The following is a 344,608-nucleotide window of genomic DNA, read 5'->3' on the forward strand; positions in this document are numbered from 1 at the left end:
CCACACCCAGCGCGGGCGTGGCCGCCTCGCTGGGGTACGTGGACGGGCGTACCCCGCCCGACGAGATGTTCGCGGCGGTCGCCCGGGTCGCCCGGTCGGTCGACGTGCCGGTCTCGGCGGACGTCGAGGACGGGTACGGTCTGCCGCCCGGCGAACTCGTCGAGCGGCTCCTCGCGGCGGGGGCCGTGGGCTGCAACCTGGAGGACTCGTCGCGGGGCGCCCTCAAGGACCCGTACGCCCACGCCGACTGGCTGGCCGAGGTACGCGCCGCGGCCGGGGACCTGCTCTTCCTCAACGCACGCGTCGACACGTTCCTGCACGGCGACGGCGATCCGGAACGGGCCCTGGAGCGGGCCGCGGCGTACGTGGCGGCGGGCGCCGACTGCGTGTACCCGATCCTCGCCCCGCCCGCCCTGCTGCCGCTGCTGCGCTCGGGCATCGACGGCCCGGTCAACGCCTACTGCGACCCGACCCGGGGACCGTCACCGGCGGAGCTGGGCGAACTCGGTGCCACCCGGGTCACGTTCGGTCCGTGGCCGCAGCGGATGGCGACAGCGGCACTGACGGAGATCGCGGCGGCCCTGAAACCGTAGCGCCGCCGCGGAGGACCTGCCGACGCCAGAAGGCCCCTGGACGACGCGGTCGGCCGCCCGGCTCCGTGGAAACGCGAAGAGTCCCTCCCCGCCAGGCGGGGAGGGACTCTTCGGACGGAGCGCCGGGCAGGCCTTGCACCTGCATCTCCCCGCAGGAAGCGGGGCGTCTTTCCTTGGACCACCAACGCACAGTCGGCTTCCGGGAGTTCCGGCGGCCGGTGTGTGATCAACTATAAACCACACCGGCCGCCGAAGTCACATCGGCCGACTCGCCTGGGACAGGCTCAGAGGAGGCCGAGGCCGCGCACCGCGTCGCGCTCCTCCGACAGCTCCTGGACGGAGGCGTCGATGCGGGTGCGGGAGAACTCGTTGACGTCCAGGCCCTGGACGATCTCGTACTTGCCGTCCTTGCAGGTGACCGGGAAGGAGGAGATCAGGCCCTCCGGGACGCCGTAGGAGCCGTCCGACGGGATGCCCATGGAGGTCCAGTCGCCCTCGGCGGTGCCGTTGACCCAGGTGTGGACGTGGTCGATGGCGGCGTTGGCGGCGGAGGCCGCGGAGGAGGCGCCGCGGGCCTCGATGATGGCCGCGCCGCGCTTGGCGACGGTCGGGATGAAGTCGTCGGCGAGCCACTTCTCGTCGTTCACGACCTCGGCGGCGTTCTTGCCGGCGACCGTGGCGTGGAAGATGTCCGGGTACTGGGTGGCGGAGTGGTTGCCCCAGATCGTCAGGCGCTTGATGTCGGAGACGGCGACGCCCGTCTTCTTCGCGAGCTGGGTCAGCGCGCGGTTGTGGTCCAGCCGGGTCATGGCCGTGAACCGCTCGGCCGGTACGTCCGGCGCGGCGGCCTGGGCGATGAGCGCGTTGGTGTTGGCCGGGTTGCCGACGACGAGGACCTTGATGTCGTCCGCGGCGTGGTCGTTGATGGCCTTGCCCTGCGGCTTGAAGATGCCGCCGTTGGCCTCCAGCAGGTCACCGCGCTCCATGCCCTTGGTACGGGGGCGGGCGCCGACGAGGAGGGCGACGTTGGCGCCGTCGAAGGCGACGTTGGGGTCGTCGGTGATGTCGATGCCCCGCAGGAGCGGGAACGCGCAGTCGTCCAGCTCCATCGCGGTGCCCTCGGCGGCGCCGAGCGCCGGGGTGATCTCCAGGAGGCGGAGCTTGACCGGCACGTCCGCACCGAGCAGCTGGCCGGAGGCGATGCGGAAGAGCAGGGCGTAACCGATCTGGCCGGCCGCGCCGGTGACGGTGACGTTCACGGGAGTGCGGGTCATGGCGTTCTCCGTATGACAGCTGGCGGTGAGGCGTCCCTGCCCCGGGGCGGGAACGGATGATCGATCTCTCGGCATCAAGAGATCCACCGGTCAGGCTATCGCGCATCCGGCATCGGGGACTGCCGGGGCCCTGTGGCCCGCCCCACAGAGGGTGACGGCGCGCCGGCCGGACTCAGGGTGTGCAGCCCTTCTGCCCCGACGCGAGCGTCACACACGCGCGGGCCTGCGCGGGGCCGTCCACGGCGACCATCGGGGTGTAGGCGCTGGTGTCGCCGAGGGTCCGCACCGTGTCGCTGCGGCGGACCGCACCGACCGCCACCTGCACCACGTCGCCCGGTCCGGCCTGGGTGATCCGCGCCCAGGCGGCGCCGCAGGCGGCGCTGTAGCGGACCTCGACGAGCGTGGTCCGCACGGTGGCGCTCTTCGCGGTGACCACGAGGGCGCCGCCGCAGCCCATCGCCTCCGCGTCCTTGCCCTCGCAACCCGGCCCGCCGCAGCCGACCCCGGGCGGTGTCGGGAAGCCGGGGCTCGCCGCCGGGGAGGGGGAGGCCGCCGGGGCGCCCGCGCGGCCCTCCCCGGGGCCACCGTCGGTCAGCCAGAAGGCGCCCGCCGCGATGACGAGCACGCCCGCCGTCGCCGTGAGGAACAACAGGCCGCGCCGGCCACCGCCCGTCGTGCCGTCCGCACGGGCCCGAGGCGCTGCCGCCGGGCCCGGGATCGCCGGCGGGACACCGGCGGGTCCCGCGACGCCTGGCCGGACCGGCGTCGGCGTGCCCGGCCGTCTCGGGGCCGGAGCGGCGCCCTCGGCCGGCCCGAACTCCCCGCGCGGGGCCGCCGCCAGGCCGGTCCAGGTCGCCTCGGCCGTACCGCCGCCGTGGGTCTCGGCGTGGCTCCGGGCCCGGGCTGCCGGCTCCCGCAGGGCGGTCAGGCGCGCGGGGTCGGCGCCGGTGACCTCCGCGAGGGCGAGGACCGCGCCCTCGGGCGCGAGCGACCGGCCGTCGAGGTAACGCTCCCAGGACGCCCTGTCGTACCCCGTGCGGTCGGCCACCGCCGAGACGCTCAGTCCGCTGCGGTCCACGACCCTGCGCAGCTGTACGGCGAACTCCCGCACCTGAGGGCCGGGTTCGTCCGGCAAGTCCGTCCACCGAGGCATCGAACCCCCCTCTCCCCCGGACCGGGTCCGCCCGATTGGACACGTTAGCTCCGCCGTGACGCCGAATCGATCCGTATTCGCGCATTGTCGGCACATCGGCACATCGGCCGCTCGAAACGGGGACGGGGCGCGGACGCACGCTCGGTCAGCCGAACACCAGCGCGCCGGCCACCGCCGTACCGAGCAGCAGCAGGAGCAGCAGGACGGCAGTGAGGAGCAGCCGGCCGGCTCCGGTGCGGCCCGGCACGGCGGGCGGCTCCCCGGCCCGCTCCCACCAGGGAACGGTCGGATCGTCCTGGTACTCCCCGCCCGGCGGGACGGTGTCCTGCGCCCGCGCCGCCGCCGGGCGCGGCCACGCCTTCACCGCCAACTCCCAGCGGACGCCGTACCGTTCCGCCTCGGTGCCGGTCAGCCCCGCGACCCGGCACAGCGCGGCCACCGCCTGGCGGGGCGGGGGCTGTACGGCATTGAGGTAGCGCTGCCAGGAGGACTTGCTGTAGGCGGTGCGGGCGCCGAGGGCGGCCAGGCTCAGGCCGGTACGGTCCTTCAGCTCCCGCAGGTGCTCCACGAAGTGCCGCACCTCCGGCGGCAGCTCGGCCGGCAGCGGTTGCCAGGAGCCCATCGCGCACCCACCCCCCACCGCGTCCCGTGTCCCGCCTGGTCGAACCGGTGGACGAGCGCGGGGCCCGTTCGGTTCCGCAGCGGAACGGCCACCTCCGTGCCACAGCGGGCTGACAGGCGTCGAACAGGCCCTTCACCGTGGGAGAGCGGGTGGGCGCGGGGGCGGGTCAGTTGTCGACCGTGAAGTGCAGGGTGTCCTTGAGGAAGGGGATCTGCAGCCACGGGTTGGGCTGGGCCATCAGCGCGAGCAGGACGATGACGGCGCCCAGCACGCCGTAGGTGACGATGTCGGTGAAGCGGGAGCGCACCGCCAGCATGCCGACGCCGGGCAGGAGCCAGCGCAGCACCGCACCGCCGAGCAGGGCGGCGCCGATCAGGATGGTGCCGACGCGGAACTGGTCGAGAGCGGTGAGCAGCAGGCCGAGTCCGACCGTGCTCAGCACGGCCAGCATCGGCCACTGCCGGGCGGGGGCCGGCGCGTCACGGGGCGCGGCCCGGCCGCCGCCCTCGGGCCGGGCGGTGTCCCGGGTGAACCTGGGGAACCGCCGGGGGCCCCGCCGCCGGGCCCCGCCCGCATCGTCCGCCGCGCCGTCGCGCACCTGGGCCCACCACATGTTCCGCCGCGTGTTCCGCCGCCGGGGCGCGCCGGCGTGGCCGGCCGCCCCGCCTCCCGCCTCAGCCGACACTGCGCTCCGCCGCCTCGACCACGTTGACGAGCAGCTGGGCACGGGTCATCGGGCCGACGCCGCCGGGGTTCGGGGAGACCCAGCCGGCGACCTCGCGGACGTCGGGGTGGACGTCCCCGACGATCTTGCCCTCGGCGCTGCGCGAGACACCGACGTCGAGCACGGCCGCGCCGGGCTTGATGTCCTCGGCGCGGATCAGATGGGCCGAGCCGGCCGCGGCGACCACGATGTCGGCGTTCTTGAGGTGCGCCGACAGGTCCCGGGTGCCGGTGTGGCACTGCGTCACGGTGGCGTTCTCGCTGCGCCGGGTCAGCAGCAGCGGCATGGGCCGGCCGATGGTGACGCCGCGGCCGACGACCACGACCTCGGCGCCCTTGGTCTCCACCCCGTAGCGGCGCAGCAGGGTGAGCACGCCGTTGGGGGTGCAGGGCAGCGGGGCGGGCTCGCCCAGGACCAGGCGGCCCAGGTTCATCGGGTGGAGCCCGTCCGCGTCCTTGGCCGGGTCCATCAGTTCCAGGATGCGGTTCTCGTCGATGCCCTTGGGCAGCGGGAGCTGGACGATGTAACCGGTGCAGGCCGGGTCCTCGTTCAGCTCGCGGACGACCGCCTCGATCTCCTCCTGCGTGGCCGTGGCGGGCAGTTCGCGCTGGATGGAGGCGATACCGACCTCGGCGCAGTCGCGGTGCTTGCCGGCGACGTACTTCTGGCTGCCGGGGTCCTCCCCGACGAGGATGGTGCCGAGGCCGGGCGTGACGCCCTTCTCCTTCAGCGCCGCCACGCGGGCGGTCAGATCGGACTTGATCTCGGCTGCGGTGGCCTTGCCATCGAGAATCTGGGCGGTCATGCCCCCCATCCTCCCGGATGACGGGCCCCGGGTTCCAATCCGGTGCGCATTGCACTTGCACAACACCCGGCGGGCGGCGCTGGACACCTGTGCCCCCGTGGAGAACGATTGACGTGATCAAGCACAGTGCCGCGGGCAGTACGGGGGGACGAGCCGCTTCTGTTGACCTTCCTCCGCGCCGCGCCGCGCACCCCGCACCGGCATACGGAGGAAGCGAGACCATGAGCTTCGGCGAACCGAACAACCCCTACGGCCCGCCGCCGCAGCAGAACCCCCAGCAGCCGGGATACGGCTACCCCTCGGCGCCGCCGGTCTCCCAGCCTTACCCCGGCGGGCTCCCGCCCATGACGTCGATGCCGAGCACGGTGTCCGCGGCCCGGATCATGCTCTGGGTGATCGTCGGCCTGAACGTGATCGGTGTCTTCCTGTTCGCCGGTCTGGGCATCGCGGGATCCAACGCGGACGACGTCGACGACTCCGACCTGCGGGACATCCTCGGGGACATCCCGACCGGGCTCATGTACTTCTACGCCGTTCTGGCGCTGGCCTGGCTGATCTGGGCGGCCGTCCTCGCGGTGAAGTTCAAGAGCGGCGGGAACGGCCTCCGGATCACCGCGCTGGTCTTCGGCATCCTGACCGCCGTCCTCGGCGTGTACCCCTTCTTCCTCATCGGCACGGTCCACCTGGTGCTCGGCGTCCTGATCGCCGTCTTCACCGGCAACTCCACCGGTTCCGCCTGGTTCAACCGGCCCCGTCACTGACGTGCTCCGGCCACCCTCGACGCGCGGGAGCCGGCCTCGGCGGCGAGGCCGGCTCCGGCGGGCGGTGCGGATCAGTGGAAGAAGTGCCGCGTGCCCGTGAAGTACATCGTGACGCCGGCCTTCTCGGCGGCCTCGACGACCAGTTCGTCGCGGACCGAACCACCGGGCTGGACGACCGCCCTGACGCCGGCCTCGGTGAGGATCTCCAGGCCGTCGGGGAAGGGGAAGAAGGCGTCGGACGCGGCGTAGGCACCCCGGGCGCGCTCGGCGCCCGCCCGCTCGACGGCCAGCTTGGCGGAGTCGACCCGGTTGACCTGGCCCATGCCGACGCCGACCGAGGCGCCGTCCTTGGCGAGGAGGATCGCGTTGGACTTCACGGCCCGGCACGCCTTCCAGGCGAACGCCAGCTCGGCCAGCTCGTCGGCGCTCAGCGCCTCGCCGGTCGCCAGGGTCCAGTTGGCCGGGTCGTCGCCCTCGGCCTGGAGGCGGTCGGTGACCTGGAGGAGCGCGCCGCCGTCGATCGGCTTGACCTCCACCGGGTGGGAGGGCGCGGCCGGTGCCTTGAGGACCCGGAGGTTCTTCTTCCTGGCGAGGGCTTCCAGGGCGCCGTCCTCGTAGTCCGGCGCGACGATGACCTCGGTGAAGATCTCCGCGACCTGCTCCGCCATCTCCTTGCTGACCGGCCGGTTGACGGCGATGACGCCGCCGAACGCCGACAGCGGGTCGCAGGCGTGGGCCTTGCGGTGGGCCTCGGCGACGTCCGCGCCGACCGCGATGCCGCAGGGGTTGGCGTGCTTGATGATCGCGACGCAGGGCTCGTCGTGGTCGTACGCGGCACGGCGGGCGGCGTCCGTGTCCGTGTAGTTGTTGTACGACATCTCCTTGCCGTGCAGCTGCTCGGCCTCGGCGAGGCCGGTGCCCGTGCCGTCGACGTAGAGCGCGGCCGCCTGGTGCGGGTTCTCGCCGTAGCGCAGGGTGCTCTTGCGCTCCAGGGCGGCGGCGGTGAAGTCGGGGAAGGGCGAGTCGTCCACGGGCGCGTAGGCGCCGGCGAACCAGCCGGCGACCGCGATGTCGTACTCCGCGGTGTGCCGGAACGCCTCGGCGGCCAGCCGCTTGCGGGCGGCGAGGTCGAAGCCGCCGTCCCGGACCGCGGCGAGGACGTCGGCGTACCGCGCGGGGCTGGTGACCACGGCGACGGACGGGTGGTTCTTGGCGGCGGCGCGGACCATCGAGGGGCCGCCGATGTCGATCTGTTCGACGCACTCGTCGGGCGAGGCGCCCGAGGCGACGGTCTCCCGGAACGGGTAGAGGTTGACGACGACCAGGTCGAACGGCGCCACGCCCAGCTCGTCGAGCTGCTGACGGTGGCTGTCGAGGCGCAGGTCGGCGAGGATGCCCGCGTGCACCCGGGGGTGCAGCGTCTTGACCCGGCCGTCGAGGCACTCGGGGAAGCCGGTGAGCTCCTCGACCTTGGCGACGGGAACACCGGCGGCCGCGATCCGGCCGGCCGTGGAACCCGTCGACACCAGCTCGACGCCCGCCTCGTGCAGCCCGCGCGCGAGGTCCTCCAGTCCGGTCTTGTCGTAGACGCTGACCAGTGCGCGACGGATGGGCCGCTTGTTGCTCTCGGCGGTCACTGGATAACTACCTTTCGTCCCTCGATGCGATGGCCGCGGCGGGCGAGCCGTCCCACGACCTCGACGAGCAGCCTTCGCTCGACTTCCTTGATGCGCTCGTGCAGCGCGCTCTCGTCGTCCTCGTCCCGGACCTCCACCACGCCCTGGGCGATGATCGGGCCGGTGTCGACGCCGTCGTCGACGAAGTGGACGGTGCAGCCGGTGACCTTGGCTCCGTACGCGAGCGCGTCGCGGACACCGTGGGCGCCGGGAAAACTGGGCAGCAGGGCGGGGTGGGTGTTGACGAACCGGCCGCCGAAGCGGGCCAGGAACTCCTTGCCGACGATCTTCATGAAGCCGGCGGAGACCACCAGGTCGGGTTCGTGGGCGGCGACCGCCTCGGCGAGCGCGGCGTCCCACTCCTCGCGGGAGCCGTAGTCCTTGACCCTGCGCACGAAGGTGGGCAGCCCGGCGCGCTCGGCACGGGCGAGCCCCTCGATGCCGTCCCGGTCGGCCCCGACGGCGACGATCCGCGCCCCGTAGGACTCGGCGCCGGTGCGTTCGATCTCGTCGAGGAGCGCCTGCAGGTTGGTACCGGATCCGGAGACCAGCACGACCAGGCGCTTGGGCTCGGGGCTGGCCACGGGGTTGGCGGCCACGGTGGGGGCCTTTCTCGGGAGGCGGACTGTCACGGCGACGGCTTGTGCGATCGTACGAATGCTTCGCACCCCCGGATACGGGGAAGTCTACGAACCGGTCGACCGTCAGCAACGATACCGGCACACCGGACGGCCCCCTCGGGACGGGGGCGTGGCCGGAAGGTAGCGTCTGGGAGGAGCGGGTCCGGGAACGCGGTGGTCGTGCCGCACGTTCCCCGGGTGCACGCTCATGGACTCGCCCATGACTCGATGCAGATCCACGTCGAAATCACCTAGGGGAAGACGCTCTTTGATGCCGGACCGCAGCCTGCGACTCCTCACGTTCCCGCCGCTCCCGGCACAGGCCGGCGAGCGTGGCGCCGTGCTGCTGCGGGAGCGGCCCGGTTCTCCCCCCGAGACCGGCCAGACCTCCGACGGCGACCGCGACCGGGGCGGGGACCAGCAGGACGACAACCCCTTCGCGCCACCGCCGGAGGGCACTCCCGACCGGCCGTGGCAGCCGCGCCACCCCGCGACGGGCGGGGATCAGGGGCAGCAGGGCGGCGGCTCGCCCTGGGGCAGCCAGTGGAGCGACCGCCAGCCCGGGCGTTCCGACGGCGGGTTCGGTGAACGGCCCGGCGAGCGGCCGGGTGGCGGCCCGGAGGGCGGCGGGGGCCCGGGCGGCTCCGGCGGGCAGGGCGGCCCCGGCGGCTCCGCGCCGCGCTGGGACCCGACCGACCCCGCCCAGCGCCGGGCGCGCTACGCGCTGCTGGGCGGCATGTGGGCCTTCTTCTTCGCCCTGTTCAGCTGGACGTACGTGGCACTGCTGCTGGGGGCGCTCGCCCTGTACTGGGGCATCAGCGCCCTGCGCGCCAAGCCCCGCACCCCCGACCCCGACGCGCCGGCCGCCCCGCCCGCCCCCGGCACGGGCCGCCCCCAGACCACGGCCGCGATCAGCGGCCTGGTCACCGCGTCGCTGGCCCTCGCGGTGGTCGCCACCGTCTTCACGACCCAGCTGGTCTACCAGGACTACTACACCTGCAAGCAGGACGCCCTGACCCACGAGGCCGAGCAGGGCTGCAGCGACCTGCTGCCGAAGGAACTCCGGAGCATCCTCGGGGAGGACTGACGGTGAGGATGCCGGTGGCTTGCCCGGGTGGGTCCGGCTCACGGACCGACCGACGCCGACTGGCTGTCCTCCAGGGGATGCGTCGGCCCGCTCGGGGTCTCACCGCACGCGACCGGACGGGCGTCCGTGACCATTCGACACGTCAGGAGCCGGACGGCCGAGGCCGGCGCGGGTGAGGTCCCGCCGGAAACCGGCGTGGTCACCTGCCTGGTCGCCGACGCAGGTCACGCGCCCGGGCAGCCGGGTCGGCCGGTCGTGGGCCCCGGTCACGGGGAAGGCTGGTCGGGGTTCTCCGAGGGTTCGCCGGGAGGCGTTCGGCGGGCGGTGTCGTCGTGCCGGGGGTTCTGGTGCGAGGAGTCGTGGGGCGAGGGGTTCGGGTACGAATCCTGGGGCGAGGTGTGGTCGTGCGACGAGTCCCGGGGCGACGGGTTCGCGTACGAGGAGTGCTGCGAGGGGTGCTCGTACGAGGAGTGCTGGGGCGAGGGGTGCTCGTACGGAGGGAGCGGTGAGTCGAGGAGGGGGTCGGGGCTCGGGTCGTGGGGGAGGAAGTCGTAGGGCTCGAAGGTGGGGTCCGGGGCGGGTGCGGGCTTCGCGTCGGGGGTGCGGGGGACGCCGACCGGCGTGCGGTCGGCGGATGCCGATGCCGTGAACGTCCCGTCGGTCTCGGTGCCGGTGCCGTCCCGGCCCGTTCCCCGGCGTCGCCAGGCCCGTACCGCGAGCGCGGTCGGCACCGCCGTCACCGAGGTCCACGCCAGCGCCGCCGCCCCCACCTGCCATCCCACCGGCCCGAAGCGGGCGAGCGCGGCCGCCCCCAACGGGCCGCCGGACAGCGCGGCCAGCGCGCCCATGGCGACGGCGACGAACCCGGCGGCGAGCAGCGCGACACGGCAGGTCCGGCCGCCTGACCAGGGGAGACGGTTCTTCGGCCGGGCAGCGCCGCCGCTCTGGTCGTCGGCGGGCCGCGGGCCGGGCGGGCCCGGAACGCCGGCGGTGTGCTCCGCGAGGGCGTCGGCCACCGCCTGGCCACGGCCCGGTGCGGCCGCACGGGCCACGAACCAGCCCACCGTCACCCCCGCGACGACCGGCACCGCACCCGCCGCCCAGTTCCAGGGCGTCCCGGCGCCCGCGTCGGGCACCGCCGCGAGCAGCGGGAACGGCGGCAGCAGCGGCGCGGGGTCGGAGGCCAGCGGGGTGACCGGATGGCCGGCGCCGAGGGCGAAGCCGGGGCCGAGCGCGTAGGCCGCGCCCCACAGCGCCGCGTTGGGCAGGAGCGCCACGCACAGCAGCAGCACCGCGAACCGCCCCGACCACCCCTCCGTCAGCTGCAGGAACGTCATGCGCGCGACCGCGCCGTGCCACACCGACGACGCGGCCACCAGACCCGCGCCGCCCCCGGCGAGCAGCGCCACCCCGGCCCCCGCCGCCCGCCCGGCGGCGCCGAGCGCGGCTCTGCCGCCCGGGCCGAGTGCCCGCCGCCGCAGGCCGCGCGGCAACAGCAGGAGCACGTCGTCCAAGGGGCGCCGCGGACGGCCGTACGCCGTCCAGACCCCGGCCCCGGCCGCGACGGCGGCGACCGTCGGCAGCGCGACCGCCGTCCAGCCCCAGGCGGGGCGCAGATCACCGCCGGCCGCGTACAGCGCGGCGCCCGCGCCGACGGCGAGATAGCCGAGGACGACACCGGTCCACGCCGTACGGGCACCGGCCATCACCCCGTGCTCGTCGGCGAGGGCGGCGTCCCGCGCCGCCCGGTGCACCAGCCACCCCGGCAGCGCGAGCAGGAGCAGCGGGATGACGCCGACCGGCGCGGGCACGCCGGCGAGGGTTTCCGTGCGGACCAGTTCGGTCCCGTGGGCGAAGAGCCACAGGGCGGCGGCGACGTGCAGCGCGGCACTCGGCCCGCTGTCGGGGTAGGGAGAGCTGATCCAGAGCACCATCACCAGCACGGCGCAGGAGCCGAGCCCCAGCCCGGCGGCGAGCACGCCACCCAACAGGCTGGCGCCCAGTCCGGGTGATCGGTCGCGCATCCGGGTGAGCAGGGATGACAGGGACGATCGGCGAGCGGTCATCGGCAGCACACACGCCATGCTCCCAACGACACGCGATTTGACGTCGTAACAGGCGAAGCTCCGTTGTGTCGCCCAATATACGTTTATGTACTTTTCCGTACGGAAGTCCCGGACGGGGCCGGCCTCGGGTCAGGTGGCGGATGAGGTGCGGGCCATGACGGTCGGTCTGGTGAAGGAACCGCCGGAGAGCGCCCTGTCCGCCGAGCACGCGGTGCCACTGACCCCCGCTCAGGCTTTCGACGCGCTCTACGCGTTCTGCGCTCCCGCGCTCGTACGGCAGACCTATCTCCTCACCGGCCGCCGCGAACTCGCCCGCGAGTCCGTCGAGCGCGCCTTCCAGCACGCCTGGGACCACTGGCCGCGCGTGGCCCGCGACCCCGATCCGGCGGGCTGGGTGCGGGCGGCGGCGTACGAGTACGCCCTCTCCCCCTGGCACCGGCTGCGCCCGCGCTACCGTCACCCCGAGCCGCCCCCCGCCGACGCCGCCGACCGCGCGCTGCTCGACGCGCTGCTGCGGCTTCCGCCGCCGTACCGCCGTACCCTCGTGCTCTACGACGGGGTCGGCCTCGACCTGCCGGAGACGGCGGCGGAGACGGAGGCGAGCACCCCGGCGACCGCGCACCGTCTGCTGCACGCGCGCGAGGAGCTCACCGCGCGCGTTCCCGACCTCGCCGACCCCGCGCTGCTGCACCGCCGCCTCGCCGAGGTCGCCTCCGCCGAACGGCTGCGCGCGCCCAAGCCCCTGACCGTCCGGCTCGGCAGCGAACGCCGGGCACGCCTGTGGACGCGGGCGGCGGTCGCCGTCACGGTCGCCGTCATCGGCGTCACGGTCCTCGCGCTGCGCACCGCCCCCACGTCGTACGAGCCGCCGGTACCGGCCGGTGAGACGATCCAGGGCGTGCCGGAGAAGGCCGCCCCGGGCACCCTCTCGGACGCGGAACTCGACCTGCGTGCCCGGCTCAGGTCCCACACGGCCAACGGCCCGCAGCGGCTCGTGCCGCAGGCGCGATAGGCGGCTCGTACGCAGGGCCACCGGAGCGGGCGGCCACCACAGACGCCGGTGGGCCCGCCCCCACGCAGGGAGCGGGCCCACCGAGAACGCGGCCGAGCGGGATCGGCGGTGTCAGGCGCTCAAGATCTCCCGGGCCAGCTTCGCCGTCTCGGTCGGCGTCTTGCCGACCTTGACGCCGGCGGCCTCCAGGGCCTCCTTCTTCGCCTGGGCGGTGCCGGACGAGCCGGAGACGATGGCGCCCGCGTGACCCATGGTCTTGCCCTCGGGGGCGGTGAAGCCCGCGACGTAGCCGACGACCGGCTTGGTCACGTTCTCCTTGATGAACGCGGCCGCGCGCTCCTCGGCGTCGCCACCGATCTCACCGATCATCACGATCAGCTCGGTGTCGGGGTCGTCCTGGAACGCGGCCAGCGCGTCGATGTGCGTGGTGCCGATGATCGGGTCACCACCGATGCCGACGGCGGTCGAGAAGCCGATGTCACGCAGCTCGTACATCATCTGGTAGGTCAGCGTGCCGGACTTCGACACCAGGCCGATGCGGCCCGGCTTGGTGATGTCGCCCGGGATGATGCCGACGTTCGAGCCGCCCGGGGTGATGATGCCGGGGCAGTTCGGGCCGATGATGCGGGTCTTGTTGCCCTTCTTGCCGGCGTACGCCCAGAAGGCGGCCGTGTCGTGCACGGCGATGCCCTCGGTGATCACGACGGCCAGCGGGATCTCGGCGTCGATGGCCTCGACGACGGCGTCCTTGGTGAACTTCTCCGGCACGAAGATGACGGAGACGTTGGCGCCGGTCTTCTCGATGGCCTCCTTGACGGTGCCGAAGACGGGTACCTCGGTGCCGTCGAAGTCCACGGTCTGACCCGCCTTGCGCGGGTTCACGCCGCCCACGACGTTCGTGCCGTCACCGAGCATGAGCTTGGTGTGCTTCATGCCGGTGGCGCCGGTCATGCCCTGGACGATGACCTTGCTGTCCTTGTTGAGCCAGATAGCCATGGTGGTTTGAGTCCTCGTCCTTGTGCTTACTTGGCGGCGTGGGCCAGCTCGGCGGCCTTGTCGGCCGCGCCGTCCATGGTGTCGACGCGCTGCACCAGCGGGTGGTCGGCGTCGGTGAGGATCTGCCGGCCCAGCTCGGCGTTGTTGCCGTCGAGGCGGACGACGAGCGGCTTGGTGACGTCCTCGCCGCGCTCCTCCAGCAGCTTCAGGGCCTGGACGATGCCGTTGGCGACCTCGTCGCAGGCGGTGATGCCGCCGAAGACGTTGACGAAGACCGACTTGACGTCGGGGTCGCCGAGAATGATCTCCAGGCCGTTCGCCATGACCTGGGCGGAGGCGCCACCGCCGATGTCCAGGAAGTTGGCGGGCTTGACGCCACCGTGGTTCTCACCGGCGTACGCGACGACGTCCAGAGTGCTCATGACGAGACCCGCGCCGTTGCCGATGATGCCGACCTCGCCGTCGAGCTTGACGTAGTTGAGGTTCTTCTCCTTGGCGGCGGCCTCCAGCGGGTTGGCCGCGGCCTTGTCGTGGAGCTCCTCGAAGTCGGGGTGACGGAACTCGGCGTTGTCGTCCAGCGACACCTTGCCGTCGAGGGCGATGACGTCCCCGGAGGCGACCTTGGCCAGCGGGTTCACCTCGACCAGGAGGGCGTCCTCCTTGATGAAGGTGTCCCACAGCCGGACCAGGACGTTCACGACCTTGTCCGCGACCTCGGCCGGGAACTTCGCGGCCTCCACGATCTCGCGGGCCTTGGCCTCGTCCACACCGTCGATCGGGTCGATCGGGGTCTTGGCGACGGCCTCCGGACGGGTGGCCGCCACCTCCTCGATCTCCACGCCGCCCTCGACGGAGGCGATCGACAGGAAGGTGCGGTTGGCACGGTCGAGGAGGAAGGAGACGTAGTACTCCTCGACGATCTCCGGAGCGGTCTCGGCGATCATCACCTTGTGGACCGTGTGGCCCTTGATGTCCATGCCGAGGATGTCCGTCGCCCGGGCGACGGCCTCGTCCGGGGTGGCGGCGAGCTTGACGCCGCCGGCCTTTCCACGACCACCGACCTTCACCTGCGCCTTGACGACGGACTTGCCGCCCAGACGCTCGGTGATCTCGCGCGCCGCCTCAGGCGTGTCGATGACTTCACCGGCCAGCACCGGTACATCGTGCTTGGCGAAGAGGTCCCTCGCCTGGTACTCGAACAGGTCCACGCGCTTCCGTCCCTATCAGTGATCTCGCGGTTCGTTGGATGCGTGGGCGTGCCGCGAGGGCAACGTGACGACCGCATGTGTCACATGTCACAAGGGAAGCGCACACGGTGTCCGAGCGCGCGGCATGTCCGTCTCGCAGGTTATCTCTGCTACCGGGAGCCCTCTAAATCGCGGGTCACACCTGAGCGGTGATACCTGTCACATGATGCCGTCCTCACCGGCACGGGGTGCCGCGTGTGAGCGCTTGCGCCGACTGCGACCTGCGGCCTTCCCGGTGTGCGCAGGGTCCCCGCCCCGGTGCGGGCAAGGTGCCGGCCGGTCCGACGGCCGGACCGTCGGGGTCCCGCGTCCCGCGTGGTCACCGGATCTTCCGGAGGTCTCACCGGGTTGGGGTGGGCCCGGTGAGACCGCCGTGCACAGCCGGAGGCTGCTCGGGGCGGCCGTCCCCACCCCTTTGGGGACGGCCGGCCCCGGAACCGTGGAGCCCCACCCGAACAGGTCCGACGGCTTTCGGCCGTCCGGGTCGGTCACCCCACGGAGTCTGCTGCGCCAGGCGCCGTACGGGGCGGTGGCGGTCGTGTGCGTGTGCATGCGTCCCGTCAGGTCTCGGGAGGGGGTCGTCCGAGGCCCTGGAAGCCGCAGCCGATCCGGTTCGGGATCTTCGGGTTCCGGGGGCTTCCGGTTGCTGTCGGGCAGACCTGCTTCGCCCCCGGCGCGGCAGGGCGAGGGGAAGGCGTCCGGCTAGGCGGGGAAAACGGGAATGTCCCGGTACCGGTCCCGGCTCTCGAAGACGTCCGCACGCGCGACATCAACGGCCGCGAGCCTCCGCAGCTCCTGATGGTGCGGAGTGACGGCCCACGCGGCACCCACGGCCGACGCGTGCATCGGCTCCCGCGAGGATGCGCGCGCCGGTGCGTGCACGGGCGTCCGCGCCGGCAACGAAGCCGGCCGATCGGCAGCCGCCCGCACCACGTCACGCCCCGGCACGGCCGCTTCCGCCGCCTGAACGCCGGTCTCCGGATCCGGAGCTGCCTCCTCGGCCGCCTGCGCCTGGCCCCCGGACAACAGCCCCACCGCGAACAGTCCGCCCAGCAGCAACACCCCTCGGAACACACGCCGCCCCGCCCCGGGGCGCACGAGGCGCCGGGCGGCTGCTGAGGCCAGAGCGGTGAGCCAGGTCAAAGGGGGCTGACCTCCCGTGTGGCGGTACGGCTCGTCAAGGGCCGGGGTTGGCCTCGCGAAGGCGTCGATCCTTGCATGATGGTCCGGCGGTCACGCAAGCCCCTCGTTACCGATGAGTACTCATGTCCCGTTTGCCGGCCGCTCCGCCGGGACGTCGGGCCGACAAGTCGTCAGCCGGCGTCCGGTATCGGCAGTGGCCGCTTCTCGATCGCCGCCGCCATCACCTCCGGGAAGTGGTCCGGTGTACAGGCGAACGCCGGTGCCCCGAGCGCCGCCAACGCCGCCGCGTGGTCCCGGTCGTAGGCCGGCGCCCCCTCGTCCGACAGCGCGAGCAGCGTCACGAAGCGCACTCCCGACGCCTGCATCGCCGCGACCCGCTTCAGCATTTCCTGCCGTATGCCCCCCTCGTAGAGATCGCTGATCAGTACGACGACCGTGTCCGCGGGCCGGGTGATCCGCGACTGGCAGTACGCGAGCGCCCGGTTGATGTCCGTACCACCCCCGAGCTGCGTACCGAACAGGACGTCGACCGGATCGTCGAGCTGGTCGGTCAGGTCCACGACGGCGGTGTCGAAGACGACGAGCCGTGTGCTGATCGACCGCATGGATGCGAGCACGGCCCCGAACACCGACGCGTACACCACCGACGCCGCCATCGACCCCGACTGGTCGACACAGAGGATGACCTCCTTCCGGACCGCCCGCGACGCCCGCGCGTACCCGACCAGCCGTTCCGGCACCACCGTGCCGTGCTCCGGCAGGTAGTGCTTGAGGTTGGCCGCGATGGTGCGGTTCCAGTCGATGTCGCGATGGCGTGGCCTGCTGACCCTCGCGCCGCGGTCGAGCGCCCCGGTCAGGGTGGCCCGGGTACGGCTCGCGAGCCGCTGCTCCAGGTCCCCGACCACCTTGCGGACGACGCCTCTCGCGATCTCCCTGGTGCTCTCGGGCATCGCCTTGCCGAGTGAGAGCAGGGTGCCGACCAGGTGCACGTCCGGCTCCACCGCGGCCAGCATCTCCGGCTCCAGCAGCAGCGTGGACAGGCCGAGCCGGTCGATGGCGTCGCGCTGCATGACCTGGACGACGGAGGAGGGGAAGTACCTCCGGATGTCACCGAGCCAGCGCGCCACCGCCGGTGCCGACGCGCCCAGCCCAGCCGTGCGCTCCCGCCCCGACGGCGCCCTGTCGGCGCGCCCGTAGAGCGCGGACAGCGCTCCGTCCATCGCCGCGTCCCGCCCCGCCAACACATACCCCGTGCCGTCCGCCGCCTCGCCCCCCAGCACCAGGCGCCACCGCCGCAGCCGCGCCTGGTCCTCTGCCTCCCGCTGTCCGGGCGTCATTCCCTCACGTCCCCCTGTATCCCCTGCACCGCCTACGCCACCTACGCCACCTGTGCCCACTGGATCCATCTCACCCTCCCTCACGCCTCTGTCCTTTTCCTCCGTCTCCGCCTCCGTCCCCTCTTGTTCCTCCTCCTCGCCTCCCGGTGCTTCGGCCCGCCTGCGCCGTCACGCCCTCACACCCGCGCTGCTCCGACCCTCCGGCGCCCCCAGCAGCAGCCGGACCACCGGCAGCACCGCCTCCGCACGCGCCCGGTCCGGCTCCGGCGCGAACCCCGGGGCCGCCGCCCCCGCCCCCGTCACCTCGCCACGCTCCGCCGGCCCACGCCGCACCAGCTCGCCCAGCGTTCGGCGCACCCCCGTCTCGTACGCGGAGAACGTCCGCCGCAGGAGCGGCAGCACATCCGTGAAGGCCTCCGCCGGCACACCGGTCAGCCACTCGTCGACCAGGGCCAGCAGCCGCTCGTCGTGGACCAGCAGCATCCCCCCTCCGGAGCCGCCCCCGAGGAACCCCTCGATCCACAGTGCCGCGTCGGCCGGTGGCGTCCCGACCGACAGGGCGAGCCCCATGAGGCGCGCCGCCTCGTCCGGCTCCAGTTCCCCACAGTCCAGCAACAGCCGTACGGCCCGCCCCCGCACGACTCCCGGCACGCTGTCCCGCCCCGCCAACGTCCGCAGCACCGCCCGCCACCGGGCCGGGAGGCCGGAGGGGGTGGCGGCTCGGCAGGGTTCACCACCGGGCTCCCCGCTGGCATCCCCCAGCAGCCCCACCACCCCGTGCACCGCGTCCACGTGGCGGCGCATCTCCTCCGCCGCGTCGGCGTCGAGTCCGGCGCAGGCCGCAGGCAGCCCCACGAAGATCCGCTCGGCGAGACCCGCCGCCACCTCCGCCAGCGCCCCGGTGCCGGTGCCCCGGACGTCGCCGTAGCGCAGCGAACGGACCAGCGCGGGCAGGGCCTGGGCGAGGTGACCGACATCGGTGTCGAGGGCCGCCCGGTCGGCGAGGACCCGCATCACGGCGGGCAGCGCCCGCGGCAGTTCGGCGAGCAGACAGCACTCGGCGAGGCCGGTGACCTCGGCCAGGGTCTGTGCGCCGACGGCGTCCGCCTCCGCCTTCGCGGTGGCCGCCGCGCACACGGTGGTCCCCCACACGCCGGCCTCCGCGACCCGCACCGACAGCTCCGGCTCCCAGTGCAGCCGCCACGTCTCCCGGAAGGTGCCCGTGCCGGCCCGTGAGGCCGTGGGCCGGCCCCACTCGACGCCGAGCAGTCGCAGCCGGTGCAGCAGGCGGCCGCGCTCCGCGTCGGTCTCCTTGCGCAGATCCAGCTCCAGTTCCCGCTCCCGCGCCTCCGGCCTGAGCCGCAGTCGCCGCTGCAGCCGGTCCAGGTCACGCTGCAAGGGCACCGCGGGCGCCGTGGCCGGTACCTCGCCCAGCACGTCCCCCACCTCCAGCCGGTCCCGCACCAGGTCGAGCGGCACGTCCGAGCCGTCGCACAGCACCGCCCGCACCGCGTCGGTGGCCTCCCCGAGGCCGGGCAGCGGCCTGCCGCGCAGCGCGGCGAGCGTGTCCGCCAGCCGCACCGCCTCGATGACGTGCGCGGGGGACACCGTCCGGCCCTCCTCCCGGAGCAGCCCGGCGACCCTGGTCAGCCAGCGCTCGACCGGCCGGTCCGGGGCGGCGAACAGATGGCCGTACCACCCCGGCGAGCTGATGCCCGCCCCGTATCCTCCGGCCCGCGCCAGCCTCCGGTGGGTCCACGGCACCCAGGTCGTGTCCACCTTGACCTTCGGCAGCCCCTTCAGCAGAGCCCGGTCGGCGGACACGGTGGTCCGCCGCCGCAGCGCCGGGACATGCCAGGCTCCGCACACCACGGCCACCCCGTCGGCCCCGAACTCCCGGACCGCCGCCCGCACCTGGAGCCGCATCGCCGCCTCGCGCACGGCGTCCCGCTCGTGCTGCCCGTCGGGCTGGGTCTCCCGCATGGCTCCCATCGCCTCCTCCAGCGCGGCGAACGGCGCGAACGGTCCCGCCGGGCCCCCGCCCCGGTGCTCGACGACGTCCTCCCACCAGCGCTCCGCGTCCTCGTACCCGGCGGCCTCGGCGAGCACGGCCAGGGGATCAAGCCGAAGCCCCTCCCCATGGCCCTCCGGCTCCCCCGCTCCCTCCCCCAGACCCCTGTGCTCCCCGCCGGGCTCCCCCTGCTCCGCCGGGTCGCCCGGCTCCCCGTCGGCCCGCCCCGCCGCGGCCCGGCCCGCCCCGGGCTGGTCTGCGTCGCCCTGCCCACCGCTCGGCCCTCCCCAGCCCCTTTCTCCCGTGCCCGTGTCCTCCCGCCCTTGCCACGCCAGCGTGTGCGCCGCCGGCAGGTCGATGAAGCGGACCGGAACCCCCTGCTCCAGGGCCCAGCGGAGCGCGACCCACTCCGGGGAGAACGCGGCGAACGGCCAGAAGGCGGAGCGGCCGGGCTCGTCGACGGCGTGGGCGAGCAGGGCCACCGGCGGCCGCATGTCCTCGTCGGCGGCGAGCGCCAGCAGTGTGTCGGCCTCCGGCGGTCCCTCGATCAGCACCGCCCTCGGCCGGGCTGCCGTCAGCGCCGCCCGCACGGCCCGGGCGGAGCCGGGCCCGTGGTGCCGTACCCCCAGCAGCAGGGGCCCCTGCCCCCGTCCCCCGCTCATCCGGCCGCCTCCCGGCAGGCCCGGTAGAAGTCGGTCCACCCCTCGCGCTCGCGGACCACGGCCTCCAGGTACTCCTGCCAGACGACCCGGTCCGCGGCCGGATCGCGGACGACCGCGCCGAGGAGACCGGCGGCCATGTCGCCGGGCCGCAGGACACCGTCGCCGAAGTGGGCGGCGAGGGCGAGGCCGCCGGTCACGACAGAGATGGCCTCGGCGGTGGACAGGGTGCCGCTGGGCGACTTCAGCTTCGTCCGGCCGTCGGCGGTGACCCCGGCTCGCAGTTCCCGGAAGACCGTGACCACCCGGCGGATCTCGTCCGCCCCGTCGGGCACGGCCGGCAGGTCGAGGGATCGGCCGATCTGGTCGACGCGGCGCGCGACGATGTCCACCTCGGCGTCGACACTGGCCGGCAGCGGCAGCACCACACTGTTGAAACGGCGGCGCAGGGCGCTGGAGAGGTCGTTGACCCCGCGGTCGCGGTCGTTGGCGGTGGCGATGAGGTTGAAGCCGCGTACGGCCTGCACCTCCTGCCCCAGCTCGGGGATCGGCAGGGTCTTCTCCGACAGGAGGGTGATGAGGGTGTCCTGCACATCGGCCGGGATACGGGTCAGCTCCTCCACCCGGGCCGTCATGCCCTGGGCCATGGCCCGCATGACGGGGCTGGGCACGAGGGCGTCGCGGCTCGGGCCGTGGGCGAGCAGTCGCGCGTAGTTCCAGCCGTAGCGGATGGCCTCCTCCGGGGTGCCCGCCGTGCCCTGCACCAGCAGGGTGGAGTCCCCGCTGACGGCCGCGGCCAGGTGCTCGGAGACCCAGGTCTTGGCGGTGCCGGGCACGCCGAGCAGCAGCAGGGCGCGGTCGGTGGCGAGTGTCGTGACGGCGACCTCGACGATGCGGCGCGGACCCACGTACTTCGGCGTGATCACGGTGCCGTCCGGCAGGGTACCGCCCAGGAGGTAGGTGGCGACCGCCCACGGCGACAGCTTCCACCGCGGTGGTCGGGGGCGGTCGTCCTGCCGTGCCAGCGCGGCGAGTTCATGGGCGAACGCGTCCTCGGCGTGCGGTCGCAACGCCTCGGTCTGCTTCTCCTCCGCCAGGTCCACGGACCTCGGTTCCACGGACACAGACACAGCTGGTCCCCCTCTCCAGCTCGGCCGGTTCGGATCTGGCTCCCACCTTGCACCACCCCACTGACAGTCGGCCCTGACCTGGGAAAATGGTCTGCTCCGAGCTACGTCCGGGCCGATTGTCAGTGGGTGGGCCTACGGTCTTCGGTATGACTCAGCAGGGGGTGCGCCGGACCGCGGACCAGGTGCTGGAACTGGCGCCTGACGACGCGTCACGCAAAGCGGGGAGCAAACTCGCCTCGGCCGGTGCGTGGTCGGGGACGGGCAGCAGCGAGGAGGGGGTGGTGTGGGGTCTGTGCAAGGGGAGCGGCCGTACGCCGTACCGGACGGTCGTGGACCTGGCGGACCCCGCCGGCGGACCGGCGTACCGGTGCGGTTGCCCGAGCCGCAAGTTCCCGTGCAAGCACGCTCTCGGGCTGCTGCTGCTCTGGTCGGGCGGTGAGGCGGCGGTCCCCGGAGGGCGGGCGGCGCCGGAGTGGGCGGAGGCATGGCTCGCGGGCCGGCGCGAGCGCCGTGGAGCGGGGGGAGAAGAGGGGGCGGGTGGAGAGAAGGGGCCGGGCGGCGGGGGCGCCCGGCCCCCGGCCGGCCCGGTGGACCGCGAGGCGGCGCGCCGGCGGGCGGAGCGCCGGGCCGAGCGGATCACGGCGGGGGCGACCGAGCTGGAGCAGCGCCTGGCCGACCTGCTGCGCTCCGGCCTGGCCACGGCCGAGCAGGCGGGGTACGGGCTGTGGGAGGAGACGGCGGCCCGCATGGTCGACGCGCAGGCGCCCGGGCTGGCGTCCCGGGTGCGGGAGCTGGGCTCGATCCCCGGGTCGGGCCCGGACTGGCCGGTGCGGCTGCTGGAGGAGTGCGCGCTGCTCCACCTGCTGGACCGGGGCTGGCTGGGCCGCGCGCGGCTGCCCGAGGAGCTGGTGGCGACGGTCCGCTCCCGCGTCGGCCTGACCGGTGCGGCGGAGGGGCCGCCGGAGCGCGACCACTGGCTGGTCCTCGCCCAGTACGACACCGCGGACGCCAAGCTGACGACCCGCCGGATCTGGCTGTACGGCACCGGCACCGGCCGTACGGCGCTGCTCCTGTCGTACGGCGCCGCCGGACGGACTCCGGAGCTGGCGCTCCCGGTGGGGCTGGCCGTGGACGCCGAGCTGTCCGCGTTTCCGGAGACCGGCCGGCGGCGCGCGGCCCTGACGGAGCGCCGTTCCCCGCCCGTCCCCACCAGCGCGCGGCCGCCGGGTGTGTCGACCGGCACGGCGGCCGCCCACTACGGTGACGCCCTGTGTGAGGACCCCTGGCTGGACTCCGTGCCGGTGACGCTGGACGACGTCGTCCCGGTACCGGACGGCCCGTCGTGGCAACTCGCGGATGCCGCCGGGGACACGGCGCTCCCCCTCGCGCCGGGCGCCGCCGCCCGCCCCGGTCTGTGGCGGCTGGTGGCTCTGTCCGGCGGCGCCCCCGTCAAGGTCTTCGGCGAGTGCGGCCACCGCGGCTTCACGCCCCTGACGGCGTGGCCTGCCGGCCCCGGGGAGGCCGTCGCCCTGTGCTGACTCACTCCTCGCGCCCGTCGCCTCCCGCCGCCACGCATACGTGCGGCCGCAGAGGACACCCGGCCCCACACAGCGTCTCCCTCACCACCCGCAGCAACTGGACCGCAAGGAACAAGAGGAACAACCAGCCCGAGGGGACCGACCGGTGCGGCAGCACCAAGAACACCGGCAGCGCCAGGAACACCGGCAGCGCCAGGAAGGGACCCCCATGAACGGCACCACGGCCGCGGCCCCGCCCGGCGCCTGGGAAGCGCTGGTCACCGCGGCGCTCCTGGGCACCGACCGGCGGACGCCCCCCGGGGTGCCGCCGGGCCCCGACGCTCCCTCGGCGCTCCTGGACGCGGCGGCCGCCGAGACCGTACGGCGCCGCGCCGGACTGCGCCCGGGCCCGGCAGCCCGTCGCCCGGATCCGGCCCCCGAGGACCCGCGCCGGCCGCTTCCGCCCGCGGCGGCGCGCCGCCTCGCCCTGCTGCTGGCCGACCGGCCCGGCGCGGCCGGCGGCGGCCGGCGCGGCGCCACCCCCGACCTCATCGAGCTGCTGCCCCAGTGGCTGGCGGCTGCCAACGCGCACGGTTACGGCGCGCCACCGCAGGCGCTTCCGGCCCTGCTGGACGCGGCCCGCGGGCGTACGGACCTGCGGCCGGCGGCGCTGGAGTTCGCGGGGCCACGCGCCCTGTGGCTGGCCCGGCTCAACCCGGACTGGCGGTTCGCCCTGCGCGCCACACCGGGCGGTGGCGCGTCCCTGCCCGGCGCCCAGGACACCGAGCAGGTCAGGCGGCTGTGGCAGGAGGGGCTGTTCGCGGAGCGGGTCGCCCTGCTGGCGGCGCTGCGCTCGCGCACCCCGGACGCCGCCCGGGAGCTGCTGGCCGCCACCTGGCCGACGGAGCGTGCCGAGGACCGGCTGATGTTCCTGGACTCGCTGCGCACGGGTCTCGGCCCGCGCGACGAGCCCTTCCTGGAGCAGGCGCTCGCCGACCGTTCCCGTACCGTCCGGTCGACCGCCGCCGAGCTGTTGTCGGCCCTGCCGGAGTCGGCCCTGGCGGCTCGGATGGCCGCCCGCGCCGCCACCTGCGTGGCACTGGACCTCACGCAGCCGACGCCGACGATCGTCGTGGAGGCGCCGCACGACTGCGACGCGGGCATGGAGCGCGACGGGGTGGTCCCCAGGCCGCCGACCGGGCGGGGCGAACGGTCGTGGTGGCTCGGCCAGCTGGTGGAGGCGGCCCCGCTGGGCGCCTGGCCGGCGCGGCTGGGCGGCCGTGCGCCCGAGGAGATCGTGGCGCTGCCGGTGGCCGACGACTGGCTGTCGGAGCTGCACGCGGCCTGGTGCCGGGCCGCCGTGAGGCAGCGGGACGCGCTCTGGTCACGGGCGCTCCTCGGTTCGCCGTCGGCGCCGGAGGCGGGCGGCCCCGGAGCGGTGTCCCTGGCCGAGCGCGCCAAGCTGCTGAGCACCTTGCCGGCCGGAGAACGCGCCGAATGGGTGGCCGGCTTCATCGCCGCGCACGGTCTGTCGGAGGCGTTCCAGCTGCTCGGCGTGTGCGCGGTGCCGTGGGCGGCGCCGCTCGGGCGGGCCGTGGTCGACGCGCTGAACATCGCCCGCGACGCGGGCAGCTACCCGTGGAGCTTCAGCGGGGTGATGGGGCTGGCCGAGCGCTGTCTCGACCCGTCGGAGGCGGGCCGGCTGGACGCGCTGCTGGCGGTGCCCGAGGAGCCGGAGGACGCCTCGCCCGGTGCCGGGGGCTACTGGGCGGAGGCGTTCCAGCGGCTGGTCACGACCCTGCGGTTGCGCGGGGTGATGCGACAGGAGCTGGAGGCACCATGACGGATCGACCCCAGGTCACGGACTGCGGCTCAGCTGCCCGAGCCGGCCGGCTGCCGGACGTGTGCCCGGACCCAGTCCACGATCGACTGTGTGGTGGCGCCGGGTGTGAAGATCTCGGCGACGCCCTTCTCCTTCAGCGGCGGGATGTCCGCCTCGGGGATGATGCCCCCGCCGAAGACCAGGATGTCCGCCGCGTCCCGCTCCTTGAGCAGCTCGATCACGGCGGCGAAGAGCGTGTTGTGCGCCCCGGAGAGGATGGACAGGCCGATCGCGTCGGCGTCCTCCTGGATCGCCGTGTCGACGATCTGCTCCGGGGTCTGGTGGAGGCCCGTGTAGATGACCTCCATACCGGCGTCGCGCAACGCGCGCGCGATCACCTTGGCCCCGCGATCGTGGCCGTCGAGCCCCGGCTTGGCCACCACCACGCGGATCGGACCGGCTGCCACACCCATCACTGCCTCCATGAAGCGACTACATCCATCCGTACCGGATCCTGCTGAATCCATGCACACCGATTCGTACCGACGGACACCCCGCACCACGCCGGGCGGGGAAGTGAACGAACGTTATCGCCAGCATCCCGCAACCGGCAGTTTCGCGGTGGAGAGGGAGGGGGAAATCACACGGTGGGACACTTTCACCGCGCACGGTTCCCCTTCCTGGCGGGGGAACGGGCGCACCGGGAGCCGCTCCGAGGTCGCCGCACCACCGCGCCACAGGGCCGCGCATCGTGGTGGTACGGCGGATCGGCGAAGGCACGGCGGGCTCGCCTCGCGCGCCCCGTCGTCCACCTCCGCCGCGGCCTCCCACGAGGGCACACGGGGGACACGGGCGTCCCGTCGTGTGCCGACAGGAGGTCGGCCATGAAGGTCACCTGGGCCCTGGAGCCCCTGCTTCCGCTCTGTCAGCGTCTCCTGCCGAGCAGGCTGGCGGGACTCTCCGTGACTCTCCTGAAGGCGACCGCCCTGGAGCTGGCCATCCTCGCGGGCCATCTCGTCCTCTATCCGTCGGGCATCGTCCAGGAACGGCGCACTCCGCCCGCGCTGCCCCCGGGGGACGGCGACACCGCCGAGCCGGCGCAGCTGCCGGCCCAGGGCGCTCCCCCGGTGGTGCTGCTGCACGGGTTCATCGACAACCGTTCCGTCTTCGTCCTGCTGCGGCGCAGTCTCGCCCAGCACGGCAGGCACCAGGTGGAGTCGCTCAACTACTCGCCGCTGACCTGCGACATCCGCACGGCGGCGGAGCTGCTGGGCCGCCACATAGAGGGCATCTGCGCCCGCACCGGCAGCCGACGGGTCGACATCGTGGGACACAGCCTGGGCGGGCTGATCGCCCGGTACTACGTGCAGCGCCTGGGCGGCGACGCCCGGGTACGGACGCTGGTCACGCTCGGCACCCCGCACTCGGGCACCCGGGTGGCGCGGCTGGCGACCGCGCACCCGATCGCGCGCCAGATGCGTCCGGGGTCGGCGGTCATCGAGGAGCTGAAGGAGCCCGCGCCGGGCTGCCGGACCCGGTTCGTCGGCTTCTGGAGCGACCTCGACCACATCATGGACCCGCTGGAGTCGGCCTGCGTCGACCACCCGGACCTGCGGGCGGTGAACGTACGCGTGACGGGGATCGGCCATCTCGCGCTTCCCGTGCACCCGGCGGTCGCCATGGGCGTCCGGCAGGCGCTGGACGCGGAGGGCCCGGCGGCGGATCCGGCCGCCTCGGCGGAGGCCCGGGCCGGTGGTCTGACGGTCGCCTGACCCGTTTCTCTCTCGAACAGCTCTCGAACATAGAGCCAAGGTCGTGCCCGCGGTCCCCCGAAACACGGCCGAATGCCCGTTTCCCCGGGCTCCGAAACCCGTCGAAGATTGTCGTGCCCGCGTACCGCCGGGTACAGTCACCGCACTGCTCTGGCAGCCCCTGTTGTCGAGGCGAAAGAGAAGTTGGTGAACGACCGTCACCCGTCGGGGACCATGACCACCCCGGCATCGGCTTCCGAAGCCGCCTCGGCGCCCTACGCGTCGTACGGCACCCAGGAAGCCGCGTACGACGGCTTCACCTCCTATGACACCGGGTACGACACCGGCGCCCACCCGACGACGGGGCTCGGTGACGCCGCTTACGCGACCGGGACGTACGACACCGGCGGCTACGGCACCGGCACGTACGACACCGGCGCCTACGATTCCGGTCAGTGGTCGACGAGCAGCCACCAGACGCTGAACCACGACCCGTACGCGGCCCAGCACCACGCCGCCTATGACACGGGCGCCTACGACACCACCTCCTGGTCCGCCGGCTACCAGCAGCTGGTCCCCCAGCAGCAGGGCGCCCCCGACACCAGCGGCCAGTGGGACGCGAGCACCTGGCTGCAGGCCGACCAGCCCGCGGGGTCGGCCGACCGGACCCAGCAGTGGGAGTGGGGTACCCAGTCCTTCGACACCGGCGCCTACGACGCCACGCAGTGGAACACCGCGGACGGTGAGCCGACGCCGGGCCCCGGCCCGTACCAGGACACCGGCGACCCCTACCAGGACGACGCCGAGCCGTACCAGGACAACGCCGAGCCGGCGGCCACCGGCGAGCTGCCCGTCGTAGAAACGCTTCCGCACGCCGAGGACGAGGACGGGCAGGCGCCCGGCGAGCTGCTCCTCGACGCGCAGGAGGACGTCACTCCCGTACCGGCCCCCCGGGCGGCTTCGCGCGGTGGCAGCCGCTCCCGGCGCCGTACGCCCGCGAAGCGCTCCGCGCTGTTGACCGTGGCCGTGCCGTCGGTGTGCGTGATGGGTGTCGCCGGGATCGCCGCCGCCTCGGTGGGCACGCTCACCGGGGACGACACGGACACCAGCGCCACCGCCGCCGACGCGCCGGTGGTGAAGGCGTCCGCCGCGAACGACAAGCTGGCCGCCCAGCTGCTCGACGTACGGGAGGGCGCGGACGACTTCAGCGACCGGGTCAGCCGCGAGCAGGAACGCATCGACCTCAAGGCGCAGCAGGAGCTGGAGCGGAAGAAGGCGCTGGCGGAGGCGGCTCGCAAGGAGCGGCTGCGCCCGAAGTACGCCGTCCCGGTGGGCCAGCACGGTCTCAGCGCCTACTACGGCCAGTCCGGCGTCAACTGGATGTCCATGCACACGGGCATCGACTTCCCGGTCTCCTACGGCACCACCGTGATGGCCGCGACCGACGGTGTCGTGCGGACCCAGTGGAACAGCGCCTACGGCAACATGATGATCGTGACCGCCAAGGACGGCACGGAGACCTGGTACTGCCACCTCTCCAGCTACCGTGTGGCCTCCGGTACGACGGTGAAGGCCGGCGACCCGATCGCGTACTCCGGGAACTCCGGCAACTCGACCGGCCCGCACCTGCACTTCGAGGTCCGGCCGAGCGGCGGCTCGCACATCGACCCGCTGGCCTGGCTGCGCAGCCACGGACTGGACCCGACCTGATCCGGCCCCGTCGCTGAGGTGCGCGTGCCCCCGCCGTTCGGCGGGGGCTCACTTGTGGATCGGCCCCGGGCCGGAGCGGGTCAGAGTTTCTCCACCGGCGCGTACCGCAGCAGCAGCCGCTTCGGTTTGGCGTCGCCGAAGTCGATGGTCGCCTCCGCGTTCGCTCCGGTGCCCTTCACCCCGACGACCGTGCCCAGGCCGAACTGGTCGTGGGTGACACGGTCACCGACGGCCAGGGCGACCACCGGTTTGTCGGTGGTGCGGCTGGTGGCGAAGCCGGACGCTCCCGACGCCGACGAACGGGAGCGGGACGACGACAGCGAGGACGCGACGCCGCCGGTCGGCGGTGCCAGGGTGGCGCCGGTGCGCTTCCAGTCCACATGCGTGGGCGGGATCTCCTCCAGGAAGCGGGAGGGCGGGTTGTACGACGGCTGTCCCCAGGCGCTGCGCATCGCCGAGCGGGTGAGGTAGAGCCGCTCACGCGCGCGGGTGATGCCGACGTAGGCCAGGCGGCGTTCCTCCTCCAGCTCCTTGGTCTGCCCGAGGGCGCGCATGTGCGGGAAGACGCCGTCCTCCATGCCGGTGAGGAACACCACCGGGAACTCCAGGCCCTTGGCGGTGTGCAGGGTCATCAGCGTGATGACGCCGTCGCCGTCCTCCTCGTCGGGGATCTGGTCGGAGTCGGCGACCAGGGCGACCTGCTCCAGGAAGTCGGCGAGGGTGCTCGCCTCGTCCTCCCCGCGCTCCTGCTCGAACTCCAGGGCGACGGCGGCGAGCTCCTGGAGGTTCTCGATGCGGGTCTCGTCCTGCGGGTCGGTGGAGGACTGCAGCTCGGCGAGGTAGCCGGTGCGCTCCAGGACGGCTTCCAGCACGGTCGCCGGGCCGGCTCCCGACTCGACGATCGTGCGCAGTTCCTCCATCAGCGCGTTGAACCGCTTGACCGCGTTCGTCGACCGCGCGGCCATGCCGTACGCCTCGTCGACGCGCTTGAGGGCCTGCGGGAAGCTGATCCTCTCGCGCTGGCTCAGGGCGTCGATCATCGCCTCGGCGCGCTCGCCGATGCCGCGCTTGGGCACGTTGAGGATGCGGCGCAGCGGCACGGAGTCCTCCGGGTTGGCGAGGACCCGCAGGTAGGCCAGGACGTCCCGGACCTCCTTGCGCTCGTAGAAGCGGACCCCGCCGACGACCTTGTAGGGCAGGCCGACGCGGATGAAGACCTCTTCGAAGACGCGGGACTGGGCGTTGGTGCGGTAGAAGACGGCGACATCGCCGGCCTTGGCCTCCCCCGCGTCGACCAGGCGGTCTATCTCGTCGGCGACGAACTGCGCCTCGTCGTGCTCGGTGTCGGCGACATAGCCGGTGATGCGCGCGCCCGTGCCCGCGTTGGTCCACAGGTTCTTGGGGCGGCGGGACTCGTTGCGCTCGATGACCGCGTTGGCGGCGGACAGGATGGTCTGCGTGGAGCGGTAGTTCTGCTCCAGCAGGATCGTCGTCGCGTCCGGGTAGTCCTCCTCGAACTGGAGGATGTTGCGGATGGTCGCGCCGCGGAAGGCGTAGATCGACTGGTCGGCGTCGCCCACGACGCACAGCTCGGCGGGCGGCACGTCGTACTCGCTCGGGGGCGCGTCGACGGGGTGCTCGGCGCTGCCGACCAGCTCGCGCACGAGGGCGTACTGGGCGTGGTTGGTGTCCTGGTACTCGTCGACCAGGACGTGCCGGAAGCGGCGGCGGTAGTGCTCGGCGACGTCCGGGAAGGCCCGCAGCAGGTTGACCGTGGTCATGATCAGGTCGTCGAAGTCCAGCGCGTTCGCCTCACGCAGGCGGGACTGGTAGAGCGCGTACGCCTGGGCGAGGGTCTTCTCGAAACCGTCGGCGGCCTGGGCGGCGAAGTCCTCCTCGTCGATCAGCTCGTTCTTCAGGTTGCTGATCTTGGCGCTGAACGACTTGGGCGGGAAGCGCTTCGGGTCCAGGTCCAGGTCCCGGCAGACCAGGGCCATCAGACGCTTGGAGTCGGCGGCGTCGTAGATCGAGAACGACGAGGTGAAGCCGAGCTTCTTGCTCTCCCGGCGCAGGATGCGTACGCACGCGCTGTGGAAAGTCATGACCCACATGGCGCCCGCGCGCGGGCCGACCAAGTGCTCGACGCGCTCCTTCATCTCGCCGGCGGCCTTGTTGGTGAAGGTGATCGCGAGGATCTGCCCGGGGTGCACGTTCCGCTCGGCGAGCAGGTACGCGATGCGGTGGGTGAGCACCCGGGTCTTGCCGGAGCCGGCGCCGGCCACGATGAGCAGCGGGGTGCCGGAGTGGACGACGGCGGCGCGCTGGTTGTCGTTCAGCCCCTCGATCAGCGCGGCGGCGTCCAGGGCGGGGCGCGGGGCGCCGTCGCGGTAGTGGGTGTCCCGGTCCGGGGGCACGTCGAACTTCCCGCCGAACAGATCGTCCGGAACCTGCTCCGGAGCGTGATCGTCCTCGGGCGGCGGCGGGGGTTCCTCCCCGTGCCCGCGGGGGGCCTGGAGGTCCGCCAGGAAGCTGTCGTCAAAGAGGCTGCTCATCGCTCTCCGAGTCTAGGGCGCCTCACTGACAACCGGCCGCCGTACCGGAACATCGGCGTCGGGGGTGAGGATCCTCACCACCTGACGCGCGCGCCGCCCACCTCACCGAACGGGGCCTCACCGTGACCGTCCGAAGCCGGACGAAGAAGGTCACGAAAATGTATCGGGCATATCACCCATCAACCTTCACAGGGGCCACACCGGTTGGCTACCGTGCGGGCGGGCCGTACGACCCCCACCGGCGAACGTCGCCGGGCCGCGCGGCCTCCGCCGAGTCCGGCGCGCCCCTCATGGCGACCGGAGCCGGGGACCCACCGACCTTGGGGTGAATCGGCCCGCCTCCCCTCCCGGGAACGAGCCGTAGGGCAACCCTTCCGATCGTCCGCCCGAACCCGACAGCTAACTCGGTAGGCGGAACATGGAAGGAGTCGCCTCCCTTGGCGTCGCAGCACCGCAAGCCGCGTTCCGCCGGTTCGCGCGTGGCCGGGATCCGCACCCCCGCCCTCGCCACCGCCGCCCTGACCTCCGTGGCCCTGCTCTCCCAGACGGCGAACGCCGCGCCCTCCGACGACGGCAGACCCAGCCTGGAGGAGGTCGAGAAGAAGGTCGACGACCTGTACCGGCAGGCGGAGTCGGCCACCGAGAAGTACAACGCCGCCAAGGAGCGGACGGCCAAGCAGCGCAAGCAGGTCGACACCCTTCTGGACGACGTCGCCCAGCGCACCCAGAAGCTCAACGCGGCCCGCGAGGAGCTGGGTTCCTACGCGGCCGCGCAGTACCGCACCGGTGCGGCCGTGCCGGACACCGCGACCTTCCTGCTCGCGGACTCCGCGCAGGACTACTTCGACCAGTCCCAGCTGATGAACCGGATGACCGACCGTCAGAAGGACGCGGTCGACGACTACATCACCGAGCAGTCGGAGACGATGCGCAAGCGCCGGGAGGCGTCGCAGAGCCTGCAGACGCTGACCGAGACGCAGAACGAGCTCAAGACCGCCAAGGCCACCGTCCAGAAGAAGCTCGGCGACGCGCGCGAACTGCTGGCGGAGCTGACGGCGCAGGAGAAGGCCCGGCTCGCCGAGATCGAGCGGCAGAAGCGGGAGGAGGCCGCCCGCAAGGCCGCGGAGCTGGCCGAGCGGCAGGCGGCCGAGGAAGCGGCCCGACAGGCGGCCGCCCAGCAGGACACCTCGACGCCGGCCGGCTCCACCGCGGACACCTCGGGCTCGACGGCGGCCGCTCCGGCCACCGACTCCTCGTACACCACGAAGGCCGAGAAGGCTCTCGCCTTCGCCCGCGCGCAGGTCGGCAAGCCCTACGTCTGGGGCGCCACCGGGCCCGACTCCTACGACTGCTCCGGCCTCACCCAGGCCGCCTGGAAAGCCGCCGACGTCACTCTCCCGCGCACCACCTGGGACCAGGTCGAGGCCGGCACCACGGTCCCCCTGTCCCAGGCCCAGCCTGGTGACCTCGTCTTCTTCTACGGCGACATCAGCCACGTCGGCCTCTACATCGGCAACGGCATGATGATCCACGCCCCGAAGCCCGGCGCGTACGTCCGTGAGGAGTCCATCTACTACGACGGCGAGTCCTCGATCCACAGCGTGGTCCGCCCGGCCTGACCGCTCCCGGTCTCCCCCGGCCCGGCCGTTTTTGTCGCCGCCCGCGTGCGCGCCCCACTCCGGCGTCGGAGCGGGGTCCGTAGCATCGGTGCATGTCCGGGACGATCACATCGCTGTACGACCGGTGGGGGCGGCGTCCGCCGGCGGCCGGGGCCGCCGTCATGGCGACCGGCATCGTGTCGGTCGGGCTGGACCTGACCGGTTACGACACGCTGTCGCTGATCGCGTTGGCGACAGCGTCGCTCGCGTGGGCACTGCTGGCGGCGGACTTCACCGCGCGGCTGCTGTGGGACCGCAAGCGGTGGCTGGCCGAGGCGGGCACGCCGGGCGCGCTCACCGCCGTGGCCGCGACGGCGGTGCTCGGGACCCGGTTCTCCGCGATGGGCCGGCACACGCTCGCCGGGGCTCTGCTGGCGCTGGCGGTGCTGTGGTGGCCGGTGCTCCTCGTGGACGTCGTGCGGCACCGGCGGGACCGCATGCCGGGCTCGGTGTTCCTGTGCACCGTGGCCACGCAGGCGCTCGCCGCGCTCGGCGCGACGCTCGCCCGGGCGCAGGGCCTGGCCTGGCTCGCGCACGCGGCGCTCGTGGTGTTCTGGCTGGGCCTCGGGCTCTACGCCTTCGCTCTGGCCCATTTCGACTTCCGGGAGATCGCCACCGGCGCCGGGGACCACTGGGTGGCCGCCGGGGGGCTGTCGACCTCCGCACTCGCGGGCGCCAATCTGCTCAGCGCCGACGACACCGGTCTGCGCCTGTGGAACGCCGACGACACGGGCGTCCTGCGCACCGTCACCGCGGCCCTGCTGGTGCTCGCCCTGTGCTGGTACGCCGTGCTGCTGGCCGCCGAGGCGGCGTGGCCGCGCCCGCGCTACGACGTGCGCCGCTGGGCGACGGTGTTCCCGATGGGCATGATGGCCGTGGCGGCTTCGTCGGCGGCCACCGCCGCCGATCTGCCCTGGGCCCGCCGGTCGGAGCACGGGCTGCTGTGGGTCGCGGTGGCCGTGTGGACGGCGGTCGCCGTGGGCGCGGTCGCCTCCGCGCTCGGGGCGATCAGGTCCACAGCACCGCGATGAACACGTTCGCCATGGTGAGCGCCCCGACCAGGCCGAACAGCCGCTTGTCCACCCGCTCCTCGTCGCGCTGCACGTAGACCAGGCCGAGGATCACGATCAGCAGGGCCAGTTTCACCCCGATCTTCACGTTGTTGACGTGGTCGTACTCCGCCTGGTCGAGGCCGACCAGGACCACGCCGGTGACGAGCATGGTGGCCGCGCCGTGCAGCATGGCGGGGACGAACCGGGCGGTGCCCTGGCCCATCGCCTTCATCTGCGTGAGGAACCCGCCGAGGAGCGCGCCGATGCCGATGATGTGCAGGCCGACGAAGAGATGGATGAGTACGTCCATGAGGCCGGATGCTAATCAGCCCCCTGGTCCCCGCCCGACACCGGCCCCGCCGTGAGCGCCCCGTGAGCGCCCCCGGACGGACTGTCCCGCGCCGAATGCGGTGCCATAGCAGCCGTCGCGCCCCGGCCGCCCCGGGTTCCCCGCCTTCGGTCAGCGCCCCGCGTCAACCCGTCGCCCACACCCCGCCCTGCCGGTCAGGTGTGGTCACCGGGCTGTCCGCTTGTGTCATTTCCGTACATCGCGTCACCGACCCCGCACCGGCGGGCCTAGCGTCCTGCAGCAGGTGACCGGCTCCCCACCGCCGCCCGGGCCAGGGGCGGCAGCCGGGCACCACCGCCGAGAGTCCGGCGGCGTCCCGCTCCCCCGTGCGGGCGCCGCCGGGCAACCCCCGCTCCCGGTACCGCGGCGGTCGTACGAAAGGACGTGCAGTCCCAGGTGGCAGCGCACCGCAAGTCCCGACAGCGCTCACTCGGCGGCCATACGGTCCGTACCGCGGCGACCTTCGCCCTCGCGGGCGCGGCGACCGCCACGGCGTTCGACGGCACCGGACACGCCGAGCCGCAGCTGACGCCCGCGCAGGTCAAGGCGAAGGTGGACCAGCTGTACCAGGAGGCCGAGGTGGCCACCGAGAAGTACAACGGCGCCAAGGAGAAGGCCCAGCAGGCCGAGCGGCGGCTGAGGACGCTGCGGGACCAGGCGGCGCGCAAGGCGCAGCGACTGAACTCGGCCCGCGAGGCGCTGGGTTCGATGGCGGCGGCCCAGTACCGCACCGGGACGATCGACCCGGCCGTGCAACTGGCGCTCTCCGACGACCCCGACCAGTACCTCGACGGCGCCGCGTTCGCCGAACGCGCGAACGACCGCCAGTCCGCCACCGTCACCCGGGTGCGCAACGAACTCCGCGAGATCGAGCAGCTGCGCGGCGCGGCCCGCGTCGAACTCGACACCCTCCAGTCCCGTCAGGCTGAGCTGCGGCAGTACAAGAACACGATCACCGGCAAGCTGGACACCGCCCGCCGGCTGCTCGCCCGGCTGACCGCCGAGGAACAGGCCCGGCTCGCGGCCGACGACAGCACCGGGAGCGACGCCCGCGCCTCACGCACCTCCGCGGGCGGACCGCGCGACGGCCTGCGGGCCACCCCCGTCTCCTCGACCACGCAGGCCCCCAACTCCCGCACGGCGGCGGCCGTCGCCTACGCCTACTCCAAGATCGGCAGCCCCTACGTCTGGGGAGCCACCGGCCCGAACGCCTTCGACTGCTCCGGGCTCGTCCAGGCCGCCTACCGCTCCGCAGGCATCTCCCTGCCCCGCACCACCTACGCCCAGATCGACGCCGGCCGACGGGTCTCCCGCTCCGAACTCCTCCCCGGGGACCTGGTGTTCTTCTACTCCGGCATCAGCCACGTGGGCCTCTACATCGGCAACGGGCAGATGATCCACGCCCCCAACCCGTCCTCCTCGGTCCGTGTCGCCCCCATCGACCAAATGCCCTTCGCCGGAGCGACCCGGGTGGTGTGAACGAGACAGCGGGCGCCGCGTCGGGGCGCCGGGGCATGGCCGGAACGGCGGGGGCCGCAACGACCCCGGCTCCGTGGCACGGTAGCGTCACGACCGTCCCCGCCGCGCCTCACCGACCCTCAAGAGAGTCCCGATGTCGCGCTCCCTACTGTCGCCGCCTTCACCGCCGCACTTGCGCGCCTGGCCGGACCGGACCGCGTTGCTGGCCGACCGCGCCCGGGCCCTGGCCGAACTGCACCGCCACAGCCTCGGAGTGCACCGGGTCCTTCTGCTGTGGCTGCTGGCGCTCGCCGCGATCATCGGCTGGGCGCTGCTGGTGCTGCCGCTGCAGCAGTTCGAGGAGCGGGACCCGACGGGCCTCCTCCTCGGCCCGGTCTTCGCACTGCTCGGGCTGGCCTCGCTCACCCCCTCCGTCGTCGCCGTCACCCGCGCCATCCGCCGCGACCGGCAGACGCGCCGGCTCCTCGACGCCTGGCTCGCCCTGGACCACCACCCCCAGACCGACGCCCGCCTGCGCTCCCCCGGCCTGAGCCTGTTCTGGCTGCTGTCCTCCGGCGCCCTGGGCTCGATCGGCCTCTGGGCGTCCGTCGCCTCCGCCGGCCCGGCTGCCGGGCAGAACGGCTACGCCCGCGCCGCCCTCGGCCTGGGCATCGGCACCATCCTGTGGCTGACCGGGCTCATCGGTGCGATCAACGCCGTACGCCACTACCGCTGGGCGGTGCGCGCCCTGCGGGCCGCGCCCGTCAGACGAGGCGCCGGGCCGTCGCCCACCGGGTCAGCTCATGACGGTTGGACAGCTGGAGCTTGCGCAGCACCGCCGACACATGGGACTCCACCGTCTTCACCGAGATGAACAGCTGCTTGGCGATCTCCTTGTACGCATAGCCGCGGGCGATGAGGCGGAGCACCTCCCGCTCGCGCTGGGTGAGGCGGTCGAGGTCCTCGTCGACCGGCGGAGCGTCCGTCGAGGCGAACGCGTCCAGCACGAAACCGGCCAGCCGGGGCGAGAAGACGGCGTCGCCCTCCTGCACCCTGAAGACGGAGTCGACAAGATCCGTGCCCGTGATCGTCTTGGTGACATAGCCCCGCGCGCCACCGCGGATCACCCCGATCACGTCCTCCGCCGCGTCCGACACGGACAGCGCGAGGAAACGCACCGGCTGCTCGGCGTCGGCCATCAGCGCGGCACACCGGCGCAGGACCTCCACCCCGCCACCGCCGGGCAGATGGACGTCCAGGAGGACCACCTCGGGGCGGGTCGCGGTGATGACCGTGACCGCCTGGTCGACGTCGGCGGCCTCGCCGACCACCTCGACGCCGGTCTGCTCGGTCTGCCCGATCTCGGCCTGCACCCCCGTACGGAACATACGGTGATCGTCGACGAGGACCACGCGCACATGGCGTCCGCCCGCACCACCGGTCGTCTCCGCGGGCTCCGCGTTCATCTCGGTCGGGTCGCTCATGACGTCTTCTCCGCCCTCTCCATCTCCAGCTCGACCTCCGTGCCGCCACCGGGCACCGCCCGCAGTCGCGCCGTACCGCCGTGGCGCTCCATGCGGCCGATGATCGATTCTCTGACACCCATGCGGTCGGCGGGTATCGCGTCGAGGTCGAAGCCGGGACCACGGTCACGTACGGACACGAAGACCGTCCTCCCCTCGACTTCGGCGTAGACCTGCACGGCGCCGCCCTCGCCACCGTACTTGGCGGCGTTCACCATCGCCTCGCGCGCGGCCTGCATCTGTGCCGCGGTCTTCTCGTCGAGCGGGCAGTCCCCCACGACGACGACCTCCAGGGGCACTCCGTGCTTGTCCTCCACCTCCGCGGCGTTGCGCTTGACCGCCTCGGCGAGCGTCGTCGGCTCGTCGGCCTCGTCCTTGCCGGTGCCCTCCGGCTTGTACAGCCAGGTGCGCAGGTCCCGCTCCTGGGCGCGGGCGAGCCGGCGGACCTCGCCGGCGTTCTCCGCGTTGCGCTGGATCAGGGTGAGGGTGTGCAGCACCGAGTCGTGGACGTGGGCGGCTACCTCCGCGCGCTCCTGGGCTCGGATGCGCATCAGGCGCTCCTCCGACAGGTCCTGGGTCATCCGGACCAGGTAGGGCCCGGCGAGCAGCGTTATCCCGACGAGTACCGCGAGGGCCGCCTGAAGGACGGAGCCGAGGTGTGCGGCGGAGCCCTGCAGCACGAAGATGCCGACGACACCGGCCGTGACCAGCAGGACACCGCCCACCGTGCGCAGCAGGGCGAGAGTGCGCCGACGGCGGCCGACCTCGATCCAGCGGGCCCGGCGCGCGTTGTCCGCCTGCCGCCAGACCAGGGCGACGCCCGCGCCGACGAGGACGGCCGGCAGCAGATAGGCCTTGGCGCCCCCGCCGAGATCGACATTGCCCACGAAGATGAGGGCCATGACGACCATCAGGAGCAGGGCGACGATCTGCCCCTTCTCCGGTCTGCGGGCCACGAGTCTGCGGCGGCCGTCGGGCGAGATCTCGCTGCTGACGAGCGACGGCGGCCTCTGCGCCTCCACACCGCCGACGCCGAGCGGGACGAAGAACCAGAACGCCGCGTAGAGCAGGGCGCCGAGGCCGTCCGCCATGAACAGGCCGACGAAGACGAGCCGCACCCAGATCACGGGCAGTCCGAGATGCCCGGCGAGCCCCCGCGCCACGCCACCCAGCCAGCGACCGTCACTGCTGCGGTAGAGCTTGCGCGGCGGCCGCGGTTCGAGGAGTGGCGCTGCTGCGGCTTCCGGCATGCCAACGATGGTCACACGGCCGGCGGCGGCCGGGCATCAGGGTTCGTCCCCGAGACGCCCCTGATCTTCAGCCGCGGCAGGGTTCGAACGGCTCCCCGGCCGGGCGTCAGGGCGGATATCAGGGTCCGACCAGGGTCGTTCCGACTGCCACCGGGGCGGCTCACCCGCCACCATGGACGCATGGCAGATCACCAGCACGCCCCGGACACCGGGCCAGACGCGGACACCGCGTCCGACGCGTATGCCGCGGGCGCCGCAGGTGAGGAGCCGCGCGCGCACGAGCGGGCGGGCGCACCCGGGGAGAAGGGTGCGCCGGAGGGCCGGGAACCGCGGGCGGAACGGAGTGCGCCCGAGCAGTCGGACGGGCGCGGGAAGAGGGGGACGTCCCGAGGGGCGGACCGGGGTGAAGGGGCGGGCGTGACGGAGGAGACAGTGACGAACGGGGCGGACCAGGAGGTCGGCGTCCCCACCGGTGGGAGCAGCCGGGGGGACGCGGGCTCCGGCCGGCCGGGCAGCGCGGGGGCCGGTGGTGTCGGCACCACCGCCGCAGGTGCGGGCGGCTCCGCCGCGAGGCCGGACAACCCCGGTTCGGGAAGGGACGGCACGGCTGCGGAACAGCGTGAGGGGGTGTCCGCGGCCGAGGCGTCCGTGCCGCGACTGCGCCGGGACCCGGAGTACAAGATGCTCGCCGGTGTGTGCGCGGGTCTGGCGCGGCAGTGCGACATGGATCCAGTGATCTTCCGGATCACCCTGGCGGTGCTCTCCGCGACCGGCGGCATAGGCCTCATTTTCTACGGGTTCGCCTGGCTCTTCGTGCCGTACGCGGGCGAGGAGGAGAACGAGGTGCGCAAGCTCCTCACCGGCCGGGTCGACGGCCAGGCCCTCGCCGCGGTGCTGTTCGCGCTGGTGGGCTGCGGGGTGTTCCTGACGATGGTGAAGAACGGCGGGGTGCTGACGTTCGCCGTCGTCCTCTCCGTCCTCCTGGCCGGCGCCGGCTACTGGTCGCAGCGCCGCGCCGCCCCGGAAGAGGAGGAGCCGTCACCGAGCTCCGGGCCGCGCCCCGGCCGGCCGAACCCGATAGCCGCGCAGGCCGCCGCCGACGCTCCGCCGGAGGCGAAGGCACCGCCGGTGCCCGCGGCCTACCCGTCCTGGTGGCGCGACCCGATCGTCAAGGACGGCACGCACGTGGGCGGCACCGGCTATCTGTGGGGCCCGCGGGACGCCCAGGGCCGGGACGTCACGACGGCCCTCGACGTCGGACTGGGTGCCTACAGCCACGGACACGGCCGTCCGGATGTATGGGCGGCCCCGCCGGTCCGGGCGCCGAGACCTCGCGGCCCTCGCTGGATCGGGGGCTGGCTGTTCCTGCTGGCCTTGCTGGCGTGCGGCCTGACGACCTCGCTGACCTGGCAGGACCATCCGCTGGGCAGCAGTCTGCAGGCGGGGCTGTCGGCCGCGCTGATCGTGCTGGGTCTGGGGATCGCGGTGAGCGCGTTCCTGGGGCGCACCGGAGCCGGCTCGGTCCTGCTGGCGGTCGTCACGGCGGGTCTGCTGGCGGGTGCCGCCGCGCTGCCGCGGGACATCAGCACCCACTGGATCGAGCGGGAATGGCGACCGGCGGCGGTGACGGACATACGTGAGTCGTACGACCTCGGCACCGGCGAGGGGACGCTGGATCTGTCCCGGGTGAAACTCGCGGCGGGGCAGTCGGTGTCCACCGATGCCGAGGTGGGACTGGGCCGGCTGCGGGTGATCCTCCCGCCGGACGTGACGGTGAAGCTCGACATCGAGGTGGGTCTGGGTGACATCCAGTTGCCGGGTGACGACGAGAAGGACGTGGATGTGCAGCCGGACAGACACACTGAGCTGACCCTGCCGCCGGTCTCGGGCGGTAAGGACACCGGCACGCTCGTCCTGGATCTCCAGGTCGGGGCGGGACAGGCGGAGGTGGCCCGTGCTGCGTCATGAGTTCCGGCCGGGCCGGCTGGTCGCCGGTCTGTTCTTCGCGGCCGCGGGCGTGGTCTGCGCGGGCGACGTGGGCGGGCTGTGGGACAGCGAGTGGTTCGCCGTCATCCCGATCACCGTGGCCGGCCTTGCCCTGGCGGCTGTGACGGCGCTGACGGCCCGCGGTGTACGCAGACGCCGCCGCACCACGGGAGGGTCCGGCCCCGACGAGCCGGGAGGCACGCAGGGCCCGGGGAGCCGCTCCGGCGCGGCGGCGTGAGCCGACTCAGGCACGCGGACGGGTGAGGGCCGGAGCAGAAGCGGCCGGCTGTCGGTGAGCGGACCACCCGTGGCCCGGGCTCAGCGTCGGCGTCTGGCGCGCCAGAGCGCGTCGAGGGACAGGACCGGGGCTCCGGCGAGGACGAGAGGGAGCCAGGACATCAGGTACGGCAGATCATTGCCGTAGTAGTAGGGGTCGGAGGCCCAGCTGACCGTCAGCCAGAGGCTGAGCGAGATCAGGGCGCCGCCGAGGGCGGCCAGACGGGTGAGCAGGCCGAGCAGGGCGCCGATGCCCACGAGGAGTTCACCGGCGGCGATGGCGTAGCCGAAGGCGACGGGGTTGTTGAGGGCGAGGTCGACCAGGGCGGGGACGGCTGAGGAGTCGCGGACGGCCCGCATGGTCTCGCCGATGGAGCCGGGGCCGGAGTCCTTCATGAAGGCGCTGTCGGTGAGCTTGTCCAGCCCGGCGTAGAGGAAGGTGACGCCGAGGAAGAGGCGGAGCGGGAGGAGGGCGTAGCGGGTGGCGGTGGCGCGCCAGTCGCGGGGACCGTCGGTGTGGGGTGAGTGGGTGTCCGTACGCATGCTGTGAGTCATCGCCCGCAAACCGCCTCTCGTCCGGCCCGAGGGATCGATCCCTCGCCGAGCCCCTCAATAGACCATACGTACGAAAGGGGCGATACGTTCACGCGGCTGCGTCCGCCAGGACCAATGTCGGGCCAGGTGGGTCTTGTGCGGCGACGGCCGCGTTCGGCTCCCAGGGCAGGGAGAAAGCGCGGGGGTCCCGGGAAGTGCCGGGCGGATTGTCGAGTGGCGCCAAGGGCTGTCCAGTGGCCGTCCGGGTCAGTCGGTCACGTCGATCGGGTAGCGGTTCGTCTCCACACCGGCCGCCGTCACCACCTGGACGTCGACCCGGCCGGGCTCGACGTCCGCGGGGACCGGCACGGTGAGGACCGCGTCGGTGGGGTTACTGAAGCCGCCCGTGACGGGGACGAGGGGGACATGGACGTGGACGGCGCCGATGCGCACGACCATGCGGGAGAGCCGGTCGGCGCTCTGGGCGCCGGGCGGGACGAAGCCCGCGCCGCGGATCTCGATGTCGTCGCCGGTACGGATGGGGGCGTCGAGGTCGCCGGCTTCCCGGGAGCGGACGACGGAGAGGATGACGGGACGGCCGCCCTCCGCGTATTTGCCGGCGACGTAGGTGGCGGCGGAGACCAGTACCACCACGGCCAGTCCCCAGGGCAGATCGGGGAGCTGGTCGGGGCGGCGGGCCAGGCGGACGGCGGCGAAGACCAGGGCGACGACGCTGATCACGACGTACTGGATGTCGGCGAAGGTGCCGCGTCCCGAGTCGTCGGTGAGCAGGTCGGCGGCTCTGGGCCGGTCGGCGCGCACCTTCTGCAGGCGCTGGGAGAGTACGCGCAGCCCGACCACTCGGCGCACCAGCACGGCGATGCCGCACACCACCGCGAGGACGGTCACCACGCCGGCCCCGCGGGCGAGGTCGAGTCCGGCGATGAGGGTGTCGCGTTCGGTGTGACCGGAGGCGGCGGCGAGGCGGCCCGCCAGGACCAGGACCGCGTAGGCCAAGAGCAGCACCCAGGCCGCGGCGACCGCGCGGGAGGTGGACAGGCGGTTGTCCTCGCCGATGACGGGGGCGAGGACACCGCCGCGCGCTCGGTGGAACCAGGAGGCCGCGGTCAGGACACCGGCCACCAGCAGGGCGGCGAGCAGTCCGGCGGTGCGGGCCGTGGTCCAGCCCGCGCCGACAGCGGTGAGGGCCTGGACGAGCAGCAGGACGACGACGGCCGCCCACACCGTGCAGGCGGTGCGGACCCAGAGGCGGGCCAGCCAGGCCTCACCCTCGGCACGGCCCCGTTCGGCGACGAGTACGGCGGACTGGGTGAGTTCCTCGGAGACCCACTGTCGGGAGGCGGACACGGAGTGCGCCACCGCGGCCGGCAGGCCCTGGCCGGCCGCGAACTCGTCCCGCCGGAGCAGGAACGCGGCCACTGCCCGGCGGTGTCCCTCGCGTGCCCCGTGAGGGCAGTCGTCGCAGGTGCAGCCACCTGCGTGCGCGCCCGTTCCGACGTCCTGTCTCGCCTCCTGCACCGCCACGTGCGACGCCCGCCTTCCCCACGACCCATAAGCGGACGGCGACCTCCGTTGACCCGGCCACCGCCCGTGCAAAAACCGGTGCGACGTGAGCGAATTGTGCCCTACGGGACACCTGTCGCGCCTGCCAGGTCCGACTATCAGACACCCCCGCAAGGGTGAAGTCGCGATCGTCGCGTTGACTGTCCAGCCGATGCGGGGCCGACTGGCCTGCTCGGGCCTGCTGGGGCGCCCTCTTGAGCCTGCTCCGGCCTGCTCGAACCGGCTGCGAGCCGCTCGAGCCGGCTACGGCCCGCTCGCAGAGGTCCGCGGTCGGCTCGTGCTCGGCTGTGTCCGCTGTGTTCGGATGTGCTCAGCTCAGCAGGTCCGGTTCGCTGTTGCTGATGTCCTGCCAGAGTGGCTGGTAGTTGATCCACGCGACCAGGTCACCACCGAGTTGCTCACGGGTGGCCACCGCCTGCTTGTGGTCGATCAGCACCGGCCGTCCGGCGGCCCGGGCGAGGAGCTGGACCTGGCTGGACCGCTCCATGGACAGGAACCACCAGGCGGCGGCGTCCACCGAGTCCCCGACGGTCAGCAGCCCGTGGTTGCGCAGCACGAGCGCCTTGCGGGAGCCGAGCGCGGCGGCGATCCGGCGGCCTTCCTCGGCGTCGACGACGACGCCGGAGTAGGCGTCGTAGAGCGCCATGTCCTCGTAGAAGGCGCAACTCTCCTGGGTGATCGGGTCCAGGAGTTCACCGAGGGCGGCGAGGGCGCGGCCGTGCACGGAGTGGCAGTGGGCGACGGCGACGACGTCGGGACGGGCGGCGTGCACCTGGGCGTGCACGGTGAAGGCGGCCTGGTTGACGTGGTAGCGACCCTCGACGACCTGTCCGTCGGCATTGGCGAGGACCAGGTCGCTCACGGTGACGTGCTTGAACGGCACACCGAAGGGATTCACCCAGAAGCAATCGCTGTACTCGGGGTCGCGGGCGGTGATGTGCCCGGAGACGCCGTCCTCGAAGCCCTGCCGTCCGAAGATGCGCAGGGCGCCGGCGAGCCGTTCCTTGCGGTGCCGGCGTTCGTCCTCGACCGAGTCGTACCTGGGGGGCATCGCGAACCGCAGCTGGTCCGTCGGAAGGGCGGGGGGCGGGGTCGGCCGCGGTGTCCCGTGCATCGGGTCCTCCAGGAGCGGGTGCTGTACGGGGCGGAAATTACCGTCGGTCAGCGCAGGAGAACAGAGCCGTTCTGTGAAGAAGCCACGCGCAACCCTGCCGCGTCCTCAGGTGTCTGGGGTGCGTAATCAGAAGTTCGGCGTCCGGTCCCGGACCGCGCCGAAGAGCACACCGGAGCCCTCAGTGAGTGTCAACCGCCACCTCAAGCCCCTCATGCGGCAGATCGCGACCCAGGACGAGGTCGAGATCGTCGCCCCCGGCGATGCCGAGACGGCCGCCGCGCTGGCCTACGTCGCCGAGTGCTACGGCTTCCGTTACTCGGGGGTGCGGCTGGTCGGCCGGCACAAGGTCCTGCACGTCGACCTGGTCCGCGGCACCGACCCGGCGGCGCAGCAGCGGGCGGCGGCCAACGTGGCCGCGTTCCCCGACCCGGGCAAGGACCGGCCGGTGCCGGGGATGTACCTGGGTTCGCTGAAGCCGGTGCCCGAGACCCAGGCGGAGGTCGACGTCCTGGCCGACCTCATCCGCTACGACCGTCTGGTGGCCGCCGGCAACCCCCGGCAGCTGCGTGCGCTGGCCGCGGGCAGCGCCGTCCTGTTCCTGCTGCTGACCGTGGTGACGGGCAAGTACGCGGTGCTGGTACCGATCACCGTCCTGCTCCCCGCGCTTCTGCTGGGCTCGATACGCGTCAACGCGTCCCACCGCGCGAAGCTGGGCCGACGCCTGACGGCGGCCGGCTGCGCGCAGGCCCGGGACCACCGGGGTGTGGAGCGGTACATGCGCCCGGTGCCGTACGCGGTCTGAGCGGCCCAGCCGCGGGCGGTGGACGCCGCCCGCGCTTCCGCGCACGGTCCGTGCCGCCGACAGCCGACAGCCGACAGCCGACAGCCGACAGCCGACAGCCGGCAAATGCCCGATACCCGGCACTCGATACCTGATACCTGATACCTGCCAGAAGGTGTCGGGTATCGGCGCCACACTCGTCGCATGGCAGCGAACTGGCAGGCCTTCGCCTCCGCCGAACCCGCCCTCGCCCGCATCGTCGAGGACCGCTTCGGCGCCTTCACCCACCATGTCCTGGCGACCCTCCGCAAGGACGGGTCGCCGCGAACCACGGGCCTGGAGGTCCGTTTCCTCGACGGTGAGCTGTGGCTCGGCATGATGCCGGACTCGCTCAAGGCGCTCGACCTGCGCCGCGATCCCCGGTTCGCGCTCCAGGCGAACCCGGGCGAGGGGACGGGTATGGGCGGCGGTGACGTGCGGATCGGCGGGCGCGCGATCGAGGTGGAGGACCCGGGGACCCGGGCCCGGTACGTCGAAGAGGTGGAACCGCCGGAGCCGTTCCACCTCTTTCGCACCGAGCTGACGGAGGTCGTGCGGACCTACGTCGAGGACGACACGTACCTCGTCGTCCAGGTCTGGCGGCCCGGGGAGCGGGTGCGCACGCTCAGACGGGCCTGAGGACCGGACCGGGCTCTGACGCCCGGACCGGACCGGGCCGCGACGGCCTCACTCCCACTCGATCGTCCCCGGGGGCTTGCTGGTCACGTCGAGCACGACCCGGTTGACGTCCCGCACCTCGTTGGTGATGCGGGTGGAGATCCGGGCGAGCACGTCGTACGGCAGGCGCGACCAGTCGGCGGTCATCGCGTCCTCGGAGGACACGGGACGCAATACGACGGGGTGGCCGTAGGTGCGGCCGTCGCCCTGGACGCCGACCGAGCGGACGTCCGCGAGCAGGACCACCGGGCACTGCCAGATCTCACGGTCGAGGCCGGCCGCCGTCAGCTCCTCGCGGGCGATGGCGTCGGCCTCGCGGAGCAGGTCGAGCCGCTCCTTGGTGACCTCGCCGACGATCCGGATGCCGAGGCCCGGGCCGGGGAACGGCTGGCGCTGGACGATCTCCTCCGGCAGCCCGAGCTCCTGGCCGACCATGCGGACCTCGTCCTTGAACAACTTGCGCAGCGGCTCGACGAGCTTGAACTCGAGGTCCTCGGGGAGGCCGCCCACGTTGTGGTGGGACTTGATGTTCGCGGTGCCGGTGCCACCGCCGGACTCGACGACGTCGGGGTAGAGGGTGCCCTGCACCAGGAACTCCACCGCCGGGCCCTCGTCGGCGATGATCTCGGCCTGCGCCTGCTCGAAGACGCGGATGAACTCGCGGCCGATGATCTTCCGCTTCTCCTCGGGGTCGGAGACCCCGGCCAGCGCCTTGAGGAACCGCTCCTCGGCGTCGACGACCTTCAGCTGCACGCCGGTCGCCGCGACGAAGTCCTTCTCGACCTGCTCGGTCTCGCCCTTGCGCATCAGGCCGTGGTCGACGTACACGCAGGTCAGCTGGGAGCCGATGGCCTTCTGGACGAGGGCGGCGGCCACGGCGGAGTCCACGCCGCCGGACAGGCCGCAGATGGCGCGCTTGTCGCCGACCAGTTCACGGATCGCGGCGACCTGCTCGTCGATCACGTTGCCCGTGGTCCAGGACGGCTTCAGGCCCGCGCCGCGGTACAGGAAGTGTTCCAGCACCTGCTGGCCGTGCGTGGAGTGCATGACCTCGGGGTGGTACTGGACGCCGTAGAGCTTCTTCTCGTCGTTCTCGAAGGCGGCGACCGGGACGACGTCCGTGGAAGCCGTCACGGAGAAGCCCTCGGGGGCGGCGGAGCAGGCGTCGCCGTGCGACATCCAGACGGCCTGCTCGGCGGGGGTTCCCTCGAAGAGGGTGGAGGACGGCTTGGAGACCCGCAGGTCCGTGCGGCCGTACTCGCGGGCGCCGGTGTTGTCGACCGTGCCGCCGAGGGCCTGTGCCATCAGCTGGAAGCCGTAGCACATGCCGAAGACGGGGACGCCGGCCTCGAAGAGCGCGCGGTCGAGACGCGGGGCGCCCTCCTCGTACACGGACGAGGGGCCGCCGGAGAGAATGATCGCCGCCGGGTTCCTGGCAAGCATCTCCGAGACCGGCATGGTGCTCGGGACGATCTCGCTGTAGACCCGGGCCTCGCGGACGCGACGGGCGATGAGCTGGGCGTACTGCGCGCCGAAGTCGACGACCAGGACGGTGTCGGGGGCGGCGGCAGCGGGAGTCGCTGGTGACACGGGAGCCTTCCGGCGGTGGGGCGGGGTCGCTGTGCTGGCCAATTCTACCGGGGGTGGCGTCGGGGTCCGCCGTGGCATACTGGCCGCATGCTCGCGCACTCGACCTTCCTCTTTACCTATGGCACCCGGCCCGCCGGCTGCCATGGTCGAGCTGCTTGAGCGACGAACGCCGAGCGACTTCCCAGGCGCCCCGGGCCGACAAGGCCCGGGGCGCCTGTCGTTTCTCCGGGTCCTGCCGTTCCGGGGCACCTTCCTCCGACACCACACAGGAGCCCCCAGTGACGACCTCCCCCTCCACCGAGCGGACCACGTCCTCCACCGAGCGCGCCACGCCCTCCAGCCGGCGCACCACGTCCTCCACCGACCGGACCGGAGCCCGCACGGCCGAGGCCGCGGGCGTGATCAGCGGCGCGCGGGAGCGCATCGACGCGCTCGACGACCGGATCATCGGGCTGATCCAGGAACGGATGGCCGTGTCCGCGGTGATCCAGGAGGCGCGGATCACGTCCGGCGGCCGTCGGGTGAACCTGGCCCGGGAGACGGAGATCCTCACCCACTACCGGGAGGCGCTGGGCCGACCCGGCACCACGCTCGCCATGACGCTCCTCGAACTGTGCCGCGGCCGGGTCTGAGCCCGCCAGATCTGGAGCCCACCGTGCCTGAGCCCACCGGCTCAGGCACACCAGGTCTGAGCCACCAGGTCTGAGCCACCGAGGCCGAGCCACCGGGCCTGAGGCAGTCGGATCTGAGTTCGGGCCCGCTCTCACCCGTACGGCCCGTGACCGGCCTCATACGCCTTCGTTGGTACCGGTGTCCGTGCCAGCCAGGCGCGGGCCCGGAAGAACCACGCGTGGCTCGCTGGAGCGATGAGGCGTACGGATCGTGCCGTGCGCCGTGGGACCTCGCTCCAGGGAAGTGACCGGACGGCAGGGGACAGCAGCCCGGTCACCCAAGAGAACGGTCGGCCTCGGGGACGCCCGGGGCCGACCGGCGGACAGTGACACACCGCCTCAGTCCATGTCAGCGGCGCAACCCCCCGGCGCCGCTCCCCCGAGGCACCGGCGCTGCCCTGACGCCGGTGCTGACGAGAAAGAAGGGCCCCGCGATTCCGTCCCGCGGGGCCCTTCCTCTCCGTTCCGCAGAGCCTGTCCTCGCCCTGCGTCGCACCCCCCGCGAAGTGACTCAGGTCACATGAGAATCGGGTGAGGAGCGGTGCAACCATTCATCCGCCTCACGGATCAAAGCTGGCGTAACACGAGCCCCGCACGTGCTCCCATTCGTCACGGATCCTTCGAGGTCTTTCATGAAGCTTCGCCGCGCCATGGTCACCGTGGCCGCGACTGCCGTCATAGCGCCGCTCGCCCTGCTGTCGGCACCCAGCGCGTACGCGGACGACACGCCGTCCTCGGGTGCCTCCGCGTCGCAGGACGGTTCCGCGAAGACGTCGCAGACCGAGGACGACACCACTCGGTCGACCAGTGACCCCGCCCGGTCCTCCGAGACGGAGGACACCGAGAACGGGCAGAACACCGTCTCCGGCACCGCCCCCGAGACCGGTGACCCCGAGACCGGTGACTCCAAGGCCGGCGGTTCCGGGTCCGGCGGTTCCGGGTCCGGCGAATCCGGGTCCGGCGGATCCGGATCGAAGAACGGCGAGGCGTCCGGCAGCGGCGAGCAGGAGAACTCCGGTGCCGAGAAGGACGAGAACCAGAACCCGGGCACCTCGGAGGGCGAGGACGACGGCGAGGACTCCGAGCCGCCCTTCTGCGAGGACATCGACGAGGACTACGAGGGGGCTGCCCTCGACTCCGAGATCACCGGTCTGCCCGGCAAGATCGTCGCCGGCAGCGGCTGGCACGACTTCTCGCTGAAGGTCACCAACACCTCGAAGGCGGACCTCAAGGACGTCGCCGTCTACGCCGAGGTCGAGAACTTCAGGAGCGACGAGTACACCGACTACCTGTCGCCGTACGTCGAGCTGCAGTTCCTCAACCCGGAAACGAAGAAGTGGGAAGAGATCCGGGAGTCCTTCCAGGACGAGAACGGCAACGACCGGTCGTGGGCGGGCGGCTACTTCTGGGGCCTCGACGTGATGAAGCCCCAGGACTACATCAAGGCCGACCTGCGCCTCAGCATCCACAAGGACGCCCCGGTCGGCGACGGCTACTTCTTCGACGCCGGCGCCTACCTGGACACGGTCGACGACCAGGAGTGCGTGGCCACGAACTACGGGTCGGACGCCTACTTCACCGTCCTCGCCCCCGGCACCTCCAACGAGGACCCGGGCGAGGCCGAGCCGGGCGACGGCTCGACGACGAAGCCCGTCCCGCAGACCAAGCCCGAGACCAAGCCGCAGGGCGGCGTCTCCCGGCTGCCCGTCACCGGCAGCCTCGCCGAGACCGGTTCGAGCTCCGCGCTCCCGCTGATCGGCACGGTCGGCGGCGTCGCCGTGCTGGCCGGTGCCGGCGTGATGTTCGCGGTGCGTCGCCGCAAGGCCGGTACGACCGCCTGAGGCAGGCGGCCGACCGACGTCGGAAGGGACCTGCGCTCGGAGGGGGGCGCAGGTCCCTTCTGCTGTACGCGCTCGACGGCCGCCGGACCACTACGCCTTCGGGGGCACCGGCGGCATTCCCAGGAACGGCAGCCGCAGCGCGCCGAACGCCTCGGGCGGGACCGCGGGGGACTTGGGCTCGACCGGCTGGAGGCGGACGTAGGCCGCGCCCTGCGGCGGACGCGGGTCCTCCTCGCCCTTGTTGGGCCAGTACGACATCGCCCGCTCGGCCTGGGCGGTGATCGTCAGCGAGGGGTTGACCCCGAGGTTCGCCGAGACGGCGGCGCCGTCGACGACCGAGATGCCGGGGTGGCCGTACAGGCGGTGGTACGGGTCGACGACACCGGTCCGCGGGGAGGAGCCGATCGGGCAGCCGCCCAGGAAGTGGGCGGTCAGCGGGGTGCCCATCAGCTCGCCCACGTTGGAGCCCGCGAAACCGTTGATGTCGGCGGCGATCGCCGAGGCCGCCTCCGAGGCCGCCTTGATCTGCTTGGGGTTGGGCGCGCCGTGGCCCTGGCGGGCGGTGAGCAGGCCCCGGCCGAGGCCGTCCGGCTTCAGGTACGTCGTCAGCGAGTTGTCCAGCGACTGCATCACCAGGCCGATGATGCTCCGCTCCGACCAGCGGCGGTTGGACAGCGAGCGCAGCACCAGCAGGGGGTGGCGGGCGGCGTTGGCCAGCCAGGCGGCGACCCGCGACGAGCCGTCCGTGTAGGGGACCTGCAGGATCGACAGGCCGCCCATCGCGTTGGAGCCCTTGCCGTAGCGGACCGGCTCGATGTGGGTGTCCTCGTCGGGGTGCACGGACGACGTGATGGCGACGCCGCGGGTGAAGTCGACGCGGGCCGCGCCGGTCACCTTGCGGTAGCGGCGGTCGTCCGTCTGGGCGCCCACCAGCGCCTCCGAGTTGGTGCGGGTCAGCTCGCCCAAGCGGTCGGAGAGGTGAGGCAGTTGGCGGTTTGCTTTCATGCGGTGCAGCAGGGTCTGGGTGCCGTAGGTACCGGCCGCCAGGACGACCCGGCGGGCGGTGAACACCCGGCCCCCGCCCGTGCCCGTGTCCGTGCCTGTGCCCGTGCCTCTCCCCCTGCCCCCGTCCCCGTCCCTGCCCTTGCCCTTGCCCTTGCGGCGGTCCGTCGGGAGGGTCGTGACCGCGTAGCCGCCGCGTGAGTCGTCGGTCACCGACACGACCGTGGTCATGGGGTGGACGGTCGCGCCGGCCTGCTCGGCGAGGTGGAGGTAGTTCTCGTTGAGGGTGTTCTTCGCGCCGTGGCGGCAGCCCGTCATGCACTCCCCGCACTCGGTGCAGGCGGTGCGGCTGGGGCCGGCCCCGCCGAAGTAGGGGTCGGGTACGGTCGCGCCGGGCGTCGCCCGGGCCGTTCCGTCGGCGTCCTGGCCGTCGCCGAAGAACACGCCCACCGGGGCCAGGTGGAAGGTGTCGCCGCAGCCCATCTTCTCGGCGGCCGCCTTGAGATGGACGTCCGAGGGAGTCGTCGTCGGGTTCAGCCGTACGCCGAGCATGCGCCGCGCCTGGTCGTAGTACGGCTTCAGCTCCTCCTGCCAGTCGGTGATGTCCCGCCACTGCGGGTCCTCGAAGAACGGCTTCGGCGGTACGTACAGGGTGTTGGCGTAGTTCAGCGATCCGCCGCCGACCCCCGCGCCCGCGAGGACCATCACGTTGCCCAGCAGGTGGATGCGCTGGATGCCGTAGAGGCCGAGCCTGGGGGCCCACAGGTAGTTCTTCAGGTCCCAGGAGTTCTTCGGGAGGGTGGCGCGGGTGAAGCGGCGGCCCGCTTCCAGGACGCCCACCTTGTAGCCCTTCTCCGTCAGGCGCAGGGCGGATACGGACCCGCCGAAGCCGGAGCCGACGACGATCACGTCGTAGTCGTAGTCGTGGGCGTCCTCTGGCACGTGCTTCTCCTCTTCGAGTGTGCAGTGCGGGCGTGCGTACATGCGGTGGGCGTGCGCTGTGGGCATGCGCTGTGGGCGTGCGGTGCGGCCTGGGGCCGGATGCGCCGCGGGCCCCGCCCGGGCCGCCCCGCCCCGGCCGGCTATCCGAGCCGGAGTGCCTTCATCACCCTCAGGCTGCGGCTCATGAAGGCCGCGTACTTCTCGTCCGTCATGCCCAGGGCCGGGGCCATCGGCAGCAGGCGCTGATGGGCGACCGTCTGGGCCTCCGTGTACTTGAGGATGCCCTCCGAGCCGTGGCGGCGGCCGAGACCGGAGTCCTTCATGCCGCCCATGGGCGACTGGACGCTGCCGTAGGCGGGGGCGTAGCCCTCGTTGATGTTGACCGTGCCGGTGCGCAGACGGGCCGCGACGGCCCGGCCGCGCTTGGCGTCCTTGGTCCACACCGAGGAGTTCAGGCCGTACGGCGTGGCGTTGGCGCGCCCGACGGCCTCGTCGTCCGTCGAGAAGCGGTAGACGGACACGACCGGCCCGAAGGTCTCCTCCGTACAGACGGACATGGTGGTGTCGACGCCGTCGAGGATGGTGGGCTCGTGGAAGTAGGGGCCGATGTCCGGCCGGGCGACCCCGCCCGCGACGATACGGGCGCCTTGTGCCACGGCCTCCGCCACGTGCCGCGTCACGGTTTCCAGCTGGCGCTCCCCGACCAGCGAACCCATGTCGGCGCCGTACGCCAGGGAGGCGCCCAGCCGCATGGCCCGGGTGCGGGCGGCGAACCGCTCGACGAAGGCGTCGGCGACGGCCTCGTGGACGTAGAGCCGCTCAATGGAGATGCACAGCTGGCCGGCCGAGGAGAAGCAGGCGCGCACGGCGCCGGCGGCGGCCTTCTCGATGTCGGCGTCCTCCAGGACCAGCATGGCGTTCTTGCCGCCCAGTTCGAGGGAGACGCCGACCAGGCGGGCGGCGGCGCCCTGGGCGACCTCGCGGCCGGTGCGGGTGGAGCCGGTGAAGGAGACGTAGTCGGCGTGGCGGACGACCTCGGGGCCGACCACCGGCCCCTCGCCGAGGACGACCTGGAAGACCTCGGCCGGCAGCCCCGCCTCGATGAGCAGGTCACGGGCCCACAGGGCGGTCAGGCAGGTCTCGGTGTCCGGCTTCATCACCACCGCGTTGCCCGCGACGAACGCGGGGAGCGCGTCGCCGACCGACAGCTCCAGCGGGTAGTTCCAGGGGGCGATCTGGCCGACGACCCCGCGCGGGTGGCGCAGTTCGGTCACCTTCGTCAGCGTCGGTATGGCGCCCGCGTGCCGCTTGGGCCGCAGGTACCCGGGGGCCTTGCGGCCGTAGTGGCGGGCCGCGACGGCGACCGCCTGGACCTCCTCGTGGGCGTGCAGCCGGGCCTTGCCGGTCTCCAACTGGATGAGGTCCAGCACTTCGGCCTGGCGCTGGAGCACGAGGTCGTGGAAGCGCAGGAGCACCGCCGCACGCTCGCGGACCGGGATCTGCTCCCAGACCGCCTGTGCGGCGCGGGCCCGGTCGAAGGCGGCGGCGACGTCCTCCGGTGTGGACTCCGGCAGGTCGGTGAGCTTCTCGCCGGTGAACGGCGTGTGGTTGGCGGTCCGGCCCGAACCGGCCACGCCCTTGGTGAGCCGGGCCACCAGCGCCGGGGTGACCACGTCGGCGGCGGTACGGACACCGGCCGGTGCGGGGGCGACGGGATTGGTGCCGTCAGCGGCCTTCTCAGGAGCCTGCGCTTCGCTCATGAGGCGCAGGGTATGCGGCGGGACAGCCTTTGTGTACCCGTCGGTAATCTGCATTCACCGAGTACTCACATCCCGCCAGCGACCACTGGCAACGAACGCGCTGATCAGGGCGTTGCACGACGGGCGACGGAAGGAGCGGCGGGTTTTCAGTTGTCGGGGTGGTCCGAGATCAGCAGCCGGTCCCGCGCGGCCTTGAAGACGGACAGGCCCTGCCGTTCGGCGGCCTCGTCCTTGGGCATCTCGACGCGCAGTTCGTAGAAGCGCTCGTCGTCGGTGACGACGAGCAGTTCGACGAGCCGGCGCCGCAGGTCGCCCTCGCCGTAGGTGGTGTCGCACTGCATCGCTTCCCAGCCGTGGAAGGTGGTGGGGGTGTAGGAGGTGGTGGCGTCGCCGTCGCCCAGGAACTTCCAGGTGCGGGCGTGCTTCATGGCCTGGCCCTTGGGTGTGCCCGGCGCCGTGTCCCACTGGGTGAGGTGGACCTGGACGAAGCCGGCCGAGTACTCCACCACCCGGGGCTGGACCTTCGCGTTGCCCTGCCGGGCGTACTCCTCGTAGGCGGCGGGGAGCACGAGCGTCGCGCTCATGGTCGGTTCGGGGTGGGCCAGCCAGCCCTCCGGGAGGGGGACCGGGCTACCGCCGGGGCCGGAGCCGACGCTCGGGCTCGGGCTCGGGCTCCGGCTCGGGCCGGTGGCGGCGCCGGGACTGCTTCCGGCGGCCGCGTCGCTGTCGGGGCCGACGAGGACGGAGGTGCTGAACCAGAGGGCACCGGCCAGCAGACCGCCGAGGAGTGCGAGGGGGACGGGGCGGCGGTGCAGGGGGCGACGCGGAGCGAGCGGGGACGGCGAGGCCGGGGTGGATATCGGCACGGGAGCCGGGGTTTCGGAAGCCCCGGCGCCGGAATCCGCGGCGCCGGAAACCTCAGTGCCGGGAACTTCGGCGCCGGAAGCCCCGGCACCGGCACCGGCACCGGGAACCCCGGCATCGCGAGCCAGGTCGTCAGTGTCGGCCGCGTCGCCGTCCCCGCCGTCCCCGCCGACCCCGCCGTTCTCCCCGCTGTCCCCGCCGTCCCCAGCGGTCCCGGCGGTCCCGGCCGCCCCGGCGTCCCCGGTCGCCCCGAGCCGGGCCGTCCGTACGTCGTCCCCGAACTCCCGCAGTGCTGAGGTGTCCTGGGCCTCGGCGGCCTCCTGCGTGCCCTGTCCCGGGCCCGCCGCCGGCCACGCCGAGTACCCCCCGGGCGACGGCTCCTCGCCGGCCGCCGCCGCCAGCGCGGCCTCGGTCGCCGCCGCGTCGGGGCGCAGCGCGGGTTCCTTCACCAGTAGCCGGCCGATGAGCGGGGCCAGTGGGCCGGCCTGCTTCGGCTCGGGCACCTCGGCGGCGAGGATCGCGGCGAGGGTCGACTCCAGCGTCGTACGGCGGAACGGCGACCAGCCCTCCACGGCGGCGTACAGCAGGACCCCGAGGGACCACAGGTCGGAGGGGGGACCGGCGCGGCGGCCGGACATCCGCTCGGGGGCGATGAACTCCAGTGAGCCGATGAACTCGCCGCTGGCGGTGAGGGATTCCTCGCCCTGTACGTGGGCGATGCCGAAGTCGGTCAGGACGACCCGGCCGTGCCTGCCCATCAGCACGTTGGCGGGCTTCACGTCGCGGTGGACGATGCCGACCGCATGGGCGGCGCGCAGCGCGCCCAGGACCGCGAGGCCGACGCGGGCGGCCTCGGCGGGCTCCAGCGGGCCGCGTTTGAGCACCTCGTGCAGGGACTCGCCGCGGACCAGCTCCATGACGATCCAGGGCAGGCCGTCCTCGCCGTCGTCCTCCTCCACGACGACGTCGTGCACGGCGACGGCACAGGGGTGGTCGACGCGGGCGGCCGCCCGGGCCTCCCGGTAGAGGCGGTGGGCGGCCCGGCGGTGGGACTCGTCCCCGGGGTCGCCGGGCAGCCGGGGTTCCTTGACGGCGACCTCGCGGTCCACCAGTTCGTCGTGGGCCCGCCAGACCGTGCCCATGCCGCCGGAGCCGATGCGGTCCAGCAGCCGGTAGCGCCCGCCCACGGTCCGGCCCCTGCCGCCTCCGGCGCCCCGGTCGTTCCTCATGCCCCATGACTACCGTGCAGGGCCCTTGCTTGTCGACGCGGGGCCGGGACGACGGCCCTCCCAAGCCCTGGTCGCCCCGTGCGCGCCGGTCAGAGACGGTCCAGCTCCAGGTGCTCCATCGCCGTACGGGCGACCTCGCGGCCCCGCTCGGTGACGTCGCCCTTGCCCGGGTAGAGGACGGTCAGCCTGTACATGTCGCCCGCGCTGCTCCGGTAGTAGAGGATCCGCACCTCCCGGGGGCGCGGGTCCGAGCTGTCGTCCGTGTCGTACCTGACGGTGTTCCGGGCGGCGGCGCGGCCGTGGAAGGTCACGTCGTCGTCGGTGGTCGTCCGCGGCCCCTTCGGCATGTCGAGTTCGTAGTCGCCCCGCTTCTGGAACGCACCGTTGTCGGCGTACATCTCGGCGCTCGCGGACGCCTCGATGTCGCCGCTCGTGTCCTCCGCCCGGCGGTCGACGGTCAGGACGACGGAGAGGACGCCGCTGGGGTCGGTGTAGGCGACCCAGTGGTCGTCGTCCGTCTTCCGGTCGGGGCCGGTCCGCACATAGCCCTCGGGGACGGCGAGCGTCGCGGTGACGTCCTTCTCGTGGTGCGTCGCCCAGCCCGCGGGCAGCTCGCCGTCGGCGGAGTCGCCGCCGAGCAGCAGGTACGCCGTGGTGGCCGCCGCGACGACGGCCGCGCCCACGCCCAGCCACAGCGCCCGGCGAGGCAGCCGCCGTCGGGTGGTGACCTCGGCCCCCCTCACGGTGCGCACCGGCTCCGGCGCGGGAGGGTCGGCCGCCTCCTCCAGCAGTGCGCGGACGCGGGCGGCGTCCGGGCGGTGCGCGGGATCCTTGTGCAGCAGCCCGCCCAAGACCTCCGCGAGCGGGCCGGTGGCGGCGGGCGGGGCGGGGGCCGCGTTCAGGACGGACTGCAGGGTCGCCGGGGTGTTGCTGCGGCGGAACGGCGAGACGCCCTCGGTCGCCGCGTACAGCACCACGCCGAGCGACCACAGGTCGGACGCCGGGCCGGGCCGCCGGCCCAGCACCCGTTCCGGGGCGATGTACTCGGGCGAACCGACGAATCCGCCGGTGTCGGTGAGGCTCGTGTCGCCCTCGATCCGGGCGATGCCGAAGTCGGTGAGGACGACCCGGTCGTACCGGCCGAGCAGGATGTTGTCCGGCTTGACGTCCCGGTGCAGGACGCCGGCGGCGTGCGCGGCCTCCAGCGCGCCGAGCACCTGCAGGCCGATGCGGGCCGCCTCGCGGGTGCTGAGGGTGCCCTCCTGGAGGACCGCGCCGAGGGAACGGCCGTGCACCAGCTCCATGATGATCCAGGGCCGGCCGTCGACCACGGCCACATCGTGCACGTCGACCACGGCCGGGTGGTCCAGGCGGGCTGCCGCGCGGGCCTCCCTGCGCATGCGTTCGAAGGCGTTGGCCTGTTCGCGCTCGGGAAGATGCTCCGGCACACGAGGTTCCTTGACGGCGACCTCACGGTCCACCGTCTCGTCGTGCGCGCGCCACACCGTGCCCATGCCGCCGTGCCCCAGCTTGGCCAGCAGCCGGTAACGGCCCGCGATGAGCCGGCCGACCCCGGTGGGCTGCGGCTGCCCCGGCGCGGCCGGGGCCTGCGCGGCCGGAGGCTGGGCGACCGACGACCGGGCGGGGACGGCGGCCGCGTTCGGCGGTTGCAGAACAAAACTCGTCGTGTCGTCAGGCTGTGGAAGGGCTCCCCCGGAAGCCTCCTGACGGGCTCCCCCGAAGTCGTTCATGGCTCCATCCTTATCGCGCCGCCCGCGGCCACGGCCACAGCCGACCGGCACCGGTCACAGACATGTGACCCGCACCGCTCCTTATGTGACGGTTATGCCGGTACCAGGGTGTCGACCGCCACGTCGAAGTACTCCCGCGCCTCGCGCGCCTTGCCCACCGGCGCCGACACCCACACGTCGTACAGCCGGCCGCCCTCCTCCCAGCACAGGTCGTAGGTGTGCCGGGGGCCCTCCGCAGCGCTGAAGCCGTCCCAGGTGAACTCCCAGAAGGCGGCGGGGCGTCCGCGGCGCTCGGTCTCGGTGACCCGCCCGTCGCGGTAGCCGGGGTTGCTGACCGGCCCGTCGGCGTGCTGGCGGCGCATCACCGTCAACGGGCCGCCGGGGTCGGGCTCGGTGACCTTGACGCCCAGGCGGAAGGTTCCGCCCGGCGAGAGGTAGAAGACGCGTTCGCCCTGCGGGCTGCGCAGGAACCCCTCGGGTACGGCCAGCGCGAACCCGGCGGGTTCGTCGGCGAGCCGGTATCCGGAGGGAGCCGTGGGCCGACCGCCGGAAGCGGCGGAGGACGCCGACGGCGACACCGACGGTACGCGGGTGACGGTCACCGTCGGAGCCGGCGAGGAGCCCGTTCCCTCCCCCGGTGTGTGCGGCGCACTGCTCGTGGGCCGGCCACCGCCTCCGTCGTCGTCGTGGTTGAGCAGCAGCGCGACCGCCGACACGCCCGCGCCCGCCATCGCCGCGACCAGCGCCGCCGCCACCAGCACGCCCCGGGTGGAGCGCTGCTCGCGCCTCGGGAGCGGTGGTACGGCGGTGTCGTCCGGCTCCGGGGCGGGCGGGCGCCCGGGCGCGTCACGCTGAGTGGGCGGGTGGTCGACCGGCATCACCGGCGTCCGGCCGGTGTCCCGGAAGGCGCGCAGCATCCGTTCGGCCTCCGCCGCGTCCAGCCGCCGGTCGGGGTCGCGCTCCAGCAGCCCCCGCACGACCGGCGCCAGCGGCTCGGCCTGTGGTGGAGTGCGGATCTCGCCGAACACCACGGCGTGCAGGATGCCGCCCAGCGAGTCGCGCCGGAACGGCGATTCGCCGCTCAGCGCGGTGCACAGCAGCGCGCCCAGCGACCACAGGTCGGACTCGGGGCCGGTGCGCGCGCCGGACATCCGCTCGGGCGCGGTGTACTCGGGTGAGCCGACGAAGGACCCGGTCTCGGTGAGCGTGGTGGCGCCCGCGACCTGCGCGATGCCGAAGTCGGTGAGGACGACGCGGCCGGTGCCGGACTCGATGAGGACGTTCGCCGGTTTGATGTCGCGGTGCAGGACGCCGGCGGAGTGGGCGGCGCGCAGCGCGCCCAGCAGGGCCAGACCGATCCGGGCGGCCTCGTCCGGGTCGACCGGGCCGTCCTCGGCGATCCGGTCGGCCAGCGAGACCCCGTCGATCAACTCCATGACGATGAAGGAGCGTTCGCCGTCGACCACCACGTCGTGCACGACGATGATGTGCGGGTGGTGCAGCTGGGCCACCGCGCGCGCCTCGCGCAGGCTGCGGTCGCGGCGGTCCCGGGCCTCGGTGTCGGAGTCGCCGGCGTCCTGGGCCAGTTCCTTGACCGCGACCCGGCGTCCCAGCAGTTCGTCGGTGGCCCGCCAGACGACCCCCATGCCGCCGCGTCCGATCCGCGTCTGGAGCCGGTAGCGGCCCGCGATCACACGGCAGTCGCCGTCCCCCTCGGTCCCCATGCGCCCATCATGCCCCACCGGAGCACCCACCTCCGGGACGGCCACCGGCCAACTCCGGGGCACCGTTCAGGACGTCGTGCCCGGTTCGCGCCAACTGCGCAGCAGGCTCCTGAACTGCTCCTCGGTGGCGTCCCAGTCCTCCGCGGGGGACGAGATGTACAGGACGTACTCGGTGCCGTCGCGGGCGATGTACGTCTCCTCGATCGCGTGGCGCGGCCCGGGGAAGTCCGTGTCCTTGAGCTGCGCGGTCCAGGTGTACTCCCACTCCGAGCCCTCGCGGTCCCGGTACACGTTCCGCTCCAGCTTGAGTGGCCGGTAGTCGACGAGCCGCCGCAACTGCTGGTCGAGGTCGCGCTGGTGGGCGTGGGGGTCGTCGAAGTCGGGGGAGGTGTCGATGGCGATGCGGATGAAGTGCTCGCCGCCGTCGGGGGTGTAGTCGACCTGCTTGAGGTCGCCGTCGTCCTGGAAGGGCTTGCGCTCCCAGCCCTGCGGCACGGAGATCCGGAACCCCAGGGGGTCCGTCTTCTCGACCCAGGTCCTGGGGACGCCGTCGGCGGTGACGGTACCGGTGGCGGGCGTGGACGGCGAGGTGTCCGGCGACGTGGCCACCGGGTCGTCCCCCGTCCGGTTCTGCTCCAGTTGCTGGAGCACCACCGCCGTACCACCGCCGACCAGCGCGGCGACGGCGACGACCAGGGCGAGGGTGCGCAGCCGGCGTCGCCGGGGGCGTACGGGCTCCCCCACGGGGGTGGGGCCGACGACGATGGCACCGCTCGCCGGGTGCGGCGCCGGGGCGTACGGCCCGCCCGCGGCTCCCGCGTTGGGCGCGGTGGCTCCGCCGCCGTACGAGCCGGGCGGGGTGTGCCCGCCGCCGTAGGTGCCCGCCGGTCCGCCGCCGGTCGTACGGTCCTGGCCGTCGTATCCGCGGCCCTGGGCGTTGTCACCGTCGTGACCGTTGTGGACGTGTGTCGGGCCGTCGCCGGCCCGGTCCAGCCCGGTGTACGCGCCGTTCCGGCCGGTGGGCGGCGCCACCCCGCCGGGTGTCGTGCCGTCCCCGCCGGCGTACGAGAACGTGCCGCCGCTCGTCGTGCGGTCCGGGCCCGCGTACTGCGGGGGCACGGCCGACCGGCCCGTGCCGCCCGCGTGGCGCCCCTCGGACACGTCGGCCAGCATCTGCTCGGCCTCGGCGGTGGTGGGCCGGCCGGCCGGGTCCTTGCGCAGCAGTGCGGCGATGACCGGGGTGAGCGGACCGGCGTGCTCGGGCGGGCCGGCCTCCTCCTCGACGACGGCCTGCATCGTCGACAGCGGGGAGGTGCGGCGGAACGGCGAGCGGCCCTCCACCGCCGTGTACAGCGTGGCGCCCAGCGCCCACAGGTCGCTGGACGGGCCGGGGTCGTTGCCCCGGATGCGCTCGGGGGCGAGGTAGTCGACGGAGCCGACGACCTCGCCGGTGCGGGTGATGGTCGTGTCGCCGTCGATCTGGGCGATGCCGAAGTCGGTGAGCAGGACGCGGCCGTCGTGGGCGAGGAGCACGTTGCCGGGCTTGATGTCGCGGTGCAGGACACCGGCGGAGTGCGCGGCGCGCAGGGCGCGCAGCACCCACAGGCCGATCCGGGCCGCCTCGGTGGGCTCGATCCGCCCGTCCTCCTTGACGGCGTCGGCGAGCGAGCGGCCCTCGACCAGTTCCATCACGATCCAGGGGCGGCCGTCGTGCTCCAGCACGTCGTGCACGGTGACCACGGCGGAGTGGTTGATCCGCGCGGCCGCTCGGGCCTCCGCCCGGGTTCGTGCCAGCAGGATCGCCTGGTCGCTCTCGGAGACGTAGAGGGCGGCGGTCAGCTCCTTGATGGCGACGCCTCGATGCAGGAGCTCATCATGAGCACGCCACACCCGCCCCATGCCGCCGCTGCCGATGGCGTCGGCCAGCCGGTAGCGACCCGCGAGGAGCTGGCCCTGCATCTGATTCACATCGCCCCTCTGATGGTCTTGACAAGGTCAGCGTAAAGAACCGGTCCGCGTCCGGGGAACCGGCGGGGTGTCACGGTGACCGCACTGTGACGGTTGTCGCTCGCGCCACCGTCGGGAGACCGGCCGCCGGCCGTCGGCCCGGCCGGTGTCCGCGGCCCGCTCAGCCGGTGCCCGCCAGCCCGCTCAGCCGGTGTACTCGTAGGTCGCGGACGCCTGTTCGTACAGTCGGGTCACCTCGTCGCGCTCGGCCTCCGGGCCGCGTACCTGGACGACGTGGTAGCGACCGCCGAGGAGGATCGCGAGGTTGCGCACGAAGAGTTCCCGGCCGTCGCCGCCGGTCCAGGTGAACTGCCCCTCGGCCATGGTGCGTCCGCCCACCGTGGTGGTGCGCAGCCCGGAGGCGGTGGCCCAGCTGGAGTTGCGGTAGGGCTGGAGTTCGCTCTCCTTCTCCCGCTGGTAGGTCATCGGGTCGCTGCCGTACCGCCCGGCCGAGTCCCGCCCGGGGACCACGATCAGCGTGAAGCCGCTGTGGGAGTACACCACTTGGCCGTTGCCGTTGCCCGGCGTGCGGTCCCAGCCGTCGGCGACGGCGATGCGGAAGCCCGCCGGGTCCGTGCGCAGGGTGAAGCCGTCGGCGACGGCGGGGCCGGCACCGGACTGGGTCTCGGGCGCCGAACTCCCGCTGTGCCGGGGGGCGGGGGAGGTCTGGGTCCGCTCGTCGGGCCGGGGTTCGCCGCTCGCCGACGCGGGCCCGCCGGCCGAGTCGGTGGGGGAACCGGCCGATCCGGTGGGGGAACCGGCCGATCCGGTGCGCTCGGTGCCGTCGCCGCCGTCGGCCTTGGGCATGAAGAGCATGGCGTACGCGACCGCCGCCGCCAGCGCCAGCAGTATCACCACCAGCAGCGTCCGGCCCAGGCTGCGCGGCGAACGGTCCGTCTCCCGCCGCTTGTGCCGGCCGTGGTGCGCGGGCAGGGCGGCCCGCCGCCTGCGCACCAGTTCGCCCCTGCGGCGCACGATCGGCAGCCGCTTCGGGTCGGTGGGCGGCGCGGCGACGACATGGGTGCCGGCCTCCGGCTCGGGCGCCGACCTGACCAGGGAGCGCAGCCAGCCGCGCAGTTCCTCGAAGTCGGGTCGTTCGGTGGGGTCCTGACGCAGCAGCGACTCCACGACCGGGCGCAGCGGGCCGCACTCCTCGGCGAAGGCGGGCGGCTCGGCGCACACCATCTGCACCAGGTCGGCCGTGGACTCCTCCGGGTAGGGGGCGTGCCCCTGGACGGCCCGGAAGAGCAGCGCGCCGAGCGCCCACAGGTCGGTCGCGGGGCCGATGGGCGCCGCCAACTGCCAGTTCTCGTGCACCGGTCCGGCCTGCTCGGGCGCCCACCGCTCGGTCACCGGCCCCACGACGGCCATCCGCGCCTGGCGCGCCCGCTCGGCCGCCAGCGCGGTGGCGGGGCCCCGGGCGCCGGCCCGCTCCGCGTCGGAACCGCCCCAGCGGGACGCGGTCCCTTCCGGCGGGGCGGCACAGCCGTCCGGTACGGCGGGGACCCCGGGTGCGGTGTGCGGGGCGGGCACGGCGGGCACAGGGGCGCCGGGGTTCCGCTGCCCGCTCGGGGGTCCGAGGGGGTCGCCACCGGCCGGCGCCGAAGGATGCCCGCCCGGGGCGAGGAGCTCGAACCCGGGCGGCACGGGGGGCATGGCGCCGGGCGGGCGCCGCACGCCGTAGGGGTCGACGATCTGCCCGGGCGGGAGGGCGGTTCCCCCGGTGGCGGTGTCGTCGGTCCCCTGGCCCGTGCGTCCGTTCGCGTACGGCAAGAAAGTCGAGGGCGTCGAGGGCGTCGAGGAGGGCGAGGGGTCGTCCGGGCCCGCGCCCTGCGTGCGCGAGGCCGGCAGGGCCGCCGCGCCGTTCTGCTGGGCCTCCTGGACCCGCGCCGCCGCCCGCGCGCCCGCGCGGTAGGCGGCGATGGCACCGGCCCGGGCCGCTCTGACATCGCCGTTGGACTCCAGGGCGCGGGGAGCCGGGGCACCCGGCGCCGAGCCCCCGGGAGCGCCGCCGCCCCCGGACAGCGGTGGCAGCCCGCCCGCCGCCCGCGCCTCGATGGCCGCACGCCGGGCGGCCTCGGCCTCAGCCGCGGTCATGCCCCGCTCACCGGCCCGACCGGACCCCGCCGCGCCGTACGCCGCACCACCGAAGGTGCCCGGCCCGTGTCCGGCGCCGCCGGCGCCGCCCGCAGGGCCGGTGGGACCGCGGCCGTCGGCGGTCCCGCCGTCAGCCGCGCCGCCGGCCGGGGTCCCGGAGCCCGGCAGGGGCTCGGGCTCCGCCGGGACCGGGTCGTAGCCGCACAGGGCCTCCTCCGCGGCGCCGACCGCGAGGCCGGTCAGCATGACCCGGCCGTCCTCGCAGACGAGGACCGTACGGGCGGTGATGTTGCGGTGCACCCAGCCGTGCGCGTGCAGCACCCGCAGCGCGGTGAGCACGTCGGAGGCGACCTCGGCCGCCCGGTACGGCGTCAACGACCGCTCGGCGAGCAGCGCGGACAGCGGGCGCGCGGCCACCAACTCGCTGACGACCCACAGCGAACCGCCCTCGGCGAACACGTCGAAGACCTGGTCGAGCCGGGGATGGTCGGGTATCCGGGCCGCCGCCTGCGCGGCCTCCACCGCCCGCCGTACGGTGGGGTCGGCGGGCCGCCGCGCCGCCCCGGCCGCGCGGCCGGGACCGCCGTGCTGCCCGTGCTGCCCGGGCCGTGCGTACTCCCGGGCCGTGAACCCGTCGGGCAGCCCCTCCGCGTCCAGCACCTCCGCCTCGACGACCTCCGGCAACGGCACCTGGCGCACCAGGACTTCCTGCCCGCTGTAGGTGTCGAAGGCCCGCGTCTCGGTGAGTTCGTACGCGTCGGCGGGCGGCAGCGGCAGGCGGTAGCGGTCGGCGAGCACCCGCCCCGCATAGTCGTCCACGATGCCTCCCCCGGCCGCCCGGTCGGTCAAATCCGTTCGTGACGCGCTCCGTTCCGCGCGCCCACGCGGCTGCGTACGGTCCGCAAGCACTCACGATACGTGCCGGAGGCAACCCGCAAAGAGGGGATGCCAGATCTGATGCCTCGGTTCGGGCTTCCGTTCGGGGATCGGCCCCGGATTCCCCTGCGCGTCGCGCGCCCGGCTCCCGGACGTGCCGTCAGTCCTTGGGCTGGAACGTCCTGGTGAACGTCTCCCAGGCGGCGAGCCGCTGCGCGCCGTCCCAGCCGTCGGCCTTCGCCGTGTACATCAGCGCGTAGCCCTGGTGGTCGTCGACGACGAAGCCCCGGTCGATCGTCCGGTACGTCGTGCCGTCCTCCGCGTACGTGAACTCCCAGTCGGCCGTGTTCCAGCCCCGGTAGTCCACCTGCTCTATTCGGATCTTGCGGTACTGGGCGCGCTTCATGTAGCGCGCCTGGTTCTCCCAGTCGGCGACCGGGTCGTCCTTGGGTGTGCTGGTCCAGCCGATCAGCAGCTTCTGCCCGTCTGGGCCGGTGAAGCGGTCGCCGGCCGAGCCGGTCGTCTGGAACTTCCACCCGGCGGGCAGGCCGATGGAGTATCCCTGGCCGCCCGGATACGTCGTCGCGGCGGCCGTACCGCCGCCCGTGCCCGGGGACACCTGAGCGCCGGCGCCCCCGGTGGCGGCGGCCCCGTCCGGAGTGGCCCCGCGGTTCCCCTCGGAGGAGGCGTCCGCCCCGGCGGCCGGGTCCGCGCCGGACGGGGAGGAGGCCCCGTCCGTGCGGGCGCCGTCGTCGGTGTCGTCCTTGGTGTCGGCGCTCGCGGCACCGCCGGCCACCTGCCGCGCACCGCCGTCGTCGGCGCCCTTGGTGTCGTCGCCCCCGCCGAACACGAGGGCGAGGACGGTCCCCAGGACCGCCAGGACGGCCACCACGGCGATGATCACCAGGGTGCGCCTCGGCACGACGTCCGTCAGCGGTGCCCTCGGGACCGGCCGGGGCGGCGGCAGATCGGCCGGCGGCGTCATCACGGGCCAGCCGGAGCTGCGCCCGCCGCCCGGAATGCCTGCCTCGCCGCCCGGTCCGCGGGACGTGTCGGCCGGCCCCGCAGCACCGGGCACCCCGGCGCCGCCGGCCGCGCCCCGGCCGGAGCCACCGGATCCGGCCGGGGACACCGTCGGAGCCCCGAACGCGGCCGTGGTCGCGGCACCGCCCTCCGTCGCCGCGCCGCCGCGCGCACCCGGCGCCGCGGTGGAGCCGCCGACGCCACCCGCCGCACGCGAAGTGCTCGCGACACCCGCCGCGTCCCTCTCGCCCCCGGAGCGTCCCCGGGACGCCGCCGTGGTCGCCGCCCCCGCTGCCACGGCGGCCTTGCGGACCGACCGCAGCGCACCGCGCAGCTTCTCGGCCGCCTCGCCACCGGACCCGCTCTTGTCGCCGGACCCGCGGTCCGGCTGCGCGGGCAGCGGCACGATCTTCGTCGCGTCCGCCGGCGGGGCGTCCTGGGGGGCGGGCGCGTGGATCACCCGGTTGAACATGGCCCGCGCGCCCGCGTCGTCGAGGCGCAGGGCCGGGTCCTTGTTGAGCAGGCCGTAGATGACGTCCCGCAGCGGGCCGGCGTTCTTCGGCTCCTCCAGCGGTTCGGTCATCACGGCGGTGAGGGTGGCGATCGCCGAGCCCTTGTCGTAGGGCGGGGTGCCCTCGACGGCCGCGTAGAGCAGACCGCCGAGCGACCACAGGTCGGCGGCGGGGCCCGGCCGGTGGCCGCGGGCGCGCTCCGGGGAGATGTAGGAGGGGGCGCCGACGAGCATGCCGGTGGAGGTGATGGACGGGTCGCCCTCGACCTGGGCGATGCCGAAGTCGGTGAGCACGACCCGGTCGGTGCCGGTCTCCAGCAGCACGTTGGACGGCTTCACGTCGCGGTGCAGGATGCCCTCGCGGTGTGCCGAGCGCAGGACGTCGAGAATGGCAAGGCCGACCTCGGCGGCGCGCCGCGGGTCGAGCACGCCGTCCTCGCGGATGACCTCGGCGAGCGACTTGCCCTCGACCAGTTCCATCACGATCCACGGCCGGTCGTCCTCGTCGACCACGTCGAAGACGGTCACCGCGCTGTTGTTGCGGATCCGGGCGATGGCCTTGGCCTCGCGCAGGGTCCGGGTGATCAGCCGGCGCTTCTCCTCCTCGTCGATGTTCGACGGGAACCGCAGCTCCTTGACGGCGACGGTCCGCCCGAGGGTCTCGTCCTCGGCGCGCCACACCGTCCCCATGCCGCCGCGGCCGAGTACGTCTCCCAGCCGGTACCGCCCGGCGAGGAGACGTGCGCTCTTGTCCTGACGGGGTGTCCCCGCCCGCTCCGCCTCCGACATGCGTCCCCTCAAGCAAACCGCCCTGACAGAGCCTCCATTGTCCCCCACGCGGCAAGTGCCCGACGCCCAGGGGCCCCTCTACACCCCCACCCAGGGGCATATTCCGGCCAATCCCCCCGTCACGGTTCGGCCACTCAACTCAGCGCCCGCACCCGGGGACTGAGCGTGACTCACAACGGCACGATGTCGGGCGCTCCGAGCCGCGCCGCGTCCGCCGTGTGGTCGTCGGGCTGCAACTGGGACTCGCGCTCGGCCTCGACCCGCTTCTCGTAGTGCCGGACCTCGCGTTCCACGTGGTCCTTGTCCCAGCCGAGGACGGGCGCCATCAGCTCGGCGGCCTCCCGGGCGCACCGGGTGCCCCGGTCGAAGGTCTCGATGGAGATGCGGGTGCGCCGGGTCAGTACGTCGTCGAGGTGCCGGGCCCCCTCGTGGGAGGCGGCGTAGACGACCTCGGCACGCAGGTAGTCGTCGGCGGAGTGCAGCGGTTCGCCCAGCGACGGATCGGCGGCGACGAGGTCGAGGACCTCCTCGGCCATCGATCCGAAGCGGCCCAGCAGATGCTCGATCCGCACCACGTGCAGACCGGTGCGGGCGGCGATCCGGGCCCGGGCGTTCCACAGCGCCCGGTAGCCCTCCGCGCCGAGCAGGGGCACGTCCTCGGTGACGCAGTCGGCGACCCGCAGGTCGAGCGCGTGCACGGCCTCGTCGACGGCATCCTTGGCCATCACCCGGTACGTCGTGTACTTGCCGCCGGCGACGACGACCAGCCCCGGCACGGGGTGGGCCACGGTGTGCTCGCGCGAGAGCTTGCTGGTGGCGTCGGACTCGCCGGCCAGCAGCGGGCGCAGCCCCGCGTACACGCCCTCGACGTCGTCTCTGGTCAGGGGCACCGCGAGGACCTCGTTCACATGCTCCAGCAGGTAGTCGATGTCCGCGCTGGAGGCCGCGGGGTGGGCCTTGTCGAGGTCCCAGGAGGTGTCGGTGGTGCCGATGATCCAGTGCCGGCCCCAGGGGATGACGAAGAGGACGGACTTCTCGGTGCGCAGGATGAGCCCGGTGGCGGAGTTGATGCGGTCCCGGGGCACGACCAGGTGGATGCCCTTGGAGGCGCGCACGTGGAACTGCCCGCGCGAGCCGACCATCGCCTGGGTGTCGTCGGTCCACACCCCGGTGGCGTTGACGAGCTGCTTGGCCCGGATCTCGTACTCGCCGCCGCCCTCGACGTCCCGCACGCGCGCGCCCACCACCCGCTCGCCCTCACGCAGGAAGCCGGTCACGCGGGCCCGGTTGGCCACCTTCGCGCCGTACGCGGCGGACGTGCGCACCAGCGTGGTGACGAAGCGGGCGTCGTCCATCTGCGCGTCGTAGTACTGGAGCGCGCCGACCAGCGCGTCCTTCTTCAGCGCGGGCGCCACGCGCAGGGCGTGACGGCGGCTCAGGTGACGGTGGGCGGGCAGCCCTCGTCCGTGGCCCCGGGCCAGGGACATCATGTCGTACAGGGCGACGCCGGAGCCCGCGTAGAGCCGCTCCCAGCCCTTGTGCCGCAAGGGGTACAGGAACGGCACGGGCCGGACGAGGTGGGGGGCGAGGCGCTCCAGCAGCAGTCCGCGTTCCTTGAGCGCCTCGCGCACCAGCGTGAAGTCGAGCATCTCCAGGTAGCGCAGGCCGCCGTGGATGAGCTTGCTGGACCGGCTGGAGGTGCCCGACGCCCAGTCCCGCGCCTCCACCAGACCGGTGGACAGGCCGCGGGTCGCGGAGTCGAGGGCGGTGCCCGCCCCGACCACGCCGCCTCCGACGACCAGCACGTCCAGTTCGCGTTCGGCCATGGCCGCCAGTGACTCCGCCCGCTGCGCCGGTCCCAGTGCCGCTGTCCTCACCGCTGCCTCCCGCTGTCCGTCCGGTGTCGCGTAGCCCCTACCTCATGCCCAGATTCTGACCGGGTTGCCCGGGTTCAGCCACCACTCACCCCCAGCCTGCGGACAACCGGCGCGGAACTGAGGCATCCGGTCGGACCACTCCGACCGGACAACACAACCGATCAATGCCGCATATCGGTCATATTTACTCCTAGTCTGACATTGCGCTCGCTCATCCTGTCCACAGGGCTTGCGCGCCTGTCCCACTTCGGCTATCGGGAAGGACGGCCCACGCCATGCCCGCAGATCTCGCCGTCATCGGACTCGGCCCGCTCGGCCTGCCCCTGGCCCAGGCCGCCGTGGCCGCCGGCATCCCCACCCTCGGCTACCCCACCGGACCGCAGACGGGCTCCCTCAGCCCCGCCGAACTGCGCCGCATGCTCGCCGGGGGCTTCCGCCCCACCGCGAACCCGGCCGAACTGGGCCGCGTCCGCACCGCCGTGATCTGCGCGCCCACCCCGCGCGGCGCGGACGGCGGACTCGACCTCGGCCAGGTGGAGAAGGCCGCGCGCACCCTCGCCGGCCATCTGCGCCCGCACACCACGGTCATCCTGGAGTCGGCGGTCCACCCCGGCACCACGGAGGGCTTCCTGCGCCCCCTGCTGGAGGAGAGCTCCGGGCTGCGCGCCGGCCGCGACTTCCAACTCGCCTACTCCCCCTGCCGGGTCGACCCCGGCAACCGCGTCTTCACACCCGCCAACACCCCGAAGGTCATCGGCGGCCTCACCCCCGCCTGCACCGAGTCGGCCGCCGCCTTCTACGGCCGCCTCACCGAGAAGGTGGTCCGCGCGCGCGGGCTGCGCGAGGCCGAGACCGTGCACCTGCTGGAGACCAACTTCCGGCACGTCAACATGGCGCTCGTCAACGAGATGGCCGTGCTCTGCCACGACCTCGGCGTCGACCTGTGGGACGTCATCCGCTGCGCGGAGACCAAACCGTTCGGCTTCCAGGCGTTCCGCCCCGGGCCCGGCGTCGGCGGCCACGCCGTACCCCTGGACCGCACCGACCTGCCCGGCCGTCCCGGCGGTCCGCTGCGCCTGGTGGAGCTGGCCCAGCAGGTCAACAGCCGCATGCCCCGCTACGTCGTGCAGCGCGCCGCCGCCCTCCTCAACGAGCACGGCAAGTCCGCGCGCGGCGCCCGCGTCCTGCTCCTCGGCGTCACCTACAAACCCGACCTAGCCGACCTGCAGGGCACTCCGGCCCGGGAGATCGCCGGCCGCCTGATGGAACTGGGCGCCGAGGTCAGCTACCACGACCCGCACATCCCGTCCTGGACCGTCCACGACCGCCCCGTCCCCCGCGCCGACGCCCTCTACGACGCCGCCGCCGACGCCGACCTGACGATCCTGCTCCAGCAGCACCGCACGTACGACCTCCAGGGCCTGTCGGTGAAGGCACAGTTGCTGCTCGACACGCGGGGGGCCACTCCGACGGGGGCGGCGCACCGGCTGTGAGGGGGCGCGCGGGTGCAGGTGCTGCGAGGCCGGTGGGTGCCGGCACCCGGCGCCGGCAGCTTGGGCACCGGTGGAGCCCACCGCAGCGGTCACTGCGGCGGGCTCCGGGCTCATTCACGGGTGTCCGCCCCTGGCTCTGAGAGGGGCGGCCGCTCACCAACGGAAGATCCGCAACCTCCTCCGGCACTTCACCAGCCAGAGCCGGATCCGATCCCGGCGAGTGGGCTTGTGGCGACGGCCCATGGGCACGCCCCCGACCGCACGCCCGGGTGCCGTCCTGCGAATTCGCAGGTGAAGACAGCGACCGCCCCCTGCTACTCTGCGGCGACTCTTCGCACACGTGTGCGCGGATATCGCCGCTCTCTTCCTGTCTCCGGTCCCGTGGGGGGAACCAGCTGTCATGACCCAACCAACTCCGCCGCCGAACCAGCCCGCCGACGGCAACCCGTACGCCCAGCAGCAGCCGCAGGCCCCGTACGGCCAGCAGCCCGCGGCCGGAACCCCGTACCCCCAGCAGCCGGGCGGCGCCCCCTACGCCCCGCACCCGGCGCCGGGCAACCCCTTCGCCCAGCAGCCCGGCGGGTTCCCGCCGCCGCCCGCGCCGGGCCGGAACAGCATGGGTCTCGGCATCCTGGCCGCCGTCGCCGCCGCGGTGGTCGTGGCCGGTGTCTACGGCGGGATCATCGGCGCCACCAAGCACGAGATCGGCTGGGCCGCCGTCGGCGTCGGCTTCGTCGTCGGCCTCGCGGCCGGCAAGATCGGCGGCCGCAACCCCGCTCTCCCGGTGATCGGTGCCGTCCTGGCGCTGGGCGCGGTCTACCTCGGCCAGATGGTCGGCGAGGCGATCCTCGTCACCAAGGAGTTCCCCGTGAGCTTCAACGAGGTCTTCTTCGAGCACTTCGGTGACCTGCACAAGCTCTGGAAGGAGGACGCCGACCCGCTCACCTTCCTGTTCTTCGCGCTGGCCGGCGCCGCCGCCTTCTCCGCCGCGAAGAAGGCCGCCGCGTAGGCGCCCGCGCCGAACAGCGAGGGCCGGTCACCCACCCGGGTGACCGGCCCTCAGCCGTCGTACGGACCGGACCTCAGCCGTCGTTCGCGGTCAGTGCTGGGAGTCCGCCACCGTCACCTCGACGCGCTGGAACTCCTTCAGCTCGCTGTAGCCGGTGGTGGCCATGGCGCGGCGCAGGGCGCCGAAGAAGTTCATCGAGCCGTCGGGCGTGTGGGACGGCCCGGTCAGGACCTCCTCGATGGTGCCGACCGTGCCGAGGCCGACCTTCTTGCCGCGCGGCAGCTCCTCGTTGACGGCCTCCATGCCCCAGTGGTGGCCCTTGCCCGGCGCGTCGGTCGCGCGGGCCAGCGGGGAACCCATCATCACGGCGTCGGCGCCGCAGGCGATCGCCTTGGGCAGGTCGCCGGACCAGCCGACCCCGCCGTCCGCGATCACGTGCACGTACCGGCCGCCGGACTCGTCCATGTAGTCCCGGCGGGCCGCGGCCACGTCGGCCACCGCGGTCGCCATCGGCACCTGGATGCCCAGCACGCTGCGCGTGGTGTGCGCGGCGCCGCCGCCGAAGCCGACCAGCACGCCCGCCGCGCCGGTGCGCATCAGGTGCAGGGCGGCGGTGTAGGTGGCGCAGCCGCCGACGATCACGGGGACGTCGAGCTCGTAGATGAACTGCTTCAGGTTCAGCGGCTCGTGCGAGCCGGAGACGTGCTCCGCCGACACCGTGGTGCCGCGGATGACGAAGATGTCCACGCCGGCGTCGACGACGGCCTTGGAGAACTGGGCGGTGCGCTGCGGGGAGAGCGCGGCGGCGGTGACCACACCGGAGTCGCGCACCTCCTTGATGCGCTGCCCGATCAGCTCCTCCTTGATCGGCGCGGCGTAGATCTCCTGCAGCCGGCGGGTGGCCGTCTCGACCGGCAGCCCGGCGATCTCGTCCAGCAGCGGCTGCGGGTCCTCGTACCGCGTCCAGAGCCCTTCCAGGTTGAGCACGCCGAGGCCGCCCAGCTCGCCGATCCGGATCGCGGTGGCCGGCGAGACGACGGAGTCCATGGGGGCGGCCAGGAAGGGCAGCTCGAAGCGGTAGGCGTCGATCTGCCAGGCGATCGAGACCTCCTTCGGGTCCCGCGTACGGCGGCTGGGGACGACGGCGATGTCGTCGAAGGCGTACGCCCGGCGGCCGCGCTTGCCGCGCCCGATCTCGATCTCAGTCACGATGTGTGGCCTTTCCCTGATGCGTTTCAGCGTCTCCCAGTATCGCCGACGGGCACGACGAGGGCGGCCCCGAGTGTCCCGGGGCCGCCCTCGTCGGCGTTCGCGGCGGTGGTCGCGGCCTACTTGTTGCGGCTGTAGTTCGGCGCCTCGACCGTCATCTGGATGTCGTGCGGGTGGGACTCCTTCAGGCCGGCGGAGGTGATCCGCACGAAGCGGCCGTTGGCCTGGAGGTCCGGGACCGTCCGGCCGCCGACGTAGAACATCGACTGGCGCAGGCCGCCGACCAGCTGGTGGACGACGGAGGACAGCGGTCCGCGGTAGGGGACCTGGCCCTCGATGCCCTCGGGCACCAGCTGCTCGTCGGAGGCGACGCCCTCCTGGAAGTAGCGGTCCTTGGAGAACGACTTGCGGTCGCCGCGGGTCTGCATGGCACCCAGCGAGCCCATGCCGCGGTACGACTTGAACTGCTTGCCGTTGATGAACAGCAGCTCGCCCGGCGACTCCTCGCAGCCGGCGAGCAGCGAGCCCAGCATCACGGTGTCGGCGCCGGCGACGAGGGCCTTGGCGATGTCGCCGGAGTACTGCAGGCCGCCGTCCCCGATGACCGGGACACCGGCCGCGCGGGCCGCCTGCGCGGCCTCGTAGATGGCCGTGACCTGCGGGACGCCGACACCGGCGACCACGCGGGTGGTGCAGATGGAGCCGGGGCCGACGCCGACCTTGATGCCGTCGGCGCCCGCGTCGACGAGCGCCTGGGCGCCGTCCCGGGTGGCGACGTTGCCGCCGATGACGTCGACGCGCGTGTGGTTGGACTTGATCTTGGCGATCATGTCGCCGACCAGCCGGGAGTGGCCGTGGGCGGTGTCGACGACGATGAAGTCGACGCCCGCCTCGATCAGCGCCTGGGCCCGCTCGAAGGCGTCACCGGCGACACCGACCGCGGCGCCGACGAGGAGCCGGCCCTCGGCGTCCTTGGCGGCGCTCGGGTACTTCTCCGCCTTGACGAAGTCCTTGACGGTGATCAGGCCCTTGAGCACGCCGTGGTCGTCGACCAGGGGCAGCTTCTCGATCTTGTGCTTGCGCAGCAGCTCCATGGCCTCGACACCGGAGATACCGACCTTGCCGGTGACCAGCGGCATCGGGGTCATGACCTCGCGCACCCGGCGCGAGCGGTCCGACTCGAAGGCCATGTCGCGGTTGGTGACGATGCCCAGCAGCTTCTTGTCGCCGTCGGTGACCGGCACCCCGCTGATCCGGAACCTGCCGCACAGCGCGTCGGCCTCGGCGAGCGTGGCGTCCGGGTGGATGGTGATCGGGTCGGTCACCATGCCGGACTCGGAGCGCTTGACCAGGTCGACCTGGTTGGCCTGGTCCTCGATGGACAGGTTGCGGTGCAGAACGCCGACGCCGCCCTGACGGGCCATCGCGATCGCCATGCGCGACTCGGTGACCTTGTCCATGGCGGCGGACAGCAGCGGGATGTTCACCCGCACGTTCTTGGAGACGTACGAGGCGGTGTCGATCTCGTCGGGTGCCATGTCCGACGGGCCCGGCAGCAGCAGCACGTCGTCGTAGGTCAGCCCGAGCGTCGCGAATTTGTCGGGCACTCCGTCGACGTTGGCAGTCATGACACCTTCCCCAAATGGCCTTGATCGGTGCGGATGTCCATGCTAACGGGAGATGGACCCGTCTCATTCCACGGTTCGGGACCGCTCACGGCTTCGTATGTTCGTACGGAAACGCGGGGTCGCCTGTTCAACAAAGGTGCGGCCAACGGCCTGCGGGCCCGTCCTACTGCTCGGCGAGGGCGCGCAGCCGGCTGAGCGCGCGATGCTGGGCGACCCGGACGGCGCCGGGTGACATTCCCAACATCTGGCCGGTCTCCTCGGCGGTCAGGCCGACGGCGATCCGCAGCAGCAGCAGTTCGCGCTGGTTCTCGGGCAGGTTGGCCAGCAGTTTCTTCGCCCACTCGGCGTCGCTGCTGAGCAGGGCGCGCTCCTCGGGGCCGAGGGAGTCGTCCGGCCGCTCCGGCATCTCGTCGGACGGCACGGCCGTGGACCCGGGGCCGCGCATCGCGGCCCGCTGCAGATCGGCCACCTTGTGCGCGGCGATGGCGAACACGAACGCCTCGAAGGGACGGCCGGTGTCCTTGTAGCGCGGCAGGGCGAGGAGGACGGCGACGCAGACCTCCTGTGCCAGGTCCTCGACGAAGTGACGGGCGTCGCCGGGCAGCCGGGACAGCCGGGTACGGCAGTAGCGCAACGCCAGGGGGTGGACGTGGGCGAGCAGGTCGTGGGTGGCCTGCTCGTCGCCGTCCACCGCGCGTAGGACGAGTCCGCCGATCGCCCCCTGGGCAGAACTGACCGCCTCGTCGTCGCGCATCGGTCCATGGTGCCCTGCGGCCGAACGGTCCGCCGCTCCGCGCCCGTCGTTGTGCACCGAAGCGTTATGAGCAGGTGCGCCGGAAGTCATCCCCTGCGCCCTCCCCTTCCGCTCTCCCGACTCGTCCCCGAGGAACTCCACACCTCAAGGATGCGGCATCCGCGGCGAAACGAGCACCGGGCACCGGGACGGGCCCGTGCCGCCCCGCCCGAACCGCGCGCAGGCCCGCCGTACGATGCCTGCCCCGTACGGCGTACCGCGCGACCCCGCGGCCCCGGCCGGCCTGCGGGGGCCTGCGGCGCGGACGCCGCCCGGCCGGGCCGGGCCACCTCGCGGGGCGCCGCTCAGCGGACGAGGCCCCACCGGAAGCCGAGGGCCACCGCGTGGGCGCGGTCGGAGGCGCCGAGCTTCTTGAACAGTCGACGGGCGTGGGTCTTGACGGTGTCCTCGGAGAGGAACAGTTCGCGGCCGATCTCCGCGTTGGAGCGGCCATGGCTCATGCCTTCCAGGACCTGGATCTCACGCGCGGTGAGCGTCGGCGCCGCGCCCATCTCGGCCGAGCGGAGCCGGCGCGGGGCGAGCCGCCAGGTCGGGTCGGCGAGTGCCTGGGTGACGGTGGCCCGCAACTCGGCGCGGGAAGCGTCCTTGTGCAGGTAGCCGCGGGCGCCGGCGGCGACGGCGAGGGCCACGCCGTCGAGGTCCTCGGCGACCGTCAGCATGATGATCCGCGCGCCCGGGTCGGCGGACAGCAGCCGCCGGACGGTCTCGACGCCGCCCAGACCGGGCATGCGGACGTCCATCAGGATGAGGTCGGAGCGGTCGGCGCCCCAGCGGCGGAGGACTTCCTCGCCGTTGGCCGCCGTGGTCACGCGCTCGACGCCGGGCACGGTCGCGACCGCGCGGCGCAGCGCCTCTCGGGCAAGCGGGGAGTCGTCACAGACGAGGACGGAAGTCATGGCCGTCCTCCGCAGCTGATGCGCGTCACCTTGTGCCTCCAGGCTGGTACGAATCGTCACCTGTGCGGTCGACCGTCTCGGACGCCTGCCCGAGCGTTTGTGTTTTCAACCGCCTCGCACTCTCAACGATGGTCACTCGAAAGAGTTACGGGGCCGCGTGCAGTCTTCGGCACTCTACGTGAGGGCGCGGACACGGTGCAGGTAGGCGCGGTGGACCCTCAAGCTTTCACCACATCCCGTGCCCCGTTCGGCCCCATTTCTTCCCATTACCTGGTGTCTGAGGCTAGATTCGCAATGAGTCATATTTTCATCTCCTTAGATCGTAGTTGTACGGTCGTGGGCACCGTATCCGCTCGAAACGGCTGCAAGGGGTCACGCAATGGCAGATTTCTCCCGCCTTCCCGGACCGAACGCGGACCTGTGGGACTGGCAGCTGCTGGCTGCCTGCCGCGGGGTGGACAGCTCGCTCTTCTTCCATCCCGAGGGCGAGCGCGGGGCGGCCCGGAGTGCCCGCGAGAACTCGGCCAAAGAGGTCTGCATGAGGTGTCCGGTCCGCGCCCAGTGCGCGGCACACGCCCTGGCGGTGCGCGAGCCGTACGGCGTGTGGGGCGGGTTGACCGAGGACGAACGCGAGGAGCTCATGGGGCGGGCACGCAACCGCCTCGTGACAGCGGCGGCGACCGGTGGCAGGGACGTCGCGTCGAACAATTGAAGGAACGTTTCCCCGCAGAAGGATGCGGACATCGAGAACGGAGGGCGGGCCGGCGCCCTCCGTTCTCACTGCTCCGGGGCCGTCACCGCCGCGCGGGCGCAGCCGCCGCCCGCTGCAGCTCGTCCAAGGTGGCCGCCACCGCCGGCACCTGCGCCAGGTCGGGCAGCGTCAGCGCGACGATCTCCCGCCGCACCGCCGGTTCCAGCGCCACCGTGCGCGCACCCCTCGGCCGTACGGACGCCAGGGCCAGCTGGGGCAGCACGGCGACACCGAGGCCCGCGCCCACCAGTCCGACGACCGCCGGATAGTCGTCGGTCGCGAAGTCGATCCGGGGCGTGAAACCGGCGCTCTCGCACACCTCCACCAACTGCCCCCGGCACCGCGGGCACCCCGCGATCCACGGCTCCTCCGCGAGTTCGCCGATGGACACCGCGTCGGCCGGGGCGGTCCGCGCCAGCCGGTGCCGCTCCGGCACGAGACCGACCAGGCGGTCCGTCAGCAGCGGCCGTACGACCAGGTCGTCCCACTCCCCCGAGCCGCCGGCGGCGTCCTGGTAGCGGAAGGCGAGGGCGATGTCGCAGTCGCCGGCGCGCAGCTTGTCGACCGACTCGGGCGGCTCGGCCTCCTCCAGGGAGACCCGGGTGCCGGGGTGGGCGGCGCGCAGCGCGGCCAGGGCGGTGGGGACCAGGCTGGAGCTGCCGCTGGGGAAGGAGACCAGCCGCACCCGGCCGGCCCGCAGCCCGGCGATGGCGGCGACCTCCTCCTCGGCGGCCGTCAGCCCGGCGAGGATGCCGGCGGCGTGCCGCACCAGCGCCTCGCCCGCCTGGGTGAGCCGCATCTCGCGGCCGGTGCGCACCAGCAGCGGGGTGCCCACGGACGCCTCCAGGGCCTTCATCTGCTGACTGACGGCGGGCTGGGTGCAGCCCAGCTCCCGCCCCGCCGCGGAGAAGGAGCCGGTGGCGGCGACGGCGCGCAGGACGCGCAGATGACGGGCCTCGATCACCCTCCGAGCATAAGCGAGGCTTGGACGGAGCGGCGAATAATGGGTCGATGCTTTGATGCCGGCTCACCTGGCGTGCCCCTCATGCCGAACATGACGCTTCTCTCCGTCAATCTGGGCCGGGCCGCGGCCGTGCCGCACGCGGAGGGCCCCGGGGGGCTCACCGGGATCGACAAGAGGCCGGTCACGGAGCCGGTGCGGGTGGCGGCGCCCGGGCCCAAGGGCGTGGGCGGGAGCGGACTCGCCGGGGACGACGTCTGCAAGAAGCAGCACCACGGCGGTGACGACCAGGCGGTGTACGCGATGGCTCGCGAGGACATGGACGCCTGGGAGCGCGAGCTGCGCCGGCCGCTGGCGAACGGGATGTTCGGCGAGAACCTCACGACCCGCGGCCTGGACGTGTCCGGCGCGCTGATCGGCGAGCGCTGGCGGATCGGGCCCGACGTGGTGCTGGAGGTGACGGCGAGCCGGATCCCGTGCGCCACCTTCCAGGGCCACATGGCGGAGCCGCGGTGGGTGAAGCGGTTCACCGCGCAGGGGGCGCCGGGCGCCTGTCTGCGCGTGATCCGGCCCGGCGAGATCCGGGCGGGCGACGCGATCGAGATCGCCCACCGGCCCGCTCACGACGTGACCGTGGCGCTGCAGTTCCGCGCCGCCACCACCGAACGCACGCTGCTGCCAAGGCTGTTGGCGGCCGGTGCCGCGCTGCACCCGGAGAGCCTGGCGGCCGCCCGCGCGTACGTCGAGCGGCACGGCGGCTGAGCTGCCCGTACCCCGTCGGCAGCCCGCCGGCCCGGCCGCCCGCGAGGCACGCCGCGGGGAGCGGACGCGCACACTCCGGGTCACTACGCTGCTGCCATGACAACGGCTCTGATTACGGGATCGACCGCGGGGATCGGTGCCGCGTTCGCGCGGCGGCTGGCGGCGGACGGGCACGATCTGGTTCTCGTCGCACGGGACACCGAGCGGCTGCGGCGCCAGGCCACCGAGCTGCACGACCGGCACGGCATCGAGGCGGAGGTGCTCACCGCCGACCTGGCGGAGGACGACGGCATCGAGACGGTCGCCGGGCGGCTCGGCGACCGCCGCAAGCCCGTCGACCTGCTGGTCAACAACGCGGGCTTCGGCAACAAGGGCCGCTATCTCGATGTGTCGATGGCCGACGAGCTGCGGATGCTGAAGGTGCACTGCGAGGCGGTGCTGCGGCTGACGTCGGCGGCGGCCGAGGCGATGCGCGGGCGGGGCCGTGGCGGCGTGGTCAACGTGGCGTCGGTGGCGGCCTTCGTGCCGCGCGGGACGTACGGGGCGTCCAAGGCGTGGGTCGTGCAGTTCACCCAGGGCGCGGCGCGGGACCTCGCGGGCAGCGGGGTACGGCTGATGGCCCTGTGCCCCGGTTTCGTGCGCACCGAGTTCCACGAGCGGGCCGGGATGGGCACCGACGGCATCCCGGGCTGGATGTGGCTGGACGCGGACAAGCTGGTCGCCGCGGCGCTGGCCGACCTGGCACGCGGCAAGTCGCTGTCCATCCCGGACCCGCGGTACAAGGCGCTGATGGGGGCGGCGAAGCTGGTGCCGCGCGGGATGCTGGGCGGGGTGAGCTCCCGGGCGGGCCGCAAGTACGGCCCCCGCTGACCCGAACCGCGCCGACGGGTGGCGCCGCCGTCCCGGTGGGAGAATGATCCCGACGGTACCGGACCCACGGAGGACCGGAGGCGGCTCATGACCTTCGTACAGCTCATCGACTGCAGGACCAGCCGGTTCGAGGAGATGAACCAGCTGATGGACAGGTGGGTCGAGCAGACCCGGGGCAGGCGGACGGCGACGCACGACATCATCGGCAAGGACCGGTCCGACGCCTCGCACCTGATCGAGATCGTGGAGTTCCCGTCGTACGAGGAGGCGATGCGCAACTCGCGGCTGCCGGAGACCGACCGGATCTTCCAGGAGATGGTCGCCCTGTGCGACGAGGCGCCCACCTTCACCGACCTCGACGTCGTCCGCGACGAGCAGCTGAACGTCCTGGCCGCGCGGGCGTTCTTCGCGGCGATGGGCCAGGTCGAGCCGGACGCGCTGGCCGACCACCTCACCGACGACTACGTGGACCACGATCCGTCGTTCCCGGAGGCCGTGCAGGGCTTGGACCGGCTGCGCGAGCAGTACGCGGACTGGCGGGCGGCCTTCGCCTTCTCGTTCCGCGTCGACGACCAGATGGCCCAGGGTGACCGGGTCTGCACCCGCTGGACGTGGCTGGCCCGCCACCACGGCGACTACCTGGGCATCCCGCCGACCGGCCAGGACGTCACCATGACGGGCATGACCCTGCACCGCCTCCGTGACGGCAGGCTCTGCGAGGCGTGGTGGCAGTACGACCGGGCGGGGCTGATGGAACAGCTGGGGGTGGTGGGCGAGTAGCGCCGGGGACGGGGTGGGCCCCGGCGCTACTCGGGTGCCGGGGCTTTCCCTGTGCCCTCGAACTGTTCAGTGCCGACCATTCCAGCCGCCGTCTGTCTCCTTCGGTGGGTGGTCGGCGCGCGGCCCGCCGAGCCGACCGGCGATCAACGCGAGCCAGCCGCTGGGTGAGTACGGAGCCGGCGGGTCGACCTCCATGCCCAGCTCGGCCAGGGCCAGTGCGTAGTCGGTTTCCTCCAGGTCAAGGGCGAGCAACTCATACAGTTCGCCCACCAGCCGGGCAGTGAGCCGCGCGTCCGTGGTGGCCCGGTAGTCGGCGACAGCGGCGTCGTGATCGGCGAACTCGTCGGGCATGTCCTGCGAGAACCAGCCGCCGAGGAACTGTGCGAGCTCGGGGAAGCGGGCGTGCCATTCCCAGTGTGTCTCCGGCACGGCGGGGGGCGGTACCTCTCCCTGCTCGATGCTGTGCCCGATGTGGTCGGCGAGGCAGCGCAGCCACCCCTGGATCTCCCCCTCGGGGAGGCCGACGTCGGGAACGGGATAGAACTCGCCCAGTCGCAGCCGCAGCCGTCCCGGCGGGTGCTCGGCGTACTCCCGCAGCTGCCGCTCGGCCACGGCGAGCGCCCACGGCCGGGTGTGCCATGTGTGGCGCAGGTAGGCGACCAGGGCCCGGCTGGGCCTGTCCGGGGTGTCGTCGGCCGACTGTCCGGCGTAGGCGCGGATCACCTGATCGAGTTCGCCGTAGCGGCGGTCGTGTTCGAGGGGGCTCAAGGGCACGGGGGTCAGCCTCTGTGGGGAGCTACAGGTAGACGGGGAAGGTGGCCTGCACGACGAAGCCATGGGGGCGGGTGGCGTCCCGCCTGAGGATGACCCGGGACGCTCGTACGTCGACGGGCTCACGACCGGCCAGCATCATCGCCTGCAACAACACCCGCCCCACCGGCTCCTCCCTAGACGGCCACGAGGCTTCGATGGTCAGACGGGCACGGGTGGACTGTGCGAGCCAGCGATGGATGAGCTGCTCGTTGGCGGTGACCGCATGCTGGGTGGCCCACTGGGCCGTGTCGCGGTCGGGGTAGGTCGAAGTTCTGATGCGTACAGGAGTCGTGTTGGACACGGTCACCATTTCGCTCGGGAGGTCGAGGCCACCATGTGCTGCCTCACGTCGGATCGAAGGACCAGAAGACGCCGACTTCCTCGGGCGCGACGACAACGAAGCCGAAGTCGCCGACGTAATCCGTGAGAGGCGTCCAGCTGTCCACCCCAGCGGTCAAGTCGGGAGAAACTGACACCCGGGCGGCGGCGATGTTGCTGTGACAGTGCACATCGCTGCCGAATCGGCCGAGTACAGTCCACGCATCGGCGAGTGCGTCCCCCGCCTCGTCCCAGGGCCCGATCGGCCCCCACTCGTACGACATGATGACCAGGAGGCGAGCCGCCGTCTCCAGGTCCACGGGGTGGAGCTTCTGACTCAGGGTGGCCTCCGACAGAGCGAGAAAGGGGAAGACCGCGCCCTCCGCAACTCCCCGCTCGTGACGCACCCTTCCCCTGTCCCAGTCGAGGGTCCGCCAGCCACGCGGATCGTCAGCCTCCCGGCTCATCACGGCGAGCACGTCGCCCTGCCAGTCGCCATGCGTCCTGGGCCCCGTCGCCGCGAACGCGTACACATCGTCCAGAAGGCGAAGTGCGGCTGCCTCCCAGGCCGCTCGGGTTACCGTTGACAATTTCTCTTCCACAATCGACCGGTCAACGCGCCGGCATAGAAGTGATCACAACGAAGGGGGGATCGAGAGTCGAATCGTACTTCAGCCGGGTGTCGAGGTTCTTCAGGTCGGTACTCCTCACATTCATTCCGCCTTGTTTGAAACCGGACAGCGGATCGCTCGGATCGTACGGCTGCTTCATGACACCCATCCCGGTCACCTCCCCGTTGGGGCCTGGGCCGACGAGTTTCTTCACGTCTCCGTCCGCAGGCGGGGGCGGCCCCTGAAGCCATGCCTTGACTTCGGCGGAATGTGCATCGATGTTGTACTGCGTGAAGCGTTGTGCGCTCGCCAGGTCGGCGAAACTGGATGCCGCGCCGACCGTCGGCTTGCCATGGGGCCAATTCGCGGTCGGGGCGTCCCCCTGGTCGCGCAGCCGTTGAGCGAGTTGCTCAGAGCTCTTCCCCACATGCTTGTCCAGGGTGTGTCCGTCTCCCAGCCACTCACTGCTCGCCAAGTCGATCCGATAGATCCCGTTCTTGGTGTCCTCCGGATCGGACCACCGGAGTTCGTGTCTGAACTCGTCGAGCGACCGGGCACCGAACGCTTCCGCTCGCGCCTCCTCAGCCGCGTACGTGGGGACGCTCCGTCCGGCCTCCTCCAGTGCCTCCTTGAGATCGGTCAGACCGTCGGCGAGCTTGTGGATCTCGCTGTTGTACGAGTCCACCGCGTGGTTCAAACGGCCGGTGTCGATGTTCGCGATGAACTCCGCGGCCAACTCCGGCAGTTTGCCGATCAGTTCTAGGGCGTCCTTGAAACTCTTCATCGCGAAGGTCCGGGTCGCCGCGTCCTTGTAGACATCGACGATGGTGGACCTGATCTTCGTCACTTCGGCACTGACCGAGTCGCATCCGCTCGCGACAGCGCGAGCCGTGTCCTGAAGAACGTCCAGCGCGGGTCGTTGACCGTCCCTGTGGTTCCACTTGTGGCCATGGCGCTCCTTGCCCCATGCCGTCGTGCCCCACATCGACGAGCAGAACTGCTTCATCGCGTTCTGCCACTCGTCGTGTCCCGGAGCCGGGTTCGTGATGTACGCGATCGCGTCGTTGAACTCGTCCGCCGACGACCTGGCGTCCTGGGCGGCCAGACGCCAGACCTTTGCTATCTCGGGCAGAGCCGTGTCGTCGCCGCCGGGTGTGATGTCGGCGACCTTGCCATGTCGCAGGGCGTGGCCGAGGATCGGGCGCAGGATCTCGGCGCCGATCGTGCTCAGCGCCCCGGAGACCTCATCGATGATCGCGTTGCCCCAGCCGTCCTCGGCGGGAGCCTGGCCCCAGCCGAGCTGGGCCACGGGACCGGTCGCACCGGTGTTCTTCAGGACGTCCGGGGGGCTCTTCTTCACCAGCACCGGAGTCGGGGCGAGAGTGACGTGGTCCGCCTGGGCGTAGTTGTTCGCGGTGACCGTGAGGCCGACGGCCGCGCCGCCGACCCCCTCCGCGGTCTTGTTCCACACGTCCAGGAAGAGGCCGGCGACATCGGCGTATGCCCTCGCGAAGGCTTCCGGCCCGGTGCCGCAGCCGACGGCGTGTTCATGACCGTCGAGCGCGCCGACCAGCCTCCTGGCCCGGGCGGCGAAGTCGTATTGGGCATTGCGCAGCATGTACGACGCGTAGTACACGTGCGGCGGCTGGACGTCGAAGGCGACGGCGCTGCCCGGCGGGGCGGGTTTCATCGCCGCCAGTTCGGCGGCCCGCTGGTGCCGGTCCGAATCGGTGTCGCCCTGGGAGATGTCCTTGCCGTCGGGGTCGGTCAGGCCGCCGGGCGACGGGTGGGGCGTGGGGCTCGCACCGCCGCCGGAGGCGGACGGCTGGGGAAGCCCACCGCCCGTCGACGGCGTGGGGGTGGGGCTCGCGGACGGCGCCGGAACCGGCGTGCCCATCAGAGTGCGCCCCAGCCGCCCAGCACCGCCCGGTGCGCCGCGGCGTAGTTGAGGTGACCCGTGGTGACGAAAGCGTGCAGCCACTTCTGGGCCGCTTCCAGGTCCTGTGCGGAACGGTCCCATTCGTCGAGCTTCTCGACGAAGACCTCCCTGGCCTCGCCCCGCCAGGAGAGCACCACGGGTTCGACACGGCCGTACAGGGCTTCCAGCTTCTCGTTCAGCTGCTTGAGGATGTCCTCAAGGTCGGCGGCGAGTTCCTGGAGCGCCGGCAAGGAGACGGTTATCTGCTCCTCGGACTCAGGCTTGCTCGACATGTTCCCCCCCTGTCATAGCGTCAGTACGCGTCGAGCGCGCTGCCGGTGGCCTGCGGCGCCGCCTGCGGATCCGGTGTGGACAGCCGGCCGACCTCACTACTGATGTCCACGTGGACCTGCCGAATGCGGTGGAGGACATCGAGGTCCGTCTCGGAGAATCCGTCCCGGCTCAGCAGCACGGCCTGCTGCAGCACCTTCACCACTTCACGGATACGTACGGCGTCCTCGGCCGCGGCACGGTGGAACTCGCGGTACACCGTCCCGGCCGGACCGCGCCAGCCCGCCTCGATCCGGTCCACGATCGCATCCATACGCGTGACCTGCTGGTCCAGGTGGTCACCCATATCGCCGAGGTCGCCGGCGAGCTTCGTCAGGTCGGTGCGGGTCACCTTCAGGTCTGGAGTAGCCCCCTGCGGCGACCCGGTTGCTTGCCCACTCATGGCGAATGCCCCCCGAGTCCTGCGCCCCCGTAAGCCTCTGCAGTATCGAGATCATCATACGAGCACATGTTCGCCGGGCAGCACTTCGCCCCGTCGCGCGGCGACGGGGCGAAGACGACCTACGAGGGGCCCGCTCAGTGGGCGTGGCCGTGGCCGTGGCCCGCGGCGGCGGCCGGCTCTTCCTCTTCCTTCTTCTCGACGACCAGGGTCTCGGTCGTCAGGAGGAGGGAGGCGATGGAGGCGGCGTTCTCCAGGGCGGAGCGGGTGACCTTGACCGGGTCGATGACGCCGGCCTTGACCAGGTCGCCGTACTCGCCGGTGGCGGCGTTGTAGCCGTTGCCCTTCTCCAGCTCGGCGACCTTGGAGACGATGACGTAGCCCTCCAGGCCGGCGTTCTCGGCGATCCAGCGCAGCGGCTCGACGGCGGCACGGCGGACCACGGCGACACCGGTGGCCTCGTCGCCGGTCTTGTCGAGGTTGCCCTCCAGGACCTTCACGGCGTGGACCAGCGCGGAGCCACCACCGGAGACGATGCCCTCCTCGACCGCGGCGCGGGTCGCGGAGATGGCGTCCTCCAGACGGTGCTTCTTCTCCTTCAGCTCCACCTCGGTGGCGGCGCCGACCTTGATCACGCACACGCCGCCGGCCAGCTTCGCGAGGCGCTCCTGGAGCTTCTCGCGGTCCCAGTCGGAGTCGGTGTTCTCGATCTCGGCCTTGATCTGCGCGACGCGGCCGTGCACGTCCTCGGACTTGCCGGCGCCGTCGACGATCGTGGTGTCGTCCTTGGTGACGGTGACGCGGCGGGCGCTGCCGAGCACGTCGACGCCGACCTGGTCGAGCTTGAGGCCGACCTCCTCGGAGATGACGGTGGCACCGGTGAGGACGGCCATGTCCTGCAGCATCGCCTTGCGGCGGTCGCCGAAGCCGGGGGCCTTCACGGCGACGGCGTTGAAGGTGCCGCGGATCTTGTTGACGACCAGGGTCGACAGGGCCTCGCCCTCGACGTCCTCGGCGATGATCAGCAGCGGCTTGGAGGAGTTGGTCTGGATGACCTTCTCCAGCAGCGGCAGCAGGTCGGCGATCGAGGAGATCTTGCCCTGGTTGATCAGGATGTACGGCTCGTCGAGGACGGCCTCCATGCGCTCCTGGTCCGTGACGAAGTACGGCGACAGGTAGCCCTTGTCGAAGGCCATGCCCTCGGTGAAGTCCAGCTCCAGACCGAAGGTGTTGGACTCCTCGACGGTGATGACGCCGTCCTTGCCGACCTTGTCCATGGCCTCGGCGATGAGCTCGCCGACCTGCTGGTCCTGGGCGGACAGCGCGGCCACGGCGGCGATGTCGGACTTCTCGTCGATCGGGCGGGCCGAGGCGAGCAGGTCGTCGGAGACGGCCTTGACAGCGGCGTCGATGCCCTTCTTCAGCAGCGCCGGGGAGGCACCGGCGGCGACGTTCTTCAGGCCCTCGCGGACGAGCGCCTGGGCCAGCACCGTGGCGGTGGTCGTACCGTCACCCGCGATGTCGTTGGTCTTGGTCGCCACCTCCTTGACGAGCTGGGCGCCGAGGTTCTCGTACGGGTCCTCGATCTCCACCTCGCGGGCGATGGTCACGCCGTCGTTGGTGATGGTCGGGGCGCCGAACTTCTTGTCGATGACGACGTTGCGGCCCTTCGGGCCGATCGTCACCTTGACCGTGTCGGCCAGCTTGTTGACGCCGCGCTCAAGGGCGCGACGGGCGTCCTCGTCGAACTTCAGGATCTTCGCCATGACAGCGGCAGCCCTCTCGGAAATCTTGGGCGGATAACGCGGAAAACGGGGTGGAATGGCACTGCGCCCCCGGCGCCCGGCTGATCAGTGTTCGCGGGGGGCCAGGGGCGCAGTTCGAAGCGGTTCCCCGCTTCGACGGGTACTACTTCTCGATGATCGCGAGGACGTCGCGAGCCGAGAGGACGAGGTACTCCTCGCCGTTGTACTTGACCTCGGTGCCGCCGTACTTGCTGTAGAGCACGACGTCACCGACCTTGACGTCGAGCGGCAGGCGCTCGCCGTTCTCGAAGCGGCCCGGGCCCACGGCGAGGACGGCGCCCTCCTGGGGCTTCTCCTTCGCGGTGTCCGGGATGACCAGGCCAGAGGCCGTGGTCTGCTCGGCGTCCAGCGGCTGGACCACGATGCGGTCCTCGAGCGGCTTGATGGCAACCTTGGTGCTGGCGGTCGTCACGATCCGACCTCCCCCTTCGGAGATCTCACGGGGTTGACTGTCTGAGGTGGCGACCAGGTGGATCCGTCGTCGCGGGTGCCGGACCTGCCCGTCGCTTTTTGGCACTCTCCAGTGGGGAGTGCCAGAGCCGAGACTATGACCGCGATTAGCACTCGGTCAAGCGGAGTGCCAATGCGGACCGCGCGTCGGCCGGAATGCGCCACCGGATGCCGCTCAGAAGCCGCCGGATGCCGCTCAGAAGTAGTCCTCCAGGCGCGCCACCCGCAGCCCTTCCTCCCGTACGGTCCGCAGCAGGCGGGTGGTCCGGGCGCGCAGGTCGGGGGTGGCGGGCTCGTCGGGGGCCACGGCGATGACGTCGCCGGGCAGGAGGCGGCGCGGGCCGCGGGTGAAGGTGAGGCGGCCGGCGGGCCCGGCCGAGGCGCGCCACAGCACGACCGCCGAGATCCCGCAGTCGGCGGCGGCACGGCGGGTGGCGGTGTCGTGGGCGCCGTAGGGCGGGCGCAGCAGCCGGGGGCGCACGCCGAAGCGGGACCTGAGCTTGTGCTGCTGGCCGCAGATCTCCGCGCGCTGCCCGGCGTACGGCAGGCCGCGCAGGGCGGTGTGGTCGAGGGTGTGGTTCTGCAGGCGCGCGCCGGCCGAGCGCAGCCGGGCGAACCGGGCGTAGCCGGGGCCGGTCACGCGGTCCGTGAGGAACAGGGTGACGGGGAGCCGGAGTTCGCGGACCAGGTCGAGGAAGCGGGCGTCGCGCTCGGCGGTGTCGTCGTAGGTGAGGAAGACGACCTTGTCGCGGGTGGGGACGCGGTGGACGACGGGCGGGAGGGATGCGGGGCCGGCCAGGGGGCGCGCGGCCGGCGCCGGGCCGTCGGGCCGCGCCCGCCGGGTCGTTGCTCCCCCGGGCCGCGGGGCCGTCGTTCCCGCGGGCCGCTCGACCGTCGCCCCACCCGGCCGCTGGACCGTCGCTCCCGCGGGCCGTTCGACCGGCTCGGCGGGCCGTGCGCAGCCGGCCACCGCCATGGCGGGCACCAGAGCCAGGGCCAGGGCCGTCGCCGGCCATGGCGCCGACGCGGGCAGCGGTGCCCTCACAGATAGTCCTCCAGCCGGGCCACCGCGTACCCCTTCGCCGTGACCATGTCCAGGAACCGGCGGACCATGTCGGGCATGGTGCCCTTCCAGTCGTTCCGGCCCCGGAAGTGGGTGAGGACGATGTCGCCGGGGTGGAGGTCGCGGTCCCACTCGCGGTACTCCCAGTGGTCCACGAACACCTCCTCGTCCCACAGCGGCGCGTACTTCACGCCGCACGACTTCGCGGCCCGCAGAGTGTCCTGGTTGTAGTTGCCGTAGGGCGGGCGGAAGAGGAGGGGCCGCTTGCCGTAGTGCTTCTCGATCACGTCCTGCATGCCGCAGATCTCCCGTTTCTGCCGGGCGTACGACAGCGCGGGCAGATAGGGGTGGTGCAGTGTGTGGTTGTTGAGGGTGATCCCGGCGCGCTGCATCTTCTTGAAGTAGCCGTAGTCCTCCTTGACCAGGTAGTCGGAGAGGAAGGCGGTGTACGGCACGTCCAGTTCGCGCATCATCCGCAGGAACGCGGGGTCCTTCTCGGCGCCGTCGTCGATGGTGAGGAAGACGACCTTGTCCTTGGTCGGGACGGTGGTGAAGACGGGCGGCAGACCCAGCTTCTCGTGGTCGTCGACCTCGAAGCCCTTGCGGGTGGTGATGCGCGGCTTGTGCGCGGGCGGCGCCGGGGGTGTGAGCGGGACCCGCTTGAGCCTCCAGTGCCTGGCGGCGGCGACCCGGCGGGCGTACGCGGCCTCCAGCCGGTCGGCGTACGCCGTGAGGGCCCGGCCGGGCTGCTCCTGACCGGCCTGCTGGCCCGCGGCGGGGCGGGTTCCGTCGGCGCCGTCGTCGCGCCCGCAGCCGGACACGGCGGCGACGACCGCGAGGACACCGGCCCCGCCCCGGACTCCTGCCCGCCGCAGCGTCGGCCGACTCCACCCAGGCGCACGCTTTTTATCGTTTTGTCGTACGACTCCCATGGCGCCGGATCCTCCCAGCCGGCCTCCCGTTCCCGGTTCCGACACCGCGGCCGGGGGCACGCCGTCCACCGACTGGCCCAAGGCCGTCGCGTGACCGACCGGCCGCCGCCCGACGGACGACTCGCCGCCTGACCGACAATGAGCCGGTGAACGAAGTCGATCTCGCCTCCCTTCTCACCCCCGAGGGCCGGGCCCTCCTCGACCAGGTGCGCGGCACCCGGCCCGCCGACGAGCTGGCCGTGGCGACCCGGCTGCGCCGCGACCACCCCGCCGCCCTGGTGTCGGCGGCGCTCGGCCAGGCCCGACTGCGGGAGCGGGCGGTGGCGAAGTTCGGTGCGGAGGACGCGCTCCGGATGTACTTCACGCCGAACGGGGTGGAGCAGTCGACGCGGGCCGGGGTCGCCGCGTACCGCGCGGCGCGCCTGCGGGAGCTGGGCGTACGGTCGGTCGCCGACCTGTGCTGCGGCATCGGCGGGGACGCCATCGCCCTGGCCCGGGCCGGGATCCGGGTCCTCGCCGTGGACCGGGACCCGGTGACGGCGGCGACGGCCCGGGCCAACGCCGAGGCGCTCGGGCTGGCGGAGCTGATCGAGGTCCGGGAGGCGGACGTCACGGAGGTCGACACGGCCGGCTTCGACGCCGTCTTCGTCGACCCGGCCCGGCGCGGCGGCCGGGGCCGCGTCTTCGACCCTGAGGCATACTCGCCGCCCCTGTCCTGGGCGATCGAGGCGGCCCGGACGGCCCCGCGCGCCGCGCTGAAGATCGCCCCCGGCATCCCCCACGAGACGGTCCCCGGCGACGCCGAGGCCGAGTGGATCTCCGACGGCGGGGACGTGAAGGAGGCCGTGCTGTGGTTCGGCACCGCCGCCCCGGGCACCGTCCGCGCCACCCTCCTCCCCGGCCCCCACACCCTCCTCGCCGCCGGCCTGCCCAACCCGCCGGTCCGCCCCGTCGGCCGCTACCTCTACGAGCCCGACGGGGCCGTGATCCGCGCCCACCTGGTCGCGGACGTGGCCCAGCGGCTCTCCGGCGGGCTCATCGACGAGACCATCGCCTACGTCACCGCCGACGAGCTGCGCCCCACGCCGTACGCCACCGCGTACGAGATCACCGACCACCTCCCCTTCAACGTGAAGCGGCTGAAGGCCCTGCTGAGGGAGCGGCAGGTCGGCGTCCTCACGGTGAAGAAGCGCGGCTCGGCCGTGGAGCCGGAGGAACTCCGCAAGAAGGTCAAGCCGCAGGGGCCGAACTCGGCGACGGTGTTCCTGACGCGGGTGGCCGGCGCCCCGGCGATGCTGATCGGCCGGCGCCGGTGAGGCAGCCGTCGAGGACATCAGGTCTCCCTTCACCCAGCCGACCACCGCCGCCTCGCCGCGCTCCACCGCCCGGCGGGCCGGCACGTGGCAGCTCCAGTCGTGCAAGCAACCGCAGGGATGACGAGCCGTCAGTCCCTGTCGACTCCACGCTTGGAAGGTCAGTGAGCCTTTTCCAACCTCACGCTGACGCGTGGTGAAGGACGAGGACGGCCTGGACGATCGCTGTGATGCGGTTGGTGCTGCAGCGGAGCTTCCGTAGGAGACGCCAGCCCTTCAGGGTGGCCATGGCCTGCTCGCCGAGGCAGCGGATCTTGGCGTGTGTGCTGTTGTGGCAGCGCTGCCACCGCTTGAGGCGACGGCCGCGGAAGGGCACCCGGATGGAGCCGCCGGCGCCCTGGTATGCCTTGTCGGCCCGGCACTTGAGGTGGGCGTCGGTGAGTGCTTCGACGATCCCGTGAGTGCGGGCGGCGGTCAGGTCGTGGGTGGAGCCGGGCAACGCGGGCGAGGCCCACGACAGGCGGCCGAACGGGTCGGTGAGGACTTGGATGTTCATGCCGTGCCTCTTGTGTTTGCCTGAGTAGTACGGGGCTTCGGCGGCGATCCGGTCGATCGGCAGCAGGGTGCCGTCCAGGATCACGAACGCCTTGGTCCGCGCGATGCGCATCGCCTCGGCCAGGGTGGGCGCGAGTGTGGCCAGCACATCGACGGCCTCGCGTATGTAGCGGTATGCGGTCGCGATGCCGATACCGGACCCGGCGGCGAGCCGGGCGTAGGTGTCACCACAGCGCAGACGGGCCAGGGCGAGCAGAGCCTGACGACCGGCGGTCAGACGCCGCCACCGGGTCCCGATCTCCTGCCGCCTGGCTGTCAGACGCTCGGTCAGGAACCGCAGGGTGCGACTGGACAGGTCGTTAGAGGACGGGTAGACCAGCACGCGAAACCCCTGGCGGACACGGGTGATCTTGGTCGAGAACCCGTCTACCGGGAGCTTCGTCGTTCCGCAGTTCCGTCCAACACGTGTGACTGAGCGCCTGAGTTGGCCGGTTGAGCGTTGACCGGGCAGGTGCGCCGTATCCCGTGCGGGCGCCGTCCCCGATCTACTCCACCGGCTCGCACCAGGCGGCGACGAGATCCTGGAAGCCCGAGAAACGGGTGCCAGGAACAGTCTCACCACTGAACGTCTCGCCGTTGAGCCAGCAGATGTCGAAGATGTCGGTCTCGGTGTCGAGGAGGCAGCACACACCACCGGTGGTGGCGGTGAGGTCGGTGAACACCTTCCTGACGCTCGCGGACTGCACGAACATCCGGCTCATACTCGAGGTAGCGGCTGTGAACTGCAGTGACGCAAAGTTCGGGTGCCATGCGGGGGAGAACCTGACCGTCAGGTAGATGTACCCGACCGACACCCGTCCCTGCTCGTCGACTCTGTCGGAATCGCGGAGGAAGCACTCGCGCACCGCGTCGTCGACGCCGACGACGATCGAGGTGTCCAGTTCGAGCGAGCCGCCTGCCGAACAGTCGACCGGTTCGCTCTTGAACTTCGAGGTGAACGGCACGATCAACTGCTCTCCGCCCGGCAGGGTCACCGGAAGCGGCGGCGTCTCGCGGCCTCGGGGCGCGAGCTCGGCCAGCCGGGTCAGCGCTCTTGCAACGTTCCGAGGGGGCATGAAGATCTCATAGCTGTAGTCCAGCCCCATACCGTCCCGCCTCCCCTGTCCTGAACCGTCATCCTGTCATGATCGGGATCGATCACCCAGTTGATTCCAACGTGGCTGGCTTCGTCCGGACGCAGTCGGCAACGAAGCGCTCAGTCACAACAGGCGGCCACCGCCGGCAGGTTGGAAGTGGCTCGGTGGTTGAGGCAGCCGCTGCAGGCGGCCCCACGAAGAAGATGAGGCGGGCCGCTTGTCGGCCTGCGCCTTCGATCGTTCACGGCACTCGCCCTCGGTGTTGCTTGTCCGCCACGATGCGCCAGTCCCACAGGGGGTCCGCTCGAAAACGAGCCCGCAACCTCACCAAAGGCGGCCAGCTCGCCGTGGTTCGTATCCGGCAAGCCCGGGACTCCGTGCAGAACGTCCATCAGAAGATCGCCACGCACGGCACATCGGGGTGCTCCAGCGTGATCGCCCGGAACTCCCCGATGCTCCGGCGAATCTCAGCGAGTCCCTCTTCATCGAACTCACTGTGCAATCCCGCGACACGTCCGCCCTCCGGGGGACTGAGGAGAACAACGGTAGGCAAGGCAACACGGATCTTCCTGACGGGTGCGGACGGCGGCTTCACCCCATCGCCGGGTTACTGGCCAGACCCGCCCGGACTTCGAGTGGTAGATCATTCTCGGGCATGCTCAGGTCCTGCCCGGGCATGCCTGAGAGGACCTCGCTCAGCGACCTCCCGATCTCGCGTCCCGTCAGGTCGACCAGTTCCTCGTCGAGGACGGCGAACTCCAGCGCGTCGAGAGCCCGGCGATCCGGCCAGTGAGCCAGGTCGGCGACGGCCCAGCAGCGCGCGATGACGTCTTCGGTCGGGTCCGACACGAGAGCCGCAAGACGCTCCGCGCGTGGGTCCCAGGGGAGCGGGCGGGTGTCGAGCAGGCTCTTCTGCAAGGGCGCGGGGAGCCGGTACCCGTGGTCGTGCACATAATGTTTGATCAAGACGGGTGCAGTGTATGTAAGGCCGTCGTGTGCGTAATACCGGTATTCACCGTTCCCGACTGCAGTCAAGCCGTCCACACAGAACTCACACTCGTGCTCACCCAATGTGCGACTGACCACCCGGCGAGATGCACGTTCGAACGCATCGACGACTTCCCGCGACATGGCGGGATGATTCCATCGCTGAATCCCGTTTTCCTTCCCGAGCCATCCAACACAGACCAGGGGAATCGGAAATTCCATGTACTCATAAGGCGACAGGTCGAGGCATTCCACCCTTTTAGCCATTCTCTCGTCCATAACGGGAAGGTGGCCCCAGCCGTGAGTCCGGAGCCACCTCAAGGACCGGCTGCCGACCCTTAGAGCTCGCAACACGATCTTGTTGAGGTGTCCTGGCCGGGCGTGACCGATGCGACGATTCGGCCGTTCGGGAGGGTGTGAGTACTCGGCCGTGGATCGTCGATGACGACGGCATCCCGCCGGTGGCCGGGCGCCCCGGCCGACCACGCCGCCGCCCCGATTCGCTGCTCGGGGACAAGGGATACGACTCCAACCCCACCAGCGAGGAGCTGCGCAAGCGGCGGATCCTGCCGGTGATCTCCCACAAGGGCGCCCCGAACATCAAGGGCCTGGGCAAGCTCCGCTACGTCGTCGAGCAGACCTTCGCCCTGCTCCACCAGTTCAAACGCCTCGCCGTCCGCTGGGAACGCCGAACCTTACTCCACGACGCCTTCGTCTCCTTGGCCTACGGCCTCATCTACTCGAGGCGACTGAAGAAACACCGATCATGATCGTGTCACGAGCTTTTGGCTACAACTCACACCACTCACCCAGAGGGCCGGCCGCCCGCATCTGCGTGAAGTCGTGCACCAGCTCCCACGCCCGATCGACATCCAGGACAAAGTCGCCCGTGAACACGGCGAATTCGTCCATGATCGGGACTTCGACCTCGGCACCCGAGGGCACGGTACCGTCTCCTACGAGCAGAGACATCCGCTCGGTGTCACTCATCAGGTGGACCACCGCGTGATTATCCCGGAAGGCCAGGATCAGCACCGGGAACTCCCTGTTCGGCGACCGAACCTCGAGGTACCCCTGGCCACAGGAACGCAGGTCGTTGAAGCGATCTGACAGATCCTTCACCTCTGAACGTCTCTCAACCGGATGGAAGAGTCCAGATTCCGGCGACGTCGCCGCCCACATCACGCTCATCCAGCCCTCTTCCCCACGCAAGCCGTCGCCCACGATCCAGAGCCACGTTCCCACGCTCCACCACGACAGGACTACTGGGACTGGGCAGCGTGATCGTGTTACGAGCTCTTAGCGGCGGCCGGCCAGTTCGGTACCTCGGCGCCGTTCGTCGGGTCTCGGGCCGCCGGACCCCGTGGAGCGCCCGGCGGTCAGCAGGCCGGCTGCCGCGGCGGCCGCCGTCATGAGGGCCGCCGCGGCCCAGTACGCGGTGCGGTAGCCGTCGACGAGTGCCTGGGGATCGCTCGTGGCGTACCGGGCCGCGGCGACGGTGACCAGGACGCCCAGGCCGATGGCGCCGCCGAGTTGGCGGGAGGTGTTCAGCAGGCCCGACGCCATGCCGGTCTCCGCCGGGGCGACGCCGTCGGTGGCCGCCGTGCCGAGGGGGACGAAGCACATGCCGGTGCCGACGCTGGTGACGAGGGAGGGCAGCAGCACCGAGAGCGCGTAGCCGCCGTCCGCCGACACCGTCAGCGCCCACAGGGCGAGTCCGGTCGCGCCGAGCAGGCCGCCGGCCGTCAGCAGTCGGCCGACGCCGAGGCGGCCCATCAGGCGGGTCGCGACCGCCGTGCCGACGACGATGCCCGCGCAGAAGGGCAGGAAGGCGGCGCCGGCCGCCGTGGGGCCGTAGCCGAGCACCCGCTGCACGTACAGGGAGGTGAAGTAGAAGGCGGCGAACTGGCCGGCCGACATCAGCAGCGCGAAGACGTTCGCGGCGAGGACCGGGCCGTCGGCGAGCAGTCCGAGGCGGAGCAGGGGGTGGCGGACCCGGATCTCGGTGACGGTGAAGGCCGTGAGCAGCAGCCCGGCGGCGAGCAGTACGCCGGTCGACCGCCATGAGCTCCAGCCGTGGGACTCGGTCTGGGCGAGGCCGAGGACGAGCAGTGCGGTCCCGGCGGTGACGAGCAGCGCGCCGACGAGGTCCAGGCGCGGGCGGTCCGCCGCGTCGGGTCGGCCGTCGCCGCGTACCGCGCGCCCGGTCACGGCCAGCGCGGCGGCCACCACCGGCACGTTGACCAGCATCACCGAGCGCCAGCCGGCCCAGTCGGTGAGCAGCCCGCCGGCCAGCACCCCGACGGCTCCGCCGACCGCGCCGGCCGCGCCCCACAGTCCGAGGGCACGGGAACGGGCCCGCCCCGGTGCGTAGGTGACGGTGATGAGGGCGAGGGCGACCGGCGCGAGGGCGGCGGCGCCGGCCCCTTGCACCGCCCGTGCGGCGATGAGCTGGCCGGGCGCCTGGGCGAGCCCGCCGGCCAGGCTCGCGGCGCCGAACACGGCGAAGCCGGCCACCAGCATCCGGCGCCGCCCCGCGACGTCGGCGAGCCGGCCGCCGAGCATCAGCAGTCCGCCGAAGGTCAGCGCGTAGGCGTTGACGACCCAGGCCAGCGAGGCGGGCGCGAAGCCGAGGCCGCTGCCGATGTCCGGCAGGGCGATGTTGACGACGGACACGTCGAGGGAGACCAGGAACTGCACGGTGAGCAGCACCGGGAGTAACCAACGGGATGGGTTCGTCCGGGAGTTCGACATGACGACGAGATTAATATACGCGTATAGAAAATTGCTATACGCGTACGGAAAACCGCCCCGAGGCGGCCGTGGAGAATGCTCGGGTGACAGCCAACGGAGAGAAGCGGGCGGTCGGCCGGCCCCGCCGGATCGAGCGGCGGCAGATCGTGGACGTGGCCCGGCGCATCCTTCAGGAGGAGGGCGTGGCCGCGTTGTCCATGCGCCGGGTCGCCAAGGAGGTCGGCGCCACCCCGATGGCGCTCTACCACCACGTGCGCGACAAGGACGAGCTGCTGATGCTGACCCTGTCGGGGACGGCGGCGACCGTGCCGCGCCCGGACCTGCCCGAGGACCCCCGCGCGCGGATCGTCGCCACGGCCGTCCACATGCACGGCGTGCTGCGGGAGATGGACTGGGTCGTCGACGTGCTGGGCCTGGGCGACCTCACCGACAAGGGCGCGCTGTGGATGACGGAGGAGATCGTCGACTCGTGCGTCGCCTGCGGGCTGACCCCCGAGCAGGCCGTGCACGCGTACCGGACCATCTGGTACGTCGTCTACGGGGCGCTGGTCTTCGCGCGGGCCGAGGCGCGCCGTGCCGCCGATCCCGGCCGGCGGCCCTTGTTCGCCTCCCTGCTCACCCCGGAGGACGCCGGGGAACTGCCCCGGTTGGCGGCACTGGCGGACCACTGGGAGGAGACGACCGCGGCCTACGACGTCGCCGAGCAGGTGCGCAAGGTCGTCGCCGGCCTGCTCCCCTGAGGAGCACCGGGCCGGCGGTCCGGGCGCCGTGACCGCCGACCGGCCTTCCCGGTCGCGACGGAGTCAGGCGCTCACAGCCCCGGCTATCGAAAGTTTCGACCTGACAACCGATTTACTCTGACGGAGGGCGAGGCGGTCCGCCACGCCCGTCAGAACGTCAACTTCCGGCCAGCGGCGGCGCCCCCGTACTCGTACGCACCACCAGACTGGTCGCCAACTCGACCCGGGTCGCCGCCGGTTCGTCCTCACCCGACGACCGCCCGAGTTCCAGCACCAGCCGGGCCGCCGCCTCGGCCATCTCGGTCAGCGGCTGCCGTACGGTCGTCAGCGGCGGCCCCACCCAGCGGGCCACCGGCAGGTCGTCGAAGCCGACCACGCTGAGGTCCTCCGGGATGCGCAGCCCCAGCTCGCGCGCGGCCTCGTACAGCCCGAGGGCCTGGAGGTCGTTGCCGGCGAAGACGGCGGTGGGCCGGTCGGGGCGGGCCAGCAGCTCGCGGCCGAGCCGGTAGCCGGTCTCGTGGTGGAAGTCACCGGTCTTCACCAGCCCGGGGTCGACCGGCAGCCCGGCGGTCTCCAGCGCGGCCCGGTAGCCGTCGATGCGGGCCCGGCTGCACATCATCTGCGGCGGACCGCTGATGGCGCCGATCCGCCGGTGGCCGAGCTCGACCAGGTGCCGGGTGGCGGCGAGCCCGCCCTGCCAGTTGGTGGCGCCGATGGACGGCACGTCCGCCCCCGGGTCCCCGGCCGGGTCCATCACCACGAACGGGATGGACCGGCTGGTCAGCAGCGCCCGCTGGGAGTGGTCCAGCCCCGAGAGCACCAGCACCACGCCGTGCGGGCGGCGCGCGGCGACCTGGTCGGCCCACGTCCGCCCGGGGGTCAGCCGTCCGGCGCTCTCGCTCAGCACCACGCTGAGCCCCGCGTCCCGGGCGACGTTCTCCACGCCCCGGATGACCTCCATCGCCCAGGCGCTCTCCAGCTCGTGGAAGACCAGGTCGATGAGCGGGGAGCGGGTCGCCTCGGCCCGCCGGCGCCGGTAGCCGTGGGCGCGCAGCAGCTCCTCGACGCGGCTGCGCGTGGCCGGGGCGACGTCGGCACGCCCGTTGAGGACCTTCGAAACAGTCGGCGCCGAGACGCCGGCCTCGCGGGCGATCTCCGCCAGGGTCGCGGTCTGCGCGCGCTTTTCAGCGGACTCGGAGGGTGTCATGGCGGCGATCGTATCCATACGCGGCCTCTTGACGAACCCCGCACGGCACCATAGGTTCCCGGAACATTCGAATTGACTTACGAAACATTCGAACCGGGACTGGAGCTTCATGACCACCGCCCCCTGGCGTGACCCCGCCCTGCCCGCCGCCGCCCGTGTCGACGACCTCCTCGCCCGGATGACCCCGGAGGAGCGGACCGCCCAGCTGTACGGCGTGTGGGTGGGCGCCGAGACGGACGGCGGCGGCGTCGCCCCGCACCAGCACGACATGACCACCGACTACGACTGGGACGAGCTGATCGGGCAGGGGCTCGGCCAGCTCACCCGCTCCTTCGGCACCGCGCCCGTGGACCCCGGCCTGGGCGCCCGGGCCCTCGCCCGCGCCCAGCGCCGGATCGTCGAGGCGGGCCGGTTCGGCATCCCGGCGGTCGCCCACGAGGAGTGCCTGGCCGGGTTCACCGCCTGGCGGGCCACGGCGTATCCGGTGCCGCTCGCCTGGGGTGCGGCGTTCGATCCGCCGCTGGTGGAGGAGATGGCCCGCCGCATCGGGCACGACCTGCGCTCGGTCGGCGTCCACCAGGGGCTCGCGCCCGTGCTGGACGTCGTACGCGATCCGCGCTGGGGCAGGGTGGAGGAGACCATCGGCGAGGACCCGTACCTCGTCGGCACGGTCGGCGCGGCCTATGTGCGGGGCCTGGAGTCGGCGGGCGTGGTCGCCACGCTGAAGCACTTCGCCGGGTACGCCTCGTCGGCGGGCGCCCGCAACCTCGCCCCCGTGCGGGCCGGCACCCGGGAGTTCGCGGACGTCACCCTGCCGCCGTTCGAGATGGCGCTGCGCGAGGGCGGCGCCCGCTCGGTGATGGCCGCCTACACCGAGCGCGACGGCGTCCCCGCCTCCGCCGACCCGGAGCTGCTCACCCGCCTGCTGCGCGAGGAGTGGGGCTTCACCGGCACGGTGGTCGCCGACTACTTCGGCATCGGCTTCCTCGAGACCCTGCACCGGGTCGCGGGCAGCCCCGAGGAGGCGGCCCGGCTGGCTCTGGAGGCCGGCATCGACGTGGAACTGCCCACCCTGAAGTGCTACGGCGAGCCCCTGCTGGCGGCCGTACGGGAGGGCCGGATCCCCCGGGAGCTGGTCGACCGGGCGGCCCGCCGGGTGCTGCTGCAGAAGTGCGAGCTGGGCCTGCTGGACGAGGACTGGCGGCCGGAGGCCCCGGAGTCGGTGGACCTGGACTCGGCCGCCAACCGGGCGGTGGCCCGGCGGCTGGCCGAGCAGTCGGTGGTCCTGCTGGACAATCCCGACGGGGTCCTCCCGCTGGCCCCGGACACCCGGATCGCGGTGGTGGGCCCGCGCGCGGCGGACGCGCTCGCCATGCTGGGCTGCTACTCCTTCCCCTCCCACGTCCTGCCCCGTCACCCGGAGGTGGACCTGGGCATCGAGATCCCCACCGTGCTGGAGTCGCTGCGCGCGGAACTGCCCGACGCGAAGGTGGCGTTCGCGCACGGGTGCGGTGTCCGCGACCCGGACACCGCCGGCTTCGAGGAGGCCGTCGCCCGGACCGCCGAGGCGGACGTGTGCGTGGCGGTGCTGGGCGACCGGGCGGGCCTCTTCGGGCGGGGCACCTCCGGGGAGGGCTGCGACGTCACCGACCTGGGACTTCCGGGCGCGCAGGGGGAGCTGCTGGACGCGCTGGTGGCCACCGGGGTGCCGGTGGTGCTGCTGCTGCTGACCGGCCGCCCCTACGCGCTGGGCCGCTGGCACGGCCGGCTGGGCGCCGTCGTCCAGGCGTTCTTCCCGGGGGAGGAGGGCGGTCCGGCGGTCGCGGGGGTGCTGTCGGGCCGCGTCACCCCGTCCGGCCGGCTCCCGGTGAGCGTGCCGCGCGTGCCAGGGGGCCAGCCGTGGACGTACCTCCAGCCGCCGCTGGGCCTCGCGGGCGAGGTCAGCAACCTGGACCCGACGCCGCTGTACCCCTTCGGCCACGGGCGCTCGTACACCACCTTCGCCTGGGAGGACTTCGAGGCGGCCGGTACGGCGGACATCCCGACCGACGGCTCCCACGACCTCGCGGTGACCGTCCGCAACACGGGTGACCGGGCCGGTGCCGAGGTGGTCCAGCTCTACCTGCACGACCCGGTCGCCTCGGTGACCCGGCCCGACGTGCGGCTGATCGGCTACCGGCGGCTGGAGCTGGCGCCCGGCCAGGCGCGCCGGGTGTCGTTCCGTTTCCACGCGGACCTGTCGGCGTTCACGGACCGGGACGGCCGCCGGATCGTGGAGCCGGGAGCGCTGGAACTGCGGCTGGGTGCGTCCAGCGCCGACATCCGGCACCGGTCCGCCATCCAACTCGTCGGCCCCGTCCGCGAGTTGGGCGCGGAACGGCGGCTGCACTGCGACACGGACGTGACGTAGTCTCGCGGGGGACCACAACCGGAACCCTCTGGTTCAAGCATGAATAAAATCTGGAGCCCTCATGGAGAGGTGCTGCAGATGAGCGAACCAACCGGCCGGGTCTGCCCGTTATGCGGCGCGCCCCGATCCCACCGAGCCGCCCCGACCTGCGCCTGCCCCCGCCTGGCCTCCGACGCCCACCGCAGCGAGCGCACGGCCCAGGCGGCGGCAGCGGAGGACTTCGACCCGGTGCGCATACGCCCGTTCGTGCACCTGCCGGACGGGGACGCGGCGCCCGACGGGGGAACGTCCCGGACGACGGAGACGGACCCGGCCCCGGAGACCGGCGAGGAGACCGGTTCGGGCGAGGAGACCGGTTCGGGCGAGGACACCGGCCCCGGCCGGGCACCCGGTCCGGGCGAGGACACGCGGACCGGCGGGCGGACCGGGGAGGGCGGCGCCGAGGAAGCCGGGGAAGCCACCCCGGAGACCGAACGCGGCGGGACGGGGGAGACCAGCGGCCCCGAGGAGACCGACGGGGGGACCCGGACAGGCGCCACGGCACGTGAAGGCGGCGGGACCCGGCAGGGCGGCGCCCCCGAGGACGGGCGCCGGGCGCGGTCACGGGGACGGGTGCCGGCCCTGGTGGCGGTGGGGATGGCGGCGCTGACGGCGGCGACGCTCGTCGCGGTGCTGCGGTACGAGGGGCCCTCTCACCGTACGGCGCCCGAGGACGGCCGGGCGCCCGTGCCCGGCGCCACGTCGGCGTCCGGGGAGGCCGCTCCGGCCCCCGCGCCGGTCACGAGCGCCGCACAGGCCGCGCCGAGCCCGTCGGCGGCCGGCCCCTCGGCGTCGAGCCGCGCACCGAGCGGCGGCCCGGCCCCGTCCCCCGGCGCGACGGCCCCCACCCTCACGCCGGGTCCGACACAGCAGCCGCCCAGCGACGAGGCGACGCCGACCGCGGTCCCGCCGACGGTCCTGCGCCCCGGCGACAGCGGCCCGGAAGTCACCGAGCTCCAGCTCCGCCTCGCCCAGATCGGCTTCTACCGCGGCGAGGCCGACGGCGCCTACGACGACGACGTGGCGAACGCCGTCCGCTCCTACCAGTTCACCCGCCTCCTGCTGACGGAGGAGTCCGGGGTGTACGGCACCGCGACCCGCGCCTCCCTGGAGGCGGAGACGACGCGGCCCTGACGGCCCTCAGTCCGTGCCGGCCGACTCGAACCGCCACCGGTGCACCGGACGGCTCACCAGACGGCCCTCCGGCTCGGGCAGTTCGGGCAGTTCGGCGTCCATGTCCGCGTCCCACCAGCTGATGACGAGGACCCGGTCGCCCGGGGCGTGGAACGTCTCGCGGCGCAGCGGCGGAGCGGCCAGCCGCTGCCGTCGGGCCCAGGCCAGCAGCTCCGGGCCGCGGCCCGCGACCGCCCGTGCCTCCCACATCAACGCCACGGTCATGCGTACAGGTTCTCCTCGCCGGCCTCGTGCACGTGGTCGTGGCCGGTCCCGTTCCCCGGCACGTGCGGGTCCGTCACCGGCAGCGACGAGTCGGCCGACAGCTCCCAGTCGGACACCGGCCGGTTCCGCGCCACCATCTCCGCGCCCAGCGCCGCCACCATCGCCCCGTTGTCCGTGCACAGCTTGGGGCGCGGCACCCGCAGCCGGATCCCGGCCCGCTCGCACCGCTCCTGGGCGAGCGCCCGCAGCCGGGAGTTGGCCGCGACGCCGCCGCCGATCATCAGATGGTCGACGCCCTCGTCCTTGCAGGCCCGCACGGCCTTGCGGGTCAGCACGTCGACCACCGCCTCCTGGAAGGAGGCCGCCACGTCGCGCACCGGCACCTCCTCCCCCGCCGCCCGCCGCGCCTCGATCCAGCGGGCCACGGCCGTCTTCAGCCCGGAGAAGGAGAAGTCGTACGCCGGATCGCGCGGCCCGGTCAGGCCGCGCGGGAAGGCGATCGCCTCGGGGTCGCCCTCCCGGGCGTACCGGTCGATGACGGGACCGCCGGGGAAGCCCAGGTCCAGCACCCGCGCGATCTTGTCGAAGGCCTCGCCGGCCGCGTCGTCGATGGTGGACCCCATCGGCCGGACGTCGGAGGTGATGTCGGACGACAGCAGCAGCGAGGAGTGGCCGCCGGACACCAGCAGCGCCATCGTCGGCTCCGGCAGCGGGCCGTGCTCCAGCTGGTCCACGCAGATGTGGGAGGCGAGGTGGTTGACGCCGTACAGCGGCTTGCCCAGCGCGTAGGCGTACGCCTTCGCCGCCGACACCCCGACCAGCAGCGCGCCGGCGAGGCCGGGGCCGGCGGTCACGGCGATGCCGTCGAGGTCGCGGGCCGTGACCCCGGCTTCCTTCAGCGCACGGTCGATGGTCGGCACCATCGCCTCCAGATGGGCCCGGGAGGCCACCTCGGGGACGACCCCGCCGAAGCGGGCGTGTTCGTCGACGCTGGACGCGACGGCGTCGGCCAGCAGGGTGGTGCCGCGCACGATGCCGACGCCGGTCTCGTCGCAGGAGGTCTCGATCCCCAGGACCAGGGGTTCGTCAGCCATTGATCTCGGTTCCTCGTACGGATGTGGTGGGGTCGGTCAGGCGCATGATCAGCGCGTCCACGTTCCCCGGCTGGTAGTAGCCGCGCCGGAAGCCGATCGGCTCGAAACCGAACCGCTCGTACAGCTTCTGGGCGCGGACGTTGTCGATCCGGCACTCGAGCATGACCTCGGCGCACTCGAAGGCCGTCGCCGCCCGCAGCAGTTCGGTGAGCAGCAGCCCGCCGAGCCCGGTGCCCCACTGGTCGCGGGCCACGGCGATGGTCTGCACGTCACCGGTGCCGCCGGCGGCGGCCAGCCCGGCGTATCCGACGAGGCGGCCGTCGGGCAGTTCGGCGACGAGATACCGCCGGCTCGCCTCGGGGCCGCGCGCGTGCGCCAGCTCGGACCAGAACATGCCCCGGGACCAGGCGTCCTCGGGGAACAGGTCCTTCTCCAGTACCAGCACGGGGTCGATGTCCCACCAGCGCATCTCGCGCAGGCGGAAGGTCGCGGCGGTGTCCGTCACTTGGGGGTGACCACCTTGTAGTTCTTGGGGACCTGGGCGTCCGGCCGGCGCAGGTACAGCGGCCGGGGTGCCTCCAGTTCCGCCCCGGCGGCCAGCCGTTCGGCGGCCAGCCGGGCCAGCGCGGCGGCGGAGACGTGCTCCGGCTCGTGCACGGCCGGGAAGGTGTCCGGGTAGAGCAGCGCGCCCGCCCCGACGGCGGGCAGCCCCGCGACCCGCTCCGCGATGTCGGCGGGCCGGTCCACGGCGGGCCCGGTGAGCCGGGTGCGCGCGTCGGCGTAGGTCGCCCAGTAGACCTCCTTGCGCCGGGCGTCGGTCGCCACGACGAACGGGCCGTCGAGATCGGAGGCGAGGGCGAGGCCGTCGAGCGTGCACACGCCGTGCACGGGGACGCCGAGCGCGAGGCCGAACGTGTCGGCGGTCATCAGCCCGACGCGCAGCCCGGTGTACGGGCCGGGGCCGACGCCGACGACGATGCCGGTGACGGCGTCGAGCCCGGTCCCCGCCTCGGCGAGGACCCGGTCCACGGCCGGCAGCAGCAGCTCGCCGTGGCGGCGGGCGTCCACCTGGCTCGACGAGGCGACGACGTCCGTCCCGTCGTGCAGCGCGACGGTGACGGCGGGGGTGGCGGTATCCAGAGCGAGCAAGAGCACGCGAACAGCCTACGGGTCCCGGGGCCGCCGGACAGCCGCACAGGTCGCTCCGGCGGCTGCTGCTACCGTCGGCGCAAAACGGACGTACGACGCGATATGTGAGGTGGGTGCGGGTGGCAGGCAGCAGCTCGGCATGCGTGGCCGGGCTCACCGCGGCGGCCCTGGCGACGGTCGGCTTCCTGGCGTGGCAGGCCGCCGAGAACGCCCCGGAGCGGCTCGCCGGGGCGCCCGCCGGTGGCGACGCCGCCGGGGCGGCCGCGGTCAGGGCGCCGCGCGAGCGGGACCCGGCCGCGCTTCCGGCGCGGTCCGGCACGGGTCGCCGGGTCGTGTACTCGCTGGGCGGCGACCGGGTGTGGCTGGTCGGCTCGGACGGCGAGGTGGTGCGGACCTTCCGGGTGTACCCCGGCACCGTGGAGCCGGCGCCGGGCGGCTACCGGGTCACCTCGCGGGCGGTCGCCGTCACCGGCACCGACGGCGCCCCCGTGGAGCACGTCGTCCGCTTCACCAGCGTCGACGGGCTGGCCGTCGGGTTCAGCGCGGCGGTGAGCGGGTCCACGGAGCCGCCGCTGCGCACGCTGCGGACCGGGGCGATCCGTGAGACCCGGGAGGACGGGGCGGTGATGTGGGACTTCGCGACGATCAGGCAGCGGGTGGTGGTGATCCGTTAGGCGCTGGCCCGCCGGGCACAGGCCCGTCAGCCGCTGGTCCGTCAGGCCACTTGTCCGTCGGACGCTGGCCCGTCAGGGACTGGCCCGTCAGGGCACAGGCCCATCGGTCGCTGACCCGTCAGGGCACAGACCCGTCAGGGCCCTGGCACGTCAGGCGCTGCGCGGGAGGTGCCGGGTGGCGTCGCCCTTCGGGTGCCGCAGCGTCGTGGCCGGTCTCGCCCATGCGGCGGAGCCGCACGGCGACTCGGCCGCACCCTCGGATGCCGCCCCGGCGGGGGCGGCCGGCGCGGCGGGGGGCCGCGAGACCGCTTCCGCCGCCGCGCAGGAGGCCAGCAGGTCGCTCATGGAGACGGCTGAGGGAGCGGTCATGGACGCCTCCTGAAGGGCGGGGGCGGGAGCGGTTAGGCAAACCTAACCACGAGCTGGGTACCATAGGACCACGCCCGGCACACCCGGCGCAACGTTTTGCCGACAGCCTGTCGGAGCGAGGCCGGGCCGACCTCCTCCCCGAGGAACCCGCGAAGGAACCCTCAGGCGGACAGCGCGCTCAGGTCCGCCGCCGCCCACCGCTCGCCGATCCCGGTCAGCGTCATCCGCCGCACCTCGTCGGTGGTGTCGCCGACGGCCCGGTGGATGACGACCTGCAGCCGGTCGTCGGTCAGCTCCTCGACCTTGCCCTCGCCCCACTCCACGACGATCACCGACTCGGGCAGCGACACGTCGAGGTCCAGGTCCTCCATCTCGTCGAGTCCGCCGGACAGCCGGTAGGCGTCGACGTGGACCAGCGGCGGGCCGTCCCCGAGGGACGGGTGCACCCGGGCGATCACGAACGTCGGTGAGGTGACCGCCCCCCGCACGCCCAGCCCCTCGCCGAGCCCGCGCGTCAGCGTCGTCTTGCCCGCGCCCAGCTCACCGCTGAGCATCACGAGGTCCCCGGCGCGCAGCAGCTCGGCGAGCCGGCGGCCCAGTTCCCGCATCTGCTCGGGCGAGGTGACGGTCAGCTCGGTCTCAGTGCGGGTGTGCGGTGCTGGTGCTTCCATAGCCCCCCACGGTAGCCCCTGCGGGTACGGCACCCGCGCGGGTGAGCAGGTCGGCGAGCCGGTCGGTGACCACTTCCGGGTGTTCCAGCATCACCAGGTGCCCGGCGTCCGGTACGAGCACCAGCTCGGCGTCGGGCAGCAGGTCGGCGATGGCCTCGCTGTGCTCGCTCGGCGTGACCAGGTCGCCGATCCCGGCGAGCACCAGCACCGGCATGTCCCGGAAGCAGGCCAGCGCGTCCGTCTTGTCGTGGTCGGTGAACGCCGGGTAGAACTCGGCGACGACGTCGATGGGCGTGCCCTCGATCATCCGCTCGGCGAACCGGGCGACCGCCGGGTCCACCTCGCGGGAGGCGAACGAGTACCGCTTGATGACCCCGGCGAACAGGTCGGCCGTGGCCCGCCGCCCCTTCTCCACCAGCGCCGCCTGCCGCCCCATCGCCCGCAGCACCCCGGGCAGGACCCGGCGCACCGCGTTGACGCCGGCGACCGGCAGCCCGAAGTTGACCTCGCCGAGCCGCCCGGACGACGTGCCGACGAAGGCGGTGGCGACCACCCGCTTCCGGATCAGCTCGGGGCACTGCGCGGCCAGCGCCATCATGGTCATCCCGCCCATGGAGTGCCCGACGAGCACGATCGGCCCCTCGGGCGCGGCCGCGTCGAGCACGGCCTTCAGGTCCTGGCCCAGCCGGTCGATGGTGACCGGCGGCCCGTCCTCCTCGGCCGTCCGCCCGGAGCGCCCGTGGCTGCGCTGGTCCCAGTACACGGTCCGGACGACCCCGCGCAGCGCCGCCCGCTGGAAGTGCCAGGAGTCCTGGCTGAGGCAGTAGCCGTGGCTGAAGACGACGGTGACCGGAGCGGGCGCCTTGCGGCCGAACAGCCGGCGCCGGCGGCCGCCCAGCGGGGCGTCCGGCTCGACCTCGTCGACCTCGTAGTACAGCTCGGTGCCGTCGTCGGCGTACGCCTTGCCCGGCGTGCCGCGCAGCGCGCCGAAGGGTCCGGCGGAGTCCAGCGCGAGCCGCGCCTTCTGCCGCATGCCCCGGCCCACGGTCATCCGTTCGATGGCCACGCCCGCCGCCGCGCCCGCGGCGATCACGCCTATCGCGGCGCCGGCGATGCCGGTCGCCCGGCGCCAGCCGCCCGCCTCCGCGGCGGAGGCGGCCACGACGGCCGCCGTCGCGACGTCCGCCACCGCCTCCGCGCTGCTCTCGCTCACGTACCGGTCCTCCTGACCACTGCTGCCTGCCGCCCACCGCGGCGGTGCCGCCCTGTCCCGCGGTTACCCCTCGGGGCCCTCGTTCACATGGACGCGGGGAACGCGTGGACCGATGCGCGTGACGATCTCGTATCCGATGGTGCCCGCGGCCTGCGCCCAGTCCTCGGCGGTCGGCTCGCCCCGGTCGCCCGGCCCGAACAGCACCGCCTCGGTGCCCGCCTCGGGCGTGTCACCGCCCAGGTCGACGACGAACTGGTCCATCGCGATCCGCCCGGCGACGGTCCGCCACTTGCCGTCGACCAGCACCGGGCCGGCGCCGGAGGCGTGCCGGGGCACCCCGTCGGCGTAGCCGAGCGGGACCAGGCCGAGGGTGGTCGCGCCGGGGGTGACGTAGTGGTGTCCGTAGCTCACCCCGTGCCCGCCCGGGGCGCGCTTGACCAGGGCGAGCGAGGCGGTGAGCGTCATGACCGGGCGCAGTCCCAGGTCGGCGGAGCTGCCGAGGGCCGGCGCGGGCGACAGTCCGTACATGGCGATGCCCGGCCGGACCAGGTCGAAGTGGCTCTCCGGGAGGGTCAGCGTGGCGGGCGAGTTGGCGATGTGCCGCACCTCGGGCCGCACGCCCCGCCGCTCGGCGTGTCCGGTCATCTCGCGGAAGCGGGTGAGCTGGGCGGCGATGGAGGGGTGCCCCGGCTCGTCGGCGCAGGCGAAGTGCGACCACAGGCCGGTGATCCGGATCAGCCCGTCCGCCTCTGCGCGCAGCGCCTCGCCGACGAGTTCGTCCCAGTCCCCGGGCTGGCAGCCGCCCCGCCCGAGACCGGTGTCGGCCTTGAGCTGCACGCGCGCCGGCCGTCCGGCGCGCCGGGCTCCGTCGACGGCCTCCCGCAGGGCCCACAGGGCGCTCACGGACACGTCGAGGTCCGCCTCGACCGCCTCCTGCCACGGCCCGCCCGGCGTCCACAGCCAGCACATGATCCGCACGTCGGCGGGCAGCCCCGCGCCGGCCCGCACCGCGAGGGCCTCCTCGGGCGTGGCGGTGCCGATCCAGCCGGCGCCGGCCTGGACCGCGGCCCGGGCGCACGGCAGCGCCCCGTGCCCGTACCCGTCGGCCTTCACCACGGCCATGAAGGCCGCCCCGGGCGCCTTGGCGCGCAGGGCGCGCACATTGGCCCGCAGCGCCGCCAGATCGATCTCGGCCCGGGCGCGCGACGGCGCGCTTGTCAGTCGTGCAGTCTCACTCATCGCGCCCAGTGTCTCAGAGGCCTCCGGCGGCGGCCGTGGCGCAGGGCTCCTGTGCCCGGGTGCAACGGCATCCGGCGGTTCCGCGGGCACACGCGGGTGAGTCTCCGGCGCGAGCGGCGCCCGACGGCGGGGACGAGCCAGTGCCGCGCACGCGCGCGTGAGTCGCACGGCACCAAGCTCTGTGCCTGGTACGGCTCCGCAGTGCCGCGCACGCGCGCGTGAGTCGCGGCAGGCCCGCGCAAGGTCGCGTGAGTCACCGCCGTACGTCTCGCCAGGCCCTGGGTACCGCCGCCGCCACGTCGTGGGCCCCGACCGGTGCGCCCGCCGCCGCCAGGCGGGCCGCGAGGCCGTGCAGGTAGGCGGCGACGCTGCCGGCGTCGCGGGCCCTCAGACCCGCCGCCAGCAGGGAGCCGGCGAGGCCGGAGAGCACGTCGCCGCTGCCCGCGGTGGCGAGCCACGGGGTTCCGGTGGGGTTCACCCGGACCGGTTCCCCGCCGGGCCCGGCCACCACCGTCGTCGAACCCTTCAGCAGCACGGTCGCCCCGTACGCCGCCGCGAGTTCCCGTACGGCCGCCAGCCGGCCCGCCTCGACCTCCTCGCGGGCGACGCCGAGCAGCGCGGCCGCCTCACCGGCGTGCGGGGTCATCAGCGTCGGCGCGGTCCGCGCGCGCACCGCGGCCCGGTCGGCGAGCCGCAGCCCGTCCGCGTCGATCAGCACCGGCACCTCGGCGGCGACCACCTGGCCCACGGTGTCCGCGTCGTCCCCGGCGCCCGGCCCGACGACCCACGCCTGCACCCGCCCGGCGCGCCGCGGCCCCTGGTCGGACACCAGCGTCTCCGGGAACCGGGCGATCACCGCGTCCCGCGCGGGACCGACGTACCGTACGGCCCCCGCCCCGCCGCGCAGCGCCCCGGCGACCGCGAGCACGGCGGCTCCCGGGTAGCGGTCCGACCCGGCGGCGACGCCCACGACGCCCCGCCGGTACTTGTCGCTCTCGGCGCCCGGCACCGGCAGCAGCCGCGCCACGTCCGCGTGCTGGAGCGCCTCCAGCACGGCCCGCTCGCCGGACAGGCCGAGCCCGATGTCCACCAGCCGCACGGACCCGGCGTACTCCCGGGCGGGGTCGACCAGCAGGCCCGGCTTGTGCGTGCCGAAGGTGACGGTCAGGTCGGCCCGGACGGCCTGACCGCGCACCTCTCCGGTGTCCGCCTCGACCCCGCTCGGCAGGTCCACGGCGACCACGGTGGCCGGCGAGCCGGCGGCACACGCGGCCAGCGCGGCGGCCTCCGGCCGCAGCCCGCCCCTGCCGCCGATGCCGACGATCCCGTCGACCACGAGATCCGCCCGCCGGACGGCCGCTTCGCCGCCCTCGGCGGCGACGGTGACGCCCCCGGACCGCCGCAGCGCCGCGAGTCCCGCGCCGTGCGCCCGTTCGGGTGACAGCAGGACGGCGGTCACCCCGGCGCCGCGCCGCGCCAGCCGCGCCCCGGCGAACAGCGCGTCGCCGCCGTTGTCCCCGCTGCCCACGAGCAGCACGACCCGACGCCCGTACACCCGCCCCAGCACCCCGGCGCAGGCGGCGGCCAGACCGGCGGCGGCCCGCTGCATCAACGCCCCGTCGGGGAGCCGTGCCATCAGCTCCCGCTCGGCGGCCCGCACGGTCTCCACGGAATAGGCAGTACGCATGAAGCCCAGTCAAACACCACCCCGCCCGGGGGCGCGGGGAACCGCGCGATCGGCCACGAACGCCCCGCACCGGCCGGCGCCCACCGACAGCCCCCGCGAGGGGCCCTACCCCTCGGCCACCACCACCGCGGACGCGATCCCCGCGTCGTGGCTCAACGACACGTGCCAGCTCCGCACCCCCAGCTCCTCGGCCCGGGCCGCCACCGTCCCGCGCACCCGCAGCCGGGGCTGCCCGCTCTCCTCGACGCACACCTCCGCGTCGGTCCACAGCAGCCCGGCCGGCGCCCCCAGCGCCTTGGCCAGGGCTTCCTTCGCCGCGAACCGGGCGGCCAGCGAGGCCACGCCCCGCCGTTCCCCACTGGGCAGCAGCAGTTCCGCGTCGAGGAACAACCGCCGCGCCAGCCCGGGCGTCCGCTCCAGCGACGTGCCGAACCGCTCGATCTCGGCGACGTCGATACCAACCCCGATGATGCTCATGCGGTGCACCCTACGGCCGCTGTCGGACCCTCCTGCTAGCCTGCGGCGGCTGATCCACACTCAAGGCGCCAGGGGGGCGGAGATGAGCGGCACCGGCGACGGCCACAGACCCGACGGCACGCCCGGCCGGGGTGGGGGAAGGAAGCCGACCTTCGACCCGTTCGACAACGTGCCGGAGCTGGTCCCGCTGCGCACCGCGGCCCGGGCGGGCGACTGGCCGGCGGTACGGGCCCGCCTCACCCGTCTGGAGTCGGCCGACCAACTCGTCACGGCCGCCAGTGCCCTGGCCGAGGTCCCCGGCGTGGAGACGTTCCTGGAGAAGGCGGCCGCCGACCTCCCCGCCGACCCGCTCCCCCGCACCCTGCTCGCCGAGCGCTACATCCAGATCGGCTGGCAGGTCCGCGGCCGGGCCACCGCCGAACACGTCTCGCGGGAGCAGTTCGACCGGTTCCACGACTGGCTGCGCCGGGCGGAACTGCTCCTCATCGAGGTGTGCGCCGAGCAGCCCGCGTACGCCCCCGCCTGGACCGCCCGCCTGCTCACGGCGCTCGGGCTGGGCCTGGGTCAGGCGGAGGCCCGCCGCCGCTACGACCGGCTGCGCGCCCACCACCCGCACCCGTACGCGGCCCAGAGCCGGCTGCTCCAGCAGCTGTGCCCGAAGTGGGGCGGCTCCTGGGAGGCGGCGCACGCCTTCGCCCGGGAGTGCGCCGTCGCGGCTCCCGACGGCGCGGTCAACGCCGCACTGGTGGCCCAGGCGCACCTCGAACAGTGGCTGGACCTGGAGGACTTGGAGGGCCGGGCCTACCTGCGCGGCGTCCCGGTGCGCGACGACCTGCGCAACGCCGCCCAGGTGTCCGTGCTGCACCCCGCCCACCGGCCCGGCTGGGACTCGGTCGGCGCCCACAGCGCGTTCGCGATGGCCTTCTCCCTCGGCGGCCACTTCGCGGACGCGGCCCCGCACTTCGCGTTCCTCGGCGACCGCGCGTCCGACCATCCGTGGCGGTACCTGTCCGACGCCGGGACGGCCTTCCGCAAGTTCCGCAAGTCCGCCCTGTCGGCGGCGGCCTGAGGGGAGCCGAGAGCGACATGACCACCGACCCGCGCACCGAACCCGCCGCACCCGCCTCCGGCGCGCTCGACGCCCTGTCCGGCCTGATCTCCCACACCACCACGCAGGGCGTCCGCACCCTGTACGCCCCGCGCACCGGCGAGATCACCGCCGGCCTCTTCTTCCGGGTGGGCCGCGCCGACGAGACGCTGGCCACGGCCGGCCTCACCCACCTGGTCGAGCATCTCGCCCTGCACCGGCTGGGCCTGACCGACCTGCACTACAACGGCAGGACGGCGAACGCGTACACCCTCTTCCACGTCACCGGCGACGAGGACGAGGTCGTCGCCTACCTGAACGCCGTGTGCGCGGGCCTGCGCGAGCTGCCGCTGGAGCGGCTGGAGACGGAGAAGGAGATCCTGCGCACCGAGGCGGCCGGCCGGGGCACCGGCCCGCTCGCCCAGTTGCCGCTGTGGCGCTACGGCGCCCAGGGCTACGGCCTGTGCAGCTACAACGAACTCGGCACCTGGTCCCTCACCGCCGACCAGGTGCGCCACTGGGCGGCGACCCGCTTCACCCGCGAGAACGCGGTCCTGTGGCTCACCGGCGACCGCGTACCCGACGGCCTCGACCTCACCCTCCCCACCGGGGAGCACCTGGCGCCGCCCCCGGTGACCAGCGCGCTCCCGGTCACCCCCGCCTACATACCCGGCGACGACGGCCACGTCGCGTTCTCCGCCGTGGTCCGCCGCTCCACCGCCGCCACCGTCTTCGCGGACGTCCTCGGCCGGGCCCTGTTCCGGGACCTGCGCCAGGACGGCGGCTACTCCTACTCGGCGGAGGCCGACTACAGCCCGCGCGACACCACCCACGCGACGATCACGGCGTACGCGGACGCGCTGCCGCAGAAGCAGGACGCGGTGGTCGGCGGGTTCGTCGACACCCTGGCCAGGCTCCGGGCGGGCCGGATCGAGCAGGCCGAGCTGGACTCGGCCAGGACCCGCCTCCTCAAGCAGTACGACACCCCCGACCTCGGCGCCGCCGCCCTCCCCTCGTACGCCCTGTCGCTGCTCATGGGGCACGAGCTGCTCACCCCCGAGCAGCACCGGGCCGAGCTGGCCGCGGTGACGCTCACCGACCTGCGGGAGGTCGCCCGGGAGGCGTGGGAGACGGCCCTGCTGCAGGTGCCCGGCCGGGGCGTGGACTGGGCGGGCCTGACGCTCGCTCCCCAGTACTCGGCGCAGGCCGTCACCGGCACCGGTCACCCGTCTCTGGAGGACGACCGGGTCACCCTCGTCATCGGCGAGGACGGGGTCACCCTGCAGACGCCGGGCGGCCCGGTCACCGTCCGCTACGACGCCTGCGCCGCGATGACCGTCCGCCCCGACGGCGCGCGGGCGCTGACCGGCACCGACGGCTTCTCGGTGACGGTGGAGCCGACCCTCTACAAGGACGTGACCGCCGAGCGCGTCTCGGCCATCGACGCGGCGGTGCCCCGTGACGCCGTGGTCCCCATGCCGGCCCGCACGCCGGACCAGATCCCCCGACCGCGGCCGGCCGTGAGCCGCTCGGGCCCGACCCGCCCCCAGGACCTGTGGCTCGTCGGCCTGCCGGCCGCCCTGTGGAGCTGCCTGGTCCTCGTGGTCACGGTCCGTCAGGGCAGCGCGGGCCCCGACGACTGGACGGAGTTCGCCGGCATGTGGGTCACCGAGCTGGTCCTGGTGGCCGGGACGGTACACCTGTACCGGGCACGGCTGCTCGGACGCGGCTGAGCGGGGGCGGGCAACGTGCTGATCTGGTCCGGCGTTCTCGGCGGGACGCCGGCGCGGCTCGACGAGACCGACGGCCGGCGGGTGCTCACCGTCGGCGTGCGGCGGACGGTGATCCGCCCCGACACCATCGTCCGGCACCGCGGCGGCGTCCTCTTCCAGCGGCTCACCGTGTCGACCCCCGGCGAGCCCGGCCTCACCCACCGCTACCGGCTGCCGTGGCTGCTCCAGCTGGCCCCGTTCCGGGAGGCGACCTACGACCGCTGGGCGGCCGAGGCCGACGACCCGGGCCTGCGGCTGACGGAGCTGCTGGGCGGCACCGACGACTGGGAACCGTCGAGCGGGTCCGTGCGCTAGAGGGGCGTCCCGTACCCCTGCCGCGTCCGCACGCCTTTCCGCGTCCGAAGGAGGCAATGGCCCATTTGGCGTTCTGCCCCCGGGGCACCGCCCGTGCCAGCATGACCGCCATGACGAGTACAGGGCACACGCCGGCTGTCACACCGTCACCCGCGCCCGGCCAGGGGCGATCCCCGGCCCCCGCCGCACGGCTCACCCCCCTCGCGCCTCTCACCGTCGGCGCCGAGGAGGAGTTCCTCCTGGTAGACCCCGTCACCCGGGAACTGCGTGCCGACGCCGAGACCGTCGTGGCCCGAGCCGCCCGCGACCTGCGCGACCGCATCGGCCCGGAGATCACGCGCTTCCAGGTCGAGACCCGTACCGACCCCCACACCGACCTCGCCGGCCTCGCCGACCAGATCCGCTCCACCCGCGCCGCCCTGGCCCGGGCCGCCGCGCGCGAGGGCCTGCGCGTCATCTCCAGCGGCACCCCCGTCATCGCCCCGCCCGGCCCGCCGCCCCTGACCGACGGCCCCCGCTACGCCCGGAGTTCCGCCGAGTTCAGGGCCCTGGACGACGAGCAGATCGCCTGCGCCTGCCACGTCCACGTCGGCGTTCCCGACCTCGCCACCGCCCTCCAGGTCAGCAACCACCTCCGCCCCTGGATCCCCGCCCTGATCGCCCTGTCGGCGAACTCGCCCTACTGGGCCGGCCGGGACACCGGTTACGCCAGCTGGCGTACCACCACCTGGGGGCGCTGGCCCGTCGCGGGCCCGCCGCCGTACTTCGCGTCCCCGTCGCATTTCGAGGATCTCGTCGCCGGCTTCCTCGCCACCGGGGCCGTCATGGACCGGGGCGGTCTCTACTGGGACATCCGCCCCTCCCACCACGTGCCCACCCTGGAGTTCCGGGCGGCCGACGCGACGGCCACCCCGGAGGACACGGTGCTGGTCGCCGGCGTCGTCAGGGCCCTGACCGCGACCGCCCTGGCCGCCGTCCGCGCAGGGGAACGCCCCCCGCAGCCGGCCGCCGACCTCCTGCGGGCCGCCTGCTGGCGCGCCGCCCGCGACGGTCTCGCCGGGCAGGGCATCGACCCCGCCACCGGCCGCCTCGTACCCGCCACCGCCCAGGTCGAACAGCTGCTGGCGCATCTGCGCCCCGCCCTCCACCACCACGGCGACGCCGATCTCGTCACCCGTCTCTGGTCCCGCCTGCGCGCCCAGGGCAGCCGGGCCGACGCCCAGCGCGCCGCCCACCGCCGGCGCGGCCGGCTCACCGACGTCGTCGATCACCTGGTCGCCACGACCACGCCCCACCCGTCATGACAGCAGCGCTACTCCGAGCTACTCCGACGCGGACGCCGACCAGGGTGCGGAGCGCAGCTCGGAGACGGTACGCCGGCCACGGCTCCCCGGCGGCGCGCCGACGGCCCTGCCCACGGCGACCATGGAGACGATCGACCAGCCCGCGTCGGGACGCAGTTCCTCCGTCAGCCCCTCCAGGTCGAAGGCGCGGAACTGACGCGCGGCCAGCCCCATGGCCGCCGCCTGGAGGGTGAGGTGGGCGACGGCCTGGCCGAGGTCGTAGTCGGCGAACTCGGAGTAGAGCAGTTCCGAGTCGTCGACGTGGCGGCGGGTCAGGGCGACGACGAGGAGGCCCGCCTCCGTCGCCCACCGCGCCGAACTGGGCGCGAGGTGCGGCACGACCCGCGCGTGCTCGGGCTCACCCGGCCGCGCGGTGAAGAACGCCCAGGGCTGCGAGTTCCCGGCGGACGGCGCCCACCGCGCGGCCTCCAGGAGCAGCCCGAGGGTGTGGTCGTCGACGACGGCCGACGGGTCGAACCGAGTGGGGCTGAACCGCTCCGCCAGCAGCGGATGGATTCCGCTGGGCTGCTCTGGATCATCGCGCATGCCCGACTCCAACCGTCCGCCGTCCGGACGTATTCCGATCGGGCGGGGCGGGTGACCGCCCGAGGCCCCTCATTCCCCGTCATTCCTCGCCGAACAGGTCCTCGGCGCGCTCGACCGTGCCGGCCCGATCCAACCAGTCATCGAGACGGTCTAGGTCGGTGCATGTGGTGATGCGTTCGCGGGCGTCGTCGGAAACGGGCAGGTTGCGCAGGTCCAGGATCCGCAGGATGCCCTTGGCCTGCCCCTTTGCCTGCCCCTTTGCTTCTCCCTTCGCTTCGCCCTTCACCTCGCCTTCGGCCTGACCTTCCAGATACGCCTCTTCAAAGACCGTGCCCCGGCCCGGGAAGTAAGTGACGACCATTTTCTCCAGTTCCCTCCACGTCTCCCGGGCCGGAGTGCCATCCAGCCCGATCTCCAGCATCTCGGACCAGTACTTGACGGTGGGCAGGTCGAACGACCGCATTCCGCGCGCCAGCAGATTCAGTATGGCGTCGATGCCCGCGCTCTCGCTGTGCACGATGGCGGAGAACGTCGCCAGCGCGGGCTGCCGTGCCACCTCCGACTCGTCGGTGATCTCCGCGACGGTGTCCGGCCCCAGCACGAACGGGCGCGTGACCTGGCTCTGCCAGGTGCTGACGCGGCACTCGAAGGGCCCGGCCGCCCAGGTCGCGGTGGACCTCTTCCGGCAGACGGCCAGCAACAGCACCGGCAGACCGAACTTCGCGTGCAGGTAGGCGACGTAGTACGCCCAGTTGACGCCCTTGTCGGGAGCCTTCTTCGTCTGGGCCTCGATGGCGAGCAGGAAGCTCTCCCCCTCGGAGAGCTCGAACTTCAGCACCGAGTCCACACGGCGCTCCAGCGGCTTGATCTCCGTCGTGTCCGGCGTGACGACGGTGACCTCCGCCTTCGCGGGCGGCGGCAGCCCCAGCGCCTGGAAGACGGGGGCGAGGACCTCCGGATGGTCCTGGAAGATCCGGTGGGATGCCTCGTGGGTGGATGTGACCATGTGCGCCACCTTGCGGGGTCGGAGGGACGGCCGATCGGGCGATTCGGGGACGTTTACTCTTTCGAGTCGCGGAAAAACGTTCACGCCGCCGAACTCAGCTCGCACCACACGTACTTGCCCGGGTCGCCGGACCGGGACAGCGGCTGCCACCCCCACAGTTGGGAACAGGCCCGCACCAGGAGGAGCCCCCGCCCGTCCTCCTGATCGCAGAGGCCGGCCGCCTCACCCGGGAAGTCGGGCGGTTCCGGGTCGGCGTCCCAGGCGCCGATCCGCAGCACCCCGCCCCGCCAGCGCACCCGGAGGGCCGCCGGTCCCTTGGTGTGCCGTACGGCGTTGGAGATCAGCTCGGCGCCGAGCAGTTCGGCGGTGTCGGCGAGGTGGATGAGGCCGTGCACGGTGAGGACGATGCGGATCATCCGGCGCGAGACGGGCACGGCACGCGGGTCGTTGGGGATGTGGAGGGAGTACTCCCAGGAGTCGGGGTTCTCGTCTTCAGGCATACGTCAGCTCCCGTTCGGCGATGTGGGGGTCGGGACCGAGGCGCGGTGTCATTGCCGCAGCCGTCACGGCAGGACGGAGCGGTGCGCTTCCGCAGCGTGTTCCCTACGTCACCGAAGGTAGGGGGTACATGTAGGACCGAGCAAGCCGTTCGCGTAATCTGAACCCGATCGAGAGGAAGCAACTCATGGCCAAGAGGCTCGAACCCACAGCACGTCAGGTGCGGCTGGGAGTCGAGTTGCGCAGGCTCCGCGAGGCGGCAGGGCTGAGCGCCATCGAGGCAGCGGCGCTGCTCGGGGTGAACCGAGTCCAGATCAGCCAGATCGAATCCGGCTCCGCAGGCGTGAGTGAGCAGCGGCTGCGCCGCCTCGCGTCCCACTACGCGTGCACGGACGAGGAGTTCGTCGACGCGCTGGCCGCGATGGCCACGGACCGGACGCGCGGCTGGTGGGAGGAGTACCGGGGTCTGCTGCCCACGTCGTTCCTGGACCTCTCCGAGCTGAACCACCACGCCTCGTTCCGGCGTGATGTCGCGATCCTCTACGTACCGGGCCTGCTGCAGACCGAGGACTACTCACGCGCCGTCTTCTCGGCGCGGGTGCCGCGACTCACGTCCGAGGAACTGGAACTGAGGGTCCGGCACCGGATGGCGGGCCAGCGGATCACCGTCCCGTACGAGCTGGTGATCCACGAGTCGGCACTGCGTATCCGGGTCAGCGACCGCGCCGTTTCCCGGGCACAGCTCGCCAAGCTCATGGAACTCTCCGAGAGCGACGGCATCACCGTGCGGGTCATCCCGTTCGACCTGGACGGCTTCGCCACGGCGGCCAGCACCATGACGTACGTCGGCGGCCCCGTCCCCAAGCTGGACACGGTGGTGCGCGACGTGCCCCACGGATCGGCCTTCATCGACTCCGAGGCGCAGCTCAACGCCTTTCGAACGCGCTTCCGTAGGGTAGAAGCCGTGTCACTCGAACCCGGACCATCGCGTGACTTCATCCACCGGCTGGCGAACGAGCTGTGAGGCACCCCATGGAGAACTGGCGGAAGTCGTCGTACTCGGGTCCCGACGACGGCAATGAGTGTGTGGAGGTCGCCACCTCCCCCACCCGTATATCCCTGCGCGACTCAAAGGCCCCGGCCAGAGCCGTCCTCACCTTCCCGGCCGGAGCCTTCGCCCCCTTCCTCTCAGCGCTGAAGTCGGAGGACTCGGAGACTCACTCCACCGTCACCGACTTCGCCAGGTTCCGGGGCTGATCCACCTCGTTGCCCCGGGCCGTCGCCAGCTCGCAGGCGAAGACCTGGAGCGGCACCGTGGACACCATCGGCTGGAGCAGCGTCGGCGTCGCCGGAATGCGGACCAGGTGGTCGGCGTACGGGACCACCGCCTCGTCGCCCTCCTCCGCGATGACGATGGTGCGCGCACCGCGCGCCCGGATCTCCTGGATGTTGGAGACGATCTTGTCGTGGAGGACGGACCGCCCGCGCGGTGAGGGCACCACGACCACCACCGGCAGGTCCTCCTCGATGAGCGCGATGGGCCCGTGCTTCAGCTCGCCGGCGGCGAAGCCCTCGGCGTGCATGTAGGCGAGTTCCTTGAGCTTGAGGGCGCCCTCCAGGGCGACCGGGTAGCCGACGTGCCGGCCCAGGAACAGCACCGTGTTCTTGTGGGCGAGGGACCGGGCGAGTTCCCGTACCGGCTCCATCGTCTCCAGGACCCGGTCCACCTGGCCCGAGATCTGCGCCAGGTCGCGGATGACGGCCCGGATCTCGTCGCCCCACTTGGTGCCCCGCACCTGGCCGAGGTAGAGCGCGACGAGGTAGCAGGCGACCAGCTGGGTCAGGAACGCCTTGGTCGAGGCGACGGCGACCTCCGGCCCGGCGTGCGTGTACAGCACCGCGTCCGACTCCCGGGGGATCGTCGACCCGTTGGTGTTGCAGATCGCGAGCACCCGGGAGCCCTGCTCGCGCGCGTGCCGCAGCGCCATCAGCGTGTCCATGGTCTCGCCGGACTGGGAGATGGCGATGACCAGCGAGCGCGAGTCCAGGATCGGGTCCCGGTAGCGGAACTCGCTCGCCAGCTCCACCTCGCAGGGGATTCGCGTGAAGTGCTCGATGGCGTACTTGGCGATCAGCCCGGCGTGGAAGGCCGTGCCGCAGGCGACGACGACGACCTTGTCGACCTCGCGCAGCTCGCCGGCCGGGATCCGCACCTCGTCGAGGGTGAGCGCGCCGGACGCGTCGATACGTCCCAGCAGGGTGTCGGCGACGGCCTTGGGCTGCTCGGCGATCTCCTTGAGCATGAAGTAGTCGTAGCCGCCCTTCTCGGCGGCGGAGGCGTCCCAGTCGACGTGGTACGAGCGGACCTCGGCGGGCCGGCCGTCGAAGCCGGTCACCGTCACCCCGTCCCGCCGCAGCTCGACGACCTGGTCCTGGCCGAGCTCGACGGCGTCGCGGGTGTGGTCGATGAAGGCGGCGACGTCGGAGGCCAGGAACGCCTCGCCCTCCCCCACGCCCACCACCAGCGGCGAGTTGCGGCGCGCGCCCACGACCACGTCCGGTTCGTCCGCGTGGACCGCGACCAGCGTGAACGCGCCCTCCAGCCGCCGGCAGACCAGCCGCATCGACTCCGCGAGGTCCTCGCAGGAGGAGAACTCCTCGGCGAGCAGATGGGCGACGACCTCGGTGTCGGTCTCCGAGGTCAGCTCGTGCCCCCGCTCCGCCAGCTCCGCCCGCAGGACGGCGAAGTTCTCGATGATGCCGTTGTGGACGACGGCGACCCGCCCGGCGTTGTCCAGGTGCGGGTGGGCGTTGGCGTCGGTCGGCCCGCCGTGGGTGGCCCAGCGGGTGTGCCCGAGTCCGGTGGTGCCGGCCGGCAGCGGCCGCTCGACGAGTTCCTTCTCCAGGTTGGCGAGCTTGCCCGCCTTCTTCCCGGCGGCCAGCCCGCCGTCGGCGAGCACCGCGACGCCCGCCGAGTCGTAGCCCCGGTACTCCAGCCGCTTCAGTCCGGCCATGACGACATCGAGCGCAGACTGCGCCCCCACGTATCCCACGATTCCGCACATGCGCGGCAGCCTACGACCCGTCAGCGGCCCGAACGCACCTCCGGACGCCCTTCCTGTGCCCGATTTCGGAAATTCTCGCGCCGGTACGCCGGGGTATCCCGTCCCGGATACCCCCTGTCCGTCGGCGACCGATCTTGGTTAAGGTGGCGCCGCACGTGTCCGGATCCGACCAGTCCGAAGCGCGTGCACGACCATTCGCGACCGGGGGAACTGCGTCGCCTGACGGGGAGGGGGCGCGCTGTGCCATGCCCGCGTCCGGTCCTTCCCTGCCCTGGCCCATCGGCCTTGTCACCGCAGCTCGCGCTTCCCCCGGTCCCTGCCTGCACACAGGAAGGAATGCGCTCTTGCGTTCCAGACCACGGGGGTTGTCGAGATCGGCCCCCGCCCTCGCCCGTCTCGTCCCACTCGTCGGCGCGGCCGCCGTCCTGGCCTCGCTGATCCCCTCTCCCGCCCTCGCGGCACCGCCCGCCGCCCCCACGGCCAGTGACCGGCCGGACGACTGGTACGAGACCACACCGGACGAACAACTGCGGTTCGACCAGTGCCTGATGAACGACGCTGTACGCCTGGGCGGATCCGGCATGTACAGCTTCGCCCAGAACGCGCTCGACCAGACGCCGCAGAAGCTGCGCGAACTGGCGACACTGGACGGCGCGTTCGACGGCCCGCTGCGCCAGGCGCACGAGAAGGACCGCGCCGACTGGAACGCCAACTGGGAACGGCTGTACGCCCGCCGGGACGCCTGGGAGAAGCCCCTCGACGGTCTCTCCGCCCCGCACGGGTTCACCGACGCCTCGTTCCACTGGGTGCCCGGTGTCCACGAGGGAGACGACTTCTACGACCAGACCGGCCTCGGCAAGTGGGCCGGCGGCCCCGACTGGAACGAGAAGTTCAACTTCTACGACCCGACGCCGAGGGCCGACGACAAGACCCGGCAGGCCGTCACGGACCTCGGCACGCCGCTCTACCCCGAGGAGGGCGACACCTCCCTGCCCACCGACGAGTGGAACCGGCAGTACTACGAACGCCAGGCGTTCGAGTACCTGACCGAGGGCGGGATGCACGGCACCGGCGCCGACGACGCCCGGATCTTCCTGGCCTCCGGCGGCTGGCCCCGTACCGCGCCCCGGCTCGGGACGGCCGAGTACCGGGTGGCCGTGGAGGACCTGAAGACCCGTTTCGCCTCGTGCGCCTGGCGGGACCCGATCGACCCGAACAAGGCGCTGCGCGGGGTCGAGACCACCGCGGCGGCCGAGTGGCAGCAGGAGATCGCCGGACAGTCCACGCAGCGCAACCAGATCCTCGACGCCAACCGGGACGCCACCACGGCCCTCGCCAAGGCGTCCGAGTCGATGGCCGACCTGCTCGGCCAGTCCTGGATCGCCGACCACCTCACCCGCTGGCAGGACTACTACAGCCCCGGTGGCGTCGGCTGGATCGGTGACGCCGACACGGTCATCCAGGTGGCGGCCGCCAAGGGCATGTGCCTGGACGCCCAGGGCGGCAAGAAGACCAACGGCACCCCGGTGCAGATCTACACCTGCAACGACTCCGCCGCCCAGCGCTGGCAGATCATCGGCTACCACGACGGCTACGCCCTGTGGAACGTCAACTCGATGAAGTGCCTCGACGTCAGCGGCAGCAAGGACGCCAACGGCACGAAGATCCAGCTGTGGACCTGCAACGGCAGCAAGGCCCAGCAGTGGAATTTCGACGTCCGCGCCACCGGCGCGCTGCGGAACGCGGCCACGGACAAGTGCCTGGACCTGCACACGTTCGACAAGGGCCGCGACTCGTGGCTGTGGACGTGCAACGGCGGCAACCCGCAGAAGTACAAGGTCGTCCCCAAGGGACACAAGGGCGAGGTCCCGCCCGCGGCCCACTTCGCCAAGGCCAGGAAGGGCATCGCCGACGCCCAGGCGCAGGCCAAGAGGCAGCTCGCGGTCGTCAAGGCGCAGCTCGCGGTCGCCCGCAAGGCCGCCACCACGTCCGACACGGCCACCCAGGCCGCCTACGCCATCGCCGACAAGACCGGCGCCCCGCGCGGTCGCGGCCTGCTGGCCGGGCAGCAGAAGGCCCAGGTCACCAAGGGCGCGGTCGCCGCGCTCGAAGCGCTGGTGAAGGCCGGTGAGACCGCCGAGGCGGCGACCCGTGCCGCCGCCGGCGACAGCGCGACCATCACCCAGCGCGCCCTGGCGCAGGCCGCGCAGTCGAAGGCGGAGTTCCGCAAGGCGGCGGCACTCGCCGCGGAGATGCAGGCGAAGGCCGCGGCGGACGCGGCGAAGGTCCACCGGGACAACGCCAGGAAGGACAAGGAGACCGCCGAGGCGAAGCTGACGGTGGCGCTGAAGGCGGAGGGCGACGCCAAGGCCGCCGCCGCCGACGCGCACGCCAAGCGGCTGGCCGCCGAGGCCGAGGAGAAGACGGCGAAGGCGGAGAAGGACACCGCCGCCGCCAAGCAGGCCGAGGCCGCGCAGCACAAGAAGAACGCCCAGGCCGAGGCCGTCAACGCGGAGAACGCCCGGAAGAAGGCCGAGACCGCCGAGCAGACCGCCGTCGCCCGCAAGAACGACGCGGTGACGGCTCGCGACAACGCCAAGGCCAAGCGCGACGACGCCTGGGACGCCGAGCAGAAGGCCGAGGCCCTGCGCGCCAAGGCCGACGCCAAGGGCGCCTACGCCGACTCGCTGGCCGCGGGTGACGCGGCCACCGCCGCGCGCGCCGCCGCCGACGAGGCCGACCGGCAGGCGACCGCCGCCGAGGCGGCGGCAGGCCGGGCCCGTACCGAGGCCGACGCCGCCACCCGGGCCGCGGCCGAGGCGGACGCCGCCGCCACCCGCGCCGAGGCCGCCGCCAAGCGCGCCCGCTCCGACGCGGACGCCGCCCAGGCCGCCAAGCTGCGGGCGGAGGCCGCGGTGAAGACCGCGACCAGCGCCGCCGCGGACGCCATCGCGGCCTCACGGCACGCCGCCGACGAGGCCAGGACGGCCGTCGCCCTGGCAGACCAGGCGCAGGCGCACGCCGAGGACGCCCGCACCCAGGCGGACGGCGCGAAGGCGGAGGCCGCCAAGGCCATGGCCGCCTCGGCGAAGGCGGCGGGTTTCGCCTACGTCACCGCCCAGGCCGCCGTCGACGCCGGCAACGCGGCCGCCCAGGTCGCGCAGCCCGCCAACGACGCGATCCAGCTCGGCTCGCCCTACGTCACCACCGACTCGGCGGCGGCGCTGGTGGTGCTGAGCGGGCAGGCGTCGAAGTCGATCGCCGAGCAGCAGAAGGCCGTCGCCGACGCGCACGCGAAGAACGCGCAGGCCGAGGCCGCCGCCGCCAAGGCGCTGGCCGAGCAGGCGAAGGGCGACGCGAAGGAGGCGTACGTCCACGCGGCGAACGCCGCCGGACACGCCGCGAACGCCCGGACGTACGCCAAGGAGGCCCTCGGCTACGCGGCCGACGCGGCTGGCGCGGCGGCCAAGGCGTCGGCCTCGCTGGCCCGCACCACCGAGTACGACCGCCAGGCCGGCGAGGACGCGGCGGCCGCCGACAAGGCGGCGGGCCGCGCCGAGGGCTACGCCCGGGACGCCCGCGCCAGCGCCGACCAGGCCGCCCTGGACGCCTCCGCGGCCCGTGCCGCCGCGGCGCAGGCCGAGCAGTCCGCGAAGGAGGCCCGCGCTGCGGCGGACCGAGCCGACGCGGCGGCGACCGAGGCCGAACAGGCGGCCAAGGACGCCGACAAGTACGCCAAGGAGGCCCAGGAGGCCGCCGACCGCGCCGAGCAGGCGGCGAACGCCAAGGAGCTCAGCGACGGCACCGTGCCCGACGGGAACGGCGGCTCGATCGGCAACGTGTTCTACGTCGTCGACCACATCGAGACCGTCGGCGACCCGGAGGTCGTGAAGAAGACGGGCGGCTGCGACGGCTGGATCGACAAGCTCTTCTACAAGGGCGACTGCACGATCACCGAGAAGATCCGGTACAAGGCCGTCCTCGACCTGTACCTGTGCACCGCGCAGGACCTGGACCCGCAGAAGTACACGTGCCCGTCCGCGGCGACGGACTACCTCGGCCAGATCCACACCAAGGAACTGTCCCAGACGGTCACGCACACCATCACCATCGCGGAGTACCAGTCCAACATCGACCCGGTCGACATCCTCTTCGGCAGCTGGATCAAGTGCGCCCAGAAGCTCACCCCCGGCGGTGAGTCGGGCAGCTGGGGCGGCTGCGCCTGGGCGTCCCTGGACGTCGCCAGCCTGTTCGCGGGCAAGGTCATCCGGCCCATCGCGGACGCGGTGCGCGCCGTGGACGCCGCGTTCGTGACGGGCGTCGGCGTCCGGGACGCGTTCAAGGCGCTCAAGGCGCTCGAAGGCGTGGACGCGGCGGCGGTCGCCGCGATCGAGCGGGAGGTCCAGCTCTACGAGGAGCTCCGCACGGCGTGCCTGACCAACAGCTTCCCCGGCACCACCGAGGTGGTCCTCGCCGACGGCGGCCGCAAGGCGCTGCGTGACGTGCGGACCGGCGACCTGCTGCTGGCCGCCGACCCGGAGACCGGACGCACCCGGGGCGAGCCCGTCACCCGCACCTTCCAGCACGGCGCCACCGACCTGGTCGACGTGACGCTGACGGACGGCGGCAGCCTCACCAGCACCCCCGGACACAAGTTCTTCGTGACCGGCCGCGGCTGGACCCTGGCCGCCGACCTGCGACCCGGCTACGTGCTGCCCACCCCGGACGGTGTCCGCACGGTGGCCGCGCTGACCGAACGGCAGGAGGCGAAGCCCCGGACGGTCTACGACCTGACCGTTTCCGGCCTGCACACCTTCTACGCCGTGGCGGGCGACAGCCCGGTCCTGGTCCACAACTGCAACGACCTCGTGTTCGACGCGAGCAAGTTCCCCGGACTGGCCCACACGCTCGACGAGCACACGGCGGGCGTCGTCAGCGCGCAGCGAGCGGTGGACCTGGCGATCGAGAAGACGAGGAAGTACGGGCGCACCACGCCCAACAGCCTCTTCGTCGACCAGCAGACCGCCCAGCAGGTGGTGGACTACGCACTGGCCAACAACGCGAACCGCATCAAGACCTGGCTCCAGAAGACCAGGGAGCCGGACCTGGACTGGCAGGGTTTCTTCGGCGCGAAGAACTCCCTCGGCAAGGTCTACTTCCCGGACGGCAGCGTGCGGACGGCGGGCAACGGGTTCTACATCAAGCTCGTGCGCTCCAAGGGACACAAGGGCGGCTTCTACGTGCAGACGTGCTATCCGAAGTAAGGAGGGAAGGATCGGTGCCACGCTTCACACCGTTCGACTTCGGCGTGTCCTGGGTGATGGGTTTCTTCCATCAGGACGGAACCCACTACGGGGACACGGCCGCCGAGATCGTCGCGAACCACCTGGCGGGGTGGAGCGGCGAAGCCGCCCTGGCGGTACGCCGTGACGCGCTGCTCCTCGGCGACCTCCCGTCGACGACACTGGAGGTGCTCTGGAACGCCGGGGCGGAGTACCTGCCCGACCTCGGCCGGCTGGGGGGCGGAGCAGGGTGGACCCGGACGGTCGTGGAACTGTGTGACACGCGGCTGTCGGCGGAGGCCGGCGTCCGCCCGCTCACGGGCGCGGACACCGAGGACGGCACGGACTGCCTCGACGCGGTGGTCGCCGAGATCGAGGCGACGCGGTTCCTGCCGGCCGAGGTGCGGGCGGCGCTCGTCGACTGCGCGCGCCGGTGCACTCCGGACCTGGCTCTGCGGATACTCCTGAGGGCGATCAGGTCCGCCGCCCAGGACGCCGTGCTCTCCCCCGACCAGTACCGCAGGCTGGAATCCCTCGGATCGGCCCTCCAGTACGGCGAGTTCCTCGTGGACTCGGTCAGGTACCGGGTCGAACAGCTGTAACGGCACGGCCGGCGCCCCTCTCCACCAGCACATCGGAGAGGGGCGCCGGTCATCTCCGCTCTTGATCACACCCCCGTCACAGTCTCGTCCCAGGAAGCGGCCCGCCGATCACCTGTGCGAACGCCCCGCATACAGTGCAGCGGAACGCCCGCGGTCCGTGTCCGCGGCTCCGAGAGAAAGAAACACCAGACGTGAGATCCACCGCCGTCCGCCGTACCGCGCTCGCCGCCTCCGCCGCCGCCCTCGCCCTGCTGGCCACCGCCTGCGGTGGCTCCGACGACGGGGACAAGGCCAAGGGCGGCGACAGCACCAAGGCCGCCGCCGACGCGACCGCCCCGGCCGAGGCGACCGCCTCCGCCCCGGCCGCCGGTGCCGCCAAGGCGCTCACCGCCGCCGAGCTGGAGAAGGCGGCGCTGACCCAGGCCGACGCCAAGAGCGGCAAGATCACCGTGAAGCTCACGGCGGACGACGACGTCTCGCAGGACAAGGTGAGCGTCGACAAGCCGGCCTGCGCCCCGCTCGCCTACCTCCAGGCCGGCACCTTCGTCGGCAAGCCCGCCGCCTCCGTCAAGCGGAAGTGGGAGGACGACCCGAAGAAGCCCGCCGCGGGCGCCGACGAGGAGGCGAAGATGTACGCCTCCCTGAACGCCGTGGAGTCCGTGATCACGCTGGCCTCCTACGACAACGGCGGCGCCGAGCAGGCCATGAAGGACCTGAGCGCGGCCGTGAAGAACTGCGCCGGCGGCTACTCGCACACCGAGAACAGCGACAGCATCAAGGTCACCAAGGTCACCACCGGCGAGGCGCCGAAGGGCGGCGACGAGGCGCTGGCCGTGAACCTGAGCATCAACTTCGGCGAGGGCGTCACGGGCACCACCAAGCTCGTCGTCGTCCGCGAGGGCGCCACCCTCGTCTACTTCCCGACCGTCAACGTGGGCGCGTTCCTCACCGGCGAGGACTACGCCTTCCCCACCGCGATGCTCGACGTCCAGCTCGCCAAGCTCGGCTGACCGACACCGCCGTGACCGGGATGGCGGGAAGTGGTCGACGTGACCGACCCCACCCGCCATCCCGTTCGAAGTCCGTTAACAATGAACTGTGATCTCTCCGGCCTCCTCGATGCCCCGGAGCGCCCACCGGCAGCGGCCGGAGGCGACTCCCTACGTCGACCTCACCCGAGCCGAGTGGAGCGCCCTGCGCGACAAGACGCCGCTGCCGCTCACCGCGGCCGAGGTCGAGAGGCTGCGCGGCCTCGGTGACGTCATCGACCTGGACGAGGTGCGGGACGTCTACCTCCCCCTCTCCCGGCTCCTCAACCTCTACGTCGGCGCCACGGACGGCCTGCGCGGCGCGCTGAACACCTTCCTCGGCGAGCAGGGCTCCCAGTCCGGCACCCCGTTCGTGATAGGGGTGGCCGGTTCGGTGGCCGTCGGCAAGTCCACGGTCGCCCGCCTGCTGCAGGCACTGCTCTCCCGCTGGCCGGAGCACCCCCGCGTGGAGCTGGTCACCACGGACGGCTTCCTGCTGCCCACCCGGGACCTGGAGGCCCGCGGCCTGATGTCGCGCAAGGGGTTCCCGGAGTCCTACGACCGCCGCGCCCTGACCCGCTTCGTCGCCGACATCAAGGCCGGCAAGGCCGAGGTGAGCGCCCCGGTCTACTCCCACCTCATCTACGACATCGTCCCGGACCAGCGGCTGGTGGTGCGCCGCCCGGACATCCTGATCGTCGAAGGGCTGAACGTCCTGCAGCCCGCCCTGCCCGGCAAGGACGGCCGCACCCGCGTCGGCCTCGCCGACTACTTCGACTTCAGCGTCTACGTCGACGCGAGCGCCGAGGACATCGAGCGCTGGTACCTGAACCGCTTCAAGAAGCTCCGTCAGACGGCGTTCCAGAAGCCGGACTCCTACTTCCGCAAGTACACCCAGGTCTCCGAGGACGAGGCCCTCGCCTACGCCCGCACCCTGTGGCGCACCATCAACAAGCCCAACCTGGTGGAGAACATCGCCCCCACCCGGGGCCGGGCCACCCTGGTCCTGCGCAAGGGCCCGGACCACAAGGTGCAGCGCCTGCGGCTGCGCAAACTGTAGAAAGGCGCCATGCTGCACGTGCGCCTGATCACGCCGTCCGACCGCACCGACGACGTGGTGAACCTGATCGAGCGGTCGGTCGGCACCACCCATCTGGTCGTGCTGCCGGGCGCGGCCCGCAGGCCGGCCGGTGACGTCGTCACCTGTGACGTGGTCCGCGAGGCGGGCGACGAGCTGATCAGCGGCCTCCACGACCTCGGCGTGCACCGCACCGGCGCCATCACCGTGCAGGGCCTCGACCTGGCCCTGTCCGCCAGCGCGGACGAGGCCGAGCACGAGTCCCCGGGCGAGAGCACCGACGCCGTTCTGTGGGAGCAGTTGGAGGAGGTGACGTACGACGAGTCCTCGCTGTCCGTCACCTACGTCGCCTTCATCACGCTGGCGACGATGATCGCGGCCTGCGGTGTCGTCCTGGACAACGCGATCCTGATCGTCGGCGCCATGGCCGTCGGCCCGGAGTTCGGCCCGCTGGCCGGCATCTCCACCGCGATCGTGCAGCGCACCCCGCGCCTCGCGCTGCGCTCCCTGGTCGCCCTGCTGGTCGGCTTCGCCGCGGCGATCGCGGTGACCGCCGGGTTCAGCGTCCTCATGGACGCGGTCAGCCTGTTCACCAAGGGCCGGCTGGAGAGCGAGCGCCCCAACACCGGCTTCGTCTACGCGCCCGACTGGTTCTCGTTCGTCGTGGCGCTCCTGGCCGGAACGGCCGGCACCCTGTCGCTGACCTCCGCCAAGTCAGGGGCCCTGGTGGGTGTGGCCATCTCGGTGACCACGATCCCGGCCGCCGCCAACGCCGCCGTGGCCCTGATCTACGGCGATTTCTTCCAGACCCTGCGCTCGTCCCAGCAGCTCCTGCTCAACCTGGGCGCCATCATCCTGGCGGGGACGATGACGCTGCTGGCCCAGAAGTACTTCTGGCGACGCCGGCGCGATCGTTCCGGGTGGCGGAAGCCGTCCTGACCCCGCCCCCGGAACCCGGTCCTCAGCCCAGCGCCGACTTCACCACGTCCGCCAGCCGCCCGGCGACGGCCCGCGCCTGCTCGATGTCCGCGGCCTCGACCATCACCCGCACCAGCGGCTCGGTGCCGGAGGACCGCAGCAGCACCCGCCCGGTCGAACCCAGCTCCCGCTCGGCCTCGGTGACCGCCGCCGCCAGCTCGGCCGACGTGGTGACCCGCGCCTTGTCGACGTCCGGGACGTTGACCAGCACCTGCGGCAGTCGCTCCATGACGGACGCCAGCTCCCGGAGCGTCCGGCCGGTCTCGGCGATCCTGGCCGCGAGCATCAGCCCGGTGAGCGTGCCGTCACCGGTCGTCGCGTGGTCGAGGATGATCACGTGGCCGGACTGCTCGCCGCCGAGCGCGTAGCCGTGCTCTTTCATGGACTCCAGCACATAGCGGTCGCCGACCGCCGTCTGGACGAGCTTCAGCCCCTCGCGCTCCAGCGCCAGCTTGAACCCGAGGTTGGACATCACGGTGGCGACGACGGTGTCCGACCGCAGCGCCCCGCGCTCGCGCATCGCCAGTCCGATCACCGCGAGGATCTGGTCGCCGTCGACCTCCTCGCCCGTGTGGTCCACGGCGAGGCACCGGTCGGCGTCCCCGTCGTGAGCGATGCCGAGGTCGGCGCCGTGCGCGACGACGGCCTCCTTCAGCAGGCCGAGGTGGGTCGAGCCGCAGCCGTCGTTGATGTTGAGCCCGTCCGGCTCGGCACCGATGGTGATGACCTCGGCCCCGGCCCGCGAGAACGCCTCCGGGGAGACCCGGGCGGCGGCCCCGTGCGCCTCGTCCAGGACGATCTTCAGCCCGTCGAGCCGGTTCGGCAGCACCCCGATCAGGTGGGCGACGTACCGGTCGAAGCCCTCGTCGTACGAGCGCACCCGGCCGACGCCGGACCCGGTGGGCCGCTCCCACGGCTCCCCGCGCTTGTGCTCCTCGTACACGGTCTCGATCTTGTCCTCCAGTTCGTCGGCGAGCTTGTGGCCGCCGCGGGCGAAGAACTTGATCCCGTTGTCGGGCATGGCGTTGTGGCTGGCGGAGAGCATGACCCCGAGGTCGGCGCCCAGCGCGCCCGTCAGGTACGCGACGGCCGGCGTCGGCAGCACACCGACCCGCAGCACGTCGACGCCGGCGCTGGCGAGGCCGGCGACGACCGCGGCCTCCAGGAACTCCCCGGACGCACGCGGGTCCCGCCCCACGACCGCCGTCGGCCGGTGGCCCTCGAAGGTGCCCGCCTCGGCCAGTACGTGCGCCGCCGCGACGGACAGCCCGAGAGCCATCTCGGCCGTCAGATCCGCGTTGGCGACACCGCGCACGCCGTCCGTGCCGAAGAGTCGTCCCACTTGTCCTCCTGAGGAAGCGTCAGTTCCCAAAACACACAGTCACAGAGTCATACCGTCACGCGGTCGCACAAGCCTTAGAACGTCTTGTGTCGTTATACGCCCGTAGGCGGTGATATACGAACGCCCCGACGGCACTGTGGCGTGCCGCCGGGGCGTTCGGAGTACGTGCAGGCAGCGGGCGCTTAGCGCTTGCTGTACTGCGGCGCCTTGCGGGCCTTCTTCAGACCGGCCTTCTTGCGCTCGACCGCACGGTCGTCGCGGCGGAGGAAGCCGGCCTTCTTGAGCGCGCCGCGGTTGTTGTCGACGTCGGCCTCGTTCAGCGCGCGGGCGACACCGAGACGGAGCGCACCGGCCTGACCGGAGACACCGCCACCGGCGATGCGGGCGATGACGTCGTAGCGGCCCTCGAGCTCCAGGACCTTGAACGGCTCGTTGACTTCCTGCTGGTGCACCTTGTTGGGGAAGTAGTCCTCAAGGGTGCGACCGTTGATCTTCCACTTGCCGGTGCCCGGGACGATCCGGACGCGGGCGATGGCGTTCTTGCGACGGCCCAGGCCGGCGGCCGGCTGGGGCTCACCGAAGCGCGAGGCGAGGGACTCGGAGGTGTACTCACCCTCCACCGGAACCTCGGACTCGGTGGTGTAGCTGTCGATGTCAAGCTCTTCGAGCGGCTGCTCGGCAGTGGTCTCGGCCACGATGCTCCTCAGATTCTCTTCAGTCTTAGGGGGTGGCCGGACTTACTGCGCGACCTGGGTGATCTCGAACGGCACCGGCTGCTGGGCAGCGTGCGGGTGCTGGTCGCCCGAGTAGACCTTCAGCTTGGAGAGCATCTGACGGCCCAGGGTGTTCTTGGGGAGCATGCCCTTGACGGCCTTCTCGACGGCCTTCTCGGGGTTCTTCGCCAGCAGCTCGTCGTAGCGCACGGAGCGCAGACCGCCCGGGTACCCGGAGTGGCGGTACGCCATCTTCTGGGTCCGCTTGTTGCCGGAGAGGTGCACCTTGTCGGCGTTGATGATGATGACGAAGTCACCAGCGTCGACGTGCGGGGCGTAGATCGGCTTGTGCTTGCCGCGGAGGAGCGTGGCGGCGGTGGTGGCCAGACGGCCCAGGACGACGTCCTGAGCGTCAATGACGTGCCACTGGCGCGTCACATCGCCGGGCTTGGGGCTGTACGTACGCACGGTTCGTAGCCTTCGCTTCGAGTGAATGGTCCTGACAAGGTCACCGAAACGATCACGACAGCCCTGACCGCATGGCGGCGACGCATACCGCGTACATGGGGTCGCTGGTCATCGGCCCGGTGGACCGGTGTAAGGGCCCGTCCCGTGAGAATGAGCAAGCCAATACACAACGACTAGGCAGAATACCCGTGCCCCGGCCGAAGGGTCAAAACGACCCCGGCGCCACCCCCACGGCGCGTCTGTCTCCGCGGGCCCCCAGGCCGGGACGCCGGGGCGGCCACCGCCCCTCGGTCCCCCCTCCTCCCCCGGCACACACCCCGGCGACCGGGCACCCGCGGCCCCGCACGGACCGCCCCCCGGACCGACCCCGGGACCGACCCGCGGCCCGGCGCGGACCGCCCCACGGACCAGCCACGGACCAGCCACGGCCGGCCTACGCCCGACAGCGCGGGCCGGCATGCCGCCACCGCCACGGGCCGGCGCCAAGGCGGTGGTGGCCGCGGTGGTGGTGGGGTGCGGCGGCACGAAGCGTGGCCGCGCGGAGGGCGGCGGCGAGGTCACCGCCCGGCTCCCCGAGAGGCGCGTCCGGCGTCGTCCGGGCGCCGGACGGCGCCACCGCCCGCTTCCACCGGCCCGGGGCCCCGCCCCGGCGCGCCGCCGCCACGCGGGCCCGGGCGCCGCCCGGTGACCCGAGCCCGCGTCTTGACCGCCCCCACGAGCACCCCCAGCGTCGCCGCGCCCCGGACGGCCCGGCAGCGGGCCGCCTCCGGATACGGCCCCACGACCCCCGTTCACCTGCGACACCACCAGCACCACCAGCACCACCAGCACCACCGGCAGCCAGAATCACGGCCCCGGGCCACCGCCCCCCTCGTACGGCACCCCCGCGAGCAGCACCGGCAGCACCGGCAGCACCACCGCACCAAGCACCCGGAGATGTCGCTTATGGTCCGGTTCATCAGGGCAACGCTGAGGCGGCTACGGGCCGTTGGGTCGGACCAGCACACCCCGAGCCCCGTCTAAGATGCGCCCCATGAGCTATGGGCAGGGGGGGTCTCAGTCCCAGTGGGATCCCTGGAAACCGAACTCCGAGCAGCCGTGGAACAGCGGCGCTGACGGACAGAGCCCGGACTGGGCCGCGCTCGCCGAGGCGTCCGAGACCCGCAACAAGCGGCGTCGGCTGCTGTTCATCGGCGGGGGCGCCCTCGCGGTGGTCGGCGTGGGCGCCGCCGTCGCCATGGCCGTCGTCTCCGCGAACAGCGACGACCCCAACCGGCCGACCTCCTCGCTGCCCGCGAGCGGGCTGCCGAGCGCGTCCGGCACCCCGTCCTTCGCGCCGACCAGCGCCCCGCCGCCGCTGGACCCGAAGGAGTTCGTGTCCAGCAAGACCAAGGACACCGCGCCCAACGGACCGAACGTCATGTTCCCGGGCACCCAGCTCACCATGGGCTCGGCCGTGTACAAGAAGGGCGCGACGGCCGACACCCAGGACTGCGTGGCCGCCACCCAGGGCACCCTGCCGAAGGTCCTCAAGGACAACGGCTGCACCCGCCTGATGCGCGTCACCTACACCAGGAACGGCATGGCCGTCACCGTCGGCGTCGCCGTCTTCGACAGCGAGGCCCAGGCCCTGAAGGCGAAGAAGGCCGCCGACAAGAAGAGCATCGTGCGCGCCCTGTCCGGCAAGGGCGTCCCCGCCTTCTGCAACGCCGCGATCTGCCGCTCGACGACCAACTCCTACGGCCGGTACGCCTACTTCACCCTCACCGGCTTCACCAACGGCAAGGACGTGACGACGAAGGACACGCCGGTCTTCACCGCCGGCGACGACCTCGCCGAGTTCACGTTCCAGCAGATCCGCAAGCGCGGCGAGGCACAGGCGTCGGCTGCGGCGGAGCGGTAGGAGCGGCGCTCAGCAGCACCCCGCGCCGGGAAGCGACCGCTTGTTGCGCGCTTCCCGGCTGCGCGCCGCCAGCAACTCGTCGGCGGGATAGCCGACCTGCTCCAGCGTCAGCCCGTGCGGCCGTACGACGTGGACGGCCGAGTCGCGCACCCCGGCGGCCAGCACCTTGCCGGGCCAGTCGGCCGGCCGGTGCCCGTCCCCGACGAACAGCAGCGCCCCGATCAGCGACCGCACCATGTTGTGGCAGAACGCGTCGGCCCGGACGGTCGCGGTGATGATCCCGTCGTCGCCCTTGACCAGGCTCAGCTCCTGGAGGGTGCGGATGGTGGTGGCGCCCTCCCGCTTCTTGCAGTAGGCGGCGAAGTCGTGCTCGCCCAGCAGCGCCCGGGCCGCCTCGTTCATCGCGTCGACGTCGAGCGGCCAGTCGTGCCACAGCACGTGGTTGCGCAGCAGCGGGTCCACCCCGCCGGGGTTGTCGGTGACCCGGTAGGCGTAGCGCCGCCAGACCGCCGAGAACCGTGCGTCGAACCCGCTCGGCGCCTCCCGGAGCGCCCACACCCGCACGTCCCGGTCCAGTCGCCCCGCGAGCCGCTTGAGCAGCTTCTCGTGGTGCTCCCGCCACACCGCCTCCGGCAGGTCCACATGGGCGACCTGCCCCCGCGCGTGCACACCGGCGTCCGTCCGCCCGGCGACGGTCAGCTCGTACGTCTCCCGGGACCGCGTCACGGTCCGCAACGCGTCCTCGATCTCCCCCTGGACGGTCCGCCGCCCGCCGGCCTGCTTGGCCCACCCGGAGAACGCGGTCCCGTCGTACGACAGATCGAGCCGGACGCGGACATGACCGGGCGCTGCTTCATCACTCACGTACAGATCCTCTCAGGTACACGAAAGCGGGCCCGCTCCGGGAAGGAACGGGCCCACTCACGCGCCCCACAGGGGCGCGGGGAACCGCGCGAACAACCGCAGCGGCGCCGCAGTCGAAGGACGGCCTTACGCCTCCTTGGACTCCTCGGCCGGCGCCTCGGTCGCCTCGTCGGCCTTGGTCTCCTCGACCTTGGCCTCCTCGGCCTCCTTGACCGCACGCTTGGTGGCGGCCTCGGCCTCGCCCACGGCGTTCTGCTGCACCGTCAGCGCCTCGACCAGCTCGATGACCGCCATGGGCGCGTTGTCGCCGCGACGGTTGCCGATCTTGGTGATGCGGGTGTAGCCGCCGGGACGGTTCTCGTACCGCGGGCCGATCTCGGTGAAGAGCGTGTGGACGATGCCCTTGTCCGTGATGACCTGGAGCACCTGACGGCGGTTGTGAAGGTCACCCTTCTTCGCCTTGGTGATCAGACGCTCGGCGTACGGCCGCAGACGGCGGGCCTTCGCCTCGGTGGTGGTGATGCGGCCGTGCTCGAAGAGGCTCTTCGCCAGGTTCGCGAGGAGCAGCTTCTCGTGCGCGGCGCTGCCGCCCAGACGGGCACCCTTGGTGGGCTTCGGCATGATCTTTCTCCTGTGTGTCTGCCCCGGCCGTATCAGGTACCGGGGTCAGTATCCGAGCAGACGGTTGTCTGTCGAAGATCCAGGCCCCCGAAGGGGCCTGGAAGGGGCGCGGGGCCGCTGCATTCGCGGCTCCGCCGCGCGGGCGCGGCCGGCCACGACCAGCCCGCGGACGCAGTACGGACTCCCCGCGGAGCGCTCAGTACTGCTCGGTCTCGACGAACCCGGCGTCCGCGTCGTCGTCGGCGCCGAAGGCGTCCGCGGCGGCGGTCGGGTCGAATCCGGGCGGGCTGTCCTTCAGGGCCAGGCCCATGCCGGCCAGCTTCGCCTTGACCTCGTCGATCGACTTCGCACCGAAGTTGCGGATGTCGAGCAGGTCGGCCTCGGAGCGGGCGACGAGCTCACCCACGGAGTGGATGCCCTCGCGCTTGAGGCAGTTGTAGGAGCGGACCGTGAGCTCCAGCTCCTCGATCGGCAGCGCCAGGTCGGCGGCCAGGGCGGCGTCCGTGGGGGACGGGCCCATGTCGATGCCCTCGGCGTCGATGTTCAGCTCGCGGGCGAGACCGAACAGCTCGACCAGGGTCTTACCGGCGGAGGCCATGGCGTCACGGGGACGCATCGCCTGCTTGGTCTCGACGTCGACGATCAGCTTGTCGAAGTCGGTGCGCTGCTCGACACGCGTGGCCTCGACCTTGTACGTGACCTTCAGCACGGGGCTGTAGATGGAGTCGACCGGGATACGGCCGATCTCCTGGCCCACCTGCTTGTTCTGCACGGCGGAGACGTAGCCGCGACCGCGCTCGACGGTCAGCTCCATCTCCAGCTTGCCCTTGCCGTTGAGCGTGGCGAGGACGAGGTCGGGGTTGTGCACCTCGACACCGGCCGGCGGCGCGATGTCGGCGGCGGTGACCAGACCCGGGCCCTGCTTGCGCAGGTACATCACGACCGGCTCGTCGTGCTCCGAGGAGACGACCAGCTGCTTGATGTTGAGGATCAGGTCGGTGACGTCCTCCTTGACGCCCGGCACGGTGGTGAACTCGTGCAGCACGCCGTCGATCCGGATGCTGGTGACGGCGGCACCGGGGATCGAGGACAGGAGGGTACGGCGCAGGGAGTTGCCGAGGGTGTAGCCGAAGCCCGGCTCCAGCGGCTCGATCACGAACCGGGAGCGGAATTCGTCGACGACCTCTTCGGTCAACGAGGGACGCTGAGCGATCAGCATGTGTGGATCAGATCCTTCTTTCGTGGACGCCCGCTATTTGACGCCCGACGGAAACCGCACCTGTGAGAAGTGCGGGTATTGCAAGGGTACGGGCGATACGGCGCCTTGCAGAGCCGTACCGCCCGAAACCACAGACCGTGACGAAGCGGTCGTCAGACGCGACGACGCTTCGGCGGACGGCAGCCGTTGTGCGGGGTCGGGGTGACGTCCTGGATGGAGCCGACCTCGAGGCCCGTGGCCTGCAGGGAGCGGATGGCGGTCTCACGACCGGCGCCCGGGCCCTTGACGAACACGTCGACCTTGCGCATGCCGTGCTCCTGAGCGCGGCGGGCGGCCGACTCGGCGGCCATCTGCGCGGCGAACGGCGTGGACTTGCGCGAGCCCTTGAAGCCGACGTGGCCGGCGGAGGCCCACGAGATCACGTTGCCGGTCGGGTCCGTGATGGACACGATCGTGTTGTTGAACGTGCTCTTGATGTGCGCCTGGCCGTGCGCGACGTTCTTCTTTTCCTTGCGGCGCACCTTCTTGGCAGCGCCCTGACGTCCCTTGGGGGGCATGTCTGAATCTCCTACGGGAGGTGGTCGGTCCTACAGCGAAGACCGCTGGACGGCGTGTCCGCTGCGGACTACTTCTTGCCCGGCTTCTTCTTGCCGGCGATGGCGCGACGCGGGCCCTTGCGGGTGCGGGCGTTGGTGCTGGTGCGCTGACCGCGGACGGGCAGGCCGCGGCGGTGACGCAGACCCTGGTAGCAGCCGATCTCGACCTTGCGGCGGATGTCGGCCTGGATCTCGCGACGGAGGTCACCCTCGGTCTTGATGTTGTTGTCCACGAACTCGCGGATCGCGACGAGCTGCTCTTCGCTCAGGTCGCGGACGCGGGTGTTCGGGTCGACGCCGGTGGCGGCCAGCGTCTGCTGCGAAAGGGTCCGGCCGATGCCGAACACGTAGGTGAGGGCGACCTCCACGCGCTTGTCGCGCGGGATGTCAACACCGGAAACGCGTGCCATTCAATGGCTCCTGGTGATCTTCGGAGGTCTTCCACAGAGCCGGCTCCCAGCCGCCGTACCAGGTACGAACTGGGTCCCCAGCCTCCGAACCGGGGGTGTCAGGCGCGAAGGAATCCCCGCCTGGGCTCTGCGTATGAACAAATTCAGCTCGCGTCGCGCGAAGTCTCTGCGATAGAGGTGCAGAGGGTGTGATCCGTGTGCGTCAGCCCTGGCGCTGCTTGTGGCGCGGGTTGTCGCAAATGATCATGACCCGGCCGTGACGGCGGATCACCCTGCACTTGTCGCAGATCTTCTTGACGCTCGGCTTGACCTTCATTGGGTGAGGTTCTCCGGGTCAGTGCCATCGCCGCGGGAGGCCCGGGGCGCGGGCAAGATCTACTTGTACCGGTAGACGATCCGGCCACGCGTCAGGTCGTAAGGAGACAGCTCCACCACGACCCGGTCGTCAGGGAGAATGCGGATGTAGTGCATGCGCATCTTGCCGCTGATGTGTGCCAGGACCTGGTGGCCGTTCTGGAGCTCGACCCTGAACATGGCGTTCGGCAGAGACTCGACGACAGTGCCCTCGATCTCGATGGCACCTTGCTTCTTGGCCACGCTTTGCCCTTCGAATCGACTACCTTGATCGACTCACTGTGAGCGCACGAAGACATGCGGACACACAAGAGCCGACGAGTCAGTCTACGTCAGGCCACCCGGAAACACGAATCGAGGGAGTCTGCCCACCCTCGATGGTCGTTACGCCAGCGGATCCGGTGCCGCCGTGACGCCGTACTCCGCCAGCTTCGCCCGGCCGCAGTCCGGGGCCGTCAGGACCAGGGGGCCCTGCTCGGTCAGGGCCACCGAGTGCTCCCAGTGCGAGGACCAGGTGCCGTCCGTCGTGATGACGGTCCAGTCGTCCTCCAGGACCTTGGTCCGGGGGGTGCCGAGGGAGACCATGGGCTCGATGGCCAGGCAGAAGCCGGGGACCAGCTTGGGGCCCTTGCCGCGGCGCCGGTCGACGTAGTTCAGCAGGTGCGGGTCCATGTGCATCTCGGTGCCGATGCCGTGGCCGCCGTAGTCCTCGATGATGCCGTAGCGGCCGCCGCCCGGCTTCGGCTGGCGCCGGATATAGGTCTCGATGGCCTTGGAGACGTCCACGAGGCGGTTGCCCTGCCGCATGGCCGCGATCCCGGCCCACATCGACTCCTCGGTGACCCGGGACAGCTCGACCAGCTCCGGAGCGTGACCGGAGCCCACGAAGGCCGTGTAGGCGGCGTCACCGTGCCAGCCGTCGATGATCGCGCCGGCGTCGATGGAGATGATGTCGCCGTCCTTGAGGACGACGTCCTCGGAGGGGATGCCGTGCACCACGACGTCGTTGACGGAGGTGCAGATGGTGGCCGGGAAGCCGCCGTAGCCGAGGAAGTTCGACTTCGCGCCGTGCTCGGCGATCACCTTGCGGGCGACCTCGTCCAGGTCCTTGGTGGTCGCACCCGGTACCGCCGCCTCACGCGTGGCGGCGTGAATGGCGGCGACCACCAGCCCGGCCGCACGCATCTTGGCGATCTGCTCGGGGCTCTTGATCTGCACCATGGGAAGCCTGCGCTCTCCGTCACTCACGTCAACCGATTACCTACACAACACTAGGCCGTGGCACCCGGGAGGGGCGCCACGGCCAGGTCGGCCGACGGCTACTCGCCGTCGCCCTCGCGCTTCAGCGCCGCCAGCGCACGGCCGGTCACCTCGTCCACCGGGCCCATGGCCTCGATGGTCACCACCAGGCCCTGGGCCTTGTAGTAGTCGATGATCGGCTCGGTCTGCGTGTGGTAGACCTCCAGCCGCTTGCGGACGGTCCCCTCGGTGTCGTCGTCGCGCTGGTACAGCTCACCGCCGCAGACGTCGCACACGCCGTCCTTCGCCGGCTTCTTGTACGACACGTGGAAGACGTGCGCGGAGTCGTTGCGGCAGATGCGCCGACCGGCGATCCGCTTGACGACCTCCTCCTCGGGGGCTTCGAGGTCGAGTACCGCGTCCAGCTTGATGGCCTCGGTCTTGAGCAGCTCGTCGAGCGCCTGGGCCTGCGAGACATTGCGCGGGAAACCGTCCAGCAGGAAACCGCCCTCGGCGTCGGGCTGCTCCATGCGGTCCTTGGCCATCGCGATGGTCACCTCGTCGGGGACGAGGTTGCCGGCGTCCATGTAGGACTTCGCGAGCTTCCCGAGCTCCGTCTGCTGGCTGATGTTGGCTCGGAACAGGTCGCCCGTGGAGATGTGCGGGACGCGCAGCTTCTCAGCAAGGCGAGTGGCCTGCGTGCCCTTTCCGGCACCCGGCGGCCCGACGAGGACGATTCGCATCAGCGGAGGAACCCTTCGTAATTGCGCTGCTGGAGCTGGCTCTCGATCTGCTTCACCGTCTCCAGGCCCACACCCACGATGATCAGGATGGAGGTCCCGCCGAACGGGAAGTTCTGGTTCGCCCCGAAACCAACCAACGCCATCGTCGGCACGAGAGCAATCAGACCCAAGTACAGCGAACCCGGCCAGGTGATCCGGTTGAGCACGTACGAGAGGTACTCAGCGGTCGGTCGGCCAGCCCGGATGCCCGGGATGAAGCCACCATACTTCTTCATGTTGTCGGCGACTTCCTCGGGGTTGAAGGAGATCGCCACATAGAAGAACGCGAAGAAAACGATCAGCAAGAAGTACATGCTGATGTAAATGGGGTGGTCGCCCTTGGTCAGGTTGGCCTCGATCCACCGCTTCCAGCTGGAGTCGCTGTCGGAGAACTGCGCGATCAGGGCCGGGATGTAGAGCAGCGACGAGGCGAAGATGACCGGGATCACACCGGCCTGGTTCACCTTCAGCGGGATGTACGTCGAGGTACCGCCGTAGGAACGGCGGCCGATCATGCGCTTCGCGTACTGGACGGGGATCCGGCGCTGGGCCTGCTCGACGAAGACCACCAGGCCGACCATGACCAGGCCGACCGCGATGACGGTGCCGAACTCGATCCAGCCCTGAGCGAGGGTGCCCTGCTTCTTGATGGCCCACAGCGCGGACGGGAAGGTCGCGGCGATCGAGATGAACATCAGGATCGACATGCCGTTGCCGATGCCGCGGTCGGTGATCAGCTCACCGAGCCACATGACGACGGCGGTACCGGCGGTCATGGTGATGACCATGGTGATGGTCGTGAAGATGGCGGTGTCCGGGACGATGCTCGACGCGACCGTGCAGCCGGAGAAGAGAGCGCCGCTGCGGGCCGTGGCCACCAGGCCGGTGCCCTGGAGGATGGCGAGGGCCACCGTCAGGTACCGGGTGTACTGGGTGATCTTCGCCGTGCCGGCCTGGCCCTCCTTCTTGAGGGCTTCCAGGCGTGGGATCACCACGGTCAGCAGCTGGAGGATGATGCTCGCCGTGATGTACGGCATGATGCCCAGCGCGAAGACCGTGATCTGCAGCAGCGCGCCGCCGCTGAACATGTTGACCAGTCCGAAGAGGCCCTGGTTGCCGGACGCCTCGTCCACACACTGCTGGACGGACTTGTAGTCGACGCCCGGGATCGGGATGTGGGTACCGACCCGGTAGACCACGATGATGCCGAGCGTGAAGAGCAGCTTCTTGCGCAGGTCGGGCGTCCTGAACGCCCGGGCGAACGCGGTGAGCACGGTGCCTCCTGCGACCCCCGCGCATCTGCGTCAAGGGTGACGGTCTTGAGGTTCGACGGATACAGAAAAAGAACAGTGCAGGCCACCTTACCGGCGACACTGCCCCCCTAGGAACGACCAACCGGGGATGCCCCATTTGTAGGGCATCCCCGGTCGGGATCGCTCATGTCACTGACACGTCCGAGTGGTTCAGACGAGCTCGGTGACGGTGCCGCCGGCGGCGGTGATCTTCTCCTTGGCGGAGCCGGAGACGGCGTCGACCGTCACCTGCAGCGCCACGGAGATCTCGCCCTGGCCGAGGACCTTGACGAGGCTGTTCTTGCGAACGGCGCCCTTGGCGACCAGGCTCTCGACGGTGACCTCGCCACCCTCGGGGTAGAGCGCGGCCAGCTTGTCGAGGTTCACGACCTGGTACTCGGTCTTGAACGGGTTCTTGAAGCCCTTCAGCTTCGGGAGACGCATGTGGAGGGGCATCTGCCCGCCCTCGAAGCGCTCCGGAACCTGGTAACGGGCCTTGGTGCCCTTGGTACCACGACCGGCCGTCTTACCCTTCGACGCCTCACCACGACCCACACGGGTCTTGGCGGTCTTGGCGCCCGGGGCGGGACGGAGGTTGTGGATCTTGAGCGGGTTGTTCTCCGCCATGATCAGTCGACCTCCTCGACCGTCACGAGGTGGCGGACGGTGTGCACCATGCCGCGGAACTCGGGGCGGTCCTCCTTGACGACCACGTCGCCCAGGCGCTTCAGGCCCAGGGAACGCAGGGTGTCACGGTGGTTCTGCTTGCTGCCGATGTAGGACTTCGTCTGCGTGATCTTGAGCTGCGCCATGATTACGCACCCGCCCCGGCACGCGCACGCAGCAGGGCCGCGGGAGCGACGTCCTCGAGGGGCAGACCGCGGCGGGCCGCGATCTCCTCGGGACGCTGCAGGCCCTTCAGGGCCTCCACGGTGGCGTGCACGATGTTGATCGCGTTGTCGGAGCCGAGCGACTTCGACAGCACGTCGTGGATACCGGCGCACTCCAGCACGGCACGCACGGGACCACCGGCGATCACACCGGTACCCGGCGAAGCCGGCTTGAGGAGAACGACACCGGCGGCCTTCTCACCCTGGATGGGGTGAGGGATGGTGCCCTGGATCCGGGGGACCTTGAAGAAGTGCTTCTTGGCCTCCTCAACGCCCTTGGCGATGGCGGCCGGCACCTCCTTGGCCTTGCCGTAACCGACACCCACGGTGCCGTCACCGTCGCCCACCACGACCAGCGCGGTGAAGCTGAAGCGACGACCACCCTTCACAACCTTGGCGACGCGGTTGATCGCGACAACGCGCTCAACGTACGCGGTCTTCTCGGCGGCAGCAGCGCCGCCGTCACGGCCCTTCCGGTCCCGCCGCTCGCCGCCACCGGCACCGCCACCGCGGCGCTGGGGTCCAGCCATTGGAATTACCTCTCTCTGTTTCCGCTAGCGCTACGGAACCGGCTCAGAACTTGAGCCCGGCCTCGCGGGCGGCGTCCGCCAGGGCCGCGATGCGGCCGGCGTACTGGTTGCCACCACGGTCGAACACGACGGCCTCGACACCGGCGGCCTTGGCACGCTCGGCGACCAGGGCGCCGACCTTCTTGGCCTGCGAGGACTTGTCCTCGGCACCGCGGATCGACGCGTCCAGGGAGGACGCCGACGCCAGGGTGTGGCCCTTCAGGTCGTCGATCACCTGCGCCACGATGTGGCGGTTGGAGCGGGTCACGACCAGACGGGGGCGCTCGGCCGTACCGTTGATCCGCTTGCGGATCCGGAGGTGACGGCGCTTGATCGCGGCGCGCTTGTAGGCGTCGCCCTTCAGGATCTTCTGCCCGTATGCCATGGCTTACTTACCCGCCTTTCCGACCTTGCGGCGGATGACTTCGCCCTCGTACTTGACGCCCTTGGCCTTGTACGGGTCGGGCTTGCGCAGCTTGCGGATGTTGGCCGCGACCTCGCCCACCTTCTGCTTGTCGATGCCCTCGACCTGGAATCGGGTCGGGGTCTCCACCTTGAAGGTGATGCCCTCGGGCGCCTCGACGGTGATCGGGTGGCTGTAACCGAGCGCGAACTCGAGGTTCGAGCCCTTCGCGGCCACGCGGTAACCGACACCGCTGATCTCGAGCTTCTTCACGTAACCCTGGGTCACGCCGGTGATCATGTTCGCCACCAGCGTGCGGGACAGGCCGTGCAGGGCCTTGCTCTGACGCTCGTCGTTGGGGCGGGTCACCTGCAGGGTGCCGTCCTCGCCCTTGGCGATGTCGATCGGAGCAGCAACGGTGTGGGTCAGCTCGCCCTTGGGGCCCTTGACCTTCACCGTGCGGCCGTCGATGGTGACGTCCACGCCGGCGGGAACCGCGATGGGGAGCTTGCCGATGCGCGACATAGCTGTTTCCTCCGTTCCCTTCTGCTACCAGACGTAGGCGAGGACTTCCCCACCCACGCCCTTCTTGCCGGCCTGCTTGTCGGTGAGGAGCCCGTGCGACGTGGAGATGATCGCCACGCCCAGGCCGCCGAGCACCTTCGGCAGGTTGGTGGACTTCGCGTACACCCGGAGACCGGGCTTGGAGATCCGCTTGATGCCCGCGATGGAGCGCTCACGGTTGGGGCCGAACTTCAGCTCCAGGACGAGGTTCTTGCCGACCTCGGCGTCCTCGACCTTCCAGCCCGTGATGAAGCCCTCCTGCTGGAGGATCTCCGCGATGTGAGACTTGATCTTGGACGCCGGCATCGTCACGGAGTCGTGGTACGCCGAGTTCGCGTTACGCAGACGCGTCAGCATGTCTGCGATCGGATCAGTCATGGTCATGAATTGGCCTGTGGCCTTTCTCGCCGGGGTTTCCTATATGCGCCATCCCTCTCCCCGTACTTCTCAGACGGGACGGGTGCGGTGCGGGGACCTACGGCGTAGTAAGTCGTTCAGGGCGGCAGAGGCCCAACCCTCCCAGCCTAAGGCATGCGGGGAGGGGCCTCTGCCGTCCCGGTTGCTTACCGAGAGGTCCAGGAATCCCTGAAAGCAGGGATTACCAGGAGCTCTTGGTCACGCCCGGCAGCTCGCCACGGTGAGCCATCTCACGAAGGCACACGCGGCACAGGCCGAACTTGCGGTAGACGGAGTGCGGACGACCGCAGCGCTGGCAGCGGGTGTACGCACGCACGCCGAACTTGGGCTTGCGAGCAGCCTTCGCGATGAGAGCCTTCTTCGCCATCTCGCTCACGCCTCCTTGAACGGGAAGCCGAGGTGACGGAGAAGGGCGCGGCCCTCTTCGTCGTTGGTCGCCGTGGTGACCACGGTGATGTCCATACCCCGGACACGGTCGATCTTGTCCTGGTCGATCTCGTGGAACATGACCTGCTCGGTGAGACCGAAGGTGTAGTTGCCACGGCCGTCGAACTGCTTGGGGGACAGACCGCGGAAGTCGCGGATGCGCGGCAGCGCGAGCGACAGGGTGCGGTCCAGGAACTCCCACATGCGGTCGCCACGGAGCGTGACGTGGGCACCGATCGGCTGGCCCTCACGCAGCTTGAACTGCGCGATGGACTTGCGGGCCTTGGTCACGGCCGGCTTCTGACCGGTGATCGTGGTGAGGTCGCGGATGGCGCCCTCGATCAGCTTGGAGTCGCGGGCGGCGTCGCCCACACCCATGTTGACCACGATCTTGACGAGGCCGGGAACCTGCATGACGTTCTCGTACTGGAACTGCTCACGCAGCTTGCCCGCGATCTCCTCGCGGTACTTCGTCTTCAGACGCGGAGTGGTGGTGGTAGCCATCAGATGTCCTCACCCGTCCGCTTGGCAACGCGGATCTTGTTGCCCTCGTCGTCGAAGCGGTAACCGACACGCGTGACGACCTTGTTGCCGTCCTTCTCCACGACCAGCTGGACGTTGGAGACGTGGATCGGGGCCTCGGTCGTGACGATGCCGCCGGCCTGGGAACCGCGAGCGGTCGGGCCGGCCTTGGTGTGCTTCTTGACCCGGTTGACACCCTCGACCAGGACGCGGTCCTCGCGGGGGAAGGCCGCGATGACCTTGCCCTGCTTGCCCTTGTCCTTACCGGTGATGACCTGGACCAGGTCGCCCTTCTTGATCTTCATGCTTACAGCACCTCCGGCGCGAGCGAGATGATCTTCATGAACTTCTTCTCGCGCAGCTCACGGCCGACCGGGCCGAAGATACGGGTGCCGCGAGGGTCGCCGTCGTTCTTCAGAATGACGGCGGCGTTCTCGTCGAAGCGGATGTACGAGCCGTCCGGGCGGCGGCGCTCCTTGACGGTGCGAACGATGACCGCCTTGACGACGTCACCCTTCTTCACGTTGCCACCGGGGATCGCGTCCTTGACGGTGGCGACGATGACGTCACCGATGCCCGCGTAGCGGCGACCGGAGCCACCGAGCACACGGATGCAAAGGATCTCCTTCGCACCAGTGTTGTCGGCGACACGCAGTCGCGACTCCTGCTGGATCACGTCTATCTCCTGTTTGTCTGCCGGTTCCCCGGGTGGGTGCGACACTTGCACACCCACCCGGAGCCTGGCGGAACTGTCCTGCGGGGTCTGCCCCGCAGGCGTACTTGTTGGAATTCCCTTGCGGGAATTACCTACTTGGCCTTCTCGAGGATCTCGACGACGCGCCAGCGCTTCGTCGCGGACAGCGGCCGGGTCTCCATGAGGAGGACGCGGTCGCCGACGCCCGCGGCGTTCTGCTCGTCGTGCGCCTTGAGCTTGTTGGTACGGCGGATGACCTTGCCGTACAGCGCGTGCTTGACACGGTCCTCGACGGCGACGACGACGGTCTTGTCCATCTTGTCGCTGACGACGAGACCCTCACGGGTCTTGCGGAAACCGCGCGCCTCGGTGCTGTTCTCAGTCACGTTCTTCTCGCTCATCAGGCGTTCTCCACCGTCTCGATGCCGAGCTCACGCTCACGCATGAGGGTGTAGATCCGGGCGATGTCCTTGCGGACCGCCTTGAGACGGCCGTGGTTCTCGAGCTGACCCGTGGCCGCCTGGAAGCGGAGGTTGAACAGCTCTTCCTTGGCCTCGCGGAGCTTGTTCAGCAGCTCCTCGTTGCCCAGCTCGCGCAGCTCGGACGCCTTGGTACCGGCCGACATCACGCTTCACCTGCCTCGCGCTTGACGATCCGGCACTTCATCGGCAGCTTGTGGGCCGCACGGGTCAGCGCCTCACGGGCGATCTTCTCGTTGGGGTACGACAGCTCGAACATCACGCGTCCGGGCTTGACGTTGGCGATCCACCACTCCGGAGAACCCTTACCGGAACCCATGCGGGTCTCGGCCGGCTTCTTCGTCAGCGGACGGTCCGGGTAGATGTTGATCCAGACCTTGCCGCCACGCTTGATGTGGCGGGTCATGGCGATACGAGCCGCCTCGATCTGGCGGTTCGTGACGTACGCCGGGGTCAGCGCCTGGATACCGTACTCGCCGAACGCAACCTGCGTCCCACCCTTGGACATGCCGCTGCGCTTCGGGTGGTGCTGCTTGCGGTGCTTGACCCTACGGGGGATCAGCATGGGTCAGCTCTCCTTTCCAGCAGCGCTGGGCTCGGCGGCCGGTGCCGCGGGCGCCTCGGCCGTGTTGGCCTCGGCCGCCGCGGCGGACTGCTGCGGCTTGCGACCGCGCCGCTCGCCACCGCGGCCACCACGGGCCGGGCGGTCGGCACCACCGCGGGACGGGCGGTTGCCCGCACGCGCGGCGGCGTTCTCGGCGCGGACCTCGGCGATGTTCTTGACGTCGCCCTTGTAGATCCAGACCTTCACGCCGATGCGGCCGAAGGTCGTCTTGGCCTCGAAGAAGCCGTAGTCCACGTTCGCGCGGAGCGTGTGCAGGGGCACGCGGCCCTCGCGGTAGAACTCCGAGCGGGACATCTCGGCGCCGCCGAGACGGCCACCGCACTGGATCTTGATGCCCTTGGCGCCGGCCTTCATGGCGGACTGCATGCTCTTGCGCATGGCCCGGCGGAAGGAGACGCGGGAGGAGAGCTGCTCGGCGACGGCCTGGGCGACCAGCTGGGCATCCGTCTCGGGGTTCTTGACCTCGAGGATGTTCAGCTGGACCTGCTTCTTCGTGAGCTTCTCGAGGTCACCGCGGATGCGGTCGGCCTCGGCGCCACGACGGCCGATGACGATGCCCGGACGCGCGGTGTGGATGTCCACGCGGACACGGTCACGGGTGCGCTCGATCTCGACCTTGGAGATGCCGGCGCGCTCCATGCCGGACGTCATCATCCGACGGATGGCGACGTCTTCCTTCACGTAGTCCTTGTAGGACTTGTCGGCGTACCAGCGGGACTTGAAGTCCGTGGTGACACCGAGCCGGAACCCGTGCGGGTTTACCTTCTGGCCCATTACCGGGTTCCTTCCTTGCTGCTGACGACCACGGTGATGTGGCTGGTCCGCTTGCGGATCCGGTAGGCGCGGCCCTGGGCACGCGGCCGGAACCGCTTCAGGGTCGGGCCCTCGTCGACGTAGGCCTCGGAGATGAAGAGGCTGTCGGCGTCGGTGTGGTCGTAGTTGTGCGCGGCGTTGGCGATGGCGCTGTCGAGCACCTTGCCGACGGGCACTGAGGCTGCCTGCGGAGCGAATCGCAGAACAGCCTGAGCCTCCGTGGCGTCCATGCCACGGATCAGGTCCACCACGCGGCGGGCCTTCATGGGCGTGACGCGGATGTACCGCGCCTGGGCCCTGGCTTCCATGGTTGTCCCTCTCAGTTACTTACGTGTCTGAATGCGATCCGCTGCTAGCGGCGCTTCGACTTCCGGTCGTCCTTGACGTGACCCCGGAAGGTGCGCGTCGGCGAGAACTCGCCGAGCTTGTGGCCGACCATCGACTCGGTGACGAACACCGGGATGTGGGTCTTGCCGTTGTGCACCGCGAGCGTGTGGCCGAGCATGGCCGGCACGATCATGGAGCGACGGGACCAGGTCTTGATGACGTTCTTGGTGCCGGCTTCGTTCTGGGCGTCCACCTTCTTGATCAGGTGGTCGTCGACGAAGGGCCCCTTCTTGAGACTGCGCGGCATCTAAACCCGCTCCTAGCGCTTCTTGTTCGTCTTGCGGCGGCGGACGATGTACTTGTTCGACGCCTTCTTGGGCGAACGAGTACGGCCTTCCTTCTGGCCCCACGGGGACACCGGGTGGCGACCACCGGAGGTCTTGCCCTCACCACCACCGTGCGGGTGGTCAACCGGGTTCATCGCCACACCGCGAACGGTCGGGCGGACGCCCAGCCAGCGCTTGCGGCCGGCCTTGCCCCAGTTGATGTTGGACTGCTCGGCGTTGCCGACCTCGCCGACCGTGGCGCGGCAGCGCTGGTCGACCAGACGGATCTCACCGGACGGCATGCGGAGGTGGGCCATGGTGCCCTCCTTCGCCAGCAGCTGCACCGAGGCACCGGCGGAGCGGGCGAACTTGGCACCGCCGCCCGGACGAAGCTCCACGGAGTGGATCGTCGTACCGACCGGGATGTTGCGCAGCGCCAGGTTGTTGCCGGGCTTGATGTCGGCACCGGGACCGTTCTCGATCCGGTCGCCCTGGTTCAGGCCCTTCGGCGCCAGGATGTAGCGCTTCTCGCCGTCCGCGTAGTGCAGGAGCGCGATGCGCGCGGTGCGGTTGGGGTCGTACTCGATGTGCGCGACCTTCGCCGGCACGCCGTCCTTGTCGTGGCGACGGAAGTCGATCACACGGTAGGCGCGCTTGTGGCCACCACCCTGGTGACGGACGGTCACACGACCGGAGTTGTTACGGCCACCCTTGCTGTGCAGGGGGCGGACCAGCGACTTCTCCGGCGTGGACCGCGTGATCTCGACGAAGTCGGCGACGCTGGAACCACGACGGCCCGGCGTAGTCGGCTTGTACTTGCGGATTCCCATTTCTCAGTCCTCGTCCGATATCGGACGATCCGGACCGCCCTCAGGCGGTCGGACCGCCGAAGATGTCGATACGGTCGCCCTCGGCGAGGGTCACGATCGCGCGCTTGGTCGCCGCGCGCTGGCCGAAGCCGGTGCGGGTCCGCTTGCGCTTGCCCTGGCGGTTGATCGTGTTGACCCCAGTGACCTTGACGTCGAAGACCGCCTGGACGGCCTCCTTGATCTGGGTCTTGTTGGCCCGCGGGTCGACGACGAACGTGTACTTGTTCTCGTCGAGCAGCGCGTAGCTCTTCTCGGAGACGACCGGCTTCAGCAGGACGTCACGGGGGTCCGTGTACGACTTGCTCAGCGGGGTCTCGACGGTGTTCTTGCCCTCGGTGGCGTGGCGGCGGGCCTTGGCGACGCGCGCGGCCTTGGCGGCCTTGGCCGCCTTCGAGGCGATAGCGGGGTGACGGATGGCCATCAGACCTCGCTCCCTTCGGTGTCGTTGGCCTTCTTCGGGCCGGCGACGAAGGACTCGAGAGCGGCCTGGGTGAAGACCACGTCGTCCGAGACGATCACGTCGTACGTGTTCAGCTGGCCCGGCTCCAGGATGTGGACCTGGGGCAGGTTGCGGGCGGACAGCCACGCGGCCTCGTCGGCGCGGTCGACGACCAGCAGGAGGTTCTTACGCTCGCTGATCTTGCCGAACAGAGCCTTGGCGGCCTTGGTGGACGGGGTCTCGCCCTCGATCACGCCGGTGACGACGTGGATGCGGTTGGCGCGGGCCCGGTCGGTGAGGGCGTGCCGCAGGGCGGCGGCCTTCATCTTCTTCGGGGTCCGCTGCGAGTAGTCGCGCGGCACGGGACCGTGCACGACGCCACCACCGGCGAACTGCGGGGCGCGGGTAGAGCCCTGGCGCGCACGGCCGGTGCCCTTCTGACGGTAAGGCTTCTTACCGCCACCACGAACCTCGCCGCGGGTCTTGGTCTTGTGCGTGCCCTGGCGGGCAGCCGCGTTCTGCGCGACGACGACCTGGTGGATCAGCGGGATGCTGACCTTCTCCACGCCGAAGATCTCCGCGGGGAGTTCGACGCTACCGGTCTTCTCGCCGGCAGGCGAAAGGATGTCAACAGTGCTCATCGGTTACCTCAGGCCCCCTTGGCCGCGGTGCGGACCAGGACGAGGCCGCCGTTCGGACCGGGAACCGCGCCCTTGATGAGCAGCAGGCCCTTCTCCGCGTCAACGGCGTGGACGGTCAGGTTCTGGGTGGTGACCCGCTCGTTGCCCATGCGACCCGCCATGCGGAGGCCCTTGAACACACGGCCCGGGGTGGCGCAGCCACCGATGGAGCCGGGGGAGCGGTGCTTGCGCTGGGTGCCGTGACCGGCGCCGAGGCCACCGAAGTTGTGGCGCTTCATGACACCGGCGAAGCCCTTGCCCTTGCTCTTGCCGGTCACGTCGACCTTGACGCCGGCCTCGAACACCTCAGCGGTGATCTCCTGGCCGAGCGTGTACTCGGAGGCGTCCGCGGTGCGGATCTCGACGAGGTGGCGGCGCGGCGTGACGTCGGCCTTGGCGAAGTGGCCCTTGAGGGGCTTGTTCACCTTGCGCGGGTCGATCTCGCCGAAGGCGATCTGGACCGACTCGTAGCCGTCGGTGTCGTTGGTACGGACCTGGGTGACGACGTTGGGGCCGGCCTTGACGACGGTGACCGGAACAACACGGTTGTTCTCGTCCCACACCTGCGTCATGCCGAGCTTCTCGCCCAGGATGCCCTTGATCTGCTTGGTCATCTTCAGATCACCGGCCTCAGAGCTTGATCTCGATGTCGACACCGGCCGGGAGGTCGAGTCGCATCAGAGAGTCAACGGTCTTGGGGGTCGGGTCGAGGATGTCGATCAGGCGCTTGTGCGTGCGCATCTCGAAGTGCTCGCGCGAGTCCTTGTACTTGTGCGGCGACTTGATGACGCAGTACACGTTCTTCTCAGTGGGCAGCGGCACCGGGCCCGCGACCGACGCACCAGTGCGGGTCACCGTCTCGACGATCTTCTTCGCCGAGGAGTCGATGACCTCGTGGTCGTAGGCCTTGAGCCGGATGCGGATCTTCTGTCCCGCCATGGCTACTCAGTAGTCCTTTGTCTCTTCACGCTCTGGAACCCGGCGGTTCCTGCCACCTTCGCTTCTCCGACCCACGCGGTCGGGCGTGTCGCGCTTCCGCTGACACAGATGTCCCTTGTTCGAACATCCCTGCGGAATGAACACGGCCCTTCCGGAACCGCAAGCCGGGGGCGAAGGCCCACCGGGCGCCTGGCCGGTGCCGCACCACACTTCCCGGAAGATTCCCGTACGTCCGCCCCAGCGCTGCCTCGCGGCAGTTAGGGCGACGAGTACTGTGGGACTCGCTTCCGGTCCCCCCGGCGGGAGGCGCGCAGCATCAACACTCGACCGAGCAACTCGGACAGTCTGCCATATGGGGCAGGGGCCTGGCCAATCGAGCCGGAGAGAATACCCCGGGGGTGACGAAGGTCAAACGCCGGCCACCGCAGGTAACGAGTCGGGTCATATCGGTGCCGCCCGCCGTCCCCTGCTCTACTCTGTGCCACCGGACGAACGCGGAGCGCGTGGGGGCGCGCCGGGGTGGGGGTCGACCTTGTCATCGATGCTGCGGAGATTCGGCCGCTGGGCGCCACGTGCCGGGGTCGCCGTCGGCGCTGCCGTGCTCCTGCTCGGGTTGCTGCCGGTCACGGCCGAGGCGCACCACGACGGGTGCCACCGCTGGCATTCGTGCCCGTCCGACACCGGCTCGTACGTGTGCGGTGATCTCGGCTACGACACCTACTGCGGCGGGACGGGCGACGACGACAGCGGCCCTTCCGAGTCCGTCGACGTGACCGCTCCCCGGCGACCGAAGGTCGACCGGCCGCATGCGGGCGAGGGCGGCCGGGTCAGCCTGACCGTCACGGCCGAACAGGGGGCGCGGATCGACGTCTCGGAGACCGACGAGTACGGCGGGGCGGGGCGGACGGTCGCCGTGGCCACGGCTACCGGGAACGCCCAGCCCCTCTCCTTCAAGGCCGCCAGCGGCTCCCACACCTACACCGTCACGGCCACCGACGCCGCCGGCAACACCAGCGACGTGTCCGAGGGCATCGCCCTCGACGTGGACGCCGACAGTCCGGAGATCACCGCCCTCTCCGTGTCCGACCCCGACGCGACGACCGCCACCACGCGCGTGTCGTTCGCCTCCGAGGCGGGAGCGGCGTACGAGCTCGCCGTGTCGGGCCGCAAGGAGCGGATCACCGGCACCGTCGGCGGTGACGGCACGGTCTCGGACGCCGTCCTCGTCCTCCCGAACGGCAGCTACACCGCCCGGGTACGGGTCACGGACGACGCGGGCAACGTCGGCCGCGCGGAGCGGAGCCTGCCCGTGGACGTCGAGGCACTCGCCCCGCGGGTGACCGCCGACCACGCACCCGGCTCCGGCCTTGTGCGGTTCGCCGTCACTGCCCCGCCACGGAGCAAGGGGACTCTCACGGTGGGCGACGCCGTTGAGCGGGCCTTCACGACGGACGCGGACGGACATGCCACGGTCAGTGCGGAGCTGCCGGACGGCAGCCACCCGGCACCGGTCGTCACGGTCACCGATCGCTACGGGCGCAGCGGCCGTACGAGTGGCCGCAGCCTGGTCGTCGACACCGTCGCCCCGGTGCTGAAGGTCGTGTCGGACGCCGAGCGGGCCACTCACGGGGAGCTGTCCCTGGCCGTGACGAGCGAGGCGCGGGCCAAGGTCTCGGTGGTGTACGGGTCGGGCGCACGCGACGGCTTCACCTCCTCCGGGCACCGCGCCACAGTGACCAGAGCGCTCGCTCCCGGCACCTATCAGGTCACCGTCACCGCCACGGACGCGTACGGCAACACCTCGACCGAGCACCTCAGCATCGAGGTGGGCGATCAGCGGACCGCAGGGCAATGGCTGGCCCTCGTGCTGAAGGCGGTACTGGTGCTCGGGCTGATCGCGGCAGCCGGGTACGTGTACCACCGCACCCGGCCCGCTCGCGAGGCCCGCCGGGCGCGACGGGCGGCGGAGCGGCACGCACGGGAACTGCGCGCCTGGGAGCAAGAACACGAGCGCCTGGTGGACCTCGCCGAGTTCGCCGCCGAGTTGGGGGAGGCAGAGGGGCCCGGCGGTGAGTGGCCGGCCGCATGGGGCAAGCGAAAGCGGGGCGAGGCGGTGTGGTGGGTGACGGACGCCGACATGGTCCAGCACGGTAAGAACGGCATGGACGTCCCTGGCGGCGGCTCCGTACGGGACTCCGGAACGCTCGTGGTGACCGGGCAGCGGGTGCTCTTCGTCGGTGGCACGAGGCGCGAGTGGCTCTTCGCGAAGCTCGTCCACGTCGAGCACTCGGGCCGGGACATCACGTGGATGCGGGTGACCAACCGCTCCAAGGTCTCCGGCGTCCGGTACCGGCGCGAGCCCGAGAGGACCCGCGTTGCCATCGAGTCGGCCATCGCCGAGGCTCCGGCCGGTGAAGCACGTGAACTGGGCACGGGGCGCGGTCCGGTACTGGCCCGGCTGCGCCAGATGATCACGGCTCACGACAGGCAACGCCCCGGCGGCACCGAGCCGGCCCCGGCCGCACGGGCGGCGCAGCCGACGAGCCCCCGCGTTTGACTTCCGCCTGACCACGTCCCCCTCGCGGCTCCGCCGCCCGGTCAGCCGGAGGCGGGCAGGTGGGCGCCGAGCAGATCGCGCAAGGGGGCGGCGTGGTCCGTGCCGTCCGTGCCCCGCTTGGGCAGGATCACCAGGCAGGACGCCCGTTTGTCCGCGCTCACCAGCACGAACAGATGGCGCGTCTCGACGTACCGGGACATCGAGGGCCAGCCATACCTGGTGAGGGTGTGGGCCGTCTCCACGGTCACCCCCGACTCGTCGACGGTTATCCGCCGTTCCCCGTGAGCCTCGTGGATCCGCTGCTGGGCTCGAGCGGTCATGCTGCGTATGCCGACCAGTCCGAAGAGCAGGAACAGCACGGCGAGGAACATGGAGACCGGGTCGACAACGATGCTGTCGTCCGTGGTGTGGACCGCCATGACCACCAGGAACGCCCCCACCACGAGCACGCTCCACCGCTGCCGCCGCGCGGCCGGCGACACCTTCGCATGGCCCCGCAGCGCCTCTCGGAACTGATCGGCCGTCGTCGTGTGCCGGACCTCGACCCGTCGCTCACCGGCCTGCTGCACCTCGGTCGTCACCGATCAGTCCCAACTCTCGCCCTCGATGTCTCCGTCACGCGACCACGGCATCGGCAGCCGATGCGGACGCGCCGGAAAGACCACTTGCCGGAGGCATTGTTTTCGGCCACACCGGGTCGCGCCAGGACGCTGTACGGGATCGTGCGGAAGCCGTGAGGGAACCGGTACGTCGCGGGTCCCACACAGGTACGGGCGGGCCGACGCCGAGCGAAATGCGCTCGTCCGTCGCCGACCCGCGCTCCTACGCTGATCAGCCACGTCGGCCGTCACGGGGGCTCGTCCCTGGCTGCGGGCCGTGGCGGTGTGGCGACAGGGCCGGCAGAACAGCCGCGCAGCATGTACGGCTGGCCTCCAGGCCGACTCCGGACAGCGGTTGCAGCGCCGTCTCGATCTCTGAGCGCCGCCGTCGGAATGAGGTGGCGCAGCCACCGGGGTTGTGGCGCTCCTCCGGGCAGGGTGCGCAGTCCCGCGCGGTGGAGGGTGACGGCGGCGGTCAGTCCGGCGTTGCCGGCGCCGATGACCACCGCGTGGAAGTCCGTCGTCGTGGCTACTGTTCGGCGGCCTCTCGGGCGATCTGCTCGAACTGGGCGCCCATGGCCTCGGCGAGCGCCTGGGCACCGGAGAGCGGACGCACCATCACCGTGAACTCGTCGATCTTCCCGTCGTCGTCGAAGTGCAGGAAGTCGCACCCCTGGAGCTTCTTGCCGGCGACGGTGGCGGTGAAGACGAAGGCGTGGTCGCGGCCGTCGGGGTCGGCGATCTCACGGATGTAGGTGAAGTCCTCGAAGACCCGGGACACGCCGCGCAGAATCGCGGCGGTGATGGCCTTGCCCGGGTACGGCTTGAAGGCGACGGGACTGGTGAAGACGACGTCGTCGGCCAGCAGAGCGGCCACGGCCTCCAGGTCGTCGCTCTCGACGGCCTCGCGGAAGGGATGCATGAGCCTACCTCTAATCAGAAATGTGAATAGGTGTGATGGAGATTAGAGAGCCCATTAGGGCTTGTCTACAGGGAAAGGGCGCCCGCTAGTCACCTTGTTGATTAATCTGCTAGCGTGCATCCATGGCTTTGCGGAACGCAGTGATGGCCGCGCTGCTGGAGGGCGAGGCGTCCGGGTACGACCTCGCGAAGGCGTTCGACGCGACGGTCGCCAACTTCTGGATGTCGACGCCTCAGCAGCTCTACCGGGAGCTGGATCGCATGGAGACCGAAGGACTCGTCACGGCCCGCGTCGTCGAGCAGGAGCGCCGCCCCAACAAGCGACTGTTCTCCTTGACGGAGGCCGGACGGAAGGCCGTCCACGCCTACACCGCCGAGCCGTTGGGCAAACCGGCCGTGATCCGGGACGAGTTGCTGGTCAAGGTGCAGTGCCTGGATGCGGGCGACATGGAAGCGGTCCGGACTGCCATCGCCGAGCGCATGGGGTGGGCCACCGCCAAGCTGGCCCGCTACGAGAGGCTCCGGCAGCGTCTGCTCGACGGGCGCTCCGAGGAGGCGTACTTCGCTGAGGCCGAGTGCATCGGCCCGTATCTGACTCTGCTGCGCGGGATGTCGTTCGAGCGGGAGAACCTCCAGTGGGGGGACATGGCGCTGCGCAGGCTCGAACAGCGCGCGGCCGGCCTCCGCGCCGACAACTGACCTGCGGCGGTCCCAGCCACGCGGTCAATCAACAAAGTGGGAGCTGGGAGCGTGACGCAGGACGACACAGCGCAGATACCACTGCTCGACACGGAGCCGACCGCCTCTCGGCAACGCTGCTGATGGAAGTGGCACACGACCACCAGTCAACAACTAGGCACCTAGTCGCATTGTTGAATATGAGGATGGCTGCGGGCTCCCCTTCCTGCAAAGTGACGCCGTTTAGGCAGGTGCTGAGAGACCTGAGCACCGACCACGGGTGCGCTGCGTGGACGCCTACGTCTCGCCGGACGACCTGCGCGAGGCCCGGCTGCTGCGCGCGCCGTTCTTCACCGCCCGTACGCCGCACGCGTGGGACGGCGCGGACCGGGCGCCCGTCCGCGCGGCGCCGCGCCCGACGCCTCGCGCGGCGTGCGGGTCCTGACCGCCCTGACCTGGGACACCCTGTGGGCTCGCCACGACGCCGAGCTGGTGCACAGCGCCCGTCGGCCCGCGCTGCTGCGGGCCCTGTGCGCCCCGGCCGCCAGAAGCCCGGCGGGCCCGACTCGTCGCCCTCATGAGGCGCCGCGTACCGCCGGAGCGGTGACACGCGGTGGTGGTCCGCCTCCGCGACGCCTCATGAGGGCGGCGATGTCTCAGGCGTGCCGTACCGCGCCCGGCCGCTCGCCCTCGAACGCCTCCATGAACTCCCGGGTGATCTCCAGGGAGAAGGGGTCCGTGTCCGGATTCGCGGGGGTCACCACGCTGACCACGAACCCCGGTTCCAGCGGAGGCTGGCTGCGGCGGTAGAAGACGGCGTACGGTCCCTGTCCCGAGGACGGGTCCAGGGCGTAGCCGTTCTCCTCCCAGAAGTCCTCCATCTCCTTGCCGGAGGTGAACGTGACGGCCGCCGGTGTGGTGGCGTCCTGCGGCGGGTCCAACTCCCAGGTCTGCCATGCCTCCGGTGTCAGGTACTCCCCGTCGAGGAACAGCCCCGGCCAGCGCCGCCGCGCGCTCCGGACGAAGCGGACCATGGCCGAGGGCAACGACAAGTCCACGATGAAGTCCGTTGCGTAACCGGTCAGTTCCACCAGTCTTCCCTCCCGTCACTTTCCTCGCACTGCCATCGAACGCCCTCAGCCTAGGGGGCCGGGGGCCTCTCGTACGCCCCGAACGATCGCATCCCCGCGCTCACCGGCGCGCGAGGTTTCGGATACGCCCCCGAAGACGTAGCCGGGACATCACTATGTTGACCGCCCGGGGCGCATTCCGGATCGTTGTTGACGCGTGGGGAGTGATCACCCGGCCACCCCGCCCCATTGGTCCATACCAACCTCTTGCCCCCTCCGCGAACCCGCAGCAAGCTCCCCCTATGGAGCTGGAGTTGAGGCATCTGAAGACGGTCCGGACGATCGCCGAGGCGGGCAGCCTCACCCGGGCGGCGACGGTGCTCGGGCTCGCCCAGCCCGCGCTCAGCGCACAGCTCAGGCGCATCGAGCGGGCCCTGGGCGGCGAGCTGTTCGAGCGCGGGCGGCACGGCGTACGGGCCACCGCGCTCGGCGAACTGGTCCTGGAGCGCACCCGGCTCCTGCTCCCCGCCGTGACCGCGCTCCAGCAGGACGCGGCCCGTCTCGCCCACACCGGTCACACGGCCGGCGGGCGGCTGCGGCTCGGCGGCACCCACGGCCCGCTGCTCGGCGCCCTCGTCGACCGGCTGGCGGCCGCCGTCCCCGACGCCACGGTGACCACCCGCACGTCGTGGTCGGAGCGCGAGCTGGCCGGGCTGCTGGCCGACGGCCGCCTCGACTACGCCCTCACCGGCGCCTGCGGCTCCGCCCCGCCGCCCGGCGCGGACGGGCTGCGCTGGCGGGAGGTGGCCGTCGACCCGGTCCACGTCATGCTCCCGGACGGCCACCCCCTGGCCGGGCGCCCCGAGATCGAGCTGTCCGACCTGGCGGACCGGGCGTGGGCGTGCGTGCCCGGGGACGGCTGCTTCGCCGACTGCTTCACCGCCGCCTGCGCGCACGCGGGCTTCGCCCCGCGCCGGATGTACGAGACGGACACCACGTCCTGCGTCCACCTGGTGCGGGTGGGCCGCGCGGTGGGCCTGTGCCGGGCCACCTTCCCATCCACCCCCGGCCTGACCACCCGACCCGTGGCCGGTACGCCACTGCTCTGGCGCCACCTGCTGGGCTGGCACCCGGCGGCCCAGCGGGAGGAGACGGCGGCCGGGGTGCTCGCCCAGGCCCGAGCCGCGCACCGTTCCATAACACCGACCCGGAGGGTCAACTGACTGCTTACCGAGCCCACTCGGCGCTCCATACGGTGTCGGAGCTTCCCCACCGATCGATGCGACACCTTCCGACACCGAGGAGTTCCCCATGCTCCACAGGCACAGGAGAGCCGCGGGCAGCGTCGCCGCGGCGACGGCCGCACTGCTCGTGGCCGGGCTCAGCGGCTCCGCGAGCGCGCGGCCGGCCGGACCCACGGCGGACGCGGCGGACACGGCGGCCGTGGCCGCGGCAACGGCCGCCGACACCCTCCGCACCGCCGACACGTCCGCCGCCGTGCTCACCGCCATGCAACGCGACCTCGGCCTCACCGACCGGCAGCAGGCCGAACGCCGCCTGGCCAACGAGGCCGCGGCGGGCGCCCGGGCAGGCACCCTGCGGTCCGCCCTCGGCGCGGACTACGCGGGCGCCTGGGTCTCCGGCCGCGAGTCCCGGACCCTGACCGTGGCGACGACCGACCCGGCGGACGCCCCGGCCATCCGCGCGACCGGCGCCGAGCCGCTGGTCGTACGCCACTCCCTGGCCGACCTGGACGCGGCGAAGGAACGCCTGGACCGGGCGGCGGCCGCCCGCCGCACCACCGCCGACGTGCCCGTCCGGTACGTCGACGTCCGCTCCAACAGGGTCGTGATGGAGGCGATACGACCGGACGCCGCCCGTGCCCTGACCGCCGCCGCCGGGGTGGACCCGGCCCTCACCCGCACCGTGAAGTCGGCCGAACGCCCGCGCCCGCTGTACGACCTGCGCGGCGGCGAGGCGTACTACATCGGCAACAGCAGCCGCTGCTCGATCGGCTTCCCCGTCACCCGGGGCTCCCAGCACGGCTTCGCCACCGCCGGCCACTGCGGCCGCGCGGGCTCCTCGACCAGCGGCTACAACCAGGTCGCCCAGGGCACCTTCCAGGCGTCGGTCTTCCCCGGCAACGACATGGCCTGGGTCGCGGTCAACTCCAGCTGGACGGCGACGCCGTACGTCAAGGGCGCGGGCGGGACGCAGGTCCAGGTGACCGGGTCGGCGCAGGCGCCCGTCGGCGCGTCGGTGTGCCGCTCGGGCTCCACCACCGGCTGGCACTGCGGCACGATCCAGCAGCACAACACCAGCGTCACCTACCCCGAGGGCACGATCTCCGGCGTCACCCGCACCACCGTCTGCGCCGAACCCGGCGACTCCGGCGGCTCGTTCATCTCCGGCAGCCAGGCCCAGGGCGTCACCTCGGGCGGCTCGGGCAACTGCTCCAGCGGCGGCACGACGTTCTTCCAGCCGATCAACCCGCTGCTCCAGACGTACGGCCTGACCCTGCGCACCACGGGCGGCGCCCCGGGCGACCCCGGTGACCCGGGAGATCCCGGCGAGCCCGGCGGCACCTGGGCGGCCGGCACCGTCTACCGGGCGGGCGACCAGGTCACCTACGGCGGCGCCGCCTACCGCTGCCTCCAGGGCCACCAGGCCCAGCCCGGCTGGGAGCCCCCGAACGTCCCCGCCCTCTGGCAGCGCCTCTGACGCACCCGGCTCATCCCGCGTCGACCTGAGCCCGGAACTCGTCCATGGTCATGGTGCGTTCCGGGCTCGGGAACGTGATGTCCTGCTTCTGCCCGAAGCCTGAGTAGGTCGTGGAGCTGGTCCGCCCGTCGCGCACCGACACCAGTTTGAGCAGCCGGGCCGGGTCGTCGACGCTGATGTAGTACGTGTCCGAGGTGGGCCCCGAGGAGGCGACGACGGCCCGCGCCCGGACCCCGTTCACCGTGGTGTCCTTCTCGGGCGCGAAGGTCCCGCTGCCCGGCAGCACGAAGTACATGGAACAGTCCCGGCCGTCGGCCTCGGTGACCACGTACACGTCGGCGAGCCGGTCGGGCACGCTGATCTCTATGCCCTTGCCGGCCAGGCCCTGCTTCAGCAGCGGGGCGCTGGTGTACGTCACCCCGTCCTTGCAGTACATGTCCTTGCCGCCGTCGGCCGTGGCGGAGTACGAGATCCGCAGCCCCTGGTCCGGGTTCCACGCCACCTGCGTGGTGCCGCCGTCGAAGGCGGTGGAGTTCCCGATGCCGGTGAACGCGAGGCTGCGCATCGTGTCGTTGACCTGCCCGATCAGCAACTCGGCGGAGCCGCCGCCGGTACCGGTCGGGGCGGCCGTCTCGGTGGCGGTCGGGCTCTCCGACGCGGTCGGCGGCCAGCTCACCCCGGACCCGGAGGAGGAACCGCACCCGAGGGCGCCGAGGCCGAGCAGAGCGGTGAGGGCGAGGCTACGAGCGAGAGTTGTCTTCACCCCTCCATGATCACGCCCTGCACGAACTCCGCCCAAACCACCGGCGCGAGCGCGAGCCGGGGGCTCTGGTCGCGGTACTTGGAGTCGCGGATGTGGATGGTGCCGGGGGTGGTGGCCATCTCGACGCATGACTCGCCGTCGGTGCCGCTGCTGTAGCCGCTCTTGACCCGGATCATGCCTCTCCCCGCACTCTCTCGATGAACTCCAGCGACTCCCGTGGGGGGAGAGCCTGCGCCCGGATCGTGCCGTACCGCAGTTCCAGGATGCGCGGTCGCCTCGGCTCCGTGACCACCCACCCCGGTCCGTCCGCCCCGGTCACCACCTGAACGTCCGTCGCCATCCCCGCACACCCCTCCGTCGTACGGCTGCCCCGGCAGCGACGCCTCCCCGTACGCCCCGCCCGACCGCGCCGACACGGCCGGCCAACGACTGGGCGGTCACCGTACGCAACGACGTCGTCACTGCTCAAGGTAGGCGAGGTGAGGGTGGCCCCCTCAAAGAACCACGGGAGGAGAAGGACCCGCCCCCCCCCGCGCAAGAACGGGCAGAAGAAGGGCAGAACCGGAACATGAGAAGAACGGGCGGACGACGCGTGCGGGCAGCCGGGCTGTGGTGGCGGGTGGATTTCGACGGTCGCCACGTGACGGTGGTGCGGCGGTGGGTACCGGTCCCGGGCCTGCGCGCACGCCGGTACCCGCTGGCGGACGTCATCAGCGCGGACTTCTCCTACGCGGGCGGGGAGGACGAGCTGCGCTCCCTCGACCTCTTCCTGCGCGGCGACCGCATTCTGCGGGTGGGGGGCGGGACGGGCTTCCGCGCGCACCTGCCGTGGTTCACGGTGTGCGAGGCGATAGAGGCGGCGATCCGTGCCAGGGAGCTGCACGTCCTCCGTTCCACCGTGGGCCTGGGCCCGTGGAGCGAGCAGGAATGGGCTCGGGTGGAAGCCCTCGTACCGGAGATCACGGCGTTCGCGGACCACACCTTCGAGGACAGGCCCGGCGCCCTGACCACTCGCGTCGAGATCGGCCACCGTGTCGAGGTCGAGGCGCTTCTGACCCAACTGCGGGACGAGACCAAGCCCTACGTCAGGACCGGCGGCCGCATCGCCCTCAAGTGGCGCAACGCGGACGAGCCCGACCTCCCCGGCCAACAGCGGATCCGAGCGCGCGGCGAAGCCTGGGCCACGCTGCTCGAACGCCTCCAGGTCGGCACCGAGGTCACCGCCACCGCCTCATGGACCGAGCAGGCCGAGGCGATCCTCGACGCCGTCGCCCGGCGGTGAGCGCTCCGGTCAGACGCGGCTGACCACGCCGCACGACTCCTCCTCTGCCCCGTCCCCGGCCCCGTCGGTCAGGAGATCGCGGCTGCGGTCGTACGGGTCAGCGGCCTCGCCGGTGGGCGGTGCACCGGTCGGCCCGGCGTCTGGGAAGGAGGGGTGGAAGTAGCCGTCGTCGACACCGCACTCGTCGTTGCCGTAACTGGCGTCCCACGCCTCCATCCAGAGCTTGCCCTCGGTGGCCCGCAGCCGCGCCGGGTCCGCCATGGTCACCGTGAGGTACCGCCGGATGATGGTCCGGGTCACCACGTCACCGTCGCCGTGCGCCCGCGCCAGCGGATAGACGAAGGTGTAGTCGGCGTGCACCCGGACCTCGCCACGCCGCCCCGGCTCGAACGTCATGTGCCCGCGCACCTTGACCACGTCACCGACGAGGACGACCTCATCGGGGTTGAAGCGGCTGAAGAACTCGACGGGTTCGTTCTCGCGGGTCGGCTCGCGCAGCGACCGCCGCACCTCGGACAGGAGACTCTGCTGCTTCGGATCGAACAGGCCCAGCGCCTTCTCGGGCTGCTCGCCCCGCAGCACGGCGGGATCGAGGTTCGCGGCGACCAGGAACTCCTTGGTGCGGCGCAGCGCCAGCGCCACCTGATCCTTGCTCAGCCCCGGGACCGCCTTGGCGTCCGGCAGCTCGATGGCACCGGCGCCGTCGGCCCACTGCAGGGCGGGGGAACCCAGGAACGGATGCTCCCGTGTCGGCAGTCCGGCCTGCGTCACCTCACCCGGCGCGGCGGTCGGCAGCGCCGTCTCGGCGGGCAGCGGCGACGCCGACACGGCCGCCTCCGGCGAGCCCGAGGCCCGCCCCGGTATCCGGTCCAGCACCAGCGACGGCTTCACGGCGACCACCGCCAGCGCCACGGCCAGCACGACCCACACCACGGACCGCACCGTGCGCCGCCGCCCGGCCCGCCCGTTCATCTCCTGCCACGCCGGCCCGGTCCGCCACCCCGGCGGCGTCCACGCCTCCGGCTCCGGCTTCCGCTTCCGTCCCCAGCGCCGCCGCCGGCCCTGCTCACGCACGGCCGCCTCGTCCTGCTCCCGCAACCGCCGAGCCACCATCCGAGCCCGCGCGGACGGCTCCTTCGGCGCACCCGCGCCACCGCCCTCCGCCGCCTCACGCATGAACGCCTCCAACTGCTCGTCGGAGAAGGAGGACTCAGCGGAATTCTCACCGGGGTTCTCGGGAGGGGGGACGGTGCTCACGGAAGCGCTCACATGGGATAGGGCGGACAATACGAAGACGACAGCCATTCAAGATCGCCGAACGGCATTGTTCGCGTCACCACAGGCAATTCACAGAGCTGTGCAGGATCGTACGAAACCCGTGATCGAACCGGTACGGGTGCCCCAGCCCCGAGGCGGACGACCGCTTCGGGTGATTTCAAAGGTCGTGCGGCACATCGGACGACCCGAACAGGCACACTGGCCACTCCGACCCGGAGGACGCGCAACGGAAGGGCCCGTGATAGTCAAGGTACGGCTGGAGACCAGCCGGGAGCATGTCGCCGAGCTGGCTCGGCTGCGCGACCCTGTCGGGGCGATCGAGGAACTGATCTGGAACGCCCTGGACGCCGACGCTTCTCGGGTCGCCGTCGAGTTGGAGCGCAACGACCTCGGCGGGGTGGAGCGGGTCCGGGTGGAGGACGACGGCAGCGGTATGTCCGCCGAGCAGTGCGCGGAGTACTTCCGCCCCATCGGGGCTTCCTGGAAGAAGAGCGCTCGCGAGAGCCCGGTGAAGAAGCGGGCCCTGCACGGCAAGAACGGACGCGGCCGGGTGCGAGCCTTTGCGCTCGGTGTCGAGGTGCGCTGGACCAGCGTGAGCGAAGGAACGACCGGACATGAGCGGCTGGTGGTCGAGTCCGACCGCCACTCCATGGACGAGTTCGACATCGGCGAACCGGAGCCCACCTGCGCCGACACCGGCACTCTCTTCGAGGCGTTCGGCAGCGCACAACTGGACGTGCTCGCGGAAGAGCGCACCAGATCCTCACTGACCGCGGCTTTCGCCACCTACCTGGAGAAATACCCGGATGTCCACATCGATTACGACGGCCGCGACCTAGATCCATCCTCGGAGCAACTTCTCGTACGCAACTACCCCTTGCCAGGCGGCGATGGCTGGGACGGCGAGCCCGCACACCTCAAGGTCATCGAGTGGCGCAAGCCGGTGACCCGTGCGCTCTTCCTGTGCGACGGGGAGGGAATGTCACGGGTCCAGCTGAAGCCAGGTATCCAGGCTCCTGGCTTCGAGTTCACCGCACACCTTCAGTGGTCCGGGTTCGATGAACTCGACGCCGACGAGCTGGCGTTCGCCGAATGGGCCCCCGACGGTGTCCCCGCCGAAGTCGTCGCCGCGGCACGGGAGCACCTCAGAGGCCACTTCCGGTCCCGGGTGGACCAGCGCCGACGGGAGCAGGTCGGCGAGTGGCGGAAGGAAGGGATCTACCCGTACGCCGGTGAACCCGCCGACGAACGTGAGCGCGCCGAACGCGAGACGTTCGACGCCGTGGCCACCACCGTCGTACGACATCTCCCCAGGTACACGCGCGCCCGCAGAACCACCTTCGCCCTCCTCAGATCGGTCATCGCGCACGAGCCGGGGGATGTCCTGCGGATCGCCGAGGAACTCTTCACCCTCTCCAGGCAGGAACAGGAGGAGTTGGCCCGTCTCCTCGACCGTACGCCGCTCACGGCTCTGGTCAGGGCATCAGCGGCGGCCACCAATCGGCTGGATTTCCTCGCAGCCCTGGAACACCTCGTCTTCGAGAGCGAATCACGCAAGCGTGTGAAGGAGCACGGCGAACTGCACCGCATCCTGGAGAAGGAATGCTGGGTGTTCGGTGAGGAGTACGGGCTGCATGTGAGCGACCGCAGCCTGGACGAGGTACTGCGGCAGCACTGCCGGCTTCTCGGCCGCGAGGACCTCGTACCGACCGAGTCCGTGCTGATGGACGACGGCCGCCGAGGCCGCGTCGACCTCATGCTCTCTCAGGCGGCCCGGCGCGGGAAGGGCGAACGGCACCACCTCGTCGTTGAACTGAAGCGACCGAGCACCGTCCTGACCATGACCGACTTCGGGCAGCTCAACAGCTACGCCCAAGCCGTGGTGACCGCCGACCGGTTCCGGGACGCACCCGTGACCTGGGATTTCTGGCTGGTCGGCAACAGCATGGACGGAGGCCTCCGCCAACTCGCCCACCAGCACGACCGCATGCCCGGCTGCGCACTCCTCCAGCCCCGGTTCCGCATCTGGGTCCGCACCTGGGGCGAGATCATCGAGGACTGCCAGGAACGCCTGCGCTTCTACGGCGAGCAGCTCGAATACCAGTCCTCGACGGAGCACGCCATGGACTACCTGGTCCGCGAACACGCCGACGCGGTCGGCGAACTCGTCTCCGGCGGGGTGATTCCGTCGGCGCGGAGCGCCAATGGAAGACCTGCTGGCCTTCACGGCCTTCCCGCGTGAGATCTGGCGGCAGATCTGGTCGGACAACCCGCAGGAACGGCTGAACAAGGAAATCCGGCGCCGCACCGACGTGGTCGGCATCTTCCCCGACCGCACCGCCGTCATCCGGCTCGTCGGGGCGGTCCTGGCCGAGCAGAACGACGAGTGGACCGAGGCCCGCCGCTACATGGGCCGCGAACTCCTCGCCAATGCCTTCCTCCACCCGATCGAGTCAGAAACCGACGACGACACCGCCCTGCCCACCAAACTCACCGCATAGCCTCAGAACGAGATCACCGAGTGGCCGTCGATACACCACTCCAGCGGACGTGACCGGTGACACCAGCTACCAGCCGCTTGACATCCATAGAGGCATCAGCCGGGCCACCAACCTGCCCACCTGCAGAAAAAGCCACAAGATCGAGGCTAAGTTTAGTCCGCTTCCAACGATGGGGGCGAACCAAAGTCGAGATTTACGATGACCCGCTGTCAGTAAGTTCCGGCTCCTCGAGAACGAGAAAGTCGGTAACAAAGCATGCGACATCACCGCTGCTGGTACGGCCGACCCAGGTTGGGTAGAAGCCGTATCCACGGCCAGTGGTAAACGCCACTATCTCTTCTCCGTCCGATCCGACCGCCTTTACGGGAGGCAGACCGAAACTTGCCGCCGCATAGGCAGCGAGAGCCTCGACGAGCCATTCCTCGTGATCAGCCAGTGCGGAGACGGCAGATGCGTCGACGAAGCATACGTCCCCATAGTCGGTCTCGTAACCAAAAAATTCATGATCGCCGAGTTCCTCGATATTCTGGTTTTCATTGAGCGCAAGTTCCCATCGAGTTACTGGAGCGCCACTGACGGACAGTCGAGCGGCGGCCGCCACTTGAGCCGGGGTGCCATCGTTGCCGAAAGAAGCGACCGCCAAGGTGACCGGATATCTGCCAGGGCAGACTGCGGCAGTGAACGGACGGGGCGCGAAGGGGCCGAGTCCGGTAAAGGGATCGCCGACCACGACCTGCCCAGTGGGTAGCGCAAGGTCCACGGGCTTACTCAAGCTTATGGTGGCAGGTCGACCCCCCAGGAGGGTGCAGCGGTGCTGATCTGCGAACAGTGCAGTGAAGTCCGATGGATTGAGAGGCATGACGTAGTCCAGGTCGGCAGCAGTAACCAGACTGTAGACGAAGACTCATGGATGCACGTAAGCACCGTCACCCGGCACACCTGCTACCGATGAGGTGGGGCACGCAGCAGCTCAGCGTTGCCGCACTCCGACTCCGCGCATGCAGATGCTCAAAACTCGCCCTGCCACGTCCTGGTTCGGCGGAAGCCCGTCAGGGGTGTTGTACACCGTCCAGTGCGAAAAGCTGCCTCTGCTTCCGAATGCGTACAGCTCGACAGTGTCAGGCACAGGGTTGCTTCCCTCGTACATCGGAATTGACGCATAGAACACCCGCTCGCCTGCATCGAGTCTCCCTCGCACGATCGACTCATGATCTTCCATGATTACCGAATTAGCTTTGTTGTACAGCTTCACCAAGTTGCGTCGATCTCGACCATTGCCTCCCAGTTGCCGCCCCAGCAGATGACCGCGCGCCCAATCGCGCTGCCCGTCGAGATATTGCCATCCTGCCGGGTTACTGCGATCCGTGCCACGACCCCGGGTGGTGTCGCCACCCATGATATCCGTGTCTTTATTCGGGTCTGCCTTCTTTCCGCGACCCCGGTAGTCGACCGCATCCGCGCTCAGGCATGCAGTTACGCCCGTGGCTCGTCCCCGATCCAGCGGGTGGTAGTAAACCCAGGACTTTCCCTCACCCATCATGCAGTTACTCGGCTGGTTATTCCATGCGGCCAGGAAATTCCTGAATTCCTCGCTCAGCCCGTTCTGATCATCCAAGCGAGGGAAGTTCTTGAAGTACCTGAGGAGTTCCTTCTCCGAGAGCTCCAAGTCCTTCTGCGCCCGGATGAAGGAGTCGTCGACGAACTCGGAGACCTCGTCATCGGTCTCCCTGCCCGTGACCGGATGATCAACCTTGGTGCCAAGTGCCTTCCCGAGGAGGTCATCCCAGTCCAGCGGGGGCGGCGGTCCCTCGTTGTGACAATGGGACACGCACGGGCCAGCCCCGACGCCGGTTCCGCCGCCGCCCCCTCCGCCACCACAGCAGAAGATACATGGGCCGTTTCCGGCACCAGCTCCAGCTCCAGCTCCGTGGCCAGTCTTGACGAGATAACTTTTGCCGTCTCCTTGGCTCGGCCGAGGATGACCGGGAGGAACGGGAGTGCGCTGTGATGGTGGGAGCGGTGCGACGCACTCCGAGAACCACGGCATGGTACGGCAGATTGATTCCCGCGAGACTTCGTGGGTGCGGGACTCAAACGCCCAGCCGATCCACCCTCCGAACACCCTGCTGCCGCCGATACGCAGCGCCCTGCCGGGATGTTTGTAGACCCAGCGGCCTCCAGCCTTGACCACCTCGGCGCCCTTGTTTGCCGCTTCCTCTGCGAGTTGGGTACCTCGGCTGATCAAGCTGCCGATGGTCGAATGACCGCTCGGGTCCGTGTTCGCCAACGGATCACCACCGCCGTACCCATACCGATTCGCATTGATCGACGGAACCGGGTTCAGCGTCCAGGAGTCCCGGGACGAGAACCCGCCCGTCGCCGGGTCGTACCAGCGGGCGTGCATGTTGACCTGGCCCGTGGACGGGTCGGTGTACTCGCCCTGGTAGCCCAGGGGGCCGGCCGCGCCGGACCGGGCGGTGATCTCGCCGAAGGGGGAGTACGACGTCGAGGCGCCGAGTTCACCCGTCGCCGCGTCGATCGCGCCCGTCACGTCACCGTGCATGTCAGAGAGCAGCGCGCGGGCGTTCGTACCGTCCGTCGCCGCGCTCGACACCGCCTCACCGGCCGGGTCCCTGAAGACCAGCCCCGCCGCCGTAGCGACCGGGTTGTTCGACTGGTCGGCGTACGTCAGCCGGTCAGCGCCCTGCTGGACCAGGCGGCCCAGCGCGTCGTAGGCGTAGGCCGTGCCGTCCGCCGAGACCATCCGGCCGAACGCGTCGAAGGCCGCGGTGTGCGTACCGCTCGTGTCCGTGCTGCCGGTGCGGGTGCCGCGCGCCGAGTACGTGTACGTCACGTTCCCGGCCGACAGCAGCCGGTTGCGCTCGTCGTAGACGGCGGTGACGTCTCCCGCACTCGTGCGGTTGCCCGCCGCGTCCCAGCCGTAGGACGTCACGGTGCCGTCGACGCCGGTCCAACTGGTCAGGCGGCCCGTCCGGTCGTAGCCGTAGGACTGGGTGCCCGAACCGGCCGTGCCGGTCGTGGTCTTCCCGGTCAGACGGGATGCCTTGTCGTACACGTACGCCGTCGACGACGTCGTCGCGCCCTACGCGACGCCTTCGGCATCGCGCTGCCTCACTGAGCTGTGCCGCACGACCGCTGGAATGCTGCCGGCCCCGCCGACTGCTCCTCCCCGTTCCGGCGATTGCGCGGAGGCAAGGACTCTCGCCGCCGGCCGTGGGGTGCCTCTATGCCGGTCGTCAACACTGTCGTGCCGGGTTCGGGGTGTCCGTCGGGGTGCGGTTCATGCGGGGAGGGTGGCGGTGCCCGGCTGGCGAGGTTCGCAGAAGGTGCTGTCGCGGAGTGACGCAGTGGGGAGCGGGGCCCGGATCGGCGGGGTGAAGACGATCACGGAGGTCGCCGGGGGTATCGATCAGGCGGCACTCTTGTGCCATGACGATCGCACCGGAGTTCGGGGTCCAGTCGGCTGAGGCCCCTCGGCCCGCCCCTCTTCCGTATCATCGCCTGGGCCATGTGACGGGGCGGCACCGCTGGTGGCGTCCGCTGGTCGGCACGCTGGTGGCGGTGGTCGCCTGGCTGGTGGCCGGTGTCGTGCTGTACGGGGCGAGCGAGGTCTTCGGCTTCGTGACCGGGATGCCCGAACTCGACGACGGGGGTGTCGACTTCAGCCCGCTCCAGGGAACGGTGCTGGACCTGGCGGCGATAGCCGTCGCTCTGCCCGTCGTCCTGCTGACAGTGCTGTGGCTGGGCCGACGCCCGGCGGGCACGGTGTCGTCCGTCAGCGGGGGGCTGCGGTGGGGGTGGCTGGCGCGGTGTCTGGTGGTGGCCGTGGCACCGGTGTTGTTGTTGGTCGTGGGATCTTTCCTCGTCTCCGGCGAGGAGCAGGACACGTCGTCGTCGGCCCCGTCGGAATGGGTCGGGTGGCGGTTCTATCTGTTCTCGCTGGCCGTGCTCGCCGTCATGGTGCCGTTGCAGGCCGCTGCCGAGGAGTACCTCTTCCGGGGTTGGCTGCTCCAGTCGGTCGGTGCCTTCTTCCGGTCGTACTGGTGGGCGTTGGTGCCGCAGGCGGCCCTCTTCGCGGCGGCCCACGGGTGGGGGACGGTCTGGGGGTTCATCGATCTGCTGCTGTTCGGGATGGTGGCCGGGTGGCTGGCGGTCCGCACCGGAGGACTTGAGGCGGCGGTGGCGCTGCACGCACTGAACAACCTGTCGTTCTTCGCGCTCGGGGCCACCGTGACGGACGGGTTGGCGTCGGACGAGACGGCGGCGGACATGCCGTGGCAGTTCTTCGTCATCGACGTCGTGTCCATGGCCGTCTACACGGCTCTCATCCTGCTCTGGGCCCGTCGCCGCCGGCCCCGGCGGACCGCCGAGCCGATCGTCCAGGCGCGGTGGCCCGAGCCGCCGCTGCCGTGGCCGGGGGCGCCAGGGGTGTGGCCGGGGGCGTGGCATGCGGTGCCGGGAGGTCAGGGTGCGGTACCGGGGGGTTGGGGCGCGGCCTCGGTGGGGTGGCCCGCGCCGCCCGCTGGGTGGTCGGGGGCGCCCGCTGGGTGGTCTGGTGCCCCGGGGCCGTGGCCGGTGCCTCCGGTTCCTCCGGCGCCGGGGGCTACTGCCGGGCCGTCTGTGTCTGCCGCAGGGGCGCCGGTGCCTCCGGGGGTGTCGTCGCCAGTATCGGCCGCAGAGGCGCCGGTGCCTCCGGGGGTGTCGTCGCCAGTATCGGCCGCAGAGGCGCCGGTGCCTCCGGGGGTGTCACCGCTGCCTGCCGCAGAGGCGGGGATGCCGCCCGGGCCGGCCGCCGGGCCGCCCGGGTCCGCCGCGGCGCCGTCCGACGCCGAGCCGCACCACGCGCCGGACTCCTCTCCCGGCCCGGCGGGTGAGTCGCAGTGACGTCGTCGTCCGGGCCCGGCGGCGAGTCCGGGGTACGGGTGGCCGTTGTGCACGTGGGTGAGGGCGGGCAGGGCTTGGCGGCCGGTACTCAGGTGCCGCCGTCGGGTTCCGGGCTGCGGGCGGGGCCGACGCGGTCCGGCGGAGCCGAGGCGCACGGCCGGGCCGAGCCCTTCAGCGAGTCGAGTCGGCGATGTCCTGGGTGCCGATGACCGTGAGCAGGTCGAGCAGGCCGGCGCTGTCCGTGCCCACGGCCGGGGTGAACCAGAGCAGTCGTTGCCGGCCGTCCTCGCTGAAGAGGTTGAGGCAGTTGACCTCGACCAGTCCGAGCGAGGGGTGGTTGAGGCGCTTCCGGTCGTCTCGCCGGAACGCCACGTCGTGGCGGGCCCACAGTGCGGCGAACTCCGAGGAGGCGTCGAGCAGCCCTCTGATCATCGAGCCGGCCTCGACGTCCTTCGCGTCCCGCCTGGCGGCGGCTGCCCGCAGATCGGCGACGAAGGCGCGGGACTGTGCCTCGTGGTCGGCTTCGGGGTAGAGCCGCCGGGCTTCGGGTTCGGTGAACCAGCGGTGGATGAAGCTGGCCCGGACGCCCCGGAAGCCGGACTGGTCTCCGAGCAGGGCCACCGCGAGGGGATTCTGCACGAGGGTGACGTGCAGGTCGGTGATGACCTGCGCCGGTGTCGAGGTGAGGCGTTGGAGGAGGTCGAGCATGCCGGGGTGGACATGGGAGGCGGCCCCGCCGTGCACGGGCACCGGGCGGTCGGCCAGGTGGTAGAGGTGGTCGCGTTCGTCGGCGCTGAGCCGGAGCGCCCTGGCCAGGGCGGCGATCATCTGCTCCGACGGCTGGGATCCGGCTCCGCGCTCCAGCTCGTTGTAGTAGTCCACCGACACCCCGGCGAGCTGGGCGACCTCCTCACGCCGCAGACCGGGGACCCGGCGGCGGGGCCCGGTGGGGAGGCCCACCTCGGCCGGGAGGATGCGTTCGCGCCGCGAACGCAGGAAGGATCCCAGCTCGGTGTATTTCGCAGCACCCATGCTGTCCATTCTGCGTTCGGCCGGGGCACGGACACAGGGGATGAGATCCCCTGGTTGCGCCGGCCGGCAGCAACCACCCTGGTGACATGAACGCAGATCCTTCCCTTCGGCCCCCATCGGCCACGCGGGTCGCCGTCGTCACCGGCGGATCACGCGGCATCGGCCGGGCGATCTCCCGGAAACTGGCGCAGGACGGTCTGGCCGTCGTGGTGAACTACGCCCGCGACGCGGGGGCCGCAGAGGAGACGGTGGCGGCCGTCACCGCCGACGGCGGGCGGGCGATCGCGGTCCAGGGCGATGTGGCCGACGAAGACGCGGTCGCCGCACTGTTCCACCGGGCGGAAGAGGAGTTCGGCGGCGTGGACGCCGTCGTCAACTCCGCGGGCAGACTCGCTCTGTCCCCCATCGCCGAGCTCGATCTGAAGGTCTTCGACGCCGTGCACCGCACCAATGTCCGGGGCGCTTTCGTGGTCGCCCGGCAGGCCGCGCGGCGGCTGCGGACAGGCGGCTCGTTCGTGGCGCTGTCGACCTCCGTGGTCGGTACGCAGTTCCCCTCCTACGGGGCGTACGCGGCGAGCAAGGGCGCTGTCGAGGCGATGACGATGATCCTCGCCCGCGAGCTGCGCGGTCGCGACATCACCGTGAACACCGTCGCCCCCGGACCCACGGCCACGGATCTGTTCCTGGAGGGCAAGACGGACGAGGAGATCGACCGGCTCGCCAAGATCCCGCCGCTGGAGAGACTGGGGAGCCCGGAGGACATCGCCGATGTGGTGGCCTTCCTCACCAGTCCGCAGGGCCACTGGGTGAACGGGCAGATCCTGCGCGCCAACGGCGGCCTGGTGTGACGGCACAGCCGAGCGTCGTCGTGACGGGTGCCTCCGGCGGCTTCGGGAGCGTCACCGTACGGGCCCTCGCCGAGGCCGGCCACACCCCGGCCGGCCGCGTCACCAACCCGTCGGGACAGCACACCTGGACCGGCATGCGCACCACCGCCGGCCGCAACGCCCCCGCCTTCGCGCCGCTCGCCGAGTTCAAGGACTAGCGCGGCGCCGGATCCTCCTCCACCCGCGGGGCCGTCCGCCCTTCCTGGCCTCCCTGCCCTTCCTGGCCTCCCTGGCCTCCCTCGAACAGGCACTTCCGGTCCACGGAAGAAGACAACCCAAGGAGAAGCACCGTGCCTTTCGCTCATTTCAAGGTTCCAGCCGGCACCCTCACCGTCGAGGACAAGAAGAAGATCGTCGAACGCACCACCGACCTGTACGCCGAGATCTACGGCGAGCGGGCCCGCCCCACCACCGTGGTCCTCGTCGACGAGGTCCCCGACGGCGGTTGGGGCGTCGCCGGCAACGTGCTGACCGCCGCCCTGCTCAACGGCGACGCCTGAGTCCCCCCGCCCTCGCTGGCGTTCTCCAACCGGTCCGCCGACTGCGGCCGTTGAGGATGCGGGACGGTGGGCACCTGCGGAGAAGCTCCTGGTGGGCGCGCGGATACCGAGTCCGCGCCGTCCTGCCGGGAGCTTCCGCGTGCCGGTCCGCCCAGCCCGCGAGCCTCAGCCCGGGAACCGCACCGACCCCAGTACCCGCCCCGTCTCCGGATGCCCCGTGTAGTCGAGGAAGAGGACCCGGGAGACCGGCAGGTACCAGGCCTGCGGGGAGAACCGGTAGCCGGAGGCGCAGGTGGCGGTCCAGCGGTCATAGGCCGCCTTGCGGTCGCCGACCGGGCGCAGGCCGGACTCGACGGGCGGGGACGAGGAGCCACCGGTGATGCCGTTCAGGGAGCCGTCCGCGCGGAGCCCGCCGACCGGGCAGGGCTGGACGTCGGTGGCGGCGTACCAGCCGCCGGGCTGCCGGGCCTCGTAGGGGCTGAGTTCGTTGCCGGGGATGGAGCCGGTCAGGACGGCGATCCCCGCGCAGCCGAACACCTTCGGCAGGCCGGCCCGGCTCACCGGCTCGAGGCAGGCGCCGTGTTCGCCGGACCGGGTCAGGGTCCAGCCCGGGGGTGTCTCGAAGGACAGCCGGGCGAAGGTGACCCGCGGCCAGGCCGGGCGGGTGGGAGACGCCGATGCGGGCGCGGACACGGACGGGGACGGCCTGGCCGACGAGGACGGTGCCCCGGACGGGGACGACGAGCCGGGTCGCGACGACGAGCCGGACGGGGACACCGGTGAGGTCGCCTCGGGTGTCGTCGAAGCATCGCCGGCCGCGGCGCTGCTCGGTCGCCCCGCCGCCCCGGTGTCCGCTTCGTCCTCCGGCCCGCAGCCCGCCACCAGCAGCAGGCTCGCCGCCCCCAGCAGTACCGGCACCACACCGCGTCTCAGACGCTTCTTCATGAACGTTCCCCTTCCCCGTCGGGAAGGAGTGTGCCAGCGCCGTGTAACGAAACCGCACCCGGCCGGACACAGACGGACACGGACGGAGACAGGCGGCGACAGGCGGCGACAGGCGGCGACAGGCGGACACCGCCGGAGAGAGACGGACACGGGCGGACACAGACGAAGAGGCCCGTACGACCGAAGTCGTACGGGCCCCTTCAGGTGCTCGCAGCTGGAGCTACCGGGTCAACAGACCCCAAGCAAGCGGAACTTACTTGACGATCTTGGTGACCTGGCCGGCGCCGACGGTCCGGCCACCCTCACGGATGGCGAACTTCAGGCCCTCCTCCATGGCGACGGGCTGGATCAGCTCGACGCGCATCTCGGTGTTGTCGCCCGGCATGACCATCTCGGTGCCCTCGGGGAGGTGCACGACGCCGGTCACGTCCGTGGTGCGGAAGTAGAACTGCGGGCGGTAGTTGTTGAAGAACGGCGTGTGGCGGCCACCCTCGTCCTTGGAGAGGATGTAGGCCTGCGCCTCGAACTCGGTGTGCGGGGTGACCGAGCCCGGCTTGATGATGACCTGGCCGCGCTCGACGTCCTCGCGCTTGATGCCGCGGAGCAGCAGACCGACGTTCTCACCGGCCTGGCCCTCGTCGAGCAGCTTGCGGAACATCTCGATGCCGGTGACCGTGGTGGTGGTCTTCTCGGTCTTGATGCCGATGATGTCGACGGTCTCGTTGACCTTCAGGACACCACGCTCGATACGGCCGGTGACGACCGTACCGCGACCGGTGATCGTGAAGACGTCCTCGATCGGCATGAGGAACGGCTTGTCGACGTCGCGCTCGGGCTCCGGGATCGACTCGTCGACGGCCTTCATCAGGTCGAGGACGGACTGGACGTACTCCGGCTCGCCCTCGAGGGCCTTGAGCGCGGAGACCTTGACGACCGGCAGGTCGTCGCCCGGGAACTCGTACTCGGAGAGCAGCTCGCGGACCTCGAGCTCGACGAGCTCCAGGATCTCCTCGTCGTCCACCATGTCGGCCTTGTTCAGGGCGACGACGATGTACGGAACGCCGACCTGGCGGGCCAGGAGCACGTGCTCCTTGGTCTGCGGCATCGGGCCGTCGGTGGCGGCGACCACGAGGATGGCGCCGTCCATCTGCGCCGCACCCGTGATCATGTTCTTGATGTAGTCCGCGTGACCCGGGCAGTCGACGTGGGCGTAGTGACGCGCCTCGGTCTGGTACTCGACGTGCGCGATGGAGATGGTGATACCGCGCTGGCGCTCCTCGGGCGCCTTGTCGATGTTGTCGAACGGGGTGGCCTCGTTCAGCTCCGGGTACGCGTCGTGCAGCACCTTGGTAATGGCGGCCGTGAGGGTCGTCTTACCGTGGTCGATGTGACCGATGGTGCCGATGTTGACGTGCGGCTTAGTCCGCTCGAACTTCGCCTTCGCCACTGGGGTCCTCCTGTGGAGTGGTTCTGGTACGCCTTACTTCATCGGCGCCAGGTGATCTTTGCTGTTAATGCCCGGAACCTGGGGCAAACGCCGACGATTGCGGACGTTTGCCCCGTGAGGCTCCGGAGTCAAGCCTACGGCGTGAGAACGCGGTGCGTTACTCGCCCTTGGCCTTCGCGATGATCTCCTCGGCGACGTTCCGCGGAACCTCGGCGTAGGAGTCGAACTGCATCGAGTAGCTTGCGCGACCCGACGTCTTGCTGCGGAGGTCGCCGACGTAGCCGAACATCTCCGACAGGGGCACGAGGCCCTTCACGACGCGGGCACCGGCCCGCTCCTCCATGGCCTGGATCTGGCCACGGCGGGAGTTGATGTCGCCGATGACGTCACCCATGTAGTCCTCGGGCGTGGTGACCTCGACGGCCATCATCGGCTCCAGGAGCACGGGCGAAGCCTTGCGCGCGGCCTCCTTGAAGGCCTGCGAACCGGCGATCTTGAAGGCGAGCTCGGAGGAGTCGACCTCGTGGTAGGCACCGTCGAGCAGGGTGACGCGGACGCCGGTCATCTCGTAACCGGCGAGGATGCCGAACTGCATGGCCTCCTGCGCACCGGCGTCCACCGAAGGGATGTACTCCTTCGGGATACGGCCACCGGTCACCTTGTTCACGAACTCGTACGAGGTGTCACCGCTCTCGATCGGCTCGATCGCGATGATGACCCTACCGAACTGACCGGTACCACCCGTCTGCTTCTTGTGGGTGTACTCGACCTTCTCGACGGCCTTGCGGATCGTCTCGCGGTACGCGACCTGCGGCTTGCCGACGTTGGCCTCGACCTTGAACTCGCGCTTCATGCGGTCCACGAGCACCTCGAGGTGAAGCTCGCCCATACCGCCGATGACGGTCTGGCCGGTCTCCTCGTTGGTGTGGACCTGGAAGGACGGGTCCTCCTCGGCCAGGCGCTGGATCGCGACGCCCAGCTTCTCCTGGTCGCCCTTCGACTTCGGCTCGATCGCGACCTCGATGACCGGCGCCGGGAAGTCCATGGACTCCAGGATCACCGGGCTCTTCTCGTCGCAGAGCGTCTCGCCGGTGGTGGTCTGCTTCAGACCCATGACGGCGACGATGTCGCCGGCACCCACCGACTCGATCTCCTCACGCTTGTTGGCGTGCATGCGGTAGATCTTGCCGATGCGCTCCTTGCGGCCCTTGACGGAGTTCAGCACGGCGGTGCCGGACTCCAGGCGGCCGGAGTACACGCGGACGAAGGTGAGCTTGCCGAGGTGCGGGTCGCTCATGATCTTGAACGCCAGCGCCGACAGCGGCTCGTCGTCGGACGGCTTGCGCTTGATGACCGTCTCGCCGTCCTTGACGTCGTGGCCCTCGATGGCCTCGATGTCGACGGGGGACGGCAGGTAGCGCACGACCGCGTCGAGCAGGGGCTGGACGCCCTTGTTCTTGAACGCGGTGCCGCAGAACACCGGGGTCACCGTGGTGCCGGTGCCCTTGCCGGAGGCGATGGTGATACGACGGATCGCGGCGTACAGCTGCTCCACGGTGGGCTCCTGGCCCTCCAGGTACAGCTCCATGATCTCTTCGTCGTTCTCGGCGACGGCCTCGACCAGCTTGCCGCGCCACTCCTCGGCGGCCTCGGCGTGGGTGTCCGGGATGTCGACGGTGTCGTACATCTCGCCCTTGGTGGCCTCGGCGGACCACACGAAGGCCTTCATCGTCACCAGGTCGACGACACCCTTGAAGTCCGCCTCAGCGCCGATCGGCAGCTGCATGACGAGCGGCTGGGCGCCCAGACGGTCGGTGATCATGTCGACGCAGCGGTGGAACTCGGCACCGGTGCGGTCGAGCTTGTTGACGAAGCAGATACGCGGAACGCCGTAGCGGTCCGCCTGACGCCACACCGTCTCGGACTGGGGCTCGACGCCGGCGACGCCGTCGAACACCGTCACGGCACCGTCGAGCACGCGCAGCGAACGCTCCACCTCGACGGTGAAGTCGACGTGGCCCGGCGTGTCGATGATGTTGATGGTGTGGTCGACGTCTTCCAGCGGCCAGTGGCAGGTGGTGGCAGCAGAGGTGATCGTGATGCCACGCTCCTGCTCCTGCTCCATCCAGTCCATGGTGGCAGCGCCGTCGTGGACCTCACCGATCTTGTAGGAAACGCCGGTGTAGAACAGGATCCGCTCGGTGGTGGTCGTCTTGCCCGCGTCGATGTGGGCCATGATGCCGATGTTGCGCACCTTGGCCAGGTCAAGCGAAGTGGTAGCCATAAGGCTTTCGTCTTCTCTCGGTTCTCGATGGGGTAGCGACTACCAGCGGTAGTGCGCGAAGGCCTTGTTGGACTCGGCCATCTTGTGCGTGTCCTCGCGCTTCTTCACAGCGGCGCCGAGGCCGTTGGACGCGTCGAGGAGCTCGTTCAGCAGACGCTCGGTCATCGTCTTCTCGCGACGGGCGCGGGAGTAGCCGACGAGCCAGCGCAGCGCCAGGGTGTTGGCACGGCCGGGCTTGACCTCGACCGGGACCTGGTAGGTGGCGCCACCGACACGGCGGGACTTGACCTCGATGGTCGGCTTGATGTTCTCGAGAGCGCGCTTCAGCGTGATGACCGGGTCGTTGCCGGTCTTCTCGCGCAGGCCCTCCATGGCGCCGTAGACGATGCGCTCGGCGGTGGAGCGCTTGCCGTTCAGCAGCACCTTGTTGATCAGGGAGGTCACCAGAGGAGAACCGTAGACCGGGTCGATGATGACCGGGCGCTTCGGGGCGGGGCCCTTACGAGGCATTCTTACTTCTCCTTCTTGGCGCCGTAACGGCTGCGGGCCTGCTTGCGGTTCTTGACACCCTGGGTGTCGAGGGAGCCACGGATGATCTTGTAGCGAACACCCGGCAGGTCCTTCACACGGCCGCCGCGCACGAGCACGATGGAGTGCTCCTGCAGGTTGTGTCCCTCACCCGGAATGTAAGCGGTGACCTCGATCCCGCTGGTCAGACGCACACGCGCGACCTTACGCAGGGCCGAGTTCGGCTTCTTCGGGGTGGTCGTGAACACACGCGTGCAGACGCCGCGACGCTGAGGGGAACCCTCGAGTGCGGGCGTCTTGTTCTTCTCGACCTTGTCCTGCCGGCCCTTGCGGACCAGCTGCTGGATCGTAGGCACTACTTCTCCGGTTTCTGTGTGCCGATGGGTACAGCTAACCTGGAACTTTGCCGACCCACGCGGTCGGGTGTGTCGAATCCGGCGCACTCCCGCCGCCAGGCGAAAGGGAACGCGGATTACGGTGGCCACTGCCGACTCGCCGTGCGGTCGAAGGCACGCACGGAAGCCAGGGCACACCCCAGGCACAAGGTCTGAGCGTAACCGGCCCACAGACTCCGGTCAAAACAAAAGCGACGCGCCCGGCCTCCTCCCGGGGCCCACTACCACACCGAACGGGGTTCCGCATCCGCCGGCGCCGCGTCCCCGGGCCGCTCCGTCCGGTCGGCCGCGGCCGCCGGAACCGCCGCCTCCGTGAGGGGCGCGGGGCCGGCCGGGGCGTCCGGGATCGCCGGGTCTGCCGGGGCGTCCGGGATCGCCGGGCCGGCCGGAGCCGCCGGTCCATCCGGGGCGGCCCGACCCGCCGCGCCCCCGCCGTCCGCCGCGCCCGGCCGAGTCGCCGCGTCCTCCCGAGTCGCCGTGCCTGCCCGGTCCGCCGAGTCGTGCCCGACGAAGTACGTCGGCCGGTTCTGTACCGCCGTGTAGATCCGCGCCACGTACTCCCCCAGCAGCCCGACGCAGATCAGCTGCACCGCCCCGATGAACAGCACCCCGGTGAACAGCGACGTCCACCCGGGGACCGTGCGGTCGAAGGCGTAGGCGCCCAGCGTGTACGCCATCAGCCCCAGGCACACCAGGAACGCGAAGCCGCCCAGCCAGGTGGCCAGCCGCAGCGGCGCCGCCGAGAAGCCGGTGATGCTGTCGACGGCGAGGCGGATCATCCGGCCGAGCGGGTACTTGCTGCGGCCGGCGGTGCGCGGAGCGCGCTCGTAGGTGACCCGGCCGCTCGGGAAGCCCAGCCACGGCACCAGCAGCCGGTAGACCCGCTGCTGGTCCGGCAGGGCCTTCAGCGCGTCGACGGCGGCCCGGCTGAGCAGCCGGAAGTCCCCCGCCTGAGCGGGCACCGACGGCCCGGCGAGCCGTCGTACGAGCCGGTAGTAGACACCGGCGGTCCACCGCTTGAACCCGGTGTCGCTGGCCCGGTCCGCCCGGATCCCGTACACGATGTCGAGCCCCTCGCCGCGCGCCAGCGTCAGCATGTCGGGGATCTTCTCCGGCGGATCCTGGAGGTCGGCGTCCAGGCTGACGACGTACTCGCCGACCGAGCGGTCGAGGCCGGCGGTCAGCGCGGCCTGGTGTCCGGAGTTGCGGCGCAGGCCGATGACGCGCAGTTCGGGCCAGCCGAGCCGGAAGGCGGCGAGCAGCTCGGCGGTACGGTCGGTGCTTCCGTCGTCGACGGCGATCAGCTCGTACGGCACGCCGAGGTCCGCGAGGACCGGACGCACGCGGCTGAGCAGAGCGGGCAGGGCCTCTTCCTCGTTGTACATCGGTATGACGACGGACAGCACGGTCACCGGTTCGGACACCCGGTCCTCCCCTCTTCGACGGCTGCGTGCGAGTCTGGCGCCGCACACGTGCGACCCTGATGCGATCTTATGACTGACACTTCACGACTATCCGGACAGCGGTACGTCCCCTGCCCCCGGCGGTCGGCCGAGGGGGGACGGCGGGCTTGAGCATGGCTTCCGAGGACACGGCATCGAACGGCGCCCCGGCCGAGGGCCCCGCGGGTTCCGTCCTGCCCGGCGCGCGCGCCGGCCGCTCCGGCCGGGGACGACGGATCACCGTGCCGCCCGCGGCGCGGCCGTACGTCCCGCCGCTGGTGCTGTACGGCGTCACCAAGCTCGTCGGCCTCACCATCTTCGCCATCCTGCTGGAGTACGCCGGCGACTACCGGAAGAAGCAGCCGCGGTTCGGGGGCGGCGCCCACTGGTGGGACGTCCTGTCGACCTGGGACGGCTGGTGGTACCTCCAGGTCGCCGAGAAAGGGTACGACCCCAAGCCGCTGCAGCGGCTCCCGTCGGGCGGTCTGTTCACGGTCAAGCAGGACTCGGTCGCCTTCTTCCCGCTCTACCCCGGCCTGATCCGCGGCGTGTCGGAGGTGACCGGCCTCGGCCTGTTCGGCTCCGGCATCCTGGTCTCCGTCCTCGCCTCGTTCGTGGCGGCTGCCGGGATCTACGCCGTCGTGGCCGCCCTCGCCGGCGTGCGGGCCGGCACGATCGCCGCCGGGCTGTGGGCCGTGGCGCCCGGTGCGGGCGTGGAGTGGGCGGTGTACTCGGAGTCGCTGTTCGTCGCCGTCGCCGCCTGGACCTGCTACTGCGTGATGCGGCGGCGCTGGGTGGCGGCGGGCCTGCTGGCCTTCCTGGCGGGGCTGAACCGCCCGACCTCGGCCGCGCTCATCGGCGCGGTGGGGCTCGCGGCACTCGTCACGGTCCTGCGCCGGGACAGCCGGCGCGAGCAGGGGGTGGCGGGGCCGGTGTACGCGATGGTCGCGGCGCCGCTCGGCCTGCTGACGTACATCGGCTGGGTCAGCTACCGCATGGGGGACGCGACCGCCTACTTCACCCTTCAGCGCGAGGGGTGGGCGCACTACTTCGACTGGGGTTCCTACACCCTGGACGTGCTGCGCAACGTCGCCGTCGGGCACGACGACTACCTGTTCGCCTTCTCCACGCCGGATCTGCTCGCGGTGCAGCTGGTGATCGCGCTGCCCTTCCTGGTCGCGCTGATGCTGCGCAGGCGTCCGCCCCTGGTGCTGGTGGCGTACACGCTGGCGAGCATCGTGACGGTGCTCGGGACCCAGCAGATGTTCGGCAACACCTCGCGTTATCTGCTGCCGGCCTTCCCGCTGCTGCTGGCGCCCGCGGCCGCCATGAGCCGGCTGAAGTGGCCGAGCCTGACGGTGTTCTTCACGACGGCCGCGGTGGCCTCCGGGTGGTACGCGCACTATGTGATCTTCGAGTTGGGGATTCCGTAGGCCGGACCGGGCCGACCGGGGCTGCCTCGGACGGAGGGTCCGGGGCGGGCGGTCCGGGGCGGGCGGTCCGGGGCGGGCGCCGGGTCGGGTACCGGGGGCGGGTCACCCGCCGGACGACACCCCGATGACCATCATGAGCAGGAAGAACGCCGCCCAGCCGGCCACCGAGAGCCAGCCGAGGATCAGTCCGGCGAGGGCGAACCCGTCCCCGCCCTGGCCGGTGCGGCGGATCTCGGCGCGTGCCGAGTGCCCGAGGATGACGGCGGGGAGGCCGGTGATCCCCAGGGTCATGGTGGTGAGGACCCCGCAGATCATGGAGCCGACCGCCTTGCTGTTGGTGGGCGGCGGCGGGGCCGTCGGCAGGAAGGTGCGTGGGACGGGCGCGCCGAAGCCCTGCACCGGCGGGACGGCCGGCTGGACCGACAGGGGCCCGACCGGCAGATCGGCCACGAGCATGGACAACTCGGCGACGGTCCGCGCCTCGTACGCCCGGGCCACCCGCTTCTCGAACTCGCTCTGTTGCAGGCGCCCCTCGCTGAAGCCCGCTCTGAGCACGTCGACGGCGCGCTCGCGATCGGCGTGGGAGGCGAGCATCGACGGGCTGCTCTGCCCCTGCCACGGCTGCCATGGCGACGGATACGACACGGACCCACCTCCCCCGGACGACTGACTGCCTCCATCATTCCCCAACGCGCCCCGGCCGCCGACGGTTCCCCCGCTGAACCGCCGGACCGCCGTCAACCCGCCGTTCTCCGGCGATCCGCCGGTTCTCCGTGATCCGCCCCTTCTCGGCGTTCCGCCCGTTCTCTCCGTGATCCTCGGCTTCTCCGCGCTGAGGCGCGTCTCCCCGCCGCGACCGGTGGCCCGGGCCATGTGCCGCACGTTCGGCAGCGAAGACGTCCTCCAGGCGGAACAGCTGGGCCCGGCCCGCCTTGCCGGCCGGTGTCAGACGGCCGAGCTGGACCCATTTGCGGATGGTCGCGGGCGCGACGCCGGCCTCCCGGGCGGCGAGCGGGCCGGGGATCAGGGTGGGCGTCCGGGGGGTCACCGGCCTGCCTCCCCGGTGGCCGACGCGCGTTCCCACTCGCCCTCGGCCCAGGTGTGACGGTAGGCCGGGTCGTCGTGGCAGCCGCACAGCGGGTCCGTGCAGCGGCACGCGGGGTTGACGCACAGCACCGCGCCGCGGTCGGGGAAGGCGCGCAGCGACACCGAGTCGCACCAGGGGCAGCGCCCGGACACCCGTACGACCGTCTCGGTGTCACCGAGCGCGCGGGCGCAGCGGCGGGCCATCCGGCGGGTCTCGTCGCGGACGTGGGCGGCCAGCACCGGGTCGGCGGCGATGCCGTCGAGCAGGGCGGCGATCCGGCGCAGCCGCTCGGCGACGGGCGCGCGGCGCACCCGGGGCAGCCCGAGCCGGTCGCGGACGGCCTCCTCCAGTTCGGTCACCCCGTCAGTGATGTCGCGGATGGTGTCGGAGATGTGCAGCCGCAGCGGGGCGGCGCTGTGGCCGGGGACGGCCAGGCCGTGGCGCTGCTGCATCAGCAGCGCCTCCGCGCGTTCCTCGCGGAGCCGGCCGGCGAGGTCCGCGGGGGGCGGTGCGGCCGGGCGGTGGACGGCGGAGGCGCGGCCCGGGGCGAGTTCGGCGGACAGCTCCGGGAACTGCTGCAGGAGGGTGGAGATCCAGAGGGCGGCGTGGGCGGTGGCGCTCTGCTCAGGCACCGGCGCCTCCCTGGCGGGGCAGGTACCGCAGGGCGGTCGGCAGCAGTGCGTCCGGAACCGGGACGGGACGGCCGGAGCGCCACAGGCGGCCGCCGCAGACACCGTCGAACCCGTTCTCGGCCGGGGCCACGACCTGCTCGCAGGCGTGCCGCACGGTGCAGCGGGCGCAGGCGCGCAGGGCGGGCGCGGCGGCCTTGGGCTTCTTGGCGAAGACGATCCCCGGTGGCAGTCCGGCGCAGGCCGCGGCGGACTGCCAGGGATCAGGAGGTGGGCAGGAACCGGCTGCGGACATGGGGGCCTCCCTGATGTCGCGTGGACGCGTGAACGGGGCGCGCGAAGTGAACGCGCCCCTCAGCCTTACAGATTGCGTGCGCGCTCGCAATGAGTTTCGATCACTTGCCGCCGGGCAGGCGCCCGACCAGTGGGACTCGGTCACGGATTCTCCGCGAATCCCACGAATTTTCCCCAGTCGTTGCACGAGAGCGCGTAATACCGCGCGCGCAAGCAAGCTAAACTTGCCCTCTCCTAGGGAAGCGAGCACAGAGATGACCAGCCAGGATCTGGACGCGTTCGCGGCATGGGTCGAAGACCTGATGCGCGACCGCGGGTACGACATCGACAGTCCACGCGGCGGCGGCAAGTCGCGCATCGCCGACGAGGCGGGGGTGCACCGCGCCGCGGTGACCCGGCTGCTGCAGCGCCAGAGCATGCCCGACCTGGAGACCACGCGTCGGCTCGCGCGCGTGCTCGGCGTCCCGGTGCGCGACATGCTGATCCGCTCCGGCCGCCTCACCGCCGAGGAACTGGCCGATCCGCACGCGCACCTGGCCGGCCCGGGCCCCGGGGCCGAGTCCGTCCGCCGTCCCACGCTGGAGGAGGTCGCGGACCTGCTGGGGGTGCCGGCCGACCGGCGGGAGATGTTCGTCCGGGTGGTGGAGCAGTTCCTGCCCAACGAGGCCCGGCCGGAGGGGGAGGCCGGGGCGGCGGTGCAGGCCGACGACCGCGTCCTCGCCGAGGCGGCGGCCGACACCCCCGGCGTCGGCTGACCTCGCCGCCTCGCCCCTGACGGGCACCCGTGGGCCGACGGGTGCGCCCGCCCGCGGGCGGCACGAGGGCGCGACCGCGCCGCCCGGCCGGTCGGTCACGCGTCACCACCCCGGGCGTGCGGGACGGTCCCGGATCCCGGAAGCCGCCTCGGCGCACCCAGCACCCTCCTCCGCGCCAGCGGCCTCCCCTCCCCCTTCACCCCCTGCGGCAACGGAAATCTCCATCGCCTCCCGGATTGAGTTGCGTGCGCGCACGCTCGCATGTCACAGTTGGTGCAGCGGCGGAGCTGTGCCCGCGAGACGGGCCAGGCCACCTCGCCGTAAGCCGGGCCGTGGCGCCGCGGCCCCTGCTCGCCTTCCCCGCGCGGCGCCCGCCCGGCGTCCCTCACCCCGCCCAGTCGACCCGAGGTGACCCGGCATGACCACACCCACCCCACCGAGCGCCTTCCCCGACGTCGAGGCCCTGGTCGTCGACATCCTGGAGGCCGACTCGGCCCTGTCCACGGCGCTCGTCACCGTCCAGCCGCCGACGGACTTCAACGGCACCAGCGCCGCCGTCCTCGTCAACCGGCGCGGCGGCGCCTGGATCGGCGATCTCCACGTCGACCAGCCGCTGATCGAGCTGGAGGTGTACGGCCCGACCAAGCAGCAGGCGCACGTCCTGGCCAACTCGGCCCGCCGCGCCCTGATGGCCGCCGCCGGCAACCGCTACGGCAGGAACCTCATCACCGAGGTGGAGGAGCAGGACGGCCCGCGCTGGCTGCCCGACTACCTGTACGCCGCCGCCCACCGCTACGTGTGCGTGCTCAAGGTGTTCCTGGACGTGTACTGACACCGGTGCGCCCGTAGCCGCACCCCACAGGCCGAAGGCCCCGCCGTCCCCGGCGGGGCCTTCGCCGTACCCGGGCCTTCCCGGGAACGGCAGCACCACCCCTTTCCTCACCCTCTCTTCAAGGAGACCCAGCAATGGCAGGAACCAACTCCTCCGAGATCCGCATCGCCGGAGTCGGCCGGCTCTACTACGCCGCCGCCGGCACCGAGCTGCCGACCGCCTTCACCGGCACCCCGGCCACCGACTGGACCGGCTGGACGGACCTCGGCTTCACCTCCGGCGACGGCGTCACCTTCAGCAAGAAGGACAAGCTGGAGCCGATCGACGTGTGGCAGGCGGTCAGCCCGGTGCACTTCGTGTACTCGGACCGCGACCTGACGCTGAAGTTCTCGCTGATGCAGTTCAACGAGGACACGCTGCCCCTGTTCATGGGCGGCGGTGACGTCACCGCGCTGGACACCACCAACAACCCGGGCGTCTACAAGTACGACGTGGCCGACCGGCCGTACGCCGACGCGCACGCCCTCGGCCTGGAGTTCACCGACGTCCGCGCGGACGCCGCCGCCGACGAGGCCGTGACCTACCGCTTCGGCATCCCGCGCGGCCAGGTCACCGCCGTGGACGACATCAAGCTGGGCCGCAAGGCCGCCGCGCAGCTCGGCATCACCTTCACGGCGATGGCCACCCCGGGCAAGTCGGCGCTGGCCAGCTTCCTGATGAAGGACGTCTCGTACGCCGCGTCCTGACCCACCGGGCGGGGCGGCCGGCACCCGCCGCCCGCCCCGCCCGCCCTTCACCGCTCTCCCCGCACGCCTGAAAAGGAGTACGCGTCACCATGGCCTCTTTCGATGTCAACGCCGCCCGCGCCCAGCGCCTTGAAGCCCTCGGCCGGGCCTGGTCGTTCGAGCTCGACGGCGAGACCTTCACCCTGCCCACCGAGCTGACCCGGGCCACCGCGCGGGCACTGCGGGGGCTCGACGACAACGACGTCGACGGGCTCCTCGGCCTCCTCATGGGCGAGCAGCAGTTCGCCCGCTTCGAGCGGCACGAGGTCACCATGCAGGACATCGCCGCCGTCCTGGAGGCCTACGGCAAGGAGACCGGGCTCGGCCTGGGGGAAGACTGAGCCTCGTCGGGTTCGTCGACGAACACGCCGAGGCACTCGAAGCGGACCTGCTCCGCTACTACGGCATCGACCTGCTCGACTGGCACCGCGAGCGGCTGTCCGAGCGGCGGCTCACGGTGCTCGTCAAGCACCTGCCGCGGGACAGCGCGCTCAACCGGGAACTGCACGGGGAGGCCGCCGACTGGTCGGTGACCGACCATCTGCTGGCCGCCGCCGTGGACCATCTGGCGGCCGCCAACTGGATGTTCGCCTGCGTCAACTCGGCGGAGGACGGCGACCAGCCGGAACCGCCGGTCCCGGTGCCGCGGCCGACCGGGCCGGCGGAGGAGGCGTACGACCCGGCGGAGCACCCGTCCGGGGACACCGGGCCGGAGTCCGGCCCGGCCGGCCCGGACTCCGGCGGCCGGGACCCGTCGGCGCCGTCACCGGCCCAGCTGGCGAGGTTCTTCGCCTGAGTTCCGGTTCTTCGCCTGGGTCGCGGGTGCGGCAGCCCCGGGCGGGCGGTTCGCTCAGTGGCCGCCGCCCGGCTGTTCGTCGTCCCGGCGGCGGACGGCCGCCCGGCCCTCCAGCTCCTCCGCGAGGGCCCGGGCCCTGTCCGAGAGTCGGGGGCGTTCCTCGCCCCTGGGCACGGGAGGCGGCGGGTCGACCGGGTCCTGCGCGGGCGGCTGTCCGACCGGCCCGTGCGGGGATCGCTGCTCGACCGGCCCGTGCGGGGACCGCTGTTCGAGGGGCTCGCGGCGTCCCCGGTCGCGGGCGGCTCCGGTGTCACCGGGCAGCGCGAGCGGGGGCACGCTCGGCCGGCCGTTGCGGCGTACGACCGTGCGCCGCTCGGAGGGCGCCGTCCGCTTCTCCCGCGGCTCGCGCCCGGGAAGCCGCACGTCGGCCGCCGGACCGGAGACCGGCTCCTCGCCGGCCCGTCCGTCCCTCTCGTACTCGGCGTCATCCTCGTCACCGTCCGCCGGGGGCGGCACCGGCACCACCGACCCGTCCGCCACCGACCGCTCCCGTTCCCCCCGCCGCTCCACGCGCGTCACCTCGGAAGGGGGCCGCAGCAGTTCCACGTACGGCAGCGGGATCACCTCACCGCCCCGCTCCCCCTCGGCCCGGCGGGCCCGGCGCGGCCGGCGTCCCGTCCGGGCGTCCTCCTGGCCCTGCACGTAGGCCGCCGTGATCCGCTCCTCGTAGGCCCGCCGTATCGCCGGCAGTTGCTCGGCGACCACGTCGGCCCAGCCCGCGCTGTACGCGGCCAGCTCACGCCGGTCGAGTTCCGCCCGGGGGAGGACGACCAGGTCCTCCGGCGCGTGTCCCAGACGGAGGACGAGCTCGGAGACACGGGCGATGAGATGTGGCAGATCGGAGGCTTGTTCGAGCCAGTCGATCACATGCTGATGCCGCGCGTTGCTCGCGTCCCCGTCCACCCCGTTGGCCTTGCTCTCGTCCCTGCCCCATCGCGCCCCCCGCGCGAGGACGGCTGCCCGGCCGCCGTCCACCGTCGTCTGACGCGCTCTCAGTTCCCCGCTGCGAGCGCTGTGTTCACTGTCTCTTCACCGACGGGAGGACGGCCGGATCCTACTCCACGGACCTGACGCGACCTCCACCGCACCCCGCATCACCGCAGGTCCGGACGGCGCCACCGGGTGGTTCCTCGGCAAACACGGAACGGCACCACGGGATTACTCGTACACTAGTTCGAACAGACGCTTCGAACACCCCCAGAGGCGCCACCTGTACCACCAGCCCAGCGGACAGACCGGAAAGCAGGCAGCAGACATGGCGACTGGCACCAGCGACTCCCGACAGCAGCCGATCGACACCTACACCCGCCTCGCCCACCTCCTGCACACCCCCACCGGCGACCGCGAGGCCCTGCTCGACCGCGTCTACGAGGAGCTGCTGGCCCGGGAGTCGCGCGCGTACGCCGCCGGCTGGTCGGACGCGCTGACGGCGGCCCGCCGCAACACCCCTCCCAAGCGGCCCTGACGGAAGCAGGCCCGCCCCCCAGAGCGGACAGATGTGGGGCGTCCGCGCGCCGGGGGTCCGACTGCCTGCGGACACCCGAATCCGCCTCAGGTGGCGAGAGCCTCCCAGAGAAGCCTCGCGATGAGCGCCGCCGCCCCGAAGGCCACGGCCGCCAGGAAGGGCAACGCGAGGCAGCCCCAGGACACGTTGTCAGCGGCCGCCTTCCGCGGTGTGATCCGCGCGACCGCCGGCCGGTCCGGCAGATAGACGACCCCCACAGACTCCCCGACCTGTGGAATCAGTGCCTCCGTCAGCACTTTGCTCTGAAAAGTGTGCTCGTCGCCCGAATCGTCGAGGAACAGAACCATCAGCCGAACTCCACGCCGGGCCGGTATCAGACCGACGCATTCTCCGTCCGTCCGTTCGCCCACCCTTCCCAACAGCCGTTCATCCGAGAGCAGTCGGATGACAAACCGCATCGCCCGCAGGGAGAAATAGAGCCCCAGCGCCGGTAGCGAAGAAACGATGAGGGCGGCAACTAGGGAAACGAGCACGGAATCACGGACCCCTTCGTAGGACATCGGAATCCAAAGGAGGTCTTATGACCGTCCCACCCAACCCGGCATTCCGCGAACTGAGCAACTTCGTGAACGGCATGATAGACCAGATCAATCACTACATCGAGGTGGCCTACAGCTCCGTGGGCAGCGCCTTCGAAGCACCGGCCAACTGGCTGAAGCACATGGATCCGGACGGCAGCTCGATCAATGCGTCGAGTCAGAGCCTGTACTGGAGCGAGCAGTTGGCCAAGTTCGACGTCAGCGCCGTGACGGCGTCGTTCGACGGCTTCAAAGTGGATGAGTCCGGCGTGTACCTCATGGGCGCGAAGATCTACGAATTCCCCTGGGTCAGCGCGCTGGAGAACGGACGCGGAACCGCGTCCGCCGCAGCTCGGACGGTCACGGCCCTCGAAGGACGGGTGGACGATCTGGCCCAGTCGAGGACCCGCGTCGACGGTCGACTCGCGGACCTCCGCACCGATGTCGACCGGGCGCGGACCATCGCGCGATCCGCGCACGACGGCGCCGTCGATCTCGTCGCGGATCTCGAACAGGACATGAGGCGACGGTTCGGCAGGGTCGACGGCGACATCAAGGTCGTGGAGGGGTCGGCCAAGCGGGCCCACAGGCGCCTCGACGCCGTCGACCGCGTCAGGCGACGGCAGGGCGAGGCCATCCGTGCCGCCGCCGGCGCCCCCAGTGTGACAAGCCAGGACCCCAAGCGCCTCAAGGACGCGGCCGCACAGGTTCGCGCTCTCGAATCCCGGGTCACCGACCTGCTCCGCGCCCTGGGCTAAGGCTGTCCACGCAACCGGACCCGCTCCCCTGAAAAGAGGTTTCCGTGTCGCTCGTTTCAAGTCTGCGAAAATCCTCCACAGCGTTGCAATCATTCAGAACGAAGGCCTCCGGCGCCGCCGAAGCGGCGAAGGCCGTAGGTAGCCAGGCCAAGGCCGGGGAATCAGGAATTCGGAAGCTGAAGTCCTCCGCGCAGGCTTCCACCACCCAGCTCAAGCAGCTCAAGACCGCCGCCGACCGCACCGAGAAATCCCTCGCCAGAGCCGGCCGGACCGGATCCTCCGCCGGTAGGAACCTCGGCAAGTACGAGGCGGGCGCCAAGAAGGCGGCCAAGGGGCAGGACAAGATGAACAAGTCGATGAAGGGCAACTTCTTCGGCATGCTCATGGACCTGCTGATGCCGCTCATCGAGAAGGTCGTCGAGATGGCGACCAGGTCGAAGACCATGCAGAAGGTGCTCAAGACGGCCTTCGGGGTCATCAAGTCGGTGATCAGCAAGGTCATGAAGGCCATCGGGCCGATCATGAAGAAGGCCGCCAAGCTGATCAAATCGGTGTGGAGCGGCATCAAGAAGGCGATCACCGCCGTGGTCAAGGCGGTAGCCAAGGTCATCAAGACCTACGTCGGCGTCTGGAAGAAGGTCATCGGCACCGCGCTCAAGGCGATCAAGTCGGTCGTCTCCGGCGTGTGGCGGGGCATCAAGGCCGTCATCTCACCGGTCGTCCGCTGGATCAGGTCGGCCGTCCCGAACGCCTTCCGCGCCGTGAAGAACAAGCTGTCCAGCATCTGGGGCGGCCTGAAGGGCATCGCGGGCCGCGCCTTCAACGGCATCAAGAGCGCCGTCAAGGGCCCGATCAACGCCGTCATCGGCATCATCAACCGCGCGATCGGCGCCCTGAACCGCATCAAGGTGTCGATCCCCGGCTGGGTGCCCGGCGTCGGCGGCAAGACCTTCGGCGTCCACCTGCCGAGGATCCCCGCCCTGGCCGCCGGCGGCGTCGTGATGCCCCGCTCCGGCGGTGTCCCCGCGATCCTCGCCGAGGCCGGCGAGGCCGAGGCCGTCCTGCCGCTCAGCAAGCTCGACCGGCTGCTGCGCCGCGCCGCCGCGCACGGCATGCCGTACGCCGGTGCCTCCGCCGCCGACGGCGCCGCCCTGCACATCGAGCACTACTACGCGGCCGAGACCAGCAGCCCCCAGCGCACCGCCGACGCGCTGATGTTCCTGGCCAAGGCACGCGGATGAGCGCCGCGGCCATGAGCGTGCCGGTCAACCCCCTCGCCGGGGTGGCACCGGCCCTGCGCGCCTTCCGTACGGGCGTCGACCGCGGCGGCGGTGCCCTGCGCGGCCTCACCGGACGGATCCGCTCCGCCGCCGGCGCCGCCGACCGCATCCGCTCTGCCGCCGACGGGGCCGCCGACGCCGTACGCCGTACCAAGGCGGACGCCGACGCCGCCGCCCGCACCCTCACCAGGACCGGCCGGAGCGCCGGCACCACCGCGGCCGGCGTCAGGACGCTCAGCGGCCGGGCCAAGAACGTCACCCGGGCCCTCGGCAGGCTCGGGTCGGCCGGCGGTCTGCTCGCCCTGATCGGCTCCCTCGCCGGCGCCGCCGGCGGCCTCGGCAGCCTGCTCGGCGCGTTCGGCACCGCCACCACCATCGGCTCCGCCGTGATGACGGCGCTCAACCTCGTCACCCGCGCCAACCCCATCGGCTTCGTCACCGGCCTGCTCCTGCCGGTCGCCGGCTGGCTGCTGGACCTGGCGATGAACTCACGGACCGGGCAGCGTCTGATGCAGCAGACGGCGACGGTGGTCATGAAGTACGTCCGGCTGTACCTGGCGATCCTGGCGCCGCTGCTGAAAGCGATCGGGAAGGCGGTGACCACGTACGTCACCGTCTACCTGACCGTCATCACCACCGCGCTCAGGGTCGTCGGCAAGCTCGTCGGCACCGGCTTCGCCGTCCTGAAGGCCCTCACCACCGGCGACACCCGTGCCCTGCGCGGCAAGGTGTCGGCGATCTGGCGCGGGTTCAGGAACGCGGTCAAGCCGGTCCTGACATGGATCACCAGGGACATTCCCCGGATGTTCGGCCGGGTGAAGCAGGCGACCGCCGGCACGCTCGGCGCGATCGGCAGGTTCGTCACCACGGGCGCCCAGACCGTCGCGGGCGTCGTCAAAGGGCCGGTCCAGGGCCTGATCGCGTTCGCCAACTGGGTCATCGACGGGCTCAACAGCCTCAGCTTCAGCATCCTCGGCAAGAAGTTCGGCATCGACATCGACAAGATCCCCATGCTCGCCGAGGGCGGTGTCGCGGTGCCCGGCGCCGCCCCTCGGACCGGCCGCGTCCTGCCGCTGCACGCGCTGCGCCCGCACCGGGCCCTCGCCCGCCGGGACCGGCCGGCCACCGCCCGCCGCGGCCACCGCGTCCGGGAGTTCCACGAGAGCCCCGCCGCCGGCCCGCACGGCATCGCCGAGGACCTGCTCTTCCTGGCGGCCGCGCACGCCCACGCGTAAGCGCACCCCGCGCAGGAGCCCCGCGCGCAAGAGCCCCATGCGCAAGAACCGCATGCGCAAGAGCCCCGCGCGCAGGAGCCCCGCGCCCAAGAGCCATGACACCCCTGACAGTGAGGTGACGGCCCCATGGCCGAGACGACCACAACCGCATACGCCCCCACGGACGACGTACCCCCCGGCTCACTCATCACCCAGGACGGGCAGATGCAGTGGGCCGGACTGCTGCTCGGCCCGGGCACCCCCTACGAGATCGACCGCGGCGGCCTGACCGGCTGGGAGGACCTGCCGGAGTACGACTCCAGCGACGCCGACCACCCCACCGCGCACGGCGCCTGGCCCGGCGCCCGCTACGCCCGCCCCCGCAGGATCGGCGGCTCGGTGTGGACCGTACCGGCGCCGGACGACGCCGCCTCGCTGGAGGCGATCCGCGCCCTGCGCCAGGCGCTGCTGCTCGGCGACACCGAGCGCTGGCTGGCGGTGCGGCTGCACGGCGAGACGCTGGCCGTGCGCGCCCGGGTCAGCCAGCGGGTGCTGGCCGCCGACCGGACGTACACCACCCAGGGCGTCTCCCGGGCGAGCGTGCAGTGGTACGCCACCGACCCGCGCCGTTACTCCGTCACCGAGCGGACCGCCGTCACCGGCGCCCCGCAGCCGGAGAGCGGCCTGACCTGGCCGCTGACCTGGCCGCTGTACTGGGGCCAGGCGGCCTCCACCGGCGACGTCACCGTGGACAACGGCGGCTCCGCGCCCACCCACCCGGTGCTCACCTTCACCGGTCCGTGCGGCAACCCGACCGTCACCGACCGCAACTCGGGCCGCCGGCTGCGCTACTCCATCGTCCTGGCGGCCGGCGACGAACTGGTCGTGGACACCGCGGCGGGCACGGTCACCCTCAACGGCACCGCCTCCCGCCGGCACACGGCGGCCGCCGACAGCAGCCCCGAGGAACTGTTCGCGTTCGCCCCGGGCCGCGCCCAACTCGCGTTCCGCCCCGACACCTTCGGCCCCGGCGCCCGCATGTCGGTGCGCTGGCGCGCGGCGGAGTGGTGACCCCGTGACCGCCGCGAAGGCCGGACGAGGAGAGACGACCCCATGACCGTACGATCAGCCTGGCTCACCGAGTTCGGGCAGACCCGCGAGGACACCCGCGTCACCCTCTCCGGGCTGCTCACCCCGGACGCCTCCACCCCGCAGGACACCCCGCTCAGGGCCCGCGGCGGCATCGTCCCCGGCGGCTTCGCGCTCACCGGCACCGCGGGCGCCATGACCTGCGTCATCGGCGCGGGCCGCGCCTTCGTCCCGGGCGGCCGGACGGCCCAGGGCACCTATCCGGTCGCGGTGACCGAACCGGAGACCCTGACGATCGCCGACGGCGACGCCCAGTACGACCGGATCGACCTCGTCGAACTCGCCGTCCAGGACGGCGTGTACGACGGCACCGCCGAGACCCGGGCACTGGTCCGCCTGGTCCCGGGCACGCCGGCCGCCACCCCCGTGGTCCCGAACACACCCGACGGCAGTGCCCTGCCGCTGTACCGCATCCTGGTGCCCGCCCGGGTGTCGGCCGGCACCGGCGGGCTGGACTGGGGCAGCGCCGTCACCGGCCTGCGCCGCCCGACCGTGGCCGTCGGCGGGATCGTCCCCGCCTCCGGCTTCACCGGCGCGTACGCCGGCCAGTACCGGGACACCCCGGGCGGGCTGGAGCGCTGGGACGGCTCCGCCTGGGTCGGCTACCCGAAGGCGGTCGGCGGCATCGCCCCGGCCGGCGCGCTGACCGACGGCTCCTACGTCGGCCAGCACCGGGAGGACGACGCCGGCCGGCTGCAGCGCTGGGACGGCTCCACGTGGCAGTTCGTCCAGGGGCGTACGTCGGTCCTCTACAGCGCCTCGCAGACCAGCAAGCAGTCGGTGCCGAGCAACGTGTGGACGCTGATCGCCCTGCAGACCGCCGACGTGGACGACGCCGCGGGGCACGACGGCTTCGGCGTCTACACCGTGCCGCGGGCCGGCTGGTGGCGGGTGACCGCCAACATCACCTGGACCGGCGACAACCCGTCGGCCGGCTCCCGCGGCGCGCGGGTCTACGTCAACGGCAGCGGGGTCCCGAGGGGCACCTGGCTCGTCGGCGCCGGCCCGGCCGCGACCAGCGTCGGCGGCGGCTGCCTGGTGCGGCTGGCGGCCGGCGACCGGCTCGCCCTGTACGGGCTGCAGAACTCGGGCTCCACCGTCACCACGCTGGGCGGCTCCGGCTACTACACGAACCTCGCCGCCGAGTGGATCAAGTCCTGACGAACCGTCACCGCCTTTCGCCGACCAGGGAGACCAGCGAATGAACCTGCGCAGCTCATGGGTGGCCGAGACCGGCCAGACCCGCGAGGACACCCGGCTGACCCAGCTGGGCGCGACCACCCCGACCAACCCGATCCAGGTCCGCTCCGGCGTCCTGCCCGGCTCCTACGACGGCCTGTACCGCCTCGCCGGCTTCTGGCTGGACGGCGGGGCGGGCACCATGACCGCCACCGTCCACGAGGGCCGGGCGGTGATCCAGGCCGAGAGCGGGCAGGGCGCCTACCCGGTCGCCCTGGCCCACCAGACCCCCCTGACGTTCGCCGACGGCGACGCCCAGGGCGACCGGATCGACCTCGTCGTCCTGCGGATCTACGACAACGTGTACGACGCCTCCGGCCGCACCGAGGCCGCCCTGGAGATCGTCCGGGGCGAACCCGGCGCGAACCCGCAGGCGCCGGCGCCGCCGCCGATCGCCCTGCCGATCTACCGGGTCACCGTCCGGGCCGGGGCCGGCGCCGGCAACGGCGGCGTCAACTGGAACGCCGACGTGGAGGACCTGCGCACCCCGACCGTCGCGATCGGGGGCATCCTGCCGGCCGTAGGCGAGACCGGGGGCGGCGCCTACCCCGGCCAGTACCGCGACTCCGGCGGCGCGCTGCAGCGCTGGGACGGCTCGGCCTGGGTGCCGTACCCGAGCGCCCTGGGCGGCATCGCCCCGGCCGGCGCGGTCACCACCGCCAGCTACACCGGCCAGTACCGCGACAGCTCCTCCGGCGTCCTGCAGCGCTGGAACGGCTCCTCCTGGGTGTCGTACCAGCCGGTGCCCGCCTGGACCGACTACACGCCGGTGTGGGGCGCCGAGAACGGCACCGCCCCGAGCATCGGCAACGGCGTCCTCGCGGGGTCGTACGCCAAGCTCGGCACGGTCGTGCACGTGCGGATCTACCTGAGGATCGGCTCGACGACCAACCTCGCCGCCCAGGACCCCAACGGCAACTGGACGTTCAGGCTCCCGGTCGCGCCGGTGTCGACGAGCTGGAAGCTGGACGGCCGGGTACTGACCGCCGTCGGCTTCGACGCCTCCGAGAACCGCATGTGGCAGGGCAGCGGTCTGCTCTCCGCCGGCAACGGCGGCTCCGTCCGCTCGCTGCGCGACACCCTGCACAACACCGGCGACATCTGGGACAAGGGCTACCCCTTCGACTGGGGCACCGGCGACGTCCTGTCGATCCACGGCACCTACGAATCCGCCTCCTGACCCGTCCGCGAAAGGACTGTAGATGAACGCCCGTTCCGCCTGGCTGTCCCCGGCCGGCCAGACCCGCGAGGACACCCGCGTCGCCGCGCTCGGCGCCCACACCCCGGTCTCCCCCGTCGCCACCCGCTCGGGCGTCCTGCCCGGCTCCTACACCGGTGAGCACACCGTGTCCGGCTTCTGGCTGGCCGGCGCCGCCGGCGCCATGACCGCCGAGGTCAGCACGGGCCGGGCGGTGATCCAGGCCGAGGAGTCGCGCGGCGCCTACCCGGTGTCCCTCACCGAGGGAGTGCCGCTCACCTTCGCCGACGGCGACGCCCAGTACGACCGCGTCGACCTCGTCGTCCTGCGGATCTACGACGACGCCTACGACGGCTCCGGGCGCACCGAGGCCGTCGTCGAGATCGTCCCCGGCACCCCGGCCGCCGTGCCGTCCGCGCCCGCCGCGCCCGGCCTGTCGCTGCCGCTGTTCCAGGTGCTCGTGACGGCCACCGCGAGCAACGGCAACGGCGGCATCAACTGGGGCACGGCCCTCACCGACCTGCGCCCCACCACGGTCGCCCTCGGCGGCATCGCACCCACCAAGCCCGACGACACCGTCAAGGGCGCCTACCCGGGCCAGTACCGCGACGTCAACGACGCCCTGCAGCGCTGGAACGGCACCGCCTGGGTGCCCTACCCGAGGGACATCGGCGGTATCGCCCCGGCCGGCGCCGTCACCACCGGCGGCTACCCCGGCCAGTACCGCGACTCGGCGGGCGGCGTCCTGCAGCGCTGGAACGGCTCGGCGTGGCTGCCGGCGGTCACCCCGTCCGCGTTCACCGCGTCCCTGGACGCCGGGACCACCGCGTCGACGACGTACACCGCCGCCCTCGACAACACGGCCGTCTCCGCGCTGACCCTCGACTTCACCGCCCCGGGCACCGGAGCGGTGCTGCTCCACTTCGGCGCCCGCATGGTGACCCAGGGCAGCACCACCACCGCCGCGTTCATGGCCCCGCGCATCACCCGGGGCGCCACGGTCGTCTGGGAACCGTCGAACGACGAGTACTCCGCCATGTACGGCGGCACCGTCTCCTGCTCGGTCTCCACGATGTGGCGGCTGTACGGGCTGACGCCCGGCACGGTCTACACGATGACCGCCCTGCACCGCTCCGGCAGCGCCTCGGTCACCTGCGGCTTCGACAACATCTTCCTGCGCGTCGACCCCGCCAACTGACCCCCCTCCGCCTCGACTTCCCCCAAGGAGGGAACATGCCCGTACGTTCCGGCTGGCTCTCCCCGGACGGCCAGACCCGCGAGGACACCCGTCTCGCGGCGCTCGGCGCGCTCACCCCGACCTCTCCCGTCACCACCCGCTCCGGCATCCTGCCGGGCTCCGCCGACGGCCAGTGGCGGATCTCCGGGTTCACCGTGCAGGGCGACCCCGGCACGATGTCCGCCCTCGTGTACCCCGGCCGGGCCGTCATCCAGGGCACGGACACCCGGGGCGCCTACCCGGTGGCGCTGACCGAGACCCTGCCGCTGACCTTCGCCGACGGCGACCCCCAGTACGGCCGGGTCGACCTGGTCGTGCTGCGCGTCCACGACGACCCGTACGACGGCTCCGGGCGCACCGAGGCCGTCGTCGAGATCCTCCCCGGCACCCCGGCCGCCCTGCCGGCCGCGCCCGCGGCCCCCGATCTCGCGCTCCCGCTGTACGAGGTCGCCGTACCGGCCGGGGCGAGCACCGGCTCCGGCGGCCTCGACTGGGGCACCGCGCTCACCGGCCGCCGTACCGCCACGGTCGCCGTCGGCGGCATCCTGCCGGTCACCAGCGACACCTCGATCGGCGCCTACCCGGGCCAGTACCGCGACGCGGGCGGCCGCCTCCAGCGCTGGACCGGCTCGGCGTGGACCGACTACCCGGTGCCGCCGGCCTGGCAGAGCTGGACCCCGGCCTGGACCACCAACTCCGGCAACGCCACCCCGTCCTACGGCAACGCCGACGTCAACTGCCGCTACCTCAAGTCCGGTACGACGGTGCACCTGAACTTCGTGATCCAGTTCGGCACCACCACCGACTTCGGCGCGAACCCCACCTCGGCCGACAACTGGCGCTTCTCGCTGCCGGTGCCGGCGTCCGCCGCCCACCCGGTCGTCGGCTTCGCCGAACTGGGCGCGTCCAACTCCGCCCGCGTCATGAGCCGGATCCACCTGCCCCACACCACCGCCTTCGAGCTGGGCGTCTCCTCCGGCCGGCCCGACGCCTCGGCGATCGGCGGCGCCGGCCAGGGCACCGTCGACGCCCTGTCGCCCTGGACCTGGAGCCCGCCCCACGCCATCCGGGGCACCGCCACCTACGAGGCCGCCTCATGAGCACCGACACCCCGTACCGCGCGATCTTCTGCGACCTGCGCGACGACACCACCATCGACATCCTGCCGCTGCGGGACGTCACCGTCGACGACTACCTCGGCAAGGCCGGCTCGCTGTCCGGGACCGTCCCGGTGCCCGACGCCCAGATGGCCGCCCGGGTCCGCCGCATCGAGGAGGGCCGCACCGCCGTCTACCTCCAGCGCGGCAACGACCTGTGGTGGGGCGGCATCATCTGGACGGCCACGCTGCAGAGCTCCGACCGGGGCGTGCTCAGCCTCGGCATCCAGGCGGCCACCTTCGAGTCGTACGCCGGCCGCCGCCGCATCCGCGCCGACCTGTCCTTCACCGACGTGGACCAGCTGGTCGTGGCGCGCCGGCTGTGGGAGCACCTGCAGCTCGGCCGGTTCGCCGACGAGGCGGACAAGCCGACCGTGATCGGCGGGAACATCGGCGTCACCTACGGCTACGAGACCTCCGGGCAGATGCGCTCGGCCCGCTACCGGGACGGCGACGAGACCGTCTATCTGGAGGCGATCGACGCGCTCGCCGCCCTGGACGACGGCTTCGAGCACCACATCGCCGTCTACCGCGACCCGGCCACCGGCGCCCGGGTCCGCCGGCTGCGCCTGGGCAGCCCGAAGATCCGCACCGGGACCACCGACCTGGTGATGGACCGCCCGGGCACCATCCTGTCGTACGCCTTCCCGCGCGACGCCACCCGCGGCGGCACCACCGCCCGGGCGCGCGGCGGCAGCGACAACACCAACCAGGCCGCCGAGTCGCGCCCAGTGTTCGCCGACGCCGACGAGGCGGCCGCGCTGATCGCGGCCGGCTACCCGCGCATCGACCTGTCCTCCGACCACAACGAGACGACCAGCGCAGCCGTCCTGAAGTCCCTGGCCACCGCCGAACTCGCGCAGGCCACCGGGGCGGTGGTGATCCCCGCGGTCAGCGTCCGCCTCGACGACCTGGTGCCGCCCGCGCTGCTCGGGCGGACCGTGCGCATCCGGATCACCGACGAGTGGTGGACCGAGGGCCTGGACGCCCGCTACCGGGTCATCGGCGTCAAGGTCAGCCCGGCGCAGCGCGGCCGCCCCGACACCGCCGAGCTCTACCTGGAGGAGGCCTGATGCCCCAGCTGCCCGAAGACATCATCGACCGGCTGACCCAGATGGAACGCCGCATCCAGCAGCTGTCCACCGCCGTCAACAGCCGGCCGGCGCTCAACCGGATCTCCGGTGGCGGCGTGGAGATCACCGACGGCGGCTATCTCGCCGTACGCCCGCCGGGCGGCGGTCCGGCGGTGTTCGCGGTGGGCGCGTGGAGCGGCGCCGAGTACGGCATGGCGGTGCGCCGCCAGACCGGCTCGCTCGCCATGAGCCTGCACAACGGCGACGGCTCCAGCACCTCGCTGCAACCGCTGCGCGTCTACGACAACGACGGGCGGGAGCTGTTCGCCGACGACGTCAACAACGGCGGACTGGCCCGGCCCTGGCTGAACATGCTGCCGCCGCAGGACACCGCGGTCGCCCGCTGGCCGCAGACCACCGCGACCTCCTGGGCGACGATCGCCATGTCGTACAACGTGGTCTGGCAGCCCAAGCTGCGGCTCCTGCTGCAGACCCGGGCCTCCTCCGGCGCCGCCGGCAGCGTCCGGGTGCTGCTCAACGGCGCCCCGTGGGGCGACACGGTCGGTGCCGGCGCGGACTTCGACCACACCGCCCTGGTCGCCGCCGACTTCGCCACGGTGTACGGCACGCTGCTCAAGGTCGAGGTCCAAGCCCAGGTCACCAGCGCCTCCGGCACCGTCTACGCCCACCCGGTCCTGATGTACGGCCGCCAGTCCTGACCGCCCGGAGGAACCCATGGACATCGACCCCACCCAGCCCTGGGGCGTCGCGATCGACTACGCCGGCCGCGCCACCCTCGCCGAGTCCGGCCACACCATCCACGTCAACGTCTCCGACACCAGCCTGAGCAGCGTCATCGCGCCCGACTCGATCACCGGCACCTACTCCCCGGTCACCGTCACCGCCCAGTTCACGGAGACCGGGGAGAACGGCGCGGTGCTGCGCGGCACCGGCCGGGTGACCGTCCTCCCGGTCGGCACGGCCCCGGTCGTTCCCGACCGGACAGCCGTCCAGCGGGCCGTCACGGCCGCCCTGGACGACTTCACCGCCCACACGGCGGCGTACCTGGCGCTGTGCCGGACCTGGGCCACGACGGCACCGCCCGCGGAACCCGACCCGACGTAGTCCCCGGGCCCCGCGCCCCCACACCCGCACCTCCCGGACCCCGAGCCGCCCCACCGGCCGGGGTCTTCCCATGCCCGCACCCAGACCCGTCAGGCAGGCACCCATGGCACATCCCCTCAGCGCGGACGCCCTCGTCGCCGCGCTGCGCAAGGAAGGCGTCACCGTCACCGAACACCCCGGCTGGCGCACCCACAACCGCAACCACAAGGGCAGTTGGGGTCCGGTCAACGGCGTGGTCGTCCACCACACCGTCACCAGCGGCACCGCCCCCAGCGTCGCCCTCTGCTTCAACGGCCACTCGGCCCTCCCCGGCCCCCTCTGCCACGGCGTGATCGCCAAGGACGGCACCGTCCACCTCGTGGGCAACGGCCGCACCAACCACGCCGGGCGCGGCGACGGCGACGTCCTGCGCGCGGTCGTCGCCGAGCGCGCCGTCCTCCCCCCGCCGCGCCGCAACGACACCGACGGCAACGTCCACTTCTACGGCTTCGAGTGCGTCAACCTCGGCAACGGCAAGGACCCGTGGCCCGAGGCCCAGCTGGAGGCCGTCGTCCGCGCCGCCGCGGCGATCTGCCGCGCCCACGGCTGGACCGCCCGCTCGGTGATCGGCCACAAGGAGTGGACCGACACCAAGGTCGACCCGCGCGGCTTCGCGATGACGGACCTGCGCGCCCGCATCGCCACACGGCTCGCCGACAAGCCCGCCCCGCAGGGCCACCGGCCGGCCCCGGCCGGTACCGCCCCGGCGTACCAGCCCTACCCCGGCGCCGCCTGGTTCCGCACCCACCCCCACTCCCCGATCGTCACGGCGATGGGCCGCCGCCTGGTCGCGGTCGGCTGCTCGGCGTACGCCAAGGGGCCCGGCCCCCAGTGGACGGAGGCCGACCGTCGCTCCTACGCCAAGTGGCAGCGCAGGCTCGGCTTCACCGGCGCCGACGCCGACGGCTGGCCGGGCGCCCGGTCCTGGGCGGCCCTGAAAGTCCCGTACAGCTCCTGAGGAACGAGCCGCTCCGCAAGACGAGCCGCTCCTTCCGGAAACGAGGTTCCCGTGTCCGAGGCCGCCAAGCGAACCCTCCGCACCGTAGTCCAGACCGCTGTCGGCCTGTGCGTCCTGCTGCCGACGGTCGTCGACGCCGCCGGCTTCCCCGAGACGCTCCCGTGGGCGGCGGCCGCGCTGACCGCCGCCGCGGCCGTGACCCGGGTGATGGCCCTGCCCGGCGTCCAGGCGCTGCTGCCGTCCTGGCTCCGCACGGACGTCCACCCCGACGACGCCGCCCTGCCGGCCCTGCGGGACGACCCGAGCACCCGCCGGGGGGACGCGTGAACGAACCCCACCCGCTGTCCGACCCCACCGCCGTAGCCGTCGAACTGGAACGCCTGCGCGGCACCGTGGAGGCCGGGTTCGCCCGGGTCGACGGCTCCCTCGCCCTGCTGGTGCAGCGCAGCGACCAGACCGACAAGCAGCTCGCCGACCACGAGCAGCGGCTGGACGCCCTGGAGCGCTCCCGCTGGCCGCTCGCCAGCATCGGCGCCCTCGCCGCGGTCTCCACGGCGGCGATCGCCGTCTGGGAACTCGCACTGCGCTGACCCGGCTCCTTGCCGGGCCCCGGCAGAGTCCGCCGTCGGTACACATCCGACCGCACCCCCTGCCCGCCCGCCCCCCGGTCCCGCACCATCGACCCGTACGGCCGCCTCTCGCGGCCGAACGGGGAATCAGGGACGAGGACCGGGGGGCCCGCCATGCCGCACGACCCGCACACGCTGACCGGACAGCTCGACGCGCTCGGCGTCGACGTCCGCCTGGCCGTCATCGAGTACGGCGACTGCCTCGCCGAGTACGGCCCGCGCGCCGACGACCCGGACGTCCCGCGCGCCGCGCTCGACGACTACGCGCTCGCCCTCGACCTCGCGTCCCTGGCCCGCCGGGCCCCCGCCGAGGACGTGCCCGCCCTGCTCACCGTGGGCACCAAGGCGCTGCTCCGCTTCCACCGCGCCGTGCGCGGCTGACCGGCTCCGACACGACGTAGCTGCCGGAGCCCGGCAGCTACCGCACCACCGACCGGGGAGGTGGCACCATGCGGCACACCCTCAGCACACGCAGGCCGAAAGCCCTGCTGCACGGCTGGCTCATCGGCAACATCGGCTTCTTCGTCCTGATGGCGGTCGTCGGGGGGCTCTCCCTCGACGGCGCCGCCGTCGGCCTGGCGCTCTACGGCGCGCTCGTGCTGCCCCCGATGGCAGCCGGCCTGCGCCTGACCGGGAAGACCCCGCCGGACGAGCCCGCCCGCGCCCTGCGCCCGGCCGGCCGCACCACCGGCACCGGGACGACACCGGACGACGGGACGGCCACCGACACCGAGCAGGCCATCACCCGCTACGGCGAACTCCTGCGCACCCACCCCTACGTCCCCGGCGCCACCGCCGACGCGGAGGAACTGGCGGACTACCGCACCGCCCTCGACGTCTACGAGCAGGCCAAGCGCGCCCCCGCCGCCCAGGTGCCGGCGCTGCTGGCCCGCGGCGGTTCCGCGCTGGCCCGGCTGAACGGCGACGACCGCCCGACCGCCGACGTCGTCTGGAACCACGGCAGCGGCTCCATGAAGCTGCGCCTTCCCCGCCCCGCCACCGACGGGCCCGCGGTGCTGGCGTTCGAGACGCAGACCGCGCAGCGCTTCAGCGTGCACACCCGCACCGGCCACCCGGCCCGGCGTCAGCTGCTCCTCGACGGCGGCCCGGAGCCCACCGCCGCCCACATCACCGTGCCCCCGCAGGACGGCGACACCCTGCACGTCGAGGTGACCGCCCGCGGCCCCTGGCGGCTGGCCCTGCGCCCGATCAGCGAGGCGCGACGGCTCCCCGGCGGCGGCCGGATCCGCGGTCGGGGCACCGAGACCGTGCTGAAGAGCGGCGGTCCCCGCGTCCTGGACTTCGAGCACCACGACGACACACCGTTCGTCGTACGGCGGCTCACCCGCTCCCTGCGCACCGCCGAGGTGCTGGCCGAGGGCCGCGGCCACGCCCGGCTCAGCCTCGCGGTGACCGACCGCTGCGCCGTCCGCGTCGACAGCGGCGGGACCTGGACGCTGCGGGCCCCGAAGTGCTGACCACCGTGAGAACGCCGAAGGGCGGTCACCCCGTGCCGTACGGGGTGACCGCCCTTCAACTCAGTTCAACCACTCACTGGTTGTACGGACCGTAGTCGTAGTCCTCCAGCGGAACGGCCTGGCCGGAGCCGGTGCCGAACGGCGAGTAGTCGATGTCGTCGTAGCCGACGGCCGAGTACATCGCGGCCTTGGCCTCCTCGGTCGGCTCCACCCGGATGTTGCGGTAGCGGGACAGACCCGTACCGGCCGGGATGAGCTTACCGATGATGACGTTCTCCTTGAGGCCGATGAGGCTGTCGGACTTGGCGTTGATCGCCGCGTCCGTCAGGACTCGGGTCGTCTCCTGGAAGGAGGCGGCCGACAGCCAGGACTCCGTCGCCAGCGAGGCCTTGGTGATACCCATCAGCTGCGGACGACCCGAGGCCGGGTGACCGCCTTCCTGGACCACACGACGGTTCTCGGTCTCGAACTTCGAGCGCTCGACCAGCTCACCGGGCAGCAGCTCGGCGTCGCCGGACTCGATGATCGTCACGCGGCGCAGCATCTGCCGGATGATGATCTCGATGTGCTTGTCGTGGATCGACACACCCTGCGAGTTGTAGACCTTCTGGACCTCGCCGACCAGGTGGACCTGGACGGCACGCTGGCCCAGGATGCGCAGCACGTCGTGCGGGTTGGTGGCACCCACGGTGAGCTTCTGGCCCACCTCGACGTGCTCGCCCTCGCTGACCAGGAGTCGGGCACGCTTCGAGATCGGGTACGCCGTCTCGTCGCTGCCGTCGTCCGGGGTGACGACGATCTTCTTGGTCTTCTCGGTCTCCTCGATCCGCACGCGGCCGGAGGCCTCGGAGATCGGGGCGACACCCTTCGGGGTACGGGCCTCGAAGAGCTCGACGACACGCGGCAGACCCTGGGTGATGTCGTCACCGGCCACACCACCGGTGTGGAAGGTACGCATCGTCAGCTGGGTGCCGGGCTCACCGATGGACTGGGCGGCGATGATGCCGACCGCCTCACCGATGTCCACCAGCTTGCCGGTGGCCAGCGAGCGGCCGTAGCACATGGCGCAGGTGCCGACGGCGGACTCGCAGGTCAGGACCGAGCGGGTCTTGACCTCCGCGACACCGTGCTTGACCAGCTCGTCGATGAGCACGTCACCGAGGTCGGTGCCGGCCGGGGCCAGCACACGGCCGTCGACCACGATGTCCTCGGCGAGGCAGCGCGCGTACACGGACGTCTCGACGTCGTCCGCCTTGCGCAGCACGCCGTCGGCGCCGACCTCCGCGATCTGGAGGCGCAGACCGCGCTCGGTGCCGCAGTCCTCCTCGCGGATGATGACGTCCTGGGAGACGTCGACCAGACGACGGGTGAGGTAACCCGAGTCGGCGGTCCGCAGAGCGGTGTCCGCCAGACCCTTACGGGCACCGTGCGTGGAGATGAAGTACTCCAGCACGGACAGGCCCTCACGGAACGACGCCTTGATCGGACGCGGGATCGTCTCGTTCTTCGCGTTCGACACCAGACCACGCATACCGGCGATCTGACGCATCTGCATCATGTTGCCTCGTGCGCCCGAGTTCACCATCATGAAGATCGGGTTGGTCTTCGGGAAGTTGTCGTTCATCGCCTCGGCGACCTCGTTGGTCGCCTTGGTCCAGATCGCGATGAGTTCCTGCGTGCGCTCGTCCTTGGTGATCAGACCGCGCTCGTACTGCTTCTGGACCTTCTCGTCCTGCGCCTCGTAGCCGCGGACGATCTCCTTCTTCGCCTCGGGGACGACGACGTCGGAGATGGCGACGGTGACACCGGAACGGGTGGCCCAGTAGAAGCCGGCCGCCTTCAGGTTGTCGAGCGTCGCCGCCACGATGACCTTCGGGTAGCGCTCGGCGAGGTCGTTGACGATCTCGGAGAGCTGCTTCTTGCCGACCTCGTAGTCGACGAACGGGTAGTCCTCGGGCAGCAGCTCGTTGAAGAGCGCACGGCCCAGCGTGGTCTTCAGCCGGAAGCTGTCACCCAGCTGCCACTCCCCCGCCGCGACCCGGTCGTCGCCTTCCTCTCCGGCCGGCGGCGTCCAGCCGCGCGGCGGGATGGTGCCCACCGGGAAGCGGATGTCGATCGGCGCCTGCAGCGACAGCTCGCCCGCGTCGAACGCCATGATCGCCTCGGCGACGGACGCGAAGGACCGGCCCTCGCCCTTGATGTCGCGCATCTCGCCGTCGGTGGTGAGGAAGAACAGACCGAGGACCATGTCCTGGGTCGGCATCGTCACCGGACGGCCGTCGGCCGGCTTGAGGATGTTGTTCGAGGACAGCATCAGGATGCGGGCCTCGGCCTGCGCCTCCGCGGACAGCGGCAGGTGCACGGCCATCTGGTCACCGTCGAAGTCCGCGTTGAACGCGGTGCAGACGAGCGGGTGGATCTGGATGGCCTTGCCCTCGACCAGCTGCGGCTCGAAGGCCTGGATGCCGAGGCGGTGCAGCGTGGGCGCACGGTTCAGCAGAACCGGGTGCTCCGCGATGACCTCTTCCAGCACGTCGTACACGACCGTGCGGCCGCGCTCGACCATGCGCTTGGCGCTCTTGATGTTCTGCGCGTGGTTCAGGTCGACCAGGCGCTTCATCACGAACGGCTTGAACAGCTCCAGCGCCATCGCCTTCGGCAGACCGCACTGGTGCAGCTTCAGCTGCGGGCCGACGACGATCACGGAACGCGCCGAGTAGTCGACGCGCTTGCCGAGCAGGTTCTGACGGAAGCGGCCCTGCTTGCCCTTCAGCATGTCGCTGAGGGACTTCAGCGGGCGGTTGCCGGGACCGGTGACCGGGCGACCACGGCGGCCGTTGTCGAACAGCGCGTCGACGGCCTCCTGAAGCATGCGCTTCTCGTTGTTCACGATGATCTCGGGCGCACCGAGGTCGAGCAGCCGCTTCAGACGGTTGTTCCGGTTGATCACACGGCGGTACAGGTCGTTCAGGTCGGAGGTCGCGAAGCGGCCACCGTCCAGCTGCACCATCGGACGCAGGTCCGGCGGGATGACCGGCACGCAGTCGAGCACCATGCCCTTGGGGCTGTTGCTGGTCTGCAGGAACGCCGAGACGACCTTCAGGCGCTTGAGCGCACGGGTCTTCTTCTGGCCCTTGCCGGTACGGATGATCTCGCGGAGGCGCTCGGCCTCCTCGTCGAGGTCGAAGGACTCCAGGCGCTTCTGCAGCGCCGCGGCACCCATCGAACCGTCGAAGTACGTGCCGAAGCGGTCACGCAGCTCGCGGTAGAGGAGCTCGTCGCCCTCCAGGTCCTGGACCTTGAGGTTCTTGAAGCGGGTCCACACCTCGTCGAGGCGGTCGATCTCGCGCTGCGCGCGGTCGCGCAGCTGCTTCATCTCGCGCTCGGCGCCCTCGCGCACCTTGCGGCGCACGTCGGCCTTGGCGCCCTCGGCCTCCAGCTCGGCCAGGTCGGTCTCGAGCTTCTTGGCCCGGGCCTCCAGGTCGGCGTCCCGGCGGTTCTCGATCTGCTGCCGCTCGACCGAGACGTGCGCCTCCAGGGAGGGCAGGTCGCGGGTGCGGCGCTCCTCGTCGACGTACGTGATCATGTACGCCGCGAAGTAGATGACCTTCTCCAGGTCCTTCGGGGCGAGGTCGAGCAGGTAGCCCAGCCGCGACGGAACGCCCTTGAAGTACCAGATGTGCGTGACGGGCGCGGCCAGCTCGATGTGGCCCATCCGCTCACGGCGCACCTTGGCGCGGGTGACCTCGACGCCACAGCGCTCGCAGATGATGCCCTTGAAGCGGACGCGCTTGTACTTGCCGCAGTAGCACTCCCAGTCCCGGGTCGGACCGAAGATCTTCTCGCAGAAGAGTCCGTCCTTCTCGGGCTTGAGCGTGCGGTAGTTGATGGTCTCCGGCTTCTTGACCTCGCCGTGGCTCCACTGACGGATGTCGTCAGCGGTGGCCAGACCGATCCGGAGCTCGTCGAAGAAGTTGACGTCGAGCACTATGCGTCAATCCCTCTCAGGGTTGTGAAGTCTGTGGTCTGAAACGGGGGCCTGGGGGTCGGCGGGCCCTGGTGGGTGCAGGGCCCGCCGGACTCCCGTCAGACCTCTTCGACGCTGCTCGGCTCGCGCCGGGACAGGTCGATGCCGAGCTCCTCCGCAGCGCGGAAGACGTCCTCGTCGGTGTCACGCATCTCGATGGACATACCGTCGCTGGACAGCACCTCCACGTTCAGGCAGAGCGACTGCATCTCCTTGATGAGCACCTTGAAGGACTCGGGGATGCCGGGCTCGGGGATGTTCTCGCCCTTGACGATGGCCTCGTAGACCTTCACGCGGCCCGTGACGTCGTCGGACTTGATGGTCAGGAGCTCCTGCAGGGCGTAGGCGGCGCCGTACGCCTCCAGCGCCCACACCTCCATCTCACCGAAGCGCTGGCCACCGAACTGGGCCTTACCACCCAGCGGCTGCTGGGTGATCATGGAGTACGGGCCGGTCGAACGGGCGTGCAGCTTGTCGTCGACCAGGTGGTGCAGCTTCAGGATGTACATGAAGCCGACCGAGATCGGGTCCGGGAACGGCTCACCGGAGCGGCCGTCGAACAGCCGCGCCTTGCCGGACGGGAGCACCATGCGCTCGCCGTCGCGGTTCGGGATGGTGTGCTGCAGCAGACCCGCCAGCTCGTCCTCGCGCGCACCGTCGAAGACCGGGGTGGCCACGTTGGTGCCCGGGGCGACCGAGTCGGCGCCGATGACCTGGAGGCGCTGCGCCCACTCGTCGGCGAGGCCGGAGACGTCCCAGCCGCGGCTGGCGAGCCAGCCGAGGTGGATCTCCAGGACCTGTCCCGGGTTCATTCGGGACGGCACGCCCAGCGGGTTGAGGATGATGTCGACCGGGGTGCCGTCCTCCAGGAACGGCATGTCCTCGATCGGCAGGATCTTGGAGATGACGCCCTTGTTGCCGTGGCGGCCGGCGAGCTTGTCACCGTCGGTGATCTTGCGCTTCTGCGCGACGTAGACGCGCACCAGCTGGTTGACACCGGGGGGAAGCTCGTCGCCCTCCTCGCGGTCGAAGACGCGCACGCCGATGACCTTGCCGGTCTCGCCGTGCGGCACCTTCAGCGAGGTGTCGCGGACCTCGCGGGCCTTCTCACCGAAGATCGCGCGGAGCAGGCGCTCCTCGGGGGTCAGCTCGGTCTCGCCCTTGGGCGTGACCTTGCCGACGAGGATGTCGCCGGCGATGACCTCGGCACCGATGCGGATGATGCCGCGCTCGTCGAGGTCGGCGAGGACCTCCTCGGAGACGTTCGGGATGTCCCGGGTGATCTCCTCCGGGCCGAGCTTGGTGTCACGGGCGTCGACCTCGTGCTCCTCGATGTGGATCGAGGAGAGGACGTCGTCCTGCACGAGGCGCTGCGACAGGATGATCGCGTCCTCGTAGTTGTGACCCTCCCACGGCATGAACGCGACCAGCAGGTTCTTGCCGAGCGCCATCTCGCCGTTCTCGGTGGCCGGACCGTCGGCCAGCACCTGGCCGGTGATGATCCGGTCACCCTCGTTGACGATGACCTTCTGGTTGACCGAGGTGCCCTGGTTGGACCGGGAGAACTTGGCCAGGCGGTACGTGATGTACGTGCCGTCGTCGTTGGCGGTGGTGATGTAGTCCGCGGAGACCTCCTGGACCACACCGTCCTTCTCGGCCTTGACCACGTCGCCGGCGTCGACCGCGGAGCGGTACTCCATGCCGGTGCCGACGAGCGGCGCCTCGGACTTGATGAGCGGAACGGCCTGGCGCATCATGTTCGCGCCCATGAGGGCGCGGTTGGCGTCGTCGTGCTCCAGGAAGGGGATCATGGCGGTCGCGACCGACACCATCTGGCGCGGCGAGACGTCCATGTAGTCCACGTCCTCGGGGGCGACGTAGTCGACCTCGCCGCCGCGGCGGCGGACCAGGACGCGGGCCTCCTCGAAGCGCATGTCGGCCGTGAGCGGCGCGTTGGCCTGCGCGATGACGAAGCGGTCCTCCTCGTCGGCGGTCAGGTAGTTCACCTCGTCGGTGACCTGGCCGTCGACGACCTTGCGGTACGGGGTCTCGACGAAACCGAACGCGTTGACCCGGCCGTAGGTGGCGAGCGAGCCGATCAGACCGATGTTCGGGCCTTCGGGGGTCTCGATCGGGCACATGCGGCCGTAGTGCGAGGGGTGCACGTCGCGGACCTCGAAGCCGGCCCGCTCACGGGACAGACCACCCGGGCCGAGCGCGGACAGACGACGCTTGTGCGTCAGCCCGGACAGCGGGTTGTTCTGGTCCATGAACTGCGACAGCTGGCTGGTGCCGAAGAACTCCTTGATGGAGGCGACGACCGGCCGGATGTTGATCAGGGTCTGCGGCGTGATCGCCTCGACGTCCTGGGTCGTCATCCGCTCGCGGACGACACGCTCCATACGCGCCAGACCCGTGCGGACCTGGTTCTGGATGAGCTCGCCGACGCTGCGCAGACGGCGGTTGCCGAAGTGGTCGATGTCGTCGGTCTCGACGACGATGTTCGTACCGCTGTCGCCGACCGTCTCGGTCTCGCCCGCGTGCAGCTTCACCAGGTACTTGATCGTCGAGATGATGTCCTCGACGGTCAGGATGCCGGCGTCCAGCGGGGCGTCCGCGCCCAGCTTCTTGTTGACCTTGTAGCGGCCGACCTTGGCCAGGTCGTAGCGCTTGGGGTTGAAGTAGAGGTTCTCCAGCAGCGTCTGCGCGGCCTCACGGGTGGGGGGCTCGCCCGGACGCAGCTTGCGGTAGATGTCGAGCAGCGCGTCGTCCTGGCCCTGGGTGTGGTCCTTCTCCAGGGTGGCGCGCATGGACTCGTACTCGCCGAACTCCTCCAGGATCTGCTCGGTGGTCCAGCCGAGCGCCTTCAGGAGGACGGTGACGGACTGCTTGCGCTTGCGGTCGATGCGGACACCGACCATGTCGCGCTTGTCGATCTCCATCTCCAGCCAGGCACCCCGGGACGGGATGATCTTGGCGGAGAAGATGTCCTTGTCGGAGGTCTTGTCGATGGAGGAGTCGAAGTAGACACCCGGCGAACGGACCAGCTGGGACACGACGACACGCTCGGTGCCGTTGATGACGAAGGTGCCCTTGTTGGTCATGAGCGGGAAGTCGCCCATGAAGACCGTCTGGGACTTGATCTCGCCGGTCTCGTTGTTCGTGAACTCGGCCGTGACGAAGAGCGGAGCCGCGTACGTGAAGTCGCGCTCCTTGCACTCGTCGATGCTGTTCTTCGGGGGCTCGAAGCGGTGGTCGCGGAACGTCAGCGACATCGACCCGGAGAAGTCCTCGATCGGGGAGATCTCCTCGAAGATCTCCTCCAGACCGGACTTGGTGGGGACGTCCTGACCGGACTCCAGAGCCGCCTCGACCCGACTCTGCCAGGCGGTGTTGCCGAGCAGCCAGTCGAAGCTCTCGGTCTGCAGCGCGAGCAGGTTCGGAACCTCGAGAGGCTCCTTGATCTTTGCAAAGGAGATGCGCAGCGGGGCGGTGCTGGCGCCGTTGTTCGTATTCGCGGTCGAGGCGGTGCGCGAGGCGGCCAAGAGGGGGTCCTTCCGAGGGCTCGGACTCACTACGCGCTCCCCGGCCCCTCACCGGTGCACAGAGACAGAGATCCCAGGTGAGGGAGTTTCCATCGTCGATGCTGAAGTGAGGGCAGACCCCTGGTGACGGGCAGGGGACAGCTAACAGGCAGCGCAAAGGGTCAGTGTAGCCACTTGGCACACTGATGTCCAGTGCGGGTTTTCGAGACCCTCGTCGGCCCTCATTGTTCTTCTCTCAACATCTGCGACAAGGCGCTGCCCTCAACGCACGTTGATACTGCCCTCTTCGCCGTCGATCCATGCCTCGGATTCGGACCGTTGTGACGACGCGTCCTGAGAATTGCGCGCTGCGTGCGGTTCGTCAAGGCCCCCCGGCCCCTGCCAGGGGCGTCCGGAGACACGACGAAGATCACCATACCCCCGGCCGACCCGGACGCAAGGAAACCGAGGCCGCACCCCCGGCAACGCCGAAGAGCGACCACCCAGATGGATGATCGCTCTTCAGCGCTACAGCGTTACAGCCTCAGGGGCTGTTTGAGGTCTTACTTGACCTCGACGGAGGCGCCGGCGCCCTTGAGGGCCTCGGCGGCCTTGTCGGCGGCCTCCTTGTTGACCTTCTCGAGGACCGGCTTCGGGGTGCCGTCCACCAGGTCCTTGGCCTCCTTCAGGCCCAGGGAGGTCAGCTCACGCACGACCTTGATGACCTGGATCTTCTTCTCGCCGGCGCCGGTGAGGACGACGTCGAACTCGTCCTTCTCCTCCGGGGCCTCGGCGGCAGCGCCGCCGCCCTGGCCGGCGACGACGACCGGCGCGGCAGCGGCGGCGGTGACGTCGAACTTCTCCTCGAACGCCTTCACGAACTCGGAGAGCTGGATGAGGGTCATGCCCTCGAACTCGGCGAGCAGTTCGTCCTGGGTGAGAGCCACGATGGCTTTCCTTCCACTAATTCGGCAGGTGCCGGATGTACATGAGTGGCGGGCGTACGTTGGCCCGCTACGACCGCCGCCTCAGGCGATGGTCATGATGCGAGCCGAATTACTCGGCACCGCCCTGCTCGTCCTGCTTGGCGCGAAGCGCGTCCACGGTGCGGACGAGCTTCGACGGGAGCGCCTGGAGGACCTGAGCAGCCTGCGTCTGCTTGCCCTTCATGGCGCCCGCCAGCTTGGCGAGCAGAACCTCGCGGGACTCGAGGTCCGCAAGCTTCTTGATCTCGTCGGCGGACAGCGCCTTGCCGTCAAGGAAACCGCCCTTGATGACGAGATTCGGGTTGTCCTTGGCGAAGTCACGGAGACCCTTCGCCGCCTCGACCGGGTCACCGGTCACGAAGGCGACGGCCGACGAACCCGTGAAGAGGTCGTCGATCGTGGTGATCCCGGCCTCATTGGCCGCAATCTTGGTCAGCGTGTTCTTCGCCACACGGTACTGAGCGTTCTCACCGAGTGAACGACGCAGCTTCTGGAGCTGCGCAACGGTGAGACCGGTGTACGCGGTAATGACGGCGCCGTTGGAGGTGCGGAACTTGTCCGTCATCTCCTCGACGGCATCGACCTTGTCAGGCCTCGCCATGAGCCTCGGCCTCCTTCCGGGTGATTCGGACCGCGCGGACCCGAAGGAGGACTGGGGAAACGAAACGCCCCGGCGCAGGCGCACGGGGCGGACTCGACCGGCCGTACACACGCCAGGGCGTGCACTCCGGGAGTTCTTCCACTGTCACCTGCGCGGGTCGCCCACTTTTCAGCGGATCCTTCGGCCACCGCGCCCTCGTACGAGCACGCGGCAACGACCAGCGGTCTTTGGCTTCTGTAGGAGATTAAAGGACCGGGCCGCAGTCAGGCAAATCGGCCGCCGGGCCCGGCGGCCGACGCCGGCCGCTAGCCCAGGATCGCCTCGTCGGACGCGGACTCGTCGAAGGCCGCGTCACCCGGCTCCGGGTCCCCCAGGTCGTCCATGTTCTCCAGGTTCTCCAGGTCGATGTCCGGCTCGCCCAGCTCCCCCTCGTCCATGCCCTCGCCGCTCATCGCGGCCTGCATGTCCTCCATCATCTTCATGAAGTCGACGGTCTCACCGGCCGGCGGAACGGTGACCTCGGCCTTCGCACCGTAGTCGGAGAACCGCATGCTCATGGTGACGGTGCCCTCGGGGCTGTCGATGCCGACGTCCATGCGCACCGGCAGGTCGTCCTCGTTGACCCAGACGTCGGTGTCGTAGCCCTTGATGCCGGACTTCTCGACGTTGGCGAGCAGTTCCTTGCGGTCGTCGGCGTCGAGGACGTCGAGCGACTTGTTGGCGTTCAGCATCTCCTTGACGGACAGCGTGCCCTTGTAGTGGTCGGCCGTCACGCCGTCGATCTTCTCGCTGCCGACGTGCTTGAGGTTCGGCGACTCCAGGAGCAGGGCCAGCTGCTTTGCCGGGTCCTGGTTCATCTCGCCCATGCCGCCGCTCATGGCCTTGGCGAGCTTCTCGTTGCCGGACTTCTCGGCGATGGCGCCGAAGTCCATCTTCAGCCAGTGCTTGCCGTCCATGTCCAGCTCCTGGGCGGCGGCGTCCCCCAGGTCCATGTACATGACGTCGTCCCGCATGATCATGCGGACCTTCTCCGGGCCGCCCGGCTCGCTCGCCAGGCCGGAGCCCTCCATGGTCACGTCCATGACCGACGGGTCCCAGCCCATGACCCCGGTCATGGTCACCTCGCCGCCGTCCTCCATGGACTTCGGCATGGACATCGTCATCGAGATCTTGGCGGACTTGGCGTCGCTGGTCTTCTCGAAGGCCGCGGTGAGGGCCTGCGCGGCGGTCCGCTGCCCGCCCTCGGCCTTCTCGCTGCCGCACGCCACCGCGCCGGTGAGCAGCAGGACCGTCCCGGCCGCCGCGCCGATCCTGGTCGCTCTGTTCATGTGGGTTCCCCCCGCTGTGTCACGCCTGTATGAGGCTCTGTCCGGCCCGGCTTCCGGGCCGTGGGTGTCGGCTGCGCGAAGTCCGCCGTGTCCCCCACCCGGGCGGCGCGGAGACGACCACGTACCCGACGTGGTCGCCGACGAGCGCGCTGAAGTGTACGCGCCAGTAAAGTGTGGCGTCTTTCCACGTTCTTGACCACCCGAATTGTGGACAGCGAAACGGGCCCCACACCTGAAGCCAGGTGTGGGGCCCGTTCACCGATCGGGGTCTCAGACCGCGGCCGGGTCCTCCTCGACGAGGAGGTTGCGGGTGCGGTTGGGGTCCAGCTGGATGCCGGGGCCCATCGTGGTGGAGATGGCGGCCTTCTTGATGTAGCGGCCCTTGGCGGCGGACGGCTTCAGACGGAGGATCTCCTCCAGCGCGGCGCCGTAGTTCTCCACCAGCTTGGTGTCGTCGAACGACACCTTGCCGATGATGAAGTGCAGGTTCGAGTGCTTGTCGACGCGGAACTCGATCTTGCCGCCCTTGATGTCGGTGACGGCCTTGGCGACGTCGGGGGTGACGGTGCCGGTCTTCGGGTTCGGCATCAGACCACGCGGGCCGAGGACGCGGCCGAGGCGGCCGACCTTGCCCATGAGGTCCGGGGTGGCGACGACGGCGTCGAAGTCCAGACGGCCCTTCGACACCTCGTCGATCAGTTCGTCGGCGCCGACGATGTCGGCGCCCGCGGCACGCGCGGCCTCGGCACGGTCACCGGTCGCGAAGACCAGGACCCGGGCGGTCTTACCGGTGCCGTGCGGGAGGTTCACGGTGCCACGGACCATCTGGTCGGCCTTACGCGGGTCGACACCCAGACGGAAGGCGACCTCGACGGTGCCGTCGAACTTGGTCGTGGAGGTCTCCTTGGCGAGACGGACGGCCTCGAGCGGGGCGTAGAGCTTCTCCCGGTCGACCTTGGCGTCCGCAGCGCGGAGAGACTTGCTGCGCTTGCTCACTACTGCTCCTGTTGTCTTCTTAGGAGTTGTGGTCCGGGCCGAGCAGGCCCTTCCACACATCTGCTTGGTGTACGGAGGCTCCCGTGGGAACCAGGTCAGCCCTCGACCGTGACGCCCATGGAGCGCGCGGTACCGGCGATGATCTTCGCGGCGGCGTCCAGGTCGTTGGCGTTGAGGTCGGGCATCTTGGTCTGGGCGATCTCGCGGACCTGCGCCTCGGTGATCTTGGCGACCTTGGTCTTGTGCGGCTCGCCGGAGCCCTTCTCCACGCCCGCGGCCTTGAGGATCATCTTCGCGGCCGGCGGCGTCTTGGTGATGAAGGTGAAGGAGCGGTCCTCGTAGACCGTGATCTCCACCGGGATGACCCAGCCGCGCTGCGACTCGGTCGCGGCGTTGTAGGCCTTGCAGAACTCCATGATGTTCACGCCGTGCTGACCCAGCGCGGGGCCGACCGGCGGGGCCGGGTTGGCGGCACCGGCCTGGATCTGGAGCTTGATGAGCCCCGTGACCTTCTTCTTCTTGGGAGGCATGTCGGGTCCTCTCCCGTTTCTTGTCGATTTCCTGGTGCCCGGAGGCAACATGCGCGCCCGGAGGCGACGCGCCCGCAGGCAACGTGCCCGAAGGCAACCGCACAACCCTAACGGGTAGGTTCGCGCGGCCAAAAACCGAGCAGGTCAGACGGCTGCGAGAGCCTGTCTGACCTGACCGGTGGCTTCAGTGGCCGAGGCGTCAGTTCTTCTGGATCTGGTCGAACGACAGCTCGACCGGCGTCTCGCGCCCGAAGATCTCCACCAGACCCTTGACCTTCTTGGAGTCGGCGTTGATCTCGTTGATCGTGGCCTGCAGCGTGGCGAACGGACCGTCGGTGACGGTGACCGAGTCGCCGACCTCGAAGTCCAGCACCTGGACCTCGACCTTGCGCTGCGGGGCGGGCTTGCCCTCGGCCTCGGCCGCCTCGCGGGCGGCCTTCTCCTCGGCCTCCGGGGCGAGCATCTTGACGATCTCGTCCAGGGTCAGCGGGTAGGGGTCGTAGGCGTTGCCCACGAAGCCGGTGACACCCGGGGTGTTGCGGACGACGCCCCAGGACTCGTTGGTCAGGTCCATGCGGACGAGGACGTAGCCCGGCAGCTTGTTCTGCTTGATCGTCTTGCGGTCGCCGTTCTTGATCTGGACGACCTCTTCCTGCGGCACCTCGGCCTGGAAGATGTAGTCCTCGACGTTCAGCGAGACGGCGCGCTGCTCCAGGTTGGTCTTCACGCGGTTCTCGTAGCCGGCGTAGGTGTGGATGACGTACCACTCGCCGGGCAGGGTGCGCAGTTCCTCGCGCAGGGCCGCCACGGGGTCGACGGGCTCGGCCGGCTCCTCCTCGGCGACGGTCTCGGACTCGTCGGTCTCTTCGGCGGAGGCCTCGGCCTCGTCGTCCGCGACCTCGGTGACCTCGGTGACCTCGTCGGCGTCGTCGGAGGCCTCGGCCTCGACGTCGGCAGCCTCGACCTCGTCCAGTTCCTCGTCCGCACCCTCGACGGTGTCGAGCTCGTCGGCGACGGGCTCGTCGGGCTCGATGGCGTCGTTCAGGTTCTGGTCAGACACGGTGGCTGCTTCTTCCTGGATACATAGGGGTGGAACACGCGAAACGGGCGCCGGATACCTCGGCGCCCTTCGCTCTCGACTCAGCCGAAGACGTACTTGGCGGCGTGGCTGAGCCCATAGTCAATCACGGTCACCAGGCCGATCATGATCACCACGAAGATGATGACCACCGTGGTGTATGTCGTCAGCTGGTTGCGCGACGGCCAGACGACCTTGCGGAGCTCCGCGACGATCTGGCGGTAGAAGAGAGCGAGGCGCTTCAGCGGGCCCTTCTTGGCGCGCTTGCCGCCCTTGCGGGTCTTCTTCTTGCTCTCGGGCGCTTCGTCCTGGGCATCAGGCGTGTCGAGCGAGCCCACGGCGTCCGCCATTCGTCCTCACCTGGTCCCGGGTCGTGGCCGTGCCGCGCCCGGTCTGAGCCGCACGGCGGTGCATTGCTGTACGTACATGCGCACACATCCTGGCGAAGGTGTGTGTAGCAGGGCCGGAGGGACTTGAACCCCCAACCGCCGGTTTTGGAGACCGGTGCTCTACCAATTGAGCTACGACCCTTTGTGTGTCCCCCAACCTACCGCATCCGAGCGGATGCTCGGAGTGCACCGACGGTGCCGCGGTCGCTGAAGGCCAACGACGTAGGAGTGTACGTGGTCCTGGGCGCCCCGTCGAACGGAAAGTGCGTCGGCGCCTCGTCACCGTGGCGACCACCGGGGTGTCCACCGTCATGCCCAGTCAGTGAAACCGGCGTGCCGGGCGCGTTTCGGGTCTGAAAACATGGGGTGCATGAGCGCTGCAACCCCTCCCTCCGAGCGCCGGGTCTCGGCCCGCATCGGCTCGATCTCCGAGTCCGCCACCCTCGCCGTGGACGCCAAGGCCAAGGCCCTGAAGGCCGCCGGACGTCCGGTGATCGGCTTCGGTGCCGGTGAGCCGGACTTCCCGACCCCGGACTACATCGTCGAGGCGGCCGTCGAGGCCTGCAGGAACCCCAAGTACCACCGCTACACGCCGGCCGGCGGCCTGCCCGAGCTGAAGGCCGCGATCGCCGCCAAGACGCTGCGCGACTCGGGCTACGAGGTCGACCCGGCGCAGATCCTCGTCACCAACGGCGGCAAGCAGGCCATCTACGAGGCGTTCGCCGCGATCCTCGACCCGGGCGACGAGGTCATCGTCCCGGCGCCGTACTGGACGACGTACCCGGAGTCGATCCGGCTGGCCGGCGGTGTCCCGGTCGAGGTCGTCGCCGACGAGACCACCGGCTACCGGGTGAGCGTGGAGCAGCTGGAGGCCGCGCGCACCGAGAACACCAAGGTCCTGCTGTTCGTGTCGCCGTCGAACCCGACCGGCGCCGTCTACAGCCGCGAGCAGATCGAGGAGATCGGCCGCTGGGCCGCCGAGAAGGGCCTGTGGGTCCTCACCGACGAGATCTACGAGCACCTGGTCTACGGCGACGCCGAGTTCCACTCGCTGCCTGTCGTGGTGCCCGAGCTGGCCGACAAGTGCATCGTGGTCAACGGTGTCGCCAAGACGTACGCCATGACCGGCTGGCGCGTGGGCTGGGTCATCGGCCCGAAGGACGTCGTCAAGGCGGCCACCAACCTCCAGTCGCACGCCACGTCCAACGTCTCGAACGTCGCGCAGGCCGCCGCCCTGGCCGCGGTCTCCGGCGACCTGGACGCCGTGGCGAAGATGCGGGAGGCGTTCGACCGCCGCCGCCGGACCATCGTGCGGATGCTGAACGAGATCGACGGCGTCCTCTGCCCGGAGCCGGAGGGCGCGTTCTACGCCTACCCGTCCGTGAAGGGCCTGCTCGGCAAGGAGATCCGCGGCAAGCGCCCGCAGGACACCGTGGAGCTGGCCGCGCTGATCCTGGAGGAGGTCGAGGTCGCGGTCGTCCCCGGCGAGGCGTTCGGCACCCCCGGCTACCTGCGGCTGTCGTACGCGCTGGGTGACGAGGACCTCGTCGAGGGCGTCTCGCGGGTCCAGAAGCTGCTGGCCGAGGCCAGGGACTGACCTGCTCACGTGAGTAGGTTGCGGGCCGTCTCCCTGCGGGGAGGCGGCCCGCTTCTCGTGGCCCGCTTCTTCGTACGGGCAGGACCACGTTCGGGGAATCCGCTTCCGGGAGATCGCGGCCGTGCGGCAGGATCTGGGAATGGAGCGCGTACGTGATCTCTCTGAACTGCCGAAAGCCCATCTGCACCTGCACTTCACCGGCTCGATGCGGCCCTCGACCGTGCTGGAACTGGCCGACAAGTACGGCGTGCGCCTGCCCGAGGCGCTGTCCGAGGCCCTGACCAGCGGGGAGCCGCCGCAGCTGCGGGCCACGGACGAGCGCGGCTGGTTCCGCTTCCAGCGCCTGTACGACGCGGCGCGCTCGTGCCTCCGGGAGCCGGAGGACATCCGGCGGCTGGTGCGGGAGGCGGCGGAGGAGGACGTCCGGGACGGCTCCGGGTGGCTGGAGATCCAGGTCGACCCGACGTCGTACGCGCCGCGGCTGGGAGGTCTGATCCCGACGCTGGAGATCATCCTGGACGCGGTGGAGTCGGCGTCCCGGGAGACCGGCCTGGGCATGCGGGTGCTGGTGGCCGCGAACCGGATGAGGCATCCGCTGGACGCCCGCACGCTGGCCCGGCTGGCGGTGCGCTACGCCGACCGGGGCGTGGTGGGCTTCGGCCTGTCCAACGACGAGCGGCGGGGCATGGCGCGCGACTTCGACCGCGCCTTCCACATCGCCCGTGAGGGTGGTCTGCTGTCGGCGCCGCACGGCGGCGAGCTGACCGGCCCGGCGTCGGTGCGCGACTGCCTCGACGACCTGTACGCGAGCCGGATCGGGCACGGGGTGCGCGCCGCGGAGGACCCGCGGCTGCTGAGGCGGCTGGCCGAGCGCGGGGTCACCTGCGAGGTGTGCCCGGCGTCGAACGTCGCCCTCGGCGTCTACGAGAAGCCCGAGGACGTCCCCCTGCGCACCCTGTACGAGGCGGGCGTCCCGCTGGCGCTGGGCGCCGACGACCCGCTGCTGTTCGGCTCCCGGCTGGCGGACCAGTACGAGATCGCCCGCCGGCACCACGGCTTCACGGACGAGGAGCTGGCCGAGCTGGCCCGCCAGTCGGTACGGGGCTCGGCGGCCCCCGAGGACGTGCGGGCGAAGCTGCTGGCGGGTGTCGACGACTGGCTGGCCGGCTGACCCCGGCCGCTCAGGACGCGGCCATCGCGCCGATCACCATGGGCAGCGTGGCCTTGTCGAAGATGCCGCCGTACATGCCCTGCCCGACGATCTTGCCGTTGACCGCCATCGTGGGCGTGCCGGGGGCGCCGGACGCCTCGTAGGCGGCCTGGGAGGCGGTCACGAAGTCGCCGTGGCGCATGGTCCGCACCGCGGTGTCGAACGTCTCGCCGCGCAGGCCGTCCACCTGGGAAGCCACCTCCAGCAGGAACGCGTCGGTGTACCCGTCGACGCTCTCCTCGGGCTGGTGGGCGAAGAGCGCGTCGTGGTACTCGACGAACCGGCCCGCGTCGAGGGCGGCCCGCAGCGCGTTGGCGGCCTTCCTGGAGCCCTGGCCGCCGACCCGGTCGTCGAGGAACGAGGCCAGCGTGTACTCGGCCCGGACCTTCCCCGAGAGGATCAGCCCGCGCAGGCTCTCGCCGCCGCCCTGGGTCTCGAACTGCCCGCAGACCGGACACCGCATGTCCTCGTACACGTGCACGACGATGTCGGCCTTCGGGGAGCCGACGCGGATGGTCGTCCCGTCCGGCGCGACGGACTCCGCGATGTCCTGCACGCGCGCGTACGCCGGCGTGTCCGGCGTGCCGTCCTTCGTCGCGTCCGTGTCGGCGGACCCCTGCCCGCATCCCGCCACGACCACGCCCGCCAGCACCACGGCCACCGCGGCGGCCGTCCGGCGGCCCCGCCTTCCTCTGCCCCGCATGACTTCCTTCCCCCGGCCGTCCACCGGCTGTCCTCCGGCCGTCCTCCGGCCGTCCTCCGGCCGGAGAGACCTTAGACGATCTTCGGACGCGCGCTCCAGCCGTTTCCGCCCGGCTCCCTCCCGGGGCCCGCCACGGGTCAGAGGCTGACGCCCACCGTCACCGGTTCGTTGACCAGGGTGATCCCGAAGGCATCGCGGACCCCGGCGACGACCTCGCGGGCCAGCGCCAGCAGGTCGTCGGTGGTGGCCTCGCCCCGGTTGGTCAGCGCGAGGGTGTGCTTGGTGGAGATCCGGGCGGGCCCGCTGCCGTAGCCCTTGGTGAAGCCGGCCCGGTCGATCAGCCAGGCGGCGGACGTCTTGGTGTGGCCCGCCCCCGCCGGGTAGGCGGGCGGCTCGGCGTCCGCGCCCAGCCGCTCCTTCACGCGCGCGTGGAACACGGCGAAGTCGGCGTCGGTGAGGATCGGGTTGGTGAAGAAGGACCCGGCGGACCACGTGTCGTGGTCCTCGGGGTCGAGCACCATGCCCTTCCCGGAGCGCAGCTTGAGCACGGTCTCGCGCGCGTGGGCCAGCGCCACCCGCTCGCCCTGCCCGACGCCGAGCGCCCGGGCGGTCTCGGCGTACTTCACGGGCGCGGACAGCCCGCCCGCGTCCTCCAGCCGGAAGCGGACGCGCAGGACCACGTACCGCTCGGGGTCGTCCTTGAAGCGGCTGTGCCGGTAGGAGAAGGCGCACTCCTCGTTGCCGAGGGTGACCGTGGCGCCGGCGCGGCGGTCGTAGGCGACCACCTCGGTGAGGGTGGTGGCGACCTCCTGGCCGTACGCCCCCACGTTCTGGATCGGGGTGGCTCCGGCGGAACCGGGGATGCCGGCCAGGCACTCGATGCCGGCGAGCCCGGCCTCGACGGTGCGGGCGACGGCGTCGCTCCACACCTCGCCGGCGGCCAGTTCCAGCGTCGTGCCGCTCAGCTCGACACCGCGGGTCGCGATCCGCAGGGCGGTGCCGTCGAATCCCTTGTCGCCGATGACCAGGTTGGAGCCGCCGCCGATGACCAGCAGGGGGGTCCCGGTGGCGTCGGCCTCGCGCACGACGTCGATCACCTCGGCGTCGGTGGTGGCGGTCACCAGCCGGGTCGCGGGACCGCCCAGCCGGAAGGTGGTCAGCGGGGCGAGGGGGGCGTCGTGAAGTACCTGCACGGGGGCAAGCCTACGAGACCCCGCCGTCGGCCCCGCCCGGCCGCTCAGGCCAGCCGCACGACGGCGCGCGACATGCCGAGCACCTTCTGCCCGGCGCTCGTCGCGGTGAGGTCCACCCGTACGGTGTTGTCGTCGAGCTTGGCCGCGACCTTGCCGCTGACCTCGATGACGGCGCCCTGGTCGTCGTTGGGCACGACGACGGGCTTGGTGAAGCGCACCCCGTACTCGACGACCGCGCCCGGGTCCCCGGTCCAGTCGGTGACCACGCGGATCGCCTCGGCCATGGTGAACATGCCGTGCGCGATGACGTCCGGCAGTCCGACCTCCTTGGCGAACTTCTCGTTCCAGTGGATGGGGTTGAAGTCCCCGGAGGCGCCCGCGTACTGCACGAGTGTGGCGCGGGTCACGGGGAAGCGGCCGGCGGGCAGCTCGGTGCCGACCTCGACGTCGGCGTAAGCAATCTTCGCGGTCATGTCCGTCAGTCCTCCTCCGCCGCGCGGGCGACGAGCTTGGTCCAGGCGGTCACGACGTGCTCTCCGGCCTCGTCGTGGACCTCGCCGCGGACGTCCAGGATGTCGTTGCCCGCCATGGACTTCACGGCCTCGATGGTCGAGGTCACGGTGAGCCGGTCACCGGCGCGCACGGGCCGGGTGTAGGCGAACTTCTGGTCGCCGTGCACCACCCGGCTGTAGTCCAGCCCCAGCTGGGGGTCCTGGATGACCTGCTGCGCGGCCTTGAACGTGATGGCGAACACAAAGGTCGGCGGTGCGATCACGTCGGGGTGGCCGAATTCCTTCGCGGCCTGCGGGTCCGTGTAGACGGGGTTGGGGTCCGCCACCGCCTCGGCGAACTCACGGATCTTCTCCCGGCCCACCTCGTAGGGCTCGGTGGGCGGGTACGTCCGCCCCACGAAGGACTGGTCGAGCGCCATGGCCCGGCACCTCCTGGTGTCAGTTGCGGTTGACCGACGGGTGACCGATGGGTAGCAGCCGTCGAAACGACTTGAGGCCGCCCCCCGAAGGTGGGGGACGGCCTCAAGTGCGAGCCTGAATTATCGCGTTTCGCGGTGCGCGGTGTGCGCGTTGCAACGCGGGCAGTGCTTCTTCATCTCCAGTCGGTCCGGGTTGTTACGCCGGTTCTTCTTGGTGATGTAGTTCCGCTCCTTGCACTCCACGCAGGCCAGCGTGATCTTCGGGCGGACGTCGGTGGCAGCCACGTGAGTGCTCCTTGACGAACGGGTGGGATTGGTTCAACGCAAGAAAGAGTAGCCGATCGACGGACCGACCCGGCAATCGGCTACTGAGAGTAGCGGTGACCGGACTTGAACCGGTGACACAGCGATTATGAGCCGCTTGCTCTACCGACTGAGCTACACCGCTGCGGTGGGATCGGTTCCCGCCTCTCGACGGGAACCTCTCTCACCAGAGCCCCAAAACGGAATCGAACCGTTGACCTTCTCCTTACCATGGAGACGCTCTGCCGACTGAGCTATTGGGGCGAGCGATGAAGACATTACACGGTCCGTGGCCGTTCACCCAAATCCATTGGCCGCCGCCCACCGGGGCCCGTTTCCCGGCCGTCCCGACGCCCTCGTACACCGCCGCACGCCCCTGGCGGCCCGGCGGACCGCACCGGATCACCCCAGGCCGGCGGGGGACCCGCACCGGGCCGGACGGGACCCCACCGGACCACGGGGCCTCCCGCCGGACCACGCCGGTACGACTATTGCGCTCCTCCCCGACACGGCCGTGCGCCCGTCCTAGGCTCGACTCACTCTGCGTGATCTTGCCCCGAGCCCACCGCAACCCGAGCCACCGTCACCGCCGAGTCCTGCCGAGCCTCTGGAGCGCGATGCCCGACAGCCAGCCGCAGCCGTCCCCGCAGCCGTCCTCCCCGGGCCCCTCCGGGCGGCACGAGCAGACCACCCTGCTGCTGTGCGGGGCCCGGCTCACCGACGGCCGCACCGTGGACGTACGGCTGGGCGGCGGGCGCATCGAGGCGGTCGGCACCACCGGCAGCCTGACCCCGGGCCCGGCCCCCTCACCACCCCCCGGCCGCGCCGCCCCCGGCGCGCGCGTCACCCGCGTCGACCTCACCGGCTACCTCCTGCTGCCCGCCCCTGCCGAACCGCACGCCCACGCCGACACCGCCCTGTCCGCCGACACCGACGGCCCGGCGTCGCACGCCCCCGAGGACGTCCAGCGCCGCGCCACCGAGGCGGCCCTCCTCCAGCTCGGCCACGGCGCGACCGCGCTCCGCGCCCACGTACGCGTCGGCGACGTCCAGGGCCTGGGCGCCCTCGCCGCCGTCCTGCAGGCACGGCGCTCGCTGCGCGGCCTCACCGAACTGGCACCGGTCGCGATGCCCCGGCTGCTGACCGGCGCCGCCGGGGCGGAGGGACTGGCCGTGCTGCGGGACGCACTGAAGATGGGCGCCTCGGTGGTGGGCGGCTGCCCCGACCTCGACCCCGACCCCACCGGCTACGTGGAGGCCCTCCTGGACGTCGCCTCCGAGCACGGCTGCCCCGTCGACCTGCACACCGACGCCGCCGACCCGGCCCGCCTGGCCCGGCTCGCCGCGATGGCCGGCGGGCTGCGCCCCGGCGTCACCCTGAGCCCTTGCGGCGGCCTGGACCGCCTGCCCGCCGACACCGCCGCACGCACCGCCGACCAGCTCGCCGCGGCGGGCGTGTCGGTGGTGTGCCTGCCGCAGGGCGGCTGCGGGGGCGCACAGGACCGCTCGACGGCGCCCGTACGGCTGCTGCGCGCGGCCGGAGTGCGGGTCGCGGCCGGCAGCGGCGCCCTGCGCGACGTGTCCAACCCGGTGGGCCGCGGCGACCCGCTGGAGGCCGCCTACCTGCTGGCCTCCCGGCACGGACTGCGCCCCGAGGACGCCTACGACGCCGTCAGCGCGGCCGCGCGGTCCGTGCTGGGCCTGCCCGAGGTCCGCGTGGAGGCCGGCTTCCCGGCCGATCTGCTGGCGGTGCGCGGCGACCGCCTGGCCGGGGCGCTGTCCCTCGCGTACAGCAGGATCGTCATCCACCGGGGCCGGGTGGTGGCCCGCACCAGCGCCGTCCGGGAGTACTGCAACTCGGCGGCGGCAGCGGAGTTGGGGCTGCCGAGGCAGGGGCGTACGGAGCTGTCGTAGGGGCGCACGGGGTTGTCGCGGGGGGCGCTCGCACCGTTCGGGGGACGGCCCCCTCGATCGTGGGCGCCGTCGGCCCCGCGGGCGTACGGTCGAAGACATGCGCATTGTCATCGCTGGTGGTCATGGTCAGATCGCGCTGCGGCTGGAGCGGCTGCTCGCCGCGCGCGGGGAACAGGTCGCGGGCATCATCCGCAAGGCGGAACAGGGTGACGACCTGCGGGAGGCCGGCGCCGAACCGGTGCTGCTGGACCTGGAGTCGGCGTCGCTGGAAGAAGTGGCGGCGCATCTGCAGGGCGCGGACGCGGCGGTGTTCGCGGCGGGTGCCGGCCCGGGCAGCGGCGTGGCCCGCAAGGACACGGTTGACCGGGGGGCGGCGGTGCTGTTCGCCGACGCGTCGGTCCGCGCGGGCGTCCGCCGCTTCCTGGTCGTGTCGTCGATGGGCGCGGACCCCGCCCGGGCGGGCGACGAGGTCTTCGACGCCTACCTGCGCGCCAAGGGCGAGGCCGACGCCCATGTGCGGAGCCTGGACGCCCTGGACTGGACGATCCTGCGCCCCGGCGCGCTCACGGACGACCCGGGTACGGGGCTGGTGCGGCTGGAGGCCCACACCGGCCGGGGCCCGGTCCCCCGCGCCGACGTGGCCGCCGTCCTGGCCGAGTTGCTGGACACCCCGGCGACCGCGGGCCTGACCCTGGAACTCGTCGGCGGTTCGACCCCGGTGTCCGTGGCGGTCAAGTCGGTCGCGGGCAACTGATCCTGACCGGCGGTCAGAACAACGCCATCTGCCCGGGGATCTCGGGGACGACGTACCCGTCCAGGGACGGCTGCACCGCCCCGAGTCGGGCAGCGCGCCGGGACCCGGGGCAGGAGACCAGCGCGCCGCTCTCCCGCGCGCCGGGCGGATCGTGCCGAGCGAACCGCCCGGCGACGACGGCGATCTCACGACGGCACTCGGGGCAGGTTCTGCGACGGCTGGACATGGGGCCAGTGTGCCCCAGCGGGCCACGGACCTGTGAGGGAGATCACCGCCGGCAGGCAGTCGGCCGCTTTCACGCCGAAAGCCCCTCCGCGCTGCGTTTCCGCAGTTCGGAGGGGCTTTCGTCCCGTGTGGCGGCGCCAGGATTCGAACCTGGGAAGGCTGAGCCGGCAGATTTACAGTCTGCTCCCTTTGGCCGCTCGGGCACACCGCCGGGTTGTGCTGCACTTCGCGCCGCTCTTCGGCGGTGCTCCGTGGCAACGACGTAAACAATACCCGATGGGGAGGGGTGCTTCGCCACTCGGTTGATCACCGCCCGGCGGCAGCCGGGTGGCTAGGCTGGTCCGGATGCGGCCCGGGCCCCCGCGGGGCCCGGCGGCAGTCCCCGTGGACGCCGACACGCACCCGACACGCACCCCGATACAAGGAGCCACAGGACATGGCCGACTCCAGTTTCGACATTGTCTCGAAGGTCGAGCGGCAGGAGGTCGACAACGCCCTCAACCAGGCCGCCAAGGAGATCTCGCAGCGCTACGACTTCAAGGGCGTGGGCGCCTCGATCTCGTGGTCCGGCGAGAAGATCCTCATGGAGGCGAACTCCGAGGACCGGGTGACGGCTGTCCTCGACGTCTTCCAGTCCAAGCTGATCAAGCGCGGTATCTCCCTGAAGGCCCTGGACGCGGGCGAGCCCCAGCTCTCCGGCAAGGAGTACAAGATCTTCGCGTCGATCCAGGAGGGCATCTCCCAGGAGAACGCCAAGAAGGTCGCGAAGCTCATCCGCGACGAGGGCCCCAAGGGCGTGAAGGCGCAGGTCCAGGGTGACGAGCTGCGCGTCAGCTCCAAGAGCCGCGACGACCTGCAGGCGGTCATCGCGCTGCTGAAGGGTCAGGACTTCGACTTCGCGCTGCAGTTCGTGAACTACCGGTAGCGGTCGGCGGCGCGAGGGGCGGCGCACAGAGTGTCCGCCCCTCCATCCGGCCCCCGTGTCCGCCGTGGTGTCCGGCCGTGGTGTCCGCCGGTCAGTCGCGGGAGTTGCCGAACAGGACCCGGTATCCGATCAGCAGCACCAAGGACCCGCCGATCGCGGCGAGCCAGGTGGGGCCGTCGAAGAAGTCCTTGCTGATCGGGTGGTCCAGCCAGCGGGCCGAGATCCAGCCGCCGACGAACGCACCGGCGACGCCGATGAGAGTGGTGCCGACGAGCCCTCCGGGGTCCCGGCCCGGCAGCAGGATCTTGGCGATGACGCCGGCCAGCAGTCCGAGGACGATCCACGCGATGATTCCCATGCCGTGAACCTACCTTTCCGCGTCACACGCCTGACACACTCGTTCGTTCTCCGTTGCCGGGAACGACGGGCGCACGGGGGCCGCCGGTTCCCGGGCTGAGTAGGGTGCGGCGCATGACACAGTCCGGCCCCACCGCCGAACTCCGGCGCACCCTGGGCGTTCCCGACGCCGTCGTCATCGGTCTCGGTTCGATGATCGGCGCCGGCATCTTCGCCGCGCTGGCGCCCGCTGCGCGGGCGGCCGGTTCCGGACTGCTGCTCGGCCTCGCCGTCGCGGCGGTCGTGGCCTACTGCAACGCCATGTCCTCGGCCCGGCTGGCCGCCGTCTACCCGGCCTCAGGCGGCACTTACGTCTACGGCCGCGAGCGGCTCGGCGCGTTCTGGGGCTACCTCGCGGGCTGGTCGTTCGTGGTCGGAAAGACCGCCTCCTGCGCGGCGATGGCGCTGACCGTGGGGTCGTACGTCTGGCCGGATCAGGCGCACGCCGTGGCGGTCGTCGCCGTGGTGGCGCTGACGGCGGTGAACTACGGCGGCGTCCAGAAGTCCGCCTGGCTGACGCGGGCGATCGTCGCCGTGGTGCTGGCCGTCCTCGCGGCCGTCGTGGTGGTGTGCCTGGGTTCCGGGGAGTCCGACGCCGGGCGGCTGGACATCGGGGCCTCCGAAGGCGCGGGGGGCGTGCTGCAAGCGGCCGGACTGCTGTTCTTCGCCTTCGCCGGCTACGCCCGGATCGCCACCCTCGGCGAGGAGGTGCGGGATCCGGCGCGCACCATCCCGCGGGCTGTGCCGCTGGCTCTGGGCATCGCACTGGCCGTGTACGTGTGCGTGGCGGTCGCGGTGCTGTCGGTGCTGGGTGCCGGGGCGCTCGGGGACGCGACGGCGCCGCTGGCGGACGCGGTGCGCGCGGCCGGTGCGCCGGGTCTGGCGCCGGTGGTGCGGGCGGGGGCCGCGGTGGCGGCGCTGGGCTCGCTGCTCGCGCTGATCCTCGGCGTCTCCCGGACGACGCTCGCCATGGCACGGGACCGGCATCTGCCGGCCGCCCTGGCCGCCGTGCACCCGCGTTTCCGGGTGCCGCACCGGGCGGAACTGGCCGTGGGCGCGGTGGTAGCCGTCCTCGCGGCCACGGTGGATGTGCGGGGTGCGATCGGCTTCTCCTCCTTCGGGGTGCTGGCGTACTACGCGGTCGCCAACGCGTCGGCCTGGACGCTGGACCCGGCCGCGCGAGCGCGTGCCCTGCCCGCCCTGGGTCTGGTCGGCTGCGTGGTCCTGGCGTTCGCACTGCCGGCGGCGTCGGTGGGCGCGGGAGCGGCGGTGCTCGCGGTGGGGGTGACCGCGTACGGGGTGCGCCGGTGGGCGGCGGCCCGCGGGTAGGCGGCGCCGGTGAGGGTGGGCCGGTGCCGGCGCGCCGGTGAGGGTGAGCCGGTGTGTCGCGCCGGTGAGGGTGGTGGGGGCGCCCCCGTGAAGGAGCGGTGCCGGGAGTTCGGCGAGCGGTGCAGGCAAGGGGACGCCCGGCGCGGGCCAGGGTGTCTGTGAGGCGGGACCGGGCAGGGTGGTCCAGCCCCAGGGGCGGGTGGTGCGGGCCCTGCCCCCCCTTGCCGGCAACTGCTCGGTCTCGGTCATGGGTTCATGATGCGCGGCGCCACTGACAAGCGGGCCGGCCTGTGGACGGCCGGCAACCTGTGGACAACTCGGTCACCCGGCCGGGGGTCAGCGGGCCGCGAACGGCTCGTCGGTGCGGACGATGTCGCGGCCCAGCGGGAGCAGCGAGATCGGGATCATCTTGAAGTTGGCGATGCCGAAAGGGATTCCGATGATCGTGACGCACAGCAGGAGCCCGGTGACGATGTGGCCGAGCGCCAGCCACCAGCCGGCGAGGATCAGCCAGAGCACGTTGCCGATGCAGGAGGGTGCTCCGGCGTCTCTTCGTTCGACCGTGGTGTATCCGAACGGCCAGAGGGCGTAGACGCCTATACGAAAGGCGGCGATCCCGAAGGGGATGCCGATGATCGTGATGCAGAGCAGCAGTCCGGCGGCCACGTAGCCGAGGAACAGCCAGAAGCCGCTCAGGATGAGCCATATGACGTTCAGGAGGGTCTTCACTGGCGGTGACCTGCCATCTTCTCCAGGCGGGCGATGCGCTCCGCCATGGGCGGGTGGGTGGAGAACATCTTGGAGAGCCCCTGGCCCGGGCGGAACGGGTTCGCGATCATCATGTGGCTCGCGGACTCGATGCGCGGCTCGGGCGGCAGCGGCAGTTGCTTGGTGCCCGTCTCCAGTTTGCGCAGGGCGCTCGCCAGGGCCAGCGGGTCACCGGTCAGCCGGGCGCCGGAGGCGTCGGCCTCGTACTCGCGGGAGCGGCTGATGGCGAGTTGGATGAGGCCGGCCGCGAGGGGCCCCAGGATCATGATCAGGAGCATGCCGAGCAGGCCGGGGCCGTCGTCGTCGTCGGAGCGGCCGACGGGGATCAGCCAGGCGAAGTTGACCAGGAACATGATCACTGAGGCGAGGGCGCCGGCGACCGAGGAGATGAGGATGTCGCGGTTGTAGACATGGCTGAGTTCGTGGCCGATGACGCCGCGCAGTTCCCGCTCGTCGAGGAGGCGCAGGATTCCCTCGGTGCAGCACACGGCGGCGTTGCGGGGGTTGCGGCCGGTGGCGAAGGCGTTGGGCGCCTCGGTCGGCGAGATGTAGAGGCGGGGCATGGGCTGGCGGGCCTGGGTGGAGAGTTCGCGGACCATGCGGTAGAGGCCGGGTGCCTCGAACTCGCTGACGGGGCGGGCGCGCATCGCGCGTAGCGCCAGCTTGTCGCTGTTCCAGTAGGCGTAGGCGTTGGTGCCGAGGGCGACCAGGACGGCGATGATCAGGCCCGTGCGGCCGAAGAGGCTGCCGATGACGATGATGAGGGCGGACAGTGCCCCGAGGAGTACTGCGGTCCTGAGCCCGTTGTGCCGGCGGTGCACGGTACGCCCTCCAAGTCGTGCGGCAGGGGAACCCTCGCTTGCTGATCTCCGGTCCAGCCGGTGTCTTCTCCAGTGGACCCTCCCGTCTTGGTCAACGCCAGGCGGGATGCGGTGGTTCCCCGGTGGGCGCGGCACGGTGGGTGCGCCGTACGGGTGATGGCCCGCACGGCCGGGGGGGGGAGGCGAGCGCTGGACCGGGGTGGCGAGTGCCGGACGGGGCGGCGGAGGTCCCGTCAGAACAGTGCGGTGTCGGTGAAGCGCAGGATCAGCTGGGGTGCTCCGGAGAGGGCGACACCGATGACGCCGGTGACGGCGAGGGCGGCGGTCAGCGGTACGGGAACGCGGTGTCCGGCGGGCTCGCCCTCGGGGGCGCGGAACAGCAGGGCCGTCCACCGCAGGTAGTAGACCAGCGCGATCACCACGTTGACGGCCATGACGACGGCCAGCCAGCCGAGGCCCGCGTCGACGGCGGCGGAGAAGACGGTGACCTTGGCGAACAGGCCGATCACGCCGGGCGGCAGTCCGGCCAGGCAGAGCAGGAAGAAGGCCAGCAGGAGTGCGGCCAGGGGGTTGGTGGCGTACAGGCCGCGGTAGTCGCCGACGCGGTTGGCGGTGCGGGTGCGGCCGACCAGGGCGGCCACCGTGAACGCGCCGAGGTTCACGGCCCCGTACATCAGGGCGTAGGCGAGAGTGGAGCCGATGGCCTGCTCGGGGTCGTCGCCGTAGGCGGCCGCGGCGATCGGGACGAGGAGGTAGCCGGCCTGGCCGACGGAGGACCAGGCGAGCAGGCGGACCGCGCTGTACGCGCGCGTGCCGCTCTGGCGCAGGGCGCCGGCGTTGCCGACGGTCATGGTGAGTGCGGCGAGCGCGGCGAGCGCGGGGCCCCAGACGTCGGCGTACGACGGGAAGCCGATCACGGTGACGAGGATCAGGCCGCTGAAGCCGACGGCCTTGCCGACGACGGACAGGTAGGCGGCGACGGGCAGGGGCGCGCCGACGTAGGTGTCGGGCACCCAGAAGTGGAAGGGGACGGCGGCCGTCTTGAAGGCGAAGCCGACGAGGGTGAGGGCGACGCCGGCCTGGGCGAGGGTGTGGAGTTGTCCGTCGACGTGCTGGATGCGTTCGGCGACCCGGGTGAGGTGGAGGGTGCCGGTCGTGGCGTAGACGAAGCTGATGCCGAGGAGGCTGACGGCGGTCGCGGTGACGGAGGACAGGAAGAACTTCAGGGCCGCCTCGGAGGACCGTCGGTCGCCGTGGCGCAGGCCGACGAGGGCGAAGGCGGGCAGGGAGGCGACCTCCAGGGCGACGACGAGGGTGGCGAGGTCGCGGGAGGCGGGCAGCAGGGCGGCGCCGGCGGCGGAGGACAGCAGCAGGAACCAGAACTCCCCTTCGGGGAGTCGTCCGCGGGCGTCCTTCAGGGCGGTCACGGACAGCAGGGCGGCCAGCAGGGCGCCGCCGAGCACCAGGAACTGGATGACGAGGGTGAACCGGTCGGCGGTGTAGCTGCACACGCGCGGGTCGTCGACGAGGCAGAAGGTGGAGCGGTCGCCGTCCAGGAGGGGCAGCAGCAGGGCCGTGGCGATGGCGAGGCCGGCGACGGAGAGCCAGCCGAGGACGGGCTTCCTCGCCGTGGGCACGAACAGGTCGGCGACCAGGACGGCCAGGGCGGCGACCGCGGCCATGGTGGGTGGGGCGACGGCGAGCCAGTCGACGGACTGCACCAGGTTCTGGGCCGGTGGCTGGGCCAGGGCGCTCATCGGTTGCCTCCTGCGAGGAGCTGCTGCACGGCCGGGTCGGTCAGGCCGAGGAGGGTCTTGGGCCACAGGCCGGCGACGACGGTGAGGGCGACGAGCGGGGTCCAGGCCGCGAACTCGTACGTCGTTACGTCGGCGAGCTTCGGGGCGTCCTGCGGTACCGCGCCCATGCAGACCCGGCGGACGACGACCAGCAGGTACGCGGCGGTGAGCAGGGTGCCGAACGCGCCGATCGCGGTGAAGGTGAGGTAGGCGGGACGGCTGAGGTCGTCGGCGGGCCGGAACGCGCCGAACAGGGCCAGCATCTCGCCCCAGAACCCGGCGAGTCCGGGCAGGCCGAGGGAGGCGACCGCGGCGAACGCGAGGAGTCCGCCGAGCCGGGGCGCCTTGCCGTACAGGCCGGCTCCGGTGGCCTGGGCGAGGGTGTCGAGGTCGGTGGTGCCGGTGCGGTCCTTCAGGGCGCCGACCAGGAAGAAGAGCAGGCCGGTGATGAGGCCGTGGGCGACGTTGGCGAACAGGGCGCCGTTGACGCCGGTCGGGGACATGGTGGCGATACCGAGGAGGACGAAGCCCATGTGGCCGACGGAGGAGTAGGCGATGAGCCGTTTCAGGTCGCCCTTCGCACCCCGCTTGGCGAGGGCCAGGCAGGCGAGCGATCCGTAGACGATCCCGACGACGGCGAAGGCGGCGAGGTACGGGGCGAAGGTCCGGAAGCCGTCGGGCGCGATCGGCAGGAGGATCCGGACGAACCCGTACGTACCCATCTTGAGCAGGACGCCCGCGAGCAGGACCGAGCCGACGGTCGGGGCGGCGGTGTGGGCGTCCGGGAGCCAGCTGTGCAGCGGCCACATCGGGGTCTTCACCGCGAGCCCGATCCCGATCGCCAGTACGGCGACGACCTGCACGGACATGGTCAGCGACCGGCCGTTGTCAGTGGCGAGTGCCACCATGTCGAATGTGCCCGCCCGCAGGCCGATCAGCAGCAGGCCGAGCAGCATGACCACCGAGCCGAGCAGTGTGTAGAGGATGAACCGCCAGGCGGCCTGGGCCCTGCCCTCGCCGCCCCAGCGGGCGATGAGGAAGTACATCGGGATCAGGACCGTCTCGAAGGCGAGGAAGAACAGGAGCAGGTCGAGGACGGCGAAGGTGGCGAGGGTGCCGGACTCCAGGACGAGGACCAGGGCGACGAAGGCCTTCGGGGCCGGGCCCGCCGGGGGCTTGAAGTACGAGTAGAGCGCGCACAGGAACGTCAGCAGCGCGGTCAGGACCAGCAGGGGGAGGGAGACGCCGTCGATGCCGAGGTGGATGCGCACGTCGAGTGCGGGGATCCAGCTGATGTCGGTACTGGCCTGCATCCTCGACGGGTGGTCGTGGTCGAAGCCGAGCGCCAGGACGATCGCGGCTGCGAGGACGGCGCCCGTGACGGTGACGCCGTGCCGCAGCACGGCCTGGTCCGGGGACTTCCCCTTCAGCCCGGGCGGGGCGGGCAGCAGAGCGGCGGCGGCGCCCAGGAGCGGGCCGACGACGACGAACGCGAGAAGGAACTGCATCACGGACTCGTTGATATCGATCACGCCTGCTCACGCTCCCGTGGCGACGAGGACGGCGGCGACCGCGAGGACGACGGTGCCGGCGAGCAGCGCGCTCACATAGGTCTGCACATTGCCGGTCTGGGCGCGCCGGACGGCGGCGCCGAGCCAGCGGGGTAGGGCGCCCGCGCCCCGTACGTAGGTCTCGACGACCTCGCGGTCCAGGAACCGGACCAGCGCGGCTCCGGCCTGGACCGGGCGGACGAACAGGGCCCGGTAGACGGCGTCCAGGTGGAAGCCGTCGGCCGCGTGCCGGTGCAGCGGGCCCAGCAGCAGCCGTCCGGGGTCGGCCGGGTCGGGTGCGGAGGCGAGGTCGCCGTACGCGGGGGCGTGGCTGGCGATGGCCTCGGCCTCGACCTGGGCGGCGTCGCCCTCGGGGTGGGCGGCGACCGCGCCCAGGGGGACGCGGGCGGCGAGGGCGGTCAGGTGGCGCCAGGCCGCGTAGGCGGCCAGGCCGCCGGCCAGGGCCACGCCGGTGCCGAGGACGGAGGTGGCCAGGGCCGGGGCGAGGCCGCCGCCGTCGAACCAGTCGGGTAGCGCGCGGTAGGCGAACCCGCCGAACGCGAGGGACGGTACGGCGAGCACCCACAGCACGACGGTCATGGTCAGCGGCTGCCGGCCGTGGTCGGGGACGGCGGCGCCCCGGCCGCGGAAGGTGAGCAGCCACAGGCGGGTCGCGTAGGCGGCGGTGAGGAGGGCGGTGAGCAGTCCGGCGACGAGGACGATCCAGCCGGTGGCGCCGGGGACGTGCTCGGTGTGGCCGCCGGTGGCGTGCTCGGCGGCGCCGAGGACGGACTCCTTGGAGAAGAAGCCGCTGAAGGGCGGGATCGCGGCGAGCGCGAGCAGCGCCACGGTCATCGTCCAGTAGGCGTCGGGGACGCGGTCGCGCAGGCCGCTCATGCGGGACATGGCGGCGAGCGAGTTGGTGCCGGCGGCGTGGATGATCACGCCGGCGGCGAGGAACAGCACGGCCTTGAAGGCGCCGTGGGACAGGAGGTGGAAGACGGCGGCACCGCGGTCGCCGACGGCGAGGGCGCCGGTCATGTAGCCGAGCTGGCCGATGGTCGAGTAGGCGAGGACGCGTTTGATGTCGTCCTGGGCGAGCGCGGCGAGGGCGGAGCCGGTCATCGTGACGGCGGCCATCACGGCGAGCACGACCATCGCCGCCGCGGAGGACTCGAAGACGGGGAGGAGCCGGGCGACGAAGTAGACACCGGCGGCGACCATGGTCGCGGCGTGGATCAGCGCGGAGACGGGTGTGGGGCCCGCCATCGCGTCGGGGAGCCAGGTGTGCAGCGGGAACTGCGCCGACTTGCCGGCCACGCCCGCGAGCAGCAGCAGGGCGACCACGGTCGGGTGGTCGAGTCCGCCGTGGGCGACGGTGCCGAGGATCTCGGTGATCTGGAAGGAGCCGGTGTCGTCGGCGAGGGCGAACAGGCCGATGAGGAAGGGCACGTCGCCGAGCTTGGTGACCAGGAAGGCCTTGATCGAGGCGGCCCGGGCCTCGGGGGTCTCCCAGTAGTGGCCGACCAGGAAGTAGGAGCAGATGCCCATGACCTCCCAGCCGACCAGCAGCACCATCAGGTCGCCGGAGTAGACGACGAGGAACATGGCGGAGGTGAACAGGGAGACGAGGGCGGCGTACGACGGGTAGCGCGGGTCGTCGCGCAGATAGCCCGTGGAGTAGATCTGCACGCAGGAGGCGACCAGGCCGACGAGGAGGGCGACCAGGGCGGCGAAGCCGTCGATGTAGAGGGCGAGCTCGATGGGCACGGAGCCGGTCGGGGTGAGTTCGCGGGCCGCGTCGAGGGGAGCGCCCCCGCCCTGGCGTGCGGCGACGATCGCCGCGAGGCCCAGGGAGGCGAGCGTCGGCAGGACGGCGAGCGGGCGGACGAACCCGGGGAAGGTGCGGCCCAGGAGGAGCCCGGCGGCCGCGCCCAGGAACGGCAGCAGGGGGACGAGGACGGCGAGGGTGGTCGTGGTCACGCGGTGGCCTCAGCCTTCTCGGCGCCCGTCTCGGTCGCGGGGGTGTCGGTCTCGTCGCTCTCGGCGGTGTCGCGGAGCCTGTCGATGTCCGAGGTGCCGCGGTTGCGGTGCACGGCGAGGACGATCGCCAGGCCGATGCCGATCTCGGCGGCGGCGATGGCGATCGTGAACAGGGTCAGGGCCTGCCCGGAGTGCAGGGTCTCCTCGGCGGTCCTGCTCAGCCAGACGTCGAAGGCGACCAGGTTGAGGTTGACGGCGTTGAGCATCAGCTCGACGGACATCAGGACGAGGATCGCGTTGCGGCGGGCGAGGACGCCGTACAGGCCGGTGCAGAAGAGGAGGGCGGACAGGACCGCGGGGTAGGCGAGGTGCATCAGCGGGTCCCTCCCGGTCCGGCCGTCCGACCGGCTGTCCGCCCGGTCGCCTGTGTGGAGCCCGGGTCGGCGACGGGGCCGGGGGGCACCGGGCCGTTCCCCGGCGTATCCGTCACGTCCGGCGTGGCCGGTGTGGCCGGTGTGGTCGGTGTGGCCGGCGTGGCCGTGGCATCCGTCGGGTCCGGTGTCTCGCCCGCCTGGGCCTTGCGGGACAGCACGATCGCGCCGACGAGGGCGGCGAGGAGGAGGACGGAGAGGGCCTCGAAGGGCAGGACCCAGTGCTGGAAGAGGCCGGCGCCGGTGACCTCCGTGGAGCCGGCGGCCGGGCCGTCCAGGTCGATCCAGGTGGTGCGGAACGCGTCCACCACCACCCAGACCAGAGCGGCCGCGGCGGCCACGGCGACCGTGAGGGCGGCCCAGCGGTTGCCGGAGTCGGCGTCCGGGGAGCGGCCGATGGGGGCCCTGGTGAGCATCAGGCCGAAGAGGAGGAGGACGACGACGGAGCCGACGTAGATGAGGACCTGTACCCAGGCGATGAACTCGGCCGTCAGCAGGAGGTACTCGACGGCGAGGCCGCCGAGGGCGACGACCAGCCACAGGGCAGCGTGCACCAGTTGCCCGGTGGTGACGGTGACCAGGGCGGCGCCGAGGGTGAGCAGGCCGACGAGGAGGAAGGCGATCTCGACGCCGGTCGGGGAGAGGAAGCCGTGGGCTTCGGCAGCGAGGCTCACGCGCGCCCCTCCTTCGGCCCGTCCTGCGTAACTTCATCCTGACCCTGCTCGGACTGAGCCTGCTCGGACTGGGCCTGCTCGGACTGGGCCTGTTCGAGTTGGGCGGCTCGCTTCTCGGCGGTCTTGCGGGCGGCGGCGGTCTCCTTCGGCTCCTCGGCGCCGGGGTCGAGGGCGGGCGGGGCCGGCACGGTCCACATCCACTCGCGCAGCTTGTCCCGCTCGTGGGTCAGGTCGCGGATGTCGGTCTCGGCGTACTCGAACTCGGGGGACCAGAAGAGGGCGTCGAAGGGGCAGACCTCGATGCAGATGCCGCAGTACATGCACAGGGAGAAGTCGATGGCGAAGCGGTCCAGGACGTTGCGGCTGCGCTCGCGGCCGCCGGGGGCCGCCGCCGGGACCGTCTCCTTGTGCGAGTCGATGTAGATGCACCAGTCGGGGCACTCACGGGCGCAGAGCATGCACACCGTGCAGTTCTCCTCGAACAGGCCGATCACCCCGCGCGTGCGGGGCGGCAGCTCGGGCTGGACGTCGGGGTACTGCTCGGTGACGGTCTTCTTCGTCATCGTGCGCAGGGTGACGGCCAGGCCCTTGGCGAGGCCGGAGCCGGGGATGCGGGGCCGGGAGGGCGGCAGGGACTCACCCACTAGGAGATCACCACCTTGACGATGCCGGTGAGGGCGATCTGAGCGAGGGAGAGGGGGACGAGGAGGGTCCAGGAGAGCTTCTGCAGCTGGTCCTCACGCAGTCGGGGGTACGTGACGCGCAGCCAGATGACGACGAAGGCGAGCAGGGCGGCCTTCAGCAGCGTCCAGACCCAGCCGAGACCGTCGGCACCCCAGGGGCCGTGCCAGCCGCCCAGGAAGAGGACGGTGGTCAGACCGCACAGGACGACGATGCCGGCGTACTCGGCGAGCAGGAAGAGGGCGAAACGCAGACCGGTGTACTCGGTGTACGCGCCGAAGATGATCTCCGAGTCGGCGACGGGCATGTCGAAGGGCGGTCGCTGGAGCTCGGCGAGGCCGGCGACGAAGAAGACGATCGCGCCGACGAGCTGCCAGGGCAGCCACCACCACTCGAAGGCGTCGAGGATGCCGGGCAGGGAGACGGTGCCGGCCGCCATCGCCACGGAGGCGGCGGTCAGCAGCATCGGCAGCTCGTAGGCCAGCAGCTGGGCGGCGGTACGCAGACCGCCGAGGAGGGAGAACTTGTTGGCGCTGGCCCACCCGGCCATCAGGGAGCCGAGCACGCCGACGCCCATCACCGCGAGGACGAAGAACACGCCCGCGTCCACGACCTGGCCGACGGCGCCCTCGCTCGGGCCGATCGGGACGGCGAGCAGCACCAGCAGGTACGGCAGCAGGGCCACGGCCGGGGCGAGCTGGAAGATACGGCGGTCCGCGTCCGCGGGGACGACGTCCTCCTTCTGCGCGAACTTCACGCCGTCCGCGATGAGCTGGGCCCAGCCGTGGAAGCCGCCGGCGTACATGGGGCCGAGGCGGCCCTGCATGTGGGCCATCACCTTGTGTTCCGTCTGACCGATGATCAGCGGGAAGGTGAGGAAGACGCCGAAGACGATCAGGAGTCGCAGGGCGACGTCGAGGGCGTCGTTCACTGCTCGCCTCCTGTGGGGGTGTCGGGGGTGCCGGGACCCTCGGTGCCGCCGGGGTCGGCTTCGGCTTCGGCTTCGGGTGTGGGCGCGGGGGCGGGGGCGGGTGTGTCAGAGGTTTCGGAAGCTTCGGGCTTCCTGTCGGCCTTCGACCCCTTCTCGATCTCCGGCTTCCTCTCGGGCTCCGGCCCCTTCTCGGACTCGGGCTTCCGGTCGGACTCCGGCCCCCTGTCGGGCTCGGGCCGGGGCTCCTCGAACGCCGGGCGGGAGTGGTGCCACGGGGCGTCGGCGCTGCGCGGGGCCGCCGGGGGCCTGGCGCTCCGGGGAGCGGTCCCTTCGGCCCCGCTCCGGCCCGTGGAGCCGGCGGCGCCCGTTCCCTGGCCCCGGTCCTGGTTCCCCTGGCCCTGGTTCTTGCCCTGGTGCTGGCCTTGCTTGTTGCCCTGGTTCTGGTTCGACTCCGGCGCGCCACGGCCGGGGGCGCCGGCCTGGCTGGCGGAGCCCTCCGCCGCCGTACGGGTGCGCCGCGGGGGTCGTTCTCCCGCCGCCGCGCGGCCGGCGCCCGGGCGGCCCGCCGCTGTGGTGCCGCGGGCGGGACGGGCCGGGGCGGGCGGGAGCTGGCCCTTGAGCGGGCCCCACTCGTTGGGGTCGGGAACACCGGGGGGAAGCATCTGGCGGCGCTTGGGGCCGCCGTGGCCCGGACCCGCCGCCTGCTCCCCGGGCTCCTTCGCGCCGGGCCACGCCTTGGCGACGCGGGCCGCGAGGACGAAGTCCTTGCGCAGGGGGTGTCCCTCGAAGGTGTCGGGGAGGAGCAGGTGGTCCAGCCCGGGGTGGCCCTCGAAGGTCACGCCGAACATCTCGTGGGTCTCGCGCTCGTGCCAGGCCGCGCCCCCGTAGACGTCGACGGCGGAGGCCAGGGCGGGTGCCTCGTGCGGCACCGTGGTGCGCAGCAGGAGCCGTCGGACCGGGCCCAGCGCGACGACGTGGGCCGCGATCCGGAAGCCCTCGCCGGGCTCGTCCACCGCGCTCAGCCAGTCGAAGTAGGTGCAGCCCAGCTCGTCGCGGGCGGTGCGCAGGGCGTCCGTCCAGGAGCCCGGCGGGACGTCGACCGTGAGGACCTCGTAGGACTCCCCGGCCGTGGCGTCCGGGCCGAAGAGTTCCTCGGCGGGGGCGGGCAGCCAGCCGGCCGTGCTCATCGGGCGTCCCCCTCCCCGGACGGGGCCGGCGGCTGCACCAGGCCGCTGCGCAGGGCGTCGGCCGACGGCCGGCCCGCCGGGGAGCCGTGGCCGTACCGCTCCCCCAGCGACTCGCGGGCGATCTTCTCCTGAAGCTTGAGGATGCCCTGGAGGAGCGCCTCGGGCCGGGGCGGGCAGCCGGGGACGTACACGTCGACCGGGATGATCTGGTCGACGCCCTTGGTGACGGAGTAGGAGTCCCAGTAGGGGCCGCCGCAGTTGGAGCAGGCGCCGAAGGAGATGACGTACTTCGGCTCGGGCATCTGCTCGTAGAGCCGCTTCACGGCCGGGGCCATCTTGTCCGTGACCGTGCCGGAGACCACCATCAGGTCCGCCTGGCGCGGCCCCGGCGCGAAGGGGATCACACCGAGGCGGATGAAGTCGTGGCGGGCCATCGACGCGGCGATGAACTCGATGGCGCAGCAGGCGAGGCCGAAGTTGAAGACCCAGAGCGAGTAGCGGCGGCCCCAGTTCAGGACGACCTTCATCGGCTCGGGGGCGAGGCGGGCCAGCGCGCCCAGCCGCTTCGGCTCGGGGAGCGGCACGGGAGCGGGGTTCACGTCCGTGCCCGGGTTCACGTCCATGACAGGACGCCCTTCTTGTAGGCGTACAGCAGGCCCACGGCGAGGAAGCCCAGGAAGACGAACATCTCCACGAGCGTCGTCGCGCCGTAGCCGGGGGCGGCGAAGATCGTCGCCCAGGGGAAGAGGAAGATCGAGTCGACGGCGAAGATCACGTAGAGGAAGGCGTAGACGTAGTAGCGGACCTGGGTGTGCGCCCAGCCCTCGCCGACGGGGTCGACCCCGCACTCGTACGTCAGGAGTTTCTCGGGGGTGGGCACGACCGGGCGCAGCAGGCGGCCCGCCCCGAAGGCGACGGCGACGAACAGCACGCCGACGACGGCGAGCAGCCCCACCACCGAGTACGACTGGAAGTAGTCCGCCGCGACGACGACGGTCGGTTCCCGCACGTCGGTCCCTCGCTCCCTGTCCTCGACCCTGCCTCGACCATGTCCGGACGACGCCTCGACACTGTTCGACGATCTGTACGCACGGGAGTCTAGGCCCTGATAAAGGGACGGTAAGCAGCCCGTCGCGCCTTGAGATGCGGGAACGCGGCAAGGGTGGGGTTTTCCCCCGTTCCGGGCGGGCGCCGACCTCATGGCGCGGCAGGCCACCGCACGGCACGCTAGCCCATATGACCGCATCGCAGCCCACCCGGCGCCATGGCGCCCCGCGCGCCGACGAGCCCGCGCCGCCGCCTCCCCGGCTCGCCTTCGACGAGCACACGTGGAGGGAGATCGCGCACCTTCTGGCGAACCTGCCGATGGCGTTGATCGGCTTCATGTACGTGATGACGGTGATGGTGACCGGTGCCGCGCTGTCCCTGACCGTGGTCGGCCTGCCGTTGCTGGCGCTGGGGCTGACGGGGGCGCGGCTGCTGGGCCGGGTCGAGCGGGCGCGGGCCCGGGCGCTGCTGGGGGTGCGGATCGACGAGCCGACCCCGCTGCCGCTGCGCCGGGAGAGCGGGCTGCAGCGGCTGTGGCTGGTGCTGAAGGACCCGGTGGGCTGGCGGACGATCCTGTACGACTTCATGCGGCTTCCGTGGGGCATCCTCACCTTCGTCACCACGGTGACGTCGCTGTTCGTGCTCTGGCCGGTGCTGCCCTTCCTGGCGCGGGGGCTGGCCAACGCCGACCGGGCGATGGTGCGGGCGCTGCTGTCGCCGTCGGACGAGCTGGAGCGCCGTATCGCCGAACTGGAGTCCGACCGGGGTGTCGTGGTCGACGCCGCTGCCGCCGACCTGCGGCGCATCGAGCGGGACCTGCACGACGGGGCGCAGGCCCGGCTGGTGAACCTGGCGATGGGGCTGGGCCTGGCGAAGGAGAAGCTGCTGGAGGGCCGGGCCGACGACGCGGTGGCGGCGATGGTGGACGAGGCGCACGGCGAGGTGAAGCTGGCGCTGCAGGAGCTGCGCGACCTGGCGCGCGGCATCCACCCGGCGGTCCTGACCGACCGTGGTCTGGACGCCGCCCTGTCGTCGGTGGCCTCGCGCTGCACGGTGCCGGTGAAGGTGACCGTCGACCTGGTGAGCAGGCCGGCGGCGGCCATCGAGGGCATCGCCTACTTCACGGTGTCGGAGCTGCTGCAGAACGTCAGCAAGCACAGCGGGGCGCGCTCGGCGTCGGTGGACGTGTGGCGCACGGACGACCGGCTGCTGATCCAGGTGGTGGACGACGGCCGGGGCGGGGCGCGGCTCGACGGCGGCACCGGTATGCGCGGTCTTGCCGAGCGCCTGGACGCCGTCGACGGCCTGTTCGTCACCGACTCTCCGTCCGGCGGCCCCACGACGATCACGGCGGAGCTCCCCTGGCGGGACCGCGGCGAACCGGCGTAGCCCCGGGCCCGGCTGGGCCGGGCCGCGAACCGCGGTGCAGCCCCCGCTGCCCGGCGGGGCCGGGGTGGGGAAAACCCCCCTCCCGGGACGCCGACGGGCCGGATGGTTCCGGCCGCGCGGGGCGGCGAGGGTGGAGGTACGACAGCGGAGCCTCATGACGAGAATGGACGACGGCGATGGTCATGGAGTACGGACAGCAGTACGGGCCGGCCCCCGGGGCCGCCGCTGAGCGCCCGCGCCGACTGCCCGCCGCGCTGCGCGCGCCCGTGGAGGCGCGGGCCTGGCGGGAGCTGGCGTACGTGCTGACGGGTCTGCCGGTGAGCGTGCTGCTCTTCACGTTCGCGGTGACGATGACGTCGTTGGGCGTGGGCCTGCTGGTGACGTTCCTCGGCGTTCCGGTGCTGGCGGCGGGGCTGGCCGGGTGCCGGGGCTTCGGCGCGCTGGAGCGGGCGCGGGCGCGGGGGCTGCTGCGGCTGGACGTGGCGGCGCCGGAGCCGCTGCGGCCGCGCCGCAACGGCCCGATGGGCTGGATCGGGGCGACGCTGCGCAGCGGCACCTCCTGGCGGAGCCTGCTGTACGCCTTGGTGCAGCTGCCGTGGGCGGTGTTCTCGTTCGCCGTGACGGTGGCCCTGTGGACGACCGGCTGGAGCCTGCTGACGTACCCGCTGTGGTTCTGGGTGTTCCCGATGTACGGCGGCCAGGACGGCCTGCAGCTGTACGGGGACGAGCAGCACAGCGTCTATCTGGACAACCCGTTCGAGATCTCGGTGACCGCGGGCGTGGGCCTGGTGTTCACGCTGGCCACGCCGTGGGTCGTGCGGGCGCTGACAATGGTGGACCGGCTGCTGGTGCACGGGCTGCTCGGCCCGTCGCGGCTGGCGTCGCGCGTGGTGGAGCTGGAGTCGGACCGGGGGGTCGTGGTCGACGCGGCGGCCGCCGACCTGCGGCGCATCGAGCGGGACCTGCACGACGGCGCGCAGGCCCGGCTGGTGGCGCTGGCGATGGATCTGGGGCTGGCGAAGGAGAAGCTGCGGGAGGACCCGCGGACGGCGGCGCGGATGGTGGACGAGGCGCACGGCGAGGTGAAGACGGCGCTGCAGGAGCTCCGCGACCTGGCGCGCGGCATCCACCCGGCCGTGCTGACCGACCGGGGCCTGGACGCCGCCCTGTCGTCGGTGGCCTCGCGCTGCACGGTGCCGGTGCGCGTGGAGGTGGACCTGCGGGAGCGGCCGGCCCCGGCTATCGAGGGGATCGTGTACTTCACGGTGTCGGAGCTGCTGCAGAACGTCAGCAAGCACAGCGGGGCGCGCTCGGCGTCGGTGGACGTGTGGCGGTCGGAGGACCGGATGCTGCTGCAGGTGGTGGACGACGGTGTCGGCGGCGCGGACACCACGGCCGGCTCAGGGCTGGCCGGTCTGGCGGGCCGCCTGGACGCGGTCGACGGCATCCTGATGGTCGACTCCCCGGCCGGCGGCCCCACCCGCGTGACGGCGGAGCTGCCGTGGCGCGGCGCGGAGGTGTGAGAACACCGCTTGCCCAGCGGGCGGCCCCACCGGGTGGCGGTGGAGCCGCCCGGGGCGCGGGACGGCGGCTGTCCGCCCCCGTGCCGCAGCCTGTCGGGGGGATGGAGCCGCCCGTGGTGCGGGGCGGCGGCACAACGCGGCGGCCACACCGCCCCGGCACGGAACCGAAGCACAACCCGGCGGCAACCGCCGCAGCGAGGCGCGGCGTCGGCGCGGCACAGCGGCACAACCCCGCGGCCACACCGCCCCGGCACGGAACCGAAGCACAACCCGGCGGCAACCGCCGCAGCGGGGCGCGGCGGGCGTCGGCGCGGCACGGCAGCACAACCCCGCGGACCATCGCTCCGGCACGGAACCGAAGCACGGCCCGGCGGAGCATCGCCGGGCGCGGCACGCGGGTGGGGGGAAAGCGCTGAGCCAATGTGGCCGGAAAAGGGCCGGGCGGCCGGAATCGGCGGTCGGTCGGCCCGGTTCGTTCCCCGGAATTCCCTGGTCCGGTCCCTATTCTCGTTGCCCCGGCCCACCAAGGTCCTCAATGCTGGAATGCTGGACCCCGGCAACTGCCGGGGCACGGGGGAGCAGAGGACGTGGAGGACAGGGTGCGGGTGGTCATCGCCGAGGACTCGGTGCTGCTGAGGGAGGGCCTGACCCGGTTGCTGACCGACCGAGGGCATGACGTCGTCGCCGGGGTGGGCGACGGCGAGGCCCTGGTGAAGACGGTCACCGAGCTGTACGACCAGGGCGCGCTGCCGGACGTGGTGGTGGCGGACGTGCGGATGCCGCCGACGCACACCGACGAGGGGGTGCGTGCGGCGGTGCAGCTGCGCAAGGCGCACCCCGGTCTGGGGGTACTCGTCCTGTCGCAGTACGTGGAGGAGCGGTACGCCACCGAACTGCTGGCGGGTTCCAGTCGCGGCGTCGGCTACCTGCTCAAGGACCGGGTGGCCGAGGTGCGGGAGTTCGTGGACGCGGTGGTGCGGGTGGCCGAGGGCGGTACGGCCCTCGACCCGGAGGTGGTCGCGCAGCTGCTCGGGCGCAGCCGGAAGCAGGACGTGCTGGCCGGGCTCACCCCGCGGGAGCGCGAGGTGCTGGGCCTGATGGCGGAGGGGCGCACCAACTCGGCCGTCGCCCGGCAGCTCGTGGTGAGCGACGGCGCGGTGGAGAAGCACGTCAGCAACATCTTCCTCAAGCTCGGGCTCTCGCCGAGCGACGGGGACCATCGCCGGGTGCTGGCCGTGCTGACCTACCTGAACTCGTGAGGCGGTCGGTCCCGTGAATCGCCGACCGCCCGCACCGGATCCCGTGAACCGCGGTCCGACCTCGTGAAATACCGACCTGTTTCATGAACCGCCGAGAAATCAACGCCGGGAAATCAAGGTACGCCCTTATCGACGTAGGGTTGATTTCGGGAAGGTCTGGTAGAGATCACAGACCGCTCCCCGACAGCCGCCTCAGGGAGGTCCAGTTCAGTGACCAGTCAGGTCAGCAGCCCAGCGGAGCAGGCCGACGCAAGCGTCGTGGGAGAACAGCGAAAACCGGCCGGTGCGAAGGACGTGCGTCGTCTGGACCGGGTGATCATCAGGTTCGCGGGTGACTCGGGTGACGGTATGCAGCTCACCGGTGACCGTTTCACGTCGGAGACGGCGTCGTTCGGGAACGACCTGTCGACGCTGCCGAACTTCCCGGCGGAGATCCGCGCTCCGGCCGGCACCCTGCCGGGTGTCTCCTCGTTCCAGCTGCACTTCGCCGACCACGACATCCTCACCCCGGGCGACGCGCCGAACGTACTGGTGGCGATGAACCCGGCCGCGTTGAAGGCGAACATCGGGGACGTGCCGCGGGGTGCGGAGATCATCGTCAACACGGACGAGTTCACCAAGCGGGCGATGGCGAAGGTCGGCTACGCGGCTTCGCCGCTGGAGGACGGGTCGCTGGACGGCTACCAGCTGCACCCGGTGCCGCTGACCACGCTGACCGTGGAGGCGCTGAAGGACTTCGACCTCAGCCGCAAGGAGGCCGAGCGCAGCAAGAACATGTTCGCGCTGGGGCTGCTGTCGTGGATGTACAACCGGCCCACGCAGGGCACGGAGGCGTTCCTGCGCTCGAAGTTCGCCCGCAAGCCGGAGATCGCGGAGGCGAACATCGCGGCGTTCCGGGCGGGCTGGAACTTCGGGGAGACCACGGAGGACTTCGCGGTCTCCTACGAGGTGGCGCCGGCGGCGAAGGCGTTCCCGGCCGGCACCTACCGCAACATCTCGGGGAACCTGGCGCTGTCGTACGGTCTGATCGCGGCTTCGCGGCAGGCGGACCTGCCGCTGTTCCTGGGCTCGTACCCGATCACGCCGGCCTCGGACATCCTGCACGAGCTGAGCCGGCACAAGAACTTCGGGGTGCGTACCTTCCAGGCGGAGGACGAGATCGCCGGGATCGGTGCGGCGCTGGGCGCGGCGTTCGGCGGGTCGCTGGCGGTGACGACGACGTCGGGGCCGGGGGTGGCGCTGAAGTCGGAGACGATCGGGCTGGCGGTGTCGCTGGAGCTGCCGCTGCTGGTCGTGGACATCCAGCGGGGCGGCCCGTCGACGGGCCTGCCGACCAAGACCGAGCAGGCGGACCTGCTGCAGGCGATGTTCGGGCGTAACGGGGAGGCGCCGGTGCCGGTGATCGCGCCGTGCACGCCGGCCGACTGCTTCGACGCGGCGCTGGAGGCGGCCCGGATCGCGCTGGCCTACCGCACGCCGGTGATGCTGCTGTCGGACGGCTACCTGGCCAACGGCTCCGAGCCGTGGCGGATCCCGGAGCTGGAGGAGCTGCCGGACCTGACGGTGCGGTTCGCGCAGGGCCCCAACCACACCCTGGACGACGGCAGTGAGGTGTTCTGGCCCTACCTGCGCGACCCGCAGACCCTGGCCCGCCCGTGGGCGGTCCCGGGCACGCCGGGCCTGGAGCACCGCATCGGCGGCATCGAGAAGGAAGACGGCTCGGGCATCATCTCCTACGCCCCCGCCAACCACGAGACGATGGTCCGCACCCGGCAGGCCAAGATCGACGGCATCGACGTGCCGGACCTGGCCGTCGACGACCCGGACGGCGCGCGCACCCTGGTGCTGGGCTGGGGTTCCACCTACGGGCCGATCACCGCGGCGGTGCGCCGGATCCGCCGGGCGGGCGGCCGCATCGCGCAGGCCCACCTGCGCCATGTCAACCCCTTCCCCCGCAACCTCGGCGAGGTGCTCAAGCGGTACGACAAGGTCGTCGTGCCCGAGATGAACCTCGGCCAGCTCGCCCTGCTGCTCCGGGCGAAGTACCTGGTCGACGCCCACTCCCACACCCAGGTCAACGGCATGCCGTTCAAGGCCGAACAGCTCGCCGCCGCGCTGAAGGAGGCCATCGATGACTGAGACGCTGAAGCTGGTCCCCAAGGCGCAGGCCGCGCAGTCCATGAAGGACTTCAAGTCCGACCAGGAAGTGCGCTGGTGCCCCGGCTGCGGCGACTACGCGATCCTCGCCGCCGTGCAGGGCTTCATGCCGCAGCTCGGCGTGGCCCGCGAGAACATCGTCTTCGTCTCCGGCATCGGCTGCTCCTCCCGCTTCCCGTACTACATGAACACCTACGGGATGCACTCCATCCACGGCCGCGCCCCGGCCATCGCCACCGGCCTGGCCACCTCCCGCCGCGACCTGTCCGTGTGGGTGGTCACCGGCGACGGCGACGCGCTGTCCATCGGCGGCAACCACCTCATCCACGCCCTGCGCCGCAACGTCAACCTGAAGATCCTGCTGTTCAACAACCGCATCTACGGCCTGACCAAGGGCCAGTACAGTCCCACCTCCGAACTCGGCAAGATCACCAAGTCGACCCCGATGGGCTCCCTGGACTCCCCCTTCAACCCGGTCTCGCTCGCCCTGGGCGCCGAGGCGTCCTTCGTCGCCCGGACCGTCGACTCCGACCGCAAACACCTCACCGAGGTACTGCGCCAGGCCGCCGACCACCCCGGCACCGCGCTCGTCGAGATCTACCAGAACTGCAACATCTTCAACGACGGCGCCTTCGAGGTGCTCAAGGACCGGCAGCAGGCCGAGGAAGCGGTGATCCGGCTGGAACACGGCCGGCCGATCCGCTTCGGCCGCGACGCCTCCCAGGGCGTCGTACGCGACCCGGACACCGGCGACCTGCGGGTCGTCGAGGTGACACCCGACAACGAGAGCCGGGTCCTGGTCCACGACGCCCACGCCACCTCACCCACCACCGCCTTCGCCCTCTCCCGCCTCGCCGACCCCGACACCCTGCACCGGACACCGATCGGGGTGTTCCGGTCCGTGGACCGGCCGGTCTACGACGACCGGATGGCCGACCAGCTCGACACCGCCGTCGAACAACACGGCAAGGGCGACCTCGCCGCACTCCTGACCGGCGGCGACACCTGGACGGTCATCGGCTGAGTCCGGCGTACGCCCGTCACGAGGCCCGGGAGCGGTTCTCCGCCCGGGCCTCGTCGTATGCCCGGCGGGCCTCCTCGACGTCGGCCAGCCGGGTCTCGGTCCACCGGGCCAGGGCACGCACCTGCTCGGCGGCCTCCCGGCCGAGGCCGGTGAGGGAGTAGTCGACGCGGGGCGGGATCACCGGCCGGGCGTCCCGGTGGACCAGGCCGTCGCGCTCCAGGGTCTGCAGGGTCTGGGTGAGCATCTTCTCGCTGACGCCCCGGCCGCCCGTCCGGCCGATGGCCCGGCGCAGCTCGCTGAAGCGGTGCGTGCCCTCGAGCAGCTGGATCAGCACGAGTACGCCCCAGCGGCTGGTGACGTGCTCCAGGACGAGGCGGTAGGGGCACATGGCCTCGGTGTCGCCGGGGCGGCGGCCCTCCTGCTTACTTACTGCCATGCCAGTACCTTACTTCAAAGTGGGTACTTTCGTTCAGTTAGCGCTACTCCTAGGGTTAGCGGCAGAGCCACCCCACAAGGAGTTGTGAATCATGAGCATCGTCGTCACCGGAGCCACCGGACACCTCGGCCGGCACGTCGTGGAGCAGTTGCTGGAGAAGGTCCCCGCGGAGCGGATCACCGCGGTCGTGCGCGACGAGGCCAAGGCCGCCGGTCTCGCGGCCCGCGGAGTATGGATCGCGGTCGCCGACTACAGCCGCCCCGAGACCTTCGACGGCGTGTTCGCGGCCGGCGACAGGGTGCTGCTGATCTCCGGCAGCGAGATCGGCAACGACCGGGCGGGCCAGCACCGCGCCGTCATCGACGCCGCGAAGGCCGCCGGGGTCGCCCTGCTGGCGTACACCAGCGCGCCGGGCACCCTGACGGCCGCGCTCGCCGACGACCACCGCGCCACCGAGGCGGCGCTGCTCGCCTCCGGCCTGCCGTACACGCTGCTGCGCAACGGCTGGTACCACGAGAACTACACCGTGAACCTCGCGCCGGTACTGGAGCACGGCGCCGTGGTCCAGGCGGCCGGCGACGGCCGGGTCTCGTCCGCCGCCCGCGCCGACTACGCGGCCGCCGCGGTCGCGGTGCTGACCGGCGAGGGCCACGAGAACGCGACGTACGAGCTGGGCGGCGACGAGGCGTGGAGCTTCGCCGAGTACGCGGCCGAGGTGGGCCGGCAGACCGGCAAGGAGCTCGCGTACACCCCCGTCCCGCTCGACACCTACGTGTCCGTGCTGACCGGCGCCGGCCTGCCGGAGCCGCTCGCCCGGATCATCGCGGGCGTCGACCTCTCGGTCGAGAAGGGGGAGCTCGTCGTCACCAGCGGCGACCTGTCCCGGCTGATCGGCCGCCCGACCACCCCCGTCTCCGAGGCGATCAGGGCCGCCCTCCAGGGCTGACCCACTCCGGACCGCCCAGGACCGCCCGGAACAACCCCACCCCCGCCTGTCATGACCGTATGGCGATACGGGCATGACAGGCGGGGGTGTCCGGCGCTACCTTCGAGCCACGCGCGCGTGCGCGAGACGAGAAGGAGGGTGCCGTGGCCGCACAGCCCAAGGGCGATCAGCGCATAGGTCTGCTGAACGGCTTCGCCGCCTACGGCATGTGGGGCCTGGTGCCCCTGTACTGGCCGCTGCTCAAGCCCGGCGGGCCCGTGGAGATCCTCGCCCACCGCATGGTGTGGTCCCTGGTCTTCGTCGCCGTCGCGCTGTGCTTCGTGCGGCGCTGGGCGTGGGCCGGGGAACTGGTGCGCCGGCCGCGCCGACTGGCACTGGTCGCGGTGGCGGCCGCCGTGATCACGGTGAACTGGGGCGTCTACATCTGGTCCGTGAACACCGGCCACGTGGTCGAGGCGTCGCTGGGCTACTTCATCAACCCGCTGGTCACCATCGCCATGGGCGTCCTGCTGCTGAAGGAACGGCTGCGCCCGGCCCAGTGGGCGGCCGTCGCGATCGGCCTCGCCGCGGTGATCGTCCTGACCGTCGGCTACGGCCGGCCGCCGTGGATCTCCCTCGTGCTGGCGTTCTCCTTCGCCACGTACGGACTGGTGAAGAAGAAGGTCAACCTCGGCGGGGTGGAGTCGCTGGCCGCCGAGACCGCCCTGCAGTTCCTTCCGGCGCTGGCCTACCTGATGTTCCTGACCGGCCGCGGCGAGTCCACCTTCACCACCGAAGGCACGGGGCACGCCGCCCTGCTCGCCTCGACCGGCATCGTCACCGCGCTGCCCCTGGTCTGCTTCGGCGCGGCCGCGATCCGCGTGCCGCTGTCCACACTGGGCCTGCTGCAGTACCTCGCACCGGTCTTCCAGTTCCTGCTCGGTGTCGCCTACTTCCACGAGGCCATGCCGCCCGAGCGCTGGGCCGGCTTTTCCCTGGTCTGGCTGGCGCTGACCCTGCTCACCTGGGACGCACTGCGGACCGCCCACCGCTCCGCCCGCGCCCTGCGCGCCGCCGCTGCCGGTGCTGCTTCCGCTTCGGCTTCCGCATCGGCCTCCGCTTCGGCTTCCGCTTCTGGTTCTGCCGCGGTACCGGCCCAGGAACTCGCCCCGGCCGACACGGCGGCCGCCGCCGGGACGGCCGACACCGCCGACGCGCCACTGAAGGTCAAGCCGTAGCAACGGCGTCGGCGCACTCGATATAACGAGTCGCATGACGCCGGATCAGACCTCATCCCCCGCGCCCCTGCACTGGAAGCTCGTCATCGACTGCGCCGACCCTCACGCCCAGGCGGACTTCTGGTCCGCCGCCCTGCACTACGAGGCCGAGGACAACAGCGCGCTCATCGAACGGCTGCTGAAGGGCGGGATGCTGCCGGGCGAGGCCACCGTGGAGTACCACGGCCGGCCCGCCTTCCGTGACCTGGTCGCGGTACGGCACCCGCAGGACCCGTACGACCCGGACAGCGGCACCGGCCTGGGACGGCGGCTGCTGTTCCAGCGGGTGCCGGAGGAGAAGTCCGGCAAGAACCGGCTCCATCTCGACCTGCACGCCGGCGCCGAGCGGCGCGCCACCGAGGTCGAGCGCCTGACGGCGCTGGGGGCGAGCGTGCTGCGCGAGGTGGCGGAACCGGGCGGCCGGTGGGTGGTCATGGCGGACCCCGAGGGCAACGAGTTCTGCGTGCAGTGAGCCGGGCTCACCGCCCGGCCGCGGCTGCCTCCCTGGGTGCCGTCCGCGTCAGCGCCCCGGCTCCCGGCCGGCCTTGCGGGCCCGGTCGGTGAGTCGGTGCATGCGGGCGCGGGCGGAGTCGAGTGCCTCGGCCTCGTCGGCGGCGGGGCCGTCCTCGGTGGTCAGTTCGGTCCACAGGGTGAGGAGTTCCTGACCCAGGTCCAGCCCCTGCAGCGGGTCGCGCACCGCTCGCCAGGCGGCCGCCGCGCTCTGCACGTTGCCGTAGGCGGCCTCGGCGTCCCCGAGCCGACGGTGAATCCGGGTCAGGTCCAGGGAGAGGTGGAAGGCACGCAGCGGGTCGTCGGCCAAGTAGGCGATGTAGGCAGTGAGTTCGCGCAGCCGCAGCACCTCGGGGTGGTGCGGGCCGAGCGCCTGCGACGCCTCTGCCACGGTGTGGTCCGCGATCTGCCCGGCCTCCTCGGTACGGCCCGCCCGCACCGCCGCGTTGACCCGCCGCATCGGCTCCGCGAGCAGCGCCGCGTCCCCGCCGGGTCCGGCGCCGGGCTCCTCCTCGGCGAGCACGGCCTCGGCCACCGCGTCGAACCCGCGGGCCGGGGTGGGCCTGGCGTCCTCCATCGCGAGCTCGGCGACCAGGGCGTCCTCGGGGACCGGGGCGACCGGGGCGACGGGGGCGACTCGGGCGGCCGGGGCTACGGGGAGCGGGGCCGGGGGCGTGATGGGCACCGGCTCGAACGACGTGCGGACGGCGGCCGGAGCCTCGGCGTCCGTCGGCTCCGCGGCGAGCGGCATGCTCGGCGGCGGGCCGAAGACCCCGGTGGGGGCGGTGGCCGTACCGGGGGACGGGATGGCGCCGGAGGCGGAGGCCGAGGCTGAATCGGAAGGGGAAGGGGAGGAGTCGGACCCGGCTTCTGCTTCTACTTCGGCTCCTGCTTCGGGCGGCGTGGGGCTGGACGGTACCGCCCGCAGCCGGAAGGTGGGCGGCGAGTCGGCCGCCGAGCGGGCCGCCTCCTGCAGCGCGCCCGTCCGTACCGGCTCCGCCGTGAAGTGGCTGGACCCGTCCGGGTCGACCCGCAGGGGGACGACATAGCCGATCCGGGAGTCGTGCACCGTGGCGAGCACGGGGTGGCCGGTGGCCAGCGCGACCCGGTGGAGGTGGCGCAGCACGGCGTGGTGGATCTCCTCGTCGCCGGTGGCGCCGACCGGCACTCCGCCGATCGTGGCCCCCGCGGCCCCCGTTCCGGGGACGCGCACCTCCAGCGGCACCACCACGGCCGTTTCCCGCTGCTTCTCGCGGCTGAGTCGAGACATCGGTTCCCTCACACTCGGATGCGTGGGGACGCCGTACGGCTCACACTCCCCAGCGTCACGATCCCGTCGTACACGTACTGTTGAGTCTCGCCGCTCGCCCCGCTGCACACGTCACCGCGACGTCACAGCCTCGTTCCAGACCCGACGAGACTGCCGGGAACGGGGGCGGCGGCCACAGGGAGGGGCGGGGCGGATGCGGACCACGGGGGGCGACGGACGCGGACCGGAGATCTGGATCCGGGGCCCGGTCGGCGCAACGACGCCCGCACCGCCGTACGACCCCCCGGCCGCCCGTGTCCCGGGCCCGCGCCGGTGCTCCTGGGTGGCCGTGCACGGCGGCGCGGGCGCGACCACGCTCGCGGCGGTCTACGGCGGCCACGACTGCGGCCGTGACTGGCCCGGCCCCGACGTGCCGGCGTCCGTGCTGCTGGTGGCCCGTACGCACGCCGGCGGTCTGGCGGCCGCCGCGCGGGCGGTCGACGCCTTCCGGCGCGGAGAGGCACCTCACGGGCTCGGCCTGGACGCGGTGGTGCTGGTCGCGGACGCGCCGGGCCGGCTGCCCCGTCCGCTCGCCGTCCGGGTGCGGTGTCTGGAGGAGGTCGTGGCCGTCCACCGCGTGCCCTGGGTCCCCGCCTGGCGCCTGGGCGACCTCACCGGCCCTCCGCCGCGCGGCACCGGGCCGCTCGTACGGCTCGCCGGGACGACGGGCGGGCGGTGAGGGAGCCGTGTCGGCGGGCCGTCGACATCGCCGCCGACGTCGGCACGGGCCGGGGGCGGGCCGTCGACGTGGTGCGCGAGGCCCTTCACCGGATCGAGCGGGTGGACCCCGTCCTGTCCGCCTTCGCCGACGTGTGGCCGGAGCGGGCGCTGCGGCGGGCCGCCGAGGTGGACGCCCTGGTGGCCGCCGGTGCGGTGCTGCCGTTGGCCGGGCTGCAGGTCGTCGCACGGCACGGCGCGGAGGAGACGTTGCTCCAGATTGCCTGCGCATGCATATAATGCACATGCATGTTCATGTCGGTCGTCGGACCGGCCCACCGGGGAAGGGGACCCGATGACTACCCGCCGCTTCCTGTTCGTGCTCGGCAGCAGCCGCAGCGAGGGCAACACCGAACTCCTCGCCCGCCGGGCGGCCGAGCAGCTGCCCGCCGACGTGACACGGGAGTGGGTGGACCTGACCGAGCATCCGCTGCCCGAGTTCCGGGACCTGCGTCACGACAGTGACCACGTCCGCCCCACCGGGGGCGCCGCCGGGCTGCTGCTGGACGCCACGCTCGCCGCGACGGACATCGTGATCGTCTCGCCGCTGTACTGGTACTCGGTCTCCGCGCAGACCAAGCGCTACCTGGACCACTGGTCGGGCTGGCTGCGCACGCCCGGCGTCGACTTCAGGGAAACGATGGCAGGGCGCACCCTGTGGGGCGTGACCACACTCGCGCACCGCGAGCCCGAGGTCGCCGACCCGCTCGTGGGCACCCTGCGCAACTCGGCCGCGTACCTGCGCATGCGGTTCGGCGGGGTGCTGCTGGGCAACGGCAGCAGGCCCGGTGACGTGCTGACGGACACCGAGGCGCTGGCCCGCGCCAAGACGTTCTTCGCGCGGGAGACACCCCCCGCGCGCTTCCCCTACGAGGACTGACACCCGGTCGGGCGGATCAGGTGCCGATGTCCTTCGTCGTGAAGCGAGCCCACGCCGCCGAGCCGAAGAAGGCGGTGTAGAGCGCCTGCAGGCCGAGGTTCTCTCGCAGGTCGGTCCAGTAGACGGGGTCGCGCATCAGGTCGGCGAAGGACAGCCAGTGGTGCGGGAACAGATACGGGTGGACCGCGTGCAGTTGCGGGATCTGGTCGACGATCTGGACGGTGATCAACAGTCCGACGGTGGTCGCCATCGCGGCGATGCCGCTGTTCGTGAGCGTGGAGACGAACAGTCCGAGCGCCGCCACCCCGAGCAGGGACGCGGCCACCACCAGCGCGATCAGCAGCGCTCTGAGCAGTCCCTCGGCGAACGTGATCCGGGTGCCCGAGATGGTGGTGAGATCGCCGAGCGGGAACAGCAGCGCGCCGACGGCGAGCGCCGAGCAGGCGACCACGAGGGTGGCGACCAGGCAGAACGCGGCCGCGGTGGTGAACTTGGCGAGCAGCAGACGGGTCCGGCCGGCCGGGGCGACCAGCAGGTAGCGCAGAGTGCCCGCGTTCGCCTCGCCCGCGATCGCGTCGCCCGCGACCACCCCGACCGCCATCGGCAGGAAGAACGGCAGGGTCGCGGCGAGCGCGGTGAACACCAGGAACAGGCCGTTGTTGGTGACCTGCGCCATGAACGCCGGGCCCTCGCCGCCCCCTCCACCTCCACCGCCACCGCCACCGCCGTCCGACTCGATCCTCACGGCGATCCCCACCAGGACGGGCACGGCGGCCAGCACCCCGAGCAGCGCCACGGTGCGCCAGCGGCGCAGGGTGACGACGAACTCGCTGACGAACAGCCCGAGTGACCAGGTGAGTCGGGGGCGCACGATCACCGCGCCGGTCGGCGACGGACCGGACGGCGATGGACCGGACGATGACGGACCGGACGGCGCCGGACCGGACGATGACGAACCGGACGGCGACGAACCCGACGGCGACGAACCGGACACCCCGGCGCCGGGCACCTCAGCCCGCGACATCGAACCCCTCCCCCGTGAGCGCCACGAACGCGTCCTCCAGCGAGGCGCGTTCCACCCCGAACGCACGCACCCGCACCCCGGCCGCCACCAGAGCGGCGGTCAGCTCGGCGGGATCGCCGTCGGGCGGGTCCCCCGTGACCCGCAGCCCTTCCTGGGCCACGACCACGTCCCCCACCCCCCGCTCCTTGAGGACCCGGGCCGCGTCCGAGGTGTCCGGGGTGGTGACCACGAGCCGCCCGCGCGCCCGGGCCGCGAGGTCGGCCACCGCTCCCTGGACGAGCAGCCGGCCGCGGGCCATCACGGCGGCGTGCGTGCAGACCTGCTCGATCTCGTCGAGGAGGTGGGAGGAGAGGAAGACGGTGCTGCCGTCGGACGCCAGCTCCCGCACCAGGGCCCGGATCTCCCGCATGCCCTGCGGGTCCAGACCGTTGGTCGGCTCGTCGAGCACCAGGAGCCGGCGCGGCTGGAGCAGGGCCGCCGCGAGACCGAGCCGCTGCTTCATGCCCAGCGAGTAGGCCCGGGCCTTCTTCCCGGCGGCGGCCGTGAGGCCGACCCGCTCCAGCGCCGCCCCGGTCCGGGCGCGCCGGGTGCGCGGGTCGGCGGTCGGGTCGGCGGCGTCGTAGCGGTGGAGGTTGTCCCGGCCGGAGAGGTGGCCGTAGAGCGCCGGGCCCTCGATGAGGGCACCGACGTGCGGCAGTACGGTGCGGGCGGCGCGCGGCATGGGCTGTCCGAGGACCCACGCCGAGCCGGACGTCGGCTCGATCAGGCCCATCAGCATGCGGATGGTGGTGGTCTTGCCCGAGCCGTTGGGGCCGAGGAAACCGAAGACGCTGCCGCGCGGGACGGTGAGGTCGAGCGCGTCGACGGCGAGCTGGCCACCGCGGTAGCGCTTGGTCAGCCCGCGGGTGCGGATGACGTCGTCGGGGTGTCCCCCGTCGCCGGGTGACCCCGGGTCACCGTGTCCCGCGCCCATCGGCCCCTCCCGTCCCGTGGCTACTTCTGCCCGTCCGCCGCCTTCACCAGCGCGTCCTTGGTGACGGCACCGACGTAGACCTTGCCGTCGTCGGTGACCAGGGCGTTGACGAGGCGGGTGGAGTAGACCGTACCGGAGCCGAACTTCCCGGTGACCTTGTCGCCGAAGGAGCCGAGGAAGTCGCCGAAGCCGCCCATGTCCCCGCCGCCGGCGGCCGCCCCGGAGGGGAGGCCGGCCAGGCCCTCGGCGCCGGAGTCGAAGGTGGCGATGGCTCCCCAGCCCTCGCCGAGGACCTTCGCGTCGTCGGTCTCGCCGAGCCCGGGGAACTCCTGCCCGAAACCCTCCGGACCCTTCGCCCCGGCCTCGGACTCGGCGTCGTCGGCCTCGGTGACCTTGGCGCCCTTCGGCGGGGTGAAGTCGAACGCGGAGGCGTCCGGCTTGTCGAAGCTCACCTGGGTGAAGCCCGCGTCCACGACGGCCGCGCCGCCGCTCGCCGGGGTCAGGGTGAACTTCAGGGGCGTGCCGGTGCCCGCGTCGACCGCCACGGTGACGGCACCGACCGTGGAGGCGTCGTCCTTGGGCCGGATGACCAGCTTGTAGGCGTCCCGGCCGGCGACGTGCAGGGTGCCGTCGACGGTGACGGAGGTGGTGTCGTCGACCGCCTTCAGGGCCTGGTCGGCGAGTTCCTTCGGCGTGACGGGAGCGGAGTGCTCGCGGTCCCCGCCCGCCGCCCCGGACTCCTCGGCGGTGGAGTGGTGGACCTCGTTGGACGCGCTGTCGTAGCCCCAGACGTCCTTGCCGTTGTGGATCAGGCTGTACTCGGCGCCCTTCTCCAGCAGCGAGAGCCGCTGCCGGTCGGGGCCGTCGGCGGCGACGCGCAGCGTGTGCGTGCCGGTGACCAGCTCGGTGAGGCGGGCCGAGGGGTCGGCCGAGGAGCCGTCGCCCCGTTCTCCGGTCGCCGAGAGGAAGCCGTCCGCAAGGCCGCCGAAGTCGGGCAGCCCCAGGTCGGCGGTGATCTTCACGGTGCCGGAGAACCGTTCGACGTCCGACGCGGCGATCTTCTCGACGAGCTGCTGGGCGGTGATCTCGGGCAGGTCCGGGTCGCCGGAGTCGGCGAGCGCCGGGACGAGCCCGATGGTCGCCGCCGCGACACCCACGACGGTGACCGGGACGACGTACCGGACGGCCTTGCGGCGCGTGCTGGTGGAGTCGTCGGATGCGTACGGTGCCATGAGTGCCTAACCTCCGTAGTCGGCGGCGCCATTCTCACCCGAAACGGTGAGGAGCGGTGGTTTTCCGTACCCACCATCTGACCGCATGCGCCTCCCGCGCACGTCACCCTGCGGAGCCAACTCGGCGTACGACTGCGGTATGACACGGGCGACTTGGCGGCGGACCCGACCCGTAGGGGACGGGGGCGGCGCCGACGTCACCACGGCCGCCGGGAGTCCGCCGTACGACGACTGCCGGGGCGGCGGGTCAGCCCGCTCGGTGGACCACCGCGTCGCACAGCTCCGTCAGGGCCGCCTTGGCGCCGCAGTCGGGGAGCGGGGACAGCGCCGAGCGGGCGTCCTGGGCGTAGCGCACGGTGTCCCGGCGGGCCTGCTCCAGCGCCGGGTGGGCGCGCAGCCCGGCCAGCGCCTCCGCGTGCCGGGCGTCGTCGCTGAGGTCGGAGTCCAGCAGCTCGCAGAGCGCGATGTCCTCGGGCAGCCCCAGCCGTGCCGCCCGTTCCCGCAGCCGCAGCACGGGCAGGGTCGGGATGCCCTCCCGCAGATCGGTGCCCGGGGTCTTCCCGGACTCGTGGGAGTCGCTGGCGATGTCGAGCACGTCGTCTGCGAGCTGGAAGGCGACGCCGAGCCGCTCGCCGTACTGGGTGAGCACGTCGACGACGGTCTCGTCGGCCCCCGACATCATCGCGCCGAACCGGCACGACACCGCGACCAGCGACCCGGTCTTGCCGCCGAGCACGTCGAGGTAGTGCTCCACGGGGTCACGCCCGTCCGTGGGCCCCGCCGTCTCCAGGATCTGCCCGGTGACGAGCCGCTCGAACGCGAGCGCCTGCACGCGCACCGCCTCGGGTCCGAGGTCGGCGAGGATCTGCGAGGCGCGCGCGAAGAGGAAGTCACCGGTGAGGACGGCGACGGAGTTCCCCCAGCGGGTGTTCGCGCTGTCGACGCCGCGCCGCACCTCCGCCTCGTCCATGACGTCGTCGTGGTAAAGGGTGGCCAGGTGGGTGAGCTCCACCACCACGGCCGACGGCACGACACCCGGCGCGTAGGGGTCACCGAACTGCGCCGCGAGCATCACGAGCAGCGGCCGGAACCGCTTGCCGCCGGCCCGCACCAGGTGCTGGGCGGCCTCCGTGATGAAGGGCACCTCACTCTTGGTGGCTTCGAGCAGGCCCTCCTCGACAGCCGCCAATCCAGCCTGGACATCGGCTTCGAGAGCCTGGTCCCGCACGCTCAGCCCGAACGGCCCGACGACGGTCACGAGGGGTCTCCTGTCTGCTGGTGTCTACCGGCGGTTCACGGTTTGTCGATAGGTCGCTGCCATCACTCAAGTCAGCGTATCCGGTCACGTTTCGATCACCATCAGACCCCACCGCCTCACGTGACGGGACATTTATCGACTTACCGGAAAGTATCCACGAGGCGACTAATGAAGAAATAGCCACTATTGCCCGATTTACCATGCATTGTGGATCTCGGTGACATGACTCACTCGCCCTCGCCGACCGGCCACCGCACCTTCACCCTTCTCCCGCTCCCCCCAGGCGAGTTGACCCGTGGCGAACGCAAAGGATCAAGCACCTCATAGGCATCACGCACGGCCAATGGGCGCGTTATGTGAATTCCCCACTTGTTCCCGACATGTGCTCTCGCATACGTTCCCGCCCAGTCGAGCGGACGCCGAATCCTGCCGCCGCCCGGCACCCACCCATCGATCACCACTCGCGTACGGCAGGAGCGGGGGACCCAGGTAGACCGCCGCGCCGGGCAGCGACCCGGCCGGCTCGGGGTGAAGCCGTGCCCGCACCGGGCGCGGCCGGGCACCTCCCCGCCCGAACCCGACAGCTCACCTCGCAGGCGCCGGAGAGGAACATCCCCATGCCCGCACACGGCACCCCCCTGCCCGCTTCCGGCCGCACCACCCGGCCCCGCACCGCCCGCGGCCTGCGTGCCCTCGTCGCCGCCGGCGCCGGCGCGGCCGTCCTCGCCCTCCCCCTGCTCGGGGCGGCCACCGCGAGCGCCGCCACCGCCACGCCCACCTCGACGACCACCATCGCCGGGTACCCCAACAACCTGGACGGCTGGATCCGCGAGTCCCTGGCGATCATGTCCGAGACCGGCATCCCGGGCAGCTACGACGGCATCTACCGCAACATCATCCGCGAGTCGTCCGGCAACCCGAACGCGATCAACCTCTGGGACTCCAACGCCGCCGCGGGCACGCCTTCCAAGGGGCTGCTGCAGGTCATCGACCCGACCTTCCAGGCGTACCACGTGCCCGGCACCGCGTACGACCCGTACGACCCGGTCGCCAACATCACCGCCGCCTGCAACTACGCGGCCGACCGCTACGGCTCGATCGACAACGTCTTCGGCGCGTACTGAGCACCCACCCGAGCAGCCCCCGGATGCCTGGTCCGGCCCGGCCCCGCTCGGCCGGGCCGGACCGGACCCGACCGGGCCTCAGGGAAACAGCCGTTCGAGGACGACGGCCACGCCGTCGTCCTCGTTCGACAGCGTGACCTCGTCGGCCACCGCCTTCAGTTCCGGGTGGGCGTTGGCCATCGCCACCCCGCGCGCCGCCCAGTCGAACATCGGGATGTCGTTGGGCATGTCGCCGAACGCCACCGTCTCGGCCGGGCCGATGCCGAGGTGCTGGGCGGCCAGCGCGAGACCGGTCGCCTTGGTCACCCCGCACGGCTGCAGCTCGACCGTACCCGGCCCCGACATGGTGACCGTGGCCAGCGAGCCCACCGCCGCGCGCGCCGTGGCCGCCAGCTCGTCGTCCGACAGCTCGGGGTGGCGCAGCAGCACCTTGCTGATCGGCTCGCCCCACAGGTCCTCGCGCCGCTCCACCCGCACCGCCGGCAGCGTCGGGTGCGGCATCCGGTAGCCCGGTTCGATCAGCGTCAGCCCGTCGACGCCGTCCTGGTCGACGGCCGCGTACACCGAACCGACCTCGGCCTCGATCTTGCCGAGCGCGGTCTCTGCCAGTTCCCGGTCCAGGGTGACCGACCACACCAGACGGTCCGCGCCGGCGTCGTACAACTGCGCGCCCTGCCCGCACACCGCGAGCCCCCTGCTGCGCAGGTTCTCCAGCAGCGGCCGTACCCGCGGCGCGGGCCGGCCGGTCACCACCAGGTGCCGGGCGCCGGCCCCGGTGACCCGCGCGAGCGCGTTCAGCGACCGGTCGGAGAAGGTGTCGTCGCCGCGCAGCAGCGTTCCGTCCAGGTCCGTGGCGACGAGGGAGTACCCGGGATACGCGGGGTACACAGCGCGGTCGGCATATGCGGTGGGTGCGGGCATGATCAGAGAATACGGACACCGGACCATCGCCCGGCGGCCGTCTCCCGGCATCGCCCGCACACCGCCGCCCGGCGCCGGTGAACGCCACCCCCATCGCCTGCTATTCCGCTCATCGCCGGGTAAAGGACGGTTGACGGGTTCTGCACCGGTTGGCAACAACATGCTCCGCTACCTACCGCACGTACCGACTCGGGCGGTACCGTCCAAGAGTCCAGGGGGGACTTGATCGGGGGGTCAGGTTGAACAGTGGGCGCATTCGTGTGCTGCGGCCGGGCGAACTCGGCACGGGGGAAAAGGAACGGTGGCGCGGGCTGCGAGCCCTCTCGTCGGCGCCGCGCAACCCTTTCATGGAACCGGAGTTCACCGACGCCGTGGGCCGGGTGCGACCGCGGGCCCGGGTGGCGGTGGTCCACGAGGGGCGGGAGCCGGCCGGTTTCCTGCCCCATGAGCGGGGCCCGTTCGGCGTCGGCCGGGCGCTGGCGCACGGAGTGTCCGACGTCCAGGGCGCGGTGCTGGACCCGGGGCTCGTCCTGGACACCGCCGAACTGATGCGGGCCTGCTCGCTGTCCGCGTTCGCCTTCGACAACCTGGAGGCGGGACAACGGCTGTTCGTGCCGCACGCGGCCGCCGAGTACGCCTCGTACGTCATCGACGTGGAGAAGGGCTACGACGCCTACGAGTCCGTGCTGCGCGAGCAGTCGCCGAAGTTCCTGAGGACGACGCTCGCCAAGGAACGCCGGCTCGGCCGCCAGGTCGGCGACCTGCGCTTCGTGTTCGACGAACGCGATCCGGCCGCGCTGCGCGCACTCATGGCGTGGAAGTCCGCCCAGTACCGCCGGACCGGCCGCCGGGACCGGTTCGCCCAGGAGTGGATCACGCGGCTCGTGCACACGCTGGCCGGCACCCGGACCCCGGAGTGCACCGGCACCCTGTCCGTGCTCTACGCCGCCGGCCGGCCGGTCGCCGCCCACTTCGGTCTGCGCTCCTCGACCATGCTGGCCTGCTGGTTCCCCGCGTACGACACGGAGTTCGCCAAGTACTCGCCGGGGCTGGTGCTGCACCTGCGGATGGCCGAGGCCGCCGCCGCCGAGGGCATCGGCGCGCTCGACCTGGGGCGGGGTGCCGCCGAGTACAAGGACGCGCTGAGAACCGGGGAGGTCCCCGTGTACGAGGGGGCGTGGACGCGTCCGGGGGTGGGCGCCGCGCTCCACTGGCTCAGCCGCGAACCCGCGCGCCGGGCGCACCACTTCGTGCGCGGCCGGCCGAGGCTGGCGGCGGCGGCCGCGCGGGTGCTGAAGGGCACGGGGCGACTGCGCCGCCCGTGACACACCGTAACTCTGGGGGGGAGGGCGCATGTCCCGTACCGCGCGCACACGGCAGGAGATCCGGCGGTTCCTCGACATCGACCCGGTCCAGGTCGCCGAGTTCGACCTCGACGACGGGGTGCTCAGACCGGGTCCGGGCAGCGCGCCGGTCACCCATGGCGAGGTGTTCGTCCTGGTCAGGCGCGGTGGCCGGCCGGTCGGCAGCTTCCTGGGCCGGGTGCCGCAGGGTAGTGATCCCACAGCGGTGCTCGGGGCGGCGGCCCGGCGGTCGGGCGCGCCCGCCGTCGCACCGCGGCCCGGGCCGCCGCCGTACACCACCGTCGTCATCGCCACCCGCGAGCGCGCCGGGCGGCTCGCGCACGCGCTGGACTCGATGCTCGCCCAGGACCATCCGGACTTCGAGATCGTCGTCGTCGACAACGCGCCCGTCACGGACGCCACCCGGGACGTCGTCGAGCGCAAGTACGCCGAGCGGGTGCGGTACGTGCGTGAGCCGGTGCCGGGGCTGGCGGTCGCCCACAACACGGGTGTCGCGGCCGCCCGCGGCAAGGTGATCGCCTTCACCGACGACGACGTGGTCGCCGACCCGCGCTGGCTCACCGAACTGACCGTGCCCTTCGCGGCCGATCCGCGGCTGGGGTGCGCGACCGGCCTGATCCTGCCGGCCCGGCTGCGCACCCCCGCCCAGGTGCTGCTGGAGAGCCACGGCGGCTTCGCGAAGGGCTTCACGCCCCGGACGTACGACCCGGCGCGGCCGCCCGCCGACGAGCCGCTGTTCCCGTTCACGGCGGGCCGGTTCGGCTCCGGCGCCAACATGGCCTTCCGCACCGGAGCGCTCCGCGCGGTGGGCGGATTCGACCCGGCGACCGGCGCGGGCACGGCGGCGCGCGGCGGCGACGACCTCTACGGTTTCGTCCGCGTCCTCGCCCAGGGGCACCGGCTGCACTACACGCCGTACGCCCTGGTCTGGCACCACCACCGGGAGACCTGGCGGGACCTGGAGACCCAGGCGTACGGCTACGGCGCCGGGCTGACCGCCTACCTCACCGCGATCCTCGTCAACCGGCCCGCGCTGCTGCCCGCGTTCGTCGCACGGCTGCCCCGCGGGCTGTCCCACGCCCGGTCGCTGACGGCCGCGCGGGACGCGGGGCGGGGCGGGGCGCCCGGCGGCCACGACGACCGCGGCCATCCCTGGCCGCGCCGGCTGTCGCGCCTCCAGCGGCGCGGGATGCTCCACGGCCCGGTGGGCTACCTGCGCGCACGACGGGCACTGCGGGCCTTCGCGACCACGGGACAGGACGGCGATGAACGGCTCTGACGGCAGAACGGCGCGGCTCGGCGGCAGCACGGCCCGGGCCGGTGGCGCAACGGCCCGGCTCGGGGCCGTGCCGGGGAACCGCCCGACGGAGCCGGGGTCCGTGGGCTCCGGCGCCCCGGACGGGCGGGCCTGTGTCCCGGTGCTCCTCTACCACGCCGTGATGGAGGAACCCCCGGGCTGGATCGCCGAGTTCACGGTCACGCCACGGCAGTTCGCGGCGCATCTGGACGCCGTGGTGGCCGGCGGCCGTACGCCCGTCACCGTGGGGGCGCTCGCCGACCACCTGGCCGGACGGGCGCCGCTGCCGCCCCGGCCGGTGCTGCTCACCTTCGACGACGGCTTCGCCGACCTGCCCGGGCCGACCGCCCAGGCCCTGGCCGACCGCTCGCTCACCGCGACGGCGTACCTCACCACGGGCGCGGTCACCCCGGGCGGGCACAGCCTGCTACCGCCCGCGCCGATGATGACGCTGGACCGGGCCGCGCTGCTGGAGCAGAGCGGCATGGAGGTCGGCAGCCACACCGTGACCCACGCCCAGCTCGACACCCTGGCCCCGAAGGCCCTCGCCCGCGAACTGCTCGACTCCCGGGCCGCCTTGGAGGACGCGCTGGGCCATGCCGTACGCCACCTCGCCTACCCGCACGGCTACAACGACGGCCGGGTCCGGCGGATGGCGGCGGCGGCCGGGTACGAGACGGCGACGGCCGTGCGGCACGCGCTCAGCTCGGACCGCGACGACGCGTACCGCATCGCACGGCTCATCGTGCGCCGCAGCCACACCGTCGCCGACGTCGAGGGCTGGCTGGCCGGCCGGGGGGCGCGGACCGCACCGTACCGGGACGGCTGGCGGACGGTCGGCTGGCGGTGGTACCGCCGGGCGCGCGCGGCCGTCCGCGGCCCCGTCTTCGCGGGGTAGTCCGATGGGTTCTCGGACGAGCGGCGACGGCAATTCCGGTACTCGGTCCCGGGGAGGGAGTTCCAGCGTGCAGCCACAGGTGCCCGCAGCGACCACGGAGAGCGGCGTGCCGCCGGTCCCCGGCCCGGCGGCCGGACCGGGGCCGCGGGAACCGGCCGCCGGCGGCGGCCGCGCGCCCCGGCGCATCCCGCTCCGTGCCCCCGGCCCGAGCCTGTACGCCCTGCTCCTGGCCGCGGCGCTGTGGCTGTACGCGCTGCCCCGCATCGGCTTCCGCGACATGGGCGACTACGGCCTGCTGGACCGCCTGCCGGCCGCCTACTACCTTTCCCTGCTAATCCTCACCGCGGGATTCGTGGTCGCTCTGCGGCGGGCGGGGACAGCGCCCTGGTGGCCGGCCGCGCACTGCGCAGCGCTGCTGTGCGCGCTGAAGGCGCCCCCGGCGGTGCTGTACGACGCGGTGCGCTACCCGTGGGCCTCCAAGCACGACGCCGTCGTCGCCACCCTGCTGCGCAACGGCGAACTCCGCCCGGGCGCCGCCCTGTCGGGCAACATGTCGGCGTACGACCAGTGGCCCGGCTTCTTCACCCTCAACGCCGGCCTGGTGCGCGCCTTCGGCGTGACCGGTGCCGCCGCCTACGCCAACTGGGCGCCCATCGTCCTCGGCCTGCTGATGATCCCGGTGCTGGTGCTGATCTACCGCACCTTCTGCGAGGACTGGCGGCTGGTGTGGACGGCCGTGTGGATCTTCCAGCTCGCCAACTGGGTCGGCCAGGACTACTTCGCGCCGCAGGGACTCGCCTACCTGCTGCACCTGACGGTGCTCGCCGTGGTGCTACGGCACTTCGTGCGCCCCGGCTCCGCCGGGCGGCTGCGCGACCGCGGGTACCTCGATCCGGCGGCCGCGCCCGTGCCACCCGCCACGGACACCCGGCAGCGCGCGGTGCTGGTGCTGGTCCTCGCGCCGCTGATCGTCGCCGTCAACGCCACCCACCAGCTCACCCCGGTGATGCTGACGGTCTGTCTGCTGGCACTGAGCTGCACCCGCCGCTACCGCAACTACGGGCTGCTGGCCGTCACCGGGCTGCTCATGCTGACCTGGGACCTGACCATGGGGCGGCCCCTGTTCGTCGAGACGCTCTCCACGGTCCGCAGAAGCGTCGGCGAACTCACCCAGAACTCCCGCGCCGGATACGCGGGAGAGCTCACCGGGCCCGGGCCGGAACTCGCGGGCGCCGCCAATGTGTCGATGGTTCTCGCGGTCGCCGCTCTCGCCGGGGCCGCGGTCGTCCTGCGCCGTCGGCTGACCCGCGGCGCGCTGCCGCTGCTGCTGGTCTCCGCCGCCCCGGTCCCGCTGTTCGCCGTCAACGACTACGGCGGTGAGATGCTCTTCCGCGTCTACCTGTTCGGCCTGCCCGGCGCCGCCTTCTTCGCCGCGGCCGCGCTGGTCCCCGCCGCCGGAGGCAGCCACGGCAGCCGCCCGAAGATCCTGCGGCGCAGGGCGGCGGCGGTCGCGCTGCCCGCCGTCCTGCTGGTGCTGACGGCCGGCTTCCTGCCGTCGTACTACGGCAAGGAGAAGATGTACTACACCCCGTCCGCCGAGACCGCGATGGTCACCCGGGCCCTCGACAACGCCCCCGACGGCTCGCTGCTCCTGGCCGCCAGCGGCTCCTTCCCGCAGGCACTGCACCGCTACGACCGGGTCGAGCACTGGTTCTTCGCCGAACAGGAACGGCCGGAGAACGAGCGGATGCTGCGGGACCCGGCCCGCTACCTCGCCGCCGGCATCCCGCCGGGCACCAGGGCCTACGTCGTCCTCACCCGTACCCAGGACGTCTACACCGCCGGCGAGGGCCTGCTGCCGCCGGGCGGGTTCGCGACCCTGCGCGCGAAGCTGACCGCCTCACCGCTCTTCCGGACCGTCGAGAGCCATCCGTACGGGATCGTCCTCGCTTACCGACCGGGCACCGGGTGAACGCCCCGGCCGGCGGGGTGCGACGCGTCCTTCGTGACCGCTCCGGGTCCCGGCTCCACCCGTCACGTCTGCCCGCGGTTCATGTCTCAAGCCCACGCCTCAAGTCCACGCCTCAAGTCCACGCCTCAAGCCCATGCCTCAAGTCCACGCCTCAAGTCCACGCCTCATGTCCACGCCTCAAGTCCAGGCCTCGACTCCGTGCCTCGTAAGGTGTGATCGAAGTGACCGATGAAGGCCGGCCCACTCCGCCCGCGAACCTCACGGAGTTCCCCGGGAAGACCGCCACGGCCTACCTCAGAGTCCTCGTCGCCGCCTCCGGCTGGCTGGCGCTGACCGCCACCACCGTGTCCGGACCCGCGCCGCTGCGCTGGATACCCGTCCTGCTCTTCGTGCTGTGCGGCCCGGGCTGCGCGGTGCTGTACCCGCAGCCGAACGAGCGGGCCTTCGGCGCCCGTCTGGAGGCGGTCGCGCTCGTGGCGCCCGTCAGCCTCTCCCTGGGCGTCCTCACCGCGACCTCGCTGTTCCTGGTGGAGCGCTTCTCGGCGACCGCCTTCCTGGTCACGCTCGCCGTCCTGACCAGTGTCGTCGCGGCCCTGCCCGGTCTGCCGCTGTCCACCGCACCGCGCGGAGCGGCCGAACGCGCCCGGCCCAGGCCCGCCGACGGCGGTGACACATGAAGGGGCACCGTCGGAGTGTGGGCGGCACAGCCCGCCGTACCTTTCTGGCGGTCGCCCTGGTCGCGGTGGCCGCGCTGCTCGCCTGGCTGGGCGTGTGGGCCGACCGCGGCGATCGCGACGGCGCGGACGCGCTGCCGGACAACGCCGCCTCCGGCGACCTGCCCACCGGCGTCTGCGCCCCCACCGGCATTCTGGTGCCGCCCTGCGGGGCCTGGTGGGGCGCCGCCGTACCGTACGGCGAGAACGGCTCCCTCAAGGACGCCGTCCTGGCCTTCGAGAAGAGGATCGGCCGCCGCCTCGACCTCGTCTACAACTACCACGACATGTCGGGCACCCGGCGGGACGGACAGCTCCTCACCCCGGACGAGCAGGAACTCGGCAGGGACCGGCTGCTGATGCTCGCCTGGGAGTCCACCGTGTGGACCGAGCCGCACCACGAGAACTGGACCGAGACCCAGCTCGGCTGGAGGAACATCGCCTCCGGCGCGCTCGACGAGGAGATCGTCGATCCGCAGATCCGGCGCATCAAGGCCTACGGCAAGCGGATCTTCTTCTCCTTCGACCAGGAGACCGACGCCCGCATCAAGGAGGGCGCCGGCACCCCGGAGGAGTTCGTCGCCGCCTACCGGCACCTGCACGACCGCTTCCGCGAGCTGGGGGCCGACAACGTCGTCTGGGTGTGGACCGTCTCCGGCTACCTCGGCAGCGCCGCCGACATGAAGGCGCTCTACCCCGGCGACGCGTACGTCGACTGGATCGCCATGGACCAGTACAACTACTACGCGTGCCACGGCACCACCGACTGGAAGGACTTCCTGCGCAGCCAGCGGCCCAGCTACGACTGGCTGCGCGCGAACATCAGCGACGACAAGCCGGTGATGCTCGCCGAGTACGCCACCGCGCCCGACTCCGACAACCCGGTGCGCCAGCGCGACTGGTACACCCGGATTCCCGCCGCCGTGAAGCGACTCCCCGGGGTGAAGGCGCTGGTGCACTGGAACCGCGCCACCTCCGACCGGCCCGCCTGCGACCTGACGGTCAACGAGGGTCCCGGACTGGAGGGTTACCGGGAGGCGGGCCGCAACAGCTACTTCCACCAGCCGGTGCCGTCCCGCTGAACCCGGGGCCGGCACCGGCCCGCCGTCTCACGTGCCGACACCGGCCCGTCGTCTCAGCGGGCCCGGCCGCCGACCAGGCGTCGGCGGGCCGGCCGAGCCGCAGCAGTACGGCGGCGAGGACCAGGACGGCGAACATCGGCACCGCCAGCGGCGCCAGCTCCTGCCGCCACACCCAGCCGCCCACCGCGACCAGGTACAGCACCGCCCAGCGCCCGGGCCACGTCAGCCGGCCGCCCACACGAGCGAGGACCAGCCACAGCGGTACGAGACACAGCAGCTGCACCACCGGTGGCGCCCACCGCAGCAGCGGCTCGGGACCGGCGAGGTCCACTGCGTCCGCGAGCCGGCCGGCCGTCCGCTCGTACCCGTGTCCGTCGACCGGCCGGGGCTCCCGGCCGAAGGCCACCGGCACGGCGTACAGGGCGAGCAGGGCCGAGCCCAGCGCCGTCGCCGGCAGCCACACGTCCGACGCGGGGCGCAGGGTGACCGCGCCCGCGAACACCACCAGCAGCAGGCCTCCCGCGACCAGTGCCGCGGGCGGCAGGTCCGCCAGCATCCGGCGCCCGGCCAGGTAGTCCCCCGCCGTACCACCACGCCACGGCAGTCCGCGCACCGCCGCCCAGTATCCGGCGGTGGCCACGCCGAGCAGACCCCACAGGGTCCGGGTGAGCCATCGCTCGCGGAGGGTGGGGCCGGCGGCCCCCGGAGGGCGCCGGCTGGGAGGGAGGGCTGCGGCGCTGGGCGGGGCTGGGAGTTCGGGGGGTGCGGGGGCATGGGGTGCGGCGGCACGGAGTGCGGTGGCACGGGGTGCGGGGGCACGGGGTGCGGGGGCATGGAGTGCGGTGGCACGGGGTGCGGGGGCACGGGGTGCGGGGGCATGGGGTGCGGGGGCATGGGACGCGGCGGTACTCGGTGCTCTTGAGGACACGATGTGGTCGGGGCGCTCGGGGGGCTGCTGTGGGTACTCCGGGTACTCCAGGTACTCCGGGACCTCTAGGTGCTCAGGCGGCTCGGGCACCGCTGGGTGGTCGGGGACCTCGGGGTGGCCGGGGGCGTCTCGGTGCTCTGGGTGCTCGAAGGTCTCCAGGTGCTCCGGGTGCGCGGGAGGCCCTGGGTGCGCGGTCGGTCCGGCGGAGGCCGAGGCGGACTCGGACCGGCCGTCCTCGTGCGCGCCGTCCCGCCGTCGGCCGACCTCGCGGGCGGTCGTGTCGCCCGGAGCCCGGTCCGCGGTCTCCCCGGGCAGCAGCTTCGCGCGGAACTGCGCGGTCGGCAGGTCCCCTGCCGAGCCGTCGGCACCCGCCCCGCTCCCCTGCCGCCGCCTGATCAGCGCGAGCGTGTCCGCTTGGAGCGCCTCACGTTCGTACCCCGGGCGCCCGATGAACAGCGTGACCGTGTCCGCGTCCCCGCCCGCGCGAGCGCGGGGGGAGCCGGACACCGGATCGGTGACGTACCCGGCGGCGGCGTTCATCCGGGCCCAGCGGGTGCCGTAGGCCGGTTCGGCGGCGGGTGGGCCGGCCGGCCCCGGGGCCCCGCGGCGCAGCGCGGAGCGCAGACCGGCGACGCAGAAGCCGGCGATCAGAGTCATGCTGAGCAGCACCGCCCAGCCCGCGCCCGCGATGCCCGCCGGAGCGAACAGCAGGGCCGCACTGCCCAGCACCAGCGTGCACATCGCGCCCTGCAGCGCGGCGAGCATCCCGGTGCGGCCCTGGACGCGCAGCACCCCGATGTACAGCTCCACGACCACCCTGGGCAGCGCCCCTGCGGCCAGCAGACGCAGCACGGTGGTGCCGTGCTCCGCGTAGTCGGGGCTGAACGGCGCCAGGACCTGCGGCGCGAACAGCACCAGCACCGCGACCACCGGCACCAGCAGCAGCGTCATCCGGCGCAGCGCGCCGCGCACCCCGTCGGCGAGATGGCGAGGGTCGTGCGAGGCGTGCGCGGTGAGGGAGGAGGCCATGTTGATGGCCAGGAACTCCATGGTCCCGCCGACGGTGTAGGCCACGTAGAAGTAGCCGTTCTGCGCCGCGCTGAAGCGGACCGCGACCATCACCGGCAACAGGTTGATCATCGCCAGGCTGAACAACGCGCCCAGCGAGTCCCCGGCCAGGAAGCGGCCCATCGTGCGCAGCCCGGGCGGGTCGACGTGCCGGTCGGCGGCCTCCTGGCGCGGTATCAGCCGACGGAAGATCAGCCAGCCGAGCGGCAGGGTCGAGAAGGCGATGGCGACCGCCCAGGACACGAAGATGCCGAGGACCGGCAGCGCGCCGGCGAGGACGACCAGCAGGACCAGCTTGCCGATCGAGAACACCGCGTTGCCGATCGGCACCCAGCCGGATCGGCGCAGCCCGGTCAGCACCCCGTCCTGCAGGGTGAGCAGCGCCCACGCCACACAGGCCACCACGAACGCCGCACCGGCCGCCCGGCCGCCGAGCGGCGCGTAGGAGTCGCCCCACAGGTCGAGGGTGAGCAGGAAGAGGACGGCGGCGACCGTCACCACCACCGAACTCGCCGCGTACGCCCGCCACACCAGCGCCCCCGTCCGGCGCCCCGCGCGCGGCACGAACCGTACGACGGCACCGATCATCGTGGTCGCCGTGATGCTGGCCAGCAGGCGCATCGCGGCGATGGCGGCGGACCCCTCGCCGACCGCCTCCTCGGAGTAGTAGCGGGCCGCCACCAGCCAGAAGCCCAGGCCGAGCACGGCCGAGACCCCGGTGCTGAGCATCAGGAAGTAGGCGTTCCGGAACAGCGAGTCCGCGGGCGGCGCAACGGCCGGCGCGAGGCCCTTGCGCTCCGGGGCCGCGTCCGAGGTGGCGGGCACGGCGGCCCGGACTCCGGCCGGTGTCCCGGCTCTGGTCTCAGCCACGTGTCGGCCCCGGCCCTCCCGGCGGACCGGCCGGGCGCACCCCGGACTCCTCCAGTGCCCGCGCCACCTCGCGGGCGCGCCGCGGGTCCACGGGCAGCGCGTGCCGCGCGAACCAGCGCGCGCCGCGCGGGTCGGGCGACGGGTCGGTGAACCGGGCGCCCGCGTAGTCGTCCAGCGGCGGGTCGTACAGATAACCGACGGGCATGCCCCGCCGGGCCAGTGCCGCGCTCGCCGCGTCCCGGTCGGCGACGAACAGCGGTACCCGGAACAGCGGCTGTGCCGGGCCCGGCGCCGGCCGCTCGGCGGGCCGCGCCCATCTGGTCTCCCGCAGCAGGTCGGTGCCCGCCCGGCAGTCGGCCAGCACCCGGTCGAGCCGGTCGAGCCGGCGGGCGATGCGGCCGAGCCGCAGCCGTCCGGACCGCAGCCGGTAGTCGTGCATGTCGACACGGACCCAGGAGTCGGACGCCGTCAGGTCCGGCGCCGCGTGGACCGCGCGGGCCAGCTCGGCGGGCCGCAGCGGCATCCGGATCTCCTCGCGCTCGGTCAGCCGCAGCGCCCTGAGCGTCGCCCACGCCGCCCGCCGCAGCCCGAGCCGGCGGACCGCCGCCTCCGCGTACGGCCTCACCGCGTAGGCGAGTTCGGCGGTGGGGCGGGTCGGCAGCAGCAGGCCCTCGCAGGTCTTCGCCAGGGCCTCGCGCAGCCCCGGGTCGGCGCACGACAGGAACCCGCCGGCCTTCGCGCCGACGTGCTTGGACAGGCTGAAGACCGACGCGTCGCCCCACGCCCCGACCGGCCGGCCGCCGGTATCGCTGCCGATGGCGTGCGCCGCGTCCTCCAGCAGCGGGATCCCGAGCGCGTCGCACCGCCGCCGCAGCCGGGCGGCGTCGTCCGGGTTCCCGTACAGGTTGGTGGTCAGCACCCCCGACAGGGAGCCCCACACCTCGTCGGGAACGGCGTCGACGTCGATGGACGCGTCCAGCGGGTTCAGCGGTGCCTGCACGGGTCTGAGACCCGCCGCCAGGACGACGAAGAAGATGACGTCGTCGTTGACCGGCGACATCAGGACCCGTCCGCCGGGCGGGCACCAGTGGCGCAGCGCCACGAACAGCCCGAACCGGCACGACGGCACGTACACGCATTCCCGGCCGAGTCTGCCGCGCATGGTGGCTTCCAGCCGCCTCGGCTGTGCACCACGACGCGCTGACCCGAGGCCGGCCTCCCCAATGGCCATCAGCCCCCCAAGGCGTGCCGTGCGAAGGCCCCTCCCCCGAGGCCTTGCGGCACATGCCCAGAGTCGCCCTGTTCGCACCGCTCCGTCAAGATTGCGGGCCGCCCCGTGGACGACGTGCCGTGCCCGCGCGACGACGGTGCGCTGTCGAAGCGGCCCGGCGCGAGGCGCCCCGTACGGGGTGTCGGACGCCTCACCCCTCTCACCTGGTGCCTCCCGCCCGAGGTCGGCCGTAACGTGTGGCCCGGCTCCCGGCACCCGCGGAGCACCCGCGAGCACGACATGGCGCACACGAAAGCGAGGCAGCACCCGATGCCCCCGTTCGACCTCCCCGAGGGCGACCCCTTCGGCCCGCACAACCTTCCGTACGGTGTCTTCTCCCGCCCGAACGCACCCGAGGAGCGCACCGTCGGTGTGCGGCTCGGTGACCACGTCCTCGACGCCGGCGCGGCGGCGCGTGCCCTCGGCTCGCCGCACGCGTCGCTGCTCGGACAGCCGACGCTCGGCCCGCTGCTCGCGGCGGGACGCACCACCTGGTCGCAGGTGCGCGCCGCGCTGCGGCAGTGGGTGACCGACCCCGCCCGGCGGGCCGTTCTGGAACCGCTGTTCCACCCCCTGTCGTCGGTGACCCTGCGTCTGCCGTTCGAGGTCGCGGACTACGTCGACTTCTACGCGTCCGAGAACCACGCCCGCAACGTCGGCCAGATGTTCCGCCCCGATGCCGCCGACTCGCTCACCCCCAACTGGAAGCACCTGCCGATCGGTTACCACGGCCGCTCGGGAACGGTCGTGGTGTCCGGCACGGACGTCGTGCGCCCTTCGGGCCAGCGCAAGGCGCCGTCCGACGCCGAACCGGTGTTCGGCCCGTCGGTCCGGCTCGACATCGAGGCGGAGGTGGGCTTCGTCGTCGGCGTCCCGTCGCGGATGGGCGAACCGGTGGGCCTCGGCGCCTACCGCGACCACGTGTTCGGCCTCTGCCTGCTCAACGACTGGTCCGCCCGCGACATCCAGGCGTGGGAGTACGTGCCCCTCGGCCCCTTCCTCGGCAAGTCCTTCGCCACCTCCGTGTCCGCCTGGATCACCCCGCTGGAGGCGCTGGAGGAGGCACGCGTGGACCCGCCGCGGCGCACCCACCCCCTGCTGCCCTACCTCGACGACTCGGGCGAGGAGCCCGCGGGCTACGACCTGCGCATGTCCGTCGCGATCAATGGCCATGTGGTGTCCGAACCCCCCTTCTCCACGATGTACTGGACGGCCGCCCAGCAGCTCGCCCACATGACGGTCAACGGCGCCTCCCTGCGCACCGGCGACCTCTACGGCTCCGGCACGGTGAGCGGCTCCGCGGAGCGTGAGCGCGGCTCCCTGCTGGAGCTCACCTGGAACGGCCGCGACCCGCTCGAACTCCCCGACGGCAAGCGGACGTTCCTGGAGGACGGCGACGTGGTCACGCTGTCCGCCTGGGCTCCCGGACCCGGTGGCCTGCGCGTGGGCCTCGGCGAGGTGACCGGTCGGGTCACGGCGGGCTGACGCCCGCGGCCGAGAGCGTCATACTGGCGGCGGGTGCGGTCCCGCAGTGCCCGCCGCCCAGCACCACTCTCCGCTCCGCCCTCTTCGCACCACCCTTATCCGCTCCACCTTCTCCGCACCTCCCTCCCGACCAGGATCCGGAGCCCGTGGCGTGATCTTCTGCCTGCTCCTGCTGAGCGCCCTCGCCCTGACGGCCGCCGTGCCCGCCCCCCGCGCGCTGACCCGGGCCGGCTGGCCCGAACGCGAGCCCGTGGTCGCGCTGTGGGTGTGGCAGTGCCTGGTGGCCACGGTCCTGCTGTCCTGTCTGACCGCCCTCCTGCTGGGCGCCGCCGCCGTCTTCCAGACCGTGCGCGCCCAGGTGTTCGCGCCCGCGCCGCCCGGCGTGGCCGAGGCCTACGACCTGTCCGCCGCGCCCCTCTGGGCGGCAGCGCTCACACTGCTGCTGGCCGCCGGCGCGGCGTGGACCACCGCGATGCTCGCCCGCGAGCTGGTCGAGGCCCGTCGGCGCCGCGGCCGCGCCCGCGCCCATCTGCGGGAACGGGCCCCCGACCTACCCGCCGGCCTGCCCGCCGCCCGCGGTCCCCTGCTGGTGCTGGAGGACGAGTACCCGGACGCCTGGTGGCTGCCCGGAAACCCGGCCCAGCTCATCGTCACGACCGGCGCCCTGCACCGCCTCACCTCCCATCAACTGGACGCGGTCCTCGCCCATGAGCGCGGTCACGCCCGCGCCCGCCACGACTGGCTGCTCCACCTGTCGACCGCCCTCGCGACCGGCTTCCCCCGTGTGCCCCTCTTCGCCCACTTCTGCGATCAGACCCACCGCCTGGTCGAACTCGCGGCGGACGACACGGCCTCCCGCCGCTGCGGTCACCTCACCACGGCGCTGGCCCTGATCGAGCTGAACCAGCACCGGGGCGTCCTCTCCTGCGCCAACACCCACCGTCTGCTGGGCGAACGCGTCGACCGACTCCTCGAACCCCCGCCCCGGCTGCTCCCCCACCACCGGGCCCTGACGACGACGGCGGCCGCCCTGGTCCCGCTCCTTCCGCTGCTGATCACCTTCGCCCCGGGGCTCACGGCGCTCGGCGGCTGAATCACCGGGATTGCGGCTACCCCCGGCCGGCCGTCACGGGGCGAGCGGACCACGCCGCGGCGCCGCGCCGGCGCCCGCACGCCGCCCGGGTTCGCCACCGCCCGGGTTCGCCACCGCCCGAGTGGGCGGACGTCAGGCCCGCGCAGTCCGGTCAGGCCCGCGAAATCCCGTCACGCCTCGTAGTCGGGTTCGGGCTCGGGATCCGACCAGAAGTCAGCGTCGGGCGCGTCATCCGGCTCGGGCCCGGTGTCCGGCCCGGTCGCCGGGCCGGCCTCGCCCGCCGGTCGCGGGAGTCCGGCCAGCACCGCCAGGACGCCCTCGCCGTAGGTCACCAGCTTCTTCTCGCCCACCCCGCTGACACCGCCGAGCTGGGCCACCGACGTCGGCCACTCCAGGGCGATCTCCCGCAGCGTCGCGTCATGGAAGATCACATACGCCGGGACGCCCTGCTCCCGGGCCTGTTGCGCCCGCCAGGCCCGCAGCGCCTCGAACGCCGGCACCAGGTGCTCGGGCAACTCGGCCGCCACCGACTTCGCCTTGCGCTCACCCCGCCCGGCGGACGAACCGGAGGAGCCGCCCGATCTCGCGGTCGCCGGCTTCTTCGGCTCCTTGCGCAGCGGCACCTCGCGCTCGCGGCGGAGCACCGAGCCGCTGGCCTCGGTCAGCACCAGCGTGCCGTACTCCCCCTCCACCGCCAGCAGCCCCTGCGCCAGCAACTGCCGGATGACCCCGCGCCATTCACCCTCGGTGAGGTCCTCGCCGATGCCGAACACGGACAGCTGGTCGTGGTCGAACTGGATGACCTTGGCCGTGCGCTTGCCCAGCAGGATGTCGACGATCTGCACGGCGCCGAACTTCTGCCCGCGCTCCCGCTGCAGCCGCACCACCGTCGACAGCACCTTCTGCGCCGCGACGGTGCCGTCCCAGGTCTCCGGCGGCGTCAGGCAGGTGTCGCAGTTGCCGCAGCCCGCCGGGTCCGGTTCCTGGCCGAAGTAGTCCAGGAGCTGGCCGCGGCGGCACCGGGCGGTCTCGCACAGCGCCAGCATGGCGTCCAGATGGCCCTGGGCACGTCTGCGGAAGGACTCGTCGCCGTCACCGGACTGGATCAGCTTGCGCTGCTGGATCACGTCGTTGAGCCCGTACGCCATCCAGGCCGTGGACGGCAGTCCGTCGCGGCCGGCCCGGCCCGTCTCCTGGTAGTAGCCCTCGACCGACTTCGGCAGGTCGAGATGGGCGACGAACCGCACGTCCGGCTTGTCGATGCCCATCCCGAAGGCGATGGTCGCGACCACGACCAGCCCGTCCTCCCGCAGGAACCGGGACTGGTGCGCCGCACGGGTGCCCGCGTCCAGACCGGCGTGGTACGGGACCGCCACGACGCCGTTCTTCGACAGGAACTCGGCGGTCTTCTCCACGGAGTTGCGCGACAGGCAGTACACGATGCCCGCGTCGCCCGGGTGCTCCTCGCGCAGGAAGCCCAGCAGCTGCTTCTTGGGGTCGGCCTTCGGCACGATCCGGTACTGGATGTTGGGCCGGTCGAAGCTCGCCACGAAATGCCGGGCCGCCGGCATGTTCAGCCGCTGGGTGATCTCCTGGTGCGTGGCGCGGGTGGCCGTCGCCGTGAGGGCGATCCTCGGCACGTCCGGCCAGCGCTCGCCGAGCAGGGACAGCGCCAGGTAGTCAGGGCGGAAGTCGTGACCCCACTGGGAGACACAGTGCGCCTCGTCGATCGCGAAGACGGAGATCTTGCCGCGGGAGAGCAGTTCGAGCGTGGACTCCAGCCGCAGCCGTTCCGGCGCCAGATAGAGCAGGTCCAGCTCGCCGGCCAGGAACTCGGCCTCGACCACCCGGCGCTCGTCGAAGTCCTGCGTGGAGTTGACGAAGCCGGCGCGCACGCCGAGCGCGCGGAGCGCGTCCACCTGGTCCTGCATCAGCGCGATCAACGGCGAGACCACGATGCCGGTGCCCGGCCTGACCAGGGACGGGATCTGGTAACACAGCGACTTGCCGCCACCGGTGGGCATGAGCACGACCGCGTCGCCGCCGGCCACCACATGCTCGATGACCGCTTCCTGCTCGCCGCGGAAAGCCTCGTACCCGAAGACCCGGCGCAGGGCGGCGAGCGCCTCGCTGCCGCCACTCGTCCCCGACATGTCCGCTTCGGTCATCACAACCGTGTCACCCGTCCCGACCATCGCCTCGTCCCCCTGCTTCGTCCCTCGACCACTGCCTCCACGATAGGGCTCCCGACTGACACCCTCGGAGTTATCCACAGGTCGATCCCTTTGCAATCGAACAGTTCGATCAAGGGTGCGGCACTCGTTCACACATACGTGGGAGCCCCGTCCGTTTCCGCCCGATAGTCTGAATGCCCCGGCGAGACTCCGTCCCATGGGAGCACTGATGAGCGTCGAACCGAAGGCGTCCACGTCCGGCTGGCCCATCCCGCCGGAGGGCGGCTGGACCGCCGACGACCTGGACCGGCTTCCGAATCTTCCTCCGCACACGGAATTGATCGACGGGAGCCTGGTCTTCGTGAGTCCGCAGACCGTCTTTCACGAGCGCGCCATTGATTTCATCAAGTGGCAGCTTCAGTCTCTGGCACCGGCGGACCTTGAGGTGTTCCGCGAATTCACCATCGACATCGATCGTCAGAACAGGCCGGAGCCGGACGTGGTCGTGGTGCGCGGGGAAGTCGTGGAGACTCCGGAGCAGACCCGGTTCCCGGCGGATGCCGTCATTTTGGCCGTCGAGGTCGTCTCCGAGGACTCCGTCTCCCGGGACCGCGAGACGAAGCCCTTGAAGTACTCCAACGCCAAGATCCCCCACTACTGGCGCGTCGAGAACGAGAAGGGCCGCGCCGCGGTCCACGTGTTCGAGCTGGAGCCCACCACCGGCTCCTACACCAGCGTGGGCATCTTCCGCGAGCGGATGAAGGTGGACGTTCCGTTCCCCGTCGACCTGGACCTCACCCGGATCAAGGCCCGCCGCGAGAAGTGACCGGCGGCTCCCCCTCGGCGCGACAGCGGCCCGGCACCCCCGAGGGAGCCGGGCCGCTGTCCTGTCCGCCGGGTGCGAAGCCACCGGTCAGCGCACGAACACCCCCGCCTGGCTCGCCAGGTCCAGGAAGTACTGGGGCGCCACGCCCAGCACCAGCGTGACCGCCACGCCGATGCCGATCGCCATCCGGGTCAGGGGCGAGGCGAGGGCGACGGTCGGCCCCTCGGGGCTCGGCTCGCTGAAGAACATGAGCACGATCACCCGGATGTAGAAGAACGCGGCGATGGCCGACGAGATCACACCGACCACGACCAGCGGCGCGGCGCCGCCGTCCGCCGCCGCCTTGAACACCGCGAACTTCCCCGCGAAGCCGGACGTCAGCGGAATACCGGCGAAGGCCAGCAGGAACACCGCGAACACGGCCGCCACCAGCGGCGAGCGCCGGCCGAGGCCGGCCCACTTCGACAGGTGCGTCGCCTCGCCGCCCGCGTCCCGCACCAGCGTGACCACGGCGAAGGCGCCGATCGTGACGAACGAGTACGCCGCCAGGTAGAAGAGGACGGACGACACCCCGTCCTCCGTGGTCGCGATCACGCCAGCGAGGATGAAGCCCGCGTGGGCGATGGACGAGTACGCCAGCAGCCGCTTGATGTCGGTCTGGGTGATGGCGACGATCGCACCGCCGAGCATCGTGATGATCGCCACGCCCCACATGACCGGCCGCCAGTCCCAGCGCAGGCCCGGCAGGACGACGTACAGCACGCGCAGCAGCGCGCCGAAGGCGGCCACCTTGGTCGCCGCCGCCATGAAGCCGGTGACGGGGGTCGGCGCGCCCTGGTAGACGTCCGGCGTCCACATGTGGAACGGCACCGCGCCCACCTTGAACAGCAGCCCCATCACCAGCAGGGCGGTGCCGACCAGCAGCAGCGCGTCGTTGCCCATGGTGCCGGCGAGCGCCGGGTCGACGTTGGTGACGGTGCCGTCGACGACGGCCGCGATCCGCGCGTAGGACACGGAGCCCGCGTACCCGTACAGCAGGGCGATGCCGAACAGGGTGAACGCGGAGGCGAACGCGCCGAGCAGGAAGTACTTGACCGCGGCCTCCTGCGACATCAGCCGCTTGCGGCGGGCCAGCGCGCACAGCAGGTACAGCGGCAGCGAGAAGACCTCCAGCGCGATGAAGAAGGTCAGCAGGTCGTTGGCGGCCGGGAAGATCAGCATGCCGGCCACCGCGAACAGCAGCAGCGGGAAGACCTCGGTGGTGGTGAAGCCCGCCTTGACGGCCGCCTTCTCGCTGTCGCTGCCCGGCACGGAGGCCGCCTGCGCGGCGAAGGAGTCGACCCGGTTGCCGTGCGCCACCGGGTCCAGGCGCCGCTCGGCGAAGGTGAACACCCCGACCAGCGCGGCCAGCAGGATCGTGCCCTGCAGGAAGAGCGCCGGGCCGTCGACGGCGATGGCTCCCATCGCGGCGATGCCGGCCTTGGTGGTGGCGTACCCGTCGGCGGCGAGTGCCACGACCGCGGCGAACGCGGCGCACAGCGCCACCACGGCCAGGAAGACCTGGGTGTAGTAGCGGTGTCTGCGCGGCACCAGTGCCTCGACCAGCACCCCGAGGATCGCCGCGCCCACGACGATCAGGGTGGGCGACAATTGCCCGTACTCGATCTTCGGCGCGTCGATCTTCGCGATCGGCTCGGTCGCGGCTGCCGCCGTTGTCCACAGGCTGTGGACGGCTGTTGCGCTCACTTGGCCGCCTCCACATCGGGCCGGGGGTCACTCTTCTGTACGTCCGACATGGTCTGCTTGACCGCCGGGTTGACGATGTCCGTGACGGGCTTCGGGTAGACGCCCAGGAACACCAGCAGCACGATCAGCGGGGCCACCACCGCCAGCTCGCGCACCCGGAGGTCGGGCATCGCCGACACCTCGGGCTTCACCGGGCCCGTCATCGTCCGCTGGTAGAGGACGAGGGTGTAGAGCGCGGCCAGAACGATGCCGAACGTGGCGATGATCCCGACCGCCGGGTAGCGCGTGAACGTGCCGACCAGGACGAGGAACTCGCTGACGAACGGCGCCAGACCCGGCAGCGACAGCGTCGCCAGGCCGCCGATCAGGAAGGTTCCGGCGAGCACGGGGGCGACCTTCTGCACCCCGCCGTAGTCGGCGATGAGCCGCGAACCGCGCCGGGAGATCAGGAAGCCGGCGACCAGCATCAGCGCGGCCGTCGAGATGCCGTGGTTGACCATGTACAGCGTGGCGCCCGACTGGCCCTGGCTGGTCATCGCGAAGATGCCCATGATGATGAAGCCGAAGTGGGAGATCGACGCGTAGGCCACCAGCCGCTTGATGTCGCGCTGGCCGACCGCGAGCAGCGCCCCGTAGATGATGCTGACCAGGGCGAGGGCCAGGATGACCGGCGTCGCCCACTCACTGGCCTGCGGGAACAGCCCGAGGCAGAAGCGGAGCATCGCGAAGGTGCCCACCTTGTCGACGACCGCGGTGATGAGCACGGCGACCGGGGCGGTGGACTCGCCCATCGCGTTCGGCAGCCAGGTGTGCAGCGGCCACAGCGGCGCCTTCACCGCGAAGGCGAAGAAGAACCCGAGGAACAGCCAGCGTTCCGTGCCGGTCGCCATGTCCAGCGAGCCGTCGGCCCGGGCCTGGGCGATCTCCGGGAGGGAGAAGTTGCCCGCGACGACGTAGAGGCCGATCACCGCGGCCAGCATGATCAGACCGCCGGCCAGGTTGTAGAGCAGGAACTTCACCGCGGCGTACGACCGTTGGGTGGCCGCCACCTTCTCACCGTGCTCATGGGCCCGGTCCCCGAAGCCGCCGATGAGGAAGTACATCGGGATCAGCATGGCTTCGAAGAAGATGTAGAAGAGGAAGACGTCGGTGGCCTCGAAGGAGATGATCACCATCGCCTCGACCGCCAGGATCAGTGCGAAGAAGCCCTGGGTGGGCCGCCACCGCTTGCTGCCGGTCTCCAGCGGGTCGGCGTCGTGCCAGCCCGCCAGGACGATGAAGGGGATGAGGACGGCGGTGAGCGCGATCAGCGCCACCGCGATGCCGTCCACGCCCAGCTCGTACCGCACCCCGAAGTCCGCGATCCAGGAATGGGATTCGGTGAGCTGGTAGCGCGCGCCGTCCGGGTCGAAGCGGACCAGGACGACGATCGCCAGGGCCAGCGTGGCCAGGGAGAAGAAAAGCGCCAGTGCCTTGGCGGCGTTGCGCCGGGCGGCCGGGACGGCGGCCGTGGCCACCGCTCCGATCGCCGGGAGCGCCGCCGTCGCTGTCAGCAGAGGAAAGGACATCGGTATCAGACCGCCCTCATCAGCAGGGTCGCGGCGACCAGCAGTGCCGCACCGCCGAACATCGAGACCGCGTACGACCGCGCGAAGCCGTTCTGGAGCCTGCGCATCCGTCCGGACAGGCCGCCGACCGAGGCCGCCGTGCCGTTGACGACACCGTCGACCAGCGTGTGGTCGACGTAGACCAGGGACCGCGTGAGGTGCTCGCCGCCGCGCACCAGGACGATGTGGTTGAAGTCGTCCTGGAGCAGATCGCGGCGGGCGGCCCGGGTGAGCAGCGAGCCGCGCGGGGCGACGACGGGGACCGGGCGGCGGCCGTACTGGGCCCAGGCGACGGCGACGCCGACGACCATGCAGGCCACGGTCGCGCCGGTGACCGTGGCCGCTCCCACCGGGGAGTCTCCGTGGTCGAACCCGGTGATGGGCTCCAGCCAGTGCAGGAAGCGCTCGCCGATGCTGAAGAACGCGCCGGCGCCGACCGACCCGACGGCCAGCAGGATCATCGGGATCGTCATGACCTTGGGCGACTCGTGCGGGTGCGGCTCCGCGTGGTCGCCCCGGGTGTCGGCGGCGGGCTCCACGCCGGGCTCGGCCGGCGACGGGGTGGCCCGGTTGCGCCAGCGCTCCTCGCCGAAGAACGTCATCAGCATCACGCGCGTCATGTAGTAGGCGGTGATGGCCGCGCCGAGCAGGGCCGCGCCGCCGAGGATCCAGCCCTCGGTGCCGCCCTTGGCGAACGCCGCCTCAATGATCTTGTCCTTGGAGAAGAAGCCGGACAGGCCCGGGAAGCCGATGATCGCGAGGTAGCCGAGGCCGAAGGTGACGAAGGTGACCGGCATGTACTTGCGCAGGCCGCCGTACCGGCGCATGTCGACCTCGTCGTTCATGCCGTGCATGACGGAACCGGCGCCGAGGAACAGTCCCGCCTTGAAGAAGCCGTGCGTCACCAGGTGCATGATCGCGAAGACGTAGCCGATCGGGCCGAGGCCGGCGGCCAGCACCATGTAGCCGATCTGCGACATGGTCGAGCCGGCCAGCGCCTTCTTGATGTCGTCCTTCGCGCAACCGACGATCGCACCGAACAGCAGCGTGACCGCGCCGACGACGGTGACGACGAGCTGTGCGTCGGGCGCCCCGTTGAAGATCGCGCCGGACCGGACGATCAGGTAGACGCCCGCCGTCACCATGGTCGCCGCGTGGATGAGGGCGGAGACCGGGGTCGGGCCCTCCATCGCGTCACCGAGCCAGGACTGCAGCGGCACCTGGGCGGACTTGCCGCACGCGGCCAGCAGCAGCATCAGCGCGATGGCGGTGAGCTTGCCCTCCGAGGTGTCGCCGACCAGCCCGGGCTCCTCCTGGGTGCCGAGCACCGGGCCGAAGGCGAAGGTCCCGAACGTGGTGAACATCAGCATGATGGCGATCGACAGGCCCATGTCGCCGACGCGGTTGACCAGGAAGGCCTTCTTCGCCGCGGTGGCCGCGCTGGGCTTGTGCTGCCAGAAGCCGATCAGCAGGTAGGAGGCGAGACCGACGCCCTCCCAGCCGACGTAGAGCAGCAGGTAGTTGTCGGCGAGGACCAGGATCAGCATCGCCGCGAGGAACAGGTTCAGATAGCCGAAGAAGCGGCGGCGGCGCTCGTCGTGCTCCATGTACCCGACCGAGTACAGGTGGATCAGCGAGCCGACGCCGGTGATCAGCAGCACGAACGTCATCGACAGCTGGTCCAGGCGGAACGCGACGTCCGCCTGGAAGCCCTCGACCGGGATCCAGCTGAACAGGTGCTGGGTCAGCGTCCGGTCCTCGGCGCTCCTGCCGAGGAGGTCGCCGAAGAGGATCAGGCCGAACACGAAGGAGACGGCCGACAGGAGCGTGCCGATCCAGTGGCCGACGGCGTCGAGCCGACGGCCGCCGACCAGCAGGACGGCCGCTCCGAGCAGGGGCGCCGCGATGAGCAGCGCGATCAGGTTCTCCACGATTCTTCCGACCCCTTACAGCTTCATCAGGCTGGCGTCGTCGACCGAGGCCGAGTGGCGGGCGCGGAACACCGACACGATGATCGCCAGTCCGACCACGACCTCGGCCGCGGCCACGACCATCGTGAAGAAGGCGATGATCTGGCCGTCGAGATTGCCGTGCAGCCGGGAGAAGGCGACGAGCGCGAGGTTGCAGGCGTTGAGCATCAGCTCGACGCACATGAACAGCACGATCGCGTTGCGCCGGATCAGGACACCGCTCGCGCCGATGCTGAACAGCAGGGCGGCGAGATACAGGTAGTTGACCGGGTTCACTTCGACGCCTCCTCGGTCCGCTGGAAGTGCGGCGGCTCGATCTCGGTCCGCTCCAGGCGGTCCTCGGCGCGCTGCTGCAGCGTCTTGAGATCGCTCAGGGCCTCGGCGGACACGTCGCGGATCTGGCCGCGCTCGCGCAGCGTCCTGCTGACCGTGAGCTCCGCCGGGGTGCCGTCGGGCAGCAGGCCGGCGATGTCGACGGCGTTGTGCCGCGCGTACACGCCGGGCGCCGGCAGGGGCGGCACGTGCTTGCCCTCGCGGACCCGCTGCTCGGCCAGTTCCCGCTGGGTCCTGGCGCGCTCGGTGCGCTCGCGGTGGGTGAGCACCATCGCGCCGACGGCCGCCGTGATGAGCAGGGCTCCGGTGATCTCGAAGGCGAAGACGTACTTGGTGAAGAGCAGGGTGGCCAACCCCTCCACGTTCCCGCCCGAGTTGGCCTGGCCGAGACCGTTGAACTCCGTCAGGGAGGCGTTGGCGATGCCCGCGATCAGCAGGACGGCGAACCCGAGACCGCACAGCAGGGCCAGCCACCGCTGGCCCTTGAGGGTCTCCTTCAGCGAGTCCGCGGCGGTCACACCGACCAGCATCACCACGAACAGGAACAGCATCATGATCGCGCCGGTGTAGACGACGATCTGCACGATGCCCAGGAAGTAGGCGCCGTTGGCGAGGTAGAAGACCGCCAGGACGATCATGGTGCCGGCCAGGCAGAGCGCGCTGTGCACGGCCTTCCTCATCAGCACCGTGCCCAGCGCGCCGAGCACCGCGACGGTGCCGAGCACCCAGAACTGGAACGCCTCACCGGTGGAGGTGGTGTAGGCGGCGAGCTGTGCGCTCATCGGCCGGTCACCTCCTGCGAGGCGGGCTCGTTCTCGCCGGAGTCGGCCGCCGCTTCCTGCGGGGCCTCCCCCTTGGAGACGGCCGCCTGGCGCTCGGTGCCCGGCGCGGCCTCCGTCACCAGGCCCCGGTAGTAGTCCTGCTCGTCCGTGCCCGGGTAGATGGCGTGCGGCGTGTCGACCATGCCCTCTTCGAGCCCGGCGAGCAGCTGCTCCTTGGTGTAGATGAGGTTGGCGCGGCTGGAGTCGGCCAGCTCGAACTCGTTGGTCATCGTGAGCGCGCGCGTGGGGCACGCCTCGATGCACAGGCCGCACAGGATGCAGCGGGCGTAGTTGATCTGGTAGACCCGCCCGTACCGCTCGCCCGGCGAGTAGCGCTCCTCCTCGGTGTTGTCCGCGCCCTCGACGTAGATGGCGTCGGCCGGGCAGGCCCAGGCGCACAGCTCGCAGCCGACGCACTTCTCCAGGCCGTCCGGATGGCGGTTGAGCTGGTGCCGTCCGTGGAACCGCGGAGCCGTGGTCTTCTTCTGCTCCGGGTACTGCTCGGTCAGCCGCTTCTTGAACATGGCCTTGAAGGTCACGCCGAACCCGGCGACGGGGTTCATGAAGCCGGGCTTCAACTGCTCGCTCTCCTTGGGCTCCTCAGCCATCGGACGCCTCCTTTCCATCCAGCGATCCGTCACTCACAGTGTCCGCCCCACCACTGACAATCAGCTCCCGCTCCCGGCTCGGGCGGCGCCTAGGCACCGGGGGCAGCTCCTGACCCGGCAGCGGCGGCACGGGGAACCCGCCCGCCATCGGGTCGAACGCGGCCGGCGGTTCGGCGGCATGCTCGGCCGCCTGGGTCTTCTCGCGGAACATGTCGGCGATGACGGAGACCAGCAGCAGGACCAGCACACCACCGCCGACGTAGAGCGCGATGTCGGCGAAGTCGTAGTTCTCGTTGCGCAGGGTCCGCACCGTCGCGACGAGCATCAGCCAGACGACCGAGACGGGGATCAGGACCTTCCAGCCGAGCTTCATCAGCTGGTCGTAGCGGACCCGGGGCAGGGTGCCGCGCAGCCAGATGAAGCCGAACAGCAGCAGCTGCACCTTGATCGTGAACCAGAGCATCGGCCACCAGCCGTGGTTCGCGCCCTCCCAGAAGGTGCTGACCGGCCAGGGAGCCCGCCAGCCGCCCAGGAACAGCGTGGTCGCCACCGCCGAGACCGTCACCATGTTCACGTACTCGGCGAGCATGAACATCGCGAACTTGATCGACGAGTACTCGGTGTTGAAGCCGCCGACCAGGTCGCCCTCGGACTCCGGCATGTCGAACGGCGCGCGGTTGGTCTCGCCGACCATGGTGACGATGTAGAGGATGAAGGAGACCGGCAGCAGGAGGATGTACCAGCGGTCCTGCTGCTGCTCCACGATCGTCGACGTCGACATCGAGCCCGAGTAGAGGAACACCGACGCGAACGCGGCACCCATGGCGATCTCGTACGAGATCATCTGCGCGCAGGAGCGCAGGCCGCCCAGCAGCGGGTAGGTCGACCCGGAGCTCCACCCGGCGAGCACGATGCCGTAGATGCCCACCGAGGCCACCGCGAGGATGTAGAGCATCGCGATCGGCAGGTCGGTGAGCTGCATCGTGGTGCGGTGGCCGAAGATCGAGATCTCGTTGTCGGCCGGGCCGAAGGGGATCACGGCGATGGCCATGAAGGCCGGGATGGCCGCGACGATCGGCGCGAGGACGTACACCACCTTGTCGGCGCGCTTGACGACGACGTCTTCCTTCAGCATCAGCTTCATGCCGTCGGCGAGGGACTGCAGCATGCCCCAGGGGCCGTGCCGGTTGGGGCCGATGCGCAGCTGCATCCAGGCGACGACCTTGCGTTCCCAGACGATGGAGAACAGCACGGTCAGCATCAGGAAGGCGAAACAGAACACGGCCTTGATGACGACCAGCCACCACGGGTCGCGGCCGAACATCGAGAGGTCTTCTGCGGCGAGGTACGGGCTCATGCCTCCACCTCCTGGGGGGCTTCGGCGGCGGTCAGGGCCGGGCCGATGCGGACGAGGGACCCGGGGACCGCGCCGGTGTCGGAGGCGACGCCCCCGCCGGCGGAGTTCAGCGGCAGCCAGACCACCCGGTCCGGCATCTCGGTGACCTGGAGCGGGAGCCGGACCTCACCGGCCGGCCCGGTCACGGCCAGCAGATCACCGTCCTTGACGCCCGCCTCGGCGGCCGTGGCGGCCGACACGCGTGCGTGTGCGGCGTGCCGGGTCCCGGCGAGCGCCTCGTCGCCCTCCTGCAGGACGCCCTGGTCGAGCAGCAGCCGGTGTCCGGCCAGCACCGCCTCACCGGCCGCGGGCCGCGGCAGCGCGGCCGCGCCCTCCACCGGTTCGGTGGCGCGGGCGCCGTCCCACAGGCCGAGCCGGTCGATCTCCGCGCGCGTGGTGCGCAGGTCCGGCAGGCCCAGATGGATGTCCATGGCGTCGGCGAGCATCTGCAGCACGCGCCCGTCGGTGGGCGCGAGGCGCCGGGTCATCTGCTCCGGTTTGAGTGCGGCGTCGAAGAACCGCACCCTGCCCTCCCAGTTGAGGAAGGCCCCGGCCTTCTCCGGCACCGCGGCCACCGGCAGTACGACGTCGGCGCGCTCGGTGACCTCGCCGGGCCTCAGCTCCAGCGACACCAGGAAGCCCACCTCGTCCAGCGCCGCACGCGCGCGTGCCGGATCCGGGAGGTCGGCGATCTCGACGCCGGCCACGACCAGCGCCTGCAGTTCGCCGCCCACGGCGGCCTCGATGATCTGGCCGGTGTCGCGGCCGTAGCGGTGCGGGAGTTCGGCGACGCCCCAGGCGGCGGCGACCTCCTCACGCGCGCGCGGGTCGGTGGCCGGACGGCCGCCCGGCAGCAGCGACGGCAGCGCGCCCGCCTCGACCGCGGCCCGCTCGCCGGCCCGGCGCGGGATCCACACCAGCCCGGCACCGGTCGACCGCGCGGCCCGCAGCGCGGCCGTGAGCCCACCGGGCACGGCGGCCAGCCGCTCTCCCACGACGATCGCGGCGCCCTGGGCGCGCAGCCCCTCGGACGCCCGGGTGCCCGCCTCGTCCAGGCCGACTCCGCCGGCCAGGGCGTCCAGCCACTCGGTCTCGGTGCCGGGAGCGGCCGGCAGCAGGGTGCCGCCCGCCTTCTCCAGGCCTCGGGTGGCGTGCGTGGCCAGCGAGAACACCTGCATGCCGCGCTTGCGCCAGGCCTTGCGCAGCCGGAGGAAGACGCCGGGTGCCTCCTCCTCGGACTCGAACCCGACGAGGAGGACGGCGGGTGCCTTCTCCAGAGCGGAGTACGTCAGGCCCGTACCGTCGAGGTCACGGCCGTGTCCGGCGACCCGGGCGGCGAGGAAGTCGGCCTCCTCACCGCTGTGCACGCGCGCGCGGAAGTCGATGTCGTTGGAGTCGAGCGCCACGCGCGTGAACTTGCTGTACGCGTAGACGTCCTCCACGGTGAGCCGGCCGCCGGTCAGCACACCGGTGCGGCCGCGCGAGGCCAGCAGGCCCTGGGCGGCGATCTGCAGCGCCTCCGGCCAGGACGCCGGCTCCAGCTCGCCTTCCGCGTTGCGGATCAGCGGCGTCTGCAGGCGGTCCCTCTGCTGCGCGTAGCGGAACGCGAAGCGGCCCTTGTCGCAGATCCACTCCTCGTTGACCTCGGGGTCGTCGGCGGCGAGCCGCCGCATGACCTTGCCGCGCCGGTGGTCGGTGCGGGTGGCGCAGCCGCCGGAGCAGTGTTCGCAGACCGACGGCGAGGAGACCAGGTCGAAGGGGCGGGAGCGGAACCGGTAGGCCGCGGAGGTGAGGGCGCCGACCGGGCAGATCTGGATGGTGTTCCCGGAGAAGTACGACTCGAAGGGGTCGCCCTCGCCGGTGCCGACCTGCTGGAGCGCGCCCCGCTCGATCAGCTCGATCATCGGGTCGCCGGCGATCTGGTTGGAGAAGCGGGTACAGCGGGCGCACAGCACGCACCGCTCGCGGTCGAGCAGCACCTGGGTGGAGATGGGCACCGGCTTCTCGTAGGTCCGCTTGCGGCCTTCGAAGCGGGACTCGGCGTTGCCGTGCGACATCGCCTGGTTCTGCAGGGGGCACTCGCCGCCCTTGTCGCAGACCGGGCAGTCCAGCGGGTGGTTGATGAGCAGGAGCTCCATCACACCCTTCTGGGCCTTCTCGGCGACCGGCGAGGTGAGCTGGGTCTTCACCACCATGCCGTCGGTGCAGGTGATGGTGCAGGACGCCATCGGCTTGCGCTGGCCCTCCACCTCCACGATGCACTGGCGGCAGGCGCCGGCGGGGTCGAGGGCCGGGTGGTCACAGAACCGGGGGATCTCGATGCCGAGTTCCTCGGCGGCCCGGATGACCAGGGTGCCCTTGGGCACGCTGATCTCGGCACCGTCGATCGTCAGCGTCACCAGGTCTTCCGGCGGGACCGCCGCCTCGCCGCTCCCGGAGGGAGCGCTGCTGGTCACTGTCATGCGTTCACCTCCGTACGGTCGGCCCAGGCCGTCGACTTGGCCGGGTCGAAGGGGCAGCCGCGGCCCGTGATGTGCTGCTCGTACTCCTCGCGGAAGTACTTGAGCGAGGAGAAGATCGGCGAGGCGGCGCCGTCGCCGAGGGCGCAGAAGGACTTGCCGTTGATGTTGTCGGCGATGTCGTTGAGCTTGTCGAGGTCGGCCATGGCGCCCTTGCCGGCCTCGATGTCCCGCAGCAGCTGCACCAGCCAGTAGGTGCCTTCGCGGCAGGGCGTGCACTTGCCGCAGGACTCGTGGGCGTAGAACTCGGTCCAGCGGGTCACGGCCCGCACCACGCAGGTCGTCTCGTCGAAGCACTGGAGTGCCTTCGTGCCGAGCATGGAGCCCGCGGCGCCCACCCCTTCGTAGTCGAGGGGGACGTCGAGGTGCTCGTCGGTGAACATCGGGGTCGAGGAGCCGCCCGGCGTCCAGAACTTCAGGCGGTGGCCGGGGCGCATGCCGCCGCTCATCTCCAGCAGTTGGCGCAGGGTGATGCCGAGGGGTGCCTCGTACTGGCCGGGGCTGGCGACGTGGCCGCTGAGGGAGTAGAGCGTGAAGCCGGGCGACTTCTCGGTTCCCATCGACCGGAACCAGTCCTTGCCCCGGTGCAGGATCGCGGGAACCGACGCGATCGACTCGACGTTGTTCACAACAGTCGGGCACGCGTAGAGGCCCGCCACCGCAGGGAAGGGGGGACGCAGCCGCGGTTGACCACGGCGGCCTTCGAGGGAGTCCAGCAGCGCGGTCTCCTCACCGCAGATGTACGCGCCGGCGCCGGCGTGCACGGTGAGGGTCAGGTCGAGTCCGCTGCCCAGGATGTTCTCGCCGAGGTAGCCCGCCGCGTAGGCCTCGCGCACGGCCTCGTGCAACCGCCGCAGAACGGGGACGACCTCGCCCCGCAGGTAGATGAAGGCGTGCGAGGACCTGATGGCGTGACACGCGATGACGATGCCCTCGATGAGGCTGTGCGGGTTCGCGAAGAGGAGCGGGATGTCCTTGCACGTCCCGGGCTCCGACTCGTCGGCGTTGACAACCAGATAGTGTGGTTTTCCGTCTCCCTGGGGGATGAACTGCCATTTCATCCCCGTCGGGAATCCCGCGCCGCCGCGCCCGCGCAGTCCGCTGTCCTTGACGTACGCGATCACGTCGTCCGGTGACATGGCGAGCGCCTTGCGGAGTCCCTCGTACCCCTCGTGCCGTCGGTAGACGTCGAGCGACCAGGACCGGTCCTCGTCCCAGAAGGCCGACAGCACGGGTGCGAGCAGCTTCTCGGGGCCGGTGTCTTTCAGCTCGGGTGCCAAGGTCATCACTCCCCCTCCTCGGCGGTGGGCCCGGCCGGGTGGGCGGGGTCGGAGGCCGATGTGTCCTGCGGCGCGTCATGCGAACTGAGGTGCTCGGTCGGCGACGGCTCGTGCACCGTGCCGTCCCGCGGCCCCTCGTGCGGACCGCCGTCGCGTGGATGGACCACGCGCGCGGGTGCGGTCTCGCCCCTGGCCAGGCGGAGGCCCACCAGTGACGGCGGTCCCGCACTCCCGCTCGCCTCGACGGCCCCGTCCCGCTCGTCGGGGAAGCCGGCCAGGATCCGCGAGGTCTCCTTGAAGGTGCACAGCGGCGCCCCGCGGGTCGGCGAGACGGTCCTGCCGGTGCGCAGGTCGTCCACCAGCCGCCTGACGCTCTGCGGGGTCTGGTTGTCGAAGAACTCCCAGTTGACCATCACGACCGGCGCGTAGTCGCAGGCCGCGTTGCACTCGATGTGCTCCAGGGTGATCTTGCCGTCGTCGGTGGTCTCGCCGTTGCCGACGCCCAGGTGCTCCTGGAGCTCCTCGAAGATCGCGTCGCCGCCCATCACGGCGCACAGCGTGTTGGTGCACACGCCGACCTGGTATTCACCGGACGGCTTGCGCCGGTACATGGTGTAGAAGGTGGCGACGGCGGTGACCTCGGCGGTGGTCAGGCCGAGCATGTCCGCGCAGAACCGCATCCCGGTCCGCGTGACATGTCCCTCCTCCGACTGCACGAGGTGCAGCAACGGCAGGAGCGCGGACCGGGAGTCGGGGTAGCGGGCGATGATCTCGCGCGCGTCCTCCTCCAGCCGGGTCCGGACGTCGTCCGGGTACGCGGGTGCGGGCAGCTCGGGCATGCCCAGTCCGACGCCGCGGTCCGAAGATGAGGTGGTCACCGGTCGACGCCTCCCATCACGGGGTCGATGGACGCGACGGCGACGATGACGTCGGCGACCTGGCCGCCCTCGCACATCGCCGCCATGGCCTGCAGATTGGTGAACGACGGGTCGCGGAAGTGGACCCGGAAGGGCCGGGTGCCGCCGTCGGAGACGGCGTGCACACCGAGTTCTCCCTTGGGCGACTCGACGGCCGCGTACGCCTGTCCCGGCGGTACGCGGAAGCCTTCGGTCACCAGCTTGAAGTGGTGGATCAGGGCCTCCATGGAGGTGCCCATGATCTTCTTGATGTGGTCGAGGGAGTTGCCGAGCCCGTCCGGTCCCAGGGCGAGCTGGGCGGGCCAGGCGATCTTCTTGTCGGCGACCATGACCGGGCCGGGCTGGAGCCGGTCCAGGCACTGCTCGACGATCCTGAGCGACTGGCGCATCTCCTCCAGCCGGATCAGGAAGCGGCCGTAGGAGTCACAGCTGTCGGCGGTCGGCACCTCGAAGTCGTAGGTCTCGTAACCGCAGTAGGGCTGTGTCTTGCGCAGGTCGTGGGGCAGGCCCGTGGAGCGCAGGATCGGGCCGGTGGCGCCGAGGGCCATGCAGCCGGCCAGGTCCAGGTAGCCGACGTCCTGCATGCGGGCCTTGAAGATGGGGTTCCCGGTGGCGAGCTTGTCGTACTCCGGGAGGTTCTTCTTCATCTTCTTCACGAACTCGCGGATCTGGTCCACCGCGCCGGGCGGCAGGTCCTGGGCGAGTCCGCCGGGCCGGATGTACGCGTGGTTCATGCGCAGGCCGGTGATCAGCTCGTAGAGGTCGAGGATCATCTCGCGGTCGCGGAACCCGTAGATCATGATCGTGGTCGCGCCGAGCTCCATGCCGCCGGTGGCGATGCACACCAGGTGGGAGGAGAGCCGGTTCAGCTCCATCAGGAGCACCCGGATGATCTCGGCGCGCTCGGTGATCTGGTCCTCGATGCCGAGGAGCTTCTCGACGGCGAGGCAGTAGGCGGTCTCGTTGAAGAAGGACGTCAGGTAGTCCATGCGCGTGACGAAGGTGGTGCCCTGCGTCCACGTGCGGAATTCCAGGTTCTTCTCGATGCCGGTGTGCAGGTAGCCGATGCCGCACCGGGCCTCGGTGACGGTCTCGCCCTCGATCTCCAGGATCAGGCGGAGCACCCCGTGGGTGGAGGGGTGCTGGGGGCCCATGTTGACGACGATGCGTTCGTCGTCGGCGCGGGCCGCGGACTGGACGACCTCGTCCCAGTCGCCACCGGTGACCGTGTAGACGGTGCCCTCGGTGGTCTCCCGAGGGGAAGCGCTGCTCATGACTGCCTCCCGAGGGGAGTCGTTGAGGGGTGGTGGCCGGGCGACGGGTGGGCACTCACGAGTACGACCTCCGCTGGTCCGGGGCCGGGATCTGCGCGCCCTTGTACTCGACGGGAATGCCGCCGAGCGGGTAGTCCTTGCGCTGCGGGTGGCCCTGCCAGTCGTCCGGCATCATGATCCGCGTGAGGGCCGGGTGGCCGTCGAAGACGATCCCGAAGAAGTCGTAGGTCTCACGCTCGTGCCAGTCGTTGGTCGGGTAGACGGAGACCAGCGACGGGATGTGACGGTCGCCGTCCGGGGCGCTGACCTCCAGGCGGATCAGCCGGTTGTGGGTGATCGAGCGCAGGTGGTAGACGGCGTGCAGCTCGCGGCCCTTGTCGTGCGGGTAGTGGACGCCGCTGACGCCGGTGCACAGTTCGAAGCGCAGGGCGGGGTCGTCGCGCAGGGTCCGGGCGACGCGGACCAGGTGCTCGCGTTCGATGTGGAAGGTGAGCTCGTCGCGGTCGACGACCGTCTTCTCGATGGCGTTGCCGGGCAGCAGGCCCTGTTCCTCCAGGGCGCCCTCCAGCTCGTCGGCGACCTCGTCGAACCAGCCGCCGTAGGGGCGGCTCGCCGGGCCGGGGAGTCGGACGGAGCGGACCAGTCCGCCGTAGCCGGAGGTGTCGCCGCCGTCAGCGGCGCCGAACATGCCGCGCTGGACGCGGATCTCCTCGCCGCCCTGGCCGCGCTGGCCCGGCAGGTTCGAGGCGCTGAGGTCCTTCTCGGGGTTGGCGCCGCCCGCGCCGTTGGCGTCACTCACCGCAGCAGCCCCTTCATCTCGATGGTGGGCAGGGCCTTGAGCGCCGCTTCCTCCGCCTCGCGGGCCGCCTCCTCGGCGTTCACGCCCAGCTTGGAGTTCTGGATCTTGTGGTGCAGCTTGAGGATCGCGTCCATCAGCATCTCCGGCCGTGGCGGGCAGCCGGGGAGGTAGATGTCGACCGGGACGATGTGGTCGACGCCCTGGACGATCGCGTAGTTGTTGAACATGCCGCCGGAGGAGGCGCACACGCCCATGGAGATGACCCACTTCGGGTTGGGCATCTGGTCGTAGACCTGCCTGAGTACCGGCGCCATCTTCTGGCTGACCCGGCCCGCGACGATCATGAGGTCGGCCTGGCGCGGCGAACCGCGGAAGACCTCCATGCCGAAGCGCGCCAGGTCGTACCGTCCGGCGCCGGTGGTCATCATCTCGATGGCGCAGCAGGCCAGGCCGAAGGTGGCGGGGAAGACGGACGCCTTGCGCACCCAGCCCGCGGCCTGCTCGACGGTGGTCAGCAGGAAGCCGCTCGGCAGCTTTTCTTCGAGTCCCATGTCGTTAAAGGCCCCTCAGTCCCATTCCAGGCCGCCGCGCCGCCATACGTACGCGTACGCGACGAAGACGGTGAGCACGAAGAGCAGCATCTCCACGAGCCCGAAAACACCCAGGGCGTCGAAGGTGACGGCCCAGGGGTAGAGGAAGACGATCTCGATGTCGAAGACGATGAAGAGCATCGCCGTCAGGTAGTACTTGATGGGGAAGCGCCCGCCGCCGGCCGGCGTGGGGGTCGGCTCGATGCCGCACTCGTAGGCCTCAAGCTTGGCGCGGTTGTACCGCTTCGGACCGATCAGCGTGGCCATCACCACGGAGAAGATCGCAAAGCCTGCCCCGAGGGCTCCCAGTACGAGGATGGGCGCATACGCGTTCACCGCTCCTCGCTCCCTTCAGTCGGCACTGACTGGTGGCGGTTCTGCGGGCCCGCGGTCCGCCTCAACTGCCCCACGAACCCCGCCCGTCCCGGCGAAGATCGAGAACATGTGAAGCAGGTCACAAGCCCAACTGCCACGCATCTTATGCCCGAGGCTCTGTGATCTGCGACACGGGGTATTACCTGAGCTTTGTGATCTCTGCCACCTGACGAAGGATCATGAAGTCATATCAGCGGTGATCTTCGCACGCGAAGCGTCAGAGTGGTCACAACAAGTGACATTTTTGTTCATCGCCGCAGCTCGGGAGGGGCGTCTCCATATCAAGATGGTTCCGGCGCATGCAAATTGGCCTTGGACATCGGCCCTTGATAGAGGAGCGCGTTCACACCCCGGAGGGAGCCGGGCGACAGGTGTGGACGGAGGCGAGCCGGGCAGGAGCGTGTGCACACGTTCACGAGCGCGGCATGCGGCGCGATACGCCGCGCGAGACGCAGCCCCGCCGGTAACCGTTCCGTGACCTCGGACACATTCGCACGGGCCGCGAGAAAGCCGGGCTTGGCCAACCACCCTCACCGGTGGTAAGCGCGGGGCAATTGGGACGTAACGACGAAAGCCCATGATCACAGGCATGATCACCAGAGTCCGCAATGTCCGTTAAGGCGTCAATAAAGAAGCTGCGGACCGGGAGTTGGGCGGTCGATTGAACAATTGTGGCGCAGCACACGTTTCTTGAAGGTATGGAGCAGCCCCTGGTACCGCTTGTACCCATGTCCCACACCGCTCACATACGTAGCCACCGGAAGCCCCGCCCTCGCAGCGCGTCGACGATCGCGATGCGGGCGGGCGTGGCCGGTGGCATCCTCAGCACCGTCGGCGTGGCCGGCGCGTCCACCGCGGCGAACGCGGCCGAGCCGGTGACGCAGACGCTGGAACTGCCCACGCTGACGGCGGACCTGAGCGCTCAGGTCGCCGAGTCCGCCGCGGCCATGGAGCAGGCCGCCGCGAACTACCAGCTGCAGGCCGAGCGTGACGCGGCGGCAGCGGCAGCGGCCGAGCAGGCCGCGAAGGACCTCGCCGAGGCGAAGAAGGCGGAGGCGCGCAAGCAGGCCGCCGAGGACGCCCGCAAGGCCGCCGCCGAGCGGGCCGCGCGCAGCGCGGAGCGGGCCACCCTGTCCGCCTCGTCGAACACGACCGTCAGCGCGCCCGCCAGCGGCAGCGTGGCCACGGTCATCTCCTTCCTGAAGGCGCAGCTGGGCGACGCCTACGTGCTGGGCGCGACCGGCCCCAACGCGTGGGACTGCTCCAGCCTGGTCCAGGCCGCCTTCCGGCAGGTCGGGGTCGACCTGCCGCGCGTCTCGCAGGACCAGTCCACGCGGGGCACCGAGGTGTCCCTGTCCAACCTCCAGGTCGGCGACATCCTCTACTGGGGCGCCAAGGGCTCGGCGTACCACGTCGCCGTCTACGTGGGCAACGGCCAGTACCTGGACGCGGCCAACCCCTCCAAGGGCGTCGTCATCCAGGACCTGTCCGGTTACCCGGCGTCGGGCGCGGTGCGGGTGCTCTGACGGCGCCACAACCTGTCGACGCCACAGGCGTTCGGCGCCACAGGCGTCGGCGAAGGGCCTTGGCCGCTCAGCGGCCGAGGCCCTTCCGGCTGTTTCCCGGAGGACTGCGCCTCCGGAGGACTACGCCTTCGGGGCCACCTTGCTCAGCCCGTTGATGACGCGGTCCATCGCGTCGCCGCCGGTCGGGTCGGTGAGGTTGGCCAGCAGCTTGAGGGTGAACTTCATCAGCACGGGGTGGGTCAGCCCGCGCTGGGCGGCGATCTTCATGACCCTCGGGTTGCCGATGAGCTTCACGAAGGCGCGGCCGAGCGTGTAGTAGCCGCCGTAGGTGTCCCTCAGGATCTGCGGGTAGCGCAGCAGGGCGAGTTCGCGCTGGCCGGCGGTGGCCCGGGCGTGGGCCTGGACGATGACGTCGGCGGCGAGCTGCCCGGACTCCATGGCGTAGGCGATGCCCTCGCCGTTGAAGGGGTTGACCAGGCCACCGGCATCGCCGACCAGCAGCAGGCCCTTGGTGTAGTGCGGCTTGCGGTTGAAGGCCATGGGCAGGGCGGCGCCGCGGATCGGGCCGGTCATGTTCTCGGGGGTGTAGCCCCAGTCCTCCGGCATGGACGCGCACCAGGCCTTGAGCACCTCGCGCCAGTCCAGCTCCTTGAAGGAGTCGGAGGTGTTGAGGACGCCGAGACCCACGTTGGACGTGCCGTCGCCCATGCCGAAGATCCAGCCGTAGCCGGGCAGCAGCCGGTCCTCGCCCGGGCCCCGGCGGTCCCACAGCTCCAGCCAGGACTCCAGGTAGTCGTCGTCGTGGCGCGGGGACGTGAAGTACGTACGGACCGCGACGCCCATCGGGCGGTCCTCGCGGCGGTGCAGGCCCATCGCCAGCGACAGCCGGGTGGAGTTGCCGTCGGCGGCGACCACCAGCGGCGCGTGGAAGGTGACCTCGCGCTTGTCCTCGCCCAGCTTGGCGGTGACGCCCGTGATGCGGCCGGTGCGGTCGTCGACGATCGGCCCGGAGACGTTGCAGCGTTCGTACAGCCGCGCCCCCGCCTTCTGGGCCTGGCGGGCGAGTTGCTCGTCGAAGTCGTCGCGCTTGCGGACCAGGCCGTAGTCGGGGAAGGAGGCGAGATCCGGCCAGTCCAGCTGGAGACGGACCCCGCCGCCGATGATCCGCAGTCCCTTGTTGCGCAGCCAGCCGGCCTCCTCGGAGACGTCGATGCCCATGGCCACCAGCTGCTTGACCGCGCGCGGGGTGAGGCCGTCGCCGCAGACCTTCTCGCGCGGGAACTCGGTTTTCTCCAACAGCAGGACGTCGAGGCCGGACTTGGCGAGGTGGTAGGCCGTCGTGGAGCCGGCCGGTCCCGCGCCGACCACGATGACATCGGCGGTGTTTTCGGAGAGGGGCTCAGTCACGACGGTCACGGCGGGATCTCCCCAACGTTCGAAATCTGCGTGCCGACCGGCACTGGACATGGGCAGTCTATGCAGCAGAATTGATCACCCGGCTGAAGGGCTGCCCCGTGAACCGAGCTCTCCCCGTAGTACGGCTGCGTGTTCCCACCGACGAGGACGCGGTGGCCTGGCACCGGATCTTCGCCCACCCGGACGTCATGGAGTTCCACGGCGGCAGGCCGGCGGAGCTGTCCGTCTACGAGGAGCTCACCGCCCGCCAGCGCCGGCACGACGCCCAGCTGGGGTTCTGCCTGTGGACGGTGCTGGACGAGTCGGAGCGGGTTCTGGGCTTCACCGGCGCCCAGCCGTGGCCCCGGGACTGGGGGCCGGTCGGCGAGATCGAGATCGGCTGGCGGCTCGGGCGGGAACACTGGGGCCAGGGGTACGTCACGGCCGCCGCCCGGATGACGCTGGAGCGGGTGCGGGAGGCCGGGGTACCCGGCGTCGTGGCCGTCGTCAACGCGCGCAACGCCCGCTCCATAGAGGTCACCCGGCGGCTCGGGATGCGGCCGGCCGAGCGGTTCACGTCGCCGGACTCCGGGCAGGAGGCGCACTGCTACCGGCTGGACCTGGCCTCCGCCACGCCCTCGACGCCGGCCGCGGCCTCGGCATCCCCGGTCCTCTCGCCGTCCTTGGCCCCCGCGCCGTCGCCCGTCCTCTCGCCGCCCCCCGTCCTCTCACCGTCCCCGGCCCCTTCGCCGTCCCCGGCCCCCTCCGCCGGGGCGGGCGCCGGATCCTCCGGTGACGCCGTGTAATCGACTGTCACAGAAAGACACTTGGCGCTTCCGGGCGGCACCCCGGGCGGATACCCTGCCAGTACCGCTGGGGGTGACATCCGTGCTCATACCGCCCACAACACCCGAGGTGCGCGTGCCGCGCCTGATCGGTCTGATGGCCCTGGACGCGCGCGAGTCGGCCCAGGCCCACGGGGTTCTCCTGGCCGCCGCGGACCGGCCCGACGTCGGGCGCGCCGTGGTCGAGCACGTCGTACGGCAGTACCCGCCGCCGGGGGCCGAGGTGCCGCGCGGCGCCGTCGTCACCGTCTGGTTCGACTTCGGTGAAGGGGAGGGCGGCGGCGGGGCGGGCGTACGCGAGCCGCGGGTGCCGAGGCCGGGCGGCGGCGGACTCCAGCGCGAGCTGGACCGGCCCGGGGACACCTGCGAGACGATCGCCGGCTGACCGGACCGGCACCGGAGTCCTGAACCGGCGGCGGACGGACCGGCTCAGCTCTCCTTGAAGCCCCGATGCAGGGCCACCACGCCCCCGCTGAGGTTGCGCCACGCGACCTTCGACCAGCCCGCCTTGCGCAGCCGCTCGGCGAGGGCCGGCTGGTCGGGCCAGGCGCGGATGGACTCGGCGAGATAGACGTAGGCGTCCGGGTTCGACGACACGGCGCGCGCCACCGGCGGCAGGGCGCGCATCAGGTACTCGGTGTAGACGGTGCGGAAGGGCTCCCAGGTCGGGTGCGAGAACTCGCAGATCACCACGCGTCCGCCGGGCCGCGTCACCCGGTGCATCTCACGCAGGGCCGCGTCGAAGTCCTGCACGTTGCGCAGCCCGAAGGAGATGGTCACGGCGTCGAAGGTGTCGTCCCTGAACGGCAGCCGGGTCGCGTCGCCGGCCGTGAACGGCAGCCAGGTGTGCCTGCGCTTGCCGACCTGGAGCATGCCGAGCGAGAAGTCGCAGGGGACGACGTACGCGCCGGTCCGCGCGAACGGCAGGGAGGAGGTCGCGGTGCCGGCGGCCAGGTCGAGGACCTTCTGCGCGGGGCGGGCGTCGACGGCTCTCGCCACCTCCTTGCGCCAGCGCCGGTCCTGTCCCAGGGACAGCACGTCGTTGGTCAGGTCGTACCGTTCCGCCACGTTGTCGAACATCGAGGCGACTTCGTGCGGCTGCTTGTCCAGGGATGCGCGGGTCACCGGTTCATTGTGGCAGTACGGCCCCACCGGAGCGGGTTCCGCCCCCGGACAGCGCGCCTAGCGTCGCCGGTGCACCAGCCGGCCGCCCAGCACCGTCGCCACACAGCACCCGGCGCCGCGCTCCAGCAGCGCCGCCTCGTCGGGCGCGTCGAAGACGGCGAAGCCGAAGAGGACGCCGGCGTGCGGGCTCAGCGGCGTGAGCACCGCCTCCGCCAGTCGCGACCGCCCGGCCAGCGGGTCCAGAGCCGGCGGCCCCGGCGGCACCTCCAGGCGCTCCTCGGCCCTCAACCCCGCCCGGTGCACGGCGTCCAGCACGGCGGGCCGCCACAGGGCGCCCGCCACCGCCACGGTCCCGTGGGCCAGCATCCGCTGCACCCCGCGCCGCGCGCTCGCACCCCAGCGGGCGTCGGTCATGGGCAGGGCGGCCAGCGCCGCGCCGGAGATCGGCTCGGTGCCCAGTTCGCCGGCCTCACGCGGGTCGGGGTGGTAGGCCCCCTCCAGCAGTTCGGGACCGTACGGATTGACCAGCCCCGGCGCGATCAGGCCCGGCCAGCGGCGCACCCGGGCGTCCGGATGCGCCCGCGCCAACTCCTCGTACGGCCCCACGGTCCCGCTGCCCCGCCCCGCGACCAGGACGGCGCCGCCGGGCAGCGCCGAGCCCTGCCGGTCGCCGAAGAGCAGCAGACCGGCGGTGTGGATCGTCGGCAACGGGGGCTCAGTTGGAGGCGAGCAGCTTCAGCTCCGGGTGAGCCGTGCCGCCGTCGATCGCCGTCGAGGAGATGTGGGAGACGACGCGGTCGTCGACCGGGTCGTTCGCCGGGTCGTCGTGCACGACCAGGTGCTCGTACGTCGTCGCGCGCTGGGCCGGGACGCGCCCCGCCCTGCGGATGAGGTCGATGATCTCCAGCCGGTTGGAGCGGTGCTTGGCGCCGGCGGAGGAGACGACGTTCTCCTCCAGCATGATCGAGCCGAGGTCGTCCGCGCCGTAGTGCAGCGACAGCTGGCCGATCTCCTTGCCCGTGGTCAGCCAGGAGCCCTGGATGTGGGCCACGTTGTCGAGGAAGAGGCGGGCGACGGCGATCATCCGCAGGTACTCGAAGATCGTGGCCTGGGTGCGGCCCTTCAGATGGTTGTTCTCGGGCTGGTAGGTGTACGGGATGAAGGCGCGGAAGCCGCCGGTGCGGTCCTGGACGTCCCGGATCATCCGCAGGTGCTCGATGCGCTCGGCGTTGGTCTCACCGGTGCCCATCAGCATGGTGGAGGTGGACTCCACGCCCAGCCGGTGCGCCGTCTCCATGATCTCCAGCCAGCGCTCGCCGGACTCCTTCAGCGGCGCGATCGCCTTGCGCGGCCGCTCGGGCAGCAGCTCGGCGCCGGCGCCCGCGAACGAGTCGAGCCCGGCCACGTGGATGCGCTGGATCGCCTCCTCCACGCTCACCCCGGAGATCCGCGCCATGTGCTCGATCTCGCTCGCCCCCAGGCTGTGGATGACGAGCTGCGGGAACTCCTTCTTGATGGCGGAGAAGTGGTGCTCGTAGTACTCCACGCCGTAGTCCGGGTGGTGACCGCCCTGGAACATGATCTGCGTGCCGCCCAGCTCGACGGTCTCCGCGCACCGGCGCAGGATGTCGTCCAGGTCGCGCGTCCAGCCCTTGTCGCTCTTCGGCGGCGCGTAGAAGGCGCAGAACTTGCACGCCGTCACACACACGTTGGTGTAGTTGATGTTCCGCTCGATGATGTACGTCGCGATGTGCTCGGTCCCGGCGTACCTGCGGCGGCGTACGGCGTCGGCGGCGGCGCCCAGCGCGTGCAGGGGCGCGTCGCGGTACACGGCGAGCGCTTCCCCGGGGGTGATCCGTCCGCCCGCGGCGGCCCGTTCGAGGACGGCTGTGACGTCAATGGAGGTGAGGTCGGCCTTCTCGGTCACCGGCGTCCCCTTCGCAAGGTTCGTAAGGGTTGTGGACGGACCGGACCAGCCTACGCCAGCGCCGTCGGCGACCCCGCGTCAGGCCGCGTACGCCCCCGCCAGCAGCCCCGCCAGCGCTCCCGCGAGCAGGAACGGACCGAACGCGATCACCGTCCCGCGCCCCGCCCGGCGCGCCACGACGAGCACGCCCCCGTACAGCGCGCCGAACAGGAAGCCGGCGAAGGTGCCGAGCATCACCGTCCCCCAGCCGTACCAGCCGAGCACCGCGCCCACGCCCAGCGACAACTTCACGTCGCCGTAGGCCAGACCGGCCGGGTTGAGGAGGTGCAGCAGCAGATAGCCGCCGCCGAGGGCGAGCCCGCCGAGCAGTGCCGTGGTCCACCGCCCGGCGTGCTCCGGCAGCGTCGCGGCCACACCGAGCAGGGCCGGGGCGAGGACCGCCAGCGGCAGCGTCAGCGGGTCGGGCAGCCGCCGCACCCGCAGGTCCACCACCGCCAGCAGCACCCCCGCCGGGGCCAGCAGCAGCCAGACGAGCAGTTCGGGCCGGGTTCCCGTGGCGGCGGCCAGGGCGGCGCAGACCAGCGCGGTGACCGCGGCGACGAGAGGGCCGCCGCCCGTCAGGCCGGTGCCGCAGGGGTCGCAGCGGGCCCGGCCGAGCCACCCGCGCACCGGGTGTCCGGCCGGGCAGGCGGACCGCCAGCCGGCCCCCTCGTCCGCCTCCTCGGCCGGGACGGAGAACCGGTAGACGGCGCGCGGCAGCAGGGACCCCGCCGCCGCGCCCCACAGCGCGGCGGCCGCGTTCACCGTCGCCTCGCTCGGCGGACTGCTCAGCATGCGGGAGATCCTAGGGAGCGACACCGCCCGGCCACGAGGCCGCGAGGCCGATGCGGGGCCGCGGGGCGCCGAGGAGGGAGCCGTCCCGAGCCCCGCGGCGCGTGCCGCACCGGACAGGGCCGTGGGCGACGGGACCTGACAGGCCGTCCGCCGCGGTCGCCGGCGTCCTCGGCTGCCGCTACTCGACCCGTGCCATGCGGGCCACCGGGTTGCCCTCCGCCGCGCTGTCCGACGTGTACGTCAGGTCGTCGCCGGTCGGGGTGAGCCGGACGGTGTGCGGCTCGGGGTTGCAGCCCTTGTGGTTGTCCGGGGCGCCGACCGACGTGGCGACGACCTCCTTCCCGGTCACCTGCTTCAGGGTCAGCAGGTCCACGCAGACCGCGCCGATGATGTCGGTCTGGCGCAGTTCGCCGAGCTTCTGGCCCACCTCGGCCCGGTGCACGGTCAGCCGGAAGGTGCCCATGGGCAACGTGCCGCCGAGCCCGGCCGCCTGACCCTCCCAGGTGCCGACGTAGCGCGCGGGCAGGACGCCGGACCCCGCGCTCGGCTCCTGCTCCCCGCCCGATCCCGGGTCGGGTTGCTGGTCCGGATCCTGGCTCTGGCTCTGGCTGGGCACGGGCGACTTCGAGCCCGCCGAGACGTCCTTGGAGTCGTCCCCGCCCGGCAGCAGATCGAGGACGAACGCCGCGCCGATCGTCACCGCGGCGAACGCGCCGGCGACCGCCAGCGCGACGGTGCAGCTCAGCCGCCGCCCCCGTCCGCCGTCACCGGGCGCGGCGCTCGCGGCGACACTGACCGACAGCTTGCCGGGCCGCCCCGGGGAGGACGCCGTCGGCGCGTCCCGCGGGGCGGGTACGGCACCGGGTACGACGGTCGGGCCGCCCCCCGACGCCGGCCCCCGGCCCCGCGAGGCACCCGAGCCCGGCTCCGCACCTCCGTGGGCCGACGCCGGCCCAGGAGCCCCATGCGTCGGCGCCGGCCCAGCACCCTCGTGCGTCGGCGCCGGCATCACCGGCGGCGGCCCGAACTGCCCCGCGCCGCCCGGCCGCACCGAGGAGCCCCCCGCTCCGTCGGCGCCGCGCTCGACGACCACCCCGCTGAACCCGACCACCCCGGAACCTCCGAAGCCGCCCGAACCACCGAAGCCGCCAGGACCGCCGGAACCGCCCGAACCGCCGGCCCCGCCGGCCCCACCGGAGCTCCCAGAACCCCCGGAGCCCCCGGAGCCCCCGGAAGCACCCCCCGCCGTCCCCTCCAGATTGAGCAGTTCCACAGCCGTCCGCCCCAGCCGCTCCACCAGCGGCCCCGGCAGCCAGCCCGCCGACACCAGGCGTGCGGCACCCTCGGGTGCGAGCCGCAGGGCCACCTCGTCCGGGGCCGGCCGGGCGGCCGGGTCCTTGGCCAGGCAGCCGCGCACGACCTCCCGCAGCGGCCCCTCCCCCAGCCCGGCCCCCAGCTCGGGCTCCTCGTGGACGACCTTGTACAGCAGCGCGGCCGAGGTGTCCCCGCGGAACGGCGGCTCACCGGTGGCGGCGTACGCGAGCACCGCCCCCAGCGAGAAGACGTCGGCGGCGCCGGTGACGCCCTTGCCGAGGATCTGCTCGGGGGCCATGTAGCCGGGCGAGCCGACCGAGACGCCCGTCGAGGTGAGCGAGGCGGTGCCCTCCATGGCCCGCGCGATACCGAAGTCGATCAGCAGCGGGCCGTCGACGGTCAGCAGGACGTTGGACGGCTTGACGTCCCGGTGCACCAGGCCGAGCCCGTGGACCGCGGCCAGCGCCTCGGCGAGGCCCGCTCCCAGCACCCGTACCGTGTGGCCGGGCAGCGCCCCGCCCTGGGTGGCGACAGCCGCCGCGAGGGAGGGCCCGGCCGCGTACGCCGTGGCGACCCAGGGGACTGGTGCCTCCGGGTCCGCGTCCAGCACCGGCGCCGTCCACGCGCCGCCCACCCGGCGGGCCGCCTCCACCTCACGGCGGAACCGGGCCCGGAACTCCTCGTCGAGCGCGAAGTGCGGATGGACGATCTTCACCGCGACCGTGCGGCCGCCCGAGCTGCGTCCGAGGTAGACGCGCCCCATCCCGCCGGCGCCGAGCCGTCCGAGCAGCCGGTAGGGCCCCACTACCGTGGGTTCGTCCGCTCCGAGCGGCTGCATGGCGTGCCCTCCCCCGTCAACGCTCCGGTGGCGCCTCGACCGCGCCTTCCGGCATCCGCGCGCCCCTCATGTCTGAGAGGCAGGTTACGGCCGGAGCAGTTCCACGTTCACGTCCGCGGGGAAGCCGGTCGTCGGGCCGACGCGGCGGGCGAACTCCGCCACCGCCGCGAGCTGCGGCTCGCCGAACCGGAAGTCGAGGGTCGTGAAGTACCGCTCCAGGACCGACTCGTCGAACACCTCCCAGCGGGCCGCCTGCTCGGCGACCTTGCCGACCTCCTGCAGGGAGAGGTTGCGGGAGGCGAGGAACGCCTCGTGGACCTTGCGGGTGATGACCGGCTCGCGCTCCAGGTAGTCCCGGCGCGCCGCCCACACCGCGAAGACGAACGGCAGTCCCGTCCACTCCTTCCACAGCTGCCCGAGGTCGTGCACGTCCAGCCCGAGGCGCGGGCCGTCGTGCAGGTTGGCGCGCAGCGCGGCGTCCCCGATGAGTACGGCGGCCTCGGCCTCCTGCATCATCAGGCTGAGGTCGGGCGGGCAGGTGTAGTAGTCCGGCCGCACGTGGAAGCGTTCGGCCAGCAGCAGTTGAGCGAGACGGACCGAGGTGCGGGAGGTCGAGCCGAGGGCGACGCGGGCGCCGTCCAGCCGCTCCAGCGGCACCTGGGAGACGATCACGCAGCTCATCACCGGACCGTCGCAGCCGACGGCGATGTCCGGGAAGGCGACCAGCTCGTCCGCGTGGCGCAGGAACTCCACCAGGGTCACCGGCGCGACGTCGAGCTCTCCGCGCACCAGCAGCTCGCTGAGCTTCTCCGGGGTGTCCTTGGTCAGCTGGAAGTCGAGGAGGGTGCCGGTTCTCGCGAGCCCCCAGTAAAGGGGCAGGCAGTTCAGGAACTGGATGTGGCCGACGCGCGGCCGAGTGCGAGAATTGTCCACATCGCGAGACTAAACCCCTTCGGGTACGCTGCCGCCCCCGCCCCCTCCCCTCACCCGGCCGATCGTCCGGCACCCCTTTGGTGACGTCCGGGTGACGGCCGGACGGCGCCCGGACGACCTTGTGACGGCCGTCCGGGTCAAGCACGCTCCGGACGTTCAAACATCCGAGTGAAGTGATCTTGACCTCTATTGCTTTCGGCTGGCCACATGCTAGGCTCGCCGCAAGTTGCAGTTTGGTTTCCCTTGCAGTACAGAGCCTGCGGAGCATGTAACCGCGGGCTCTCGTCGTTTTCAGACATATGCAGTTGTGCGGCACCGTTTCACACTTGCAGGTTCTGGAGCAGGGCAAACCCTTTGTGAGCCCAAGGAGGGCTTATGGCTACCGGAACCGTGAAGTGGTTCAACGCCGAAAAGGGCTTTGGCTTCATCGCCCAGGAGGGCGGCGGCCCCGACGTCTTCGTCCACTACTCCGCGATCAACGCAACGGGTTTCCGTTCCCTCGAAGAGAACCAGCAGGTGAGCTTCGACGTCACCCAGGGCCCGAAGGGCCCGCAGGCGGAGAACGTCACCCCGGTCTGATCGCCGCCGACGGCATCGTGATCGCAGTCTGAGAGCAGTACCCAAGGAGCCCCGCGCCGCAAGGCGACGGGGCTCCTGCCTTTGCCGCACGAGACCGTCCCGGCACGTCGAACCGGCCCGGCGCGTTGTCGGTGGCGGCCGTTAGGGTCGCCGGGCATGACCGCTCCCGACTTCCTCACCGCGACCCGCGCCTTCTACGACGCCGTCGCCGACGACTACGCCGACCGCTTCCGCGACCTGTACGCGCGCCTGCCCGTGGACCTGGCGATGCAGTCGCTGTTCGCGCAGCTGGTCGGCGCCGGCGGGAAGGTGGCCGACCTCGGCTGCGGGCCGGGCTGGGTCACCGCCCGTCTGCACGCGCTGGGCCTGGACGTGTTCGGGCTGGACCTGTCGGCGGGGATGCTCGCCGTGGCCCGCCGAGAGCACCCGGGGCTGCGGTTCGAGCAGGGCTCGATGCAGGAGCTGGACCTGCCCGGCGGCTCGCTGGACGGAGTGGTGTCCTGGTACTCCTCGATCCACACGCCGCTTTCCGGGCTTCCGGCGCTCTTCGCGGGCTTCCACCGCGTCCTCGCCCCCGGCGGTCACCTGCTCATCGCCTTCCAGGTCGGCGACCGGCCGCGCCGCCACGACCGGCCCTGGGGCCACCCCGTCGCCCTGGACTTCGAGCGCCGCCGCCCCGAGACGATCGCCGGGCTGCTCATGCGGGCCGGCTTCGCCCTCCACTCCCGGACCGTCCGCGAACCGGACCCGGAGCTGGGCGAACAGGTGCCCCAGGCGTACCTGATCGCCCGCAGGGCGTGAGGGCCCGGCAGTCGGACCGGTGTCGTCGGCGGGTCGGCACCCGCTCCCCGATCCGCGCCGGCGCGGTGGGAGCGGGTTGCCGCCCTGGGCCCGAGGAGATCTTCACGCAGGCGTCGGGGGGCAGTCAATCCTAAGGATTGGTCGCAACCTCCAAGTGTTAGCTTGGGGATCATGACTCTGGACGACCTCCGTGTGTTCGTGGCCGTGTGCCGGGCGGGAAGCCTGAGCGCCGTGGCCCGGGAGCTGGGCTGTACGCAGTCGGCGGTCAGTCAGCACGTGCGGCGGCTGGAGCGGGAGACGGGTGTCGCCCTGCTGGAACGCCGGCCGAGGGGTGTCGCGCCCACCGGGGCCGGCCGGGTGCTGGAGGCCGCCGCGGCGGAGGGCATCGCCGGACTCGACGACGCCGTACGGCAGTTGCGGGACCTGGTGGACGGCACGAGCGGGTACGTCCGGGTGGCGACCGGGGCGACGACCGTGCGGCACTTCATGTCGGACGCGCTGGTCGCGTACCGGCGCCGCCATCCGAAGGTCAGCCTGGAGTTCCGGACGGTCAGCTCGGGCCGAGGCAGCTTCGACGCACTGGCCGACGGCACGCTGGACCTGGCGTGGGTCACGCTCGGGCCGCCGGTGCGGGGGATCGAGCAGCGGGCGGTGGTGGAGCTGCCCTGGGTGCTCGCGGTCCGGGCGGACGACCCCCTCGCGGCCCGGACCGAGGTGGACCCCGGGGAGCTGGCCGGCGTCCGGCTGATCCGCCTCCCGCCGAACTCCGCCTCGGCCGCCCACCTGGAGTCCGCGTGCGCGGAGTCGGGCGTCCGGCTGTCCCACGACACGAGCGTCGCCGACTGGGACACGGCTCTGCTGCTGGCCGAGCTGGGCGTGGGCAGGGCGGTGGTGCCGGCGCTCTCCCGGCTGCCCGCCCCCGGCACCGGCGACCTGCGTCTCGTGCCCGTCCGCGGACTGCGTCCCCTGCCCGTCGGCTGGGCGGTCCGCCGCTGGGACGCCCTGAGCCCGCCGGCCCGGGCCTTCGCGGACACGGTCGCCCGGTGGCGGCGCGGGGAGGGTCAGGCGGACGGGGCGGGTCAGACGGACGGGGGGTAAAGGGATTCCACGGTGGCGGCGAAGTCCTGGAGGATCTGGGGCCGGCGGAGCTTCATCGAGGGGGTGAGATGGCCGGCCGACTCGGTGAAGTCGGCGGGCAGGACGGCGAAGCGGCGGATCGACTCGGGGCGGGAGACCAGCTTGTTGGCCTCGTCGACGGCACGCTGGAGGACCGCGTGCAGATCGGGGTCGTCGAGGAGCAGTTCCACGGGGACCGGGTGCTTGCCGTTCATCTGGCGCCAGTGCGTCAGGCCGTCGGGGTCGAGGGTGAGCAGGGCGGCGACGTAGGGGCGGCCGTCGCCGAGGACCATGGCCTGGGAGATCAGGGGGTGTGAGCGGAGCCAGTTCTCCAGGGGCGCCGGGGCCACGCTCTTGCCGCCCGCCGTGATGATCATCTCCTTCTTGCGGCCGGTGATGGTCAGATAACCCTCGTCGTCCAGTTCACCCAGGTCGCCGGTGGCCAGCCAGCCGTCGCGGGTGGCGGGGACGACTCCGCCGGCCGCCGGGTCCCAGTAGCCGCGCAGCACGTGGTCGCCGGCGAGGAGGATCTCGCCGTCCGCCGCGATGCGCACCCGGGTGCCGGGCAGGGGCCAGCCCACCGTTCCCAGGCGGGGTTTCAGCGGGGGCGTCACCGTGGCGGCACCGGTCGTCTCGGTCAGGCCGTACCCCTCGTAGATGTCGATGCCCGCGCCGGCGTAGAAGGCGGCGAGGCGCCGGCCGAGCGGGGAGCCGCCGCAGATGGCGTGGCGGACACGGCCGCCCATGGCGTTGCGGATACGGCGGTAGACCAGCGGGTCGTAGAAGGCGCGGGCGGTGCGCAGGGCGGCACCGGGTCCCGGTCCGGTGCCCGTCTTCCGGGCCTCCACCGCCTCGCCGTAGCGGCGCGCGACCGACGCCGCGCGGTCGAAGGAGGCCAGCCGGCCGCCGGACTCGGCTCGGGCACGGGCCGTGTTGAAGACCTTCTCCAGCATGTACGGGATGGTCAGCAGACACGTCGGCCGGAAGGCGGCGAGGTCCGGCAGCAGGTCCTCCGGTTTCAGGCTGGGGGCGTGGCCCAGCCGCACCCCGGCGCGGACGCAGGCGATGGCGACCATGCGGCCGAAGACGTGGGAGAGCGGGAGGAAGAGGAGGATCGAGATGTCGTCGCCCCGGGGGCCGTCCGACTTGAAGACCGGGTAGAGCAGTTCGATCGCGTTGTCGACCTCCGCGAAGAAGTTGCCGTGCGTGAGGGCGCAGCCCTTGGGGCGGCCGGTGGTGCCGGAGGTGTAGATGAGGGTGGCGAGGGTGTCGGGGCCGAGGACTCCGCGGCGAACCGTCACCTCTCCGTCGGTCACCCGGGCGGCGCCCAGTTCCGCCAGGCGCTCCACGTGGCCCTTCTCCATCACCCACACGTGCCGCAGGTCGGGCAGGCGGTCCTGTTCGGGGCCGAGGGCCGCCGCCTGGCCGGTCGTCTCGGTGACCAGGGCGACCGCGCCGGAGTCCTGGAGGATCCAGCGGGTCTGGAAGACGGAGGAGGTCGGGTAGACGGGGACGGTGACCAGGCCGGCCGCCCAGCCGGCGAAGTCGAGCAGGGTCCACTCGTAGGTGGTGCGCGCCATGACGGCGATGCGGTCGCCGGGTGCCAGGCCCTCCGCTATCAGTCCCTTGGCCACCGCCAGCACCTGGGCCGCGAAGTGCTCCGCCGTCACGTCGGTCCAGGTGCCGTCGGGCCACCTGCGACCGAGGACGACGGCGTCCGGTGCGGCGGAGGCGTTCTCGAAGGGCAGGTCGGCGAGCGATCCGTGGGTGACCGGGTGCACGAGCGGCGGGACGGCCGCCTCGCGCACGACGCCGTCCAGTCGCCGGGTCTCGGGGACCGTCGGGGCGGGAGCGCCGACGGCGGCGGGGTGTGCGGTGGACACGGGCGGCTCCCTGGGCGTGCAGCGGCGTGCCGCCGCAAGAACTGCTTGCTGCATACGTACGTGCCTCGCGCTGCGAGGTTTCACCACCGGCGCCCCGAAGAGGGTGTTACCGGCGGTTAGTAGGGGATCGTACGACCCTGAGCTGTGGGGTTTGTGAGCGTTCGGGGAGGGTCCGGAGCCAGGGCTGTGCAATCTTGGCGGTTACGTGAGCGACCCTCAGGTCACCGGGACCCGCCCCCCGCCCCATCGGCTTACCTTCGGTAACATTACTCTGGAGTAAGCACTCCTGAGTAAGCACTCCTGAGTAAGCACTCCCGGGTGAACAACCGAGTGGGGAGACGACCATGCCCGTCCGCGTGTGCGGCCAGAGCCTGCTGGGAGCGTGACCCGGATGCCGACGCTCACCCGGCCGCCCGCCCTCGCCCCGCTGTTCGCCCGGGGGGCGCTGCTCTCCCCCGCCAAACGGCCCCGCCCGGACGCCGGCTTCCCGCGCGAGCCGCTGGTGCTGACCGGAGCGCGGATCGACCTCGCCCGGCTGACGGCGTACGAGACGGTGTGCGGCTTCGCCGCCGGCGCGGACGCGCTGCCGGTCACCTATCCGCACGTCCTCGGCTTCCCGCTGGCCATGCGGCTGATGAGCGGCCGCGACTTCCCGCTACCGCTGCTCGGGCTGGTGCACACCTCGATCGGCATCACCCGGCACGCCGAGCTGACGACGACGGGCACCTACGAGATCGCCGTCCGCGTGGCGGGGCTGGCGCCGCACCGACGCGGCACCGAGGCCGCCGTGACGACCGAGGTGCGGGACGCGGGCGGACAGCTGGTCTGGGAGTCCCGGAGCACCTATCTGGCCCGGCACCGCACGGACCACGCTCGGCAACCCCGGCCGGAGCCGGAGGCCCCGCTGCCCGCGCTCGGCGAGTGGCACCTCGCCGGGGACGCCGGGCGGCGCTACGGCGCCGCCTCCGGCGACCGCAACCCCATCCACCTGCATCCCCTCACCGCCCGCCCCTTCGGCTTCCCGCGGGCCGTCGCGCACGGCATGTGGACGGCCGCCCGCTGCCTCGCCGCGCACGGCACCCCGACGGCGGTCCGCGTCGACGCCGAGTTCCGGGCGCCGGTCCTGCTGCCGGGCACGGTGGTGTACGGGGCCGACGGCGCGGGACGGTTCGAGCTGCGCGGGCCGACGGGCCGCACCCACGTACGAGGACGGGTCACTCCGGGGTAGCCGGCGGGGACCAGGACCGGCCGTCCATCAGGTTGCCCAGGCCGGCCCAGGAGAAGTTCATCAGGGTCGCCGCCGCCTGCCGGGCCGTGACGCCCTCGGTGGCGTTGGCCCAGGTGGCCAGGGACTCGGCGGCGCCGACCAGGGCCTCGGCGAGCCCGGCGACCTCGCCCTCGGGCAGATCGGGGTCGCGGTGGGCGGCGCGGGCGGCGGCGAGGATCAGCTGGGTGACGAACGCGACGATCTCCGCCCGCATGGCGGCCACCTCGCCGGCGAACGGCTCGCCGTGGGTGCGCGCCTGGAGGTGCAGCACCGACCAGGCGTCCGGGTGGCGGGCGGTGTGCGCGAAGAACGCCCGCAGCCCGTCCCAGAGTTGGCGGTCGGCGGGGGTGTCGGTGCGGACCCCGGAGCGCACCGCGCCGACGAGGGCCGCCGCCTCCCGCCGGATGCAGGCGGTGAACAGGTCCTCCTTGGAGTTCAGGTACAGGTACACCAACGGCTTGGACACACCGGCCAGTTCGGCGATCTCGTCCATGGAGGCCGCCATGTACCCCCGTTGCCCGAAGGTCCGCACGGCGGCGTCCAGCATCTGCTGCTCACGGACGGCGCGCGGCATCCGCTTGGTCTTCACGGCACCCATGCCGTTCAGCCTACGGGCCGGGCGGGACTTCCCACCCGGCCCGGACGACCGCGATGGCCGACCCGCGCCCTATTCCCCGGCGCCCTCGTAGGCCCCGTGACCGTCCTGGCGCGCGATGCCGTCGACGGCCGGCAGGGCCGTCAGCCGGGGCAGCAACTGGGCGGTGAGCAGCGTGGACAGGGCGGAGGTGTCGCCGCCCGTGCCGTCGGTGCGCACCACCACCGGCTGCGGGGCACGGCCCGCGAGCCGGGCACCCACCTCCAGGCGGCGACGGGCGAGTTCGTACTGCAGGACGGCCCGGTTGTCGCGGTACGCCTTGGCCAGGGCGCGCTGGGCGCGGGCCTCGTTCTCGGCGGCGATCAGGCCGCTGCGGCCGCGCGTCTCGATCTCGAACCGCACCCGCTGCGCGTTGGTCTCCTGCTGCTCCAGCAGCTGGGCGACCTCCTCGCGGGCCCGGTTCAGGGCCGCCTTGACCTCGACGATGCGGGCGTCGCGCACCTTCTTGGCGCGTTCGATGTCCATGCCGAGCTGGTCGATCCGGCGCTTGCGGATCAGGCCCCACTCCTGCTCGTACGCCTCGCGCTCCTTGGCGACCCGCTCCCGGGTGGCCAGGTGCTGCTGGTACTGCGTCGGCAGCTGGACGTCCGGGATGTTGCTGCCGGTGATCCGCACGCCGTAGCCGGACAGCTGGCGGTTGAGCAGCTCCTGCATGTCGGCGACGTCGGAGCCGCGCAGGTCGTAGGCGCGCTCGGTGCGCATCTTGCGGGCCCGCTGGCGGATGGCGTCCTGGACGGCGCTGGAGAGCACCAGGTCGAAGTTGCCGGCGCCGATGGTCCGCACGAACAGCACGGCGTCGGTGATGCGGAACTTCAGGAAGAACTCGATGGAGCGCAGGGGGACGTTCTCCTGCGTGGGACAGGCCATGACCGGCGCCGAGTACGGGATCTCGGTGGCCGTGTCGACCACGAAGTCGACCCGGGACCACGGGTGCCACAGGTAGTGGCGGCCGGCGTCCAGGGTGCGGGTCACGGCGCCGTAGCGGGTCAGCACGCCGTGGGTGCCCTGCTCGATCTCGACGATCGAGGAGCGCCACCACCACAGCCCGCCGATCAGCAGCAGCACCACGCCAACGACGTAGGAGAGAGCGGCCAGGGCGCCGTAGGCGAGGTCCCCGGCGGCCGAGTCGGAGTCCGCCTCGGCCAGCGACAGCATCACGCCCGACAGCAGCGCGTAGCCGCCGAGCCACAGCGGCAGCATCCACCACAGGCGGCGCCGGTGACGGGGGATGATGACCGGGATCAGGGTGTCGGCCTCGCCGCCGCGCAGCAGGCGCGCGATGTCGCTCCAGGGCGCGACGGCCTCGGAGATGACCGACCGGCGGTTCGTACGGGCGGTGCTCACTGGTCGGCCTCCTCGGAGACGTCGGTCGCTTCGGCTGTGTCCGTGCCCGTGCCTGTGCCCGTAGCTGTGCCTGTGCCCGTGGCCGTGCCTGGGACCGTGCCGGTGTCCGGCACCTGGGGCACGGTCGGCCGGTCGGCGGCCAGCAGCGCGCCGATCTCGTCCTCGCGTGCCGCGATCCGCTCGGAGACCTCCGCCAGCCGGGCCCGTACGGCGGCCATGTCCGCGTCGGTGAACAGTTCCGTGCCGCGTTCGCCGACCAGTTCGCGGGCCAGCTCCAGGAAGTCGATGCCGGCTCCGCCGGCACCGTCGGCCGCGCCGATCCGCACCAGGCGGGGCAGGTGGTCGGCGACCTCCTCCAGGGTGTCCAGGACCTGCTGTTGGTAGCGGTACTCCAGGATCTCCGGGGCCTCGGCCGCGGTGACCGCGCGGATGTCGAGGGCCTGCGCCTCCAGCAGGGCGGCGTTGGCCTTGGCCTCCGACTCGGCCTGCACATAGCGCTGGCGGGCGAGCGCGTGGGCGCGGTTGGTCTCGCGCTCCACGGCGGTGTCCATCTGCGCCTGGTACTGGGCGATGTCGGCCTGGATCGCGGACAGCGTCTCCTGGCTGGACGCGAGTTCGCGGGTGAGGTCGCCCTCGTCCTGCTCCTTGCGCAGCTGCAGCGCGTACTCGTGGGTGTACGCCTCCTTGGCGACGCGCACCATCTCGGGCGCCGCGAGGTCCATGCGGTAGCGCTGGTCGGAGGGTTCGGCGTGGGTGATGTTGGCGTTGGTCAGCTCGACGGCCGGGCGGAACTGCTGGTTGAGCTGCTCCAGCAGCCGGCCGGTGTCCTCGCCGACCATGTCGTAGATGCCGGCCGCCTCCTGCTCGTAGATCAGGCTGCGGATGGTCTCGCTGACGGCGTTGCTGAGCTTCTCCTCGAAGCCGCGCACCGCGCCCAGCGTGTACACGAACTCGGTCGGGTCGCTGATCCGGAACTGGATGAACAGGTCGATCGACGCCTTCACGCCGCCCTTGGTCGGGGCCTCCCGCACCGGCGCGTTGAACGGGTACTCACGGGTGGTGTTGACGATGTACGACACCCGCTTCCACGGGCTCAGCAGCACCACGCGGCCCGGGCCGACGACCTTCTCCAGCTTGCCGAACCGGGTGATCATCGCCTGGGAGCCCTCCGGCACCATCACCATGCCCTGCCGCCACCACACGAAGGCGACCGCGAGCGCGGCGATGATCCAGTAGTGCACCCCGAACAGGGGGTTGGTGAGGACGCCGTCACCGGCCGCGCCCACCACGGACGCGCCGATCGTGCCCAGCACCAGCAGCATCAGCACCGGCAGCATGGACAGCAGCGAGCGGCCCTTGGGGATCACCATCGGGCAGATGGCGTGCACGGACTCGCCGCCCTCGCGCACCTGCTCGCTGCGGCCGAGCGCCTCACCGGCCTCGTCCAGCGGGACGGTCTTCTGCGCCATGACGGTGGCTATGGAACCGCCCTGTTCCCGGGCGGCCGGGAAGTCGGCGGGATCGATGCCCTCTTCCTGCGTCCGGTGCGCCTCGCCGCCCTCGCCCGCGGCGTCCCGGGCGGCCCCGGTGCGCGTCCCCCGTCCGGTCTGGCGCAGCAGTTCGTCCTGCGCTGCCGTCCGCGGATCCGTGCCGGATGCGACGGCTTCGGCGACGCGCCGTAGGCTCTGCGCCCGCGTTCGTGCCACGGTTCCCCCTTGCTGTACGGATGCCGGTCCCACCGGCTTCGGTCGGCGTGGATTCGGTCATTCCACACCATGGATCCGGACAAGGGTAAGTGCCGGGTCTGGACAGTTACCGGCAGGTATCACTGCCGGGACACGGCAGCGACCGCAGGGGGCGGTGTCCTAGGAGGTCTGCCCCTGGGTGCGCGCCGCGTCGTCGGCCAGGTCCTCCTGGCTGCGGTTCGCCTCCAGGTTGGCCTTGACGGTGTCGACCTTGCGGACGATCTGCTCGGAGGCCCGGTCGCGCTCCCCGCGCAGCACCACGAAGCTGATGGGCGCGGAGATCACCAGCGACAGCAGCAGGACCCACATGCCGTTGGACTCGCCGAGACCGCGCGGCACGATCCCGGAGTAGACGAGACCCCAGACGACCACGAAGCAGCCCACGAAGATACCGAGGCGCATCAGTGTGTAGCGGAGCATCTCTATCCACTCTTCCGTCGTCAACGGTCGGAACATCCCGAGAAAGGGGGCACTGTCCAGTGAAGCACGACCGGGGCCCGATCTTGGCAGGGGGTGGGTCAGGTCAGCGGCAGCAGCATCATCACGTCGTCGCGGTACTCGCCCGGCCCGAGCCGGATGGCGTCCGGCACCCGGCCGACCTCCTTGTAACCGCAGGCGCCGTAGAACCGCTCCAGACCGAGCCCGCCCCGGCAGGTCAGCCGGATCGCCTCGATGCCGTCGAACGCGCGGGCCGCGTCCTCGGCGGCGGCCAGCAGGTCCCGCCCGTACCCCCGGCCCTGGTGGCGGGGGTGCACCATCACCGTGTACAGCCACACCCAGTGGGTCATCAGCCGGTGGGTGTTGAAGGTGAAGAAGCCGGTGGCGGCGACCCGCCCGTCCGTGTCCCGCCCGACCAGAAGCCGCGCTCTCCCCTCCGCCATCGCCACGAGATGCTGCACCAGCGCCGGCCGGATCGCCTCCCGGGTCACCGGGGGCACGAAGCCGACGGCCCCGCCCGCGTCGGACACGTCCGCCCACAGGTCGAGGATGCCGTCACGCAGGTCGGGCGTGACCGCGGGGTCCAGAGTGAAGGTAAGGGACACTGGGCCATCGTACGCATTACGCCAGCCGGCGGGCCGCGACCCTCAGGTCGCCGACCAGCCCGTCGTAGGCCGCCCGGCGGTCGGCGTCCCGAGCCCGCAGCACGGACGAGGGGTGCACGGTCGGCACCAGCTTCTCCGGCCGCCCGTGGATCTCCTCCTCCAGCACCGTGCCACGCACCCGCCCCACCCGGAACGACGATCCGAGCAGCGCCTTGCCGGCGGTCGCGCCCAGCACCACGATCGACTCCGGCTCCTCCACGGCCGGCTCGGCGGCCAGCCAGGGCCCGCACGCCGTCATCTCGCGCAGGGTGGGCGCCCTGTGGATCCGGCGCTTGCCGGGCTCTGCCCGGGTGAACTTGAAGTGCTTCACCGCGTTGGTGACGTACGCCCGGGCCGGGTCGGCCCCGGCGTCCGACAGGGCCCGGTCCAGCAGCTTCCCGGCGGGGCCCACGAACGGCTCGCCCCGGCGGTCCTCCTGGTCTCCGGGCTGCTCCCCGACGAGCATCACGCGCGCACGCGCGTCCCCGGCGCCGAAGACGGTCTGCGTGGCGGGCCCGTACAGGGGGCAGCCCCGGCATCCGGCGGCGCTTCCCGCAGCGCGGCGAGCCCACCGCGCTCGGGGACGAAGGGCGCGGCGGTGTCGCGGTCCTCGGGGGCCTCGGTGGGCATACGGCCCGAGTACCCGCGCCGGAGGCGCGGGGAACCGCGCGAACAGCCCCCGCCCGCCCGCGCCGGACGGCGAACCGGTCAGACCCGCATCGGCTGCGGCGTCTCCCGGCGCGCCGGGTCCGGGCCCTCGTACTCCCGGATGATCTCGTAGCGCGTGTTGCGCTCCACCGGCCGGAAGCCCGCGTCGCGGATCAGCTCCAGCAGGTCCTCACGGGTCAGCTTGTTCGGCGTGCCGTAGTTGTCCGCGTCGTGGGTGATCTTGTACTCGACGACCGAGCCGTCCATGTCGTCGGCGCCGTGCTGCAGTGCCAGCTGGGCGGTCTGGACGCCGTGCATCACCCAGAACACCTTGACGTGCGGGACGTTGTCGAACAACAGCCGGGACACCGCGAAGGTCTTCAGCGCCTCGGCGCCGGTCGCCATCCGGGTCCGCGCCTGGAGGCGGTTGCGGACCTTGCCGTCCTTCATGTCCACGAAGTCGTGCTGGTAGCGCAGCGGGATGAAGACCTGGAAGCCGCCGGTCTCGTCCTGGAGCTCCCGCAGGCGCAGCACGTGGTCCACGCGGTGACGGGGCTCCTCGATGTGCCCGTACAGCATGGTGGACGGGGTCTTCAGCCCCTTCTCGTGCGCCAGCCGGTGGATCCGGGACCAGTCCTCCCAGTGGGTGCGGTGGTCGACGATGTGCTGCCGGACCTCCCAGTCGAAGATCTCGGCGCCGCCGCCGGTCAGCGACTCCAGACCGGCGTCGATCAGCTCGTCGAGGATCTCGCTCGCGCTCAGCCCGGAGATCGTCTCGAAGTGGTGGATCTCCGTCGCCGTGAACGCCTTCAGCGACACGTCCGGCAGGGCCGCCTTCAGTTCCCGCAGGGACCTCGGGTAGTACCGCCACGGCAGGTTCGGGTGCAGGCCGTTGACGATGTGCAGCTCGGTCAGGTTCTCCGACTCCATCGCCTTGGCCAGCCTGACGGCCTCCTCGATGCGCATCGTGTACGCGTCCTTCTCCCCCGGCTTGCGCTGGAAGGAGCAGTACGCGCAGGACGCCGTGCACACGTTCGTCATGTTCAGGTGGCGGTTGACGTTGAAGTGCACGACGTCGCCGTTCTTGCGGGTGCGCACCTCGTGGGCCAGGCCGCCCAGCCACGCCAGATCGTCCGACTCGTACAGCGCGATGCCGTCCTCGCGGGTCAGCCGCTCACCGGAGCGGACCTTCTCCTCCAGCTCGCGCTTGAGCCCGACGTCCATGCCGATACCTCTTTCTGAGACACACTGCTGAAAACGACCGTACGCCCGCGGGGTCAGACCTCGTCGGGCAGCTCCCCGACCCGGTTCTCCCACTTGGTGCTGAGCACGATCGTGGTACGGGTGCGGGAGACGCCCTTGGTGCCCGACAGCCGCCGGATGATCTTCTCCAGGCCGTCCACGTCGGCCGCGCGCACCTTGAGCATGTACGAGTCGTCGCCCGCGATGAACCAGCAGTCCTCGATCTCGGAGAGGTCCTTCAGACGCAGGGCCACGTCCTCGTGGTCGGTGGCGTCGGACAGCGAGATGCCGATGAGCGCGGTGACCCCGAGGCCGAGCGAGGCGGCGTCCACGGTGGCCCGGTAGCCGGTGATCACACCGGCCGCCTCCAGCCGGTTGATGCGGTCGGTGACGCTGGGCCCCGACAGGCCGACAAGGCGTCCCAGCTCCGCGTACGAGGCCCGGCCGTTCTCCCTCAGGGCCTGGATGAGCTGCCTGTCCACGGCGTCCATGCGATTCGAAGCCTTCCGCTGAAAGTTCCTGAAGTCCTGAAGTCCTGAAGTGGGGCGGAGTGCCGCCGGCCGCCCCCGGCGTCTAGTCGCCCACGGCGTCCCCGGTGCCGCCGCCCAGCTCGCCCCTCCACCGCCGGTACAGATCGTGCTCGACGCCCGCCGCGTCGAGGACCCGCCCCGCGACGAAGTCGACCAGGTCCTGCAGGTGGGTCGCACCCGCGTAGAAACCGGGCGAGGTGGGCACGACCCGCGCGCCCGCGTCGTCCAGGGTGACCAGGTGGCGCAGGGTCTGGCCGGTCAGCGGCGTCTCCCGCACGGCGACGACCAAGGGCCGCCGCTCCTTGAGCGTGACGCTCGCCGCGCGCTGCAGCAGGTCCTTCGACAGTCCGAGGGCGACACCGGCGACACAGGCCGTCGAAGCCGGCACGATGATCATCCCGCGGGCCGCGTACGACCCCGAGGAGGGGCCCGCGGCCAGGTCGCCGGCGGTCCAGTAGCGCACCCGGGCGAGGTCGGTGTCGTAGACCCCCGGTTTGCCGTCGGCCCCCCGGGAGAGCCATTCGGCCAGGTCGTCGCGCCAGTGCGCGTCCCGGAAGGAGATCCCCGTCTCGTCGACGAGCGTGAGCCGCGAGGCCCGGCTGACCACCAGGTCCACGCTCTCCCCGGCCGCGAGCAGGGCACGCAGCACCGCGGCGGCATACGGCGTCCCGGACGCCCCGGAAACCCCCACGATCCAAGGCACGCGCTGCGATTCTCCTGCGTTCACGTCTTGAGCGTACCGGTGGAGCGGGAGCGGCTCAGGAGCGGCCGGGCGCCTCGGGGTCGACCGGCAGCCGGCCCGTGTCGACCGTGAGCTTGCCGAGCGGGGACTCCACGGTCAGCTCCGGCCCGTACGCGATGGTGTCCCGCCCCAGGTAGCCCTCGGCGCCGGGATTCCACATGGTCACGGCATGGCCCTTGAGCGGGTCGAGGATCAGGTAGTCGGCGATGCCCCGGGCGGCGTACCAGCGGGGCTTGACCTCGTAGTCGCGGCGGCCAATGGCGGCCTCCCTGGAATCCTGCACCCGATGGTAGGCCGCACCGTGTTCAGACGGTCAGACCACGGACCGACAGGTCGAGCAAGGCGCACACGAAAAGGGCAATGCCGATGAACCCGTTGACGCTGAAGAACGCCCGGTTCACCCGGGACAGGTCGTGCGGACGGACGATGGAGTGCTCGTACACGAACGCGCCGGCCACGATCGCCAGGCCCAGCCAGAGGAACGCGCCGGCGTCCGTGACCAGCGCGTACCAGACGAACAGCGCCGTGGTGATCGTGTGGCACACCCGGGCGCCCCACACGGCCGCCGGGACCCCGAAGCGGGCCGGCACCGACATGACGCCGATCTCCCGGTCGGTCTCGACGTCCTGGCAGGCGTAGATCAGGTCGAAGCCGCCGATCCAGACGCCCACCGCGAGCCCCAGGACCACGGCCTCCCAGGACCACGTCCCGGTGATCGCGAGCCAGCCGCCGACGGGACCCATCGCCTGCGCGAACCCGAGGATGGCCTGCGGGAAGTTCGTGAACCGCTTGCCGTACGGGTAGACCACCATCGGGACCACCGCGACCGGCGCCAGCGCCAGGCAGAGCGGGTTCAGCAGCGCCGCCGCGCCCAGGAAGACCACCAGGGCGATCAGCGCGCCCGTCCACGCGTGCCGCACCGACACCGCGCCGGTGACCAGCTCCCGCTGCGCCGTGCGCGGATTGCGGGCGTCGATCTCCCGGTCGATGATCCGGTTGACGGCCATCGCGAAGGTCCGCAGACCCACCATGCAGACGGTGACGAGCAGCAGCCGGCCCCAGTGGACGTTCCGGTCCAGCTCGAACATGGCGGTGAGCGCGGCGATGTAGGCGAAGGGCAGCGCGAAGACCGAGTGCTCGATCATCACCAGGCGCAGGAACGCCTTGGTGCGTCCCGGCTGCGGGACCGCCGCGGAAGCGCTGGTCACAGCCCGTACTCCTTCCAGCGGCGGTCCACCAGGGCCGCCGTACCGGGATCCGACTCCACCATGTCGGGCCAGCCGCCGTCACGGGTGTAGCCCTCCTCGGGCCACTTGCGCGTCGCGTCGATGCCCGCCTTGCCGCCCCAGAACTGCTGGTAGGAGGCGTGGTCGAGATGGTCGACGGGACCCTCGACCACGGTCAGGTCCCGGGCGTAGTCGGTGTTGCCGAGGGCCCGCCAGGCGACCTCGTGCAGGTCGTGGACGTCGCAGTCGGAGTCGACGACCACGATCAGCTTGGTCAGCGACATCATGTGCGCGCCCCAGACCGCGTGCATCACCTTCTGCGCGTGCTTGGGGTACTTCTTGTCGATCGAGACGATCGCGCAGTTGTGGAAGCCGCCCGCCTCCGGCAGGTGGTAGTCCACGATGTCCGGGACGATGATCTTCAGCAGGGGCAGGAAGAAACGCTCCGTCGCCCGGCCCAGCGGGCCGTCCTCCGTCGGCGGCCGGCCCACGACGATCGACTGCAGCAGCGGGCGGCGGCGCATCGTCACACAGTCGATCGTGAGAGCGGGGAACGGTTCCTGCGGAGTGTAGAAGCCGGTGTGGTCGCCGAAGGGGCCCTCCGGCAGCATCTCGCCGGGTTCCAGCCACCCCTCCAGCACGACCTCCGCCTGCGCCGGGACCTGAAGCGGCACGGTCCTGCAGTCGACCATCTCGATCCGCTTGCCCGCGACGAACCCGGCGAACAGGTACTCGTCGATGTCGCCGGGCAGGGGCGCGGTGGAGGCGTACGTCACGGCGGGCGGGCAGCCGAAGGCGATCGCGACCGGCAGCCGCTCGCCGCGCCGCGCGGCCACCTGGTAGTGGTTGCGGCTGTCCTTGTGGATCTGCCAGTGCATGCCGATGGTGCGCCGGTCGTGGCGCTGGAGGCGGTACAGCCCGAGGTTGCGGATCCCGGTCTCCGGGTCCTTGGTGTGGGTGAGCCCCAGGTTGAAGAAGGAGCCGCCGTCCTTCGGCCAGGTGAACAGCGCGGGCAGCCGGTCCAGGTCGACGTCGTCACCGTGCAGGACGACCTCCTGCACCGGCGCCTCCTTGACCTTCTTCGGCGGGACGTGGGCCATCGCCCCGAGCTTCCCGAACGCCTCGCGCACCCCGACGAACCCGTGCGGCAGCTCCGGCCGCAGCAGCCCGCCGATCCTCTCGGAGATCTCCGCGTACGACTTCAGGCCGAGCGCCTTCAGCAGGCGGCGGTCGGTGCCGAAGACGTTCATCGCGAGGGGCATCGCGGAGCCCTTGACGTTCTCGAAGAGCAGCGCCGGGCCGCCGGACTTCTGCACCCGGTCGACGATCTCCCCGACCTCCAGGTACGGGTCGACCTCCGCCTTGACGCGCTTGAGGTCGCCTTCACGTTCCAGTGCCCTGAGCAGGGAGCGAAGATCGTCGTAAGCCATGCGGTCCAGTATCCCCGAGCGGCTACCCTTGCCCTGTACCTGGGGGCCGTGCCCCCGGTCCCGACAATCGCTTCGCTGGAGAGGCTCATGCTCCGGGTGCTGATGTTTCTCGTGCCACTGGCGTTGAGCGTGTACGCGTTCATCGACTGCATCAGCACGAAGGACGAGGACGTCCGCCACATGCCCAAGCCGCTGTGGGCGATCCTCGTGCTGCTGTTCCCGCTGGTCGGGTCGATCTCCTGGCTGATCGCCGGCAAGCGGCGCAGCCCGGCCGCCGACGGCTGGACGGGCCTGCGCACCGCCGGCCAGGACCGCCCGCGCTGGGTGGCCCCGGACGACAACCCCGAGTTCCTGAAGTCCCTGGACGACGAGGACCGGGACAAGGACAAGGGCGACGGTTAGGGCGACGGCCGGTCAGGCTCTTTCGCGGGCCCGGGCCGGGCGGCGCTCCTTCGCGCGCCCGGCCCGGGCGGCGGCTCAGGGGGCCGCCGCGACGTTCTCGGCGTCGAAGCCCTCCTCGCCCGTCCAGGCCGCACCCGCGACGAGGTCGGCCGGCAGTATGACCAGCGCGACGGTCTCACCGCCGTCGGGCCGCAACTGCACGCGGACACCGCGCCGGGCGGCGAGGCGGCCGACCACGTACAGGCCCAGCCGCCCCGCCGGGTCGGCGGCCGACGGCGGGGTCCCCAGACGGTGGTTGAGGTCCGCGAAGTCCATGGCGGACAGGCCGAGCCCCCGGTCACGGATCTCGACCAGGACCCGGCCGTCGTGCAGCCGGGCGGTTTGCACCCGCACCGTGGTGTGCGGAGGTGAGAACACCGTGGCGTTCTCCAGCAGTTCCGCCAGCAGGTGCACGATGTCGGTCACGGCCCCGCCGACGACCTCGGCCGCCGCCGATCCGGCCAGTTCGATCCGCTCGTAGTCCTCGACCTCGGAGGCGGCGGCGCGCACCACGTCGACCAGCGGGACCGGACCGTCGAAGCGGCGGGCGGGCTCATGGCCGATCAGCGTCAGCAGGTTCTCGCTGTTGCGGCGCATCCGGATGGCGAGGTGGTCGAGGCGGAACAGCTTCTCCAGCTGGTCCGGGTCGGTCTCATGGGTCTGCAGGTCGGTGAGCAGGGTGAGCTGGGCGGTGAGGAGAGCCTGGTTGCGGCGGGCCAGGTCGGCGTGGACGGCGAGCAGGCCGAGCCGATGCCCGGCCTGCTCGCCGAGCAGCCTCACCGCCTCGCGCAGCAGCCGGTCGAAGGCGCGGGCGAGATCCCCGATCTCGTCCTTGGCGTGGACGCCGAACGGCCGCACGCTGAGTTCCACCTCGCCCGGATCGGACCCCGCCAGCTGGGCGGCCAGCCGGGGCAGCGCCTCGTCGGCGGCTTCGAGCGCCACGCTCCTCAGCCGCCGCAGCGCGGTGGACCGGCTGACCACCGCGGGCCGTATCCGCGCGACCCGGTGGTTGGCCTCCTCGATGATCTCCCTGGCCTGGGCCTCGGCCGCCTCGCGCCGCTCGGCGGCCTCCCGTTCGGCGGCCCGGCGCACCTGCTCGGCCTCCCGGCGGGCGTGGTCGAGGTCGGCGCGGTGCCGGTCGGCGGTGTCCGCCGCCCGCGCCTCGCGCAACCGTTCTTCGGCGACCAGCCGTTCCAGCCGCTCGCGTTCCGCGGCCTCCTCGGCGACGGCGAGTTCCGCCTCGAGTTCGGCGCAGCGGGCCCGGGCCGCGTCGCGTTCCCGTACGGCCTCGGCGAGTTCGGCCTCCAGTTCCTCGACGGTGGCCTGCAGGCGGTCGCAGCGCGCTTCCAGGTCGGCCTGCCTGCGGTGCGGATCGAGTGCGGCGCCCTGTTGCGGGCGCTCCTCGGCGCTCTCCGTCCCGATCTGCCGCAGGCGCTCGCGGAGTTCGTCCAGCTGCCGTCGGTGACCGGTCAGCTCGCCCTCCAGGTCGCGGATGCGCAGCTCGGCCTGTTCCCGTTCGAGAACGGCGTCCTCCAGGCGGTCGCCGGCCATCTGCTCGCGGTAGCGGGCGGGGTTGTCGCTGAGCAGGGCGTCACGGTGGCGCTGGTAGAGGTGGGCCTGTAACTCGGCGGTGACCTGGCGGCCGTTGCGGCGGCAGGCCGACTTCATCAGCACGTCGAGGAACTGCTTGTCGGGGATGCGGTCGCCCTTGAGGTAGCGGGAGACACTGGGCGCGCTGAAGTGGTGGGTGGCGGCGAAGGCGCGCAGGCTGAGGCCGGTCGCCTCGAACAGGCCGCGGAGCGCGAGAACCAGGTCCCGGGTCTCCGGGGAGAGATCGGACCGCGGATCCTGGAAGCCCTTGAGCCGCTCCACATCGCCGAACTCGTGCCGCTGGCCCACTGATCGCCCCGCCTCTCCGTCCGCTTCGCCCCCATAGGCTCCCATCACTTCGCGGCTCCTCCTTCCACTTCCGCGCCGCCGCCGGTCGTCCGTTCAGTCGATGAGGTGGTCGAAGAAGGGCACGGCGAGGCCGAAGCCGGCGGCTCCGGCGAGTACGGCCCGGGCGGTCTCCGCCCCGGCGAGGCCGGTCAGGACGCCCGCCGCGATCCCGCAGAGGATCGCGAGCAGGAAGATCAGGGCCGATCGCATGGTCAGCAACGGGTGGTGCACGGCAACTCCTGTGTTCCGTCGACGGCTCGGACCACAAGCGTGCGGCGGCCCCGGGGCGTTGCGGAACGGAAACACCACCGTTTCCGCAGGTGGAAACGGTGGTCTCGCCGCGGTGGCGGGATCGCGGACCTGCCGCGCCCGGGGGAGGCGGCCCTGCCTCACCCGACCGAATCTGACTCTCGATCTCCGCACCAGCACGTAAAGTGACCGATGTCACCGACAACTCGCTCAACACCAGGGGGACTTGTGGCATCCGTCGAACCACCGGGGCACTATGACGTGCCGCCTCCGCCGGCCACGCCGCCGGGCCCGCCGGGCGGCGGCATCGACCTGCGGATCAGCAAGCGGCTGCTGTGGGTCGGCGGCGCCTGCTACCCGCTGGCGAACGTGGCGCGCGTGCACACGCTCACCATCCATCCCCGGCGCAGGGAGGCCGTCGCCCGGTTCGTGCGCACCATGCTGATCATCGGCGCCGTCGCGATCGCCCTCAGCATCATCAGCGGCCTGACCGCCCTCGGGGACCGCAACACCGGCAGCGGGATGATGATCCTGGTGTGGCTGGGCGGCTTCGCCGCGACGATCTACGCCCTGGTGGAGATGATCCAGGTGCTGGGGTCCCCGTCGCTGTACGTCCTGGCCGTCGAGACGTCCGGCCCGTCTCAGGCGGTGGTGACCAGCACGGACCCGAACCACCTCAACCGGCTGGTGGACCAGATCGCCTACGCGATCGAGCACCCCGAGACCGAGTTCCAGGTGAAGGTCGAGACGATCAACGTCAGCCCGAGGAACTACTACTTCGGCGACAACGTCAACATGTACGGCGGCAGCGGCAACGTGGGGATGGCGAGCGCATGAGCGGCACCAACTACTACTACGGCGACAACGTGAACATGCACGGCGGCAGCGGCAACACCGGCATGATCAAGAACCAGGCACCGGCCCCCGCCGCGCCCGCCTCCCCGGAGCTGCAGGCCGCGGTCCAAGAACTCCTGGACCTGCTGAGCGAGTTGCGGCCGCGCATCCCGGCGGCCAGCGCCCAGGCCCTGGACGACTCCGTGCCGGGCATCACCGCCGACCCCGCCGCGCCGGCGCAGGAGCGGCACCGCGCGCTGCTGGCGGTCGCCGGCATCGCCGCCACGGTCGGCGCGGTCGGCCAGCCGATCGTCGAGGCGGTCAACCGGGTCCTGGAACTGCTGGGCTGACGGCGGGCGTTTCCGCACCGAGGGTTGCCTCGTTGGGCCGGATGCCACCCGATCGGGTGCCTGTCCCGCCGCCGAACGGAGCCGCCCGTGCGAATGACCGACATCCAGCGCTGCGAGGTGCGGCCGGGACGGCTCGTCGAGTTCGGGCTCAGCGACCGCACGGTGGCGGCCGCCCGGAGGCTGCCGGCCGACTCCAGGCCGCCCTCGTACCTGCAGGAATCGCATCTGCGCACCGCACGGTCGGTGCGTGAGAGCGGCCTCTTCGTCCCGACCTGGCTCGGCACGGCGTTCGACCTCCCGGGCCGGGTCGACCTCGACGCCCTGCACCGGGCGCTGCACGGCTGGACCCTGCGCCACGAGACCCTGCGCAGCGGTCTGGCCTGGACCGGTCCGGCCGGTGACGGGCTGCGCCGGTTCACCCTCGACGCCGACGCGGTGTCCCTGCGGCGCACGGACATCGGCGACTTCACCGACCCCGCGGCGCTGGTGCGCCACCTCCAGAGCCGCTTCGACGCGGGCGCCGGCGCTCTCACCTGGCCCAACTTCCTCTACGCGGCGGTGGTCCGGCCCGATTCCACCAGCGTCTACATGGCGTTCGACCACAGCAACGTCGACGCCTACTCCCTGCAGCGCATCCCCGCGGAGATCCACGAGCTGTACGCGGCGGACACCGCGGGCCGTACGGACGAGCGGGCGCCGGCCGGCAGCTACGTCGACTTCTGCGAGCTGGAGCGGACGGACGCGGACCTGATCGGCGACGGCCACGCGGCGGTGGCCCGCTGGCGGGACTTCATCCGCCGGTGCGACGGGAGGATGCCGAACTTCCCCGTCGACCTCGGTGTCGACCCCGACGGCCCGCTGCCCGCCCAGCGGCTGCTGCGCGAGCCCCTCGTCGACGCGGACACCGCCGCCGCGTTCGAGGCGTACTGCCGCCCGCACGGCGGCTCCCTGGTGGGCGTGCTGGCCGCCACCTGCCTGATCGTGCAGGAGCTGGGCGGCCCGCCGGTCTACCGCACCGTGGTGCCGTTCCACACCCGGGCCAAGTCCCGCTGGTCGGACTCCGTCGGCTGGTACGTCGGCGGCGCCCCGATCGAGGTGCCGCTCGCGCGGGCGACCGACTTCCCCGCCGCCCTCACCGCCGTCCGCGCCGAGCTGCGCAGCAGCCGGCCGCTGGCGCGGATGCCCATCGCCCGGGTGCTGCGGCTGCTGGGCACGGACTTCCGCCCCACCTCGCCCGACCTGTACTCGATCGTCTCCTACGTCGACGCCCGCGCCCTGCCCGGCGCCGACCGGTGGGCCGAGCTGAACGCCTACGGGCTGATCCGGGTGTCGTACGGCGACCAGGTGTGCGCGTGGGTCACCCGGCTGCCCGAGGGGCTGTGGTTCGCGAGCCGCTACCCGGACACCGAGATCGCGGACAAGAATCTCCGCCGGTACGCCGAAGGGCTCCGGGACATCGTCGTGTCCGTGGCCCGCCACTCGTGACAACGGCTCGGCCAATTTCGTAACCCAACGGACACCACGCACCCTAGTCCGAACCAACCACCCCTTCTTACCCTGGTGTTGGGCAGACTGACCGCTCCGGGGGGAGACGCGGTGGGCAGAGGATTGCACGGGCGGGGAGCACTGTTCGACGTCGAGCCGGCCGGCCTCGTGCCGCGGCTGGTCGGAATCCGCCCCCACGAACATCTCGGCGTCAAGGTCGACCACCCGCGTGAGCTGCCCGTCCTGGTGCTGGCCGGCGGGCGCGGGCTCGGCAAGAGCGCGGTGCTGACCGAGGTGTGGCAGGCGTACACCGAGCGCACCCGCAGGGGCGAGCAGCGCAAGCGGACGCCGGTCGCGCTGCTCGACTGCGAGGACGAGCAGTTCGCCGGGCCGCCGCACGAGGAGAGCCCGGAGTCCTGGTCGCCGGTGTGGCAGGCGCTGCTGGTGGCGGCCGAGCAGCTCACCGAGCCGGTGAAGGCGGCCGGGCAGCTCACCTTCCCGCGGCTGACGGCGGGCCTGGTGGCGGTCCGGGCGAGCGACTGGAGCGGCCGTACGGACTCGGAGCGGATCCGGCGCGAGCTGACCCGGATCCTGCTGCTGAACGAGCGCGGGTCCCGGTTCGCGCTCGCCGGCCGGTGGGCCGGCAAGGTCGCCGCGAAGGTGATCGCGGCGGCCAGCGGGCAGGGCGCCTTCGTGTCGGCGGCCGTCGAGGCGACGCTGGAGGCGCTGTCCGAGGGCGTCACCTCCCGCAAGGAGCAGCGGCCGTCCGCCTGGTACCGCGCCTACCCGAACGCGGGCGGCAACGCCAAGCGCGGACTGCTGTTGCTGGCCGGGAACTTCCGGGCCGGCGGCACCTCCCGCGAGCACGCGGAGCGCTGGCTGGTGCGGGCGCTGCTGGCCGACCTCACGGAGGCGTACTCGGGGCTGGGCTCGCACCTGCGGCGGCTGGGACGGCCGCTCGTGCTGCTGGACAACGCGCAGGGCGGGCCCGGGCCGGGGCTGCTGGACGCGGTGCTGCGGGACCGCGCCGAGGACGGCGCCGACCAGGTGGTGTTCATCGCCGCCGTCCGCGGCACGGACCACGCCCTGCTGCGGGGCGCGGTGCGGCGCGAACCCGCGGAGGTGGCCCGCACCACCGAGTGGGAGCCGGGCAGCACACCGGCCTCCCGGGCGCTGCTGGTGCCGCTGCCGCCGCTGTCGCCGGACGACACCCTGCACATCGTGGGCGCGGTCTGCGAGGACGCCGAGGTGCCGCCCCGGCTCCCGCACGCCGTGCACCGGTTGACCGGCGGCAACCCCCTGGGCATCGTGCTCGTCGCCACCGCGGCCCGCCGGCACCCGGACCTGGCCGCCTCCCTGGGCCGGCTGCTGACCGCGCCGGCCGACCCGGCGGGCGGACCGGGTGACGGCGGCCCGGCGTACGGGGAGTTACTGGAGCGGCTGGTCCCGCCCGACCGGCTCGACGAGCTGACCGTGCTGGCCGCCGCCCACGACCACGACTCGGCGGTCGCCCTGGCGACCGCCCGGCTCCCCGACGACTTCGGCTCCTCGGGCGTCCGGGCGCTGCGGGCCCGGCTGGCCGAGGAGGGGCTGCCGGCCGCCCCCGGGCAGTTCGTCGGCGACCCGTTCGTGCGCACGCTGCTGCTGCTCCGGCTGCACCACCGCGGCCCGGACCACGCCAAGTGGCGCGAGGTGCACGAGACGCTGATCCGGCACTACACCTGGGAGGACGGGGACGACCCGCACACCGCCCGCTACCGGCTGTACCACGAGCTGGCCCTCGGGGACACCGCCGGCGCGGTGGCCCATCTGCGGGACGGCTTCCACGCGCTGGACCCCCGGGACTGGCTGGACACCCTGCGCTTCCTGGCGACCGCGCCGTACTTCCACGCGCACGACGCCGAGGGCCGCGACTTCGCCGGCCAGGACGATCTGCGGGCCGCCGTTGCGCTCGGCCGCACCGACGCCGACCACCGGCCGCCCGAGGGCGCGGACCCCCTGCTGCACCTGCGGACGCGTCGGCTGCTGCACGCGGTGTGGCAGGTGTCCGACCCGCTGGTGCTGCCCGATCCGCTGGTGTGCGACCGGCTCCGCTTCGAGCTGCTGCAACTGTCCGACCTGCGGCCGGCCGGAGGGGCGCTGCTGTTCGCGGCCTCCGGTGCCTGGCCGCGTGACGCCGCGGCCGGGCGCGCGCTGCGGCTGCCCGCCGAGGACGGGTCGGACTCCGACGACGGGGAGGGGGACGCCTGATGGGGCGTGGGGTACTGCGGTGGCTGCGGGAGGTCTGGGAGATCCGGCTCTACCGGTACGTCGCCCTGCTGGTCGCGGCCGGGCTGGTCGCCGGGGGCGTCGTCGCCCTCCGGGCGATCCTGGACGAGGACCGTTCCTGTGCGCCGGGGGTGGCCCGGCCGGAGGGCAGCGACGAGTGCGTGGGCGTGTCGTCGACGGCGTACGACTTCGGGCGGCCGCAGATGCGGGACGCGGTGACCGCGATCGCCCGGGAGAACGGGCGGCTCAAGGAGGGGTCCTACGTCACCGTCGCGCTGATGCTGCCGTACACCTCCACCACCGCCTCCACCCTGCGGGACGTGCAGCACGAGTTGCAGGGCGCCTATCTCGCGCAGTGGCAGGCCAACCACCGGGCCAACGGGCAGTCCCCGGCGATCCGGCTGGTCCTGGCCAACCCGGGCGCGACCGGCGACCACTGGGAGGCGCTGGTCGACCAGCTGACGGCGATGACGACGAGCGGGGACCGGCTGCGGGCGGTCGCCGGGGTCGGCATGAGCACCGAGCCCAACAAGGACGCCGTCACCGAGCTGACCCGGCGGGGCATCCCGGTGATCGGTTCCTCCATCACGGCCGACTCCCTCGCCAACGGGCGCCACGGCATGGACCCCTTCCCGGGGCTGGCCCGGGTCTCCCCCACCAACACCGACGAGGCCCGAGCGCTGGCCTCCTTCGCCGACGTCGGCCCGGACAAGGCGCTGCTGGTGTACGACAAGCCCGGCGACCCCTACACGCGGACCCTGCAGAACAGCTTCGCCGAGCTGATCAAGGGCTCGCCCTACGAGCCGCAGCCCTTCACCCCGCCCGCCGACCGCAGCCAGGAGGGCACCACCGCGAACACCTTCCGGCAGATCACCCACCTGGTGTGCGACACCGCGCCGGGCACCGACACCCTCCTGTTCGCGGGCCGGCACACCCAGTTGCGGCAGTTCATCAACGCGCTGGGCGGCCGGGGCTGCCAGGACCGCCGGTTCACGGTGCTCACCGGCGACGAGGGCTCGTACCTGGAAGCCGAGAAGGACCTGGACCGCACGGCCCTCACCCGCAACCTCTCCGTGCGCTACACCTCGCTCGCGCACCCGGACGCCTGGACGAAGGCCGCCCCGGGGGCACCGGGCGGCTCGGCGGAGGACGCGGCGGTCCTCACCGGCCTGCTGGAGCTGGCCGCGCAGGACAAGCAGGTCGGGCCGATCGGGAAGGTCGCCCTTCAGGACGGTCAGGTGATCATCGGGTTCGACGCGATGCAACTGGCCGTGAAGGGCATCCGGGAGGCGGTGCCCGAAGGGGAGACGATCCCCCGGCTGGAGGACGTGGGCCTGCAGTGGCCGCAGGTCAAGGGGTCGCTGCGGGTGAACGGGGCGAGTGGCTGGATCTGCCTGGACGGGCACGGCAACCCGTACAACAAGGCGGTGCCGATCGTGGAACTCACCCCGCAGGGCGGCTCCCGCTTCGTCCGCATCGCCTGGCCGGAGGGGAAGCCGCCGGAGAAGGGGTGCCTGACGCCGTCGGAGCCGTAGCTAGTCGGCGGTCCGGGGGCCGGCGCGCGGACTCAGGAGGGTGATCAGGCGTTCGAAACGTTCGCGCCAGCCGCGTTCCGTGTCGCCCTCCCCCTGGAACTCATGGGTGAACCGGAGCAGCACGCCCCGGTCCCCCTCGCGCTCCAGGTGGAAACGGACCCGGCCGCCGCCCTCCACCGTGTACTCGGCGACCCGGTCCACGTCCCACGCGGTGACCTCCCCGGCGCCCAGGCCGCGCAGCGCGACCGTGCCGCCGAGCCGGGGTTCGAGGACGTCGACGGGCGTCCACCAGGCGCCCACCCCGTCCACGGTGGCCAGTGCCGGCCAGACGGTCTCCACGGGTTCGGGCAGGCGCACCAGGAAGTGCAGGATGCGGGTGCTGCCGTGGGTCTGGCTGGTGCCCTGTTCGATCGAACCGGTCATGACACCAGCCTGACCCCGTACGGGCCGATCCGCACCCTTGAGCTCTGCTGACCAGCGCCGTTGCCGGCGGCCGGGAGGCGGTTCAGAATCCGGCGGACCGCAGGACGCCCAGGCCGACGTCGGCGTAGGAGTGCTTGCCGGAGACGAAGATGTTGACGCCGTAGTAGTTGAACAGCCAGCAGCCGAAGGCGGCCAGGGCCAGGTAGGCGGCCTTGCGGCCCTTCCAGCCGGCCGTGGCGCGGGCGTGGAGGTAGCCGGCGTAGGCGACCCAGGTGATGAAGGACCACGTCTCCTTCGGGTCCCAGCCCCAGTAGCGGCCCCAGGCGTCGCCCGCCCAGATCGCGCCCGCGATGATCGTGAACGTCCACAGCGGGAACACCGCCGCGTTGACGCGGTAGGCGAACTTGTCCAGGGAGGCGGCGGCCGGCAGCCGGTCCAGCACCGAGTTGGCGAACCGGCCGGGCGTGCCGCCGCCCGCCAGCTTGTTCTCGTAGGAGTCCTTGAACAGGTAGAGGATCGCGGCGACCGCGCCGACGTAGAACACCGCGCCGCACAGGATCGCCGTGGAGACGTGGATGTACAGCCAGTACGAGTGCAGCGCGGGGACCAGCTGGTCGCTGGCGGTGTACAGGACGGTGACGGCGAGACCGAGGTCGAGCAGGACGGTGGTGGTCAGGAAAAGGCCGAGCCAGCGCACGTTCTTCTTCAGGGCGAGGAGCGTGAGGTACACGCCGACGGCCACCGTGGAGAAGGTGATGTTGAACTCGTACATGTTGCCCCACGGCGCCCGCTGCACCGAGGCCGCGCGGGCGACGACGCCGCCCAGCTCGATCGCGAAGGCGAGCACGGTGAGGGAGATCGCGATCCGCCCGTACAGGTCGCCCTGCTCGTCCCCGCCGTGGGCGCCCGGCCCGTCCGGCAGGTCCCGCGCGCCGGCCGCCGCCCGCACGACCACCTTGGGGCGTTCCAGTACGGCGGTGCCGCCGGCCTGCCGGACGGTGACGGCCGGGGTCCGCGCCGTCTCCGCCTCGGCGGTGAGCGCGGCGGCCGTGCGCCCGACCTTGCTGCGGCTGCCGAACAGCCATTCGGCGATGTAGGCGAAGAAGGCCAGGGTGTAGACGGCCATCGCGGAGTAGATCAGCGTGTTGCTGATGTTCGCGAGGTTCTCGTTGGCGGCGACGGCGAGATTCACTGGTCAGCCCCTTCGGCGGAGACGACTTCGGGATCGGGGGTCGGGACGGGCTTCTCCGGGGTGCCCGGGGCGGAGATCGGCTCCGGGTCGGGGGTCGGCTCCGGGTCGGGGGCGGGGCCGGGGTCCGGCTCCGGGTCGGGGGCGCCCGGCGCCCGGTCGTAGAGGGTGCCGGCGAGGTCGCCGAGTTCCTGGGGAACCTTCGCGGACTCGCTGCGGCCGAGACCGGCCATCTCCACGACGGTGACGCCGTCGGGGCCGGCGGTGGCCCGCACCCACACCCGGCGGCGCTGGATGAACAGCGACCCGGCGAGTCCGAGGATGGCGGCGAGGGCGCCGGCCAGGGCCCAGCCGCTGCCCGGCGCCTGGACGATCTGGAAGTTGGCCCACTCCTTGGTGCCCTCCCAGGTGACCGTACCCGCGCCGTTCGGCAGGGTCAGGGTCTCGCCCGGCTTCAGGTTCTTTCTCAGCTGGGCGCCCTTGTCGTCCTCGTAGATGTCCATGTGGGTCTTGTCCAGCTGGTACACGCTCTGCGGGACGCCGGAGTTCACGCCGAGGTCGCCGTGGTAGGGCTCCAGGTTCATCACCGGGTTGATCAGCGCCGGGAAGCGGGAGCCGGACTCGGTACCCGCGCCGCCGTAGGTGGGGTAGAAGAACGCCTTGATGCCGAGCTGCTCGGACTTGCCCCCGGCGTCCTTGTAGCCGTCGTAGACCTTGATCACGCCGGAGGAGGTGACGTTGGCGTCCAGCGGGAGCAGCGGCACCGCGTCGCGGAACACCACCTCGCCCTTGCCGTCGCGGACCGTCACCACGGGGGCGTAGCCGTGGGCGGTGAGGTAGACCTTGGCGTCGCCGATCTCCAGCGGGTGGTTGACCTGGACGGTGGTCTCGCGGTCCTTGCCGTAGGCGCCCTCGCTGTAGGTGAGGGCGGCCTCGAAGGTGCGCGGCGTGCCGCGGTTGGGGCCGGTCAGCTCGTAGGTGCCGTGGAACTTGTCCAGCTTGAAGCTGAACGGCTCCAGGTCGTCGGTGGTGAAGAGGTTGCCGGACTTGAAGTCGTCGTAGGAGACGAGCGTGTTGGAGAAGCCGTCGCCCTCGACGACCAGCTTGTTGCCCTCGGACTTGAACAGCTGGCCCCAGGCGAAGGCGACGAGCATCACGATCAGGGCGATGTGGAAGAGGAGGTTGCCGACCTCGCGCAGGTAGCCCTTCTCGGCGGCGACGGCGTCCCCGGCCAGGTGGGCGCGGAAGCGGCGCTTGCGCAGCAGTTCCAGCGCGGCCTCGCGGACCTCCTCGGGCGCGGCCTCGGTCCGCCAGGTGGTGTGGGCGGGCAACCGGGTGAGCCGCTTGGGCGCGCCCGGCGGGCGGCCGCGCAGCTGCCCGACGAACTGCCAGGTGCGCGGGACGATACAGCCGATGAGGGAGACGAACAGCAGGATGTAGATCGCGGAGAACCACACCGAGCTGTAGACGTGGAACAGACCGAGCGCGTCGTAGACCGGCGCGAGCGTCCGGTGGGCGGCGCGGAAGGCGGCGACCTTCGTCGCGTCGGTGCCGGTCTGCGGGATCAGCGAGCCGGGGATCGCGCCGAGCGCCAGCAGCAGCAGGAGCAGCAGGGCGACCCGCATGGAGGTCAGCTGGCGCCAGAACCAGCGGACCCAGCCGGTCACGCCGAGGACGGGCCCGCCGGTGAGGCTCTCCCGGGGCGCCGTGGACAGGGAGCCGCCGGTGCCGTCGGGGGCCTCGGTGCCGTCGGTGGCCCCCGTGCCGTCGGCCGACTCGGTGCCTTCGGCCGACTGGTCGTGCCGATCGGGAGCGGTGGCCGGGGTCTGGCCGGGCGTGCTGGTCTTGCTCATGGATCAGATCCCCACAGTGAAGCCGTTGGACCAGGTCTGCATGTCCTGGACGATGCGGTCCCAGACACCTGTCAGCAGCAGCAGCCCGGTCGCGATCATCATCGTGCCGCCGATCCGCATCACCCACACATAGTGGCGCTTGACCCAGGAGAAGGCACCGAGCGCCCTGCGGAAGGCGACCGCGGCGAGCACGAAGGGCACGCCCAGCCCGACGCAGTAGGCGACGGTCAGCAGGGCGCCCCGCCCGGCGCTGTCCTGCTGCGCGGACAGCGCGAGCACGGAGGCCAGGGTCGGGCCGATGCAGGGCGTCCAGCCGACGCCGAACAGCGCGCCGAGCAGCGGCGCGCCGATCAGTCCGGCGGTGGGCCGCCGGTGGAAGCGGAACTCGCGCTGGGTCATCCACGGCATGAGCCCCATGAAGAACACACCCATGAGGATCATGAGCACGCCCAGCACCTTGGACAGCACGCCCTTGTTGGCCTGGAGGGTGTCGCCGAAGAAGCCGAACAGGGCCCCGGTGGAGACGAACACGGCGGTGAAGCCGAGCACGAACAGGGCGGCCCCGGCGACCATCCGCCCGCGCCGGGCCTCGGCGAGGTCGGTGCCGGCGACCCCGGTGACGTACGAGAGGTAGCCGGGCACGAGTGGCAGGACGCACGGGGAGAAGAACGAGACCAGACCGCCGAGCAGGGCGATCGGCAGCGCGACCAGCAGGGCGCCGTTGAGCACCGTGAGGTTGGGGTCGCTCGCCGCGGCGAGCGTGGTGACGGCGGTCACGTCACTTCTCCGCCAGGACCGGGGCGATCATCTTGCGCAGCCGGTCCTCGCTGAGCGCGGCCAGCGAGCGCGCGGCGATCTTCCCGTCCCGGTCGAGGACCAGGGTGGAGGGGATCGCCTGGAGGTTGAGGGTGCCCTTCTTGAACCGGAGCAGCAGCTTGCTGGTCGGGTCGTAGAGGCTGGGGTAGGTGACGCCCTGGTCCTTCTCGAAGTTCAGGGCGTTGGTGACGCTGGTGTCGCGGGTGTTGATGCCGACGAACTGCACACCCTGGCCCTTGAGGTCCTGGTAGACCTTCTCGAAGTTGGGTGCCTCGGCGCGGCAGGGCGCGCACCAGGAGCCCCACACATTGAGGACGACGACCTTGCCCTTGTAGTCGGCGACGCTGAGCCGCTCGCCCCCGATGGTCTCGCCGGACAGGTCGGGGGCGGGGTCGCGCTGCCCCTTGTCGACGGTGGCGATGCCGTTCTTGCCCATCACGAAGTGGGTGTCGCCGCCTCCTCCGGAGGTCCCTCCGGAGGAGCAGGCGGACAGCAGCAGCGCGGCGACGACGGCACCGGCGGCCGCCGTGGTCGGGGCGGCGCGGCGCGGACGGCCGGAGGTGGTCGAGCGCTGGGGGGCGTGGCAGGCGGCACTCATGTGAAAAGTTTCGCATGCCCGTTCAGGGGATCTTGGGCACCCCCCTTGCGGGGACAACCGCGCATTTCAGGCGGGTCGCCGCGGGGGCCCGGGCGCCGCGCCGGGGTGGTTCAGGTGCCGCTCGGCGTCTCGCCGGTGCCGCTCGGGGTCTGGCCGGCGCCGCCGCTCGGGGTCCCGGTCAGGAAGGTCTTCCAGCCGCCGGCCGGCCGCTGTCCGACCTCCAGGGTGCGCAGCTTGTCGAGCACCGCGGGCTTCTGGACGTCCAGCCAGTCGGTGAACTGCCGGAAGGAGACGATCCGCACGTCCCCGCCCTTCTCCTTCTCGGCGGCGATGTGCTTGAAGGCCTCCTCGACGGCGTCCATGTAGATGCCGCCGTTCCACTGCTCGAAGTGGTTGCCGATGAAGAAGGGCGCACGGTTCGTCTCGAATGCCCGCTTGAAGCCGGATATGTACGACTGGGCGGCCTGCTCACGCCACCCCGGGTAGTTGTGCGCGGGCGCCTTGGTCGAGTTGATCGACTGGTTGGCGAGGATGTTGTAGTCCATCGACAGGACCTCGAACGAGTGCCCGGGGAACGGCATCTGCTGCAGCGGGAGGTCCCAGATGCCCTGCTTCCTGCGGGGCCAGACCTGGCGTCCGCCGGGCGACGACGCGTCGTAGCGCCAGCCCAGCTCGCGGGCGGTGGGCAGCAGGTTGTCCTGGCCGAGCAGACACGGCGTACGGCCGCCGACCAGTTCCTTGTCGTAGTCGAACGGCAGCGGCGGCAGGTCGGTCCAGCCGGTGTTGGTGCGCCACTGCTTGACGAAGGACTTGGCCTGGTCGATCTCACTGCGCCACTGCTGCGGCGTCCAGTGGGCGACCGAGCCGTGGCCCTCGCCGCAGAAGTGCCCGTTGAAGTGGGTGCCGATCTCGTGGCCTTCGAGCCAGGCGCGGCGGACGTTGGTGAGCGTCGCCTTCACGTGGTCGTCGGTGAGGTAGCCGATGTCGGAGGCGCCGCGCGGGTTGTTCGGCGGGTCGTAGAGCCGCTTCTTGCCCTCGGGCAGCAGATACAGCCCGGAGAGGAAGAAGGTCATGGCCGCGCCGTGCTCCTTGGCGAGGTCCAGGAAGCGCGGGAAGAGGCCGTTGCCGACCTCGCCGGCGCCGTCCCAGGAGAAGACGACGAACTGCGGCGGCTCCTGCCCCGGCTCCAGCGGCTCGGGCCTGGCCGGCTGGTGGGGCTGCTTGCCGGTGAAGGCGGTGGAGCCGTCGCCGATGGGACGCGCACTGGGACTCGGGCTCGCGCTCGGGTCGGCGCCCGCGCCGCCCTTGCCGTCCTTCCCGCCGGACCCCTGCGGCCCGTCCGGCGAGTCGGAACCCCCACAGGCCGTCAGTCCCACGGCGGCGGCCGCGCCCGCGCCGAGTCCGAGTGCTCCCCTGCGGCTGAAGGTGCGCATCGCGCGTCCCCCCGTTCGTCATGTCCTGCGGTGGTCTCCCCCTTTCAGAGCACATGACGACGAGGGAGGTTCCGCGCCGACGTCCGGGTTCGGTAACAGCCCGCAACGGGCCGCCGGGCTACGCGCCGAACGCCTTGCCCTTGCCCTTCACCGGCTTGGCCCCGGCCAGCAGATGGGCCGGCACCAGGTCGCGGGCGGGCTCGGTGTAGCCGACCGAGACGATCCGGTCGCCCTGGTAGGTGAAGGTGGTCAGCGAGGCGAGCGTGCACTGCCGCTTGCGCGGGTCGTGCCACAGCCGCCGCTTCTCGACGTACGACCGCACGATCCAGATCGGCAGCTGATGGCTGACCAGCACCGACTCGTGCCCCCGCGCCCGCTCCCTGGCCGCGTCCAGCGCCCCCATCATCCGCACGACGATGTCCATGTAGGGCTCGCCCCAGGACGGCTTGAACGGGTTGACGAGGTGCTTCCAGTTGCCGGGGTTGCGCAGCGCGCCGTCGCCGACGCCGAACGTCTTGCCCTGGAAGACGTTGTCGGCCTCGATGAGCCGCGGATCGCTGCCCAGGTCCAGCCCGTGCGCCTTGGCGATCGGGGTGGCGGTCTCCTGGGCCCGCTCCAGCGGGGAGGCGCACACGTCGACGACGTCCCGGTCGGCGAGGTGCTCGGCGACCCGGTCGGCCATCTGCCGCCCCAGTTCCGACAGGTGGTAGCCGGACAGCCGGCCGTACAGCACCCCGTCCGGGTTGTGCACCTCGCCGTGCCGCATGAGATGGACGACGGTGATGTCGTTGCTGCTGGTCACGCGGTGGCCTCCGCGGCGGCTCGGGCCGCCGCCGGAAGGGCGTCGGCGATCTTCTGGACGGCACGCTCGTCGTGCGCCGTGGACACGAACCACGACTCGAAGGACGACGGCGGCAGGTAGACGCCGCCCGCCAGGAGCGAGTGGAAGAAGGCGGTGAACCGGAAGGACTCCTGCGCCCTGGCGTCCTCGTAGGTGCGCACCGGACGGTCGGTGAAGAACACCGAGAACATGTTGGACGCGCTCTGCACGGTGTGCGCCACGCCCTCCTTGCCGAGCGCCTCGGAGACCAGTGCCTGGATCTGCTCGGAGACCGCGTTGACCTTGGCGTACGCGGCGTCGTCGAGCAGCCGCAGCTGGGCGAGGCCCGCGGCGGTGGCGATCGGGTTCCCGGACAGGGTGCCGGCCTGGTAGACCGGCCCGGCGGGCGCCAGGTGCGCCATCACGTCGGCGCGCCCGCCGAACGCGGCGGCCGGGAAGCCGCCGCCCATGACCTTGCCGAAGGTCATCAGGTCGGGCCGCACCCCGTCCACGCCGTACCAGCCGGCGCGGCTGGTACGGAAGCCGGTCATGACCTCGTCGGAGATGAACAGCGCGCCGTTGCTCGCGCACGCGTCCTTCAGCCCCTGGTTGAACCCGGGCAGCGGCGGCACGACGCCCATGTTGCCCGGCGAGGCCTCGGTGATCACGCAGGCGATCTCGCCCGGGTGCCGGTGGAAGGCCTCCTGCACGGCCTCCAGGTCGTTGTACGGCAGCACGATGGTGTCGCCGGCCTGGGCACCGGTGACGCCCGGGGTGTCGGGCAGCGCGAACGTGGCCACGCCGGAGCCGGCCGCGGCGAGCAGCGAGTCGACGTGACCGTGGTAACACCCGGCGAACTTGATCACCTTGCTGCGCCGGGTGAAGCCGCGGGCGAGCCGGATGGCGGACATCGTCGCCTCGGTCCCGCTGGACACGAGCCGCACCTGCTCCACGGGCTCGACCCGGGCGACGATCTCCTCGGCGAGCGCGACCTCGCCCTCACCGGGCGTGCCGAAGGAGGTGCCGCGGGCGACCGCCTCCCGGACCGCGGCGAGGACCTCCGGGTGGGAGTGCCCGAGGATCATCGGACCCCAGGAACACACCAGGTCGACGTACTCCCGCCCGTCGGCGTCCGTCAGGTACGGGCCCTGGCCGGACACCATGAACCGGGGCGTACCGCCCACGGCGCGGAAGGCGCGCACCGGCGAGTTCACCCCGCCCGGCGTGACGACGGCCGCGCGGTCGAACAGGGCCTGCGAGGCAGGCGCATCGTAGGGGTAGGGCGCTGCCTGCAGCGCTCCCGAAGAGGGCGATTCGCTCATGACCTGCGACTTCTCCGACCTTCTCCGACTTGCTCGGACTCCGGTTGCTCAGTGACCTCCTCAGGGTAGGCCAGGCCCGGCCGGGCACGACGGGCCCGGCCCGCGGGTGGCCCGCTGATCGACTCCGGTGACGCAACTCCTGAGATCCCGCATGATCTGCGAAACTGGCTCCCGTACACACAGCTCTTGAACACACGGCCCTTGCGGGCCGTGTTGATCAGAGACTGCGAAGATCCTGCGGACAGGTGTTTCAGCGCACGTTTCGGCGGGCGGCCGTGGGGGAGGTCACTGACACGATGATCGGGTTGCGCGGCGGGGGCCACGCGTCCTAGAAAAGCAGTCGGGTGGAGATATGCATCGCGGTGGCGGACTGGGCGAGGGGACTGATGACCTGGGTCCTCGGCGTGCCCGGCGGGGAAGGCACCGACGCGACGCGGAGAACAGCGCCGAAGCACGTCAGGTACATGGTGGACCGAACGAGCCCGAGCGGATCGACGACGTCGACCGGACGGACCGTACCAACCGTACGGAACGAGTCGACCGTATGACCGACCCTCGGGCCGACCGCCTCCGGGCGGGGAGCAGGAATGGTGGTCGGGTGGGGGTGACGTACAAGTACTTCGGCGCGCCGGACGGCGCGACCGCTGCCCGCGTCCCGATCTCGATGCGGCCCGAGGAACTCGGCGGCGACGAGCTCGGCATGAACGGCATGTTCACCAAGATCAAGCCGGAGACCATGGCCGCCATGGTCCTCACCGGCATCGAGGGCGTCCCCCTGCACAAGGTGCCGCCCCTGGAACTCGTCGTCCTGCACCCCGACTACGCGGTCGTCAAGCTCCCCATGACCGTCGTGGACCCCCTCCGCGACATAGGCGAGGAGGCGGTGGGCGCCGCCGCCTTCATCTGGTCCACGGTCCCGGACCGCGGGGGTCCGCGTGACGCGTTCAACGTGTACCAGTTGCTGCACGAGTGGCAGGACTTCAGCCATCGGTTGCATGAGGCGGGGCATCAGCCTTATTGCCTTGTTTGGCCCTGACCGGCTCTGTTCGCCTGAAGCAACCAGTGGTCGTCCTGGATACACCTCCATAAGCCGCAGCCGACATCTGCGGCCACACCCATGCCGCTTCGTTTCCGACTACAGGAGGGGCAACGCCGAGCGGCCGGGCTCGTCAAGGCACGCCGCCGGATCCGGGCCGCCGCGACCACGGCGTCACCCCGTCCGGAAGCGGCAGCTCCTACGGCGCGAAATGGAGGTGATGTTCCGGGCTTACGAAAACGAGTGGGACATGGCCGAGCGGACTCTGCCCTCGCTCCAGCACCTGATGTCCGCCGCACCCGGCGCCGCGTCCTCGGCAAGCAGGCTGAGACAGCACGCATCACCGTAGCTGATGCGTCCGTCAAAGCCGGCGCACCGGCCGCCGCCAAGCCGTTGTTGTCAAACTGCCTGGCCGGTGAGGCCATCCTCCTGTTCTGTCGGCGTGGCCTCTTCGCTGTCCGGGAGGGTGCGCAGCGTACGTACCCGGCTGAACAGGGGCCAGACCGCCGAGGTCAGGATGCCGAGGCCGGACAGAGTGAGTGTGCCGCGGTAACTGAGCAGCGAACTGGCGATCCATCCCCCCAGCAGGGCACCCACCGGTTCGATGCCCCAGCTGACTACGCGGACGATGGAGGTGATCCGGCCGAGCATGGCCGAGGGGACCAGTGCCTGTTTGATGGTCTCGCTGAGGATCAGATTGATGAGCAGGGCGAAGGCCCAGAGGGCCGTGGAAACCGCGACCAGGGCTCCGCCCACCCACTTGCCGAAGGGTTGCGCGGCGGGCACCAAGAGGATCGCGGCGCCCGGAACCGCGTACACCGCGGTAAGCACGGCCCCGTAGCCGAAGCGCTCGGCAACCCGGCCGGCGGCCCAGGCACCCGCGAGTCCACCCACCCCTCCCGCGACGTTGAGAAGCCCGACCATCAGCGGACTGAACCCCAGGACCTTGATCACGTACAGCATGTATACGGTGAAGAACATGGTCGCGAAGAGGTTGAAGTGGGCGGCGGCGAGGGCCATCGGTCGCTGAACCTTGTCGCGGAGCAGGAGCCGGAAACCGGAGACAATCGCCTGGAGATGTCTCTCCTCCTCGTGTTCCTCACCCTTGGGTGACGGCACCTTGGGCAACGACGCCAGCGCCAGCGAACTGCCGAGATAGCTCACCGCGTCCGCCGCGACGGCCAGTGGCGCGCCGAGGATCTGTACCAGTACGCCAGCCAGGCCGGGCCCTGCGGTGTCGGCGACCGAAGCCGTGCTCTGCATCCAGGAGTTGGCACGGACCAAACGGCTGTTCCCGACCAGCGACGGCATGTAGCTCGACATCGCCGCGTCGAAGACCAGGGAAAGCCCGCCGACCGCGAACGCGACGACGAGCAGCAGCCATATGTCCAGCGCGTCGACCAGGTAGGCGACCGGAATCGTCAGCAGGAGGAGGAACCTGAGAAGGTTGGCGGTCTGCATGACTGCCTTGCGATCCGCCCGGTCCACCCATACGCCGATGGACGGACCCAGTAGAAGGACGGCCAACGAGCCTGCAGCGCCGAGGAGCCCCATGTCCCAGGCGTCGGCGTCCAGGGTGAGGACCGCGACCAGGGGCAGCGCAAAGAGCGTGATCTGGCTGCCCACCAGGGAGACGGACTCACCGGCCCACAACCGGAAGAAGCCGGTGCCGGCCAAATCTATGCGTGCGGTCTTTGCTTCTTCAGGGGACGTGGTCGACAAGGTGTTTCCTTACGTGTCAGAACTCGCCTGAGGGGCGAAGACCGCTTCGAACAGTTCGCCTTGGACGGGCAGCACCATAGGAAATTCCGATCGCGCCATGGCCGCGGCGTCGGAAGTGCGCCTCACCTGCCACTGCGCGCCACCAAGGGGCCAGTGAATCACGAGTCGGTTGCCGCCCGTGCGGACCACGGATGCGGGGACGGCGAGCCGCAGACGCCGCCAACCGTCGGTCGCGACCGGCAAGTTCCCGATCTCCGTTCCGTTGGCGAGGACTGTAGCCGGTTCCCCGCGGCCGACGGCCTCAGGAGTCCGGTACACGAGAGTCAGCTCCCCGGCCACGGCCTCCGGCAGTTCGAAGGCGAGGGTGCTCGTCCGTCCGAAGCACTGGAGGTAACTGCGCTCGGGCAGATGGTTGGGCGGCCGGAACGCGCCATCGATCAGGCCCTGTTCCACCGCGGCAAGCAGGTCTGTCGTGCGGGGGCGGGGTTCCGGGGCCGGTGTGCTCTCCCCTCCGTTGACGCCGTCGCAACCATCGGGCCGCAGGGTGTTGCCGGTCTCTCGGCCCAGGCACCTCCTGAGCGACCACATGCCCAGCGTCTCCGCCTGCCGGGTCAGCATGGGAGCGAGGTAGCGGTGGGCCTGAGGAGTGGCGACCAGGGTCGTCACCGCCGGGTGTGTCCACACCGGCCCGTCGGCTTGGAGTACGTCGAGCAGGGCCTGCGCCGTCTCGGGCACGCCGAGCACGGCGGCGCGGGTCAGCTCCGCCACGCGCTCCTCGGGCTGCCCGTAGAAACTGTTGTGCACGGCGGCCAGCAGAAACGACATTGCCCTGGCTTTCTCGGAGGCCCCGGGTCCAGGTGGTGTGGTGCCCTGGGGCAGCCCACGGATCTCGTCCGTGACCGCGGCGGCCAGAAGCTCGATGCCCTGATCGCTGAGGTGACAGTAGTCGAGGAAGTACGAGGGGTCCGGTAGCGTGTGCGGTGTCCGGTGGCGCAGAAGGGCGCCCAGGTCGACGCAGCCGAAGCCGAGCCTCGCACCCGTTTCCGCCATCATGGCCCGGATGGGGGAGATGACGCGGGGCGTATGGGTGGTCAGCAGTCCGGCGGCGGCGTCCCGGGCCGTTTCCAGGGCTCGCTCCTCGTCGGCGGCGCGGCCCAGCGTCCGGGCGGCCTGCGCGCGCAGCCAGCCTGTGGCCGGGCTGAGCCCTCGGTCGAGGGAGGCCATCTCCTCGGTAAGCGTGAGCACCGACTCCGCGTCGCCCCGGCCTTGGGCATCTTCGGCCCGTCGGCGCAGTCCGGCCCACCGTGTGAGGGCGTCGGGAGTCAACGGCGGGAGTTCCAGTTCCGGGTCGGGTGACCAGCCGCGCAGGTTGAACTCCGGAATGACCAGGACGACACGGGCTTCGCACGACCGTGCCACCTGAGCAAGGCGGTTCAGCAACCGCAGGGCTTCGGGGGCGACGATCCGGTCGAGAAAACAGTCGCGCATGGTCGCGTAGTCGCCGTTGCGCAGTGCTGTGGCCAGCAGGTCGAGGTGCGCCGGGGTGTGCTGGGGCAGCACCCAGTTGTTGCCGGCGTAGACGACGATCATGTCCGGGCGCAGCACCGGCAGTTGGCCCACCAGGGTCATGAGCTCGCGCAGGCTCTGTCCGGTCTGCGCAAGGTCGATGCACTGGTGAGCGCCCGGCGCGGCGTCGTCCAGTTGGCGCTGCAGGGCGAGCGCAGGGGTGAAGACCGGGTCGAGGAGGAAGCCCCGGGCGCTGGATTCGCCGAGCAGGACGATCCGCTCGGCCTCTTCACTCAGTGGAATGTCCGCCAAATCGGCCCAGGTGCGGGCCTCATCCACGGGCAGGGATCGGCGGCGCAGCGTGGTGCCGCCATCGGTGCGCACCACATCCCAGGGGCCCACCGTCGGTATGCCCGGCTCGGCTCCGCCGGCCGCCCGCGATCCGTTCCCGGTCGCTTGCCGGGAGCCGGTGACAAGGGCCAGTTTCTGCAGTTCTGCCAGGATCTCCGCACCTCGCTCGTCCGCCAGCAGGCGGGCCAGGTTGTCGGCGCGGGCCGCGAAGCGCTCTTCCGGATGATTCACGATCGGCTCCTACAGGAAGGTGTACACGTCGCGGCTGATCGGCGGTCGCTGATAGGGCAGCAGATCGTCGAGCAGACCCGGCCAGTGCCGCGGCAGATCGGCGCGGGCGATGACCTGGTCACCGAGGACCAGAGCGTCGAGATTTGACCGGACGAAACATGTCAGGGCGTCGGCTGGCGAGCAGACGATGGGCTCACCACGCATATTGAACGACGTGTTCAGCAGGATCGGGAAGCCCGTGAGATCCCCGAACGCAGTGAGCAGTCCATGGAAGCGCGGCGCGTCGGACCGGTCGACGGTCTGCACGCGCGCACTGCCGTCGACATGGGTGATGGCGGGCAGTTCACTCCCTCGTCGCACAGTGGTCGTGTCGAGCATGAAGGGGGAGGGTTCCGCAAGATCGAAGAACTCCGCGCAGCGCTCGGCCACCACGGCGGGGGCGAAGGGACGGAATGCCTCGCGCTTCTTGACCAAGGCGTTGATCTTGTCCCGCATCCCGGGGTCGCGGGGGTCGGCCAGGATCGAGCGTGCGCCGAGCGCGCGGGGTCCGAACTCCATCCGCCCCTGGTACCAGCCGACGACCGCCCCGTCCGCCAGGAGCCGAGCGGCGTGGGCCAGCAGCCCGGCTTCGTCACCCGCGAAGTCCAGTGCCGGCACCCCGGCCCGACGCATCCAGGTGCGCGCGGGCGCGGTGCGGCCGGTCGGACCGAGCCGTGCGTCGGTGAGCCTGCGTGGGCTGAACTGCCCGGTCAGCCGGTGATGCACCATGGCCGCGGCGCCGATGGCTCCTCCCGAGTCGCCCGCGGCTGGCTGGACGAAGATCTCCTCGAACGGCCCCTGTTCCCGAATGCGCCGGTTCGCCACGCAGTTGAGGGCGACACCACCGGCGTAGCCGAGGCGAGTGCTGCCCGTCACCTGGTGCAGATGGTCCAGCTTGAGGAGGAGGAGTTCCTCGAGCAGCAACTGCAGGCTGGCCGCGACGTCGGTGTGGAACTGCTCGATCTCGGACTCGGGGCTCCGGGCGGGACGACCGAGCAGTGTGCAGAGGCTGTCCGTGTACATGGGCCCGCTGCCGCTGAGGTCGAAGTGGTCGAGGTCGAGCCGGAACTGTCCACCGTCCTGGTCGGTCACCAGGCGACGCAGCAGGTCGACGTAGCCCGGGCTGCCGTATGGTGCCAGGCCCATCACCTTGTACTCGTCACTGTTGACGGCGAACCCGAGATACGAGGTCACGGCGCTGTAGAGGATTCCCAGCGAGTGCGGGAACCGGACCTCCTCGAAGAGTTCGATGCCGTTCTTGTCGCCGCGGCCGTAGCTGGTGGTGGTCCATTCGCCGACGGCGTCGGCGGTGAACAGCGCGGCGCTGTCAAATCCGGACTGGTAGAACGCGCTGGCGGCATGGGCCTCATGGTGTGCCACCGCGGTCACCGGGCCGACGAAGCCCAGCAACTGCTCGATCTGCCGGAACGGGCGGCTGGCGTCCAGCTTGCCGAGTGCCACCGGTGAGGTTTCGGGCACCTGTGGCAGGCCCGACCACAGCTGGCGGCCGAGCTTGCGCTCCGGCCGCTCGTAGTAGGCCACGTGCTCCACATCGGTGATGTGGACGCCCGCGTCGCTCAGGCACGCCCGCACCGCCCGCACGGGCATGGCGGGGTCGAACCGGGTGCGGGTGAAGCGCTCCTCCTGCGCGGCGGAGACGATCTCCCCATCGATCATGACAGCGCACGCGGAGTCGTGGTACAGCGCGGAGATACCAAGGATGATCATATGTCCCGTCCTGTTCCGTGCAGGGCCGACGTCTTGCCTGCGCATGCCGCGTCGCCCGCCGTCGCGACCGGCCCGCCTGCTCCCAGCACATCCAGGACCAGGCGCCGTCCTCGAACCGCGCAGTCACCCGTGCCGACGAAGAGCAGTGCATCGCGGGCGACCAGCGATGCGATGAGGGAGTTGGTCGGACCGAAGGAGTGGGCGGTGGGTGTGCCGCCGTTCTCGAGCGACCGTTCCTCGGCGCTGAAACCCGACACCCTGCGTCGCTCGAAGCAGCGCCAGCAGTGGCCGGCTGCCGGGTCGAGAAGTGGCCCCCAGTAGCCACTGCCGAGCCCGACCGCCCCACCGATCAAAGGCGTCGCCGTGCGCTCGGCCCACGCCCAGGCAGTGTCCCAGATGGTGCGCGGCTGGTCTGCGGCGACGACCAGCAGGTCGAGGGAGTTCGGAAGGGCGTCGAGATCCTCCCGAGAGACCACCTTGCGTCGCAGTGTGTGGACACGCACATCGGGACTTACGGCCTGCAGTGCGCGTGCAGCCACGGTCACCTTGGCCTCGCCGACGTCGGCGGCGGTGAACAGGTACTGCCGGTTGAGGTTGTGAACGGCGACCTCGTCGTGGTCGATCAGCCAGAGCTCCGGCACGCCCGCACCGACGAAGTGCTGGGCTGTCAACCCGCCGATACCGCCGACGCCGAGGACCGCCACAGAGCAAGTGCGCAGTCGGTCCTGGGCGCGCTGCCCGTCCGGTGTCACCGACGTCAGCCACCCCACCTGTCGATCCCACGGAACGCTCTGTTCCACGTATGGAGGTTCGGCCGTGAGCCAACCGAGCGCGTCCAGGCGCTCGATGAGCCGACGGACTGTGCGGGCGGAGGATCCCTCGGCCAGCGTGTCGCGGTCGGCTCCCGAGCGCAGTCGCCGTACAGCGTCGGCGGCCGAAGAGCCCGTCGAGCGGATCCGCAGCGCCTGGGTGCCCTGTACGAGAAGCATGCCGCCGTCATGGGCATACACCTGGACGCTGTCGACGAGTCTGATCTCATCGCCGGGCATCGTGTCCTCCCGCGCCCGTCGCAGCCCCCGTCAGCATGCCCGCCGTGGTCAGGCTCGAGAACAGTGATCCGGCCGCCCGCTCGCCCGCGTGATCGGTCAGCTGTCGCATCGTGAAGGGCGCCCCGTCCAAGTACGGTCGCAGAATCCGCACCGCCTTGGAAGGAACACGGATCTGCTCTCGGGTCCTCATGTTGGTGCACACCATGGCGCCCTCCAGCTCCAGGACATCGAGATCCTCGACCGCGAGGCGGAACAGTTCGTCCGGACGGTTGGAGGCCGTAGGAGCAGGACGGTAACGGCGGCTGTTGACCTTCTCGGCGAACTCCCGGTAGCGCCGGTGGATGTCCGCCCGCTGTTCCGGCGTCATCGCCGGATCGACGTTCTGGAGGTGATTGAGCGCATACTGCGCCTGCCCCGAGGTTTGGACCGCAGGGCCCACGGTGAGACCGAACCGCTCAGGGTTGCGGCCCACGTTGGAGGACCTGGTCGCCTCGAAGGGGAACACGGAGACGGAGAGCAGCGTGTCGGCGAAGTCCTGGACGTCGTCCAGCGCCCGCAACGCCTCGTCGTACGTGGTGGTCGGCAGGTCCGGGATGAGGTTGATGATGAGAGGAAGACCCACCTCGCGGGCGTCTCGCAGGAAGCGGAGGTTCTCCTCACGGTCGGCCGACTTGTGGACCAGTTCTAGCACCCTGGTGATCGTCGTCTCCATACCGACGACGAGAAACTCACAGCCGGCCTCCGCCATGAGGGCAAGCAGCTCGCGGTCGAACCTGCGGTCCACCATGGCGAACGAGTTCCAGCTGATCCGAAGGTTCCGGTCGATCAGTGCGCGGCAGACCCGGCGGGCGAACGCAGGCGGAATGGACTCGGTGATGAACGTGAACCGCGAGACGCCGAAATCGTCGACCAAGGTGGCAAGTTCGTCCACGAAACCGTCGGGGCGCCGCCCCCGGAACGGCGGGCTGCCGTCGTACAGCTCGATGAAGTCGCAGTAGTCGCACTTGCCCCAGTAGCAGCCGCGGGCCTGAGTCACCGCGAGCACGGGCGCGGCAAGCCGGTTCAGGACTTCCTTCGGATACAGAGGCGGGGGCAGCCGGTTGATGTCGGGGCCCGGGGCGGGCGCGTTGTGGTGGGTCGCACCGTCGCCGTCCAGATGGCTGACGCCGGGCACAAGGGCGGGCTGCCAGTCGCCCCGCCCGGTCTGCTCGGCAAGCGCCAGAAGGGGCTGCTCGCCGTCAAAGCGTACGACGCAGTCGATGTGGGGATGGTGGACCAGGAGACGGTCGAGGTCGGCGGGGTCCATCAGGCTCACGGCCGGTCCGCCCAGCACTACCCGTACATCCAGCCCCAGGGCCTTGACGTGCGCGGCGAGCAGGAGGGCGGGCAGCAGCTGAGGGCCCATGGGCACCGAGATACCGACCAGCGACACCCGCTCACCGATGCGGCGGCGCAAGTCCGCCTGCGCATAAAAGGCGTTGTACGCGCGTACGACGGCGTCGTCGTGGTCCAGCGGCCCCAGTACCCTCTCGTCCGGGTCGACCAGATAGGGCGTGGACAGCAGGCGCACCACATAGCCGTACGGCGAGTCGGGGCCGAAGTCGTGCCGTCCGTCGGAATCGAACACGCGCTCCTGGGAGCGCGACAGCCAACGCGCCGCGGCACCAGCCATGGTCTCGGGGCCCACCTCGGGCAGCCGGCCGCCCTGAGCACGCGCCTGGTCGAGCAGCCACAGGGCGAACTCTTCGTTGAGGTCGGCCTGTTCACTGGGTATGCCGGCCTGGTTCAAGAAGGCAGCCAGCGCCGCGGTCGACGGGTAGAAGCTTCCGAAGTTGGTGTCGACCAGAGGTGGGAAAGCCAACCACACTTCGGCTGGTGTCGCTTGATGCACGGTGTCTCCGGTACGAGGCGAGGCGGAGGGATGATGGGCTACGCAAGGCGGGTGTGG

322 protein-coding genes, 4 tRNA genes, 7 pseudogenes and 2 riboswitches (1 of these 335 running past the window's edge) are annotated in these 344,608 nt (G+C 71.8%); of the genes and pseudogenes, 118 read left to right on the forward strand and 215 right to left on the reverse strand.

What is annotated here, in order from left to right; translation table 11 throughout:
* Positions 1-593 carry the 3' portion of an isocitrate lyase/PEP mutase family protein gene (locus tag AC3ET3_RS02270; RefSeq protein WP_432134899.1) on the forward strand. It extends 142 nt beyond the left edge of the window, so 593 of the gene's 735 nt are visible here — the last part of the coding sequence; its start codon lies beyond the left edge, outside the window; it ends in the stop codon at positions 591-593.
* Positions 594-877: 284 nt separating this feature from the next.
* On the opposite strand, the gene AC3ET3_RS02275 is transcribed toward AC3ET3_RS02270, so the two are convergent.
* From AC3ET3_RS02275 to AC3ET3_RS02295, 5 genes are all read right to left on the reverse strand, one after another.
* Positions 878-1,867, reverse strand: coding sequence for a malate dehydrogenase (locus AC3ET3_RS02275; protein ID WP_432134900.1), 990 nt, complete (start codon positions 1,865-1,867; stop codon positions 878-880).
* Between the two features lie 172 nt (positions 1,868-2,039).
* Positions 2,040-3,020, reverse strand: a complete 981-nt coding sequence (locus AC3ET3_RS02280) for a helix-turn-helix domain-containing protein (protein WP_432134901.1) — start codon at positions 3,018-3,020, stop codon at positions 2,040-2,042.
* A 145-nt stretch (positions 3,021-3,165) separates the two neighbouring features.
* The gene (locus tag AC3ET3_RS02285) at positions 3,166-3,642 is read right to left on the reverse strand and encodes a helix-turn-helix domain-containing protein (protein ID WP_432134902.1); all 477 of its coding nucleotides are present in this window, start codon (positions 3,640-3,642) and stop codon (positions 3,166-3,168) included.
* Between the two features lie 166 nt (positions 3,643-3,808).
* Positions 3,809-4,255, reverse strand: coding sequence for a DUF3017 domain-containing protein (locus AC3ET3_RS02290; protein WP_432134903.1), 447 nt, complete (start codon positions 4,253-4,255; stop codon positions 3,809-3,811).
* Between the two features lie 61 nt (positions 4,256-4,316).
* Positions 4,317-5,171 (reverse strand): bifunctional methylenetetrahydrofolate dehydrogenase/methenyltetrahydrofolate cyclohydrolase, encoded by an 855-nt coding sequence (locus tag AC3ET3_RS02295; protein WP_432134904.1) that lies wholly within the window; start codon positions 5,169-5,171, stop codon positions 4,317-4,319.
* Between the two features lie 221 nt (positions 5,172-5,392).
* On the opposite strand from AC3ET3_RS02295, the gene AC3ET3_RS02300 reads away from it, so the two are divergent.
* Positions 5,393-5,932 (forward strand): hypothetical protein, encoded by a 540-nt coding sequence (locus AC3ET3_RS02300; RefSeq protein WP_432134905.1) that lies wholly within the window; start codon positions 5,393-5,395, stop codon positions 5,930-5,932.
* A gap of 71 nt (positions 5,933-6,003) precedes the next feature.
* Here the strand turns inward: AC3ET3_RS02300 and purH are convergent, their stop codons facing one another.
* A complete protein-coding gene (purH, locus tag AC3ET3_RS02305; RefSeq protein WP_432155391.1) occupies positions 6,004-7,569 on the reverse strand; it encodes a bifunctional phosphoribosylaminoimidazolecarboxamide formyltransferase/IMP cyclohydrolase in 1,566 nt (521 codons plus the stop codon).
* A complete protein-coding gene (gene purN, locus AC3ET3_RS02310; RefSeq protein WP_432134907.1) occupies positions 7,566-8,207 on the reverse strand; it encodes a phosphoribosylglycinamide formyltransferase in 642 nt (213 codons plus the stop codon). The genes purH and purN overlap by 4 nt, the downstream gene beginning before the upstream one ends.
* Before the next feature lie 292 nt (positions 8,208-8,499).
* Between purN and AC3ET3_RS02315 the strand changes: the two genes are divergently transcribed.
* Positions 8,500-9,315, forward strand: a complete 816-nt coding sequence (locus AC3ET3_RS02315) for a hypothetical protein (RefSeq protein ID WP_432134908.1) — start codon at positions 8,500-8,502, stop codon at positions 9,313-9,315.
* A 266-nt stretch (positions 9,316-9,581) separates the two neighbouring features.
* On the opposite strand, the gene AC3ET3_RS02320 is transcribed toward AC3ET3_RS02315, so the two are convergent.
* Positions 9,582-11,399, reverse strand: a complete 1,818-nt coding sequence (locus AC3ET3_RS02320; RefSeq protein WP_435611522.1) for a cell division protein PerM — start codon at positions 11,397-11,399, stop codon at positions 9,582-9,584.
* 136 nt (positions 11,400-11,535) lie between these two features.
* Between AC3ET3_RS02320 and AC3ET3_RS02325 the strand changes: the two genes are divergently transcribed.
* Entirely contained in the window at positions 11,536-12,393 is an 858-nt protein-coding gene (locus AC3ET3_RS02325; protein WP_435611523.1) for a sigma factor-like helix-turn-helix DNA-binding protein, read from the forward strand.
* 111 nt (positions 12,394-12,504) lie between these two features.
* Here AC3ET3_RS02325 and sucD read toward each other — a convergent pair whose 3' ends face one another.
* The 6 genes from sucD to AC3ET3_RS02355 all read right to left on the reverse strand — a co-directional run bounded on the left by sucD (position 12,505) and on the right by AC3ET3_RS02355 (position 20,916).
* Positions 12,505-13,389, reverse strand: coding sequence for a succinate--CoA ligase subunit alpha (gene sucD / locus AC3ET3_RS02330; protein WP_432134911.1), 885 nt, complete (start codon positions 13,387-13,389; stop codon positions 12,505-12,507).
* Positions 13,390-13,415: 26 nt separating this feature from the next.
* The gene (gene sucC / locus AC3ET3_RS02335) at positions 13,416-14,597 is read right to left on the reverse strand and encodes an ADP-forming succinate--CoA ligase subunit beta (RefSeq protein ID WP_432134912.1); all 1,182 of its coding nucleotides are present in this window, start codon (positions 14,595-14,597) and stop codon (positions 13,416-13,418) included.
* 741 nt (positions 14,598-15,338) lie between these two features.
* A complete protein-coding gene (locus AC3ET3_RS02340; protein ID WP_432134913.1) occupies positions 15,339-15,698 on the reverse strand; it encodes a hypothetical protein in 360 nt (119 codons plus the stop codon).
* 251 nt (positions 15,699-15,949) lie between these two features.
* Positions 15,950-17,116, reverse strand: a complete 1,167-nt coding sequence (locus tag AC3ET3_RS02345; RefSeq protein WP_432134914.1) for a VWA domain-containing protein — start codon at positions 17,114-17,116, stop codon at positions 15,950-15,952.
* 168 nt (positions 17,117-17,284) lie between these two features.
* On the reverse strand, positions 17,285-19,789 hold the full coding sequence (locus AC3ET3_RS02350) for a DUF5682 family protein (RefSeq protein ID WP_435611524.1): 2,505 nt from the start codon (positions 19,787-19,789) through the stop codon (positions 17,285-17,287).
* Positions 19,786-20,916 carry an ATP-binding protein gene (locus tag AC3ET3_RS02355; RefSeq protein ID WP_432134916.1) on the reverse strand — a complete coding sequence of 377 codons (1,131 nt, stop codon included), beginning with the start codon at positions 20,914-20,916 and terminating at the stop codon, positions 19,786-19,788. The genes AC3ET3_RS02350 and AC3ET3_RS02355 overlap by 4 nt, the downstream gene beginning before the upstream one ends.
* 146 nt (positions 20,917-21,062) lie before the next feature.
* Between AC3ET3_RS02355 and AC3ET3_RS02360 the strand changes: the two genes are divergently transcribed.
* On the forward strand, positions 21,063-22,454 hold the full coding sequence (locus AC3ET3_RS02360; RefSeq protein ID WP_435611525.1) for an SWIM zinc finger family protein: 1,392 nt from the start codon (positions 21,063-21,065) through the stop codon (positions 22,452-22,454).
* Between the two features lie 208 nt (positions 22,455-22,662).
* Positions 22,663-24,276 carry a DUF5691 domain-containing protein gene (locus tag AC3ET3_RS02365; protein WP_432134918.1) on the forward strand — a complete coding sequence of 538 codons (1,614 nt, stop codon included), beginning with the start codon at positions 22,663-22,665 and terminating at the stop codon, positions 24,274-24,276.
* A gap of 29 nt (positions 24,277-24,305) precedes the next feature.
* Here AC3ET3_RS02365 and icmB read toward each other — a convergent pair whose 3' ends face one another.
* Positions 24,306-24,728: a coenzyme B12-dependent isobutyryl CoA mutase small subunit gene (gene icmB, locus AC3ET3_RS02370; protein WP_432134919.1), complete on the reverse strand. Its 423-nt coding sequence runs from the start codon at positions 24,726-24,728 to the stop codon at positions 24,306-24,308.
* A gap of 411 nt (positions 24,729-25,139) precedes the next feature.
* Between icmB and AC3ET3_RS02375 the strand changes: the two genes are divergently transcribed.
* Both AC3ET3_RS02375 and AC3ET3_RS02380 read left to right on the forward strand, forming a co-directional pair.
* Entirely contained in the window at positions 25,140-26,027 is an 888-nt protein-coding gene (locus tag AC3ET3_RS02375) for an esterase/lipase family protein (RefSeq protein WP_435611526.1), read from the forward strand.
* A gap of 72 nt (positions 26,028-26,099) precedes the next feature.
* A complete protein-coding gene (locus AC3ET3_RS02380) occupies positions 26,100-27,716 on the forward strand; it encodes a M23 family metallopeptidase (protein WP_435611527.1) in 1,617 nt (538 codons plus the stop codon).
* Between the two features lie 80 nt (positions 27,717-27,796).
* Here AC3ET3_RS02380 and pcrA read toward each other — a convergent pair whose 3' ends face one another.
* A complete protein-coding gene (pcrA, locus tag AC3ET3_RS02385; RefSeq protein ID WP_435611528.1) occupies positions 27,797-30,268 on the reverse strand; it encodes a DNA helicase PcrA in 2,472 nt (823 codons plus the stop codon).
* Between the two features lie 258 nt (positions 30,269-30,526).
* Positions 30,527-30,697, forward strand: a riboswitch (cyclic di-AMP (ydaO/yuaA leader).
* Positions 30,698-30,705: 8 nt separating this feature from the next.
* On the opposite strand from pcrA, the gene AC3ET3_RS02390 reads away from it, so the two are divergent.
* Together AC3ET3_RS02390 and AC3ET3_RS02395 are read left to right on the forward strand one after the other, a co-directional pair.
* Positions 30,706-31,887, forward strand: coding sequence for a C40 family peptidase (locus AC3ET3_RS02390; RefSeq protein ID WP_435611529.1), 1,182 nt, complete (start codon positions 30,706-30,708; stop codon positions 31,885-31,887).
* Positions 31,888-31,979: 92 nt separating this feature from the next.
* A complete protein-coding gene (locus tag AC3ET3_RS02395) occupies positions 31,980-32,957 on the forward strand; it encodes an SLAC1 family transporter (RefSeq protein WP_432155397.1) in 978 nt (325 codons plus the stop codon).
* On the opposite strand, the gene AC3ET3_RS02400 is transcribed toward AC3ET3_RS02395, so the two are convergent.
* Positions 32,935-33,288: a hypothetical protein gene (locus tag AC3ET3_RS02400; RefSeq protein ID WP_432134933.1), complete on the reverse strand. Its 354-nt coding sequence runs from the start codon at positions 33,286-33,288 to the stop codon at positions 32,935-32,937. The two genes, AC3ET3_RS02395 and AC3ET3_RS02400, sit on opposite strands and share 23 nt — an antisense overlap.
* 435 nt (positions 33,289-33,723) lie before the next feature.
* On the opposite strand from AC3ET3_RS02400, the gene AC3ET3_RS02405 reads away from it, so the two are divergent.
* Together AC3ET3_RS02405 and AC3ET3_RS02410 are read left to right on the forward strand one after the other, a co-directional pair.
* Positions 33,724-34,806 carry a C40 family peptidase gene (locus tag AC3ET3_RS02405; protein WP_432134934.1) on the forward strand — a complete coding sequence of 361 codons (1,083 nt, stop codon included), beginning with the start codon at positions 33,724-33,726 and terminating at the stop codon, positions 34,804-34,806.
* A 172-nt stretch (positions 34,807-34,978) separates the two neighbouring features.
* Positions 34,979-35,659 (forward strand): hypothetical protein, encoded by a 681-nt coding sequence (locus tag AC3ET3_RS02410; RefSeq protein WP_432134935.1) that lies wholly within the window; start codon positions 34,979-34,981, stop codon positions 35,657-35,659.
* On the opposite strand, the gene AC3ET3_RS02415 is transcribed toward AC3ET3_RS02410, so the two are convergent.
* Positions 35,550-36,269 carry a LuxR C-terminal-related transcriptional regulator gene (locus tag AC3ET3_RS02415; RefSeq protein WP_435611530.1) on the reverse strand — a complete coding sequence of 240 codons (720 nt, stop codon included), beginning with the start codon at positions 36,267-36,269 and terminating at the stop codon, positions 35,550-35,552. The genes AC3ET3_RS02410 and AC3ET3_RS02415 overlap by 110 nt on opposite strands.
* Positions 36,266-37,558 carry an ATP-binding protein gene (locus tag AC3ET3_RS02420; RefSeq protein ID WP_432134937.1) on the reverse strand — a complete coding sequence of 431 codons (1,293 nt, stop codon included), beginning with the start codon at positions 37,556-37,558 and terminating at the stop codon, positions 36,266-36,268. The genes AC3ET3_RS02415 and AC3ET3_RS02420 overlap by 4 nt, the downstream gene beginning before the upstream one ends.
* Before the next feature lie 681 nt (positions 37,559-38,239).
* Here AC3ET3_RS02420 and AC3ET3_RS02425 point away from each other — a divergent pair.
* Together AC3ET3_RS02425 and AC3ET3_RS02430 are read left to right on the forward strand one after the other, a co-directional pair.
* Complete coding sequence (locus AC3ET3_RS02425; protein WP_435611622.1) at positions 38,240-39,526, forward strand: PspC domain-containing protein; 1,287 nt, start codon at positions 38,240-38,242, stop codon at positions 39,524-39,526.
* Positions 39,513-39,782, forward strand: a complete 270-nt coding sequence (locus AC3ET3_RS02430; protein WP_435611531.1) for a hypothetical protein — start codon at positions 39,513-39,515, stop codon at positions 39,780-39,782. The genes AC3ET3_RS02425 and AC3ET3_RS02430 overlap by 14 nt, the downstream gene beginning before the upstream one ends.
* A gap of 80 nt (positions 39,783-39,862) precedes the next feature.
* Here AC3ET3_RS02430 and AC3ET3_RS02435 read toward each other — a convergent pair whose 3' ends face one another.
* The 3 genes from AC3ET3_RS02435 to AC3ET3_RS02445 form a co-directional block, all read right to left on the reverse strand.
* Positions 39,863-40,375, reverse strand: coding sequence for a DoxX family protein (locus tag AC3ET3_RS02435; protein WP_435611532.1), 513 nt, complete (start codon positions 40,373-40,375; stop codon positions 39,863-39,865).
* 246 nt (positions 40,376-40,621) lie between these two features.
* Positions 40,622-41,899 carry a hypothetical protein gene (locus AC3ET3_RS02440; protein ID WP_435611533.1) on the reverse strand — a complete coding sequence of 426 codons (1,278 nt, stop codon included), beginning with the start codon at positions 41,897-41,899 and terminating at the stop codon, positions 40,622-40,624.
* A gap of 349 nt (positions 41,900-42,248) precedes the next feature.
* Positions 42,249-43,052 (reverse strand): class II aldolase/adducin family protein, encoded by an 804-nt coding sequence (locus AC3ET3_RS02445; protein ID WP_432134941.1) that lies wholly within the window; start codon positions 43,050-43,052, stop codon positions 42,249-42,251.
* Between the two features lie 181 nt (positions 43,053-43,233).
* On the opposite strand from AC3ET3_RS02445, the gene AC3ET3_RS02450 reads away from it, so the two are divergent.
* Together AC3ET3_RS02450 and AC3ET3_RS02455 are read left to right on the forward strand one after the other, a co-directional pair.
* A complete protein-coding gene (locus AC3ET3_RS02450) occupies positions 43,234-43,854 on the forward strand; it encodes a hypothetical protein (RefSeq protein ID WP_432134942.1) in 621 nt (206 codons plus the stop codon).
* A 183-nt stretch (positions 43,855-44,037) separates the two neighbouring features.
* Complete coding sequence (locus tag AC3ET3_RS02455; RefSeq protein ID WP_432134943.1) at positions 44,038-44,511, forward strand: pyridoxamine 5'-phosphate oxidase family protein; 474 nt, start codon at positions 44,038-44,040, stop codon at positions 44,509-44,511.
* Positions 44,512-44,559: 48 nt separating this feature from the next.
* Here AC3ET3_RS02455 and guaA read toward each other — a convergent pair whose 3' ends face one another.
* On the reverse strand, positions 44,560-46,140 hold the full coding sequence (guaA, locus tag AC3ET3_RS02460; protein WP_432134944.1) for a glutamine-hydrolyzing GMP synthase: 1,581 nt from the start codon (positions 46,138-46,140) through the stop codon (positions 44,560-44,562).
* 278 nt (positions 46,141-46,418) lie between these two features.
* Here guaA and AC3ET3_RS02465 point away from each other — a divergent pair, with 278 nt between their 5' ends.
* Positions 46,419-46,772, forward strand: a complete 354-nt coding sequence (locus AC3ET3_RS02465) for a chorismate mutase (protein ID WP_435611534.1) — start codon at positions 46,419-46,421, stop codon at positions 46,770-46,772.
* Positions 46,773-47,443: 671 nt separating this feature from the next.
* Positions 47,444-48,652, forward strand: coding sequence for an LAETG motif-containing sortase-dependent surface protein (locus tag AC3ET3_RS02470; RefSeq protein ID WP_435611535.1), 1,209 nt, complete (start codon positions 47,444-47,446; stop codon positions 48,650-48,652).
* 90 nt (positions 48,653-48,742) lie between these two features.
* On the opposite strand, the gene AC3ET3_RS02475 is transcribed toward AC3ET3_RS02470, so the two are convergent.
* The 9 genes from AC3ET3_RS02475 to AC3ET3_RS02515 all read right to left on the reverse strand — a co-directional run bounded on the left by AC3ET3_RS02475 (position 48,743) and on the right by AC3ET3_RS02515 (position 67,104).
* Entirely contained in the window at positions 48,743-50,638 is a 1,896-nt protein-coding gene (locus AC3ET3_RS02475; RefSeq protein WP_435611623.1) for a GMC oxidoreductase, read from the reverse strand.
* A 98-nt stretch (positions 50,639-50,736) separates the two neighbouring features.
* A complete protein-coding gene (locus AC3ET3_RS02480; protein WP_432155404.1) occupies positions 50,737-52,356 on the reverse strand; it encodes a succinic semialdehyde dehydrogenase in 1,620 nt (539 codons plus the stop codon).
* A 146-nt stretch (positions 52,357-52,502) separates the two neighbouring features.
* Positions 52,503-54,449 (reverse strand): serine/threonine-protein kinase, encoded by a 1,947-nt coding sequence (locus tag AC3ET3_RS02485; RefSeq protein WP_435611536.1) that lies wholly within the window; start codon positions 54,447-54,449, stop codon positions 52,503-52,505.
* A gap of 89 nt (positions 54,450-54,538) precedes the next feature.
* On the reverse strand, positions 54,539-56,200 hold the full coding sequence (locus AC3ET3_RS02490; RefSeq protein WP_435611537.1) for a serine/threonine-protein kinase: 1,662 nt from the start codon (positions 56,198-56,200) through the stop codon (positions 54,539-54,541).
* Positions 56,201-56,292: 92 nt separating this feature from the next.
* Entirely contained in the window at positions 56,293-57,924 is a 1,632-nt protein-coding gene (locus tag AC3ET3_RS02495) for a serine/threonine-protein kinase (protein WP_435611538.1), read from the reverse strand.
* A gap of 66 nt (positions 57,925-57,990) precedes the next feature.
* The gene (locus tag AC3ET3_RS02500; RefSeq protein ID WP_432155496.1) at positions 57,991-59,883 is read right to left on the reverse strand and encodes a serine/threonine-protein kinase; all 1,893 of its coding nucleotides are present in this window, start codon (positions 59,881-59,883) and stop codon (positions 57,991-57,993) included.
* A 192-nt stretch (positions 59,884-60,075) separates the two neighbouring features.
* On the reverse strand, positions 60,076-62,847 hold the full coding sequence (locus AC3ET3_RS02505; RefSeq protein WP_435611539.1) for a protein kinase: 2,772 nt from the start codon (positions 62,845-62,847) through the stop codon (positions 60,076-60,078).
* Positions 62,848-63,064: 217 nt separating this feature from the next.
* On the reverse strand, positions 63,065-65,227 hold the full coding sequence (locus tag AC3ET3_RS02510; protein WP_435611540.1) for a serine/threonine-protein kinase: 2,163 nt from the start codon (positions 65,225-65,227) through the stop codon (positions 63,065-63,067).
* A gap of 170 nt (positions 65,228-65,397) precedes the next feature.
* Positions 65,398-67,104 (reverse strand): glycerol-3-phosphate dehydrogenase/oxidase, encoded by a 1,707-nt coding sequence (locus tag AC3ET3_RS02515; protein WP_435611541.1) that lies wholly within the window; start codon positions 67,102-67,104, stop codon positions 65,398-65,400.
* 275 nt (positions 67,105-67,379) lie between these two features.
* Here AC3ET3_RS02515 and AC3ET3_RS02520 point away from each other — a divergent pair, with 275 nt between their 5' ends.
* Both AC3ET3_RS02520 and AC3ET3_RS02525 read left to right on the forward strand, forming a co-directional pair.
* Entirely contained in the window at positions 67,380-68,597 is a 1,218-nt protein-coding gene (locus AC3ET3_RS02520; RefSeq protein ID WP_432134954.1) for a nucleotide sugar dehydrogenase, read from the forward strand.
* Positions 68,598-68,997: 400 nt separating this feature from the next.
* Entirely contained in the window at positions 68,998-69,606 is a 609-nt protein-coding gene (locus tag AC3ET3_RS02525) for a hypothetical protein (protein WP_432134955.1), read from the forward strand.
* A 90-nt stretch (positions 69,607-69,696) separates the two neighbouring features.
* On the opposite strand, the gene AC3ET3_RS02530 is transcribed toward AC3ET3_RS02525, so the two are convergent.
* The 4 genes from AC3ET3_RS02530 to AC3ET3_RS02545 form a co-directional block, all read right to left on the reverse strand.
* Positions 69,697-70,815 carry a GuaB3 family IMP dehydrogenase-related protein gene (locus AC3ET3_RS02530; RefSeq protein ID WP_432134956.1) on the reverse strand — a complete coding sequence of 373 codons (1,119 nt, stop codon included), beginning with the start codon at positions 70,813-70,815 and terminating at the stop codon, positions 69,697-69,699.
* A 119-nt stretch (positions 70,816-70,934) separates the two neighbouring features.
* Positions 70,935-72,443: an IMP dehydrogenase gene (gene guaB, locus AC3ET3_RS02535; RefSeq protein ID WP_432134957.1), complete on the reverse strand. Its 1,509-nt coding sequence runs from the start codon at positions 72,441-72,443 to the stop codon at positions 70,935-70,937.
* 163 nt (positions 72,444-72,606) lie between these two features.
* Positions 72,607-73,197 carry a sigma-70 family RNA polymerase sigma factor gene (locus AC3ET3_RS02540; RefSeq protein ID WP_432134958.1) on the reverse strand — a complete coding sequence of 197 codons (591 nt, stop codon included), beginning with the start codon at positions 73,195-73,197 and terminating at the stop codon, positions 72,607-72,609.
* Between the two features lie 344 nt (positions 73,198-73,541).
* On the reverse strand, positions 73,542-74,153 hold the full coding sequence (locus AC3ET3_RS02545) for a response regulator transcription factor (RefSeq protein ID WP_003948568.1): 612 nt from the start codon (positions 74,151-74,153) through the stop codon (positions 73,542-73,544).
* A 379-nt stretch (positions 74,154-74,532) separates the two neighbouring features.
* Between AC3ET3_RS02545 and AC3ET3_RS02550 the strand changes: the two genes are divergently transcribed.
* A complete protein-coding gene (locus AC3ET3_RS02550; protein ID WP_432134959.1) occupies positions 74,533-74,865 on the forward strand; it encodes a WhiB family transcriptional regulator in 333 nt (110 codons plus the stop codon).
* An 82-nt stretch (positions 74,866-74,947) separates the two neighbouring features.
* Here AC3ET3_RS02550 and AC3ET3_RS02555 read toward each other — a convergent pair whose 3' ends face one another.
* Positions 74,948-75,868 (reverse strand): LysR family transcriptional regulator, encoded by a 921-nt coding sequence (locus AC3ET3_RS02555; RefSeq protein ID WP_432134960.1) that lies wholly within the window; start codon positions 75,866-75,868, stop codon positions 74,948-74,950.
* Positions 75,869-75,958: 90 nt separating this feature from the next.
* Here AC3ET3_RS02555 and AC3ET3_RS02560 point away from each other — a divergent pair, with 90 nt between their 5' ends.
* The 3 genes from AC3ET3_RS02560 to AC3ET3_RS02570 all read left to right on the forward strand — a co-directional run bounded on the left by AC3ET3_RS02560 (position 75,959) and on the right by AC3ET3_RS02570 (position 78,277).
* A complete protein-coding gene (locus AC3ET3_RS02560; RefSeq protein ID WP_432134961.1) occupies positions 75,959-76,627 on the forward strand; it encodes an MOSC domain-containing protein in 669 nt (222 codons plus the stop codon).
* A 96-nt stretch (positions 76,628-76,723) separates the two neighbouring features.
* Positions 76,724-77,497: an SDR family NAD(P)-dependent oxidoreductase gene (locus AC3ET3_RS02565; protein ID WP_435611542.1), complete on the forward strand. Its 774-nt coding sequence runs from the start codon at positions 76,724-76,726 to the stop codon at positions 77,495-77,497.
* 87 nt (positions 77,498-77,584) lie between these two features.
* Complete coding sequence (locus tag AC3ET3_RS02570) at positions 77,585-78,277, forward strand: ester cyclase (protein WP_432134963.1); 693 nt, start codon at positions 77,585-77,587, stop codon at positions 78,275-78,277.
* Between the two features lie 66 nt (positions 78,278-78,343).
* Here the strand turns inward: AC3ET3_RS02570 and AC3ET3_RS02575 are convergent, their stop codons facing one another.
* The 10 genes from AC3ET3_RS02575 to AC3ET3_RS02620 all read right to left on the reverse strand — a co-directional run bounded on the left by AC3ET3_RS02575 (position 78,344) and on the right by AC3ET3_RS02620 (position 86,917).
* Positions 78,344-79,051: a contact-dependent growth inhibition system immunity protein gene (locus AC3ET3_RS02575; protein WP_435611543.1), complete on the reverse strand. Its 708-nt coding sequence runs from the start codon at positions 79,049-79,051 to the stop codon at positions 78,344-78,346.
* A 22-nt stretch (positions 79,052-79,073) separates the two neighbouring features.
* Positions 79,074-79,391 carry an RNase A-like domain-containing protein gene (locus AC3ET3_RS02580; protein WP_435611544.1) on the reverse strand — a complete coding sequence of 106 codons (318 nt, stop codon included), beginning with the start codon at positions 79,389-79,391 and terminating at the stop codon, positions 79,074-79,076.
* A 43-nt stretch (positions 79,392-79,434) separates the two neighbouring features.
* Positions 79,435-79,941: a hypothetical protein gene (locus AC3ET3_RS02585; protein ID WP_488191819.1), complete on the reverse strand. Its 507-nt coding sequence runs from the start codon at positions 79,939-79,941 to the stop codon at positions 79,435-79,437.
* Positions 79,942-80,020: 79 nt separating this feature from the next.
* Positions 80,021-81,916 carry an RNase A-like domain-containing protein gene (locus AC3ET3_RS02590; RefSeq protein ID WP_435611546.1) on the reverse strand — a complete coding sequence of 632 codons (1,896 nt, stop codon included), beginning with the start codon at positions 81,914-81,916 and terminating at the stop codon, positions 80,021-80,023.
* A complete protein-coding gene (locus AC3ET3_RS02595; RefSeq protein ID WP_435611547.1) occupies positions 81,916-82,230 on the reverse strand; it encodes a WXG100 family type VII secretion target in 315 nt (104 codons plus the stop codon). The genes AC3ET3_RS02590 and AC3ET3_RS02595 overlap by 1 nt, the downstream gene beginning before the upstream one ends.
* A 20-nt stretch (positions 82,231-82,250) precedes the next feature.
* Positions 82,251-82,670: a WXG100 family type VII secretion target gene (locus AC3ET3_RS02600; RefSeq protein ID WP_435611548.1), complete on the reverse strand. Its 420-nt coding sequence runs from the start codon at positions 82,668-82,670 to the stop codon at positions 82,251-82,253.
* Positions 82,671-82,804: 134 nt separating this feature from the next.
* Positions 82,805-84,433: a chaperonin GroEL gene (groL, locus tag AC3ET3_RS02605; protein WP_432134964.1), complete on the reverse strand. Its 1,629-nt coding sequence runs from the start codon at positions 84,431-84,433 to the stop codon at positions 82,805-82,807.
* A gap of 142 nt (positions 84,434-84,575) precedes the next feature.
* Entirely contained in the window at positions 84,576-84,884 is a 309-nt protein-coding gene (groES, locus tag AC3ET3_RS02610) for a co-chaperone GroES (RefSeq protein WP_432134965.1), read from the reverse strand.
* Between the two features lie 234 nt (positions 84,885-85,118).
* The gene (locus AC3ET3_RS02615) at positions 85,119-85,898 is read right to left on the reverse strand and encodes a polysaccharide deacetylase family protein (RefSeq protein WP_435611624.1); all 780 of its coding nucleotides are present in this window, start codon (positions 85,896-85,898) and stop codon (positions 85,119-85,121) included.
* A 65-nt stretch (positions 85,899-85,963) separates the two neighbouring features.
* On the reverse strand, positions 85,964-86,917 hold the full coding sequence (locus tag AC3ET3_RS02620; RefSeq protein WP_432134966.1) for a polysaccharide deacetylase family protein: 954 nt from the start codon (positions 86,915-86,917) through the stop codon (positions 85,964-85,966).
* A gap of 128 nt (positions 86,918-87,045) precedes the next feature.
* On the opposite strand from AC3ET3_RS02620, the gene AC3ET3_RS02625 reads away from it, so the two are divergent.
* Positions 87,046-88,233 (forward strand): THUMP-like domain-containing protein, encoded by a 1,188-nt coding sequence (locus AC3ET3_RS02625; protein WP_435611625.1) that lies wholly within the window; start codon positions 87,046-87,048, stop codon positions 88,231-88,233.
* Positions 88,234-88,411: 178 nt separating this feature from the next.
* Here the strand turns inward: AC3ET3_RS02625 and AC3ET3_RS02630 are convergent, their stop codons facing one another.
* The 3 genes from AC3ET3_RS02630 to AC3ET3_RS02640 all read right to left on the reverse strand — a co-directional run bounded on the left by AC3ET3_RS02630 (position 88,412) and on the right by AC3ET3_RS02640 (position 91,187).
* The gene (locus tag AC3ET3_RS02630; RefSeq protein WP_435611549.1) at positions 88,412-89,167 is read right to left on the reverse strand and encodes a transposase family protein; all 756 of its coding nucleotides are present in this window, start codon (positions 89,165-89,167) and stop codon (positions 88,412-88,414) included.
* A gap of 163 nt (positions 89,168-89,330) precedes the next feature.
* Positions 89,331-89,930 (reverse strand): hypothetical protein, encoded by a 600-nt coding sequence (locus AC3ET3_RS02635; protein WP_435611550.1) that lies wholly within the window; start codon positions 89,928-89,930, stop codon positions 89,331-89,333.
* Between the two features lie 582 nt (positions 89,931-90,512).
* Positions 90,513-91,187: a DUF7919 family protein gene (locus AC3ET3_RS02640; protein WP_435611551.1), complete on the reverse strand. Its 675-nt coding sequence runs from the start codon at positions 91,185-91,187 to the stop codon at positions 90,513-90,515.
* Positions 91,188-91,324: 137 nt separating this feature from the next.
* On the opposite strand from AC3ET3_RS02640, the gene AC3ET3_RS02645 reads away from it, so the two are divergent.
* Complete coding sequence (locus AC3ET3_RS02645) at positions 91,325-91,678, forward strand: transposase (RefSeq protein ID WP_435611552.1); 354 nt, start codon at positions 91,325-91,327, stop codon at positions 91,676-91,678.
* Between the two features lie 19 nt (positions 91,679-91,697).
* Here AC3ET3_RS02645 and AC3ET3_RS02650 read toward each other — a convergent pair whose 3' ends face one another.
* Entirely contained in the window at positions 91,698-92,099 is a 402-nt protein-coding gene (locus AC3ET3_RS02650; protein WP_435611553.1) for a hypothetical protein, read from the reverse strand.
* A gap of 108 nt (positions 92,100-92,207) precedes the next feature.
* A complete protein-coding gene (locus AC3ET3_RS02655; protein ID WP_435611554.1) occupies positions 92,208-93,662 on the reverse strand; it encodes an MFS transporter in 1,455 nt (484 codons plus the stop codon).
* Positions 93,663-93,745: 83 nt separating this feature from the next.
* On the opposite strand from AC3ET3_RS02655, the gene AC3ET3_RS02660 reads away from it, so the two are divergent.
* Complete coding sequence (locus AC3ET3_RS02660) at positions 93,746-94,402, forward strand: TetR/AcrR family transcriptional regulator (protein WP_435611555.1); 657 nt, start codon at positions 93,746-93,748, stop codon at positions 94,400-94,402.
* A gap of 157 nt (positions 94,403-94,559) precedes the next feature.
* On the opposite strand, the gene AC3ET3_RS02665 is transcribed toward AC3ET3_RS02660, so the two are convergent.
* On the reverse strand, positions 94,560-95,609 hold the full coding sequence (locus AC3ET3_RS02665; RefSeq protein WP_432134972.1) for a LacI family DNA-binding transcriptional regulator: 1,050 nt from the start codon (positions 95,607-95,609) through the stop codon (positions 94,560-94,562).
* Between the two features lie 109 nt (positions 95,610-95,718).
* Here AC3ET3_RS02665 and AC3ET3_RS02670 point away from each other — a divergent pair, with 109 nt between their 5' ends.
* Positions 95,719-98,019 (forward strand): beta-xylosidase/alpha-l-arabinosidase, encoded by a 2,301-nt coding sequence (locus AC3ET3_RS02670; RefSeq protein ID WP_432155413.1) that lies wholly within the window; start codon positions 95,719-95,721, stop codon positions 98,017-98,019.
* A 78-nt stretch (positions 98,020-98,097) separates the two neighbouring features.
* A complete protein-coding gene (locus AC3ET3_RS02675; RefSeq protein WP_435611556.1) occupies positions 98,098-99,192 on the forward strand; it encodes a peptidoglycan-binding domain-containing protein in 1,095 nt (364 codons plus the stop codon).
* A 6-nt stretch (positions 99,193-99,198) separates the two neighbouring features.
* Here AC3ET3_RS02675 and AC3ET3_RS02680 read toward each other — a convergent pair whose 3' ends face one another.
* From AC3ET3_RS02680 to tsaB, 4 genes are read right to left on the reverse strand one after another with little or no spacing between them, the layout of a single operon-like run.
* Positions 99,199-99,456 carry a hypothetical protein gene (locus AC3ET3_RS02680; RefSeq protein ID WP_432134975.1) on the reverse strand — a complete coding sequence of 86 codons (258 nt, stop codon included), beginning with the start codon at positions 99,454-99,456 and terminating at the stop codon, positions 99,199-99,201.
* Complete coding sequence (tsaD, locus tag AC3ET3_RS02685) at positions 99,453-100,550, reverse strand: tRNA (adenosine(37)-N6)-threonylcarbamoyltransferase complex transferase subunit TsaD (protein WP_435611557.1); 1,098 nt, start codon at positions 100,548-100,550, stop codon at positions 99,453-99,455. The genes AC3ET3_RS02680 and tsaD overlap by 4 nt, the downstream gene beginning before the upstream one ends.
* Positions 100,543-101,019 carry a ribosomal protein S18-alanine N-acetyltransferase gene (gene rimI / locus AC3ET3_RS02690; RefSeq protein ID WP_432135030.1) on the reverse strand — a complete coding sequence of 159 codons (477 nt, stop codon included), beginning with the start codon at positions 101,017-101,019 and terminating at the stop codon, positions 100,543-100,545. Before rimI ends, tsaD begins: the two co-directional genes overlap by 8 nt.
* 32 nt (positions 101,020-101,051) lie before the next feature.
* Positions 101,052-101,705 (reverse strand): tRNA (adenosine(37)-N6)-threonylcarbamoyltransferase complex dimerization subunit type 1 TsaB, encoded by a 654-nt coding sequence (gene tsaB / locus AC3ET3_RS02695; RefSeq protein ID WP_432134977.1) that lies wholly within the window; start codon positions 101,703-101,705, stop codon positions 101,052-101,054.
* Positions 101,706-101,818: 113 nt separating this feature from the next.
* On the opposite strand from tsaB, the gene AC3ET3_RS02700 reads away from it, so the two are divergent.
* Positions 101,819-102,373 carry a hypothetical protein gene (locus tag AC3ET3_RS02700; protein ID WP_432155416.1) on the forward strand — a complete coding sequence of 185 codons (555 nt, stop codon included), beginning with the start codon at positions 101,819-101,821 and terminating at the stop codon, positions 102,371-102,373.
* Between the two features lie 150 nt (positions 102,374-102,523).
* On the opposite strand, the gene AC3ET3_RS02705 is transcribed toward AC3ET3_RS02700, so the two are convergent.
* The 6 genes from AC3ET3_RS02705 to AC3ET3_RS02730 all read right to left on the reverse strand — a co-directional run bounded on the left by AC3ET3_RS02705 (position 102,524) and on the right by AC3ET3_RS02730 (position 108,029).
* A complete protein-coding gene (locus tag AC3ET3_RS02705) occupies positions 102,524-102,742 on the reverse strand; it encodes a hypothetical protein (RefSeq protein ID WP_432134979.1) in 219 nt (72 codons plus the stop codon).
* Between the two features lie 161 nt (positions 102,743-102,903).
* Positions 102,904-103,413 carry a tRNA (adenosine(37)-N6)-threonylcarbamoyltransferase complex ATPase subunit type 1 TsaE gene (gene tsaE / locus AC3ET3_RS02710; protein WP_432134980.1) on the reverse strand — a complete coding sequence of 170 codons (510 nt, stop codon included), beginning with the start codon at positions 103,411-103,413 and terminating at the stop codon, positions 102,904-102,906.
* Complete coding sequence (locus AC3ET3_RS02715) at positions 103,382-104,626, reverse strand: alpha/beta fold hydrolase (protein WP_432155417.1); 1,245 nt, start codon at positions 104,624-104,626, stop codon at positions 103,382-103,384. Before AC3ET3_RS02715 ends, tsaE begins: the two co-directional genes overlap by 32 nt.
* A 63-nt stretch (positions 104,627-104,689) precedes the next feature.
* Complete coding sequence (gene alr / locus AC3ET3_RS02720; RefSeq protein WP_432134982.1) at positions 104,690-105,865, reverse strand: alanine racemase; 1,176 nt, start codon at positions 105,863-105,865, stop codon at positions 104,690-104,692.
* 253 nt (positions 105,866-106,118) lie between these two features.
* Entirely contained in the window at positions 106,119-107,552 is a 1,434-nt protein-coding gene (locus tag AC3ET3_RS02725) for an NAD(P)H-hydrate dehydratase (RefSeq protein ID WP_435611558.1), read from the reverse strand.
* 105 nt (positions 107,553-107,657) lie between these two features.
* Entirely contained in the window at positions 107,658-108,029 is a 372-nt protein-coding gene (locus tag AC3ET3_RS02730) for a holo-ACP synthase (RefSeq protein WP_432155419.1), read from the reverse strand.
* An 82-nt stretch (positions 108,030-108,111) separates the two neighbouring features.
* Between AC3ET3_RS02730 and AC3ET3_RS02735 the strand changes: the two genes are divergently transcribed.
* The 4 genes from AC3ET3_RS02735 to AC3ET3_RS02750 all read left to right on the forward strand — a co-directional run bounded on the left by AC3ET3_RS02735 (position 108,112) and on the right by AC3ET3_RS02750 (position 112,507).
* Positions 108,112-109,098: a hypothetical protein gene (locus tag AC3ET3_RS02735; protein WP_432155420.1), complete on the forward strand. Its 987-nt coding sequence runs from the start codon at positions 108,112-108,114 to the stop codon at positions 109,096-109,098.
* Between the two features lie 17 nt (positions 109,099-109,115).
* Positions 109,116-110,849 (forward strand): M16 family metallopeptidase, encoded by a 1,734-nt coding sequence (locus tag AC3ET3_RS02740; protein ID WP_435611559.1) that lies wholly within the window; start codon positions 109,116-109,118, stop codon positions 110,847-110,849.
* Between the two features lie 15 nt (positions 110,850-110,864).
* A complete protein-coding gene (locus AC3ET3_RS02745; RefSeq protein ID WP_432134987.1) occupies positions 110,865-111,203 on the forward strand; it encodes a hypothetical protein in 339 nt (112 codons plus the stop codon).
* Positions 111,204-111,313: 110 nt separating this feature from the next.
* On the forward strand, positions 111,314-112,507 hold the full coding sequence (locus AC3ET3_RS02750; RefSeq protein WP_432155422.1) for a carboxylate-amine ligase: 1,194 nt from the start codon (positions 111,314-111,316) through the stop codon (positions 112,505-112,507).
* An 18-nt stretch (positions 112,508-112,525) separates the two neighbouring features.
* Here AC3ET3_RS02750 and AC3ET3_RS02755 read toward each other — a convergent pair whose 3' ends face one another.
* The 3 genes from AC3ET3_RS02755 to AC3ET3_RS02765 all read right to left on the reverse strand — a co-directional run bounded on the left by AC3ET3_RS02755 (position 112,526) and on the right by AC3ET3_RS02765 (position 114,598).
* A complete protein-coding gene (locus tag AC3ET3_RS02755) occupies positions 112,526-113,092 on the reverse strand; it encodes a nitroreductase family protein (RefSeq protein WP_435611560.1) in 567 nt (188 codons plus the stop codon).
* Between the two features lie 79 nt (positions 113,093-113,171).
* On the reverse strand, positions 113,172-114,098 hold the full coding sequence (locus AC3ET3_RS02760) for a hypothetical protein (RefSeq protein ID WP_432155423.1): 927 nt from the start codon (positions 114,096-114,098) through the stop codon (positions 113,172-113,174).
* 80 nt (positions 114,099-114,178) lie between these two features.
* The gene (locus tag AC3ET3_RS02765; protein ID WP_435611561.1) at positions 114,179-114,598 is read right to left on the reverse strand and encodes an ATP-binding protein; all 420 of its coding nucleotides are present in this window, start codon (positions 114,596-114,598) and stop codon (positions 114,179-114,181) included.
* Positions 114,599-114,783: 185 nt separating this feature from the next.
* Here AC3ET3_RS02765 and AC3ET3_RS02770 point away from each other — a divergent pair, with 185 nt between their 5' ends.
* The gene (locus AC3ET3_RS02770; RefSeq protein ID WP_432155424.1) at positions 114,784-115,620 is read left to right on the forward strand and encodes a helix-turn-helix domain-containing protein; all 837 of its coding nucleotides are present in this window, start codon (positions 114,784-114,786) and stop codon (positions 115,618-115,620) included.
* 8 nt (positions 115,621-115,628) lie between these two features.
* Entirely contained in the window at positions 115,629-115,853 is a 225-nt protein-coding gene (locus AC3ET3_RS02775; RefSeq protein ID WP_432134993.1) for a DUF397 domain-containing protein, read from the forward strand.
* Here the strand turns inward: AC3ET3_RS02775 and glmS are convergent.
* Complete coding sequence (gene glmS / locus AC3ET3_RS02780) at positions 115,814-117,661, reverse strand: glutamine--fructose-6-phosphate transaminase (isomerizing) (protein WP_432134994.1); 1,848 nt, start codon at positions 117,659-117,661, stop codon at positions 115,814-115,816. The genes AC3ET3_RS02775 and glmS overlap by 40 nt on opposite strands.
* A 245-nt stretch (positions 117,662-117,906) precedes the next feature.
* Between glmS and AC3ET3_RS02785 the strand changes: the two genes are divergently transcribed.
* The 5 genes from AC3ET3_RS02785 to AC3ET3_RS02805 all read left to right on the forward strand — a co-directional run bounded on the left by AC3ET3_RS02785 (position 117,907) and on the right by AC3ET3_RS02805 (position 126,590).
* Positions 117,907-122,925 (forward strand): RICIN domain-containing protein, encoded by a 5,019-nt coding sequence (locus tag AC3ET3_RS02785; protein WP_488191820.1) that lies wholly within the window; start codon positions 117,907-117,909, stop codon positions 122,923-122,925.
* Positions 122,926-122,939: 14 nt separating this feature from the next.
* Positions 122,940-123,545, forward strand: coding sequence for a hypothetical protein (locus tag AC3ET3_RS02790; RefSeq protein WP_432134996.1), 606 nt, complete (start codon positions 122,940-122,942; stop codon positions 123,543-123,545).
* Between the two features lie 191 nt (positions 123,546-123,736).
* Complete coding sequence (locus tag AC3ET3_RS02795) at positions 123,737-124,555, forward strand: hypothetical protein (RefSeq protein ID WP_432134997.1); 819 nt, start codon at positions 123,737-123,739, stop codon at positions 124,553-124,555.
* 109 nt (positions 124,556-124,664) lie between these two features.
* Positions 124,665-125,633, forward strand: a complete 969-nt coding sequence (coaA, locus tag AC3ET3_RS02800; protein WP_432135031.1) for a type I pantothenate kinase — start codon at positions 124,665-124,667, stop codon at positions 125,631-125,633.
* 9 nt (positions 125,634-125,642) lie between these two features.
* Positions 125,643-126,590, forward strand: a complete 948-nt coding sequence (locus tag AC3ET3_RS02805) for a DUF389 domain-containing protein (protein WP_432134998.1) — start codon at positions 125,643-125,645, stop codon at positions 126,588-126,590.
* A gap of 22 nt (positions 126,591-126,612) precedes the next feature.
* Here AC3ET3_RS02805 and glmM read toward each other — a convergent pair whose 3' ends face one another.
* The 3 genes from glmM to rplM form a co-directional block, all read right to left on the reverse strand.
* On the reverse strand, positions 126,613-127,971 hold the full coding sequence (gene glmM / locus AC3ET3_RS02810) for a phosphoglucosamine mutase (RefSeq protein WP_432134999.1): 1,359 nt from the start codon (positions 127,969-127,971) through the stop codon (positions 126,613-126,615).
* A 182-nt stretch (positions 127,972-128,153) separates the two neighbouring features.
* A complete protein-coding gene (gene rpsI / locus AC3ET3_RS02815; RefSeq protein WP_067018959.1) occupies positions 128,154-128,666 on the reverse strand; it encodes a 30S ribosomal protein S9 in 513 nt (170 codons plus the stop codon).
* A gap of 42 nt (positions 128,667-128,708) precedes the next feature.
* Positions 128,709-129,152, reverse strand: a complete 444-nt coding sequence (gene rplM, locus AC3ET3_RS02820; RefSeq protein ID WP_276110719.1) for a 50S ribosomal protein L13 — start codon at positions 129,150-129,152, stop codon at positions 128,709-128,711.
* Between the two features lie 1,033 nt (positions 129,153-130,185).
* Between rplM and AC3ET3_RS02825 the strand changes: the two genes are divergently transcribed.
* On the forward strand, positions 130,186-131,055 hold the full coding sequence (locus AC3ET3_RS02825) for a hypothetical protein (protein ID WP_435611562.1): 870 nt from the start codon (positions 130,186-130,188) through the stop codon (positions 131,053-131,055).
* A gap of 9 nt (positions 131,056-131,064) precedes the next feature.
* Here AC3ET3_RS02825 and truA read toward each other — a convergent pair whose 3' ends face one another.
* From truA to rpsJ, 31 genes are all read right to left on the reverse strand, one after another.
* Positions 131,065-131,919 carry a tRNA pseudouridine(38-40) synthase TruA gene (gene truA / locus AC3ET3_RS02830; RefSeq protein ID WP_432135001.1) on the reverse strand — a complete coding sequence of 285 codons (855 nt, stop codon included), beginning with the start codon at positions 131,917-131,919 and terminating at the stop codon, positions 131,065-131,067.
* A 126-nt stretch (positions 131,920-132,045) separates the two neighbouring features.
* Positions 132,046-132,540 carry a 50S ribosomal protein L17 gene (gene rplQ, locus AC3ET3_RS02835; RefSeq protein ID WP_432135002.1) on the reverse strand — a complete coding sequence of 165 codons (495 nt, stop codon included), beginning with the start codon at positions 132,538-132,540 and terminating at the stop codon, positions 132,046-132,048.
* Positions 132,541-132,736: 196 nt separating this feature from the next.
* Entirely contained in the window at positions 132,737-133,759 is a 1,023-nt protein-coding gene (locus AC3ET3_RS02840) for a DNA-directed RNA polymerase subunit alpha (RefSeq protein WP_003966937.1), read from the reverse strand.
* A gap of 152 nt (positions 133,760-133,911) precedes the next feature.
* Positions 133,912-134,316 (reverse strand): 30S ribosomal protein S11, encoded by a 405-nt coding sequence (gene rpsK, locus AC3ET3_RS02845; protein ID WP_398859245.1) that lies wholly within the window; start codon positions 134,314-134,316, stop codon positions 133,912-133,914.
* A gap of 68 nt (positions 134,317-134,384) precedes the next feature.
* Positions 134,385-134,765, reverse strand: a complete 381-nt coding sequence (gene rpsM, locus AC3ET3_RS02850; RefSeq protein WP_432135003.1) for a 30S ribosomal protein S13 — start codon at positions 134,763-134,765, stop codon at positions 134,385-134,387.
* 202 nt (positions 134,766-134,967) lie between these two features.
* Positions 134,968-135,081, reverse strand: a complete 114-nt coding sequence (rpmJ, locus tag AC3ET3_RS02855) for a 50S ribosomal protein L36 (RefSeq protein ID WP_003948619.1) — start codon at positions 135,079-135,081, stop codon at positions 134,968-134,970.
* A 59-nt stretch (positions 135,082-135,140) separates the two neighbouring features.
* Complete coding sequence (gene infA / locus AC3ET3_RS02860) at positions 135,141-135,362, reverse strand: translation initiation factor IF-1 (RefSeq protein ID WP_004927214.1); 222 nt, start codon at positions 135,360-135,362, stop codon at positions 135,141-135,143.
* Positions 135,363-135,503: 141 nt separating this feature from the next.
* The gene (gene map, locus AC3ET3_RS02865) at positions 135,504-136,340 is read right to left on the reverse strand and encodes a type I methionyl aminopeptidase (RefSeq protein ID WP_432135032.1); all 837 of its coding nucleotides are present in this window, start codon (positions 136,338-136,340) and stop codon (positions 135,504-135,506) included.
* Between the two features lie 98 nt (positions 136,341-136,438).
* On the reverse strand, positions 136,439-137,101 hold the full coding sequence (locus AC3ET3_RS02870) for an adenylate kinase (RefSeq protein ID WP_432135004.1): 663 nt from the start codon (positions 137,099-137,101) through the stop codon (positions 136,439-136,441).
* Positions 137,101-138,414: a preprotein translocase subunit SecY gene (gene secY / locus AC3ET3_RS02875; RefSeq protein ID WP_432135005.1), complete on the reverse strand. Its 1,314-nt coding sequence runs from the start codon at positions 138,412-138,414 to the stop codon at positions 137,101-137,103. Before secY ends, AC3ET3_RS02870 begins: the two co-directional genes overlap by 1 nt.
* A 189-nt stretch (positions 138,415-138,603) precedes the next feature.
* A complete protein-coding gene (gene rplO, locus AC3ET3_RS02880; protein ID WP_030601181.1) occupies positions 138,604-139,059 on the reverse strand; it encodes a 50S ribosomal protein L15 in 456 nt (151 codons plus the stop codon).
* Between the two features lie 2 nt (positions 139,060-139,061).
* Positions 139,062-139,244, reverse strand: a complete 183-nt coding sequence (gene rpmD / locus AC3ET3_RS02885) for a 50S ribosomal protein L30 (protein ID WP_009190145.1) — start codon at positions 139,242-139,244, stop codon at positions 139,062-139,064.
* Positions 139,245-139,246: 2 nt separating this feature from the next.
* Positions 139,247-139,852 carry a 30S ribosomal protein S5 gene (rpsE, locus tag AC3ET3_RS02890; protein WP_009190144.1) on the reverse strand — a complete coding sequence of 202 codons (606 nt, stop codon included), beginning with the start codon at positions 139,850-139,852 and terminating at the stop codon, positions 139,247-139,249.
* A gap of 43 nt (positions 139,853-139,895) precedes the next feature.
* Entirely contained in the window at positions 139,896-140,276 is a 381-nt protein-coding gene (gene rplR, locus AC3ET3_RS02895; RefSeq protein WP_399649794.1) for a 50S ribosomal protein L18, read from the reverse strand.
* Positions 140,277-140,279: 3 nt separating this feature from the next.
* Positions 140,280-140,819 (reverse strand): 50S ribosomal protein L6, encoded by a 540-nt coding sequence (rplF, locus tag AC3ET3_RS02900; protein WP_432135006.1) that lies wholly within the window; start codon positions 140,817-140,819, stop codon positions 140,280-140,282.
* A 24-nt stretch (positions 140,820-140,843) separates the two neighbouring features.
* Positions 140,844-141,242 carry a 30S ribosomal protein S8 gene (gene rpsH, locus AC3ET3_RS02905; protein WP_007384075.1) on the reverse strand — a complete coding sequence of 133 codons (399 nt, stop codon included), beginning with the start codon at positions 141,240-141,242 and terminating at the stop codon, positions 140,844-140,846.
* 214 nt (positions 141,243-141,456) lie between these two features.
* Positions 141,457-141,642 carry a type Z 30S ribosomal protein S14 gene (locus tag AC3ET3_RS02910; protein WP_003956452.1) on the reverse strand — a complete coding sequence of 62 codons (186 nt, stop codon included), beginning with the start codon at positions 141,640-141,642 and terminating at the stop codon, positions 141,457-141,459.
* A 5-nt stretch (positions 141,643-141,647) separates the two neighbouring features.
* The gene (rplE, locus tag AC3ET3_RS02915) at positions 141,648-142,205 is read right to left on the reverse strand and encodes a 50S ribosomal protein L5 (protein ID WP_356627492.1); all 558 of its coding nucleotides are present in this window, start codon (positions 142,203-142,205) and stop codon (positions 141,648-141,650) included.
* A complete protein-coding gene (gene rplX / locus AC3ET3_RS02920) occupies positions 142,205-142,528 on the reverse strand; it encodes a 50S ribosomal protein L24 (protein ID WP_003992365.1) in 324 nt (107 codons plus the stop codon). The genes rplE and rplX overlap by 1 nt, the downstream gene beginning before the upstream one ends.
* Positions 142,529-142,530: 2 nt before the next feature.
* Positions 142,531-142,899, reverse strand: coding sequence for a 50S ribosomal protein L14 (rplN, locus tag AC3ET3_RS02925; protein ID WP_003998823.1), 369 nt, complete (start codon positions 142,897-142,899; stop codon positions 142,531-142,533).
* Positions 142,900-143,030: 131 nt separating this feature from the next.
* The gene (rpsQ, locus tag AC3ET3_RS02930; RefSeq protein WP_432135007.1) at positions 143,031-143,318 is read right to left on the reverse strand and encodes a 30S ribosomal protein S17; all 288 of its coding nucleotides are present in this window, start codon (positions 143,316-143,318) and stop codon (positions 143,031-143,033) included.
* Entirely contained in the window at positions 143,318-143,542 is a 225-nt protein-coding gene (gene rpmC / locus AC3ET3_RS02935) for a 50S ribosomal protein L29 (protein WP_059079052.1), read from the reverse strand. Before rpmC ends, rpsQ begins: the two co-directional genes overlap by 1 nt.
* Entirely contained in the window at positions 143,542-143,961 is a 420-nt protein-coding gene (gene rplP, locus AC3ET3_RS02940) for a 50S ribosomal protein L16 (RefSeq protein WP_030745246.1), read from the reverse strand. The genes rpmC and rplP overlap by 1 nt, the downstream gene beginning before the upstream one ends.
* A gap of 3 nt (positions 143,962-143,964) precedes the next feature.
* A complete protein-coding gene (gene rpsC, locus AC3ET3_RS02945; RefSeq protein ID WP_432135008.1) occupies positions 143,965-144,795 on the reverse strand; it encodes a 30S ribosomal protein S3 in 831 nt (276 codons plus the stop codon).
* The gene (rplV, locus tag AC3ET3_RS02950) at positions 144,795-145,142 is read right to left on the reverse strand and encodes a 50S ribosomal protein L22 (RefSeq protein WP_003974262.1); all 348 of its coding nucleotides are present in this window, start codon (positions 145,140-145,142) and stop codon (positions 144,795-144,797) included. The genes rpsC and rplV overlap by 1 nt, the downstream gene beginning before the upstream one ends.
* Before the next feature lie 44 nt (positions 145,143-145,186).
* Entirely contained in the window at positions 145,187-145,468 is a 282-nt protein-coding gene (gene rpsS / locus AC3ET3_RS02955; protein ID WP_003992359.1) for a 30S ribosomal protein S19, read from the reverse strand.
* A gap of 12 nt (positions 145,469-145,480) precedes the next feature.
* Positions 145,481-146,317, reverse strand: coding sequence for a 50S ribosomal protein L2 (rplB, locus tag AC3ET3_RS02960; RefSeq protein ID WP_432135009.1), 837 nt, complete (start codon positions 146,315-146,317; stop codon positions 145,481-145,483).
* 40 nt (positions 146,318-146,357) lie between these two features.
* Positions 146,358-146,777 carry a 50S ribosomal protein L23 gene (gene rplW, locus AC3ET3_RS02965; protein WP_208876145.1) on the reverse strand — a complete coding sequence of 140 codons (420 nt, stop codon included), beginning with the start codon at positions 146,775-146,777 and terminating at the stop codon, positions 146,358-146,360.
* Positions 146,777-147,436, reverse strand: coding sequence for a 50S ribosomal protein L4 (rplD, locus tag AC3ET3_RS02970; protein ID WP_432135010.1), 660 nt, complete (start codon positions 147,434-147,436; stop codon positions 146,777-146,779). Before rplD ends, rplW begins: the two co-directional genes overlap by 1 nt.
* 8 nt (positions 147,437-147,444) lie before the next feature.
* Positions 147,445-148,089: a 50S ribosomal protein L3 gene (rplC, locus tag AC3ET3_RS02975; protein WP_432135011.1), complete on the reverse strand. Its 645-nt coding sequence runs from the start codon at positions 148,087-148,089 to the stop codon at positions 147,445-147,447.
* Positions 148,090-148,105: 16 nt separating this feature from the next.
* Complete coding sequence (rpsJ, locus tag AC3ET3_RS02980; protein WP_003948644.1) at positions 148,106-148,414, reverse strand: 30S ribosomal protein S10; 309 nt, start codon at positions 148,412-148,414, stop codon at positions 148,106-148,108.
* Positions 148,415-148,955: 541 nt separating this feature from the next.
* Here rpsJ and AC3ET3_RS02985 point away from each other — a divergent pair.
* Positions 148,956-150,971 (forward strand): hypothetical protein, encoded by a 2,016-nt coding sequence (locus AC3ET3_RS02985; protein WP_435611564.1) that lies wholly within the window; start codon positions 148,956-148,958, stop codon positions 150,969-150,971.
* A 41-nt stretch (positions 150,972-151,012) separates the two neighbouring features.
* Here the strand turns inward: AC3ET3_RS02985 and AC3ET3_RS02990 are convergent, their stop codons facing one another.
* A complete protein-coding gene (locus AC3ET3_RS02990) occupies positions 151,013-151,552 on the reverse strand; it encodes a YcxB family protein (protein ID WP_435611565.1) in 540 nt (179 codons plus the stop codon).
* 547 nt (positions 151,553-152,099) lie between these two features.
* A complete protein-coding gene (locus AC3ET3_RS02995; protein ID WP_432135014.1) occupies positions 152,100-152,492 on the reverse strand; it encodes a nuclear transport factor 2 family protein in 393 nt (130 codons plus the stop codon).
* 122 nt (positions 152,493-152,614) lie between these two features.
* On the opposite strand from AC3ET3_RS02995, the gene AC3ET3_RS03000 reads away from it, so the two are divergent.
* The gene (locus AC3ET3_RS03000; protein WP_435611566.1) at positions 152,615-153,190 is read left to right on the forward strand and encodes a PadR family transcriptional regulator; all 576 of its coding nucleotides are present in this window, start codon (positions 152,615-152,617) and stop codon (positions 153,188-153,190) included.
* Between the two features lie 268 nt (positions 153,191-153,458).
* Complete coding sequence (locus AC3ET3_RS03005) at positions 153,459-153,614, forward strand: hypothetical protein (RefSeq protein ID WP_435611567.1); 156 nt, start codon at positions 153,459-153,461, stop codon at positions 153,612-153,614.
* Between the two features lie 211 nt (positions 153,615-153,825).
* Here AC3ET3_RS03005 and AC3ET3_RS03010 read toward each other — a convergent pair whose 3' ends face one another.
* Positions 153,826-154,260: a hypothetical protein gene (locus AC3ET3_RS03010; protein WP_432135017.1), complete on the reverse strand. Its 435-nt coding sequence runs from the start codon at positions 154,258-154,260 to the stop codon at positions 153,826-153,828.
* 281 nt (positions 154,261-154,541) lie between these two features.
* Between AC3ET3_RS03010 and AC3ET3_RS03015 the strand changes: the two genes are divergently transcribed.
* Positions 154,542-155,462 (forward strand): LysR family transcriptional regulator, encoded by a 921-nt coding sequence (locus tag AC3ET3_RS03015; protein WP_432155429.1) that lies wholly within the window; start codon positions 154,542-154,544, stop codon positions 155,460-155,462.
* 88 nt (positions 155,463-155,550) lie between these two features.
* Positions 155,551-156,960 carry a carbohydrate-binding protein gene (locus AC3ET3_RS03020; RefSeq protein WP_435611568.1) on the forward strand — a complete coding sequence of 470 codons (1,410 nt, stop codon included), beginning with the start codon at positions 155,551-155,553 and terminating at the stop codon, positions 156,958-156,960.
* 10 nt (positions 156,961-156,970) lie between these two features.
* On the opposite strand, the gene AC3ET3_RS03025 is transcribed toward AC3ET3_RS03020, so the two are convergent.
* From AC3ET3_RS03025 to AC3ET3_RS03035, 3 genes and pseudogenes are all read right to left on the reverse strand, one after another.
* Complete coding sequence (locus AC3ET3_RS03025; protein WP_435611569.1) at positions 156,971-157,723, reverse strand: hypothetical protein; 753 nt, start codon at positions 157,721-157,723, stop codon at positions 156,971-156,973.
* The gene (locus tag AC3ET3_RS03030) at positions 157,720-157,899 is read right to left on the reverse strand and encodes a DUF397 domain-containing protein (protein WP_435611570.1); all 180 of its coding nucleotides are present in this window, start codon (positions 157,897-157,899) and stop codon (positions 157,720-157,722) included. The genes AC3ET3_RS03025 and AC3ET3_RS03030 overlap by 4 nt, the downstream gene beginning before the upstream one ends.
* Positions 157,896-157,997 (reverse strand): annotated as a pseudogene (locus AC3ET3_RS03035) (transcriptional regulator); the annotation flags it as partial. The pseudogene AC3ET3_RS03035 and the gene AC3ET3_RS03030, both read right to left, overlap by 4 nt.
* A gap of 294 nt (positions 157,998-158,291) precedes the next feature.
* Between AC3ET3_RS03035 and AC3ET3_RS03040 the strand changes: the two are divergent.
* Positions 158,292-159,005, forward strand: a complete 714-nt coding sequence (locus AC3ET3_RS03040) for a hypothetical protein (RefSeq protein ID WP_435611571.1) — start codon at positions 158,292-158,294, stop codon at positions 159,003-159,005.
* Positions 159,006-159,014: 9 nt separating this feature from the next.
* On the opposite strand, the gene AC3ET3_RS03045 is transcribed toward AC3ET3_RS03040, so the two are convergent.
* Positions 159,015-160,262 carry a hypothetical protein gene (locus AC3ET3_RS03045; RefSeq protein ID WP_435611572.1) on the reverse strand — a complete coding sequence of 416 codons (1,248 nt, stop codon included), beginning with the start codon at positions 160,260-160,262 and terminating at the stop codon, positions 159,015-159,017.
* A gap of 259 nt (positions 160,263-160,521) precedes the next feature.
* On the opposite strand from AC3ET3_RS03045, the gene AC3ET3_RS03050 reads away from it, so the two are divergent.
* On the forward strand, positions 160,522-162,525 hold the full coding sequence (locus AC3ET3_RS03050; RefSeq protein ID WP_435611573.1) for an ATP-binding protein: 2,004 nt from the start codon (positions 160,522-160,524) through the stop codon (positions 162,523-162,525).
* Positions 162,491-162,784 (forward strand): annotated as a pseudogene (locus AC3ET3_RS03055) (transposase); the annotation flags it as partial. The gene AC3ET3_RS03050 and the pseudogene AC3ET3_RS03055, both read left to right, overlap by 35 nt.
* 193 nt (positions 162,785-162,977) lie before the next feature.
* Here AC3ET3_RS03055 and AC3ET3_RS03060 read toward each other — a convergent pair.
* Together AC3ET3_RS03060 and AC3ET3_RS03065 are read right to left on the reverse strand one after the other, a co-directional pair.
* Positions 162,978-163,643, reverse strand: a complete 666-nt coding sequence (locus AC3ET3_RS03060; RefSeq protein ID WP_435611574.1) for a DUF4241 domain-containing protein — start codon at positions 163,641-163,643, stop codon at positions 162,978-162,980.
* Positions 163,644-163,754: 111 nt separating this feature from the next.
* Positions 163,755-165,860: an RHS repeat-associated core domain-containing protein gene (locus tag AC3ET3_RS03065; protein WP_435611575.1), complete on the reverse strand. Its 2,106-nt coding sequence runs from the start codon at positions 165,858-165,860 to the stop codon at positions 163,755-163,757.
* Between the two features lie 374 nt (positions 165,861-166,234).
* Between AC3ET3_RS03065 and AC3ET3_RS03070 the strand changes: the two genes are divergently transcribed.
* Positions 166,235-167,689 carry a CPBP family glutamic-type intramembrane protease gene (locus AC3ET3_RS03070; RefSeq protein WP_435611576.1) on the forward strand — a complete coding sequence of 485 codons (1,455 nt, stop codon included), beginning with the start codon at positions 166,235-166,237 and terminating at the stop codon, positions 167,687-167,689.
* Between the two features lie 8 nt (positions 167,690-167,697).
* Here the strand turns inward: AC3ET3_RS03070 and AC3ET3_RS03075 are convergent.
* Positions 167,698-167,844: pseudogene (locus tag AC3ET3_RS03075) on the reverse strand (IS5/IS1182 family transposase); the annotation flags it as partial.
* A gap of 16 nt (positions 167,845-167,860) precedes the next feature.
* Positions 167,861-168,730 carry a helix-turn-helix transcriptional regulator gene (locus AC3ET3_RS03080; RefSeq protein WP_432155438.1) on the reverse strand — a complete coding sequence of 290 codons (870 nt, stop codon included), beginning with the start codon at positions 168,728-168,730 and terminating at the stop codon, positions 167,861-167,863.
* A gap of 77 nt (positions 168,731-168,807) precedes the next feature.
* Here AC3ET3_RS03080 and AC3ET3_RS03085 point away from each other — a divergent pair, with 77 nt between their 5' ends.
* From AC3ET3_RS03085 to AC3ET3_RS03095, 3 genes are all read left to right on the forward strand, one after another.
* A complete protein-coding gene (locus AC3ET3_RS03085) occupies positions 168,808-169,569 on the forward strand; it encodes an SDR family oxidoreductase (RefSeq protein WP_435611577.1) in 762 nt (253 codons plus the stop codon).
* Positions 169,566-169,766, forward strand: coding sequence for a hypothetical protein (locus AC3ET3_RS03090; RefSeq protein WP_435611578.1), 201 nt, complete (start codon positions 169,566-169,568; stop codon positions 169,764-169,766). Before AC3ET3_RS03085 ends, AC3ET3_RS03090 begins: the two co-directional genes overlap by 4 nt.
* A 132-nt stretch (positions 169,767-169,898) precedes the next feature.
* Positions 169,899-170,108: a 4-oxalocrotonate tautomerase family protein gene (locus AC3ET3_RS03095; protein ID WP_432155441.1), complete on the forward strand. Its 210-nt coding sequence runs from the start codon at positions 169,899-169,901 to the stop codon at positions 170,106-170,108.
* A 165-nt stretch (positions 170,109-170,273) separates the two neighbouring features.
* Here the strand turns inward: AC3ET3_RS03095 and AC3ET3_RS03100 are convergent, their stop codons facing one another.
* The 6 genes and pseudogenes from AC3ET3_RS03100 to AC3ET3_RS03125 form a co-directional block, all read right to left on the reverse strand.
* Positions 170,274-171,053, reverse strand: coding sequence for a hypothetical protein (locus AC3ET3_RS03100; RefSeq protein WP_435611579.1), 780 nt, complete (start codon positions 171,051-171,053; stop codon positions 170,274-170,276).
* A 253-nt stretch (positions 171,054-171,306) separates the two neighbouring features.
* On the reverse strand, positions 171,307-172,500 hold the full coding sequence (tuf, locus tag AC3ET3_RS03105; protein ID WP_432155443.1) for an elongation factor Tu: 1,194 nt from the start codon (positions 172,498-172,500) through the stop codon (positions 171,307-171,309).
* Between the two features lie 157 nt (positions 172,501-172,657).
* Positions 172,658-174,784 (reverse strand): elongation factor G, encoded by a 2,127-nt coding sequence (gene fusA / locus AC3ET3_RS03110; protein WP_432155444.1) that lies wholly within the window; start codon positions 174,782-174,784, stop codon positions 172,658-172,660.
* A 39-nt stretch (positions 174,785-174,823) separates the two neighbouring features.
* Positions 174,824-175,294, reverse strand: coding sequence for a 30S ribosomal protein S7 (gene rpsG, locus AC3ET3_RS03115; RefSeq protein WP_264924788.1), 471 nt, complete (start codon positions 175,292-175,294; stop codon positions 174,824-174,826).
* A 2-nt stretch (positions 175,295-175,296) separates the two neighbouring features.
* Positions 175,297-175,668: a 30S ribosomal protein S12 gene (rpsL, locus tag AC3ET3_RS03120; RefSeq protein ID WP_003948652.1), complete on the reverse strand. Its 372-nt coding sequence runs from the start codon at positions 175,666-175,668 to the stop codon at positions 175,297-175,299.
* Positions 175,669-176,186: 518 nt separating this feature from the next.
* Positions 176,187-177,131: pseudogene (locus tag AC3ET3_RS03125) on the reverse strand (glycosyltransferase family 2 protein); the annotation flags it as partial.
* A gap of 152 nt (positions 177,132-177,283) precedes the next feature.
* Between AC3ET3_RS03125 and AC3ET3_RS03130 the strand changes: the two are divergent.
* On the forward strand, positions 177,284-178,582 hold the full coding sequence (locus AC3ET3_RS03130) for a glycosyltransferase family 39 protein (protein ID WP_432155500.1): 1,299 nt from the start codon (positions 177,284-177,286) through the stop codon (positions 178,580-178,582).
* Positions 178,583-178,684: 102 nt separating this feature from the next.
* On the opposite strand, the gene AC3ET3_RS03135 is transcribed toward AC3ET3_RS03130, so the two are convergent.
* The 4 genes and pseudogenes from AC3ET3_RS03135 to AC3ET3_RS03150 form a co-directional block, all read right to left on the reverse strand.
* On the reverse strand, positions 178,685-179,176 hold the full coding sequence (locus AC3ET3_RS03135) for a DUF1707 and DUF4190 domain-containing protein (RefSeq protein ID WP_432155501.1): 492 nt from the start codon (positions 179,174-179,176) through the stop codon (positions 178,685-178,687).
* A 280-nt stretch (positions 179,177-179,456) separates the two neighbouring features.
* A pseudogene (locus AC3ET3_RS03140) lies at positions 179,457-179,630 on the reverse strand (MerR family transcriptional regulator); the annotation flags it as partial.
* Positions 179,627-180,301 carry a hypothetical protein gene (locus AC3ET3_RS03145; RefSeq protein ID WP_435611580.1) on the reverse strand — a complete coding sequence of 225 codons (675 nt, stop codon included), beginning with the start codon at positions 180,299-180,301 and terminating at the stop codon, positions 179,627-179,629. The gene AC3ET3_RS03145 and the pseudogene AC3ET3_RS03140, both read right to left, overlap by 4 nt.
* Complete coding sequence (locus AC3ET3_RS03150; protein WP_432155446.1) at positions 180,294-180,593, reverse strand: WhiB family transcriptional regulator; 300 nt, start codon at positions 180,591-180,593, stop codon at positions 180,294-180,296. Before AC3ET3_RS03150 ends, AC3ET3_RS03145 begins: the two co-directional genes overlap by 8 nt.
* 253 nt (positions 180,594-180,846) lie before the next feature.
* Here AC3ET3_RS03150 and AC3ET3_RS03155 point away from each other — a divergent pair, with 253 nt between their 5' ends.
* From AC3ET3_RS03155 to AC3ET3_RS03175, 5 genes are all read left to right on the forward strand, one after another.
* Entirely contained in the window at positions 180,847-181,347 is a 501-nt protein-coding gene (locus AC3ET3_RS03155; RefSeq protein WP_435611581.1) for a helix-turn-helix domain-containing protein, read from the forward strand.
* Positions 181,348-181,765: 418 nt separating this feature from the next.
* On the forward strand, positions 181,766-182,179 hold the full coding sequence (locus tag AC3ET3_RS03160; protein ID WP_435611582.1) for a phage tail termination protein: 414 nt from the start codon (positions 181,766-181,768) through the stop codon (positions 182,177-182,179).
* Between the two features lie 134 nt (positions 182,180-182,313).
* A complete protein-coding gene (locus AC3ET3_RS03165; RefSeq protein WP_432155449.1) occupies positions 182,314-182,925 on the forward strand; it encodes a phage tail tube protein in 612 nt (203 codons plus the stop codon).
* A gap of 89 nt (positions 182,926-183,014) precedes the next feature.
* Positions 183,015-183,305, forward strand: coding sequence for a hypothetical protein (locus AC3ET3_RS03170; protein ID WP_432155450.1), 291 nt, complete (start codon positions 183,015-183,017; stop codon positions 183,303-183,305).
* Positions 183,306-183,370: 65 nt separating this feature from the next.
* A complete protein-coding gene (locus AC3ET3_RS03175) occupies positions 183,371-183,760 on the forward strand; it encodes a hypothetical protein (protein WP_432134404.1) in 390 nt (129 codons plus the stop codon).
* 54 nt (positions 183,761-183,814) lie between these two features.
* Here the strand turns inward: AC3ET3_RS03175 and AC3ET3_RS03180 are convergent, their stop codons facing one another.
* A complete protein-coding gene (locus AC3ET3_RS03180) occupies positions 183,815-184,723 on the reverse strand; it encodes a hypothetical protein (protein ID WP_432155451.1) in 909 nt (302 codons plus the stop codon).
* 352 nt (positions 184,724-185,075) lie between these two features.
* Between AC3ET3_RS03180 and AC3ET3_RS03185 the strand changes: the two genes are divergently transcribed.
* Positions 185,076-185,285 carry a hypothetical protein gene (locus AC3ET3_RS03185; protein WP_432134196.1) on the forward strand — a complete coding sequence of 70 codons (210 nt, stop codon included), beginning with the start codon at positions 185,076-185,078 and terminating at the stop codon, positions 185,283-185,285.
* A gap of 86 nt (positions 185,286-185,371) precedes the next feature.
* Here the strand turns inward: AC3ET3_RS03185 and AC3ET3_RS03190 are convergent, their stop codons facing one another.
* Positions 185,372-185,845 carry a hypothetical protein gene (locus AC3ET3_RS03190; RefSeq protein WP_432134197.1) on the reverse strand — a complete coding sequence of 158 codons (474 nt, stop codon included), beginning with the start codon at positions 185,843-185,845 and terminating at the stop codon, positions 185,372-185,374.
* A gap of 20 nt (positions 185,846-185,865) precedes the next feature.
* On the opposite strand from AC3ET3_RS03190, the gene AC3ET3_RS03195 reads away from it, so the two are divergent.
* The 16 genes from AC3ET3_RS03195 to AC3ET3_RS03270 all read left to right on the forward strand — a co-directional run bounded on the left by AC3ET3_RS03195 (position 185,866) and on the right by AC3ET3_RS03270 (position 200,397).
* Positions 185,866-186,621 (forward strand): hypothetical protein, encoded by a 756-nt coding sequence (locus AC3ET3_RS03195; RefSeq protein WP_432155453.1) that lies wholly within the window; start codon positions 185,866-185,868, stop codon positions 186,619-186,621.
* Between the two features lie 44 nt (positions 186,622-186,665).
* Entirely contained in the window at positions 186,666-187,862 is a 1,197-nt protein-coding gene (locus AC3ET3_RS03200) for a phage tail protein (protein WP_435611584.1), read from the forward strand.
* A gap of 11 nt (positions 187,863-187,873) precedes the next feature.
* A complete protein-coding gene (locus AC3ET3_RS03205) occupies positions 187,874-189,136 on the forward strand; it encodes a phage tail family protein (protein WP_432155455.1) in 1,263 nt (420 codons plus the stop codon).
* Positions 189,137-189,262: 126 nt separating this feature from the next.
* Positions 189,263-190,186 (forward strand): phage distal tail protein, encoded by a 924-nt coding sequence (locus tag AC3ET3_RS03210; protein WP_432134201.1) that lies wholly within the window; start codon positions 189,263-189,265, stop codon positions 190,184-190,186.
* Positions 190,187-190,228: 42 nt separating this feature from the next.
* Positions 190,229-191,425 carry a hypothetical protein gene (locus tag AC3ET3_RS03215; protein WP_432134202.1) on the forward strand — a complete coding sequence of 399 codons (1,197 nt, stop codon included), beginning with the start codon at positions 190,229-190,231 and terminating at the stop codon, positions 191,423-191,425.
* A 40-nt stretch (positions 191,426-191,465) separates the two neighbouring features.
* A complete protein-coding gene (locus AC3ET3_RS03220; RefSeq protein WP_432155458.1) occupies positions 191,466-192,683 on the forward strand; it encodes a hypothetical protein in 1,218 nt (405 codons plus the stop codon).
* Between the two features lie 22 nt (positions 192,684-192,705).
* Complete coding sequence (locus AC3ET3_RS03225) at positions 192,706-193,899, forward strand: hypothetical protein (RefSeq protein WP_435611585.1); 1,194 nt, start codon at positions 192,706-192,708, stop codon at positions 193,897-193,899.
* 35 nt (positions 193,900-193,934) lie between these two features.
* Positions 193,935-195,038, forward strand: a complete 1,104-nt coding sequence (locus AC3ET3_RS03230; protein WP_432134205.1) for a hypothetical protein — start codon at positions 193,935-193,937, stop codon at positions 195,036-195,038.
* On the forward strand, positions 195,035-196,168 hold the full coding sequence (locus AC3ET3_RS03235; RefSeq protein WP_432134206.1) for a hypothetical protein: 1,134 nt from the start codon (positions 195,035-195,037) through the stop codon (positions 196,166-196,168). Before AC3ET3_RS03230 ends, AC3ET3_RS03235 begins: the two co-directional genes overlap by 4 nt.
* Positions 196,168-196,887 (forward strand): hypothetical protein, encoded by a 720-nt coding sequence (locus AC3ET3_RS03240; protein ID WP_432155460.1) that lies wholly within the window; start codon positions 196,168-196,170, stop codon positions 196,885-196,887. Before AC3ET3_RS03235 ends, AC3ET3_RS03240 begins: the two co-directional genes overlap by 1 nt.
* 16 nt (positions 196,888-196,903) lie before the next feature.
* Positions 196,904-197,293, forward strand: coding sequence for an ATP-binding protein (locus AC3ET3_RS03245; protein ID WP_432134208.1), 390 nt, complete (start codon positions 196,904-196,906; stop codon positions 197,291-197,293).
* 103 nt (positions 197,294-197,396) lie between these two features.
* Positions 197,397-198,290, forward strand: a complete 894-nt coding sequence (locus AC3ET3_RS03250) for a peptidoglycan-binding protein (protein ID WP_435611586.1) — start codon at positions 197,397-197,399, stop codon at positions 198,288-198,290.
* Positions 198,291-198,341: 51 nt separating this feature from the next.
* On the forward strand, positions 198,342-198,617 hold the full coding sequence (locus tag AC3ET3_RS03255) for a hypothetical protein (RefSeq protein ID WP_432134210.1): 276 nt from the start codon (positions 198,342-198,344) through the stop codon (positions 198,615-198,617).
* Positions 198,614-198,880, forward strand: coding sequence for a hypothetical protein (locus tag AC3ET3_RS03260; RefSeq protein ID WP_432134211.1), 267 nt, complete (start codon positions 198,614-198,616; stop codon positions 198,878-198,880). The genes AC3ET3_RS03255 and AC3ET3_RS03260 overlap by 4 nt, the downstream gene beginning before the upstream one ends.
* A 153-nt stretch (positions 198,881-199,033) precedes the next feature.
* Positions 199,034-199,300, forward strand: a complete 267-nt coding sequence (locus tag AC3ET3_RS03265) for a hypothetical protein (RefSeq protein ID WP_432134212.1) — start codon at positions 199,034-199,036, stop codon at positions 199,298-199,300.
* Positions 199,301-199,368: 68 nt separating this feature from the next.
* On the forward strand, positions 199,369-200,397 hold the full coding sequence (locus AC3ET3_RS03270; protein WP_435611587.1) for a hypothetical protein: 1,029 nt from the start codon (positions 199,369-199,371) through the stop codon (positions 200,395-200,397).
* A gap of 73 nt (positions 200,398-200,470) precedes the next feature.
* Here AC3ET3_RS03270 and AC3ET3_RS03275 read toward each other — a convergent pair whose 3' ends face one another.
* The 10 genes from AC3ET3_RS03275 to AC3ET3_RS03320 all read right to left on the reverse strand — a co-directional run bounded on the left by AC3ET3_RS03275 (position 200,471) and on the right by AC3ET3_RS03320 (position 213,998).
* Positions 200,471-204,385, reverse strand: a complete 3,915-nt coding sequence (locus AC3ET3_RS03275; RefSeq protein ID WP_432134214.1) for a DNA-directed RNA polymerase subunit beta' — start codon at positions 204,383-204,385, stop codon at positions 200,471-200,473.
* Positions 204,386-204,483: 98 nt separating this feature from the next.
* On the reverse strand, positions 204,484-207,969 hold the full coding sequence (gene rpoB / locus AC3ET3_RS03280) for a DNA-directed RNA polymerase subunit beta (protein WP_432134215.1): 3,486 nt from the start codon (positions 207,967-207,969) through the stop codon (positions 204,484-204,486).
* Positions 207,970-208,511: 542 nt separating this feature from the next.
* Positions 208,512-208,898: a 50S ribosomal protein L7/L12 gene (gene rplL / locus AC3ET3_RS03285; protein ID WP_432134405.1), complete on the reverse strand. Its 387-nt coding sequence runs from the start codon at positions 208,896-208,898 to the stop codon at positions 208,512-208,514.
* A 106-nt stretch (positions 208,899-209,004) separates the two neighbouring features.
* On the reverse strand, positions 209,005-209,535 hold the full coding sequence (rplJ, locus tag AC3ET3_RS03290) for a 50S ribosomal protein L10 (RefSeq protein WP_432134216.1): 531 nt from the start codon (positions 209,533-209,535) through the stop codon (positions 209,005-209,007).
* A gap of 305 nt (positions 209,536-209,840) precedes the next feature.
* Positions 209,841-210,863: an SCO4651 family lipoprotein gene (locus AC3ET3_RS03295; protein ID WP_432134217.1), complete on the reverse strand. Its 1,023-nt coding sequence runs from the start codon at positions 210,861-210,863 to the stop codon at positions 209,841-209,843.
* 270 nt (positions 210,864-211,133) lie between these two features.
* Positions 211,134-211,859, reverse strand: a complete 726-nt coding sequence (rplA, locus tag AC3ET3_RS03300) for a 50S ribosomal protein L1 (RefSeq protein ID WP_432134218.1) — start codon at positions 211,857-211,859, stop codon at positions 211,134-211,136.
* Between the two features lie 95 nt (positions 211,860-211,954).
* The gene (gene rplK, locus AC3ET3_RS03305) at positions 211,955-212,389 is read right to left on the reverse strand and encodes a 50S ribosomal protein L11 (protein ID WP_055493153.1); all 435 of its coding nucleotides are present in this window, start codon (positions 212,387-212,389) and stop codon (positions 211,955-211,957) included.
* Between the two features lie 199 nt (positions 212,390-212,588).
* The gene (gene nusG / locus AC3ET3_RS03310; RefSeq protein ID WP_432134234.1) at positions 212,589-213,449 is read right to left on the reverse strand and encodes a transcription termination/antitermination protein NusG; all 861 of its coding nucleotides are present in this window, start codon (positions 213,447-213,449) and stop codon (positions 212,589-212,591) included.
* A gap of 80 nt (positions 213,450-213,529) precedes the next feature.
* Positions 213,530-213,817, reverse strand: coding sequence for a preprotein translocase subunit SecE (secE, locus tag AC3ET3_RS03315; protein WP_432134235.1), 288 nt, complete (start codon positions 213,815-213,817; stop codon positions 213,530-213,532).
* 108 nt (positions 213,818-213,925) lie between these two features.
* Positions 213,926-213,998: transfer RNA gene (locus AC3ET3_RS03320), tRNA-Trp, on the reverse strand.
* Positions 213,999-214,226: 228 nt separating this feature from the next.
* Between AC3ET3_RS03320 and AC3ET3_RS03325 the strand changes: the two genes are divergently transcribed.
* Together AC3ET3_RS03325 and AC3ET3_RS03330 are read left to right on the forward strand one after the other, a co-directional pair.
* Positions 214,227-215,453 (forward strand): pyridoxal phosphate-dependent aminotransferase, encoded by a 1,227-nt coding sequence (locus AC3ET3_RS03325; RefSeq protein WP_432155465.1) that lies wholly within the window; start codon positions 214,227-214,229, stop codon positions 215,451-215,453.
* Positions 215,454-215,592: 139 nt separating this feature from the next.
* On the forward strand, positions 215,593-216,624 hold the full coding sequence (locus AC3ET3_RS03330; protein ID WP_432134237.1) for an adenosine deaminase: 1,032 nt from the start codon (positions 215,593-215,595) through the stop codon (positions 216,622-216,624).
* 10 nt (positions 216,625-216,634) lie between these two features.
* Here the strand turns inward: AC3ET3_RS03330 and AC3ET3_RS03335 are convergent, their stop codons facing one another.
* From AC3ET3_RS03335 to AC3ET3_RS03365, 7 genes are all read right to left on the reverse strand, one after another.
* Complete coding sequence (locus AC3ET3_RS03335) at positions 216,635-217,366, reverse strand: DsbA family protein (RefSeq protein ID WP_432134238.1); 732 nt, start codon at positions 217,364-217,366, stop codon at positions 216,635-216,637.
* A 137-nt stretch (positions 217,367-217,503) separates the two neighbouring features.
* Positions 217,504-218,559: a UDP-N-acetylmuramate dehydrogenase gene (locus AC3ET3_RS03340; RefSeq protein ID WP_432134239.1), complete on the reverse strand. Its 1,056-nt coding sequence runs from the start codon at positions 218,557-218,559 to the stop codon at positions 217,504-217,506.
* A gap of 44 nt (positions 218,560-218,603) precedes the next feature.
* Entirely contained in the window at positions 218,604-219,032 is a 429-nt protein-coding gene (locus AC3ET3_RS03345; protein ID WP_432134240.1) for a MaoC family dehydratase, read from the reverse strand.
* A 5-nt stretch (positions 219,033-219,037) separates the two neighbouring features.
* Entirely contained in the window at positions 219,038-219,490 is a 453-nt protein-coding gene (locus tag AC3ET3_RS03350; RefSeq protein ID WP_432134241.1) for an FAS1-like dehydratase domain-containing protein, read from the reverse strand.
* Positions 219,491-219,610: 120 nt separating this feature from the next.
* Positions 219,611-219,775, reverse strand: coding sequence for a 50S ribosomal protein L33 (gene rpmG / locus AC3ET3_RS03355; protein ID WP_003948671.1), 165 nt, complete (start codon positions 219,773-219,775; stop codon positions 219,611-219,613).
* Positions 219,776-219,865: 90 nt separating this feature from the next.
* Positions 219,866-219,938, reverse strand: a tRNA-Met gene (locus AC3ET3_RS03360).
* Positions 219,939-219,984: 46 nt separating this feature from the next.
* Positions 219,985-220,057, reverse strand: a tRNA-Thr gene (locus AC3ET3_RS03365).
* 353 nt (positions 220,058-220,410) lie between these two features.
* Between AC3ET3_RS03365 and AC3ET3_RS03370 the strand changes: the two genes are divergently transcribed.
* Together AC3ET3_RS03370 and AC3ET3_RS03375 are read left to right on the forward strand one after the other, a co-directional pair.
* Positions 220,411-221,706 carry an amidohydrolase family protein gene (locus AC3ET3_RS03370; RefSeq protein ID WP_432134242.1) on the forward strand — a complete coding sequence of 432 codons (1,296 nt, stop codon included), beginning with the start codon at positions 220,411-220,413 and terminating at the stop codon, positions 221,704-221,706.
* A gap of 97 nt (positions 221,707-221,803) precedes the next feature.
* Entirely contained in the window at positions 221,804-222,460 is a 657-nt protein-coding gene (locus AC3ET3_RS03375) for an SDR family oxidoreductase (RefSeq protein ID WP_432134243.1), read from the forward strand.
* Positions 222,461-222,473: 13 nt separating this feature from the next.
* Here AC3ET3_RS03375 and AC3ET3_RS03380 read toward each other — a convergent pair whose 3' ends face one another.
* Positions 222,474-222,686, reverse strand: a complete 213-nt coding sequence (locus AC3ET3_RS03380; RefSeq protein ID WP_432134244.1) for a hypothetical protein — start codon at positions 222,684-222,686, stop codon at positions 222,474-222,476.
* A 128-nt stretch (positions 222,687-222,814) separates the two neighbouring features.
* Positions 222,815-222,896 (reverse strand) — tRNA-Tyr (locus tag AC3ET3_RS03385).
* 225 nt (positions 222,897-223,121) lie between these two features.
* Here AC3ET3_RS03385 and AC3ET3_RS03390 point away from each other — a divergent pair.
* Positions 223,122-223,610: a YajQ family cyclic di-GMP-binding protein gene (locus tag AC3ET3_RS03390; RefSeq protein WP_435611588.1), complete on the forward strand. Its 489-nt coding sequence runs from the start codon at positions 223,122-223,124 to the stop codon at positions 223,608-223,610.
* A 91-nt stretch (positions 223,611-223,701) separates the two neighbouring features.
* Here AC3ET3_RS03390 and AC3ET3_RS03395 read toward each other — a convergent pair whose 3' ends face one another.
* The gene (locus AC3ET3_RS03395; RefSeq protein ID WP_432134266.1) at positions 223,702-223,968 is read right to left on the reverse strand and encodes a GlsB/YeaQ/YmgE family stress response membrane protein; all 267 of its coding nucleotides are present in this window, start codon (positions 223,966-223,968) and stop codon (positions 223,702-223,704) included.
* A gap of 113 nt (positions 223,969-224,081) precedes the next feature.
* On the opposite strand from AC3ET3_RS03395, the gene AC3ET3_RS03400 reads away from it, so the two are divergent.
* Positions 224,082-225,335, forward strand: a complete 1,254-nt coding sequence (locus tag AC3ET3_RS03400) for an APC family permease (RefSeq protein WP_435611589.1) — start codon at positions 224,082-224,084, stop codon at positions 225,333-225,335.
* A 336-nt stretch (positions 225,336-225,671) separates the two neighbouring features.
* Here the strand turns inward: AC3ET3_RS03400 and AC3ET3_RS03405 are convergent, their stop codons facing one another.
* The 12 genes from AC3ET3_RS03405 to AC3ET3_RS03460 all read right to left on the reverse strand — a co-directional run bounded on the left by AC3ET3_RS03405 (position 225,672) and on the right by AC3ET3_RS03460 (position 237,166).
* On the reverse strand, positions 225,672-226,064 hold the full coding sequence (locus AC3ET3_RS03405; RefSeq protein WP_432134268.1) for a YccF domain-containing protein: 393 nt from the start codon (positions 226,062-226,064) through the stop codon (positions 225,672-225,674).
* Positions 226,061-226,924, reverse strand: coding sequence for a zinc metalloprotease HtpX (gene htpX / locus AC3ET3_RS03410; RefSeq protein ID WP_432134269.1), 864 nt, complete (start codon positions 226,922-226,924; stop codon positions 226,061-226,063). The genes AC3ET3_RS03405 and htpX overlap by 4 nt, the downstream gene beginning before the upstream one ends.
* 233 nt (positions 226,925-227,157) lie before the next feature.
* Positions 227,158-228,681: an NADH-quinone oxidoreductase subunit N gene (locus tag AC3ET3_RS03415; RefSeq protein WP_432134270.1), complete on the reverse strand. Its 1,524-nt coding sequence runs from the start codon at positions 228,679-228,681 to the stop codon at positions 227,158-227,160.
* Positions 228,678-230,252, reverse strand: a complete 1,575-nt coding sequence (locus AC3ET3_RS03420; protein ID WP_435611590.1) for a complex I subunit 4 family protein — start codon at positions 230,250-230,252, stop codon at positions 228,678-228,680. Before AC3ET3_RS03420 ends, AC3ET3_RS03415 begins: the two co-directional genes overlap by 4 nt.
* Before the next feature lie 6 nt (positions 230,253-230,258).
* Entirely contained in the window at positions 230,259-232,253 is a 1,995-nt protein-coding gene (locus AC3ET3_RS03425) for an NADH-quinone oxidoreductase subunit 5 family protein (RefSeq protein WP_435611591.1), read from the reverse strand.
* Positions 232,250-232,627 (reverse strand): NADH-quinone oxidoreductase subunit NuoK, encoded by a 378-nt coding sequence (nuoK, locus tag AC3ET3_RS03430; RefSeq protein WP_432134273.1) that lies wholly within the window; start codon positions 232,625-232,627, stop codon positions 232,250-232,252. The genes AC3ET3_RS03425 and nuoK (AC3ET3_RS03430) overlap by 4 nt, the downstream gene beginning before the upstream one ends.
* Positions 232,627-233,358, reverse strand: a complete 732-nt coding sequence (locus AC3ET3_RS03435; protein ID WP_435611592.1) for an NADH-quinone oxidoreductase subunit J family protein — start codon at positions 233,356-233,358, stop codon at positions 232,627-232,629. Before AC3ET3_RS03435 ends, nuoK (AC3ET3_RS03430) begins: the two co-directional genes overlap by 1 nt.
* Positions 233,355-233,921, reverse strand: a complete 567-nt coding sequence (locus AC3ET3_RS03440; protein ID WP_435611627.1) for a NuoI/complex I 23 kDa subunit family protein — start codon at positions 233,919-233,921, stop codon at positions 233,355-233,357. Before AC3ET3_RS03440 ends, AC3ET3_RS03435 begins: the two co-directional genes overlap by 4 nt.
* Before the next feature lie 80 nt (positions 233,922-234,001).
* The gene (locus AC3ET3_RS03445) at positions 234,002-234,970 is read right to left on the reverse strand and encodes a complex I subunit 1/NuoH family protein (protein WP_432134275.1); all 969 of its coding nucleotides are present in this window, start codon (positions 234,968-234,970) and stop codon (positions 234,002-234,004) included.
* A complete protein-coding gene (locus AC3ET3_RS03450; RefSeq protein WP_435611593.1) occupies positions 234,967-236,157 on the reverse strand; it encodes an NADH-quinone oxidoreductase subunit C in 1,191 nt (396 codons plus the stop codon). The genes AC3ET3_RS03445 and AC3ET3_RS03450 overlap by 4 nt, the downstream gene beginning before the upstream one ends.
* The gene (locus AC3ET3_RS03455; RefSeq protein ID WP_432134277.1) at positions 236,154-236,780 is read right to left on the reverse strand and encodes an NADH-quinone oxidoreductase subunit B; all 627 of its coding nucleotides are present in this window, start codon (positions 236,778-236,780) and stop codon (positions 236,154-236,156) included. The genes AC3ET3_RS03450 and AC3ET3_RS03455 overlap by 4 nt, the downstream gene beginning before the upstream one ends.
* Positions 236,771-237,166 (reverse strand): NADH-quinone oxidoreductase subunit A, encoded by a 396-nt coding sequence (locus AC3ET3_RS03460; protein ID WP_432134278.1) that lies wholly within the window; start codon positions 237,164-237,166, stop codon positions 236,771-236,773. The genes AC3ET3_RS03455 and AC3ET3_RS03460 overlap by 10 nt, the downstream gene beginning before the upstream one ends.
* A gap of 227 nt (positions 237,167-237,393) precedes the next feature.
* On the opposite strand from AC3ET3_RS03460, the gene AC3ET3_RS03465 reads away from it, so the two are divergent.
* The 5 genes from AC3ET3_RS03465 (at position 237,394) to AC3ET3_RS03485 (ending at position 244,556) form a co-directional block, all read left to right on the forward strand.
* Positions 237,394-238,593 (forward strand): sensor histidine kinase, encoded by a 1,200-nt coding sequence (locus AC3ET3_RS03465; protein ID WP_432134279.1) that lies wholly within the window; start codon positions 237,394-237,396, stop codon positions 238,591-238,593.
* Between the two features lie 176 nt (positions 238,594-238,769).
* On the forward strand, positions 238,770-240,116 hold the full coding sequence (locus AC3ET3_RS03470; protein ID WP_432155475.1) for a sensor histidine kinase: 1,347 nt from the start codon (positions 238,770-238,772) through the stop codon (positions 240,114-240,116).
* A gap of 599 nt (positions 240,117-240,715) precedes the next feature.
* Positions 240,716-241,375 carry a LuxR C-terminal-related transcriptional regulator gene (locus AC3ET3_RS03475; RefSeq protein ID WP_435611628.1) on the forward strand — a complete coding sequence of 220 codons (660 nt, stop codon included), beginning with the start codon at positions 240,716-240,718 and terminating at the stop codon, positions 241,373-241,375.
* 210 nt (positions 241,376-241,585) lie between these two features.
* Positions 241,586-243,514: a 2-oxoacid:acceptor oxidoreductase subunit alpha gene (locus AC3ET3_RS03480; RefSeq protein WP_432134281.1), complete on the forward strand. Its 1,929-nt coding sequence runs from the start codon at positions 241,586-241,588 to the stop codon at positions 243,512-243,514.
* Entirely contained in the window at positions 243,507-244,556 is a 1,050-nt protein-coding gene (locus tag AC3ET3_RS03485) for a 2-oxoacid:ferredoxin oxidoreductase subunit beta (RefSeq protein WP_432134282.1), read from the forward strand. The genes AC3ET3_RS03480 and AC3ET3_RS03485 overlap by 8 nt, the downstream gene beginning before the upstream one ends.
* Before the next feature lie 16 nt (positions 244,557-244,572).
* Here the strand turns inward: AC3ET3_RS03485 and AC3ET3_RS03490 are convergent, their stop codons facing one another.
* Positions 244,573-244,992, reverse strand: a complete 420-nt coding sequence (locus AC3ET3_RS03490) for a winged helix-turn-helix transcriptional regulator (protein WP_432134283.1) — start codon at positions 244,990-244,992, stop codon at positions 244,573-244,575.
* A gap of 91 nt (positions 244,993-245,083) precedes the next feature.
* Here AC3ET3_RS03490 and AC3ET3_RS03495 point away from each other — a divergent pair, with 91 nt between their 5' ends.
* From AC3ET3_RS03495 to AC3ET3_RS03505, 3 genes are all read left to right on the forward strand, one after another.
* Entirely contained in the window at positions 245,084-245,938 is an 855-nt protein-coding gene (locus AC3ET3_RS03495) for an SDR family oxidoreductase (RefSeq protein WP_435611594.1), read from the forward strand.
* Positions 245,939-246,144: 206 nt separating this feature from the next.
* The gene (gene rarD / locus AC3ET3_RS03500) at positions 246,145-247,155 is read left to right on the forward strand and encodes an EamA family transporter RarD (protein WP_432134408.1); all 1,011 of its coding nucleotides are present in this window, start codon (positions 246,145-246,147) and stop codon (positions 247,153-247,155) included.
* A gap of 34 nt (positions 247,156-247,189) precedes the next feature.
* Entirely contained in the window at positions 247,190-247,666 is a 477-nt protein-coding gene (locus AC3ET3_RS03505; RefSeq protein WP_432134285.1) for a VOC family protein, read from the forward strand.
* 48 nt (positions 247,667-247,714) lie between these two features.
* Here AC3ET3_RS03505 and AC3ET3_RS03510 read toward each other — a convergent pair whose 3' ends face one another.
* The gene (locus tag AC3ET3_RS03510) at positions 247,715-248,974 is read right to left on the reverse strand and encodes a tetratricopeptide repeat protein (protein ID WP_435611595.1); all 1,260 of its coding nucleotides are present in this window, start codon (positions 248,972-248,974) and stop codon (positions 247,715-247,717) included.
* A gap of 193 nt (positions 248,975-249,167) precedes the next feature.
* On the opposite strand from AC3ET3_RS03510, the gene AC3ET3_RS03515 reads away from it, so the two are divergent.
* The 3 genes from AC3ET3_RS03515 to AC3ET3_RS03525 are packed head-to-tail and all read left to right on the forward strand — an operon-like array spanning position 249,168 to position 250,610.
* Positions 249,168-249,692 carry a DUF6668 family protein gene (locus AC3ET3_RS03515; protein ID WP_435611596.1) on the forward strand — a complete coding sequence of 175 codons (525 nt, stop codon included), beginning with the start codon at positions 249,168-249,170 and terminating at the stop codon, positions 249,690-249,692.
* Positions 249,689-249,970: an amidase family protein gene (locus AC3ET3_RS03520; RefSeq protein WP_435611597.1), complete on the forward strand. Its 282-nt coding sequence runs from the start codon at positions 249,689-249,691 to the stop codon at positions 249,968-249,970. The genes AC3ET3_RS03515 and AC3ET3_RS03520 overlap by 4 nt, the downstream gene beginning before the upstream one ends.
* A gap of 55 nt (positions 249,971-250,025) precedes the next feature.
* A complete protein-coding gene (locus tag AC3ET3_RS03525) occupies positions 250,026-250,610 on the forward strand; it encodes a flavodoxin family protein (RefSeq protein ID WP_435611598.1) in 585 nt (194 codons plus the stop codon).
* Positions 250,611-250,626: 16 nt separating this feature from the next.
* Here AC3ET3_RS03525 and AC3ET3_RS03530 read toward each other — a convergent pair whose 3' ends face one another.
* From AC3ET3_RS03530 to AC3ET3_RS03545, 4 genes are all read right to left on the reverse strand, one after another.
* A complete protein-coding gene (locus AC3ET3_RS03530) occupies positions 250,627-251,634 on the reverse strand; it encodes an ABC transporter permease (RefSeq protein WP_435611599.1) in 1,008 nt (335 codons plus the stop codon).
* Positions 251,621-252,607, reverse strand: coding sequence for an ABC transporter ATP-binding protein (locus AC3ET3_RS03535; protein ID WP_432134291.1), 987 nt, complete (start codon positions 252,605-252,607; stop codon positions 251,621-251,623). The genes AC3ET3_RS03530 and AC3ET3_RS03535 overlap by 14 nt, the downstream gene beginning before the upstream one ends.
* A 20-nt stretch (positions 252,608-252,627) precedes the next feature.
* Positions 252,628-253,839 (reverse strand): LolA family protein, encoded by a 1,212-nt coding sequence (locus AC3ET3_RS03540; protein ID WP_435611600.1) that lies wholly within the window; start codon positions 253,837-253,839, stop codon positions 252,628-252,630.
* Between the two features lie 247 nt (positions 253,840-254,086).
* Positions 254,087-255,097, reverse strand: a complete 1,011-nt coding sequence (locus AC3ET3_RS03545; RefSeq protein ID WP_432134293.1) for a polyprenyl synthetase family protein — start codon at positions 255,095-255,097, stop codon at positions 254,087-254,089.
* A 445-nt stretch (positions 255,098-255,542) separates the two neighbouring features.
* Positions 255,543-255,711, forward strand: a riboswitch (cyclic di-AMP (ydaO/yuaA leader).
* 3 nt (positions 255,712-255,714) lie between these two features.
* Between AC3ET3_RS03545 and AC3ET3_RS03550 the strand changes: the two genes are divergently transcribed.
* Positions 255,715-256,221 (forward strand): transglycosylase SLT domain-containing protein, encoded by a 507-nt coding sequence (locus AC3ET3_RS03550; protein WP_432134294.1) that lies wholly within the window; start codon positions 255,715-255,717, stop codon positions 256,219-256,221.
* A gap of 78 nt (positions 256,222-256,299) precedes the next feature.
* Here the strand turns inward: AC3ET3_RS03550 and AC3ET3_RS03555 are convergent, their stop codons facing one another.
* Positions 256,300-257,142: an HAD family hydrolase gene (locus tag AC3ET3_RS03555; RefSeq protein ID WP_432134295.1), complete on the reverse strand. Its 843-nt coding sequence runs from the start codon at positions 257,140-257,142 to the stop codon at positions 256,300-256,302.
* 260 nt (positions 257,143-257,402) lie between these two features.
* On the opposite strand from AC3ET3_RS03555, the gene AC3ET3_RS03560 reads away from it, so the two are divergent.
* The 6 genes from AC3ET3_RS03560 (at position 257,403) to AC3ET3_RS03585 (ending at position 264,468) form a co-directional block, all read left to right on the forward strand.
* Positions 257,403-258,467, forward strand: coding sequence for a GNAT family N-acetyltransferase (locus AC3ET3_RS03560; RefSeq protein WP_432155502.1), 1,065 nt, complete (start codon positions 257,403-257,405; stop codon positions 258,465-258,467).
* Between the two features lie 28 nt (positions 258,468-258,495).
* On the forward strand, positions 258,496-259,785 hold the full coding sequence (locus AC3ET3_RS03565) for a glycosyltransferase family 2 protein (protein WP_435611601.1): 1,290 nt from the start codon (positions 258,496-258,498) through the stop codon (positions 259,783-259,785).
* A gap of 160 nt (positions 259,786-259,945) precedes the next feature.
* A complete protein-coding gene (locus AC3ET3_RS03570) occupies positions 259,946-260,701 on the forward strand; it encodes a polysaccharide deacetylase family protein (protein WP_432134410.1) in 756 nt (251 codons plus the stop codon).
* Between the two features lie 4 nt (positions 260,702-260,705).
* On the forward strand, positions 260,706-262,673 hold the full coding sequence (locus tag AC3ET3_RS03575) for a hypothetical protein (protein WP_432155484.1): 1,968 nt from the start codon (positions 260,706-260,708) through the stop codon (positions 262,671-262,673).
* A 221-nt stretch (positions 262,674-262,894) separates the two neighbouring features.
* A complete protein-coding gene (locus AC3ET3_RS03580; RefSeq protein ID WP_432155485.1) occupies positions 262,895-263,350 on the forward strand; it encodes a hypothetical protein in 456 nt (151 codons plus the stop codon).
* The gene (locus AC3ET3_RS03585; protein ID WP_432155486.1) at positions 263,347-264,468 is read left to right on the forward strand and encodes a glycoside hydrolase family 26 protein; all 1,122 of its coding nucleotides are present in this window, start codon (positions 263,347-263,349) and stop codon (positions 264,466-264,468) included. The genes AC3ET3_RS03580 and AC3ET3_RS03585 overlap by 4 nt, the downstream gene beginning before the upstream one ends.
* Here AC3ET3_RS03585 and AC3ET3_RS03590 read toward each other — a convergent pair.
* Together AC3ET3_RS03590 and AC3ET3_RS03595 are read right to left on the reverse strand one after the other, a co-directional pair.
* The gene (locus tag AC3ET3_RS03590; protein ID WP_435611629.1) at positions 264,389-267,193 is read right to left on the reverse strand and encodes a lipopolysaccharide biosynthesis protein; all 2,805 of its coding nucleotides are present in this window, start codon (positions 267,191-267,193) and stop codon (positions 264,389-264,391) included. The genes AC3ET3_RS03585 and AC3ET3_RS03590 overlap by 80 nt on opposite strands.
* Before the next feature lie 133 nt (positions 267,194-267,326).
* The gene (locus AC3ET3_RS03595) at positions 267,327-268,565 is read right to left on the reverse strand and encodes a DegT/DnrJ/EryC1/StrS family aminotransferase (protein WP_432134301.1); all 1,239 of its coding nucleotides are present in this window, start codon (positions 268,563-268,565) and stop codon (positions 267,327-267,329) included.
* Positions 268,566-268,874: 309 nt separating this feature from the next.
* Between AC3ET3_RS03595 and fahA the strand changes: the two genes are divergently transcribed.
* Together fahA and AC3ET3_RS03605 are read left to right on the forward strand one after the other, a co-directional pair.
* Positions 268,875-270,089 (forward strand): fumarylacetoacetase, encoded by a 1,215-nt coding sequence (gene fahA, locus AC3ET3_RS03600; protein WP_432134302.1) that lies wholly within the window; start codon positions 268,875-268,877, stop codon positions 270,087-270,089.
* 151 nt (positions 270,090-270,240) lie between these two features.
* A complete protein-coding gene (locus AC3ET3_RS03605; RefSeq protein ID WP_432155488.1) occupies positions 270,241-271,182 on the forward strand; it encodes a M56 family metallopeptidase in 942 nt (313 codons plus the stop codon).
* A 170-nt stretch (positions 271,183-271,352) separates the two neighbouring features.
* Here AC3ET3_RS03605 and recQ read toward each other — a convergent pair whose 3' ends face one another.
* Positions 271,353-273,377, reverse strand: coding sequence for a DNA helicase RecQ (gene recQ / locus AC3ET3_RS03610; RefSeq protein WP_435611602.1), 2,025 nt, complete (start codon positions 273,375-273,377; stop codon positions 271,353-271,355).
* Between the two features lie 208 nt (positions 273,378-273,585).
* On the opposite strand from recQ, the gene AC3ET3_RS03615 reads away from it, so the two are divergent.
* Positions 273,586-274,182, forward strand: coding sequence for a Uma2 family endonuclease (locus tag AC3ET3_RS03615; protein ID WP_432134305.1), 597 nt, complete (start codon positions 273,586-273,588; stop codon positions 274,180-274,182).
* Positions 274,183-274,269: 87 nt separating this feature from the next.
* Here AC3ET3_RS03615 and nuoN read toward each other — a convergent pair whose 3' ends face one another.
* From nuoN to AC3ET3_RS03685, 14 genes are read right to left on the reverse strand one after another with little or no spacing between them, the layout of a single operon-like run.
* The gene (gene nuoN, locus AC3ET3_RS03620; RefSeq protein WP_432134306.1) at positions 274,270-275,928 is read right to left on the reverse strand and encodes an NADH-quinone oxidoreductase subunit NuoN; all 1,659 of its coding nucleotides are present in this window, start codon (positions 275,926-275,928) and stop codon (positions 274,270-274,272) included.
* Positions 275,925-277,496, reverse strand: a complete 1,572-nt coding sequence (locus AC3ET3_RS03625) for an NADH-quinone oxidoreductase subunit M (protein WP_432134307.1) — start codon at positions 277,494-277,496, stop codon at positions 275,925-275,927. The genes nuoN and AC3ET3_RS03625 overlap by 4 nt, the downstream gene beginning before the upstream one ends.
* A 5-nt stretch (positions 277,497-277,501) precedes the next feature.
* A complete protein-coding gene (gene nuoL / locus AC3ET3_RS03630) occupies positions 277,502-279,466 on the reverse strand; it encodes an NADH-quinone oxidoreductase subunit L (protein WP_432155490.1) in 1,965 nt (654 codons plus the stop codon).
* Between the two features lie 15 nt (positions 279,467-279,481).
* Complete coding sequence (gene nuoK, locus AC3ET3_RS03635) at positions 279,482-279,781, reverse strand: NADH-quinone oxidoreductase subunit NuoK (RefSeq protein WP_432134309.1); 300 nt, start codon at positions 279,779-279,781, stop codon at positions 279,482-279,484.
* Positions 279,778-280,620, reverse strand: a complete 843-nt coding sequence (locus tag AC3ET3_RS03640; RefSeq protein ID WP_432134310.1) for an NADH-quinone oxidoreductase subunit J — start codon at positions 280,618-280,620, stop codon at positions 279,778-279,780. Before AC3ET3_RS03640 ends, nuoK (AC3ET3_RS03635) begins: the two co-directional genes overlap by 4 nt.
* On the reverse strand, positions 280,617-281,267 hold the full coding sequence (gene nuoI, locus AC3ET3_RS03645) for an NADH-quinone oxidoreductase subunit NuoI (RefSeq protein WP_432134311.1): 651 nt from the start codon (positions 281,265-281,267) through the stop codon (positions 280,617-280,619). Before nuoI ends, AC3ET3_RS03640 begins: the two co-directional genes overlap by 4 nt.
* Positions 281,260-282,624, reverse strand: a complete 1,365-nt coding sequence (gene nuoH / locus AC3ET3_RS03650; RefSeq protein ID WP_432134312.1) for an NADH-quinone oxidoreductase subunit NuoH — start codon at positions 282,622-282,624, stop codon at positions 281,260-281,262. The genes nuoI and nuoH overlap by 8 nt, the downstream gene beginning before the upstream one ends.
* Positions 282,621-285,125: an NADH-quinone oxidoreductase subunit G gene (locus AC3ET3_RS03655; RefSeq protein WP_435611603.1), complete on the reverse strand. Its 2,505-nt coding sequence runs from the start codon at positions 285,123-285,125 to the stop codon at positions 282,621-282,623. The genes nuoH and AC3ET3_RS03655 overlap by 4 nt, the downstream gene beginning before the upstream one ends.
* Complete coding sequence (gene nuoF / locus AC3ET3_RS03660) at positions 285,122-286,468, reverse strand: NADH-quinone oxidoreductase subunit NuoF (RefSeq protein ID WP_432155492.1); 1,347 nt, start codon at positions 286,466-286,468, stop codon at positions 285,122-285,124. The genes AC3ET3_RS03655 and nuoF overlap by 4 nt, the downstream gene beginning before the upstream one ends.
* Positions 286,468-287,340 carry an NADH-quinone oxidoreductase subunit NuoE gene (gene nuoE, locus AC3ET3_RS03665; RefSeq protein WP_435611604.1) on the reverse strand — a complete coding sequence of 291 codons (873 nt, stop codon included), beginning with the start codon at positions 287,338-287,340 and terminating at the stop codon, positions 286,468-286,470. Before nuoE ends, nuoF begins: the two co-directional genes overlap by 1 nt.
* The gene (locus AC3ET3_RS03670) at positions 287,337-288,653 is read right to left on the reverse strand and encodes an NADH-quinone oxidoreductase subunit D (RefSeq protein ID WP_432134316.1); all 1,317 of its coding nucleotides are present in this window, start codon (positions 288,651-288,653) and stop codon (positions 287,337-287,339) included. The genes nuoE and AC3ET3_RS03670 overlap by 4 nt, the downstream gene beginning before the upstream one ends.
* A 55-nt stretch (positions 288,654-288,708) precedes the next feature.
* A complete protein-coding gene (locus AC3ET3_RS03675; protein ID WP_432134317.1) occupies positions 288,709-289,452 on the reverse strand; it encodes an NADH-quinone oxidoreductase subunit C in 744 nt (247 codons plus the stop codon).
* On the reverse strand, positions 289,449-290,003 hold the full coding sequence (locus AC3ET3_RS03680; protein ID WP_055635348.1) for a NuoB/complex I 20 kDa subunit family protein: 555 nt from the start codon (positions 290,001-290,003) through the stop codon (positions 289,449-289,451). Before AC3ET3_RS03680 ends, AC3ET3_RS03675 begins: the two co-directional genes overlap by 4 nt.
* 15 nt (positions 290,004-290,018) lie before the next feature.
* Positions 290,019-290,378, reverse strand: coding sequence for an NADH-quinone oxidoreductase subunit A (locus tag AC3ET3_RS03685; RefSeq protein ID WP_007383963.1), 360 nt, complete (start codon positions 290,376-290,378; stop codon positions 290,019-290,021).
* A 737-nt stretch (positions 290,379-291,115) separates the two neighbouring features.
* On the opposite strand from AC3ET3_RS03685, the gene AC3ET3_RS03690 reads away from it, so the two are divergent.
* Positions 291,116-291,943, forward strand: a complete 828-nt coding sequence (locus AC3ET3_RS03690) for a C40 family peptidase (RefSeq protein WP_432134318.1) — start codon at positions 291,116-291,118, stop codon at positions 291,941-291,943.
* Positions 291,944-292,063: 120 nt separating this feature from the next.
* Here AC3ET3_RS03690 and AC3ET3_RS03695 read toward each other — a convergent pair whose 3' ends face one another.
* Positions 292,064-293,359: a geranylgeranyl reductase family protein gene (locus AC3ET3_RS03695; RefSeq protein ID WP_432134319.1), complete on the reverse strand. Its 1,296-nt coding sequence runs from the start codon at positions 293,357-293,359 to the stop codon at positions 292,064-292,066.
* Positions 293,360-293,430: 71 nt separating this feature from the next.
* On the opposite strand from AC3ET3_RS03695, the pseudogene AC3ET3_RS03700 reads away from it, so the two are divergent.
* Positions 293,431-293,961: pseudogene (locus AC3ET3_RS03700) on the forward strand (GNAT family N-acetyltransferase); the annotation flags it as partial.
* Between the two features lie 292 nt (positions 293,962-294,253).
* Positions 294,254-294,568, forward strand: a complete 315-nt coding sequence (locus AC3ET3_RS03705) for a PASTA domain-containing protein (protein ID WP_432134320.1) — start codon at positions 294,254-294,256, stop codon at positions 294,566-294,568.
* A 44-nt stretch (positions 294,569-294,612) separates the two neighbouring features.
* Here the strand turns inward: AC3ET3_RS03705 and AC3ET3_RS03710 are convergent, their stop codons facing one another.
* The 6 genes from AC3ET3_RS03710 to AC3ET3_RS03735 all read right to left on the reverse strand — a co-directional run bounded on the left by AC3ET3_RS03710 (position 294,613) and on the right by AC3ET3_RS03735 (position 301,154).
* Positions 294,613-295,308: a demethylmenaquinone methyltransferase gene (locus AC3ET3_RS03710; protein WP_432134321.1), complete on the reverse strand. Its 696-nt coding sequence runs from the start codon at positions 295,306-295,308 to the stop codon at positions 294,613-294,615.
* Positions 295,309-295,365: 57 nt separating this feature from the next.
* Complete coding sequence (locus AC3ET3_RS03715) at positions 295,366-296,016, reverse strand: hypothetical protein (protein WP_432134322.1); 651 nt, start codon at positions 296,014-296,016, stop codon at positions 295,366-295,368.
* A gap of 7 nt (positions 296,017-296,023) precedes the next feature.
* Positions 296,024-297,235 (reverse strand): cyclic dehypoxanthinyl futalosine synthase, encoded by a 1,212-nt coding sequence (gene mqnC / locus AC3ET3_RS03720; RefSeq protein ID WP_432134323.1) that lies wholly within the window; start codon positions 297,233-297,235, stop codon positions 296,024-296,026.
* Between the two features lie 78 nt (positions 297,236-297,313).
* A complete protein-coding gene (locus AC3ET3_RS03725; protein WP_432134324.1) occupies positions 297,314-298,069 on the reverse strand; it encodes a prepilin peptidase in 756 nt (251 codons plus the stop codon).
* Positions 298,070-298,247: 178 nt separating this feature from the next.
* Positions 298,248-300,221, reverse strand: a complete 1,974-nt coding sequence (locus tag AC3ET3_RS03730) for a serine/threonine-protein kinase (protein ID WP_435611605.1) — start codon at positions 300,219-300,221, stop codon at positions 298,248-298,250.
* Between the two features lie 84 nt (positions 300,222-300,305).
* Complete coding sequence (locus AC3ET3_RS03735) at positions 300,306-301,154, reverse strand: menaquinone biosynthetic enzyme MqnA/MqnD family protein (protein WP_432134326.1); 849 nt, start codon at positions 301,152-301,154, stop codon at positions 300,306-300,308.
* A gap of 375 nt (positions 301,155-301,529) precedes the next feature.
* Here AC3ET3_RS03735 and AC3ET3_RS03740 point away from each other — a divergent pair, with 375 nt between their 5' ends.
* The 3 genes from AC3ET3_RS03740 to AC3ET3_RS03750 all read left to right on the forward strand — a co-directional run bounded on the left by AC3ET3_RS03740 (position 301,530) and on the right by AC3ET3_RS03750 (position 303,632).
* A complete protein-coding gene (locus AC3ET3_RS03740; RefSeq protein ID WP_004984723.1) occupies positions 301,530-301,733 on the forward strand; it encodes a cold-shock protein in 204 nt (67 codons plus the stop codon).
* Between the two features lie 156 nt (positions 301,734-301,889).
* Positions 301,890-302,534, forward strand: a complete 645-nt coding sequence (locus AC3ET3_RS03745) for a class I SAM-dependent DNA methyltransferase (protein WP_432134327.1) — start codon at positions 301,890-301,892, stop codon at positions 302,532-302,534.
* 171 nt (positions 302,535-302,705) lie between these two features.
* Positions 302,706-303,632, forward strand: a complete 927-nt coding sequence (locus tag AC3ET3_RS03750) for a LysR family transcriptional regulator (RefSeq protein ID WP_432134328.1) — start codon at positions 302,706-302,708, stop codon at positions 303,630-303,632.
* Here AC3ET3_RS03750 and AC3ET3_RS03755 read toward each other — a convergent pair.
* Positions 303,614-305,587: an AMP-dependent synthetase/ligase gene (locus AC3ET3_RS03755; protein ID WP_435611606.1), complete on the reverse strand. Its 1,974-nt coding sequence runs from the start codon at positions 305,585-305,587 to the stop codon at positions 303,614-303,616. The genes AC3ET3_RS03750 and AC3ET3_RS03755 overlap by 19 nt on opposite strands.
* A gap of 337 nt (positions 305,588-305,924) precedes the next feature.
* Here AC3ET3_RS03755 and AC3ET3_RS03760 point away from each other — a divergent pair, with 337 nt between their 5' ends.
* Positions 305,925-306,761 (forward strand): MaoC/PaaZ C-terminal domain-containing protein, encoded by an 837-nt coding sequence (locus tag AC3ET3_RS03760; RefSeq protein ID WP_435611607.1) that lies wholly within the window; start codon positions 305,925-305,927, stop codon positions 306,759-306,761.
* Here AC3ET3_RS03760 and AC3ET3_RS03765 read toward each other — a convergent pair.
* The 12 genes and pseudogenes from AC3ET3_RS03765 to AC3ET3_RS03820 form a co-directional block, all read right to left on the reverse strand.
* Positions 306,748-307,398, reverse strand: coding sequence for a TetR/AcrR family transcriptional regulator (locus AC3ET3_RS03765; protein WP_435611608.1), 651 nt, complete (start codon positions 307,396-307,398; stop codon positions 306,748-306,750). The two genes, AC3ET3_RS03760 and AC3ET3_RS03765, sit on opposite strands and share 14 nt — an antisense overlap.
* A gap of 69 nt (positions 307,399-307,467) precedes the next feature.
* Positions 307,468-308,799, reverse strand: a complete 1,332-nt coding sequence (locus AC3ET3_RS03770) for an SPFH domain-containing protein (protein ID WP_435611609.1) — start codon at positions 308,797-308,799, stop codon at positions 307,468-307,470.
* The gene (locus AC3ET3_RS03775; protein WP_432134333.1) at positions 308,796-310,505 is read right to left on the reverse strand and encodes an SPFH domain-containing protein; all 1,710 of its coding nucleotides are present in this window, start codon (positions 310,503-310,505) and stop codon (positions 308,796-308,798) included. The genes AC3ET3_RS03770 and AC3ET3_RS03775 overlap by 4 nt, the downstream gene beginning before the upstream one ends.
* Positions 310,506-310,664: 159 nt before the next feature.
* On the reverse strand, positions 310,665-310,964 hold the full coding sequence (locus tag AC3ET3_RS03780) for a DUF4229 domain-containing protein (RefSeq protein WP_432134411.1): 300 nt from the start codon (positions 310,962-310,964) through the stop codon (positions 310,665-310,667).
* A gap of 98 nt (positions 310,965-311,062) precedes the next feature.
* On the reverse strand, positions 311,063-311,587 hold the full coding sequence (locus tag AC3ET3_RS03785; protein ID WP_432134334.1) for a GNAT family N-acetyltransferase: 525 nt from the start codon (positions 311,585-311,587) through the stop codon (positions 311,063-311,065).
* 16 nt (positions 311,588-311,603) lie between these two features.
* A pseudogene (locus AC3ET3_RS03790) lies at positions 311,604-312,256 on the reverse strand (UdgX family uracil-DNA binding protein).
* Positions 312,257-312,334: 78 nt separating this feature from the next.
* Positions 312,335-313,498, reverse strand: a complete 1,164-nt coding sequence (gene mqnE / locus AC3ET3_RS03795; RefSeq protein WP_435611610.1) for an aminofutalosine synthase MqnE — start codon at positions 313,496-313,498, stop codon at positions 312,335-312,337.
* 53 nt (positions 313,499-313,551) lie between these two features.
* On the reverse strand, positions 313,552-314,007 hold the full coding sequence (locus tag AC3ET3_RS03800; RefSeq protein ID WP_432134336.1) for an Lrp/AsnC family transcriptional regulator: 456 nt from the start codon (positions 314,005-314,007) through the stop codon (positions 313,552-313,554).
* Positions 314,008-314,089: 82 nt separating this feature from the next.
* Entirely contained in the window at positions 314,090-314,749 is a 660-nt protein-coding gene (locus tag AC3ET3_RS03805; RefSeq protein WP_435611630.1) for a UbiX family flavin prenyltransferase, read from the reverse strand.
* A 55-nt stretch (positions 314,750-314,804) separates the two neighbouring features.
* On the reverse strand, positions 314,805-315,071 hold the full coding sequence (locus AC3ET3_RS03810) for a PDDEXK family nuclease (RefSeq protein WP_432134337.1): 267 nt from the start codon (positions 315,069-315,071) through the stop codon (positions 314,805-314,807).
* Positions 315,072-315,093: 22 nt separating this feature from the next.
* Positions 315,094-315,996, reverse strand: a complete 903-nt coding sequence (mqnP, locus tag AC3ET3_RS03815; protein WP_432134338.1) for a menaquinone biosynthesis prenyltransferase MqnP — start codon at positions 315,994-315,996, stop codon at positions 315,094-315,096.
* The gene (locus AC3ET3_RS03820; protein WP_432134339.1) at positions 315,993-317,444 is read right to left on the reverse strand and encodes a menaquinone biosynthesis decarboxylase; all 1,452 of its coding nucleotides are present in this window, start codon (positions 317,442-317,444) and stop codon (positions 315,993-315,995) included. The genes mqnP and AC3ET3_RS03820 overlap by 4 nt, the downstream gene beginning before the upstream one ends.
* An 87-nt stretch (positions 317,445-317,531) precedes the next feature.
* Between AC3ET3_RS03820 and AC3ET3_RS03825 the strand changes: the two genes are divergently transcribed.
* A complete protein-coding gene (locus AC3ET3_RS03825) occupies positions 317,532-317,846 on the forward strand; it encodes a PLD nuclease N-terminal domain-containing protein (RefSeq protein WP_432134340.1) in 315 nt (104 codons plus the stop codon).
* A gap of 75 nt (positions 317,847-317,921) precedes the next feature.
* On the opposite strand, the gene AC3ET3_RS03830 is transcribed toward AC3ET3_RS03825, so the two are convergent.
* Positions 317,922-319,829 carry a sensor histidine kinase gene (locus tag AC3ET3_RS03830; RefSeq protein WP_432134341.1) on the reverse strand — a complete coding sequence of 636 codons (1,908 nt, stop codon included), beginning with the start codon at positions 319,827-319,829 and terminating at the stop codon, positions 317,922-317,924.
* Between the two features lie 48 nt (positions 319,830-319,877).
* The gene (locus AC3ET3_RS03835) at positions 319,878-320,054 is read right to left on the reverse strand and encodes a hypothetical protein (RefSeq protein ID WP_432134342.1); all 177 of its coding nucleotides are present in this window, start codon (positions 320,052-320,054) and stop codon (positions 319,878-319,880) included.
* Between the two features lie 246 nt (positions 320,055-320,300).
* Here AC3ET3_RS03835 and AC3ET3_RS03840 point away from each other — a divergent pair, with 246 nt between their 5' ends.
* The 5 genes from AC3ET3_RS03840 to AC3ET3_RS03860 all read left to right on the forward strand — a co-directional run bounded on the left by AC3ET3_RS03840 (position 320,301) and on the right by AC3ET3_RS03860 (position 326,544).
* Entirely contained in the window at positions 320,301-320,909 is a 609-nt protein-coding gene (locus AC3ET3_RS03840) for a DUF6232 family protein (protein ID WP_432134343.1), read from the forward strand.
* On the forward strand, positions 320,906-321,256 hold the full coding sequence (locus AC3ET3_RS03845) for a hypothetical protein (protein WP_435611611.1): 351 nt from the start codon (positions 320,906-320,908) through the stop codon (positions 321,254-321,256). The genes AC3ET3_RS03840 and AC3ET3_RS03845 overlap by 4 nt, the downstream gene beginning before the upstream one ends.
* A gap of 93 nt (positions 321,257-321,349) precedes the next feature.
* On the forward strand, positions 321,350-322,741 hold the full coding sequence (locus AC3ET3_RS03850; RefSeq protein ID WP_435611631.1) for a condensation domain-containing protein: 1,392 nt from the start codon (positions 321,350-321,352) through the stop codon (positions 322,739-322,741).
* Between the two features lie 111 nt (positions 322,742-322,852).
* The gene (locus AC3ET3_RS03855) at positions 322,853-324,991 is read left to right on the forward strand and encodes a hypothetical protein (protein WP_435611612.1); all 2,139 of its coding nucleotides are present in this window, start codon (positions 322,853-322,855) and stop codon (positions 324,989-324,991) included.
* The gene (locus AC3ET3_RS03860) at positions 324,991-326,544 is read left to right on the forward strand and encodes a type 1 periplasmic-binding domain-containing protein (protein ID WP_432134346.1); all 1,554 of its coding nucleotides are present in this window, start codon (positions 324,991-324,993) and stop codon (positions 326,542-326,544) included. Before AC3ET3_RS03855 ends, AC3ET3_RS03860 begins: the two co-directional genes overlap by 1 nt.
* Here the strand turns inward: AC3ET3_RS03860 and AC3ET3_RS03865 are convergent, their stop codons facing one another.
* The 8 genes from AC3ET3_RS03865 to hemL all read right to left on the reverse strand — a co-directional run bounded on the left by AC3ET3_RS03865 (position 326,545) and on the right by hemL (position 334,971).
* Entirely contained in the window at positions 326,545-326,967 is a 423-nt protein-coding gene (locus AC3ET3_RS03865) for an SRPBCC family protein (RefSeq protein WP_432134347.1), read from the reverse strand.
* An 82-nt stretch (positions 326,968-327,049) separates the two neighbouring features.
* A complete protein-coding gene (gene ccsB / locus AC3ET3_RS03870) occupies positions 327,050-328,159 on the reverse strand; it encodes a c-type cytochrome biogenesis protein CcsB (RefSeq protein WP_432134348.1) in 1,110 nt (369 codons plus the stop codon).
* Positions 328,156-330,009 (reverse strand): cytochrome c biogenesis protein ResB, encoded by a 1,854-nt coding sequence (gene resB, locus AC3ET3_RS03875; protein ID WP_435611613.1) that lies wholly within the window; start codon positions 330,007-330,009, stop codon positions 328,156-328,158. The genes ccsB and resB overlap by 4 nt, the downstream gene beginning before the upstream one ends.
* Before the next feature lie 3 nt (positions 330,010-330,012).
* Positions 330,013-330,786, reverse strand: a complete 774-nt coding sequence (locus AC3ET3_RS03880; protein ID WP_432134350.1) for a cytochrome c biogenesis CcdA family protein — start codon at positions 330,784-330,786, stop codon at positions 330,013-330,015.
* Between the two features lies 1 nt (position 330,787).
* A complete protein-coding gene (locus AC3ET3_RS03885; RefSeq protein ID WP_432134351.1) occupies positions 330,788-331,423 on the reverse strand; it encodes a TlpA family protein disulfide reductase in 636 nt (211 codons plus the stop codon).
* A gap of 110 nt (positions 331,424-331,533) precedes the next feature.
* Positions 331,534-332,856 carry a polysaccharide deacetylase family protein gene (locus AC3ET3_RS03890; protein ID WP_432134352.1) on the reverse strand — a complete coding sequence of 441 codons (1,323 nt, stop codon included), beginning with the start codon at positions 332,854-332,856 and terminating at the stop codon, positions 331,534-331,536.
* A 118-nt stretch (positions 332,857-332,974) separates the two neighbouring features.
* Entirely contained in the window at positions 332,975-333,622 is a 648-nt protein-coding gene (locus tag AC3ET3_RS03895; protein WP_432134414.1) for a histidine phosphatase family protein, read from the reverse strand.
* Positions 333,623-333,654: 32 nt separating this feature from the next.
* Positions 333,655-334,971 carry a glutamate-1-semialdehyde 2,1-aminomutase gene (gene hemL, locus AC3ET3_RS03900; protein ID WP_432134415.1) on the reverse strand — a complete coding sequence of 439 codons (1,317 nt, stop codon included), beginning with the start codon at positions 334,969-334,971 and terminating at the stop codon, positions 333,655-333,657.
* A gap of 625 nt (positions 334,972-335,596) precedes the next feature.
* Between hemL and AC3ET3_RS03905 the strand changes: the two genes are divergently transcribed.
* On the forward strand, positions 335,597-336,034 hold the full coding sequence (locus tag AC3ET3_RS03905) for a hypothetical protein (RefSeq protein WP_010353923.1): 438 nt from the start codon (positions 335,597-335,599) through the stop codon (positions 336,032-336,034).
* A 399-nt stretch (positions 336,035-336,433) separates the two neighbouring features.
* Here AC3ET3_RS03905 and AC3ET3_RS03910 read toward each other — a convergent pair whose 3' ends face one another.
* The 5 genes from AC3ET3_RS03910 to AC3ET3_RS03930 form a co-directional block, all read right to left on the reverse strand.
* A complete protein-coding gene (locus AC3ET3_RS03910; RefSeq protein ID WP_432134353.1) occupies positions 336,434-337,756 on the reverse strand; it encodes an MFS transporter in 1,323 nt (440 codons plus the stop codon).
* 9 nt (positions 337,757-337,765) lie between these two features.
* Entirely contained in the window at positions 337,766-339,844 is a 2,079-nt protein-coding gene (locus AC3ET3_RS03915; protein WP_435611614.1) for an SGNH/GDSL hydrolase family protein, read from the reverse strand.
* 9 nt (positions 339,845-339,853) lie between these two features.
* Positions 339,854-341,611, reverse strand: a complete 1,758-nt coding sequence (locus AC3ET3_RS03920) for a carbamoyltransferase family protein (protein WP_435611615.1) — start codon at positions 341,609-341,611, stop codon at positions 339,854-339,856.
* Complete coding sequence (locus AC3ET3_RS03925) at positions 341,608-342,660, reverse strand: ThiF family adenylyltransferase (protein ID WP_435611616.1); 1,053 nt, start codon at positions 342,658-342,660, stop codon at positions 341,608-341,610. The genes AC3ET3_RS03920 and AC3ET3_RS03925 overlap by 4 nt, the downstream gene beginning before the upstream one ends.
* A partial coding sequence (locus AC3ET3_RS03930; protein ID WP_435611617.1) for a B12-binding domain-containing radical SAM protein occupies positions 342,647-344,608 on the reverse strand: 1,962 nt, incomplete at its 5' end. The genes AC3ET3_RS03925 and AC3ET3_RS03930, both read right to left, overlap by 14 nt.

Source organism: Streptomyces sp. bgisy159, assembly GCF_057707805.1.

Coding starts and splice junctions, on each gene's coding strand:
- AC3ET3_RS02275 (WP_432134900.1), bottom strand. CDS start 1,867: ATGACCCGCACTCCCGTGAACGTCACCGTCACCGGCGCGGCCGGCCAG.
- AC3ET3_RS02280 (WP_432134901.1), bottom strand. CDS start 3,020: ATGCCTCGGTGGACGGACTTGCCGGACGAACCCGGCCCTCAGGTGCGG.
- AC3ET3_RS02285 (WP_432134902.1), bottom strand. CDS start 3,642: ATGGGCTCCTGGCAACCGCTGCCGGCCGAGCTGCCGCCGGAGGTGCGG.
- AC3ET3_RS02290 (WP_432134903.1), bottom strand. CDS start 4,255: ATGTGGTGGGCCCAGGTGCGCGACGGCGCGGCGGACGATGCGGGCGGG.
- AC3ET3_RS02295 (WP_432134904.1), bottom strand. CDS start 5,171: ATGACCGCCCAGATTCTCGATGGCAAGGCCACCGCAGCCGAGATCAAG.
- AC3ET3_RS02300 (WP_432134905.1), top strand. CDS start 5,393: ATGAGCTTCGGCGAACCGAACAACCCCTACGGCCCGCCGCCGCAGCAG.
- AC3ET3_RS02315 (WP_432134908.1), top strand. CDS start 8,500: ATGCCGGACCGCAGCCTGCGACTCCTCACGTTCCCGCCGCTCCCGGCA.
- AC3ET3_RS02320 (WP_435611522.1), bottom strand. CDS start 11,399: ATGGCGTGTGTGCTGCCGATGACCGCTCGCCGATCGTCCCTGTCATCC.
- AC3ET3_RS02325 (WP_435611523.1), top strand. CDS start 11,536: ATGACGGTCGGTCTGGTGAAGGAACCGCCGGAGAGCGCCCTGTCCGCC.
- sucD (WP_432134911.1), bottom strand. CDS start 13,389: ATGGCTATCTGGCTCAACAAGGACAGCAAGGTCATCGTCCAGGGCATG.
- AC3ET3_RS02345 (WP_432134914.1), bottom strand. CDS start 17,116: ATGACGCCCGGACAGCGGGAGGCAGAGGACCAGGCGCGGCTGCGGCGG.
- AC3ET3_RS02350 (WP_435611524.1), bottom strand. CDS start 19,789: ATGAGCGGGGGACGGGGGCAGGGGCCCCTGCTGCTGGGGGTACGGCAC.
- AC3ET3_RS02360 (WP_435611525.1), top strand. CDS start 21,063: ATGACTCAGCAGGGGGTGCGCCGGACCGCGGACCAGGTGCTGGAACTG.
- AC3ET3_RS02365 (WP_432134918.1), top strand. CDS start 22,663: ATGAACGGCACCACGGCCGCGGCCCCGCCCGGCGCCTGGGAAGCGCTG.
- icmB (WP_432134919.1), bottom strand. CDS start 24,728: ATGGGTGTGGCAGCCGGTCCGATCCGCGTGGTGGTGGCCAAGCCGGGG.
- AC3ET3_RS02375 (WP_435611526.1), top strand. CDS start 25,140: ATGAAGGTCACCTGGGCCCTGGAGCCCCTGCTTCCGCTCTGTCAGCGT.
- AC3ET3_RS02380 (WP_435611527.1), top strand. CDS start 26,100: ATGCCCGTTTCCCCGGGCTCCGAAACCCGTCGAAGATTGTCGTGCCCG.
- pcrA (WP_435611528.1), bottom strand. CDS start 30,268: ATGAGCAGCCTCTTTGACGACAGCTTCCTGGCGGACCTCCAGGCCCCC.
- AC3ET3_RS02395 (WP_432155397.1), top strand. CDS start 31,980: ATGTCCGGGACGATCACATCGCTGTACGACCGGTGGGGGCGGCGTCCG.
- AC3ET3_RS02400 (WP_432134933.1), bottom strand. CDS start 33,288: ATGGACGTACTCATCCATCTCTTCGTCGGCCTGCACATCATCGGCATC.
- AC3ET3_RS02415 (WP_435611530.1), bottom strand. CDS start 36,269: ATGAGCGACCCGACCGAGATGAACGCGGAGCCCGCGGAGACGACCGGT.
- AC3ET3_RS02420 (WP_432134937.1), bottom strand. CDS start 37,558: ATGCCGGAAGCCGCAGCAGCGCCACTCCTCGAACCGCGGCCGCCGCGC.
- AC3ET3_RS02425 (WP_435611622.1), top strand. CDS start 38,240: ATGCTCGCCGGTGTGTGCGCGGGTCTGGCGCGGCAGTGCGACATGGAT.
- AC3ET3_RS02435 (WP_435611532.1), bottom strand. CDS start 40,375: ATGACTCACAGCATGCGTACGGACACCCACTCACCCCACACCGACGGT.
- AC3ET3_RS02445 (WP_432134941.1), bottom strand. CDS start 43,052: ATGCACGGGACACCGCGGCCGACCCCGCCCCCCGCCCTTCCGACGGAC.
- AC3ET3_RS02455 (WP_432134943.1), top strand. CDS start 44,038: ATGGCAGCGAACTGGCAGGCCTTCGCCTCCGCCGAACCCGCCCTCGCC.
- AC3ET3_RS02470 (WP_435611535.1), top strand. CDS start 47,444: ATGAAGCTTCGCCGCGCCATGGTCACCGTGGCCGCGACTGCCGTCATA.
- AC3ET3_RS02475 (WP_435611623.1), bottom strand. CDS start 50,638: ATGTACGCACGCCCGCACTGCACACTCGAAGAGGAGAAGCACGTGCCA.
- AC3ET3_RS02480 (WP_432155404.1), bottom strand. CDS start 52,356: ATGAGCGAAGCGCAGGCTCCTGAGAAGGCCGCTGACGGCACCAATCCC.
- AC3ET3_RS02485 (WP_435611536.1), bottom strand. CDS start 54,449: ATGAGGAACGACCGGGGCGCCGGAGGCGGCAGGGGCCGGACCGTGGGC.
- AC3ET3_RS02490 (WP_435611537.1), bottom strand. CDS start 56,200: ATGAACGACTTCGGGGGAGCCCGTCAGGAGGCTTCCGGGGGAGCCCTT.
- AC3ET3_RS02495 (WP_435611538.1), bottom strand. CDS start 57,924: ATGGGGACCGAGGGGGACGGCGACTGCCGTGTGATCGCGGGCCGCTAC.
- AC3ET3_RS02500 (WP_432155496.1), bottom strand. CDS start 59,883: ATGCAGGGCCAGCTCCTCGCGGGTCGCTACCGGCTGGCCGACGCCATC.
- AC3ET3_RS02510 (WP_435611540.1), bottom strand. CDS start 65,227: ATGTCGGAGGCGGAGCGGGCGGGGACACCCCGTCAGGACAAGAGCGCA.
- AC3ET3_RS02520 (WP_432134954.1), top strand. CDS start 67,380: ATGCCCGCAGATCTCGCCGTCATCGGACTCGGCCCGCTCGGCCTGCCC.
- AC3ET3_RS02525 (WP_432134955.1), top strand. CDS start 68,998: ATGACCCAACCAACTCCGCCGCCGAACCAGCCCGCCGACGGCAACCCG.
- guaB (WP_432134957.1), bottom strand. CDS start 72,443: ATGACTGCCAACGTCGACGGAGTGCCCGACAAATTCGCGACGCTCGGG.
- AC3ET3_RS02540 (WP_432134958.1), bottom strand. CDS start 73,197: ATGCGCGACGACGAGGCGGTCAGTTCTGCCCAGGGGGCGATCGGCGGA.
- AC3ET3_RS02545 (WP_003948568.1), bottom strand. CDS start 74,153: ATGACTTCCGTCCTCGTCTGTGACGACTCCCCGCTTGCCCGAGAGGCG.
- AC3ET3_RS02550 (WP_432134959.1), top strand. CDS start 74,533: ATGGCAGATTTCTCCCGCCTTCCCGGACCGAACGCGGACCTGTGGGAC.
- AC3ET3_RS02560 (WP_432134961.1), top strand. CDS start 75,959: ATGACGCTTCTCTCCGTCAATCTGGGCCGGGCCGCGGCCGTGCCGCAC.
- AC3ET3_RS02565 (WP_435611542.1), top strand. CDS start 76,724: ATGACAACGGCTCTGATTACGGGATCGACCGCGGGGATCGGTGCCGCG.
- AC3ET3_RS02570 (WP_432134963.1), top strand. CDS start 77,585: ATGACCTTCGTACAGCTCATCGACTGCAGGACCAGCCGGTTCGAGGAG.
- AC3ET3_RS02590 (WP_435611546.1), bottom strand. CDS start 81,916: ATGGGCACGCCGGTTCCGGCGCCGTCCGCGAGCCCCACCCCCACGCCG.
- AC3ET3_RS02595 (WP_435611547.1), bottom strand. CDS start 82,230: ATGTCGAGCAAGCCTGAGTCCGAGGAGCAGATAACCGTCTCCTTGCCG.
- AC3ET3_RS02600 (WP_435611548.1), bottom strand. CDS start 82,670: ATGAGTGGGCAAGCAACCGGGTCGCCGCAGGGGGCTACTCCAGACCTG.
- groL (WP_432134964.1), bottom strand. CDS start 84,433: ATGGCGAAGATCCTGAAGTTCGACGAGGACGCCCGTCGCGCCCTTGAG.
- AC3ET3_RS02615 (WP_435611624.1), bottom strand. CDS start 85,898: ATGGCGGTGGCCGGCTGCGCACGGCCCGCCGAGCCGGTCGAACGGCCC.
- AC3ET3_RS02620 (WP_432134966.1), bottom strand. CDS start 86,917: ATGGGAGTCGTACGACAAAACGATAAAAAGCGTGCGCCTGGGTGGAGT.
- AC3ET3_RS02635 (WP_435611550.1), bottom strand. CDS start 89,930: ATGGGGCTGGACTACAGCTATGAGATCTTCATGCCCCCTCGGAACGTT.
- AC3ET3_RS02640 (WP_435611551.1), bottom strand. CDS start 91,187: ATGGACGAGAGAATGGCTAAAAGGGTGGAATGCCTCGACCTGTCGCCT.
- AC3ET3_RS02650 (WP_435611553.1), bottom strand. CDS start 92,099: ATGAGCGTGATGTGGGCGGCGACGTCGCCGGAATCTGGACTCTTCCAT.
- AC3ET3_RS02655 (WP_435611554.1), bottom strand. CDS start 93,662: ATGTCGAACTCCCGGACGAACCCATCCCGTTGGTTACTCCCGGTGCTG.
- AC3ET3_RS02665 (WP_432134972.1), bottom strand. CDS start 95,609: ATGACACCCTCCGAGTCCGCTGAAAAGCGCGCGCAGACCGCGACCCTG.
- AC3ET3_RS02670 (WP_432155413.1), top strand. CDS start 95,719: ATGACCACCGCCCCCTGGCGTGACCCCGCCCTGCCCGCCGCCGCCCGT.
- AC3ET3_RS02675 (WP_435611556.1), top strand. CDS start 98,098: ATGAGCGAACCAACCGGCCGGGTCTGCCCGTTATGCGGCGCGCCCCGA.
- AC3ET3_RS02680 (WP_432134975.1), bottom strand. CDS start 99,456: ATGACCGTGGCGTTGATGTGGGAGGCACGGGCGGTCGCGGGCCGCGGC.
- tsaD (WP_435611557.1), bottom strand. CDS start 100,550: ATGGCTGACGAACCCCTGGTCCTGGGGATCGAGACCTCCTGCGACGAG.
- rimI (WP_432135030.1), bottom strand. CDS start 101,019: ATGCGCTGGTGGGACATCGACCCCGTGCTGGTACTGGAGAAGGACCTG.
- AC3ET3_RS02705 (WP_432134979.1), bottom strand. CDS start 102,742: ATGACCGCTCCCTCAGCCGTCTCCATGAGCGACCTGCTGGCCTCCTGC.
- tsaE (WP_432134980.1), bottom strand. CDS start 103,413: ATGGAAGCACCAGCACCGCACACCCGCACTGAGACCGAGCTGACCGTC.
- alr (WP_432134982.1), bottom strand. CDS start 105,865: ATGAGTGAGACTGCACGACTGACAAGCGCGCCGTCGCGCGCCCGGGCC.
- AC3ET3_RS02725 (WP_435611558.1), bottom strand. CDS start 107,552: ATGCGTACTGCCTATTCCGTGGAGACCGTGCGGGCCGCCGAGCGGGAG.
- AC3ET3_RS02730 (WP_432155419.1), bottom strand. CDS start 108,029: ATGAGCATCATCGGGGTTGGTATCGACGTCGCCGAGATCGAGCGGTTC.
- AC3ET3_RS02735 (WP_432155420.1), top strand. CDS start 108,112: ATGAGCGGCACCGGCGACGGCCACAGACCCGACGGCACGCCCGGCCGG.
- AC3ET3_RS02740 (WP_435611559.1), top strand. CDS start 109,116: ATGACCACCGACCCGCGCACCGAACCCGCCGCACCCGCCTCCGGCGCG.
- AC3ET3_RS02750 (WP_432155422.1), top strand. CDS start 111,314: ATGACGAGTACAGGGCACACGCCGGCTGTCACACCGTCACCCGCGCCC.
- AC3ET3_RS02755 (WP_435611560.1), bottom strand. CDS start 113,092: ATGCGCGATGATCCAGAGCAGCCCAGCGGAATCCATCCGCTGCTGGCG.
- AC3ET3_RS02760 (WP_432155423.1), bottom strand. CDS start 114,098: ATGGTCACATCCACCCACGAGGCATCCCACCGGATCTTCCAGGACCAT.
- AC3ET3_RS02765 (WP_435611561.1), bottom strand. CDS start 114,598: ATGCCTGAAGACGAGAACCCCGACTCCTGGGAGTACTCCCTCCACATC.
- AC3ET3_RS02770 (WP_432155424.1), top strand. CDS start 114,784: ATGGCCAAGAGGCTCGAACCCACAGCACGTCAGGTGCGGCTGGGAGTC.
- AC3ET3_RS02775 (WP_432134993.1), top strand. CDS start 115,629: ATGGAGAACTGGCGGAAGTCGTCGTACTCGGGTCCCGACGACGGCAAT.
- glmS (WP_432134994.1), bottom strand. CDS start 117,661: ATGTGCGGAATCGTGGGATACGTGGGGGCGCAGTCTGCGCTCGATGTC.
- AC3ET3_RS02785 (WP_488191820.1), top strand. CDS start 117,907: ATGCCCGCGTCCGGTCCTTCCCTGCCCTGGCCCATCGGCCTTGTCACC.
- coaA (WP_432135031.1), top strand. CDS start 124,665: ATGCCCCGGAGCGCCCACCGGCAGCGGCCGGAGGCGACTCCCTACGTC.
- AC3ET3_RS02805 (WP_432134998.1), top strand. CDS start 125,643: ATGCTGCACGTGCGCCTGATCACGCCGTCCGACCGCACCGACGACGTG.
- AC3ET3_RS02825 (WP_435611562.1), top strand. CDS start 130,186: ATGAGCTATGGGCAGGGGGGGTCTCAGTCCCAGTGGGATCCCTGGAAA.
- rplQ (WP_432135002.1), bottom strand. CDS start 132,540: ATGCCGAAGCCCACCAAGGGTGCCCGTCTGGGCGGCAGCGCCGCGCAC.
- AC3ET3_RS02840 (WP_003966937.1), bottom strand. CDS start 133,759: ATGCTGATCGCTCAGCGTCCCTCGTTGACCGAAGAGGTCGTCGACGAA.
- rpsK (WP_398859245.1), bottom strand. CDS start 134,316: ATGCCCCCCAAGGGACGTCAGGGCGCTGCCAAGAAGGTGCGCCGCAAG.
- rpsM (WP_432135003.1), bottom strand. CDS start 134,765: ATGGCACGCGTTTCCGGTGTTGACATCCCGCGCGACAAGCGCGTGGAG.
- rpmJ (WP_003948619.1), bottom strand. CDS start 135,081: ATGAAGGTCAAGCCGAGCGTCAAGAAGATCTGCGACAAGTGCAGGGTG.
- map (WP_432135032.1), bottom strand. CDS start 136,340: ATGGTGCAGATCAAGAGCCCCGAGCAGATCGCCAAGATGCGTGCGGCC.
- AC3ET3_RS02870 (WP_432135004.1), bottom strand. CDS start 137,101: ATGCGAATCGTCCTCGTCGGGCCGCCGGGTGCCGGAAAGGGCACGCAG.
- rplO (WP_030601181.1), bottom strand. CDS start 139,059: ATGGCGGAGAACAACCCGCTCAAGATCCACAACCTCCGTCCCGCCCCG.
- rpmD (WP_009190145.1), bottom strand. CDS start 139,244: ATGGCGCAGCTCAAGATCACGCAGACGAAGTCCTACATCGGCAGCAAG.
- rpsE (WP_009190144.1), bottom strand. CDS start 139,852: ATGGCTGGACCCCAGCGCCGCGGTGGCGGTGCCGGTGGCGGCGAGCGG.
- rplR (WP_399649794.1), bottom strand. CDS start 140,276: ATGGCATACGGGCAGAAGATCCTGAAGGGCGACGCCTACAAGCGCGCC.
- rplF (WP_432135006.1), bottom strand. CDS start 140,819: ATGTCGCGCATCGGCAAGCTCCCCATCGCGGTTCCCGCCGGCGTGGAC.
- rpsH (WP_007384075.1), bottom strand. CDS start 141,242: ATGACCATGACTGATCCGATCGCAGACATGCTGACGCGTCTGCGTAAC.
- AC3ET3_RS02910 (WP_003956452.1), bottom strand. CDS start 141,642: ATGGCGAAGAAGGCTCTCATCGCGAAGGCTGCTCGCAAGCCCAAGTTC.
- rplE (WP_356627492.1), bottom strand. CDS start 142,205: ATGGCTACCACCACCACTCCGCGTCTGAAGACGAAGTACCGCGAGGAG.
- rplX (WP_003992365.1), bottom strand. CDS start 142,528: ATGAAGATCAAGAAGGGCGACCTGGTCCAGGTCATCACCGGTAAGGAC.
- rpsQ (WP_432135007.1), bottom strand. CDS start 143,318: ATGAGCGAGAAGAACGTGACTGAGAACAGCACCGAGGCGCGCGGTTTC.
- rpmC (WP_059079052.1), bottom strand. CDS start 143,542: ATGTCGGCCGGTACCAAGGCGTCCGAGCTGCGCGAGCTGGGCAACGAG.
- rplP (WP_030745246.1), bottom strand. CDS start 143,961: ATGCTGATCCCCCGTAGGGTCAAGCACCGCAAGCAGCACCACCCGAAG.
- rpsC (WP_432135008.1), bottom strand. CDS start 144,795: ATGGGCCAGAAGGTAAACCCGCACGGGTTCCGGCTCGGTGTCACCACG.
- rplV (WP_003974262.1), bottom strand. CDS start 145,142: ATGGAAGCCAGGGCCCAGGCGCGGTACATCCGCGTCACGCCCATGAAG.
- rpsS (WP_003992359.1), bottom strand. CDS start 145,468: ATGCCGCGCAGTCTCAAGAAGGGGCCCTTCGTCGACGACCACCTGATC.
- rplB (WP_432135009.1), bottom strand. CDS start 146,317: ATGGGAATCCGCAAGTACAAGCCGACTACGCCGGGCCGTCGTGGTTCC.
- rplW (WP_208876145.1), bottom strand. CDS start 146,777: ATGGCCATCCGTCACCCCGCTATCGCCTCGAAGGCGGCCAAGGCCGCC.
- rplD (WP_432135010.1), bottom strand. CDS start 147,436: ATGAGCACTGTTGACATCCTTTCGCCTGCCGGCGAGAAGACCGGTAGC.
- rplC (WP_432135011.1), bottom strand. CDS start 148,089: ATGACCAAGCAGATCAAGGGCATCCTGGGCGAGAAGCTCGGCATGACG.
- rpsJ (WP_003948644.1), bottom strand. CDS start 148,414: ATGGCGGGACAGAAGATCCGCATCCGGCTCAAGGCCTACGACCACGAG.
- AC3ET3_RS02985 (WP_435611564.1), top strand. CDS start 148,956: ATGCTGCGGAGATTCGGCCGCTGGGCGCCACGTGCCGGGGTCGCCGTC.
- AC3ET3_RS02995 (WP_432135014.1), bottom strand. CDS start 152,492: ATGCATCCCTTCCGCGAGGCCGTCGAGAGCGACGACCTGGAGGCCGTG.
- AC3ET3_RS03000 (WP_435611566.1), top strand. CDS start 152,615: ATGGCTTTGCGGAACGCAGTGATGGCCGCGCTGCTGGAGGGCGAGGCG.
- AC3ET3_RS03015 (WP_432155429.1), top strand. CDS start 154,542: ATGGAGCTGGAGTTGAGGCATCTGAAGACGGTCCGGACGATCGCCGAG.
- AC3ET3_RS03020 (WP_435611568.1), top strand. CDS start 155,551: ATGCTCCACAGGCACAGGAGAGCCGCGGGCAGCGTCGCCGCGGCGACG.
- AC3ET3_RS03030 (WP_435611570.1), bottom strand. CDS start 157,899: ATGATCCGGGTCAAGAGCGGCTACAGCAGCGGCACCGACGGCGAGTCA.
- AC3ET3_RS03040 (WP_435611571.1), top strand. CDS start 158,292: ATGAGAAGAACGGGCGGACGACGCGTGCGGGCAGCCGGGCTGTGGTGG.
- AC3ET3_RS03060 (WP_435611574.1), bottom strand. CDS start 163,643: ATGCCTCTCAATCCATCGGACTTCACTGCACTGTTCGCAGATCAGCAC.
- AC3ET3_RS03070 (WP_435611576.1), top strand. CDS start 166,235: ATGACGATCGCACCGGAGTTCGGGGTCCAGTCGGCTGAGGCCCCTCGG.
- AC3ET3_RS03080 (WP_432155438.1), bottom strand. CDS start 168,730: ATGGACAGCATGGGTGCTGCGAAATACACCGAGCTGGGATCCTTCCTG.
- AC3ET3_RS03085 (WP_435611577.1), top strand. CDS start 168,808: ATGAACGCAGATCCTTCCCTTCGGCCCCCATCGGCCACGCGGGTCGCC.
- AC3ET3_RS03100 (WP_435611579.1), bottom strand. CDS start 171,053: ATGAAGAAGCGTCTGAGACGCGGTGTGGTGCCGGTACTGCTGGGGGCG.
- fusA (WP_432155444.1), bottom strand. CDS start 174,784: ATGGCTACCACTTCGCTTGACCTGGCCAAGGTGCGCAACATCGGCATC.
- rpsG (WP_264924788.1), bottom strand. CDS start 175,294: ATGCCTCGTAAGGGCCCCGCCCCGAAGCGCCCGGTCATCATCGACCCG.
- AC3ET3_RS03130 (WP_432155500.1), top strand. CDS start 177,284: ATGGCTTCCGAGGACACGGCATCGAACGGCGCCCCGGCCGAGGGCCCC.
- AC3ET3_RS03135 (WP_432155501.1), bottom strand. CDS start 179,176: ATGCTCGCCTCCCACGCCGATCGCGAGCGCGCCGTCGACGTGCTCAGA.
- AC3ET3_RS03150 (WP_432155446.1), bottom strand. CDS start 180,593: ATGTCCGCAGCCGGTTCCTGCCCACCTCCTGATCCCTGGCAGTCCGCC.
- AC3ET3_RS03155 (WP_435611581.1), top strand. CDS start 180,847: ATGACCAGCCAGGATCTGGACGCGTTCGCGGCATGGGTCGAAGACCTG.
- AC3ET3_RS03160 (WP_435611582.1), top strand. CDS start 181,766: ATGACCACACCCACCCCACCGAGCGCCTTCCCCGACGTCGAGGCCCTG.
- AC3ET3_RS03165 (WP_432155449.1), top strand. CDS start 182,314: ATGGCAGGAACCAACTCCTCCGAGATCCGCATCGCCGGAGTCGGCCGG.
- AC3ET3_RS03170 (WP_432155450.1), top strand. CDS start 183,015: ATGGCCTCTTTCGATGTCAACGCCGCCCGCGCCCAGCGCCTTGAAGCC.
- AC3ET3_RS03185 (WP_432134196.1), top strand. CDS start 185,076: ATGGCGACTGGCACCAGCGACTCCCGACAGCAGCCGATCGACACCTAC.
- AC3ET3_RS03190 (WP_432134197.1), bottom strand. CDS start 185,845: ATGTCCTACGAAGGGGTCCGTGATTCCGTGCTCGTTTCCCTAGTTGCC.
- AC3ET3_RS03195 (WP_432155453.1), top strand. CDS start 185,866: ATGACCGTCCCACCCAACCCGGCATTCCGCGAACTGAGCAACTTCGTG.
- AC3ET3_RS03205 (WP_432155455.1), top strand. CDS start 187,874: ATGAGCGTGCCGGTCAACCCCCTCGCCGGGGTGGCACCGGCCCTGCGC.
- AC3ET3_RS03210 (WP_432134201.1), top strand. CDS start 189,263: ATGGCCGAGACGACCACAACCGCATACGCCCCCACGGACGACGTACCC.
- AC3ET3_RS03215 (WP_432134202.1), top strand. CDS start 190,229: ATGACCGTACGATCAGCCTGGCTCACCGAGTTCGGGCAGACCCGCGAG.
- AC3ET3_RS03220 (WP_432155458.1), top strand. CDS start 191,466: ATGAACCTGCGCAGCTCATGGGTGGCCGAGACCGGCCAGACCCGCGAG.
- AC3ET3_RS03225 (WP_435611585.1), top strand. CDS start 192,706: ATGAACGCCCGTTCCGCCTGGCTGTCCCCGGCCGGCCAGACCCGCGAG.
- AC3ET3_RS03230 (WP_432134205.1), top strand. CDS start 193,935: ATGCCCGTACGTTCCGGCTGGCTCTCCCCGGACGGCCAGACCCGCGAG.
- AC3ET3_RS03235 (WP_432134206.1), top strand. CDS start 195,035: ATGAGCACCGACACCCCGTACCGCGCGATCTTCTGCGACCTGCGCGAC.
- AC3ET3_RS03240 (WP_432155460.1), top strand. CDS start 196,168: ATGCCCCAGCTGCCCGAAGACATCATCGACCGGCTGACCCAGATGGAA.
- AC3ET3_RS03245 (WP_432134208.1), top strand. CDS start 196,904: ATGGACATCGACCCCACCCAGCCCTGGGGCGTCGCGATCGACTACGCC.
- AC3ET3_RS03250 (WP_435611586.1), top strand. CDS start 197,397: ATGGCACATCCCCTCAGCGCGGACGCCCTCGTCGCCGCGCTGCGCAAG.
- AC3ET3_RS03265 (WP_432134212.1), top strand. CDS start 199,034: ATGCCGCACGACCCGCACACGCTGACCGGACAGCTCGACGCGCTCGGC.
- AC3ET3_RS03270 (WP_435611587.1), top strand. CDS start 199,369: ATGCGGCACACCCTCAGCACACGCAGGCCGAAAGCCCTGCTGCACGGC.
- rplJ (WP_432134216.1), bottom strand. CDS start 209,535: ATGGCGAGGCCTGACAAGGTCGATGCCGTCGAGGAGATGACGGACAAG.
- AC3ET3_RS03295 (WP_432134217.1), bottom strand. CDS start 210,863: ATGAACAGAGCGACCAGGATCGGCGCGGCGGCCGGGACGGTCCTGCTG.
- rplK (WP_055493153.1), bottom strand. CDS start 212,389: ATGCCTCCCAAGAAGAAGAAGGTCACGGGGCTCATCAAGCTCCAGATC.
- secE (WP_432134235.1), bottom strand. CDS start 213,817: ATGGCGGACGCCGTGGGCTCGCTCGACACGCCTGATGCCCAGGACGAA.
- AC3ET3_RS03325 (WP_432155465.1), top strand. CDS start 214,227: ATGAGCGCTGCAACCCCTCCCTCCGAGCGCCGGGTCTCGGCCCGCATC.
- AC3ET3_RS03330 (WP_432134237.1), top strand. CDS start 215,593: ATGGAGCGCGTACGTGATCTCTCTGAACTGCCGAAAGCCCATCTGCAC.
- AC3ET3_RS03335 (WP_432134238.1), bottom strand. CDS start 217,366: ATGCGGGGCAGAGGAAGGCGGGGCCGCCGGACGGCCGCCGCGGTGGCC.
- AC3ET3_RS03345 (WP_432134240.1), bottom strand. CDS start 219,032: ATGACCGCGAAGATTGCTTACGCCGACGTCGAGGTCGGCACCGAGCTG.
- AC3ET3_RS03350 (WP_432134241.1), bottom strand. CDS start 219,490: ATGGCGCTCGACCAGTCCTTCGTGGGGCGGACGTACCCGCCCACCGAG.
- AC3ET3_RS03370 (WP_432134242.1), top strand. CDS start 220,411: ATGCCCGACAGCCAGCCGCAGCCGTCCCCGCAGCCGTCCTCCCCGGGC.
- AC3ET3_RS03375 (WP_432134243.1), top strand. CDS start 221,804: ATGCGCATTGTCATCGCTGGTGGTCATGGTCAGATCGCGCTGCGGCTG.
- AC3ET3_RS03380 (WP_432134244.1), bottom strand. CDS start 222,686: ATGTCCAGCCGTCGCAGAACCTGCCCCGAGTGCCGTCGTGAGATCGCC.
- AC3ET3_RS03390 (WP_435611588.1), top strand. CDS start 223,122: ATGGCCGACTCCAGTTTCGACATTGTCTCGAAGGTCGAGCGGCAGGAG.
- AC3ET3_RS03395 (WP_432134266.1), bottom strand. CDS start 223,968: ATGGGAATCATCGCGTGGATCGTCCTCGGACTGCTGGCCGGCGTCATC.
- AC3ET3_RS03400 (WP_435611589.1), top strand. CDS start 224,082: ATGACACAGTCCGGCCCCACCGCCGAACTCCGGCGCACCCTGGGCGTT.
- AC3ET3_RS03415 (WP_432134270.1), bottom strand. CDS start 228,681: ATGAGCGCCCTGGCCCAGCCACCGGCCCAGAACCTGGTGCAGTCCGTC.
- nuoK (WP_432134273.1), bottom strand. CDS start 232,627: ATGCACCTCGCCTACCCCGCGGTCCTGTCCGCCCTCCTCTTCTGCACC.
- AC3ET3_RS03440 (WP_435611627.1), bottom strand. CDS start 233,921: ATGACGAAGAAGACCGTCACCGAGCAGTACCCCGACGTCCAGCCCGAG.
- AC3ET3_RS03450 (WP_435611593.1), bottom strand. CDS start 236,157: ATGAGCACGGCCGGCTGGCTGCCCGCCCCCGCCGAGGAACTCTTCGGC.
- AC3ET3_RS03455 (WP_432134277.1), bottom strand. CDS start 236,780: ATGGACGTGAACCCGGGCACGGACGTGAACCCCGCTCCCGTGCCGCTC.
- AC3ET3_RS03465 (WP_432134279.1), top strand. CDS start 237,394: ATGACCGCATCGCAGCCCACCCGGCGCCATGGCGCCCCGCGCGCCGAC.
- AC3ET3_RS03470 (WP_432155475.1), top strand. CDS start 238,770: ATGGTCATGGAGTACGGACAGCAGTACGGGCCGGCCCCCGGGGCCGCC.
- AC3ET3_RS03485 (WP_432134282.1), top strand. CDS start 243,507: ATGACTGAGACGCTGAAGCTGGTCCCCAAGGCGCAGGCCGCGCAGTCC.
- AC3ET3_RS03490 (WP_432134283.1), bottom strand. CDS start 244,992: ATGGCAGTAAGTAAGCAGGAGGGCCGCCGCCCCGGCGACACCGAGGCC.
- AC3ET3_RS03495 (WP_435611594.1), top strand. CDS start 245,084: ATGAGCATCGTCGTCACCGGAGCCACCGGACACCTCGGCCGGCACGTC.
- rarD (WP_432134408.1), top strand. CDS start 246,145: ATGTGGGGCCTGGTGCCCCTGTACTGGCCGCTGCTCAAGCCCGGCGGG.
- AC3ET3_RS03505 (WP_432134285.1), top strand. CDS start 247,190: ATGACGCCGGATCAGACCTCATCCCCCGCGCCCCTGCACTGGAAGCTC.
- AC3ET3_RS03510 (WP_435611595.1), bottom strand. CDS start 248,974: ATGTCTCGACTCAGCCGCGAGAAGCAGCGGGAAACGGCCGTGGTGGTG.
- AC3ET3_RS03515 (WP_435611596.1), top strand. CDS start 249,168: ATGCGGACCACGGGGGGCGACGGACGCGGACCGGAGATCTGGATCCGG.
- AC3ET3_RS03525 (WP_435611598.1), top strand. CDS start 250,026: ATGACTACCCGCCGCTTCCTGTTCGTGCTCGGCAGCAGCCGCAGCGAG.
- AC3ET3_RS03530 (WP_435611599.1), bottom strand. CDS start 251,634: ATGTCGCGGGCTGAGGTGCCCGGCGCCGGGGTGTCCGGTTCGTCGCCG.
- AC3ET3_RS03535 (WP_432134291.1), bottom strand. CDS start 252,607: ATGGGCGCGGGACACGGTGACCCGGGGTCACCCGGCGACGGGGGACAC.
- AC3ET3_RS03540 (WP_435611600.1), bottom strand. CDS start 253,839: ATGGCACCGTACGCATCCGACGACTCCACCAGCACGCGCCGCAAGGCC.
- AC3ET3_RS03550 (WP_432134294.1), top strand. CDS start 255,715: ATGCCCGCACACGGCACCCCCCTGCCCGCTTCCGGCCGCACCACCCGG.
- AC3ET3_RS03555 (WP_432134295.1), bottom strand. CDS start 257,142: ATGCCCGCACCCACCGCATATGCCGACCGCGCTGTGTACCCCGCGTAT.
- AC3ET3_RS03565 (WP_435611601.1), top strand. CDS start 258,496: ATGTCCCGTACCGCGCGCACACGGCAGGAGATCCGGCGGTTCCTCGAC.
- AC3ET3_RS03570 (WP_432134410.1), top strand. CDS start 259,946: ATGGAGGAACCCCCGGGCTGGATCGCCGAGTTCACGGTCACGCCACGG.
- AC3ET3_RS03575 (WP_432155484.1), top strand. CDS start 260,706: ATGGGTTCTCGGACGAGCGGCGACGGCAATTCCGGTACTCGGTCCCGG.
- AC3ET3_RS03585 (WP_432155486.1), top strand. CDS start 263,347: ATGAAGGGGCACCGTCGGAGTGTGGGCGGCACAGCCCGCCGTACCTTT.
- AC3ET3_RS03590 (WP_435611629.1), bottom strand. CDS start 267,193: ATGCTCAGCACCGGGGTCTCGGCCGTGCTCGGCCTGGGCTTCTGGCTG.
- AC3ET3_RS03595 (WP_432134301.1), bottom strand. CDS start 268,565: ATGGCCATTGGGGAGGCCGGCCTCGGGTCAGCGCGTCGTGGTGCACAG.
- fahA (WP_432134302.1), top strand. CDS start 268,875: ATGCCCCCGTTCGACCTCCCCGAGGGCGACCCCTTCGGCCCGCACAAC.
- recQ (WP_435611602.1), bottom strand. CDS start 273,377: ATGGTCGGGACGGGTGACACGGTTGTGATGACCGAAGCGGACATGTCG.
- AC3ET3_RS03615 (WP_432134305.1), top strand. CDS start 273,586: ATGAGCGTCGAACCGAAGGCGTCCACGTCCGGCTGGCCCATCCCGCCG.
- AC3ET3_RS03625 (WP_432134307.1), bottom strand. CDS start 277,496: ATGTCCTTTCCTCTGCTGACAGCGACGGCGGCGCTCCCGGCGATCGGA.
- AC3ET3_RS03640 (WP_432134310.1), bottom strand. CDS start 280,620: ATGAGCGCACAGCTCGCCGCCTACACCACCTCCACCGGTGAGGCGTTC.
- nuoI (WP_432134311.1), bottom strand. CDS start 281,267: ATGGCTGAGGAGCCCAAGGAGAGCGAGCAGTTGAAGCCCGGCTTCATG.
- nuoH (WP_432134312.1), bottom strand. CDS start 282,624: ATGAGCCCGTACCTCGCCGCAGAAGACCTCTCGATGTTCGGCCGCGAC.
- AC3ET3_RS03655 (WP_435611603.1), bottom strand. CDS start 285,125: ATGACAGTGACCAGCAGCGCTCCCTCCGGGAGCGGCGAGGCGGCGGTC.
- nuoF (WP_432155492.1), bottom strand. CDS start 286,468: ATGACCTTGGCACCCGAGCTGAAAGACACCGGCCCCGAGAAGCTGCTC.
- AC3ET3_RS03670 (WP_432134316.1), bottom strand. CDS start 288,653: ATGAGCAGCGCTTCCCCTCGGGAGACCACCGAGGGCACCGTCTACACG.
- AC3ET3_RS03680 (WP_055635348.1), bottom strand. CDS start 290,003: ATGGGACTCGAAGAAAAGCTGCCGAGCGGCTTCCTGCTGACCACCGTC.
- AC3ET3_RS03690 (WP_432134318.1), top strand. CDS start 291,116: ATGGAGCAGCCCCTGGTACCGCTTGTACCCATGTCCCACACCGCTCAC.
- AC3ET3_RS03725 (WP_432134324.1), bottom strand. CDS start 298,069: ATGCTGAGCAGTCCGCCGAGCGAGGCGACGGTGAACGCGGCCGCCGCG.
- AC3ET3_RS03730 (WP_435611605.1), bottom strand. CDS start 300,221: ATGCAGCCGCTCGGAGCGGACGAACCCACGGTAGTGGGGCCCTACCGG.
- AC3ET3_RS03740 (WP_004984723.1), top strand. CDS start 301,530: ATGGCTACCGGAACCGTGAAGTGGTTCAACGCCGAAAAGGGCTTTGGC.
- AC3ET3_RS03745 (WP_432134327.1), top strand. CDS start 301,890: ATGACCGCTCCCGACTTCCTCACCGCGACCCGCGCCTTCTACGACGCC.
- AC3ET3_RS03750 (WP_432134328.1), top strand. CDS start 302,706: ATGACTCTGGACGACCTCCGTGTGTTCGTGGCCGTGTGCCGGGCGGGA.
- AC3ET3_RS03755 (WP_435611606.1), bottom strand. CDS start 305,587: ATGCAGCAAGCAGTTCTTGCGGCGGCACGCCGCTGCACGCCCAGGGAG.
- AC3ET3_RS03760 (WP_435611607.1), top strand. CDS start 305,925: ATGCCGACGCTCACCCGGCCGCCCGCCCTCGCCCCGCTGTTCGCCCGG.
- AC3ET3_RS03765 (WP_435611608.1), bottom strand. CDS start 307,398: ATGGGTGCCGTGAAGACCAAGCGGATGCCGCGCGCCGTCCGTGAGCAG.
- AC3ET3_RS03780 (WP_432134411.1), bottom strand. CDS start 310,964: ATGCTCCGCTACACACTGATGCGCCTCGGTATCTTCGTGGGCTGCTTC.
- mqnE (WP_435611610.1), bottom strand. CDS start 313,498: ATGGACGTCGGGCTCAAGCGCGAGCTGGAGGAGAAGGTCCGCTCCGGT.
- AC3ET3_RS03800 (WP_432134336.1), bottom strand. CDS start 314,007: ATGGACGCCGTGGACAGGCAGCTCATCCAGGCCCTGAGGGAGAACGGC.
- AC3ET3_RS03820 (WP_432134339.1), bottom strand. CDS start 317,444: ATGGCTTACGACGATCTTCGCTCCCTGCTCAGGGCACTGGAACGTGAA.
- AC3ET3_RS03825 (WP_432134340.1), top strand. CDS start 317,532: ATGCTCCGGGTGCTGATGTTTCTCGTGCCACTGGCGTTGAGCGTGTAC.
- AC3ET3_RS03830 (WP_432134341.1), bottom strand. CDS start 319,829: ATGGGAGCCTATGGGGGCGAAGCGGACGGAGAGGCGGGGCGATCAGTG.
- AC3ET3_RS03845 (WP_435611611.1), top strand. CDS start 320,906: ATGAGCGGCACCAACTACTACTACGGCGACAACGTGAACATGCACGGC.
- AC3ET3_RS03850 (WP_435611631.1), top strand. CDS start 321,350: ATGACCGACATCCAGCGCTGCGAGGTGCGGCCGGGACGGCTCGTCGAG.
- AC3ET3_RS03860 (WP_432134346.1), top strand. CDS start 324,991: ATGGGGCGTGGGGTACTGCGGTGGCTGCGGGAGGTCTGGGAGATCCGG.
- AC3ET3_RS03865 (WP_432134347.1), bottom strand. CDS start 326,967: ATGACCGGTTCGATCGAACAGGGCACCAGCCAGACCCACGGCAGCACC.
- resB (WP_435611613.1), bottom strand. CDS start 330,009: ATGAGCAAGACCAGCACGCCCGGCCAGACCCCGGCCACCGCTCCCGAT.
- AC3ET3_RS03885 (WP_432134351.1), bottom strand. CDS start 331,423: ATGAGTGCCGCCTGCCACGCCCCCCAGCGCTCGACCACCTCCGGCCGT.
- AC3ET3_RS03890 (WP_432134352.1), bottom strand. CDS start 332,856: ATGCGCACCTTCAGCCGCAGGGGAGCACTCGGACTCGGCGCGGGCGCG.
- AC3ET3_RS03895 (WP_432134414.1), bottom strand. CDS start 333,622: ATGCGGCACGGCGAGGTGCACAACCCGGACGGGGTGCTGTACGGCCGG.
- AC3ET3_RS03920 (WP_435611615.1), bottom strand. CDS start 341,611: ATGATCATCCTTGGTATCTCCGCGCTGTACCACGACTCCGCGTGCGCT.
- AC3ET3_RS03925 (WP_435611616.1), bottom strand. CDS start 342,660: ATGCCCGGCGATGAGATCAGACTCGTCGACAGCGTCCAGGTGTATGCC.